A 446,793-nucleotide genomic window follows, 5' to 3' on the forward strand; every position below is an offset into this window, starting at 1 on the left:
GGTGCCCATTCGCCGTCAGCCCCTCGCCCAGCCTGACGATGCGCGAGAAGGCGTCGATGACGCGGAACTGGCCATGGCGCTGCGGCACCGCGACCAAAAGCCGGCAATTGTTGGTGCCGAGATCGAGCGCGGCAAACACCGGCAGTTCCTGCATCGGCGGCCGATGCATGGGCTGTTCCGGTCGGGGTTGTGGGGCCGAGGGCAAAGGCACGGGCGCTGGAGCGGCCGGGCCGACGGAGGCCGGCGCACCGACCGCCGCGGCCGTTGCGAGAGGGCTGTCGTCGCGCGCAAAAACCTTGCGCCCACGCCGGCGCTTGCGCCGCTTTCTCGCCTTGCCGCGCTGATGCTGGGCGTCGCCGGCCTGTCCGTTGCCGGACTGGGGCCCCGCCTGGCGGGGCCGCCCGGCGGATGGGCTTGGCCCGCCTGATGGCGGCGAAGCCCTGGACACGCCCACTTCCGGCGCGCCAGCGCCGGTGTCGTGGTCTTCCACTTCAGTTCCTTCCGGCGCCGCGCGAACCGGTAAACCGGACGCAGCAGGCGCTTCAATCTTTTAAGTTGCCGCCAGAGTAGCAGCGCCGGACCGGATCACCAAGAGCAAGGACTCAAATTTTGCCGGCTGCGTCCTGCCAGATCCCCGCTGCTTTGCAGCGTCCCGGCGTTCGCTAGCCTTTCATCTTGCCACTGGCACGGCGAATTCGCCGTTGGCGAACCGGCTGCTCACCCTTGCCGGTTGAATAGCCGGCTTCAATGAGGCATTTCTGAAATGAGGGGGAATTGGTGAATCGCGGACGTTTTAACGCCCGCCTGGGCGATGGGCAGCAACACATGACGACAACTGCATGAATTGGGGGGCCACGAATTGGAAGCGCTATCTGTGGCCGGTCATCGGTGTCGCGGCGGTCATCGGGTCGCTGTTGTTGCTGTGGCATGAACTGCGCGGCATCTCGATCGACGATGTCTGGGACGGCATATCCGCCATCCCGACGCGCGGCTGGATGCTTGCGGCGCTGAGCTCGGTGGTCGCCTACGCCTCGCTTGCCGGCTACGACCACATTGCCCTTCTACATATCGGCAAGAAGGTGTCGTGGCTGTTCGTCACCTTCTGCTCCTTCACCACCTACGCGCTGTCGCACAATATCGGCGGCTCGGTGTTTTCGGGCGCCGTGATCCGCTACCGCGCCTACGGCACCAGGGGGCTGACCGGCCAGGACGTCGGCATTCTGGTGGCAATCTGCTGGATCACCTTTGTGCTCTCCAGCATTCTGGTCGGCGGCCTGGTGCTGGTTTTCGAGCCACAAATCATCGACCGCTTTTCCGGCGCCCCGCACCACGGGTTGGCGATCGCCGCCGGCATCGCTTTGCTGATCCTGGTCGGCGCCTACATCTTCGGCAGCTGGCTGCATCTGAAGCCGCTGAAAATCGCCGGCTTCCAGCTGCACTATCCGGCGCTGCCGATCGTGGCGCGGCAATTGCTGATCGGCCCGATCGAGCTTCTGGCGGCGGCGGCGATCATCTTCTTTGCCCTGCCCGTTGCCGGCAATCCCGGCTATTTCGTCATCCTCGGCGTGTTCCTGGTGTCGTTCTCGGTTGCGCAGATCTCGCACGCGCCGGGCGGGCTCGGCGTGTTCGAGGTCGTGTTCCTCGCCGGCCTGTCTGATATGGACCCGGTCGGCGTGCTGGCGGCACTTCTGGTGTTCCGGCTGTTCTACCTGATCATCCCGCTGCTGATCGCGCTCGGCGTGGTGCTGTTCTTCGAGCACTCGCAATACAGCCGGACGGAGAGTTGAGGATCATTGGGTGCGGCGCGCCACCCCGGCGTAATTGCCCCTATGAAACGCTGTGATTGAAACGCAGCTTAGGCTTGACTATTTTCCGGCGGCGGCTACAAGGCACGCGCGGCTGCTTCGGCGGCCCACCAGCGCGACAGCGCCTGCTGGGGAATAGGTTAACGGTAGACCCACGGACTCTGACTCCGTTAGTCCTGGTTCGAATCCAGGTTCCCCAGCCAAGGCACGTCATGCCCACTGACAGCCAGTACATCCTCGAACGCATCAGCCAGGGATGCGTGGAGTTGTCCGACGACGAGTTCGCCATCGACAGGCTGGCAAAATATGTCGGCAACGGGAGAATCCGCTGGCATGTCGAGTTCCGTGGGCATCGCATCGAGCTGACAACCGGCCAGATCAAGAAGCAGCCTACCTTTCGCAGGAAAATCCTCGAACAGGCTGGCGTGCTGCCGCCGCAGCGTACCGGTGCCGACTACCGGCGATGGGCACTCGATCTGAGGCGAAATGCCATCGAGCTTCCCTGGCGCGACAGGCCGGTCGATGCGGGTTTTGCCATCGACCGGCTGACCAGCCATGGGGATGGGCGCTGGACGGTGGAATATCAGGGCAAGGCGATAAAATTCACGACGACGAAACTGCGCCGGCAACTCAGTTTCCGCAAACGCATGCTGGCCAAGGCTAAGGTGCTGCCGCCGGAATTGGCCCCGCCTGCCTATCGCAAGTGGATGGACTCGCTCATGCAAAACGCCACAGAGGCGGTACCGCAGGCCGGCGAAGCTTCGGCGACGGAGAAGAGTTGGCTTGACGACCTGCCGGAGCTGGCCGGCTGGGAAGATGAAGCGCCGCCCGAGAATTGATTGGGTTCCAATGATCATGAATCGGGCGATGCTTCTCCGGAACTGCGCGATTGGGCAGCGGACGTTCTGGGGATACAGACCGATATCCAAATGCCGGCCAAAACCGCCCAGCGATAACCCTCCCGCCAAGCCTCATATTTCCCCGGCAGGAGTTTGGTCGCCGCCCAAGCCAGCGGCCGACGCCGCTCATTCAAGAGATGGCCTGAGGAGGCGCCGGCCAGGCGGGCATTGGGGTACCCGCCGACGCTACATTAGCATTCACGCATAGATTTGGTATGGCGCGAACGCGGAAGGCCGGCTGCCTTCACAGCAGCATTCCGCAATTTTTCCCAAGACCCCGAACCCGCAACGGTGCAAGGGTTGGAACGCCCAGCGTTTCGGCGCGGCTTGCCTGGAGACAATCATGGCGACGTTTCTTACCGCTCTCGCATCCGAAGGTCCGCCAGCCGACCGGGCGAAAGACATGGACCTGTATGGATGGTTGATCGGCAGTTGGGACATGGAGACGCTCCACCACCGCAACGACGGCACAATTCAGAAATGGGATGGCGAGTGTCACTTTGGTTGGGTGCTCGAAGGCCGCGCCATTCAGGACATCTGGATCAGGCCCAGGCGCCCTGCCCCGTCCACCATGTATGGCACGACCTTGCGCGTCTTCGATCCCGGGATCGGTGGCTGGCACATTATCTGGAACGATCCGCTCAACCAGGATTACTCGCGCCAGATCGGGCGGGCCGAAGGCAAGGACATCGTCCAGATGGGCGCCGACTCGCGCGGCCTGCAGGCGCGGTGGCGGTTCACCGAGATCACCGCCGACAGCTTTCACTGGATCGGCGAGGAGAGACGCGCGGAGAGCGACCCCTGGCGCGTGACCTATGAACATTTCGCCCGCCGGGCGGGTTCCTGAAGCACGCTTGCGCATTCAGCCCCTCGTGCCTACGGGCGAGGTACGACCATAGATTAGCGATAGCTCAATTAACACCAAACGAGTATCTCAAAACCCGCCGGTACAAGCGCGCCCAAGAACCTTCATATGTACCGAGCGCGAACTGAGGCTAGACAAGTGAAGATTCCAATAGCATTGTTGGCACTGGGACGGGGCTCGACCGGCAAGCGCAAACGATGCTTGTCGGTGGTTGGCAACTGCTAAACCGTACAGCCGTAATTGCCACGGCTGCGAGACCAAGGAGTCCCAAGGATGCCGAACTCAAGCCAAACCAGCGATCAATGGTGGGTCAACGACCAGACGCCGGACAACCCGTACGGCAAAAGCGAAGATTACGGGGCCTTCCTCACCTACCTTGGAGCGCTGGACCGGTCGATAACGCCGGCGATCGCGGCGGGAACGCTGAGGATAAATGTCTCCGAGCTCAATGACCATCCCGAATACAAGGCCGCCGCGATCGGCGCCTTGCAGATGTGGGCCAGTGTCACCCCGTTGAAGTTCGAAATCGTCGACAATGCACCATACAACAGCGCAACGGACTGGATGCAGGTTGTCAGCCCCGAACTGGGCGAAGAGGACGACGGCAGCGCCTATTCCAACGACCGCTATGTCAGCATCGGCCAGCGTTTCCACGACACCGAGGTCAACAAGACGGATATTGGCGGCTATGTCTTCGATTCCTTCATCCATGAATTCGGTCATGAGTTCGGGCTGAACCACCCCGGGCTCTACAATTACAGCGGCCCCGGCGGCGTACAGATCAATTATCTGAACAATGCGACCTGGACCTACGACCGTCAGCAATACAGCGTCATGTCCTATTTCGACGGGATCGATGTCGGTGAAACCAGCCGCTGGTCGGCGTCAACGCCGATGATGGCCGACATCGAGGCGGTCATCCGCCGCTTTTTCTCGACCGTCGACGAGAACGGCGTGCGCACCTATCAGCATATCGATCTCAACACGGGCGACAACGTCTACGGCTTCGGCAGTGCCGTGGACGGCTACCGGCTGACCTCGTCGGGCATGCAGCACGATATCGGTTTTGTCATCCATGACACCGGCGGAACCGACACGATAGACTTCTCCGGCTCGACGGCCGGCACGATCCTCGATTTGCGCGCCGGACAGTTCTCCAGCGTCAACGGCCACAGCAACAATGTGTCGATCTTTGCCGGGCACAACGCCGATGGCACCGATTATTACATCGAGAACGGCATCGGCAGCAGCTATGATGACGTCCTGATCGGCAATGACGGAGCCAACGTGCTGGATGGCCGCGGCGGCGGCGACCACATGGCCGGCAATGGCGGCGACGACACCTACTTCGTCGATTCCCTCGACGACATCGTGCGCGAGGAAGCGAATGGCGGGAATGACACGGTCGTTCTGCTGAACCGGAACTTGAATATCCGGAAAATCGCCAACGTCGAACACATCATCTACGCCGACGAGTCGACACTCCAGCCTGGAGACGGCGGCACCGAAACCGCACCGACCATCGGCGACAACACGATGACCAGCGTCATCTTCGGCGACAATGGCAACAATACGCTCGACGGCGGCGCCGGCGACGACACGATCTTCGGCCAGGGCGGCGATGACCTCATCATCGGCGGCCGCGACTCGCTCGCCAGCCGCGACATCAACAACACCATCGATGTCGCCGACCTTCCAGACCAGACCGAGAGCGACGACGGCAATGACACGCTCTATGGCGGCCGCGGCAACGATACGATCCTCGGCGGCCAAGGCAACGACATCCTCGACGGCGGCGACGGCGACGATACGCTGAGCGGCCAGGATGGCGTCGACATATTCCGGGGCGGCGCCGGCGTCGACACGGTCGACTTCAGCAAGGAGAGCCCCTTCCAACTGCTCGTCAACCTCGAGACGAACGTGGCCAGCGGCGGAACCGCCACGGGCGACACCTTCTACAGCATCGAGAACCTGATCGGCTCCGATGACCGCATCGACCGTTTCATCGGTACGTCGGCGGCAAATCATTTCTGGGGCCGGGGCGGCGGCGACTATTTCAACGGCGGCGGCGGCAACGACATACTGGATGGCGGCAATGACGGCGACATCCTGTACGGTGAAGCCGGCAACGACACGATCATCGGCGGCGCCGGCCAGGACTATCTGGATGGCGGCGCCGGCATTGATACGGTCGTCTACGAAGGCAGCTCCGCCGGTGTGACGATCGACCTCGCCAATGGCACGGCCAATGGCGGCGACGGCGATGGCCCGGTGCAGATCGTCGGGCGCGGCACCGTTATCCGGCACGACATCCTGGTCGGCTTCGAAAACGCTGTCGGGTCGTTCTTCGACGACCATCTCATCGGCAACGCCCAGGCCAACAAACTTTCCGGCGGCGCCGGCAACGACACGCTGACCGGCGGTGGCGGCGCCGATATATTGAATGGCGGCGCCGGCAGCGACACGGCGGACTACGCCGACGCGGCCAGCGGGCAAAACCTCAAACTGGGTGGCGGCAAATCCGGCGGCGACACCTATATCTCGATCGAAAATCTGGCTGGCTCGGGCTTCAACGATCACCTGACCGGCGATGGCGCGGCCAATGTGCTGACCGGCCAGGGCGGCGCCGACAAGATCGACGGCGGCGGCGGCGATGACACCCTGCTCGGCGATTTCGCCTATCAGGGCGATGCTCCGCCACGCCCGGGCATGGGCACCGGCTACGCCACGCTCGGACCGGACGCGACCAACAATTCGGTCTCGACCGCCTTCGACATCTCGAACAACTTCTCGCTGACGGCTGACCCCGACATCTTCGATTCGACGACCACCCTTCACACCACCGTCAATGCCACCGGAAACGGCTTGGGCGGATATTACAGCATCAACCTGGCGGCCGGCACGATCATCACCATCGACATCGATGGCATTGCCGACCCCAATGTCCATGACAGCATCGTCAGGGTGCTGGACAGCGATGGCAATATCGTCGCCCAGAACGACGATGGCGGCAACGACCCCGGCTCCAACAACGGCCGCGATTCGAGCACCAGCTTCATCGTTCAGGAAACCGGAACCTACTATATTGTGGAGGGCGAATGGTCGGACTCGGCTCCTGGCGATGGCTGGGTCGAATCCGTGCCGGAGGGCTCGACTTACAAGCTGAACGTGTCGGTCGAATTCCCGCCGGCACCAGCTCAGCCGGGCGTTGCGGGCGCCGATACGCTCAACGGCGGCGGCGGCAGCGACCTTTTGGATGGCGGGCTGGCTGCCGATACGCTGACCGGCGGCGCCGGCGACGACTATTTCCGCTTCTCGACAGAACTCGGGAACGGCAATATCGACTGGATCAAGGACTTCAAGGTCGCCGACGATACGATCCTGCTGGACAACCTCATCTTTGCCAGCGTTGGCGGCGACGGCGCCCTCGTTTTGGGCTCATTCTACAAGAGCGCAGCCGGTGCTGCTCATGATGCCGACGACCGCATCATCTACGACACCGACAGTGGAATATTGTCTTACGACGCCGATGGTTCCGGACAGGGAGCAGCCGTACAGTTTGCACACCTGAACACAAATCTGGACCTTTCGGCTGCAGACTTCATCGTCATCTAACGCGTTGCCGGGAGGGGGGCCGTCAGGCTGCCCTCCCGCATACCCCAGCGCAGTGAAAAGGGAGAGGACGCGATGACCGACCGCCGCACAGTGTTAATGGCCGCCGGAGTTGCGGCAGTCGCCGCGGCCACCGGGGCAGCGGCAGCGCAATCGCCAGATATTCGCGCGCCAGATATTCGCGCAACAGATATTCGCGGGGCCGTCACCTTTGTGGGGGGCAAGGCTATCCCGGAAGGTCATCTCGAGATCTATCTTGAGGATCCCGCCATTCAGGACAGTGGGCGACGCCGCGCCGCCAAAACCAGCCTCAAGAGCGAGGGCGGCTCAAAGACCATAGAATTTTCCTTGCCCCTGCCCGCAAGCTCGACCGCTTCACCAACGCTGCAGGTCGTTGCGCGCCTGGAGCGTGCGGACGGCTGGCTGGTGGCGCGGGGCAGCGCGCAGTTCCAGGCCGGCTTGCCCGTCCATGTCACACTCAAGGCAGTTATCTATTGAAGGGACGAGATGCCATATCCTGATTGCGAGCCTGCATGCAGCTGACGCCATCGACGCCGCTTACGCTGGTCGGAATCCTGGCGTCCTTTCGACGTGCGTTTTCGGGCATCGTCCTGATGAGCGGGGTCGTCAACGTGCTGACCCTGACCGGCTCGTTCTTCATGTTGCAAGTCTATGACCGCGTCGTTCCGGGTCGCAGCGTGCCGACGCTGGTCGGCCTGGCGGTGCTTGCGGGAACATTGTTCGTGTTTCAGGGAGTGCTGGAGCTGATCCGCTCTCGCCTTATGGTGCGGCTGGGACAGGGGTTGGACGCAAAGCTGAGCCCGTCGGTCTATTCGGCGCTGATGCGCCTGCCGCTGCGCGCCAAGCCTTCCGGCGACGGGCTGCAACCCCTACGGGATCTCGATCAGGTCCGCTCCTTTATCGGCAGTGCCGGACCGACCGCTTTGTTCGACCTGCCATGGATGCCGCTCTATATCGGCATCTGTTTCATTTTTCATTTCTGGATCGGCGTTACCGCGCTTGCCGGCGCCGTTGTCCTGTTTGCACTGACGCTTCTGGCCGAATTCCGGACCCGCGGCCCGACAAGGATCGCCGGACAGCACGCGGCCGTCCGCAGCACGTTGGCCGAGGCGACAAGGCGCAATGCCGAAGCCATGCAGGCTATGGGTTTTGGCGGGCGTATCGCCGAGCGGTGGTTTGCCGTCAATGCCGAGTACTTGAACGCCCATGCGGCAGCCAGCGATGTCGCGGGAACGCTTGGCACGATTTCCAAGATCCTGCGATTGATGTTGCAGTCGGCAATGCTGGCGATCGGCGCTTATCTGGTCATCAAGCAAGAGGCGACCGGCGGCATCATGATCGCAAGCTCGATCATGATGGGCAGGGCGCTGGCTCCGATCGAACTGGCGATAGCGCATTGGAAGGGTTTCATTTCGGCGAGGCAAAGCTGGGCACGCCTGAAGCAGCTGTTGTCCGCGCTGCCGGAAGGCGCAACCGGCGTGACCCTGCCTGCCCCTGTCAGCGCGCTGGCGGTCGAGAATGTCAGTGTCGCGCCGCCGGGCGAACGGACGCCGGTGGTGTGGGATGCAAGTTTTTCACTGGCCAGGGGATCTGGCCTGGGGGTCATCGGCCCGAGTGCTTCCGGCAAATCATCGCTGGTGCGTACGCTTGCAGGTGTCTGGCTGCCGGCGCGCGGCGCCGTGCGGCTGGACGGCGCGACGCTTGACCAGTGGCCGGCCGACGAGTTGGGCAAACATATCGGCTATCTGCCGCAGGATGTGCAGTTGTTCGACGGCACGATCGCGCAGAACATCGCCCGCTTCGACCCGGATGCGTCGTCCGACATGGTGCTTGCGGCAGCCAAGGCCGCCGGCGTGCATGATCTCGTCGTGCATCTGGCCGACGGTTACGACACAAAGGTCGGCGAAGCCGGCGCCTCGCTCTCGGCGGGGCAACGCCAGCGTGTCGCGCTGGCGCGCTCTCTTTATGGCGATCCGTTCCTGGTCATCCTGGACGAGCCGAATTCCAATCTCGACTCGGAGGGTGAAGTGGCCTTGTCCGCAGCGATCCAGGGCATCAGGGAACGCGGCGGCATCGTTATCGTCGTCGCGCACCGGTCCAGTGTGCTGGCCAATGTCGATACGGTGCTGGTGATGGCCAATGGCCATGTGCAGGCCTTCGGTCCGAAGGACGAGGTGCTGAACAAGGTCTTCCGATCGGCAGCGCCGCTCAAGGTCGTTGCCGCCACGGAGCGAGGCGTTCCGGCATGAGCGAGGACAGATCCGCTTTGCATCATCGGCAGGTCCGCCGCTATCTCGTGGCTGGCGTTGCTACCTGTCTGCTGCTTGTCGGAGGTGTTGGCGGCCTGGCGGCAGTGACCAAGATGTCAGGTGCGGTGATCGCAGCTGGCCGGCTGGTGGTCGATTCCAATGTAAAGAAGGTTCAGCATCCGACGGGCGGCGTGGTCGGCGAGATCAGGGTGCGGGAGGGCGACCGGGTCAAGGCGGGCGATATTCTGGTGCGGCTGGACGAGACGACAACGCGCGCCAATCTGGCGATCGTCTCAAAAGGTCTGGATGAGTTTTATGCACGGTTGGCGCGCCTGGAGGCGGAGCGTGACGGCAAGGACACGATCAGCTTTCCGGACGTTTTGACATCGCGGCGCGACGAAGCCGGTGTCGCCGCATCGATGGCCGGAGAACAATCGCTGTTCGATTTCCGGCACCAGGCGCGATCCGGCCAGCGATCTCAATTGCGCGAACGGATCGCCCAGTTGACGCAGGAGACCGCCGGCCTGACCGAGCAGCGGCAGGCGAAACGCCGCGAGATCGAGCTGATAGGGATCGAGCTGGAAGGGGTGCGGTCGCTCTGGCGTCGCAAGCTGATAGGGATCGAGCGGATGACGGCGCTGGAACGGGACGCGGTGCGGCTCGAAGGCGAGCATGGCCAGTTGACCGCGGGAATAGCCCAGGTGAAAGGCAAGGCGTCCGAGATCGAACTGCAGATTATCCAGATCGACCAGGACCTTCGCAGCGAGGTCGCAACCGACTTACGCGAAACCCAAGGGAAGATCTCCGAGTTCGTCGAACGCAAGGTGGCGGCCGAGGACCAGTTGAAGCGCATCGATCTGCGCAGCCCGCAGGATGGCGTGGTGCTGCAGTTGGCCGTGCATACGATCGGCGGGGTGATCACGCCCGGCGAACAGGTGATGCAGATCGTACCGGTGACGGACGACCTGACCGTTGAAGCGCATATCGCGCCGCAGGATATCGACCAGGTGACGATGGGCCAGAATGCGATTTTGCGCCTGTCGGCCTTCAATCGGCAAACCACGCCGGAGCTGACCGGGACGCTGTCGCGGATCTCGGCGGATCTCACCATCGAAGAGCGCACCGGAGCAGCCTTCTATGTGGCGCGGGTGACGCTGCCCAAAACCGAGGTCGCCAAGCTGCGCGGGCTGGCGCTGGCGCCAGGCATGCCGGCCGAAGTGTTCTTCCCGACGGGCGACCGGACGATGCTTTCCTATCTGGTGAAGCCGCTGTCGGATCAGATCCAGAAAGCTTTCCGGGAAGAGTGAAGCCGCACCTGTGAGAGCTGAAGCCTCGGGACCGGCTGGTTGCCGGTCCCCAAGGGGTAGCCCCTACTCCGCTGCCTTATACCCCGCGATGCCCTTGATCTCGAGGAAATCCTCCAGCCCGTATTCGGCATATTCGCGGCCGTTGCCGGATTGCTTGTAGCCGCCGAATGGCAGGCCGGCGTCCCATTGGGGATAGTTGATGTAGACAGTGCCGGTGCGCATTCGGGCGGCGACTTCGCGGGCCTTCTGGATGTCCTTGGCCTGGATGTAGGACGCCAGCCCATAGACAGTGTCGTTGGCCGTGCCGATCGCCTCTTCCACTGTGTCGTAAGGCATGATCGCCAGCACCGGTCCGAAGATTTCCTCGCGTGCGATGCGCATGTCTGATGTGACATCGCCGAACACGGTCGGGCGGACGTAATAGCCGCGGTTGAGTTCGGCCGGACGGCCGGGGCCACCGGTAACGAGCGTCGCGCCTTCATCTATGCCGGCCTGGATCAGGTCCTGGATCTTGTCGTACTGGATTTGGCTGACCACCGGGCCGAGCTTGGTGCCGGCCGCATCGGCCGGGCCGACGGTCAATTTTTCGGCCGCCGTCTTGGCGTAGCCGGTCGCCTCGTCATGGCGGTCGCGCGGCACGAACATGCGGGTCGGCGCGTTGCAGGACTGGCCCGAGTTGCTGAAGCAGCCGGCGACGCCCTTGCTGACGGCCTTTTCGAGATCGACATCGGGAAACAGGATGTTGGCCGACTTGCCGCCGAGTTCCTGATGCACGCGCTTGACCGTGTCGGCGGCCGCCTTGGCGACCAGGATGCCGGCGCGGGTCGACCCGGTGAACGACATCATGTCGACATCGGGATGGCTGGACAGCGCCTGGCCGACGCCCGGGCCGTCGCCGTTGACGAGGTTGAAGACGCCCTTGGGAACGCCTGCCTCGTCGATGATTTCGGCAAAGATGATGGCGTCGAGCGGGGCGATTTCCGAGGGCTTCAGAACCATGGTGCAGCCGGCGGCAAGGGCGGGGCCGACCTTGCAGGTGATCTGGTTCAGCGGCCAGTTCCACGGCGTGATCAGGCCGACGACCCCGATCGGCTCCTTGACGATCAGCGACGAGCCCTTGACGTGGCGGAATTCGAACGACTTCAGCACCTCGGCCATCTTCCGCAGATGTGCCAGGCCAATGCCGACCTGGCTGTCGAGTGCCATCTGGCGCGGCGCGCCCATCTCGCGCGATACGGCCAGCGCCAGATCGGCGCTGCGCTTCTTGTAGACCTCGATTATGCGGTTGAGGATATCGAGGCGCTCCTCGACCGAAGTGAAGCCGAATGTCTCGAAGGCGCGCTTGGCGGCCGCAACCGCCTTGTCGACATCGGCCTTTGAGCCGAGCGAAATCTGCGCGAAAGCATCTTCGTTTGACGGGTCGATGACGTCGAGTGTGCTGGGCACGACAGGATCGACCCACACGCCGTCGATATAGAACTGCAGATTGTGTGACACGGGCTTCTCCTCGGGGGATTCTGAATTGATGGGGGCGATCGCCAGATCGTCGTATCGGGGATAACGATGGGGCAAGAGCGATGTCAAACGCAAGGGCGGGCGATTGAGCCTACGGCTACAGAAGCGTGTGCCCCGCCGCGACCAGAAGCCCCCTTGCCGCGGCTTCATCCTTGGCTTTGACGAGCAGATGGTCACCATCGAAGGTGGATACCAGAAAAATGCCGAGTTCGCTTTCCGACAATGGCTTTATCACCGACAGGACGATGCCGGTTTCGTCGAAGGCAAAGGGACCTTGGAGTTTCAGGGCGACCCAGTCCCTGTCATGCTTCACCCCGTCCGGCACCCGATCCTGCAGGCAGACGACCGAAAGCTCGTCCTCTGTCCTGGTGATGCTGACGAAGCCCGGCCCGTCCGCCCAGCCGGGAATGCTGTCTTTTGCTTCGAGGCGCGAAACCGCATACCGCCCCGTGAGCGGCTTCAACCGGACCCTGACTGCCATCCGATCCTCCCTGTTATCGGCCATCACCCAATTTCTTGCTCATATAGACCGTCATGCCGTTCATGAACGGCTCCTCCCGGTTGATCGTATAGCCATGCCGTTTGTACAACAACACATTGGCCATGAAGGCGCCGTTGGTCAGCAGGCGCAGCTCGAAGCAGCTGGCCTCCAGCGCCTTCTGCTCCGCCCGTTCCAGCAACAGCCGGCCGATGCCCCTGCCCTGCGCCTGTGGCGCGACGCAGACATTCTCGATCCAGAGATGATCGTCGGCCAGGATGGTCTCGATCATGCCGACGATGCGGCCATTTTCGATGGCGAGATCGAACGGATGTTCGGCGACCGCCTTGTCATAGTCGGCGCGCATCGGCAGCGGCTCGCGGCCGATCAAAGGCACCCATTTGGCATAGGCGTAACGCACAATGTCCTTGATGGCGGCAGCGTCCGCCGGTTGGGCCGGCCGAAACAGGATGGAAGAATTGGACATGGCAGAGGCTCCAGACATGAAAACCCCGCCGGCAGACATCGCGGGCGGGGCTGGAACGAACGAAGCGGTTTAGTGTGCCGGTCTTTGTCGTCGCGCCTTGCCGCTCCGCACTGTGCAGAGGCGACGTCGCTGGGCGATGGCGAGCGAGAAAATGGACATGACGCCACGCTGGAGTGCAAGACGCAGAGCGTCAAGCTGCATAACCGAGCCAGTCATCATGTTTGCATGGCACAGGCTAGATTGAAGGCATTGCCGACCGTTCGCAAAAATCGATCATTCCAACAAGAACAATTCGTTGTAAAGATCGATTCTGGAATGACATTCTCCTGAGGTACTTGCCCGGAGAATTGCATTGTCTTCCGCCGCCCAGCTAGCGAACGATATTCCGATCAGCCTGATATCGGCCGACCTGGCCGTGGGCCGGAAGCGGCTCGATTCCGTGTGGAATGGCGTCATCCCCGGGATCGTGCTGGTGACGATGATCACTGGGGTGGCCTTCTCGGCCCATAATGTCTCCGGCTTCGCGCTGTTCAGCCCGATGATCCTCGCCGTCGTCGCCGGCATGATCTATTCCAACGTGCTCGGCACGCCCGCCCACGCCAAGGCCGGCATTGCCTTCTCGCAGAAGCGCCTGCTGCGCTTTGCCATCGTGCTGCTCGGCTTTCAGCTGACGCTCGGCCAGGTCGTCTACATCGGCGCCGGCGGCGTCGGCATCGTGGCGCTGACCCTTGGAGCGACCTTCGTCTTCACCATTACGCTTGGCCGGCTGATCGGCGTCGACGCCAAGCTGGCGCAGCTGATTGCCGCCGGCACCTCGATCTGCGGCGCTTCGGCGATCGTTGCCACCAACATCGTCACCGATGCGCGCGACGAGGACGTCACTTATGCCGTCGCCTCGATCACGCTGTTCGGCACCGTCGCCATGCTCGGCTTTCCGCTGCTGGCGCCGGTGCTCGGCCTCGACCAGCACGCATTCGGCCTGTGGGCCGGCGCCTCGATCCACGAGGTGGCACAGGTCATCGGCGCCGGCTTCCAGAACGGCGCCCAGTCCGGCGAGATCGCCACCGTCGCCAAGCTGACCCGCGTCGCCCTGCTGGCGCCGATGGTGATCGCGCTCGGCCTGATGACGCGCCGCAAGAGCAATGGCGATCGCCCAAGCAGCCAATCCGGTGCGCGGCCGCCGATGCCGTGGTTCGTCGCCGCTTTCGTCGCCGTCGTGGCGCTGAACAGCCTGGTTGCCGTGCCGGCCGAAGTGAAGTCGGCCATGGCGTTCGCCACCACCATCATGCTGACCATGGGGCTCGCCGCCATGGGTCTGCAGGCCAACATTTCGCAGCTGCGCTCGCGCGGCCTTCGCCCGCTGGCGCTCGCCTCCTGCGCCTTCCTGTTCATCGGCTGCTTCAGCCTGATGCTGGTGAAGTTCGCTTAGTCCTCGAACGAACTCGCCGCGACATAGATCGCGGCAAGCGCCTCGATGCCGGCCTGGTCGTCCTTGTCGAAGCGGCCGGGCGTCGGGCTGTCGAGGTCGATCAGGCCGAAGACGCCGTCACTGTCCCTCAGCAGCACGACGAGTTCCGAGCGCGAGTCGGCGTCGCAGGCGATGTGGCCGGCAAACTCGTGCACATCCTTGACCAGCATCGACATTTCGAGATCGATCGCGGTGCCGCACACGCCCTTGCCGACGGCGATGCGCACGCAGGCCGGCTTGCCCTGGAACGGTCCAAGCACCAGCTCCTCGTCGGACGCCAGGAAATAGAAGCCGGCCCAGTTGAGATCGGGCACCATCTGGAAGATCAGCGCCGATGTGTTGGCGGCGTTGGCGACGGAGTCGCTCTCGCCTTCCAGCAGCGCCTTCAACTGGGTGGCCAGTTCGCGGTAGAAGGCCGGCTTGTCGGTGCTGTCGATGGTCTGGGCCGCAAACATGGCGTCGTCTCCATTGCCGGCGGGCCAAAAAGCCCGCTACATTTCCTGTCTGCCACCAATGACGCTCCCAGGAAATACACAATTGTGAATACCGACCGTGCCAGCCAAACACACGACCGGGCGCAACCCGCAGCGAGCGAAGGTCCCCTCACCTTCGCCGTGCTGGTCTTTCCCGGCTTTCCGATGATGGCGTTCAGTTCGGTGATCGAGCCATTGCGCGCCGCCAACGTGCTGGCCAAACGCGATTGTTACCGCTGGGTGATCGTCGGCGCCGACCAGGGCACGGTCGAGGCATCCAATGGGGTTGTCATACAACCGGGATTCTCAGCCTCGAGCGCACCGAAGGTCGACCGCATCGTCGTCTGCTCCGGCGGCAATGCGGACTTGCTTGTCGCGGACGATGCGGTTGCCTGGATCCGCAGGAGCCTGCGCGCCGGCGCCCATATCGGCGCGGTGGCCGACGCCGCCTTCTTCCTCGCCCGGGCCGGCCTGCTCGACGGCCATGCCTGCACCTTGCACTGGACCAGCCAGGCCGCCTTCACCGAGGCCTTCCCGGATATCGAGCTTCGGCGCGACCTCTATGTCATCGACCGCAAGCGCTTCACCTCGGCCGGCGGCGTCGGCAGCCTCGACATGATGCTGGAGATCATCACCAACGATTATGGCGGCGAGCTCGCGACGGGCGTTGCCGAATGGTTCGTGCACAGCCCCTTGCGCTCGAGCGTCGACCGCAAGCTGATGCCGCTCAGGCTGCGCACCGGCGTCCAGAACGAACTGGTGCTGTCGGCCATCGCCATCATGGAGGATGCGGTGGAAGAGCGGCTCGGCATGACGGAACTGGCGGCAAGGCTCGGCGTCTCCTCCGACAAGTTGGAGCGCAATTTCCGCGCCCAGCTCAGCATTTCGCCCAATGGATATTACCGGCGGCTCCGGCTGCGGCGCGCCGCCGACCTGTTGGCCCATTCGACGCTGATGGTGCGAGACGTGGCGCTGGCCTGCGGCTTCGCGTCCATGTCAAGTTTTGCCCGAGCGTTTCGCGAGGAGCATGGGCACGCGCCGAAGGCGATGCGGCGGCATTAGAGGGCGCTGCGCGCTAACGCGGTGAGATGCTGGCGGGACAGCGCCCCCCTCTGTCCTGCCGGACATCTCCCCCACACGGGGGGAGATCAGATGTCGCCTCGGCTTTCGCCAATCACCAACGTTGCAGGGCGAGCGGGACGCGAAAGCTGCTAATCTCCCTCCTTGTGGGGGAGATGTCCGGCAGGACAGAGGGGGGCGCGAAGGATCGCAACATTGCCCTTTGTATCCATGCCCTTCTTGCGGCATTTCGCACGACATCTGCGGATTCTCGCACAGACATTTTTCGGCGCATGGCTATGGTCTAGCCCTTCAGGAGGCGCACCCAATGAGCATCGTCGTTTTCGACCCCGACAGCACCGAGGATGTGGATTTCAAGGACCGCATGCGCCACCCGGTCGCGGCCGACTCCGCCGGCGGCATGTGGCTGTCGGATACCGAGCCGTCCTTCATCGATGCCGACGCCTTGCGCAAGGGCCGGCTGGCCAAGCTGCGCGGCTGGATGCGCGAGGCGGGCTATGGGGGCGTGGTTTTGTTCGACCCCTACAACCAGCGCTACGCCACCGGCTCGCGCAACATGTTCGGCTATTTCCTGCGCAACTCGACGCGCTATTTCTTCATCCCCACCGACGGGCCGATCGTGCTGTTCGAGTACCCGCAGAGCTACCATGTCTCGATGGTGCTCGACACGATCGACGAGGCGCGGCCGTCCAAGCTGGTATGGTCTTCGGTGTCGGGCCGCGACGACGAAACCGCCGGCCCCTTCGCCGACGAGATCGCCGAGCTTTTGACGAAGCACGGCGGCGGCTCGATGAAGCTCGGGCTCGACCGCTGCAGCCATCTGCAGGCGCTGGCACTGGAAAAGCGCGGCTGCGACGTCAGGGATTGCCAGGGCGAAATCCTGGCGGTGCGGGCGGTCAAGACGCCCGAGGAAGTCAAATGTCTGCAGGTGTCGATGGCGGGTGCGGAAGCCGCCGTCTACGCCGTGCGCGAGGCGATAAAACCCGGCGTCTCCGAAAATGAGCTGTTCGCCATCATGTATGGCGAGGTGATCCGCCAGGGCGGCGAGTTCATCGAGACGCGGCTCCTCACCTCGGGACAGCGCACCAATCCGTGGTTCAACGAGGCCAGCGGCCGCAAGATCCGGCCGGGCGAGCTTCTGGCGCTCGATACCGACACGATCGGCTGCTATGGCTATTATTCCGATTTTTCGCGCACCTTCCGCTGCGGGCCGGGCAAGCCGACCGACTATCAGAAATCGCTTTACCGCATGGCGCACGACCAGGTTCAGCACAACATTTCGATCGTCAGGCCGGGCATGGCTTTTCGCGAGATCGCCGAAAGAGCGTGGAAAATCCCGGACCGTTTCGTCGACCAGCGCTATACCTCGGTGATGCACGGCGTCGGCATGCATGGCGAGACGCCGTTCATAGCGCACGCCATGGACTATGAAACCTACGGCCGCGACGGTGTTGTCGTGCCCGGCATGGTGGTGAGCGTGGAAAGCTATATCGGCGAGAAAGGCGGCCGCGAGGGCGTCAAGCTGGAGGACGAGATCCTGATCACCGACACCGGCACCGAGCTTCTGTCGCGCTTTCCCTACGAGGATGAATTTCTGGAGAAGCAGGTTTGATCGCAGCGTCCCTCACTAACGTCAGCGCGGTATCGCAAACCTTCGGGAATAGTCGCGGCAGCTATGCCTTCGTCATCCTAGGGCGAAGCAAGGAGCGCAGCGACGCGGCGCAGACCCTAGGATCCATGCCGGGACTCATCCGCGCCCCAACGGTGCAAGTTCTGCTCCGCCGCACTCTCCGACCAGCGTCACGGCATGGATCCTCGGGTCTCCGCGACGCCGCTGCGCGGCTGCTTCGCCCTGGGATGACGAAGTTCGGAGGACGACGACCAATCTCCATCGCTTGCGCTGCCCTTGCGAGAAGAGCGGCGGCGTTGGTCGCGAACCAAGGCCTATCCGCATGAAAAGCCGCATCTCGATCAAACGCGGCACGGTCGCCGCGGCGTTCATCGACCTCCAGGAAGAGCATCGGCAGGACAAGCGCTATCTGGTCGAAGGTTTTGGCGAGGTGCTTGCCAATGTCCAGCGCCTGCAGGCGGCGGCGCGGCGCAACTTCGTGCCGCTCTATCACTGGGCCTATGTCGTCGATACCGCCAAGGCGCGTCGGTTCCATCCGCTCGACGACGACGGCAAGTCCGCCTTTTCTGACAAGAGCGATCCTCTGACGGAAATCTGCCCGGAAGTGGCGCCCGCGGCCGGCGAGACGATGCTGGTCAAGACGCAGGCCAGCGCCTTCGGCGCCGGGCCTGCCGCAACCGAACTCAAGGCGCGCGGCATCGAATGGCTGATCGTCGCCGGCGTCTGGACCGAGGCCTGCATCGACGCCACCGTGAAGGACGCGGTGGCATCCGGCTTTCGTGTGCTTCTGGTCAAGGATGCATGCGGCAGCGGCAGTGCCGCCATGCACCAGACCGCCATCCTCAACCTTGCCAACCGGCTCTATGGCGGCGCCGTCACCAACACGATAGACGCGTGCCGGCTGATGGCGGGCGACACCGTCGATGCATGGCGGGTCGAGGGCTCGGTGCCGCTGCGCTTCACCTTTGAAAACGCCGAACGGCTCTACGGCGAGCTCTGAGAGATGGGCACGGTCCACAAGCTCAAGATGGCCAGGCGGGGGAAATACGCCACCCTGCTCGATCCGGCACTGTGGGGTTATATCGACCTGGTCAATGACTGGTTCCCACCCGAAATCGCCGAACTGCCGATCGCCGAGCAAAGGTCGGTCTATGATGCGATGTGCCGCGCCTTCCATCAGGGTTATCCCAAGGGGGTTTCGGCCAGCGACGGCATCATCGCCGCCGATGCAGGGCACGCCATCCCGATCCGCTACTATCGGATGGCGGGCAAGCCCGTGCGCGCCGTCATCCTTTACTATCATGGCGGCGGCTTTGTGCTTGGCGGGCTCGACAGCCATGACGACATCTGCGCCGAAATCTGCGCCGGCACCGGCTTCGACGTTGTCTCGGTTGGCTACCGGTTGGCGCCGGAACATCCCCACCCGGCCGCCTTCGACGACGCGCTGACCGTGTTCGAATGGGCGGCGGTGACAACGGACCTGCCGATCGTGCTCGTCGGCGAAAGCGCCGGCGGCAACCTTGCCGCCGCGGTCGCCCATGCGTCGCGCCGCCACCCGCGCCGCGCGGTTGGCCAGGTGCTGATCTATCCCGGCCTCGGCGGCGACGAGAGTGCCGGCTCCTATGTCGAACATGCCGAGGCACCGTTGCTGACGCTGCGCGACATCGCGTTCTACCGCACCATTCGCGCTGCCCCGGCACAGTCGCCCGACGACCCGACTTTTTCTCCGCTGAAAGACAACGACTTCTCCGGCCTGCCGCCGACTGTCATCATCACTGCCCAGTGCGATCCGCTGTCGTCGGACGGCGAGACCTATCGCGACCGCGTCGTTGCCGCCGGCGGCCGCGCCTGGTGGTATGAGGAGAACCGCCTCGTGCACAGTTTTCTGCGCGCCCGCAAAAATGTTCCGCGCGCCGGCGAGGCGTTCGTGTGCACGCTTGCAGCCATCGCCGCCGTCGCCGTGCTCGGCAAGAACGACTGGCCGTATTGAGGCGGCGAAGCGCTGATCTCCCCCTCGTGGGGGTTGAGGAGTGGTCCGCGTAGCGGATGGAAAGCCAATTGCTTGGCTTTCCGAACGACGAAAGCCGGCAGGCCAGAGGGGGGCGCGAAGGATCGCGGCCCTTCAGTATCCTAAATCAACGCAACGATTATCTGTGAAGATACTCCAGTCGGCAGACGGGATGGCGGGACAGCGCCCCCCTCTGTCCTGCCGGACATCTCCCCCACAAGGGGGGAGATTGGCCGTCTACCTCTGCGGAGTGGCGCACAAGAATTGCGGAAAAGAGAACATTTCCCGGGGTCGGCCCGCTTTATCATCACCTGCTCAGGCAACGGCGCCCGATGATCGCATCCGCCCCAGCGGAGGCGGACCGTCGGGGCGCCCGACAAAAGAGGGAACGACGATGAAATTCATGCTGACCGACCGCAATTTGCACCCGCAGGCCAAACCCGTCGCCCAAGATTTCACAAAGGGCGGCGTCAACCGGCGCGAATATCTCGCCATCATGGCCGGCTTCGGCGTCAGCGCGGCCGGAGCACTGGCATTGGGCGGCCTCAGCGCGTCGCCCGCCCGGGCAGAGGAGCCGAAGCGCGGCGGCACCTTGCGCGTCGCCATGAACGTCAAGGGTTTCAAGGATCCGCGCACCTTCGACGGTGTCGAGATGTCCAATGTGGCGCGCCACTGCAACGAATATCTGGTGCGCTGGAACCGCGACTTCACCTTCGAGCCGTGGCTGCTCGAAAGCTGGGAAACCAGCGACGACGCCAGGACGCTGACGCTGCATGTGCGCAAGGGCATCGCCTGGTCGAATGGCGACGCCTTCAACGCCGACGATGTCATCCACAATCTCAACCGCTGGTGCGATGCTTCCATTGCCGGCAATTCGGTCGCCGCGCGCATGGGCGCGCTGGTCAATGCCGACACCAAGAAGCCGGTCGACGGCGGCATCGAGAAGGTCGACGACTTCACCGTAAAGCTCAATCTGCCGAAGCCCGACATTTCGCTGATCGCCGGCATGGCCGACTACCCCGCGCTGATCATGCACCGCTCCTATGAAGGCGGCGACGATCCGATGAAGGCACTGGCGATCACCACCGGACCCTGCGAGCTGGTCAGCTGGAATGCCGAGACAAGTGCTGAGGTCAAGCGCAAGGACAAGCCCTGGTGGAAGGGCGACTTCTACCTCGACGGCATCAAATGGGTCGATTACGGCTCCGACCCCAACGCCATGCTGTCGGCGTTTGAATCCGGCGAGATCGACACCGACCACGAGACCGCCTCCGACGCCGTGTCGCAGACCGAGCAGATGGGCCTGCAAAATTCCGAGATCGCCACCGGCTCGACCATCGTTGCCCGCTTCAATGTCGGCAACGCACCCTATGACGACGTCAAGGTGCGCCGCGCCGCCCAGCTTGCCGTCGACAATTCCGCCGTGCTGGCGCTCGGCCTCGGCGGGCGCGGCAAGCCGGCCGACAACCACCATGTCGGCCCGATGCATCCGGAATTTGCCGATATCGGCCCGGCCAAGCGCGACATGGATCAGGCCAAGAAACTGCTCACTGAAGCCGGCAAGGCCGACCACGAATTCGAGCTGATCTCGGTCGACATCGAATGGCAAAAGAGCACCGGCGACGCGATCGCCGCGCAGATGCGCGAGGCTGGCCTGAAGATCAAACGCACCGTGTTGCCGGCGGCGACCTTCTGGAACGACTGGAGCAAATACCCCTTCTCCACAACCGAATGGCTGGGCCGCCCGCTCGGCGTCCAGGTGCTGGCGCTCGCGTACAAATCGGGCGCCGCCTGGAACGAAAGCGCCTATGCCGACAAGGAATTCGACACGCTTCTCGACAAGGCGCTGGCAACGCCGGACGCCGCCCAGCGCAAGGAGATCATGGCCAGGATCGAACAGAATCTGCGCGATGCCGGCATCATCATCCAGCCCTACTGGCGCTCGGTCTACCGCACCTACCGCAAGGGCGTGCAAGGCTGCGAACAGCACCAGTCGCTGGAACAGCATTTTGAGAAGGTGTGGCTGGAGGGGTGATCGTTCGGGGACGCCGCATACCGGCTGGCACCTGAGCGGTATGTCGCTCAGGTAAATACCTGCAGCGCACTCCGAGCATTTACGACGGTGTTTGTCTTGACGCGGCGATCGTGGATCGGTCTGGTGTGTCGACGAGGCGCCGCTGTGGGCTCGCGTCATTCCGGAGAATACACATGCGCGCCCGTTGGGCTTTCATTCTTGCACCCATTATTCCGGCGATCCTGCCCGGCTACAATTGGCATGCGAACCACCCTGAGACGGGGCCGTTGTCGGGCTTCATCTTCGTAACCCTTGTTTTCTATGTTGTGGAGGCGGTGGTAGGAATTCCGGCCTTCTATGTCCTCACCCGACGGCGCTGGCAGTTTTTTTGGGTATACGTCGTCGTTGGCTTTCTGGCAGTTTTTGTTCCAGCGTTTGTCTTCGGCCTCATTAAGTGGAGTCCTCCATTGGGAATCGGCGGAGTTCTCTATGCATGCTCCTTCATAGGGATACTCGGTGGCGCTACAGGGCTGATCTTCTGGCTTTTGGTGCGCCCAGACAAGGACCCTGTCGAACAGATTGCTTCGCACTTTACCTAGGTCAGCACCCCAAGATTGAGTTCAAGGCCTGATACACTTTGGCCGCGATATTTTGCACGAGAACGCATGGACCACTTCGACCTCGGCACCTATCGCCGTCCAATCTCCACCGCCTCGGCCGAGACGCAGCGCTGGTTCGATATCGGGCTGAACTGGTGCTACGGCTTCAACCATGAGGAAGGCATAAAGTGCTTCGAAAAGGCGCTGGAGACAGATCCTGATTGCGCATTCGTGCATTGGGGCATCGCCTATGCCGCCGGGCCTTTTTACAACCTCACCTGGAAGGAGCACGGCAAGGACGAGGCTAACCGTGCGGCCAAACGCTGCTTCGACCATGTCCAGCTCGCGCGGGATGTGGCGATCACCTCGTCGTGCCTGTGTCGGACGAGCGCGGAGGCGGGGCCAAGCTGTTGTCACTGAAATCCCCGCCGCCGGACCAGCCGAGTCGGCTTCGCCTTCTAAGAGAAAATCTCCGCCAGTTCGTCTACGCTGGTGCCTTCCCTAACCTGGCGAAGTTCAACATAGGCGACCGCAATGGCCACCGATGCCACCGTGGACACGACCGTCGCGATAAGGACGCTTCCGATAGCGCCGAAAATCAGGGCGACCGTCGAGAGGCCGCTGAAGAAAGCGAAAATCAGGCCGATCAGCAAGGCAAACATCATCTGGAAGGCAAGCGCCGCCAAAAACAGGATCAGAAAGACACCGAACATCGGCCAGCGGCTGCCCTTTGTCAGAGCACGGCTGCGCGACATCGCGCCAAACATGCCAAGCCGCTCCTGCATCAGCACCGGCACGGAAACCGATATGCCGAGCAGCCACCTGATGCCGGCAACGAGCAACACCACGAAGGCAATGATCGCTCCGAAGATCGGCACCAACATTCCGGCGATGCCCATCACGATGAGGCCAAGGATCATGGCCAAAAAGACAATCAGCCCCACCCCCAGCGTCGGGAATATGCTGCGCAAGGCTATCTGGATGCAGTCGCCGATCGCCGGGCGCTTGCCGTTCAGGTCCTCTATCGTCGCTTGCACCAGCGAGGACTGGAACAACAGCGCGCAAACGAAATAGATCAGGCTTAAAACGAGCGATAAGAACGAGCTGCTCATAATGACCCACTTCGCGCCGAGTGGAGGTGTGGCGATGTAGCCGTTGGGGCCGCCATTCCAGTGGTTCGACAGATTGAGCGCAACTGCTGGGAGGACCAGGAAAAGCGCCGCCAAAGCAATCATCAGACCGGGATTGCGGTCGATCACGGCGAAGGTGTTGTTGAAAACCCTGCCGATCTGGAACTTCTCAAGCCGCGCCGACGCCGTCGATGCCACGATTACCCCTTCCGGCCCGAGCTAGATCCCGGCCAATCGCGCCAACATGACTGGCTGTTCTCGGGCCAAAACCTTCGTTACGAGAAGATCTCCGCCAGTTCGTCGACGCTGGTGCCTTCCCTGACCTGGCGCAGCTCGACATAGGTGACGGCAATCGCCACCGAAATCACCGCCGAAACGATTGTCGACAGCAGGCTGCTTCCGATGGCAGCGGCGATGAGACCGGTCGTGCTGATCCCGCCGCTCGCAATAGCAGCCTGAAACAGCAAGGTGAAAACCACTTGTAGCCCTATCGCAACAATGCCGAGGACCAGAAACAGCGCGAATATCCGCCAGCGGCTTCCCTTCGTCAGCGCCCTGCTTCGCGAAATCGAGGCGAAGACGCCAGGCCTTTCCTGAACTGCGACGGGCACAGCCACCGATATGCTGATCAGCCACATGGCTATGGGGATGAGCGACAGAAGTGCAATCACACCGCCGACGATGGGGATGGCCATGGTGATGACCGTTAATATCATCGCCACCAGAAACATTGCCACGATGATCACAAGACCAATTCCGAGCGTGGGGAGGAAGCTGCGCAAGGCTATCTGAATGCAATCGCCAATCGACGGGCGCTTGCCGTTCAAATCTTCGATTGTCGCTCGTACCAGCGCCGCCTGCGCCAGAAAGGCCAAGATCAGGAGCACCAGGCCGGCAATCATCGAAACGGCACCATAGCCCGCCATCGCCGATTGCTCGAAGCTCGCCCCAGGTACTGCTATCTTTGCAATCTGTCTAAAGCTCCAGATGTTGTACAGCAGCGCAGGCAGCGTCGAAAAAAGGCCGACGATGGCGGCAAGTGGGACGAAGCTTCGTCCGATTACCGAAAACGTATTGCTGAAAGCCCTGCCGATGCTGAACCGTTCCGGCCGCTCGCTCGCGATTGACGTCATGTTACATTCCCCCCGACTAATGGATACCCGAAATCAGAAAGTATAAATCACCGATATTGATACTTGCGGTTGCCGCCGCTTGCAATTGCCTTGGCGTATTGTCAGTGTCGGCCCGCGAACCGCAGGTTGCAGGGGGGGCGAAAAGGTGACTGCTGCACAGCCGGACGCTGCGCAAGCCGAATGGCTGGCCAAACTGCACAAGCAGTTGCTGTCAGAGGATTCGATCCAGTTCGACCTGCCGGCCTACAGACCACCCGAGACACCCGAGTGGCTGAGACCGCTGGGCGAGTTCCTGAAATCGCTCGGCCCGTACATGATCTACCTGTTCTGGGGCGCGGTGATCACAGGTGCCGCGATCATTCTGCTGCTGATTGTCCTTGAAGTGAAAGGCGTCGCCTGGCGCCTGCCCTGGTGGCGCAAAAAGAGCGTGACCGAGGCGGAAGCGACATGGCACCCCGACGTTGGCGCCGCGCAGGTCCTGCTGTCGGAAGCCGATGCGCTGGCCGCCCGGGGCGAGTATGACGAGGCGGTGCATCTCCTGCTTCGCCGCAGCGTTGCCGACATTGCCGGCCGCCTGCCCGACTTCCTGCGCCCGTCGCTGACCGCGCGCGATATCGCGGGAGCGGCGTCGCTGCCAACGCGGGCGCGTGGCGCCTTTACCCAGATCGCGCGCATCGTCGAGGCCGCTCTGTTCGCGCGCCGGCCGGTCGGGCCCGAGGGCTGGCAGGAGGCGCGCAGCGCCTATGAGCGATTCGTCTTCAGGGATGCCTGGACGTGAGTGACGCGACAGCCGACATCGCCCAGCAGGAACCGTTCAGCCGCAGGACGCTGTTCTGGGGCATTTTCGCCAGCCTGCTCGCGGCCGCAGGCTTCTTCCTGTTGTCCACCTATGCGCCCGACTTTCGCCAGCCGAGCGTCGGTGGCGCAACGCCGCTGTCGAAGAGCGGCATCGGCTATGCCGGTCTGGCGCAATGGCTGAAGCTGACCGGCGAAGCGCCCGACATGGCGCGGTCCGACAGCGATCTCGAGACCGAGATGCTGCTGATCGTCACCATTTCGCCCGACAGCGACCCGGATGCGCTCGCCAACATCATCAAGCTTCGCAAGGGCCTGGATACGCTGTTCGTTCTGCCCAAATGGGCGACCTTGCCGCTGTTCCAGCATGAGGGCTGGGAGATGAAGATCCAGCGGCTGCCGGATGTGATGGTCAACGACTGGCTCGGCCGCATCGCCAAGGCGACGCTCGGCGAAGGTGAGACCATGGCCAAGCAACTCGACGTCGCAGGGCAAATGGTCAGCGTTCCCGGCCAGCTGCAATGGGTGGCCGACGAACACCCGCTGATTGCCGCCGGCAACGGTAAGGCCGTGCTGACCGAGGTTGAAGACGAGCGGTTCTACATTCTGACGGACCCCGATCTCATCAATAACGCCGGCTTGAAAGATCCCGACAAGGCGGCGGCGGCGCTCAAGCTGATCGAGCTCCTGCAGCCCGAAGAGGGTGCCGTCATGTTCGACCTGACGCTGCATGGCGTCGGGCGAAAATACGATCTCGCCAAGCTTCTGGTCGAGCCGCCCTTCCTGGCGCTGACGCTGACCATCCTGGCGGCGGCGGCACTTGCCTTCCTGCATGGCCTTGGCCGGTTCGGGCCGCCGCGGGCCGATCAGCGCGCCATCGCCTTCGGCAAGCGCGCGCTGGTCGATACCACGGCGATGCTGTTGCGCCGCGCTGGCCGGCTGGAGGAACTGGGCGACCGCTATGGAGCACTGGCACGCGTGCGCGCCGGCGCGCTGCTCGGCGCGCCGCACGGTTTGCAGGGCGAAGCGCTCGACCGCTGGCTCGATTCCCGCGACAAGGACGAAGCCGGCGGTTTCACGACCCGCCTGCAAGCTGCGAACGCGGCAAAGACCCTGACACAAATGCATGATGCAGCCGAAAAGCTGCACGACTGGACGGCAAGGAGGCTCGGTGAACGTCGATGATGTGAAGGCCCTGGCGACACAGATCAGGGAAGAGGTGGCCAAGGCCATCACCGGGCAACACGATACGGTCGATCTGATGCTGACGGCATTGTTCGCCGGCGGGCATATATTGCTCGAAGGACCGCCGGGCACGGCCAAGACGATGACGGCGCGCTGCTTTGCCCAGGCGCTGGGGGTCGCCTATGGCCGTATCCAGTTCACGCCCGACCTGATGCCCGGCGATATCGTCGGTTCCAACATCTACAATTTCCAGACCGGGCAATTCACGCTGACGCGCGGCCCGATCTTCTGCGACCTTTTGCTCGCCGACGAAATCAACCGCACGCCGCCCAAGACCCAGGCCGCCCTTTTGGAGGCGATGCAGGAACATGCCGTCACCTTCGACGGCACCACCCATGCGCTCGGCCAGAATTTCATGGTGGTGGCGACGCAGAACCCGATCGAGCATCAGGGCGTCTATCCCCTGCCCGAGGCCCAGCTCGACCGTTTCCTGTTCAAGCACCGGGTGAGCTACCCCGGCCCGCAAGAGGAAAAGGCGATCATCATCCATCATGGCGGCGGCACCGCCTCGCACGATATCAAGCAATACGGCATCACCGCCCAGGCCGACCGCAAGACGCTGGAAAAGGCGTTGGCGACCGTCGGCGAGGTCACGATTGTCGACGACGTCGTGGACTATATCGCAAGGCTGGTGCGGGCCACGCGCGCCAGCCCCGATCTGGAAGTCGGTGCCAGCCCGCGTGCGGGCGCCATGCTGGCGAGAGCCGCACGCGCCCGGGCAGCGCTCGACGGGCGCGCCTATGTCATCCCCGACGACGTCAAGGCGCTTGCGGTGCCGGCGCTGCGCCATCGCGTGATCCTGTCGCCGGCGGCGCAGATCGACGGCCGCCTGGTCGAGCAGATCGTCACCGACTTGGTCGACCAGACGGAAGCGCCACGTTGATCTATCCGAGCGGCCGGGCAGTCTGGGCAGGTGCGGCAGGTGCAATACCGGCCTTCCTGATCGCGCTCGCGCTGCCGTCGCTGTGGTATCTCGGCCTGTTGTGGATCTGCGCGCTGCTTGCTTTCCTGGCCGTGGACGCCGCCGCCGGGCGCGGACGCGCTTCCCTGGATGCCAGCATCCATGCCCCGCCGCAAGTCAGCGTCGGCGGCCAGTTCACCGTCCATGTCACTGCCGGGCTCAGCAGACGGTCGCGCGCGGTGCAGGCGCGCCTCGGCCATGACGAGCGGCTGGCCCCGCTGGGCGGCACCGGCGGCGCGTTGACCGCCGAGGCCGGCAGCGCATCGCTCGATCTCAAATTTCAGGCGCTGCGGCGCGGCATTGCCAGGTTCGATCGCCTGTGGGTGCGCTGGCGCGGGCCGTTCGGGCTGGTCTGGAACCAGGTCGTGCTGCCGATGGACGGCAAGGTGGCGGTGCTGCCCAACGTCAGCAGCGCCCGCGACGAGGCGATCACGCTTCTGCAGCGCCAGGCGCTGCCCGATGGCCATGCGCAGCGCCGCGCCGGCCAGGGCCGCGAATTCGAGGCGCTCAAGGACTACCAGCCCGGCATGGGCCGGCGCATGATCGACTGGAAGCGCAGCGCCCGCCACGGCAGGCTTCTGGCGCGCGAATTCCGTATCGAGGAGAACAACAACATCGTGCTGGCCATCGATAGCGGCCGGCTGATGTGCGAGCCCGTCGACGGCGTGCCGAAGGTCGACCGCGCCGTCACCGCAGCCTTGCTGTCGGCGTTCATTGCGCTGAAGGGCGGCGACATGGTCTCCCTGTTCGGCTTCGACGCGCGGCCGCGCGTTTCCAGCGGCGCCGTGCGCGGCTCCGCCAGCTTCGCCATGATCCAGAAGCGGGCGGCGGAAATCGACTATTCCACCGAAGAGACCAATTTCACCCTTGCCCTGACGACCCTTGCAGCAAAGCTCGACCGACGCTCGCTGGTGATCATCTTCACCGACTTCGTCGATCCGATCAGCGCCGAACTGATGCTGCGCACAGTAGGCCGGCTCACCGAACGCCATCTGGTGCTGTTCATGATGATGAAGGATGTCGAGCTGGAGACCTTGGCCGACATGCCGCCGGACACACCAGAGGATGTGGCGCGCTCCGTCGTCGCCGGCGGGCTGCTGCGCGAAAGGCAGGTCGTCATCGGCAGGCTCAGGCTGCTCGGCGCGCATGTCATCGAAGCCGACCATCAGAGGCTCGGACCGGCGCTGGTCGAGCGCTATCTCGAGCTGAAGCGAGAGGATCTGTTGTGAACGCGCTGGTCGGCAAGGATGCGGTGCGCCAGTCGCTGGCGAGCTTCCGTTCGGAGCGCGAGGCCGACTGGAAGGCGTTCGAGGCGCTGCTTGCCCGGGTCGAGAAACGTGCGCCACGCACGCTGTCGGAAGACGAACTGCTGTCGCTGCCACTGCTCTACCGCTCGGCGCTGTCCTCGCTTTCGGTGGCGCGGGCGACGTCGCTCGACAATGCGCTGGTCAGCTATCTCGAAGCGCTTTGCCTGCGCGGCTACTTCTACCTCTATGGCGCACGTCGCGGCCTGCGGCAGCGCATCGGCGACTTCTTCCTGCATGACTGGCCACACGCCATTCGCGATTTGTGGCGCGAGACCTTGCTGTCGGTCGTCCTGACCTTTGTCGGCGCCGGCGCCGGCTACTGGCTGGTGGCCAAAGACAAGGGCTGGTTCGACGCCATCATTCCGCCGAGCCTGGCCGGCGGGCGCAACCCGGATGCCTCGGCCGAAGTGCTGCGGCAGGTGCTTTATGACGGCACCGAGAATAATTTCCTGTCGGGCTTCGCCGCCTATCTGTTCACGCACAATGTCCAGGTGGCGATCCTGGCCTTCGCGCTGGGCTTTGCCTTCGCGGTGCCGAGCGTGCTCTTGATCCTGATGAATGGCTGCCTGCTTGGCGCGATGTTCCAGATCTACGTCGCCAAGGAGCTCGGCCTGGAGTTGGGCGGATGGCTGTCCATCCATGGCACCACCGAGATCTTCGCGATCGCCTTGGCGGGCGCCGCCGGCATGCGCATCGGCACGCGCATCGCCTTCCCCGGCGAACTGACGCGGATGACGGCTGCTGCCGATGCCGGGCGCGTGGCCGCCACCACCATGGTCGGCGTGACGATCATGCTTTTGTTTGCCGGCCTGCTCGAAGGCATCGGTCGGCAGGTGATCACCAGCGACGTGACACGCTACGCCATTGGCGGCGGCATGCTGACGCTGTGGCTTTGCTATTTCTATGTGTTCAGGGTGGTGCGGCATGGCGACCGCTAGGCGTGCTGCCGTCTCGACCATACGGCCGCTGATCACGCCGGAAGGGGTCGGTCTCCGGATCAAGCTCGCCGATGCCGGCACTCGCGCCGCCGCCTTCCTGCTCGACTTTGTCATCATCATCGTCACGGCGATCGTGATCTCGATCATTGCACTGTTCGGGCTGGCCGGCCTCAAAGGCGAAGGCGCGCAGCCGCTGTTCATCGTCTGGATCATCCTGATCTTCTTCCTGCGCAACGCCTATTTCATCGTCTTCGAAGCCGGCCGCCGCGCCGCCACGCCCGGCAAACGGATGCTCGGCATCCGGGTGGCGTCGCGCAGCGGCGCCGGCCTGTCAGTCGATCAGGTCATTGCCCGCAATCTGATGCGCGAGATCGAGATATTCCTGCCGCTGTCGATCATCCTTGGCCGCAGCGAGATGGGGCTCGCCGACACGCTGTCGACGATCTTCGGAATGGTGTGGACGCTGTTGTTTGCGCTCTTCCCGCTGTTCAACCGCGACCGCATGCGCATCGGCGACCTGTTGGCCGGAACCTGGGTGGTCGAGGCGCCCAAACTGGCGCTGGTCGAAGACCTGTCGCAACGCCAGGACACCACTACCCGCGCCTTCCGCTTCACCCAGGCGCAGCTCGATGCCTATGGCATCGCCGAACTGCACAAGCTGGAAGAGGTGCTGCGCCGCGACGACTATTTCGCACTGAAAGCCGTGGCCGAGACGATCGGGCGCAAGATCGGCATGATGGTCGAGCCGGTCGATTCCAGGGCCTTCCTCACCGCCTATTATGGCGAGCTGCGGGCACAGCTTGAGCGCAAGCTTCTGCTGGGGACGCGTAAGGCGGATAAGTACCAGCGGTAGATCGGAGTTCGGGATGCCGGCTCAAGTTAGCGAAGCGGAAAAAGCCAGAATAGAACGCGCCATTCAGGCGGCAGTCTCCGGATCCTGGAAGGAATTTGCAGAACTCACCGACGAACCGTTTCCAAACGATGCATCGATGAGGGAGCAATTCGGAGATACTTCTTCCCGACTTCAGCAAGCCGACGGAAATTGGGAAATGACCTCAGGCATAGGTATCGTGCCTGACGGCAGCGCGCGCCTGATCACAGTCTTGATCAAGGCGCCGCCCACCGTGGATATTGTCCTGACGCTGCACAGCACGAGCGATCGGGATGACAGCACGATCAGCATCTGGACGTTCTTTCAGCAGGTGAATTGGGGCGATTAGGCCTCGCCTACCCCACCCACTTCTCATAGTCGGACACCAAAAGGTGCACCGGCGCGACATCCTCGTCGATGTTGGAGAAGCGGCCGATCGGCTCGCGGAAGACGTTGTCGGTGAGATCGTCATTGACGGTCGAGACCTCGCCGATCAGCACATCCTTGCCCTCGGCCCAGAAGGCGTGCCAGACGCCGGGCAGCAGCGTCACGCTCTGGCCCGGGTCGAGCTTCAGGAGCCCGCCTGCCGGCAGCCTGTGGATGGTGCCGTCGACCGGCACCGTCACTTCGGCCTTCGGATCGATGCCGCCGTCGCGATCGTGCATGAACAGTTCAAGCACGAGCTTACCGCCGCCGCGGTTGATGATGTCCTCGGCCTTGATGTTGTGGCGGTGCATCGGCGACAGCTGATCCTTGCGCGAGATCATGATCTTCTCGGCGTAAAGCATGCCCATGCCCTTCTTCATGTCGGCATAGACGCCGTTGCGAACGGTGAACAGGAACAGGCCGAGTTCGTCGAATTTTTCCTGGCCGTAATCGGTGATGTCCCAACCGAGCCGCGAGGTGAAAATGGCGGCGGAGTCGGCCTTGCGCGCCTTCATCTCTTCCGGGCTCCAGTAGGCGAAGGGCGGCATGATGTAGCCGAACGAGCGGATGAAGGCGTCTGCATCGCGGATGATGTCGTTGACGGTGGAGCGTTTCATGATCGTGATCCCTTCGCGTCGCGTTCCCTGGAGTTATCTGAAGCGCATAGCCGAACAGCGCTGCGGTGTCGACGCAAACTGCGTGCTGGCCCCATGACATCCGTGCGGATCGGGGCCATAAGTCAGCCAGATTTCCCAGGGTGATATTTCATGCAAGGCATAGACGACCTCGACACGCCGGCGATCCTCATCGACGCAGCCCGCGCCGAAGCCAACATCACACGAGCGCAGGCGCATGCCGACCGCCACGGGCTGAAACTCAGGCCGCACATCAAGACGCACAAGCTGCCTTATTGGGCGAAGAAGCAGGTGGCGGCCGGCGCGGTCGGCATCACCTGCCAGAAGATCGGCGAAGCCGAGGTGATGGCCGATGCCGGGCTGACCGATATTTTCCTGCCCTACAACATCCTTGGCCGCGCCAAGCTGGAGCGGCTCAAGGCCCTGCATGGCCGTGTGACACTGTCAGTGACGGCCGACAGCCTCGAAACGCTGGAGGGGCTCGCCGCCACCTTCACCGATGCAGGGCACCCCCTGCCCGTCCTGGTCGAATGCGACACCGGCATGGGCCGTTGTGGTGTGCAAAGCGCCGCCGAGGCGCTGGCACTGGCGAAGTTGATCGACCAAGCCAAGGGGCTCACCTTCGGCGGGCTGATGACCTACCCCGCGGCCGGCCGCGCCGCCGAGGCTGAATCGTGGCTGGCCGGCGCCAAACAAACGCTCGCGGCATCGGGCCTCGCCTGTGAACGCATCTCCAGCGGCGGCACGCCTGACATGTGGCGCTCGGGCGAGGACAGCGTGGTGACCGAATACCGCCCCGGCACCTACATCTACCTCGACCGCTACCAGGTCGCCAAAGGCGTCGGCACGCTCGACGATTGTGCGCTGACGGTGCTCGCCACCGTGGTCAGCCATCCGACGCCGGCCCGCGCCATCCTGGACAGCGGCAGCAAGGCGCTGTCCAGCGACACGCTGGGGCTCGCCGATTTTGGCGAGCTGCTCGGCATGCCCGGCGCCCGCGTCACCAGCTTGAGCGAGGAACATGGCACGGTCACGCTTGGAAATGGTGCGAAGCTTCGCATTGGCGAGCGCGTGCGCGTGGTGCCTGATCATTGCTGCGTGGTGACCAACCTGTTCGACCAGGTGCATCTGATCGACGGTGACAAGGTGCTGGAAACGCTGAAGGTGGAAGCGCGTGGGCGGATGGAGTGAGGCTTTTCGTTTTGGAGGCTCGCCCTATTTCGACATTGACGAATTGTAATTTATAACTTACTAGTCCCCATGGCAATCCTGAAGCAGACAGCCACCTTTCGGAGGTGGCACCAAAAGCTGAAAGACGGAAGAGCCAAGGCGGCAATTGCCGTTCGGCTGCAACGTTTGATTGTAGGAAATCCCGGCGACGTGGCCCCAGTGGGTGAAGGCATCAGTGAATTGCGCATTCACTATGGGCCCGGCTATCGCGTTTATTTCACAAGCGCGGTGAAACGGTCATCCTGCTCCTGTGCGGCGGGGATAAAAGTTCACAAGAAACCGACATACGGACAGCAAAGCGCCTGGCCGTAGAATGGAGTGACGACAATGGTTGAAAAAATCTATGATTTCGATCCCGCCGAAATGCTCGATTCCGATACGGCAATCGAGGCGTTTCTGGCAGAGGCAATGGAAACCGGAGACGCCAAATTCGTCGCGTCCGCCCTCGGTGTCGTTGCCCGCGCCAAGGGGATGAGCAACATTGCCAGAAAGACCGGCTTGGCTCGCGAGCATCTTTATACCTCGCTCAGCGAAAACGGTAATCCTACGCTGGAAACCACACTGGCGGTCATGAAAGCATTCGGCTTTAATTTGGCCCCAAAGCACGGTGCAACTCAGGTCTAATCTACGCCAGCGCGCGTCGAGCGCGAGGTTGTTCGGGCCAACTGAAATCAGGACTGATAAACCGGACCCAGCGCCGCCTTCAGCGGATCCAGCGCGTCGCCATACAGCTTCCAGCGCTCGACCGAGGATGAATAGATCGGCTGGCGCACCTGCCAGCGGCTCGGCGTCCGCACGGTGCGCTCGGTTTCGTTGAAACGCAAGCAGGCATCGTCCCACTCGATGCCGAGGAATCCGATCAATCCGCGGGCGCGATTTTCGAAATCGGCGACCGTTTCTTCGTAGGGCATGTCGTGGATATCCAGCGGGATGACCTTGGCCCAATGGCGCATCAGGCGCTCATACTGCCGGTAATACTGCCCAAGCTTGGTCAGATCGGCGTTGTAGCCGTGCGCCTCGGAAAAATTATGCATGAAACAGGACGCGCAATTGTCCATCGGGTCACGCCGGCAATGGATGATGCGGGCATTCGGCAAGATCAGGCTGATGAAGGCCAGCAGCTCGAAATTATGCGGCATCTTGTCGACGACAAGCCGCGCCGTGTTGTTGCGCTTTTTGAGAGCGTCGAGATATTTCGATCCAAGCTCCTTGGCCTTGGCCGCAGTGAGCGCCGCCATGGCCTCGGTGAAAATGGCTGGGTCGAGCTTGTCGAACCCAAGTTCGCCGGCAAGTGAACGAATGGTCGACAACTCGCCGGCGCCATGGATATCGCGATGGCTGGCGCATATCTGCTCGGTCAGCGTCGTTCCCGACCGTGGCATGCCGACGATGAAGACCGGGCGTCTGGATGGATTTCCCAAATTGGCTCGCGCCTCGAAGAAGCCGGCGTCGAAGGTGTCGATGAAGCTGTCGTAAAGCTGGGTGTGCCGGTCGATGTCGAAGTCATTGCCGGAAATCGCCTTGGCCCTCGCGAAATGGCGGATGGCCGGGCCATAATCGCGCTGATCATTGAGCATCTTGCCGGCGGCGTGGTGCAGCACTACCCGCTCGCGATCGGTGGTTGTCGGCAATTCCAGGCGTTTCAGCACCAAAGGCAACGTCGGATCGTCCTTGACCGCCCGGCGCGCAAGCGCCATTCCAGCCAGCGCCTCGACATGGCCCGGGTCGATGGCAAGGGCCTTGCTGAAGCATTCGACCGCCTCGGCCGGCCGGCCAATGTCGGTGAGCAAATCGCCCATACCGGCAAGTGCCATCACCGACTGGCCGTCGATAGCCAGCGCCTGGCGATAGAACCCTTCGGCAATGTCGCCCTCGAGCTGGCTGCGGTAGGAGCGGCCGAGATTGCACAGCGCTTCGATGAGCCCTCCGTCGAGCTCGATCGCCTTTCTCAGATGTCTGCGCGCCTTGTCGACGTTGCCGGTGACATTGTAGGCATTGCCGAGATTGTTGCGGAAGATGGCGTTGTCCGGTTCGAGCTTGACCGCCCTTTCCATATAGGCAATGGCGGCGTCATGATGCTCGGCCTCGATGGCGAGCGTGCCCATCAGGTTCAGCGCCATGGCATTTTTGGGCTGCGTGCGAAGCACCGTCTGGTAGCAGAACTCGGCCTCGCGAAAACGCTTGCGCCGTTGCAGGTCGATGCCGCGCTGCAATGTCTTTTCCGCCGGCTCACCGGCGGTCGGCAGCGAGGCTGGGATCATTGCCGGCAGGCCCAGGGGTTGCCGGCGTGGCAAGAGCGGCATCCGTCAAATCCCGGTCGCGGCCTGCGACGAACCAATCAGAACTTCAGGGTAACGCCAAGCTGGAGATTGTGGGAGTACAATTTGGCGTTCTCGTATGTGCCGCCGCCATCATTGTCGTCTAGATCCACGCTTGTCACGGCCTTAAAGCGGTAACCGAAATCGAGGTCGACATTCTGCGTTACCGCGTAGGTAACACCGGCGCCCACCTGGCCGGCGAAACCCCAGCCGCCAGGCCCGTATCCAAAGGCGTGGCCATCAAAGTGAGTATCGGCGGTAACATAGGCCGCGCCGAGACCGCCGCCGACATAGAGTTTGGCATCACCAAAATGCGCAACATCGGCCCAGACGTTGGCGAGAAGATAGGTGGCCGACAGATTGCCGGAAGCCGGATAGTTGCCGACGCCCGTGTAGCTGTATTCGCTTGCCTTGTAGCGCGCGTAGGACAGTTCGCCTTCGACACGAAACACATCGTTGATGCGCCGACCGACAGCGCCGCCGATTACGAACCCGGTATCAAGATCGACTGAATACCCAGTACCATTGTAGTCCGTTTTCACATGGTTCGGGAAACTGGCGCCGCCGAAGAGCGTGACGTACCAGAGATCCTCTGCCCTCGGAACGTCGACGATCGCGTCGGCGGCGTACGCCGAACTCCAGCCAAGCGCCAATGCAAATGTCGAGACGCCAGCCAACAAGCGCAGTTTCATCGCCGATTCCCTCGCTACAACTAGTGACTGGTATCACTCTTGCTTCGCGGCCGAGCTGTCAAGAAAGCAAACGAGATCAAGGAGCCAAGCGAAGTCGGGAACAATCTTTTGAGAATTCTTGTTGCTGCACCGCAACATAGCAGCACATGCTAATGTTTGGCGGCAGGCGTATGGCTTCGGTTTTGAAAATCGCGCTAGTCGGCCTGCCGTGCTGCCACCCTGCGCATGGCGATCACCCGCCGGCGGCGGATTTCGGTGCGCATCGCCGTCAAATGCAGCGCGAAGAACAGCACGGTGAAGCCGAGCGCCATCACCAGCAGCGGCCATAGCAGGCTGGGATCGATCGTCGGTCCGCCGAGCCGGAACACCGACGCCGGCTGGTGCAGCGTGTTCCACCAGTCGACCGAGAATTTGATGATCGGGATGTTGATGAAGCCGACGAGCGTGATGATGGCGGCGGCCCAGGCGGCGCGGCTGGCGTCATCCAGCGCACGCGTCAGCGCGATGATGCCGAGATACATCAGGAACAGGATGAAGACCGAGGTCAGGCGGGCGTCCCAGACCCACCAGGTGCCCCACATCGGCTTGCCCCAGATCGAGCCGGTGACCAGCGCAAGTGCGGTGAAGGTGGCGCCGATCGGGGCTGCCGACTTCAGCGCGACATCGGCCAAGGGATGGCGCCAGACCAGCGTGCCGAGCGCGGCGACGGCCATCACCGTGTAGCACATCATGGCGAGCCAGGCGAAAGGCACGTGGATATACATGATGCGCACCGTGATGCCCTGCTGGAAATCCTCAGGCGCGGCAAAGCTCATATAGAGACCGATGGCGAGCAGGATCGCGGCGATCGACGCCAGCCACGGCACCAGCCTATCGGCCAGCCCGACAAAGCGCGTGGGGTTGGCGAGGTCGGTCCAGCCGGCGAGGCGTGAGGAGGTATCGCTCATAAGGTCTAGATAGACCGGCGGCGCGTTCGGGGCAATCGAGGGAGTGTCGCAGTCTTATTTACCCTCCCCCTCGTGGGGAGGGTCGCTGCAAAGCAGCGGGGTGGGGTGGCGGGCACTACCCCACCCGGACCTTCGGTCCGACCTCCCCACAAGGGGGAGGTAAAAAAGCTTACGCAGCTTCGATATTCACCGTGCGGCTGAGACGGCGGACTTCCTCGTCGTTGAGCAGGCCGCCGGCGCGCAGCAGGCTGGCGAAACGGCCATTGCGCAGCGACAGTTCGGCGAAGCCGCCCATCTCGACCACCTTGCCCTTGTCCATGAACACGACCAGGTCGGCGTCGCGGACGGTGGTCAGGCGGTGGGCGATGATGAAGGTGGTGCGGTTGCGCCTCAGTTCGTCGATGGCTTCCTTGACGCGGTCCTCGGTCTCGACATCGAGCGCGCTCGTTGCCTCGTCGAGCACCAGGATCGGTGCGTCCTTGAGCACGGCGCGGGCAATGGCGATGCGCTGACGCTCGCCGCCTGAAAGCTGGCCGCCGCGCTCGCCGACGACGGTGTCATAGCCGGCGCTCTTGGCAAGGATGAAATCCTGCGCGGCAGCCGCATTGGCGGCGGCGTGAACCTCGTCATAAGTCGCCTCGGCACGACCGACGCGGATGTTGTCCTCGATCGAGCGGTTGAGCAGGCCGGCATCCTGGAAGACGGTGGCGATCGAATGACGCAGCGACTTGCGGGTCACCGTGCGGGTGTCGATGCCGTCGATCAGGATACGGCCATGAGACGGCGAGAAGACGCGCTGCAAGAGGTTGATCAGCGTCGTCTTGCCGGCGCCGGTCGGGCCGACGATGGCAACCGTCTGCCCGGCCTGGACCTCGAAGGAGACGTCGTCGACGCCCTGCCGCGAATTGGCAAACTCGAAGCCGACATTCTCGAAGCGGACATGGCCGGTGACGTTGGTGAGGTCGCGCAAGCCGTCCGGCTCGGCGGAGTCGGCGGCCGAATCCTCGAGGTGATAGAAGTCCTCGAGCTTGGCGCGGGCTTCGGAAATCTGGTTGGCGAAAGCCGACATCTGGTCGAGGCGGGCAATCAGCAGCGTGGCAAAGCCGGTGAAGGCGATGACGTCGCCGATCTTGAGCTGGCCATGGGTGACCAGATAGGCGCCGATCAAAAGCACAACCATCATCGAAATGGTCGACGACAGGCGGTGCAGCGCATTGGCCATCGCCCACCAGTCGAGCACCGGGTTCTGCGCGTCGAGCAGGTTCTTGACATAGCGGCGCAGCGTATCGGCCTCGTGGCCGAGACGGTTGTAGCTCTGCAGCACGGCGACATTGCTGACCGAGTCGGTCACATGCGCGAACACCTGATGGTAGTGGCGCTCGACCGCGGCCTGGCCCGCCTTGGTGCGCTTCATCACAAGCCGGCCGATGCCGACATAGAGAACGCCCAGCGCCATCAGCACCAGCGACATGCGAAGATCCATGCTTATAGCGGTCGGAATCAGCAGAGCCAGCGCAACAGCCGTCGACAGATGCTGGCGCATGAATTCAAGCCACAGGCTGAACAGCGTCTCGACGGCGCGCAGCAGCGTGTGCAGCGCGTTGGAGGTGCCGCGCTGGTGGTGCCAGGCGAGCGGCATGGTGATCACGCGCTCGAACGACTGGCACAGCACCTCGCTGCGCCGCTTGTGGGCAAAACGGTCGGCGCCGCGCGCCACCAGCACGAAGGCGACGATGTTAAAGGCGCCGAGACCGGCCCACAGCGCCAGCGTCGAAAACACCGAACCCTTATCGGAGATGGCGTCGATTACCCGGCCGAACATGATCGGCTCGAGGATGGCGATAATGGCGAGCGCGACATTCGCACCGCAGATAAACGCAACGCGCTTCCTGTCGGCTGCGAGATAACCCAGCGCTCTCCAGTAGATTTGCAGAAGTGACACTTCAGCTACTCCGCCCAAAACATTATTGTGCACCGCACCATTTCTTGACACGTACCGGTTAACGGGTCGCAAAACAATGCCCGTCTACCTCTTCCGTTCCCATTCTGCGAACAAAAGATGACGACGTTGCGAAATCTGCCGTGATCACCTAACGGTTTGAGATAAAAGGTGAAATGTCAGTCTTGCGGCAAAATCATGGCAACAGCTGGCCCTGCCACATTTTTAGTCACTGCACGCTTGGACCGCCGTTATCGGGAAGGCACGCCGTTCTGCGCCAGGAGCATGTCGAAGTAGAAAACGCGCGCCTCGAAAGGCGCGCGTCAATAACCTGAAGCCTTTGATTTTACGAGGGTATCTTGACGACCACCTCGGTCTTGTCGCCGGCTTTCGGCTGAAAACCGGAAGATTTTGTCTTGGTTCCATTGACTTCGAGCGAGATTGATTTGGCCTTTTTGTCGCGGATGACGCGAACCTTGATCTCCGACCCCAGCATCTTCAGCGTGGCAGAATAGCCGTCCCAATGGCTGGGCAGTTTCGGCCGGAACGTGATCTGCTTGCCCCGCCGCTCAATGCCCAGAATGCCTTCGACCGCAGCACGGTAGAGCCATCCCGCTGAGCCCGTATACCAGGTCCAGCCGCCGCGACCGCCCTTGTCCTCACCGGAATAGATGTCGGCGGCAACGACGTACGGCTCGACGCGATAATGCTCGGCCGATGCATCGTCGAGCGCATGGTTGACCGGGTTCAGCATCGAGAAGCAGCGATAGGCATCGTCGGTGCGGCCCATTTCGGCGAGCGCGATCACGAACCAGGTCGCCGCATGGGTGTACTGGCCGCCGTTCTCGCGCACGCCCGGCGGATAACTCTTGATGTAACCAGGGTCCTTTCTCGTGTTCTGGAAGGCCGGGGTAAACAGTTTGACGATCTTGAGCTTGTCGTCGACCAGCAGGTTCGTCGCCTGCTGCATCGCCGTGGTCGAGCGCGCGGGGTCGCCCTCGCCGGAGAGCACGCTCCACGACTGCGCGATGGAGTCGATCTTGCACTCGTCCGAATTGTGCGAGCCAAGCGGCGTGCCGTCATCGTAGCTGCCGCGGCGATACCACTGGCCGTCCCAGGCGGTGCTTTCCAGCGCCCGCTTCAGCACATCGGCGTGTTTTGTCCAGGCCTGCGCCCGCTTGGTGTCGCCCTGCCCCTTGGCCACGGTGGTAAAGTCGCCCAGCGTCTTCAAAAGGAACCAGCCGAGCCAGACACTCTCCCCCTTGCCGGCTTCGCCGACGCGGTTCATGCCGTCGTTCCAGTCGCCGCCGAGGATCAGCGGCAGCCCGGCCGGGCTGCTGCGCTTGACCGCAAGGTCGAGCGCGCGCGCGCAATGGTCGTAAAGCGAAGCGCTCGTCTTGGAGATTTCCGGCGTGAAGAAGGCGTCGTGCTCGCCCTCGCCCAACACCTGCCCGTCGATGAAAGGCAGCTGCTCCTTCAGGATCCCTGTATCGCCGGTCACCTCGATGTAGCGATTGGTGGCATGCGCCAGCCAGACCACATCGTCGGAGATCATAGTGCGCACGCCGGCGTCGGTGCGCGGCAACCACCAATGCTGGACGTCGCCTTCGGGGAACTGCCGGCGCGCCGCATTGAGGATCTGGTTGCGCGCCAGTTTCGGATCATGCGCAAGCAGGGCCAGCGTGTCCTGTAGCTGGTCGCGGAAGCCGAAGGCGCCGCTTGCCTGATAAAAGGCCGAGCGGGCGCGGATGCGGCAGGCCAGGCTCTGATAGGGCAGCCAGTGATTGACCATGGCGTCGAGCGCCTTGTCGGGCGTCTCGACCTGGATGGTGTCGAGGAAGCCGCGCCAGACGCGTTCATTATCGGCCAGCCGCTGGTCGAAATCCTTGCCCGAATGGGTCTGCACCAACGCGCTCGCTTCGGCTGATGTAGCGGCGTCGCCAAGCAGCCAGACCAGCGTGACGTCGCCGCCGGCAGGGATGTCGATGTCGCTGGCGACAGCTGCGCACGGATCGTCGCCGGCCTCGACGCGGCCCGACAGGCCGGCGCCGCTGACGACGGCGTGCGGGAAGGCGCTGGTGCCATGCCTGCCGATGAACTCGCCGCGATCGGCTGTCACCGAATGCACCGGACCAGTGGCGGCCAGGAAGGCCACCCGGTCGCCGAAATCGAGACCGTAGGGGTTTTGCGCCAGAAGCGCGCCAGTCGCTGGATCCCTGGACGGGATGATGGTCGCAGCCGTGCTCGAGCGATGGCTGCCGAGGACCCATTCGGCATAGGCATAGACGCGCAGCCGCGCCGGCGCCGGGCCTGAGTTCTGGATGCGCAGCCGCGTGATCTTCACTGGATCGACGGGATCGACGACGTGCGTCAGATCCATCGACAGCGGGCCGCGTTTGGACCGGAAGGTGGAGAAGCCCTGGCCGTGCCATGTCTCATAGGTCATCGAGGGATCGCGGACCACGGCAGCCAGCGGCGAGAATGCCTTGCCGCTGGCCTGATCGTAGATGTAGATGCCCTCGCCCGGCCGGTTGGTGACCGGATCATTCGACCATGGCGTCAGCTGGTAATCGCGGCTGTTGCGGCTCCAGGTGAAGGCAGCGCCTTCGGCCGAGACATGGAATCCGAACGAGGCGTTCGAGACGACGTTGATCCAGGGCTGCGGCGTCGAGCGCCGCCCGGCAAGGCGGGTGACATAGTGGCGGCCGTCGCCCTCGAAACCGCCAAAGCCGTTCCATTGGCTGAGGCCGCTGCCGTCGGCGCTGCTGTCGGACGCGGCATGGTATGCAGGCGCCGCCGGCACCGGCAGAGACGGCTCGCGCAGCGACGCGGGGGCCACCGGCTGCAGGGCATCGCGTGCTTGCAAGGCTGCCGCCTCGGCGCGTTCGATCTGGTCGAAGATGGTGCCGTTGCGGGTGTGCAGAACCACGCGGGCAACCGCCAGCAGCGTCTTGTACGTCGCCTCGTCCATCAGGTCGCGGCGCACGGCGAAGATGTGCTGGCGCGGCCCGAGTTCCTTGCCGCGCAGGCGGCTGTTTTCGCACAGCGTCTCGACCGCGCGCTGCAGGTCCTGGACATAGGACGATGCCTGCTCGTTGACGACCACGAAGTCGATCATCATGCCGCGGGCGCGCATATACTCCTGGAAGCGCAGCGCCTGGGCGACAATTTCGAGGTCGGCCACGTCGCCGATGCGGACCAGAAAGATCGGGAAATCGCCCGAAATGCTGGTCGGCCACAGGCTGGACTGCTTGCCCAGCCCCGAAGCGATGGATTCGCCGGGCAGGCGCAGGAACGGATCGGGATAGATCAGGAAACGCGCCAGCTTCTGCACATTGGCGGCGTCGGTCAGGCTGAGACCAAGATGGCGGGTCTGCACCTGCGAACGCGTCCAGGCAAGCATCGCCTGGCGGGCAAAACTTTCGGGATGGTCGAGCCTGGCGATGGCCTCGTCAAGTTCGGCGCGGTTGGCGCCGACGGCGGTCCAGAAGGTCAGCGATATCTTCTTGTTGGCCGGCACCCGCACCTGGCGGCGCAGGGCCGCTACCGGATCGAGGGTGAAGCCGTGGTGACCGCCAAGCTTGGCGCCGGGATCGAAGGCCGCCGCTTCCGCGATGGTACGGCCACGGCCGATGAAGGCACGGCGGTCGGTTTCGGCCTCGGCATCGCGCGCCGACCCGGACGGATCGGTGACGAAATGCACCATGGTGACGTCAGGCTCGTGCTTGTCGCGCTTGTGCCTGGTGGCAAAGATGGCACCGTTGTTGGCAGCGATCTCGGTCTCGATAAACATTTTCGAGAACGCAGGATGGGCATTGTCGGAGGCTTCGTTACCCAGCACCAGCTCGGCAAAGGAGGTCACCTCGATATGCCGGTCAGTGGCGCCGTCGTTGTAGAGCGTGACGCGCCGTCCCTCGCCATTGCCTTCCGAGATGACGATGCATTCGACCTCCGAACGCAGCGAGCCCACTGTTTTGACGAAGCTCGCCTTGTCGTCGGAAAACAGCGTCTGCACTCTCTCGCCGGTCGCCTGCTTCGGCTCTGCGGTGGCCGACCACCAGTCGCCGCTGCCGGCGTCGCGCAGGAAGATGTAGGAGCCGAGCCGGTCTTCGGTCGGATCGGGCTGCCAACGGGTGACGGCGAGTTCGCCCCAGCGGCTGTAACCGGAACCGGTGGCCGAGACCATGACGGAGTAGCGGCCATTGGACATGACGCTGGTGGCGCGCAACGCCCTCAGCGGGTCGAGGACGATGCGCGAATCCGGGCTCTCGACCTCGGTCTCGTCCTTCGAGCGCTCGTCGGCTTCGGTCCTGACTGTGGCGGTCGGGATGTCGCGCGGCGCCCTCTCCTGCAGCAGGAGTTCGGCAGACTCGATCACCGGATCGCTGTGGAAGCGGTCGCGCAGCCTGCCCTCGAAGATGGCGTCGGCAACGGCGGCGATCGACATGCCGGAGTGATGCGCCATGTAGTTCAGGACAACGGCATGGTCGGTGCCTTCCGGCACGCGCTGCGGCGTGAAGTCGACGGCGTCATAAAAGCCATGCCGGCCGAGAGCGCCGATGGAGCGCAGCCTGGCCAGATTCTGGACGGATTCGCGCGGTGTGAACTGCGCCGCGAGGATCGTGGCGTAAGGCGCGATCACCGTGTTCTGGCCAAGGCCGCGCTTGAGACCAAGTCCGGGCACGCCGAAATTGGTATACTGGTAGGTCAGTTCGCGGTCGCGGGCGTTGTAGGCCGCTTCCGAAATGCCCCAGGGCACGTTCTTCGAACGCGCGTACTGGATCTGGCGCTTGATGATCAGCTTGCTGGTCTGGTTGAGGATCGAGCCCTGCGGCTCCTTCATCACCAAAGGCGGCATCAGATACTCGAACATCGAGCCCGACCAGGACATCAGCGCACCCTGGAAGCCGATCTCGACGATCGGCCTTCCAAGCCGGAACCAATGCTCCGTCGGCAGGTCACCCTTGGCGATGGCGAACAGGCTGGTCAGCCGCGCCTCGGAGGCGAGCAGATCGTAGCAGCTCTCATCGAGCTGGTGCTCCTCGACCCGGTAGCCGATCGAGAGCAGTTTGCGCTCCTGACGCATCAGGAAAGAGAAATCCATCTCGAAGGCATAGCGGCGGCAGCGTTCGCGCAGCGCCAGCAGCTTGGCGCGCAAGGCTTCGACGGCGTTTTCGTCGCTGTGCGAGTCATGCACATGCGCCTCGCAGGTCGCTTCCAGCCGTGCCGCCCAGTCGGCGATAATGTCGCTGCGCTGCGATCCGGCCTCGGTGTGGATGGCGGTGGCGAGCTTGCGGATCTCACCGGCAAGCACGGCCAGGTTAATGGTGCGGATCGAGGCCATCTCCGGCTGCGCCTTGATGGTCATGACGGCGCGCCGCATGCCATCGAGGCGATCGGCCAGACGCTGGCGCAACGGCCGCAGTTGCCGGCGGTCGTCAGGCAATTCCTCGAGGCTCTCGTCGAGGATGCTCACCGTGTCGAGGACGCCTTCGAAATCGCCCTGCAGGTGAACGGACGGGGCTTCCGCCCATTCGGCGCAGGCAGCCGCCACCGCGACCAGATGTCCGGCGAGATTGCCGCTGTCGACGGCGGAGATGTAGAGCGGATAGAGCGGTTTGAGCGTCGTGGTGTCGTACCAGTTGAAGAGGTGGCCGCGGTTGCGCGGCATGCTCTCGATGGTCGTCATCGTGGCGTCGATCCGGGTGATGGCGTCGGAGAGCGCAATCCAGCCGAAATCGCGTGCCGACACCACCGACAGCAGGTAGACGCCGATATTGGTCGGCGACGTCCGCGGCGCCACAACCGGCGCCGGGCTTTCCTGGAAATTGTCGGGCGGCAGATTGTGGTGCTCGGCCGTGACGAAGGTTTCGAAATAATGCCAGGTGCGGCGCGCCACGGTGCGCAGCGCGTGGATGTCGGCCTGCGATATGCGCAGGCGGTCCTCGGTCTCGGCCGAGCGGCTGATCCAGCAGGCAACCGCCGGCGAACCGATCCAGAACAGAGCGAAGAAGAAGGCGACGAAGGCACCGGTGGAATCGGCCAGCACAGGGATAGCGAGACCGACGGCGCCGATGATCACGGCGCCATACATCATGCTGTAATAGGAGCCGATATCGTTGTCGCCGCCCTTGTGCGCCTGCGACGCGGTGCGCCATTCCAGCAGGTTCTGGCGGCTGACGAACAGGCGGTAGAGCGTGCGCACGATGGCGTCGCCCATCATCCAGGCATTGTGCGCCATCAACAGCACTTTCAGCGCCACAAGCGCCGTGCCGAAGACGGTGTCGTGCGCCAGTGCGGAGAAATGGCCGCGCGGCGTCTGGTCGCCGCTCTTGGGCAGGATCGCGTTGACGACATCGAAGGTCGGCGCCATGAACAGCGACAGGATCAGCAGCGCCTGCCACTGCGCGGCCTGTGTGAAGGGCAGCAGCGTCCAGCCGGCGATCGCCGCCATCACCCAGAAGATCGGGGTCAGCGAGCGGCGCAGATTGTCGACCATCTTCCAGCGCGACAGCGCCGGCACGCCGGAACGCGGCGAGAAGATGAAGCGCAGCAGCTGCCAGTCGCCGCGCGCCCAGCGGTGGTGGCGCGAGGCGTCGACCGAGTAGCGGGTAGGATAGTCCTCGACCAGTTCGACGTCGGTGACAAGTGCTGCGCGCGCCAACGCACCTTCGAGCAGATCGTGGCTGAGGACGGTGTTTTCCTCGATGCGGCCCTGCAGCGCCGCCTCGAAAGCGTCGACGTGATAAAGGCCCTTGCCGGTGAAGGAGCCGTCGCTGAAGACGTCCTGGTAGAGATCTGAGACGGCAAAGACGTAAGGATCGAGACCGCTGTTGGACGAGAAGACGCGCTGGAAGAAAGAAGCGTCGTCGCCGCTGGTGAGCGAGGCTGTGATGCGCGGCTGCAGAATGGTGTAGCCGGCGGTAACGACGCGCTTTGTCGCGTCGAAATGCGGGCGGTTGAGCGGATGGGCGAGCTTGCCGACCAGTGACGACACGGCGTCGCGCGTGGTGCGCGTGTCGGCGTCGAGCGTCATGACATAGACGACCTTTTCCGGCAGCGGCACGTCGAGCGGCAGGAAGGTGGTGTCGCTGTCGCCGCGCAAGAGAAGGTTCAGCTCATGCAGCTTGCCGCGCTTGCGCTCCCAGCCCATCCAGGCGCCCTGCGCCTGGTTGTAGAGCCGGCGGCGATGCAGGATATAGAAACGCGGCGCGCCTTCCGAGGGATAACGGGCATTGAGCCTGGCGATCTCGTCGCGCGCATATTGCAGGATCTCGATGTCGGCGGCGTCGATCTCGGTCTTGGAATCCGGCCAGTCGGACAGCAGCGCGAAATGGATTTCTTCGGCCGTGTTGGCGAGGTGATGCACCTCGATGTTGCGGATGTTTTCCTCGACATCATCGCGCGAGCCGATCAGCGACGGCACCACGACCAAGGTGCGTGATGCCGCCGGAATGCCGTGCTTGTAGTCATAGCCGACGAGCCGCGTCGGCTTCAGGAACAGTGAAACAACGGTGTTGAAGAAGGCGAGCGCGCCTTCGCTGGCAGGCACCGCAAACAGCGCCAGCATCAGCGTGATGGATTCCACCGACAGGCCGAGATGGGCAAGCGCATTGCCGGAGACAACCAGCAGTAGCACCGTCAGCAGGAAGACCGGCACAACGATGCCGAGCCAGCCCGTGGCGGTGAAGGCGCGCTTGAAGGTCACATGGAAGGGCGGCCGATAGCCGATCGCCTTTTCCAGATCCGGCCGGCGCGGGCCGACCAGGAAGAAGCCGACATCGGTATGCATGGCCGGATCGGCTGATGCATCCGGCACGCCGGAGGCATCGGTGACCCCGGGAACATGGCTGGCCAGATCGATGGCCTTTTCGGCGACACGGAATTCGGACAGGTCGGAGCGGCGCGCCAGTTGCTCGATCGACGTGCGGTACTGGTCGCGCGAAAAGAAATCGAGCGCGGCGAAATCGGTGCGCTCGCGCAACAGCGTGTCGATGCGGCTGACGCCCTCGAACCACACCGTCCAGTCGACGTCGTTGATGAGGCGCAGGCCGCGGATGATGTTGCCGGTGGTGACATTGCCGCTGGACAGCGTGCGATGCTCGGAAATGATGATTTCCTCGGCGTCGGAGCCGGTTTTCTCGAGCTCGACCTCCAGCCATTCCAGCGCCCTGCCGGCATTCTGCGAGCCGTCGCGCAGGCGGTAGAGCAACTGGGTGGCGAAGGTGGTGTCCTGCGCATGCGCGCCGTAGCCCGACAGGATCTTCCGGCGGTCTGCATTGTCGTCGGTCGCCAGCACGCGGTCGGCGACCTCGTTGGCGATATGGCGCATCTGCCTGGTGCGGTCGACGCGCACGGCGATGCGGCGCAGATTCTCGATCAAAACGAAGCGCAGCAGCGACGGCAGCGCCCACAATTCGCCGATCTTGAGCGGCTCGACCGACTGAAAACCCTCGACGATGGATTTGAACATGGTCGCCGAAACCGAACTGTCGGAATGGGCGACATAGCTCCAGGCCAGGGCCAGCGCGCGCGGCACCGCGGCGCGGTTGGCCACTTCCAGGGTCGGCAACTGCCGGTAGAAACGGCGCGGCAGGTCGCGCTTCACCTGAAAAATGGTCTCCTCGACGAGATAATTGTTGTCGAGCAGCCATTGCGCGGCAGGCGTGATGGTTTCGCCCTTGGCCTGGGCGGCATTGGTCGAGCGGTAGACTTCGAGGATTTTCTTGGCGCTGTCGCGGATGCGGGCCTGGAAATCGAACGGCGTCAGGCCGAACAGGTCCTTGATGTCGCCGTTGGCGAGGCTTTCGCCCAGCGCGCGCAGCCGCTCTTCGGGCAGGAAATTGGAGCGTATCGGCTCTTCGGTGATGACCGGGAAGCCGGCGCTGGACTTTTCGATTTGGGCAGGATTTGTCTGGATATTCATTGAAAATTCCGCATGGGGGACGCGATGCGGCGCCACCGCCACGGCAATGTCCCTAAAACCGATTCAAATGCAATTGGTTGCATGATTACACTGGCCGAAAGTTTTGCTTCGCACCACGCCAGAGGCGTTATCCCTTCGACATTTTAAGCGGGGCTTTCGACAACTCAAGGACGAGCACCCCTGCCCTCCGTCCGCCTTGGAACGACGGAAGGATTCGGGCTTTTTCGTGATCCAGACAACAGCTTACGCCAGATTTCTCCGGCGTGCGATCATGTTTGGCAACAGGCGTTAATCGTTGTGCTGGCGGTGCGGCTAGCCCAGGCTGGCTATCCGGATGACGAACACGGTCGTCGGCCGCACCGGTTCAAGCCGCAGTTTCGCGGCCTGCGGTCCGAGCAACAGCGTGTCGCGAGGTCCAAGGCGCGACGATGTCGCGCCGGTCACGCCGACCTCACCGTCGAACGGCAGGATCAGGGTCATAGCGCTGGTCGGCCGGATATCGGTCGGAACCGAAACCATCAGACGCTGGACCGAGTGCGTTGCCCGCCCGCGGCGGGTCATGACGTTGAGGTCGGTGATCGCACCGGAGATCAGCGCGGCCGTGGTCGGCACATCGGCCGGGAAGGACAGCGGGGCGGAAGCCGCCGTCACTTCGGCCGGCGGACGGCCGGCAATATCAAGCACGATACCCTCGCCTTCCAGCACGGCAAGCGTGCGGTCGACGCCGGCAAAGCCCGAGAACGGGCCGCTGCCCTCGACTCGCGCCATCGAAACGCGCCAGTCGAAATCGTCCAGCCCGACGCCGTCCGGCGAGACGGCGATCTCGGTGGTCGTGCCGCCGCCATTCTTCCACGGCATGACGCGGTAGTCGGCGGCCCGTAGGATGCGCATCATTTAAGCCAATCAGCCTAAAATACCGGGCAGATTGAGCTGGTGCTCCTTCGCGCACTCGATGGCGATGTCGTAGCCAGCATCGGCGTGGCGCATGACGCCGGTCGCCGGATCGTTCCACAACACGCGCTGCAGGCGCCTTGCGGCGTCCGGCGTGCCGTCGGCGACGATGACCATGCCGGCATGCTGCGAGAAGCCCATGCCGACGCCACCGCCATGATGCAGCGACACCCAGGTTGCGCCCGACGCGGTGTTGAGCAACGCATTGAGCAGCGGCCAGTCGGAGACGGCGTCGGAGCCGTCCTTCATCGCTTCCGTCTCGCGGTTGGGCGAAGCCACCGAGCCGGAATCGAGGTGGTCGCGGCCGATGACGACGGGCGCCTTGAGTTCGCCCCTGGCCACCATCTCGTTGAAGGCGAGGCCCAGCCTGTGGCGGTCGCCGAGGCCGACCCAGCAGATGCGCGCCGGCAGGCCCTGGAAGGCGATGCGCTCACGTGCCATGTCCAGCCAGTTGTGCAGATGGGTGTTGCCGGGGGTGAGTTCGCGCACCTTGGCGTCCGTCTTGTAGATATCCTCGGGATCGCCCGAAAGAGCAGCCCAGCGGAACGGGCCGATGCCACGGCAGAACAGCGGCCTTATATAGGCCGGCACGAAACCCGGGAAAGCAAAGGCGTTCTCGAAGCCTTCGTCCTTGGCGACCTGGCGGATGTTGTTGCCATAGTCGAGCGTCGGCACGCCGGCATTCCAGAACGCGACCATCGCCTCGACATGCTCGCGCATTGAGGCGCGGGCGGCCTTCTCGACAGCCTTGGGATCGGAGACGCGCTTCTCGCGCCACTCAGCCATCGTCCAGCCCTTGGGCAGATAGCCGTTAATCGGGTCATGCGCCGAGGTCTGGTCGGTGACCATGTCGGGGCGGATGCCCCGCTTGAACATTTCCGGCACGATGTCGGCCGCATTGCCGAGCAGGCCGACCGACTTCGCCTCGCCGGCCTTGGTCCAGCGCCCGATCATTTCCATCGCTTCATCGAGCGTCTCGGCCTTCTCGTCGACATAGCGGGTGCGCAGCCGGAAATCGATCGAGTCCGGATTGCATTCGATGGCGAGGCAGCAGGCGCCGGCCATGACGGCGGCAAGCGGCTGGGCGCCGCCCATGCCGCCGAGGCCGCCGGTCAGGATCCATTTGCCCGTAAGGTTGCCATTGTAGTGCTGGCGGCCGGCTTCGACGAAGGTCTCGTAAGTGCCCTGCACGATGCCTTGCGTGCCGATATAGATCCAGGAGCCGGCCGTCATCTGGCCGTACATCATCAGGCCTTTTTTATCGAGCTCGTTGAATTTATCCCAGGTCGCCCAATGCGGCACGATGTTGGAGTTGGCGATCAGCACGCGCGGCGCATCGGTGTGCGTCCGGAAGACGCCGACCGGCTTGCCGGACTGGACCAGCAGCGTCTCGTCTTCATTGAGGGTCTTCAACGAGGCGACGATGCTGTCGAAATCGTTCCAGGTGCGCGCGGCCCGGCCGATGCCGCCATAGACAACGAGCTCATTGGGGTTTTCGGCGACATCGGGATCGAGGTTGTTCATCAGCATGCGCAGCGGCGCTTCGGTCGTCCAGTATTTGGCGTTGAGCTTGTCGCCGCGGGGCGCGCGCACTTCGCGGATGTTGTGGCGAGGATTGTTCATCATTGTCCCTTTGGAGTAAGGCGGCGTCTCAGCGCCCGGCCCAGTCAATGGCGGATTGGAGGATTTTCGTCAGTGTGGCGCGCATCGGCGCGGCGAACTCGGCATCATAAGGCACCGGCCAATTGTCCGGTTCGCCCTTGCCCTCGGGCTCGCGCAAATAGCCGCGATCGGCAAGTTCCATCTGCAGCGCATGGTAGCCGCCTTGCGGATTGCCGAAATAGCGGGTGATCCAGCCACCCTTGAAACGGCCGTTGATGACATTGCTTTCACCGCTCTCGGCCATGATCTGGCCAACCAGCGCCTGCAGCGTAGGATCCGCGGTCTGGCCGTCATTGGTGCCGAGATTGAACACCGGCAGCGTGCCGTAGAACAGGCGCGGCAGCACCGACCGGATCGAGTGGCAATCGTAAATGACGACCTTCTCATGCAGGCCGCGCAGCCTGACGGACTGAGCCGCCAGCATTTCATGGTAGGGCACGAAATACGCTATGCGGCGTTGATCGATCTCCGACGGCGTCGGTTCCGCGCCGGGCAAATACAGCGGATCGCCGTCGAAGGTCTCGGTCGGGCATAGCGTCGTTGTCGTCTGCCCGGGATAGAGCGAGGCGCCGGAAGGATCGCGGTTGACGTCGATGACGGTGCGCGAGATCGACGTGTGCACGACAGTCGCGCCAAGGCCGGCGGCAAAATCGTAGAGATTGTCGATCCACCAGTCGCAATCGCGGCGGCCGAGCCAGGGCGAGACCAGCCGATTGTCGATGCCGGCGAGATCGATACCCGTGTGCGGGATGGACACCAACAGGGGTGCCGTGCCTTCCGTCACTGTCAGCCAGTCGGCCATGTCAGACTCCCGAAATCGAAGGCAGTGTCACCGCGCCGGCAGCCTTGATGGCAGCGCCGCTGCGCACCATGGCGATGGCCTTTTCCATATCGGGATGGAAATGTCGGTCGTTGTCGAGATGCGGCACTTCTGCGCGGACCAGTTTGCGCACGGCTTCAAGGGCCGCGCTCGACGCCAGCGGTGCATGGAAATCGCAGCCCTGCGCGGCGGCCAAGAGTTCGATGCCGATGACGGCTGTCGCATTCTCGACCATGCCGATCAGCCGGCGCGCGCCATGTGCGGCCATCGAGACGTGGTCTTCCTGGTTGGCCGAGGTCGGGATGGAATCGACGCTCGCGGGATAGGCCTTCTGCTTGTTTTCGGAAACGAGTGCCGCCGCCGTCACCTGCGGGATCATGAAGCCGGAGTTCAGGCCGGGCTTCGGCGTCAGGAATGCCGGCATGCCGGACAGCGCCGGGTCCACCAGCATGGCGATGCGGCGTTCCGACAGCGAGCCGATCTCGCAGACGGCGAGCGCGATCATGTCGGCGGCGAAAGCCACCGGCTCGGCGTGGAAATTGCCGCCTGAAAGCGCAGTATCGTCCTCGGCGAAGATCAGCGGATTGTCGGTGACGCCATTGGCCTCGGTGCCGAGCGTATCGGCAGCCTGGCGCAGCACGCTGAGTGCAGCACCCATCACCTGCGGCTGGCAGCGCAGGCAGTACGGATCCTGCACGCGCTCATCGCCGACGCGGTGCGATTCACGGATGGCGCTGCCGGACATCAGATTGCGCAGCGCTGCCGCCGTCTCGATCTGGCCCGGGTGTTTTCTGAGGAGATGGATGCGCGGATCGAAGGGTGCATCCGAGCCCTTGGCGGCGTCGGTCGACAGCGCCCCGGCGACCAGCGCCGACTGGTAAAGCACTTCGGCCTCGAAGAGAGCGGCCAACGCATAGGCGGTGGAGAACTGCGTGCCGTTGAGCAGCGCCAGGCCTTCCTTGGCGCCAAGCGTCACCGGCTCCAGGCCGTGCGAGACGAAAGCGACCTTGGCCGGGAAGCGGCCATGCGGTGTAAAGCATTCGCCGACGCCGATCATCACCGCCGTCATGTGCGACAGCGGCGCGAGATCTCCGGAGGCGCCGACCGAGCCCTGCGCCGGCACGACGGGGATGACGTCGTTGACCAGCATCGCTTCCAGCAATTCGATGGTTTGCGGCCGCACGCCCGACGCGCCCTGCGCCAGGCTGGCCAGCTTCAGCGCCATCATCAACCGAACCACAGCGACCGGCATCGGCTCGCCGACGCCGGCGGCATGCGACAAAACGATGTTGCGTTGCAGGGTTTCCAAATCGGCGGCCGGAATGCGGACGCTGGCCAGTTTGCCGAAGCCGGTGTTGATGCCATAGACCGGCTCACCCTTGGCGACAATACGGGCGACAGCCTCGGCGCTGGCCTTGATCTTCGGACGGCAGGCAGCGTCGAGCTTCGGCACGGCGCCACGATAGATGGTGCGCCAGTCGGCCAGCGATGCATTGCCGGGCTTCAGGTTAAGTTCGGTCATTGTCCTCTCCAGATGCGGGCATGGAGCGGGTTGAAGCCCATGCGGTAGACGAGTTCGGCCGGACGCTCGATGTCCCAGATCGCCAGGTCGGCGGATTTCCCTGCTTCAAGCGTGCCGGTCTGGCCGAGCAATCCCAGCGCACGGGCAGCCTCGCGAGTGGTGCCGGCCAGGCACTCCTCGACGGTCAGGTCGAAAAGCGTCGCGGCCATGTTCATGGTCAGAAGCAGCGAGGTCAGCGGCGACGTCCCGGGATTGTTGTCGGTGGCGACCGCCATCTTGACGCCGTGCTGGCGAAACAGGCCGATCGGCGGCTTCCTGGTTTCGCGGATGAAATAGTAGGCGCCGGGTAGGATCGTCGCCACGGTGCCGGCCTTGGCCATGGCTGCGGCACCTGCTTCATCGGTGTATTCGAGATGGTCTGCCGACAGCGCACCATAACGGGCGGCGAGTTCGGCGCCATGCAAATTGGACAGCTGGTCGGCATGGAGTTTGACCGGCAGGCCAAGCGCCTTGGCCTTGTCGAAGACGCGGGCAATCTGTTCCGGCGAAAAGGCAATGCCCTCGCAAAAGCCGTCTACGGCGTCAGCCAGGCCCTCGGCGGCGATTGCGGGCAGGATCGTGTTGGCGACGAGATCGACAAAAGCGTCCTTGTCGCCTTTTGCTTCCGGCGGCAGCGCATGCGCGCCGAGGAAGGTGGTGCGGACCGTGACCGGGCGTTGCTTGTCCAGCTGCCGCGCGGCGCGAAGCGACTTCTGTTCATTTTCGAGATCGAGCCCGTAACCCGACTTTACCTCTACCGTGGTGACACCCTCGGCCATCAGCGCATCGAGGCGTGGCAGCGTCTGCGCAACCAGTGCGTCTTCGCTCGCGGCACGCAGGGATTTGACCGAGGAGACGATGCCGCCGCCGGCACGGGCGACTTCTTCATAGGTGGCGCCGGCCAGCCGCATCTCGAACTCGTTGGCACGGTTGCCGGCATGGATGAGATGGGTGTGGCAGTCGATCAGGCCGGGCGTGATCCAGCGGCCTTCGCAATCGGTAGTCTCGCCGCCCTGAGCCAACGCTGACGGCATGTCGGCTTCCGGACCGGCATAGACGATGACGCCGTCACGGGCGACGATCGCGCCCTTGTCGACAATGCCCAGTCCGGCGTCGCCTTCGGCCATGGTTGCCAGGCGCGCATTGCGCCAAAGGTGAAGGCCCCCTGCCCGGCTTTTGTTCTGTGCCGCCATCATCTTTTTCCGTTTGATTGGATGGCGATTATGTATATACATATTGAAAAGCACTGCAAGTGCAATTGTTCAGGGAATGCGGAGAAAAACGTGACGGCGATCTTTGCGGAACAGGCGCTGCTGCCCAATGGCTGGCACGACAAGGTGCGGATTTTGTTGAACGACGGTCGCATCACGGCAGTCGAAGCCGGCACGTCGATACAGGCTGACGACGAACGCCACGCCATTCTGGTGCCGGGCATGCCGAACCTGCACAGCCACGCCTTCCAGCGCGGCATCGCCGGGCTTGCCGAACTGCGCGGTCCCTCCGCCGACAGCTTCTGGAGCTGGCGCGAGGTGATGTACCGCTTCGCGCTGTCGATGACGCCGGACCAGGTCGAGGCGGTCGCCGCCCAGCTTTATGTCGAAATGCTGGAGGCCGGATTCTCGCGCGTCGGCGAATTTCATTATCTCCACCACGATCGCGACGGAAAACCCTATGCCAACCTTGCCGAGATGGCCGAACGTATTGCCGCGGCCGCCGGCGAAACCGGGATCGGCCTGACGCTGCTGCCGGTGTTTTATGCCCATTCCTCCTTCGGCGGCGCTGCGCCCAACGAAGGCCAGCGGCGATTCATCAACGATGTGAATCGGTTCGAACGCTTGCTTGAGAAAAGCCGCGAATCGGTTCGTGCGTTGAATCAGGCTGTCGTCGGCGTCGCCCCGCACAGCCTGCGCGCCGCGACGCCGGAGGAACTCAGCGCTGTTGCCGCCATTGCGCCGGACGGACCGATCCACATCCACGTCGCCGAGCAGGCGAAGGAGGTCGAGGATTGCCTGGCGTGGTCGGGTGCGCGACCGGTCGAATGGCTGCTCGCCAATGCCGGGATCGACAAGAGTTGGTGCCTGATCCACGCCACCCACATGACCGAGGCTGAGACAACCGGCATGGCCAGAAGCGGCGCCATTGCCGGGCTTTGCCCGATCACCGAGGCCAATCTCGGCGACGGCACCTTTTCAGCACCTCTGTTCATCGAACATGGCGGCCGCTTCGGCGTCGGCTCGGATTCCAACGTGCTGATCGGCCTGCCGGATGAATTGCGCCAGCTCGAATATTCGCAGCGCCTCGCACACCGCGCCCGCAATGTGCTGGCGGTGGCCGGCGGCTCGACCGGGCGGGCTCTGTTCGACGCCGCCCTCGATGGCGGCAGCACCGCACTCGGCGCCGGCCCGTCGCGGATCGCCGCCGGCGCCGCGGCTGATTTCGTCTCCCTCGACGAAAACCATCCTTCGCTGGCCGGAAAAAGTGGCGATGCGATCCTCGACGCCTGGATCTTTGCCAATGGCGGCAAGGTCGATTGCGTCTGGGTGCACGGAAAAAAACAGGTCAGCGGCGGCCGGCATGCAGTGCGTGAGACGATCGCCGAGCGCTTTCGCCATGTGATGACGGCGCTTTCGGCATGAGCATATCAGAGACAGCGGCGGTGGAAGGCGGCGGTTCGCTGCACCAGCGCATCCTGTCCGACATCAGCGAGAAAATAATGTCCGGCGCCTGGGCGCCGGGTCACCGCATCCCGTTCGAGCACGAGTTGACGGCCGAATACAATTGCTCGCGCATGACGGTGAACAAGGCGCTGTCGCAGCTGGCCAAGGCCGGGCTGATAGAGCGCCGCCGCCGTTCGGGCAGCTTTGTCCGCCAGCCGCAGTCGCAGGCCGCGGTGCTGGAAATCCACGACATCAGGATCGAGGTTGAGTCGCTTGGCCTGGCTTATCGTTACGAGCGCTTGGCGCGGCAGAAAAGGCGCAGCAGCGCCGAGGATCGCGCCTTGCTGGAACTGGACGCAGCCGGACAGGTGCTGGCGCTCGAATGCCGGCATTTTGCCGGCAAGCGGCCGTTCGCGCACGAACAGCGGCTGATCAATCTCGCCGCCGTCGCGGAAGCCGCCGAGGAGGAGTTTCTCGACATCGCCCCCGGCCCTTGGCTGATCGGCCGCGTGCCATGGAGCGAGGCAGAGCACCGTATCCGCGCGGTCGCGGCCGACAGGCACATTGCCGAATCGCTCGACATCGCCGCCGGCGCGCCCTGCCTGGTGGTCGAGCGCCGGACCTGGGGCGCCGAGCACCCGGTGACGCAGGTGAGGTTCACCTACGCCGCGGAGAGCCACACGCTGGTGGCGCGGTTCAGGCCTTCGCAGGGGTGATTACCCTCCCCCTCGAGGGGAGGGTCGCGGAGCAAGTGCCGCAAGGCGGCACTGGTGACGCGGGGTGGGGTCGGTGCAGCCTCGCCGACCCCACCCCGTCTCGCAGTCTCCGCTTCGCTTCGACTACTCGCCGACCCTCCCCTCGAGTGGGAGGGTAAGGCACCGCGCTCTAAATCGCCGCCGTAACAATAATCTCGACAGTGTATTCCGGCCCTGCAAGCTTGGCCTCACCCGTGGCGCGGGCGGGCGTGTTGCCTTGCGGGACCCACTTGTCCCATTCCTTGTTCATCTCGGCGAAGGTGCCCATATCGGCCAGCCAGATGATCGCCTGCAGGATCTTGGTCTTGTCGGTGCCGGCCTTGGCCAGCAGTTCGTCGATAGATGCGAGGATCGACCTGGTCTGTTCGCCAACGCTGGCGCCGGGCGTTCCGACCTGGCCGGCGAGATAGACGGTGTTGCCGTGGATGACGATCTGGCTCATGCGCGGGCCAACATCGATGCGACGAATGCTCATTGGATGGTTCCTTCGTTTGTCGGTGCGCCTGTTTAGAGTCGCTGCCGCCTCCGGGCAAGGCCAACAGCGCGAAACCTCTTGAGCCTGGGTTGGATCTTGGGCCGCAAATGTCTATCTGCGCCGAGGGATTTCTTTCCGGCGCGGATTGCCGACCTCGTGTGAGAGTGGCAAGACTTCGCGCCAAACCAGATTGCGAGGATGAGAGCCATGGAATATCGCGAAATCAGCGAGGACTATTCGGTCTCGGGCCAGATCCAGCCCGAAGATGCCGCCGCCATCAAGGAAGCCGGTTTCAAGAGCGTGATCTGCAACCGGCCGGATGACGAGCAGCCCGACCAGCCTTCGGCCGACAGCGTCAAGGCGGCGGTCGAAGCCGCGGGGCTGGCCTTCCGCTACATCCCGGTAATCAGCGGCCAGATCACGGCCGAGAATGTCGAGGACCAGGCCGAAGCGCTCGACGCGCTTGAGGGACCGGTGTTTGCTTATTGCCGCTCGGGCGCGCGGTGTACCAATCTTTATGGGCTGATCCAGCAGTCCAAGGGGTGAGCATCCTGAGGCGCTGGCGATCCCTCACACCCCCCTCTGTCCTGCCGGACATCTCCCCCGCAAGGGGGGAGATCGGATGTCGCCTTCGCTTTTCGCCAATCGCCGACGTCGCAGGATGAGCGCTGTCGACAAGCTGCTGATCTCCCTCCTTGCGGGGGAGATGGCCGGCAGCCCAGAGGGGGGGTGCTGTCCCGCCGACGTATCAACTGAAACTCTCTCAAACTAGATCGGCAGCGCCCCGGTCTCCTTCAGCGTCTCCAGCACGATCGCGGTCTTTACATGCTGCACGGAGTCGTGCGGCAACAGCACGCCGTTGACGAATTCCGACAGCGATTTCAGATCGGGGGTCACCACTTTCAAGATGTAGTCCATCTCACCGGTCAGCGCGTGCGCCTCCTGCACTTCCGGCAGCCGCGCCAGCAATTCGCCGAAGCGCCGCGCATTGTCGCGGTTGTGGGTGGCCAATGTCACCGAGATGACATTGACCAGCGAGAAGCCGAGCTTGTCGCGGTCGAGCACGGCGCGATAGCCCTTGATGTAGCCGTCTTCCTCCAGCCGCTGGCGGCGGCGTGAGCATTGCGATGCCGACAGGTTCACGCGCTCCGAGAGATCGTTGTTGGTGAGCCGTGCGTCGCCCTGCAAGAGAGCCATTATCTTGCGGTCAAATTGATCGATGCGCGCTTCATTCATCGATTCATCTCCAATCATGCATGAATTACGCACGAGATGATCATTTCAAGCGTTTGAATGCAAGCACCGTGCGGTCGCTTCGCACTATCATGCGTCATCTCGTGGTCCGATGCGGCCACCATCCGTTTGGAGGAATGCCATGGGTCCCTTCCCGCACGACGCCCCGCCCGCAAAGATCAGCAAGGAAAACCCCGCCGGCACCGACGGTTTCGAGTTCGTCGAGTTCGCGCACGCGGAGCCGCAGAAGCTCTCCGAGCTGTTCACCCGCATGGGCTATGTCGCGGTGGCCAAGCACCGCACGAAGGACATCACCGTCTGGCGCCAGGGCGACATCAACTATGTCGTCAATGCCGAGCCCGGCTCGCATGCGATGAAATTCGTCGACAAGCACGGCCCCTGCGCCGCCTCGATGGCCTGGCGCGTGGTCGATGCAAAGCATGCGTTCGAGCTTGCGGTATCGAAAGGCGCCACGCCCTACGACGGCAACGACAAGGCGCTCGACGTGCCGGCCATTGTCGGCATTGGCGGCTCGCTGCTCTATTTCATCGAAGCCTATGGCAAGAAGGGCTCGGCCTATGATGCCGAGTTCGAGTGGCTGGGCGAACGCGACCCGCGGCCGCAAGGCGTCGGCTTCTATTTCCTCGACCACCTCACCCACAATGTCTATCGCGGCCAGATGGACAAATGGTGGGACTTTTATCGCGAATTGTTCGGCTTCAAGCAGATCCATTTCTTCGACATCGACGGCAAGATCACCGGCCTCGTCAGCCGCGCCATCACCTCGCCCTGCGGCAAGATCCGTATCCCGCTGAACGAGTCCAAGGACGACACCAGCCAGATCGCCGAGTATCTGAAGAAGTACAATGGCGAAGGCATCCAGCATATCGCTGTCGGCACCGACGACATCTACGCCGCCACCGACAAGCTTGCCGACAACGGGCTGAAGTTCATGCCCGGTCCGCCGGAGACCTACTACGACATGTCGTACAACAGGGTGAACGGGCATGACGAGCCGATCGAGCGGATGAAGAAGCACGGCATCCTGATCGACGGCGAAGGCGTGGTCGACGGCGGCATGACCAAGATCCTGCTGCAGATATTCTCCAAAACCGTGATCGGCCCGATCTTCTTCGAATTCATCCAGAGGAAGGGCGACGAAGGTTTTGGCGAAGGCAATTTCCGCGCGCTGTTCGAGTCGATCGAGCAGGACCAGATCAAGCGCGGCGTGATCAAGGTCGATGGCAAGGCGGCGTGAAACCGTAAGCTCGTTTGCGGCTCGATCGGCTTTGATCTAAGTTCCGATCCAAGAGGTCGAGCCGTGAACGTCTCCATAACCGAAGCAAAGGCCAAACTATCGGAACTCGTCGGCCGCGCGGAAGCCGGCGAGGAGATAGTCATCACTCGTCACGGCAAGATCGCGGCGCGGCTCGTGGCACCAGTTCGAGAAGACTTGTTGTCGCGCATAGGTGCCCTGAAGGGCAAGATTTGGATTTCTGACGATTTCGACAAACTCGGCCCTGAATGGAACGAGTACACCAGATAAAGGTCAGAGGCCCAGCCGCTCGACCTCCTCCTTCCTCACCTTCAAATCATAATCGAGCAAAAACTCGTCCAGCTGCGGCGGCGCGACCGAGCTGCCCGAGAGCATCGCGTGAACCTGGCCGCGATGGTGGATGTCGTGCAGGAAGACATGGGCGAGAATGTCGCCGATCTTTTCGGGGATCATGCCGTCCTCGCGCCGGTCCGTGATGACCTGACGGTCGAGATCCGCCTCCGACAGCTTCTCGCAAAAGGCGATTAGGCGTCGATCTGCTGCGACCTGGGCGGCAAACAGCGCCTGCGGCACATCGAACGGCACGTAGTCGTCATAAGCGGCCGCACCGACGCCGCCTTCTTCGAGAAAATCGAGATAGAGATGATCGACCGCGAGGATGTGGTTGAGCGTCGCCTTGATCGACGGGAAGAAGCTTGTGCGCTCGGCTTCGAATTCGCCGGGCTTTAGCTGCAGCACGGCGCGATAGAGCCGGTCGTTCGACCAGAGATTGTTGCCGGCCATGCGGCTGAAATGCTCGAGCAGGGTCACGCGTTCATTCGTCTGATCAGGCCAATGCCAGCCGCCATCACCGCGAAGCCGGCGACAACGATCAGCAGCAGCCGGTTCATGCGCCGCCGCATCGCCTGCGTCTCCTCGTCCCGCGCCACATTGGTGTTGGTGATGGTGTGGAACATCATCGCCTTGCGCGGGTAGCCACTGCGGTTGGTCAGATCGGGCGAGCGCGCCTCGATGCGGTAGCTCAGCCGGATCGCCTGGATGAAGACCACCAGAATGGCCAGCGCCCAGACGCCGGCCAGCAGGTAGAACGCCTCTCCCGTCACTATTGCCCCCTCTTATGCCTGGGACTTCTCGACCTTCTGCTCGATGGCGCCGAAGATCGAGTTTCCGCTTTTATTCTTCATCTCGATACGCACCGTATCGCCAAAGCGCAGGAACGGCGTCTTGGGCTCGCCAGACTCAATGGTCTCGATCATGCGCAGTTCAGCGATGCAGGAATAGCCGGCGCCGCCGGCCGCCACCGGTTTGCCCGGCCCGCCATCCAGCTTGTTGGAGACGGTGCCGGAACCGATGATGGTGCCGGCAACCAGCGGCCGTGTCTTTGCGGCATGGGCAATCAGCGCCGGGAAGTCGAAGGTCATGTCGACGCCGGCATTGGCACGGCCGAACGGCTTGCCGTTGACGTCGGCGAGCAGAGGCAGGTTGACCTTGCCGCCATCCCAGGCGTCGCCGAGTTCGTCCGGCGTCACCGCCACCGGCGAAAAAGCCGAGGACGGCTTCGACTGGAAGAAGCCAAACCCCTTGGCGAGCTCGGGTCCGGTGAGCGCGCGCAGCGTCACATCATTGACCAGCATGACCAGCCGGATGGCGGCGCGCGCCTGGTCGAGGCTGGCGCCCATCGGCACGTCGTCGACGATGACGGCGACTTCCGCCTCCATGTCGATGCCGAAGGCTTCGTCCGCCGCGCGGATCGGATCGCGCGGCGCGATAAAGGAATCCGAGCCGCCCTGGTAGATCAGCGGATCGGTCCAGAAGCTTGCCGGCATCTCGGCGCCGCGAGCTTTGCGCACCAGATCGACATGGTTCACATAGGCTGAACCATCGGCCCATTGATAGGCGCGCGGCAGCGGCGATTGGGCGTCATGCTCATGGAAGCGTGCCGACGGCACCGCATTGTTCTCCAGCGATTCGGCGATCGTCGCCAGGTGCGGCGAAATCCGCTGCCAGTCGTCGAGTGCGGCCTGCAGCGTGCGCGCCAGGAACGAGGCGTCGGTGAAGCGCGTCAGGTCGCGCGAGACGACGACAAGCTTTCCGTCGCGCGTCCCGTCCCTCAATGTGGCAAGCTTCATGCGGTTTCCTCTCCTGATGCGGCTTTGGCGCCGTCTAAGTTCACAACAAGGCCGTCGCGGGCAATCGTCAAGTCACCCGCCCACGATTTCCTGACGGCGGCCTCCCAGTCGGCCTCGCCGATCGCGGCATCATCGGCCGGAATGAGGTGGTTGAGCACCAGCCTCTTCACCCCGGCATCGCTGGCGATGCGACCTGCCTGCTCGGCAAATGAGTGGCTGGCAAGCAGATGCTCTTTCAGCCGCGCGCCATTGCCGGTCCTGGCGACCAGCCGCTCGATGCCTTCTTCCAGCATGGCCTCATGGACGAGAATGTCGGCATTTCGGGCAAAGCCTGCGAGCGGCGGAAAGAAGGCTGTGTCGGCCGAGAAGACGATGCTTTTGCCGGCGTGGTCGAAACGCAGCGCGAAACAGTCCGTGACCGGCGGATGGTCGACGCGCAGTGCCGAGACCTTCAGGCCGCGCTGCGCAAAAATCTCGCCCTCGCCGAATTCCACGATCGAAGCCATTTCGCGAATGTCCGGCCTGCCCTCATCGACGATGCGAATTTCGATGTCGAACTCCATCGCCTGGCAGAAACGGCGCCAGTATTGGCCGGTGCCGGGCGGTCCGAACAGCGTCACCGGGCTGGCGAGCCCGGCGGTCCAGGCGGTGTGGAGCAGCGCCCCCAGTTCCAGCACATGATCGGAATGCAGATGGGTGACGAAGACCAGGTCGAGCGCCTTCAGGCTGACGCCGGCATCGACCAGGCCACGCGTGACACCCAGCCCGCAATCGACGACGATGGTCCGCCCGCCAAGCTCCAGCAGCGACGAACTCGGCCACGGCCCGCCCGGCCGCAATGCCGGGCCGCCTTTCGAGCCGAGAAGCACCAGCCGGTCGCTCATCGAGCTGATTTCAAGACCAGTCGCCCTCCGGCGTGCCGTTGAAGCGCTTCTTCAGGTCGGTCCAGCAGTCAATGTAATTGTCCTGCCTTGTTTCAAGCTCGGCGCCGTAGCGGGTCAGCATTTGCGGGAATCGGGTCTCGAACATGAAGGCCATCGTGTTGTCGAGCTTGACCGGTTTCAGCTCGGAGCGCGAGGCCTTTTCGAAGCCAGGTGCGTCGGGGCCGTGGGCCAGCATCAGATTGTGCAGGCTGATGCCGCCGGGCACGAAGCCTTCTTCCTTGGCGTCGTACTGGCCATGGATCAGGCCCATGAACTCGCTCATGATGTTGCGGTGGTACCAGGGCGGCCGGAACGTGTCTTCCGCCACCAGCCAGCGCGGCGGGAAGATGACGAAGTCGATATTGGCGGTGCCCTCCTCGCCGCTCGGCGCCGTCAGCACGGTGAAGATCGACGGATCGGGATGGTCGAACAGGATGGCGCCGACCGGCGAAAACGTCGCCAGATCATATTTGTAGGGCGCATAGTTGCCGTGCCAGGCGACGACGTCGAGCGGCGAATGGCCGATCTCGGTGACGTTGAAATTGCCGCACCATTTCACCGTCAGCCGGCACGGCGTCTCCTTCTCCTCGAACCAGGCGCTGGGCGTCTTGAAGTCGCGTGGGTTGGCCAGGCAGTTGGCGCCGATCGGGCCGCGGTCGGGCAGCGTCAGCTTGGCGCCGTAATTCTCGCAGACATAGCCGCGCACTTCCTTGTCGGCGAGCTCGACCTTGAACACCAGACCGCGCGGCAGCACGGCGATCTCGCCGGGCCGAAGCTCGATGACGCCCATCTCGGTGATAAAGCGCAAGGCGCCGACCTGGGGGACAATCAGCAACTCGCCGTCGGCGTTGAAGAAATGGTCGTCGACCATCGAGCGGTTGGCGACATAGACATGCGCCGCCATGCCGCTTTGGCCCAGCACGTCGCCGGCGGTGGTGATGGTGCGCATCCCTTGAATGAAATCGGTCGGCTCCTTCGGCATCGGCACCGGGTTCCAGCGATACTGCCCGAGCGCCAGTTCGTGGTCGCCGACATTGGGTGCTGTCTTCCACAAGGGATAGCTCGCTGCCTTGAAGCGGCCGGTGTGTTTTACGCTCGGCCGGATGCGGTAGAGCCAGGAACGCTCATTGGTGCCGCGCGGCGCGGTGAAGGGCGAGCCCGATAGCTGTTCGGCATAGAGCCCGTAAGCCGGCCGTTGCGGCGAGTTCCGCCCCTGCGGCAGCGAGCCGGGCAGCGTCTCGGTTTCGAAGTCGTTGCCGAAGCCCGGCATGTAGGAAAAGGTCATCCGATCCTCCCTGAACCCGGCCCCGCAAAGCGCTGCTTGCCGGCGATGTTGACCAAACTGGTTTCATTTGTAACCATCGAAAATGTAACTATCAACGGGCGAATGCCGCATCCATGGTGCAGATGGAAATCCTCGAACTCGAAAGCTTCCTGCCCTATCGGCTCTACCGGCTGGCCGACGCCGTCAGCCGCGAATTTTCAAAAATCCACCGCGACCGCCACGGCCTGACGCGGCCGGAATGGCGCACGCTGTCAGGGCTCGGACAGCGCGGCACCATGACGGCGACAGCGCTTGGCGAACAGTCGGCCATGCACAAGACCAAGGTGTCGCGCGCCGTGGCCGAGCTCGAGCGGCGACGCTGGCTGGTACGCACAACCGACGAGAATGATCGACGTGTAGAGCATCTGGCGCTGACCAAGGCGGGGCTGGCGGCCTATGGCGAAATGGTGCCGCTGGCGAAGGCGTTTGAACGGGAGTTGCTGGAGAGGCTGAGCACAGAGGAGCGGACAGCGATTGTGAGCGGCGTGGCGGCGCTGGAGGGAGCGTTGGGTGAATAAAGAATCTGCTCCGCCGTGATCCTTCACACCCCCCTCTGTCCTGCCGGACATCTCCCCCGCAAGGGGGGAGATCAGATGTCGCGAAGGCTTTCGCCAATCTCCAATGTTGCAGAGGTTGGCGAGCCGTCAAAGCTGCCAATCTCCCTCCTTGCGGGGGAGATGGCCGGCAGGCCAGAGGGGGGTGCCTCGCGCCGACATTTCCAGCGGATAGCGCTCAGCCGCACCCTCACCAATCCATCACCACCTTACCCGAACTGCCGCTCCTCATCGCATCGAACCCCGCCTGAAAATCATCGATACCGATCCGATGCGTGATCAGGCCGCTGACATCCAGCGGGCCTTGCACCAAGGCGATCATCTTGTACCAAGTCTCGAACATCTCGCGGCCGTAAATGCCCTTCAAGTGCAGCATCTTGAAGATGACCTTGTTCCAGTCGATCTCAAAGCCGGTCGGCGCGATGCCGAGAATGGCGATCTTGCCGCCGTTGTTCATGGTGTCGATCATGTCGCGGAAGGCGGGCGCGGCGCCGGACATTTCGAGGCCGACGTCAAAACCTTCGGTCATGCCGAGCGCCGGCATGACGTCGCGCAGCTTTTCCTTCGAGGCGTCGACGACATGCTGAACGCCGAGCTTTTTGGCCAGCGCCAGCCGCACCGGGTTGATGTCGGTGATGACGACTTTTCGCGCCCCCACACATTGGGCAACGAGCGCGCCCATGATGCCGATCGGCCCGGCGCCGGTGACCAGAACGTCTTCACCGACCAGGTCGAAGGACAGAGCGGTGTGGACGGCATTGCCCAGGGGATCGAAGATCGCGGCGATCTCGTCGGGCACATCGTCGGGGATCGGCACGACATTGTGCTGCGGGATCGCCAGATATTCGCCGAAGGCGCCGGGGCGGTTGACGCCGACGCCGAGCGTGTTACGGCAGAGATGCCCCCTGCCGGCGCGGCAATTGCGGCAATGGCCGCAGACGATGTGACCTTCGCCGGAGACACGCTGGCCGACCTTGTATTCGGTGACCGCAGCGCCGAAATCGGCCACCGTGCCGACGAATTCATGGCCGGTCACCATCGGCACCGGCACGGTCTTCTGCGCCCACTGGTCCCAATTGTAGATGTGGACGTCGGTGCCGCAGATCGCCGTCTTCTTGACCTTGATCAGCACGTCGTTGGGGCCGATCTCCGGCACCGGTACCTCTTCCATCCAGATGCCCGGTTCGGCCTTGGCCTTCACCAGCGCCTTCATCATGTTCGACATGCTTTTGTCCCTTGAATCCCTTGATCCGGAATCGCTTTTGGCGATCAGGAAATGACGCCCAACTCTTTTCCCACCGCCGCGAACGCTGCCACGGCGCGGTCGATGTCGGCGGTGGAATGCGCCGCCGACATCTGGGTGCGGATGCGCGCCTGGCCTTTCGGCACCACCGGGAACGAAAAGCCGATGACATAGATGCCGCGCTTCAGCATGCGCGCCGCCATTTCCTGCGCCAGGCTCGCATCGCCCAGCATCACCGGGATGATCGGGTGATCGGCGCCGGCCAACGTGAAGCCGAGCTTGCCCATCTCGGACCGGAAGCGCGCCGCATTGGCATAGAGGCGCTGGCGCAGGGCGTCGCCATTTCGGATCAGCTCGAACACCTTGATCGAGGCGCCGGCGATCGCCGGCATCAGCGTGTTGGAGAAGAGATAGGGCCGCGAGCGCTGGCGCAGCCAGTCGACCACCTGACTTTTGCCCGAGGTGTAGCCGCCCGAGGCGCCGCCCAGCGCCTTGCCGAGCGTGCCGGTGATGATGTCCACCCTGCCCTCGACGCCGCAATGTTCGGCCGAGCCGCGGCCGTTTTTGCCGACGAAGCCGACGGCATGGCTGTCGTCGACCATGACCATGGCGTCGTATTTTTCCGCGAGGTCGCAGACGCCTTTCAGATTGGCGATGATGCCGTCCATGGAGAACACGCCGTCGGTGGCGATCAGGCGGAAGCGGCAGTCTTTCGCCTCTTTCAGCCGCGCTTCGAGGTCGGCCATGTCGTTGTTGGCATAGCGGAAACGCTTGGCCTTCGACAGCCGCACGCCGTCGATGATCGAGGCATGGTTCAGCGCATCGGAGATGATCGCATCCTCCTCGCCGAGCAGCGTTTCGAACAGGCCGCCATTGGCGTCGAAGCAGGAGCCGTAGAGGATGGTGTCGTCCATGCCGAGGAATGATGAAATCGTTGATTCAAGCTGCTTGTGCTCTTCCTGCGTGCCGCAGATGAAGCGCACCGAGGCCATGCCGTAGCCGTAGCGGTCCAGCGCGCCTTTGGCTGCATCGCGCAATTCTGAGCTGTCGGCGAGGCCGAGATAGTTGTTGGCGCAGAAATTCAGCACCTTGTCGCCGCCGACTTCGATCTCAGCCGACTGGGTCGAGGTGATCACCCGCTCGGATTTGTAGAGCCCGGCGGATTTCAGCCCTTGCAGTTCGTTGTCGATATGGGAGAGGAATGCCGCGCTCATGGATCAGGTCCTGTTGAGATTGGCGCGACTGTCGCGCTACGCGCACTAAAAATCCATCGCAAAAGCGACCGTTTCGGTGGCACGGCGGGCTCAACCCTGGCGCGACCCGATCGCATGGCCCGCATGCTGGAGTAGCAGGCACGCGAATACGGCTATGCCGCGAAAGAACATGATAACCATCTCGGCAGCTTTCGTTTACTGCCGAAGCAACAGTTCCGCCGGCTTCCAGACCTGTTAACCCTTTCAAGCCAATCGTCTTCTCGCCACGAATCCGTGGCAGAATCAGTTCGACCGAGGGGTCACCTAAAATATGTCGCAGCAGCCGGCGCAAACCGTCTCGGGCAAACTCATCCTGCTGATCAAGAGCGGCTATTGGCTGGCGCTGCTGATCATCGCCGCCATGGTGATGGCCTCCTTCATCCTGCTGCAGCAGATGATGGCGGCGCAACAGCACAACCATACTCTGCTCGACATCGTCAGCACCCAGAAGGCGCTGTCGCAGCGCATCGTCTTTTTGACCAGCGCAACCGGCTCCGCCGCGCGTGACAAGCAGCCGGCCCTAGTTGCCGCGCTGAAACAGGCGACCGCCGAGTTCGAGACGAACTACGACCTGCTCCTCAAACAGACGGGAGCCGACCCGCTGTCGCCGGCATTGTCCGACCCAAGGTCGATCGAGAGCGTGCTCTACGGCAAGCCGTTCCACCTCGACTATTTCTCGGTCGGGCTGGTCGCCAATGGCGAAAGGCTGATCTCGTCCTTCGAATCCCAGCTCTCCGGCAATGCCGCCTACAAGGGCGGCGGCGAGCGCGTCAATCTCGATGCTTCCGTCGCCAATGCGACGCTGTCGGGTTATGCCGCGCTCGGCCAACGCATCGCCGCATTCGCCGACGAGCGGTCGGAAAAGCTCCTCGATCTCCACCGCACCTTGTTCTACGCCACCATCGGCGTCATCGTGCTGGTGGCGCTTTTCATCTTCCGGCCGATGTCGAAGGCGATCCTGCGCAAGACCCATGAGCTTGTCGATGCCCGCAACTCGATGGCCTTCATCGCCGTACATGACGGGCTGACCGGCCTGCACAACCGCACCTTCCTGACCGATCACTTCGAAACGCTGATCAAGGGCGCGCATCGCCGGCGTGAAAGGCTGGCGGTGATCCAGCTCGACCTCGACCGGTTCAAGCAGATCAACGACACGCTCGGCCACGCCGCAGGCGACTATGTTCTGGTCGTCACCGCGCAGCGCATGCGTGATTCCTGCCGCGCGTCGGATCTGTGCGCGCGCCTTGGCGGCGACGAATTCGTGATGATCCTCAATGGCGCCGGCGGCCCCGAGGACATCAACATGCTGGCCCGTCGCATCCTGGAGGAGATCAACGAGCCGATTACCTTCCAGGGCACGACCATCCTTCCGGGGGCCAGCGCCGGCATTGCCGTCTATCCCATCGACGCCGACAATGCCGAGGATCTGCTCGTCCACGCCGACCTCGCGCTCTATTCCGCCAAGAAGCTCGGCGGCGGCAGCTTCTCGTTCTTCTCCGAGGAACTCAGGCGCGAACTCGATTACCGCAAGCAGCTCGAGCACGACATCAAGGTCGCCATTTCGGAGAACGCCTTCCAGGTCTATTTCCAGCCGCAGGTGTCGCTGAGCAACGGCGCCATCAGCGGCATCGAGGCGCTGGTGCGCTGGAAGCATGCCGAGCGCGGCATGATTGCGCCGGGCGAGTTCATTCCGGTCGCCGAAAAATGCGGCTTCATGCCCGAGATCGGCCGCATAGTCTTTACGAAGGCGATCGAGCAAGCAGCCGAATGGGATCGCGCCGGCATTGCCTTCGGCCGGCTCGCCGTCAACGTGTCCGGCACCGAGCTGCGCGAACCCGACTTCGACCGCTTCCTGTTCGCGACGCTGGAAAAGGCCGGCCTGGCGCCGCAGAAACTGTCGCTTGAAATCGTCGAGTCCGTCATTCTCGACGACGAGAAGACGGGCATCGCGGCGAAGCTGCGCCACATCCGCGCTGCCGGCGTCCATCTTGAGCTCGACGATTTCGGCACCGGCTATGCCTCGCTCAGCCACGTCAATCCCAACGAGATCGACCGGCTGAAGATCGACCGCCGCTTCGTCCAGAACATCAACGAGAATGGCGACAACACCAAGATCGTGCGCGCCATCACCGAGCTGGCGCGCGGTCTCGGCATTTCGATCGTCGCCGAGGGCGCGGAAACCGAAGCCGAGCTCGATTCGCTGATGGCAATCGGCTGCGACCAGGTGCAGGGCTATTCCATCGCCTTCCCGATGCCGCAGGACAAAGCGCGCGAATGGCTGCTGGCGCGCAGCCCGAAGAAAGCCAAGCTGAAGGTGCTTCAGGGCAATTTAGCCTAGACTATTGCCCACCGGTGCCGGTCATTTGGCCGGCGCGACATTCGCCCGCAATGCCGCCAGCACCTCGGCGAACTCCGCCAGCCTGTCGTCCGGCAATCCCGCGCGCAGCCGCTTGTCGAAGATGAGAGCCGCCGCCCGCAGCTTCAGGAACATCGTTTCGCCCGCCTGCGTCAGCTCGACCAGATGAACCCGGCGGTTGTCCGGATCGCGGCGGCGCGTCAGCAAGCCTTGCGCCTCCATGGCGTTGAGATGGTGGGTGAGCGTGGCGCCCTGGATGCCGATCATGCCGGCAAGTTCGCGCTGGTTGGCAAGCTCGCTCGACTTGACCGAAAGCAAGGTCAGCCACACCGGCAGCGTGCCGCCGGCCTCGACCAAAGCGGCGTCAAAGGCCTGCGCCACCAGCTTGGAGGTGCGCGCGAGATTCATGCCGATTGGCGGACGGTCAAAGGGAGTCATGCGCCGACAGTAGAACAAGGCGCCGGCCGATGGAACGCGGCATTATACATTGACATCGAACCATTTGATACCTAACTATCATGCGTGTCGATCTACCGAGTTCATTTTATCCCGCATTCGACAGGAATCCGAGGACGGGCGGCGGGCAAGGAGGAAGCGGTCATGCAATATGTCTACATCGTCGTTATCGGCCTTCACGTCATGGCCGGTGTGTTCTGGGCCGGCACCACCATCACGCTTGCCCGCGACCCCGAGATCAGGGCGGAGCGCTTTATTGGACCGCAAATGGGCTCGGCCGGTATGGTGTTCGTGACCGGCGCCCTGCTCTGGTATCTCTTCCACGGCGCCTATTTCGGCTCGATGGAAATGGTGCTGGCGCTGGGCATCCTGGCCGCCTTCGCCGCTGCCGGCGTTCTCAGCGTCGTCGTCCGCAAGACCAGCCGGCAGCTTGCCGGCGCGGACGCCGCAACGGAAGCGGCGCTGCGCACCAAAATGGCCGGCGGCGAGCGCATCGCCGCCTGGCTTCTGGTACTCACCGTACTTTGCATGGCGACGGCCAGGATGATTTGAGCCCTGCCGCGCGTTGCCTCCCGGTTGAAAAGCATTCCGCATCGTGCGTCGCCTGGCTCTCGGCTGGTGGCGTACGCGGCGCGCAGTTCGGACGGATGTGCAAGGTGGCTCTCCGCACAGAGGTTTGGCTGCGCGCCACCCATCACTTTGATCGATCGAGTTGCGCCCGCCGGAAGGGTGAGATCGAGCTTTGGAACAAGCCGTAGGCCGGCTTGTAGGCTCAAACCCGCAAGCCGAACCTGATGCCGTCATAGATGGCGGCATGGATGTTGCGCGAGGCGACTGCATCGCCGATGCGCAACAGCACGAAGCCGCCTTCGGGGTTGCGTGAAGGAAAAATATCGCCGCCGCCGACCAGCCGCTCGTAATCGACCGCGCCACCATTCTTCGACAGCGGTTTCAGCTGGAGATAGAGATCGTCGAGCGGCGCCGTGCCGTGCTCGACCACCACCTGGTCGACCCGCCTTTCGCCACGCCAGCCATCGGCAAAGTCGGAGGCGAGTTCGGCGACCAGTTGGTTGCCCTCGCGCCGTACCGAGCGCAGCCTGGTGTTGATGGTGATGGTGACGCCCTTCTCCTGGAAGGCGCGCATATAGGGCACGTGGTTCATGCCGCCCATTTCGGGGGCGAAGAAGCGCTCCGGCGAAACCAGCTCCAGTTTTGACCCTGCATTGGCGATCAGCTCCGCCGCGCCCATGCCCTGGTGGCCACCATTGTCGTCGAAGAGCAGCACGTTCTCCGCCGCCTTGATGCTGCCGGCCATGATGTCCCAACTCGACGTGACGAGATTGTCGCCTGATGTCAGCGGCGGGTTCTGTGGCAGGCCGCCGGTGGCGATCACCACCACGTCGGGCGACAGCGCCAGCACTTCGTCCTGCTCGGCCCAGGTGTCGTAGCGGATCCCGACGCCGAGCCGGTCGAGTTCGGCCAGCCGCCAGTCGATGATGCCGATCAACTCCTTGCGGCGCGGGTTCTGCGTTGCCAGCCGAACCTGGCCGCCGGCCTGACCGGAGGCTTCAAGCACCGTGACATGATGGCCGCGTTCGGCCATCACGCGAGCTGCCTCGAGCCCGCCAGCGCCAGCGCCAACGACAACGACGTTCCGCCTGGGCCCTTCGGTCTTCAGGATGATATGCGGAATCTCGGCCTCGCGGCCGGTCGCCGCATTGTGGACACAGAGCGCCTCGCCGCCTTCATAGATACGATCGAGGCAATAGGTGGCGCCGACGCAAGGCCGGATCTCGTGCTCGCGGCCTTCCATGACCTTCTTGATGATGTGCGGATCGGCGATATGGGCGCGGGTCATGCCGACCATGTCGAGCTTGCCGGTGGCGATGGCATGGCGCGCCGTGGCGACATCGGAAATCCGCGCCGCATGGAAGGTCGGGAACTTCGTCGCCGCCCTCACCTCGCCGGCAAAATCGAGATGCGGCGAAGAGCGCATGCCGGCGACCGGGATGACCTTGGTTAGTGCCGCATCGCTCTCGATCGAGCCGCGAATAATGTTGAGGAAATCGACCTTGCCGGAACCGGCCAACCGCCGGGCGATCTCAACGCCCTCCTCCTTCGACAGGCCTTTGTCAAAATCCTCATCGGCGACCATACGGATGCCGACGACGAATTTTTCGCCGACCGCCGCCCGCACGGCATCCAGCACCATGTCGGTGAAGCGCAGCCGGTTGTCGAGCGAACCGCCGAACTCGTCGTCGCGATGGTTGGTGGCCGGCGACCAGAAGCCGTCCATCAGATGGCCGTAGGATTCGAACTCGATGCCGTCGAGGCCGGCGGCCTGGCAGCGCTGCGCAGCGGACGCATAGTCGGCGACGATACGCTCGATGTCCCAGTCCTCGATGGTTTTGGGGAACGCGCGGTGCGCCGGCTCACGCACCGGCGAAGCCGATAGCACCGGCAGCCAGTCGGCCTTGTTCCAGCCGGTGCGGCGACCAAGATGGGTGATCTGGATCATCACCTTGCAGTCATGCTCGTGGCAGGCGTCCGCCAGTTCGGCCAGCCACGGCACGATGCGGTCGTCATAGACATGCAGATTGCCAAAGGCGGCCGGGCTGTCGCGCGAGACGATGGCCGAGCCCGCCGTCATGGTCAGCGCCATGCCGCCCTTGGCCTTTTCGGCATGGTAGAGCCGGTAGCGCTGTTTCGGCATGCCGTCCTCTGAATAGGCCGGCTCGTGGCTGGTCGACATCACCCTGTTCTTCAGCGTCAGGTGTTTGAGCTGGTAAGGCTGGAGAAGCGGGTCGTTGCTGGTCATCATCTTCCTGCCATTCCAGTTTGTGTCGGAGCAGCGCGCGCTGCTCCAGTTCTTGTCTTGAGCATCGAATTTATCCGAAAATCGCTGCACACTTTTTGATCCGATGCTAATGAGCGCGGAAAATCCCCAGGAAAACCACGATGATCGATACCAAAACCCTCACCCAGCTCGGCGCCCACGTCGAGACGCCACAGAGCCCGGAGACCGCGGTCCTGGAGACCGTGCCGTTCCAGCGCGGCGACGGACCGCCGGCGATCGTGCGCTTCACCTGCCCGGAATTCACCTCGCTCTGCCCGGTAACCGGACAGCCGGATTTCGCTCATATCGTCATCGACTACGCACCCGATGCCACCCTTGTGGAATCGAAGTCGCTCAAACTGTTCATGACCTCGTTTCGCAACCATGGCGCTTTCCATGAAGACTGCACGGTGATGATCGGCCGCCGCATTGTGGCGGCAACGAAGCCGCTGTGGTTGCGCATAGGCGGCTATTGGTATCCGCGCGGCGGCATTCCGATCGATGTCTTCTGGCAGACCGGCGCTCCGCCCGAAGGCGCCTGGTTGCCCGACACCGGCGTTGCCCCCTATCGCGGAAGGGGCTGAAGCTATTTTGCGGAACTTTAGCGGGACAGCGCCCCCTCTGTCCTGCCGGACATCTCCCGCACACGGGGGGAGATTGGCCGCCACATAGGCTTTCGCTAATCTCAAATGATGCGAAGCGGGCGAGACGCTGGAACTGCTGATCTCCCCACCCGTGGGGGAGATGTCCGGCAGGACAGAGAGGGGCGCGAAGGATCGCAGGCGCTGATCCTCAATCAACATTATTCGCACTGGTACTGGCTGAGCGCCCATTCACCGGTCACCGAAAGCAGATCGGATATCTTCCAGTGGCCGTCGACCTTCCTGAACTTCCATTCAAGGCGATGTGGATTGCCGGCGACGACGAAGGCGACAATGACCTTGGCCTGGTCGCCATTGATCGCTTCGAGCGTCTTCAGGCTGTTGTCGATCTCGGCCTTGTCATAGTCGGCATTGTCGAGCGCCATGTTGGGGTCGAGGCATTCGCCCTGCCCGGATTTGCGCAACGCGTCGCTCTTGTCGAGTACGGTCTTGGCCGGGTCGACGAAGTTTTTGCGCTGGGTCGGATCGAGCTCCAGTCCCACCTGATCGTAAAATGGCCGCACCACCGCCGTCGGGGATCCCGGCAGAATGGGTGCGGCCCGTGCGGCGTCGGCCGGCGGCCACCCAACCGGCGGTGTCGCCGGTTCCACCGCTGTCCCGGGTGGATTTGCGGGCGGTGCTGCGCCGGCCGGTGCCGCCACGGCCGGCGCATTGGCTGGCGGCGGGCCCAACAGGCCTTGTGCTGCGGCTGCGCTCATACCCACCGCCAGCACGCACATGGGCGACAGCGCCAGGGCAAGACGCCGGAGCACGGGATCACTCCGGCGCTTTGTCGGGCATGCATTCCAGCGCGCTCAGCGTCCAGCTGCTGGTCTTGGAGGTGATGTCGGCGACCTTCCATTTGCCGTCGATCTTCTTCAGCGACCACAGCATTTTGCGTTTGGAATCATCGCCTTCCGCAAAAAGGCTGAAGGTGGCGGTGACTTCGGCCGTATCGCCATTGACGGTTTCGGTCAGCTTCAATGTCTTGGCAATCGACTTCTGGTCGAAATCCTGCGCGTCGAGGCCGGGATCGAAGTCGAGGCATGCGACTTCGTCGGGCTTGTTCTTCGTGGCCTGGTCGTTGAGATCGAACAGCTTGGTCACCGGCTCGGTGAAGCGGTCGCGGTACTTTGCATCTCCCTCGAATTTCACCTCGGGCACATAAAAGAACTTCACGGCGTTGGAAGCCGGCCCGGCCAGCACCGTCGCAGGCAAGACAATCGAAAAGACAGCGGCAAGCACTATCGGTTTCATGCGGGATCTCCGGACGTTTGGCGGCAAGGCGGCAATACCAGACATCCTGCATATCGGCTTTTTTGCGGCTCATGAAGCCCCGGCTTACACCCTCTCAGCCATCCAGCCAGACGTTCTGCAGGTCCATCTCGAAGGTCTGGTGGACGCCGTAGTTTTTCACCTTCTTGTTCATGTGGCTGTAGAGCTTCTGCCAGAAGGGTTGAATGATGACGCCGGAATCCTGCAGGATCTGCTCGACATCCTTCATCACCTCACGCCGCTTCTCCACATCGATCAGCGACAGCGCCTGCTTCAGCTTGGCGTCGAAGTCCGGGTTGGAATAGGCCGATTCATTCCAGGCCTCGCCGGTGCGATAACCAAGCGCCAGGACCTGGACGCCAAGCGGGCGCATGTACCAGATGGTCATCGAATAGGGATATTTCGTCCAGTCGTTCCAGAAGGTCGAGCCCGGCAGCACCGTGCGCTTGACCTTGATGCCGGCGTCGCGCAGTTGGCCGGCAATCGCGTCGCCGGTGTTCTTCTGCCAATCGTCCTCGACGGTGATCAGCTCGTGCTCGAAATCGGCCTGCCCAGCGTCGGCCATCAGTTTCTTGGCGCCGGCCGCGTCGCGCGTCTTCTTGGGCAGCGCGAAATATTCAGGATGGATAGGGCTGACATGGTGGTTTTCACCGACCGTCCCTCGCCCGGCATAGCCGAGTTCCAGCACCGCATTGTTGTCGACCGCCATCTGCAGCGCGTTGCGCACCCGCTGGTCGTCATAGGGCTTGTGGGTAACGTTCGTGCGGGCAACCAGCGTGGTTGCCGTCGCAACCTCGGACTTCTCCAGCCCCATCTTATCCAGGATGTCGATGAAGTCGGCCGGCGTCTCGAAATTGAGGTCTATCTCGCCGGATTCGAAGGCGTTGATCGAAGCGTTGAAGTCGGTGCCGTAGTCGATGAACTCGACGCTGTCGAGCGGCGCTTCACCACCCCACCACTTGCCGTTTTCACGACGCTTGACCACCGCCTTCTGGCCGACATCGTAGGAGACCAGTTCGAACGGGCCCGTGCCGATCGGCTTCTTGACCGGGTCGGCGCCTTCGGCGTCGAAATTGCGGTGGACGACGAGCGCGGGATAATCGGTGAGGTTCGGGATCAGCGAAATGTCGGGCGCGCTGAGCGTCAGCTTGACCGTATTGTCGTCGACCTTGGCGATCGCGCCTTCCCTGGCCTTGCCCGACTTTTCGTCGATCAGCCCGCCGACGCGAGCGGCCATGGAGTTGCCGGCGACCTTCTTCTCGCACCAGCGGGTAACATTGAAGACCACGTCATCGGCGTTGAAAGCATCGCCATTGTTCCAGGTGATGCCCTTGCGCACATGCAACGTGTATTCCGTGGCGTCGTCATTGATGTCCCAGCTTTCGAGCAGCACCGGCTCGAAGGTGAATTCCCTGGTGTAGCGGACCAGCGGCTCCAGCCAGCAGCGCGAGATGTTGGCGAGTTCCACCCAGTCATAGGTGCGCGGATCTTTTTGGGCCTTGACCGACATCGATATGTGCAGCGTGCCGCCCTTCTTCGGCTCCTCGGCAAAAGCCTGTCCCGGCGCGGCAAGGCCGATCATGCCGTAGGCCAGCGCCGTCGATGCGCCGAACGCACTTGCCAATGCAAGAAACTCGCGCCGGTCCATACGGCCAGCACGCGTCTCTTGCGCCATCGCCTCGATGGCCGTTGGCACGCGATCGCCATTGCTTTTGAAAAGTGTCATGTCTTTCTCCCTTGCGCTTCCCATCGGGTCTTCGCCCGTTATCAACTCATTCGTCGTTCTCTTAGCTAACGCTGTCGGGCAGCCTCTCTTCGCGCTGCGCGATAAAGTCCCTGAGGCCCTCGGCAATGCCCTCATCGAGTTTCGGCTCTTCATAGTCGGCCAGCATGTTGCGGGCTTTCTCGCGGCCGCGCGTGTCGTGGTCCTTCGCCCCTCCAGCCTTCCATTGTTCGTAGGAGTTGAAATCCATGATGGTGGGCATGAAGAATGCCGACTCGTAATGATCGAGCGTGTGCTGGGTGCCGAGGAAATGGCCCTGCGGCCCGACTTCGCGGATCGCCGCCATGGCCTCCTTGAAATCGTCGAACGGCAGGCCGCCGGCATATTTATACCAGCCGACAAGCTGCTCGCAGTCGGTGGCGAATTTCGAATAGCCGCATGTCAGCCCGGCCTCCAACCAGCCGGCGGAGTGCCAGATATAATTGGCGCCGGCGAGGATGGCGGCATGCATCAGCATGTTGGATTCATAGCCGGCCTGGGCGTCGTTGAGCTTGGAGCCGACATGGAAGCCGGAGGTTCGCCAGGGCAGTTTGTATTTCCGCGCCAGCGCGCCCATCAGATACATCATCTGGGCGGCTTCCGGCGTGCCGCCCATCGGCGCGCCGGTCTTCATGTCGACCGTCACCATGAACTGGCCGTAGATTTGCGGCGAACCCGGGCGCAGCAGTTGGGTGAAAGCGACGCCGGCCAGTGCTTCGGCATTGACCTGCGCCACCGCGCCGACGGCCGAGGCCGAAGTCGATGCGCCGCACAGCGCAAAGGGAGCCAGGATCAGCGGCTGATTGCTGCGCGCATAGACCTTCATCGCGTCCAGCATGGTGGCGTCCCACACCAGCGGCGAGTTGCAGTTGGTAATCGACACCAGCACCGGGTTGTCGCGAACGAAATCTTCGCCAAAGACGATGCCCGCCATCGCCATCGTGTCTTCGGCGCGGTCTTTGGAAGTAACGATGCCCATGAACGGCTTGTCGGAATGCTTCAGCGCCGAATGGATGATGTGGAGATGCCGTTTCGGCACCGCGATCTCCATCGGCTCGCAGATGATCGAACTCGACGAATGCAGCGCCGGGGCCATGTAGGCGAGCTTGTGGAAATTGTTGAGGTCTTCAAGCGTGCCATAACGCCGGTTGTTGTCGAGGTCGCGCACGTAAGGCGCGCCATACATCGGCGCGAAGATGGAGTTCTTGCCGCCGACGCGCACGGTGCGCTCGGGATTACGCGCATTGAGGGTGAATTCGGACGGAACCTTCGCGACCAGTTCCATCAGCAGGCCGCGGTCGATGCGGACGCGTGTCTCGGACACGTCGGCGCCCGCCGCCTTCCACATGGCGATCGCCTCGTCGTCGCGGAACTCGCAACCGACCTCTTCGAGGATGGCGAGTGACTCCTGGTGGATCAGTTCCACCGCCTCGTCCGGGACCATCTGGTAGGTGGGGATCTCGCGGACCAGCGTTGGGAACGAGGTGACGGGGGCGCTCCTCAGCGCCTTGCGTCCGAGGCGACCGCCGCCGCGGCGGTGGGTTTGCTCGGTCAGTTCAGTGGCCGGTGCGTTCATGGAGCCTCCTCATTCCGTCCAACCAAGTTAGCGAGAGGAAATATGGATGTGATGCTGGAAAATCCTGATCTCTTGTATAAGCTCAGCTTATGCGAAGCCTGCGCCACCTCCTGCCCTCGGCCGGCAGCCTGATCGTCTTCGAGGCGGCGGGCCGGCTGTCGAGCTTCACCGCTGCCGGGCGCGAGCTCGGCATGACGCAGGCCGCCGTCTCCTATGCGGTGCGCGGGTTGGAGGAACAGCTTGGCGCCCAGCTGTTCCAGCGCCGCCACCGCCAGGTCGTCCTGACAGAAGCGGGCGAACGCTTCCATGCCGACGTCTCACTCGGCCTGTCGCATATCCGCAAATCGGCGGAGGATCTGCGCCTGCAGGCGACCGGCGGTCATGTCACGCTGGCGGCGTCGACCGCCTTCGGCTCGTTCTGGATGATGCCGCGGCTGCAGCAGTTCCGCGACGAATTGCCGGGCATCGACTTGCGCATCCAGACCGCCGACCGCGATCTCGACATCATCGCCGAGGGCATCCCGCTCGCCGTGCGCGGCGGCGAGCCGCGCGACTGGGCCGACTATCATTCGCTGCCGCTGGCCGACGAGGAGATTTTTCCAGTCGTAGGCGCCAGCTATCTCGCGAAATTCGGCATGCCAAGGAGCGTCGCGGAGCTGGCGACGCATCGCCTGATCCACCTCGAGGAGCCCTACCGCGAGGCGGCTAGCTGGGACGAATGGTTCCAGTCGGCGGGCGGCAGCCTCGACAACACCGCGCGCGGCCTGCGCATCAACGATTACGGCCTCGTGATCCAGGGCGTCATGGAGGGCCAGGGCATCGCGCTCGGCTGGCGGCATCTGGCCGAACGGCTCCTGGCTTCGGGGCTGCTGGTGCCGGTGACCGACCATGTGCTGAGAACCGGCAAGGCGTTCTACGTGGTTTGGCCTAAGAACCGTGAACTGAGCGAGAATGCGCGGAAAGTCAGGGACTGGCTGGCGGCGCAGGCTTGAAATCGGTTGCAGCGTAGTCACTATCGCGGAGTTCCTTCACACCCCCCTCTGTCCTGCCGGACATCTCCCCCGCAAGGGGGGAGATTGGCAGTTCATATGGCGCGTCACCCTTCAGGCATTGAAGATTGGCGAAAGCCGTCGTGACATCTGATCTCCCTCCTTGCGGGGGAGATGGCCGGCAGGCCAGAGGGGGGTGCTGTCCCGCTGGCGTCTCCAATGCCCGGCATTCATTGAAGCCTTCCGCACACCCTTCGAATCCGCCTATAATACCCCCATGCCCATTCGCCAGCTTTCCGAAACGATGATCAACCAGATCGCCGCCGGCGAAGTCATCGAGCGTCCAGCGAGCGTGGTGAAGGAACTGGTCGAAAACGCGCTCGACGCCGGCGCCTCCCGCGTCGAGGTCGTCACTGCCGGCGGCGGGCTGAACCTGATCCGCGTCACCGATGACGGCTCCGGTATCCCCGAACAGGAACTGGCGCTGGCCATTGCGCGCCACTGCACCTCGAAACTTGCCGACAACATTCGCGATATCCGCTCGCTCGGGTTCCGTGGCGAGGCATTGCCGTCGATTGGTTCGGTGTCGCGACTGTCGGTTCGCTCGCGCACGGCCGCAGGCGACGCTGCAGCCGAGATCGCCATCGAAGGCGGCCGCGTTTCGGCGGTCAAACCGGCGGCGGCCAACCGCGGCACCACGGTCGAGGTGCGCGACCTGTTCTTCGCCACGCCGGCCCGGCTCAAATTCATGAAGGGCGAGCGCGCCGAAAGCTCCGCCACCAGCGACGTGCTCAAGCGCATCGCTATCGCCTTCCCCGCCGTGCGCTTTACGCTCGCCGGCTCGGACCGCTCGACGCTGGAATTGCCGGCGACCGACGACACGGCGGAAGGCAGCCTGCGCCGCGTCGCGCAAGTCATGGGCGCCGAGTTTCCCGACAATTCCATCGCTATCGACGCCAGCCGGGACGGCGTGCACCTGACCGGCCACGTCTCGATCCCGTCCTTCACCCGCGCCAACGCGTTGCAGCAATATGCCTATGTCAACGGCCGGCCAGTGCGCGACAAGCTGATTGCCGGCGCCATTCGCGGCGCTTTCGCCGATGTGCTGCCGCGCGACCGGCACGCGGTGACCGTGCTGTTCCTGACGCTCGATCCGGCGACCGTCGACGTCAACGTCCACCCAGCCAAGGCCGATGTGCGCTTTCGCGACCCCGGCCTGGTGCGCGGGCTGATCGTCGGCGCCATTCGCGAGGCGCTGGCCAATGCCGGCATCCGCGCCGCCACCAGCGGGGCCGCCGGGATGGTGGCGGCGTTCCGGCCGGGAGCCGCCTCCTACGCCCATGCGGGTCCTGCCAACGGTCATCGCAGTTATGACGCGGCCTACCGGGCCTCGGGCTTTTCGGGCTTTGACCGCTCGCCACAGCGGCCGCTGGATATGGGATTTGACGGCGCCGGCTTCCGCGAAAACGACCAGGCTGCATTCGACGCCGGTCCGCTCGCCAGCGCCGATGCGCGTGCCGGCTTAGCCGAGCCGGCCGAGACGCTGCTCGGCACCGCGCTGGGCGCCGCCCGCGCGCAGGTGCACGAGAACTACATCGTCGCCCAGACCAGGGATTCGCTTGTCATCGTCGACCAGCACGCGGCGCATGAGCGGCTGGTCTACGAGGCGCTGAAGAATGCCCTGCACTCGCGCGCGGTGCCCTCGCAGATGCTGCTTCTGCCGGAGATCGTCGACCTGCCGGAGGAGGACGCCGAGCGGCTGGCCATGCATTCCGAAACGCTGGCCCGGTTCGGCCTCGCCATTGAGCGTTTCGGTCCCGGCGCGGTGGCGGTGCGCGAGACGCCGTCGATGCTCGGCGAAACCAATGTCCAGCAATTGGTGCGTGATCTTGCCGACGAGATCGCCGACAACGACACGATCGAGACGCTGAAGGAACGACTGGACAAGATCGCCGCGACTATGGCCTGCCACGGCTCGGTCCGCTCCGGCCGCCTGCTCAAGCCTGAGGAGATGAACGCGCTGCTGCGCCAGATGGAAGCAACGCCGGGCTCCGGCACCTGCAACCACGGCCGCCCGACCTATATCGAACTCAAGCTCGCCGACATAGAGCGGCTGTTTGGGCGGCGGTGAGCACAAGCCAGGTCAGGCCACCCGCTCAATTCACCAACAGGCGATAATCCTTGAACCTATGAGAGAAAACGTAATCCCTTGAGTAACCGGCGCTACCGCCGCGAAAATTCACGGAGATTATCTCGAAGCTTCCCCCAACCTGTTTTAGAACATTCATGTAGATGGGAGTCATCAGCATGCCGGCATCGCAATCGTCGTCATCGAAAACGATCTCCTGAACGACCTTCTTTTTCTTCTTGTCGATGACCCGCAGCTTACTCATGCAGACGAGAAAGCCGGCTTTCTCGTAGACCCCGGCAAATCTGTGGGTGGCTGTCTGCGCCCAGAAGGGGATCTCGACGGTCCCGTCAACCTTCGCCTCACCGGTATCGTCGAGGCTTGCGACCTTCTTCAGCACGATCGGGAACTTGTCCAGGCCTCTGTTCCAGGTCCCCGTTGCGCCGCTTTCGCCAAGGTCGAGAGAAAACGGACATCGGGCGGTGTCGACCGGCGTTTTCGATCCCATGACCAGGACCCGGTCGAATTCCTTGTCGTCCGCAATCTCGCAAAGGGAGACGCTGGTACCGGTGATCTTGCCGTACACCGCTATCGGGCTTTGCTTCGCGTCGTAGAAATAGCTTCCTTCGACCGTAATCCCGCTGCCGAAACTGTCATATCTCTGCAGTGACAGATGGACTGGATTAGGCCCGATGGACCCTTCGTAGTTTTCGACCTGGTACCAGCCAGCGAAGGCTTTCCCGGTCAGCAGCAAAACGCAAAAGATTGCCGATATGAACAGTTTTCCCATTCCATCCCCCAGCCAGGCAACTCACCATACCGGTCCTTCCTCCGGGTGTCTGCATGCTGGGGATACGGTTCCCGGTTTGAGTCCGGAAACGGTTCCAACTTTTTGTTTTAACGCTTCAAATTCACCACGATCACACCGCCGAGCGCCAGCGCGCCGCCGAGGAGACCGAGCAGTGTCGGCACTTCGCCCAGCCAGAAGAAACCGATCAGGGCAGACATGGGCGAGACCAGATAAAGGAAGTTCGAGGCACGGGCGGCCGGGAGACGCGACAGAGCGGTTGCCCAGGCGGCATAGGCGATCAGGCTGGGCACGATGCCAAGAAAGATCACGGCGCCGATCCCGGCCGTGTTGGCGACCGCTGCCTGCGCAAAGCCGCTTGGCAAAAAGGGCGCCAGGCAAAGTGCACCAAGGATCATGTTCGAGGCCGAAATGGTCAGCGGGTGATGGCGGGCAAAGAGCGGCTTCTGGACGATCGTGTTGACAGCCGAGCACAGCGCGGAGCCAAGAACCAGCAGCGCGCCGGTGTCGAAACTCAAGCCATTGCCGTCGGCGACCGCAATGATGCCGATGCCGGCGAAAGAAATGGCCGTGCCAAACCAGGCCCACGTTGAGAAACGCTCGCCCAGCAATGTCATTGCCATGATGGCGGTGAAGATCGGGCTGACATTGATGATGAAACCGGCGGCGCCAGCCGACACGGTCAGTTCGCCGTAATTAAGCATGACAGTGTAGAGCGCGACGAAAATGGCGCCGCCAAAGCCGAGGCGCCACACTTCATCGAGCCTCGGCAGTGCCGGGCGCTTGACGGCAAGAAAGATCGCCGCCGGCACCGCGGCAATGGCAAAGCGCAGCGAACCGAGTTCCAGCGGCCCGAAGGCGGCGAGACCCGCACGAATCGCTGGAAAGGCCGATGCCCAGCCAACCACCGTCAAGGCCACGGCGATGGCTGCCGTGGTGTCCATCCGCTGTGTCGGATTCGACGTGCTGGTCGTTGCGCTCATCTGCCTGTCCTCGGGTTCCCAGAGTGTTGAAAGGCAGAAAGCGCCTTTTCGGCGCGGTTGACAAACGATCAAATCGAGGATCACCTGTGACTGTGGATCACAGCTCAGACACAATGGTGCCGCTCGAGACCCTGCGCGCCTTCGATGCGGCGGCGCGAACGGGGAGCTTTTCGGCCGCGGCCGAGAAGCTCAACATCACCCACGGCGCCGTCAGCCGGCAGATCGCCAAGCTGGAGGACTGGCTGGGCTTGAAAGTGTTCGACCGCGGCGCGCGTGGCGTATCGCTGACCATCGAGGGCAACCGCCTGCATCTGCGCACGGCCGAAGCCTTTGCGCTGATCTCCAGCCATTCCGACCGCTGGGTCGAGCCGCGCGGCACCGCCGTGGTGCGGCTGACCTCGATACCCTCCGTCAGCGGGCTGTGGCTGATGCCACGCATGGCGGCGCTGGAGAACAATCCCACCAAGCTGCGCATCGTGCTCGACGTCGACATCCGCCAGGCCGACCTTGCCGATGAAGGCATCGACCTGTCGGTCCGCTGCGGCCGCGGCGGCATTCCGGGCCGCATCTCGGTGAAGCTGTTCGAGGAACATGTCTTTCCCGTCGCCGCGCCCGGCCTTGCCCGCGAGATCGGCCGCGGCGACCCGGCCCGGCTGCTGAGGTTTCCACTGATCAACGATTCCGACGCTTCGGGTTGGCGTGCCTGGTTTGCCGCGCAAGGGATGGACTACCGCCCGCGCCCGCAGGATCGCCGCTTCGAGGACTACAATCTGGTGCTCGACGCCGCAGCTTACGGGCTCGGCATCGCGCTGGCGCGGCCGCCGCTGACCGGACACCAGTTGGAGGCAGGCCGCATCGTCGCCGTCGACGAGCGCACGGCGCTGAACCCGGTGTCGTACTGGCTGGACCGGCCGCTGGGGCGGCCGCGTACGGCTGCCGCCGAACTTTCACGCCGTATCGCTGTCGAGGCGGGGCTGGCGATGGACAAGATGGAAGCTTTCCTCGAAGCCGAGCGATAGCGGCGATCGTTCGGTGCTCAGCGAAGCACCAGCAGGGCTAGCCCGACAATGGCGACGGCCAGAAACCCGGTTGCCAGCGCCATCAGACCGACACGCGTCTGCTGTCGGCCTTCCGGCTGGGCCGCATCATTCGGCCCAGACGTCGCCTGCTCCCGCTTCATTGGCATATCGGTGGTGGCAGCGCGGCGCTGCGGCGAAACCACGGGTGCGAGAAGCGCAAACCAGGGCAGTCCTGCGGGCTTTGCGGCAGCGCCATCTTCGGCCCTTGCCGGCGGCAGCGGCAGACCGCGCTGTGCATCGTCGTTCGCTGGCGTCGCCTTGCCTATCGCAGCGGTTGTCGGCCCGGTAGCGTCGGGCGTGGCGTCACTAGGCTCGGCAAGGGCCAGATAGGCCTGGAGGATCTCGGCAGAACCCGTCTGCTGCCCCTTTGCCGTTGCCGCGGACAACAGCGCCTGCAGCGCCGGCGCCGCTGCCGGCTGCAAAGGCGCGCCGGACGGCGTCGGCGGCTGCACCAGCGCCTTTATAAGTGCTGCTTTCGCCGGATCGGCCTTCGCCGACGGCAACGCTGCCAACATCATGGCCTCACGGAGCAGCGCGGTCAGGCGGGCGGATGAAATGTCCATACCGGTCCCATAAGAATGGTTTGGAGCGACAATAGCGCCTCAGCATTGCGTCAAGCTTGACCTTGCCGGCAATTTATGGCGATGAAATCAGCATGAACCTTGGCACCACTCCATGATGAACCGCTTCGAAGGCCCCGGCGGCAAGGAAGCCCGTATCCGCTATCTCGACGGCGACTTCCAGGTCACCAGCCCCGGCGCCTTCGTGCGCTGCGCGGTGACCGGCGAGAGCATTCCGCTGGACGAGCTCAAATATTGGAGCGTCGCCAGGCAGGAGCCCTATGTCAGCGCCGCCGCCTCGCTGCGCCGCGAGATCGAGATGCATCCGGACCTGCGCAGCCGGGGTTAAAGGCGCGCACAGAGCCGTTGGTCGCGTTCCTTCACACCCCCCCTCTGTCCTGCCGGACATCTCCCCCGCAAGGGGGGAGATTGGATGTCATCTTTGCTTTCGCCAAATCACCAGCGTTGCAGAATGAGCGCCATTGGCAAAGCTGCTGATCTCCCTCCTTGCGGGGGAGATGGCCGGCAGGCCAGAGGGGGTGCTGTCCCGCCAGCATCTCCGCGTGACGCTGCACGCCCTACCCCCGAAGCCTGCGCTGTCTCCACGCATCCAACGTCTCGTCGATGATGCGCTCCGGCACAGTGTCGAGTTCGAAGGTGGCGTCGATCTCCAGCACGGCGAGTTCAGCGAGGAAATCGGCCGGGGCAGCGCCGTGGCGCAGCCGGGCGGCGTCCTTGGCGGTGGTGACGAGGCCCAGTCCATCGCGGCGCGCGGTTGCCGCCAGTTCCGCGAGTTCATCAGGGGCATAGAAGTGATGGTCCGGAAACGACCGGCTCAGCGCCACTTCCGCACCGGTGCCGCGCAGCGTGTCGAAGAATTTTTCGGGGTGGCCGATGCCGGCAAAGGCGAGGAACCGCCGGCCGGCGAACCGCTCCTTGGCCGCGGGCTCGGCATGCGCCTCGAAGATCGGCCGGCCGGCGCGCGCCGCCTGGCGCACGACCTGGTCGGCGGCAGCGCCCTCGCCCATCTTCAACAGCCCATCGGTGAACACCAGTTGGTCGACGATGTTGGCTCTCAGCGGTCCACCCGGAATGACGCGGCCGTTGCCGATGCCGTAGCGGGCGTCGACGACGACCAGCGCATAATCGATATGGATGCGTGCGCTCTGAAAACCGTCATCCATGATCAGGAAATCGCAGCCATGGGCTTCCAGGAGCAGCTTGGCGCCGGCAGCGCGGTTGGGGCTCACCGCAACCGGCGCGTGCTCGGCCAAAAGCAGCGGCTCGTCGCCGACATGCTTTGCAGCGTCGTGACTGGCATCGACGACATGCGGCTGCGCGAACGAGCCGCCATGGCCGCGCGACAGGAATCCGGGATTGAGCTGCATGCGCCGGGCCTGCTTGGCCAGCGCGATGGCGATCGGCGTCTTGCCGCTGCCGCCGACGGTGAAGTTGCCGACGCAAAGCACTGGCGCGTCGATCTTTTCACGTACCGCCCGATGCATGCGGCGGCCGGCGACGATGCCATAGACGGCTGATAGCGGCGACAGCGCAAAGACCCGCCAGTCCGGCGCTTCCCACCAGAAAGGTGGTGCTTCCGACGCCACCTATCGCCCGTCGGCGCCCTTCAGGCGCGACTTGACGATCAATGGCTGGATATAAGGCTCGAGCGACTTCAGCGTGTGCGCCAGCGCACCGCGCATCTGGTCGACTGTGGCGGCACCGGCCGCCATCATCTCATGGCGCGCAACTTCATTGCTCAGCAGGAAATTGACGGCGCCGGCCAGCATGTCGCGGTCGCGCACCAGCTTGGCGCCGCCACTGTCGAGCAGGCGCTGATAGGCCTCGCGAAAATTCTGGACGTTGCGGCCGGCCAGCACAGCGGTGTCGAGCATGGCCGGCTCCAGCGGATTCTGGCCGCCTTCCGAGGTCAGCGAGCGGCCGACAAAGGCGATTTCCGTCAGCCGGAGATAAAGCCCCATCTCGCCGATCGTATCGCCGAGCAGGATATCGGTGTCGGCGGTGATCCGGTCGCCCTTGCTGCGCCGCGCCAGCTTCAGGCCCATGCCGGAAATCTGTGCGGCCAGCGCTTCGGCGCGGTCGGGATGACGCGGGACGATGATCGTCAGCAGCCCATGGTGGCGCTTGTAGAGCGTGGCGTGGACTTCCGCCGCGACCACCTCCTCGCCGTCATGGGTCGAAATTGCCGCCCAGGTCGGGCGGCCGGCGATCTGGCGCTTCAGCGTCGCCAGCGCCCGTTCGTCGACCGGCGGCGGCAAGGTGTCGACCTTGAGGTTGCCGGACACGGTGACCGGCCGGGCGCCAAGCGCGCGAAACCGTTCGCCGTCGACATCCGACTGGGCAACGACGTGTGCGAGGTTCTCGAACAGCGCCTCGGCGATGTTGGCGCGCTTCTTCCAGGATTTGAACGAACGGTCGGAGAGCCGGCCGTTGACCAGCACCTGCGGCACGTGGCGGGCGCCGAGCTCGAGGATCGTCATCGGCCATATCTCGGATTCGGCGATGATAGCCAGGTCCGGCCGCCAGTGATCGAGAAAGCGGCTGACGGCCGGCTTGAGGTCGAGCGGAACATATTGGTGGATGATGCGGTCGCCCAGCCGTTCGTCGGCAACCTGCGCCGAGGTCACTGTTCCCGTCGTCAGCACGATGTTGACACCGTAGTCGAGGATGCTTTGCACCAGCGGCACGACCGCAAGGGTCTCGCCGACGCTTGCCGCATGGATCCAGATCACCGGCCCTTCGGGGCGCGGCCGCCCGGCAACGCCGTAGCGCTCACGGCTGCGGCTGCGGTCTTCCTTGCCCTGCGATGTGCGCCAGGCGACATAGGGACCCATCAGCGGATAGGCGGCTGCACCGGCAAGGCGGTAGGCCGCCAGGAAGGCGCGCGCCCAGCCGACGCTCATGGCCTGCCGTCCACGAGCCGATAGGCCTCGGCGGTTGCGGCATTGAGCGCGGCCGTGACTTCCTGGCGCTTGCGCTCCATTTCGGCCTCGTCGGCATTGGCCGGCACGAAAACCGGCGTTCCGATGACGATCGAGGAGCGGCCGAACGGCAGGTTGATGGTGGTCTTGTCCCAGCTCCTTTCCAGCACCTTGCGGCGGCTGGTGGCGATGGCGGCAGGCATGATCGGCCGGCCGGAAAGGCGTGCCAGCAGAACGATACCAAGCCCCGCGTCGCGCGGCGTGCCGTGGGGAATGTCGGCGATCATGGCGACGTTCTTGCCGGCCACGAGTGACTTTTTCAGGGCGATGAGCGCCTTGGCGCCGCCCTTGTCGAGATGCTTCGTGCTTTCACGCCCGCCGGAGCCGCGCACCGCCTCGATGCCGAATTTTTCGATCATCAGCGCGTTGAGTTCGGCGTCGGCGCTGCGCGAGACCATGGCGACCAGCGGCCGTCCCTTGGGATAATAGGCTGGGGTCAGCAGATGCTGGCCATGCCAGAGCGCGATGATGCCGGGTTCGAATTCGGCGTAGTCGCCGCCTGAAAATTTAGCCGAGCCTTCGACCACGCGGTTGGTCAGGCGCACCAGGCGGACGAACTGGGCGAGCAGGCTGACGATCATGCTCTTGACGATTCGCGACTGCGCCAACGGCTCGCGGATCTTGCGCCAGAATGTCTTCGAACTGCCGCCGCGTCTTCTTCGGACCGCGGCGCCGGTGGGCTGCCCTTTCACCGCTTCATGCTCCATCGCTGTCAACCGGCGGCCTTGCTTTCAGGGTCGAGCAGCCGGTGCAGATGGACGACGAAATAGCGCATATGGGCATTGTCCACGCTGGCTTGCGCCTTTGCCTTCCACGCGGTGTGCGCGGTTTGATAGTCCGGATAAACGCCAACGATGTCGAGCGCGTCGAGATCGCGGAACTCGGTGCCTCCCAGCTTCTTCAGCTCGCCGCCGAACACCAGGTGCAAAAGCTGTTTCTTTCCGTCTTCCGCGGCCATTTCGGTCCTTCACATATTGTGAGTTTGCGACAGGTCTAGCCCAAAGCTGCCGACTTTGGAACCTTCGATCACGCTTCCGTATCGGCAATGACGCCGGCAAGCACGGTCAGCAGATGGCCGCTGCCGGCGACCAGCGCGCCGTGACGGATGATCTCCCCGGCATAGAGCGGCGCGCGGCCATGGCCGTCGAGCACGGCGCCGCCAGCCTCGCGCAAGATGAGATCGGCGGCGGCGATATCCCAGTCATGCGCGTTGGGCTTGACGAAGGTGGCGTCGAGCGTGCCGTTGGCGACCATCGCCAGCCGGTAGGCGAGCGAGGGAATGTGCGCCGCCCGCCGCACCCGGCCCTGCCATTGCGCCGGCATCAGGTCAATCAACTGCTTCAGCCCGCCGATCTCGACCGTCTTACCCAGGCCGCGCACGGCAATCGGCTTGCCGTTGCGGAAAGCTCCATGGCCAGGCAGCGCCCAATAGGTTTCGCCCTTGGCCGGACATTCGAGCACACCGGTGAGCGTGCGGCCATTCTCGACCACCGCGACGCTGACGCACCACGAGCGCAGACCTTCGAGGAAGCCGCGGGTGCCGTCTATGGGGTCGACGACAAAGGTGCGCCGCGCCAGAAGCCGCGCCGGATCGTCAGTCGTTTCCTCCGACAGCCAGCCATAGTCCGGCCGGGCCGCCAGCAGGGTATCGCGCAGATAGGCGTCCGCCGCGTGGTCGGCTTCGCTGACCGGCGAGGTGCCGCCCTTCATCCACACTTGCGGGTTTTTGCCGAAATAGCGCATGGCGATCGCGCCCGCCTCGCGGGCGGCGTCGCGCAGCAGATCGAGGTCTTCCGAGGCCCCGGCCGATATGACCGGGTCACGCTCCGGCAAGGGTCATTCCTTCGATCAGCAGCGTCGGTGCGGCAGTGCCGAAATCGCGGTCAAGATCGCTCGCCGGAACCATATTGAGGAACATCGTCTTCAAATTCGAGGCGATGGTCACCTCGGCCACCGGATAGGCAAGCTCGCCATTGTCGATCCAGAAGCCGGATGCGCCACGGCTGTATTCGCCGGTCACCATGTCGACGCCCTGGCCGAACACTTCGGTGACATAAAAGCCGGATTTCAGCGACCTGATCAGGTCTTCCGGCGTCCTGTCGCCCGGCTCGATGGCGAGATTGGTCGAAGACGGCGATACCGACGAGCCGCTGCGCGCGCCGCGTCCGTTGGTGGTCAGCCCCAATTCCCGCGCGGCGGACGTCGACAGGAACCAGTGCTTCAGCACGCCGTTCTCGACCATCAACAGCTTTTCGCCCCCGACGCCTTCGCCGTCGAACGGGCGCGAGGCCTGACCGCGACGCCGCAGCGGTTCGTCGGTGACGGTGATGGCAGCCGACGCAACCTGCTTGCCCATCATCTCGCGCAAAAAACTGGTCTTGCGCGCCACCGAAGCGCCGTTGATGGCGCCGGCGAGATGGCCGGCAATGCCGCGCGCGACGCGCGGATCGAAGACCGCGTTGACCGGACCGGTCGCCGCCTTGCGGGCGCCGAGGCGGCGCACGGCGCGCTCGCCGGCCTTACGGCCGATCAGCTCCGGCGCGTCGAGATCGGAAAAATGCTGGTTCGAGGAGTATTCGTAGTCGCGCTCCATGCCGGTGCCCTCACCCGCAATCACGCTGGCCGAACGCGAAAAGCGCGACGCGACATAGTGGCCGACGAAGCCGTCCGACGTGGCAAGCACCAGCCCGCCGAGGCCTGCGCTGGCGCCGCTGCCGGCCGAATTGGTGACACCCTTGACTGCAAGGGCCGCTTCCTCGGCGGCAAGGGCCGCTTCCTTCAACTGATCGGCCGAAACCTCGGTGGCGTCGAACAGATCGAGGTCGCGCACCTTGCCGACCAGCAAAGCCGGATCGGCGAGACCCTGATAGGGGTCCTCGGGCGAGACTTTGGCCATGGCCACGGCGCGCTCGGCCAATGCCTTGGGGTCCGATGCCGCTGTCGCCGAGACGCTCGCCACCCGGTTGCCGACGAAGACGCGCAGCGAGACATCGTCGCCCTCGGACGCCTCAGTGTTCTCGACCTTGCCCAGCCGCACCGACACGCCGATCGAGCGGCCGCGCACGGCAACCGCGTCGGCGGCGTCGGCGCCGGCCCGCTTGGCAGCCTCGACCAGTGCCGCGACGCGGTCGGTCAATTTCGCTGCCTCTGATGTATCGGTCATGCGCGTGGTCCTGGCTGAAGCCGCGCCGGGCGGTAGCGGCTGTTGCACCATCTATTGTCCCAATGCGGCTTGTGCAATGGCGCACGGGCAATTGTCCCGCTGCGGCATAGCGCCCAAGCGGCCCGCAAAGCCCATCCGCGGCGGCCGCCACAGACGCGCGGCTTGACCGGTTTGTGAGTTTAACCGAGGCCGATTTCCGTCAAGGAGTGGCGACCGGCGTCCAGATCACGTCATCGATCCTCGTCGCGCCCGTTGCCAGCATCACCAGCCGATCGAAGCCAAGCGCCGAGCCGCTGGCTTGCGGCATGATGGCGAGGGCGGCGAGAAAATCCTCATCCAGCGGATAGCGCTCGCCATAGACGCGCTCCTTCTCGTCCATCTCGGCGGCAAAGCGCCGGCGCTGCTCGGCCGGATCGGTCAGTTCGCCAAAAGCATTGGCGAGCTCGACGCCGCAGCAATAGAGCTCGAAGCGCTCGGCCACGCGCTGGTCCTCCGCGCTCGGCCGGGCGAGCGCCGCTTCCGAGATCGGATAGCCGTACAAGATGGTGGCCCGCCCCTGCCCCAGCACCGGTTCGACCTTCTCGACCATTACCCGGCTGAACAAATCGGCCCAGTTGTCATCGTCGGCCGTGCGCAGGCCGGCCTTGACCAGAGCATTATGGAGTGCGGCGCGGTCTGTGCCGCCATCGGCAGAAACGGTGGCAAGAAGATCGATGCCGGCGTAACGCGCAAAAGCTTCCGCCACGCTCACGCGTTCCGGTTCGGCGAACGGATCGGCCTCGCGGCCGCGAAAGCGGAAGGTTTTGGCGCCGGCCCGCTCAGCCGCGAGCTTCAGCAGTTCGGCGCAATCGGCCATCAGGCTGTCATAGGTTTCGTCGACCCGATACCATTCCAGCATGGTGAATTCGGGATGGTGCAAGGGGCCGCGCTCGCGGTTGCGCCAGACGGCGCCCAGGCTGAAGATGCGCCGCTCACCGGCGGCCAGCAGCTTCTTGCAGGCGAACTCCGGCGAGGTGTGGAGATAAAGCGGCCGGCGCGCGCCGTCGGCGCCGATCGCCTCGGTGGCGAAGGCTGAGAGATGCGCCTCGTTGCCGGGCGAAATCTGCAACGCCGCCGTCTCGACCTCGATGAAGTCGCGCTCGCCAAACCAGCCGCGCATTGCCGCAGCTATGGCGTTGCGGGCCATCAGCCGCGGCCGGCGGTCGGCGTGAACATCCGCCGTCCACCAGGGCGAAGCGCCAGTCATGGGTTTGCCGGGCAACGGAATTGCTGACAGGGCTGGCGGTTCGGGCCAAGATGCGCTACGGCGACGGCTCTCGCAGCCGATTTGCGCCGAACGATCGTTTCAGGCCAACGAAGTCTAGGATTGAAAACCGTGGTGAAGGTCATCGCCAGTTCGCTCCGTAAAGGCAATGTCGTCGACAAGGACGGCAAGCTTTACGTCATCCTCTTTGCCGAAAACATCCACCCTGGCAAGGGTACGCCGGTCACCCAGCTCGACATGCGCCGCATCTCCGACGGGGTGAAGGTTTCGGAGCGCTACCGCACCACCGAGCAGGTCGAGCGCGCCTATGTCGAGGAGCGCGAGCACACCTTCCTCTACGCCGACGCCGAGGGGTATCACTTCATGAACCCGGAAAGCTACGACCAGGTCGCGGTGCCGGAAAGCGTGGTCGGCGACATGGCGCCCTACCTGCTCGAAGGCATGGCGGTGCAGATCTCGCAGTTCAACGGCATCGCCATAGCCCTGGTGCTGCCGCAGCGCGCTACTTTCGAAGTGGTCGAGACGGAGCCGACGACCAAAGGCCAGACGGCGTCCTCGTCATACAAGCCGGCCGTGCTTTCCAACGGCGTGCGCACGCTGGTGCCGCCGCACATCGCGCCGGGTACCCGCGTGGTGGTGATGACGGCCGATGGCGCTTATGTGGAGCGGGCGAAGGACTGAGGCGCGAGCGCCGCCGTCCTGGTTGATCCGTTGCATTGCCTTCTGCGGCCGCTGGCTCGATAGTCCTGCCGATGTGGCAGACCTTTGTGACCTACTGGCCTCTGATCCTTGTGATCATTCCGATGCTGATGGCCGCCATCGGCATCGTCCACGCCATCATGACCAAGGAAGACGTGCGCGCCGCCACCGGCTGGGTCGGCGTGATGATCTTGTCGCCGTTCCTTGGCGCGATCATCTATGCCATTGCCGGCATCAACCGCATCCGCCGCGCCACGATCAGCGCCATGCGGCCCGTCGCCGGTGAAGCCGAGACAGCCAAACACGACCACGACATTGCGCTCGAAACACTCATCTCAGCCGAATTCGGCCAGCGCTTTGCCGGCCTGAAGACGCTAGGCGACAGGGTGGCGCGGCGCGCACTGACGTCGGCAAACGCGATCACGATCCTCAGGACCGGCGACGAAGCTTACGCAGCAATGTGCCGGGCGATAGACAGCGCACAGCGCAGCATTCTGCTCGAGACCTACATCTTCGACAATGACGAGATCGGACGACGTTTTGTCGGATCGCTGGCCTGCGCGGTCCGGCGCGGTGTGACGGTTCGCGTGCTGATCGATGCGGTCGGCGTGCGCTATTCCGTGCCCAGCATCCTTGGGACACTCCGGGAAGCCGGCGTCACCGTCGATCTGTTCAACGGCAACATCGTCATGGGCCTGAGACTTCCCTATGCGAATTTGAGGACGCACAGGAAAATCCTGATCGTCGACGGTGTGGTGGCGTTCACGGGAGGCATGAACATCCGCAAGGGATTTTCGGCCGAATTCGCCGGCAGCGCCAGTTCGGCGGATACGCATTTCCAGGTGACGGGGCCGGTCGTGGCCGACCTGTTCGCGGTTGCCGCCGAAGACTGGCGTTTTGCCGGCAACGAGGCGCTCAAGGACGAGGTCTGGCACGTGGCAAAGCCCTCGCCGCCTCCCGGTCAGCCGATCCTGGTGCGGGCGGTGGCGTCGGGGCCGGACGCCAGCATCGAAACCAACCACAAATTGCTGACGGGGGCATTTTCCGTCGCCCGCAAATCGATCCGCATCATGTCGCCCTATTTCCTGCCGGACCGGGAATTTGTCAGCGCGCTGGTCACGGCTGCCCGGCGCGGCGTCGAGATCGACATCGTCGTGCCCGCGGTCAACAATCTCTTCCTGGTCGGCCGCGCCATGACGGCGCAGTACGACCAGGTGCTGAAGCACTATTGCCGCGTCTGGCGTCATGAAGGGTCGTTCGACCATTCGAAGCTGTTGTCGGTCGATGGCGTCTGGGCCTATGTCGGCTCTTCCAACCTCGACGCGCGGTCGCTGCGGCTGAATTTCGAAATCGACCTGGAGGTGCTGGATACCGGCTTTGCCGCCGAGATCGAAGGGCGCATCGGAGCGGCAATCGCTTCCGCCAAACCCGTCACACTCGCAACCCTAAGAGCGCGGCCATTTGTTATCCGGGTTTTTGACCGGTTGTTATGGCTGGGATCGCCCTATCTTTAGAATCAGGACAGATTGAACGCAGGCCTATGGACATAAACGGACGCAGCCTTCCTGAAACAGTGCTCCTGTCGATCCGCGGCAGGAAAGCGCGCAAGGCGAACGCGACGGCGCGCAAGCACATTGAAGGCGCCCAGATGGTGGTCGCCTCCTACAACGTCCACAAATGCATCGGCACCGACCGCAGGTTCGACCCCGAACGCACCGCCCGCGTCATCCGCGAGATCGGCCCCGACGTCATCGCGCTGCAGGAGGCCGACAACCGCTTCGGCGATCGCGCCGGGCTGCTCGATCTTGCCCGGATCGAACACGAAACCGGGCTTGTGCCGGTGCCGGTTTCCGGAAGCGGCAAGGGCCATGGCTGGCGCGGCAACGTGCTTTTGTTCAAGCGCGGCACCGTGCGCGACGTCCATCAGATCAAGCTTCCGGGACTGGAGCCCCGCGGCGCGCTGGTTGCCGAGATCGACCTCGACGAAACGCGCACTCTGCGCGTCATCGCCGCGCATCTCGGCCTGTTGCGCCGCTCGCGTTCGGAGCAGGCCCGCGTCGTGCTCGACATCATGAGCAACCAGGATGAAAGGCCGACCTTGCTGCTCGGCGACCTCAACGAATGGCGGCTGGGCAACCGCTCGGCGCTCAAGACGCTGCACGCCACCTTTGGTTTCACGCCGGCGGCGGTGCCGACTTTCCCCTCAGGCCTGCCGGTGCTGGCGCTCGACCGGATCATGGCCAACCGGCACGGCATGGTCTCGTCGGTGGAAGCCCATGACACGCCGCTGTCGCGGGTTGCGTCGGATCATTTGCCGCTGACGGCGTTCGTCAGCCTGTAACTCATCCGTCCCGCAGCCAGACCAGCATCTCACCGGGTTCACGGTTGTCCCAGGCAAAGTACGGGACGGCGGTGATTTTCGTTTCGCTCACCGCCGGCGGATCGGTGCGATAGAGCCCGGTTTCCCAGTTTTCCTGGGCTTCCTTGCTGGCAAGTGCCGAAAGCGTGACGATGCCGCCGAGCAGGTTCGGCTCGGCATGCGCCTCGATTGTTGCCGTTCGCGGCAGAGCGATCCGATGCAACTGGCCGGGATTGTCGGTCTCCTCGACGCAATAGATCAGCGGACCGCGCGCAAGTGCGACGCGGCCGATGTCCTGACGCACCTCCGGATTGGCGAACAGACGGGCGATCGACATTTCGAGATCGAGTTCGACCCGGTCGCCCTGGCGCCACTCGCGCCGGATCGCGGCATAGCCGTCGCTGGTGATGCCGTCCAGATCGACCGCGGCGCCGTTGATCTTGAGCGCCGCCTTGCCGCACCAGGACGGGACGCGCAGGTGCAAGGTGAATTCCACCGGAGCGTCGGCTTCGATCCGGATCGAGACCGCGCCATCCCAGGGATAATTGCTGGTCTGAATCAGACTGACCGCCCGGTTCGATATGTCGAAGCGCGCGGTGCTGTCGCCGTAGAGATGGACCGCCAGCGCATCATCCGAGAGGGAGTAGAAATAGCTGCCGATGGAGGCGACCATGCGGCCGATATTGGGCGGGCAACAGGGGCAGCGATGCCATTTCCAGCGATTGTGCCTGCCCCGGCTCTCCAACGGGTTCTCGTAGAAGAACAGGGAGCCGTCGAGCGACAGGCCGGAGATCGAGCCGTTGTAGAGCGCCCGCTCCATCATGTCGGCGTAGCGGGCGTTGGGACCCATGCCGAGCATGCGGCTGGCCCAGAACACCAGGCCGACCGAGGCACAGGTCTCGGCATAGGCGGTTTCGTTGGGCAGGTCGTAGTCGCTGGTAAAGCCCTCATTGTGCGCCGACGGCCCGAGGCCGCCGGTGACATAGAGGTTCTTGGTGGTGAGATCGTTCCACAGACGGTCGAGCGCTGCCCTGAGCGTGTCGTCGCCATATTCGGTGGCGATGTCGGCCATGCCGGAATAGAGGTACATCGCCCTGACCGCATGGCCGACGACCTTGTCCTGCTCGCGCACCGGCTTGTGCGACTGGTTGTACTCATAAGTCTTGAAATGATAGGCCTTTGGGTCGGCGCCGCGCGCACGCGCCTCCTCGTCGAAATAATGCGGCTGTTGCCCGCGCTGGTCGATGAAATACCTGGCCAGGTCCATGTATTTCTGCTCGCCGGTCGCCCGCGCCAGCTTGACCAGCGCCAGCTCGATCTCCTCATGGCCGCAATAGCCCTTCTTCTTGCCCGGCTCCGGGCCGAAGGTGTCGGCGATGTGGTCGACATAGCGGCACATGATATCCAGCAGCTTGCGCTTGCCGGTGGCCTGGTAGTAGGCGACCGCGCCTTCGATCAGATGGCCGGCGCAATAGAGCTCGTGACAATCGCGCAGATTGGTCCAGCGCTTGCCGGGCTGGATGCGCTGGTACCAGCTGGAGAGATAACCGTCTTCCTGCTGCAGTCTGCCGTAGAGGTCGATGACGGCATCGATCTTCGTCTCGAGTGCCGCGTTCTTGCGCCGGTAGAGCGAATAGGCCGCGGTCTCGATGGTCTTGCCCCAATCGGAGTCCCAGAACATCTGCGTCGTCACCGTCGAGCCGGTGAAGCCGGGGCTGGCAGCCTCGTCGGGCGACGGCGAATGAAACGGAATGACGATGCCCGGCGAGGGCCGGTCCGGGTCGATCTGCTCCAGCATGCGCGCCTCGACGCAGCGCTCGTAGAGGATGTCGGCTGTGCGCGACGCCACGGCATCGACACGGTCGCCCCAGAAGCCGCGGACATCGACCTGCGGCACCGGCAGTGGGCGGAAGGCGAGTTTGCCGGGCTTGGCGGATGGTTGAACGGTCATCGTGTCACTCCGTTGGATATTGGTCATTTCACGGCGGCTCATTTCACCGCGCCGGCCATCAGGCCGCGGATGTAGAAGCGCTGCAGCAAGAGGAAGAGCACCAGGCACGGCACCATCATCACGGTGACGCCCGCCTGCACCGCGCCCCAGTCGATGGCGCCGAAGCGGCCGGACTGAAGTGCGGTCATCATGATCGGCAGCGTGAATTTGGACTGATCGGTCATCAGCACGAGTGCGGCCAGGAATTCGTTCCAGGCGCCGAGGAAGGCAAACAGTGCGATGGTGACGATGCCCGGCCAGACCAGCGGCAGCATCACCTTCAACAGCATGGTGACGTTGTTGGCGCCATCCATGCGCGCGGCCTCCTCGATCTCGCGCGGTACCGCGTCGAAGGCGTTGCGCATCATGAAGATCGAGAACGGCAGCTGCAGCGTGACGTAGACCAGGACCAGCCCGGTCAGCGTGTTGTGCAGGCCGACCTTGGTCAGCACCAGGAAGATCGGCGTCAGGATCGACTGGAACGGGATCATGATCGTCGACAGGATGACAATGAAGAGCACATCCTTCATCGGAAAGCGGAAGCGCGAAAAGCCGTAGCCGGCCAGCACGCTGACGATCACCGACAGGATCACCGTCATCGAGGCGACATAGAGGCTGTTTTGCGCCGGCAGCCAGAGGCCGTCGCCAAAGGTGTCGAGCGTGCGATAGTTCTCGACCGAGAAGCCTGTCGTCGGCCATGGCGGCAGCGGCGGCTGGCGCGCCTCCTGGGCCGGCTTGAAGGTCGACAGCACGGCCCAGACGATCGGCGCTATGAACAGCGCGGACGCGATCATGCCGGTCGAATGCTCGGCGATCCTGAGCCAGAGGCGGCTGCTGCGGCTTCTTGCCTGCGCCATCAGTCGATGCCCTCCGGCTTGCGCAGCAGCCACAGCTGAACCAGGCTGAGCGCCACCAGTATGGCCAGCAGGATCATCGACAGCGCCGCGCCATAGCCGAGCTTGAACGAGACGAAGGACTGGTTGAAAATCCAGTAGACGGCGGTCAGCGTCTGGTTGCGCGGGCCGCCGCGCAGGATGATGTAGAACTGGTCGAAGGCGAGGATCGAACCGGCGATCGACAGGATCAGCGCCAGCGCCAGCGTGCGGCGCATCAGCGGCAGGGTGATGGCGCGAAAGCGCGCGAACGGCCCTGCCCCGTCGATCATCGCGGCTTCCTGCAGGTCGGTCGGGATCGACTGCAGGCCGGTCATCAGGATGATCATGGTGAAGCCCGCCACCTTCCAGACGACCATGGCGATGATCGACCAGAAGGCCGGCTGGAACGTCGCCAGAAGGTTGAACTTCTTCGCGGTCAGGCCGAAATCGTAGGCGGCCGGGCTGAACAGGCCGGAATCGACATTGAGCAGCCACGACCACAGCAGGCTGGCAGAAGCGAAACCGACGACCGCCGGCATGAAGAAGGATGTCCGGTAAAAGCCGGTCAGCCGCCTGGGCTTTTCGATGAACAGCGCCAGCGGAAAGGCGACGGCGAAGATCACGATGGTGACGATCACGGTGTAGTAGGCGGTGAAACTCAGCGCGTTCCAGAAACGGTTGTCGCGCAGGATCGCCCGGTAATTGTCGAAGCCGATGTAAAAATGCTCGCCCATCAGCGGCCAGTTATGCAGCGACATCCAGGCGGTCATGCCGAGCGGAATGATGAAGAACACGACGACCAGCGCCACGGCCGGCGCGACATAGAGCAGGCCGATCCACTGCCGGCGGCCAACGCCGACCAGTTTTCTGGCGCGTGGCGGGGTGGTGGTGATGGCGGTCATACGTGGGCTCCGGGTGCGGTGATCCCCCTCCCCCTCGAGGGGAGGGTCCGGCCGCAGGCCGGGGGTGGGGTCCTCCGCGCAGTGCGCCGACGAAAAAGAACGTCGAGCACTGCCGGAACGACCCCACCCGGACCTGCGGTCCGACCTCCCCTCGAGGGGGAGGTAGGGGCGGCGCTTACTTTTGCGGCGCCTGGTCGATGATCGACTGCATGGTCTCTTGTGCATTGGCGACGGCGCCGTCGACGTCGTCGCCGAAGACGACCTCGTTGATCATCTGCGTCCACGGACCGTTGGCCGAGTTGATCAGGTCGTTGAACACCACGGAATAGGGCGTGCGGCCCTTGGCCATGGCTTCGGCGGCGATCTGGTAGCGCGGATCGAGATCTTTCAGCGCCTCCTTGGCGATGTCGCCGCGCACCGGCAGGCTGCCGTATTTGGCCAGGATGGTCTGGCCTTCGAGCGAATAGGCGAAGTCGAGAAACTCCTTCACCACGGCGAGCTTCTTGGTGCCCTTGGTGACGACGAAATTGTCGCCGCCGGCAAACGAAGACCAGCCGCTGTCCTTGCCCGGCAGGAAGGTGACGCCATAGTCGATATCCGGATACTGCGTGTTGAGCGCGCCGATGGCGAAGGCGCCGGACGGCGAAATGCCGATATTGCCGGTGGCGAAGGCGGCAAAGAAGTTGGCGCCGGTGTCGGTCTGCGCGCCGGCCGGCACCAGATCCTTCTTGACCATCGAGCGGTAGAGGTCGATGGCGCCGCGCAGCTGCGGGCTGTCCAGCGTCGCCTTCGAGCCGTCCTCGGAGAGGATGTCGCCGCCCGAGGCCCAGATCAGCGGCGTGAAGGTGAAGATGTTGCAGCCGCCGCAATTGCCGGAGAAGTAGAAGCCCTTGATGTCGCCGCCGAGCGCGTTGACCTTTTCGGCATCGGCCTCGATCTCGGCCCAGTTGGCCGGCCCCTTGTCGGGATCGAGCCCCGCCTGCTTGAACAGCTTCTTGTTCCAGATCAGCACCGAGGCGTCGGCCGAGAACGGCAGCCCGTAAATGTGGTCCTTGTAGGTGCCGGTCTTGACATGCGCCGGCGACAGGCTGGCGAAATAGGGCAGCGATTTCGCCCAGTCGGTGATGTCTTCGAGCTGGCCGGCGGCGGCAAAGGACGGCGTGTAGATCAGGTCGAGCGACAGCGCGTCGGGCGCCGTGCCGCCGGCGGCGGCGGCGCCATATTTCGGGATGATCTCGGCATTGGGAATGATGTCCAGCTTGACCTGGTTCTCATGGCCCTTGTTGAAGGCATCGACGATGCGCGGCATGAAGTTCGAGCCGTCGGCGCGAACCCAGATGTTGGCGGTGTCGGCGGCCATTGCAGGCAAGGCAATGATACTCGCGGCGAGCGCGAACCCGGTAATCACGGTTTTCATGGTTTTCCTCCTCATGGTTCTGTTCTCCTCCCTGTTGCGGCGCAGATCGCGCCGCGCGTTCTCCTAGCCGTCCAATGGGCGGCCGCATGACTGACGCACCACCAGCCGGCACGGCAGTTTTCGAATGCCCGGCGCGGCGGGTTCGCCACCGACGAGCGAAAGCAGTGTGAGGCCGGCCTCGCGGCCGAGCGCTGCCAGGTTCATGTCGACCGAGGTCAGCGGCGGGCGGGTCGCCTCGGCCACGATCTCCCAATTGTCGAAGCCGATGACGCCGACATCGCCAGGCACGCCAAGGCCACGCTCGCGCAGCGCATCGATGACGCCGCGCGCGATCTGGTCGTTGCCGCAGAACACGGCGTCGGGTTTCTCTCCCTTCTTGTTGAAGAGCGTTGGGCCGTCGAACAGCTTTCCGACGGCTTCATGCCCCCAGGCTTCCGACCACGAGCCGAGCAAGGGCTCGGTGACCGGCAGGCCGTGTGCGGCCAGCACATCGCGAAAAGCCTGCGCCCGCTCATTCACCACGGCAAAACTGGCGGGACCGCTGACATGGGCGATGCGCCGCCGCCCGAGGCGGCAAAAATGCTCGACCGCCAGCCGCGCCCCGCCGGCATCGTCGGAGACGAAGGCGATGGCATCGGGATCGGGCTGGCTGAAGGCGTAGATGACGGGCACGCCGAGATTGGCGAGGTCGACCGGCAAATGGCGGTCGATGCGCTTGCCGCTGGCGATGATGCCGTCGATGCGCTTGTCCAGCATCGCCTCGACATGCAGCTGCGCCAGCCGCGGATCGTCCTCGACATTGCACATGAACACCGACACACCGGCATCGACCAGCGCATCCGAAATGCCCGACATGACCGGCAGCGAAAAGCGGCCATAGGTATCATTGGTCAGCAAGCCGACGGTAAAGGAACGCCGCCGAAGCAGGCTCTGCGCCAGGCTGTTGGGGCGAAAGCCCAGACGCTGCGCCGTCTCGCGAATGCGCTGGCGCGTCTCGGCAGTCATCCGCCCCTGCCCGTTCAGCGCCTTCGACGCCGTGGCTACGCTGACGCCCGCCATCGCCGCGACTTCACGCAGGGTGACGGGGGTCTTGGCGGGTGCTGGCGACGTTTCGGAGGGCATTGGTCGGGTGTAAGTCCTCGGTTGGGAAAAGGTTTTCTCTTACTGGGCTGTGGCGTGTCGACATAGTGATCGACGGGCACTGCGAGGTTTGGGAAAAGGTTTTCTCAAAGGGAGATTAGGATGAGAATTTGGGGATGGCAAGGGGGTGTTGCGCGATCCACGAGGTGGCTCGATATAATCACTTTGCGCCAAAAGCGCATTGGACGACCAAATGCCGGAGCAGACCGACTGCTATTCGCCCGCGAAAATTGATATCGATCGTTTAACTTTGCGAAGTCTGGTCGCGGATTGGTCGGAAGGTCAGGCAGGTCCTTGTAGCCTCAGCCATTCCGATCCGTTGAGTGCTACTCGGTTGAACTTCCCGACAAGAAGGGTAGTGAAGTGCTGGTTTTCCGGCTGTCGAAGCTCAGCGACGAATTCCCAGAATACGTTGTCGACCGATGTGAATCGCAGCTTCTTACCATTCTTCTTGACTGTGACAACCTTGCGCGTCGTATCCGGGGCAAAGCTCATCATCACCAAATCGCGGGGGAGTCTGTTCATTCTAAAAGGCTTGTCGACACCATCCACACGCAGAAGAAGGTCGAACTTCTTCTCGTCTAGAACGAGCGTACAGAAGGGAAACGCCGTGGTCTCGGTCAAGCGCACGGCGTCGCATCCAGGTTGCACGCACAAGAGGTACTTTTCGCGTCTATTCGCCCCTTTCCCTGTAATCGAACGAACCAGGACGCCGCCGGTTAGATGGATCGCATCCTTGGCGAGCCTTCGTTGCCCGTCCGCCTCGCGCACGAATGAACCCATTCGCGCAAAGGCCGACATCGATGCCTTAGCGTGATCGTCGTCCTGGAAGAACTGCTCCTGGAGCTTGATCAGATCCTCACGTGTCAGTGGCACCATTTGGCTATCGAGACCGATCTTCACAAGCTTCCCTAGCGAGTTAGCCGTCGTTGAGATGGTGGCCTTTCCATTCTGGGGCGCGACGACCACGCCCTCGTAGAGCCTTTGCGGATCATTGTATTTTTTTACGGTCAAGGTTGCCGCCGGCGTGCGGGCGCTGAGTGCGTGGACTGCCCCGAGAGGACCAAGGATTTCCTTCGTGATGCCCCGATCTAGTATCGAGCAGGAAAACTCGGATGTGAGCAGCGACGTCATCATGTCCTCTGCATCGCTCGGCGACCCAATACCCGCACGCTGGGCAAGATAGGCGGAGTCGAGCGAAACATCGAAGACTGAAAGGAGGTGGTGCGTATCGTCTCGAACCGCCCCTATGCCCTTTAATGCGAACGACTGAAGCAACCCCTTTGCCAGGAACGAGTATTGTTCCAGGACAAACGCTGGCAGCTTCTCCCAGGAAATCGGGCGCGCGCCTGCACCTGTCAACTCGTCCTCCGGTTTCACGGCGCGCGGCTTGTTGGCGAAGGTGATCAGCACATTCTTGCCCGCCAAAGCGCGCCCCTCGTCGTGCGATACGAGATCAGTCAACCCCTGTCCCTGCAGATGCATCAGGAGTTTCGCGCATTCTCCGTCGATACCGCGTTCGCCTGTGTAGACTACCACAAGCCTCAATCGTCCGCCGACACCTTCGTCATCCTTGATGAGTCTTGTGATCAGCTCCCGGGCGGGGCCGGTGTCCTTCGGACGCAGCTGCCAGTCGACGATTGTTGCGTCGACATAGCGAGCAGCATTGAGCGCTGTCTCCACAACACCGGGGTCGTCGTTGGCGGGAAAGTAGAAACCACACGTAATGCGCCGGCTGGCAAAGCCATTGGTGACAGGCTGAACCCAAAGCCGATGTGACTCCTTAGCCGCAGGTTCGGCGGCGGCTGGTGGTTCACCGATTTCTGCCGGCAGCGGAACGGCTTCTCCTTGGTTGGCGCCATACGCAGCCGACTTTGCCACCATTGCAGGCTCACCAGTGGGAGCCTTGGCGATAGCGGGTTCGTTGTCGATAAGTATGGCAGTTCGAACGAAGGATTCGACTGCTGCCTGACGCAAGGCGCCGATCGACTTATGCTTCATCACTCTCTGAAATCTCCCCCTCATTCCGGCGTATTCTAAACACCGGCCGCTCGCTCACCCCAGCATTGAGCAATTCCAGTTCGCAACCGATCTTTCGCAGGGCGTCCCTAGAAATCGCAAGCCCCATCCCTCGGCCACCCGGCTTCGTACTTACGCCGAACTCGAAGATTCGTTCTTCCATGCGCAGTGGAATGCCTGGTCCGCTATTGCTGAAGAGCCATCCTCGATCATCCGCATCCAAGACGACGTCCGCTTCGTCGCCTTGAGCGGTGCCAATCCAGTAGATCGCATTATCGACTAGGTTCAGCGCCGCACCCATGAGCGTGGGTAGGGTGCCCTTGATCACGAATTTCCGAAACGCATCCGTGACAACCAGCCGGGTCTTGGTCTGCTCGAAACGGGATCCAAGCGCCTCGTTAATGTACTTCTCCACGGCGGTGCCGGCAATGTCCGAACTACGACCATGGCGGCGACGACTCAACGGTTCGAACAGCACGAGGTAGTCGCTGATCTCGCCATAGTATGACACGATATCATCGTAGATCGGCCGCAGTGCTGCCGTTCCACTTGCCCACGGCTTGAGTCGTTCGATGCTTTGCCTGAGCCCAGAAGCGACGTTATCGAATTCATGGCCGAGAATGCCAATGGCCGACCCTGCCTGCGCCATATCCGTGTACAAGTCCAAGCGGTCCTGAAGCTCGACATTTCGACGCTCTAACGCGGCTGCCGTTTCTTCCAGATCATCGCTTCTGGTAACTGCTTCGGCAACCGCAGTCAGTTGGTCGCGGACGCCTGACAGCAGCTCGCGGCCGGCCTCCAGACGTCTGTCGAGCTCCCTCTCGATCTCGCGTTGACGCTCGTGTGCCTCGGGCTCGGGTAAGTGATCCAAGTTGGTACGGCTCAATGCGGCGACCAGCGACTCGACGTCGCGCTGAAACGCAGCGATTTCATCCTGCACCGCGTCACGGACAGCGCGATCGACCTTGACCATCGCGTTCTCGGCCTCCTTACGAAGCTTTCGAACTTCAGCAAGTGAGGCGTCGCGCTCACGGCCGAATATCTCGACGGCCCTGCGCTGCCGATCGACGGCAAGCGCTCGGGTGCTTCGAAATTGCTCGAGCGTCGCCACACCCTCGGCGCGCGCAGGCTCGAAGAGATTTTCCTGCATGTTCCCAGCCGCCCGTTCATACGATCGCCAGGCGGCTTCAACGCTTTTAGATGGGGCCAGACCGCGTGGGCGGGTAACCGCAGTCATAGCGCGAAGACGGGCCAGATCGCCGAGAAAATCCGCTTCCATCTCGAGCAGATCCTGTGCGGCGACCTCGCTATCAGTTCGGTCGAACGTACCCAGACGTTCACGCAGAGCTCGCAGCAACTCCGCAACGCTCTGCGCCGGCTCCCCGGCTTCGATCGAAGACAGGGCAGCCGTCAAGTCAGCTGTGAACTTGGCCTTGCGCCCACTGACCGAAGCCTCGCGGCGTTTAAGGCGCTCGTAGTCGGTCTTGATCCGCCCGCGTTCTTGTCGAAAATCGTCACCAAGGTCTGCCCCAGGTTTGAAGTAGTCGATCGCCAGTTGCCGGAAGAAGTTCTCCAGTATTTCGCGAAACTGGCGATATGGCCGGTTCTCCCTGAACCCTTCTCGACCGGCTTTCTCTACGAGACTAGCATTCTCGTCGAATGAGATGTCGACCCAACCGATCATTCTCCGATACGAGAAAAACCAGTCCTTCGCCGCCAGCGTGCGCCTCTGTTCGATATTGAGAAAGTCGTAGTCCGAGTTGCCGTACGGCAGTACCCGAATTCCATCACGATAAATGTAGAGGCCGCCCAGCCTATTGAGTTTATCGTACATCGTGCTGTGCAGATCCCGAGGTAGCTGGCTCTCGTCTTGGAGACCCATCAGATAACCGAGCTTAAGTCGGAAGGGGCCGCAATCGGTTGGTCGTCCCAAAGCCTTGGGCCAGCTTAAAACGTACGGTTCCCGCTGACCGCGATACAGCTGAATGGTGCCCGTGAACTGTCCGAACTCATCGAACCGCCCGTCAAAGTGATGATCGAGCGATACAAATTCGTCGACGGTAAAGAACGATTTGGCTCCGATCAGCTCAGCGAAACGACCATCGGCGTGGTGATCCCGGAACTCTGCGACGAAATCGGCGTCGTCACCGGCCAATGTATTTCCGAATCCAAGGAGCAATCGCTCAAAAGGCGACGACCCCCAAGTTCCTTTGCTATCAATGTCCGCATCTAGGATCGGATCGACATGAGCCACGATGAAATGGGTGCCGTGCCCATTGCCCGCGAGCGAAAGGTCCATCCGACCCTCACGGACAGCGGCAGCGGCCAGCCAATCGGATAGGCCCCGAGGATCGACCAACGCCATAGCATCGAGCGCTTTGACGTGGACCTCGCGTAGAGGGTTGTCGGACAGGATGCGGTCCACGACTTTCCGAAGCTCGGACACGAGCTCTTGCAAATCGGCCCTAGTCGGAAGATAACCGCCAGGATAGGTACGTATCGGTATCTCGATCGCAGACAGATCGATTGCCGGAACCTCAAACAGCCCCCAGTGCACCAGAGCAACGGTCAGTTCATCCTTAACCGCATAGGTCGGGTCTTGCCGGGTCATTACGAAAACGATCGAGCCGATAGCCGCGATCGCCAATCGGCCAATCCCCTTCTCACCCAGGATCTTGCGGGGCTTCAATCCTCTAGGCCCAGGCATCTGCTGGCCGAGATTGACGCCCACCTTGCTTTCGGTCCCGAGAGTAAGCCACTTGCTGACGAAGTCTTGCCCGCTCATGCCATTGCCGTCGTCCCTCAAGACGAGCTGGCGTTGTCCCCGAAAGTAGTCCACCTCTACCCGACGGGCATAGGCGTCGTGGGCATTCTTGAAAAGTTCGTGCAACGCCGTCGGAATGCCAGCGATCTGTTGCCTGCCTAAGAGATCGACGGCCCTGGCCCGAACGGCGAAGCTAACCATGGTCGAGCCACACGGCTTTTCGTGGGCGCAAGCATCGGTGGGCATTACGATACTTGGGGTCTCGCGCAGCCGGTCTTAACATGCCTGCAACCGGACGGGTTGACCTCATCGCTTCGTGGCCATCAGAGCCGCCTTGAACGCAGGAACAAACGCTCCGACCATGTCAGGCGGAACAGCATTGCCTATCTGGGCTGCAATTTGTGACGTATTCCCGATGAACGAATAGTCGTCTGGGAAGCTTTGAAGGCGTGCCGCTTCACGAAGCGTGATCGCCCGATCCTGCTCGGGATGGGCGTAACGCCCTCTGGTCACGTCGGTACAACCCGTCGTCAGGGTGGGGGCTACATCTGACCACGCCATGCGACCGTAGACGTCGGAAAATTCATGCTTCTTTTTGCCCACGTGGCAGCGCAGCTCCAAATGGGCGGGCAGACTGCTGCGGCTTCCGCCATCCTTGGGAATTCTGCGCAGCCGCTCTATTGCGATCGGCAAATGCATTCTCGCACGATGCAATGGATCCCGCGTGCTTGCCTCGCCGGCGCCCAGAGCATCCAGATCAGCAATTGCCTGCATGACGGTCTTTGGAGGTACCCGAACGTCGCTGCGCACGAAGGCATCAACTGCAGCCTGCTTCTTTGCGGCAAACATTATGCACCGGCGCCGGCGTTGAGGCACACCGTAGTCCGCCGCGTCGCGCACCATTGGTTTGGAAAGAGCATAGCCGAGATAGGACAGCTTGTTGCGAACCTCGTCGAGGACGCATCGGTAAGCCGCTGATGCGAGGCCGGGGACGTTCTCAAAGAAGATCATGTCCGAGTCGAGCCGCTCGGCGACGGCAAGCGCTCTGACGATCAGCTGCTCTCGGTCGTCCTTGCCACGAAACCTGTTCTGGCTGCTAAACGGCTGGCAAGGTGCGCAAATCACCAGCAGATTGATATGTTGGGTTCCCACCTTCGTGACGATCCGATCGATCGTGGCATCTTCCTCGATATTCCCTTCGATGAACTTCGTCTTAGGGTGGTTGGCACGATAGGTGGCAGACGCCGTGGGGTCGTTGTCGCAAGCGGCTACGACCTTCCAGCGAGCACTTCGCAGCCCCTGCGACACGCCGCCCGAACCACAGAAAATATCAACAGCAGTTGGCATCGGTCGCTTCTGGTCCCCCGTGCGACTTACAATACATACCGAAAGTAAAGAAGAAAGTGGTTCCTGCGGCCACCAACATCTACGGCACCCGCCGCTCCCGCGCACCGGCTGGGGCGGCGAGTTGCTCAAGCTAGGGACTCGATCCTTATACTTACCGCCACTGCTTCCCGCAACGGGGGCGTCCGCTGGCCTTCGTTGGAAATGGCGACAAGCATTTTTCTCCTGCTCGTCCTTCGTATCTTCATCAAATCGAGCAGGTGCCGTTTCGGCACCAAAGACAAGTAAGGTGTGCCCCCCGCAAGAACCAACGGGCGGCGAGCTGATGCCCGCCCAGACACACTCCAGAAACAAAATTGAACAGTTCGGAAAAACCGGCGAAAAGATCGGGTGGCATAAGCTTCCCAGTCGGGATTCCGGATTCTTCCTTTTTGGACCACCAACAAAATCGCAGCGGCGGCGCAGTGCCTGCTGCAGCGGCGGCATGAACAGCCGGGCGATGCCCAGGTAGAACCTGCCATTTGCCAAGCTCAGCTTCATGACCCAAACAGTCTCCGGCGTCAGATGCGATGGCGGAGCGCGTCAATGATCACCGCCATCGCGGGCGAAAGCTGTCGCCTGCTCGGATAGTAGAGGTGATAGCCGGCAAATGGCGGGCTCCAGTCGTCAAGCACGAGCCTGAGGCGTCCCTCGGCGATGTGGTGGCTGACGAGGTTTTCCGGGACGTAGGCGATCCCGAAACCGCTTGTCGCAGCCTCGATCATGGGAATGGACGAATTGAAGGTGAGTTGGCCTTCCACCCGCACACGAAGGTCGCGGCCATCCCTGGCGAATTCCCAGGCATACAATCCGCCGAACGTCGCCTGCCGCATATTGATGCAGTCATGATCGACCAGGTCCTGGGGCGCGCTCGGAACCGGATGGCGGGAAAAGTAGTCCGGCGAAGCCACGGCCACGAGCCTCCAATCCGGCCCGATGCGCACTGCGATCATATCCCTGTCGATGCTCTCGCCAAGCCGCACGCCTGCGTCGAAGCGCTCCTCCACAATGTTCTTCATGCCGTTGTCGCTGTAGAGCTCGACGCGCACGTCGGGATTGTCGCTGAGCAAGGGCTGGAGCTTCGGCCAGACGGTCGTCTGGAGCGCATGGTCGGACAGGGTGATACGGACCGTTCCGGAGGGCTTGTCGCGGAAGGCCACCAGGCTTGCGAGGTCGGATTCGATTTCCTCGAAGCGGGGAACGAGAGATTGGAAAAGTCGCTCGCCGGCCTCGGTCGGAGAGACGCTCCGCGTCGTACGCGTCAGCAGGCGGACGCCAAGACGAGCTTCAAGCTCCTTGATTGTCGAACTCAGGGTCGACTGCGAGGTTCCGAGCTTTGCCGCCGCCCTGGTGAAACTGCGCTCCCGGGCGACCGCCACGAACCAGAGCAGATCCTTCATGCCATCGCGCTGCATAGGGCACCTCCCATCGGACATTCATATCATGAGCAGATAAGTCCATGCGGATTGCTTAGTCTACTTAAATGGGTTCCCCTGCAATATCTTCTGGCAGCGACGGGAATTTGCGGCTGATCCGTCCGGCGCTTTGCCAGGATGCCAATCATGGAAACCACATACGACACAAGGCTTGTTGAAAACCGCGCCGCATGGGGCGCGGTGTTGTCGATGGCGCTATGTGTTTTCGTGCTCATCGCATCGGAATTCATGCCGGTCAGCCTGCTGTCGCCGCTAGCGGCCGATCTCGGCATCACCGAGGGCCGCGCGGGACAGGCGATCTCGATTTCGGGCGCTTTCGCCGTCGTGACCAGCCTGCTGGTCGCCGGCCTCACGCGCCACATCGACCGCCGACTGGTCGTGACCGGCTTCACCCTCCTCCTCATCGTGTCCGGTCTGGCTGTCACCTTCGCGCCGAACTACGCGTTGCTCATGGTCGGCCGGGCGCTGCTCGGCATCGCGATCGGCGGGTTCTGGTCGATGTCGACCGCGATCGTCATGCGCCTCGTGCCGCAAGACATGGTTCCGAAGGGTCTCGCCATGCTGAACGCCGGCAATGCCATTGCGGCTACCATCGCCGCGCCGCTGGGCAGTTTTCTCGGCGCCTATGTCGGCTGGCGCGGCGCTTTCTTCCTCGTCGTGCCGTTTGGTCTCCTGGCGCTGGCCTGGCAGTGGACAAGCCTGCCGGCGCTGCCGCCGCGCCGCAGGAAGCGTGCCGGCAATCCGCTGGCGCTGCTCGGCCGTCTTCCTGTCGCTACCGGCATGGCGTCGATCATGATGCTGTTCATGGGCCAGTTCGCGCTCTTCACCTATCTGCGGCCCTTCCTCGAGAACGTCACGCGGCTCGACATCGCCGCCCTCTCGGCGGTCTTGCTGGCGATGGGGCTGGCCGGGGTGCTCGGCACATGGTGCGTCGGCCGGCTTTTGCGCACGCGTCTGTTCAGCATCCTCACCGTCATCCCGCTGGTCATGGCTGCGCTGGCCGCCGCGCTCATCGCCTTCGGTGCACTCCCGGGTCCCACAGCGCTGCTGCTCGTTGCCTGGGGCTTCTTCGGCATGGCCGCGCCGGTTGGTTGGGGCACGTGGCTCAGCCGAACATTGCCGAACGACGCGGAGGCCGGCGGCGGGTTGCAGGTAGCCGTCATCCAGCTCGCCATCACCGGCGGCGCCGCGATCGGCGGCACGCTGTTCGATACGGTCGGCTGGTGGGGACCGTTCACCCTGGGCGCGGTGCTGCTCTGCGGATCGGCGCTCGCCGCCCTTGCCGCAGCGCATATGGCCCGGAGGTCTTTGCCATGACGATCGAACATGCGCCGCTCAGTCGCCGGACATTGCTCGGCGCCGCGCTCGCGGCGGCGGCCCTGCCTCGCACAGCCGCCGGCCAGGAAGGCCAATCTCCCGTCAGCCAGGAGCCCACCGACATGAAGATCAGGATGGTTTTCAACGGCCGCATCATGACCGCCACGCTCTACGACAATCCCTCGGCGCGCGACTTCTTCTCCATGCTGCCGCTCGACGTCGAGACCGAGGACTACGCCCACAACGAGAAGATCGCCTATCTGCCGCGCAAGCTGACCGAGGAGGGAAGCGGTCCGTTCGCCGACGAGCAGCCCTATGACCTGTGCTATTTCATGCCCTGGGGCAACCTGGCCATGTTCTACGCCGACTACCGCCATCCCGGGCTGATCAGGCTTGGCCGCTTCGACGAGGGCGAGCAGGCCCTGCACATTCGCGGCAAATTCCCGCTTCGCGTCGAGCGCATTTGAGGACGCAAAGGAGATCACCATGGACATTCTTCGCGCCGGCACCAGGCCTTCCGGCAAGGGACCGCCTGACTGGTTCACCGGAACGGTGCGGATCGATCCGCTCTTCAATCCCTTCGACGCCGAGCGGGTTCAAGGCGCACAGGTGACCTTCGAGCCCGGCGCCCGCACCGCCTGGCACACGCATCCGCTCGGCCAGACGCTGATCGTCGTCTCCGGCCTCGGCCGCGTGCAGCGCGAGGGTGGCCCGGTCGAGGAAATCCGTCCGGGCGACGTCGTCTGGTTCGCGCCCGGCGAAAAGCACTGGCACGGCGCGTCGCCTCAGACCGCCATGACCCACATCGCCCTCCAGGAGGTCAAGGACGGCAAGGTCGTGGACTGGCTGGAACATGTCAGCGACGCCGACTACGGCGCCTGATCTCTCCTCGAAAGGAACCAACATGCTTGCAACCGTTCTTCACAAACCGGGCGACATACGCTGCGAGGAAATCGCCGATCCGAAAATCATGCGGCCGACGGACGCCATCATCAAGCTGTCGGCAAGCTGCATCTGCGGCTCGGACCTGTGGCCCTATCGCGGGCTGCAGCCGGTCGCCGGGCCGATGCATATGGGCCACGAATATTGCGGCATCGTCGTCGAAGTCGGCGCAGAGGTGCGCACGGTCCGCCCCGGCCAGTTCGTCGTCGGCTCGTTCTGCCTCTCGGACAACACCTGCCCGCATTGCCGCTTCGGCTTCCAGTCGTCTTGCGTGCAGCGCGAGTTCATGTCGGGCGCGCAGGCGCCTTACGCCCGCGTGCCGTTGGCCGATGGCACACTGGTCGCCACCGCCGAGGTGCCGCCGGCCGAACTCATCCCTGACCTGCTGGCTGTGTCCGATGTGCTCGGCACCGGCTGGTACGCGGCCGACGCAGCCGAGGTCCGCGAAGGATCGACGGTGGTGGTGGTCGGCGACGGTGCGGTAGGCCTGATGGGCGTGCTTGCGGCCAAGGAGATAGGCGCCGAGCGCATCATCGCCATGAGCCGGCACGCCAGCCGCCAAAAACTCGCCCGCGAGTTCGGCGCGACCGACATCGTCGCTGAGCGCGGCGAGGAAGGCGTGGCCCGCATCAAGGAACTCACCAAGGGCGTCGGCGCGGACTCCGTGCTGGAATGCGTCGGCACGGGAGAATCCTTCGACCAGGCGCTGGCCTGCTCCCGCCCCGGCGGCACCATCGGCTATGTCGGCGTGCCGCATGGCGTGAACTTCGACGGCCAAAAACTATTCTTCGGCCAGAAACGCATGCTGGGCGGCCCGGCGCCGGTGCGCCGCTTCCTGCCCGACCTGATGGACCGTGTGCTGCAAGGTCGGATCAAGCCCGGCAAGGTCTTCGACCTCAAGCTGCCGTTGGCCGAGGTCGCTGAAGGCTACCGCGCCATGGACGAACGTCGCGCCATCAAGGTCATGCTTTCGGTGTGAAGCAAAGATCGGGCGGACGGCCTGTACGCACCCACAACTCAGAAAAGGAACAACGACATATGACTATGAGATTGAAGATTGCCGCCCTTGCGCTTGCGCTTTCGGTCGCCACGCCGGCTTTCTCGCAAGAGTCCGCGATCATCGGCGCATGGCGCATGATTTCGCTCGAGGCCGGCGCCGAGGGAAACCTCAAGCCCGTGCCATATTCCGGCCAGGTCATCTTCACCGAGGCCGGCACCCTCTCGGTGCAGGCGCAGAACCCCGACCCCAAGGCGCCGGACACGCCTTACACGGCGAATGGCTACGAAGCCTATTACGGGCCGGTCGCCATCAACGACAAGGACAAGACCTTCGTCATCACGATCGAGTCCTCCCTGGTCCGCAACCTTGTCGGCAAGAGCATGAAACGCAAATTCGAGGTCTCGGACAACAAACTGGTCCTCACGCCTGACAACCCGGCCGAAGGCTGGCGCGTGACCTACGAACGCTACTGATCCGAACAGTTGGATTACCGATTGACCAAAATGGCGCGGATATCAGACCGAAATGGCGTCATGGCGGAACTGGCGCCGATCATGGCGGCTGTCTTCGCCGGCTTCCTGCTGATCGGCCTGGCGCTACCCGTCCTGCCGCTGCATCTTCACCAGCAGCTTGGCTTCGGCCCCTTCGCAGTGGGACTGGTGACGGGCAGCCAGTTCGTCGCCTCGATGCTGTCGCGCATCGGGGCTGGCAACTATGCCGATGGGCGCGGCGGCAAGCGCGCCGTCGTCGTCGGCCTCATTGCCGCTACCCTTGCCGGGCTATTTTACCTCGGCTCGCTGGCATTGCTCGACCGGCCGGTAGCGTCCGCATCGGCGCTGTTCGCCGGACGGGCGGTGCTGGGCGCGTCCGAGAGCTTCATCATCACCGGCGGCGTCGCCTGGGGCCTCTCCGTTGCGGGCGGACAGAACTCCGGAAAAGTCATAGCCTGGGTGGGCACGGCGATGTTTGCGGCGCTCGCGCTAGGCGCGCCGGTCGGATCTGCGCTTTATGCAGCAAGCGGTTTCACCGCGATCGCGCTCGCGACGATCGTCCTGCCGCTGGCGACGCTGCTTGCCATCCTGCCGATGCGCGGCACCAGCGCCGCCGCGGGCAGCGTGCCGCAGTCATGGAGGAGCGTGGCGAAAGCGGTCTGGCTTCCTGGCGTCGGAGCTGCTTTCAGCAGCCTCGGCTATGGTGCTATTCTGGGCTTCGGCGCCCTGCTCTTCGCCGAGCGGGGCTGGCAGCCGGTATGGCTTCCCTTCACGGCCTATGCCGCGTCGCTGATCGTGGCAAGGCTGTGCTTCGGCCACCTGCCCGACAGGCTTGGGGGCGCACGCGTCGCTGTGATCTTCGTCGCGGTCGAGGCGGCAGGGCTGATGCTGATCTGGCTTGCGACCGGGCCTGTTGTCGCCGCGATCGGAGCGGGTCTGACTGGCCTCGGCTACTCGCTGGTCTATCCCGGCCTCGGCGCCGAGGCCGTAGGCCGTCTTCCGTCGCGCAGCCGCGGCCTGGCAATGGGACTCTACACCGTCTTCCTCGACGTGGCGCTCGGCTTCGGCAGTCCGGCGCTCGGCTTGGTCGCCGCGTCGACCGGGCTGCAATTCGTCTTCTTCGCCGTCGCGGCGGCGACGCTTCCGGCGTTGGGCATCGCTCTGCTGCTGGGTCGCCGTAGCGCTCCATTATAGACAGCTCGCCGACGCCGTCCGCATGAGGTTCGCTCATAGTCTCTTTCCGGGTTGCCACCAACGCTGAAGCCCTCCCCCGCAAGGTGCAGCGAGCGGCCGGCCAAGCTCCCCGCCCAGACACACTCCAGAAACAAAATTCAACAGTTCGGAAAAACCGGCGAAAAGATCGGGTGGCATAAGCTTCCCGGTCGGGATTCCGGGCACTTCCTTTTTGGAAGCCCTCCACCAACAAAATCGCAGCGGCGGCACAAGCCTGTTCCGGCGGCGGCATGAACAGCCGGGCAATGCCCCAGGACGAGAGAGTATGGACATGGACTACGATATCGCCGGGCTGGACAGCGACGCGGCAACACCGATCGGCGGCCTGCCAGGCATCGATGCGCTGGCACGGATCGCTCGCGGCCCGGCAAGGAACGGCCCGGTCCTGACGGGCGCCGACTTTGCCCGGCAGCCGGGTAAGCGGCTCGATGCGGTCTTCGAGCAGCTCGCCGTCACCTTCGCCGCGTTGCCGGCGGTGATCTCCGACGGGCGCGTCTGGACGTATCAGGAGCTGAACAGCCGTGCCAACCAGTGCGCCCGCATGCTGATCAAGCACGGCGTGCGGCCGGGCCACCGGGTCGGGCTCATTCTCGACCGGTCGGCGGAGACCTATGTGGCGTTGCTGGCGGTGATGAAGGCGGGGGCTGCCTTCGTGCCGCTAGCCACCGCGTTTCCGCAGGAGCGGATGGCGCTGATCATCGAAGACGCCGCCGTCAGCATGATCGTCACCATCGCCGCCTATGCGTCGCGCGCCGGTCAACTGCCCGTTCCCCATGTGCTGATCGACAGCGCCGCCGCCGAAATCTCCGCACAGTCGCCCGCGCCGCTGAAGCAGCAGGCGACCGACGACATTTGCTACATCCTCTATACCTCGGGCACCACCGGCAAGCCCAAGGGCGTGGTCATCACGCACCAGAGTTTCGTCAATTTCATACACGTCGCGGCCGCCTCCTATGGCTACCGGCCGGGCGACCGGGTCTATCAGGGCATGACCATTGCCTTCGACTTTTCCTCCGAAGAGATCTGGGTGCCGTTCGTCGCCGGCGCGACGGTGGTGCCGGCACCTGGCCAGATGCCGCTGGTGGGCGAGGAACTGGCGGATTTCCTGCGCCTCCATGACATCACCTGCATGGCCTGCAGCCCGACATTGTTGTCATCGATGACATCGGACGTTCCCAGCCTGCGCACGCTTCTGGTGGGCGGCGAGGCCTGCCCGCACAATCTGGTGGTGCGCTGGTCGAAGCCGGGCCGGCAGATCCTCAACACCTACGGGCCGACTGAGGCGACCGTCACCGCAACGATGGGGGCGCTGACGCCGGACCGTCCGGTGACCATCGGCGCTCCGTTGCCGACCTACTCGATCGTCATTCTGGACGCTTCGCTGCCGCAACTTGCCGAGCCCGGTGAACTGGGCGAGATCGGCATTGCCGGCATCGGGCTCGCCGTCGGTTATCTGAACCGGCCGGACCTGACCGACCAGAAATTCATCGCCGATTTCGTCGGCCTGCCGAACAACCCGTCGCAGCGCATCTACCGCACCGGCGATCTTGGCCGGATCAACGATAGCGGCGAGATCGAGTATGCCGGGCGCATCGACACGCAGGTGAAGATTCGCGGCTATCGCATCGAGCTCGGCGAGATCGAGGCGGTGCTGCTCGACCAGCCCGAGATCGCCCAGGCCGCCGTCACCACCTGGGAGATCGAACCCGGTCGCGTCGAACTGGTTGCCTATTACGCGCTTAAAACCGGCGTAGCGGCGATTTCCCGAGGGGATCTCGCCCAGACGATGAAGCGGCGGCTGCCCGACTACATGGTGCCCGCCTATCTGGAGGAGCTGCCTGCCATCCCGATGACCGTCTCCAACAAGGTAGACCTGCGCCAACTGCCGAAGCCGACGAGCGTCCGGCTTTCGGCCGATCGCACGATGGTGCCGCCCGGCAATGAGGACGAGCGATTCCTGGCGGAAGCGCTGGCCACGGTGCTGAAATTCGACGCGGTGTCGGTCGAGGATCACTTCTTCGACGATCTCGGCGCCAACTCCTTGCTGATGGCGCATTTCTGCGCGCGCGTGCGCACTAGGAAGGAATGGGCGACGACGTCGATGCGCGACATCTATCTCTATCCCACGGTGGCGCGCCTGGCGCTGCATCTGGGGGTAGCGGAGGAGATGACGACGGCAACCAACGAGCCGGTCCTCACCCGCCGGGCCTCGAATGTCGCCTACTGGACCTGCGGCGCGGCGCAGCTTTCGTTCTACAGCCTCTACAGCTACGTGGCGCTCTGGGCGATCAATGACGGCCTCAACTGGATGTATGACGCGCTCGACGATCCGCTGCAGCTCTATATCCGGTGCGTGGCTCTTTCGGCGGCCGTGTTCTTCGGCATGTCGGGCTTTGCCGTCCTTGCGAAATGGGTGCTCATCGGCCGGTGGAAGGCCGAGGCGTTTCCGATCTGGGGCGTGCGCTACTTCCGCTTCTGGGTGGTCAAGACATTGATCCGCACCGCGCCCGTCGTGCTGTTCCGCGGCAGCCCGCTCTACAGCCTCTATCTGCAGCTGCTCGGCACCAAGCTCGGGAAAAACGCCGTCATCGAATCGAAATCCGTGCCCGTCTGCACGGATCTTATTTCCATCGGCGCCAACACCATCCTGCGCAAGGAATCGATGATCCTCGGCTTCAGGGCCCAGTCCGGTTATATCCACACCGGGCCGCTGACCATCGGCCGCGATGCCTTCGTCGGCGTCGGCTCCACGCTCGATATCGACACCAGGATCGGCAACGGCGCCCAGCTCGGCCATTCGTCCTCGCTGCATCGCGGGCAAAGCATCCCGGACGGCGAGCACTGGCATGGATCGCCGGCGGTGCCGACCACGGCGGACTATTGCAAGGTGCGCAATGTCAATCCTTACCAGGTCCGGCGCTTCCTCTATGAAGCGCTGCAGCTGGTCGGCCTGTTTGGCCTTGTCACCCCGCTGCCGCTCCTGTTCCACAGCTACTGGGAATATGTCGGCGACGACTATCAGGAGACGATCGGCCTTGTCGCAATCGGCACCACGGTCACGCTTTTCGGCTATATCGCGGCGGCTTTCCTGGCAGCGACGCTGGTGCCGCGCCTGACGAGCCTGATCTTGAAGCCGGGCCGCACCTACACGCTTTACGGTTTCCGCTACTGGCTGCAGACCGTCGCCGAATTCGCCAGCAATTCCCGCGTGCTCGGGCTCCTGGCCGGCGACAGCTCGGCAATCGTGCACTACATGCGCGCCATCGGCTGGAACCTCAACAGAGTGGTGCAGACCGGCTCCAATTTCGGCTCCAACCAGCAGCATGAAAACCCGCTTCTGTGCGAGATCGGCACCGAGACCATGGTCTCGGACGGGCTGTTCATGATCAACATGCACAAGTCCGCCTCGGCCTTCAGGCTCGAGCCGACGCGCATCGGCGAACGCAACTATCTCGGCAACAACATCTACTATCCGCCGGACGGCCGCACCGGCGACAACGTGCTGCTCGGCACCAAGGTGATGATCCCCATCGACGGGCCGGTGCGCCAGAATGTCGGCCTTCTCGGTTCGCCTGCCTTTGAAATCCCGCGCATGGTGAACCGCGACAAGGAGCTTATAGCCGGCGTCGACGAGGCCGACCGGCGCCGGCGCATCCCGCACAAGAACCGCCACAACCTGGTGACCATTCTTCTGTTCCTGGCAACGCAATGGGTCATGCTGTTCGTCACGCTGGCGATCTGGGACCGGGCGCTGAACTACTATACGGAATGGGCGGAGGTCGCCCTGTTCGCCGCCGTGCTTTTGACCTCGGCGATCACAATTCCGTTCTACATTCTGGTCGAGCGGGCAAGCCTTGGCTTTGGCCGGCTGAAGCCGCAGATGACGACGATCTACGACGTCACCTTCTGGCGCCACGAACGCCACTGGAAGCTGGCGGATTCGCCGATCGTGCGCCTGTTCGCCGGCACGCCGTTCCGGCCGATGATCCTGCGCCTGCTCGGCGTCAAGGTCGGCAGCCGGGTCTATGACGGCGGCAGCAATTTGACCGAGCGTTCGCTGGTCGAGATCGGCGACGACGTCACGCTCAACGAGGGCTGCGTGATCCAGGCCCATTCGCTGGAAGAAGGCGCGTTCAAGTCCGATTTCATCCGCATCGGCGATGGTTGCACGCTCGGACCTTCCGCCTTTGTCCACTACGGCGTGGTGATGGGCAAAGGCTCGATGGTCGACGCGGACTCCTTCGTGATGAAGGGCGAAGAGCTGGAGCCCAACTCGATCTGGCGGGGCAACCCGGCCAAGCTGCATCGCTTCGTCGAGCCGGTGCCGGAGGATAGCGTCAAGGCAACGGCTTGATGGGCGCAGACGTCCGTCTCGTTTCGCTGACTGCGGCCAACCGGGCCTTGGTCGCGGCCCTGCAACTGGCCGCGGATCAGACCGATTTTGTCGCCAGAAATGCGGAGTCGCTGGACGAAGCCGAAACCGACGGGGACGCACGGCCGCGCGTCGTCATGGCAGGGGATCGCGTCGTCGGTTTCCTGATGTACGAGGCGCCGGAGGACGACGACGAGGCGCGGATCTACCGCTTCATGATCGATCGCGTCCATCAGGGCCAAGGCTACGGCAAGGCCGCTTTGCGCGAAGTGCTGGATGAAATCATGCGGCTCGGCCAAATCAGCCGCGTTTCGATCTGCTACGAACCTGGGAATGAAGCGGCACGCCGCCTCTATCGCGCTGCCGGTTTCGTCGAAGAAGGGCCCGACGAGGACGGGGAAATGATCGCCGACCTCGCTCTGCGGGGCGGCCAGCCATGACGCGCCCGCTCGATGCCGGTGCCAGCCTGTCGGCGCAGTTGCTGGCGGCGATGGCCGCCATGGCACCGGCCGGCGTTCAGATCGGATGCCGCACGATCCGCGAAGGCGATGAGAACCATTTGCTGCCGCAGGAAGCACGCTCCATCCCGTCACGCCTGCCGCTGATGCGGCGGGCGAGTGGCGCGGCGCGGTGGATCGCGCACGAGCTGCTGGCGGATATGGGCTTGAACGACGTCGCTATCCTCCGCGGCTCCTCCGGCGCACCGGTATGGCCTCATGGAGTAACGGGGTCGCTGGCTCACGACGACGAGATGGCCGTGGCGGCCGTCGCGCCGCTCTCCCACGTCGCCTCGCTCGGCATCGATATCGAGCCCGCTTTGCCCCTGCCCGACGACATCTTCGCGCTGGTTGCAGTCCCCGCTGACCGGATCGACGCAACCGACTTGTATCTTGCCGGTCGCATCCTTTTTGCCGCCAAGGAAGCTGTCTACAAGGCCGCCTACCCGCTTGATGGCGAAGTGCTGGGCTATGAGGACATCACCGTCGATCTCGACGCAAGCGACGCTGTGACGAAGACGGGCCGCAGAGCGAGACTGGTTTACTGCGTTGCTCCGTGTGTGGTCGTTCTGGCGTTTGTCGATGGTGTCCGAAGCGCCCCCCTTTAAGCGCGATGGGCCAGCGCCCGACAGCAACGCCTGCTCAACAAAGCGCTTTTTTTCGCAGAGCGGTCGCAAAAGGCTCACACGGTTCGTCCTTTGACAGAAGAAGGAGAGCGCCATGAGAAACCTTATTATCACCGAGTTCATCAGCATCGATGGCATCGCCGAGGTCGAGAAGCTGCCCAGCGTGACCTGGAACGATGAGATGCAAAGGTTCAAGGAGGACGAGCTTGCCGACAGCGGGGCCATGCTTCTGGGGCGCACGACCTACGAGATTTTTGCCGGCTCTTGGCCCAAGGAAACCGGAGACTTCGCCGACCGGTTCAATGCGCTGCCGAAATATGTCGCGTCGACAAGCCCGAAGGCACTCGACTGGAAACCGGCCGAGTTGCTGAAGGGTGCGTTGCCGGAAGCGGTTCGGGCGCTGAAGTAAGGCAGCGGCGGCAACATCTATGTGCATGGCAGCCTGAGCGTCGCGCGGGAATTGCTGCGCCATGGTCTGGTCGATCGCGTCAGGCTGCTGAGCTACCCTGGCTCCGTCGGGGAGGGCAAGAAGCTGTTCCCGCCCGATATGCCGGTGGCGTTGGAGCCGATCTCGACCGTACAGCTCAGCAATGGCGTGGTGGCGCTGGAATATGCGGCTGGGAGGGTGTGAGACGCCGGTGGGGTAATCTCCCCGTGAGGGGAGATGTCGCCGAAGGCGACAGAGGCGGTCGGTCCGTCCTGACGCAACCTCCTATCGACAGTAGGAGGTCTAGCTTCACGCGAGACGACCCCCTCTGGCCTGCCGGCCATCTCCCCCTCGAGGGGGGAGATCGGCAGCTCACCCTACTTTCTTCCCCCGCTTGCCCTTGGCACGCGCCTCGACCACTCTTTCCACCTCGCGCTTCAGTTCGTCCTTGACCTCCTGCGTCTCGGCAAGCAGCGTGTCGATCTTCATGAAATCGAGCACGCGGTATTTCGACACCGGCGGGCGGATCAGTATGTCGGGGGGGCGCTGGTTCAGCTTGTGGGCGATGATCGACTGCATCATCAATTGCGTGGCGCCGTACATCAGGTCGACCGTGGTCGGGTGCTTGCGCTCGGCCTCGCTCGGCGCACCGACGACGTCGATCGCGATGATGATGTTGGCGGCGTCTTCGATCAGGTCGAACGGCACCGGATTGTAGATGCCGCCGTCGATCAGCACGCGGTCGTCGCGCGTCACCGGGCGGAACACGGCGGGAATGGCAGCCGAGGCGGCGAGCGCCGAATGCAGGTCGCCCTCGTCGAAGACGGCCAGCTTGTGACCGAAATAGTCCGTCGCCGTCACCTTCAGCGGGATTTTCAGCTCGGCGAAGGTTTCCGGGATGGCTTCCGGCAGGAACGCCTTCAAGATGCGCTCTATGTTGAACTGACTGACGCGGATGCCGCCCTGCATCGCCTCGGCGATGGTGCCGGGACGCGAGCGCCACATGCGCGCCGCCACCTCGGCGCGGCGGCCGAGGATCGAGCGGGCGTAGTCCTCGATGTCCTTGCCGCTCATGCCCGAGGCCATGCCGGCGCCCATGATGGCGCCGATCGAGGAGCCGGCGATGGCCACGGGCTTGATGCCGAGCTCGTTCAGCGCCTCGACGATGTGGATATGGGCGAGGCCGCGCGCGCCGCCGCCGCCAAAGGCGATACCGAAGGTGGGGCCCGAGGTGGAGCTCGTCATTTGCCCTCCAGCTTCGGCCCGATGCTCATGATCGCGGGCGCCGGCGTCAGCAGCTTCTTCGCCGCTGCCTTGACCTGATCGAGCGTCACACCGTTGATGAGCGCCGCGCGGCGCTGCACGTAATCGATGCCGAGATTGTCGAGTTGCAATTCCACCAGGGTCGCGGCAATGGCGCTGGAAGAATCCAGATTGCTGATAGCATAGGAGCCGACCATGTATTTCTTGGTGGCGTCCAGTTCGGCCTCGGTCGGCCCCTCCTCGGCCATCTTCTTGACCACCTCCTTGACGATGCCGAGCGTCTCGGCGGCGCGATCGGAACGCGTTGCGGTGGTGATGATCAGCGCGTTGGAATGCTGGTGATCGACCAGGTTGGAATCGACGGAATAGGCCAGGCCGCGCTTTTCCCGCACCTCGTCATAGAGGCGCGAGGTGAAGGTGCCGCCGCCGAGAATCTGGTTCATCAGCACCGCGGGGAAGAAATCCGGCGCATCGCGCTTCACACCGGGGTAGGCAAACTGCAGCGAGGTCTGCGGCAGGTCGTAGTCGACCTCGAGCTGCTGGCCCAGCTTCAGTTCGGTATCGGCAACCGGTTGCAGCACCTGCTTTTCCGGCAGATCGCCGAAGACCTCATCGAGCTTCCGTTTCAGCGTCGCGGCATCTATGTCGCCGACCACCGCGACATGCAGGCCGCTGCGGGCGAAATTGGCCTTGTGGAAGGCAGCCAGATCCGCCGCCGTGATGGTGGCGATGCTGTCCTTGGTGCCCTGGTCGGGCCTGGAATACGGATGTTCGCCATAGATCGCGCGCAGCCATTTGGTTTGCGCGACGGTGTTGGGGTCACGCTCATTGGCGATGATGCCGGACAGGATCTGGGCGCGGATGCGGTCGATCGGCGCCTGGTCGAAGCGCGGGCTGGTGACCGCCAGCCTGAGCAGGTCGAAGGCCGCGTCCTTCTGCTCGGCCAGCATCCGCATCGCGCCATAGGTGCCGTCGCGCGCCGCTTCGAAGCCCATTTCGGCGCCGGCATCGTCAAGCTTGATCTGGAAGGCCTCGCTGTCGAGGTCGCCGGCGCCCTCGTCGAATAGGCCGGTCATCAGATTGACCAGCCCTTCCCGCCCCGCCGGATCCTGCGTCGAGCCGCCATCGAAGACGAAGCGGATGGCGACGATCGGAATGGAGTGGTCCTCGACCAGCCAGGCGTTGACGCCTTTCGATGAGGTCACCGGCTGAATGTCCATCGCGTGCGCGGCAAGCGCCGGCAGGATGAGGAAGAAGATGCCGAGGAACAGTGTGGCGAAGACGTGGAGAACCGCGATGCGCCTATGAGTAATCGCATCAGGCCATTGATCGCCAACGTCAGCTCCGCCCCTCATCGCGCTGCCGGGCACTTCTCCCCGTATAGTGACGGGGAGAAAGGGTCTCGCCGCGACGCTGGCGCTCTTCTTACGACGCTGATGGTTGGCGAAATCGACGATGACAGCGCCCCTCTCCCTGTCACTATAGGGGGAGAGGATGCCGGTAGGCAGGTGAGGGGCAGCGCTAACGCTCAATCTCGTCATCATCAATTCCCCGCCTGTTGCTGCGGCAAGAGATAGCCGGTCGTCGTACGATCGAGCAGCAGATAGCGTGCGGCGACCGCCTTGATCTCATCGGCGGTGACCTTGCGAATGCGGTCCGGCCATTCCTGGATATCCCTGACGTTGCCGCCGGTGGCGAGCTCGGCGCCGTAGAGATTGGCCATCTCGTCCTGCTTGTCGCGGGCGAAGATCATGGCCCTGATATAGCGGGCCTTGGCCTTCTCCAGCTCATCGGCGGTGGCCCCGTCCTTGACGATGCGGGCGATCTCGGCGTCGACGGCCGCCTCGACGTCGCTCAGCTTGGCGTCGCCGCGCGGCGCGCCATAGACGGTGAAATTGGTGGCGTCGAGCATCGTACCCTGGAAGAAGGCGCCGGTCGCCGATGCGATGCCTTGCTTGACCACGAGTTGCTGGTAGAGCCTGCTGCGGCTGCCGCCGCCAAGGATCTCTCCCAGCAGGTCGAGCGCCTCGGCCTCGCCGGGTTTTGCCGTGTGGTAGGACGGAACCACCCATTGCGTCGAAAAGCTCGGCACCGAAACGCGCCCATCGGTGAGCGTCACCGTGCGCTTGGTGTTCTGCTCCGGCTCGACCGGGCGGATGCGCGGGGGCAGGTCGGGACCGCGCGCGACCTTGCCATAGGTTTTTTCGGCCAGCGCCTTCACGACCTCCGGCTCGACATCGCCGGCCACGATCAGCACCGCATTGTTGGGGCGGTAGTATTTGTCATAGAAGGCAACCGCATCGGTGCGGTTCAACTGCTCCATCTCCTGCATCCAGCCGATCACCGGAATGCGGTAGGGCTGGTTCTGCCAGAGCGTCGCGTCGACCTCTTCGTCGAGCACCGCCTGCGGATTGCTGTCGATGCGCGCGCGGCGCTCTTCCAGGATCACGTCGCGCTCGGTCTTGATGACCTCGTCGGTCAAGATGAGGTTGCGCATGCGATCGGCCTCGAAGCTCATCATCTCACCAAGTGCCGAGGGCGCCACCGTCTCGTGGAAGGCAGTGTAGTCATATGAGGTGAAGGCGTTGTTGGAGCCGCCGATGGCCGATATGGCGCGGTCGAACTCGCCCGCGGCGTGGTTGGTCGTGGCCTTGAACATCAGGTGTTCGAAGAAGTGCGCTATGCCGGACTTGCCTGGCGGCTCGTCGGCGCTGCCGATCTTGTACCACACCATATGGGTGACGATGGGGGCGCGATGATCGGGAACGACCACCACCTCCATTCCATTGTCGAGCAGGAAGTTGGCCACCTTGCCATCATCCGCGGCCAGGGCCGGGCCGGCCATGGTCAGCGCGGTGGCGAGCAAGGCTCTCCGCAGCCATTCAGTATGAAATGTCATTGATGGCTCCGGTTGTTATCGCGCGACGATAGGCAAGGTTAGCCGCGGAGGCAAAGTGAATTGTGCGTCATTTTGAAGGCGCCGGTCGCCCCACCCTTACGCAAGCTCGACGAACCGGATCACCGTCTCGCCGTAGTTTCGTTCATCAACCACCGAGAATTCCGGCCCAATCTCGAAGGGCGCCGAGGCGGCTTCCTCGACCACGCAGAGCGCGCCGGGCAGCAACCATCCGCCATCCCTGGCCGAGCGCAGGGCGCGCTCGCCAAGGCCCTTGCCATAGGGCGGATCGGCGAAGACCAGGCCGAATGCCGCAAGCGTACCGGCCTCACCCAGGGCGGTCGCGTCGCGGCGGAAGATCTTGGTGCGGCCGGTAAGGCCAAAAGCTTCGACATTGGTGCGGATCAGGCCGCGCCCTTCGGCCGATTCTTCGATAAAGACGCCATAGGAAGCGCCGCGCGACAGCGCTTCGAGGCCGAGAGCGCCGGTGCCGGCGAAAAGGTCGAGCACACGCGCGCCGTCGAGCTTGTCGGCAAAGCGGTGCGCCAACACGTTGAAGACGGCCTCGCGGGCGCGGTCGGTCGTCGGGCGGATGGCATGGTCGCGCGGCGTCGCCAGCGCACGCCCGCGAAATTGGCCGCCGACTATTCTCATTTATGCCCGGGTCTCATTTAAGGCCGGATCTCATTTAAGTCCCGGCATCATCTGGTCCTCGGGCCCTTGGGACCGTTGCGTGGCCGCTCGCCGCCCCGACCGCCATCCGGACGCTCGCCACCCGGCTTGCCGAACGGCTTGGCTCCGCCCGGCTTGCCATAGGCCGGCTTGCCATAGGACGGCTTGCCATAGGACGGCTTGAACGACGCCTTGCGCGCCTTGGCCTCGGCCGCCTTGGCGGCATCGGCTTCCGCCCTGCCCTTGCCGATCGGACGCGCGCCCGGCGCCATCCAGACATTAGCCTTGCGCTGGCCCGGCGGATCGATCGGCCGCTGCTCGCGCTCGGGCTTCTTGCCGCCGCGCGGTTTGTCACCAAAGGCGCGGCGCGGCTTGTCGCCGAAGCCTCCACGGGGCTTGTCGCCAAAATCGCCGCGCGGCTTTTCGCGAAACTCGCTGCGCGGCTTGTCCGAAAACTCGCTGCGCTCAGGTCTCGGGCCGCGTTCGCCAAAGCTCTTTTCAGGCCTCGCGCCCCTTTCGGGACTGGTCGACAGCTTGCCGAGCGCTTCGTCGCGGCTGCCTTCGCGGCGCTTGCGGTTCTTGATCAGACCGCCCTCGCCGATCGGCCGATGGTCACCCTCGCGGGTGACTTTCGGCCGTTCCGGCTCCACGTCACGCTCTCGCCGCACCGGCTGGTTGGAAAACGGCTTGATGATCTCGGCGTCGAAATTGGCGCCGGATTCCTCGACCAGTCGCTCGCCGAGCTGGTCGCGCAAGACGCGGCCCTTGATCTCCAGCACATGGCCTTCGGCTAGATCGTCGAGCTGGAACGGTCCGTAGGAGATACGGATCAGCCGCGTCACGTCGAGGCCGAGCGATCCAAGGATGTTCTTCACTTCGCGGTTCTTGCCTTCTCGCAGGCCGATCGTCAGCCAGGCGTTGGTGCCTTGCTCACGGTCGAGCGTCGCTTCGATGGCGCCGTAGAAGACGCCGTCGACGGCAATGCCTTCACGCAGGCCTGCGAGCATGCTTTCCTCGACCTTGCCATGAACGCGCACGCGGTAACGGCGCAGCCAGCCAGTGGCAGGCAGTTCGAGCACGCGCGACAGACCGCCATCATTGGTGAGCAGCAGCAGGCCTTCGGTGTTGATGTCGAGGCGGCCGATGGTCATCAGCCGCGGCAATTCGGCCGGCAGCACGTCGAACACGGTCTTGCGGCCCTCGGGGTCGCGGTTGGTGGTAACGACGCCGGCCGGCTTGTGAAACAGGAACAGGCGGGTGCGCTCGATCGGCGGGATCTCCATGCCGTCGAGATGGATGATGTCGCCCGGCATGACGTTGAAGGCCGGCGAGGTCAAAGCCCGGTTGTTGACCTTGACACGGCCCGCCGCGATCAGGTCTTCGGCGTCGCGGCGCGACGCCAGGCCGGCGCGGGCCAACCGCTTGGCGATACGCTCGCCGGCTTCTTCCGCATCTGCCGGACGGGGGCGCGGCTTGAAGGCGCCGCCAGATGCTTGCGGCCGGTCACCACCGAAATCGCGCTTGGGGCGATCGCTGAAGTCACGCTTGGGACGATCTCCGGCGTCGCGCTGCGGGCGATCGCCAAAATCGCGCTTTGGCCGGTCAAAACGCTTTTCGCCCTCGGCGGAAGCAGGCCGATCGCCACGCGGTGCGTAGGGCTTGCGCGGCCCTTCACGCTTTTCGAAAGGCTTGCCTTCGGGACGCGGCCCCTTGCTGAATGGCCGATCGCCGCCCTTGAAATCGCGCTTTGGCCGCTCGCCATCGGCCGCAACCGGCCGATCGCCGCGCGGTGCATAAGGCTTGCGCGGCCCCTCGCGCTTTTCATACGGCTTGCGTTCACCGTCGGCCGCCATAGGGCGATCCCCACGCGGCGCATAGGGTTTGCGCGGCCCTTCGCGCTTTTCATACGGCTTGCGCTCGCCTTCGGCTGCCATCGGCCGGTCACCGCGTGGTGCATATGGCTTGCGCGGTCCCTCGCGCTTTTCGAAGGGCTTGCCTTCGGAACGCGGACCTTTGCTGAATGGCCGGTCGCCACTTTTGAAATCGCGCTTGGGCCGCTCGCCCTCAGCCGCTGCGGGCCGGGCGCCTCGCGGTGAATAGGGTTTCTTGGCCCCGAAGGAGGGTTTGCCGCTTTTGCCGGCGGCGCCATCGCGGCGCGGCCCCGCGGCTCCAGGGCCGCTTTTGCCCGGGCCTTTGTGGCGCGGAGATTTCTTGTCGTTGTCGTCCATGTGGCCTTTGCCTTGTTGCGCTGCTACAGCGTGGCGCATCCTTTCGGACGCGCAAAGGACGCTATAGCACTTTGATTTGGCGCATGATCATTTCCGAAAATCTGTTCCGATATTCGGGTTGACGCGCTCCATAACAGGATCACCGCCAAGTGGCGAGGAGATAATCGGAATGGAAACCGCGTGAAGCGGCCGGATTTCATGGCGCTGGCGCTGAAAGAGGCGCAAGCCGCCGCCTTGCGCGGAGAAGTTCCGGTTGGCGCCGTCATCGCCAGCGGCGACACGGTGGTGGCATCCGCCGGTAACCGCACCCGCGAACTTGCCGATCCGACGGCGCATGCCGAAATGCTGGCCATCCGCGCGGCCTGCCAAACGCTCTCCAGCGAGCGGCTGACCGGCCACGACCTCTATGTGACGCTGGAACCCTGCGCCATGTGCGCAGGCGCCATTTCCTTCGCCAGGCTGCGCCGGCTCTATTTCGGCGCGGCCGACGAGAAGGGCGGCGCGGTGGTCAACGGCGTGCGCTTCTTCGCCTCGCCGACTTGCCACCATAAGCCCGACATCTATCCGGGCATGGCCGAGGCCGACGCGGCGCTGCTGCTCAGGGAATTCTTTCGGGAAAGACGCGAAACGTAGAGCCTTCAGCTACCGAAGGCGACGGTTCCTACCAGGAGGGCAGCCAGTCGAAGAGCCCGCCGCTCTTGCCCTTGGCGGCCGCTTCCTTCTTGAGGCGGCGTTCCTTCTTGTATTCATCCTCGCCGAGTTCGCCCTGCGGCGCCGTGTCGGAGGCAGCTCGATAGGCCAGAGGCGGCTCGCTCAGATATCTGCGAGTGTTGGGGTCGCCCTGCTTTTGCTCTGCGGTGCGGCGCTGGATCTCGGCGGCGCGGCCCTTGTCTGAATCCTTCGGCGACCAGGCCGGCGGGTGGCTGGAACCCGAATCCGCCAGCGCCTTCTTCACGGAAGCCGGATCGGTCTGCACGTCATCGACGATCCCCGATTGATAGGACGGGTCGTCCTGGTGGGCAGTGGCGTCGGCACGCAGGCGGGCGCGGCGCTGCTCGGGCGATTCGGGCCAATCGGTGCTCGCCGTCTCGATGCTTTCCTGAGGCGGCGGCAGCACTTCCTTCTGCCCCGGCGCCGGCTTTACCAGCTCCGGACGCGGCCTATAGTCGATCTGTTCCTTGTGCTTGGGCGTGATCGCGAAGGCGCCGGAAAGGTCTCCGGCAAGCTGCTCGCCAGCCGTCTTGTCGGTGCCGTAGGTAGGCGAACCCATGCAACCGGACAGAGCGAGGCCGGACGCGACAAGCGGCGCCAGCAGCGCAACGCGCGCATAAGTTCTCTTGGTCATGCCAAAAAGTCCCACTCTAGACAGCCTCTCGATCGTCACCGGCCGAAGGCCCGGTCCCATCGTCCACGCTCTTGCGACGGAATTCCGGCGACAATTTGTCTTCCGGAGTTTCGCGTGTTTATCTCAACCACTCGTTAAGGGCAACGCGCGGGCGCTTTTCACCCGCCCGCCGTGGCATTTGTGCACCGGCTTTGAGCACTCACAAACGTCCCAGAGCCTTGAGTTCATGCAGCACGGCGGCATCGCGGGCAGACACGTCGGGGAATTCCACGTCCTGCCCGACATCGGCGGTATAGCGCCACGAACGCGCGCATTTGACCAAGCCGCGGTCCTCGGCCTTTTCGACCACCACCGCGACACCTTTGACATCGTCGAGCGCAAAGGCGCCTTCCGGCGCCTTGCCGTGGGCGATGACGAGATCGCTGGTGATCGCCATTTCGGCCATGTCGACATCGGCGATCGCGGCTTCAAGCGCGGCATCGTCGAGGGTCACGACCGGCACGGCTTCCAGCGAGGCACCGATGACCTTCTGAGCGCGTGCGATCTCGAGCGCGCCGGTGACGACGCGGCGAACCTGCCGCACCTTGCGCCATTTCTCAGCCAGTGCCTCGTTCTTCCAGTCGGCCGGAATCTCGGGGAACTGGTCGAGATGCAGCGAGACAGCATCCGGATGACGGTCGAGCCAGGCTTCTTCCGTGGTGAAGGGCAGCATCGGCGCCAGCCATTTCACCAGGCAGTCGAAGAGGTGGCGCACCACTTGCACCGAGGCCTTGCGCTTCACGCTGGCGGGTCCCTCGCAATAGAGCGCGTCCTTCCTGATGTCGAAATAGAAGGCCGACAGCTCGACCACCATGAAGTCGAGCAAAGTGCGGGTGATGCGTTTGAACTCGAACGCGTCGTAGCCCGAGCGCACGACCTCATCGAGCTCGGCCAGCCGATGCAGCATCAGCCGCTCCAGTTCCGGCATCTTTTCGAGCGGCACCTCCTCGCCATCGTCATGGGCGAGCGTGCCCAGCATCCAGCGGATGGTGTTGCGGAGCTTGCGGTAGGCGTCGATGTTGGTCTGCAGCACGTTCTTGCCGAGACGCTGGTCTTCCCAATAATCCGTCGTCACCACCCATAACCGCAGAATGTCGGCGCCGGACTGCTTGATGACGTCTTGCGGCACGACGGTGTTGCCGAGCGATTTCGACATCTTTCGCCCCTCCTCATCCATGGTGAAGCCATGGGTGACGACGGTGTCGTAAGGTGCCCTGCCCCTGGTGCCGCAGCTTTCGAGCAGCGAGGAGTGGAACCAGCCGCGATGCTGGTCGGAGCCTTCGAGATAGACGTCGGCCGGCCATTTCAGGTCCGGACGGTCTTCCAGCGTGAAGACATGCGTCGAGCCCGAATCGAACCAGACGTCAAGGATGTCCATCACCTGCTTCCATTTGGAGGCATCGTGATTGCCGAGGAAACGCTCCTTGGCGCCGGCAGCGAACCAGGCGTCGGCGCCTTCCTGTTCGAAAGCATCCATGATGCGCTGGTTGACGGCTTCGTCCTTCAGCACGTTGCCATCCTCATCGGCAAAGACGGCGATCGGCACGCCCCAGGCGCGCTGGCGTGACAAGACCCAATCCGGGCGTTCCTCGATCATGGCGCGGATACGGTTCTGGCCGGCCGCCGGCACGAAGCGTGTGTCGTCGATCGCCTTCAGCGCACGGCTGCGCAACGTCGTGCCGTCGCCGAGGTCCTTGTCCATATAGACGAACCATTGCGGCGTGTTGCGGAAGATGATCGGCTTCTTCGACCGCCAGGAATGCGGGTAGGAATGCTTCAGCCGGCCGCGCGCGAACAGCGCGTTGCGCTTGATCAGTTCGTCGATGACCGCCTGATTGGCATTGCCCTTCTTGCCGTTATCGTCGATGACACGCGCGGCGCCACCTTCGCGATCCGGGCCAAAACCCGGCGCGTCCCTGGTGAAGAAGCCGGCATCATCTACAGTGAAGGGGATGGCAGGGTCGATGCCACGTGCGCGCAAATCCGATGCCGCATCCATCCAGGCATCAAAGTCCTCGCGGCCATGGCCGGGCGCGGTGTGGACGAAGCCGGTGCCGGCGTCGTCGGTGACATGATCGCCGGCCAGCATCGGCACGGCGAATTCGTAGCCGCCGCCGAGACCTTTGAAGGGATGGAAGCAGTGGATTTCCGCGAGGTCTCCAGCTGCTACGTGACCAACCAGCCGCACTTCAAGTTTTGCTTTCTGACTGCAATCCTCAAGCAATTTCTTGGCGAGAACGAACTTTTCACCAACTTGGGGCCCGAACTGATTCTGAGCGCTAGTTACCTCATAGAGTCCATACTGAATACGGTCAGAATACGCGATTGCTCGGTTTCCAGGGATCGTCCAGGGCGTGGTTGTCCAAATGACAACATACACATGCTCAGCAAATTTTGGATTTGAGGTCTGTGATGCAGTTTCTGCGTATTTTGCCGCTGCCTCAGCATCGGCAAAATCACGATTTAAATACTCTTTCTCGGGAAAATACTTCAGCGCTCCGTCGATCGGAAACTTCACCCAGATCGTATCGGATTCGTAGTCGTGGTACTCGATTTCCGCCTCGGCCAATGCCGTGCGTTCGACCACGCTCCACATCACCGGCTTGGAGCCGCGATAGAGCTGGCCGGACATGGCGAACTTCAACAACTCCCCAGCGATGCGCGACTCCGAGTGGAAAGCCATTGTCGTATAGGGGTTCTTGAAGTCGCCAACGACGCCGAGCCGCTGGAACTCGCCGCCCTGCACCGTGATCCAGTTCGCGGCGAAGTCGCGGCATTCCTTGCGGAACTCGTTGACCGGCACCTCGTCCTTGTTCTTGCCCTTGGCGCGGTACTGTTCCTCGATCTTCCATTCGATCGGCAGGCCGTGGCAGTCCCAGCCGGGCACGTAATTGGAGTCATAGCCGCGCATCTGGAACGAGCGGGTGATGACGTCCTTGAGGATCTTGTTCAGCGCGTGGCCGATATGGATGTTGCCGTTGGCGTAAGGCGGGCCGTCATGCAGCACGTATTTCTCGCGGCCTGCGGCCTCTTCGCGCAGCTTGCGGTAGAGATCCATGTCCTGCCAGCGCTTGACCAGCAGCGGTTCCTTTTCCGGCAAGCCAGCGCGCATCGGGAAATCCGTCTGCGGCAGATAAAGCGTCTTGGAATAGTCGATCGTTTCAACAGTGTCGGTCATTGGTCTGCCATATGCATTGCCCGGCGGGCGTAAAAGCTCGGGCGTGAACTATCATGATTGGAAAAGCGCGAGGGGGCGCGCAAAACTCCCGGCGGCTCCGGCGGCGCTCAGGCCGCCCGGAACACCGGGCCTGTAATTCGTATCGTCAGCGCGCGAAGGCGTGAAAAGCTCGTCATTGCCGGGCTTTTAGCCGAGAAAGCCGCAGGAATAAAGCGTCTCTTGTTCGATTCACTTACATCGCGAAGTCGAAGCGATAGGTGGTCGAGACGCCGACCGTGAACTGGTTACGGTCGCCGCGCTCCTTGACCAGGCTGGAATCGGCGGCCGGGCCCATCAGGCGCGCATATTCGCCGAACAGGCTGGCGGTCATCGGATCGGTCACCTTCCAGGTGATGGCGCCACCAAGGCCGGTCGATTTCAGGCCGCCGCCAGGATGGTATTCGCTCAGGCCCGAGGCCGCAGCCTCCTTGGCGTTGACACCATAATAAGAGTCGAAATAGCCCGACGAGGCAAAGGACACGCGTGGTCCGCCCGAAATTCTGACAGTCGGCGTCACGTCGTAGAAAGCATCGGCGGCGATGTCGGCGACAAAGCCATCATGGGCACGAATGCCATGGCGCAGTTCGGCGCGGGCGCGCAGCCAGTCCGTCGGATAGATTTCGAAGAAGCCGCCGACCTCACCGCCCCAGCGCACCGGGTCGAGGCCCTTGAGCTCATCCTTGCTGTCGCGGGAAAACAGGAATTTTCCGGTCAGGCCGGCGCGAACGCCGCCATCGTCGACCAGCGCCAGCGAGATGTTGTCGTTGCGCGAGGTAAAGCGCGCGGCCGGGCCGGCCTTGCCCAGCGAGATGATTGGCGATGCGCTGAGCAGATAGCTGTTGGAGCCCTCGAATTTCGGCGCGACCATGCCGGTGGCGCCAAGCGTCAGGTACCAGTCTCCGGACAGCCCGCCGAAGGTGCCCTCGCCCGCATTGGCGGTGGACACAGTGAGCAGCGCCGAGGCGAGAAAAAGTGGAATCGACCAGACAATACGCATCATCACCACATACGCGAAACCAACGGAGAAACACCCGGCAGCCAACGCCATGGCGCCGGTTCGGTAAAATTTGACTTAAAATCTGTAGAGTGGCGGCAACTGCGACCCTGTTTTTTATGCTGTGGCCCGTTTGAACAGGGCGCCGCCGGGCCTGTGGCGAGTTGACAGAAATAGCGAGGTTGCCTAAACTCGCGTTAGTGCAGGCTAACATGAACAGATGGACAGCGCTTGGCGACCCGACCAGGCGCACGATCTTCGAACTGCTGGTCGAACAACCCTGTTCGGTCGGGGAATTGGCTCGTGCGCTTCCTGTCACCCGGCCGGCGGTCTCGCAGCACCTGAAGGTGCTCAAGGACGCCGGCCTCGTGGCCAACACACGGCTAGGCAAGCAACGCATCTACCGGGTCGATCCGGAAGGCTTGGCCAGCCTGCGCGCCGAACTCGACCGGTTCTGGAGCAAGACCTTGGCGGCTTACAAAGTGGTCGTCGAACAGCCCTTGAAGGAGCAGGAATGAGCACACATCAACCGCCCGTGAGGCACTCCATCCTTGTCGAGGCTCCGATCGCACATGCCTTCAAGGTCTTCACCGAGCACTTCGGCAGTTTCAAACCCAAAGAGCATAACCTGCTTGCGGTGCCGATCGCGGAGACGATCTTCGAACCCCGCGTTGGCGGTCACGTCTACGACCGCGGTGTGGATGGCAGCGAGTGCCGCTGGGCACGGGTGCTGGCCTACGAGCCGCCGAACCGACTGCTTCTGAGTTGGGATATCAGCCCTCAATGGCAGATCGAGACCAATCCGGACAGGACCAGCGAGTGGGAAGTCCGGTTTACGGCGGAGACGAATAGCCGGACCCGCGTCGAGATCGAGCATCGCAATCTCGAACGTCATGGCGAAGGCTGGGAAGGCGTGCGCTTTGGGATTGACGGTGATCGAGGCTGGCCGCTGTATCTCAGGCGATTCCAAGATCTTTTTGCCAGCAAGGTGACCTGAAGAGCACAATTATGGAACCCTATTGGCTAAGCATCCTCGGTGTACTGATCCTCTGTCTTTTGTCAGTCGCGCTGGCGGTTTACTCGGGTTCGTCCAAGGGATTTGCCGGAGCGCTTTCCGGTCCGGTGATCCCGGCCGACGACGCCAATCTCCTCTACAGGATCGACCGCGTGCATATGAACTCGGTCGAGGCGCTGGCGCCTTTTGTCGTCCCGGCGGTGCTGGCCATGATGGTTGGCGTTGGGTCGGCCACGTTGGCGACCATTGTCTGGGTTCATGTGGCGATACGCCTGCTTCACCTGGGGGTTTACCTACGCGGCGGCAATGCCGCCAAGGGTGGCAGTGTCAGAACGATCGTCTACGTCTCTGGAGCGATCGTCACGCTTGTCCTCGTCCTTGTGACTGGGTGGGCTGCCATAAATTGACACGTACGCGCGAACCTCAAGCCACCGACGCTTTGTTTGTTTGCTAGCCGTCGCCATCGGCTGGACGTCCGCTACAGCCGGGGCTAACCTCCCGGCAAGGTGCCAGGCGATTTCGAGGAGATGCAGCCATGACGTTGCACGGTGATACCCTGAAAGATGCGATCGGCCGGACACGGGACAAATGGGGGTGGTTCGTCGCGCTCGGCGTGCTGCTGCTCATCTTCGGCGGCATTGCCTTCGGCAATCTGTTCATCGCCACCGTCGCCTCGGTCTATGTCGTGGGATGGCTGATGCTGATGGCCGGCATCATCGAGATCGTGCACGCCTTCGGCGTGAAAAGCTGGAGCCGCTTCTTCTATTGGCTGCTCAGCGGCCTGCTCTATGCGATTGCCGGCTTCTTTGCCTTCGATAATCCGCTGCTGGCATCGACGGTGCTGACTTTCCTGCTGGCGGTTGCGCTGGTCGCTTCAGGCGCGCTCAGGGCCTGGGTCGGCTACAGCCACCGGCCGGAGAATGGCTGGGGCTGGGTCGTCGCGGCGGGCCTGATCAGCGTGCTGGCGGGCCTGACCATCGCCATGGGCTGGCCAGTCAACAGTCTGTGGGTGCTCGGCCTGTTCCTGGCCATCGACCTGATCTTCCAGGGCTGGACCTTCATCGCCGTTGGACTGGCGTTGAAGAAGTGAGCGGCCGGAAGCTCAAAAAGCGATCGCGCTGTCCAACTGCGAAAGCGGCCTGACGCCGGCCAGCAGCGCGCGCGCCTCCGCCTCGTCGCGCTTCATTTGTGCCACCAGCGCATCGAGCCCATCGAACTTCACCTCGGGGCGCATAAAGCCGAAGAACGATACGTCGCAGATCTCACCATAGAGATCGCCGGCAAAGTCGAAGACGAAGGTTTCGAGCAGCGGCGCGCCATTGTCGTCGACGGTCGGACGGCGGCCGAAGCTGGCCACACCGTCATAAAGCGTGCCATCGGCGCGGCGGAAGCGGACGGCATAAATCCCTTCCTTGAGAGTCGCTTCCGGAGAAAGCCTCATGTTGGCTGTCGGGAAGCCGAGCGTGCGGCCGAGTTGCTGGCCACCGATGACTTCGCTTTCGACAGTGAAGCGATAGCCGAGCAGGCCGGCGGCTTCGGCCACCTCGCCCTCGCAGAGCAGCGCGCGGATACGACTCGACGACACCACCTCGGCGCCCTCGTCGCGAAAGGCGTCGACCAGGGTGACGCCGAAACCATGGCGCTCGCCTGCCGCCATCAGAAACGCAGGACCGCCCTGCCGGTCCTTGCCGAAGTGAAAATCGAAGCCGGTGACGGCATGGGTGATGCCGAGGTTCGTCTCCAGCACATCGGTCACGAAAGCCTCGGCCGACAGGCCGGCAAAGGCGCGCGTGAACGGCTGTTCGACGAGTGCGGCAAAGCCCAGATGCGACAGCAGCCGCGCCTTCATCGGCGGCGGCGTCAATACGAACAGCGGCATATCGGGCCTGAACACCTTGCGCGGATGCGGGTCGAAGGTCAGCACTAGCGCCGGCACGCCGCGCCGCCCGGCTTCGGCAAGCGCGCGATCGAGCACCGCCTGGTGGCCGCGATGGACGCCGTCGAAATTGCCGATCGCCACCACGCCGCCGCGCAAATGCGGCGGCAGCGGCGCGGTTGCTGAAATGTGTTCGAAAGCTGCGCTCATGCAGCAACCCTACCGCAGTCTCGGAATGACGGCGACCGGCCGGTAGCCGTGCTTTTGCAGAAAGGCTGCAAGCCTGGCGGGGTCCGGCTGCATGGGATCGCCATAGTCGCGCGCGTGAATGCCGCCCGAGACGTAAAGCACGTCGATGCCGTTGTCGGCGGCGCCCTTGACGTCGGTCATCATGCCGTCGCCGATGGCCAGCACCTCGGTGCGCGCGACGTCTCGGCCGAGAAGCACGGCGACCTCCCGCAGCGCTACGTCATAGACCGGCGCATAAGGTTTTCCGGCGATCAGCGTGCGGCCGCCAAGCTGGGCATAGTCGCGCGCCAAGGCGCCGGCGCACCAGATCATGCGCTCGCCGCGTTCGACCACGATGTCGGGATTGGCGCAGATGAAAGGCAGGTTCCTGGCGCGCAGCCGGCGCAGCAGATCGGCGTAATCCTCAGGCGTTTCCACCTCGTCGTCGAACAGCCCGGTGCAGACCGCGCCGGAGGCCTCGAACTCCTCGACGAGCTCGACGTCCAGACCGTCATAGAGGGTGAAATCGCGGTCGGCGCCGATATGGAAGATTTTTCGTGGGCCTTCGGCGATAAGGTCGCGGGTCACATCGCCTGAGGTCACGACGCGGTCGTAGGCGACGGCGGGAACGCCGATCGCATTCATCTGCGCCACCACATCGGCATTGCGGCGCGGCGAGTTGGTGATCAGGACGACCGGGACCTTCGCACGCGCGGCGGCAAGCGCTTCGGCAGCCGCCGGAAAATGCCATTCGCCATTGTGGATCACGCCCCAGACATCGCACAGGATGGCCGAGTAGGCGCCCGACAAATCCGCGAGCGAGCCGATGATATCAGGCGAATCCGCCATGCCGTTTACCTGCTGTGACGATCATTGCGAGAGCTGCAGCCGACGGTCCGCCGCAACCGGCCCCGCATTAACCGAAGCGTTTCATCCTGTCACCAGCTTTTCGGCACTTGCCAGGCTGTTGCGCAACGGGCTGATCAAAGGGCTGCAACGGGCAGGAACCACCCTTCTCCGAGCTTCGGTCGATCGAAACAATGTCGCATCGCTGATCACCAGGGCCGAGTGGTTAACGAGCCTTGAAAAGATGGGCCGATGTTGAATGTATTTCAGCAACCTGAAATTTAACGATTTTGTGGGCATCTTCGGACCGATATTGGGTCCTGGCAGGGGTGCTGAAGGCATGATCCGCAGATTTCTGAACGACAGACGCGGCAACTATGCCTTGATGACAGTGATCACCATGGTGCCCTTGATGGGCGCGCTGGCGCTTGCAATCGACTACACCGATCTCCTGCGCCAGAAGCAGAACATGCTGAACGCGCTGGATGCCGCCGGGATTGCCACGGCACAGCAGATCGTCACCGGGGCGACCGACACGGCAGTCAAGGCCTATGCGAAGGATTTCTTCGAAGCCAATCTCGGAAAGGTCAGCTCGGCCAATACGGCCCTGACGGTGACGCTGCCCAACAACAACGCAGGTGGCGGCACGCTGAAGCTTTGCGCCAGTTTGACGTTCCACCCCTATTTCCTGCCGGTGGCGGCCATGCTGATCGGAAGAACGTCCACCGATGCCAAAACCTCCGCGTGTTCCGAGATCCGCCTCAAAAACACGCTGGAAGTGTCTCTCGTGCTCGACAATTCCGGCTCCATGAGCATCAACGGCTCCGGCACCGGCCAGCCGCGAATAGATTTGCTCAAGAAGGCCGCTACCGAGCTTGTCAATACGATGGCGCTCCAGGCCGCACAAATGAGGCAGGTCACCAGGCCGGTGCAGTTCTCGCTGGTCCCGTTTTCCGCCTCGGTCAATGTTGGCCCAGCCAACAAGGACGCAACCTGGATGGATACGACCGGCATTTCGCCAATCCATCACGAGAACTTTGATTGGCAGTTCATGTACAAGAACGCGTCGTCTGGTTATGACTCGAATAAATACATTGAAAAGGTCGGCAGTGCTTACTGGAAGCGCGGAAGTGGCTGGGGCACCGGGCAATACGGCCAAAATACCACGGCGACGCGGTTCAGTCTCTTTGCAAACGACATGAAGGCCACGACCTGTACGAAAAAGAACTCGAACGGCAGTTGCAAGACCTCTGTGACCGCCCAATACGAAGCCTGGAAGGGCTGCGTGGAGGCGAGGCCGTATCCCTATAACGACGACGACACGTCGCCGACCACTGGCACGCCCGCCACCATGTTCGTGCCGATGTTCGCGCCGGACGAAGCTGGCAATTTCTGGACCGACACCACTCGCACCAGCACATCGACCTGGGGTTACGCCAACAATTGGTGGATCGATTATTCCGACACGCTGACTGTCACCAAACGCCAGGCGGATATGCGAAAGTATTTTCTGACAAAGCCCTGGGACGCATCGAGTACTGCGGCCGATGATGGGCCCAATTCGGCATGCACGACCGCCGCGATCACGCCGTTGCAGGACATAACCACCACCGACGGCAAGAAAATCCTGACGGATGCCATCAATGCCATGGCCCCGACGGGCAACACCAACGTGCCGGAAGGGCTGGCCTGGGGCTGGCGGACGGTGTCGAGCAACGAGCCATTCACAGAAGGCCGGCCGAACACTGAAAGGGGCAACGACAAAGTCGTCATCGTGCTGACCGACGGCGCCAACACCTACAGCATCGGCCCCACAAACGACATGACCAGCAGCTATGCTAAGGACGGATCGACCTACGCCGCCTATGGTTATACCGGCCCGAAAACGGGGGAAACCGCGACCCGCCTTTTCGTCAACACGACCGTCCCCAAGACAACTTATACGGCGGCCAACTACACAACCGCGCTTGACCAGCAGATGCAAACGCTTTGCACCAATGCGAAGAATTCGAACATTCTCTTGATGACGGTCTCGCTTGACCTGGTTACCACCAAGCCGGCGGAAAAGACCGCCATAGACGCGCTCAAGAAATGCTCCTCGGATTCGCGCTTCCGCAAGGATCCGACCGACCCGAGCAAACCGGCGAAGCTGTATTGGAACGCGACCGGCGCCACCTTGTCGCAAAGTTTCAAGGAAATCGCCGACGAACTGTCGAACCTGCGCATCGTCAGCTGATCGGCGCGATCTTTTGAACAAGGCGCTCCGCCTCGGCGGGGCGTTTTGTTGCGGCGTTGCTCACGTGTCCGTGCATTTGGTTAGCGCCCGGTGAAGCGCTATCCGAGCAATCGAGCAGTTTCCCAAACCCGTCCTTCAACGTTTTGTGAAACTGTGGCGGCATTGAAGAATCCGCAGGCGGGGCCGCTTACATCACATGCGTGAACTCTGGCGCACATTCCGGCGTGACTTCTGGCGTGACCGCCGCGGCAATTACGCTCTGATGACCGTTGTGGCGATGGTGCCACTGATGGGCGGCGTGGCAATGGCTGTCGACTACACCGGCGTGGTCAGCGAGAAGCAGAGGGTGGTCAACGCACTCGACGCCGCCAACTTCGCCACCGCGCGCCGGCTGGTGGAAGGCGCCACCGACGACCAGTTGCGGGCCTATGCGCTCGACTTCTTCAAGGCAAACCTCAACGACGTCGATCCCGCCGACACGACGCTCAGCGTTACGCTGCCCAGCAGCACGACCGGCGGCGGCATCGTCAAGCTGTGCGCCAGCCTGGTCTACAAGCCCTATTTCCTGCCGGCAGCGGCGATGCTGATCGGCAGGACGTCGGAAAACGTCACCTACTCCGTGTGTTCGCAAGTCCGGCTGAAGAACACGCTGGAAGTGGCCATGGTGCTCGACAATTCGGGGTCGATGTCGAACACGGGCACGGGTGCCGGACAAAAGCGCATCGACCTTCTCAAGCAAGCCGCCAAGCAGCTCGTCGACACGCTTGCCTTGCAGGCCGCGATGATCAAGCAGATCGACAAGCCGGTCCAGTTCAGCCTTGTGCCGTTCGCCGCCTCGGTCAATGTCGGCGCCAGCAACGACAACGCGTCGTGGATCGACGCCTACGGGCTGTCGCCCATCCACAATGAGAATTTCGCCTGGTCCACGCTTAACGCAGCCGACAAATATGCCCAGAAGATCGGCGGCATCTGGTACAAGAAAGGCACTGGCTGGGGTGAGCAGGAGGGGCAGATGCTGACCCGCTTCTCGCTCTACCGCGACATGAAGGTGGTCACCAGCCACGAGCGCATCGTCGGCAGCAAACGCGTGGTCTGCGACAAATATCGTGCCAATCATACATGCTCGGACAGCCACAACGAATACGACTACAACGACACATACGGACCGTTCGCCAGCTGGCAGGGCTGCGTCGAGGTCCGTCCCTACCCCTATAATGTCACCGACGCGCCGGCCTCCGGCGGACCGAACAACACCGGCACCGGCGTCGGCGATCCCGCGACCATGTTCGTGCCGATGTTCGCGCCAGACGAGCCGGGCAATCATTGGTACATAACGCAGGACCCCGACGAGGTGGCCCCCAAGACCTATGGCGCGGCCAACAGCTGGTGGAACGACGATCCGGCGAGCACCTCCGGCAAGACCAGGCAGTCCAACATGGCCAAGTATTTCCAGCCGCGGCCGATCAATGCTCCGGTGCTGTCGGCCGGTGCCGGTCCTAACTACAGCTGCACGACGACACCGATCACGCCGCTGACCGACGTCTCCAACACCGCCGGGCTGACCAAGATCAAGGCTGCGATCGACCTGATGGCGCCGAACGGCTTCACCAATGTGCCGGAGGGCATGGCCTGGGGCTGGCGCACCGTCTCCAGCACGGAGCCTTTCACAGGAGGACGTCCTGAGACGGAGCGCGGCAACGACAAGGTGGTCATCGTGCTCACCGACGGCGAGAACACCTACGCGGTGCCCAGCAGCGATCCCGCCGGCAACAAGTCGACCTATGCCGCCTATGGCTATACCGGCGTCGGCTACAACGGCACTGCGGTCACCCGCCTGTTCGGCGGCACGTCGAGCGCCATCGGCCAGCTCAACTATTCGTCGAGCAACTACACCGCCGCCCTCAACGAGCAGATGGCGACGCTGTGCAACAACGCCAAGGCGGCCAACATCATGGTGATGACGGTGGCGCTCGATATGTCGACGACCGACGCCGGCGACAAGAGCGCGATGGAGGCACTGAAGACGTGCTCGTCGGACTCGCGCTTCCGCAAGGATCCGGCCGACCCGAGCAAGCCTGCAAAACTGTTCTGGAACGCGACCGGCGCCACGCTGTCCGACAATTTCAAGGAAATCGCCAACGAGCTCTCGAACCTGCGCGTGGTGAGCTGAGGGTTGAAGCTGCTGATCTTCCCCCACCTTGCGGGGGAAATTGGCGGCTTCGCCGCTTTCGCCAATTTTCGACGCTGGCGCAAAGGCTCCGGCCATCATGCTCTTGCGGTGAGGTCAAAACGCGTGGTGGGTATCGTCACCGCTTCCCGGAGATTGCCAGTGCCCGAAACCGCCAACCATCTCGCCTTCGCGCTGGTCTGCCTGGGCATGGTGCTGACGCCCGGGCCGAACATGATCTACCTGATCTCGCGCTCGCTGTCGCAAGGCCCGAAGGCCGGGCTGATCTCGCTCGGCGGCGTGGCGGCCGGCTTTCTGTTCTATGTCGTATCGGCAGCGCTGGGCATCACCGCGCTGCTGCTTGCCGTGCCGTTTGCCTATGACGCACTGCGCATTGCCGGCGCGCTCTATCTGCTATGGCTCGCCTGGCAAGCGGTGCGGCCCGGCGGGCGCTCACCATTCCAGGTGCGCGAACTGCCGAAGGACAGGCCGCGCAAGCTGTTCGCGATGGGCCTGATGACCAATCTCCTCAATCCCAAGGTGGCGGTGCTTTATCTGTCGCTGCTGCCGCAGTTCATCTCGCTGGGCAACGGCCATGTGCTGTCGCAGCTTCTGGTGCTCGGCGCCACGCAGATCTCGATCAGCCTGACCGCCAATGCCATCATCGCGGTAACGGCCGGTTCGATCGCCACCTTCCTTGCCGGACGGCCGCTATGGATGGTCATCCAGCGCTGGATGATGGGCACGGTGCTCGCCGCGCTGGCGCTTAAAATGGCGACCGACGCGCAACGCTGATCGGACGCAGCGCGCCGAGACTACATCGGCCGCCGACCTTCCCATTCGAATCGGCCGGCCGAACCTGCACGGAGGCCAGCGATTGAGATTTTCGCAGCCCTGCCCGGCAAAAGCCATGATCGCGGCTAAGTCAGGCAGGCATGACAATGATCTGCACCACCAATCATCCGCTCGCGCAAACCCGCTCTGGCGCAGCAAGTCCAAAACCAAACAGGCGCCTGCTGCTGATCGGCCTTGCAGCCATGGCCGGCCTCGCTGCTTGCAGTACGGTCTCGGTGCCGACCGGCGAAGGCGCCGGTGTGTCGTCCTCGGCCACCGCGACGCTGGCCGGCATCCGAGCTTCGGCCGGACTGCCGGCGCTGGTGCCGGACGCCCAGCTCGAGCAGGCCGCTCGGCAGCAGGCCGGCTATATGGCCTCACGCGAACGCATGAGCCACACGACGGGCTGGGGAAAGGATTTCGCGTCGCGGATGAAGGACAATGGGGTGCGGGGCGCCGCCGCCGAGAACATCGCCGAGGGCCGCTTCGACCAGCAGAAACTGTTCGACATCTGGATGCATTCGGCTGGCCACCGCCGCAACATGCTCGATCCGGATTTCAGCCGCTTCGGCCTCGCCTATGTACGCGACGGACGCGACAGCGCCATCCGCTACTGGAGCCTGGTGCTCGGAAAATAGCAGCCAGCGGTTACGGCGCGAGCCAGCCGTCAGCCTTTCGCGATCAGCTCGCCGATATCCCCAGCCGACAGGGGTTTGCTGAAATAATTGCCCTGCACCTCGTCACAATTGTTCTTGCGGAGGAAGGCGACCTGGTCTTCCGTTTCGACACCTTCGGCCAGCACTCGAAGGTTCAACTTCTGCCCCAGGGAAATCACGGCGCCAGTGACCGCTTGATCGTTCTCGTCAGTCGCGAGATCGTTGATGAAGGACTTGTCGATCTTCAGCCGCGCCACCGGAAACGTCTTGAGAGCGCTGAGACTGGAATAGCCTGTTCCGAAATCGTCGATCGATATCTGCACGCCGAGCTTTTGCAGTCCGTTCATCGTTGCGACCGCCAGCTCGAAATCCTGCATGATCAGGCTTTCCGTCACTTCGAGCTCGAGATACCTCGCCTCCAGGCCGCTTTCCTTCAATGCGTTGACGACGCGGTCGATCAGGTTCTTCTCCCGGAACTGCCGCGCCGACACGTTGACGCAGACGGTTACGGGCGACAGACCGGCGCGCTGCCAGGCTTTGTTCTGCCGGCAGGCTTCGTGCAGGATCCAGTCGCCGAGCGGCACGATCAGCCCGGTCTCCTCGGCGGTCGGGATGAACATCGCCGGCGAAACCAGGCCTCGCGTTGGGTGGTTCCAGCGCACCAGCGCTTCGACGGCGAAAACCTGCCCCGATCGCAGATCCACCTGTGGCTGATAGTGCAGAGCGAATTCCGACCGGGCGAGCGCGTTTCGCAATTCCTCCTGAAGCAGGAATTTTTCATGTGCCGTTGAGTTGAACTCCGGGGCATAGAACTGGAAATTGTCGCGGCCGAATTCCTTGGCGCGATACATGGCGGCGTCGGCATTGGCCAACAGCGTATCCGGGCTGGTCCCGTCCTTCGGGTAATTTGCGATGCCGATGCTGGCCGTCGTTCTCAGCCGATGCTCTCCGACAAGAACCGGTTCCGCGATCGCATCCCTGATCGTCTGCAGGGTTTCCGACACCACATCGACATTGGTGGTTTGGTCGAACAGGACGATGACAAATTCGTCGCCGCCAAGCCGCACGACGGTGTCGGTGGCCTTCACGCATCCAACCAAACGGCTGGCGACGGTCTTGAGGAGTTCGTCGCCGGCATTGTGGCCAAACGTATCGTTCACCAGTTTGAAATTGTCGAGATCGATGAACACCACCGTCATCCAGCGATTGTATCGCTGCGCGTAGAGGACCGCCTGGGAAAGCCGATCCTCCAGCAAAGCGCGATTGGGCAGGCCGGTCAGCGCATCATGGTTGGCCATGAAGTGGATCTGGTCTTCCGCCAGTTTGCGCTCGATCGCGATGCCGGCAATGTGTGTGGTGAATTCGATCAGGCGGGTCTCGGCATGGGTGGGTTCGCGCACGGTCATCGAATACATGGCAAAGGCGCCCAACACGACGCCCCGATGCGACAGGATCGGGGTTGACCAGCACGAACGATAGCCATGGGGTGCCGCCAGTTCGCGGTAATTGTCCCAAAGCGGATCCTGCAGAATATCGGTAACAATGACCGGTTCCCGCCGGTAGATGGCGGTTCCGCAGGATCCCACCTTGGGACCGATGGCCGCCCCATCGATGGCGCTCGTATAGGCTTTCGCCAGGCCCGGCGCCGCACCGTGACGCAAATGAATGCCGTCCTTGTCGAGCAGCAGGACGGAACCGAATATCCCCTTCAACTGAGCCTCGACGAAGCGCATGAGGCGGTCGAGCACGTCCTCCAGCGGCGCGCTCGTGGCAATCATTTCGAGGATCTGCGCCTGCCCGCTGCGAAGGACATCCGCCTGCTTGCGGGCGGTGATGTCGTGGGCAATGCCAACCAGGCCGAAGATTTCATTTTGGCGATTGCGCAACGGCACCTTCGTCGACGAAAGCCATTTGCCGTTCCCCGACGCATCGACGACAAACTCTTCCGCGTCGATCACTGGTTGTCCGCTCTTGAGCAGGCGCTGCTCGACCAGGCGAAATTTCCGCGCAACTTCCGGGGGGTGAAGATCAAAATCGGTCAAACCGATCATGTCGCTGGTCTTGTTGCGGCCGCTATCGGTCGCAAGGGCGCTGTTGACCACGACGAAACGGCTTTGCGTATCCTTGACCCAGAGATAATCGGGCACCCAGTCGATCAGCGCCTGCAGCGAAATGCGCTCGTCGACGATCTGCCGATTGGCGAGGAGTTCAGTGATGTCCTCATGCGTGGCGATCCAACTGCCATCGGGCATCGGCTGGTTACGGATCTGGATTGTGCGACCGTCGACAAGTTTGGCGGTCCAGAGCCGCGAAGCCTTGCCCGAATTGATCGAGCGAGCCGTTGCGAGATAGGTGTCGGCGGCCGTCGCCGCCGTGCCGGCGGTGACGCGGCGTTCGACTATTTCGCTCAGTGTCACGCCAGGCCGCAATTCCTCGGGCGCAATGCGGTAGATTTCCGCATAGCGCCGGTTGCTCAGGATCAGCCGTTCATCGGCATCGAAAAAGCAGATGCCTTGCGAAATATTCTCGATCGCAGTCTCGAAGCGCAGGGTCTGCCCTTCGAGACCCGCAATGGTCGTGCGAAGTTCTCCCTCGAGCGTATCGTAGGAGACATCAGCCAGTCTTGCCAATGCGGCTACGCCCACCGGCCCGCGCGCCCCGACGGATCTTCTGGATGACTTCGTGACCAAACAGACCTCCTCCGGTTTGGCACCTGAAACAAGAAAGGGCCTCTGTCGCGCCAGACGAAAGTCGACTGACAATGTTACAGATGTGCTAATTCAAGATGAACTGTAACGGAATTGGATGCGTCAGCAACCAGATACCAAAGGTGCAAATGTCATTCCAAATCAACTTCCAACGGCTCATTATCGATATTTTTTTGCACACGCGGGTTTTGACGATCATCCGAGCAACAAATCATCAGGGGCAACCAGCTTGCTGCCAGCGACCGGCGCCCGCCTCAATCCATATGCGCGGCAGGAGCGGCCGCGCCGGCCGGAGCGGTCTTCGGCTTGCGCAGCAGGAAGACAAACGGAATGGCAACCAGCGTCATCACCATCAGCAGTTTGAAGTCGTTGACGTAGGAGATCATCATCGCCTGGATGTTGACCATGCGGTCCACCTGCGAAAGTGCCGTCGGATCGCCGCCTGCTGCCGCCGGCGAGGCCGCCCACAAATTGGGGTTGAACGGGTTGATGAAAGCCGACAGTTCGGTGTGATTGACCTGCGTGTTGCGCACCATGAGAACCGTCACCACCGACACGCCGATCGACGAACCGAGATTTCGAACCAGGCTGAACAGGGCCGTGGCGTCGGTGCGGAAGCGCACGTCGAGCGTGGCGAAGGCCACCGTCGACAGCGGCACGAACACCATGCCCATGCCCAGGCCCTGGATGACGCCGGAGCTGAGGATCAGCCAATCGTCCATCTGCGGCGTGAAGGAGGACATGGTGTAGAGCGACTGCGCGGTGAGCAGAAAGCCGATGACGACGAGGATCCGGGCGTCGATCCTGCTCATGAGCCGCCCAACGACAAGCATCGAAATCATCGTGCCGACACCGCGCGGCCCCAGGACGACGCCGATGGTGACGGTCGGATAGCCGAAGATGGTCGACAGCATCGGCGGCAGCAGCGACATCGAGGCCAGGATCAGCACGCCCATGACGAAGATGAAGGCCAGACCGGTGACGAAATTGCGGTCGAGGAAGATCTTGGGGTCGATGAAAGGCCGTTCCGCCGTCAGTGTATGGATGATGAAAACCCAGAAGCCGGTGATCGAAAGAGCAAGCTCGATCCAGATTTCGACCGAGGAAAACCAGTCGACCTCGCCGCCGCGGTCGAGCAGCAGCTGCAGCGCGCCGACGCCGAGCGAAATCATGGCGAAACCGAAGAAATCGAAGCTGCGGATCCGCCGGGCAACGACCGGCAAATAGGCTGCCATGCCGAGGAAGGCGATGATGCCGACCGGCAAATTGATGAAGAACACCCAGCGCCAGTTGAAATTCTCGGTCAGCCAACCGCCCAGCGTCGGACCCAGGATCGGCCCCAGCATGATGCCGGCGCCCCAGATGGCCATCGCCTGGCCGTGGCGTTCCCTGGGGTTGATGTCGAGCAGGAAGGTCTGCGACAGCGGCACGATGGCTGCGCCGAACACGCCCTGCATCAGCCGGAAGAACACTATGCTCTCCAGGCTCCAGGCAATGCCGCACAGCATCGAGAACACGGTGAAGCCGACAACTGCCGCCAGGAACAGTTCCTTGCGGCCGAAGCGGTCGGCCAGCCAGCCGGTCACCGGCGTCATGATGGCGGCGGCAACGATGTAGGAGGTCAACACCCAGTTGATGTTGTCGGGCGAGGCGCCGAGGTCGCCGGTCATGGTCGGCAGCGCGACATTGGCGATCGTGGTGTCGAGCGCCTGCATGACCGTCGCCAGCATCAGCGCCACTGTGATCAGGCCGCGATGCGGCACTTCCTTGAAAGTTTCTGGTGTGGTCATCATGCGGAACTTCCGACAGGTAACAAAAACGTGTACACTAGGTTTCCGGGCGGCGAGGCCTTCTCTGGTGAAGAGACCCTCATCGCGGTGGGACGCGATCTATCGATGTGGGGGTTACATCGATCGAAGGTCTCGACACATCAGGCGCTTGCCGCCCGGAAATCCAAGGTCCGAAGGATGGGCGCCGAGATGGTCCAGGTTCTGGGCAGGCCGCGATGCGGCCCGGTCCAATCCACCCCTCGTTCAACCTGCCGTCGGACCGATCCTGTCATCTCAACTTCACCTCGCCTGCGGCGGGCGTTCTGCCGGGCCGTGATCCTGCTTTTCGAGATCACGGTCCATTCACAGTCTATTGTGCTTCGCCTGCGGTGGCGTGGCCGAAGATAGCGGGGAACCCGCGGGCAACGCCGGTATCCACCGTAACCGAGGCGCTCATGCCGGTGCGCAGCGCCATTTTGGCGTCGGCATCGGTCAGCTCCAGGCGCACCGGAATGCGCTGCGTGACCTTGACCCAGTTGCCGGTGGCGTTTTGAGCTGGCAGCAGCGAAAACTCCGCGCCGGTGCCGGCGCCGATCGCCTTGACGGTGGCCTCGAAAGTTCTGCCCGGATAGGTGTCGACGACGATCTCGGCCTTCTGGCCAGGCTTCATGTGGGTAAGCTGGGTTTCCTTGAAATTGGCATCGATCCAGGTGTCGCCGGTCTCGACCAACGCAAACAGCGGCGTGCCGGAACCGACATACTGGCCGACCTTGAACGAGGAGGCCTGGCTGATGACGCCGTCGGCCGGCGCCTTGACCGTGGTCTGCGCCAGATCGTAGGCGGCCTTGTCGCGCGCGGCGAGTGCGGCCATCACCGTCGGATGCTTGTCGGTCTCGATATCGGGATTGCCGGCGAGAGCCGCCTTGGCGCTGATGATGCCTTGCTCGGCAACGGCCAGTTGCTGCCTGGCCTTGTCGAGATCGTTCTTGGCCTCGTCCAGCGACGATTTGGCGTTGATGCCCTTCTGGGCAAGGTCGGCGGCGCGGTCATACTGCGACTGCGCGTAGTCGACCTGGCTGGCATCGGACTTTTCCTGCGCCAGTGCCTGGCTGTAGGCGGCGCGCAGCTGTTCGATTCCGACGCGTGCGACTGCGACCGCCGCGTCGGCCTGGGCTAACGCGATCCGGTAGGGCTCGGGGTCGACGGCAAACAGCACATCGCCCTGCTTGACCTGCTGATTGTCCGAGATGCCGACCTGAACGATGCGGCCGGCCGTGTCCGAGGCGATCGACACCTTGGCCTGCTGCAAATTGGCGTTCTCGGTTTCCTGATAGCGGCCGCCGGTCACCCAGACATAACCGCCACCAATGGCCAGCGCGGCCGGCAGGGCGACCATCAGCAGCAAGCGGCCGAGGCGGCGCTTCTTGACCGGAGCCGGAGCGGGTTGAACCGGGGGAGCCACCGCGACAGGTGCTGCGGCCGGCTGTGCAGGCGCTTCGGCGGCCGGCTTTGCCGGCGTCTCGATCTTGGTTACATTCTCGTCTAGCTTGGCTGCCGCGTTCATGCTGCTGCCCCTTCCGTACTCTTCAAGGACGACGTCTCGCCGTCCGCCAGGTTTTGCACGATGGTGTCCAGCGCCCGGATAAGGACGCGGCGGTCGTCCGGCGAAACGCCGACCAGCGATTCCTCATAAACTTCGCCAGCAAGGCTTTTGACCTCGGCATAGGCCGCGTTCGCCTTGGCTGTCGGGAAGATCATACGCACGCGCCGGTCAGTTGCGTCGGAGCGCCGCTCGATCCAGCCGCCCTCCTCCATCCGGTCGACGAGGCGTGAAACGCTGATCGGCTCGATTTCGAGAAGTTCGGCGAGGCGAGCCTGGGCGACGCCCGCCTCCTTGGCAACGCGAACCAGAAGCCGCCATTGTGCCGAGGAAAGGCCAAGTCCGCTGGCGCGCGCCTCGAAGCGCTTGCGCATAAGGCGCTGCACGTCGTGGATCAAAAAGCCCAATCTATCTATGCCGTCGGAAACCATGAGCGGTATATATTATAAGCGTGCTTACCATTCAAGGCGCCGCATTGCACCAGAGCCGAAAAAGAGGGATGGCAGCCATGCAGATGCGGTCATGGCACAGTCAATGACGGTTGCGGATGACCTCCCGACCGTGACGTGAATTGCCGTCGAGAACGCCGCGAGAGAAAGGTCGTCTTGCGCGTCCTCGCCACCGGCACACCTAGGCTTTCGGCGGCATTTTCGCCGGCGGGGAAGGCATCGAGCCGGCGGTGGTTCCACAGGGCATAGGCAAGGATGGTGCCCGCACCCAGCGCGCCCGGATATTGTCCCAGCGAGCCAGGCCGAGGCCGCCCAGCAGCGGCTTTCCACGATGGTGAACTGCCACAGTCGACCAGCGCCCTTCGATTTTACGACAGGCGCAATTTCGATCAAACTGGCCTCGCAAAAGCCGACAAAATGTGCCGCCAAATGCGAGGAGACCTATGAACCCGACCGAGAAAGCGCTGTGGTTTGTCGAGAGCCATCTGCCGGAAGCGATCTCGCTTGAAGATGTCGCGCAAAGCAGCGGCGTCTCGCGCTTTCATGTGACGCGCGCCTTTGGCGCCGCCACCGGCCGTTCGGTGATGGGCTATATGCGCGCGCGCCGGCTGACCGAAGCGGCGCGCAAGCTGGCTTCCGGCGCGCCCGACATCCTCGCGGTCGCGCTCGATGCCGGCTACGCCTCGCACGAAGCCTTCACCCGCGCCTTCCGCGACCAGTTCGGCACGACGCCGGAACTGGTGCGCGCGCAGGGCAGCCTCAGCAATCTCGATCTCGTGGAGCCGATCCTGATGGACCAGTCCTTCCTCGCCTCACTGCCGCCGCCGCGCTTCGAGACCGGCCGTCCCTTCCTCATTGCCGGCCTCGGCGAGCGCTACAGTTGCGAAACCAGCGCGGCCATTCCGATGCAGTGGCAGCGCTTCGGTCCCTATATCGGCAACATTCCGGGCGAGACCGGTGACGTCGCCTATGGCGTCTGCGTCAATGGCGACGATGCCGGCAATTTCGACTATATCGCCGGGGTCGAAGTTTCGGATTTCTCGGACCTGCCGAAGGAGCTTTCGCGGGTGCGGGTGCCGGCGCAGAAATACGCCGTGTTCACCCATGCCGAGCATATCTCCACCATCCGCCGCACCGTCAACACGATCTGGAACAAATGGCTGCCGGCCTCGGGGCACGATATAGCCGACGGCCCCGAATTCGAGCGCTACGGCCCGGAGTTCGATCCGCGCAGCGGCAATGGCGGGCTGGAGATATGGGTCCCGGTGGCCTGAACGCCGCTACAGCTCCAGGTTCCAGTTCTGGCCGACCAGATCCTTGCCGAAGGCGTGATGGCGCTCTTCGTCCACCAGCCTGAAGCCGGCACTCTCGTAGATGTGGCGGGCGGCGGTCAGGATGTCGTTGGTCCATAGGGTCAGCGTCTTGTAGCCCTTGGCACGAGCAAAGCCGATGCACTCCTGAACCAGCCGCTTGCCAATGCCGAGGCCGCGCGCCGATGGTTCGACATAGAGCAGGCGCAGCTTCGCCACCGCGTCGGATTTGCGCACGACGAAGACCGAGCCGACCACCTCCCCTTGCCGTTCGGCAATCCAGCTGCGTTCCCATTCTGGATCGAAGGATTTTACGAAGGCGCCGAGGATTTCGGCGACCAGCGCCTCGTAGGTTTCGTCCCAGCCATAGTCCTGTGCGTAGATCTGTCCTTGGCGGCGCACCACCCAGCCGATGTCGCCGACCTGCAAGGGGCGCAGCATATACGGCACTTTGGACTCCGGGCTGTCGCCCAGGAGTTGCTGCACCGTCTGCATGGCCTTGACCAGCCGGTCCTGTTCGGCAGCAGGAAGCCGCTCCAGCAAGGCCGCGACCTGGTCGTGCGAAGCCCGGTTCAGCGGCGCGAAGGCCTGCCGCCCCACCGGCGTCAGCGTGATCGACGACTGCCGCGCATCCGACGCCAGCGGCGCGCGCGCAATCAGCTGCAGGTGCTCGAACTTCTTCAGGAGCCGGCTGACATAACCGGCGTCGAGGCCGAGATCGCGGATGAGATCGCTGGCGGTCAGGCCATCGCGATGCGCCAGTTCGTAGAGCACCCGCGCCTCGGTCAGCGAGAAGGCGCTTTTCAGCAGGCCTTCGTCGAGCAGACCTATCTGGCGGGTGTAGAAGCGGTTGAAAGCCCGCACCGCGTCGATGCGTTCCTTGCCGGGTTGATGATGGATCGTCATGGGAAGCCTCCTGCCCCATCAACGATCGGTCATTTATTTGACTTAGTCAAGTATCGAGGAGATGCTCCCCGGTCGTGTCTCAGGCGATGGCGCGGCGGCGCCGTGCGATCAGGACGAACAGGCCGAGCAGCACGACGCTGGCCGCAGCACTGGCGGCGGCAAATTCCGGCACCGGCCGAAAATCCTTGCCGTCGATCAGCAGCGATGCCGCGACCGGGCCGATCGCCAGACCGAAAAGCTGGGCCGCCGGCACCAGAAGCACGGCCGTGCGCGTCTCGTCGGCGGTGATCGCCAGCCGGATCTGATAGGGCACGATGAACAGAAGGATGAAGCCCATGATCAAGGCCGCGACCCAGAAAACCGTCAGGCCGGGGCTGCCGGCGAGCATCACGGAACTGGCGACGGCGACCACGCCGATCGCCACGATGGCGAAGCGGTAGTCGATGCGCGCCTCGAAGACGGTAGCCGTCATTGCGCCCAGCACCTGCAATGCGAGGTTGGCCGAGACGATCAGGCCGACGGTGCGGCCATCGATGCCGTATTGTGCGCCAAGCGGCTCGAGAAACGCCCAGACCGAGCCGAAGAACATGAAGTAGCAGAAGACGCTCAGCAAAGCGGCAAGCGAAGGAACGGTCAGCACATTGCTGAACTGTTCCTCCTTGGGCAGGTCGGCATAGCTATCCGGGACGATGAAGGCGACGGCCACCGAGGCGATGCAGACGACGGCAAGGACGATGAAGCCGCCCGCCGATCCGGCGGCCGGGATGACGTAAAGCGCCAGCAGCAGGGCAAGGGCGCATTGCGCCAGGGTCTGAAGGGTGACGAAGAAGCCGCCGATGCGCTCGGCCCGGCGTGAACGGGCGATCAGTTCCGTGGCGACCGCCACCAGCCCACCCTCGGCGAGGCCTGCCACCGCGCGGGCGGCAATCAGCGAGGTCGAGGTCAGCGCATAGGCGGTCGCCCCGTTCGCCAGCGCCAGCAAGAGCAGAAGGACGGCACTTTTCAAGCGCATATTGTGGGCGGACAGCATCATGGCGATGGCCGCCGATCCGATGCCGATGGCGATCATCTCCGCCGTGGCGACCAGCGCGAGTTCGTCACCGCTGACATGCCCTTCGGTGTAGAGCGCGCCGAGAAGCACCGGCTGCAGCCCGAGAATGAGCAGGCCGACCGAGCCGATCCACAATGCCGAGGCGAGTTGCGCCCCAGTGGGGTTGCCGACCAGCCAGTCGCCGTTCCCGGCATCCGCGTTACCAGCAGAAGTCACGGTCGCCTCCCAACGTCCTTGCCTGACGGCAAAAAAACTGACAGTCTGTCAGCATTTAGAAACTGATACTCGATCATATTCGTTTGTCAATCAGTAGCGGGACTTGGCACCAACAAGGCTGGGGATGGTCTTGGCGATCGAATGGTCTGGGCGATCGAGAGGATGGCGGCATGAACGAAGCAGTGCAGATGACGACCGAACCGAGGCGCAGGCCCAAACAGGAGCGCAGCCGCGAGCGCATCGACGCCATCCTGTCGACGACCATGCGGCTGATCGGCGAGAAAGGCATCGACGCCGTCACCATGAAGGAAGTCGGCGCACAGGCCGGCGGGCCGATCGCCACCGTCTATCATTACTTCCCCAACAAGTCGGCGATCCTGGCGATGCTCTACGAGCGATTCTCCGAAGTGAGCCGCGCCCGGCTTGCCGCGATCGTTGCCGACGTCGGCGGGCTGAGCGACGTTATCGCTGCGGCCGACCGGCTGCTCGACGACTACTATGAGCGCGTCGCCGGCGACCCCGCCATTCAGGACCTGCAAAACGCCATCCAGGCTGACAAGGCGCTGAAGAATCTCGACATCGCCGAAACCCGGCGCCAGGCGACGATGTTCTGCGACCATGTCGGCCCCTTTCTCGCGCCAGAGCGACGCAATGAGTTCGGCCGTATGGTTTTCCTGATCTTCCAGCTGGCCGGCGGCGTCGTGCGCATGGCGCTGACCCAGAACCAGGAGGAAAGCCGCCACACCATCGACGACTACCGGTCGATCATCCATACGCAGTTGGGACTGTTTCTCTAGCGCCCGATTCGACCCCGTCCGGTCTGGTGGATGAGGTTTTCGAAGCCGTCGGCCAGGTTGGCTGTGCCGGCGGCAACGATCTTCGACAGGTTCCTGGCGCGACCCGGGGTCTTGTTGGCATCGAGCAGCACGGCCCTGCCCTCATGCACGACAAAGTCGAATTTGCCATAGTCGAAGCCCAGCTTCCGACGCAAGGCGCGCAATTCGTCGGGAACCGCAACCGGCTCCCGGCGGATGGTGTCGTCGCCCTTGACCAGGCGCTGCGGCGAGACATAGCGGGTGCAGCGCTCCCGATCGCCGCAGAATATCCAGAACCGCGCCGCAAACCCGTCGGGCTCGATTTCGGGAATGAATTTTTCCACGATCAGGTCGGCACGCCTGAAAATCTCCGGCGCCACATCGGCCAGCGAGGCATGCACCTGATAACGGTCGAAGGTCTGAGCGCCCGGGAAAGGCACTGCCTTGCCGGCGCGAACGGATTTTCGGTTGAGCTGCTCCTCGGGCGTCCCCCAATGATTGAGGTTGCTCTTGACGATGACCTGGCCGCTCCAGTTGGCACCCTCCTCGAGGATCGCACCGCTGATGCGGCGCTTGGAAATGTCGGTTGCACCAAGATTGAGACAAATCGGAAATCCGCGCGCGTAGTCGACATAGTCCGATGGCGTCACTGTCGCGTCGACATGCAGGACGGCAATATCGGCGTTATGACTTGCCGAGGGTCCACGCATGATCTGCACGGAGTGACCGCGCCGTTTCAGCTCCGCCAGGACGTCGAACAGCATGTAGGGGCTGTCCTGGCGCAGCAGGAGGCCCCGCCGGCTCTGGAAGCGGTCAAATTCATGCGTTATGACGGCAATGCGGGCCATGGCCTTTCCTGCATGAGGTAACTCGCAAGGCAACCAACAGCCTGGAAGGAAATATGTCCAGCCTTTCCCCAAACCGTTCCGCATGACTGAGCATTGGGACGCAATTCGCCGTCATTGGCGGCTTCTCGGGTCGCCGCTGTGTCCGCCCCCGGAAGCTGTCGCCGCCTATGAGCGCGAACTTAGCCTGCAATCAGTCGATGTGGTGCTGCTCGGGGTCACGCCGGAGCTTGCCGGCCTCGGAAGGACCATGCTCGCGATCGACGAGTCCACTGCCATGATATCGGGCATCTGGCCGGGCGATACCGCCTCACGCAAGGCGGTGATCGGCAACTGGCTGGAGTTGCCGCTGGGCGACGAAAGCGCCGGGGCGGTGATCGGCGACGGCTGTCTGTCGGCGCTGGACTCCTCGGTTGCACGGCAGGCGCTGCTTGCCGAGATCGCGCGTGTGCTGAAGTCCGATGGGCGGGCTGCATTGCGCGCCTATGCAAGCCCTCAGGTGCCGGACGATCTGCAGGAGGTCCGGGCGCTGACGCTGTCCGGTGGTGTCGCGACCTTCCACGAACTCAAATGGCGCATTGCCATGGCTTGTGCCGGCGGCGATCCCGACCGCGCCATTCCGGTGCGGGCGATCCTCGACGCCTTCGATGCGCTGTTTGCCGACCGGGAGGCCCTTGCCGCGACGACCGGATGGGAGATGCCGGTCATCGGCACCATCGATGTCTATGCGAATTCGCAGACTGTCTACAGTTTCGCCCCGGCGGCGACGCTGGTCGAAGAGGCGAGCCGGTTTTTTGACAGTGTCCGCCTCGCGCCGACAGGGGGTTATGGGCTGGCGGAACGATGCCCGCTTCTGGTGCTTAAATCGCCGCGGCGCCGGTAGGGTCTGCCGTCGGATCGCGGCACGGCTCCAATTGGCACAATTGTGCTCACCGTTCGCCTTGACTCTCGAAAGCCACGCGCTTATTTCAGCGCACGTTAGCACTCTCCCCAGGTGAGTGCTAACGCACATCCGGCACCGCCGGATCGAGGAACAGCTCTCACCGTTCTCATTCGAGGAAGAAAAAATGGCAAAGTCGAAGTTCCGCCCGCTTCATGACCGCGTGGTCGTACGCCGGGTCGAATCCGAATCCAAGACCGCCGGCGGGATCATCATCCCGGATACGGCAAAGGAAAAGCCGCAGGAAGGCGAGATCATCGCCGTCGGCTCCGGCGCTCGCGACGAAGCCGGCAAGCTGGTCCCGCTGGACGTCAAGGCCGGCGACCGCATCCTGTTCGGCAAGTGGTCGGGCACCGAAGTCAAGCTCAATGGCGAAGACCTTCTGATCATGAAGGAATCCGACATTATGGGCATCATCGGCTGATCATCGGCCTCACCGTCAACTAATTTCGGGCTTGATCGCAAGCCCCCTGCCAGGAGCTAAAAAATGGCTGCTAAAGACGTAAAATTCTCCCGCGACGCCCGCGAGCGCATGCTGCGCGGCGTCAACATCCTCGCCGACGCAGTGAAGGTCACGCTCGGCCCCAAGGGCCGCAACGTCGTCATCGACAAGTCGTTCGGCGCACCGCGCATCACCAAGGACGGCGTCACCGTCGCCAAGGAAATCGAGCTTGAAGACAAGTTCGAAAACATGGGCGCGCAGATGGTCCGCGAAGTTGCTTCGAAGACCAACGACATCGCCGGCGACGGCACCACGACCGCGACCGTTCTGGCGCAGTCGATCGTCCAGGAAGGCCACAAGGCCGTTGCCGCCGGCATGAACCCGATGGATCTGAAGCGCGGCATCGACCTGGCCGTGACCGAAGTCGTCGCGGCTCTCGGCAAGGCTGCCAAGAAGATCAAGACCTCCGAGGAAGTTGCCCAGGTCGGCACGATCTCGGCCAATGGCGACGAGTCGGTCGGCGCCATGATCGCCGAAGCGATGCAGAAGGTCGGCAATGAAGGCGTCATCACGGTTGAAGAAGCCAAGACCGCCGAGACCGAGCTGGAAGTCGTCGAAGGCATGCAGTTCGACCGCGGCTATCTCTCGCCCTACTTCGTCACCAACGCCGACAAGATGGTTGCCGAGCTCGAGGACGTCTACATCCTACTGCACGAGAAGAAGCTGTCCAACCTCCAGGCCATGCTGCCGGTTCTCGAAGCCGTCGTGCAGACCTCCAAGCCGCTGCTCATCATCTCGGAAGACGTCGAAGGCGAGGCTCTGGCCACGCTGGTCGTCAACAAGCTGCGTGGCGGCCTGAAGATCGCCGCCGTCAAGGCGCCGGGCTTCGGTGATCGCCGCAAGGCCATGCTGGAAGACATCGCCATCCTGACCGGTGGCCAGGTCATCTCGGAAGACCTCGGCATCAAGCTCGAGAACGTCGGCCTCAACATGCTCGGCCGCGCCAAGAAGGTGTCGATCTCCAAGGAGAACACCACCATCGTCGACGGCGCTGGCAAGAAGGCCGAGATCCAGGGCCGCGTTGCCCAGATCAAGCAGCAGATCGAAGAGACCACGTCGGACTACGACAAGGAGAAGCTGCAGGAACGTCTGGCGAAGCTCGCCGGCGGCGTTGCGGTGATCCGTGTCGGCGGCGCGACGGAAGTCGAAGTCAAGGAAAAGAAGGACCGCGTCGATGACGCCCTCAACGCGACCCGTGCGGCCGTGGAAGAAGGCATCGTTGCAGGCGGCGGCGTCGCACTGCTGCGCGCTTCGGCCAACATCAAGGTCACCGGCGTCAATGCCGACCAGGCTGCCGGCATCAACATCGTTCGTCGTGCACTGCAGGCTCCGGCCCGTCAGATCGCTTCGAACGCAGGTGCTGAAGCTTCGATCGTTGCCGGCAAGATCCTCGACAACAAGGGCGCGACCTACGGCTACAACGCCCAGACCGGCGAGTATGGCGACATGATCGCCATGGGCATCGTCGACCCGGTCAAGGTCGTTCGCACCGCTCTCCAGGACGCGGCTTCGGTCGCCGGCCTGCTCGTCACCACCGAAGCCATGATCGCGGAGGCCCCCAAGAAGGAGTTTGCTGGCGGCGGCATGCCTGGCGGCATGGGCGGCGGCGGCATGGGCGGCATGGGCGGCATGGATTTCTAATCCAAGCTATCTGGCTTATGCATACGGAAAGGGCGCCGAGAGGCGCCCTTTTTGTTTTGGAAAGCGGATGGTTAGGCGGCGCTGTCCGCCTGCCGCGCAACCTTGCCTGCAAGCACCGCCTGCTCGACAAGCGCCGCGACCTCGTCGGCCACCACCAGCACCGGGCCACGATCGCGGGTGGCCCTCGCAATCACCATCAGCCCTTCCAGCGAGGATTCGACCAGCAGTGCCAGGGCATGCGCCCGGCGTTCGGGCACTCCTGCCCTGACAAAGGCCTGCCGCAGCAAGCCGATCCATTGCTCGAAAGCCGATCGGCAGAGTTCCGCCAGTTCCGGCACATCGGTGGGTGAATCCAGCACCACCGGCGCGATGGGGCAACCCAGCGAAAAATCATTGTCCTCCAGCATGCGCCCGACCGACTGGTAGATGTGATGGACGGCCACTGCAGGATCGCTCTCGGCTGCCAGTGCTTCGCCCAGCCTTTTCGTGACGTCGGCAACGCTGTTGCGCGTCACCTCGATGACCAGTTGGTCCTTGCCGCCTGGGAAATGAAAATAGAGCGAGCCGCGCGGCGCCCCGCTGGCGCCCAGAATGTCGTTGAGCGAGGTGCCGTGATAGCCGCGCTGCCTGAGCAACAGGCCTGTGGTCTCGAGTATGCGGGTGCGGGTGTCGTTGGCCATGTCAACCTCTGTCAGCAGTGACGCATTATAGGCCTTGCCAAGAATATGACAATCGGTCTATATAATATGTGGATCAGTCTATATACTATTAAGGAGAGTGACATGCGCAGCTACCGTCTCGAAGGGTTTGGTGGAACCGAATCCCTGGCGATGCGCGACGAGGCGCGGACGGAACCGAAACCGCATGAGATCGTGGTGCGAGTCCGCGCCGCCTCGCTCAATCGGCGCGACACGATGATCCTTGGCGGCACCTATCCCTTGCCGGCGCGGCAAGGCATCGTGCCGCTGAGCGACGGAGCCGGTGACGTCGTCGCAATCGGCGATGCCGTCACCCGTTTTGCCGTCGGCGACCGCGTCACCGGCAGCTACTTCGCCCGCTGGATCGATGGCCGCATCAATGCCGGTCTGATCGACCAGCTCGGCTGTACGCTTGACGGCATGCTGACTGAGTTTGCCGTGCTCGACGAACAATGGGCGGCGCGACTGCCCGATCATCTGAGCTGGCACGAAGCGGCGACGCTGACCTGCGCCGGCGTGACGGCCTGGAACGCGGTGACCGGGACCCGGATTCCGAAGCCTGGTCAATGGGTTCTCACCATCGGTTCGGGTGGCGTTTCGCTGTTTGCTCTGCAGTTCGCCAAGTTGCTCGGCTGCCGGGTTGTCGCCATCACATCGCGCGCGGAGAAGGCCGACAGGCTGCGGGCGCTGGGCGCCGACCTCGTTGTCTCCAGCACCGACATACCGGAATGGGGCGGCTGGGCGCGCGAGCAGACAGGCGGAGTCGACCTCGTCGTCGAAACCGGCGGCCCGGCCACCTTCGCGCAGTCGCTGATTGCCAGCACGCTTTATGGACACATCGTGCTGCTGACGCTGCAGGACGCCAGTGGCAGATCGATCGAGATGCCGGCAGCGCTTTATCAGCGCAGCCTCGCCACCATCAGCCGCCTGTTCGTCGGCAGCCGCAGCAATCTTGAGGCCATGCTGCGCGCCGTGTCGCAGCATCGCCTCAAGCCCGTTATCGACAGGGTCTTCCCCTTTGCCGAAGCCCCCGAAGCGTACCGCCACTTCCAGCAGGGCGACGTGTTCGGGAAGGTTGTCATCGACTGCGCCTGACCCAATTGCCCGCTTTTCAACCCCGAATCAGGAGAACGACCATGACCATCCGTGAAGCTTCCGCAGAATGGCAAGGCACGCTGAAGGAAGGCGGCGGCCGTCTGCGGCTTGGCAGCGGCGTCTTCGAAGGCGCCTATTCCTTTCCGTCGCGGTTCGAGGACGGTCCGGGCACCAATCCCGAAGAGCTGATCGGGGCAGCACATGCCGGCTGCTTCTCGATGGCGCTGACCTTCATCCTCGGCCAGGAAGGCCACGTCGCCCGCACCATCCGCACCGTCGCCAAGGTGCATCTCGGCGCGACCGCCGCCGGGCCGACGATCACCCGCATCGAGCTCGAAACGGAAGCAGAGATTCCCGGCCTTCAGCCTGCCGAATTCCAGCGTATGGCGGAGACGGCGAAGACGACCTGCCTTGTCTCTCGCGCTTTGGCCGGCGTTACAACCATCACCCTCAAGGCCGAGCTGGCCGCCACCACTGCCACGGAACAATGAAAACCAGGAGGTATGAGATGAGCCAGGACAGCATCACGAGCATTCATCCGGGCGACCACTCTAGCCAGACGGCCGAGATCATGCGTCGCTTCAACGATGTGTTCCAGTTGCACGATCCGTCCGCGCTTGCCGAGTTGGTGGCGCAGGATTGCGTTATCGAAAACACCGTGCCGGCGCCGGACGGCGCCCGCCATGCCGGCAAAGAGGCATGCATTGACCTATGGTCGGCGATCGCCACCCAGCCCGGCACGCGCTTCGACCTCGAGGAAACTTCGTCGCCGGTGAACGGGCGACGATCCGCTGGCGCTACTTCATGGCCGACGGCAACTCCATCCGCGGCGTCAACCTGATGCGTGTCGCGGACGAGCTGATCGTCGAGGCGATGGGTTACGTCAAAGGATAGAAGCGTTGCCCGGCACTCCCGTTCCCAGCCCGGAATCTCGCTCAAGTCGAGTTTCCGGGCCGGTTTTCTGGTCACTGGATGACGCGGTGCAGCTTCACCGTGGTGCTGGGACTGTTCTGGATGGTCTGGAAGATCACGCAATAGCGATCCGTGAGTTCGAGCAGTTGGTCGAGCTGACTTTGGGGAGCGTCGGTGTCGATGTCGAAGCGCAAGCGGATTTCCTTGAAGCCGACTGGAACACCCGCAGTCACGCCGAGCGTGCCGCGAAGATCGACGTCACCTTCCGCGGAAACTTCGGCGGACCTGATCGGAATTTCGAGCACGGCCGCCGCCGCGCGCATCGAGACACCGGCGCATGCGATCAGCGCCTCCAGCAGCATGTCGCCGGAGCACAGTTCCTGGCCGCTGCCCCCGGCCATCGGATGAATGCCGGCAAGCGCCAGCCCGCGTCCGGTCTCGACCTTGCAGGTCACGGTGGACGCGTCGGCGACGCCTTTGGCCTTCAAGGTGAGGAACGCGGCCTTCGCATCCCTGCGATAGAGATCCTTGATCGGCTCCTGCGTGGCGCGAAATGTTGCGATTTCCATGAACAATCTCCTGTCTTGAATTGTCGTTGTCAAAAATGGCGAGCAGTGGCCGGGCCTTATTCCGGCACCGCGATGCCGGAGCCGCCGAGCTCAGCCGGAAAGTCCCTGAGCTTGGGCAGCCCATCCTTCATCGGCAGCACGGTCTCAGCGTAGTTGACGTGAACCCCAGGCGTGAATTTCACGCCTGGTATGGTTGCCGCATAGACATCGACCAGGCCGAGCGGCGGATGAACGGTCATCAGATGACCACCGCATTTCGTGCAGAACTGGCGATCGCTCATTTCGGTCTTCTCGAACCCGGACAGGAACTCCGCGCCCCTGGTGACCTTGACGTTCTGAGGCTTCCACAGCGTGAAGGCGTTCACGGGAGACGCCGACCACGATCGACACGAACCGCAATGGCAATAGCCCATTGCCTCGGCGGCTCCGTGCACTTCGATTTCCACGGCGCCGCAAAAACACCCGCCCTTATGTACCGTCATGACATTTGTCCCTGGTTGGTTTCGACAGCACTCAGCGCCCTCTCTCGGCAGCGCTTGAGCACCGGTGCAGGTTTAGGAGTTCTGGCCGCGAACTGAATGATACGGCGTCCGCCTCGCTTGACAGCGCGTCCGGAACTCGAAAGGGATGGCTGACCGGCTAGCCGGGTGCGGGACGAAACGGAATGGCCGGGGATGCTCTGTCTGACCTGTTGAGGACGGTACGCCTTACCGGCGCGACGTTTTTTGACATTGAGGGCCACGAGCCGTGGGCCGTCTGCTCGCCGGCGCCATCGTCCATCCTGCCGAAGATCCTGCCCGGTGCGGACCATCTGATCTCCTACCATGTGGTAACGGCCGGTCGCTGCTTCGCGCGCATCGTCGGCCAGGAAGCGATCGCGCTGGAGGCCGGCGAAGTCGTCGTCTTCACCAGGAGCGACCCGCATATTATGTCCAGCAATCCGGCGCTGCGCGCCGATCCGCCGACAGCCGACGTTCTCGACATCGCAACAGCCGGCCGGATGCCGTTTTACATCAACTGCGCCGGCGACGGCGCGACCTCGGCCAGGCTGGTTTGCGGCTATCTCGCCTGTGATGCACAGCCTTTCAATCCACTGCTCGAGGCTTTGCCGCCGGTGATCAAGGCCGGAGCTGCCAAAGGCGATGGCGGCTGGCTCAGCCAGTTCATCAACCTGGCTGTCACGGAGGTGGCGCAAAAGCGCGCAGGCAGTGAAACGGTGCTCACCAAACTGAGCGAACTGATGTTTGTCGACGTGTTGCGCCGTTACTTGGAATCGCTGCCGCCACAAACCACGGGATGGCTGGCTGGCCTGCGCGATCCGCACCTGGCGAGGGCACTGGCGCTGATCCACGACCGGCCGGCGCATAACTGGACGGTGGAGGCGCTGGCGAAGGACTCCGCGCTGTCGCGCAGCGTGCTCGCCGAACGCTTCACCAGGCTGGTCGGCATGCCGCCAATGCATTATCTCGCCAAATGGCGCATGCAGATCGCCTCGGAGCTGCTCAGCGCCGGCTCCAGCAACATGGCCAGCATCGCCGCTGAAATCGGATACGAATCCGAGGCAGCGTTCAGCCGCGCCTTCAAGAAGATGATCGGCCTTCCGCCCTCCGCCTGGCGTCTAGGCATCCGGACCGGATCCGGAACCGACGAAGAGTAGGCCGATGCCTGCCAGATCCTGTTCTATCGATCAGCAAGCGCCAGCTTGGCCCCAAGCATGACAAAGGCGCCGGCGAAGGTGCGGCGCATCCAGGTCAGCACCATCGGCCGCGACACGACATGGCTGCGGATCGAGGCGGCAAAGATGCCGTAAGCGACGAAGACGACGAAGGTCAGCAGCATGAAGACGCTCGAGAGCTCCAGCATCTTGGCAAATGCGTTCGGTTCGGTCGTGCTGACGAATTGCGGCAGGAAGGCAAAGAAGAAGATCGACAGCTTCGGGTTCAGGATGTTGATCAGGATGCCGGAGGTGATGACCTTGGCTGCCGAGCGGGGTGCCGCGTTTTCATCGACGCTCAGGCCGCCCTTCTCCTTCAGCGTGTTCCAGGCCATGTAGAGGAGATAGGCGACGCCGAGATATTTCAGCGTCTCGAAGGCGACAGCACTTGTGTGCAGCAGCGCCGCCAGGCCGGTGATGGCGGCGGCCATATGCGGGATGATGCCAAGCGTGCAGCCGAATGCAGCAGTGATCGAGGCGCGCGCGCCTCGCGAAAGCCCGGCGCTCAGCGTGTAGAGAACGCCGGTGCCGGGCGAAGCCACGACGATCAGCGACGTCAACAGGAATTCGATGCTCATGGTTCCTCCAACGCCCTGCCCGTGGTGGAAGCTATCGGGGGATGTGGGATGAGGCAAGGTGGGCGTCGGCTAGATCGTTGGCATCCCGTGCGCCTTGCGCGCCATCAGGCAATCGTCGCCGCCAGGCATGCAGGCGTGGCAGACGTCCGGGCGGATCTCGTAGATGCCGCAGGCTGTGTGCTTGCCGATCTCGCCCGTAAGCGCCGAACAGCGCACGCCCTCGCAGCGCATCCCGGACAGGTCGGCGGACACGAACTTTTCCGGAATCCGGTCAAGTTGCGCATCGTCCTCGGTCGAGAAGCGCGGCCATTCGGCCGAGTAGGAACAGCAGGCGCCGCAGCTCTGGCAATCGAAAACCGGCTGGTCGTCCTGTTTTGACGACCGGATATCCCTGGCGGCCAACGCGACCAGCCCAGGTGCTGCGAGATTGCGATCGGCTTGGTGCGGCAAGGCGCTATTTCTTCTTGCCTGCCTTGCCCTTGGGCGTGGCGGCTGGCGCCTCGAACAGATCGGTTGCCGACGGTTCGGCGGCCTTCGGCGCGGCAGCGGGCTTGGCCTGCTTTGCAGTGGCAGCAGCCGGCGCTGCCGGCTGGTCCTTGGTGGAAAACTTTATGGCCATGTCAGTCCTCGTCGGAAAAGCGGGATGATGGTGCGCGCGGATTGCGCAAGCGGCCGATCAGCGCCGAGACCGCTGTGATGTTCATTTCCTCGGGCGACCAGTTCCTCGCCTCGGCAATGTGGTGCGCCGCCAGTTCGCGATGCGTGCTGCCGCTATAGGCGGCATCCTGGTAGGTCACGCGCTCCTGGGTCTTTTTGTCCTCGCGGACATATTCGACCAGATAGTTCGGGGCTTCGGCACGGCCGCGCACGCCGACGCGCACCTGGGCATCGCCATGCGCGCGCTTGCAGCGCTCGAGCTTTTCCAGCACACGGCGGACATATTCGACCGGCTTGTCCAGGCCCGGGACCATGGACGCTATGGTCGCATCGGCATCGATCGGCGTGGGCGGTACGCGCTTGGTGGCCATCAGCGTTTGCCTGCCCGCTTTGGCAGCGCCGCAAGGACTGCGGCCGCTGCCATGTCGTCGGCTTCCTTTTCCTTGCGCAGTTCGCGCAAGCGCGCGGTCTTGGCTTCGCGCGCCTCGCTGACGGCATCACGCTCGGACAGGATGCGGTTGAGTGACATCGACTGGGTTTGCGTCTTGCTGAACAGCGAGCCGGCCTGGTCGGCGGTCTTGGATTGAGTGGTCAAAACTTTCTCCTGTCGGGAGCCTGGTGCCGATAGAGCGAGAGCGGTCTTCGATTACGACCAAAGCAATACGGCAGCGGGGCAGTATGGGCGGTTCAGATTGCTGGAGCGTCCCTTAGCACGTTCCGGCCGGCGTGCGGCGCACTTTTAGCGGCACGACGCACAAAATGAAAAAGGCCAGGCACCGCCTGACCTTCCATGAAAGCGCCGCGCATCCAGTTGGATGCGCAAGGCGCTCCTTTCAGCCTTTCATCGGTGCCAGTACATCCGTGGTCACCGGAAGGCCGAATTCCTTATCAGGCCGCCTTCAACTGGTCGGCGGACATCTTGCCCGACTTGTTGTCGCGGGTCATCTCGTAGCCGAGCTTCTGACCCTCGACGATGTCACGCATGCCGGCGCGCTCTACGGCCGAGATGTGGACAAAAACGTCGGCGGAGCCGTCGTCAGGCTGAATAAAACCAAAACCTTTGGTGGCGTTGAACCATTTCACTGTGCCGGTGGCCATGAAGAACCCTTTCCCTGGCAAACATTCGTTCACCATCGTGCGACTGCACAACAGCGTTTTGTCTCGATTTTTGATGGGGAAGTTCGTCAAAGGCGCGCATCATGCGCGGATAACAAAAGTCGGTCAAACAAATATCGACATGTTTCTTATAGACTTCTTTTAGCGCCCAGTCAATTTCTGGTTTGGCCGGAGCCCAAATTCAACCTGAGGGTGCCTGAGGCATAAGCCTCAACTGACGAGGTGGCGGAGCGCAAGGCGTTCCAAAAAATATTCCACGCCCCGGAACCAATCGCAAGCCGGCGCATTTCCGTGATGTCAGCAATTCAGAGAACAATCTCGGTAATGCTGGCAAAAGAACGCCTCCCGCACATTAAACGGTGCGAGAGGCGTTCTTGTATGTGCCGTTGTCTGACACAATTCCCAAGTGGAAAACCGTTTCACATCCATAAACTTACGCTCGCCTACAGGATCGCGCTGATCAGCGGCAGGATCTCGTAGTGGAAACCGCGGCCGAAGCTCGACACCGGATCGCCGTCGGTGACCGCTCTTGCCTCGGCTTCGCTGCCGACACGCAGGATCAGCAGACCCCAAGGGCCGGCCGGGTCGGCGACCGGCCCGGCCAGGATCATGGCGCCCTCGGCAAGCTTGCCGCGCAGATAGTCGGCATGCCGGCCCATCAACTCCCTCTCCTCCTCCGTCAGGGTGAAGGCGAAGTCCGGCCGAGGCGGGATCAGCCGGCAGTGGAAGATTGTTGGCGCGGTAGTCTCACGCGGTCCATCATTGCTGGCCATCGGTCACTCACCGTGATGTCATTAGTGGTCCTATTCGTCCGGGCCGGGTTCCGGCCAAGTCTCCTTCGCTGCTTCCGCATACCAGTGCCGCATCGCCGGCGTTGCCAACACGGCGTCGACGTAGGCGCGCGTGTCGGGCGCGAGCTTGCCGCCATAGGTGTCGAAGCGGGTGACGACAGGTGCATACATGGCATCGGCCGCGGTGAAATGACCGAACAGGAAGGGGCCGCCTTTGCCGTATTGTTCCCGGCACTGGCGCCAGATCGTTTCGATGCGCGCGCGCTGCATTTCGCCTTCGGCGTCGAGCGGCTTGTGGCCCTTCGGCCGGCGCAAATTCATCGGCCAGCCATAGCGCACCTCGCGAAAGCCGGAATGCATCTCGGTCGCCACCGAGCGAGCCAAGGCGCGGGCGCCGATATCCTGCGGCCAAAGTTTTTTCTCCGGAAACAGGTCGGCCAGATATTCAAGGATGGCAAGGGTTTCCCAGACAATCCTGCCATTGTGATTCAACACTGGCACAAGGCCGGTGGGCGAGACTTTCGCCAGAGCGGCAAAGGTTTCGGGCGTGCGCAGGCGCACGAAACCTTCCTCGAACGGGATCTCCAGATGCTTCATCGCCACCCATGGCCTCAGCGACCAGGACGAAAAGCACTTGTTGGCGATGATGAGCGTAAATTCAGCCAAGGCGGTCTCCCCAAAATTTCGTCACACTAGTCACACGATACGACGCGGCAAAGCGTTTCGGCGACCATATAAGCGACCAGATGCGACGATGATCGCCGCCCCGGGAACCTAAGCCAAGCCGGCCCGTTTGCCTCCTGCGAATGAATCCCCGGAATCCCAGGAGATGCAAAGATGGTGAACAAGGATCAGGTTGCCGGCGTGGCCAAGCAGGTCAAGGGCTCGGTCAAGGAGGCCGGCGGCAAGGCGACCGGCAACAGGCAGACCCAGGCCGAAGGCACGGCCGACAAGACCGCCGGCAAGGTGCAGAAGGTCTATGGCGACGTGAAGGACAAGATCAAAAAGGCGCTCTGATTCGATCTTGCAGGCAATGAGGAAGGCGGCTCAAGGCCGCCTTTTTCTTGTCAGAGGCTGAGGCTCTTGCTGAAGGCGCTGGTGAACTTGACCCCGCCCCGGTCGCCCGCCGCCTCGCCCAGCACCACGTCCATGCCGTCCCCGGTTACCCTCACCAGCGCGAAGCCACCCATATAGGCAGCCTTCGGCTTGAACAGGTCGAGGCCATCGCTTTTGTAGATCATAGGCACTTCGTGCTGATGGCCATGGAAGATGGCGATGACATTGTAGCCCTTCAGCGCCGCCAGCATCGCCTGGCGGTCGGCCTCGCTCCACCAGTGCGGCGCGCCTGCGCCGTCATCGTCATAGGTGCGCTTGGCCGGGTCCCAGCGCTCGACCGAGAAAGTGTCCCAGCCATAGTGCTGGAACAGGATGACGGGACGGCCATCCGCCGCGTAGGTCGCCAGATCCTGCTTCAGCCACGGCAGGCTGCTCACCGCGCCATGGCCGGTGTCGCCGGCAAAGCGGTGGGTCTGGACGAGATGCAGGCCGCCCCAGTCCCAGGAATAGCAGTCGGTGTCGACATCGTATTCGGTGGCCGGCACCGGCGGCTTGAAGAACACGCCGGGGCGGTGGTTGACCTCGACATAGTCGCGCAATTCACGCCGATACCAGTCGACATGGGGCGGCGAGCCATTCTGGTCGAGATCGTGGTTGCCGAGGCCGACATAGACCGGCATGTGCACGCGGTCCGGGCCGACGCCTTGTTGATAGCGCTGGCTGAACTGCAACAGTTGCGTGCCTTCGCTGGGCTCGGTGATCTGGCCGCCGCCATCGTCGGTGATGTCGCCGCCGACAACGAGGCCGAGCGGCGCATCGATGCGGCTGCCGGCCGAACGCAGGCGGGTTGCAACGCCATCGATCTCGACTGGCCATTGCCGGCCGGCCAAGCCATTGAGAACAGCGACATTGCGCAACAGCGCGGCATCGGTCTTGCCTTCCTCCAGGCAGTTGGGGCTGAGGCCGCTCGACATGCGGCAGGCATGGACATCGGCGATGAACAGAAAGGTGGCGTCGATGGGCTGGATGCGCTTGCCGGTCTGGCCAAGCGCGGCGCGCGGCAGCATACCAGCCATGGCAAGGCCGGCTGCCTGTGCGAGGAAATTGCGACGGGAGAGGACGAGCTTGCGATTCATGACCTGAAATTCAGCACAGCCGGCGCCCCACCGTCCAGTTGCCAGGAATGGCAGGTCGACACGGCACTGTGGCTCTGGCATTTCTTGGGTCATGCTGGCGCGCAGCAAATACAAGCAGAGGGGGAGGATTTCATGAGAGCCGTTTCGATAGGCGTGGTGCTGGCTGGGTTGCTGCCGGCGGCTGCGGTGCATGCCGCCGATTGTGTCGACGCAAAATCGGCCAAGGCCGGCTTCGTTCTGGAAATGCCTGGCGTCCGCAGCGAGTTTCGGCCGGTGGCCGGCGGCATGGTGTCCGTCGCCAACAACTACGAATCGCAATCGCCGCAGACACAGTTCCTGTTTGCCGGCCTGGTCGAAGTGTTTCGCGACAGCGATACCGGACGGGTGGCGACGATTCCGTTTTCCGATCTGCGAAAACTGTTTCCGCTGAAGACGGGAGCCAAGAGCACGATCGAATTCGTCGAGTTGTCACCGAACAAGCAGCCGAAGAGCACCAAGACACTGAGCCTGGTCGTCAAGGGCAAGGAGACGTTTAACGTCGGCGGCTGCAAATACAACGTGCTGGCGGTCACGGAGACCTTCAAGAACGGCGCCGGCGAGACGCTGGACACATTTACCGCGCTTTATGCGCCCGATCTGCAAGCGTCTCTCGCCCGGCGCTACGACGAAGGGACCAGCGCGGAATCGGTGAACGGTTACGACACGATCAAGCCGCTTTCCAACTAGAACAGCGCAGTTCCGGCCTCAAGGTTCTCCCGGCCGCAGCAGGATCCTGCGACGCCGCTTCGCTCTGCTCGGGATTGGCGGCTTTGAGCTGCCCTGAAGTTCGGCCAGGCAATCGCGCAGCACGCTGGCATCCTGTGCCGCCTTGGCCATCGACATGGCGCCGGAATAGGCGGCGATGGCGAGTGCCGCAAAGCGCTCGGGGTCGGTGCCCTGCTCCCTCCCCGACTGCTGGTCGGCTCGCACCTTGTCGGCAACCGCCTGACGCCATCCGGCAAAGATATCGTCCAGAGCGGCGCGGAAATCCGGGTCAGCGAGCGACAGTTCATGCGCCAGATTGTTAAGCGGACAGCCGCGCACGAAGCCTTGCTGCTCAAGCTCGGTCGCCACCGCCTCGAACACCGCGCGCACGCCTTCGCGCGCCGAGCCTGCCGCCCGTACAGGGTTGATCCAGGTTTCATCGAGGGCCGCTGCCACGCGCTCCTCGATCACCGCCAGAGCGAGCGCCTTCTTCGTCGGGAAATGATGATGCAGCGCGCCGCCGCTGACGCCTGCGGTCGTCATCAGCTCGCCAAGGGCGGATGCATGATAGCCACGCGCCTGGAACGACGCTTCGGCGACATCGAGCACCTTGTTGCGCAGCCCTTCGGGATCGTTGGTGCGTTTTCGCGGCGGCCCTTTCGGAGCCCGAGCAATCTCTGCTGACATTTGCCAACGATAGCAGATTGACAAAACAGGACAACCGGTCTGTTTTATAAACCGGATGATCATCCTGTTTTTGGAGACGACACAATGACCGTACCCCTGAATGCGCCTGCGACGGCAAGCCTGCTCGCTTCGCCTGTCGTCGAGTTGCGGCAGTACACGCTGAAGCCGGGCCGGCGCGAGACGCTGATCGACATCTTCGACAGTCGGTTCATCGAAGGCCAGGAACACGCCGGCATGACCATCATCGGACAGTTCCGCGACCTCGACCGCCCCGACATATTCGTCTGGCTGCGCGGCTTCGATGGCATGGAAGCGCGGAAGCAGGCGCTCACCGCCTTCTATGACGGGCCGGTGTGGACGGCGCACCGCGACGCCGCCAATGCGACGATGATCGATTCCGACGATGTGCTGCTCTTGAAGCCGGCATGGCCAGGCGCCGGCTTCGATCTGTCAGGCGCGCAGCGAGGCGCCATGCCGCCGGATGGAAAGCTGAGCGCAGACAATCGCTTGACCGCTATCGTTGCCATCCAGATTCATCATCTGCGGTCTGGCGCCGAAGCCGATTTCGCCGGCAATTTCGAAACGGACGCCGTTCCGGTCCTTATCGGCGCCGGCGGACGGTTGCTTGGCGCCTTCATCACCGAGCACGCTGAAAACAGTTTTCCCCGCCTGCCGGTGCGCTTGAGCGAAAACGTCTTTATCGCGGTGACGGGTTTCGACAGTCCCGAGGCGCATGCCAGTTACGAAGCCGCAGTTGCCGCTTCGCCCCAATGGCAAGCGGCCGATGTGACGTGGCGGACCGAAACCTTGCGCCTGACGCCGACGTCGCAGTCGCTGCTGCGGTAACCGGATCGGCACGCGGCCAACCGAAGTTCATACTGAGCGATAGGCCGGCGGCTTGACCGCCCTCGCCGATCGGCATTGCTTCGTGACGCGGGCAACAGCGAGAGCATTCGATGCGACTTGGCCTTCAATGAGACTTTCTGGCAAGCGAGCACTGGTGACCGGCGGCTCGGACGGCATCGGCCTGGCCATATCGGAAGCTTTCTTGCGCGAGGGCGCCGACGTGCTGATCATCGGCCGCGACACCAGCAAGCTCGAGACCGCCCGCGAGACACTTGCGGCGGCGGGCAACGTCGGCACCCAGTCGGCCGATCTCTCGACCTCTTCCGGCATCGATGCCGTGGTCGATCGCGCGAAAGCAACCGGCCCGCTCGACATCCTCGTCAACAATGCCGGCGTCGCTTATCTGGTGCCTTTCGAGACCGTCACCGAGCACCAATTCCAGCAATCCTTCGCGCTCAATGTGACGGCGGCGTTCTTCCTTACCCAGCGGCTGCTGCCGCATCTCGGCGCCAACGCCTCCGTCATCAACATCTCGTCCTACTTCGCCGACAAGATGATCCCGAAGCGGCCGTCGAGCCTGTATTCCTTGTCCAAGGGCGCGCTGAATTCGCTGACCAAGTCGCTGGCCTTCGAGCTTGGTCCGCGCGGCATCAGGGTCAATGCGATTGCGCCCGGCACGGTCGACACCGCCATGCGGCGCAAGTCGATCGACAACCTGCCGGCGGCAGCGCAAGCCGAGCTGAAAACCTATGTCGAGCGCAGCTACCCGCTCGGCCGCATCGGCCAGACCAGCGATCTTGCCGGCATCGCCGTCTATCTGGCCAGCGACGAGGCGGCGTGGACCAGCGGCGGCATTTTCGCGATCGATGGCGGGTATACGGCGGGGTGACCGTTTGGACGGCCCTCGGCCTCGAACAAGCGGAGCACTTGACCAAACTTCCGATACCGCGTCTGTCTGCAGATTGAGCAATGCTTCAGACATTCGTGGTGCCATGCCGTCTATCGATCCACTGATCCTCTTCTACACAACGTTCTTCAGCAAACCCGTCGATATCGCGTCGATACAGTGCGAAATGCCCGGGCGGTGGACACTGGACAAACGACGGATTTCCGAGGCCGCGGCAGTCGTCTTCCATATTCCGAACTTTCGCGAAGTTGGCGATGCCTACAAATACCCTGGTCAATATTGGGTCGCCTGGTCGATGGAATGCGGCCAAAACTACAAGCGACTTGCCGACCCCAAATTCATGCGGCACTTCGATATCATCATGACGCATGAATCCCGGTCCGATGTCTGGGTACCCTACCTTCCGCGTGCGGTGTGGTGGAAAGATGCGCTGGCCAGACCAATCGTGCCGAAAACGGAAGAAGCGCCGGTCGCACTCTTCCAGTCGGCCGGCCTGAATTATAGCGGCCGTGTCGATTTGGCGAACGAACTGGCGCGCCACATCAAGATCGATTCTTATGGCCGATATCGCCACAACCGATCGGTCTCTGGCCCCGATCTGGGCTCGAAGACCAAGATCGAAACCATTGCGCGGCACAAATTCTGCCTGGCCATGGAGAACTCGATCGAGGCCGACTATGTCACCGAGAAAATCTATGACGCGTTCATGGCGGGCACGGTGCCGATCTACCTTGGCGCTCCCAATGTGGACGAGTTCGTTCCGGAGCACTCCTTTATTGACGCCAGTGCCTTCGCCAGCGCCAGCGATCTTGCAGCCTATCTCCAGCACCTGATCGCAACGCCGCAAGACTACGAGGCTTATTTCGACTGGCGCTCAAAGCCATTGCCCGACAATCTCGTCAAACGGGTGCAATCATTGGAAACACCCGCGTTCTGCAGACTGATGAGCGTCGTGCGCCAGCGTCTGGAGGCGCGGACAAGCACGCCTTCCGGACGGCGAACACTTCCGTTCGGCTATAGATCCTATCTCAGGACAAAGCTGCGCCGTTGGAGGAAAAAGGTTCCGAGCTGACGGTCCGCGATCAGGCGCGCTTTCAGCAAAATACGGAGGACAAAGAGCGTCACTTGCGACGTCGAGACGGCTTCGACCTTGCCGCCATGCATCTTGGAAAACTCCGAGGCCATGTGGAGGCGCTCCCAGGGTGGACTTGAAATTCTCGGCTTCGCGATCCGAAGCTCGATCCGGATGCGATGCCGGATTTTGGACGGAAACTGAACAGAAGGACAAGTGCATAAGCTACCTCATCGCTGCTGTTGCCAGTGAGACGCCGGCACGGATGGTAGTTTGTGTGGCAGCGTCGCTCGTAGGTAGACGTGAATTGCGCATTGCTGATCCTGGGGGAAGTTTGCGTAGAGCAATCCGCCAGCTCGACATGATCTCATCGAGCTAAATCCGCAAGTTTCCGTCCACTTTATGGGATCAAGCCGCACTGAGGAGCAATTTCCTTCACACGAAAGTGGAGGGTGCAGGATTCCGAAGGGCGGCGCTACTGCTTCAACCGATTTACTGCCTGCCGGCCGCAATCTCTGCTTGAAGGCCATTGTGCAACGCGATACGCCGTTGCCGAATTCGATCGTCGGAGAGACAAGTGACCGCTGCCAGGACCAGAACCGAAACCGACACGTTCGGCCCCATCGAGGTTGCCGCCGACCGTTACTGGGGCGCGCAGGCGCAGCGTTCCCTCGGCAATTTCAGGATAGGCTGGGAAAAGCAGCCGGCCTCGATCGTGCGTGCGCTCGGCATCGTCAAGCGAGCGGCGGCGGAAGCCAATATGGAGTTGAAGCGGCTCGATCCGGCAGTCGGCAAGGCGATCATCGAGGCGGCGCAAGAGGTGATCGACGGCAAGCTGAACGATCATTTCCCGCTGGTCGTCTGGCAGACCGGCTCGGGCACGCAGTCCAACATGAACGCCAACGAGGTGATCTCCAACCGGGCCATCGAACTTCTGGGCGGCGTCATGGGCTCGAAGAAGCCGGTGCACCCTAACGACCACGTCAATATGAGCCAGTCGTCGAACGACACCTACCCGACAGCCATGCACATCGCGTGCGCCGAGCGCATCGTGCACGATCTGCTGCCGGCGCTGAAGCATCTGCACGCTGCGCTCGAGGTCAAGACGAAGGCCTTCGCCCACATCATCAAGATCGGCCGCACCCATACGCAGGACGCGACACCCCTCACGCTGGGCCAGGAATTTTCCGGCTACGCCGCGCAGGTGGCCTCTTCGATCAAGCGCATCGAGATGACGCTGCCCGGCCTGCAGGAACTGGCGCAGGGCGGCACCGCCGTCGGCACCGGCCTCAACGCGCCGGTCGGCTTTGCGGAAAAGGTGGCGGCGCGCATCGCCGACATTACCGGCATTGCCTTCGTCACCGCGCCGAACAAGTTCGAGGCGCTCGCCGCGCACGATTCCATGGTGTTCTCGCATGGCGCCATCAACGCGGCGGCCGCCGCCCTCTTCAAGATCGCCAACGACATCCGCTTCCTCGGCTCCGGCCCGCGCTCGGGCCTCGGCGAACTGTCGCTGCCGGAAAACGAGCCGGGTTCCTCGATCATGCCGGGCAAGGTCAACCCGACCCAATGCGAGGCTCTGACGCAGGTCTGCGTGCAGGTGTTCGGCAACAACGCCTCGCTGACCTTCGCCGGCAGCCAGGGCCATTTCGAGCTCAACGTCTACAACCCGCTGATGGCCTACAACTTCCTGCAGTCGGTGCAGTTGTTGGCCGACGCCTCGATCTCCTTCACCGACAATTGCGTCGTCGGCATCGAGGCTCGCGAAGACAACATCAAAGCCGCGCTCGACCGCTCGCTGATGCTGGTGACCGCGCTGGCGCCGACGATCGGGTACGACAATGCCGCCAAGATCGCCAAGACCGCGCACAAGAAGGGCACCACCTTGCGCGAGGAAGCACTGGCCACTGGGCTGGTCAGCGAGGCAGACTACGACCGGCTGGTGCGGCCGGAGGACATGACGCATCCGGGTTAAGCCATTCCAGGGAAAGTGCCTTGCGTTTCCTCGGGAAGCGCGCAGCCCTCTTCTTGGGGATTGCGTCAACTAGAAATCCGAATTTGTGGCGGGACAATTTGCTCCCGCCGCTGCTGGCCGCGACAAGAATTTTGCGTCGGTCGAACGATCCCGAAATGTACGTCCTGTGAACAATGTGTCGCCGGACTGGCGGCTTTGGTGAACAGTCGGCTTGGTCTATCTGACGGGACATCAACCCTTTTCGGAGAGCCACCATGTCCATCAACACTTCCGCTGCCGGCGCCGGCATCGCGTCCAACAGTTCCACCACCATCCTGCTCGGCCGCATCCTGCTCGCCGCCATCTTCCTGCTTTCCGGCTTCGGCAAGCTCACCGCCATTTCGGGCACCGCCGGCTATTTCGGCGCCATGGGCCTGCCGGTGCCGACCGTAACGGCCATTGTCGTCGGCCTGATCGAATTGCTCGGCGGCCTTGCCGTGATCGTTGGCTTTCAGACCCGCATCGCCGCCTGGGTGCTCGCGGTCTTCACCATCGCCTCGGCCTTTGTCGCCCATACCGGCTGGGCCGACCAGAACCAGATGATCCATTTCCTGAAGAACGTCGCCATCACCGGCGGTTTCCTGCTGCTGGCTTCCTCGGGCCCTGGCGCCTACTCGATCGATGCCAAGCGCGGCTGAGCTTTCCCTTCCCAAGCCTGAAAAAAGCGGCGTGGAATTTTCCACGCCGCTTTTTCGTTGTCTGCCCAAGCGCACGCTCGTCCCATCCCTGCTAGGATCGGTCTCGAAACAGCCGGCGGACAGACAACGGAGATCACCATGCCCCGCGATGCATTGCTTCTGATTTCCCGGCTGCTGCTCGCCGCCCTGCTCGTTCCCTCCGGCTACCACGCGCTCGCCGACATTGCCGGGACGACCGGCTATTTCGCCGGCCTCGGCATGCCATTGCCGACGCTTGCCGCCTGGGGCACCGGGCTGTTCGAGTTGATTGCCGGTCTCTTGATACTGGTCGGCTTTCAGACGCCGGTCGTTGCGATACTTCTTGCCGCTTTCTGCATCGTTGCGGGCTCCATCGGCCACTACGGCCAGGGCGGCGATGACCCGATGCTCACCTTCCTGCACCAGCAGATGCTGATGAAGGATATTGCTATCGCCGGTGGATTCCTGGCGCTAGCCATGGCCGGCGCCGGGGCCTGGTCGATCGACGGGCGCCGCGCCGCGGTCTGATATCGTCAAATATCGTCCCGGTTGAACCATCGATGCCCGAGGCAGGTCGACCCCCACTCCGTCTCGGCTTCGCCGAGCCACCTCTCCCCCGATCGACGGGGTAGAGGAAGGGCGCGAGCCTATTGCCGCCAACGCTTTCCAACGAGGCTCCCTTCCTTTCCCTCCGGAGGGGAAGGTGGCGCTGCGAAGCAGCGACGGACTGAGGAAGCCGGTCCTCGAACGCGAGTTCGACGACGACATGGTTTTGCTGTCAGGCCGCGCCTACTTCACCGACACGCTCTGCCCACCCTCGACCGCCAGCACCAGCCGGCGGTTGGTGATCCGCGCCAGTTGCGCCAGCCGTCCGGCCGGGCGTTCGCCGTAAAGATCGGAAAGTGAGGCCGGCAGCACCAGCGCCAACGTGCCATTGCCGCGGTTTTCCCATTTCAGCCGCGGCATGACGCCGGGCATGGCTGCAGTCAGCAGATAGACGACGCGCAGCACCGCCGCCAGGATGCGGGCGCGCTCGAGATAGCGCGGCGTCGCCAGGCCGCGGATTTCCGGCGCCGCATCGTTGAACACGCCTTCGTGGCGGAACAGGCCGACCAGCGCCAGGAAGGCACGGCCGGGGTGATCGACGCCAATGAAGGAGGCGTGGGCAATGATGTTGAGCGACTGCTTGCCGCGATATTCCGGGTGTGCGCGCCAGCCTATATCGGCCAGCAGACAGGCAGCGTGGCGATAGCGCGCCTCATCCTCCGTCTCGTCGATGCCGAAGGCGGCAAAGGTCTTGTCCGTCCATTCGACAAGCTCATGCGCATGGGTGACCGAGCGCGACCGCAGCCGCGCCAGTTCCTCCGAAGCGGAGACCAGCGGATCGGCCTTCTGCTCGGCAGGGTCGAGCAGCGAATAGAGAAACCCTTCGCGCACGCCCAATGCCGAGACGATGATCTTCGACGGCTGCATCGCCGCCATGATCTCCTGCAGCACGACCGCGCCATAGGGCAGCAGCGAACGGCGGTTCTTCGACACACCTTCGATGCCCTTGACCTTCTCGATCTCGCCTTTCGCCACCTGCTTCAGGAAATTGGCGGCGCTTTCGACACCGATCTCATAGTGGTGCATGACGCCAAGCGGGTAGTTGGTCATTTCCATGTGCAGCCGGGCAAGGTTTCGCCAGGTGCCGCCAACGGCGTAAAAGGGCCGTCCCAGCCCGCCCTTCAACAATTTGGCGCGCGCCAGTTCGTCGCGGGTGATCTTTGCCGCCTGGGCGAGCGAATTCCTGGCCATGTCCTGCAGCCGCAGGCCACCCAGCGGCAGCGTGATGCCGTCGCCGATCGCCTCGCCATTGATGTCGATAAGCTCCAGGCTGCCGCCGCCAAGATCGCCGGCAATGCCATTGGCGGGGTGGAAGCCCGAAATGACGCCAAGCGCTGAATAATGCGCCTCCTGCCGGCCAGTGAGCACGCGGATCTCGGTCTTGAGCACATCCTGGGCGCGGTGGATGAAGTCGGGTCCGTTGATCGCTTCGCGGGCCGCGGCCGTTGCCAGCACAAACATGTGCTCCGCACCCGCCTGGTCGGAGAGCGCGCGGAAACGGCGGAACTCCTCCATCGAGCGCGTCACCGCCTCGGGATCGAGCTTGCCGGTCGAAACGATGCCGCGGCCGAGACCGGCCAGCATCTTTTCGTTAAACAGCAAGGTAGGCGAGCGCGCCAGCCCTTCATAGACGACAAGGCGGATCGAGTTCGAGCCGATGTCGATGATGGACAGCGGCCGGCGATCCTGCAGCCGGCCTTGGGACGTTGAAATCATCAGCCGGTGTTCTTCTTGCGACGCTTGAACTGCGCGATGCGCTTGGGCGCATGCGACTTCAGCGCGTCACCCCGTCCCGACAGGCTCGGATTGGTCATGAAATATTCCTGCGCGTTGAACGGTTCCTCACCCTCCTCCAGCACGACGCGCCGGGAGGTTCCGTCAGCCAATACGTCGAAACTTTGCTGGTTGTCCATGATGTTGCCCAGCATGATCTGGCCAAGGATCTGTTCATGCACCGTCGGATTAGTGATCGGCACCATAGTCTCGACGCGGCGGTCGAGATTGCGTGGCATCAAGTCGGCCGAGGCGATGTAGACGATCGCCTCGTCCGACGGCAGGCCATGGCCGTTGCCGAAGCAGTAGATGCGGCTGTGTTCGAGGAAGCGGCCGACGATCGACTTGACCCTGATGTTTTCCGACAGGCCGGGCACCTGCGGCCGCAGGCAGCAGATGCCCCGCACGACGAGATCGATCTCGACGCCGGCACGGCTGGCGTCATAGAGCGCGTCGATGATGTTGGGATCGACGAGCGCGTTCATCTTCATCCAGATGCGCGCCGGACGGCCAGCCAGCGCGTAGGCGACCTCGTCGGCAATGTGCTTGAGGATACGGCTGCGCAGCGTAAACGGCGAGATGGCGATCCGCATCTCATCGGTCGGCTCGGCGTAGCCGGTGATGAAGTTGAACAGCTGGGCGACATCGCGCGCGATCGTCGGATCGGTGGTGAAGAAGGACAGGTCGGTGTAGATGCGCGCGGTCACCGGATGGTAGTTGCCGGTGCCGAGATGTACATAGTTGCGCAGCTTGCCGTCCTCACGCCGCACCACGAGCGACATTTTCGCATGGGTTTTCAGTTCGAGGAAGCCGAACACGACCTGGACGCCGGCGCGTTCGAGGTCGCGCGCCCAGCGGATGTTGGCTTCCTCGTCGAAGCGCGCCTTGAGCTCGACCAGGGCGGTCACCGACTTGCCGGCCTCGGCCGCGTCGACCAAGGCGCGCACGATCGGGCTGTCGTTGGAGGTGCGGTAGAGCGTCTGCTTGATTGCCACCACCTCCGGGTCGGCCATTGCCTGGCGCAGGAACTGGACCACCACGTCGAAGGATTCATAGGGGTGGTGGACGACGATGTCCTTCTCGCGGATGGCCGCGAAACAATCGCCGCCATGCTCGCGGATGCGCTCGGGAAAGCGTGGATTGTAGGGGGTGAACTTCAGGTCGTCGCGTGGCACGGCGACGATCTCGGAAATCTGGCTGAGCGCCAGCGGGCCGGTCAGAACGCTGATGCGGCTCGAAGAGACGCCAAGCTCGCCGGCGACGAACTCGCGCAATTCGCCGGGCATCGACTTGTCGAATTCGATGCGGATGACCGAACCGCGGCGGCGCCGCTTCAGCGCCGTCTCGAACAGGCGCACGAGATCTTCCGACTCTTCCTCGACCTCGATATCGCTGTCCCGGATGATGCGGAAGGTGCCGGAACCCTTGACCTCATAGCCGGGGAACAGCTTGCCGATATAGAGGCCGACAGCCTCCTCCAGTGGAATGAAGCGAACGTGCTGCTTGCGGTCGGGCAGACGGATGAAGCGCTTCAGCGCCACCGGCAGGCGCAGAAGCGCGCTCATCTCCTCGCCATTCTTGCGATGGCGCAATTGCAGCGCCATCGAGAAGCCGAGATTGGGAATGAACGGAAACGGATGCGCCGGGTCGATCGACAGTGGAGTCAGCACCGGGAAAACCTGGTCCTGGAAATGGTCTTCCAGCCAGACTTTCTCATCCTTGGTCAGTGCATCGCGGGTGATGCTCTCAATGCCTTCCTTGTTGAGCAGCAGCATCAGCGCCGAAAGGCTGTTCTGCTGGTCCTCCTGCAGCCGCTCGACTTCGCGCAGCAATTGTTCCAGCTGCTGCTCCGGCGTGCGGCCGTCGGGGCTCTTGAGCGCAATGCCTTCGCGCACCTGGCCGGCAAGGCCGGCAACGCGGACCATGAAGAATTCATCGAGATTGGCGGCCGAAATCGACAGGAAACGGACGCGTTCGAGCAGCGGATGGTGCTCGTTCTGCAATTCCTCGAGCACACGCCGGTTGAACTGCAGCCAGGAGAACTCACGGTTGACGAACCGATCGGGGTTGCCGCCCTCGGGGCTCGCCACCTCGACATTGATGAATTCGCTCTGCACCGGCTTCAGTTCGTTCATGGTTCCTGCTCTTCCCCGCCAACCGTCCCTTGGAGCGCCGCTGGACGTGCCATGCCTCTAACACGCTTTTGTGACGCATGGCCCTTCGGCGAAAACCATTCCGATTTCAGGGACATGCACTTAACCGGCTCACCGTATCCTCTGACAGGCTTTTGCGACAGTTTCATTTCATCGATCTTGCAAACAGGCCTGTTATGTTCCAGATGCTTTTCGACGAGATCAAGGAGACGACGATGGCAGGCGGTTCCATTCCCCATTTCCAGAACGATGCGGGCCATCCGGCAATCGACATCGGCGTCAAGGAATTCATGTGCACCGGCGCCAACCCGCCCTTCGACCACCCGCATGTGTTCCTCGACATGGGCGACGACAATGAAAAGGTCTGCCCCTATTGCTCGACGCTCTACCGCTATTCGGCGAAGCTGAGGGCGACGGAAACGCTGCCGGCCGGTTGCCTTTATATCGACCAGGCCGCCTGATCCTTCCGCGACAAGCCCGATGGAAGACATCAGGTCCCGGCAGGTCATAATCGCCGGGGCCGGCATCGCCGGGCTGACCGCTGCCCTTGCCTTCGCCGGACGGGGTTATCCGGTAAAGCTGATCGAACAGGCACAGCACCTAGAAGCGGCCGGCGCCGGCATCCAGCTTTCGCCCAACGCAACACGCATTCTTGGAAAACTCGGCGTGCTCGACCGACTGCTGCCCGCAGCGTTGCGGCCGGAAGCGGTCGTGCTCAAGGACGCCGGGACGCTGCGCGAACTGGCGCGGGTACCGCTTGGGCAAGCCGCCGAAGCGCGCTGGCAGGCGCCTTATCTCGTCGCTCACCGCGCCGATCTGCAGGCAGCGCTGCTGGCGCAAATGGCCGAACGGCCGGAGATTGAGCTCATCACCGGCGCCCGCGTGACCGGCATCGTCAAAGACGCGCAATATGTCGCCGTGACCGCCGAAGTGGACGGCCGCGAGATCGAGGCACGCGGCAAACTGCTGGTCGGCGCCGACGGCGTCTGGTCGGCAGTCAGGGCGCAACTCGCAGGCGAGGACTTCGTCAAAAGCCGTTTTTCGGGCGAACTCGCCTGGCGAGTCACGATCGCGGCCGAGAGCGCCGCCGGCGAAGCCTTTGTCGCGATCGGCGCCGCCGACTGCGTCACCACGTTCCTGCATCCAGGCTTCCACATGGTCGCCTATCCCGTCAGCAAAGGCCGGGCCTTCAATCTCGCCGCCTTCACCAAGGGCGAGCGCATGGCGGAAGGTTGGTCAGGCCATGCCGATCCCGCGATCCTCACGGCTGCCCTGCGCGGCACCGCGCCGGGCCTGACGAAGCTTGTGGCACTGGCCGGCCCATGGACGGCCTTTCCGATCCACACCGTCGAACAGAAGCGGTGGACGAGCCCGCAGGGCATCGCGCTGATCGGCGACGCCGCGCACGCGATGACGCCGTTTGCCGCGCAGGGCGCGGCAATGGCGATCGAGGATGCCATCACGCTTGCCGACGCTATCGCCGATTTCCCTGGCGATCTGCCCAGAAGTTTTCAAATCTGGGAAAATCTTCGGCGGCCGCGTGTCGCCAAGGCCGCGCGTCGTGGGGCCGTAAACCGCCTCGCCTGGCATGCTGCCGGCCCGGTGGCGATCGCCCGCAATCTGTTCCTGGCCATGCGCTCGCCCGACAAGCTCGCCGCCGACCTCGACTGGCTCTATGGGTGGCGAGCGGACGCTCGGCAGTCTAGATCGTCGACTTAGCGATCCTTCCCACCCCCCTCTGTCCTGCCGGACATCTCCCCCGCAAGGGGGGAGATTGGATGTCGCCGTCGCCTTCGCCAAAATCGCCGGCGTTGCAGCAGGAGCGCCGCGGGCAAAACGGCTGATCTCCCCCCTTGCGGGGGCGATGGCCGGCAGGCCAGAGGGGGGTGCTGTCCCGCTGACTTCAAAAGATCCAACACTGTCGCGGTGCGATGAAGGACTGCTAGTTATAAAACCGCATCGACAAGCCCAGCGAGGCCGGCAGCGGGTTCCACCAGCCGGTGCGCAGGCCGGCGGTGCGCAGGCCGGCGGCTGTCCAGGTGTTACAGCCGACAAGCGCGTTGAAATGGCCGTTCGCCTCGAAGAAGCGGTCGAAGCTGGAATAGGCGGCGTTCTCGATGACGACCGGACCATGCGGCCCTTGCTGGAAACTCGCGTCGATATAGTCGAGCAGCGCTGCAAAACGTTCCTCATCGATGTCGAAACCGGTGACAGCAGGGTGCGGCTCGGCGATGGCCCCGGCGATATCGACATGCATGACCGAGGCGTCCAGTGTCAGCGCCTTGAGGACGGGCACTGTCTTCAGCTGCGACCAGCTCGGCGTCTCCAGATAGAAGGCCCGGCCGCCCCAGCCAAAGACGATGTAGCGCACTTCCGGGGCGTCGACAGGGATGCCGGCAGCGACCAGGAAATGGAAGCGCCGGCGCACCTCGTCATCGACGGGAATGGCGATGTCGGTGTGGATCGGATTCTCCAGCACCAGAATATGGCGCGTGCCCTCACCCGCCGCTGACGCCGGCCACAGTGGGCGCGGCACCAAAGTGCCGAGCGTGGCAGCGAGCGCGACCACGATAATCAGCATGGCCAGGAAACGCAGGCCTTTTCTCATACGGCGGCGGCCTTGTGTTTCCCTGGCGTTTCAATGGAGAAGATTAACCCCGACCCCAGGTAGCAAAAGAGCCCGGCCGCATTACGGCCGGGCTCTTTTGGTTCGCATGAAAATGCTCAGTGCAGGATCTGCGACAGAAACAGCTTCGTGCGCTCGTGGCGCGGATGGTCGAAGAACTCGGCCGGCGTGTTCTGTTCGACGATCTGGCCCTGATCCATGAAGATCACCCGGTTGGCGACCTTGCGAGCAAAGCCCATTTCGTGAGTGACGCACAGCATGGTCATGCCTTCCTCGGCCAGGCCCACCATCGTCTCCAGCACTTCCTTGATCATTTCGGGATCGAGCGCCGAGGTCGGCTCATCGAACAGCATGATGCGCGGGTTCATGCACAGCGAACGCGCTATCGCCACGCGCTGCTGCTGGCCGCCCGACAGCTGGCCCGGATATTTGTTGGCCTGTTCGGGGATCTTGACGCGCTTGAGGAAGTGCATGGCGATTTCCTCGGCCTGCTTCTTCGGCGTCTTGCGCACCCAGATCGGCGCCAGCGTGCAGTTCTCCAGGATGGTCAGATGCGGAAACAGGTTGAAGTGCTGGAACACCATGCCGACCTCGCGGCGCACCTCGTCGATCTTCTTGAGATCGTTGGTGAGTTCCTTGCCGTCGACGATGATCTTGCCCTTCTGGTGCTCTTCCAGCCGGTTGATGCAGCGGATCATGGTCGACTTGCCCGAGCCCGAAGGACCGCAGATGACGATGCGCTCGCCGCGCATCACCTTGAGGTTGATGTCCTTCAGCACATGGAACTCGCCATACCATTTGTGCATGCCGATGATGTCGATTGCGACATCGGTGGTCGAAATGTGCATCTTCTTGGCATCGACCTTGATCTCTTCGGCGCTGACGGCGTTTTCTATGACCATGGCAGGTTCCCCTTTTTGTTCTGTCTTTTAGCTATGATGCATGTCGTTGTCCCAAAACCGCTAAACACTTTTGGGCGACATGCATCAACGTTTGTGGCCGGTGTCGAGCCGGCGTTCCGTGTACATCGAATACCGCGACATGCCGAAGCAGAACAGCCAGAAGACGAAGGCTGCAAAGATGAGACCGGATCTCGCGGTCTGTGGGGTCGCCCAATTGGCGTCCGAGAAGTTCTGCTTGACGACGCCAAGCAGGTCAAACATCGAGATGATGATGACGAGGCTTGTGTCCTTGAACATACCGATGAAGGTATTGACGATGCCGGGGATGACCAGCTTCAGTGCCTGCGGCAGCACGATCAGCACCATCTTCTGCCAGTAGCCCAGGCCAAGCGAATCAGCCCCCTCATACTGACCCTTGGGGATCGCCTGCAGGCCGCCGCGCACCACTTCGGCCATGTAGGCGGCGGCAAACAGCGAGACGCCGATCAGCGCCCTGAGATATTTGTCGAACGAAACACCGGCGGGCAGAAACAGCGGCAGCATGACGCTGGCAAAGAACAGAACGGTGATCAGCGGGATGCCGCGAACGAACTCGATGAAGACCACGCACAGTGTCTTGACGATCGGCATCTTGGAGCGCCGGCCGAGCGCCAGCACGATGCCCATCGGCAGCGACACGGCAATGCCGACAAAGGACAGGCTCAGTGTAACCAGCAGCCCGCCCCATAGCTGGGTCTCCACATGCGGCAGGCCGACGATGCCGCCGACCAGCAGCACGAACGCGATGATCGGCAGTGCCAGGAATAGAAGAATGGCGTTCAACCCCTTGCGCGGCACGCGTGGCATCAGCAACGGCACCAGCAGCGCCACGAACAGGACGGCGACCAGGATCGGCCGCCAGCGCTCTTCCAGGGGATAGCGGCCAAGCATCAACTGGCCGAACTTCGCGTTGACGAAGGCCCAGCAGGCGCCTGACCAGCCGTCCGGCTGGATTCCGCCTTGCGCCACCGTGGCGCATACAGTCCGGTCCGGCCCCGTCCACTGGGCGTTGATGAAGGCCCAGTTGACGATGGGCGGCACGATCATCACCACCAGCGCAATAGCCACTACAGTCAGGATGACGTCGCCCACCGAACCGATCAGGTTCTTGCGAACCCAGGCCAAAGGCCCCCGCACGCCGGCCGGGGCTTGTTGAGCGAGTGCCATTTCGGTCCGCACCCAGGAGGTATCATGTTCCTGCATGGTCTTACCTCTCCACCAGCGCCATCCTCGCGTTGACCACATTCATCACCGCCGACGTCACCAGGCTGATGATGAGATAGACGACCATCATGATCAGCACACCCTCGACCGCTTGACCGGTCTGATTCAGCACTGTGCCCGCGATCGCCGTCAGGTCGGGATAACCGATGGCGATGGCCAGCGACGAGTTCTTGGTCAGGTTGAGATACTGGCTGGTCAGCGGCGGGATGACAATCCGCATGGCTTGGGGAACGACGACAAGCCGCAGGATAGATCCCGGCCGCAGCCCCAGGGCGCCAGCCGCTTCGGTCTGACCCTTGCTGACGCCGAGAATGCCGGCGCGCACGATCTCGGCGATGAAGGAGGCCGTGTAACAGGACAGCGCCAAATAGAGAGACAGGAACTCCGGCCCGATCTGAAAGCCTCCGGTCAGGTTGAAGGTCGATTGTTTTGGAAAGTCGAAGCTCAAGGGAAAGCCGCTCAGCGCATAGGCCAGGAGCGGAAGGCCGACGATCAGCGCCGCCGAAGTCCAGAATACGGGAAACTGCTGGCCCGTTGCCATTTGCCGCTGGCGTGCCGTGCGCGCGACAAAAAAAGCCATGGCGATGCCGACAAGCAAGGCGACAAACATCAGCCAGGAGCCGTCGCCCCAGATAGCGCGCGGAAAATAGAAACCGCGTTGGTTGAGGAAAGAGCCGAACGGCAAATTGAAACTGTCGCGAGGCGCCGGCAGTACCGCGAGCACGCCTGAATACCAGAAGAAGATCACCAGCAGCGGCGGGATGTTGCGGAACACCTCGACATAGACCGTGCAAATCTTGCGAACCAGCCAGTTGCGCGATAACCGGCCGACGCCGACAATGAAGCCAATGATGGTCGCGGTGATAATGCCGGCAACGGCGACGATAATGGTGTTGATAAGCCCGACGACAATGGCCTGGCCATAGGTCGAATCGGAATCATAAGCGATGGGCCTGACTGGAATGTCAAAGCCTGCTCGGTTGTTCAGAAAGCCAAAACCGGAAGTAATATGCAGGCGCTGCAGGTTGACGATGACGTTGTGGACGATCCACCAGACGCCCGCCACCAGCAAGATGACAACCACCGCCTGGAAGAAAAACCCGCGGACTTTCGGATCGTTGATGAAGGAACCGCGGCTCGGCTCCTCGCGAAGAACTTCCTGCGATGCCATTGCTCATCCCCTGGAAAGAGAAACCGGAAGGCAGATGATCTGCCTTCCGGATCACATTTCGATCAGCGGATCGGCGGTGCGTATTGCAGGCCGCCCTTGGTCCACAGCGCATTGATGCCGCGCGCGATCTTCAGCGGGCTGCCGGTGCCGACATTGCGCTCGAACATCTCACCGTAATTGCCGACTGCCTTGACGATGTTGACGACCCAGTCATTGCTCACGCCAAGGTCGGTTCCGATCTTGGTTTCGGCTTCCTGACCGAGCACGCGCTTGATCTCCGGATTATCCGAGGTCTTCATCTCTTCGACATTGGCCTGGGTGATGCCCAGTTCCTCTGCCTGCAACAGGGCGAAGTAGGTCCACTTGACGATGTGGTACCACTGGTCGTCCCCCTGGCGTACGGCGGGGCCGAGCGGCTCTTTGGAGATGATCTCGGGCAGCACGACATGGTCGGCCGGCGCACTCAGCGTCAGGCGGATGCCATAGAGGCCGGATTGGTCGGTGGTGTAGACGTCGCAGCGGCCGGCGTCATAGGCAGCGTTGACCTCTTCCAGCTTTTCGAAGACGACCGGGTTGTACTCCATCTTGTTCGCCTTGAAGTAATCGGCGAGGTTGAGCTCGGTGGTGGTGCCGCTCTGCACGCAGACTGCCGCACCTGAAAGCTGCAGCGCCGAATTGACGCCAGGCAGTTTCTTCGCGTTGATCATGAAACCCTGGCCGTCATAATAGGTGACGCCGATGAAGTTCAGGCCAAGCGCGGTATCGCGATTGATGGTCCATGTGGTGTTGCGCGACAGGAGATCGATCTCGCCCGACTGCAACGCGGTGAAGCGCTCCTTGGCGCTGAGCGGCGTGAACTTGACCTTGGAGGCATCGCCGAAGACTGCACCAGCGACAGCGCGGCAGAAATCCGCGTCGATGCCTTTCCAATCGCCTTTGTCGTCAGGCGCCGAGAAGCCGGCCAGGCCCGTCGAGACACCGCACTGGATGAAGCCCTTCGCCTTGACGGTATCGAGCGTTGTCGCCGACGCGGCCGAAGCCATCCATCCAAGCGCAGCGGCACCGAGAATGCCAATTGCAATATGTTTCATAACCCACAGACCCTTTTCTGTTTTCAGGTAAACCCTGATCCTCAGGCAAATCCTGATCTTTTCCCGCGTGAACCCGGCTCCCATCCGGCTCATTCCGGAACCTCGCGTCGTAACCGACGCCCGGCCCCTCCCATTCACGAACTGCATCGAAGGCGATTATCTCTGTGAGGTCAAGGGAAATGACCGTTTCACGACAGCTTTGAAAACCAATTGCCGCAAATGCCTGAATTGCGGACAACAGCATCAGGAAAGCAGCAAGCCCCGCAAATAAAACCGGCAAAGTCCGTCGACGCTAATCCACATCCACTCATGAAATCCGCGGCTCTGGATCGCCACGCATACCAGACTATTCATGGGGGAATTGGCCTATGCAAAGGGCACCGCCTGGCGGGCGCCCGCTGTTGCACGGCCAATGCCGCCGCTCTATGGCTAGCGCTTTCACCACGAGGCGAAGAGCAATGGCGACTGACGGCAACGAAATGGGTATCAACACGCGGCTTGCCCATTCGGGCAACAATCCGCACGACTATTTCGGCTTCGTCAATCCGCCGATCGTGCATGCCTCGACCGTGCTCTATCCCAATGCGTCGGCGATGGCGGCGCGCAGCCAGAAATACACCTATGGCACACGCGGCACGCCGACCACCGATGCGTTGGCGCATGCGATCGACGCGCTGGAAGGCTCCGCCGGCACCATAATCGTGCCGTCGGGCCTGGCGGCGGTGACCGTCCCGTTGCTGGCGTTTCTCTCGGCAGGCGATCACATCCTGATTGTCGATTCCGTCTACCATCCGACCCGCAATTTCGCCGACACGATGCTGAAGCGGCTGGGTGTCGAGGTCGAGTATTACGATCCGCATGCCGGCGCCGGCATCGCCAGCTTGATCAAGCCGAACACCAAAGTCGTGTTTACGGAATCACCGGCCTCCAACACCTTCGAGGTGCAGGACGTTCCGGCGATCGCCAAGGCGGCGCATGAAACGGGCGCCATCGTCATGATGGACAACACCTGGGCAACGCCGCTCTATTTCCGTCCGCTCGACCACGGCGTCGATATCTCGATCCATGCGGCGACGAAATATCCGGCCGGGCATTCGGATGTGCTGCTGGGCACAGTGTCTGCCAATGCCAACTGCTGGAAGCAGCTTTGCGAGACGTTCTACACGATGGGCTGCTGCGCCGGCCCCGACGACGTCTACCAAGTCCTGCGCGGCCTGCGCACGATGGGCGTTCGGCTGGATCACCATCAAAAGAGCGCGCTTGCCATTGCCGTCTGGCTTGAAGGCCAGCCCGGCGTGGCGCGCGTGCTGCACCCGGCGCTCCCCAGCCACCCCGACCACGCGGTGTGGAAGCGTGATTTTTTCGGCTCGAGCGGCATCTTTTCCATTGTGCTCAAAGGCGGCGGCCAGAGACAGCAGCACGCTTTCCTCGATGCGTTGAAAATCTTCGGTCTCGGCTATTCCTGGGGCGGCTATGAGAGCCTTGCCGTGCCAGTCTTCCTCGGCGACCGTACCGTCGCCAAGGGCCCCTATGACGGCCCGCTGATCCGGCTGCAGATCGGGCTCGAGGATGTCGAGGACCTCAAGGCCGATATCCTGCGCGGGCTGGAAGCGGCCGCTGCGGCATGACACCAGCAAACTTGCGAAGCTGATTCCGCTAGCCCGCTTAACCGTTGAAAGGATTGGCGAGCGACTTTCGTAGGGCGATCGACGTCGCAAAGCCGCTCATGGGTAGACCAAGCGCAATGTTATTTCCCCAACGCGCGCTTTTTCGGATCGGTTTGACTTTCAAAATCGTCGGCCCAACGCCATTGCAGGCGCTGCGCGCACAATTCCAGCCGGACTGAGCTTGCCATGGCCTTTCGTCTCTTTGTCCCCATTCTCGCCGGCGCGACGCTGCGCGAGCGCCTCATCGCCTGCATCGGGGCGATGATCGGCATTGCGCTGACCGGCGCGATCGGCGCGCTGGTGCTTGGCAATGGCCCGCATGTGCCGCTGCTGGTGGCGCCGATGGGGGCGTCGGCGGTGCTGCTGTTCGCGGTGCCTGCAAGCCCGCTGGCGCAGCCATGGTCGATCATCGGCGGCAATACAATATCGGCGCTGGTCGGCGTGATCGTGGCCCATTTCGTCCATCAGCCCGTTCTCGCCACGGGCATTGCCGTGGCGATGGCGATCGCCGCCATGTCGTTCTCGCGCTGCCTGCATCCGCCGGGCGGAGCCGCCGCACTGACCGCCGTGCTCGGCGGGCCGGCCGTGATCGGTGCCGGCTTCCTGTTTCCGTTCGTGCCGGTGGCGCTGAACTCCATGATGCTGGTCGCGCTCGGCTATGCTTTCCACAGGCTGTCGCGACGCAGCTACCCGCATGTGCCGGCCCCTGCCCCGAAAAGCACGCACGGAACCAGCGATCCGCCGGCTCAGGAGCGCATCGGCTTCCGGGCCGAGGACATCGATGCCGCGCTGGCTGCGCTCGACGAGACCTTCGACATCGACCGCAACGATCTCGAACAGCTGCTGCGACAGGTCGAACTGCAAGCGACGATGCGCGCACACCGAACCATGTTGTGCGAGGACATCATGTCGCGCGACGTGATTTCGGTCGATGAACACGCGTCCGCCGATCGGGCGCGTCATCTGCTGCTCGACCACAATATCCGCACGCTGCCGGTTGTAGACAAGGACGCCAGGCTGGTCGGCACCGTTGGATTGAGGGAATTGGCGCGAGCCGACGAAGCCGTCGGAAGCGTTACGTCGACAGCGTCGACCGCCGCCGCCGGTACGCCCGCCATGGCCCTGCTACCGGTGCTCACCGACGGCCGCACCCATGCAGTCATGATCGTGGACGGGGACAGCCGCATCCTTGGCCTGATCACGCAGACCGATCTGCTTGCGGCAACGGCACGAGCGCAGGCTGCTGACAAGCCGCTGGCGGAAGCAGTATTCTAGGCGCCGTCGGAGCCGGGCGAAAATGGCCGGGAACCTTTTGCCGGCGATGTCATCCAATGTCTTGATCGAGGTTTCGAACGGGGATTGGATCGAGGAACTGGCCATGCCTGCTATGTCTCTACCAATGCCCACTGCTGCCTCAAGCGAGATGCTTCTCGTGCGCCGCGCGCTGGCACGCGAAGGCAACGCCTTCCGCATCATCATGAAGACCCATAATCAGCGGCTCTATCGCATCGCTCGCGGGGTGGTGCGCAACGATGCTGAAGCCGAGGACATCGTCCAGGAGGCCTATGTCAGAGCCTTTGCCCATCTCGATGCCTTTCGCGGGGAGTCCTCATTGGCCACCTGGCTGTCGCGCATCGTCATCAACGAGGCGCTCGGTCGTCTGCGCAAAAGGCGGCGGACGGTGGCGAAAAACCCGCAAGCCGAAATCATCCAGTTCCCCCTCAATCCCAGCGACGATCCGGAGCGGACGATGGCGCAGCGGCAGATCCTCGAGTTGGTGGAACGGGCGACCGACAGCCTACCCGATGTTTATCGGACGGTGTTCGTGGCGCGGGTTATCGAGGGGCTCAGTATCGAGGAGACCGCCGAGCTGCTTGGCGTGCGGCCGGAAACCGTCTAGACAAGGCTACACCGCGCCCGCGCCCTGGTACGCAAGGCACTCGACGACCAGATCGGGCCGGTGCTGCTCGACGCCTTCCCGTTTGCCGGCCGGCGCTGCGACAGGCTGACCAGCGCCGTCATGCAGCGGCTCGGCCTGGAGAGCTGATCATCGGCTGATTTGGCCGATTTCCCCGGGAACGTTTGCCGCCGCTGCGCATCCAATGACCGTCAACTGAAAAACACGGCCCGGCGCGATCCCGCGTCCGGGCGAAGGAGATGCCATGGTTACCCGACACACCGCCGCCCTCGCTGCCTTGCTGCTGCTTGGCGCTGCCCCGCTCGCGCAAGCCGCCGACAAGCCGACGGACCCGCAGATCGCCCACATCGCCTACACGGCAGGCGTCATCGATGTGGAAGCCGCCAAGCAGGCGATCAAGAAATCGAAGACCAAGGAGGTCGTGGATTTCGCCAACGACATGGTGCGCGACCACGAAGCGGTCAACGCGCAGGCACTGGAACTGGTAAAGAAGCTGAAGGTGACGCCGGAAGACAACGCAACCAGCCAGGCGCTGACCAAGGCTGCGGCCGAGGAGCGGGCGAAGCTCGCCAAACTCGACGGCGCAGCCTTTGACAAAGCCTATGTCGACAACGAGATCGCCTACCACAAACAGGTCGACGGCGCGCTTGAAACCCTTTTGATCCCATCGGCCAGTAATACCGAGTTGAAGAGCCTGCTGGAGACCGGCCTGAAGATTTTCCAGGGCCATGAACAGCACGCCGAGCATGTTGCAGGTATGCTGAAGTAAGGACCAGGCCATGTCGAAACGGCAGCTGTGGATTGCACTGGCGCTGGTCTTCGGGACCTCACCCGTGCAGGCCGAAACCATCCAGGTCACCATCGACAAACTTGTCTTTTCGCCGGCCACCGTCGACGCGAAGGTCGGCGACACGATCAAGTGGGTGAACAAGGACGTGTTCGCACATACGGCTACCGTCAAGGGTGGCTGGGAAGTGATGATCCCGCCGAAGACAACAGCGAGCCTGAACCTGCGGAAGGCGGAAGCGGTCGAATATTTCTGCCGCTTCCACCCCAACATGAAAGGTCATGTGGCCGTGACGGCGCCTTGATCCCGGTCCGCAAGCCCGTCCTGCTGCGTTGAGGCTCGCCTGGCTTCATCCGGCCGGGTGATGTGTGTCCACGAGCCGTCACAGCCCGGCTGGCGCCGTGCGATCCAGGCATCCAGCCCTTCGCGCAGATCAGCGGTCGGTGCCATGCGGGCGAACTGCTCGGCCTCGACAGCCAAGCCTTCCGCGATGCTCTGGTTCAGGCCCCGCGCCACTGCTGTGAGGATCGAGGCAATTGCTGCAGGAGAATGTCTGGTCATGCGCCGGGCAAGATCAATTGCGGCGGGCATCAGCTCCTCATGCGGCACCACCTGGTTGACGAGGCCGAGTTCGACGGCGCGCGGCGGCGGGAAACAATCGCCGGTCAACAGCAGCTCGAGCGCCCTCTTGCGCCCTGCCAGTCTCGGAAGCCGCTGCGTGCCGCCGAAAGTAGGCGGCATTGCAAGGTTGATCTCAGGCTTGGCGAACAAGGCGCGGTCGCTGGCGATAGCGAGCGGCACGGCTTCGGTGATCTCGCAGCCGCCGCCGAAGGCGATGCCGTTGACGGCGGCGATGACGGGCTTGCGGAATGCCTCCAGCCTTGCCGTCAGCCGCTGTCCGCGCATGACGAAGTCGCGCAGGGCAACGTCGACGCCGATGGCCACGCTGCCTGAGAATTCATGGATGTCGCCGCCGGCGGAGAAGGCGCGCTCTCCTGCTCCAGTGAGGATGACGGCGCGGATGGCACCGTCGGTCTCGGCGGCATCGAGGAGCGCAAGCAGGCGATCAATCAGCGCATAGTTCAAGGCGTTGAGCTTTTCCGGCCGATTAAGTGTGAGGATGGCGATCCCGTTGCGGGCCTCGGTGAGCACAAGCTCGGTCATGTCTTTTCCTTCCGTGTGTTTGTCGACGGAGAGGATCAGGCTTTCGGTTGTATGTATATTCACTGGTCGGTATACTTGCGTATGAGCGAAGCACCGAGCCCTACCCGCAAACGCATTGTCGATGCCGCAACGAAGCTGTTCTATGCCGAGGGGATCGGCCGCGTCAGCGTCGATGCAGTGGCGGAAAAAGCCGGGCTGACCAAGCGCACGCTCTACTATCATTTCAAGAGCAAGGACGATTTGATCGCGGCCTATCTCGACGGTCGCGACCAGCCGAACCTCAAGCAGATGGCCGGCTGGTTCGAGATGGCCGAAGGCGATGTCGAGCGCAAGGTCGAGGCGATTTTCACCAATCTGGCGCGCGTGGCGAAGCACCCGAAATGGAGAGGCTGCGGCTTCCTGCGCACGGCAGCCGAACTCGCTTCCATGCCCGGACACCCCGCCGTTAAAGCGGGGGCGCGGCATAAGCAGAATTTCGAGACCTGGTTGGCCGGCGAACTCTCAGGCCACGGCGTCGACGAGCCGCGGACCCTGGCGCGCGAAATCGTGCTTTTGATGGACGGCGCGTTCTCGATCATGCTGATCCACCGCAACCCCGACTATGTCGAGGCGGCCGGACATGCCGCTGCAACGCTGGTTCGGGCAAGGTTAGGATCGGCGACTATCCGCTAGAGCGTTTCACCGTCTAATGGAGACGGCGAAACACTCTATCTCTTTGTTTTGACGCAATCCGGACGGAAAACCGCTTCACACTTTTCGTGGAGTTGCTCTAGAATCCAGCCGCCAGCCATGCCGTGCCGACGGCAAGGGTGAGCAGCGTCAGTGGCAGGCCGACCTTGAAGAAGGCTGAGAAGGACAGCTGCGTGCCGGCCGCCCGCGCCTGTTCGGCGACGATCAGGTTGGCGACCGAGCCAAGCAAGGTGAAGTTGCCGGCCAGCGTCGAGCTCATCGCCACCACCAGCCAGGCACGCCCGGGGTTTTCAAGGCCGGGTATGAATGGCCGCAGCGCCAGCACGGCCGGAACATTGCTCATGATGTTGGAGAGCACCGCGGTGAAGCCCGATAGACGCCAGACGTCGTCCAGCCCGAGGTTCTTGGCCGAGGCGATGATGTCGGGCGTCAGCAGCGTCTTTTCGGCGCCGGCGACAACGATGAACAGGCCGGCGAACATGAACAGCAGCGGGCCGTCGATCTCGCGGTAAATGCGTGCCGGCTTGATGGCGCGGGTGAGCAGCAGGATGGCGCCGCCGATGAGCGCTGCCTTGGCAACCGGTACGCCGGCGAAGAAGGCGATGGCCAGGCCAATGCAGACAACCACCGCCTTCAGCACCTGTCCCGGCAGCATGCGGCCGCGATAGACTTCCGGGTTGAGATCGGCGGTGCGGGCGAATTCGGCGCGGTAGACGATGCGCACGATGACGACGACCGCGACGAGGCCGAAGAGGGCAACCGGCGCCAGGGCGGCCGAAAAAGCCGGGTAGGAAATTCCCGACAGCGCGCCGATGACCATGTTCTGCGGGTTGCCGGTGATGGTGGCGACGCTGCCGCAGTTGGACGCGGTGGCGGTGGCGATCAGATAGGGAATGGGATTGCGATTGATGACACGGGTGACGTGGACGATGATCGGCGCCATGACCAGGCAGATGGCGTCGTTGACCAGGAACGCCGACAACACGCCGGTCAACAGCGTCACCATCACCAGCAGCACGAAAGGCGCGTGCGCATGCTCGATAGCGTAGGCGCCAAGCGCCCGGAAGGCGCCGGACACCTTCAGATGCGCCACCACGATCATCATGCCGAGCAGCAGCGTAATGGTGTCGAAATTGATGGCGCGATAGGCATCTTCCATACTGAGTGCGCCGATGGCGATCATCGCCGCCCCCCCCAGCAAGGCGATCCCTGCCCGGTCGAGACGGAGGCCTGGAATACGCCCGATTGCGACGCCGGCATAAGTCAGGACAAGGATCAAAAGTGCCGCTGCGCCCATCAATGTCATTGGCAGACATCCTTGTCCAAACGAACCGACGCAGGAACGGACTGTTCCCGCTCGGGCATTTGCCGGGCAGCTTTAACGCCGCTCCAGCAAAGCGAAAGCCTATAACGATCCGAATGCGAAAATCGGTGGGCAAAATCGCGGGTTGACCGATGCCGGGAGCAACCGGAGCTTGATCTTGAGACGGCCGAGATTGGGAATGAGACACGCGCGGCGGACTGCCGGTGGCCTGAGATTGCCATCCGCGAACTTCCCCTCGGAAGGCTCTCGTGGCGTATGTAATTTAATTCTAATTTAGGCTTTCCGGGTATGGATAGCTTAGCCATATTTCGGCCTTGGGGTTTCAGATGGTCCAGGTTCTTGAGAGGGAATGCCGTGTCTCGGAGAACGAGGCTCTGCTGGCGCGTCCGATGGAATGTCCACAATGCCACGGAACCCGCAAGGTGTTTGTCTGTGCCCGGTGGGCCAGCTCGAACGGCCATTGCTGCCCCGGAGGAACACACCGGCTCAGTTGCCCCGGTCACAGCGTCGCGTGCATGGAGTGCGAAGAGAACCTTGAGCGTGTCTGAAGCGATCGCGACTATTTCCTGTCGGGAAAACGCAAAAAGCCCGCTCCGGCGAACCGGAGCGGGCTTTGCAACCATACGCCAAGAGTACCCTGCTGAGACCAGTACCCTGCCGAGAGCCGACCCGCTTTGCGTTTCCGCCACCGCAATAAATTGGTAGCGGCACTTCCAGAAAAAGCGATTGTTGGCTAACCGCCGTCGAATTACTCGCCCGACTGGCCGTCGCCAGTCACACTGCTGCCCAGAATTCCAAAGTCCTGAGACTTTGTTCCTTGTCCCGCAGTCAGGAATCCATCCGCATCCAGGCCGCGCCGCAGCAGTTCCCGCACTGCCGCGGACCGGCTTGGCATGCGCTTTTCGAAGCGCCAGTTTTCCAAGGCAGCCAATTCCTCGGCTGTCAGCATGATCTGCAGTCGCTCGGGTCGTTCCAGCTCGGCCATTCGCGCCTCCAACCGTCAAGACCAAAAATATGGTGAGTTAGTATGTGTCTCAATTGCAGTATAGCTAGGGGTCCCCGTGCAGCGCGTCAAGAGAGGCTGATGGGTGACTCACATACAAGACCAACGATGAGGAAGACACGCCGATAGCACAACCCGCGCAGTCTTCTAACATGTTGATTTACTTGATAATATTTAATATTCTTCTTGCCATCTGAAGGTCGTTGGCGCATCTTGATCACGACGGGACAACCGGCTCCTGAAAGGAAGGTTTCCATGCGCTACGGATATTCGGCTCGGCTACGAGAGGATCTCAATTCACGGGTCCTGGGCGCGCTGCGCTCGCGCGGAATGGTCAATATTGCGGTGGTTGCCGAGGACATACGATTGCGTAACCTGGACGAGAACGTCGCCCTTGAAGACGTCGAGCGGCTCGTGATGCAGACGGCCCAACTCTACGGCGCGGTGATGGAGTTGGACGGACTGACCTCCGTCGAGGCGGGGAGATTGACTTCGCTTGCCGACGATAAGCACGAACTGCCTGGCATCGGCAATTCCGACACCACAGGCGGCCAAACCGCTCCCCTGCTGGGATTGTCCTAAGGCGCGACCCGCTCTTTCAATCGACAAAATCCGCGAGAGAGATTTGGACTGAGCGCAGCGGCGCCTGGAGCGTCCAGACGACGCCTTGTTCCCCAAATTCCAGTTGTCCGGTGCCGCTAAGCGCTTGTGGTGCAACCCGCTGGAGGACGACGGAGCCAAAACCGCGGCGCGTCGTCCCACTCAGGTTCGGCGGCCTCGTTGTAGAACGTGATGCGGCCCCGTGTGTCGATGGTGTAGGCTGCAACGGGCAACGCTCCCAACAAACTGGCGGGCCCGACACCTGGGATTCCAATCCCCGCATGTTGGATGACGTATTCCCCTACCCCAAATTCCTCACCTGCTCGATTTGCCCGTTCCGCGGTAGCTGAGATGCACGTGCGAGGTTTCGGTTCCCGTCGTCCCCTTGGGACGGCAATTGTTCTCCTGCGAAAAGGTGATCACCCGCCGGGCGGCGCCGGATCTCAGGGCTCGCGCAAATGTCGACAACGAAGCGCAACTCAGGCCGTATTTGTCGGAAGCTCGTCAACCCGAGGCGGTTCTCCCGTTAGCCCAGCCTGACGCCAGCAACAAGTCGCCTGGAAACCGTGTCGCCGACGGCAAACGACAACATTGCGGCAAACAGGCCCTGATCGGCATCCAGCTTCAAAGGCCGCGGAACGTTGTTTCGCGGCCTTTACGCTGCGCCGATGGCTTCGCATCGACAGGAACCAATCAAGGGCCAGAGCGTTTGCCGCTGCGTACTCTTCTCAGACGTAGCCAGACGGAGTGAGGGACATGGCTTCATCGGTACTTATCGGCATTCTGATCACTTTCCTGGTGATCATCCTGGTGCTCTATCTCGTCCAGCGTCTGCCGCTCGATGGCCGCACGAGGCAGATCGCGCAGATCGTTGTCATCATTATCGGCATCATTTCGCTGTTGAAATACCTGGCCGTATTTTAGGATAAGGGTCGCCATGACATCCCAAACAATCGCATGGATCATCGGAACGGCGTTGTTTGCCGCAACAAGCACGGCCTACGCCCGACCCGACACGCGTTCGATGACCTGCGAGGAGACGCAGCGCCTCATCCAGAGCCATCACTCGGCGGTGTTGACGACCGGCCGGAATACTTATGATCGCTATGTCCGCCAATACGGCAACGAGTGCGACTGGCCGGAGGTGCCGGTCGCTGCCTCCGTTCCGACACGTGATGGCCAGTGCCGTGTCTATTCGTGCCGGGAACCGGTATTCGATTTCCCGAACTGACATATCCAGCAGCCTTGCGGCGGTCGTCGCCATGGCGCTGCCGGGTCCAGACAATGCATTGCGCGAGGCGACATGGAACCGTTGCGCCGCGCGTGAATTGATTGTGCGCATGGCGCTGCAAGATGTAGCGGTGTGATGCCCAACCAGATGGAGGAGCGGTCATGCCCAATGATACAAGGCGGAGCGGCAGCTGCCTGTGCGGCGGCATCCAGTTTTCGGTGACGGGAGATCCCTTTCGGATTGGCCTTTGCCATTGCAAGGACTGCCGCAAGGCTAGCGGGTCGGCTTTTTCGACGTTTGGAGTGTGGCCGCTCGAGGCGTTCGAAACGACGGGTATCGTCAACAGCTACGGCGACAGAAGTTTTTGTCCCACCTGCGGCGGCCGGGTGCCTTTGGTTCGGGAGAATGAGGTGGAAGTGACAATTGGCAGCCTCGATGAGGTGCCCACCGAAGGGCTGGAGCCCAGCTATGAACTCTGGGTCAATCGCCGTGAGCACTGGTTGCAACCCTTGCCTGCTGCCCGGCAATTCGAGCACGACCGGGTCGATGAGGAGCCGACAAACCGGACAGCCGAACCAATTTCTGACGGTGTCGAGACGCCGTCTAGCTTGCCGCAACGCAAGTCGGCCTAGCGCGAGCGGCGCAGACAGCCGGCGGGCAGGAAATCGTTCTCGAAACCGCCCGATGCCGACAGGACCGGGTCCGACAACATTTCACCCGGTAGAAGCCAAACGCAAAAAGCCCGCCTTGGCGTCAAGCCAAGGCGGGCGGTAGATCATCCGGCCTGCGCTGCCGTGGAACGATGGGCTGGCCAAAGCCCTGGGCTGAGACCCGGTGCCGTTTGTAACCGGCGATTGACTACGTAGCGGCCCGGTCAGCTGGAATTCGTCTTGTGGTTGCAACGATGCTACGTTTTGTTTGGAAACGAGAGCTTAAGACCATGCAATATCGTTACGTCAACTATGCTGTCCAAGTATCTCGTGGTGTGAACTGAAGGAACCTTCCTGTCTTGTACAAAAGAACGCTTTGTTTATTTTGTTTCCGTCACCTAGTGTAGCGAATCTTGAAGCCGGATGGAGCGGTTTTCATGCAGCCAGCGCCTTCGCAGGATCGCGGTCCGCACGTGCAATATCCACTTCACGGCAATCTTCATGCAAGCATAGTCAGCGCAAAGTTCATGCGCAGACATTGGGGGGCACCAATGGACCAGCCGAGCAAAATGGAGAACCTGCAGTTCGCGCAAGGGATGCTGCGGGAGCTTCGGCAGAAAGCCGAAGCCGACGGCGAGAAGCTTCTGACCTACCTCATCGACATGGCCTACCTTGAAGCCAGCGACCGCATCCGTGCCCACTGGGTCGGCAATCACGAGCCCGAAAACCGCAGGGCCAAGGGGTAGTGTCAAGGGGTAAACCCGAAACGGGGCTATGGTTGCCCCACGGAGCGTTTGATCAGACGCTTGGGGCCGGCGAGGCCACCGGTCAGTTGGCAATACCGGCTGAGAGGTCAGCCAGAACCTCCCTCACCCGAGTTTCGCTGACGCCGCGCGTGTCCTTGACCCAGCTGGGCGTCGAAAGCGGCGGTTCGATAAAGCGAACATGGTTGTTTACGGGCCCATGCACATAGGGGCGATTCAGCCCGTAGATGAGCGCGCATGGGACGTTCAGGGCAGCGGCGGCGTGGGAAATCCCGCCATCAACCCCGAGGAACATGGTTGACGCAGCGATCTGGCACATCGCGTCAGCAATCGACGGGGTCGAGGTGAAGTCGATTGCCTCAGGAATGGCGGCGCGGATTTTTGCGGCACCGGCGTGCTCGCGCGGTCCGCCCACAATCCAGATTGCCCAGCCGCGATCATGATGGTCTCTGGCGATCGAAATGAAGCGCTCGACGGGCCATGAGCGGAAATTCTCAATGTCGGCAGTATAGAGCGCCAGTGCCGGTCCGTCGGCATCGATCTTCTTGTGCTGGCGCCATTCGTCCAGTTCGGCCGGATCGACCACAAGCCGGGGCGCCGGCCACTCTGCGCCCGCAGCCGGCTTTTCGCCAAGCGAGGCAATCGAGCAGACCTCCTCGAACAGCCGCGTCTTGCGGGGTCCGAAGGCCCATAGATGGGCCAACCAGCCGGCGGGGAAGCGATTGAGGAGGCCGAATTGCAACTCCTGCGGATAGCCGATGCGCTCCTCTATTCCGGCCATGAACGCCATCAGCGCCGCCTTGGTGCTGCTGGTCATCAGATAGGCCGTACGGTAATTTTCCTTGCGCAACTCGCCAACCAGGCGGCTGCGCTCGCCAAAACCGGGGCGCTGATGACGCTTGGCAAGCGCCCAGCCCTTCCTGACATGCGGCATCAGGCGCGCCAGCGGCGCTGCAACGGGCGAGGTGACGACATCTATGGGGCGATCAGGAAATCGCGCAGCGATGATCTGGATGGCGGAATGGCAACGGACGAAGTCGCCGACCGCGGGGAAGCCGACGAAGAGGATTGGATCGCCGGTCGTCAAGGAAGCGCTTCGCCGCCAAGGATGCGGTGTGTAGGGGTCGCGGGAAAATGGACCCGAGGCATTTCGGGACCGACCGAAGCGTGCAGGACTTCGTCCTGTGGGCGACCGGTGCCGGCAACCGAACCAGCGCCGATGCAAACCAAATCGACATGACGTTGAATCAGCCGCATTGACCTTGCCTCACAATGCTCTCAAAGACGGCCCAGTTGCGTCATGAGCTGGGCATTGTCAAGGTCGCGCCAGAAACGCGAAAAGCCGCGGCGGCCTCGATCGGGTTACGGAATCGTTAATCAGCGCTTGCTACTATACCGGATGACCAAGAATCTCGGCAATGCACCCAGGACCATCTCCAGACAACAGCCAAAGACCTCCGCTCTTGGTCGGCTGACGCCCGCCCTGTTTCCCCTTGTGGTCGTCGCGCTCGGATACGTGATCGGTCGGCAATTCTTCGGCTTCTAGGGCGACTCGTCTAGGCGCGCACGGTAAAGGCTCGCGCCACGCGGGGGACGCCGTCAATGTCCACCCAACCTCCAAAATCAACCGGGGCACCGTACGCCGCTACCCACTGCCCCGCACGTAAGCAAATTTTGTGCAATCACGGGAACGTGATATTCACTGATCACCGGACAAAGGGGGGCGCTGATGAGGTGTCTGGTGATCAATCTTGATCGTTCTCGCGATCGGCTGGCGCATGTCGCGTCCGAGTTCGGCAGGATCGGAGTACCATTTGAGCGTGTCTCCGCCATTGATTGCCCCGATTGCTGCTCTGTCGCCAAAAGCCCGCTGAGCGCTGCTGAGGTTTGCTGTTTCCTGAGCCACCGCTCGTGTTGGGAGATCGTTGCGAACGCCGCGGATCAATATGGCGCGGTTTTCGAGGACGACGTCGTTTTCGGCGCGGGCGCCGGCTCGCTGCTTGCTTCTGATCGATGGGTGCCGCGCGATGCCGATGTGATCAAGCTGGAAACGCATTTTGCCAAAGTGAGGGTCGGACGCAAGGAAGTCGCTCTCGATGATGGGTTTTCGCTTGCCAGACTTTATGGCCTGCACGCGGGCGCCGCAGGCTATGTCATCTCCAGATCGGCAGCGCAAAGATTGCTGCGCAGGACCATGCATCTGAGAGGAGAGGTCGACTTCGTTCTTTTTCACCCAGGATTTATGACCTGCTCGCTCAATCGAATCTATCAGATCATGCCGGCGCTTTGCGCACAGCACCATTTTGTTTCGGGACGAGAGCGCTTTCCAAGCCTCGTGCGACGGCCCGGGAGGCGGCCAAAACCATTTCTCGATCGAATTGTCGGAGAAGCGGTGCGAACCTTCGCCTATCTTCGAAACCAGAGCCTGACCGGAACAAAGAAGATCGAGGCCGTCGCGTTCTCAGGCTCTGAGGTCGATGGCAAAACCGTCCGCGGCGCGTTCATCTATGGGCAGCCCGAGCACGGCCACCTCAACAAGGCGGCCGGCATACCGATCGCGCGGAAGAATAGTTCGACCGCCAGATAAGCAGACGATAGAGGCTGCGCTACGAAACAGCCTTTTCGCGGACCGGAAGCTTCCAGCCCGGCCTGACAAAGTGGCAGGTATAGCCGTTGGGGTATTTCTCGAGATAGTCCTGATGCTCTGGCTCCGCCTCCCAGAAATCGCCCACCGGCGCAAGCTCCGTGACGACCTTGCCCGGCCACAGTCCAGAGGCATCGACATCGGCGATGGTGTCTTCGGCGACGCGCTTCTGCTCGTCGCTGGTGTAGAAGATCGCCGAGCGATAGCTCATTCCGACATCGTTGCCCTGGCGGTTCCTGGTGGTCGGATCGTGGATCTGGAAAAAGGATTCGAGCAATGTGCGAAAGCTGATCCTGGCCGGATCGAAAACGATCTCGATGGCTTCGGCATGGCTGCCGTGGTTGCGATACGTGGCGTTGGGCACATCGCCACCGCTATAGCCGACGCGGGTAGAGATCACGCCGGGATAGCGCCGGATCAAATCCTGCATGCCCCAGAAACAGCCGCCGGCAAGGACTGCACGTTCGGTAGACGTCGCCATATCATACCTCCATTGGATTGCTCCTTAGGTAGGCATTGTCGCTGGCTTCTTCCAGCATCTCAAGTGCATCACTCGTTGCCGGCCGAGCCGAACCGCCGCACGATGACCTCGAAGACGATGTCGGAAATCCACATGGCCGAGACGCCGATCAAAAAGGCGGCGGCGAGCGTCGTGGTGTCGTCGGCCGGATCGGGGATAGGCATGCCGGTTGCCCTGAACCAGGCGACGGCAGGCAGCGTCAGATACGCAGCCGCCAGCGCCCCGCAGATCGGCGAGGCAATCATCTCGCGCAGCTTGTAGCGATGGCGCGACAGTGCTCTCAGCACGCCGCCGGCTAGCCCGGCGGCGACGACCGGCCCCTTGATGCCGAGCATGTCGAAGAGGTCGTGCATCGGCTAAGGCCTCCATCCGCAGAGCTTTTGTCCCTTGCGGTTGTGCGCCAAGAGCGCTCTCGCCTCGGCGTGCGACAGGACGTCGACGGCTTTGGCCGACAGGCGCAGCGGGCTCGAAATCGCGCAGAAGCCGCCCGAAGCAGTCGTGCACCCGGCAAGCGCCACAAGCAGCGCAACCATCAGTCCCTTGCCCATGATTTCAGCTCCTTTCGAACAGCGTCCGCCGGCAATGCGCCGACGTCGTTCTGCACCTGCTCAGCGACCGCGCGCGCCGCGGCCTCAGCGGCCGCCAGTTTGCCGCGCTCGGCCCTGGCGCCGGCCAGCCGCTGGTGAGCGCCCCAGCAAAGGGCGGCGATGACCGATGCCAGGAAGCCCAGCAGCGCTTTGTTGCCAAGCAGGACGGCGAGGAGCGCGCTCACAGCAGCCACCCGGCGACAAGCCCGGCGGCAAAGCCGATAGCATAGGGTTTCGCGGCTTCGAGATAGGCGATGAGCAGTTGTTGAAACCCTTCCATGTCAGTGCTCCCAGCCGGATTTGCGGGCCAGCCAGTGCCAGGTCTCGGTGACCGAGGCGATGGCGAGACCGGCGGCGATCTCCAGACCAGCTTGAATGTCGGGGTCGGAAGAAAATGCCGCCGCGTCGTCGGCGCCGAGCAGGCCACGCGCGACCAGAACACCGGCGCCGTACCGCAAGCCGATGCGGATGAAGACGGCGATCATGTCGAACTCCTTGCGAAAATCGATTTCAGGATTTGAAGCAGCGCACGCCAGAACGGCAGGCGTTCGACGGGACTGACGCGCCCGCCGGTAGACACCGGCGGCATCGCACTGCCGGGCTTCGGCGAGAGCGCTGATGGCTGGGGCGGGGTGCCCGGCAAAGGTGCCGCGGGCTGTAGTGCCGACATCAACAGCGCCTGGGAACGGACCGACCGGATGCGATCGCTCCAACCCTTGCCGAAAACCCGCCAGGTCGGCAGCCGCCGCAGGAATGCCAGGCGGGCATCGCAAAGATCGTCGATGACTGCGCCCGGTGGCCTGGCGCCGACAGCTTTGAGCGTGGCCGGGCCGATCCTGCCGTCCTGTGCGGTGCCAACTGCCGCCTGCAGATATTTAGCCGCCCTGCCCGGCCCACTGTTCACGGCGAAGTCGAAGACGGCATAGTCGACACCGCCGGGAAGCTCGGCGCCCGCAGTGGCATCCCAATAGAAGCGGCGATAGACCGTCGCCACCTGAGCATCCGTGATATGGCGAAGGTCGTCCTTCGTCGCATCCGCCTTCACGTAGCGGCGGAAATTGGCCAGCGTCACGCCCTTCATGGTTGCGCCGCCGGGATCGGCCGGATTGTCGGACCAGCCGCCTTCCGATTTGAGGACGAGCGCAAGCGCCCGCGCGAAGTTGCGGTCCATGGGTAACCTCAGGAGATTGTGGAATTTAGCTCGGAGACTTTAGCCAGTCACAGATCACGCACAGGAGACGAGTGTCCTGTTGATCCTGACTGTGCCGACGGCATGTCGGTTGGCCGGCTATAACGCTTCCTCACGGGAGAGGAATTTTGGATGGAGCGGCTAAAGCGGGCTCACGGAAGCACTTCGCCGTCAAGGATGCGTTTATAGAGTTCCAGATAGGCCGTTGCGGCTTTCTGGATCGGAAATCTTTCGGCTGCCGATTCACGGCATGTTCGCGCGGAAATGCTGTTGATCTCATTGAGACCGTGAGCAAACTCGTCATCGGTTTCGAAGAAACGCCCGCTGTCTGCATCGACCGTTTCGGCAAGCGCACCGCACGGAGTGGTCAGCACAGGCGTTCCGCACAGCATTGCTTCGACCGCCGCCATGCCGAACGGCTCTGCCCAGGAGATCGGGTTAAGGAAGGCGTACGCCTCGCCGAGCAATCGGAGCTTTTCCTCGCCATCGACAGTGCCGTGGAAGCGGTAGCGCGGCGATAAGCTCTTGAAGAACAGAGACTCTTTCCGGGTTTGGCTGCGCCCGAGCAACTTCCACCTCGAGCCACCCGCGATATCGAGTTCGAAGTTAAATTTCTTCGCCAGATCGACGGCCCGGTTGAGGCCCTTCCCGGCCCTCGCGATACCGCCCAAAAACAACAGCCGCTCACCTTTCCGATCTGCCAGCCGGTAGGCATCCACAGGGAAACCGTTGTAAACAAACGTTTCTCGATCATGATGATGCGCGTGACTGGCGCTGACGAAGCTGTAATTTTGCCCCTTTCTCGGGGCGTTTGGAACATAGCCGTGCAGAGTGTAAAGCGCACGATACGGGCTTTCTACATCATACCAGCCGTTGAAATGCACGATGTCAGTATTGATAGGGATCGCCCCCAGACATTCCACTACTGACGCGGCCTGCCGGACCTCGCAACGCGGATGGGTGGAGCCCACTCCGGCAATCAGTGTGATTTTATGTCCGAGAGATGCGAGTGCGCTGGCGAGCCAATCGATTTGCCGCTGGGTGCCGCCGTAGCCTCGACAGGGAATTTTGCCTTGCACTGCAATAGTAATATGCATGTTCCAACGTTTAGACCGTTGCTCACATTTCGCAAGCTAGGCCCACGCTCTCAAAACGAGTTTCCAGCTAGCGTTTGTTATGTCGTTAAAACCTGTTCCAGCCTTGTTGAGGACTTTAAGTGCGCCAGCAGCATTACCAATCCGTACATTCAAATTGGTGGCATCTGGCACGATGCTAATAGCTTGAGCGGTCGCATCAGTTGTATTGAGAGATGGGTTAATGGGAATCTCGTCACCAACCGAATACCCCGAATTAGCCGTAGTACATTGAATGAAGGCCGCATAGAGCTTCGGCTTCACCCCCAGCCCATGAGCCAACGTCAGCGACCCGCCGGATGTGATGGTCTGTTGCGGGCTTTCATAAAACTTCTGAAGCAACGCCGTGGACGACTGGACATAGCGTGCATCCTGTTCGGCCTGCGACCATTGCAGCTTGATCCATCCTCCCCAGGCACCGCCAGCCTGCCTGCGCCGCCATAGCTTTTGGTCTGCCGCCGTAGTGTCGTTGACGAAATCATGCACCGTCTGCGTCCGGTAGCCAGTGCTTCCGTGCGCTTCCACAAACCCCAGGAACCAATTTACGCCGTCTGGCGCATTAGCCGCCGCCGAGGCCATATACCAGCCGTTGTCCAGGGCGTTGTTCCAATCGGTGATCGTCTGCGCGACGACACCAAGGTTGGGTCGGCTATCAAGTTTCAGATCAAACCCAGCCTTGACGAACCCCGTTGTAGCCAATTGCGTGGTATTCGTTCCAGGCGCTGCGGTCGGCCCCGTTGGCGTCCCGGTAAATGTCGGGCTGGCCTTCGGCGCCAGGCTGGACACCGCGATCCCACTATCCTTCCCCACCTTGCCCGTGGTGCCCGCGAAAGTGACAATATTGTCGGTTGCCGAAGACGCAGGCCCCAAAAAATCTCCTACTCCCGTCCCGTCGGCGCCTCTGTCGCCGGCACGGTCGAACATCAGCCAGATGCCGTTGGCCACCGTCGGCAAAGTGCCGGCGCCGCTGACATAGGCGAGCGTCAGTTTGCGGTAGCCGCTACCATCCACAACTGCGCCACTGACGTTATAGACATAGTAGATAGCGGTCGAGGCTTTCGAGCGCAGGGTCAACTGGCCCTTGATGGGGTTCGTGCTGTCATCAAAGCCATCGAGGATGCCACTCACGGTGGCGCCGCCGGCATCGAGATTATCGATATAGGCCGCGGTCACCAACGCGGCGCTCGCATTGTTCAGCCGCAAGGTGCCGTTGCCCGGATCGGCGTCGGCTGTGGTCGTGGAAAAGGTGTAGCCGAGCGCCGCCACCGAGGTTGATGCCGCCGCAGCACTGGCCGCCGCATTGGAAGCGGAGGTCGCAGCATTGGTGGCTGAGGTGGAAGCCGCGGTTGCCGAGCCCGAGGCAGCGCTCGCCGAACCGGCTGCAGCTGTAGCCGAGTTGCCTGCGTTGGTGGCGCTGGTCGCCGCGCCCGATGCCGAGCCGGAAGCCGCCGTTGCCGAATTGCCGGCATTGGTGGCGCTGGTCGCGGCTGTTGTGGCGGAGCCGGCGGCGGCCGTGGCCGAACCCGCGGCGGCGCCGGCCGAGGTGCCGGCATTGGTGGCGCTGGTGGCGGCAGCGTTCTTCGAGGTGAGCGCCGCAGCGGCACTGGCGGCAGCAGCGCTGGCCGCGCCCACCGCATCGCCCAGCGTGTCCTCCGACAGGTAAAAGGCGATCGTGACCGCGTCGGTGCCGATCACCGGATCGAGCGTTTCGAAAACATAGACGAAGTCGGCCGAGACCGCGCCCTGCTGAACATGCACCGTCGTGCCCTTCTGCATGGTGCGGCTGGTGCGGGCATCGGCGGCACGGAACCATTGGCCTTCGCTGGCGGTATAAATGCCGTTGTCGCGGGCATCGGTCTGGTTCTTGACCAGCACGCGGTCGCCGACCTCGGCCGGCACGCCGTCGATGGTCTGCAGGCCGTAAAGGGTGATGTTGCCCGTCGTCGCCAGGCGCACGGGTTCGCGTTCGCCGGTCAACAGGCGAACGGCGGCAGTTGCAGGTCGGGCCATAAGGCTTGCTCCATGAAAAAAGCCCCGCGAAAGCGAGGCTTGAAAGAAGTTCCAATTTGGTGCGCGACGATCAGCGCTGTGATGAAGGCCGAAGAGTTAGACGCGGCGCATCACCCCTCCTCAGGGTGCTTGCGCAGGTAGCGCAGCCGCTTGCGCTGCGCAGGCGTCACATAGCCATCCCCGGCCTCGGCCAGAATACGCTCTTCTTCGGTCGGCACTTTCTCCGGTTCAGCCGGCAGCCCAAGCTCGATCCTCAGCGCCATTGCCTCGGCGTCGCCCTCTGCATGACTGTGCGACCGATGTCATCAAAGTCCAGCAAGGGGTAAAAGCTGCGGTGTTCCCAACCCTTGGCATTCCGCTTTTTCTCTTCGTGGAGTTGATTCCATTCTTCCTATTTGGCCAGTAGCTCTGGCCTTTCCGAAGGATCACATGTCTCCAGCCGCCACAACCAGGCTATGGTCGGGTGTTGCCGCCGCTTGTTCAGTTCGATGTCGTCGTCATAGGAAACGTTCCACCGAGAAGTATCTTCCTGCCCATGTTCATTGCGGCGAGCCAAGGCCGCCGTCCCATGCGATTTTCAAGGTGACCGCTGGCCAGCCCTTCAGATGTAAGTGGGCGCCAGCGCAGCGAATCTAATAGACATTGCTGTTCTTCTCAACGGGTCCGTCCATACTGGAGCCACTTTGTCCGCTGGACAAGTATAACCCGGCAGTTCCTCCAACGCCCACGATCAGGCTGTCCAGCTGAATTATGCGTCTCAATGCTTCGGAATTACGGTGACAGTGCACTCTTTTCAATTTGTCAGCTTTAGAGCTTTCGCTCTACCTCGCACTGGTGCGGACCTCTAGAAATACGCTGTCACCGTAATCCATCATTCTCGAAATTTTCATCTACGAACATCTCGGCAAATTTCTGAGGCGAAAGCGTTACTTCGTTGTCGCGAGCGATTTCGAGGTTCCTCGCCCATAGACCCCGGATTTCCGCCGGTATTCCTCGGAAAGATGAACAGATGCGGCAATTGCGCCCTGCCACTGTCCATCGCCGCCATAGAGAGTGTGCAATTTGGGAGCTATCGCCTTCAAGGATTTATCCACCTCTTCGGGCAGCTCACCAATTACCCACAAAACATAAAATTCCAATAGTTTAAGCAGCGGCTTTCCGTCATAGCGCGGGTTATGTTCCACTCTATCTCTCCTATGCGTCATTGATGGCGTATTCGATAAGCCTTTGACAAACCCCCGCTAGGCTAGGTTTTTCTTTTATTGAGGCAAGCCAACCCTCGATGACTTCTCGACGGATATGTATCTCAAGAAAATATTCCAAACCGGCTTCGACGGCCTCCGGTGGCGATCTTCCCGTGTCCAGCCCGGTAGCAACCATCGCATCGGAATCCTCGGTCCAAGGCTCCGACGCATAAATCGTGTCGTACTCGTCAAACTCCGACAGCCTTGCAACTATGTCTATCAGCCTGCCTACTTGCCCCAAAAGAGAAACCCTCCGCCACGATTCGGATGCAAAACCTCCTGGAAGATGGTACCATTATTATGTTGGGATCTAGGGACGAGTTGCTTGCGCCGGCGGTTCGGTGGATTTGCAAATGATCGTCCGACGCTGGTCATGGCTCGTGCTCCTTGCACTCTATTCCCCGTTTCGTCCCGCCTTTTCCAGTGGCGCCTTACGCTGAACTTCGATAGTTCGATTCCAAAAGCGCACCACTTGAAAATGCTCTTGCCTGGTCAACCAGATCTTGTTCTCCATGCTAACTGGATCGCCGCCAACCGCTACCGGTTTGATCTCGAACAATTCCATGCCTTTGGAACGCGAATCTGTACCTTGGACGCTCATTTCAAGTCCTCCAACGCAGCGAATAGACCGGCGAGGTCACGCGCTATCGTCTCGGCGGATTGCCGTTCCATAAATATGAATGGGATGCGCACGATCGGCATTTCCACATCGTGGGTGTCGAAGCCATAGGCTTCCCCTCCTCCATTCGACGCAAACAAGAGGATGCCTGGTGCGTATTTCTCAACCTCATATTCTCGATTGAAGTCTACCAACTCTTCAGCCTTGAAAAAAATTATATAGCTGTCGCCGATGAAGCCTTCACCTCCATTGTGCTCCCTAAGGAAATTGGCGTAATCCTTCGGCAACGTCACTCCCAGGCTTGCGGGCAGGCCATCGACAACTGCAGCTTGAGCCGGTGGGTCGAAACGTCCCTTAGTTAGTGCATATCCCACTGCTATTCTCCAATGTCTTTTAGTAATTTGTTCCACCAGGGCGTAACCTGCTGCTGATGAACTTCTCGGGGCAGAATGACCTTGTTGGACGGATCGGTCGGACTCCCGCCAAACTTCACTGGCTTAATTTCATGCACATCCACGGGCTGGCCGACAAGGCCTCGCTCTTGGCGGATAATGCGATTGGCCTTATCAGCCGCTTTTCTAGCAGCTTTTTGCTGTGTACCTTCTAGCCGTATGAATAATCCATCTGGCTTGGGCACAACCGCTATCGGATAATCTGCCCAATCTGACATTGAGAAACTGCCCGAGGGGAGATCGAGAGCGACGGCCGGGTGTCCGCTGCCACCTTCGACGAGTCCCGCGCCTTCCTTAGACAACTCACCGGGAAGCTCTTTGGCGATGAGACCTTCGGCGCGCCCCGACGCCATGGCACTCAACGGCTCAAGTGTGCGAGGTATCCCTTTCGCGGCAACAGCAGCTCGCCCAATGCCCGGCCCAGGTATCGCCCAGCTCAATGCGTCATTTCCCTGACGCATCATCACCTTCTCGGCATTGTTCGAAGGCTCGAAGTAGCCTTGGCTGAAATCGGGAGGATCGCTTGTTCCAAGGGAAGCCCCGTAGCCAATCCCCTTCATCAATTTGCCTGCGAATATCCCCGCATTCGCACCTGCCTTGCCAAGGCCTCTGGCCTCCGATCGAAATACCTCGATCGCCGAAAGGCCAGGCTTGCCGCCAGGAAGAATCCCGCCCAGGCCGGCCTCATCCAATTCCCGAACCAAAGCTGCTCGTGCGACAGGACCCTTCGTGCGCGCGAACAACTCGCTCGCCTTCGCGTAGTTGTCCATGAAGTACATGGCTCCGCTGTCGCGCTGCTCGGCAAGCTTGAGGAGAAAAGAGAACGGCACGGGTTGGAGATTTTCATCAGCGATGCCCAATGCATTTTGCTGGGCGACAGACAAGGCTAGTGTTTTGTCGTAAGTATCTTGGTCGAAAGCCTCTGAATCAGAGGGCCCAGTGCCAAATACGGCTTTCCAACCCTCCGAGATTTCTGAAGACAATCCATCGACATAGTCACCTGGATAGGCTCGCCTCCTTTCCAGGACCAGATTTGCCGCGGCAGCGGTTGAATCGTGGCCCGCCTGATCCGCCGGTGAAGCGTTCGGCCCCGGTTCGGCACTGACAACGGCGGCATTGATCTCCTGGTTCGACATGGTCGCCATGTCGAAAATCTTCTTGCCGACATTGGTACGCCATTCGAGACCCTGCCGGCGCCTGTCGCCCTCATCGAGGCCATAGATGGTCCTGTAGGCGTCCTTGCCCGGCATTGCGCCGGAGTAGGCGCCCGTGCGTGCTATCTCGTCCGGCGCTTCCCTCTCGGCGCGACCGATCTCGACGCGCGTCTGGATGTCCTGCCTGAATTTTGCGACCTTTGCCTTTAAGGCCAGCGCATCCTGTTCCTCCTGCGGAAGATCGTCCCTGAACGCCTGCGCGATGCGGTCATCCGGCGTCTGCGTGCCGACGCGGTCTTCTTTCCCGGGCGCCATCCTTGGGCCGTCCACAAAGGAGTTGCCCGCAGCCTGCGCGCTATCGCCAGCGGTCTCGCCGCCGGCGGCCGCTGCGCCGCCGAACATTTCCAGCGCGCGCTTCGGGTCCGTGGCGATCATCGCCTGAACCAGCGCCTTGGCCGAGTTGGTGCGCCAGGCGGCTTCCGCCGCTTGCCTGGCAAGCGGGTTGCCGATCTTGGCGATCAGGTCGAGCCCGCTCTGCCGGATCGCCTCGAAGTTCGCGGTGTCGTTCGGGTCGCCTTTTGCTATGGCGATGGCATTGGTCGTCAGCGTCGTGTCGACGGTGGCCTTCTCGTAGTCGTCGCGTTTGGTCTTTTGCCGCAGCGCCATGCGGTATGCGCCAACGACGCGCTTGTTTTCCTTCTGGCCTGCGAAAGCGGCGCGCTGGCTTTCGGGCATCGTCCGTTTCGCATCGTCGAACAGCGTATCGTACAGGCCTGGTTTCACCACCCGGCCGGCGCGCAGGTCGACCTCGCCATACATGGCTTCATGCATGCCTGCGCCATCCGCCGGCGCGTTCGCCGCCACTTCATCTTCGGCCTGCGCGATCCGCGCGTCGAAGCCGCGACGCGCCAGCTCGGCGTCGAACGCGTCCTGCTGGTCCTTCATCTGCTGGTAGCGTTCGGCAAGAGCGGAAACGTGGTCGCCGAAACCTTGCATGGCGCCGCCGATCGGCGACCCCTGGGGATATTGCACGGCGTTGCCGGTATCGAGCCGGCGCTGGCCGACGGAAAGGGGGATGATGTGTACCATCTACGTGTTCCCCGCCCACGGAGCCCTGAGGGCCGCACTGCCGAAGATCACGGAGCGGCCCGGCACAGCGGCGGCCGCAGCGCTTGACGCTGCCGCTTTCGTCGGGTCGTAGATTTTGGAGAGGCCGCCAACGAGCGCGCTGCCGGCGTTGAAGATTGACGCCGTCACCGCCTGCTTGCCCTGGAAGCGCGAGATGGCGGCTTGGCTGTTGAGATTGTTCTGGCGCAGCTTCGAGCCGTACAGCAGCGCGCCGAGATCCGCCTGGCCCTGCCTGGCATTCGCCGCCAGCACCTCGGTCGGCGAGCCGGCTATGCCGACGCCGGACGCGCCGGCCTGGGCGCGCGCCTGCGCCTGCAGCAGGTCCTGCTTGTGGCGCTCCTGGCCTTGCTCGAAGGCGGCGGCTTGAGCATCCGCCTGCGCCTGCTGCTCATAGGCCTTGGCCTGATAGTCGGCCATCTGCTTCGGCTGCTGGCCCTCGGCCAGCGCGCCGCCGACGGAAAGAACGGTGCCGAGAAGGGCAAGTGTGCACATGGTCAGCCTCGTTCGCCCAGGGGTTTGATTGCAGGAATGGGTTTTCTCGCGGGAATGGGTTTGATTGCGGGAATGAACTTGCTTTTGACGCCGGCGACCGGCGCGCCAAGCTGCGGGCGCGGGTCGAGTGGACCGCCGGCAGCGAGCAGGGACAAAAGCAGCCGGTCGACCTGCAGCCCGGCGCGGCTGAGGCGAGCGGGTGCGGCTGCCCGTGCGCCGGCCATGGCGGCGCGGCGGGCAGCGGTGAGGTTTATCTTCAGCTCGGCGACGCTGGCGGCGTCGAACAGGCCATTGGCGGTGGCGATGGCACGGACGAGCGCATCGGCCTCGAACAGTTCCTGGCGCAGCAGCTCGACCAGCCGGGCAGCGTTGCGCCAGCGCTCGGTCAGGGTGGCGGCTTTGGCCGCAATCTCGTCGCCAAGAGCGGCAATGTCGGCGCGGGCTTCGCTCTCGGCGGCGTCGATGCGGCGCGTGTCGGCGACGCAGATGGTTTTTTCCAGCAAGGTGATGACGTCGTTGCAGGCATCGAGCGCGGCGCGCGCCGCGGCCAGGTCGCCGTCGCCAAAGACGGCCCGGTCCTCGGCCTGCTCCAGCGCGCGCCTGCGGACGACGGCGTCGTTAATGTCGGTGTCGAGCAAGGCGATGACGGCCGCGAAATCGGCAGCCGTCCGCGCCTTGCCGAGGGTCTCGGCATGGGGGGTCATTGGGGTGGGTTCCTTGGTGGGAATGGTGCGAGAATGGTGACGTCGGCGGGACAGCACCCCCCTCTGTCCTGCCGGACATCTCCCCCGCATGGGGGGAGATTGGCAGCTCGAGCAGGCTCGCCAGTCTTGCTACGTCAGCGATTAGCGAAGGCAAAGATGCCGTTGATCTCCCCCCTTGCGGGGGAGATGGCCGGCAGGCCAGAGGGGGGTGGGCGGGAACTCGGCGTTGACTATTGCCGCATCAAATTTTTCTACGGCTCGGCGTCGAATACCGGCGTAAACGCCCGGATCGTGCAGGGCGTCGGGTTGAGGTGGCGGATGCGGACCCTGCCCTGCCCTTCCCAGCTGTCGTCGACCGGTACATCGACATTGCCGGTGTAGAGTTTCGCATTGCCGTCGGGTGCGACGATGCTCGGCATGCGCACGCTCTCCCAGCGGCCGCGGAGGAAGGACTGCACCTGCAGCCCGGTGGTGTCGGTCTCGAGCAGCGACAGGATGACTTTCGCCACCTTCTTGCGGCGGCCGATGACGGAACCGTCCTGGCCGCCGACGTCGAGTTCCAGCGTGTTGGCCTCGGACTGGAAGGGCAGCCCGACCTGCCACTTCCCAGCTGTGGCGCCGGCGGGCAGCGCCACCTGGCCGGAGGCAACCGGCAGGCCGCGATAGACCTTGCCGCCGGCCAGCACGTCGACCAGCTGGCCGTTGAGATGGCCGAGCCCGGAGACGACGTTGACGGGTGCACCCGAATAGGTCAGTCCGCAATCGACCTGAAAGGCATCCTCCAGCATGCCGTATTCGAATGGCGTGGTCATGATTTCGATGTAGCGCCTGGTCACCCCGCCAATGGTGCGCTTGACGATCAGCCAGATGTCGTCGACGCCGTTCTGGCCAGGCGTCACCACGGCGCTTTCAACGACCGCCCAAGTGGGTTGACCGGGGGCGGATCCAGCGAAGCTGCCGCCGAAGCGATGGCGGTGCATGCCGCGAACCTCCTGGCTCGGCTGGTGGGTGTAGCCGCCAAGTTCGCCATTTTCGAGCGGGAACCACAGCATCGGGTCGGGGTCGGTCTGGAAGGCGAGTTCGACCACGCCTTGCTTGGGGATATGTTCCGAGATCTGGCCGATGTCATCGGAGGTGAATTTGGCTGTAGAACTCTGCGTCAGCTCGGCAATCGATTTGCGCGAGCGGGTGACATAGAGGAAGGACTGCCCGGCATCGACCGGGCGGATGCGGGCGCAGCCAAAGGTGCGCGAACGGCGGTTCTTGAACGAGGACGGGGTGAGTGCCTCGTCGATGCCGGAGCCGGACAGTGCCCTGATACCGCCCGACGTGCCGATCAGCAGCGCACCATCGGAATCGGCGATCCAGACGATGTCGTTGGCCTGGCCGCCGCCGGCCTGGACGAATTCCAGCGCGTCGTCATCTTTCTCGCCGAGCGCGAAATTGTCGAAGTCGCCGGTCGCCGATGCATAGACCGAGAATTTTCGACTGAAGGCCAACCGCTCCTCATAGAGCGAGCCCGCCTCGACATATTTTCCGGGCACGAAGGTACCAAGCCGCCAGCGACTGATCGGACTGAGATCCGGCAAGGCATGGCCATACAGACGAACGGTAACGACTGTCGCGCTCGTGCGTGCTGCAATCTTGGCCCAGCGCCACCGCCCATCCGAACCGAGCAGCCGGATGGCGCGGCCAATATCCGATGTCTGGAACCCGGTATCATCGTTGATACCGGTGATCGATGACGCCGTCAGATTGAACGGCGTCATCAGGTCGCCGTCCTCGTTCGGCGCCCATTCGGCGAGGTCGGTTCTGGTACTGTCAGAGCCGCCGCCACCGTCCATGTCCATGCGCAGATATTCAAAGGCGGCCTTGTTGAAGAATTCGAAGAACCGGCGCTCGGAGTTACCCCAGCCTATCTGGCCAATCCGCGAGTCGATGGTTGTCCATGTCGATCCGTCGTTCGAGCCCTGGATTTCCCATTGCGTCGGCATATTTTCTGCTTCCGATGCGCTGTTCATGGCTTGCACCCAGTAGGCGTCGCAAACCTTCTGCGCTCCGCTCGCCTGCCGATATTGGACCCAGCCATTGGTGCCGGCACCGATCTCCGCACCTGTTCTGCTGTCCTTGTCGAAAATCGCCCACGCTGACGCGGAACCGTTGCTGGCCAAAGCCGTTCCGGCCGGAGCCGTCAAGCCTGTCATCTTCGGCACGTACGAGCCGTAACTGGCCGGCGTCATCGTGGTGCCGGTCGTGTTGATTGGATCGTAAGGGCCGTCGAGGAACTCGTAACCTGCCAGCGTCCATGTCGTGTGGGCGGTGCGGGTCAGCACTTTGGGCGCATAGTTCTTGTGGGTGATCCACATCTGGTCGGCTGACTGGACATAGGCGAGGTCGAACAAATCGGCCTCCAGATAGGGCGAGGCCACCTCGACCGTGCCGACGCGGGCGCCATAGGCATAGACGCGGATATAGAGGTCGCCGAACTCCAGGCAGTAGGCCTGCTCGGAGGAGAAGATGAAGGGGATGGCGCGCGTCTTCCTGGCCGAATTCTTCACCTCGTTGACGAAATAGCTGCCGCCGCGGGCGCGGATACCGCCATGCGGCAACGTGACGAAGTTCTCACATTTGGACAGCGCCGCACGATAGAGATCGAGTGAGGCGCGTGCGTGCAGGCGCGGGCTGATTTCGCCACGGGTGAAAACGTCCTGGATAGGGTAGAGCGCGGTCATCGGGCAGACACCCTGAAGTCGCCGCGCTGCTGCGCCCAGGATGAGGTGTAGAGCCGACCGCCGCGCTGGATGGCGTTGGCGGCAAAGGCCGCGTCCAGCGCCCGGTCATAGGCGGAGCGGGCGATGTCGATCATGCCCGCCTTGTGCGTCAAGGGATGCGCGATCTTGATGGCGAGGGCTGCCACCAGCACTTCGGTGAACAGCGCGTCCCAGTCGTTCGGGTCGGTGAGGTTGGCGATGTAACGGATGATCAATGGACCGGACCGGTCGCAGTAGATCAGCCCGGCTTCCTGGCGCCAGGAGATCGGTACGCCGTCCGGCTCGCCATTTGCCGTCAGCGGCAGCGGCCGCAGGCAATCGGCGGGCAGTTCATAGGCGAAGTTCAAGGTGCAATTGCCGCTGCCGGTGTCGGCGCCGGCGACGCTGGCGGCAAGGATGGCGAACACCCAGACGTGCCTGGCGAGTTCGGCTTCCCGCGTCAGGTCGAAATGCAGGTTGAGCAGGCGCGCCGCCTTGACGTCCTGGTCGAGACTGTCGATCGGCGCCTCGTCGAGGACGGCGAGCGCCATATTGGCGATGTCGAGCGGGGTGATGGCCATGGATCAGCGCCTCGTGGATGGTGGTTGATTGGGCAAGGGCATATGGCGGAGCGCCAATCTCCCCCCTTGCGGGGGAGATGGCCGGCAGGCCAGAGGGGGGTGCTGTCCCGCCGACCTGACGTAATTTGGAGAAGCGGTTGTGGGTTGAAGGGGGTTGAAAGGGACCGGAAGTTGGCGGTCCTTCACACCCCCCTCTGTCCTGCCGGACATCTCCCCCGCAAGGGGGGAGATCAGCAGTTTCGGCGACCCGCTGGCCGGACGAAAGGTACTACGCCTCGGTCGTTTTCAGCGCGATGAACGTCATGCTCTTGACGCTGGAGGCCGTACGGTCCCAGTTTGCCGCCAGCGCGAGTTCGGCGTCGGTGGCGAACTCGCCGGCCGAAGACGCGTCGAGGAAACGGGTGCCGGGCACGTGCGGGACGAAGTGCCTGCGGCCGACCATCTCGGTGACGCCGCCGCCATGGCCCTGGCGCGGCTTGCGGTCGAACTCCAGCGGGCCGCCTTCCGTGTTGACCGGAAGCTCGTTCCACAGGATCGCCTTGTCCTTGAACATGAAGGCGGTGTAGACGCCGGCCGCGACCGGAATGTCGTCATCGACCACGCAGCGCAGCCCCATGTAGTAGGGGATGAGCGGCCCGCCCTGCTCTGACGACGGGACATAGTCGATGAGATCGGCGAGCTTCAGTGCCTTCATCTGCTTGGAGTGCATCCAGATCGTCTTGAACTTGTCAGCGCGGTCGCCCATCAGATAGGCGGCCTCGATGATGTCGGTGTCGACGATGGAGGCGCCGGTGACGCGCACCAGGTCGCTGCCGTCATTGGCGATGTTGTCGGCGACGACCCCTTTCAGGATGCCGAGCAGGGTCAGCTTGTTGGCGCGCTGCCAGTACTCGGTCTGACGCTTGACGATCAGCTTCTGCGGGTCGTCGCCGGCCAGGATCGAGGTCAGGTCCGGCACCCCCCAGGCCTGGGCGCGGACGTTGCGGGCGGCGACCTCGCGGCGGGCGCCGATCTTCTTCATCTCGATGGAATCGGCCGGATCGTCATTGACCGGTTCGGACGGATCGTTGCCGAGATCCTTCCAGCCGGGCATGTCGACCGAGCGGCCGCCCATCGACAGCTTGGCGGTGATGGCCGGGTCGTTGAAGAGGATGCCGGCCTGGAAGATTTCCAGCGACTGGACGTGCTCCTCGAACGAGTACTGGGCATAAACGGACGGAACGATCGCGTCCGCGATACGGGTATAGGCGTCTGCCATTTTTCACTTCCTTTGAGGTTGATGTGGCTGTGGGTAGCTCGGGATCAGAGGGGGTTGTTCGGCATCCATAGATTCGGGTTTTCGCCCGCTTCCCGCGCGAGCCGCCGGGCGCGGGCGGGGTCGCTTTTGACAAGGGCTGAAATGGCCGAAATGTTGCGGTCGCCGGCGGCGTTGCGCTTGAACGGATTGCCACCGCTCACAGCCGCGCCGCCGTCGATCGTGTCTTCCCGGAACATCGCCTCGCCGACGGCATGGAACGCCTTCGCGATCTGCGGATCGGTCAATGCGCCGTCCGGCAGAAGGATGCCCTTGGCCTTATACGCGTCGACCAGTCCGAGCTTCTTCATCGCCCGGTTGGCAACTTCCAGCTTCTGGCGAAAGCCATCGCTGTCGGTCGGTCCCCAGTCGCGCACGAGATCGTCATGCGTGGCCTCGACCGAGCGGGCAAGCGCGATGTCCTGGCGCGCGGCCTGCTCGGCCATGTAGCCGACGAAGCGGTCGTGATAGGCCTGCGCCACTTTGGGCGTGGCGCCGGCCTCGACTGCCCAGGCCTTGGACGCCTGGGCAAGCTCGTCCGAATAAGCGAAGTTTTCAGGCAGGCCGTCGGGCCGCCTGTACTCGACCTTGTCGGGCGATGTCAGCGGACGCATGGTCTCGGGCAGCCGGGCATGAAATTTCTGCCAGTCTTCCGGGGATGCGTCGGGTGCTGGAACGCGCAGGCTTTCACCCTGCTGCCGTTCCAGCTCCGCATAGGAATTGAAAACCCGATCGAGGTTTTCGGCCTTGGTCCAGCCCTTGGTTTCAGCGAGCTTGCGGTTGCCTTCGGAAAGACCGTCAAACCAACTTTTGGCCGGAGGCGCGGCGGACCCGTTGTCCCCGCCAGCCGGTGGCCGTACTGGGTTGCCCGCCGGCTGCGCACGCGCCGCCACGGACCCGGAATCTGCCAGATCTGTCATGAGTGGATTCCTTCTTTTCTCCTTCTCCCCCTGTGGGAGAAGGTGGATCGGCGCGCAGCGCCGAGACGGTTGAGGGGTGCTGGAAGAAATGAGGCGTGGGTGAGCTGCTGATCTCCCCCCTCGAGGGGAGATGGCCGGCAGGCCAGAGGGGGTCGCCTCGCGTGGAGCGCCGACCTCCTCCGTCGCAAAAGGGGGTCGCATCCGGTCGCACCGACCCCCTCTGTCGCCTTCGGCGACATCTCCCCCTCAAGGGGGGAGATTAGCGGCTACGCGTTGTCGCCCCAGTTTTCCCACAGCAGCGTGATCGTGCCCGTCACGGCAATCGTCCCGTCGGCATCGATATCCGTGCCGGTCGCAAACGCCAGGTTGAGGTAAAGGTCCACCGGCGTCACCGTGCCATCCAATGTTGCGGCTGCCGCGACATCCGCGGTCGAGGCAGTCGATAGCGCGGCGCCCACGCCATCCAGCGTGCGAGCGGTCGAGGCCAGCACATTGACCATGGTGCCAGCAAGCGTGGCGCTCGATGCTGCCACTGAACCCAGCGACCAGGTCAGCGCCGCATTGTCGTTGATGGTCGCCGCGCGGGTGCTCAGCACCGCAAATTGCAATCGTGCCGTGCCGCCCTTGATGCGCACCTTGCCGTCGGCGAAATCGAAAAGCTTCTGGCTGGCATAGGCCAGCGCGTCAGCGACCGGCACCTGCATGCCGGCAAGGGTGAACACGGTGCGGTACGATCCGCCCTGCCCTGTGGTGACGGCCTTGAGGCCGAATTTGGGCGGGGCAAGTCCAGCCTCGCGAGCGGCGGCGCGCGACAGCGTCCGGGGAAGACCTCGGGTCATTGGTATCTCCATTCTTGGGGGGGTGAGGAGTGGTGCGCGCAGCGCACGGAAAGCCAATTGCTTGGCTTTCCGAACGACGAACGCCCGAAGCGACAGCGAAGGGCCGGATCAGTCCACTGCTGGTATCCAGCAGTCAGGCGGCACAGCGGCCTCGGAACTCAATTCATGCAACAGCGCTATCGCCCCGTTCGCGCAAGGCGTTTCCGCTTTGGCGACCATCATCTTCAAGGGCTGAGAAACCATGTCGCATTTCGTGAGCGGGCGTGCCGCCGTTTGGCCGCAATGCGCCAGCAACTGGCAACCATTCGCTCCAATCCGCGTTTGGGGCTTCAAAGGAGTTCCAAGATGATCATCAGACAAGCCATTGCCGCCGTGCTCATGACTGCCGCTCTGGCAGGCTGCGCGACCCAGACCGAACAGCAGCAGAGGGCGACCAACGGCGCGCTCATCGGCGGCGGCGTCGGCGCGCTCGCCGGCCAGGCGCTGGGCGGCAACACCAAGAGCACGGTGATCGGCGCCGCCGGCGGCGCCCTGCTCGGCGCCGTCATCGGCCAGGCCACCACGCCGCAGCGCCGCGGCGAACAGCTCTGCCGCTACCAGGACCGCTATGGCCGCATCTACACCGCGCCCTGCGACGACCGGTATTACAACAACGATTATTGAGGACGGGCTTCCCCTTCTCCTCGTTCAACGGGGAGAAGGTGCCCGAAGGGCGGTTGAGGGGCGGCGCCACCATCTGAAAAGCTGGCGTTGCCGAAGCTCAATCCGCGAAATTGCGGTCTTATGTAGCAAACGCACCAACATTCCGACTGCCGCTACCTGGTGGCTTCACATAAAATCCGGGAATGCCAAGAGCTGCCCCCATCGTTCGCTCGACCCGATACGAACACGCGATAAACACGCTTGTGGCGAATCGCGCGGAGGTCGCGCCATTGCGGCGGCAGCCCTGCCGCTTCCGGAAAGGCGAGCTTTACGGATAATCCTGAAGTGCGAGGCGGAAGGCAGCAAGGAGACGGCCCAGCGCATTGTTCAACTGAGGGGCTGGGAGCCGTCGCTAGTCGAGCGGATCAGGCAGTGCGTCAATACCGCGAAGGTGCGGCGAAAGCGGAAGGCCAAGGAGACAGAGCGCGTCGAGAGACGAGTTTAGACGTTAGCGCCCGCTTTGCGTGCCGCTAAGATTCGGGGGTTAACCTTGTGGCCACGCGCGGCGCGGATTTTAAGCGCAGAATCGCTATTCGCCTTTAGCTGCTGCCGCAGCGAGGCGATCTCTGAGTCGTTGAAATGGGCTGGCCCCATCGGAGCTTGGGTTTCTTTTTGGCCAGTCGGCCAGAAATGTTCCTTCACTCTCTGTAAGACACCGAATGTCATGGCCAATTTCCTCTATCCAGAGGGACGAAATGTCCACAGAATAAGTCGACTTAAGCACATCAACCGTATTCCCAGCAATGGGAAAACGACAGTGTAGGCCGTCATTGGTTGATAAAGCTGTAACTGCCGCGATGGTTCCACCCTTCGAAAGGATGTAGTTCCGCAGCGTCGCCAACGTGCCGCCAAGGGTACAATTGTCGTCGGCCAAGACATAGGTGCAATCTTGTCGCACCTCTCCCGCGAAGGCTGGTTGCCACAAAAACCGTGGGAACCGCTTCAATTTCGTGCGACCCGGACGCGCCGTTTCGATGATCTGGTCATCGATGGGGCAGTCCATTTCTTGGGCGAGATATGCGGCGTAGGCAAATGGAAGCGCATTTGTCGGGCGAAGGGCATTTCCTCCTTCGTCCATATCGTGAGGATCATATTCCGGGTGAGGAATCACTATCCGAGCGGGTTTCTTCTTGGCGAGAACAAGATCAATTATCTGCTCAACCACAGTCTGACGCACGCATTGGTCGACCAAATCAGCGGCGGCGCTTTCGTCAAACTGCTTCTTGGCGCGCTCGTATATCTCTGTCCCTCTAGCCGCCTCCTTTGCCGATTTTTTATAGGTTCCCTTCAACTCGCTCCATCGACAGTGCGAAAGAATGAGCTGTGGGTCATCTGCCTGCCAAGGTAGACGGGGATGCCGGCCAATTTTGCTATTCACGCGGGCACATTCAGCAGAATCTCAACAATCGCCTCTTCTGCAATACTATTCCGCTCTTTGCCAGTACCCAGCCCATACGCGGCTAACAGAATGATTGAGCGCACCACCAAGCAATGCGAAGGCATTGCCGCCATTCGACTGGCGACGGTGATCTTCCAGCCATGCGGCGTGATTGGTTGAAGTAGCGGTGCGAAACGAGCAATGGTCGAGGAAGGGATGAAAAAGAATGATCCCGGCCGGATCTAAAGGCCAGAAACGGCCAGCCGAGGGGATCGGCATGCCGTCTGCGACATGTGCATTTGTGGCCAGGTCCGGAGGCATATCCCGAAATATTGCCTGGAGCAGCTGCAATCACGGCAAACGCTAGCGGGACAGCGCCCCCCCTCTGTCCTGCCGGACATCTCCCCCACACGGGGGGAGATTGGCAGCTTTGCGGATGCCGCCTACCCTTCCGCCCGTGCCGCCTTCTCCAGCGCAGCCAGCTGCGTCTCGTCCAACGTCAGAAATCCCATAATGTGCTGCACCACTTCAGCCCGCGCATTGCTGAGCGCGCTGTGCAGTTCGAAGCCGTTCGGCGTTCTGGTCCTGGCCATCCACTCGCCATAGGACGGGCGGCGATAGTAGCCGACGGTTGCTGCGAGGTCGGCCAGCACCATTTCGCCGTCCTCGCCGGAGAAGACCCTGAGATAGGCCTTGGTCAGCGCGTCGCGCGCCTTGGCGGGACCGCCCGTCTGGCCGGCTCGGGCGAAGCGTTTGGCGCTCATGCTCCCTGCTCCCGCGCGGCCGGCACGGCCGTCGCTTGCCCGCCGGCGCCCGGCGCGGCCGATCCGGCCGTCGCCTCTCCGCCGCCGCCCGCCTGCTGCATCAATGCGTCGAGCAACCCGCTGTCGCGCGCCTGCACCGCTGCCGGCACCGCGTCCTTGGCGACCTTGCCGGCGGAGGCGATCGCCGCCATGCCGGCCTGGGCTTGTTGGGCCTGTGCTCTTGCTCCACGCAGACCTTCCACCTCCTCCTTGCGGCGAAAGATGCGCTGCGGGCTGCGGCCGGCGCTCTGCACGATCTTCAGCGCTTCGTCGCCGTCGATATTGTCCATGATGCCGGGATCGAACTGCGCCATCTGCATGGCCGTCGTCACCACCTGGATGGTGTCGCGCGCCTCGGCCGAGCGGCGCAGCACATCGAGCGGGCCGGTGAAGGTCGGCCGTACCGACTTGCCGGCGAGGCTTTCCGGCGGCGCGAAGCGGCTGTCCTCGTCATAAAGGCCCTTGTCTTCCAGAATGCCGAGTTCGCGGTCGAGATTGCTGGCAAAGCCGGCCTGGATGATCGAACCCGAGGGGCCGAGCAGCGCGCCCTTCTCCTCTTGGCGGATCAAGGCTTCGGTCGCCGTCATCTGCGGGTTCTGCACCAGCGTCTGGAACAAATTGACGAACATCATGTCGCGGATTTCTTCTGCCCGGCTCGCCGCGTAGTTGAAGGCATAGGTCGGGTTCTGCCCGGTCGCGATCGGCTGAATCAGCGGCCTTCCATTGTCGTCGATGAGGCCGGGATAATTCTCACCGGGGTTGAGCACCGGGACATAATCGAGCCTGGCCTTGGACGCCGTGGCCGGATCGGTGATCTGCTGCAGGGCGCGAAGGCCCGAGCGGCGCACCGCGTTCTCCTCGCGAACCGTCGTCAGCGCCTCGATAGCAGGCGAAATGCCATAGGGGTCGCCCTCATAGCGGCGCCAGTTGAAGGTCGACACCGGGAAGGACCGAAAACCGCTCTCCCTGACGATCTCCTCCTCGTCCTCGATGACGTGATAGGAGGCAAAGGCCGTGTCGAGATACTGATAGTCGCCGGAAAGCCGGTACATCTTGCGCTCGTCGCGCGGCTGGATGCACTGGATCAGCAAGATTTTCGTCTCGCATTTGGCGGGATCGTCGACCAGCATCTTGATCCGCGCCGGCATTTTTTCGTAGCCGAGCAGCTGCGCCGCCTGTCTTGCCGTGCGCTCGTAGCGGCGGTGGAAAATGTCGACCTGGCCCCAGCGGTTGCGGGCGAGATAGCCCTCGACCACGGGGATCGAGGCATAGCGGATCAGCGTGCCGCCAAAGCCTTCTTCGGCATAGAGATAGGCCGGGCCATAACGCACGACATTGCGCAGGCAGGCTTGCGTGGCCGGCACGAAATTGGAGTTGGCGGAATAGCGCAGCGCAAACAGGAAGTCGCGCAAGCCTTCCGCCCATTCCTTCTCCTCGTCGGTCTCCTCGTCATTCATTTCTGCGGTGGTCAGCCCGTGCCATTTTTCCGACTGCGGGATGATCAGGCTTTCGAGCCCGGCGGCGAGGCGATTGGCGGCCGAGTTGATGGTGTTGGCATAGACGCGGGCGCCGCGCCGCTCCTGCCGCTCGGCCTGCGAATCCGGTCCGCCGCTCCTGCGGCCGCTCCAGACATCGGGCGCATCGGGATCGCAGAATTCCGCCACCTGCTCCCACACCGCCTCGTACTGAGAGCGCTCGGTCTCGAGCTCGGATTGGCGGGACAGGATATCGCGGGCACGGGAATCGGTCATGAGGGGCTCGCTGGGTAGGATGTGAATGGACGGCGAAGCGGCGCTTCTCCCCACTTGAGGGGGAGATGGCCGGCAGGCCAGAGGGGGTCGCCGCGCGTAGAGCGCTAGCCTCATCTGTCGGTGGCGGGAGGTCGCGTCCGGTCGCACCGACCCCCTCTGTCGCCTTCGGCGACATTTCCCCCTCGAGGGGGGAGATCGGCAGCGTCAGCCGACTACGCGCTGCGCTTGATGCCCTCGAGCACCGGCGCCGTTTTCCGGCCAAAGCGCTGGACGACGAAGCGGCCCGCCTTCTGGCCGGGGACCTCGATCAGAGTGTAGGTGATCCAGGACAGCAACGTCACCGTCGGCAGCACAACGGCAACGACGATGGCGAAGCGCAGCGGCGCCGACAATTCGTGGCCGAACTCACTGATGACGAACGCCGCGACGGGCTGCAGCACCAGCAGATGGATCAGGTAGATGCTGAAGGAAAGCTCGCCCATCAGGTGGAAGAACCGGTTGCTGAGCGTCACGGCGATCGCTCGCGCCAGCGTTCCCGCCCTTCCAGGCAGCATGCGGTAGAGAACTAGCGCAAAGAAGCCCGCCACCAGCGCTTCACGCACCAGAAGCTTGCCCAGCCCCTGGTCGCCGCCAAAGGGCAGCGCCGCCAGCAGCAGCGCCAGTGCCAAGTACAGGATAGATCGCGGCTGGCTCTGATGCACGACTCCGGCCAGCAGCATCCCGCACAGGAATATCTGCATCTTCAGCGGCAGAAAGGACGGCATCGGAAAATGGATCGACAACAGCCGCATCGCAAACACGATGACGCAGCCGATCGCCGCGACCACAAGGGCGCTCCTGATCCAGTCCAGCCTGCGAACCAGCAGCATGACGGCCGGGAACACGGCATAGAACTGCATCTCCAGCCCCAGGCTCCAGTCAGGCAGCGGGCGTGCGATAGGCGAGGTTCGGCACCAGCCCAAACAGGAACGTGAGATGAGCGACGATGTTTTTCAGGCTGCCGTCGAGGTAGCGTTCCGGCGCCTGGTGCGATCTGGAGAGGAAATCGTCGATGATGATCCTGCAATCGTAGAGATAGGGGCCAAGCGCCAGCGCCAGGAAAAGCATGACATAGAACAGCGGCGCGATCCTGAAATAGCGGCGCGTCCAGAATTTCAGCCAGGTTTCCGGTCTTTGCCAAGGCTCCTTTTCCTGGCGCAGCTGATAGTGGAACACCATCAGGAAGCCGGACAGCATGATGAACAGGTCGACGCCGAGATCCGGCTCGCCGACGATCGGAATTTGCCAGCCGGTCAAAAGCATGCAGTGCCCGACCAGCACCCAGATCGCCGCAAGCGCGCGAAGCCCGTCCAGGCATTCGATCCGCGACGACTTGATGATGCTGGTTTCGTAGCTAGCCATGTTGCACTGCAGCATGGCGCCTGAGGAGCGATTGTCAAGCCGCTGAGAGATGACGAATTGCTACACCCTCCCCCTTGTGGGGAGGGTCGGCGAGTTCGCTTTGCAAAGCAAAGCGAGGGAGACGGGTGCAGCGCAGACCCCACCCCGTAGGCTGAACCGCACGTACCGTGCGGCTCAGCCTACGACCCTCCCCACAAGGGGGAGGGTAAGATGCGTCACCTCCGCTTCACCAGCCTGGCATGCCGTCGCCAGTACCACCACGCCAGCACGCGCTTGCTGAAACTGCGTTTCATCGCGGTCATGGTCATACCCCCAGCAGAACGCGGCGCTGGCCGGTGAGGTCGCCGGGCGCGAGGTCGGTTTTCACCGTCGCCGCCGTGCCCTGGCGCTGTTCGAGTTCAGTCCGCAGGGCTGCCTCGCGCGCCTGCACGTCCTTGTCTTCAATGGTCGGGGTCGGTGGCAGCGGCTTCAGCGCCGGCGGCTTTTGAAAGAGACACATGGTTCCAGCCTTCTCTTGTCCAGTCGTAGAGGAAAAAATCTTCGCCGTTGCGGCCATATCCAGGCAACCGGCAGCGTTGGGTGGCGCCGAGCCGGCCGAACCAGCGCAGAGCCAGTTCGTTGGCGGCAAGCGCCCGCGCCTCGACCCGCCAAGCGCCCCGCGCCGCGACCTGCGGCCCGAGCACGGCGTGGAAGTGCGCAGTGATGCCGGGCACACAGCGCTTCATGCGGCGCGTGCCCCAGCTCCAGGCGATCCACAGCCCGCCGCGCTGTTCGGCAGCGCCAAAGCCGGCCTCCGGATTGCCGTCTAGCTCGGCAACATAGGCAAAGCCCTGCAGCGCGGTGACCGCCAGCAGGGCCGGCGACCAATGGTCAAGCTGGCAGTCGATCTCGGCCCGGTCCTCGGCACGCAGATTGGCGGCGATGTAGGAGAGATCGCGCAGCGTGGCGGGAATGATGCGGACGGCCATGGATATCCCATCCCGCGCGAGGCAGCGTTGCGAAGACCCTCGGAATCCTGCCATCAAAGGCGTCGGAAGATGACGTCGATGCTTTCGCAGCGCTTGCCACAACCATAACAGGGCTATAACGTTCGAAATACAACCATAGGAGGTATCGTTGCGATCGCTCATTCTCGCCGCGATGGCGGTGTTTGCGTTGCCATTTGGCGCGGCTCAGTCGGACGACGTGGATAAGACGGACACTCTGTGGCAAAGCTGCCCAAAGGGCGTGCTCTTCAAGGAACTCGAGTCGGGGATTGTCGTGACCGTCATCAGACAAGGTTCCGGTAAAGCCGCCTTCACGGCGGATAAGAAGCTTTTGCAGCCGGCCACGGCGGCGGAGCTGGTGACGAAAGAGGGCGACCACGGATTTATCAGTGGTCCGATGCCTTCCTATATGTTTGCGGTAGGTCCGGATACAGTCAAGAACTTCAATTGGAGGTCCGCTGAAACTTACCCAGATGCATTCTATACCGTTCGGGACGATGAAGGCGTCGAACCACTACTAAATTTTGTTGATGTTGGCTGCGCGCCGTAGCTGAACGGATGATGATTGTTTTCACAATAAAGGACACCGCCTAATAAAGAGGTGGCCCTTTCTGAGCGGCACCGATATCGATCTATTTTACGGCCAAGCTGAATAGTAATCCTCTGGTAAATTTGTACCAAATTTTCCCGGAAGGAACCGCAGCAAATCGGGAGGCGTACCATGCAAATGAAGACCACGCTTCATTTTTAATTTCAGTAACCACTTAAGACCAGATTCGTCTGCATAATCTGGATTACCATAGCTAAGATTATCATCAACCGATGACGGCTCGCCTGATGCACGCTGCATTAGGTATTCGTCAACTATCCTCTATGCTTTAGGAAAACGTGGGTCGCCGATGGGTACTTGATCGATGTCGGATCGATTATGCTTAGACCTGGAGGTCGGACCATTAACGTCTGAGAATTGATCCTTGCTGTTTACTACGCTTTCAATGCTGTAGCCTCAATCCGTGTCTTTGCCGTGCTATCCCGCCACGCGGCTTCGGCCTGCAACTTGCCCTGCGGGTCGAGGCCCATCTTGTCGAGAACATCGAGGCCGCGCCGGCGAGCGGCGTTAAAAGCCACAGTGTCGTTGGGATTGCTTTGAGCGATGGCGTCAAGCTCGGCGCGCTGGACCCCGGACCATTGGTTCTGTTCATAATCCTTGCGCCGCTGGAGTTGCCGCTGCGCCATGCGCACCGCGCCTGCCATGCGCATCGCCTCCTTCTGCTTGGCAAAGTTGGCGCGTTGGCTTTCGGGCATGCTCGGCAAGACCTCGCCGAACATCTTGTCGAACAGACCTGGGCTTCACCGCTCGGCCGTCATACGGGTCCAGCTGGCCGTACATGGCCTCGTGCATGCCCGCGCCGTCGGCCGGCGCCTTCGCCGCCAGCTCGTCTTCGGCCAACGCGATCCGGCCGTTGATTGGCGGCGTGCGATCTCGGCGTCGAAGGCCTCCTGTCGCTCTGTCATCTTCCGGTAGTGCTCGGCCAGTGCGGAAAGCTCGTCGCCAAAACCCTGCATGGCGCCGCCGATGGGCGACCCTTGCGGATACTGCACTGCGTTCCCCGTATCGAGCCGTCGCCGACCAACGGAGAGTGGGATGATGTGTACCATTGTTGGCTGCTCCCTGGCTTTGAACAAAGGCGCGCAGCGCTGGCGACCACAGCAGGGCCGGGCCACACGCGTTCGCCCGCCCGCCTCGCGGGCTTTGTCGGATCGAAGACTTGGAAAGATCGAGGGCGCTTGCCCCTCACCGAAACGCCCCCAGCGGATCACTCTGCCCGGTCGTCCGCCTCGCGCTCTTGAACTCCGCGGGATCAACCACCGCTTCCCGCAGCATCATCACGCCATAGCGCGTCGCGGCCATCAAATCGTCGCGCAGTTTCACCACCTTGCCGTCCTTGCGATGGTAAAGCCGAAATTCCTCGAACCAGGGCAGCAGCGACGAGAACACCTTGAAGCGGCCGGACTGCATGCGGTCGAGCATCTCCATCAGCCCGGCCTCCACCGAGACCGAGCCGTCGGCGAAGCGGGCGTGGCCCGACAGCATGTTCAGCCCATGCGCGGAATATTGTCTGGCAAGTGCGGTGCCCGCCCCTTCCAGCGTCTCGCGGCGGCCGTCGCGCGGCCAGGCCCAGGGCAGCCACTCGCCCCACGGCTTCAGGGCCAGTACCTGCATGGCCGGCGTCTGCTGCGACGCCCGCGCCGCCTTGGAGATATAGACGACATCGGCCTCCGTATCCCAGGCCAGCTCGACCGCGGCCGACGGATGGTCCCAGCCGAAATCGAGGGCGCCGATCCGCGGCCAGTAGCGCGGCAGCCGGAAGGGCTCGCAGGCAATCAGCTCCTCGGCAATCGGAAAGATGCGGCCGGAGCCCAGCACCGGAACGCCGCGCGCCCGCGCCTCGCGCTCATGCTCGGGATAGGCGGCAATGATCGCGGCTCGCTCGTCCGGCGAATAATGTTCGGCGTCATCGATGGTCATGAAGGTGACGTGACGGGTCATGGGGCCTGCCGGATTGATTCGGGATGCCGTGATATGGCTTTGTTCGCGCACGATATTTTTGGGCCGGACGCGGCGGGTCTTCCCTTCTCCCCTTGTGGGAGAAGGTGTCGCCGAAGGCGACGGATGAGGGGTGTTCCAGGGAACGCCGACGCGTCACTCCGCTGGAACACCCCTCATCCGTCTCGGCGCTATCGCGCCGATCCACCTTCTCCCACAAGGGGGGAGGAAGAGCGCGCACCTCACCCGACAAAAAACGCAGCACCACGTCACTCATGCCAAGCAGCGGCGTGAACGTCACGATGGTGATGCCGCCGGTGGCGTTGGTGCGGGTCAGGCCTTCGGAATAGATATCGAGCGGCGGCTCCTCGTCGAACCAGACGCCATGCAGGGTTTCGCCCTGCCACTTTTCGCGGCCCTTCTCATAGCTCTTGAACGACAGCACCGATTCATCGGCCTGCACGTCGCCGCCGCCGCCCCAGCGCACCACGATGCTGTCGAGCGCGCCCGGCGCGCCGCGGCCCATCGTGGTCTGGCGGATGGCATCGGCGGGGATCATGCCGGTGCCCCATGCCGCCTGCTGCTGCGGCGGGCCGACCAGCACGCGCTGCGGGTTGTCTCGCGTGCCCTCGCCGGTCACGCCGGCAGCCCATAGCCTGACGGCGGCGTCGAAGGTCTTGCCCTGCCACCACGCGGGATAGCGGCCGGTGAGATGCATGGCCCATTCGGCGCCGCCGGCCCTGGTCTTGCCCAGCTGGTTGCCGGCCATGAACAGACGTTCCCGGTTCTGCGCGCCGGCGGCGTGAAACTGCGCCTGCCTGGGATAAGGCCGGTAGGCGGCAAGCTGGTTAGTCCTGCGCCTGCGGTCCAGCTCCTGCAGCAGCGCCAGATAGTGGCGGCGCGTCTTCAGGCTGGTCGCCAAACGGCCCGAGGACGGCTTCGAGGCCACGGATGCGGCGGCGGATCTCGTCATCGCTCAGGGCTTCCAGATTGTCAGATGAAACATGCAAATCCTTGGCCAGATCCTTGAGCAGCACCGATTGCACGATCTTCAGATACTGGTCGGGCTTGTCGGCCCGGACCGCGGCAATCACGCCGGCGCCATGGGCGCGGAAATCGGCGCGAACCGCGTCGAGGAAATCATCGCCAAGCGTCTTCTTCGTCCGCTTCGGCTTGGCAGCGGCGGCAGTCGCCTTGCGGCCAGGACGAGAACGCGGCGCCGTCCGGTCAGCCATGATCCGAGATCCCGGCGGGCTCGGCGGTCGCTGCCTGCTTCGCCTGCTTTGCCGGCCTTGCCCGCTTGATCTTGCCGGACTTGATCTTGCCGGACTTGCGCCGTGCCGATTTTGGCCCTGACCGTTTTGGGGCGGCCTTGCGGGCTGCATCAGCGGCCGGCGCGTGGCGCTTTCCGGCAGACGCGGCTTTCAGGCTTGAACTGGCGATCGCCCTTGCGTCGTGCGCGCCGCGCGGAAAACCGAAGCCGCCGATGGCATCGACGGGACCGCCGCGAACCATGCCGATCAGCACGCCCGGCACGACCGGCTCGATGCGGCCGATGCGCGCCTGCGGGGCAGCGCCCTCGAACACGCCAATGGCGCTGACGACCTCGCGGCCGTCATCGTCGGTGATGATGGTGGCATAGCGGTTGGACATGGGGGCCTCGCGGATAAGGCAGAATGAACCGAGGATAGCGTTCCTTCACGCCCCCCTCTGTCCTGCCGGACATCTCCCCTCAAGGGGGGAGATTGGCAGCTCCAGGGTCGCGACCAATTTGCAGCGCTGACGATTGGCGAAAGCAAGGCGGCAGTCCGATCTCCCCCCGTGTGGGGGTTGAGGAGTGGTCCGCGCAGCGGACGGAAAGCCAATTGCTTGGCTTTCCGAACGACGAACGTCCGGCAGGCCAGAGGGGGGCTGTCCCGCCGACATCCGATATCCGCACGTTGTGGGCATCAGGAAAACAAAACCCGCCTCGTGGGCGGGTCGGTGGCGCAAATCAGCACCATGGACAAATCATAGCAAAGCTGCCCTCACCCGTCAATACCAATAAGAAATAATTCCTAACTATATACTCGACGTACCAGACGGATTTGCGATAACGAATCCAAGGAGTTATCGCAATGTTCGATCTGACCAACGCCATTTACCACGACGCCGACAAGCCCGCGAGCATTTGGAGGCTATCCATTGGAGCCATGAAGGAAGACGTGAAGTCTTCCGGGCCGCTTGGCGGCGAAGGCAAGACCGTCGAGGCCGACGAGACCTACATCGGCAAGCGTGAGACGCCTCGCGTTTCAGAGCAGCGCAAGGGCCGCCCCTTCACCAAGAAGGGCAAAGGCGGCGGCGCGCATAAGCGCATTGTGGTTGGTCTGGTCGAGCGCGGCGGCAAAGCCCGTATGTTCCATTTGAACGACGCCACGGCCTCTACCGTGCGCGATGTGCTGGTCCGCAACGTGTCTCGCGACACGACGCTCTATACCGACTCGTCGCGCCTCTACACGCGCACTGGCGATGAATATGCATCGCACAAGACGACCAATCACGCCGCTGGCGAATACGTACGCTACGAAGGCGCAGAGACGATCCACTCCAATACGATTGAAGGCGTGTTCTCAGTGTTCAAGCGCGGCATGGTTGGCGTCTACCAGCATTGCGGCGAAGCTCACTTGCACCGCTACCTTGCTGAGTTCGATTTCCGCTACAATCGTCGCACGGCTCTTAAGGTGACTGACACCGAACGCCACGACCAGTTGCTTGCAATGATCGAAGGCAAGCGCCTTACCTATCGGCGGATTGGTGAAGCCGGTCACGCCTAAGCAGAAGGCGCGCCGGTTGATGGCAATTCGAAGTAGTAAGGGCTCTAGCTCGGGGCTTTGAACAGGCCCCGAGCGATCCAGCCCACCAAGCCCACGACAGCCACCGCTGTAGATCCAATAAGAGTGATGACGACCTTATCGTCCAGCTTGAAGGGGCAACTCGGAATTCCCTGTGCGATCAGGATAATCCCTGAGAATGCCGAGAAGACAATTAGGAAGCGGAATGCTTTGTCGGCGTACCCCTGCCTGAGATTTCGGTCGGCCCGCTGGTCAGTCACGCCTTCTTTTAGGCTGTCGATTTGCGTGCGCAGCTTCTCATTTTCCAGCCGCGCCTTCTCGAGCTCGTAAATCGCCTGAGACTCGTCCGTCTCTGCGGGCAACGACTCCACCTCGGCCCTTACCAGAGCCTTCATATCGGCGTCTGGCTTAGCGCTTTTCGGCGAGTCCACTGAAATAGTCCGCAATCACATTGTCTGGAATTACAACGCCGCGACGGCCGGGCTCAAAGACCCTCTCCCAAGGTGTGCCTCGCCGGTGGGTCAGGGATGAGAGCGTTGACGCCGGATAATCCGCATATGCCGCGTAAACTTGCTCCAAAACATCTCGCTCGTTCGGCTCCAAATTCTCGCGTGGGGCGTCAATTGGCTGCGTAACCGGATCAGGCCCCCACGGCGCTAGAGCGCGATACAGAGTGGGGATGACGGGACCAAACTCCCACGCCTGCACCTCGTCGCGGATAAGTGGATGGCGATGAAGAGCCATGTTCCAGCCGTGGGCAAAATAGACCAGCTTTTGAAGCTGCATATTTGAAAGCGCGCGACCGCCATCGCGTCTAGCGCGCTTAATGAACCAATTGGCTATAGCCCGCGAATCAACATATGGCATGGTGCCTCAATATGAGGAGTGCAAGCTAAAAGTCCAATTATTCAGGCTTTTCGGCCTTATTTTCGGACTTTTGCGTCTTCTGGTCTGTCTTATGCTTTTCTTCATGGTGCGATCTGGGCGGCGTCTTCAGCATCCGCTGTACCGTCTCGTTGAAGCGTGTATCGTTGGTTTTGTCGCTATCACGGTTGGCTGATTCTTTCATTGGACCCTATCCAGCGAGAAGATTTTGAACGCGCCATCGGCAAGTTAGCCATCAATTGGGCTGCTGCCGAACACGGGTTCGACCACTGCATTTCTATCCTATTTTATGAGAAAGGCGCTAGCTCGCTAGTTACTACATTGCCCCTGAATGCGCGGGCAAAAATCCGATTCTTCCAAAAGGCGATCAAAGCAATACCAGAGCTTGCTGGGGCCGTTCCACGGGCTGAGGAGCTTGCGAACGCTGCCTTCAGAATCCTGGATGATAGAAACTGGTGCATCCACGGGACGGCATCCATGATTGGCGGCACGCTCTTCGAGCAACCCTTCAATCTGTCGCGCTTCGAACGACCAGCCATGGAATCCATAGAACACAAGGAGGTCACCATGGGTTTCATCCATGTGACCAGCGAATCATGCGCCAAACTAACGCTGGCTTTGGCTGTGTTCATGTTCAGGAAGTTCGGTCTGTTCACTGAGAACGAGGTCGAGGATGCGCTTCGCGGTGTCCGCGAAGATATCACCTTCTAGCTCCGCGTCCCTGCCTCTATTTGCGCTTTCAGATCAGTGCCGGCCTGTCGGCTCGAATCATAGGACATATTCCCATACTTTCTCAAGTATATAATTAGGAACTAATTCCTACTTCGGTCAAAGCCGCGTCTTGGCGCGGCCGCGCATTGCGCAAGGGCAGCATCGATGGGATGCTGGGTCTCGTCGGAGAGCGCACAATGAGCGATGTGACCAGTCACTATGGCAGCGGCGGCATCGTCGAGCGCATCCTGGCGGCTGTGCCGGATGCCAAGGCCGGCGGCCTCGCGGCCAAACAACTCTATCCGTTCGACCAGCTTCATGGCCGCGAGCTGATCGCCACGCAGGACCATGCCGCGCGTCTTACCCCCTCCGCCACCGATCGGGTTCTGGACATCGGCAGCGGCATTGGCGGCCCGGCCCGGTTTCTGGCCGAGACCTATGGATGCAGCGTCGACGGCGTCGACCTGACGCAGGCGTTCGTCGAGGCATCCCGCCGATTGACCGAGCTCTGCGGCCTAGGCGACAAAGTGCGTTTCCATGAGGCCGATGCGACAAGGCTGCCTTTTGCAGACGACACATTCGACGCGGCAATCTGCTTCTATGTCGGCATGAATATCGCTGACAAGGCGGCGGTCATTGGGCAAGCGTGGCGCGTGCTGAAGCCGAAAGCCAGGCTTGTCTGGACCGAGGCGGTGCTAGCGGACGGCGAGCCTTACTATCCCTTGCCTTGGGCGGTGTCGTCGGCGGCCAGCCATCTTGTCGACGGCGAGACCCTGAAGGCTCTGTTTGCTTCAGCCGGATTCCGGGTCGACGATGTCATCGACGAAACCGGCGATCACGTCGAGCTGGCGTTGAAACGGGCAAATTCCGGCCTCGTGCCCTCGCCCGCCCAGCAGCAGGCCAATGAGATCGTGCTCGGCGCCGAGTTCGTGCGTCGGCGAAAAAACTACATAAGCAGCCTGAGCGAGGGAAAACTCGCGTCACTGGCCGTTATTGTTTCCAAGCCGCATGAAAACCCGCCTCGGCGGCGGGTTGCTGGCGCAAATTAGCACCATGAACAAATCGTAGCATAGCTGCCCTCACCGGTCAAGATATTTCAGGAAAGAATTCCTACATCGACATCGACCGGAGACTCGGTGATGTTAGCGCTACCACATCCGGCGTCAAGTCATATGCATATGTTCTAAAGTGCCATGCCGTCGGCGGATGTTGTCTGATAATTTGCCCTTTGGCATCAAGGGGGCAAAAGAAGCCATGTCTGAGGACAAAATCCGAAATATAAATCTGACCGCCGACATCGTCGCGGCATTCGTGCGCAACAATTCAGTGCCTCCGGATAGCCTGCCGGCGTTGATCGAGAGCGTCAATGCAGCGCTCGCGGCCGTGGACAATCCCGTTGCTCCGCCGCAACCCGCGCCTGAGCCCGCGGTCAACCGCAAGCGCTCGGTAACGCCGAATTTCATTTACTGCCTCGAGGATGGCAAGAAGTTCAGGTCGCTGCGGCGTCATCTCGGCTCCGCCCATGGCATGACGCCGGAAGCCTATCGCGCCAAATGGGACCTGCCCGGTGACTATCCGATGACGGCGCCCAGCTACGCCGCCAAACGCTCGGAGCTGGCAAAGGAGTTCGGGCTCGGCATCAGGACACCCGAGGCCCCGGCCGCCAAGGCGCCGGCCAAGAGCAAGACCAAGGCGTAAAGGCACGCCCCCTCCGTGCCGTACGCCTGCTGGAGGACGATCGTGGTGGCCGGAGAGCCCAATGACGTTCGCGTGGAACGTGTCGACCGCCGCCAATGGGCGGTGCTGGTTGCCGAGAATGGCACGGTGACCCAGCATCTGTTCATGGCCCAGGAAGCGGCCGAGGAGTTTGCCGACGGCGAGCGGACAAGGCTCGGCCTTCCCGCCAGGCCGCCGGCGGCGGATCCGCTGGCCTGAACAGTCCTTCGACCGGCTGCAGGATACAAGACGCAGCCTTCGACAGGCCGTCTAGCGACTGGTCATTAGCTGGCTCTTATGGAATCATTCCACTCCAACTCGGGGGAGAGCGGGATGGACAAACCAGCCATGGCATCCGTGTTCAGGATGCGGCAAGCGCCAGCCACTGTTTCGGGCGTTCGCAGCGTCGGCCAAGGCCAGGCCGATCCGGTCATCGGCAGAAGGCCGCTCGGCGAGGCGATCCGCTTCGTCATCGACGCCCATCCCCATTACGACATCAGCGGCGTTTCGATCGCCTATGGCGACGGCTCGGCCCCGCGCCTCGGCAGGCGGGAGGTCAAGGCGCTGTGGGCCGAATATGGCCGCCGCTGGATGGAAGAGTAGCGCAGGCCATCGGCCGACGCCTATCGCTTGCATCCCGTCCGGATCGTAACAGCGGCTCATGCGTTGAGCGTGAGCCAAATGGGAGCAACAGCCATGAACGTCGCCAATCTGCAACTCGAAGGCCTGCTGATGGCCGTCGCCTCGATCAATCAGGTGCTGGTGCGCAAGGGCCTGCTCACGGTGGAGGATATCGACATTGCGCTGCGCAAGGCCGAGGCCATCGAAACCGGCGAGGAGCGGTCCGACGGCATGTCGGAGTCCAACCGCGACGCCGTCAACTTTCCGATCAGACTGCTGGAACTGGCCAATCAATGCCAGCCGGAGGCGGACATGCCGTCCTTCTCGAAACTGGCCCGCATGGTCGGCCAGATGAAGGAACCCTACAACGACCAGATGTGAGGCGGTCTGCCGACGCGGGGCCTCACCCTCGGCCAAGTTTCGAGGCAAGCACGCTGCCCGGTCCATGCACGGCGGCAAACAGCAGGCCGGCGGCGAACGGGAAATGGGACATGAAGGCGCCGAACTCGGCCTGGTTGCCGGCCCAGTGCGACGGACCGTGGAAGGCAAAGCCTAGGAAGACCACGTAGACGGCGGCGACCACGGCGGCCGGCGTGAAGAACGCTCCGGTCAGCAAGGCGATCACCAGCAGCGTTTCGAGGATCGCGGCGCACCAGGCCAGAAACAGCGGGAACGGGAAGCCGGCGGCGGCGATGTAGCCGGCGGTCATGTTCATATCCATGAACTTGAAGGCTGCCCCCATCGCGAACATGGCGGCCAGGGTCAGGCGGGCGATGAGAATGGCCGCGGTCTGCCATGGCGATTGAACGGCTTCCATGATGTCCTCCAAGGGTTGCAACGGGTTTCGCCCCAAGGACGGGCGCCACGCCGCCGATCCTACACCAGCCCGCGAAATTCTTTCGCGGCAAAGCCGAACCTCGCAAAGGAGGCGCTTGCAATCCTCTTGCCGCGAGTGGCCGCTCAGAGCTTCGCCATCAGCTCCCGCCCCAGCCGCTTCGGCGGCTCGGCCCGAAGCACCACATTGGTCGTCACCGCGCCGTAGCGGCCGATGGCGTCGACGATGCTTTCGAGGTCGGGCGGCGACGGCACGACCACCTTGACCAGAAAACAATCCTCGCCGGTCACCCGCAGTACCTCGAGCACCTGCGGCATGGCGGCGAATTTCTTCAGGCAGGTCTGGATGTGCTCATGCGTGGTGCGCAGGCGGATCATGGCCATGGTGCCGAGACCGAGGGCGGTGGGATCGATCGCGGCCCGGTAGCCGGCGATGATGCCGCGCTCCTCCAGCCGCTTCACCCGCTCCGACGTCGCGGGCTGGGACAGGCCGACGCGGCGGCCGAGTTCGGAAATGCCGATGCGGCCATCCTCCTGCATGATCTCGATGATTGCCATGTCGGTGGGGTCGAGCCGTGGCCGGTAATCGCCGTTTGTCATGAACACCTTCAATCCATCGGAATTCTTCGTCGCTTTCCGATGATCTCTCATTCCGCGAACAAGGAGAAGCCCTAGGATTGGGACATCATCTGCGGCGAAGAAACAGGATTTTCCATGACCGACTTCATCATTCTGCCGGGCAGCGGCGGATCGGGCGAGGCCCACTGGCAGACACGCTGGCAACAGGCCGACCCGGCGATGCGCCGCTTCAGCCCGGCAAGCTGGGAGCTGCCGGATTTGGACGACTGGGTGGCGGCGCTGGACGTCGCGGTGTCACAGGCACAGACCCCGCCGGTGCTCGTCGCCCACAGTCTCAGCTGCCTGCTGGTCGCGCATTGGCAGGCGGTGTCGAGCCGTCGGATCGGCGGGGCGTTTCTGGTTGCGGTTCCCGACCCGGCCTCGCCGGTCTATCCCGCTTACGGAATTCCCTTCGCCGATACGCCGCGCGGGCCGCTTCGCTTCCCCTCGCTGATCGTGGCCAGCACCGACGATCCCTATGATCCGAACGGCTATGCCGGTGAGAAAGCCACACAATGGGGCAGCGAACTGCACATCGCCGGGCCGCTTGGTCACATCAACAGCAATAGCGGGCTGGGCGACTGGCCGGCGGGAGTGGAGCTGCTGACGGCCTTCGTGAGAGACAGACAGGCCGACCACGCAATCGCACCGTAGGCGCCCGAAGCGTGCGCCGCGGGCTTGCCCCAGCTTGTCCCGCCAGCTATCTCTCGGGAGGGCGTTTGTGAGGGAGCCTGCGAATGGTGTCCGTCCGATATCTGGTCCGCGATGTCGATCTGTCCATCGCGTTTTATACGAGCCATCTGGGCTTCGCGCTGAAGCAGCAATTCGGTCCGGCGATGGCCATCCTGACGCGCGGCGACCTCTCGCTCTGGCTCGCCGGTCCCTTGGCGTCGGCAGCCAGGCCGATGCCGGACGGCCGGACACCCGAGCCGGGCGGATGGAACCGCTTCGTGCTCGAGGTCGAGCAATTGCCGTCAATAGTGACTGAGATGGGCGAGGCCGGCGTGGGGTTCCGCAACCAGATCGTCGAAGGTCCGGGCGGGCGACAGATTCTTTGTGAAGACCCGTCCGGCAACGTGATCGAGCTGTTCGAGCCCAGCTAGGCTTCGGCCGTCGCCTCGGATTCGGCGCCGGGCTTTGCCTGGCCTTCCCACTGCCGCTCCGCCTCTGCTTTGCGCTTCGGACAATCCTCGTAGTCGTGCTCTCGCGAACCGCAATAGGAGCAGCATTTTGCCGGCGTGTCGGTTCGAAGCATTGTGGCCATGCACAAGAATGCACGAAAATTCATCCGGTTGCAGCAGCGTCCGCGACGTCGCTGCTCGGATGCGTGACCGCCAGCCTGGCGACGCCGCTCAATAGCCGCCGACGATCGGCAGACTCTCGCCGGTGATTAGCTTGAACATTGCGGCCAGGAACACATAGGCCGGCGCGATCTCCTCCGGCTGGGCCGGGCGCTTCACCGGGGTCTTGGCGCCGAACTGCGAGACATCCGCCGCCTGCTTGTCGGACGCGAGACCGGCAGAAGGGTTGGCGGCAGACATTGCGCGCGGCGCGTATTCGTCCGGCCTATATCAAAGTTAAATGCGGATGCTGGGGGTGAGGTGGTAGGTGATCGCGATGGGGGGACTCTCAACGCGCTCGAGGTGTCCCATGGACGTTCGAAATCTGATTGCCAAATTGTCAGCCGCGGTATTGCACCGCCGCGCCGCGTCTTCGCCGATACTGTTCAGGCCGATCCGCAACTCGCTCGCCGACATCCCGTTGAAGCCGGCGCCGCGGCCGCCTTATCGTCCGCATCGGCCGATCTGGCCGGCAAGCAACATGTAGCTCGGCGGGCTGCAACCAGTTTGTGATTTCCTCGTTTATGGCGATCCCGTTTTCAAGGAGGCAAGTGATGAGATCGATCCGGGCGAGGCGCGAATGGTTTGGATGGTGAGCGCATGAGCCGTTTTCTGCCCCTGACGATCAGATTCGTGGACGGCAGCGCGATGACGGTGTCGTCGATCGCCGACGCCAGGAGGGCGCTAGGCGGAACATGGAAGAACAAGCAGACGGCGGCCTACAAGGCGGCCGACAGGCTGGTGGACGACGCGTTGAACGGCATTTGCCGCCCGGACATCGCCTTTGCCGCTTTCCAGAATGCCGCCGCCCAACAGGGCTTGCTGAAGCCGGCCAAGCCAAGTGCCGCCCTTGCCATGCTCGACGAATTGGCGTCGCTGGATGGGCATCGTTGAAAGACCGGCTGACGGATTGCCGGCGATGTCATGGCGAACGGCGGATGGCCTATCTCGGCTCGCGGTTCATGCTGAGATAAGTCGGGTCGAACTCGGCGATTTCCACCAGTTGCTGCCAGTCCAGAATGGTCACCATGTAATTCGCCCAGCCGATCACACCGATCTTGCGCAGCGCGCCGATGACCCGGTTCATGTGGACGACCGAAAGCCCAAGCACATCGGCCAGTTCCGCCTGCGACAGGGGAAGCCGGAAACTCATGCCGTTGGTCTGCTTGACGACCTGGAGCCGCACGAACAGCTCGCACACCAGATGCGCCAGGTGCGACGTCTTGGACCGCCGGCCCATGGCCACGATCCATTCCCGGTGAATGGCGCCATCGACGAGCGTGTCCAGCCACAGCAAGCGGCTCAGATGAGGCGCCTGTTCGGTGATCGTCCTTAGCCGACTGTGGTCGGCGGCGATCACCCGGCATGGCGACAAAGCTATAATGCCATGGTCCATTGTCTTGAGCAGGAAGGCGTGCAAATCGACAAAATCGCCGGGCACCTGCAACGAGGTGAACTGGCGGCCGCCATCCTCCAGCACTTTGTAGCGCGCCGCCAATCCCTCGATGATGAGCGTGCTGTAGCCTGGCCTCGACCCCTCGGAAACGATGTCCTGGCCAGTGGCAAAATCCATCTCGATGGTCATGGCGGCGGCCAGCAGCCCCTTTTCCTGCTCGGACAAAGCGTCATGCTGGCCAAGGTTGAGATAAAGCGGTTCTAGCATCGAGGATCCAGTTCGAGATTTCGTGGACATTCGTGGCCTAGCCAAACGCCGGAGATCGGGTGCGGTTGCAATCGGCCGGCACGGCGACGGCTCCTGGCAGGAAATCTGCTCAGGACACAGTCGCATGGAACCATGGGTGCGGGTTGGGATTTAATCCATGTCGCTCAAAAATGGCCCCGATTTTGAGACAACGACATGCATAAAAACACAGACCTGAAGCGCGTCGCCTGCGTCCTTTCAACCGCGATGCGCCTTAGCGTTCTCACGCAGGGATCCTTGCACACATGGAACGGTTCTACTTCGACTTGTACAACGCCGAGACCCAGATTGATGAAGAGGGGCAGCTTTTTCCCAGCCGGGAGCGTGCGGGAGCCGAAGCGCTGCGCATATTGCACGATGTGGCGCGCGACGAGATTCCGGAGGGCGACCACCGGCGGATCACCGTCAAGATGCTGAACGAGAACAGGGAGCAGATATTCGAAGCGTCGCTGACCATGGCGTCGCTGTGGAGTTGAACTCGTCGACCCTGTCGAGGACTGTATGGAACCTCTTGCCCTCCCCTCTGTTTCCTAAGGAGGGGCCAGCGGCAGAAGCTGCCCGGCTGATTGACTGGAGGCATCTATGTCCTTGCAAAAGCTTCATCCCGAGCAGGTCGACGACACACGCAGGCTTGCCTATTCGACCTTTGCCCCGGCGCTGATCGGTTCGCTCACCAAGCGTCTGGCGCGGTGTCAGGGCGTCAAGGAACTGGGCGCCCTGGAAAAGTCGCTCATCCGGCTGATCGAAGACTCCGATGTCGATGGGCCGCAAGCCGAGGCGATGAAAGAGTTCGCAATCGAGCTGGTGGTGTCGACGATATCGGAAGCCCGCGCTCACCCCGACACCAAGAGCGATGTCGAAGCCGTTGGCGAGCGCCGCGCCGAAGGCCGCTCCGAGAACCCGCAGACGCTCGAGGAGCAGTTGCAATCAGGCCTCGAAGACAGTTTTCCGGCCAGCGATCCGCCCGCCGTCGTCTCGACCGCCATTTCCGGCGGCTCGAAGGACCTTGTCGGTACAGATGAGGTGTTGCGCCGCAAGAAAGAGGCGGCGCAGCGAAAGCAGGAAAAGGCCGACGCCGGTTAGCCGGACAAGTCGCGCGAGCCCGAGGCGATGAGAGCCGTCAGCCGAAGCGCTTTTCCGGCGACTGTCCGCTGGCCGGTGACTGTTCGCCGGCCCGCGTGACGATCGCCTCGAGCGGCTCCGGCCGGTGAAGCAGAAAACCCTGGCCATAGGCCACGCCCATGCCGCGCAGAATGTCGAGCGCTTCCTGCTGCTCGATCTTTTCGGCCACCACCGCGCAGCCGAGACTTTTGGCGATGCCCGCTATGGCCGAGACGATCTCGCGGTCGAAACGGCTTTCCGCGATATTCTCGATGAACGAGCCGTCGATCTTGATCTGATCGACCGGAAAGCGCCGCAAATATTCGAACGAGCTCATGCCGGCGCCGAAATCGTCGAGGCTGACGCGGCATTGCCGCTCGCGCGCCTTGCGCACGAACTGCTCGGCGGCGTCGAAATTGGTGACGGCCGCGGTCTCGGTGATCTCGAAGCCGATGCCGGAATGCGGCGCCCCGGTCTCGGCGATGACGGCGTCGACGAAATCCCATAGCAGCGGATCGCTCAGCGTCTGCGCCGACAGGTTGAAGCCGAGCATGATGGCGCCTGACCGCATCGCCGCGCCATGCTGCGAAAGCGCTGTCCTGATGATCCAGCGGTCCAGCCGCGAGGCAATGCCGAAGCGCTCGGCGACCGGAATGAATTCGTTGGGCGGGATCAGCTTGCCATTGCGCCCGGCAAGCCGCGCCAGCACCTCGACGTGGCGGCTCTCCTGCCAGGGCTGGCCGAGCAGATGGATTTCCTGGCCGAACAGTTTCAGCCGCCCGTCATCCATGGCGTCGACCGTGTCGGCGGCGACACGCGCCGCGTTGAGGCCGCCGGAGCCCGACGCCGCATCGGCCGAAAACACCGCGAAGCGATTGCGCCCGGCCGCCTTGGCGGCATAGCAGGCGTCGTCGGCGCAGGCCAACGCATCGGCAACCGTGGTGGTGGTGTCCTCGACGAAGGCGATGCCGATGCTGGCCGCGAGTTTTCGCGAGGTCGCCGGCAGTCCGAGGTCGGCGTCACGGACCGCCGCAAGAATCGCGCCGGCCAGCGCCTCGGCCTTGGCCGATTGGCAATTGGGCACCAGCAGCGCGAACTCGTCGCCGCCGAGGCGCGCGGCACGCGCCGATGCCGGCAGGCAGCCCAGAATACCGGCGGCCACACCCTTCAGCGCCAGGTCGCCGGCGGCGTGGCCGGCGAAGTCGTTGAGCGCCTTGAAGTAGTCGAGATCGACGTAAAACACCGCCAGCGGCAAAGCCCGCTCGGTGGCGATGTGCACGGCCAGCAGCCGGTCGAAGGCGGCACGGTTCAAGAGGCCCGTCAGCGCATCGTGGTGAGCGGCGTAGGCGAGTTCCCGCTCGCGTTTCTTGTCCTCGGTGATATCGCGCACGGTGCCGAGAATCTGGCCCGCTGTCTCAGGCGCCGCGATGAAGCGCACCAGCGATTCGACATGGCGGATTTCGCCGTCGCGCCTGACGATGCGGTATTGCGCGGCGACGACGCCGTCGGTCGAAAGCGGCGCCAGATGGGCGCGCTCTGCGGCATCCTTGTCGTCGGGGTGCAGATAGGAATGCCAGAGGTCGGCGGCCACCTCGTCGGTGTCGGCGACCAGGCCGAATATCTCCCTGGTGCGGGCGTCCCAATAGCTCTTGTTGGCGTCGATATCGTGATGCCAGATGCCGGTGCCGCTGGCCGCCAGCGCCAGGCGAAAGCGCACATTGACCCGCTCCAGTTCGGCTTCCGCCTCTTTCTGCCGGCTGATGTCGGTCTGTACGCCCATCAGCCTGACCGGCCTGCCCGTCTCGTCACGCTCGACAATGCCGCCGCGGTCCAGCACCCAGATCCAGTGGCCGTCCTTGTGCTTGAGGCGTAGCTCGGTCTCGATCGAGGCGGTCAGGCCGGAAATGTGCCGCTCTCCGCTGGCCAGCGCCCGCTGGCGGTCGTCGGGATGCGTCAGCTTCAGCCAGAGGTCGTCGCTGTTGGCAAGCTCGCCATCCTCATAACCCAGCATGTGCGACCAGGTTGGCGAATAGAAACAGTCGCCGCTCAAAATATCCCAGTCCCATACGCCGAGATGAGCGCGTTCGAGCGCAAGCGCCCAGAATTCGCCGTTGCGTATTTTCTCTTCAGCCATGCCCTGGTTTCGCTCACTCCGTCGCCGCCACTATGCACGCAAGCAGAGAAGAAAGCGTTACCGGGTGCGCCGCGCCCACAGTGCGGACAAGGCCTGCAATCGTGCCGGACCATGCCGTAAGGCGTCATCATGCGATTGGGGCTCGTCATGCCATTGGCGCCCTGATTGGAACCGCCCTGCCCGGGCCTGGCTCGACGATCCTTATCGCGCGGCGGCGCGCATTGTCCTCGAGCAGGCCGCGCAGTTCCTCACGGCCGCGCGCGATGCGCGACATCAGCGTGCCGGCCGGCACGCCGAGCATCTCGGCGGCCTCGGCATAGGAGAAGCCCTCGATGGCGACCATGGTCAGCGCGGCACGGCGGTCGGGGCTGATCGCCTGCAGCGCGTCGATGATCTCGCGGGCCGCGACATTCTCCAGCTGGTCGGCGGGAGAGGCCTGCACCTCGCCGGCCTCCAGCGGCAGCATCGAGGCCTCGCCTCGCCGGTTCACCTTGCGCATCTGGTCGATGAACAGATGATGCATGATCGTGAACAGCCATTTTCGCGGGCTCTCTCCCGTCTGCCAGTTGTCCAGCCGCAGCAGCGCCCGCTCCAGGCAGTCCTGGACGAGATCGTCGGCGGAATCGCGGTCGCGCAGCAGCGAGCGCGCATAGCGGCGCAGGCGCGGGATTTCGTCGAGAATTGCTCTCTGCTTTTCGTCCATGACCTTTTGTCTTCGTTTCGGCATGCCGTTGCCGCAAAACCGCTGCGCCCCCGGGTGAGGACAGCTTTGGCTGATCTGAAAAATTCCTCTGTTCATGCCTGTCGTCGGCTCCAAAAACGCTGGGCACTTTTGGGCGACAGGCATGAGGCGCTCAGCGCGGCGCGGCGTCGATGGTGACCCGGTGTGGGTAGAAGGCGCCGTGGTCGCGAATTTCAGTCATCTCGTCGAAAGGCTGCTCATAGGCCCACATCGCGTCGTTGCCGGTTTCACCCGCCGGCAGCACGTTCCAGTAGCTGGCGTCACCCTTGTAGGGGCACAGCGTCGACCGCTCCGTCTTCTTGAGCTTGCGGAAGTCGATGTCCTCGAACGGGATGTAGAAGGAGAAGGGATGGGGCGGCTCGGTCACCATTTTGGCTTTTGCCGAGGAAGCGATGATGTTGCCGCTTGCAAACACGACGACACGCCCGTTGAAGGGCTCGACGGTGATCACCTTGCCCGGATTGCGCCTGAAGCCGGGTGACGGGTTCGCATGCTGATCCATGACTGCTCTCCTTGTCCGCTGGTGGTTCGATGCCGGTCGACGGCGTCAGCTCTCACTGGTCACTGATGGGCCGGCGACAGCCGTCACGCGCGACAGCTTCTGGCGCTTTTCGAGCTTTGGCTTTTCATAGGTCTTCTTCATCGATCTTCCTTTTCTGACGTCTGGCAGCCGGTCCGCGCGGCTACCGGCCGTACGATCATGGCTCCAAGGGACAACAGGCGCATCTCCCGTCCGGCCGATGCGCCGCCGAAGAAATCGGGGTCAGCGTGGCAAGAATGATTCGCATAGCCGCGATCCGACGGCGGTGGATTTATCTCAGCCGGGACGGCCATGCTTGGGCCGGGCGGAACACGGTTTTGGCGAATGCGGCCCTGTCAGCATGATCGCAAGGCTTGGACAGGCGGGAACAGCCCACCCGCGCGGCTATATGGCGATGGCTGCTTGGCGCCGGTGCACGCCGCGAAATATCGATAATAAAGGACGGCAGGTGAGACTCTACAAAATTAAGATGATTTGCCGGATATTTTCGCCTTTTCCGCACGAGAACTAAAATAAATTATCGACAGACGAACTTTCACTTTGGAAAAATGTCCATTTTATCTCTGTTAACCAAATATTAACCAAAATTATCCGATACATACCGAAGTTATTCGCTGTCGCAATCCGAATCTAAGTTGTAATAATAATTGCACAGTTCGCTTGTGACATTACTGTACCGTTGATGTCTTGCGAAGCATGCAGCGGAGGAGCTGTAGGGGTGAAATCCGGGTCAAGACCGTTTTGCGAAGAACGATCTGCCCCGACGGAGGGCCATCGCATGAGATTGCTAAAATACGCGCTGCTGCTGGGTGGGTCGCTGCTTGCAACCCTTCCCGCGACCTCCACCGTCTTGACCACCAACTTTAACGTGAAGATCACGATCACAAACGAATGCAAGATCCTGACGGCTAGCGATCTTATTTTCGGTTCGCACGGTATCATTGATACCAATGTGGACCAGACCAGCACCATTGGCGTGCAATGCACCGCCGGACAGACCTACGTCGTGGGTCTGGGTCTCGGAAATGGCGCGGGCACAACCGTCGGGAGTCGCAAGATGACCGGGCCGGGCGCAGCGGTGGTCAACTATAGTCTTTACCAGGATGGCGGCCATGCGCAGGTCTGGGGCATCACATCCGGCACCGACACGCAAGCGGGAACCGGCAATGGCAGCGTCCAGAGCCTCACGGTCTACGGGCGCGTTCCGATCCAGCCGACACCGGTGGCGGGCGACTATGCGGACATCGTTCAGGTCACCCTAACCTACTGATTATCGGCACCAATTACGAGGAAGACCATGCGATCCATGCTTTCATGCATTGGCGCCACGGCTCTTTTATTGCTCTGCGCCGGGACGTCACACGCTGCCTCGCTGAGAGTAGCGCCGACAGGCCTCGAACTGATCGCTCCCGACAGCGCGGCGGTTCTCAACCTCGCCAACGATGACGCCAAGCGGCCGATCAATGTGCAGATCCGGGTCTTCGCATGGAGCCAGGCCGGCGGCATCGAAACGCTGACGCCGACCACGGACGTGGTCGCCAGCCCACCATCGACCAAACTCGGACCCAATGCCCAATACGTGGTTCGCGTCGTGCGCGTGTCGAAGGCGCCGGTGCGGGCCGAGGAAAGCTACCGCGTCATCGTCGACGAACTGCCGGACCCCTCACGCAAGAAGGCCGGTACGGTCGCGCTCGCGCTTCGCTATTCGGTGCCGGTGTTTTTCCGCAATGCCGATGCAGCGGCGCCGGCAGTTGCGTGGAGCATTTCGCGCAAGGGCGGCGGCCTTGTGCTGACCGCCAGCAACAGCGGCGAAAGTCGCCTCCGCCTGTCCAACCTATCCCTGACCCAGAACGGCAAGAAGCTTGGCAGCCGAAACGGACTCGTCGGTTATGTCCTGGGCGGCGCCACCATGCAGTGGCCGATCGGCAGCAGCAAATCACTGTCCGCGGGCTCGGTGCTTTTGAAGGCACAGAGCGATCTTGGACCTTTCGATGCCAAAGTTGCCGTCAAGGGCCGCTAGCACCGCGATTGTCGTCGCGCTCGCGACTTTCACACCTTGCCCGGCAGTGAACTCGCAAGAGCTGCCGGCCGTGACGAACCCTGAAGAGCCTGAATCCGTTTTGCCAGCCGGCCGCAGCCTCTATCTGGAGGTGTTCATCAACGACGCCTCGACGAAACTGATCGGCAATTTCACCGAAATGCCGGGCGGCGGCCTGGCGGCGACTCCGGAAGAGCTGAAAGGGGTCGGCCTGAAGCCGCCGGAGGGCGTAGCCGACGCCGGCGGCCTGGTCAGGCTCGACCAGCTGGCGGACGTGTCGTTTCAGGTCGACGAGGCCACGCAGCGCCTCTATGTCACGGCGGCCGATGACAGCCGAGAGGCGCGCATCGTCGATCTCGGCTTACGCTTGCAGGAGGACCGGCCGGCGCCGCAGTCGGGCTTGGGCGCGGTTCTCAACTATTCGCTGTTTGCCAGCTCCAACTCATTGTTCGACAAGGACGTCGAGCTGTTCCAGGGCGTTTCCGGCGGTTTCGATGCGCGCGTGTTCAGCCCCTACGGGACGCTCAGCCAATCCTTCATCGCCGGCTATTCCGACGGCAGGCTGGGTGGCTTCACCCGGCTCAATACGACCTGGAGCTATTCCGACCCCGACCGGCTGATGACCTACCGAGCCGGCGACTTCATCTCCGGCGGATTGTCGTGGACGCGTCCGGTCTATCTCGGCGGTATCCAGGCGCAACGCAACTTCCACCTGCGATCGGACCTGGTGACGCTGCCCCTGCCCTCCTTCGCCGGCACCGCGGCGGTGCCGTCGACGCTGGAGGTCTATACGCAGAACGTGCGCACCTATTCCGGCGACATCCAGCCCGGGCCGTTCCAGGTCACCAACCTGCCGGTGTTCACCGGCGCCGGACAGGCGCAGGTGGTGTTGCGCGACAGCCTCGGCCGCGAGACCACGGCCACCTTGCCATTCTATGCCTCCAGCATGCTGCTGCGCCAGGGACTGCTCGACTTTTCCGTGGAGGCAGGGATGGCGCGGCGCAATTTCGGCATCTCCTCCGACGATTACGACGGCCGCGTCATGGGGGTCGCCACGGCGCGTTACGGCGTGACCGACCGGCTGACATTGGAAGCCCATGCCGAGGGCGGCGCCGACCTGATCAATGGCGGCATAGGCGCTGCCTTCCCGCTCGGGGCATATGGCGCGGCTTCGCTGGCAGTCGCCGGCAGCCATCATGACGGGCGCACCGGTTCGCTGGTCGATGCCAGGGCCGAGTTCGGTTATGACGGCTGGGCGGTCAATGCCCGCATGCAGCGGGCGTTCGGCGGCTATGATGACATCGCTTCGGTGACGGCACAGCCGGTCATACTCGATCCCGATGATTTCACCCGTTTCAGCGCCGGTGTGCCGCGGGCGGTCGACCAGGTGACGCTCAGCGTGCCGATGCCGATCGATTTCTCCAGCCTCAACTTCTCCTATACCCACCTCAAGGATGCCGAAGGCGAGACCAGCCAGATCGTCGGCCTCTCCTATAGTCAGGCGATCTTCAAGCGCAGCACGCTCTATGCCACGGCCTTCGCCGATCTCGACGACGGCGACAGTTATGGCATCTTTGCGGGGATTTCGATCCCGTTCAATGACGACGTCATGGCGTCGACGGGTGTCGAGCATGGGCCTGACGGCCTCAATATCGTGGCCGACCTCGCCAAATCGGAGCGGGCCGAGGACGGCAGCATCGGCTGGCGGCTGCGCACCTCGGAGGGCGAGGTCCCCAATCGTTCGGCAGCGGTCAGCTACCGCGCGCCGTTTGCGCGTTTCGAGGCCGGCGCCCAGCAATTCGACAAGGACTTTCGCGTGACCGGACAGATGGACGGCGCCATTGCGGTCGCAGGCGGCGGTGTGTTCGCCACCAACCGCATCGACGATGCCTTTGCCGTCGTCGATGTCGGCACGCCGGACGTCGAGGTCCTGCATCAGAACCGGCCGGTGGGGAAGACCGACAGCAAAGGCCGCATCCTGGTCACCGGGCTGAATTCCTATGAGCCGAACACGGTGTCGATAGACCCGAAGAACCTGCCCGTCGACGCCGATATTCCGACCACCAAGGAGACTGTCGTTCCGGCCGACCGCAACGGCGTCGTGCTGAAGTTCGGCGTGTCGGAGGCGGCGCAGGCCGCGCTGGTGACGCTGGTCGACCCGAGCGGCACGCCGCTCGAAGCCGGGCTTGCCGGCCGCGTCGACGGCGGCACGGAAGATTTCGTCGTCGGCTATGATGGGCAGGCCTACATCAAGGGCCTCGGCAAGCAGAATGCGGTGGTGGTCGGTCTGGCGGACGGCAGCTCGTGCCGAGCGGATTTCCCGTTCGAAGCGGTGCGAGGCCGGCAAGTGACGATCAAGGATGTGGTGTGCCAATGAAAATCCCAGGCCAAATGATGCGCGCTGCAGTCGTTATAATCCTCGTACTGCTGCCGTCGCTGGCCCGGGCGCAGAGCTGCACCGGTACCGTCACCGACATGAATTTCGGTCTCATCGACACGCTGTCGGCCACCGCAGCCACCGCGACGGCGACACTCAACATGAATTGCACCGGCGGCGTGGTGCGCATCCTGTTCTGTCCGCATATCGGCGCCGGCAGTGGGGGTGCTACCTCGGCGGCAGCCAGGCAGATGGCGAGCGGCGCCAACAGCCTTAACTACCAGCTCTATTCAGACCCCGGAATGAGCGTCGTGTGGGGTTCCTATACCTGGGCCTATGCATCGCGCCCGCCGCCGCAGGTGTTGGTGCCCATTCTCATCGGCAATGCATCCGGCAGCGCCACGATCTACGTTCGGGTGACCGGCGGCCAGTCAGCGGTTCCGCCGGGCACCTATCAGTCGATATTTTCGGGCATCCACGTCGAGTTTCGCTACCAGAACGACCTGCTCGGCAACAGCTGCAACACCGGCTTCGGTCTGACGGCGCCCGATCCGACCTTCACCATCAACGCCACGGTCCAGGCAAACTGCCTGGTCACCACCCAGAACATCGATTTCGGCTCCAAGGGCGTGCTCACCGCCAATGCCGACGCCACCGGCCAGGTCTCGGTCACCTGCACGCCGTCGACCGCCTATACGGTGTCGCTGAATGGCGGCACGACAGGCGGCACGCCGACCAACCGAAAGATGTCAAAGGGGGCTGAGCGGGTGACCTACGGCCTCTACAAGGACGCCGCGCGCTCGCAGCCCTGGGGTGACGCCGGAACGCCGGGAAGCACGGTGGCCGGCACCGGAACCGGTACGGCCCAGGCGCTCACCGTCTATGGCCGCGTGCCGCCGCAGACGACGCCCTCGGCCGGCGTCTACACCGACACGGTGGTGGTGACCATCACCTATTGATCGCGGCCCGCCTCGCCGTTGGCCGGCGCCAGCCAGCGCGCGTAAATCTCGCCGACGATGCCGCGGCGAAAGACCAGCACGCAGATCATGAAGATCAGGCCGGTGGCGATGGTCACCGGGAAGCCGGAGGTGGCGAGCGTGTTTTCCAGCCCGACGACGAGGCCGGCGCCGACGACAGGACCGACCATGGTGCCGATGCCGCCGAGCAGCGTCATCAGGATCACCTCGCCCGACATCTGCCAGGTGACGTCGGTCAGCGTCGCGAACTGGAAGACGATCGCCTTGGTCGCGCCGGCAAGCCCGGCAAGGGCTGCCGACATGACGAAGGCGACGAGCTTGTAGCGGCCGACCGAATAGCCCAGCGAGATGGCGCGGTTCTCGTTCTCGCGGATCGAACGCAGGATCATGCCGAACGGCGAGTTGACGATGCGCCAGACGGCGAAGACGCCGATGAGGAAGACGGCAAGCACGACGAAATACATGTTGAGCGTGACGTTGAGATCGACGATGCCGAACAGATGCCCGCGCGGCACGCCCTGTATGCCGTCCTCGCCTTCGGTGAACGGCGCCTGGACACAGAAGAAATAAAACATCTGCGCCAGCGCCAGCGTGATCATCGAGAAATAGATGCCTTGCCGGCGGATGGCGAGGAAGCCCATGACCAGGCCGAGCACGGCCGCTCCGGCGGTGCCGAGCAGGATGCCGGCCTCGGGCGGCCAGCCCCATGCCTTGACGGCGTAGGCGCAGAAATAGGCGGCGGCGCCGTAGAAGGTGGCGTGGCCGAACGACAACAGCCCGGTGTAGCCGAGCAGCAGGTTGAAGGCGCAGGCAAACAGCGCGAAGCACAGCATCTTCATCAGGAAGATCGGATAGACGAAGAAGGGCGCGGCTATCAGCGCCAGTATGGCCAATGCCAGCAATACCCGCTCCAGCCGCACGGAGGCGGCGGTGCGCTGTTGGTGAAGGGTTGCCTCGCTCATCTCAGGCGTCCCTTCCGAACAGGCCGGCGGGGCGCAGGAGCAGCACGACCGCCATGATGACGAAGACGACGAGGTTCGACGCCTCGGGATAGAACACCTTGGTCAGGCCCTCGGCGAGGCCGAGCATATAGCCGGTGACGATGGCCCCGAGGATCGAACCCATGCCGCCGACCACGACGACGGCAAAGACGACGATGATGATATCGGAGCCCATCAGCGGACTGACCTGGTAGACGGGCGCGGCGAGAATACCGGCAAGGCCGGCGAGCGCCGCGCCGAGCCCATAGGTGAGCGTCAGCAGCAGCGGCACGTTGACGCCGAAGGCCTGCACCAGCTCCGGATTCTCGGTCGCGGCGCGCAGATAGGAGCCGAGCCTGGTCTTTTCGATCAGGAGCCAGGTGCCGATGCAGATAATGAGCGAGGCCACCACCACCCAGCCGCGATAGTTGGGCAGGAACATGAAGCCGAGATTGGTGCCGCCGGCAAGCTGCGCCGGAACGGCATATGGGTTGCCTGACACACCGTAGTAGAAACGGAACACGCCTTCGATGACCAGCGCCAGTCCGAAGGTGAACAGCAGCCCGTAGAGCGGATCCAGGCGGTAGAGCCGCGACAGCGCCACGCGCTCGACCGCCATGCCGAAGACGCCGACGATGAGCGGCACCAGGAGCAGCGCCGGCCAGTAGCCGATGCCGAGATGGACGAGCAGCAGGTAACCGATGAAGGCGCCGAGCATATAGAGTGCGCCATGGGCGAAATTGATGATCCGCAGCAGGCCGAAGATGACGGCCAGGCCGAGGCTCAGCATGGCGTAGAAGGAGCCGTTGATCAGCCCGACCAGCATCTGGCCGAGCAAGGCCTGGACGGGGATGCCGAAGATCATGGTCATGGCGTCACCGATGGTGTTGCAAGGGGGATGCGTCTGTGCGGCACGTACCCCCACCCGGACCTTCGGTCCGACCTCCCCACAAGGGGGAGGTAGGGCGGTGGCCCTCCACCCTCCCCCTTATGGGGAGGGTCGCTGCGCAGCAGCGGGTTGGGGGTACTGCCGTGGGCTGTCGTCATCATACCCCCAACACCTCGTGCAGCTGTTGCGTGTGAGCGGCAAGCTCGCTTACGGCAAAACCCTCCACCACCTTGCCGTGCTCCATCAGGTAGAAGCGGTCGGCGATGCGGGCGGCGAAGCGGAAATTCTGCTCGACGAGCAGGATGGTCATGCCGCGCTTTTTCAAGGTCGCCAGCAGTTCGCCGATGCGCTGGACGATGACCGGCGCCAGGCCCTCGGTCGGCTCGTCGAGCAGCAGCATCTGCACGCCCGTCCGCAGGATGCGGGCGATGGCCAGCATCTGCTGTTCGCCGCCGGAGAGTTTGGTGCCGGGGCTGTTGCGGCGCTCCTTGAGGTTGGGAAAGAGATCGAAGATCTCGTCGACGCTCATGCCGCCCTTGGCCACCACCGGCGGCAGGATCAGGTTCTCGTCGACGGTGAGCGTGGCGAAGATGCCGCGTTCCTCCGGCACGAAGCCGATGCCGCGATGGGCAACACGATGCAGCGGCAGGCGCATCAGGTCGCTGCCATCGAAGGCGACGCTGCCGCTGCGCTTGCGGACCAGCCCCATGATGGCGCGCAGCGTTGTGGTCTTGCCGACGCCGTTGCGGCCGAGCAGCGTCACGGTCTCACCGCGAAAAACGTCGAGGTTGACGCCATGCAGCGCATGGCCCTCGCCATACCAGGCATGGAGATCGCGCACGGCAAGCAGCGGCTCACTCATGCTCGGTCCCCCTGCTCGGTCCCCATGTAGGCGACCCTGACGCGCTCATCGTTGCTCACCGTCGCGTAGTCGCCGGCGGCGAGCACCTGGCCGCGCTGCATGACGGTGATCCAGTCGCAGAGGTCGGCGACGACGGTGAGATTGTGCTCGACCATCAGCACGGCGCGGTCCGTTGCCAGCGAGCGGATGATGCCGGAAATGACGCCGACATCCTCGTGCCCCATGCCGGCCATCGGCTCGTCGAGCAGCAGCACTTTCGGGTCGAGCGCCAGCGTGGTGGCGATCTCGAGCACGCGCTTTCGGCCATAGGAGAGATCGCCGGCCGGACGATGCGCGACATCGTCGAGACCGACGACGGCAAGCAGTTCGCGCGCCCGTGGAGTCAGTTGGTCAAGCGCGGCCAGCGAGCGCCAGAACTGGAAGCCGAGCCCGCTCGGCCGCTGCAAGGCGACGCGGACATTGTCGAGCACGCTCAGATGCGGAAAGATCGCCGATATCTGGAACGAGCGGACGAGACCCATGCGCGCCACCCTGGCCGGCGCGGTGCGGGTGATGTCGTTGCCCAACAGTTCGATCCTGCCGCTGCTCGGCTGCAGGAACTTGGTCAAGAGGTTGAAGATCGTCGTCTTGCCGGCGCCGTTCGGCCCGATCAGTGCATGGATCTGGCCGTGATGGACGTCGAGGTCGACATTGTTGACGGCGACGAAACCGGCAAAATCGCGCCGCAGGCCGCGGGCGGAGAGCACCACCCGCGGCTTGATTTCGGCACCGTCCGGCTGGACGGCCACGGCTTGCGCCAGCGTCACTTGGTGACGAGCGGGCAGCCGCTGTCTTCAGCCTTGATGAAGGCCTTGTCGCCCGGAATGGTCGCAAGGTAGGTGTAGTAGTCCCAGTCCTTCTTCGACTCCTCGGGCTTTTTGACCTGATAGAGATACATGTCGTGCACCATCGAGCCGTCGGCCTGTACCTTGCCGTTGGCGTTGATGATGTCGTCGACGGGCATTTCATGGAGTTGCTTGGCGACCGCCTCGGTCTCGTCGGTGCCGGCCTTGTCGATGGCCTTGAGATATTGCAGCACCGCCGAATAGGTGCCGGCCTGGATCATGTTGGGCATGCGGTTGGTGCGCTTGAAGAAGCGCCCGGCGAAGTCGCGGCTCTTGTCGTCGCGGTCCCAGTAAAACCCTTCGGTGAGCACCACGCCCTGCGCCGCCTGCAGTCCGAGGCCGTGCACCTCGGCAAGCGTGAACAGAAGTGCTGCCAGCCGCTGGCCGCCAGCGACGATGCCGAACTCGGCCGCCTGCTTGATGGTATTGGAGGTGTCGAGGCCGGCATTGGCAAGGCCGATAACCTTGGCGCCGGAGGACTGCGCCTGCAGCAGGAAGGAGGAATAATCCGTCGATCCCAAGGGGTAACGCACCTCGCCCAGCACTTTGCCGCCGCTTGCCTCAACAACCTTTGAGGTCTGCTCCTTCAGCGAATAGCCGAAGGCATAGTCGACGGTGATGAAATACCAGCTGTCGCCGCCCTGCTGCACAAGCGCGCCGCCGGTGCCGACCGCCTGCGAGTGGGTATCGTAAGCCCAGTGGAAACCGTAGGGCGAGCATTGCTTGCCGGTCAGGTCGGCCGATGCCGCTCCGGTAACGATGTCGATCTTCTTCTTTTCCTTGGACAACCCCTGGACGGCGAGCGCCACCGAGGATGTCGTCAGTTCCATGATCGCGTCGACCTGCTCGGTGTCGTACCACTGGCGCGCAATGTTGGAGGCAATGTCGGGCTTGTTCTGGTGATCGGCGTTGACGATCTCGATTGGCGCGCCCTGCACCTTGCCGCCAAAATCCTCGACCGCCATCCTGGCGGCCTCGACCGACCATTTGCCGCCGAAATCGGCATAGACGCCCGACTGGTCGTTGAGGATGCCGATCTTGACCTTGCCGTCGGAAATTTCGCCGGCCGCCGCCGGCATCGCAGTCGCCGCAAGCAGCACGGCTGAGACGAGATAGGATGCTTTCACAGGTGGTTCCTCCCTTGTGGCCGACGCTGGAAAACGCGGCGGCCTTGCAATGGTTCAACAACTCCGTCCGGTTCTCGCTGAAATCCGGGCCAGCGCCCGCCACTTCTCCTCTTGGCAACCCCTCCGCCCTGGGTGCGCCGGGAACCGTAGCATCACATTTCGCGAGGCGAGAATGCTATTTTCGTAGCATGGCGTGCTAGCGCGGCCGCTACCAGTCGGGCTCAATTGGAGAGTCTTCGGAAAAGCCGCTCGGGCCAGGCAGAGAGAGCGTTGCGGCCGCAGCGTCCAGCAGTGCCCCCGGAAGCCCTTTGAGATGCTCGCTGTCCAGCGGAAGCGCAAGATAGCCCGTGGCAATGCGTGCAGCCGCTTCCGCCTGTTCACGATCTCTCATTGCCTTGACCGCAGACCGATCAGGCCGCGTGGCCAGCCAAGCCTTGTGCAGAGCGAACATTCGAGGGTCGACCGTCGGCATGCTTACGGGATAGCCACGCTCATCGATCGCCACAGCCTCCACCTTCGGGGCGTTGATGAGCCATTGCAGCCCCTTCATGGGTGCGCTGTCGAGGTCGTCGGCAAGCTGTGTAATCGAGGTAGTGGCGTTGTCCTTGAGGACATGTCTTGCCCGCGGACGGATCAGGTCGACCAGATAGCCATCACGGTTCGCTGCCCTGAAGGCCCGGGGCTGGAGCGGCTTGAAGGACCTGTCCACTTTACGCAACACGCCTATCAGGCCGGACTGGCTTACCCTCTCGCCGGTCACGAAGCTGATGCGGCGTCGGGAATCGAAGAGCAGGTCGATGTCGCCGGTTGCCGTGAGACCGCTGGTGATCTGGACGCCCGCCAGAGCCTCGTAAGCGAACAGCGCATTCGTGCCGACGACCAGCAACTGCTTGCCCAGCGGGTCTGTTTCGGCGCACCGCCGCAATATCCGTGCGGCGATGGCCGGTACCCTGCCCAACCCCATTGCCACATTGACTTTCGCCAGGCCGTTCAGGCGATCGGCCAGACCTGCCAGCAGATCCTTGTTCTGCACCCTGCCCTCGGAAAACGCAGCGAACGCCTTCTCCGTCTGGCTGCTTTTCGGCCCGAGTGAATTCTCGACCTGCCGGACCTTCCGCAGCAGGTATTCAGCACCGCTGCGCTCAACCCAGCGCATGCTGCCTGCAAAGCGCCTTTGGCGCTGGTCATCAGCACGCTGCCAGGCCTCGTAGACCTGTTGCGTATCTATGAGTTGGCGCCGCTGCTCGCCGGTCAACTCTCTCAGCATCGTTTTCCACTCTTAAGCCAGGATCAAGTTAACATAGTGGAAAACTCTTAATTAACAATAAGTTGCTATGTTTTTTCCACTATCGCATCTATCACCCACACGCCGAGTGGAAAATACCGTAAAAACAATAGGTTATGTCCGAGAAAGGGAGGCCAGAACCTCACACGCGGGTTTTTAGCTGCGCGCGCCATGGCAGCCGCTTGCCGTCGCGTCACCGCTTCTGCGGATAGATCGGCTCGCCGCGCTTCAGCATCTCGACAAAAGCCTCGATCTTCTTCCTGCGCCCCGCCTCCGTCTTCATGTTGTGCGTTCGAAACGCCAGCGCGAACCGGTTCTGGGCGGAAAGCTTTGCCAGCATCTCCTTCGCCTTCGGCTCGGCGTCGATGGCGGCCTGCAGATCGTCAGGGATCTTCATGTCCTTGCCTGAGGCATAGGCGCGGTCCCAGCGGCCGTCGGCCTTGGCCGCCTCGACCTGTTTCAGCCCGTGTTCGGTCATGCGGCCCTCCTCGACCAGGCGGGCGACATTGTCGATGTTGATCTTGCTCCAGATGCTCTTCTTGCCGCGCGGCGTGTAGCGCTGCAGAAAGCTCTTGTCGTCGAGCGGCTTGCGTATGGCGTCGATCCAGCCGAAGCACAGCGCCACGTCGATGGCCTGCTTCGGCGTGATCGAGGCGAGGCCCGAGCCGACCTTGTGGACCTTGATCCAGACCTCGCTCTCGCCGGCATGATTTTCGCGCAGCCAGGCGTAAAAACTGTCGGGATCGGGGAATTCATGAACCTTGTCGGGATCGACCTTGAACGGCGCCATCATCACCTCGTTGTTGCCGGGCCGGCTGTATCGGCTGTCGATGCCAGTTTCCGTCAGCGGCGTCGATACCCCCTAGCCTATTGCGAGCCGGCTTGCGCCCAAGCCGGCGCTCATGGCAGTTTCCCGGCTGGTCGAGCCGGGCAAGGCAGACTGCAATTCGGGGGAAATGCCATGCGATCGATGTTACTCGGCCTCATCCTTCTGCTGCCGGCCTCGGCGCTCGCCGAACCCATCGAAACCCAGAAGATCATCACCGCGCTGACCGGCGACTTCAATGGGGACGGCGCCGCCGATCTGGCGATGATCGTCGAGACCGAGCCCGAAGACGATACCATGGACATGCATTTCTTCCTGAGGGACAAAAAGTACAATTTTCTGAAACCCGCCGGCGTCGTGCATGAGCAGGTCTACGGCGAATGGAACGACTACGACCAGCCGCATTATGAGGGCTCCGGCATCGAACCGGAGTTGACCTTGCTGCCCAACGGCTCGATCAAGATCTATCTGCCGGGGCTGATCGGCCCCGGCGAGCGGACCGACATGACGCTGACCATCGCCTGGCGCAACGAGGCCTTCGTCGTCGCCGGCGTTGCCTATGACCATTACAAATACCAGTCCGTTGTCGTCTACAGCAGCTGCGACTACGACGTGCTGACCGGCAAGGGCAAAAGTATGCAGACGCAGGATGATGATAGCAAGGTGAACAGTATCGTGTCTGTCGAAGGCCAGGTCGTGCCCTTCGCGGAGTGGGACACGGGGACGCCTTTTAGGGTGTGCGGGGATTGAGGGGGCAGCCAATCTCCCCCCTCGTGGGGGAGATGGCCGGCAGGGGGGCCGCTGTCCCGCCAACGCACCGGCCAGTGTCAGCCACGTTTATCCCGCGATTCTTGTCAGAAAATAGATCGAGAGGTCGCGATCCTTCGCGCCCCCTCTGCCCTGCCGGGCATCTCCCCCACTTGGGGGGAGATTGGCTTCACTGCAGATGCGGTTTCTTCAAAAAGCTGTTTCGGTCGGCGGATTTCACTCGCAGCCAAGTCTCACGACCGTCACGCACGACCCTGAGAGGAATCTCCGAACCCGCCGGATTCTGCCATAGCTTGCGGTAGAAATCGGCGAGCCCGTCGACCTCGCCATCGCGCACGTCGGAGATGATGTCGCCCTGGCGCAGGCCGGCCTTGGCGGCGGGGCCGCCTTCGGCGACGCTCATCACCACGACCGCACCGTTCGACTCGGCCGAGAAGGCGCCGAGCCATGGGCGCGGCGGCTTCGCCACCTGGCCGCGCGTCAGCAGATCGTCGAGGATCGGGGTCAGAAGGTTGATCGGCACGACCATGTTGATGTCGGCGACCTCGCCGTTGCGGCTCATCTGCAAAAGCAGCGAACCGATGCCGAGCAGGCTGCCATCCTGGCCGATGAGCGCCGCGCCGCCCCAGGACGGATGCGCCGGGGCAATGAAGATCGCCTCGTCGAGCAGATATTCCCAATAGCCGGCGAATTCCTGCTTGGTGACGATGTGTGCCTTGACCGAGCGGCCGGTGCCGTCGGCAAACACCACGGGGTCGCCGATCTTGGCCTTCGAGGCGTCACCCAGCGCCACCGCCGGCAGGCCGAGCGGCGCCAGCGCCTGCACCAGGCCGAAGCCTGTCTCCTGGTCATAGGCCAGCGCATGCGCCGGCACGACGCGGCCGTCCTGGTCGGTCAGCCAGACTTCCTCGGCCTCGGTGATGAGATAGCCTATGGTGAGCACCAGCCCGTCGCCGCGGATGACGACGCCGCTGCCTTCCCGGCGCGTGCCCAGGGCATTGGCCGTGAAGGCATCGTCGGGAACCATGGCGCGCACGCCAACGACGGAGCGCAAGAGCGGGGAAACGGGATCGACGGGCATGCTTTCATCCTGGCAGATATGCGTGGGCAGTATCCTCTATAGGTATGCCGCGCTGCACAGGGCGCAAGGGCTTAGGCAACAAGGCAATCATTTCAGAGGCTGGCGCTGCTCCTCATCCGCCTGCCGGCACCTTCTCCCCGTATAGCGACGGGGAGAAGGGAGATGGCCGCAACATCGGCGCTCTTGGCAACGCTGGCAATTGGGGAAATCAGTAGGCGACAGCGTCCTTCTCGCCGTCACTATACGGGGAGAAGTGCCCGGCAGGGCGATGAGGGGCGGCGCCGACATCGATAATAGTTCAACACAAGTTGAACCTTTCTGAATTGCACCTATGTGTTCCCGTATCTAGGTTCCGCCGACTTTTCCGCCATCAGTCTCGCGCCGTCGCGCAAGTCGTTTTCGCCCCGCCAAACCCAAGGAATTTCCCGCATGACCGAATACATCCCGCCGAAAGTCTGGAGCTGGAAGAAAGCCAATGGCGGCACGTTCGCCAGCATCAACCGGCCTATTGCCGGTCCGACGCATGACAAGGTGCTGCCGGTCGGCAAGCATCCGCTGCAGCTCTATTCGCTGGCGACGCCGAATGGGGTCAAAGTGACTGTCATGCTGGAGGAGCTTCTGGCGCTCGGCCACAAGGGCGCCGAATACGACGCCTGGCTGATCCGCATCAACGATGGCGACCAGTTCGGCTCGGGCTTTGTCGAGGTCAATCCCAACTCCAAGATCCCGGCGCTGCTCGACCGCAGCGGCAAGACGCCTGTCCGCGTCTTCGAGTCCGGCTCGATCCTGCTTTATCTCGCGGAAAAGTTCGGCGAATTCCTGCCGACCGAACAGCCGGCGCGCGCGGAAACCTTGTCCTGGCTGTTCTGGCAGATGGGCTCGGCGCCCTATCTCGGCGGCGGCTTCGGCCATTTCTACGCTTATGCGCCGGAAAAGTTCGAATACGCCATCGACCGCTTCGCCATGGAGACCAAGCGCCAGCTCGACGTGCTCGACCGGCGGCTGGCCGAGACCGAATATCTTGGCGGCGCCTTCTATTCGATCGCCGACATGGCGGTATGGCCCTGGTATGGCGGCCTTGCGCTCGGCCGCATGTACAATGATTCCGCCGAATTCCTGTCGGTGCAGGACTACGAGCACGTACAACGCTGGGCCAAGGCGATCGACGCCCGCCCGACCGTGCAACGCGGCCGCATGGTCAACCGCGCCTTCGGCGACCCCGCCATGCAACTGCACGAGCGCCACGACGCCAGCGATTTCGAGACGAAGACGCAGGATAAATTGGTGGTGGCGGAGTGAGCTAATCTCCCCCCTTGAGGGGGAGATGGCCGGCAGGCCAGAGGGGGTCGGCTCGACTGGGCGCGACCTCCTGCGACTGATGAAGGTTAGCGCTCCACGCGCGGCGACCCCCTCTGTCGCCTTCGGCGACATCTCCCCCTCGAGGGGGGAGATTAGCCCATCAATTTCGCCAGCCTCGGCACGCCTTCACCCACGGCGCGTTCATCTGCGAGCGTAAAGCTCATCCGCATCGTGTTGCGGCCCGAACCGTCGGCGTAGAATGCGTTGCCCGGCACGAACGCCACGCGGGCTTCCTTGACCGAGCGGGCGAGCAGCGCGGTGGCATCCGAACCCTCAGGCAATGTCAGCCAGACGAACATGCCGCCTTCCGGTCGGCTCCAGCTGACGCCATCCGGCATTTCCGCTTCGAGTGCTGCAAGCAAGCCGTCGCGGCGCTGGCGATAGGCGCCGATCAGCTTTTCCACCTGGCCGTCGTACACGGCCTCGGAGACGCGGTGCATGACCAGCTGGTTGATCGACGGGCTGTGCAGGTCTGACGCCTGCTTCATCAGCACCAGTCGCTCGACGACGCGGCGCGGCGCGCAGACCCAGCCGACGCGCATGCCCGGCGACAGGATTTTGGAGAACGAGCCGCAATAGAGCGTGCGGGCGTTTTCGATGCCGCCTGAGCGTTCGCAGTCGAGCGCCAGGATCGGCGGCTGGCCCTCGCCGTCATAGCGCAGCGCGCGATAGGCGGCGTCCTCGATGACGGCAATGTCGAGCTCGCCGGCGAGGTCAAGCACCGCCTCGCGCTGCTGGCGATTCAGCGTCTCGCCGGTCGGGTTGGCGAAATCCGGCACGAGATAGGCGAATTTCACTTTGCCGCCTGCAGCGGCAGCCGCCGCCTGGTAGGCGGCGGGCGTCATGTTGCCGCCATCCGGCGTCAGCCGGTCGTAGCGCGGCTCATAGGCGTTGAAGGCCTGGAGCGCGCCGAGATAGGTCGGCCACGTCACGAGCGCTGTGTCGCCGGGCGACAGGAACAGCTTGCCCAGATAATCCAGCGCCTGCTGCGAGCCGGAGGTGATGAAGATGTTGTGCTCGTCGCAGGCGATGCCAAGCTTGCCCATCTGGCCGGCCAGCCATTTTCTGAGCGGCAGATAGCCTTCGGAGACCTGATACTGAAGTGCTGCGCTCGCCTCCGCGCCGCCCAGCACCGAGGCATAGGCATCGGCGATCGCCTGCGCCGGAAACAAGGCCGGATCGGGGATGCCGCCGGCAAAGGAGATGATGTCGGGCTGGTCGAGCAGTTTGAGCAGCTCGCGGATTTCCGACGCCTTCATGCGCGAGGCGCGCGACGCCAACAGGTCCATCAAACTCACGAGCCCACCTCCCGGGATACGGCATCTGGTCCAGCATGACCGTTCCGGCCATGCGAATTAGGTCAATCTGGCTGACCTATTATCAGGCTCCCCCACCCGCGGGAATAGCCAGACCGTGATTCCGCGTGGCCCAGACGAAAAAGCAAACACATTTCTGCCCTGGACAGGAAAAATTGTTGCGCGCCGAGGCGCGCGGATGCAACCTCATTCCGAGCGGACCGGCATAAAAAGAAAAGCGGTCTCAACAAGGGGGGTTAAAATGACGCTTGAGCTCATCGGGGCCGGATTCGGCCGCACCGGCACATGGTCGACCTTTGCCGCGCTGAACAGGCTGGGCCTTCCCAGCTATCACATGCAGGAAGTCATCCTCAACAAGGCCAACAAAGGCCATCTCGACTTCTGGCGCAAGGTGGCCAACAGCCCGCCCGGCAGCCAGCACGACTGGACCAGAGTGTTTGCCAACTACAAGGCGACGGTCGACAATCCGGGATGCTGCGTGTGGCGCGAATTGATGGCCGCCTATCCCGACGCCAAGGTGCTGCTCACCCTGCATCCGCGCGGCGCCGAGGCCTGGTACGACAGCACCATCGACACGATCCACTTCACCGAGACATTGTGGCAGTTCAAGGTGCTGGAATGGCTGACGCCGTTCGGCCGCAAATTCGGCGACATGTCGCACAGGCTGATCTGGGGCCGCACGCTTGCCGGCGTGATGGACGACCGCGCCAAGGCGGTGGCGCGCTACAACGCCTATACCGAGGAGGTGATAGCGGCCGTGCCGCCGGAGAAGCTTCTGGTGTTCAAGGTCAGCGATGGCTGGGCGCCGCTGTGCGGCTTCCTCGGCGTGGCGCTGCCCAACGAGCCTTTCCCCAACCTCAACGACCGCGAAAGCGTCAAGAAGATCATCCGTGACATCATCAAGGGCAGCTACATCATGCTGGGGCTGTCGGTGGCGGCGGTGCTTGCGGTGGTCGCTGTGCTGTGGTGGTGGCTGGGGTAGCCGCCGGACCGTCAGAATATTGCTACTTGCGCGTGATCCAGCCGAGCAGATCCGGCTCGACGTCTTCGTGGTCGGTCAGGTCGCGAACCAGGGAAGCGGCGAGCGCGCGCCACCGCTTTTCCGGGACATTGTCTTCCATTACCGATTTGATGAAGGCGGCGCGCAGGATGGCGCAATCGAAGGCGGATACATCGAAAAGCAGTTCTGCCATTTCGGTTTTCCCCGTTCACATCGGGCGGGCGGGCCTGTCGAAGCCTCAGGCGCCAGCGCCCCATATACATGGTCGACGACAGCGGATTCATACTCTTGCCGAACCAAGGTTCAACACAATTCGATTGTACGGTTTTTACCAAGCGATTGCGGTTCGTTGCCCGCTTTTGCGCCGATGCTAGATTTGCCGGGCGGCCTCTCCCCAGATGGCCGCAAATGGCCGGCGCGGCTCTGGCAACATGCTTTCACCGGCATTCGCGTCGGCCATTTCCAGCGGTGCCAGGCTCAGCCCAGCAGGCGTTCGTAATCGGCCTCGGCCTGGCCGTAGAAACCGTCGGCGACGGCGATCAGGCCATCGCGGTCGCGAATGACGATCTCGCCGCGCCTCGACCGGATCAGGCCGCGCCCTTCCAGGATCTGCAGGCCGATGGTGACGCCCGGACGCCTGACGCCGAGCATGACGGACAGGAACTCATGCGTGATCTGGATCTGGTGGCCGACCACCCTGTCGTCACACATCAGGAGCCATCGGGCCAGCCGATCCTCGAGCTTGGCGCGGGCATTGCTCAGCGCCGTGGATTTGGTCTGGCCGTGCAGATAATGGGCATAGCGCAGCAGGAAGGCGCGAAGCGTCGGGCTTTTCTGCAGCGCTGCCTTGAACGGCTCGGAACCGATGCACACCGCCTCGCCCGGCATCTGCATGTAGCAGTCATGGGGCGCCCAGTCGGTGCCCATCACCAAAGCGGAACCCGACATGCCTTCATGGCCGATAATGCCGACCTCGGTGTCGAGGCCCGGCCGGTTCCTCGCCACCACCGAGGCCAGGCCGCTTTCCAGGAAGCAGACCGAGGCGACCGGCTCGCCCGCCATTTCGAGCGGGGCTTTGAGATCGAGCACACGATGGTGCAAATGCGGCGCAAGCAGTGCGAAGTCGGCCGGGTTCATGCGGCGCAAAAGGCCGCTTTTCTCCTTGCTGACCGACTGGTCCATCGCTCTCTCCCGTCAAGGGCAAGAGCACATGTAATCTCCCAGCCGTCGGCGCCCTGCCCAAATGCAAACGGTCATTGGACGATAGCTGACTCGGATTCAGCCATTGTACTTCGTACAAAACCGACAAATCAGGGGCGACGCCCCATCAATCAATCCAGCAGCTTTTTCCTGGATCAGCGCTTCGGGCGGTCAGCCGCAACCATGCGCGCTTCGCGCACGATGGACGAGCGATCGTTGCCGATCAGCGATGCGATCTCTTGTATCTGCTGCTCGGAGGCCCCGGTTTCCCGCGCCAAGGCCGCGAGCGTCTCGGCGCTCAGACCGGCCTGTCTCGGTTGCTCCGCCATGGCTCCAATGCCTCCTCTCGGGGCAGGAGTGCGATGGTCGCTCCCAAGCGGCAGCGCCCATTGATGTGGCTGACGATGCTATACTGTACGCTTCCGAACAATCGATGGCGAGCGATATATTAGCGACGCTGGATGCGGCCCTAGAACGGCAGCCTTATCTCATCGATCGACCTCGACTCCGTCCAGCCAATGTCCTTCTGGATCTCCGTCGGCAGCGCATTCAGTGCGCGCACGGTCTTCCTGTGCTTGCTGGCGCGCGCCAGGGCAGCACGAATTCTGCTGAGACTTTCAAACATCGGTTACCTCCATGCAGCAGCAAAGCGCTGCCTCAGGCCCGCTCTTGCACGGCCTCTGTAACCGATCGATTGCGCGACAACGGTGAAGCGCTTCACAAACCGATGCCCGCCAGAAACATTTGTATACAAATCAATTCAGGGAACGGGAGAGTCGCTAAGGAGGCCGCGCCAGACTGCCCGCGTCCAAAGGGCCGACATCCGCGTCGAGCTTGCGGGACGCTGGACCAAGGGCATGACGGTCTGCAATTTCGAGAAAATGGGCGCGATGCACCATTTCGGCGGTACGGCGAGCGAGCAGACCGACTTCCGCCATAGCGTGGCGATGAAGCTCGACCATGCGAAGTTTTGCGATCTGATCGTGGCTGCGCTGGAGCGGCTCAAGGGGTGACTCCCTCTTCCCGGGCAATCGCGTAGGATGCGCCGCCTTATGCGATTGCCCTGCCCTCCGGCGTCCGCCCGCCTCGGCTATGGACGAATCCCATCATGCGCAATAAGGATGGGGTCTGCCGTGGCGCTTTCGCGCCGAGGCAGGCGACGTTCGATCAATGACGCTGCGCCGGGCGCCTTTGACGCCCCGCAAAAGTGTCGATACCGGGGGATCTGGTCATGACCGACAACAAGCCGACCGTAGACGTTACCAAGGACTGGCAGGCAACGCAGGGCCAGAAGTCCGGGGCCACGCGGCTGCGCCTGTTCGCCGTGCTGTCGTGGGTCATCGCCATTGGCGGCGAGATCGCCGGGATCGTACTGCTCTACAAGCACAAGTTCGACCAGGGAAACCTGCCGCTGCTGATCGGCATCCTGGTCGGGATCGCGATATTCGCCATCGCCGGCAGCCTGCTCTGGAAGGCGGCCAACAGGAAGGACCCGGCCCGCGAATCCGACACGTTCCGGTTCTTCGTCCAGAACCAGCTCGGCGCGATCATCACGCTGATTGCCTTCCTGCCGCTGGTTCTCTTGATCCTCAACGACAAGAACATGGACCCGAAGAGCAAGAAGGTCGCCGGCGGCATCGGCGCCGTGCTGGCCGTGCTGGCGACGCTGATCGGGGTCAGCTACCAGCCGCCGTCGGTCGAGCAGTACACGCATGACATGAACACCTGCGCGGAACAGATCAAGGCGGGGCAGCCGACCACGGCCTGCTCGCCCGAAGTCGCCGCCCAGGCGCAGGCGATCGCCACCGACTCCACCACGGTGGCCGCGGCGACGAAGGACGCGGCACACCCCAATGGCCAGGATGTCGTCTACTGGATCGCGCCGGAAAACGGCGCCGCCAAGTCCGACACCGAGCATGTCTTCCACCTCTGCGCAGCCGTCAGCCCGCTGAAGGACAAGACCGTCAACAGCGGCTCGGTAACGGAAGCCTACGCCCAGAACGCCATCCGCATCACGAAGCAGATCGAGATGGAACAGAAGCAGTGCGGGTTTACGGCTGCAGCGGCGGCAGCGCCCGTGGCACCCGCGCCAGCGCCCGCGCAATAATCCGACGGCGCGCTGGCGGGCGGCCAAAGCCCGCCAGAGGCTACTCATCTGTGACTAGGCGGCAAGGATCGCGCTTACCAGTCGGGCGGTGCGCGGCGCGAGCGTCAGCCCTATGTGTCAGTAGGCTTCTATCGTCAGAATAGCGTTTTGGAATCGCTTGGCCGAGGTCCTCTGGCGTGATAAGGCGGGTGAGAAAACAAGCACATGCCTACAGGACGTCAGCGGAGCCACGAGCGGACATCTCGGAACCGGGAGCTGAAAGTCGCATTTGGGCCGGAGCGGACTGGCTGGTCTGGCGAGCGACTATGGGATAGCTGCCGTACAGACCCCGACCTCGTTACGGTTGAAACGGCAGCGCTGGTCTCACCAAAAACGGCCACTAGAGTAGGTTGCTGATATGGCGGTTTCAGATCAATTGCGGACATCAGCAAACGTTCGCGCCCGATACGCCCTAGTTCAGCCTGGAAACCGGGATTAGGGCGTTTCCATCTCGGAAAGTTTCAACTAGGTGCACGTTCTTGAGCCCGTCCCAATATCGCGGATTTATGTGCTCGAAGACGATCATCTGGAACTCTTTTCCCATTTCATTTGCCGTTGTGATGAACTGGTCCAAAAGCTCCAGTGCCAACTTGACCTTTGCGACATCGCTCTGGTCGACGTCCTTCTCGCCCTCCCCGTCCTCCTGATCATCCTCGCCCCAGTAGGGCCTGGAGAACTGATCAATAATCAGAAACGGTGCCACGTGAATGCCGCCGTTCCGCATAATCAGTTCATGCAGGCCAAGGAACAGAAACAGGTGGAGGAACATGTGGTTGGAACTGCTGCCAACGTTCTCGGTCGATGCCGTTTTGGGCTTGCGCAGATGAAGCTTCTTTTCCGAGTAGTTGAACGCGGAACGATATTCGCCATAGTTCCCAAGCGCTGCCTTTGTAAGAGAAATATAATCTTGGATTGCCTCGTCGAGAGTCCTGGTGAACAGCTCTTGCCGGTCGTTGACAGGTGACACAGCGAGGTCTTCGATTTCAGCTTCCAGGTTTGCGATCAACGCACTGTTGTCTGGAGCCTTGTCTGACTCTGGATCGCCGTACAGCTCAAGCTTGGCTTTCGTTTCACCGATGAAGATATACTTATCTTTGTCGGTCTCGAAGCTCTCCATCTCAGCAGGAAGTGCTTTAATGTCTGTTTCGAGCTTCTGGCGCTGAGTTTCCAATGTCTTGATAATTTCGGAGATGTTACTGTCCAACGGCGTCTTTCGAGCAGTGGCGTCTTTAATCTTTTGTAGACCCTCGGAAAGCTTTCTGAGGATGTCGTCGAATACCGATGTCCGAACCGTCTCCTCGTAGTTCCTCATCAGATATTCAACGGGCTGGAGGCTATCCACCGTCTCCTTGAGGGTCGCCTTATGATTTCCATACTCCGAAGCGAATTTTCGAAGCCCCCTAATCTTTCTAGAAACTCGGTATATCTGTGAAGAAATTTCCTCATACTGCACGGATACATACAGATCGGAACCAGTCTCTGGCTCTGTCACCATTCGCTTCAACGCGGCGACTGAAGCATCTTCATCTGTATCGTCGGCAACGAGTCCGTATCCCTTCGCCCGCGCGACGGTTTCAGCCAATTGGGCGTTAAACTGATCGCGCCTTTCCTGCGTTTTCGCGATCAGTTTTTCAAGGCGTGCGAGGCTTCGCTCCAACTCAGCCCGCTTCTCTCGCTTCAGTATGTTCTCGACCGTGTCGATCCCCACAGCAATGTCGAATATGCGTGGTAACGCCTCTTGGTAGCGAGGCTCGTTCTGCTTGTCGAAAAACTGATCGCTATGCGTGATTATATCTTGAGAGATCGTGTTGAAGAGCAGGAAGTATCGCAGCGACACCCTAGAGCCGGCTTGCAACGTTCTCCCGCCAAAGGGAATTTTGACGTCTTGGTCGATGCCGAAGTCAGCGCTCAATTGCTTTTTCAAAACATTTTCGCTGACATTCGGGATTGGCGCGGAGTCTGGCACTTCCCCTATTGAGGAGAAGTAGTAATCAGACGATGTGGTCGTTCCTTCCGGTGCGCGTCTTGCCAACGTATAGATTTTATCGTTCACATGAATGCGCAGTCCGTACCAGGCGACATTTTCGTTGATAATGCTCTCAGAAATCCGATGCTTGCTCGCGAACATGCAATAATCGACGATGTCCAGGATGGCGGTTTTACCAGTGTGGCTGTCCCCGGTGACCACGTTCACCTTGTTCGGCAAGAACGTAATGGACCTTCTTTGCTCGGTCTTGAGCCACAGGTGTAGGCTTTCGATGTAGAATTTCATAGCTCGATCCTCGCATTGAGGTAGAAAATTTCAGCATTACCGGAAACGAGGGCAGCTATGTTTGGTGACGCACGCTTGACGCGCTCGGCGCGTTTGCCCATCGATACGTGGAAGGGCAAGTCAGACGCAATCATCGCGCCGCCATCATTCAATTGAAGCACGCCCATCTCATGCAAAAATTGAAGGGCATTGACGGTCGGAGTAAGCGACGCAAAGTATCTCTCGTTGAAATTGTAGAAGAATTCGATGTTGTCGATCAGATACTGCTCAAAACTTACAAAGCGGAATCTACCATCTGCGAGTTTTTTTATCATCTGGCGGTGCGCAACAACTGGCAAAATCAACGCAATTTGGGGAATCGTTAGAAATCCCGCTTCTTTCAGCACAGACGAGATCGCGAACACATTGATCCCGAGATTGTTGTAATATGAACTGAACTTCACTTGTAGCGGTCTTTCCAGTCGCTCAACCAGCCAATCACCGGTCGATCAGAGAGGTCGTAGAACCCGCCATGACTCATGGGTATCGGAAGCTCCTGCGAAGCAAGCGTCAGCTTTCTCTGCCGCAAATCTCCGACAATCGCACGGGCAGATGCGCCCTCGTCACCAGTTGACTGTTGGCCTGAGTAGGTCTGGAGGAACTTGCCTTCCCACATGACGGAAGCCTCTTCCTCCAAATCGTCAATATCGGCTTGGGTGATATCCCCGTCCTGGATCAATCGTTCCATGTTATCGCGAAAGTGCAGCCGCCTGGTGGTGAACTTCGTATGAAACTCAATGTTATCCTCCGAGATGTCACTAATATCCACCAATTGCTTGATGAAGGTCTGGTCGAGGAGATTGTCCGGTAAAATAGGCGGAAATTTCCTGAAAAGCAGACCGCCGCTCCGAGCTTTGTCGAAATACCGCCGGTATTTCTGGGTGAATTCGTCAAAGCTGATCGTGATTTTCTTCCCTGCCTTGACGGTGGCGTAGGAATTCTGCCGTACCTCTGAGTCGATGGCGTGAAAAACGTCGTCAATACGGGATTGGTGTATCTGCTTTTCGGCGATGGACGCTTTGCATAGGTTGATGATTTCGTCCTTCCCCAAAGCGAACGACAGGTGCTCAAAAAACCTCTCTGACACGGCGGCGTCGAGTGAGAGCACGTCATCGATGTAGCCTTGAATCACCTGGTCTTTGCTTTTCGCCCTGAGCGACGTGATATCAGCGACAAGCTCACCATGACTTTTGGTGGTAGCTTTGAAGGCTTCAATGGATATCAGAAGGGCGTTTTTGTCGTTTTCTGACTTGTTGGATGCGAGCAGGAAGCTGGTCTTTTTAAGAAAGGCAAGCTGAGAATCCACGGACGCCCGTCCATCCGCCGGGTCGATGATCAATTTGCACCAGTTCGAAAGCGATTTCCAAAGATCACTGTCCATCGTCGTAAGATTGATGGGAGCGCCCTGTGCGCTCGTCTGAACTGTGTGCTTGAGCTGGACAAGTATATTAGTGCGGTCTGGACGCTCGATATGAACATCATCTAAAACCTCCAAGCCCACAACTTGGCCGATTTTCAGATTTATAAGCTCATTTAGGAAGTAATAATACTGGTAGTCGAAACCAATTGATTTATCTTCCGCACTAGTCGTATCGACACGCGACCTTTCGCTCATGGCCTACCAACAGAATTCGAGAAAACACACCCCAAGTTTGTTACCCCGACACCTAGCAGCTGCAATTCGCTATTTCAATTTACTAACAATGAGATTTGAAGCCAAGATCCAAATCAATTTAACCGATTCAGTCGCTGACTTCCCTTTTCGGGTATTGAGAAGGAAGATCTGGAGATCCTCGCTCGGTTGAATAAATCTCGTCCTGTCCGGAACCGATCCAGCTCAGCCTGTGCGGAGGTGGCGAGTATGTCCGCTTCCGACCGGTCGAAATGGCCGACATGCGGTGCGACGCTGCCATTCTTCGGCACCGGCCAGCGCTCCCTCCCAAACAAACAAGGCCCCTCCCGGGGCCTTGCGCATCACCTCAGTGCCGGGCTCTAATTCCCCCCTCACTTCCCCATCAGCTGCTTGGCATTCTCGGCCGTGATCGCGGTGGTCTCCACAGTCACCGTCTTGTCCACCTCGGTCGCGCAGTCGAGCAGGATCTTTTTCGACATCTCGATCGCTTCCTTGGCGCCCGTCGGGTAGGTGAAGGTTGCGACCCAATCGCCCTTGGCGACCGCCTCGATGCCGCCTGCCGGGCCAGGCAGGCCGTCGGTGCCGATGATCTTGACGTCCTTGCCCGCGCCCTTGGCGGCGAGCAGCGCGCCGGCCGCCATCATGTCGTTGGAGGCGTAGAGCACCTTGATGTCGGGGTGCGCCTGCAGCATGGCGGCGAAGGCGACCTGCGCTTTATCCGGCACCCAGTCGGCGGCCTGCTCGGCGACGATCTGGACCTTCGGGTTGCCTTTCACGCCTTCCTTGAAGCCGTTGAGGCGCTCCACCGCCGGCGTCGAGCTCGGCAGGCCTTGCAGCACGGCCGCCTCGCCGCCATCGGGCAGCAGGGTCTTGGCGGTGTACTTTCCGGCTTCCTCGGCGATCTTGAAATTGTCGCCGCCGATGAAGGCGGTGTAGTCCTTGCCCGGGTCGCCGACCGTCTTGCGGTCAAGCTCGATGACCGGGATGCCGGCATCCATGGCGCGCTTCACCGCCGGCGTCAGCGGTGCGGCCTCGAAGGGCGAGATCAAAAGGATATCGACCTTCTGGGTGATGAAATTGTCGACCTGCGAGGTCTGCGTGTTGACGTTGCCGGCGCCGTCGGCGATCTGCAGCGTGAAGCCGGGCACTTCCTTGGCGGCCGCCTCCAGCTCGTCATTGACGTGCTGGCGGTAGGGCTCGGCATTGTTGGCCTGCGAAAAGCCGATGACGAACTGGCCGTCCTTGGCGCAGGCTTTCACCAGCGGCTCGGCGGCGTAAGCGGAGCCTGCAATGCACAGGCCGGCGCCTGCCAGCAGCACGGCTTTGAGGGTCGATCCTCTTAGTGTCGTTTTCATAACTCACTCTCCTCCTCGTCCGGCCGGGGGGCCAGACCTTGGTTTGACGTTCACGTGTTGCCGTCTCCTCCTTGTTTGTTTGTGCATGTCGTCATCGCAAAACCTTTTGCGCGACATGCACTAACGACCCAACCCCTCGCGGCGGCGAACGAGGGACTGAAGCACTGCCGCCAAAACGATGATCGCGGCGGTCGCGAGCAGCTGCATGGCGGGCGTGATGTTGTTGAGCTGCAGGATGTTGGCGAGCGCGCCCAGCATGATGGTGCCGGCAACGGTGCCGACCATCGAGCCGGCGCCGCCGAACAGGCTGGTGCCGCCGATGACTACGGCGGCGATGGCGGTGAGCTCATAGCCCATGCCGTCATTGGCGCTGCCGAAATTGAACTGGCCGGCATGGACGATGCCGGCAAGGGCGGCGGCAAAGCCGGTGATGGCGTAGACCGAGATTTTCACCATCGACACCGGCACGCCGGATATGCGCGCGGCGCGCTCATTGCCGCCGACGGCAAAGACATAGCGGCCGAAGCGCGTGGTGTTGAGCACGATGGTGGCGATCGCGGCAAAGACGACGAACACAAGCGTCGCCACCGGCACGGTGTTGTTGAACAGCCGCTCGCCCAGCACGGCGAACACCGGCGGCGCTAGGCCCGGCCCTTCGCCATAGGAAATGTTGATGTACTGGTTGCCGGAGACGACCAGCGCCAAGCCGCGCGCGGCCTGCAGGCCGGCCAGCGTGACGATGAACGGCTCCAGCCGGAAACGGGTCGAGATGGTGCCCTGGATGGCGCCGAAGACGATGCCCAAAGCGAGCACGGCGAGGATGGTGGGGATCAGGCCGAAGCCGCCGGAGATCATCATCGAGGCGGTGACGACGCTGGACAGGCCAAGCACCGCGCCGACCGACAGGTCGATGCCGGCGGTGATGATGACGAAGGTCATGCCGATGGCGATGATGCCGGTCTCCGACACGGCGCGCACGATGTTGGCGATGTTGTCGGGGTTGAGGAACAGGATCTCGCCATGGCGGCGCGGCGAGAAGATGATGCCGCCGATCGCCACCAGCACCAGGCCGATCAGGCTCTGGAAGCGCACGATGAGCGCCAGCGGGTCGCGATGCTTTTGAGGCGCCGCCATCACCGGGCTCGCTGCCACTGGATTGTTGTCCTGAGACATCAGGCCTCCCTGCCGTTAGCCGCGGCCAGCACCGTGTGCTCGTCGACGCCGCCCAAGAATTCCGCCACATTGCGCCCCTGGCGCAGCACCACGATGCGGTCGCACAGACCGATCAGCTCCGGCATCTCGCTGGACGCCACCAGAATGCCCAGCCCTTGCGCCGCGAGTGCCCTGAGCCGCTGGTAGATCTCGCCCTTGGCGCCGACATCGACGCCGCGCGTCGGCTCGTCGAGCAGCAACAGGCGCGGATTGCCGAGGATTTCTTTTGCCAGCACCACCTTCTGCTGGTTGCCGCCGGACAGCGCGCCGACGGCGATATCAGGGTTCTTCGGCCGGATGTCGAACTGGCCGAAGGATTCCTTCACCGCCTCGGCCTGGCGGCGCGGCGAGACCAGCCAGTTCGGCGAGATTCTGGATATGACCGACATCACCAGGTTGAGGCCGACCGCCATGCGCAGCATCAGGCCCGAGCCCCGGCGGTCGTCGGTGACGAAGGCGATGCCGGCGTGGCGGGCAGCACTGATCGAATCCAGTTTCACCGGCTTGCCGCCGACAGCAACCTCGCCCTCCCAGCGGCCGGACAGGCCGGTGCCGTAGAGCGCGGACAACAGTTCGGTTCGCCCTGCCCCCATAATGCCGGCCAGGCCGACGATCTCGCCTTCATGGACATCGAGCGAAACACCTTGCGGCGCCTGCCAGCCGGCGCTATCGCGGGCGAGCTTGAAGCTGGCGTTCCTCAGGCTGAGCAGCGGCTTGCCCGCCGCTTTGGCGCGTTGCGGATAAAGCTCATCCAGCGGACGTCCGACCAGCAGGCGCACCAGCTCGGCTTGCGGCGCGTGCGGCTCGGTGATGCCGGCGACGCGACCGTCGCGCATCACCGTCACCCGGTCGGCAATGCCGGGCACTTCCTCCAGCCGATGCGAGATATAGACGATGCCGACGCCGGTGGCTGCGAGTTTTCTCATGATGTCGAACAGCCGCTCGACTTCGCCGACGGTAAGTGCTGCCGTCGGCTCGTCCATGATCAGCACGCGGGAGGCATAGGACAGCGCCTTGACGATCGCCACCACCTGGCGCTGGCCGATCGACAGATCGGCGACCATGGCAGCCGGATCGATGGCGATCTCGATCGCCTCCAGCCGCTTCTTGGCCTCGCGGCGCATTGCCGGCACGTCGAGGAAGCCGCCGGGACGCATCAGTTCGCGGCCGAGGAACAGATTGGCGGCGACGTCGAGCGACGGCACCAGGTCGAGCTCCTGGAAGATGGTGGCGATGCCTGCCGCTTGCGCCTCGCGCGGGTTGTTGAAGCGCACGGGTTTGCCGTCGATCTCGATCATGCCTTCGTCCGGCGTGTAGACGCCCGACAAAAGGTTCATCAGCGTCGACTTGCCGGCGCCGTTCTCGCCGAGCAGCGCATGGATTTCGCCGGCCTTGAGGTCGAAGTCGACGCCGCGCAGCGCCTGCACGCCGCCGAAGCGTTTGACGGCGCCGGTCATTACCAGCAGCGGCGCGGTCATGTTAGCCTCGTGTGGGTCGGCCTTCCGCAGGAGGCGCGCGCCCGCAGAGTCGCCTGCAGCCGCACCGAACGTGGCTCTGAACCGGTCGCCGCGATGCGGGCGCTGAGTAGCGCCGCCGCCTGCCTGCCGATCTCGGTGCAGGGCTGCGCCACCAGCGTCAGCCGCGGCTCGAAACAATCGGCCCATTCGAAATCGTCGAAGCCGGCCAGCGACAGATCGCCCGGAATGCTGAGGCCTTTTTCGCGGATGGCGCGGACGGCTCCGATCGTCGTCATGTTGTTGCCGGTGACCAGTGCGGTTGGTGGCGACGGCAGCGACAGGATGGCGTGGGTGGATGCGGTCGCCGCCGCCGTGTCGACATTCTCGGCCGAGAGATAGTGCGGCACGCACTCAAGTCCATTGGCGGCGAGCGAAGCCTGGAACGCCTCGATGCGCTCGCGCGTCGTCGTCAGGCCCGGCTGTCCGGCGATATAGCCGATGCGCTTGTGGCCGAAGGAGGCGACATGGTCGATCAGCGCGCGCATCGACGTTTCGTTCTCGACGCCGATCTGGTCGAAGCGCTGGTCGGCGAAACGGTCGATCAGAACGCATGGCATCTTCTTGTCGGCGAGATAGTCGATGGCCCGCTGCGGCGAGCCCGACGGCGCCAGGATGACGCCGTCGACGCGGCGCTGATGAAAAGCGCGCACCACCTGCAGTTCGCGGTCGGGATCCTCCTGGGTGTCCGACAGGAAGACCATCAGCCCGAGCCGCGCGCATTCGGCCTCGACCGCGCAGATGATGTCGGTGAAATAAGGGTTGGAGATCGCCGAGATCGCCAGGCCGACGCTGTTGGTGGTCGAGGCCTTCAGCGAGCGCGCCAGCTCGTTGGGCTGGTAGCCCATGGCGGCAATGGCGTCGTTGATCAGCCTCGCCTTTTCCAGCGAAACGAAGCGCGTGTTGTTGACGACATGCGAGACGGTCGACACCGACACACCGGCGCGCCGCGCCACTTCAGCCATTGTCGGCAAGACATATCAGCGCCTGCAAGCGCTCCTCCCTTATGCGTTTCCCGTCCGCTCTGATGGCGGATTTCAAGGGAGCTTAGGGTGATCGAAACGTTTGCGCAATCGATTCGATCGAAATTTTTAGCGGGGCTTATCTCCCCCCTCGAGGGGGAGATGTCGCCGAAGGCGACAGAGGGGGTCGCCGCGCGTGAAGCGCCAACCTTCCATCTGCAGCAAGGACGTCGAGCCCAGTCGCACCGACCCCCTCTGGCCTGCCGGCCATCTCCCCCTCAAGGGGGGAGATTCGCGGTTTCACCGAACTCGGCCACCAGCCCCTCATACGCCTCGAAGGCCGGCAGTGCCTCGTAACTGTGCACCGCAGGCGTGGTTGCCCAAGGCAGCTTCTCGCTGGTCCATGTCTCGATGAACGGCGTGAACCAGCCGGGCTCGTCGAGCATGGTCGGACGCAGATTGACGAACCAGTCGAGCCCTTCGGGGCGCGTGAACATCCAGCTCATGCAATGTGGGCAGAAGAAATGTTTCGAGGCGCCGTGCAGCCCGCCGATCACCGGCTCGCCTAGCGTGATCTCGAAGCCGTCGGAGGGAATGGCGGCGTTTAGCGAATAGGCGCTGGCCGACATGCGCTGGCAGCCGATGCAATGGCAAGCCATGGTCAAAAGCGGTTTTGCGGAAATCTTGAGCCGCACACGTCCGCAGCGGCACCCGCCTTCGGCCGGCAATTTCAGGGTTGGCACGGCAGTCTCCCAGTATTCGAAGCGCCGGCGCTTCAGTCGCCGGTCAGCGCCTTCGTCGTCACCAGCGTGACGCCGGCATCGGTGAAATCAGCATTGTACCGGGCGATGATCTCGGTCGCGGTTTCGCCTTCAGTGTCCAGCGTGGAATGGGCATCGGAAACGACGGTAACGCCGAGGCCCTCGGCCAGGGCGCCCTTGACGGTGCCGGCGATGCAGAAATCGGTTTGCGCTCCGGCGAGCACGACTTCGCCGGCCCCCTGCCCGGCCACCCAGGCGCCAAGCTCGGCATTCGAGAAGGCGTTGCGGACGGTCTTGGAGAATGTCGGCTCGTCCTTGGCCTGGCCGAGTTCCGGCCATACCGGCCAACCCGGCTCGCCGGGCGCCAGCGGATCGCCGGCCGGCCCGTCATGCCTGACGAAAGCAACCTTGCGCCCCTCGCGCCGCGCCCAGTCGATCAGCGAGCGGGTACGCTCGGCGATACCCGGCGCATCATGGATCGGCGGCTCGACGCGCCCGTCGAACATGTTGGTCTGGAGATCGATGACGATGAGGGGAGCGAGGTTTGGCATGGCGCGAAGATAACGCGGGCGATGGGAGGGTCAAGACGGCGAAGCTGCTGATCTCCCCCTTGGGGAGATTACCTGTACCCTCATCCGATTCCGCCGGTCACCACGTAAGCACCAGCCGTGCGTCCATCCTCCAGCCGCATGACGGCCGCAACGATCGAGCCGTAAGCGCCTCGCCACACACTGTGCATTCTTTCGTGCTCGCCGGCGGGCACCAGGATGCGACCGTGAAAGCTTGTCCCGCTGCGCCGCAGAGCGACCGGTTCGCCATTGACGTGAACCTTGACGCCAGCGGTCTCCGCATCGAGTTCAACCGTCACGGCGATCTCGGCCTGGTCTCCTCGCCGCGTCGTCTCGGCAACAAGCGTAAGCCTCGGCGTCGGCGCATCGCTGGCCCGCAATCCACCAGGCCGCCCCGCAAACACATCGTCCGGCAATTCCGGCGTGCGCGGCGGGCTGGTGCGGCGTTGGGTGGCGCGCTCGTAATCGCCGGCGAGCCGCAGCAACTCCGCATCATCATAGGCCTTGCCCGCAAAGGTCAGCCCGACCGGCATGCCGATATCGGCCATCGTTCCCATAGGCACGGTGACGGTCGGAATGCCGAGATGACGCCACACCAGATTGCCATTGGCGACCCAGGTGCCGTTGCGCCAGGCGATTTCTGCAGAGGTCTGGTTGACGTCGGCATCGGCCGGGCCGACATCGGCGACCGCCGGCAGCACGACGGCGTCGAGCCGGTTCGCGTCCAGCCAGTCCTCGAAGTCGATGCGCCGCGTCGCCTCCAATCCCTTGAGACCTTCCGCCAGCGTTGGGATATCCAACAATGGCATCACGCCCTGCTTGGCGCTCGTGACGTAGTCGGCCAGATCGAAACCGTCGTCGCCATAGCGGTCCGGCAGCGCGCCCGGCGGCTGCGGGAAAATCTTTGGGCCGTCGACCGCAGCCAGATCGGGGATCGCCGGATCGGCATTTGCGCGCAGGAAATCGTCCCAGCCCCAGATGCAGAGATCCCAGATTTCGCGCTCTGCAAAGGCTTCCGGCACCAGCCCGCGTTCGACCATGGTTTTTGTGCCCGGACGGTCGCGCTCATAGTTCGAGACGACGGGGAAATCGACCTCGACCACCTCCGCGCCGAGCTTTTCCAGGTCACGCGCCGCCTGCCGCCAGAGGTCGAGCACCGAGGCGCGGGTCTCGATGGGTTTGGGCGCGCCGCCGTCGCGGCCGATATACATTTTCGGCACGCCGAGGCGTTTGCCTTTCAACGAGCCCTCCAAGGCTAGTGTAGTGTAGCTTGGCGGCCTGAGATCAGCGCTTTTCGCGATCGACACCCAGGGCTGCGCGCGCCAGAAATCGCCGCGCGTCTCGGCATCGTCGGCGACGATCACATCGAGCAGCTCCAGCATGTCGGCAATGCCGCGCGTGTGCGGCACCACCACATCCATGGTCGGCACCAGCGGCCAGTTGCCCCTGACCGAAATGACGCCGCGCGACGGCGTGTAGGCGACAAGTGCATTGTTGGACGCCGGCGCGCGGCCGGAAGACCATGTTTCCTCGCCGAGGCCGAAAGCGGCGAAGCTGGCGGCGGTGGCCGTGCCTGAGCCGTTGGACGAGCCGGAAGCGAAGGCCGCGGTCAAATAGTCGGCATTGCAGGGGCTCTCGGCGCGGCCATAGACGCCGCGCTGCATGCCGCCATTCGCCATTGGCGGCATGTTGGTCAGCCCGATCAGCACAGCACCACCGGCCCTCAGCCTGGCAATGGTGAAAGCGTCCTCATTGGCGACGAGATGCTCGAAGGCGGGCGAGCCAGCAGCCACCGTCAGGCCCTTCACCTTATAGCTGTCCTTGGCGGTGTAGGGGATGCCGTCGAGGGGCCCGAGGGTGGCGCCATTGCGCCGCCGCAGGTCGGACGCCGCCGCCTCCTCGAACATTGCCGGGTTAAGCACCGGCACGGCATTGAGCGCGATGCCATGGCGGTCGTAGTGCGCGATGCGCCTGAGATAAGCGCCCACCAGCTCGACGCTGGTGACGGTGCCGGCCTCCAGCGCCCGGCGCAGGTCGGCAATCGAGGCTTCGACGATGTGGAGGGGCATGGGATTCTCGAGATGCAGCGGCAAATGAATCTTCGCATCGTGCGATGCGAGTGTCACGCCTCAAACGGAAGGCGTGACGGCGACGCTTATGCACTCGGCTCATAGCATCTTGCTGTCGAGCTGGCCGTTTTCCTTCATCAGGTCGAGATAGGTCTTGGCGCCGGAACTGCCGTGGCCTGCCGCCTTGAAGAACCATTTGGCGGCTTCCTTGTAGTTTGGTTTCCCATCGACGCCGCGGTAGTAGAGCGAGCCCAGACTGAACTCGGCATCGACGCTGCCGGCCTTTGCGGCTTCCAGCCACCAGGACTCGGCAGCCTTGTCGTCTCTGGCAATGCCCACGCCGTTGGCCGAGGCATACGCTGAGGCGAGCTGGGCATCCACATTTCCCTGCCGCGCCGCCTTGAGCCACCAGCCCGCCGCATCCGCACTGCTTTGCGCAACGCCAACACCCTCGCAATAGGCCGTGCCGAGCGCTTTCTGCGCGAATGCATTGCGCTGGTCGGCGGCTTTGCGCCAGAGCCTTGCCGCCTGAACGGGGTCCTTCGTTACTCCTAGACCATCCCAATACAGTCCACCGAGAGCGAACTGCGCAAGGTCATTGTCCTTGTCGGCAGCCTTGCTCAGCCACTCGAACGCCTGCCTTTCATCCTTCCCGACGCCCTGCCCGTCCCGATACACGACCCCGACATTATACTGCGCTACCACATGGCCTTGGACAGCAGCCTTCATCCACCATCGGAAGGCCAGATCATTGTCTTGCGCAACGCCGCGGCCCTGGCTGTAGAGGATACCAAGCAGATATTGAGCGTCGGCGTTTCGCCCGTCGGACGCCTTTTGCGCCCAAGTCGCGGCCAACGCATCGTCCCGTCCCACGCCTTCGCCGAGCGAATACGCCCGGGCCAGATTGGCACCGGCTTCGGCATTCCCCGCTTCCGCGGCCTTGCGCCACCAATAGACCGCCTGCTCGGCGCTCTTCTCGACGCCTTGGCCCATCGAATAGTATCCGCCCAGATTCGACTGGGCGAACACAAAGGCCTGATTGGCGGCTTTGCTCATCCACGCAAACGCCTGGCCGTCGTCCCAGGGGTACCTTTTCCCTGGCCATAAGCGGCCGCCACCGCGTATTGCGCTTCTGTCAGACCGGTGGTTGCGGCCTTCATCCACCACCCGAACGCAAGGCGGTCATCCTGCTCAACGCCGTGGCCCCGCGAGTACAAAGTGCCCAGCAAAGCCTGGGCATTCGGCTCACCCAGATCGGCTGCCTTTTTCACCCACACTATGGCGGCTTGATCATCCTTCTTGACGCCTTGGTTAAGATAGTAGGCGCGTCCGAGACAGAAAGCGGCCTCCAGGCTTCCTTGGTCAGCCGCCTTGCGCCACCATGAGGCAGCCTGCTCGAAGCTTTGCGCAACACCCCGACCCTGCGCATACAGGACGCCGAGGGCGTACTGAGCGTTCGTATTGCCCTTGTCGGCTGACTGCCTGGAAAACTTCAACGCCAGTTGATCGTTTCTTTCGACCCCTTGGCCATTTAAATAGACTTGGCCGAGAGAATATTCAGCCTCGCCGCTCCCCTGATCGGCCGCCTTGCGCCACCAATAGAGCGCCTGCTCATAATTTTGCGCGACCCCTTGGCCCTGCCAGTACAACACGCCGAGCTGGTACTGCCCATTCATGTTGTCTTTATCGGCGGCCTTTCGTGAGAAACTCTCGGCAAGCCGACTGTCCTTTTCAACGCCCCTGCCCATAAGGTAGGCCTGACCCAGTGCTGCTATGGCTTCCGCATTGCCGCCATCGGCGGATTTCTTCCACCAATACACCGCCTGGCTGTCGTTCTGAGCCACGCCCTCCCCGCGCCAGTACAGCGCACCAAGCTGCCCTTTTGCGTCAACATTGCCAGCGTCCGCCATGATCTTCATTTGACGGAATACCTCGGCATAATCCTTTGCCTGGAGAGCCGCTGCACCCTTTTGTGCCGCTGACCACTGCACATAGTAATTTCGGCCAGGACCGAGCAGCACAAAAGCCGCCAGCAACACCAGAACGACGATAAGGACCCCTCGGCGACGCGACTTGGGCGGGCTGTAGACAGGTGTATCCACTTTGGGCGCCCACTCGTTGTTGCTCACCGTCCCCAATCCATTTGCAGCCACCAGTAATCCATAGCGCAAGCCAGGCTGTTCTGGAATATCCAAAGCATTTGATGTCGCTACTGCGGTGCGCCGGCGAACAGGATTTCGCCATCGCCGCCAGCCGCCGGCCAATCCCTGATGGTGCGATCGTCGCCGCCGGTGACCAGTGTGCCGTCGGTGGCGAAGGCAACGGCGTAGATCGGGCCGGTGCGGCTGTCGAACATGGCGATCTGGTCTCCAGTGCCGAGATCCCACAGCCGCGCCGTGCCGTCGAGCGAGCCGGAGGCCAGGCGCTTGCCGTCGGCCGACAGCGCCAGCGTATAGACGGTGCCTTCGTGGCCCTCGAAGCGGCGCAATTCCCGAAACGTGTCGAGGTCCCAGAGCTTGATCGTGTAGTCGCCGCTGCCGGTGACGACATGATGGCCGTCGGCGGTGAAGACGGCGCCGTAGGTGCCCTGCTCGTGGCCGTGCCAGCTTCGCAATTGCTTGCCGCTTTCGACGTCCCAGAATTTCAGCGTGCCGTCGATGGAGCCGCTCAGCGCGCGCGTGCCGTCGGGCGAGATTGCGACCGTGCTGATCGGCCAGTCATGTCCGGTCATCACATGCAGCACCGATTTGTTGACGAGATCCCAGACGATGACGTTGCCGGTGTCGTGGCCACTGACGGCGCGCTTGCCGTCCGGGCTGATCGCCAGCTTGCGCACGCCGCCATTCGCGCCCGACGAGAAGACATGCAGCACCGCGCCGTCGGCAAGCTTTCGCAGCACGATCTCGCCATCGTCGCCGGCGGTCAGCGCGGTGGCGCCGTCGGGCATGAACAGCGCCGTGCGCGCCATGTCCTTGTGTTCACCAAGGTTGCGGATCAGCCGCTTGCCGGCGACGTCCCAGAGCTTGATCATGTGGTCGGTGCTGGCGCTCATGACGTCGCGGCCATCGGCCGAGACGGCGAGCCAGACGACGGCGTCGCGGTGGCCGTCGGGCTCGGTCGGCAGCGCCGGCGGAGGCGGCGGCAACGGCGCGACGGTTTGCGGTGGCGTGGCCGGAGCCGGCGGTGGAGCAGTCTCCGGTGGCGGTGTCGCCGGAGCGAGTGCGACTTGTGGCGGCTGAGGGGGAGCAGCCAGAGGCGTAGGCTGCGCCGGCTCGGGCGGTTTGGCTGCCTGCACCGGCGGAGTTGGCTCGGGCGGCATGGTGACCTGCGGCGAACTCGGCGGGGCCGGTGGCGTCGCCAGGTCCGGCGGGACACCGTCGATGCCCTGGTCCTTCGGCTCGGCTTTGGGTTCGTTCGGGGCGGCCACCTCAGCGCCCGGGCCGGCGTCACGCGCCCAAGGGAAGTGGTCGGCCAGCAGCGCCAACACGGCGAGCACCGGCAACATGAGGAAGGCGCGCCGCAGACCGGGGCGGCCCTTTGGGTCGATCTCGGCGTCGCGGCCAAAAAGCGGCGTTCCAGCAGGCTGGCTTCGCCGACCCGGCAGCAGTCTGGCCCAGAACAACAGGGCGCCAAGCAGGCAAAGCCCGCCGACGGTCAGGAACACCACCGGTCGCAGCGTGGCTGGGCCGTGCAGCATGTGATCGATCCCGCTCCAGCTGAAATCTCTGTCGCCGAGCAGCAGATACGCCCGCACCAGACAAGCCAAAGCGGCCGCCAGCAGCGGAAGCGCAAACAGCCTTTCGGCCAACCTGTCCATCGGACTTCCCCTCCGGTGCCGCACCTTGCTCCTCATGCGGCCGCCGCACGAAACAAATAGTGCAAAACTGCGCCCACGAAAGTGGGCGCGATCACGCAGCCAAATTCACTTCAATTCGGCCCATACCGGCGCGTGGTCGCTGGCGCCGTCCTCACCTCTGACACCGCGGTCGATGCCGGCAGCGGTGAGGCGGCGCGCCAGTTTCTTCGACAGCAAGATGTGGTCGAGCCGCAGCCCGGCATCGCGCAGCCAGCGGTTGCGGCGATAATCCCAGAATGTGTAGAGCGTTTCCTTCGGATGCTTCTTGCGGAGCGCATCGGTCCAGCCCTGCTCGAGCAGACGCTGGAACGACGCCCGGCTTTCCGGCTGCACCAGCGCGTTGTCGTCATAGGAGCGGGTGGCGTAGATGTCGCGCGGCTCGGGCACGATATTGTAGTCGCCGACCAGCGCCACCGGCAGGCCAGTGTCGAAGAGTTCTGCGGCATGCGCCTCCAGCCTTTCATGCCAGGCCAGCTTGTACTGGAATTTCGGCCCCGGCTGCGGGTTGCCGTTGGGCGCGTAGACACAGGCGATGACGATGCCGTTCACGGCCGCCTCGATGTAGCGGCTCTGCTTGTCGGCGGTATCGCCGGGCAGGACGTCACGGGTCAGCACCGGCTTGGACCCGCGCGCGAGTATGGCGACGCCATTCCAGGTCGGTTCGCCCTTCCACACCGCGCCATAGCCGGCCGCCGCAAGCGTCGTGCGCGGAAACTGCGTATCGCGGGCCTTCAGCTCCTGCAGGCAGACGACATCGGGCTTGGCTGCCGCCAGCCACGCCAGCAGGTTTTGCAGCCGGCTGTTGATGTTGTTGATATTGAAGGTGGCGATTTTCATTTGGCGATCAGGAAACGATCCGCCCTGTCCACGCCTTCACCGTCCCGGCCAGCGTCTTCAAATGATCGGCGGTCGAAAACCCCGACACGCTCTTGCGCGGCTTCAGGTCGTGGTCGCCATCCTCCAGCCAGATCACCTCGATGGCTTTGGAAAGGCCGTAGGTCGCGACCTCTTCTTTCGTGCCGAACTCGTCGCGGGTGCCCTGGAAGATCAGCGTCGGCGTCTTGAGGTCGGCGAGATGTTTTGTCCTGAGTTGCTCGGGCTTGGCTGGCGGATGAAAGGGATAGCCGAGGCAGATGAGGCCCGAAATCTCGCCCTTGGCGAACATCTCGTCGGCGACCATCGAGGCGACGCGCCCGCCCATCGACTTGCCGCCGATGATGAGCGGACCAGCGACGCCCCTCGCCCTCAGATCGGCGATGGCCTTGATGTATTCCGGGTTGACCGTCTCGGCGCGCGGTGGCGGCTTGCGCTGGCCATAGCGGCGGGCCGCCATATAGTGAAATTCGAAGCGCGCGACCTGGAAGCCGGCGGTGGCGAGCGCCTTGGCGGTGGCGGTCATCGAAGGCGAATCCATCGATGCGCCGGCGCCGTGGGCCAGCACGATGGTGACCGGGGCTGTGTCAAAGCCGTCGAAGAGGAAGCTAGTGGGCATCAGGCTGCGGGACCCCGATATAGTGGTAGGTGGTTTTGGAACCGTGAACTTCCTTACGCCACTGCTCCGGATGCAGGGTAACATGGGTGAAAATGGCTGCAAAAAACCCTACGAGCACGATGAAGAATGGCCGGCCGAAGCAAACGCGCTGCTTGTTCGACATACGGTCCTCGGGGCGCTGGGGAAATGGCCAAGTTCTGCGGTTGTAATATGTGGCCCAATTGATTTTGCTGTCTTCGAAAAAATTCCAGCCATTGCTCCAGTAGAAGAGCAGCTCGCGGCCTCCTGCACCGCCAAAACGATGAAGCACGCGGTTAATCCCATACTCGAAATCTGAACAAGATTATCCACGGCAGCCTCACCCCGCCGTCCGCGCCAGCTGCAGATCGACGAACTGTATCCCCTTTTGCGCAGTGCGCGCCCATTCGCTGTCAGCATCGAGTTCGAGATAGCGCACCCAGTGGCGGCGGGCTTCGGTCAGATTGCCGGCGTCGAACTCCAGCCGGGCAAGGTTGAACACCGGATCGGCGTAGCTCTTGTCGAGCGCGATGGCCTTGACCAGATGCCGGCGCGCCGAGGCGATCTTGCCTTCGTCGCTCATCAGCCCGGCGAGGTTGAACCAGGCCTCGACGAACGCCGGATCGAGCTTGATCGCTCTTGCATAGTCATGCGCCGCGTCGGCCACGCGACCGGCGCCACGCAAGCAATTGGCGCGGTTGAACGCGGCGATGGCGTCGCTCGGATCGATGCTGAGGCAGCGTTGGTAGAGCGCCGCGGCATCGTCGTGCCGGCCCTCCTCTTCCGCGCTTTCAGCCTCGGCGAACAATTCTTCCAGCGTGTCGTCGCCGGCTGCGCTTGCGCTGCCGAGATCGAACAGCAGCTGGCCGTCGAGTTCGCTCTGGCCATCCTCGAGATAGATCTGATCGGGCCGGCCATGCTGCGAGCCGACATTGAGCGATTTGGCGGTGAGCGAAGCGACCGGACCGGAGCGATGCACGGAGCGCGCGATCGCGCCCCAGGATGCACCGCCGGCGACCAGCCCGGCATATTTGCGGGCAAGGATCAGATCGCGGAACGAGTAGGGTTCACAATCGTGCTCGAAGGCGTCAAACAGGCTGAGCAGGTCGAGGTCGGCACCGGACAGTCTGGACTGGTCGACGAGAGACTGCCTGGACAGCGAAGACGCCTCCGGCGCCTTCATCAGACCAAGCAGGCGCAGGAAGCCATTTTCGCTAAGGAGTGTTCGGCCAGCGGAGCCCTCGGCTGCAACCCGGCGCTCGATCTCGGCATCGCCGCCCTTCGCCGTGCCGGCCTTGGCGATCAGCGTTCGGCCGAACACAACATGGCTGGTGCGCCTGGTGACGCCGCGCCGCAACTGGCCGTGCTGACGCTCCACCTCACGGGCCGCGAGCCGCAGCGGAAATGCCGCCAGCGCGCCGATGGCGCCGAAGACGGCGCCCGGGATTATACCGGTCGGCGCCGTCACCCCTTGCTCTTGCCGACGGCCTTGAGCAGATTGGCCTTCAACGGGTTTTCCTTGGCCGCACCCGCCTTACCCTTGGCGGCAGGTTTTTCAGCGTCGTCGGCCTTGCTCTTCGACTTGGCCGGCGGCTTGGCTGATTGCGACAGGCTCGCCTTCAACGCGTCCATGAGGTTGATGACATTGCCACGCTCGGGCGCCGCCGCAATGATCGGCTTATGGCCCTTCAGTTTCTCGCGGATCATCGTCATCAGCGCGATCTCGTAGCGGTCCTCATAATTCTTCGGATCGAAGGTGGTTTCCTTCTGCTTGATCAGCGCTTCGGCCAATTGCAGCATTTCGGGATCCGGCTTGCCAGCCGGGATGTTGCCGAAATATTCAGCCGTGCCGCGCACTTCGTTCGGGTTCCTCAAGGTGCAGACGAACATGCCGTTCTCGCGCGCGCCGATCGTCACCACGCGCTCGCGGCTGGACAGGACAAGGCGGGCGATGGCCAGCTTGCCGGATTTGCGCATGGCCTCGCGCAGCACGGCGAAGGTTTCCTCCGCCATGGCGCCATCCGGCGCCATATAGTACGGCGCATCCTGATAAATGACGTCGACCTCGTCTTCGTCGACGAAGGCCTCGATGTTCATCGTGTGATTGGATTCGATGCGCACTGCTTCGAGGTCCGCCTCATCGATGATGATGTACTGCTTGTCCTCGTATTCGTAACCCTTGACCAAGTCCGCGCGCTCGACGAGGCCGAGTTCAGGGTCGACCGGCTTCATGTTGATGCGGTTGTGGGTCTTCTTGTGCAATTGGTTGAACGATATGCGCTCGCTGGTCGTCGTTGCCGGATAGAGCCGGACCGGACAGCTGACGAGGCTGAGCTTGAGGTAACCTTTCCAACTTGCCCTGGGCGCCATGATACTCTCCTACGCGGCCACGCACTGACATTTCAGACTGAGCATGATCTTAACCGAAAACCGGTTCCCACGTTTCGGGATCATGCTTACTGCAGCGCTTCGTCCAAAGGACGAATGGTGCTGCGGAAATCCTACACCGGCCCCAAACATACCGGCAAATTCCTGACGAAACCTTCAGGTGAGCTGGAGGGCACCGACGGAGGATAATTCAAATTGTCCGCATGGTCGATGGACTTGGGGAAGTAAGTCATGCCGGAGGGACAGCACCCCCCTCTGTCCTGCCGGACATCTCCCCCGCAAGTGGGGAGATTGGCAGCTTCAACCTTATCGCTCCTCTTGCAAGGTTTGCGATTGGCGAAAGCAGAGGCGACATCCGATCTCCCCCCTTGCGGGGGAGATGTCCGGCAGGACAGAGGGGGGTGTGCCGGATCGCCAACACCTCCCGATCTACTTCCCCGAAAACAACGGCAAATCTCTTGCGAAATCCTCCATGTCCGCCCACGGATCGCCCGACGTCGCCAACAGCCCCGGCAAGGACGAATAGTTCAGATCCTGCGGCGCATCGATCGTCTCAAGGTCTGCCCAACTCACCGGCGTCGACGCCGGCAGGTTGGTGCGGGCGCGCAGCGAATAAGGCGCCGCGGAGGTGTGGCCGCGCGCGTTGCGGTGATAGTCGATGAAGATGCGGCGCTTGCGGTTTTCCTTGCCCATTGTGGTGGTGAAAGTGTCGGGCGCGGTGGCCGCCAGGTGCGTGGAGATGGCGCTGGTCGCCTGGTGCAGCTTCTTCCAGTTCTGCTTTTGCGTCACCGGCACGGTTATGTGGATGCCGCTGCCGCCGGATGTCTTGGCGAACGGCACCAGGCCGAACCGCTCCAATTCGCCCTTGATGTGGACGGCGGCCTCGACCACCTCGCGCCAGGCGATGCCCTCACCCGGATCGAGATCGAAAACGATCTGGTCGGGCTTGTCGAGGCTCAAGCGATGCGTGCCCCAGGTGTGGAACTCAACGACGCCGAACTGCGCGAGTGCCAGATAGCCTTTTGCTTCCTCGACCGACAGATAGGATTTGGTTTCACCTTCGGAGTTGGTGGCGTCAAAAGTGACCACCGACGGCGGCATGCCGGTGAAGGCGTGGCGCTGGAAGAAACAGTCCTTCGGCAGGCCCGTCGGGCAGCGCACCAGCGACACCGGGCGGCCCATAATGTGCGGCAGCATGAAATCGCCGACCAGCGCGTAATAGACGGCGATGTCGAGTTTGGTCGGTCCGGTCTTGCCGAACAGCCGCCGCTCCGGATTGGTCACCCAGATGGTTGCGAGATCGGCTTCGGCGATCAGCCGCTTGCGCTTCGGCGACACCGGCGTCGACAGGCCGACATCGCGCAAGCCCCGAAACACACCGTGGCGCAGCGAATTGTCCGCCGTTCGGTTGGCGTAGTGGATGCGGGCCGACAGCATCGGCCGCACCCATTTCATCTCGCGCATGATCTCGCGCGGCACACCCTCGGGTGCTGTCGCGCCGTCGCGCAGCGGCTGCAGCCGGGCCAGCAAGTCGCCCGCCGTAGCGGCATCGAAGCCGGTGCCAACCTTGCCGCGATAGTGCAGTTCGCCATCCGCGAATTCAGCCATGCCGAGTGCCGCCAGTCCTTCGGCCGCGTCGGAAACGGTGTAGCCGGCGATGATGAAATCGCCGGTCTCCAGCGCCTTGACCTTGGTCCAGCTCTTCGTGCGGCCGCTCTGGTAGATGGCGTTGGCGCGCTTGGAGACGACGCCTTCCAGCCCAAGGATCGAGGCCTGATCGTACAGCCCCTGTCCGTCGCCTTCGACATGGTCGCTCAGCTGGATGGCGGAGTTGGCGCCCTGTCCGGCTAGCAGTTCGGCGAGCAGGGCCTTGCGCTTTGCGAGCGGCGCCTTGCGGAGGTCCCAGCCGTCGAGATGCAGCAGGTCGAAGGCATAGAAATGGAGCTTGCTGCCCGCACCCGCCGACAGCGCATCCTGGAGCAGCGCGAAACGCGAGATGCCCTTCTCGTCCAGCACCATGATCTCGCCGTCGATGATCGCCTGGCTGAGGGGCAGCCGGGCGAATGCCTGCGGCAGGTCGCCGTAACGCTTCGTCCAGTCGATGCCGCCGCGGGTGATCAGCCTGACCTCGCCATCGGCGATATGCGCCATGGTGCGGTAGCCGTCGAATTTTATTTCGTGCAGCCAGAGTTCACCTGTGTCTTCCACCGGCCCGCCCGGCGGTTTCGGCACCTGCGTGGCGAGCTGCGGCTCGATGCGCGACGGCGGATCGCCCCTGACCGCACCGGACAACGCGCCGGGTTTCAGCGCGCCGGGCTTGGGCGGCAGGCGGGCCGGCTTCCTCGGCGGCGCCACCAGCTCCTCGATCCGCTTGCCGGACTTCACGCTTTCCGGCCGCGCTTCCAGGATGTCGAGGCCGGTATCGGCGGCGAGATCGCGCTCCTTGAACAGCAGCCAGTTTTTCTTCTCGCTGTCTTCGCCGGGCTTGGGCTTCAGACGGGTCAGCATCCAGCCGCCATTCAACTTGTCGCCGGCCAGCCGGAACTTGAAGGCGCCGGTGCGCAGGCTCTTGTCGACATCGTCCATCGGTGCCCAGGTGCCGGTGTCCCAGACGATCATCGGCCCGCCGCCATATTCGCCTTGCGGAATGACGCCCTCGAAGTCGATATATTCGAGCGGATGGTCCTCGGTCTCGACTGCGAGCCGCTTGTCGGCCGGGTTGAGCGAGGGCCCGCGCGGCACCGCCCAGCTTTTCAGCACGCCGCCGACCTGCAGGCGCAAATCGTAATGGTCGGCGGTGGCGTGATGCTTGTGGACGACGAAGCGGTTGCCGTCGCCTGAAATGAGCCCGCCCGCCGGTTCCGGCGTCTTCGTAAATTCGCGCTTGGCGCGATAGGCCTTGAGTGTTGGCGGGGTTGGCATGGGTCAGGCGGGAGCGGCGGCGGCGGACGAACCTTTCCGGCGCCGCGTTCCTGCACAGTGCTGTCCCGCCAACATTTCAAATTTCCCAGCGCGGTGCGAAGAATGTGGAGATCACGCTCAATCGTCTGAGGCGGGCGTCAGGTCTAGCTCGGCCGGGGACAGCCCTTGCTGGAGCTGGCTCAGCCGGAACTCGTCGACCCAGTAGGCCTCGCCGTCGACCAGCACGCGGGCCGAGTAGACGCCGCCGGAAAAGCTTTGCGCGGTGACGTAGACCTTGTGGCGGTCGAGCGCCTTGCGCACCGCGGCGCGCTTGGAATTCTGGCTGGTGACGGAACTGGCCATGGCTCACTCATACACAAGACCGCAAGACATGGCGGCGGCATAAGGATGCTGGAGATCGGCCGCTCTGTCAATTTTGACCGCCTGCTTCTGGCAGCGCTACGATCCGACGGCAGCAAAAAACCGCTGCGCCTCGGCAGCGGACTTTGCAATGGCGACGACAATATTCGGTTAGTGGTCCGAAGGAATTATGAGCGCGGTGACGCGCGAGAGCTGCTGACGCCGGTTCAGCGTCGGCTTCTCGTAGATCTTCTTCATTGGTATCCCATGGCCCCCAATGGCCGCCGGCAAAGGCGCTTGCGGCTGGGTTTTGTCAAGGGAAGCGCTGTTCTTCCGCCGAACAGCTATGGAAACTGGAGGAGCGGCCGCTATAGTTTTCCTCAGCCCCAAGGAGAACGGCAATGACCCTCAGCACCCGCAAACTCGGCAGCCAGGGGCTGCAGGTCTCGGTGATCGGCCTCGGCTGCATGGGCATGAGCCAGTCCTACGGCCCTGCCGACGAGGCGGAATCGATCGCCACCCTGCACCGAGCCATCGAACTCGGCTGTACCTTCCTCGACACGGCGGAAGTCTACGGCGCCTATGCCAATGAAGAACTGCTCGGGCGGGCGCTGAAGGGCCGGCGCGATGAGGTGACCCTTGCCACCAAATTCGGCTTCCGCATCGAAAACGGCAGACAGGTCGGCACGGAGCGTGACAGCCGGCCCGACCATATCCGCGAGGCGCTGGAGGGCTCGCTGAAGCGGCTCGGCACCGACCATATCGACCTTTACTACCAGCATCGCGTCGATCCGGCGGTGCCGATGGAAGACGTCGCCGGCACGGTCGGCCGGCTGGTTGCCGATGGCAAGGTGCGCTTCTTCGGCCTGTCGGAAGCGGGCGCGGCGAATATCGGCCGTGCGCATGCCGTGCACCCTGTCTCGGCGCTGCAGAGCGAGTATTCGCTTTGGGAGCGCAATCTGGAGCCGGAGATCATCCCGCTGCTCAAAAAGCTCGGCATCGGCCTGGTGCCGTTCGCGCCGCTCGGCCGCGGTTTCCTCGCCGGCGACGTCAAGCGCGCCGAGGATTATCCGGAAGGCGATTTCCGCCGCGGCGACCCCCGCTACCAGGGCGCCAACTACGACGCTAATGTCGCGGCTGCGGCTGCGGTGCAGGAGGTGGCCGCGGCCAAAGGGGCAAAGCCCGCACAGATCGCGCTGGCCTGGGTGCTCGGCAAGGGCGACGGTTTCGGCATCGACATCGTGCCGATCCCGGGGACAAAGCGGCGCAAGTATCTCGAAGAAAATGTTGCTGCGGCCGCGATCACGCTCGACGCGGCCGAGATAGCTGCGCTCGATGCAGCCCTTGCGCCGGGCAAGGTCTCAGGGCCGCGCTACAATGAGCCGGTGATGACGACGATCGATCGGTAGAGGCGTCTAAGCTGCCAATCTCCCCCCTCGTGGGGGAGATGCCTGGCAAGGCAGAGGGGGGCGCGAAGGATCGCCCGCATCAAGTATTCTGCGTAGAGGTTAGCTCAAAGATGTAAGTGAAATTGGCCGATGTCGGCAGGACAGCGCCCCCCTCTGTCCTGCCGGACATCTCCCCCACAAGGGGGGAGATTAGCAGTTTCAGCCCCTCGCCTCACCTTGCGTAATCGATTTTCCTTGGCTAGCATCCGCGACGTCGGCGCCGTGCGGAGGAGAACGTTGCGGCGGACCGGCTGGAGCGCCTCGCGTCCCCTCGGGGCGTTCACAGGACACTCCATTTTTGAATTGACGCAAGGACCGTCCCGAGCCGCTCCCGGTTTCGGGCTCCTGCGTTCATGTGGAGGATATCTGATGAACAGACGCGAATTCCTGTTGTCGACCGTGGCGACCGGCGCCATGGCGCTGGCCGCGCCCATGGCCTTTGCCGCCGACAAATTGACCATATTGGGCTCGGTGCCCAATCTCGGCTTTCCGTTCTTTGTGCACATGCTGAACGAGATCAAGGCGGAGGCGCAGGCGCAAGGCGTCAATCTGACCGAGAGCGACGGCCAGAACTCGGCGCCGAAGCAGACCGCCGACATCGAGGCCGCACTTGTGCAGAAGGTCAACGCCATCGTGATTTCGCCGCTTGACGTCAACGCACTGGCGCCGGCGATCGAGGAAGCGGTCAAGGCCGGCGTTCCGGTGGTGACGATCGACCGCCGCGTCGACGGCGTCGAGGGCATTCTCGCCCATGTCGGCGCTGACAATGTCAAGGGTGGCGAAGCCGAGGCGCAGGCCATGGTGGCGGCGTTCCCGAACGGCGCCAAGCTGTTCCATTTGCAGGGCCAGCCGGGTGCCGGGCCCGCGATCGACCGCAACAAAGGCGTCCACAATGTGCTCGATCCGCTCAAGGACAAGTACCAGATCATCTTCGAGCAGACCGCCAACTTCGCCCGCGCCGAAGCGCTGTCGGTGACCGAGGCCGGGCTTGCCGCCAACGGCAAGCCGGACGCCATCATCTGCGCCAATGACGACATGGCGCTCGGCGCGCTCGAAGCCTGTGCCGCGCGCAACTTCACCGACGTCAAGATCTACGGCTTCGACGCGCTGCCGGAAGCGCTGGTCGCCGTGCGCGACGGCAAGCTCGCCGGCACGGTCGAGCAGTTCCCCGGCGAACAGTCGCGCAAGGCGGTGCAGATCGCGGTCGCCTTCGCCAGGGACAAGACCGAGCCGAAGGAGAAGCTGGTGCTGTTGACGCCGATCGTCATCGGCAAGGACAATCTCGACAAGGCGGAGAGGTTGAACGAGACGAAGTGAAAGTAGGGCCCATGACGGGTGGAGGTCGCGCTCTGTCGCGCCCCCCTCTGTCCTGCCGGACATCGCCCTCACTTGGGGGGAGATTGGCCGTCACGTCTGCTTTCGCCAATCGCCAACGTTGTAGAAATAGTGCTGCCGGCAAAACTGCTGATCTCCCCCCGTGTGGGGGAGATGTCCGGCAGGACAGAGGGGGGCGCTGTCCCGCTGCCTATCGCAATCCGGGAGCAATGCTTGTCCGCCGTTGAACCCACCGCATCATCGCCCCCGCTCCTTTCCGTCGAAGGCGTGACCAAGCATTTTTCCGGCGTCACCGCGCTCATCGACGTTTCGCTCGAGGTGCGGCCCAGTGAGATCCTTGGCCTGCTCGGCGAGAACGGCGCCGGCAAGTCGACGCTGTTGAAAATCCTGTCCGGCGTGATGCCGCCGTCAAGCGGCCGCATCGTCTTCGACGGCGCCGACTACGCGCCGTCCAGTCCGCAGGATGCGAAGCGGCATGGCATCGTCACCATCTATCAGGAACTGAGCCTGATCCCGACGCTGACGGTTGCGGAAAACATTTTCATCGGCCGCGCGCCGCTCGGTCCGCTCGGGCTGGTCAGCTGGCGCAGGATGGAGGACGCGTCGCGCGCGATCATCGCCCGCGTCGGCCTCGACATCGATCCGGCGACGCCGGTGTCGTCGCTCTCGGTCGCCGAACAGCAGCTGGTCGAAATCGCCCGCGCTCTGTCGCTGGAAAGCCGCCTGATCATCATGGACGAGCCGACCTCGGCGCTGACCGAGACTGAGGTGCAGAAGCTTATGTCGATCATGGACAGGCTGCGCAAGGACGGCGTGGCGATCATGTTCGTCACCCATCGGCTGGAAGAAGCGTCGGCGATCTGCGACCGGATGACGGTGTTGCGCGACGGCAGGCTGGCCGGCCATCTCGACCGTGACGGCCAGCCGATCCAGATTCCAAAAATCATCGAGAAGATGGTCGGCCGCGCCGCCTCCGAGCTCTACGCGCGGCCGACGCAGCGCGATGTCGCCGGCGAGGTCAGGCTCTCGGTGCGCGGGCTGCGGACGGTACGCGACCCATTGGCGCCGCACGCCATCGTGCTCGAAGGCGTCAACCTCGATCTGAAGGCCGGCGAAATCCTCGGCGTTGCCGGGCTCGTCGGTTCCGGCCGCACCGAGCTTGCCCGCGCCATTTTCGGCGCCGACCGCATCGCGGCCGGCACGATTGCGCTCGACGGCAAGCCGATCGCCCCGGCTTCGCCCGCCGACGCCATCAAACTCGGCATCGGCCTGGTGCCGGAAGACCGCAAGCACCAGGCGATTTTTGCAGCACTTGGCATTCTCAACAATTTCTCCATCGCCTCGCTCGGCCGCTACAGCATTGGGGCCGGCTTCATGGCCGAACGGCGCGAGCGCGAGGCGCTGGCCGGCTATCGCAAGGCACTGTCGATCCGCATGGCCTCGCCCGAGCAGGCGATCGAGGGCCTGTCCGGCGGCAATCAGCAAAAGGTGATCCTGGCCCGCTGGCTGGCGCGCGACCCGAAAGTACTGATCGTCGACGAGCCGACGCGCGGCGTCGATGTCGGCGCCAAGGCCGAAGTGCACCAGATCCTGGTCCAGTTGGCTGCGCGCGGCATCGCCATCATGATGATCTCGTCGGAACTGCCGGAGGTGCTGGCAGTGTCGGATCGCATCGTTACGATGCGGCGCGGCCGTATCACCGGCGAAATGCCGGGCATCGAAGCGACCGAGGAAAAACTGATGGAACTGATGGCGCTCGACCGCAAGCAGGACGCAACGCAATGACCAGCACCACCGAACAGACCCAGCGCAGCGGCATCAACATCGCGCGGCTTCTGATGAGTTTTGGGCCGCTGATGTTCCTGGCGGTGTTGATCGTCATCTTCACCGTGCTGAAGCCGAGCTTCATCGATCCAATCAACCTGTTCAACATTTTGAGGCAGATCTCGATCACCGGGCTGATCGCGCTTGGCATGACCTTCGTCATCCTCACTGCCGGCATCGACCTGTCGGTCGGCTCACTGCTCGCCTTCTGCGGCATGGTGGCCGCGGTGGTGGCCAAGGGCGGCACCGCCAACACGCTGTCGCTGTCGACCACGGGCACGCAAGGCTATGGCTGGTTCGCCGCCTTGCTTGCCGCCGTCATCGTCGGGGCGCTGGCCGGCGGCGTCCAGGGCTTTGCCATCACCAGGCTGAAAGTGCCGCCCTTCGTCGTCACGCTGGGTGGGCTCACCGTGTTTCGCGGCCTGACGCTGACCATCTCCAATGGCGGACCGATCTCCGGTTTCGACGCCTCGATGCGCTGGTTCGGCACCGGGCTCATCGGACCGGTGCCGGTGCCGGCGATCATCTTCGCGGCAGCCGCCATCCTGTGCCACATCGTGCTGCGCTATACGCGCTACGGCCGCGCCGTCTATGCCGTCGGCGGCAATGCCGAGGCCGCACGCCTGTCGGGCCTGCGCGTCGACCGCATTCTGATCTCGGTCTATGTCATCGTCGGCTTCTTCGCCGGGCTGGCCGCCTTCGTTTTGTCAGCACGGCTCAACTCCTCCGAAGCCGTAGCCGGCATCGGTTACGAACTTACGGTGATTTCCGCCGTCGTCATCGGCGGCACCTCGCTATTCGGTGGCATCGGCTCGGTCGGCGGCACGGTGGTGGGCGCTGCACTGATCGGCGTGCTGCAGAACGGGCTGCAGTTCAATAATGTCTCGTCCTACACACAAAGCATCGTCATTGGCCTGATCCTGATCCTGGCCGTGGCCTTCGATCGTTGGCTGAAGTCGCGGGTGAGGCGGTGAGGATTTAGGCCATGGTTCAGATCAGGGCGATGACCGAGAAAGATATAGCGGCGGTGTCGCGGCTGTTGGGGGAATCCTGGCGGCGCACCTATTCGGCAATTATGGGGCCAGAGACCACTGCGCGGCTCTCGGACGACAAGCATGCGCCCGAGCGGCTGGCCGAGGAACTTGCGGACGACAACAAGATGTCGTTCGTGGCCGAACGGCCGGACGGTTCGATCGCCGGCTACGCGATGGCGGCGATGGACGATCGTGGCGATGTCCTGCTCGACCGGCTGCACATCGACAAGACAGAGTTCGGCAGCGGGCTCGCCACCGACCTGCTGCACGCGGTGCTTGTCGCGCATGCCGGCATCCCCAGCATTGCGCTGGAAGTGATCGAGGGCAACGACCGGGCGATCGCCTTCTATCGCAAGCACGGTTTCGAAGTGGTCGAGCGCCACACGGCCGCGCACGGCGTTGGCGGCCACGCCTCGCTGATCATGCGCCGGCTGCTGTCGAGAGCATGAAGTGAATGGGGAAACCGCGGTAGTCCGGACCCTACTGCCCTAACCCTGCGCCACCACCGCTTGCCGGCCGTCCTCATCGTCCGGCATATCGAGAATTTCGATCAGCCGCGCCACCTTCGTTCCCGGCAAGGGGCGACCCTCGTTGACCAGCGCCTCGTCGGCACCGAGCCAGGCGAACGCCTCGCGCAGTTCTTGAAGGGTGGCGCCGGTCAGCGCGATGTCGGCTATGACCGCCTCGTCTACCGGCCCCAACACCGAAATGATGTCGTCGCGTGTCATGGTCACCTCCATGCTAAGTGCCGGCAGGTCGTCGAGTTGACGCCGGGATCCGGCCGTCCAGTCAACGGATTGCGAGCGAAAGCCGCCGACAAAGCAGAATCTGGGTCTTCTTTTCGACTAAGCAAGGTGAACGCGCGCCTTTTGCCGTCAAGCAGCCGAGTGCGGATCGATGCTGTAGAGATGCACGGGATAGCCGGGACCGATGGCGTCGCGCACCCGGTCCGTCCAGGCGAGGACCGCCGGATAAGCCGCCAGCGCAAAGCCGCAATCTTCGGCACGGTGGCCGTAGGCATAGACAGCAATGTCGGCGATGGTGAGCGTGTCGCCGACAAGGAACGGCGTATCGTTCAGGCTGCGCTCCAGCGCTGCCAGCGTGCGGGCGCCAGCTTCGCGCTTGGCCGGAACCATCGCCTGGTTGCGCTCCAGCCTTCCGGCCAGCGTCCAGAAGCGCAGGGAGCCGATGACCGGCTCGACATGGTACTGTTCGAAGAACAGCCATTGCATAATTTTCGCGTTGACATAGCGATCCGCCGGCAGCAAGGGCGTGCCTTCGGCGAGATAAATGAGGATCGCATTCGATTCGGCGATCGCACGGCCATCCTCGAGTTCGAGCACAGGAACGGCGCCGGCCGGGTTGAGCTTCAGGAAAGCGTCGGTGTGGCTCTCGCCCTCGAAAATCGACACCAGGCGGCTTTCATAGGGAATGTTGAGCAGGCCGAGCACGACCCTCGCCTTCCAACCGTTTTGCGACGGCAAATAATCATGAAGCGTGAGCATGGCTGTCCTTTCGCTGCGGTCGACGCCTGATTTGCACGGTGCCACGATCCCAGCCACCCGAATCCTGCAATGTGTACGCGCAGAATAAGTAAACTATACGCATGTAAAGTTTTATTGACTTCGCCCTATGTGCGATTTACCCGATAAACATTTGTGCCGAACAACTGCGCGAGCAAGCAATCAGTCTGTGACAAGGAGGAATCGCAAGCATGAGCCTTTCGCGCCGCAGCGAAATCGCCGCCGAGGCCGCGGGGCCAACTATTGCCGCCGGCGAGATCCTGGTCGAGATCATGGCGACGGCACTGGGTTTCGGCTTCCTCGAGCCGCAAACGCTCGTCGGGCCATTCCCCAGCGGTGCGCCGGCGATCTTCATCGACCAGGTTGCGCGGCTGGGGGGCGGCGCCGGCATTATCGGCTGCGTCGGCCGCGACGATTTCGGCACGCTCAACCTGGACAGGCTGAAGCGCGACGGGGTCGACGTCTCCGCCGTCGATATCAGCGACCGCTTCCCGACGGGATGCGCCTTCGTGCGCTATCGGCCCGATGGTATCAGGGACTTCGTCTACAACATCGCCGAATCCGCCGCCGGGCAGATCCACCTGACCACTGCTGCGCGCCTGCTGGCGGACAGGGCCGGCCATCTGCATATCATGGGATCGACGCTGTCGGTGGCAGGGCTGAAGGAGATCGTCAGCTACGCAGTGCAGGCGGTTCGTGCCCGCGGCGGCTCGACCTCATTCGACCCGAATGTGCGCAAGGAGCTGATCGACGGCTCCGACGGCGCACTGTTTTCCGCACTCATCGACGATGCCGACCTGCTGCTGCCGTCCGGCGACGAATTGCTCGCTACGGCGGGCGTCGATGACGAGCATCAGGCGGTGGCGGCGCTGTTTGCCAGGGGCGTCGGCGAGATCGTGCTGAAGCGCGGTGCTGACGGCTCTTCCTGGTTCGGCGCCGACGGCGCCAGGATCGACTGCGCCGGTTTTCAAATCGAGGAAGTCGACCCGACGGGCGCCGGCGACTGCTTTGGCGCCACCTACCTGACGTGCCGCCGCCAGGGGATGGAGCCCGGCAAGGCGCTGCTTTATGCCAATGCCGCCGGCGCCCGCAACATCACCCGGCGCGGCCCGATGGAAGGCACCGCCGGCTTCGATGCGCTTGACCAATTCATCAAGGGAACAGCGAGACGGACATGAGCGCCAACCCGCTTGCAGGCCTCGCCAGCGCGCGCAAAAACGGCTCGCCCTACGGCATCACCTCGGTCTGCTCCGCGCATCCGCTGGTGATCCAGACGGCGATCAGGCGCGCCGTTGCCGACAGGGAGAAAAACCTGCTGATTGAGGCAACCTGCAATCAGGTCAACCAGTTCGGCGGCTATACCGGAATGACCCCGGCGCTGTTCGTCGCCTTCGTGCTGGAGATCGCCTGCCGCGAGGGGCTGGAAGCCTCGCGCATCATCTTCGGCGGCGACCATCTGGGACCGAACCCGTGGCGCGCAGAGCCGGCGGCGCAGGCGATGGACAAGGCCGAGGCCATGGTCGGCGCCTATATCGCGGCCGGCTTCACCAAGATCCATCTCGACGCATCGATGGGCTGCGCCGGCGAGCCGGCGGCGCTTGACGACGAGACCATCGCCACCCGGGCGGCGCGGCTGGCAAAGGCGGCCGAAACGGGCGCGCACGCCGCAGGCAGCACCTTGCCGGTCTACATCATCGGCACCGAAGTTCCCGCCCCCGGCGGCGTCGACCATGCGATCAGCGAGTTGAAGCCGACCGAGGCGGCGGCGGCGCGGCGCACGATCGAGGTTCACCGGGAGATCTTTGCCCGCGAAGGCCTGACCGAGGCGTTCGGCCGCGTCATGGCCGTGGTGGTGCAGCCGGGCGTGGAATTCGGCAGCCAGAATGTCGTCGCCTACGCGCCCGAAAAATCCAAGGGCCTGACCGGCTTGCTCGATGAGCAGCCGTCGCTCGTCTACGAGGCGCATTCGACCGACTACCAGACCCGTGCGGCTTTGACCGCGCTGGTCGCAAACGGCTTTCCTATCCTCAAGGTCGGCCCCGGCCTGACCTTCGCCTTGCGCGAGGCGCTTTACGGGCTCGACCTGATCGCCTCCGAAATGGCCAGGGACTATGGCGACCGGTCGCTCGCCCGGACCATGGAAAGCGCGATGCTGGCAGCCCCCGGCCATTGGCACAGCCACTATCATGGCAATGAAGCAGAGCTCTATGTGCAGCGGCATTACAGCTACAGCGACCGCATCCGCTATTATTGGAGCAACCCCACCGCTGTCGCGGCCGTCGAGCGCCTGCGCAAGGCGCTGGACGACGTTGCCATTCCCGAAACGCTGATGCGGCAATTCCTGCCGGCGCTGCCGGCCGAACTCGGGCCGGCGGGCAATCCCGAGGCTATCCTTCTCGAAGCTGTCGGTCAGGTGCTGGCCGACTATGACGCGGCCTGCCGTGGGACCTGATTGCATTGCGCCGGGTTGATCTTTGCCTCAGCCCAGTGTCTCTGACGTTTCCATGAAACCAGCCATGTTCTTTCTCCTGTTCGCGGCCTCTCTGCTGGCGTCGCCGGCACGCGCCGACTGGAAGCCGGTCGAAAAGGTCGAGACCTACGCCATCGCAGGGCGGACCGGCCCGGAACTCTATGCCGCGATCGGCGAAGCCGGCCCCTTGCTCGGCAAGGGTCGGGTCATTGCGCACACCAATTTCAAGCTGACCTGGACCAGGGACTACAGGCCGCAAGGCGACGCCTGCGTGCTCAAATCGGCGCGCCCGAAACTGATCATCACCTACACCTTGCCGAAGCCGGCCGAACCGTTGCCGGCTTCCGTCCAGAAGAACTGGACGGTGTTCATCGCCGGGCTCGCCGCCCACGAGAGAGTGCATGGCGCAGCCATCGCCGAGATGGTGCGCAAGATCGAGGCGGTGAGCGTCGGCCTGACCGTTACTGATGACCCCGCCTGCAGCAAGATCAGAACCGAGCTGACGAGGCAACTCGCCCAGATCTCGCTGGCTCAGCGGCAGGCGAGCCGCGACTTCGACCGGGTCGAATTCGGCCCCGGCGGAAACCTGCAGAAGCTGGTGCTGGCTTTTGTGAATGGGGGGTAGTTTGCCGGCGAACCGGTCATTGCGCCGGTGTTCCGAACGACAAGAGCACCGGCCGCATGGCCGCTTTACAGGCAGGCTTGGTAGCGCTACCGTCTGATCGTCACGCGACCTGTTGGGGGAATGGGAGACGGCCGCGAGGCGGGAGAGGAGCGGTTTCCTTCGGGGCGTCGCAAGAAGCATTCGGGAGGAGATCGATGGCGTCTGTCGCGATCGGCGATGTTTACAAATCGTTCGGGACCGTCGAGGTCCTGCATGGCGTCAGTGTGGATATCGACGACGGCGAATTCGTCACGCTGGTCGGCCCGTCGGGTTGCGGAAAATCGACCCTTCTCAGGATGATCGCCGGCCTGGAAAAGATTTCTCGGGGCGAGATCGCGATCGGGGATCGGGTCGTCAACAACGTTGCGCCGAAAGAGCGCGACGTTGCCATGGTGTTCCAGAACTACGCGCTCTACCCGCACATGACGGTCGCCGAGAACATGGCGTTCTCGCTCATGCTCAAAGGTGTTTCGAAGGCCGATTGCGCTACCAGCATTCAGCGCGCCGCCGAAATCCTCGGGCTGGTGCCATTGCTGACGCGATATCCGCGCCAGCTTTCCGGCGGCCAGCGCCAGCGCGTCGCCATGGGCCGGGCGATCGTGCGCGATCCACAGGTTTTCCTGTTCGACGAACCGCTCTCCAATCTCGACGCCAAGCTCAGGGTGCAGATGCGCGCCGAGATCAAGGAACTGCACCAGCGGCTCAAGACGACCACAGTCTATGTCACCCACGACCAGATCGAGGCCATGACCATGGCCGACAAGATCGTCGTCATGCATGACGGCATCGTCGAACAGATCGGACCGCCGCTGGAGCTCTACGACAGGCCAAACAATCTCTTCGTCGCCAGTTTCATCGGCTCGCCCGCCATGAACCTGATCAAGGGCGAGATCGTCACCGACGGGTCTCCGTCCTTTCGCGGCGCCGGGGGAATTTCCGTGCCGCTGGCCGGCGCGCCGGCCGTTGGCAACGGTCATCCGGTGGTGCTGGGAATACGGCCCGAGCATTTGCGGCTATCGTCAGACCAAGGCATTCCAGTCACCGTCGCGGTGGTCGAGCCGACCGGGTCGGAAGTGCAGATCATCGGCCGCACCGCCGGCGGCGACGAGATCGTCGCCAATTTCCGCGAACGCCATGCCTTAACACCGGGCGAATCCATACGGCTCTCTGCCGCGCCTGGCCTGATTCATCTCTTTGACGGCAAGACCGGAACACGATTTGAAACGCGTAACGGATGGTAAGGACCGCATAGCAAGGAAGATAAACCGGAGGAGACGACCATGAAATTCACGAGACGCGATGTAATCCGCACGACCGCAGGTGCCGCGGCGGGAGCTCTGGGAAGCCGGTTCGTCGGCTCGCCGGCTTTTGCCCAGGAGGGCTTGAAATACAAGCCCGAGGAAGGCGCAAAGCTGCGGCTGCTGCGCTGGTCGCCCTTCGTCAAGGGCGATGAGGATCAATGGCTGGCCAACACCAAGCGCTTCACCGAGGCGACAGGTGTCGAGGTTCGTGTCGACAAGGAAAGCTGGGAGGACATTCGCCCCAAGGCAGCGGTCGCCGCCAATGTCGGTTCCGGCCCGGACCTCATGTTCGTCTGGTTCGACGACCCGCATCAATATCCCGACAAGCTGCACGACGTGACCGAGCTCGGCGAGTATCTGGGCTCGAAATATGGCGGCTGGCACGACGGACCAAAGCAATATGCGACGCGGGACGGCAAGTTCGTCGGCCTGCCGCTGGCCACGATCGGCAATGCCATCGTCTATCGCGAAAGCTGGGTGAAGGAGGCCGGCTTCTCCGAATTTCCGAAGGACACGGCAGGCTTCCTCGAGCTTTGCAAGGCGTTGCAGGCGAAGGGACATCCGGCTGGCTTCACGCACGGCCACGGCGTCGGCGACGGCAACAATTACGCGCACTGGCTGCTGTGGAGCCATGGCGGCCAGATGGTCGACGAGAGCGGCAAGGTGGCGATCAACAGCCCCGAGACGCTAAAGGCGATCGGATACGCGCAGGAACTCTACAAGACCTTCATTCCCGGGACCGAAAGCTGGCTCGACGTCAATAACAACCGCGCCTTCCTGGCCGGCGAACTCGGCGTCATCGCCAACGGCATTTCCGCCTACAATACGGCCAAGATCAACAAGGACAACGATCCGAAGCTGGCTGAGATCGCCAAGGACATCCGCACCACCAACCTGCCGATCGGTCCCGTCGGGAAATCGGTCGAACTGTTCCAGGTGACCACCGCCGTCATCTTCAACTACACGCCCTACCCCAATGCGGCCAAGGCCTATCTGCAGTTCATGTTCGAGGATCCGCAGATGACCGACTGGATCACCTCCTCGGCGGGCTATTGCTGCCAGACGCTGAAGGCCTTCGACAACAATCCAGTGTGGACGGCCGACCCGAACAATGCCGCCTATGCCAAGGCCTCGGCGACGCTGCGCCCCAACGGCTATGCCGGGCCGCTCGGCTATGCCTCGGCGGCGACCATGGCCGACTATGTCCTGGTCGACATGTTTGCCAAGGCGGTGACCGGCCAGGCGACGCCGCAGGAGGCGATGGAGGAGGCGGAGAAGCGCGCCAACCGCTACTACCGCGTTTAAGAGCACAGCTGAGCCGGGCAGCAGCCATTGCGCTGCCCGGTCCGGTTCCTGAAATCGCTTGCCCGAAATAGCTTGGCGGTCGCCCGCACCGACCAAGGAGACCTCCTGAGGAAGCTGTCCATGGCCGTGCCGTCCGTTGCCGCCCAGCCGCGTCCGTCGATGCTTTCGCGGATCTCCGAAAGCCGCAACGCGCTGGGCTTCGGCTTCATGCTGCCGGCGGCGGCGCTGCTGCTGGTCTTCCTGACCTATCCGCTCGGGCTCGGCGTTTGGCTCGGCTTCACCGATGCCCGTATCGGCCGCCCCGGCATCTTCATTGGCACCGAGAACTATCAGTATCTGTGGAGTGACGCCGTCTTCTGGCTCTCCGTCTTCAACACCTTGCTCTACACGGTCAGCGCCTCGATCCTGAAGTTCGTGCTCGGCCTGTGGCTGGCGCTCATCCTCAATGAAAACCTGCCGTTCAAATCGTTCTTCCGCGCGATAGTCCTGCTGCCCTGGGTGGTGCCCACCGTACTGTCGGCCATCGCCTTCTGGTGGATCTACGATTCGCAGTTCTCCATCCTGTCCTGGGCGCTGCAGCAAATGGGCCTGATCGACCACCGCATCAATTTCCTCGGCGATCCGGAGAATGCGCGCGCTTCGGTTATCGCCGCCAACGTCTGGCGCGGCATTCCTTTCGTCGCCATCACGCTGCTCGCCGGCCTGCAGACCATTCCGCAGTCGCTCTACGAGGCGGCCACGCTCGACGGCGCCAGTCGCTGGCAGTTGTTTCGTTATGTGACTCTGCCGCTGCTGACGCCGATCATCGCCATCACCATGACCTTCTCGGTGCTGTTCACTTTCACCGATTTCCAGCTGATCTACGTGCTGACCCGGGGCGGACCGGTGAATGCCACGCATCTGATGGCGACATTGTCTTTCCAGCGCGGCATTTCCGGCGGCCAGCTTGGCGAGGGCGCGGCCATCGCGGTGGCCATGATCCCGTTCCTGCTGGCGGCGATCCTGTTCAGCTATTTCGGCCTGCAACGCCGCAAATGGCAACAAGGCGGCGGAGACTGACATGGTCAAGACGGCCGCGACAAGGAAGGCGAAACGTGGGGATATCGACGAAGGCGGCATGGGCTACCTGCAGAGCCTGCCGCGCCGCGTGGTGACGGTCTATCTGCCGCTGCTGGTGTTCGTCTTCGTGCTGTTGTTTCCGTTTTACTGGATGACGATCACGGCGGTTAAGCCCAATCTCGAGATGACCGACTATGCGCAGTTCAATCCGTTCTGGGTGGTGCATCCGACATTGGAGCATATCCGCTATCTCCTGTTCGAAACCTCCTATCCGGGCTGGCTGCTCAACACGATCATCATCTCGACCGCCGCCACGTTCCTGTCGCTGCTGGCGTCGGTGTTCGCCGCCTATGCGATCGAGCGGTTGCGCTTTTCCGGGGCGCGGCAGGTCGGCCTCGGCATCTTCCTCGCCTATCTGGTGCCGCCCTCGATCCTGTTCATTCCGCTGTCGGTGATGGTGTTCAACCTCGGGCTCTACGACACGCCCTTCGCACTCATGCTTACCTATCCGACCTTCCTGGTGCCGTTCTGCACGTGGCTGTTGATGGGTTACTTCCGCTCCATCCCGTTCGAACTGGAAGAATGCGCGCTGATAGACGGAGCGAGCCGGTGGCAGATCCTCACCAAGATCGTGCTGCCGCTGTCGGTGCCCGGCCTGATCTCCGCCGGCATATTCGCCTTCACCCTGTCATGGAACGAGTTCATCTACGCGCTGACATTCATCCAGTCCTCGGAAAACAAGACCGTGCCGGTGGGTGTGCTGACCGAGTTGGTGCGCTCCGACGTCTACGAATGGGGGGCGCTGATGGCGGGAGCGCTGATCGGCTCGCTGCCGGTGGTGGTGCTCTATTCGTTCTTCGTCGAGCACTATGTCTCGTCGATGACCGGCGCGGTGAAGGAGTGACGCGCCGGCTCACGCGAGGCGACCGCGCGGTCAGATCGCGCCGATGATGCCGCCGTCGACGCGGATGTTCTGGCCGGTGATGTAGCCCGCACCTTCGGAAGCGAGGAAGGCGATGGTCGCGGCAATTTCCTCCGAGGTGCCGTAGCGCTGCATCGGCACGCTGTCGCGGCGCTCCTCGGTGGCCGGCAGGCTGTCGATCCAGCCGGGCAGCACATTGTTCATGCGCACATTGTCGGCGGCGTAGGTGTTGGCGAAGATCTTGGTGTAGGCGGCAAGACCGGCGCGGAACACGGCGGATGTCGGGAACATCGGGCTCGGCTCGACCACCCAGGCGGTCGAGATGTTGATGATGGCGCCGGCCCTCTGCTTGACCATCTGCGGCGCCACGATGCGCACCGGCCGGATGACGTTCATCAGATAGACGTCGAGACCGGTGTGCCACTGCTCGTCGGTGATTTCGAGGATCGGCGCGCGTGGCCCGTGGCCGCCGCTGTTGACCAGCACGTCGATGCGGCCGTAGCGCTCGAGCGTGAGGTCGGCGAGCCGCTGCAGATCGTCATTCGACTGGTTGGAGCCGGTGACGCCGAGGCCACCAAGCTCTTTCGCCAAGGCCTCGCCCTTACCTGAGGACGACAGGATCGCGACCTTGAACCCGTCCGCCGCCAGCCGCTTGGCCGCCGCCGCACCCATGCCGCTGCCACCGGCGACGACCACTGCCACTTTTTCTACATTCATCTTGATTTTCCTTCGCACGGGTTGGCGGGACTCTGAAGCCCATGTTTCCGACCTTCGAGCAATGCTATAAACGGTGTTGCCATCTGGTTCGAACCAGAAAGCCTGAAATCAAGCTGTAGAAAAACTCCTGCATGCCTGAAGCCTTCCTGAGCCTGCCACCATTGAATGCGCTGCGTGCCTTCGAAGCCGCCGCGCGTCATCTCAACTTCCGCATCGCCGCCGAAGAGCTGAACGTGACGCAAGGGGCGGTGGCGCAGCATATACGCGGGCTGGAGGCCGATCTCGGCACAAAACTCTTCGACCGGCTGCCGCGCGGCCTGGCGCTGACCGATGAGGGCCGCGCCTATATGCCCAACATCCGCCGCGCCTTCGAGCTGATCTCGGAGGCCACCTTGCTGCTGCGGCCCGAACCGGCGCGGCTGACGATCAGCGTCACGCCGAGCTTTGCCACCAAATGGCTGATCCCCAAACTGCCGGAGTTCGTCGCCCACAACCCGCTGGTCGATTTGCGAATCCTGGCCAGCGAAAGCCTGTCGAGTTTTCAGGCCGACGGCGTCGACATTGCGGTCAGGCAAGGCCGCCTGCCCTTCGGCGCCGGCCTGATGGTGGATCTTTTGTTTCCACAGCAGATCGTCGCCATCTGCAGCCCTGCCCTGCTGCCGACCGGCGCGAACGAGATCGCGCCGACCGACATCCAGCACCACGTCCTGCTGCACGACGCGCACAATCTATGGCCGGAATTCATGGAAAAGGCGCTCGGCCTGAGGATGGCCGCCGAGGCCAAACGCATGCGCTTCAACCAGACAGGCCTCGCGATTGACGCCGCCATTGCCGGCCAGGGCATCGCGCTGGCCAGCCGGTTTCTCGTATCCGCCGACATTGCCGCCGGCCGGCTGGTGCAGCCGATCAACGCGGAGATGCGTGGGACGCACGATTTCTATGTCGTGATGCCGCGCAAGCAACGGCACCCAGAACCGACGCAAGCCGTGCGGCGATGGCTGCTGGATGAGGGCGATGCGGCGCGGCTGTGATGGATAGCCGATCTCCCCTTTTACCGCCGCCGCGCAATGTCGGCCGCCACCGCCTTCGCCTCCCTGCCGATTTCTCGTAGCAGACCGGTGACCGGATTGTAGAAGCCGACGAGGTAGAGGCCGAGTTGAGAGGCGCGGGCGTTGACGCCACTGCGCTCCGGCTGCAATTCCACGGGCAGAAACTTTTCGTAGCCCGGGCGATAGCCGGTGGCGAGGATGACGGCGTCGAAATTTTCCTGCCTGCCGTCGGTGAACGCAGCGCCGCGCTCGGTGAAGCCCGCTATGTCGGGTGCGATCTTGATGGCGCCTTTGGTGATGGCGTCGACCGTGCCGACGTCGATGACCGGGATGCGGCCGACTTCGTCGATCTGCTGCAGGATGCCCTGCTTCGGCCTGACGATGCCGTATTTCTCGAGCTTGCCCAGCGCGAAATCGAGGATGATCGGGAACATCCAGTCGTTCAGCGCCTGCGGCATCGGCCGGCTGGCGATGCCGACCATCTGGATCGGCACGCCGAACAGCTGGCGCGGCACGATGTGGACGCCCTTGCGCACCGAAATGGTCGGACGCGCGCCACTTTCCGCCAAGTCGAGCGCGATCTCGGCGCCGGTGTTGCCCATGCCGACGATCAGCACCGAGCGGCCGGCAAAGGGCGCCGCTTGCGTATAGTCGGCGCTGTGCAGCACCTCGCCCTTGAAAGCCTCGATAGCAGGGAGCCGGGGGACGATCGGCTCGGCATTGTTACCGCTGGCGATGACGACATGGCGCGCCTTGATGTTGTCCGATCCTGTCTCGACCAGAAAACCGCCGTCCCCGAGGCGAATGGCTTTCACCGTCACGCCGAAGCGCGGGCGCAGATCGAATTTTTCCGCGTAGTCGTCGAGATAGCGGACCACCATTTCGCGCGGCACGTAGCGCGGATAATTTTTGGGAAAGGGCAGGAACGGCAGCGACGAGAACGACTTGACCGTATGCAGATGCAGCCGCCGATAGTGCCGCCGCCAGGCGGGCGCGATCTCCTGCGATTTTTCGAGCAGGATGAAATCCACTCCTGCCCGCTTCAGGCAGGCACCGACCGCAAGGCCGGCGGGCCCGGCGCCGACAATAACGACAGTGGTGTCCAAGCGATTCTCCTCCCGCTAGCTCCTTAGGCTACGCGTAGAAGCGCAGGCGGGACAAGGCGCGCCTCACCTTCTCCCCTTGTTGGAGAAGGTGGATCGGCGCGCTAGCGCCGAGACGCCTTCGCATCGCGGCGCGCACGCTGCGCATCCTGTCCGGTCTCGGCTCACCCCCGGTGACGAATGTCTATCCCGGCAATCGCCCCATGCTGTCGGACGGGCTGCCTGTCGCCGGCCGCACTGCGACCGAAGAGCTCTACGTGCATGGCGGCATGGCCCAATCGGCATGCATGCCGCCCCCGCCACCGCGCGCTGGCTGAAAGAGGCCGTGGTTCGGGCGATGGCAATCCGAAGCAGACATGGCTCCGGCCACAGCGATTTGCGGGATGGGAAGGGTGAGGCTGCGCGACGTCGTGTCGATCTAGCCCGCCACCAGCGCGAAGGGAGGCGTTCCTCCCTAGCCGACATGCTCGGCGCGCAGCTTCTTCTTTATCTGCTCGAGCGCTGCCTCGCCGCCCCTCGCCAGTTCATCGGCGTTCCTTGCCAGCTTGTCATCGGCGTTGCGGTATTTGCTGCCCCAGGCGCCGAGCGTCGCCAGCACCGGCAACAGGTCGATGCCCGCCTCCGTCAGCTTGTAGATCGCCTTGAGCTTGTGCGTGGGGTCGTCGCTTCTTGTGACGATGCCCTCATCCTGCAAGGTCTGCAGCCGCTCGGCCAGGGTGCGCGACGAGATGCCTTCGCCTGATAGCAGGAACTCCCGGAAGTGCCTTTTTCCCGCGAAAATCATGTCGCGGATGATCAGCAGCGTCCAGCGGTCACCGAGCAATTCGAGCGATAGGCTGATGGGACAGCCGGATCTTTCCCTGGTCGACATTTAAATGCTTCCATTTTTAAATCACTTTACTATTGACATCATTTTTCACTCATGTCAATGGCTCCGAAAGTAAAGCAATAACCAACGCCGCCTGACCTGGCGCTGGTGACACCAGAGCTCAGGAGAACGACGATGAGAAAACTGATCCTGCAGATGCAGATATCGGTCGACGGTTTTGTCGGCGCGGCCGGCGATGAGCACTGGCAGCTCTGGGAATGGGGCGCCAACTGCCCGTGGGACGACGACTTGAAGCAGGATTTCAACACGGTGTTCGCTGGCATCGACACCATTCTGCTCAGCCGCAAGATGGCCGAAGAAGGCTATCTAACCCATTGGGGCAATGCCGCAAAAAGCTATCCGCGCGATCCCTTCTACGCTTTTGCGCAGCGCATCGTCGAGGCGCGCAAGGTGGTGCTGAGCGACAAGCTCGCGGCATCGCGGTGGGAGCGCACGACGGTTGCCAGCGGCGACCTGCCGCGCGAGGTCAAGGCGCTGAAAGCTGAAGGTGAAGGCGACATGGCGGTATTCGGCGGCGCCGGCTTTGCCTCGGCGCTGATTGCAGCGGGGTTGGTCGATGAGTTCCAGCTGTTCATCAATCCGGCCGCGCTGGGCGACGGCGAGCGGATTTTCGACCGTGGCGGCTTCCGGAAATTGCGCCTGCTCGGCTCTAAAGCCTATGCCTGCGGAATGGTGGTGAACCGCTACGCGCCGGCAATGTGAAGCAGTTCAGCGATTGAATCCGTGGACCGCTTCAACTCTTTGTTTTTACGAGAACTCCGGACGGATCACCGCAACCCGCTCCTCGTGAACCTGCGCTAGAAATTGATCTCGACCGAAGCGGCACTTCGCTTTGCCGGCCCGTGAAACACCGCCTCGATGTTGTTGCCGTCGGGGTCGAGCAGGAAGGCGGCGTAGTAGCCGGGGTGGTAGGGCCGCTCACCCGGCGCGCCATTGTCGGCCCCACCGGCATTGAGGCCGGCCCTGTAGAAGGCATCGACCATGGCGTTGTCCCTGGCCTGGAAGGCCAGATGATGGCGCCCGGTCAGTTGTCCTCTCGCCGCCCGGCTGTCGAGGCTTGAGATGAACAGTTCGTCGGCCCAGAAATAGTCCTCGGCCTCGCCGCCGATCGGAATGCCGAGCACCTTGAAGGCGGCTTCATAGAAGCCCCGGCTCGCCTTGAGGTCCCTGACCACCAGCTGGACGTGGTCGATGAGGCGGCCGCGATGCAGTTCCATGAGCGATCTCTCCCGTCGCGAGACCACAAAGCTAGTGCCGCGGAGCGGCTCGTCAATTCGGCAGTCTATTTGTCGGCGCGCTTGGCAGCCTTACACCCTGCTTTTGTCATATCCGGATGGACTTCCACGCAGACCGGATAAAAAATGCAACCGGATTGTCGGATTCGAAATCCCGCCAACGTCCTTCGGACGCAAGCGGCGCAACGGAGCTGGAGCGAGTGGCGCCGCATCGAAACCGATCTCGGGAGAAGAGCATGAACAGTTCCTACCGTTGGGTGATCGTCGCGTGCGGCGCGCTGATGACCTGTGTGGCGCTCGGCGCGATGTTTTCGCTGGCGATCTTTCTCGAGCCGATGGCGCTCGACACCAACTGGTCGCGAACCGGCATTTCCAGCGCCATGACGCTGAATTTCTTGGTGATGGGCGCAGGCGGTTTCGCCTGGGGCGCCATCTATGACCGTGTCGGCGCCCGCCCGGTGGTTTTTGCCGGCGCGGTGCTGCTCGGCCTGTCGCTGGTGGTGGCGAGCCGAGCCCAATCGCTGCTAGTCTTCCAGCTGAGCTATGGCGTCATCGTCGGGCTGGCGGCCAGCGCCTTCTTCGCGCCGATGATCGCGCTGACCACCGCCTGGTTCGAGACCCATCGCAGCCTGGCCGTGTCGCTGGTCTCGGCCGGCATGGGCGTGGCGCCGATGACCATTTCACCCTTCGCGCGCTGGCTGATCACCGCCTACGACTGGCGTACCGCCATGTTCGATATCGGCATCATGGCCTGGGTGCTGTTGCTGCCGGCCGTCTTCCTGGTGCGCCAGCCGTCGACGGCGGTCGCGGCAGCGGATGGCAGCGCGCCCGCGCCTGCCGCGGCCCCCGGCATGTCAGTCGGCCAGGCGCTGCGCTCGCCGCAATTCCTGGTGCTGGGTATGACCTTCTTCGCCTGCTGCGCAGCGCATTCGGGGCCAATCTTCCACATGGTGAGCTATGCCATGTCGTGCGGCGTGGCGCCGATGGCAGCCGTGTCGATCTACAGCGTCGAGGGCCTTGCCGGGCTTGGCGGGCGCGTGCTCTACGGCGTGCTCGGCGACAGGCTGGGCGCCAAGCCGGTGCTGATCGTGGGCCTCGCCATCCAGGCGGTGGTGATCGCCGCCTATCTCGCCGTCGGCAATCTCGAGCAGTTCTATCTCCTGGCGATCATCTTCGGCGCCACCTATGGCGGCGTCATGCCGCTCTATGCGGTTCTGGCGCGCGACTATTTCGGGCCGCGCATCATCGGCACGATACTTGGCGCCGCGACCCTGTTGTCCAGCCTCGGCATGTCGTTCGGCCCGCTCGCCGGCGGCATGATCTTCGACGCCTATGCCAGCTATTCCTGGCTGTTCATCGGCTCGGCGCTGATCGGACTCGGTGCTGCCGGCATCGCCATCGCGTTCCCGCCGCAGCCCGGCCGAGAGAGGCTGCAGGCGGCATGAGCGAAATTTCCCCTCGAGGGCAAATACTCATCACCCTGTCGCCGTTCCCGAGCGCAGCTCTTCCCTGACCTCGTCGTCGCGGCTGAGCCTGGCGTCCGAGATCAGCACCACCGGGCATTGGCAGCGCTGCAGCACGCCTGTGGTCGTCTCGCCAAAGAAGAGTTCCTCGCCAGGGCGCCGCGCCACGCCCATGACGATCAACGCCGCCCCCCTGCCGGCCTGGCGGGCAATGGCATCGGCGGCGGCGGCCCGGCTGCGGATGGCCGTCTCGATCTCGACGCCATAGCGGTCGGCTAGTGCGACGGTATCCTTCAGCACCGCCTCCCTGCGGCGATGCGAGACAGTGTCGCGCGGTTCATCGCGGCCGACGCGCGCTACATAAAGTATCTTGACCCGCGCACCCGTGACCGCTGCAATCGCCAGTGCCATTTCGGCACCCCGGCGGGCGATCGCGGTGCCGTTGACCGGAACCAGAATCTTCCCGCCTTCAGGTCCTAGCCTTGGCATCTGGCGGCCGGCGCCGGTCGCCTTCAGCACCAGGCATAGCGGGCCCTCGAAGGCGCCGGCGATCTCGTTGATGCGGCGGGCAAACCCACCTTTCGACGTGACCGCGCGGCCGAGCCCGATCAGCAGCAGCCCATAGCCTTTGCGCGCCTCCTTGGCAACCGTTTCGGCCGAAAGCTCGGCCTCGTGGCGCCGCGTGACAGGCGCCGCGCGGGCCAGTTCCTCGTCCGAACTCCTGGCGGCCTCGCGGCTGTCCTCGGCACCCTTTTCGATCGGCCCGAGCCTCGCATCCGTGCCGGGCTCGGCCTCCTCCCCCTCGCCTCGGGCATGCAGCACCGTCGTCGGCCTGCCGGCGCCCACGACTCCTGCGAGGTAAGCAGCAAAGCGGCCGACAACGCCCTCATCGGTCACCACCAGCAGTCGTTCCAGATTGGCGATGAAGCCGCGTTGGTCGATCTCCTCGCGCTCCAGACGCTTCTTCTCGTTCTCGCCCATCGGCAAGCGGCCGAGTGCCCAACGCAAGGTCGGCGGCATGGCGAGCGTGGTGATGACGGCCATGGTCACGATCATGGTGAAAAGATTGTGCGACAGAACGCCGATCGACAGGCCAATAGAGGCGACGATGACTTCGGTCGAGCCGCGCGCGTTCATGCCGCAACCGACGGCGATGCCTTCCTTGCGGCTCATGCCGGCAAGCTCGGCGCCGATGAAGGCGCCGGCGAATTTGCCGAAGCTGGCGATCAGCACCAAAGCGGCCGTGAGTAGCGCAAGCTCGTGGTCGACAAGCACGGTGAGATCCGCCGAAAGGCCGGCGACGCCGAAGAAAACCGGCATGAACAGCGCCATGATGACGCCGCGCAATTGCCCTTCGATATGACGCGACAGGATCGGCGATTCCCCAACCAGTATGCCGGCGACGAAGGCGCCGAGCACGGTGTGGACGCCGATCAGATCGGTGATCAGCGCCATTGCGCCCATGATGGCGAGAATGACGGTGACGACGGCGTATTCGCTGCGGAACGTATCGTTGGTCCAGCGGATGGCGTCGAAGACGATGCGGCGGCCAATCGTGAAGGAAAACCCCATGAAGGCGGCGACGCCGACAATGGTGAAGGCAAGGCTGCCGAGCTCGATGCGCCCCTTGGTGGCGATGCCGATGGTGATGGCGATGATCACCCAGCCGATCGTGTCCTCGATGATGGCCGACGAGACGATGATCTGATCGAGATCGCGGCGCATGAAGTTCATCTCGCGCACCACCATGGCGACGATCTTGACCGAGGAGATCGACAGCGCCGTGCCGAGGAAGAGACCGGCGACAATGCGCTCGGTTCCGTCGGCCAGCAGCGAGGCCGGCATGAACTGCGCGGCGGTGAAGCCGAGCGCGAAAGGCACGGTGACGCCGCGGCGGAGATGGAAAAGCACGCACGGCCGACCCTGCGCACCAGCCGCAGATCCGTCTCCATCCCGGTGAGCAACAGAAGCATCAACACGCCGAGCTGGGCGATGGCGCTGATCATGCTCTTTTGGGTGGCGTCGCCTGAAAAGATCACGCGTTCTGCTTCCGGCAATAGCCAGCCGAGCAGCGATGGCCCGAGCAGGATGCCGCCGATGAGCTGACCCATCACCGCCGGCTGGCCGAGACGCTCCAGCAACTCGCCGATGCCGCGGCCGACGAGAAGCAGAAGGAGGATTTCGAGAACGAAAATGCCCTCGCTGGACATGCCGGTCTTTTCGGCTGCCAACGATGCGGCCGGCATGAATGCGAAAGCTGCCGCGGCTAGCGCGACCGACCGGCGCCGGTTGACCACGAAGGACATGCACCCCCTCATTGTGCCCGGTATAACGTTTTAAGGGCGAGATCGGTTGCACGCCACGCTCCCTTGGCGCGCCGCAGGTTCCTCCTTACCTGAATCGCATAACGGGCCTATCTGACTGCGGATAAACCGCCGAGACCCGGGCCGGCGACGGAACATTTTCAACCGATTGCGCGTTGCGCGGATGGGGATGACCGGCGTCGTTTCGGCCGGCCATGGCGTTGGGAGGCGCGTGGCAAGGGATGTCCCAGGTCAAGACCGTGAAAACCGACGAAGCGGCTGCAGCGCCGCGGGCCTCTGATGCGTTCGCGCTGAAGCTCACCTCATCGGAATTCGTGGCCACCATGTCGCATTTCCACCGCGCCGAAATCGCCCGCATGGCCGGCTGGCGCGACCGGCTGGACCGTACCAGCAACTGGGCGATTACTGTCGTCGCCGCCATGCTCTCAGTCTCACTCTCGACGCCCAGCGCCCATCATGGGGTGCTGCTCTTTGCCATGCTGCTGACCACGCTGCTGCTATGGATCGAGGCGCGGCGCTATCGTTTCTTCGACGTCTACCGGGCCAGGGTGCGCCAGTTCGAGCGCTATTATTTCGCGCAGATTTTCTCGCCGCAGCCCGACTACGCCTCCAACTGGCTGGCCATCGTCGGCGAAGGCCTGCGTTCGCCGCGCTTCCTGATCTCGCAACGCGCGGCGTTGGTGCGCCGGCTGCGCCGCAACTACATTTTCATGTACACGATCCTGATGCTGGCGTGGGTGCTGAAGATCACGACGCCCAGTCTGCAGCGCGAAGGGTCGCCGATAGGCTTGGGCGCGTCATTTCTCGACGCCGCGCGCGTGGCGCAGCTCGGCCCGGTTCCAGGCATCTATGTCGTGTGCATGGTCGGGCTGTTCTATGTCGGCCTACTCGCAGCCGCTTTCCTCATCTCAAGCGACGAGGGCGAGCTTTCGCATGGCACCGTGCATGTCTGAGAGCGGCCTCGAAAAGCGCAATCTGCCGCGGTGATCTTCAGCAGACATTGTCGACCATCAGAGCGGTCGCTTCCGACCGGCTTGCGGCTTCCTCAACCGGAAGCCGTGCGCGATGGCGCTTGTAGGCGGTGAGCGCGATGACCAGCACGCAGCATACGGCGTTCAGCCAGTTGATCGCCGCCAGAGCGGGATCGTTCAGATTGATGTGGGCGTAGAGTCCCGTCGTGGCGTTGGCGCCTGTCCACAACAGCCAGGTCGCGTAGGAAATCGCCGACGCCCCGTGCCTGTCCCGGGCCACCCGCACGATCTGCGGCAGGTAGGACACCACCCGCAAGCCATTGAAAATAGTGAAAAGATAAAAAGACAGATCAGCAAGTGTCATCCGAAACCCCTGTCATGGCCGGACGTCCCATAGCGTTCCTTGCAGTGGCGGCATGTGAGCCCGTTCACATGCCGGTTTCGATTTTCCTGTTGCGGCCCGGCATCCGGATTCTTTCGCCATGGGGGCGTTCGCCGTGAGCCAGCCCGACGAGGTCGACATGAACCAGATCTTGTTTCGGCCGACGGCGCGGGAGTGCTAAACAGATCTCGTGCTTGGGCAAAGTTCGGGTTGACCGCTGCCAAGCGCGCGGCGACTATCCCTGCAACGTGCAGGAGGACATGAGAATGGACGAACCCGATCGCTGGCGGCACATGGCGAGCGCCCCCAAGGACGGCAGCCGCATCCTGGTCACGGTCAGGCCATCGGAACAGGGGCCGGCCGAGGTCGACCTCGCTTACTGGTCGCGCGCCGACCAGTTCGGCACGGAGGGCTGGCGCTCTTCCGATTCGTCGCCAGGACGGGTGATCGAATACCCCGAACCGGAGTTGAAATGCTGGATGCCGCTGCCGACGGCCAATCTGAGCCGGGCTTCAATGCCAAGTCCGTGGCAAGGCGAAGACGTCCCGCTGCTCGACGGCTCCGGGATATGATCTCGGCGGGATGACCGTAGGAAATACGCTGCCGGCCCAATACTTGACGGCCTTACTTCGGCCGACGCACCGATCGCACCATGCCGCCAGGGCCGCTGCCGCAAAAGAAGCGGTCGCCGCCGTCGGATTCGAGCCCGGAAACGCCCACCCCCGCCGGCATGTCGAGCCGTTCCAGCACCTTGCCAGTTTGCGGATCGACGCGCCGGACATCGCTCTGGTCGCCTTCCCAGGTGCCGTGCCAGAGCTCGCCATCGACCCAGGTCACTCCGGTGACGAAGCGGTTTGAGTCGATGGTGCGCAGGATTTTCCCGGTCTCGGGATCGATCTGGTGGATCTTGCGCTCCCGGTTCTGCCCCACCCAGAGCGTGCCCTCGGCCCAGGTCATGCCGGAATCGCGGCCGCCGCCGGGCGCCGGGATGGTGGAGAGCACCTTGCCGGTATCGGGGTCGATCTTCTGGATGCGGTCCCCGGCGAGCTGGAACAGATGCCGGCCGTCATAGGCGGTGCCGGCATGTGCCGCGACATCGATCGAGCGCAGCGTCTCGCCGCTTGCCGGATCGAAGGCGGTCAGCCGCTCGCCCGTCGCAAACCAGACATTCTGTCCGTCGAAGCTCACGCCGTGCACGGTGTCGACATCAGGAAAGGGCCCGTATTCGCGCAGGATTTCCGCTGCTGAATGTTTCATGTCCTGGTCCTCGATCATGGTCACCTTTCCTAGCCGTTCGGCAGCGGCGACGGGAGTAACAAGGTGGTCGTGAAACCAGCGACCGGTGGCGTCATCCAGCGCCGCGCCCGGCCGTGGCCGAAGGACTGCACTTTGCCGGTCTCGGCCAACTGCTCGAGCGCCCGCTGTACGCTGCGCTGTCCGGCGCCCAGCGCCAGCGCCAACGCCGAGCTGGCCCAGGATTCACCATCGGCCAGGAAGGCCAGCACCGCGGCGTGCCGCTCCTCGATCGGCCGCGCCAGCACCGCCACGGAGCCTGCTTCGCGCGGCTTTAGCGCAAAGCCCTGGCTGGTCGCGCCGATGCCCGCCAGCGGCCGCAATTCGGCGCGCAGCCGGCCGATCTCGACCCGCAGCCTGGCGCGATGCGATTCATCGGCATGCCGGCCGCCAAAGGCGCGGGCAACCAGCGTCGCCCTCGGCACATCCGCCGGCCAGGCTTCGGCAAGCGCGCGCGCCAGCGCAAACAGCACCGGCCGCGTTGCCAGCGAGATCGTTGTTTCCTGCTTGTGCACGATATAGCGGAACGTATCGACGACCAGCGCGCGCGACGCCTGCAGCGCCTCGACTTCTTCGAGCAACAGCGGATGCTCCTCGCCGCCTGCGATCAGCCGCGCCGCCGGCGTCTCCAGCGCCAGGAAGGCGCTGTCGACCTCCGCCATGAGACCCGGAATGCCGGCCCGGCGGGCGGCATGGCGCGCCCACTCAAGGGCTGCGCGCGCGGCCTTCGTCTTCAGGCGCCGCATGGCGATGCCGGCAACCGCGAGTTCATGCGCGGCGCGTGAGGCCGGCGGAAGCGGCGACGGATCGAGCCCAGCCAGCACGTCTTCAGCCTCGTCGAGGCGGCCGATCAGCAGCAGGCGGCGCACTTTGAGATGCCCGGCATGCGCCGCGTTCAGCCGGTCGCCATGCTTTTCCAATGTCGACCGCGCCGCGTCGAGCGCCTTGGACGGCCAGCCGAGATCACGCGAAACAAGTGCGATCTCGGCTTCGGCGACAACGCACCTGGCGCGCGCCACCGCCTCCTTTGGACCGAAGGCACGGCCGGCCCTACGCAACAGTACTTTGGCGCGATCGAAATCGCCGAGCTGCGCCATGGCAATGCCGCGCAACGCCAGCGCCGGGGCATCCTCGCGCAAGGCGACGCGGTCGAGTGCCGCCAGCGGGTTGCCCGCCGCCAGCGCCAGCCCTGCCGCGGTGATCAGCGAGTCCATGCAAATCCCGTCACATTTGTAACTCCCACCGCTCCCCTTATCGGCCCTAACTTAAGTCACCACCGCCAAGCAGCAAGCCGCGGACGGCGACCTAGCCATCTGGACTGGTTGAAGACGCCCGGGCCTGCGTTGACGGCAATATTCGCATTCGCTAGCCTGAGCATCTCAGACAGTCGCGTTAAGCTTCTCAATAAGGAAAAACCGACCATGCCTGCTTCCGAGGACTTCGAGCCCACCGTGCGGCCTCGCCACCCCTGCTGCGGTGGCCCGCCTGCAAATGCCGTCACATTTGTACCTCCGCCCTCGCCGCCTCGCGGCCCTAGCCTGCCTCACGATCAACAGGCAACGACAAGCCACAACGGCTCAACAACTGGCAAAGGAAACAAGCAATGACCAAGCACGTGGCAATGAAGACCCCACCGGTCGTTTCAAGGCAGGAATGGGAAGCCGAGCGCGAAAAGATGCTGGTGAAGGAAAAGGCAACGATGCGCGCCAGGGACGCGCTGTCGGCCGAGCGCCGGCGCATGCCATGGATGGAAGTAGACAAGGCCTACGTGTTTGAGGGTCCCAACGGCAAAGCGAGCCTGCTCGATTTGTTCGAGGGCCGGCGGCAGTTGATCGTCTACCGCGCCTTCTACGAACCCGGCGTCCACGGCTGGCCCGAACATGCCTGCCGCGGCTGTTCGCTCGGCGCCGACCAGGTCGGCCATCTCGCCCATCTGAACGCCCGCAATACCACGCTTGCCTATGCCTCCCGCGCGCCGCAGGCCGACATTGCCAGCTTGAAGCAGCGGATGGGTTGGGAGATGCCCTGGTACACAATCACCGACAGTTTCGACAAGGATTTCGGCGTCGACGAATGGCACGGCCACAACGTGTTCATCCAGGACGGCAAGAAAGTGTATCGCACCTACTTCATCAACAACCGCGGCGACGAGCAGATGGGCACGGTCTGGAGCTACCTCGACGCAACGCCGCTCGGCCGCCAGGAAATCTGGGAGGATTCGCCCGAAGGCTATCCGCAGACCGAGCTCTACAGCTGGTGGAATTGGCACGACAATTACGACGCCGCACCCGACAAGACGTGGGAGGAAGTGTCGGCGGCCGGCGAAGCCGCGTTCCGCAACAAGGACGGCAAGTAAGGACCTGGAGCGACCCATCCAGCTTGGTTTCCTGTCCCTCACGGGACAGGAAACCCGGGCATTGATCATCAAGGGATTATGACCATGAGCGATATCGGCACAGGCACCGGCAGTGAGGTCCCTCAACGCTCCGATGCAGTTTCTCTCCGCACCGCCGACTGGCTGTGCCTCGCCGCGGCCCCTGTTTTCGCCGTGATGGCGCTGCTTACCTGCATTCACGCTGGCGACGGCGCCATGTCGTGCCTGGGGGCCGATGCCTCCCCGCTCACCGGCATGCCGCTGATGTATCTCTTGATGAGCGCCGTCCATCTGGCGCCCTGGCTGCGCGTGATTTCCGGCCGGCCGGTCCGGCGATAGGCTGGACCGCCGCCGCCATGCTAACGCTCTTTACGTCGGAGAGAGACTATGAAGCTGGTCAGGCTGAGAGCGCCGGGCGGGTTGGACAAGCTCGACCTGGTCGAGGAGGATCAGCCCCGGCCTGGGCCGGGAGAAATGCTGGTCAGGATTCGCGCCTGCGCGCTAAACATGCGCGACGATTTCGCCGTACAAGGCAAGGTGCCGCTCGCTGACGGCCGCGTGCCGCTGTCGGATGGCGCCGGCGAGGTGATCGCGATCGGTGACGGCGTCGACACGTTCAAGCCGGGCGACAGCGTCGTCAGTGTTTTCTACCCCTGGTGGCTGGCCGGCGACATGAGATCCGATACAAGCCGCGACATTCCCGGAGACAGTTTCGACGGCTTCGCCAGCGAGTATGTGTGCATGCCGGCGCAGGCCTTCACCAAGGCGCCGGCGGGCTATACGCATCTCGAGGCGGCAACGCTGACCTGCACGGGCGTCACCGCCTGGCGCGGCCTGGTGACATGCGGCAAGGTAAAGCCCGGCGACACGGTGCTGATCCTTGGCACCGGCAGCGTGTCATTGTTTGCGCTGCAATTTGCCAAGGCCGCCGGCGCAAGGGTCATCGCCACGTCGTCCGATGAAGAGAAGCTGGAAAAGCTCAGACGACTCGGGGCCGACAGCGTCATCAACTACAAGGCGGTGCCGGAGTGGGGCGGCAGGGCCAAGGAACTGACGGACGGACGCGGCGTCGACCATGTGATCGAGGTCGGTGGACCGGCGACGCTGGCGCAGTCGATAACGGCCTGCCGGACAGGTGGGCATATCGCACTCATCGGCGTCCTGACCGGCTTTGCAGCAGAAGTGTCAGTCCCGGCGCTGTTTTCAAACCAGATCCGCATCAGCGGGATTTCCATCGGCAGCAAAGCCGACCAGCAGGACATGATCCGTGCCATAGAGGTCAACCGCCTGAAGCCCGTCATCGACAGCAGCTTTCCACTGCAGGACATCGCCGCCGCCTTCAGGCATTACGAAGCGCAAAGGCATTTCGGCAAGATCTGCCTCGAGCTTTAGACCCTGCGATCGGCATTCCTACCCAGCGGCCGGCGCGAGCGTGCCGCTTGCCATCAGGCCCCAGAGCTGATCGGCCGTCAGCTGTCTGGCCGAGCCGTCGTAGGCCACCCGGCCGAGGCTGAGCACCACGATCCTGTCGGCCAGCGCCCGCACTGTGGACAGGTCGTGCGTGACCAGGATGACGCCGGTGCCGCTGACGGCGATCGAACGGATCAGCTTGACGACCTGCGCGGTCTGCTTGACGCCGAGCGCGGCGGTAGGCTCGTCGAGGCAGATCAGCTTGACGTGATCGGCAAGCGCGCGGGCAATGGCGATGGACTGCCGCTGGCCGCCCGACAGCGAGCGCACCAGAACGTTTTCGTCGCGAAGCGTGACGCCCAGCGCGGCAAGCCGGGCACGACACTGCTCGGCGGCCTTTCGGTCGTCGCGAACCGGGAAGACACCGAGCCAACGCCGCGTTTCCTCACGCCCGAGGATCATATTGTGGGCGACGCTGAGGTTTGGGCAGAGCGCCAAATCCTGATAGACGGTCTCCAGGCCGGCGCCGCGTGCATCCTGCGGGCTCCTGAAGGAAATCGGCTGGCCCTCGAGGGTCATCGCGCCGGCATCGGGCTGGATGGCGCCCGAAATAATCTTCACCAGCGTCGACTTGCCGGCGCCATTGTCGCCGAGCAGACAGACGATCTCGCCTTTGCCGACCGTGAAGCTCGCCTCTTCCAAGGCCGTCAGCGCGCCGTAGGATTTGCGGGCGCCGGCAATCGAGAATGCCGGACCTTGCGGGGCTTCTCCATTGCCCGCCGTCACGGCAGCGCCGGCCGAGGCGACGGCACCATTGTCCGCCACCGTGAAGTTGGTCGCGGCCGCCCAGGCGCGCCGGCCGCGAAAACCGATCGCAGCCTGGTCGGCCACCAACGCCAGCAGCAGCATGCTTCCCACCGAAATGGATTGCCACCATGATTGCAGGCCGACGAAGATCAGTCCTGCATTGAGGATGCCGATGGTGGCAACGCCGATGGCGATGCCGAGCGGCCGGCCGGAGCCGCCGGAAAACGCAACGCCGCCGAGGATCGCGGCGGTGAGCACGTCGAGCTCGAAGCGAACGCCGATGGTCGGCGTGATGCTGCCGAGACGACCGGCGATCAGAACCGAGACCAGGCCGATCAGCAAGCCATTGGCGGCGTAGAGGCCAACCACCGTGCGCCCCTCCGGAATGCCGCAGAGTTCGGCTGCGCGCGGGTCGCCGCCTATGGCGTAGAGCCTCAAGCCGGTGACCGTGCTGGTCAAAACAAAGGCTCCGATCACAAAGACCAGCGCGGCGATGATCACGGTGTACTGGATGCCGAAGATCTTGCCCCGCCCCAATTCGAGCAGAGCCTCGGGAAAACCATAGACCGCGGTGCTGGAGACGACGAAGGCAAGGCCGCCATAGAGCGCCAGCATCGCCAGCGTGACGATCAACGGCGAGATGCTCAGCCTGCGCACCAGCAGACCGTTGAGCAGACCGAGCAAGAGGCCGAGACCCAGGCCGACGCAGATCGCCAGCAGCGCGCTCTGCGTCGCCACTGCAACCTTGGCGGTGATTATGCCGATCAAGGCGACCATGCTGCCGATGGAGAGGTCGACATAGCCGGCGATCAGCAGCGCGGAGGTGCCGAGCACGGCGATCAGGATCGAGGTCGAGTTGACGCCGATGACGACGAAATTGTCGAGGCTGAAGAACGATTTGTTCAACAGCGAGAAGGCGACGATCAAGCCCAGCGCGACCAGCGCCAGCCCGATGCGGCCAGACGCTTCGCCCGGTGCCTTGACGCCCGGCAGCAAGGATGAAAACCGGCCCGTTTGCAGCGGTGTCGTCCCCGTTCGAAGGCTGTCTGTGCTCATGCTTGCCTCTGCTGAAGCGGGCGGTTTCAGGTCAGGCTGAACCCGCCCGTATCGCGGGAAAAACGGGCGCTACTTTGCCTCGGACGACCAGGGGAAATTCACATACTGGTCGCGCGTATCGTAGCAGATGTTGCCGTACATCCTGAGATAGATGTCGCGGCGCTTCGGGTCCTTGTAGACCGCGGCCGGATCGGCCACGTCGGCCTCGTACTGGGCCATGTAGTCGCTGGTCAGCGCCACCGGGAGGATATCCATCGCCTGCGGGATGCTCTTGCCCTCCAGCCAGTCGGCCGCGTGCTGGCCCATGGCATAAGCGAAGACCGGCGACGCCAGGCTGATGCTTGCCTTGTAGGGACCGCCGCCTTTCTTGATCGCGGCGACTGCCTCCGGTTCGCCGTCGATGCCGCCAAGGAACTGGTCCGGCCGCGCCTTGCCCGCCGCTTCCAGGGCAGCCAGCGCGCCGAGCACGACCGTGTCGGCGCCGAGCACGACATCGACGTCGGGATGGGCCTGGAGAATGGTGCTCATCGTGGCAAAGCCGCCTTCCTTGTTGACGGGATTGGGTGAGATGTCGGCGACGATGGTGACGCCTGGCATAGCCTTGAAGATGTCGCGCATGGCGGCAAAGCGCGGCGCCAGGAATTCCATGCTGTCATGCGACAGGATGACGACATTGGCCTTGCCACCGAGCTTGTCCTTTATGTAGGCCGCGGCCGCTTCGGCCAGCACCTTGCCGGTCTCATATTGCGGCGCGTTGAGCAGCGAGGTGGCCGGCGGCGGCACGATGGTGCCGACATAGGCGCCCGACCAGATAAGCTCCTGCAGGCTGCGGCTCATGGAGGCCGGGTCCACGGGCGCCGCCACCAGACCGCCGATCTTGGAGGCGAGAAACAATTGCACCTGCTCGACGCCCTTGGCGGCGTCATTGTTGGCCAGCGCGCGCCGGTATTCCAGGCCGCGATCCTTGGCGGCGGCGGCCAGGCCGCGGTCGACGCCCTGCATGAATTCACGCTCGTTATCCTGCGCGAAGGCCAGCACCTTGTTCAGGCCGGGCGGTGGGCTGCAGGCCGGCGCCTTCGGATCGAACGGCGCAAATACCGCCGGCTTGGTGAGCCCGGCCGGGCCGTCCTGCGCGCTTGCCAGAATGGTACCGCCCGCTAGCACACCGGCAACGCCGAGCAGCGTCGCCAGCATCATATTCCTGTCAGATCGCATTTTACTTCCTCCCTGTCGTTGATTGTTGCCGCGCATCGCAAGCCTCGCGGTCGCTACTCTTCCCAGTCTCCCCAGATACCCACCTTCCCGCTCGCAAGTCAAAACTTTTTCCAGTGGAATTAATTAATCAGAGATAGTCGGGTGACCCGCCCACGCGATCACGCCTTGCCGATCAGCGACTGGACGACTTTGGCCAATTCCGTGCCGAGCACGCGATGCGCGTCGCTGTCGAGGTGAATGCCGTCTACCGCGCTCGACTCGACGACGTCGCCGGCGTTGAAGAACGCGGCGCCGGCGCGCCGGGCCGCATCGCGGAACAGGCCGGCAAAGTGCATCGACTTTGAAGCGCCGCCCAGGAACATCTGGCCGAACCAGTCGACCTCCAGCATCGGCGGCGGCGCAACAATCAGGACCGCGGGCGCCACGCCTGCGGGGCCAGCTTCGCTGCGCAGCACAATTCTGACCAAGATCTCAATAGAATCAGCGACATCATTCGGCGTTACCGAGAACCTGTGCTTGAGATCGTTGGTGCCGAGCATAAGGATGACGAGGTCGAGCGGCATATGCGTTTCGAGGCACACCGGGAGCGATTTGAGCCCGTTCTTGTGGAGACCTTCGATCGGATCGTCGTGCACGGTGGTGCGCCCGCCCTGCCCTTCTTCGATCACATCCCATCCGCTGCCGAGCTGGCGGCGCATGATGCCCGGCCAGCGCCGGTCGGGCGTGAAGCGGTGCCGTCCGACCCGGGCCAGGGTGGGAATGGCGCCATAGGTATTGGAATCGCCAAAGCACATGATGGTCCGGGTCTGCGTCACGGCATTGCTCCTCCAGGCTTGCATACTTTGAACGACAGCAGGCCGGCCGGCGTCAACTACATTTTTCCATCGGATGGATTTAAGTGTTGCCTTGCCAGGCCCGCATTGCTACGTCAGCGCTTTGATCGGCTCGCCTTGCGGCCAACCTCCTTGCGCAGGGGAAAGCGTGACCGGCACCAGCTTCTTCAGTCTCGAAAAGATCGCCGAAGGCCGCAGCGGCGGAACCACGCAGGCCGAGAGCCGCGTCTACAACGAACGCCTGATCGTCTCGCTGATCCGCCGCCACGGCCAGCTGGCCAAGACCGATTTGACGCGGCTGACCGGGCTGGCCGCGCAAACCATCACCACCATCGTCAACCGCGCCGCCGACAACAAGCTGCTGCTGCGCCTGGAGCCTTTGCGCGGACGGCTGGGGCAACCCTCGGTTCCCTTTGCGTTGAACCCGAAAGCCGCCTATGCCTTCGGCCTCAAGGTCGATCATCGCAGCGCCGATGTCGCCCTGGTCAATTTCGTCGGCGACGTGATCGCGTTCGAACGCACGCTGTTCGACTATCCGACGCCCGTCGAGGTGATGAAATTCGCCAGGGGCGCCATCGCGCGCATGTGCCGCAAGCACAAATCGATAGAGAAAGACCGCATCGCGGGTCTTGGCATCGCCTCGCCATTCCATCAGTGGAACCTGAGCGAAGAGGGCGCGGTGCCGACGGGCACGCTGGATGCCTGGAAGGAAATCGACATTCGCGCCGAACTGGACCGGGCGTTCGACTGGCCGGTGTTCCTCTACAACGACGCCACGGTGTCGGCCGCGGCCGAACTGATGTTTGGCGCCGGCGGATCCCGCGCCGACTTTCTCTATGCCTATGTCGGGCACTTCATCGGCGGCGGCCTCGTGCTCGATCATCACTTGTTCCCCGGCCGCAACAAGCTGGCCGGGGCGCTGGGCGACATGCCGGTGCCCGCGCCGGGGCGCAAGGGCGAACGGATGACGCCGCTGCTGCGCGTCGCTTCGCTGTATTCGCTGGCCGGCAAGCTCAACGACCAGGACAATGGGGAGAAGGACGCCGGCCGCATCTGGTCGTCGCCCGACGATTGGGGCGACCTTGGAGAGCCGGTCACCGCGTGGATCGATGAGGTTTCGGACGGGCTTGCCTATGCCGCCCGCAGTGCCGTTGCCTTGCTCGACATCGACAATGTGGTGATCGATGGCGCCATACCCAATGGCGTGCGCAAGGAGATCGCCAAGGCCATGCGCAGAAAGCTGGCACGGATCCTTGTCGATCGCCCCGAGCCGTTCTCCGTCATCGAGGGGACGTTTGGCCATCTCGGCCCCGTTATCGGCGGCGCCAGCATTCCGTTGCTGGTGAAATATTCGAACGACAAGGAATTGCTCTTCAAGGAATAGGCGCGCAGCCGCCGGCACCAGGCATTCCCCCAAAACAGCGAACTGTGAGACTTGTCACATACCTGCTCGTGAAGCGCGTGCTACTTGCACTCTGCGGTCGGTCGACGCTGAAAGAAATCGCCTGCCATGGTCTGGCGGTGACGGGCCTTTCACTTTATGCTGTGGCAGGTTGCATACTCTCAACGGACCTTGATGCCGCAAGCGGTGTTCTCGTCGGCGTCAGGCCGCGACCAGGAGTTTTGTCATGCTCCGACTTTGCGGATTCATCGCGGCCTTCATCCTTGCCGGCCTCACAAGCTTTGAGGCCTGCGCCGATCGAAGGGTCGCGCTCGTCATCGGCAATTCCGATTATCGCGACATCCCGGCGCTGAAGAACCCGGCCAAGGATGCCCAGGACGTATCGGCCACGTTCCGGCTGGCGGGCTTCGAGGTTTTCGTCGCCGAGAATCTCACCAAGCAGCAGTTCGAAGGCCAGTTCCGGGACTATCTGGCCGCCGCCGACGGCGCCGATCTCGCCGTCGTCTACTATTCCGGGCACGGCTTTCAGATCGGTGGCGAGAATTTCCTGATACCGGTCGACGCCTCGTTGAAGAAGGCGGCCGATATCGAGGTCCAGGCCATCAAGCTCAACGACGTGCTGGAGCAGCTGCGCTCGAAGTCGAAGATCCAGGTGATCATCCTCGATGCCTGCCGCAACAACCCCTTCCCGCGCAACAATTACTGGCTGCGCGACCAGCTTGTCACCGCCGGCAATACTGGGCTGGCGCAGGTGCGAAGCTCGCTCAACACGCTGATTGCCTTCGCCACCGAACCAGGTGCGGTCGCCTATGACGGCAGCGGCGACCTCAGCCCGTTTTCATCGGCGTTTTCGCGGCGCGCGCTGGCGCCGAACCAGGAGATCCGCACGGTCATGTCGGCGGTGCGCCGCGATGTCGTGCAGGCCACCAACGGCATGCAGGTGCCATGGGAAAATTCCTCGCTGATCGATGACGTGGTGCTGGTGCGCCGCAACAATCGGCCTTCGCTGCCGCCAGTGCTGGAGAAGGTAGTGCTGTCGGGGGTCGGTCCTGTCGCTCTCGGCCTGCCGGAGCCGGTCGATATCGATGGCGGCGCTATCAGCGTCAGCATCGAACGGCCGCCGGCAATGGGCCGTTTGGTGCTGGACGGCAAAGACGTCGCGGTGGGCGAACCGATCCAGGGCAAGGACCTGCCGCGCCTGCAGATGGATATCCCCAAAGGGGCCGCCACGCAGGACGAGGTGGATATGCTGGCCTATGCCACGCATGACAATTGGGGCGGCGGGAGCCAGGGCATACTCGTGTTCCGCGTCAAGAGCGGCGAAGGTGCGGCGGGTCAGCAGATCATGGCTTCGCTCGAGGCCGAGCAGAAGCAGCAGGTGCTGGATCGCGGCATCCACATCACCGGCGCCGCCGAGGCGATCGAGAACCGCAAGCTTGATATTCCCGTCGGCGTCGGCCCGGTCGCGCTCAATCTGGATTTCCCCACCGACGATCCGGCGGTCAGCCTGAAGGTCTCGGGGTATCCGGCAACGGGAACGCTGTCGTTGCCTGATCGAACCTTGTCGCCGCAATCCAGCCTTCTGGCCGGTGAAGTCGACCATCTCCGTTACGAGCCGCAGATCGGCGCCGGCGCGCCGGTCGAGGTCGGCTTCGAAATCCGGGCCGACAGCAGCTCGGCCAAGCCCGCGACAATGAAGCTGTCGCCGACGGTCGATGCCTGCGATACCGCCGCCGGCGAGCCTCTCGACCTGCAAGGGGTGGTGCCCGGCCTGCTGCCGAACGAGATCGGCGCCGGTGCGGTGGCGGTCTGCGAGGCCGCGGTGAAAACCTATCCCGATGTCGCCCGCTTCCGCTACGAGCTCGGCCGCGCCCTGCTTGCGGCAGGCCAGGTTAGAGAGGCCAGGACAGCCATCGAGGAGGCCGCCAAGAAAGGCCATGTCCGCGCCGTCTTCGAACTCGGCTATCTCAACGCAACCGGAACCGGAACGGCCATCGACCGCGCCCAGGCCAACGCTCTCTACAAGGCTGCCGCCGACAAGGGCGATCCCTATGGTATGACCTCGTGGGGACGCGCGCTGTTCAATGGCTATGGCGTCAACCGCGATACGGCCAAGGGCCTCGACCTGCTGCTCAAGGCGGCGGCCATGGGGCACACCTATGCCATGAACGATCTTGCCGCCATCTTCACCGAGGGCCGCAATGGCGTGCCTGCCGATCCGGCCCGCGCCGTCGCCTTCCTGCAAGCGGGGGTGCAGCGCCAAGACATGTATTCGATGAACCTGCTCGGCCGCAATTACCTCGCCGGCCAGGGCATCGACAAGGATCCGAAGACGGCCCAGGCGCTGTTCCAGCAGGCCACCGATCTTGGCCAGCCCTACGCTCCGGGCAGCCTCGCCCGCATGTACAGGGATGGCGCCGGTGTGCGTCAGGACCCGGCGGAAGCGCAAAGGCTGTTCGAACTGGCGACCACGCGCGGCGATCCGTCGAGCGCCTATGATCGCGCGGCGCTCGAAATGGCGAAAGGCGACAAGGCCGATCAGGCTGTCGCAGTGCGCTTCCTGGCATTCGCCGTCGCGCTCGATCTGCACAAGGAGCTGCCGGACGCCAAAAAGGGCCTGGCGCAGTTCGGCACCAAGCCGAAAACGGCAGCTTTGGACGCCCTGCGTCAAGAGCTCAAGTCGAAGATCCCCCCATCCGGTTCGCTGGACACGCAACTGGTCAATGCGGCCCGGGGGGTCTGGGAAGAAGCCAATCCGCGTCGGGATTTGTTCTGAACAATAAGGAGGCCATGGTGGGCAAGGCATTCAAGCAGACATTCGGGCAGGCATTCATCGGGATAATTCTATCCGGCGTTCTGGCCGGGCTCATGGGCTGCACCTCGGTGTCGCCGATGTTTGAGCCGGCACCGCCGGTGAAACATCGCAAGGTGGTTCGCGTAGCACCGCAGCCAAAGGTGGTCAGATACAAGAAGGCGGCCACCGGCAAAGTGATCAAGCCGGCCGAGGAGATCCCGCAAAAGCCGCCCGTGATTCCTTCTCTCGGCGGTAGCGGCGGAGGCAACGGCGGAAGCAGCGGAGGCGGCGGTTGGGGATGAGGATGGGGCCGGAGCGAAAAGCTGGTTTCTGAAATTGAGGTGACTACCCGTCACTTCGCCTTGGCAGCCCCGAACCTCAACCCGTCCATCAGCAGCTTGACCAGCCGGCGCGAGCGGTCGCGCCAGTCCTTGGTGTCGGGGGCCGAGTAGATGCCGCCGAGTGCGTGCAGCACATCGGAGGCGTCGACGTCGCTGCGGATCGAGCCTTCCGCCACTGCCGCCTCGACCATTTGCCGCAAGGCCAGCGACACCCGGCCCGACATGTCGGAAAACACTGCGGAATTGGTGTTGAACAGAATGCGCAGGCTGGCCGCCAGGCCGCGCTTGGTGGCGATGTAGTCGACGAAGCGCTGCATCCACTGTTCCAGCGCCACATCGGCCGAATGGTGGCTGGCGAGATCATCGGCCGCCGCGCAGAGCGCCTCGACTTCACGCCGATAGACCACCTCGACCAGATGCTCGCGGGTTGGAAAATGCCGGTAGAGCGTGCCGATGCCGACGCCCGCCTGGCGCGCGATCTCCTCCAGCGAGGCATCGACGCCGTGCTCGGCAAAGGCCGCTGCCGCAACCTCGACCAGCCGGTCGCGGTTGCGCTGCGCATCGGCGCGCAGCGGCCTTGGCGCTGCGGCTTCGCGCTTCTCGTCGACAATTGCTTGCGACTGCTCGGTCAATTTTTTCTCCACTGTCGACATATGGGGCTTGAACCCAAAGGGGTAAGCCCCCAACTGATAAACGGAGGCGCCTCCGTTTTAGTGGAGCGGCCTTATCATATAATCAGGGAGCCGGTATGTCACGTGTTGAGGTTGTGAAGACTGAAGCATCCCCTGCCCGCTGGAGAGTCGGGGCGGCAGAGCTGCCAATCTCCCCCCTCGTGGGGGAGATGTCCGGCAGGACAGAGGGGGGCGCTGTCCCGCCAGTCTATGAAGGCCTGACTAGCTCCTCCTCGGACAAGATTCGTGCCGACGCATGTAAATCGGGAGCGTCGCATTCCTTCGAGCCCCCCTCTGCCCTGCCGGGCATCTCCCCCAAAAGGGGGGAGATTAGGCGCACCGTCGCCTCTTCCCTTTTCCTCTCCCACTCGGACGCCATTTCAATCCCCTGGCGTCAAGCAACTGGAGCCAGACGCCCATGACCAGCCAGACCACCATCCGTCTCATCATCAACGGGCACGACCATGAACTGCAGATCGAGCCGCGCGTCACGCTGCTCGATGCATTGCGTGATCGCCTCGACCTGACCGGCACCAAGAAGGGTTGCGACCAGGGCCAGTGCGGCGCCTGCACGGTGCATGTCGAGGGACAGCGCGTGCTGTCCTGCCTGACGCTTGCAGCTCAAGCCGAAGGCCGCGAGATCACCACCATCGAAGGATTGGCCGGCGACGACGGCACGCTCAACGCCGTCCAGGCCGCCTTCCTCGACCAGGACGCCTTCCAGTGCGGTTACTGCACGCCCGGACAGATCATGTCGGCGGTGGCCTGCATCCGCGAGGGCCATGCCGGCTCGGATGACGAAATCCGCGAATACATGGCAGGCAATCTCTGCCGCTGCGGCGCTTATCCGCACATCGTCGCCGCCGTGCGCCAGGCGGCACTGGAGGTCGCGTCATGAGGGATTTTTCCTACGTTCGCGCCGATAGCATCGATGCGGCACGACAGGCAGCCGCCCTGCCTGGGGCCATGCTGCTTGCCGGTGGCACGACGCTGGTCGATCTCGCCAAATGCGGCGTTGCCGAACCCGACAGTCTGGTCGACATCACCCATCTCAAGGGGCTCGACGCAATCAAGGTTGACGGCAGCGGCGCCATGATCGGTGCACTGACCAAGATGAGCCACGTTGCCGATCATGCCGACATCAAAAGCCGCTTCCCCGCCGTCTCGGAGTCGCTGTGGCAGGCGGCCTCCGCGCAGCTCCGCAACATGGCGACCATCGGCGGCAATCTCATGCAGCGTACGCGCTGCCCCTATTTCCGCGATCCCGCGAATTTTTCCGCCTGCAACAAGCGCTCGGCCGGCAGCGGCTGCTCGGCAATCGGCGGCGTCACCCGCGGCCATGCCGTGCTCGGCACCAGCGACGCCTGCATCGCCATGTATCCCGGCGATCTCGCCACCGCGCTGGTCGCCTTCGACGCCGTGGTTCATCTTGGCGAACGCCAGGTTGCCGTCGACGACTTCTTTCTCCTGCCCGGCGCCACGCCCGACAGGGAACATGCCATCCAACCGGGCGAGATGATCACCGCCATCAGCATACCGGCTTCCGGCACGGCCCGGCGTTCGACCTATCTCAAGGTTCGCGACCGGCAGTCCTATGAGTTCGCGGCTGCAAGCGCCGCGGTCGGCATCGACTTCGAAGCCGATTGCCGCACCATTCGCGACCTGCGCGTCGCGCTGGGCGGCGTCGCGACGAAGCCGTGGCGGGCGCACGCCGTGGAAGCGGCGCTGAAGGGCAAGGTGCTCAGCGAAGACAGGGTGCGGGCCGCCAGCTTGCTCGCCGTGGAAGGCGCCGTCGACCATGGCGCCAACCACTACAAGATCGAACTGGCGCCGCGCGTCGTCGCCCGCGCCATCCTCAAGACGGGAGCCATGGCATGACCATTCACGACCCAAGAACACGGCACGGCGACGCTTCGGACGGCACTGCCGATCAGGTTGGCGGGCGGCTGTCGCGCGTCGACGGCCCGGCCAAGATTACCGGTGCGGCAAAATACGCCGTCGAGCAGCAGCTCGACGGGCTAACCTACGGCGTTCTGGTCGAAAGCACGATCGCATCAGGCAAGGTGCGCTCGATCGACACGTCAGCCGCCGAGGCGGCACCTGGTGTGCTCAAGGTGCTGACGCCGGACACCATCATGCCGCTGAAGACTGCATCGGACTGGTTCGGCACACCGCCGCCGGACAAGCCCTACTGCCCGCTGGCGCGCGATATCACCTTTTCGGGCCAGCATGTCGCCGCGGTCATCGCGGAGACTTTCGAGCAGGCCGTTGCGGCCGCAGCCCTGGTCAAGGTCAGCTATGACGAGACGCCGGCCATCGTCGACCTCAGCGACGCCAAGGCGGGCGACGGCATTCCGATCGCCGCCATGACCAAGGAATGGGGCGACGCGCAGGCCGCTTTCGCCGCTGCCCCGGTGCGCGTCTGCGGCGCCTATAACACGCCACGCGAATACCAGGCGCCGATGGAGTCGCATGGCCTCATCGCCCGCTGGGAGGGCGACCGGCTGACCGTGTGGGAGCCGAGCCAGTGGCTCGACGGCATGGCCCGCACCTATGCCGAATGGTTCGGCGTGCCGTTCGAAAATGTACGGCTGGTCTCGCCCTATATCGGTGGCGGCTTCGGCTCCAAGGCGCTGGCGCTCGGCCACGGCGCGGTGGCGGCTGCCGCGGCCAAGATGCTGGGACGGCCCGTGAGGGTGGTGATGACGCGGCCGCAGACTTTTACCGGTTATGGCGGGCGCGCCGCGACGCGCCAGACGGTGGCGATCGGCGCCGACCGTGACGGAAAGATCCAGTCGATCGTGCATCGCGGCGTCAATGAAACATCCATAGACGGCATGTGGGTCGAGCCGTTGGGCGTCGTCACCTCGATCATGTATGCGACGCCCAACTTCTCCTCGAAGCAGAATGTCGTGCGGGTGAATTCGGTGATGCCTGGCGCCATGCGCGCGCCGGGCGAAAACCCTAGCGCCTTCGGCATCGAAAGCGCCATTGACGAGCTCGCCTACGAGGTCGGCATCGATCCGCTGGAGATCCGGCTGAGGAATTACGCCGAGCAGGATCCGCACGCAAAAAAGGCTTGGTCGACGCGGCAGTTGCGCGAGGCTTTCGCGGCTGGCGCCGAACGCTTCGGCTGGGCCCAGCGCACGCCCAAACCGCGTTCGATGCGCGACGGCAACCAGTTGATCGGCTGGGGCGTCGCCGCCGGCACCTATCCGGTACGGCGCGCTTACGGCGAGGCCATCGTGCGTATCCTTGCCAACGGCTCGGTCGAGGTCGAAAGCTCCTCGATCGACATGGGCCAAGGCACGTACACGATCCTGGCGCAGACGGCGGCCGAAACGGTAGGCGTGGCGGCCGACCATGTCGTCGTGAAGCTCGGCGATTCCCGGTATCCCCGCGCCGGCGTGGCCGGCGGGTCGCGGCTGGCCGGCGTGATGACGGGCGCGGTCTACAAGGCGGCGACATCGGCGCTCGACCAGCTTGTCGGGCTGGCGATCAGCGATCCGCGCTCGCCCTTCCACGCGCTCCAGGCGAACACTTTGGTCGTCGCCAATGGCCGCATCAGGTCGCCGCGCGGCGATGGTCCCGATGTCTCGATCGCCGACCTGCTGGCCAGCGTCGGCCGCGACCGCATCGAGGCCACCGGCGACACCATGCCGGCGAACTCGACCGCCGAGGATCGCTACAAGAACTACACCACCATCGCGGCGGCGCTGCCGCACACCGAGGGCGACTATTCGCGCCACTCCTGGTGCGCGCATTTCATCGAGGTGCGCGTCGACGAGGATTTCGGCACGGTGCGCGTGTCGCGCGTGGTGTCGGCGCTGGATTCCGGCCGGCTCTACAACCCGAAACTCGCGGAGAGCCAGTGGAAGGGCGGCATCATCATGGGCATCGGCCAGGCGCTGCTCGAAGAAGGCATTGTCGACCGCAGGCATGGCCGCATCGTCAACAACAATCTCGGCGACTATCTGGTGCCGACCAATGCCGACATCCCCGATATCGAGGTCATCTCGGTCGGCATTCCCGACCTGCACTCTTCGGTGCTCGGCGGCAAGGGTGTCGGCGAACTGGCCATCGTCGGCGTAGCGCCGGCGATCGCCAATGCGGTGTTCCATGCGACGGGAAAAAGAGTGCGGGACTTGCCGATCACGCTGGAGAAGTTGATCTAGGAAGCGGCGTGCGTAATCTCCCCCCTCGAGGGGGAGATGTCGCCGAAGGCGACAGAGGGGGTCGCCTCTCGTAGAGCGCCAACCTCCTTCCGCCGCCGTAGGTCGAGCCCGGTCGGACCGACCCCCTCTGCCCTGCCGGGCATCTCCCCCTCAAGGGGGGAGATTGGCAGCTCGCGCGCCTCGGTTACCAGTCGAGCTTGAACGCAAGCTTGCCGAAATGCTGCCCGCCTGCCGACATGTGCGCGTAGGCTTCGGCCGCCTGCTCCTGGCTGAACACCTTGTCGACGACCGGGTCGATGCGGGCGGCGGCGATGGCGCGGACGGCGGCGCGAAGGTCAGATACCGACCCGGTGTTGTTGCCGACCACCTTCAGCGCCTTGATGATGATCGGCAGCAGGTCGACCGTGGCCTCGGCGCCGGTGACGAAACCGATGGTGAACAGCGTGCCGCCAGGCGCGGTGGCGTTGACGGCGCGGGCGAAGGTGGCGGTGCCGGCGGTCTCGACGACGAGGTCGGCGCCGAGGCCGCCGGTCAGTTCCAGCACCTTGCCGTCCCAGTCGGGCGTCGCGCGGTAGTTGATGAGATGATCGGCGCCGAGTGCCTTCGCCCGCTCCAGCTTCTCGTCCGACGAAGAAGTGATGATGACGGTTGCGCCGGCGGCTTTCGCCAGCTGAAGGGTGAAGATGGAGACGCCGCCGGTGCCGAGCAGCACGACGACCGAGCCCGGCCCGACATCGGCGGCGCGGACGGCGTTCCAGGCGGTGGTCGCGGCGATCGGCAGGGTCGACGCCGCCTCGAAAGAGAGACGAGCCGGTACCAGCACGAGCGAGTTGGCCGGCAGCGCGACATATTCGGCGAGCGACCCCGGCAGCGAAATTCCGCGCATCTGCGTCATCTCGTTAGGCCGGGGCGGACCGCCGATCCAGCGCGGCTTGGCATGGGCAACGACGCGATCGCCGACGGCGAAATCCGTAACGCCCTCCCCCAGCGCGACGATCTCGCCGGCGCCGTCGGCGACGGGAATGAGCGGAAAGCCGGGCACGCGATAATTGCCGCTGGCCACCGCCACATCGACGAAATTCAGGCTCGCGGCGCGCTGGCAGATCAGCACTTCGCCGCGCTGCGGTTCAGGCGTGGCAATGGTGGTGGCGCGAAAGGCGTCCAGCTTGGCGGCGGTCAGTTCGATGGCTTTCATGGCTCACGCATTCCTGTTTAAGGGGTCGATCGTCAGGATTGAGTGAAGCTATCTGCTGCGCTACAAGCAGATAATCCGGAATTTTTACATTTGAATCCTGTGCTTTATGCAGCAATCACACGACCCCGCCAGCCTTGCCGAAATGGCCGCCTTTGCGGCCATCACGGAAGCGCGCTCCTTCACCAAGGCGGCGTTGCGCGTCGGGCGCGACTCGACGGTTCTGTCACGCCGCCTGCAATCGCTGGAGGAGCGGCTCGGCGTGCGGCTGCTGCACCGGACCACCCGAAGCGTGTCGTTGACGGAGGCCGGAGCGGAGTTCCTGGTGCGTGTCCGCGCCATCCTGGCCTCGGTAGACGAAGCTGAGGCTGCTGCTTCCGCGCATGCCAGCGGGGCTCCGCGGGGCTTGCTGCGGCTGGCGCTGCCGGGAACCTTTGGGCGTATGTGGATCGGGCCCCTGTTGCCGCACTTTCTAGCGACGTTCCCGGATGTCCGCATCGAGGCCGAGTTCTCCAACCGGTTCGTCGATCTCGTTGCAGAGAACTTCGATGTCGCCGTCCGTCTCGGCGCGCTGGAGGACTCGCGCCTGGTGGCGCGCAAGATCGCGACACGGCGGCGGTTGCTGTGCGCTGCTCCCTCCTACCTCGCCCGCAGGGGCGCGCCGGAAGCGCCGGAAGCGCTGACCGAACACGCCTGCCTCGGCTTCTCCGGCTTCCAGACCTTTCCCACCTGGGAGATGACCGACAGTTCGGGCCGCCGCGTTAACGTCGAAGTCTCGGGGCCGATGGTTTGCGACGATGCCGAAGTGCTGGTCGAAGCCGCGGTGCAAGGCCTCGGCCTGATGATGAGCACCGATTGGCTGGTCGGGCGCGAACTCGCCGACGGACGGCTGGTGCCGTTGCTGGAGGACTGGACGCTGGCCGACGAAGGCGCTGTCTATGTCGTCATGCCCTCGGCCAGGGGACAAGCCGCCAAGACACGCGCCTTCGCCGACTGGATCGGTAAGCGCTTCGCGCCGGAGCCGCCCTGGACGTCGAGGCCGGTCTCAAAGGCTTGATCAATGGGGCGCGCCGGGGGCTAAGACGGCATGCCGCTGTCACCAGGCCCTTTGTCCTGTATGATCTCGTTGAATGTAGCTTGGGAGGGGATCATGCAAAGTGCATTGGCGAAGTTCATCATGGCAAGTTCCGTTCTGGCCGCGCTGCAAGCCGCGCAGCCGGCTTTTGCCGCGTCCTGCAACTGGAGCGCCAAGATGGAAGAAGACGAAGGCGGCAGCGTGCTGACGGCTTCGGTGTGCGGCGGACCGAAGGCCGATGCGCATCTGATGCTCGTCTGTTTCGACAAGCCGGTGCTGAGCTACGATCTGGGTGGGGCCGGCCAGCAGCTGGAGCCCGGCATCAGCGCTTCCTTCACCTTCAAGGGCGGTGACAAGAGCGTGACCAAAAAGCTCGACCTCGAGGCCATGTATAATTACTTCACGGCTGAGCTGAGCAAAGACGATCCACTGCTCGGCCTGTTGCGCGGCAAGGGCGACGTCACGGTTACGGCCGACAAATATGGCGAGAACAGCTTTCCGCTGACGGGCTCGAGCGCTGCGATCGGTAAGGTGCTGGCGCAGTGCGGCAAAGGTTCGGCCGGCGAAGCGGACTGAAGCTCCCTACTTTCGACCACGCAGCTTGGCCCGCACCTCCATCAGGGCAAAGCCAAGCAGGTTCTCGCCGCGCCCGGTTTGCCGTTTCGCTCATCGACGGGGGCACGGGTTTTGGAGGCGCAACATGCGGCCTGAGTTTTCAACGCGAGCTGCGCTCTCCCTCCGGAGTCGCCACCAGCGAGGCGGCGGCGGCATTGGCGGTGGCAATCGCCGCTTCCACCGGATGGCCACGCGCGAGGCCTGCCGCGAAGGCGCCGACGAATTCGTCGCCGGCGCCATGGGTGCTGACGACTTTTACCGGAATGGCCGCCAGCGCGAAGGCCGCGCCGATCCGGTCGCAATAGGCGACGCCTTCGCCGCCGGCGGTGACGATCGCCGAGGGGTAGGTATCGATCAGCCGCCGCGCGGCTTCGGTTGCGCCGGCGAGCGTATCGACGACCGGAACGCCGGCCAAAAATTCCGCTTCGATGGCGTTGACGATGACGATGTCTATCAGCGCGGTCAATTCGGCCGACAGTGTTCGCGCCGGTGCGGCGTTGAGCACGACGCGGCCTCCGGATGCCCTCACCGCGCGCGCGGCAGCGATGTTGGCGGCATCGGGCACTTCGTTCTGCAGCAACAGCACTGCCGTCTGTACCACCACCTCGCCCGCAGCCGCGATGTCATCACTGCCCAGGGTGAGATTGCTGCCGGAGACGATCACCGCACCATAGTCGCCATCGCTGTCGAAGATCGCCACGCTCATGCCGGAGCCTGCGCCTGCCGCCACGCGCACGAAGCGGCGATCAACGCCGGCGCGATCGAGATTGGCCAGCAGCGCCGTGCCGAAATCGTCGTCGCCGACGGCGCCGATCATCGCCGCACGCCCGCCGGCGCGTGCCGCCGAGACCGCCTGGTTGCCGCCCTTGCCGCCGCATTTCGGCTGCCAGGCATGGCCGGCCACAGTCTCGCCCTTGCGCGGACGGTCGGGCGCGTCAACCATGATGTCGTAGTGCAGGCTGCCGAAGACGGTGACCAGCGGAACCGTCATGTGCCCCGGTCTTTTCGTTTCGAGGTGACCGCCGACATGGTGCGGCCGAGATTGCGCTCCGCCGCCTGGTAGTCGCGCTGCGCCACCGCCACGAACAAAGCGTCGAGGATGTTGAGTTGCGCGATGCGCGCCGCTGCGTTTTCGCCCATCAGCGGCGAGCCTTGCGCGGTCGAGCACAGCACGATGTCGGCAATCCGGGCCAGCGGCGAGTTGTCGTAGTTGGTGATGGCCAGCGTGCGGGCGCCGCTCTTGCGGGCAAGATGGATGGCGTCGATGACGGCCGACGTGTTGCCGGAATGCGAGAAGCCGACGGCGATGTCGTCGGCGCAGAGGAGCGAGGCCGACATCAGCATCATGTGCGAGTCGTCATAGACCGATGCGCGGATGCCGATGCGCAGGAATTTGTGCGAGACGTCGCGAGCAATCTGGGCGGAGCCGCCGACGCCATAAAAATCGCGGTTCCTGGCGCGGTAGAGCAGATCGGCAGCACGGTCGAAATCGTCCATGTCGAGGATCGCGAGCGTCTCCTCCAGCGCCTGGATCGAGGTGCGGAACACTTTCTGCACGATCTCGGCCGAGCTGTCGTCGACCGACAGTTCCTGGTGCATCTCGGCGGTCGGGAGGCGGCTGTATTCATAGACGGCGGTGCGGAAGTCGCGGTAGCCGGAGAAGCCGAGTTTCTTGGCGATCTTGACCACCATCGCCTCGGACACGCCGGCCTCCTCGGCGATCTGCTTGAGCGGAATGGTCTGGTCGAAACCGCGCCGGCCGAAGACGGTTTCCACCACCTTGGCCTCAAGCGGGGTGAGATGCGGCATCATCATGCGGATGCGCGGCCCCACGGCTTTCAGATCGAGATTGCTCAACGTCATCCACGTCCCCTCGTCTCCGGCCCGAGCATGGCTTCCTGGACGATAGCCTGCGACGTCACGGCGTCCTGGCTGTCCATGGCGGCGGACAGGCGGTTATCCTTCTCCAGCCGGTCGACAACGCACAGCAGGCGCTTGACGGTGGCGATGTTGACTTCGCATTCGCGCACCGGATCGAGCCCGGTCATGTCGGGGAAGGTGTCGAAGTAGATGGCGCCGGCATAGCCGTCGCGGCGGATCTGGCGCAGCAGTTCGATGGTCTGCAGCGTGTGCACCGCGCCGACCATCAGGCCGTCGTCGCGCTTGGCATAGCCATCGTTGAGATGGACGCCGAGCAGCTTGCTGTGGCGAGCGATCAGCGCCGCGGCGAAGGCCGGCTGTTCGTCGGCATAGAGCACATGGGCGAAATCAAGCGTGACGCCCAGATTGGGTAGGCCGACCTCGCGGATCGCCAGCAAGGTGGTCGCGGCATCCGGCATCAGCGAGTAGGAGCGCGGTTCGTTAGGCTTGTACTCCAGGCTGATCTGGCAGCCAGGGTCATGCGCGGCAACTTCACGAACCCCATCGATTTCGTGCTGCCAGAGCGTCGCATAGTCAGCCTGGAAGGCGTAGTCGAAGCCATCCTGGCCAAGCCACAGGGTCATCAGACTGGCGCCGGCCGCGCGCACCGCATCGATACCGGCCTTGGTCAGGTCGATGGCTTCGCGGCGCACCGCCGGGTCCGGATTGGTGAAGGCGCCGAGCTTGAAGGCCGGATTGGAGTAGTAACGCATGGCAAAGCCATTGATGGAAAGCCCGAGGCCGCCGAGCTTTCGGGCGATTTCAGCCGGCTTTTCACTGACATGGTCGGGGAAATTAAGATCAAGATCGGTCAACCCGTCGACCTTGGCCGCGCGAGTGGCCATCTGCAGCATGGACGGCTTGCCGGTGAGATCAGGCCATTCGGCTTGCGGCCGCGAGGCGAAGGAATTCAGGCGGGTGGCGAAGCGACTGTTTGTCATGATCGACCTTTCAGTGATTTACTTCACATAAATACGAATATTTGTAAAGTTCTCATTTGCGAAGGCGGTTTGTAGCGCGCAGCATCCTGCTTGGCCGGGATCTTCGGCTGCGCCTCTGCATCCATGCCGGGAGTTTCGAGTCCCGCAACGGTGCGGATGCTGGTGCGAGCCCTTGCGCCCTGCCTACCGATTGACCAATCTCGCCGACACTGTCATGAGCCGCGGTTGGGGGGATCGCACATGCCAACGCTTTATCAACTGAAACCGGCCTTTCAGGCCAGGCTGCGGCCGCTGGCCGACCGGCTGGCCGATGCCGGCGTCACCGCCAACCAGATCACGCTTCTCGCCGCAGCACTGTCCATCGCCACAGGCCTGGTGGTCACTGCCTTTGCCTTCCATCTCCTGGTGTTCCTGTTGATGCCGGTGGTGCTGTTCGTGCGCATGGCGCTCAACGCCGTTGATGGGATGCTGGCCAGGGAACATCGACAAGCATCAAAACTCGGCATGTATCTCAACGAACTCTGCGACGTCGTCTCGGACCTGGCGCTGATCCTGGCCTTTGCCACCTTGTTCCCGGCCTGGGGTGTCGTCGCCTTCGCTATTACCGCCATGCTGGTCGAGTTCGCCGGCGTGCTTGGCGTTGCCGCAGGCAGCGGGCGCAACTATGCCGGGCCGTTCGGCAAGAGCGACCGAGCCCTGGTGCTCGGCGTCATCGCCTTCCTCATCGCCTGCGGCCTGTGGTTCCAAGCGATTGTGCCATTTGTGTTTCCGGTCATGGCTACACTGTCAGTCGTAACCGCCATCAACCGGATACGCGGCGGCCTTAGAGCGGGCGGCGCATGATGCCAAAGCGTCAGGCACCCGACCGCCAGAGGGAAACCATGATCCACCAGACCATTGCAGCCGGAGCACCGGCAAGCCTCGAGCGCATCGCGCAGGAGCGCACGTTCAAGAGCCATGACGGCACCGAGATCTTCTACCGCTACTGGCCGGCCGCCGGGTCGACGCCAAAGGGTGCGATCCTTCTGTTCCATCGCGGCCACGAGCATGGCGGCCGCATGGCGCATCTGGTCGACGAACTCGCCATGCCCGACCATGCCTTCTACGCCTGGGACGCGCGCGGCAATGGCCGCTCGGCCGGCGAGCGCGGCTATGCGCCATCCTTTGCCGCCCTGGTGCGCGACATCGACTGCTTGGTGCGCGAGATCGGCCGGGATGGTTTTGGCCAGCGCGACATCGCGCTGATCGCGCAGTCCTTCGGCGCCGTGCTGGCCGCTGCCTGGGTGCATGACTATGCGCCCGACATCCGCGCGCTGGTGGTGGCTTCACCGGCCTTTTCGGTCAAGCTCTACGTGCCCGTCGCCAAAGAGGGCATTGCGCTGTGGCAGAAGCTCAAGGGCCGCTTCTTCGTCAATTCCTACGTCAAGGCGAAGTTCCTCACGCATGATGCCGAGCGCATCGCTTCCTTCGACGCCGATCCGCTGATCACGCGACCGATCGCCTCCAACATCCTGGTCGAGCTTTACGACCACGCTGCCCGCATCGTCTCGGACGCGCGCGCCATCACCGTGCCGACGCAGCTCTTGATCTCCGGCAGCGATTGGGTGGTGCGGCATGGACCGCAGCACGAGTTCTTCGTCAATCTCGGCAGCAGCGCCAAGGAGCGGCATGTGCTGCCCGGCTTCTTCCACGACACGCTGGGCGAGCGCGATCGCAAGCAGGCGCTGGACCTGATCCGGCCATTCCTCGAAAAGCAATTTGCCACGCCGGAGAAAACCATCGACTTGCTTCAGGCCGACCGCGCCGGCTACACCCGCGACGAGGCCGAGAGGCTGGCCTCGCCGCTGACGCTGCTGTCGCCCAACGGTATTTTCTGGGCGATGAGTCGCGCCTCGATCCGCATGGGCGCCTGGCTGTCTTCGGGCATGAAGATCGGCATGGCCACCGGCTTCGATTCCGGCTCGACGCTCGACTATGTCTACGAGAACGACGCGCGCGGCACCGGCTTCATCGGCCGCATGATCGACCGCACCTTCCTCGACGCCATCGGCTGGCGCGGCATCCGCCAGCGCAAGCTGCATCTGGAAGAGCTGATCGGCAACGCCGCCGCCAGCCTGAAGGCAGCCGGCCGTCCCGTCCACATGCTCGACATCGCCGCCGGTCACGGCCGCTATGTGCTCGATGCCGTTGCCAAATGCACTGAACCGCCAGCAAGCGTGCGGCTGCAGGATTATTCCGAGCTCAATGTCGGACTGGGTTCGAAGCTGATCGCCGACCGGCGTCTGCCTACCAGCGTCAGCCTCCACCAGGCCGACGCATTCGATGCCGACATGCTGGCTGGGTTGACCCCGGCGCCGGACCTCGCCATCGTCTCCGGGCTCTACGAACTGTTCGCCGACAATGCGCTGATTTCCCGTTCGCTCGGCGGGCTGGCCAGCGCCATGCAGTCCGGCAGCCTGCTCGTCTACACCAACCAGCCGTGGCATCCGCAACTGGAGATGATCGCGCGCAGCCTGACCTCGCATCGCGGCGGCCAGGCCTGGGTGATGCGGCGGCGCACGCAGGGCGAAATGGACCAGTTGGTGACGGCTGCCGGTTTCGAGAAGATCGACCAGCGCATCGACCAATGGGGCATCTTCACCGTTTCGGTCGCACGGCGCGTCTGAGACCATGGCCGCACCTGCGACTGACCTTGCCCCGGCTCGGGAACACAATTTGGGTATCGTGCTGAGGGCCGCCCTTTGGCTGGCGCTGCTGGCGCCATTCTTCTATTCGACCTATGGCTTTGCCAACTGGCTGGCATCGCGGCGCGACCATGTCGGCAGCATCGTCTACGCTTGGGAGCACGCGGTTCCGTTCGTCGCCTGTACGATCGTGCCCTATTGGTCGATCAATCTGTTCTACGGCCTATCGTTGCTGCTCAACACGACCAGGCGCGGTGTCGACCGGCTCGCCGGCCGTTATCTCTCGGCGCAGATCATTGCCGTCGCCTGCTTCATCGCGTTCCCGCTGACGGCGACCTTCGTGCGGCCGGAAACCACCGGCCTGCCGGGTTTTCTGTTTGCGGTGCTCGGTGGTTTCGACAAGCCGTTCAACCAGGCGCCATCCCTGCACATCGCGCTGCTGGTGATCATCTGGGACCATTGGCGTCACGTTCTGGCACGTCACCGTCTCGGCGGCATTCTCCGCCCGGTCTGGCACGTCTGGTGTTTTCTCATCGGCGCCTCGGTGCTGACGACCTGGCAGCATCATTTCATCGACATTCCGACCGGCGCCCTGCTCGGCCTATTTGCGCTGTGGCTGCTTCCGTCCAAGGGCGAGCTGCCATTCTGGGGTTTTCGGCTGACTGCCGACCCCAAGGCGCGGCGGCTGGCGGGGTACTACGCGCTGGGCGCCGCCTTTGCCTTGGCCGGCGCTGCCGGCGGCGCGTTTGTCTTCGCCGATTTTCTCATCCTGTTGTGGCCGGCATTGGCGCTGGCCATCGTCGCCTTCGCCTATGCCGGGGCCGGCGCCAAAGTGTTCCAGAAGGCGGCCGACGGCAGCGTCTCACTGGCCAGCCGCATCCTGCTCCTGCCCTACCGGCTCGGCGCCCGGATCAATGTGTGGGTATGGACCCGCCGATTGGCGCCGCAAGCGGAGATCACCGATGGCGTTTTCTTCGGCCGGTTTCCGAGCGCAGACGAGGCCAACCGCTTCGGCACCGTGATCGATCTTGCCGGCGAGCTGAAACGGCCGCGCGGCACGACCTGCCGCTGGATCAGCTATGCCATGCTTGACCTCGTGGAGCCGCCGCATGACCGGCTGGAGCGAGCGGTGGCGGCGATCGAGCTGGCGCGCCGGCGCGGCACCGTCCTGGTCTGCTGCGCGCTCGGCTTCCAGCGCAGTGCAGCCGTCGTCGCCGACTGGCTGGTTGTGACCGGACGCTCGCACACTGCCGCGCAGGCGCGCAGGAAACTCGCCGCATTGGGCCGGCCCGTGCATCTTCAGATCGGGCTGGAAGAACCGGGGCTGGAAGAACCGACATGAGTTGGCCGGCATGAGTGGCGAGAATTTTCCCGAGAACGCCGAAATATTCGCCGCCGGACTGATGGTGCAGGCGGTGTGGCCGATCCTGCTGGTGGTCGCGGCTGTGATGGCAGCGCCGGTCATCGGCCTGGTGGCCGGACCGCAGACGACAGCGCTGTCCGCGGCGGCCTGGCTGGTCGCGGCGGCGAGCGCCGTGGCCACGCTGACTCTTTCGGCCTTGCTTTTGTTCGATGCGCTGCTGTTCCGGCTGATGGCAAGCCACGCCAGCGAGGCCGCCGGGGGTGCCGTGGTCGACGATGTGCTGGCGCGCATGCGCCTGAAATCCACCACTGCCGGCGGCCGCTCGCTCGACCATCGCATGGCAGGCACGCGCCGCCTGCTGACAAGGCAGCGCATGGCGCTCGCCATGTTTGCTGCGGCATCCCTTTTCGCAGCATTTGTTTGAGCCATGACAAAACTTCACCTGCGCGCCAACACCTTCACCTTGCTGCAGACGGTGACGTCGGTCGGCCTGTCGGCGGCGGCCTGGGTGGTAACCGGCGTCAGACCAATCTGGAACGGCAGCCAGCCGTCGGAGCGGCAGCGCATCTACTTCGCCAACCATGCCAGCCATGGTGATTTCATCCTGCTGTCGGCTTGTCTGAGCGAGAAGGTGCGCGCCCGCACCCATGCGATCGCGGCGGCCGAATATTGGGGCAAGTCGCGGCTGCGCCGCTTCATCGCGCAGGACATGCTGTCGTCCGTGCTCATCCACCGGCAGTGGACCGACGAAACGCAACACCCGATCTCGATCATGCTGTCGGTGCTCGACGACGGCCACTCGCTGATCCTGTTTCCCGAAGGCACTCGCAACACGACGGAGGCGGATCTGCTGCCGTTCCGCTCCGGCCTCTACAATCTGTCGATCGCGCGGCCCGATGTCGAACTCATCCCGTGCTGGATCGAGAACATGTCGCGCGTGCTGCCCAAGGGCCAGTTCCTGCCGGTGCCGCTTCTGTGCCGCGTCGTCTTTGGTCCGCCGGTGGCGATCGCGCCCGGCGAAGAACGCCGCACCTTCCTCGAGCGCGCGCGCCAGACGCTGCTGTCGCTCAACCCGCGTCCGGATCGAGACGACTGATGCCACTCACGCTTCCACCGATGCATGAAACCGTCATCCTGCTGGTCGGCCTTGTCTGCGTGCTGACCACGGCGAGCGTCATTGCCGGCATCCTGTCGTGGCGGGCGCCGAAGCCGTTGCCCTCGACGCTCGTCAACTTGAACCAGCGCATCAACGCCTGGTGGGTGATGGTGCTGGCGATCACCGTCGCCTTCTTCTTCGGCCGCACCGGCATGACCATCCTGTTTGCGCTGATCTCGTTTGCCGCGCTGCGCGAGTTCGTGACGCTGACGCACAGCCGGCGCAGCGACCACTGGGTGCTGCTCGGCATGTTCGGCATCATCATTCCCTTCCAGTACTGGCTGGTGTGGACCGCCTGGTACGGGCTCTTCACCATTTTCATCCCCGTCTACTGCTTCCTCTTGATGCCGGCGGTCACCGCGCTCAACGGCGACACCGAGCGCTTCCTCGAGCGCGTGTCCGCGCAGCAATGGGCGGTCATGATCTCGGTCTACTGCGTCAGCCATGTGCCGGCGCTGCTGACCCTCAACGTGCCCGGTTTCGAGGGCCGCAACCTCCTGCTGATCGCCTTCCTGATCATCACCGTGCAAGGCAGCGATGTGCTGCAATACATCTTCGGCAAGCTGTTCGGCCGGCACCTTCTGTCGCCTTCCGTCTCGCCGTCAAAGACCTGGGAGGGGCTGGTCGGCGGGCTGGTGGCATCGAGCCTGCTCGGTGCGCTCTTGTCGTTCCTGACGCCGTTCTCGCCGCTGGCGGCGGCAGGCGTCGCCTTCATTGCCTGCCTGATGGGGTTCCTCGGCGGGCTGGTGGCGTCGGCGATCAAGCGCGACCAGGGGGTCAAGGACTGGGGCCACCTCATCGAAGGCCATGGCGGCATGATGGACCGCGCCGACAGCTTGGTCTTCGCCGCGCCGGTGTTCTTCCACATCGTCCGCTATTTCTGGACGTGAGCGAAGCCGCTCAATCGCGGATCGCGCGGCCCGCCTGCTGCAACAGTTCGAAGGCGGCGAAGCGCTTGTCGTGCCAAGGCACCAGATCGCCGCCGGCCGGGCGATAGATGTCGCCGATGCGCGACATGCCGGTCATCGCCGCGATCACATCGGGATATTTTTGCGCCGCCACCGCCGCCAATATGGACGAGCCGAGCAGCACCGGTTCGGGCGAGGTCGAACCGGCGACGGTCAGGCCTGTGGTGTCGGCCAAAAGCTGACGTACCAGCGCGCTTTGCGCGGCACCGCCGCTGACGACGATGGTGTCGATGGCAATGCCTTTGTTGGCCATCGCCGCAAGGATCTGGCGCACGCCGTAGCCGATGCCCAGCAGGCCGGCGACATAGAGCGCGACCAGACTGTCGAGGGACGTGTCCGTGCCAAGCCCGGCGATCAAGGCCTTGGACTCAGGATCGGCGAAGGGCGAGCGGTTGCCGAGGAATTCCGGCACGACATGCAGTCCATCGGCCAGGTGCGCTACGGCGGACAGGTCGGCGGACTGCTTCGCCGCCTGCTGACCAAGCCAAGCGGTCAGGCCGAGACCTTCCGCCTTGGCTTTTGCGGATGCCTCAGCCGTGGCCGGATGGAAAGCGACGAGGTGGTCGATTGCAGCACCCGCCGCCGATTGCCCGCCTTCATTGAGCCAAAGCCCCGGCACCATCGAGGAAAAATACGGGCCCCAGACGCCGGGCACGAAGGCCGGCTCGCTGGTGCTGGCCATGGTGCAGGCCGAAGTGCCGAACACATAGGCCATGCGCGACTGCAAGGTGCCGACCGAGCCCTGCCCGCCAACCGTGCCGACGCCGCCGGCATGGGCATCGATCAGGCCGGCCGCAACCGGCGTTCCCGGCAGCAGGCCGAGATCGGCCGCGGCGGCCTCAGTCAGGCCTTGGGCAAGTGCCGTGCCGCCTTCGACGATTTCGGTGCCGATGCGGGCAAAGCCTTCATCGGCGAGCGCGCCGAGGCCGATGGCACGGAAATAGGCATCGTCCCAGCGCCGCTCATGACCGAGATAGGTCCATTTGCAGGTCAGCGTGCAGATCGAGCGCGCCAGGCTGCCGGTTGAGCGCCAGGTCAGATAGTCCGTCAGGTCGAAGAAATGCTCGGCCGCATCGAAGGTGGCGGGCAGGTTCTCGCGCAGCCACAGCAGCTTCGGCGTTTCCATTTCCGGCGAGATGGTGCCGCCGACATAGTCGAGCACGGCGTGCTTGCCGGCATTGATGCGCTGCGCCTGGTCGAGCGCGCGGTGATCCATCCAGACGATGATGTTGCGCTGACTGTCGCCGGAACTGCCGACCTGCAACGGCGCGCCGTCCTTGCCGACCACGACCAGCGAACAGGTGGCGTCGAAGCCGATGCCGGCAATGTCGCGCCCAGCGAGCCCCGACTTGGTCACCGCCTCGCGCACGCTGGCGCAAACCGCACGCCAGATGTCCTCGCTCGACTGTTCGGCGATTTCGCCGGGCTCGATGAACAGAGCGATGTCGCGCTTCGCCGAGGCAAGCATGGTGCCCTTGCTGTCGAACACCCCCGCCCTGGCACTGCCAGTGCCGACGTCGATGCCGAGGAAGTGGGACATGGGAAACCTCAGAAGTTAGGCAGTAGGCAGTAGGGAGTAGGGAGTAGGGAGTAGGGAGTAGGCGAGATGGTCGGCAGTGAACGGCCAGTTGCAAGAGCCTCTCCCCATTCCCTACTGCCTAATGCCTACTGCCTCACAAATCATTGCTCTGCGGCAGGATCACCAGATCCCGGATAGTGACATTTCTCGGCCTAGTCAGCATGAACAGCACGGCTTCGGCGACCTCGACCGGTTGAATCAGGCCGCCCTTGGCCAGTTCATCCTCAAGCTTGTCCTTCGGCCAGTCGCTGATCAGCGCTGTCACCACCGGCCCCGGCTGCACCGCGCCGAGGCGCAGGCCGTGCGGGGCGACCTGCCGGCGCACCGTGTGGACGAAGGCCTGCACGGCATGCTTGGAGGCGGTGTAGATCGGCTCCCAGACCACCGGCACCAGTCCGGCGATCGAGGACGTCACGATGATGTCGCCGGTCTTTCGTTCGACCATATGCGGAAGCACGGCGTGTATGGAACGGAACACCGCGTTGATGTTGAGGTTCAGCATGCGGTCCCACACATCGGGGTCGCCTTCGAGCACCGGGCCTCCGACATAGGCGCCGGCATTGGCGTGGAAGATATCGAGCTGGCCGGCCTTGTCCAGGATTTGCGGCATCATCGTCGCGACGCTGGCCGGCTCCATCAGATCGATCACCAGCGGGATCGCGTTGGGACCGAGTTCGGTGCAGACGCTTTTCAGCGCGTCGGCGGCGCGGTCGACGAGCACAACGCGAACGCCGGCGGCAATCAGCGCTCTCGCGCATTCCAGGCCTATGCCCGACGCGGCGCCGGTGATCGCCGCGACCTTTCCACTCAAATCCTGAGCCATTCTATCCTCGTATCGATTGCGGTTGCGTTCAGGCGCGGCCGTGGGAAACCCGCGAGCGGCGTGCCAGGGAGTCGACGATGACCGCAATTGCCAGAACGGCGCCGGTGATCATGTAGCGAAGCGACGATGACAGATCGAGCAAGGTCAGCCCGCTGGCGATCGACTGGATGACGATGATCCCGAGCAGCGCGGAATAGGCGCTGCCACGGCCGCCAAACAGGCTGGTGCCGCCTATGACCGCCGCCGCAATGGCGTTGAGGTTGACGTCGCCGGTGCCGGCCTGCTGGCTGGCAGAGGCCAGCCGCGCCGCCGACAGCACGCCGCCGAGGGCGGCGAACATCGAGCACATGACGAAGGCGCTGAGGTAGATCGAGCGCACCTTGATGCCGGCGCGGCGCGCCGCTTCGCGGTTGCCGCCGACGGCGGTCATCGAGCGGCCCCATTGGGTGCGGGTCAGCGCATAGTTCATCGCCACCACCAGGCCGACGAACAGGCCGAACATCCACGGTATGCCGCGCGCCTGGTTGAGATAGCCGACGATCAGTTCGAGCAGGATGGTCAGGGCGGCGACGCGCACGATGAGGCCGCCGACAGATGGCGCCGACAAATTGACGGCCCGGCGGCGGCTGACGGTGCGCAGGCCGCTGATCAGCATGACGATGCCGGGCAATGCCGCCAGTGCATAGGACAGCCAGTCCGGCATGACCAGCAACTGGCCGAAATTCACCAGGTTCGAGCCATAGGGCAGATTGATCGAGCCGGTGGAGCCCAGAATATACAGCTGCAGGCCGAGCACGGCGAGCAGGCCGGCGAGCGTCGAGACGAAGCTTGGCATGCCGAGCCGGTTGAACAGCAAGGCATAGAGCGCGCCGATGAAACCGCCGACGGCAATTGCGGCGAGGATGGCGAGCGCCACCGGCCAGCCCTGGTTGACCCACAGCGTGCCTACCATGGCCGAGGCAAAGCCGCTGATCGAGCCGACCGACAGGTCGATCTCACCGACCATCAGCACGCAGACGATGCCGAGCGCGATGACGCCGACGGTCGAGCAGTCGAACAGGAGATTGACCAGATTGCTCGACGAGACGAAGACCGGATTGAGGGCGGTGAACACGCTCCAGATGATGACCAGGCCGACGATGACCGGCAACGAGCCGAGGTCGCCGGAGCGGACGCGGTCGAAGAAGGCGCTGATGGCGCCACCAACGCCGGCCTGGTGCTTGACGCGCACGTCGCTGCGGTCGAGGGCCGTCGACGAGGAGGTGTCCTGCTTGGGCTCCGCGCTCATGGCCGCTGCTCCTGATTGTTCGCTTGTTCGGCGGCCTTGCGCCGTTCGGCGCGGCGCGACACTGCATTGTTGGCGGCGCCGGTGATGGCGCTGACCAGTTCCTGGTTCGAGGCGTCGGGTTCGAAGACGCCGTTGTTGCGGCCGAGCCTGAGCACGACTATGCGGTCGGCGACGGCGCGCACGTCCTCCATATTGTGACTGATCATCAGCACGCCGAGCCCACGCTCGCGCACCCGGTCGATGAGGTTCAGCACTTCCGCCGTCTGGGCGACGCCAAGAGCGGCGGTCGGCTCGTCGAGCAGGATGACCTTGGGGTCGAGCAGCAGCGAGCGGGCGATCGCCACGGTCTGGCGCTGGCCGCCGGACAGCGAGGCGACCGCCTCGCGGACGCTTGGAATACGCGCCGACAATTCGTTGAGCAGCGTCCAGGCGCGAATTTCCATCGCCACCTCGTCCAGCCGCAGCGGGTTGATCTCCTTGCCGAGAAAGATGTTGGCGACGACGTCGAGGTTTTCGCACAGTGCGAGATCCTGGAAGACGGTGGCGATGCCGAGCGTCAGCGCGGCGCTCGGGTCGGGCATCGTCACTTGCCTGCCGCGGAAATTGATGGTGCCCGAGCTCGGCTGGTGGACGCCGGCCAGAATCTTGACCAGCGTCGACTTGCCGGCGCCATTGTCGCCGACCAGCGCCACCACCTCGCCGGCATGGACATCGAGATCGATATCGGTGAGCGCCGAAACGGCGCCGAAATTCTTCGAGATGCCGCGCAGGCTGAGCACCAGCTCGCCTGCCGAAACCGGTCCGTCAGAGATGTCAGACATGGTGGCAAACCTTTCCGGATGGGCGGTCAAGAGTGACTGCGAACTTCCGGCCACCGCAAGGGCGGCCGGAAAGCAGGATCAGGATTCTAGGTCATCCTTTTATGCATGTCGTTATCCCAAAACCGCTGCGCACTTTTGGGCGACCTGCATTGTCACTTTGTAATGCCGAGCTTCTTGCAACCTTCGGCGTAGCGGTCGACGCAAAGCTCTTCGGCGGTGTTGATCTTCTTGTCGATGATCTCGGCCTTTAGGTTTTCCTGCGTCACCACCGCCGGCGTGAACAGCTGCGAAGGAGTGTCGTAGAGGGTCATTTCGGCCTTCGGCGTCTCGCCCGACAGAAGCTGGACGGCGACGTTGGCGGCAGCCGCCGCAACGATCTCGCTCGGCTTGGAGATGGTGTTGTACTGATCGCCGGCGATGATCAGCTGCAGGGCGGCGATCGTCGCGTCGTTGCCGGTCACCGGCGGCACCGGATCGACACCGGCGGCCTTGAAAGCGGCGATGGCGCCACCACCGGTGCCGTCATTGGCCGCAACGACGCCGACGATCTGCGTGGAGAAGCGGGTGATCTGGCCGCTTGCCCATTGCTGCGCCTTCGGCGGCGCCCATTCCGGCGTGTCGTATTCGGCAAGGATCTTGTAGCCGCTGTTGTCGAGGCTGGAATGGATGCCCTTCTTGATCAGCCCTGCGGCCGCGTCGGTCGGCGATCCGTTGATCTGCAGCAGGCCGCCGCTGGCCGGGTCGACCTTCAGCGCCTTGAGGTGTTCGACGAGCGAGTCGGCAATGGCCTTGCCGATGCCTTCATTGTTGAACGAGACGTAGAAGTCGGCAGGTGCGGTCGGGATCGGGCGATCATAGGCGATGACCTTGACGCCCTGGCTCTGCGCCAGCTTGACCAGCGAGGCGGCGGCGGTCGAGTCGACAGGGTCGAGCACGATCGCCTTGGCGCCCTGCGAGATTACCGAGTTGAACTGCTGCTGCTGGCGCGAGGCGTCGGCATCGGCGTTCTGGTAGATCACCTTGCAGCCGGGGCAGAGTTTTTTCATCTCGGCGACGAAGCCGGGATAGTCGTGCTGCTCGTAGCGCGTCGAGGCCTGGTCGGGCATCAAGAAGGCGACCGTGGCGTCGGTAACCGGGGCGGCAAAGGCAGCGGTGCCGCCAAGAAGAGACAGAGTGAGCGCAATGGCTCCCGTCGATTTCCAGGCAAATCTGGTCATTTTGATAGCTCCGTTTCAAGGAATGGTTTCATGAAGCCCTGGACACCACATGGCGCCGGGCCTTGACTGCAGTCGGCTGTTGCGAGGAACAACGGAGCACTTGATCCGTGCTGCGCATCCCCTTGATATCCCTGGATTTCGGGACAAGCGATCTCCAGCACGGGGCGCCTCCAACGCACCCCGCGTTCTTACCTCAGTAAACGTCTAGGCTCCTCCCGGTCCTCCCTGTTAGGCGGCAATCTCCGCGCTGATGTTTTCCGCCAGCAGGGCCCTGAAGCGCGAAGGCGACATGCCTTTCTGGGTCAGGAACTGGCGGTTGAAATTCGAGATGTTGTTGTAGCCGGCGGCATAGCAGATCTCGGTGATCGGCATGTCGGCCTCGCTCATCAGCAGTTGGCAGGCGAGGTTGATGCGCAACCGGTTGACATACTGCACCAGCGCCATGCCGGTATGGCGGCGGAAGCTGCGCGAAAACGCGCTCGGGCTGCGGCCGGCGATCGCCGCCAGATCGCTTTCGCTGAACGGCTCGGTCAGGTTGGCGTTGATATAGGCAAGCGCCTTGTTGACGCCGGCCGACATGAAGCCTGAGGGATCCGGCAGATAGCTGGCGCTGGTGAGCGTCCGCACATCGGCGGCGCGGCTCAGAATATCGATCAGTTCCATGAACAAAGCGATGCGGCGAACGCCTTGCGCTTCGACCAGTTCGGCCAGCACAGGTGCGGCGAGCTTGGCGGTAGCGGTGGAGAACAGCGCGCCGCGGCGGCTGAGCTCGAGAATGTTTTCACAACCGGCAAGTTCCGGCAACGCGGCGGTGGCGTCGGCAATGAACTCTTGCGAGAACTGCACGACGCGGCCGCGCAGCGGCACGCTGGCGCCTGCCGGCACGTCGCTGACCCAGTTGTGCGGCAGATTGGGTCCGGTGAGCACGAGATTGCCGGGCTCGAACTCGCCGATGAAGTCACCGACGAAATAATGGCCCGTGGTGGCGACGACGTGATGGATTTCGTATTCGGGATGGAAGTGCCAGCGCACGGTATGGAAGGGGTAGCCGTGGGCCCAGGCCTTGAACGACTCGCCGCGTCTGATCTGGACGACTTCCAAGTCCGGATTCATGTCAGTTCCTCCCGGCGCCGGTCCGGTCGTGCGACCAGTTGCAGTGCCCTCTCCCGCAGGCCGCGTTTGCCGCTCTCTGCAGTGATCGAAGCTTAGGCGGCAATTCATGCAGCCGCCACCACGGTGTGTCCACCTCACTGATACTTTTTTGACGTTTTTGTGGTCAAGGCGATACGTTTGCGAGTACGCGGGAGAGATCAGGCCCCGCTTGCGAGACGGTGACGACGCAAACGATGTCGTCGGCAGCGAGAGCTGGTCGCTCGATTTCGGCTCCGTCACAATGATAGTATGCAAAGGGAGCGGAGCGGCATGACAAGGACGTTCACCTATTCCGGCAGCCCTGGGCATATTGTCTTCGGCAATGGCGCGTCGTCCGAGGTGGGCACCTGGATCGAAAAGCTCGGCTGCAACCGCGCGCTGGTGCTGTCGACGCCGCATCGGGCTGCCGACGGCGAGGCGCTTGCCAAGTCCCTCGGCGCGCTGGCGGCCGGCACCTTTTCGGGCGCCGCCATGCACACGCCGGTCGAGGTAACCCAAACGGCAATGGCCAAGGCGACCGAGGTCAAGGCTGACTGCGTTGTTGCGCTTGGCGGCGGCTCTACCACCGGTCTCGGCAAGGCGATCGCCTGGCGCACCGACCTGCCGCAGATCGTCATCCCCACCACCTATGCCGGCTCGGAGGTGACGCCGATCCTCGGTCAGACCGAGAACGGCGAAAAAACCACAATGCGTGACGCAAGGATCCTGCCGGAAGTGGTGATCTACGATCCAGAGCTGACCGTCGGCCTGCCGATAGCGATGAGCGTCGCGTCAGGACTCAACGCCGTGGCGCACGCGGCCGAAGCGCTTTACGCGCAGGATCGCCATCCGATTTCCACCCTGATGGCGAAAGAAGGATTGCGCGCCATGACGGCGGCGCTGCCGGTGTTGACCAAGGAGCCTGGAAATATCGATGCACGCAGCGATGCGCTTTACGGCGCCTGGCTGTGCGGTACGGTGCTCGGCGCCGTCGGCATGGCGCTGCATCACAAGATCTGTCACACGCTGGGCGGCTCTTTCGACATGCCGCATGCCGAGACCCATGCGGTGATGTTGCCGCACACGATCGGCTTCAACGCCGTCGCGGTGCCCGATTTGTTGAAGCCGGTCGCCGACTTGTTTGGCGGCAGTGCGGGCGGCGGTCTCCACGATTTCGCCAAGGCGGTCGGCGCGCCCCTTACATTGAAAGAACTTGGCCTCATGCAGGCCGATCTCGACCGCGCCGCTGAGATTGCGACCAGGAACCCATACTGGAATCCGCGGCCTTTCGACCGCGCCGCAATCCGCGCCCTGTTGCAGGACGCGTGGGAGGGAAGGCGTCCGCAAAACTGACGGCAGCAAGCAAGGAACTTACCCGCCGCGAATTCATCAGGATACCGCCACGACCGGTGTGCTCGCGGCGGCCTCGCGGTGCCGGCGATCGCCTGCCCTTTCGCATATAGCCGACAGGCATGAGTGGCTCCGCCTGGTCGGCGCAGGCCGCTCACGCTTTTGTGCGCGTGAAAAACTGCGCGGCTCGAAAAGCCCATTGACATCAGCCGTGTTTTCGACGCAAACGTTATATTGTTACTGTTATACAGTTACACAGCCCGCCTCTCCGGCGACATACATTTCAGACTGCAAGGAGACCACGGATGCGTCGCATTCCCTTTCTCGCCGCGCTGCTCGTCGCGGTGCCGCTTTTGACCGGCACGGCTGCCCGCGCCGAAGACAAGCTGACCATCGTGGCGGCCGAGAATTTCTATGGCGACCTTGCCCGCCAGATCGGCGGCAGCAACGTCGCCGTCACCAGCATCCTGGCCAATCCCGATGACGATCCGCATCTGTTCGAGACCAGCCCGTCGACGGCGCGCACCATCGCCGACGCCAAGATCGTCATCTATAACGGCGCCGACTACGATCCGTGGATGGACAAGCTGCTGTCGGCCTCGACAGCCAAGGATCGCACGACCATCGTCGCCGCCGACCTGATCGGCAAGAAGTCGGGCGACAACCCGCATCTGTGGTACGACCCGGCGACGCTGCCGGCCATCGCCAAGGCGCTGAGCGCCGATCTTGCCAAACGCGATCCGGCCAATGCAGCGCATTACGAGGCCAATCTCAAGGCATTCCAGACCTCGCTCGAGGCCATTGACAAGGAAATCGCCGACGTCAAGAACACCTATGCCGGCACCGAGGTGACGGCTACCGAGCCGGTCTTCGGCTACATGGCGGAAGCGCTCGGCCTGAAAATGCTGAACTACGATTTCCAGGTGGCTTTGATGAACGATGCGGAGCCGAGCGCCACGCAGGTGGCGGCGTTCGAAAACAGCCTGAAGGACGGCTCGGCCAAGATCCTGTTCTACAATTCGCAGGTGACCGACGAGGCAACGACAAGGCTGCTCGACATCGCCAGGCAGAATAAGGTCACTGTCATCGGCGTCACCGAGACGGAACCGGCGGGCCAGACGATCCAGACCTGGTTCCGCGGCCAGATCGACGCGGTCCAGAAGGCGCTCGCCGCCCGCACACAATGAATGTGACTGCGAATGAATGTGACTAAATGAACGCAATCGAATTCGACAAGGTCACGCTGACCTATGGGGGACGCCGGGTTTTATCCGACGTCTCCTTTTCTCTACCGCAAGGCGCCTTTGTCGGCCTGCTCGGCGCCAATGGCGCCGGCAAGACGACGATGCTGCGCGCCATTCTCGGCCTGATCAAACCGGCCGGCGGCGCCATTTCGGTGCTTGGCAAATCGCCGACGCGCGGCAACGCCGACATCGGCTATATGCCGCAGGCGCGGCGCGCGCTTGGCGATGTCGGCGTCAGCGGCCTCGACTTCGTGCTGAGTGCCGCCGGCGGGCATCGCTGGGGCTGGCCCGTCGCATCGGCTGCCGAGAAGGAGGCGGCGTGGAAGGCACTTGAAGAGGTGGGCGCCGGCAGCCTCGCGCGCCGTCCCTTGGGCGAGCTTTCCGGTGGCGAGCGCCAGCGCATCCTGATTGCGCAATCGTTGATCGGCAATCCGCAACTGCTTTTGCTCGACGAGCCGCTGATCAGCCTCGATGCGGGCCATCAGCGCGCGATCATCGACCTGGTGCACGACATCGGCGAGCGGCTCGGCATTGCCGTGCTGTTCTGCTCGCACGAGATCAACCCGCTGCTGCGCGCCGTCGACCGCGTGCTCTATCTCGGCAACCGCAAGGCGGCGATCGGTTCCGTCGACGAGGTCATCAGCGGTCCGGTGCTGTCGAAACTCTATGGCACGCATATCAATGTGGTGCGGGTTGCCGGCCGCATCTTCGTCATGGCCGACGATGTCGAACTGGAGAGCGGGGCGCATGTCCACGATCTTTGACTATGAATTCATGCGCAACGCCTTCTATGCCTGCACCATTGTCGGCATCGTTTCGGGCGCGGTCGGCTATTTCCTCGTGCTCCGGGGCCAGACCTTCGCCGGCCATGCGCTCTCCCATGTCGGCTTTCCCGGTGCCACCGGGGCCGGTCTGATCGGGCTGTCGCCGTTTCTCGGCCTCACGGTGTTTACCGTCGCCGCCGGCATCGGCATCGGCCTGCTGGGGGAGCGCGCGCATCGCGACGTCGCCATTGGCATCGTTTTGACGCTGTCGCTCGGCCTGGGCTTGCTGTTTCTGCATTTCTACACCGCCTTCGCCTCCCAGGCGACCAACGTGCTGTTCGGTAATGTGCTGGGCATCAGCCTGCGCACCGTCATCGTGCTTGCGGTCCTGGCAGTGGCGATCCTCGCAGCTCTTGTGCTGATCGCGCGCCCGCTGCTGTTCGCCAGCCTGCAGCCGGAACTCGCCGAAGCGCGCGGCGTGCCGCTCACTCTTGTCTCGACCCTGTTCATGGTGCTGGTCGCCGTCGCCACGTCCGAGGCGGTGCAGATCGTCGGCGTGCTGCTCGTCTTCGCGCTGATGGTGGCGCCTGCAGCCACCGCGCTCAGGCTTACCAGCGGCGTCGGAGCCGGCGTGCTGACGTCCATCGCGCTTGCCGTGATCATCGCCTGGATCAGCCTGACGCTCGCCTTCCTGACCGACTGGCCGACGAGCTTCTGGATCACGGCGCTGGGCGCGGCGGCCTATGTCGTCAGCGGCATCGTCCGGCGCCCGTCGGTCCGAGAGACTCAGAGCGCCGACGCCGGCCCCTGAGGCTTGCCCTCCGGCAGGTCGATCGGGCGGGCTGCAAAACTGACGTCAGGGAAATACACCCAAAAAAAGTCCGGTCTACAATCCGGCTCCTGAAACGTTCAGCCGCGAAAGACAAATTCATCCAATCGCCTAGATCGCGACCTCTGTCGCGCCAAAGGGCCGCTCCGGAGCGGCCGGAACACCCGGAAAACCGCCATTTCAAGCGCATTTTGTAGCGGCGAATGGCGTCCGCGCGGCCGGTTGGAAGCTGGCCGGGAGGTGCAAAGGCGACCCCCCGCGGCCATCGCGGGCGGCGTTGACAGACCGCGGTGCTGCATGCGTATAGCAAGCCATGGGTCACGCCATGGCCGTGGCGGTTGAGACGGGGCTGGGGGGTTTCGTAACAACAGCATTGACGGCCCGGCGCCGGACGGGCGGCATGCACTCTCGAAGTGCGCCGCTCGCTCTTGGCTGACGCGCCGGCGACCCGGCAGCAGTCCTGGCCTGCGTTATCTCGACCAGGCTCCGCAGAACGCCATCGTCTCAGCTTTTCGATCCGCATCGGTTCGAAGCGAACGAGGTGACGCCCTCTTAACCGATATTCGCTTCGCTACGTCCCCCTCCCCTGCTGGGCGAGGGGGACGCTGGCGATGAACCGCGCCGGCCGAGGTGTATCGGCACCGATCAGGCAAGCCTGACGACGTCGATCAAGCAAGCTTGACGACGAAGTGCTTGGTTACCGGCTCGATGATCTGCCAGGTGCCCTTGAAATCGGCTTCGACCACGAACGCATCGCCCGGACCGACCTCGACCGGCGTGCCGCCATCGGGCGTGATGATGATGCGGCCGGCGATCATGTGCACGAACTCATAGTCGGTGTAGGTGGCGTGATAAGTGCCGGGCGAGGCCCGCCAGGTGCCCGACAGCACCTTGCCGTCGGCGGTGGTGTGCTGCACGGCGGTCTGCATGGTCGGCCGGCCCGCCACAACGATCCAGCCCGGTAAGTCGCCGCCCTCGGCATGCTCGACAGCGCCGAATTTGAAAATGGTGGTGTTGGTCATGGGAGGCTCCGTTTGAATTGCATGGCTGCCGGTTGGATAGCCGATGCGTGTGACGGGGGCAACGCAAGGGCCGACCCCGGATGTCGGAGATTTGGCGAAGGAGGCGGGGACCTAATCTCCCCCATCGAGGGGGAGATGTCGCCGAAGGCGACAGAGGGGGTCGCCGCGCGTGGAGCGCCTGCCTTCACTTGCAGGATTGGGCCGAGTCCGGTCGAACCGACCCCCTCTGGCCTGCCGGCCATCTCCCCCTCAAGGGGGGAGATCAGCGGCGTCGCCTCCTCCAATGTTGCACTGCGTTAGATTTGTTGCATTGCGATATCGACCCATAGGGCGGAGTCTTGGTCCGACTGTCAACGGTTGCAGCGCCGTGTCCCGTTGGGCGCAAAGCTGCCGCACGTATGATCCCGGCGCGATCGTTACTCGCCGAGGCGGGGTCATGCACCAGCACGAGGTGGCAAATCGTGTCAGCATCGTTCCGGCCCGATATCGAAGGACTGCGTGCCTTGGCGGTGGCAGGCGTGATCGCCTTTCATTTCGGCTTCACCGGCCTGCCCGGCGGCTTCACCGGCGTCGACATCTTCTTCGTCATCTCGGGCTATCTGATCACAAAACACCTGCTTGCCGAAATCACCGAGACCGGGCGGCTCAACCTGTGGCGCTTCTATGCCAGGCGCGCTCGGCGGCTGTTGCCGGCGTCGCTGTTCGTCATCCTCGCCACACTGGTGGCCGGCGCCTTCATCCTGTCGCCGGAGGAACAATCGCTCTATTCCAAAGGCGCCATGTTCGCCTCGGCCTACATGATCAATCTGTGGCTGATCCGCTGGTCGTTCGATTATTTCGCCGCCGATACGGCCAGCAACCCGTTTGTCCATTTCTGGTCGCTGTCGGTGGAGGAGCAGTTCTATGTCGCCTGGCCGGCGCTGCTTGTGCTGGCGGCATGGCTGCGCCCCGGCAAGCGCGGCGCGATCCTGGTGATCGGCATTGCCGGCCTCGTCTCGTTCGCCGTCTGCGCGTGGCTCACCACGGTCTCGCAGCCCTGGGCCTTCTATTTCTCGCCGCTACGCGCCTGGGAGTTCGCCGCCGGCGGGCTGGCCAGCATGGTGCCGCAGCAAGTCTGGCAAAACCGCCCGCGGCTCGCCACGCCGCTGGCGTGGCTCGGCCTAGCGCTGATTGCCGGCGCCTATCTTTCCTTCAGCGACGAAACGCCCTTCCCGGGTTTCCTCGCCCTGGTGCCGGTGGCCGGCACCGTGCTGTTGCTGCTGGCAGGAGCGGCGCACGCGCAGCAGGAGAGCGCTAAGAAAAGCCCGATCGAGGCACTGGCGCTGGCGCCGCTGCAATGGGTCGGCAAACTCTCCTACTCGCTCTATCTCTGGCACTGGCCGGTGATCGTGTATGCCACGATGCTGACGCCGGAACTTTCGCCGCTGCAGCGGCTCGGCTGCTTGGCGCTGACGCTGGCGCTGTCGGGGTTCACCTATCATGTCATCGAAAACCCGATCCGCCGCAATGGCTGGCTGATGGCCAGTGCGGCGCGGGCGCTGGTGCCGGCCGTCCTCCTGACCGGCACCGGCGTCGCAGCCGCCTACGCCAATGCCAGGCTTGCCGTCCACGATCTGGACCCTGAGCAGCGCAGCATTGCCGCCAGCGCCGCGCAGCCGTCCACGGCGCGCGCGGCCGGCTGTATTCTCTCCTTTGAGACGGTGACGCCGAAGGCCTGCGTGTTCGGCAACAAGGACGCCGGGCGCTCGATTGCGCTGTTCGGCGATTCGCATGCCGACCACTGGTCGACGCCGCTGATCGAGGCGGCGGCCAAGAACAATTATCGCCTCGTCACCTATCTCAAATCGTCCTGCCGTGCCTCGCGGGTGACGACCTGGAACTGGCGGCTGAAGCGCGACTACACCGAATGCGACCAGTGGCGGGAGCAATCGGTCAAGGACATTATCGCGTTGCACCCGCACATGGTGGTGATCTCGGAATTCTCGATCGGCAATGTGATGAAGGAATCGCCCGAGGAACTGAAGCACGCCGATTGGAACGAGGAGTGGAAGGCCGGCCTGCGCTGGACGCTGGCGGCATTCAGCCGGGCCGGGATCAAGGTCGCGGTAATCCGGGACGTTCCCTACAATGGAAGCTATGCCGACAAATGCGTGGCGCGGGCGCTGTGGCGCGGGCAGGTGCCTGAAGTCTGCGACACGCCGAGGGACGCGGCGGCGAACGACGACATCGCCGCGGCCGAGCGCGACGTCGTGCGCAGCGTGCCCGGCGCCACCTATGTCGACCTGACCAGCCAGTTCTGCGACGCCCAAACCTGCCACGTGTTCATCAACGGCCAACTCGCCTTCCGCGACCGACACCACCTGGCGACGCCATTTGCTGAATCACTGGAGCCGGTCTTGGAGAAGGCGGTGTTTTAGGGGGCGGCGAGGTAGGGGGACCTGACGGCTGACCGCTCAGTTGATGCGAGCTATGCCACAAACACATCCTCTCGATGGTGAGCGAGGTAAGCCTGCTGCGGCGGGGTGAACGTGCTAGTGCGCCAGACGGCGGGGGCTTCGGCAAAGCCGAAACTCTGCATCACCAATTGCTCGAAACCGAGCCGCCGCAAATCAGTCTTGTCGACGCGCTGGGATATGAGGACCTGCCCGCTATCTTCAAAACTGATGAAGCCACGGTCAAAGAGGTGGTCGGCATCAGGCGTGAGGAGCAGCCCGTTCATGGCGTCCAAGCGCTCCTGCGCGGAAGCGCATAGGCGCCAAGGCTTGATGTGGCTTGCAATCAGCAACGAGGGATTGGTGACCCCTGTGAGTCGGCACGAGCGCTCCATGGCTTCGACATTGGAACGAAATTTACCTTGGCCGCGACGAGCTTGAATGACGCTCGTCTTTACAGTGTCCTCGAGTTGGAGGTCGTCTCGGATACGGCGCTCAACGACGTCCTCTAAAATTTCATTGACGACTTCGAAAGTGAGACTGTTTGCGCCACCACGCCTCAGAGCTTCGCGGTCGAAAGCTGTACCCGCGACAATGGTGTGAAACACCTCTTGCGATACGCTCGCGAGATAGGCGTTTTGACGGCCTGATCCGGAGTTTGGGTCGATGGGCGAGTATCGGGGAGGCAGAAGCGGACCCAATTCGCCAATTATGTCCGACGGGCGCACCGTCGGCAGGAGCGGCGCCCAATACACCGGGAGAAGCCAACCTTCCTCGTTCCAATTGGCTCCAGTGTTCTTGAACTCCGGTGGTTTCGGTGCTGTGAATGCAAACTCCGCTACCCGACCAATATAGCGCACGGCTTGACCGAAAAAAGACAACACGAGGTCACCAGGTGTCGCCCGACGCATATTTTTGTAGAACTCGCTGCGTGCCCCATTCTTCTGAGTTTTGGGCGACCAGAGATATTGCCCGTCGATCTCTTGGCAGGCGGTCTGACTGTGATTTACCCACCAGAATTGCGACATCGTTTTTGATTTTAATAGTTGCCGTCGGCTGGGTAAGCTCTATTCGAGACCTGTCTCGCCTACAAGCATGGAGCCGACCTTATTGCCAGGTGCGACAGGCGGCGTAACTGCATCTTTCGGCGAGACGCCAAGAAGAGCGTAGGGCGACGATAGTCGCCGCCCCCACCCCACTTGCAAATCGCCCCCCAAATGCCATCTAGATCACAGGCGCACCGCCGGTGCGCCTTAGCCACGGAGCTTTCACTTGACGCAGCGAAGCGGCAGTGCGGATTTGCCGCTGCATGGCGGGCGGGTTCCGAAATGGCTGGGCGATCGCATGACGCGGCTGGGCGCTGTGCTGTGCGAGGCGATCATCCATCACTATGGCCGCGACGAGCTGTTGCGGCGGCTGGCGCATCCGTTCTGGTTCCAGTCTTTCGGCGCCGTCATGGGCATGGACTGGCACTCCTCGGGCATCACCACCTCGGTCGTCGGCGCGCTGAAGCGCGGGCTGAACCCGATGTCGCGCGAGCTCGGCATCCATGTCTGCGGCGGGCGCGGCGCGCATTCGCGCAAGACGCCGCAGGAGCTGACCGCGATCGGCGAACGCGTCGGCATCGATGGCGCGGCACTCGCCACCGCCAGCCGCCTGGTCGCCAAAGTGGACAGTGCGGCCGTGCAGGACGGCTTCGACCTCTATCTGCACGGCTTCATCGTCACCGACGACAGCCGCTGGGTGGTGGTGCAGCAAGGCATGAACGGCGACAGCCGCCAGGCGCGGCGCTATCACTGGCTGTCGGAAGGGCTGACAAGCTTCGTCGACCAGCCGCATGCGGCGATCGAGGGCGAGCGGCAGGGCGAGATCGTCAACCTGACCGACCATCGCGCCGCGCCGTCACGTAGCGGCCAGATCGACCTGTTGAAGACCATGAGCCCGGAACGGATCCTCGACGAGCTTGCCGTGCTGGAGCCGCCGCCGAAAGCAGCGCCTGCGAAACCGGCGGCGCAGCCGATGCTGCCCAATCTGGTGATGCCGGCGCATCACGACGTGCGCGAGAGCGACATCGTCATGCACCGGCTGCACGGCAACATTTCCGCCGCCATCGAAAGCGGGCCGGCCGACTTTCCCGAGCTGCTGCTGGTGCCCGGCGTCGGCGCGCGCACGGTGCGGGCGCTGGCCATGGTGGCGGAAGTGGTGCATGGCGCGCCCTGCCGCTTCTCCGATCCGGCGCGCTTCTCGCTCGCCCATGGCGGCAAGGACCGCCACCCCTTCCCGGTGCCGCTGAAAGTCTATGACGAGACGATCGCGGTGCTGAAATCGGCCGTCGGCAAGGCCAAGCTCGGCCGCGAGGAAGAGCTCGGCGCGCTGCAGCGGCTGGATGGCGAAGCGCGGCGGCTGGAGCGCTACGTCACCGGGCCAAGCCTTAAGGAGATCGTCGCCGGCGAGTTCGACCAGTCGCATCTGCTTGGCGGGCGCAGTGTGTTCGGGTGGGAGGGGGCGGCGGAAAGCGACGACGGTTCAGACAGGGGCCGCCAGTAGCTGCCTGTCCATCATGCAGAGATAGTGCGCGGCCCATAGAAACACGTGCTGGGCTTGTTTTGATAATGCTTGCAAAGACCCATTTCTCAAGTGATGCTCTGCCAGGCGAGGCTCGGCATGAAGACATTCGCATGGACGTTGGTTTTCGTGCTGCTGGCGATTGGCGGCGCGATCGCCCAAACGACGCCTGAGCCTGCCATACTGGCATATACACCGCCGATGCACTTCGTCGTTGTACGCAACAGCACGCCAGGATGCGAGCCGACATGCCCGGAATGGATTTCGGCGGAAGGTCACATCGTGGCCGGCACGCCAGCTTTGCTGAAGGCTTTGCTGAAAAAACTCGGCCCCCGCAAATTGCCTTTGGCGTTGAATTCCCCGGGCGGCGAGACCGATGCGGCGATGGCGCTTGGCCATATGATCCGCGCCAGCGGGCTCGACACGATGGTTGGCAAGACGGAGTTCTCCGAATGCGCGCCAGACACAAAAGCCTGCGGGCCGGGCGACCTCCGCTTCGGCGTCGCCAACCCCGTCGGCGCAGTCTGTTCGTCAGCTTGTACGATGGTTCTTGCGGGCGGCGTACGGCGCCTGGCAGACAGCCGCGCCTTTGTCGGCATTCACCGGATCATGCTGCCGGCCGCCAAGAAAATCCACGGCAAGAAGACCATCGTCCTCGTTCCGATACCCAAATGGTATGAACGCAAGGTCGACAGCTATTTCACCGAGATGAAAGCAGGTTCGTGGATCGTATCGGCCATGCAAAAAATACCCGACGACAGCATACGATACCTCGTGACATACGAACTTTTGGACCTGAATCTGATAACCGAAACCGGTCACGGCGACACGCGCACCTCCATCGATATCTGCAAGACCACGCCGCCGGCGGGCAACTGCCGAACGGTCAGGCAATAGGAATAGCGGGCCACGTAGGTCGTCGAAGCGCCTGTTTCTCAACAGCAACCCTTCACTTTACGCGGCGCCCTTCAACAGGTCTTCCGGCCGGCCCTCGACGAGCGCAGCAATATAGCTTTCCAGGCTGGTCGTGCCGCGCTCCGGGTTTTCCGGCTGCATCGGCTTGTCCAGCGTGGCCCCGGTCATGCGGGCATAGGACTCGGCCGCCGCTTTGGAGAAGCCTAGTTTTTCGTAGGTTTCTGTCCAGCGCTCCCGCGGCACCGTGACCACGCGCACGTTTTTGCGCAACGCCGCACTGAAGGCTGCGGCGACATCGGCGGCGGAGTAGCGCCGAGGACCCTCGATATAGTGCGTGCCGGTCTTGTCCGCCGGCTCCAGCAGACGTCTCGCCGCAGCCTCGCCGAGATCCTGCGGCGCCACCATCGGCAGCTCGAAATCCGCCGGGAAGAAGGAGGTGATGACGCCGTCGCGCCGCGCCGTCTCCAGGGCCTGATCCCAGTTGCTCATGTAATAGGCGGCGCGGTTGATGCTTGCCGGAATGGCCTGGGCCTTCAGCTTCTGCTCGAGGCCGTAAAGGACGGTGAGATCGCCGACACCCTCGCCGGCCTGCGCGCCGTAGGTCGATTCCGCCACCAGCTTTTCGAGGCCGGAGCCCTCCAGCGCCGCCGCAATGGCGCCAACCGTCTTGCGCTCCTCGGCGTCGGTGTCGGTCGATGGATCGGCCGGCGGGTTGAGCAGAAACGCCCGCTTGCCGCGCCGCAAGACTTCACGCAGCGCCTCGACATCGAGCACATCGGCAACCGCGGCCTCCGCGCCCTGTTCAACCAACCATGCGGCCTTCGACTCGTCGCGCGTCACCACCGTGACATCCTCGCCCTGCCGCAACAGCGCCATTGCCGCCGCCGAGCCGACATGGCCGGTACCTCCAAGAATGACATGCATGGTCTCGTCCTTCCCTTGCTGATTCATGCCGGATTAATGGCTGGGGCGGCGAAGGGTTCAAAAATCGGGGGACGATGCTGACAGGAGGTGACGCTGACTTTCCCCGCAATGCACGGCGCAGGGGTCGTTCGCATCTTGCAAAATTATGGAACGAGGTCGTGCCCAGCGAGTTATATTAGCGCAACCTTGAATAGGAGGCAGCTATGAGAAAGCTCCTGCTTGCTTCGGCTATCGCTATCACTGCGGCGGCGGCGATGATCGCCCCGGCGAATGCCGGCGGGCGCGTCGTGATCGGCAACGGCTACTATGACGATGACTACAATGACAGCTATGGCGACTATTACGATCGCTATGCTCCTCGCCCCTACTACCAGTATGATGCCTACGATAACGGCTTCAGGTACCACAGGTATCACAGGCACCATCGCCATTGCCGCATAGAGTTGGTCAAGCACTGGCGCCATCATCACAGGATCGTCGAGGAAATTCGCGTTTGCGAACGGTGATCCGATAGGGTGAAACCGGTTCGGCCGGCATCTGCCGGCCGGCCGCTTCACTACGCGGCTGCCGGCCTTATCGCGGCTTCCGCATCAGCATCATCCCGTAATCCACGGCCAAAAGGTCGAGCCCGACCTTCAACAGCTTCACCACCACATCTCGTCCCTCGCCGGTGCGTTCGGCGAGCGCCTTCACCGACTGGCCTTCGAGGCAGATTTTGCGAACCACCTCCGCCACTTCCCAGTGGGCCATGGCGGCGATGGCATGGGTGTGGGCGCGGCCGGCGTTGAGCACGCGGTCGGAGATGCCGCCATTGATGCGGCCGCCGTCAATGCGCTCTTCCCACGGCATCGGCCGCAGCCCGTCACGCGAGGCGCGCTCGAAATCGTCGCGAAACCGCTGGCCGGCCTCACGCTGCTGGCGGGTCAGCGAGGTGATGCCGACCAGCGGATCGACATTGCGCACCCGCACGATGCCGCCGGTCGCGGTGTAGCCGTCATTGGAGACCTCGTAGACGCGCCGCGCCTCTTCGGTGCCGACGCTCAACCGCTTGCGGCCGAAGCGATCGTCCTTCAGCGCGAAATCATGGCCGATCTCGCGGCGGATGCGCACCTGCTCGGCTTCGCCTATGGGGAGTTTTGGTGGCTGCCGTTTCTGCGCGGTTTTTTTGCTCATCGGGGGATCCTTGTGGGATTGGGTTGTTGAGCCGGAAGGTTGGCGTTCCTTCGCGCCCCCCTCTGCCCTGCCGGGCATCTCCCCCACGAGGGGGGAGATTGGCAGCTTTGGTCATGTCGCTGACTTGCAACGCCGGCGATCGGCAAATGCCGTGGTGACATCCGATCTCCCCCCTTGAGGGGGAGATGGCCGGCAGGCCAGAGGGGGGCGCTGTCCCGCCGACCTTTCGATCATTGGTGATGTCGTTCCCGAGGCGAGAACCGAGCCTGGCCGCTCACACCACCTCCACCACCGGCCGATGAAACCTCGCCTGATGATATTCGCAGTAACTCTTCAGCGCCCTTGTGCGCAGGCCGCAGCACAGCATCTCGGACCCCGGCCGGCTGCCGGGAGCATCGTTGTCGGGGTCTTCCTCCAGCGTCATGTCGAGCGGCGCGCGGCAGCGGTTGAACAGGCAGTCGATGAAGCGCATGGCGGCGACATGCGGCTGGCGCCCGAGCGAGGCAGGGCGCGGCGCCGGCACATTGAAGCGGTAGATTTCGCCGTCCACCACCAGCCGTCCTTCGGCCGGGGTGGAGCGCGCCGGACGGGCTGGCAACAAAGGCCTGGCCGGCGTGTGTCTGGCTTGCCTGGCGACCGGTGTGGCCGGTGCGGCCTGCTTCGAAACTGCAGGCCACCTTACCGGCTTGCTCGGCTGAACCGGCAGAATCTTCCCTGCCGTGTTCTCGTTTGCCGCAGTCTTCCCCGTCGCATTCTTCCTCGGTCGGCCGCCGGACCTGCCGCCTCTGGGGTTGGCGAAGCCGATGGTCTTCAACGCGCTGTTGCGGTGGACGATGCCGATGATGGCATTGCGCGAGACCGGACTGCCGCGCAGCGCCGTGAAGCGGACGGCGATCCCTGTGGCCGACAGGCCATCCCCCAGCCAGACGGCGATCTCCTGCAATTCGGTCTCGGTATAGGCAGTCATGTCGGTATCCATTGATTGCGCGCGCAAAGGCGGAGCGCCGGCCCGAGGCCTACGGGAAAAAATCAGAGCGGATGGTCGGTGCGGTCAGCCGATACTGGCGGCCGGCAGCGCGCTGGCGAGATGCCGCAAGGCGGCTTCGGCGGCCGCTTTGGTGAGGGCGGAAACCGCCCTGCCCGTCAGCCGGTCGAACAGGATGACGGTGCCGTCTTCCGTGCGGATGCAGGAGATGCCCTGCCCGCCGGAGACAGCCCTTGGCGCACCGGCGGCGCCATGGGCCGAAGAGGTGGCCGGAGCCGGGAGAGGAGCGGCTCCGGCCGTTCCGGTCGATCGGGGGGACGACGGTTCGACCGGATCCGGGGCAAGAGCCCCGGTTTGCGTCCGGACCGGGGAGGAGGACAGCCCGGACGATGGGAGAAAGCTGACGATGTCTGCGGAAACGCTTGCGGTTTGTTCGATCATGCGCTAAGCGTACGATATGTACGAAACGTACGCAAGCGAAATCGTACATATTGGACGATAAATTTCAGGCAATTTGTACGATGCAGGAACCGAGGCACAGATTGCAGCAGGCGCGGGCGGAGGCGGGTTATGCCTCGCCGAGCGACGCGGCGCGGGCATTGCGCGACATCAACAAGAACACGCTGATCAGTCACGAGAATGGTAACCGGCCGCTGTCGCGCAAGGCGGCGGAGAAATACGGCCGCCTGTTCGGCGTCGATCCCGGCTGGCTCTTGTTCAACGGTGACGGCGGCAGCCTTGCGGGGGGCCATTTCGGCTTTGACGAGTCGGGCCGGCAGATCCCGATGCCGTCGCTGGCCACCGTCGATGTGCCCATCGTCTCATGGATCAGCGCCGGCGAACTCGGCAGCCAGGATACGGTGGTCAATCTCAGCGACTATCCGACCATCCCCACCACCGATCTGGAGCAGGGCCAATGGATTGCTCTGCGCGTCGACGGCCCGTCGATGAACAAGATCTCGCCACCGGATTCGATCATCTTCGTCAACCTCAGGGACAAGCGGCTGGTGACCAATGGCTGCTACGTCATTTCGGACGAATCCGGCCAGGCCACCTACAAGCGTTACCGCCCCAACGAGAACCCGCCCTTCCAGCCGGCCTCCTACATGGACATCCCGCCGCCGGCGCTGGAAGGCGCCATCACCATCATCGGCCGGGTGAAGCGCTCGATGATCGATATGTGAGGGAGAAGGCGGTGAGGCGCAATCTCCCCCCTCGAAGGGGAGATGGCCGGCAGGCCAGAGGGGGTCGCCGCGCGTAAGGCGCTGACGTCCTCTGTCCGCGATAGGAAGTCGCGTCAGGACGTACCCACCCCCTCTGTCGCCTTCGGCGACATCTCCCCCTCGAGGGGGGAGATTACGCGCCCAAAAACTCGTTCGTAAAATACCCCCCGAAATCCGGCTTCTCCTTCAGAACCTTGCCATCGCCATCGAGCAATATGCCGGCCCTGAAGAGGTAGGTTCCGATCGCCTCGATCTTGGCCCTGGCGATGGTGCCGATGACGCCGTCCTGGCTGCGCAAGAAGTGTCCGTCGACCAGCATTTTCAGCGAAGCGTGGATCAGCGCCGGGTCGGTCAGCGCATCCCTGTTGGAAGCGATCAGCAGATCGCCGGCTTCCTGCGGGTGATCGCAGGCAAATTGGTAGCCGCGCCGCGTTGCCTCGACTAAGGCCGATGCGGCCTTCGGGTTTGCCTGGAGATATGCATTGCTGGAGGCGATCAAGGTGGTGTGCTCGTCGGGCACGCCGTAGTCGGCGTAGCGGAAGCCGCGCTGCCTGACGCCTCTCAACTCGGCAGCGACGCCTTCCCAGGTCGAGACCTCCAGCGTGAAGTCGACCGAGCCGTTGGCCAGCGCCTCATAGGCCGAGGTGCCTAATGTCACCGTCTCGAAAACGCCCTTGCCGCCATCGTGGCGGATGATGGTCGAGATCAGCGTGTTTTCCCAGGCGCTGCCGAAGCCGCCATAGGTCAGACCGTCAAGGTTTTTCGGGCCTTTAATCTCACTACGGTCCGCGTTGAAGACCAGCTGTCCGGTCTCCTGCTGGACCACGGCGTAGACCGCCTTGAGATCGGCGCCGGCAGCCCGCTGGGTGAACAGGCCGACGCCGGCAATGCCGAAATCGGCGATGCGGTTGGCGACCAGCGTGCCGGCGCCGGTATCGCCATAGGGCAGGATCTCAACATCGAGCCCAGCCTCGCCGTAAAACCCTTTGTCGCGGGCAACGAACAGGCCGACATGGTTGGTGTTGACCGTCCAGTCGAGCGCGACGGTGATTTTTTGCGTAGCCGCATGAGCGCGAGAGGCCAGCGGCAATCCGGCGGCCAGCGTCAGCAGCAAAGCCTGCCGGCGTGTGAATTCGGTCATGAAAAACTCCTTTGAGCGGTCTGCGGAAACAAGCCCCGGTCAGTCCCGGGATTGAGCAGCGTGTCGAGGATGTCGGCTTCGAGCGCGGCGGCCTGGCGCGCGGCATCGCCGCCGGTGGTGCGCGGGCGCGGCAGCGGCACGGCAATCTCGCCGATGATGCGGGCCGGCCGCGCCGACATCAGATAGATTCGATCCGAGAGGTAGACGGCTTCGCGCACGTCATGGGTGATCAGCAGCGCGGTCCAGCGGTGGCGCTGCCACATGCCTTCCAGCCAGCGCTGCACACCCGCGCGGGTCAGTGCATCCAGCGCGCCAAAGGGCTCGTCGAGCAGCAGCATGTCGCGCTGCTGCACCACGGTGCGCAAAAGCGCCGCGCGCTGGCGCATGCCGCCGGAAAGTTCCGCCGGCAGGCGCGCTCAAAGCCGGCAAGGCCGAACTCGGCAAACAGCGGCGCGACGTGCTCGCGTGCCGCCTTGCGGCCAAGACCCTGAACTTCCAGCCCCAGCGTCACATTGTCGATGACGCGCCGCCACGGCATCAGCGCGTCGCGCTGCGGCATGAAGGCGAAGGGGCTGCCCTGCAATGGCGCGCCGTCGAAGCGCATGTCGCCCTCACCTTTCAGCGCGCCGGTCAGCAACTGGAACAGCGTCGACTTGCCGGCGCCGGAAGGGCCGAGGATGGAGACGAACTCGCCGGCCGCGACATGAAGCGAAATGCCGGCGAGCACCTCAAGCGCGCCGAAGTTCTTCCTGATGTCCCGGAGTTCGAGCCGCGTCATTGACGGTTCTCTTCTGCAGCTTCAACCTTGCCGTCGCGGCTTTCGCTCCCCGCATTCTCCCAAGGCATGGCGAAACGCTGGACGAGCACGACAATGCCGAACAGGATCAGCGTGAGCGCGGCGCTGACGGCGACGGCAGCGAGCACCAGATCGGGCCGAAAGTTGTTCTTGGCATTGAGCATGTAGATGCCCAGCCCCTTCGCCGCCCCCGCATATTCGGCGAAGATCGCGCCGACCACGGCGTAGGTGACGGAGATGCGCAGCCCGGCGAAGAAATAGGGCAGCGCCGAAGGCAGGCGCGCCAGCCAGAAGATACGCCAGCGCCCTGCCCCCATGGCGGCGAGCATCTGCGAAATCTCCTTGCTGGTCGCAGCAAAACCTTCGACCAGCGCGACCATCATCGGGAAGAAGGTGACGAGCGCCACAAGCAGGATTTTTGGCATCAGCCCGAAGCCGAACCACAGCACGATGAGCGGCGCGATCGCGACCAGCGGCAAGGTCTGGCTGACGATCAGCAGCGGAAACAGCGCGCGGCGCAGCGGGGCCAAGAAATCGACCAGCGCCGAAAGCACGAAGGCAGCGACCAACGAGCAGGCGAAGCCGGCTGATGTGGCGCGGACGGTGGGCATGGTGTTGTCGGCGAGTGCGGCGCGATGCTCCCAGGCCTGCTGCAGCACGCGCGACGGCGGCGGCAGCATGATGGGGGCAGCGCCGCCATAGCGGGCGTAGAGTTCCCAGGCCGCGAGGAGCAAGGCGAAGGCGATGGCGGCAGGGATGGTCTTGGCGATGGCTGCGGCTAATCTCCCCCCTCGAGGGAGAGATGTCGCCGAAGGCGACAGAGGGGGTCGTCTCGCATAGGGCGCCCACGCCTTGCCGATGCAAAAAGGGCGTCGGCGCTCCACGCGGTGGGACCCGCTCTGGCCTGCCGGCCATCTCCCGCTCAAGGGGGGAGATTCGTGGGCATCGCGGTCTTCGCCAATCGCCAATGGCTCCCCTCCTCTTTGTGCTGAGGGGTCAGAGGCATCTCCTCCACGCAATGGGTCAGATAAACCAGCCACGGCAACATCCTCGAGGAACGACGCTTGAGCCGCGGCTCAGACCCCGCTCGGGCTGTTCGCCGAAATCGTGATGTCGAGGGTGACGTGGCCGGCGCCGGGGCCGAAGCGGCAGAAGGCCTCGTTGAGCGTGGCAAACACCGCACCGGCATCGCCGCGCAGTTTGGTGCAGAAGTTCTTTGAGCGTTCAAAGACGCCGGACTGTTTCAGGAAATCGATGCAGCCATAGATCTCGTCCATATGGTCGCCTGTGCCCATCACATAGAGCGAGAACTGCGCCGCCACCGGCTGGCCGGTCGACGGCGTGGCCTGGACAGCGCGGATCGCGGCGATCTTGCGCTCGTCCAGCGGAATGGCGGGGCCGCCGGTCTCGTCGGAGCGGCAGATCGGATCGTCGGGCTCGCCCGGACAGCCGCGCGAGACCGCTGCCGAAAGCACGCAGTGCTTGCCGCTTCTGGCCGCCGCGACGAACAGGTCGCGCATGGCGGGAAACAGCACCTCGGGCGGCCCGACCATAAGCGTCGAGATGTCGTCGGTTTCGATCCGCAGCCGGTCGCGCCACGGATCGAGCGCGCCGAGCGCGCCAAGGATGACGCCGACGAAATCGTCGGTCATGGGATAAAGGGAAATCTGTGCGCCTGAAAACATCGCCCGCCTCGCTCCGCTGGTATTATCCAGATCAGCTTTAGGGTCCGAAGGCTTGCCGCCCTCATCTCAGCCCCGACCATACGGAGCACCCCTGTGGATGAGCGGGTTAAAGCATTGTTCGCGACATTGGGGAAGCCGTTTGTTGAAGGCACTGCGGCAAAGTGTTTTGGGCCAGACGGGCCGGGCGCCCGGGCGTTCAGAGCGACTCGTCAGTTCGTTGCGTTATGAGATTTCCACGAATTTCTTATAACTGCGTTGAAATTCAAGCTGATAAACGTAATTACAAGAAAACGGCAGAGCCTCCGCGCAGCCCTTACGGTTTCTGCATTTCCTTATCCGCGACCCCATCCGAACTGTGCTGCTGCGTCGCTAGGGCTTGCCTGTGCTGGTCCCCTCGCCCCAGCGCTACGCCATCCACAAGCTGATCGTCGCCTCGCGACTCGGGCCGAGCGCTGGGGCCAAGCGGGAGAAGGATCTCCATCAAGCGCGCCTGCTGACCCAAGCGCTCGAAGCCACGCGTCGCCAGGACGACCTTGCCTTCGCCTTCATGGACGCGTGGGACAAGGGCGAAAACTGGCGCGAGACGATCCGGCGCGGCCTGAACCTGTTCGACGCCGACACGAGGGAAACAGTCAACACCATCCTGGGAAAATCCCTCCGCGAAATTGGTGCGAGTCCTGAAGGATTCACGATGCGTGATTAGCTGAAGCGACCGCTGCTATATTCATTGTCATCGTCCCAACTGTACGAAATTGGCTTGACGCTCGTTCGTACATAAAGTACGATATCTCTTTTCGCAGAGAGGAATGTCCTTGAGCACAGCGAACCATGTTGCCTTCGCCGATCTCTCTCGTCCTTTGCTGTCACCCCCGTCATTGCCGCCGCCCTTGTTGCCGCCGCCTTTATTGCCGCCCCCTTTGTTGCCCTTGTCATTCGATCAGTGCGAACGCCTCGCCGGGGCCTGGCGAATGGCCAGCCAGGACATCGCCGACGACATCCGCTTCATCCGCCAATATCTGAAAGTCGTTGCCGAGAAGGACGAGAGGCTGTCGACCGGCACCCTTGTTCACAGCCGCGCCTATGTCGAGGCCTGCGCCGGCTGGCTGCCACAGACTGTAGCGCGCTATCTGCGCCACCTGCGCCAGATCACCGAATGCGAACTGGCCATGACAGCTGCCGGGATTCGCTTTGCGCTGTCGAGTTATGCCTGGGAGGCATGAGGGCGCCTGTCGCCAAACACAAGGAATTGCGCTGCCCGTCGCAGGCGCAATTCGTCAGGTTGAGAGGCTCGGGCGCGCCTGAACGGCGGGCGCCAAGGATGGCCCGGCCAGCTAATTCCGGCCTTGCTTTATTTCGACTGGCCTTGTTTCAACTTGGCCTTATTTCGATTTGGCTTTGCCGGACTTTGCGGCGGCAGGCTTCGCTGCCTTTGACTTGGCGGCTGCCTTGGCGGGCTTGGCGTCAGCTTTCTTCGCCGCCTTTTTTGGCTTGGCGACCGCGCCATCGACTTCAGCCGTGGCCTGCTCCCAGTGTTCCTGATGCGCGCCTTCAGGCCGGCCGGCCTTTTCCCAAATCTCGTGCGCGCGCTGGCGAATGCGGTCCTGTTTGTCGTCCGTCACTTAAGCCTCCGTGGTTGGGTCCGGTCGGTTGGTCCAGATTCCACGAAAACATTAGCCGAAAATTCGGCCGGCGTCTTGAGTGACGAGACATCTCAGCGCGGGTCGGAAATCACCGCAACGCCGAGCAGCGCCGCTTTCTTGACGATCAGCCCCGCGAGGTCGGCATCCGAACGATCGGTGCCGGTGCGCTCCCGCAGGAGCGCGATCGCTTCCTTCATCGATAACAGCGCCGTGTTGCGCTCGGCCAGCAACTTGTCGCAACACGCCGCAACATTGGCGGAGTTCGGGGTCTCGACATGCGGCAACATGGCAATTCTCCTTTCATCATGTTCGTCATTCGGCCCTGCCGCCCTTTTGGGAAGAACGACAGGGCCGTATCACCGATGAATGGTTAGGTTGTCGAGCGTTACTCGACCACCTCGACAATCCTGCGCGTGCTGGGGTCGACCAACACGGTATGGTTGTCGACGACGGCGTATCTGTACTGAACGTCGGGAACCTCCTGCAGCTCGACAGTGTCAGGCAAGGCAGTGCCGACATTCAATTCGACGCCGAGCAGATTGACCGAGGCAAGCGGATGTTTCTTTACGTACTGGTGCACGACCGTGCGCTGTTCCGGGGTGATGATCACCTGCTGCTGTGCCGGCTGCGTGACGATGACCTCGTCGGCGGCGGCAATGCCGATACCAGCGATCATGGCGAGCCCGGCGACGGCGGGAATAAGGATGGTTTTCATCTTCGTCTCCTGTCGTTGTTGGCGAGCTCCGCCGTGTTCCCGCATGAGGCGAAAACAGCGCAGATCGAGGTGGCGGGCTCCTGGAGGCAAACGCAGCCGGTACGGTCTTGTTCCGCAAGCGGAGACTAAATTGATCGGCTTCCCGGTCATGCCAGCAGAACCCGCACCCGCAAGATTCGCATTGAAGCACAATCCCTCAGGAGACCTTCGACGTGGACGATGCACGGCTCCAAATTCCGGTGGCGATCGCGGCCGGCGCCGGCATTGATCCGGTGACCGCGTCGCCCGGCCAAGACCGGAACCTACCGCCTTCGTGCCACGCCGTGAAGTTTCAAGCAAAGGTCATTGCTTCGGCGGCTGCGCAGGCACCTCGCCAGGCTTGATCACCGGCGTCTTGCCCTGGTCCGGCGGCGGCTGCGTCATACCCTGGTCACCACTGGGCGGCGGCTGCAGCACGCCGCCGCAGGGACCGAGCGTGCTGGTCGATTCGCCACCGCCATTGGCGACCGGCGGCTCCCGAGCATCGTCCTGAGGCTGCGCCTGGCAAGGCGCGGCAGGGCCGTTCCGGTCGCCATTGTCCTGCGCAGCCGCCGGGTCGGCCAGCGCCAAGAGCAGCACGCATGGGATGAGGGGGAAAGTCTTCATGGTCCAGCTCCTCTGGATTCATCTCCTTGGCAAAACAGACTAGTCCTTGGCAAAGCAGACTGGCGGCAATTGGTTCCACGGAGATGGAGTGGTTGCCGGAACCTGACAGCCGGAAGTGAGTTCCACCTTCTCGACGCAAAGCCGCCCAGAGGAGGCAATCATGGAAGAACGAAACAGAAAACCCAATGACGAGGTCGAGGCGCCACCGAGCAAAAACGATGCCCGCGACACGATCGCCAATGACGAGGTGGAGGCGCCGACGCCGCGCCGGCAGGATTGGGATGCGCTGCGTGGCGCAACGGTCCTGCCCGACGGAGCAGATGAGGAAAGCCTGCCGGACACCACCGGAGTCGAGAAGGAAGGCGAACTGCCCGAGGAGGATGACGACAACCCCTACCAGGACAGTGACGATGCCTTGCCCGACGACGCCGAGGAAGCCGCCATTGGTCACGACCTGGCGAGGCGCGGCGGCCCGTTCGACGAGGTGTAAGGGCAGCGACCGCGGACTTTCGAGAGGTTTCCCGGGACGTCCACGCCGTCACCAGTTGGACCAAGGATGAGCTGAAGGCGATGCCGGAGCATCGCGATTGATATTTCGAAGGATCCGGCTGGTCTGATCCTTCGTTTAAGGCGCCTTGGCGGTTTGGTTAAATTTAGCCCTTGTGGTCAAGGGCCGGCGGCGACGCAATCTCGGCACGTTCGACAGCCGCGAGGCAGCCGAGAAGCACGAACGCGAAGCCCAATATCTCAAGCGCCGTCGAGGCCGCTCGCCTGAAATCTTCAAAGTGCGCAAGATATCCCCGCCGCGGGCGGCGCAGACACGCTCCAGCATCGCAACGCTGCGAACCGGGCCATCGCCCGCCGGCACTTGAGTGCCGACGGGCTCTGACCTTCAGTTCGACCCGGGATCGCCGAGCGCCTCGGTGACGAAGGACGCCGCGATCAGGTCGTCGGCGTCGAGGCGTAGGGAGCCTTCGACACCCCCCATGATGGCCGCGACCTTCTGGAAGGTCTGCATCTCGTGTTCAGTAACGCTGGCGTCTCGCATCCTGGCTTTCAGATCGGCGATGCGTCGGCCCAGTGAGGCCGACGTTCCGATTTCTCTGTTCGACATGGTGGCCTGCTCCTCCCCCAACCCATGCTGTGGACGTACTCAAGTCTGCCTATATATAAGGCAGCGCGAATACAGTCGCCGCAACGCGCGATATCTGGGAAGGTTCCGGCGCCAAATAGTCACGAAATAATACGTGGTGGGACTCGGGTATGTTAAGCGCCGACGCGGCGATAGACACCGCAGCCAGCGGCTGCGGCCATCGGCCTGGCCAACCCGTGTCGCGGGTCGCGAATGCGGGTCGGACTTTGATCGCCGCGCGCGAACAGTCAGCGAGAGGCCGGAACCACGCCGGACACCGAGCGCGCCGTTTCGGGCGAAAACACCACGAAAGCAAAAACCAGAACGGCAGCGGCGATAATGACCGAGCCGCCGGCGACGATCGGTTCAAGCGCCGGGTTTCCCTGCAGCATCACATACAGCGCCGGCAGCATGATCACCAGGCCGAGTGTGTAGAGCCCGTAGTGGATCATGGCGATGCGACGCGCCGCCTTTTGCGGATTGAGCGCGTAGTAGCCGCCGAAGATGGCGCTCGTCACCCAACCGAGCAGATTGATATGCGCGTGCGCCGGAAAAGCGGCGTGGTCACCAGAGATCGCCATCTGCAGGCCGGCCGCAATCCCCAACATCAGGAACAAGATGGCAGTTTTGAAAAAGAGTTCTGAAACCCTCGGCATGTCATTTCTCCCCCTATGCGGTCTGCGACCGCTTGCGACCTGGAGAATACACCCACGCGGAGAACTTTTCCACGCCCCGGTTATGGGGCCATGCCTGCACAGCTTTTTGCACGCTGTTCGACTTTTCTGGCTGCCACAACCCGGCGCCGCCGCGCTACGGCGTCAGCAAGATGTCGGCGCCCGCTCGCTCGTCGAACACCACCGCGCAGCCGCGCCCCAGCGCCACTGCCGACAGCGCGTTGGCCACCGTCTCGTCCGGCGATACGAAATCACCGGTCAGCACTCGCAACTCCTCCACCGCCCTGGCCATTGACACGCAGTGCCCGGCAACGCGATCGCTCGTGCAGGCGTCAATGACGCTGACGAGGTCGATCATCTCGAACTGGCCCATACCGGCCTCCAAAAAAACAGCGTCCCGTCGCGGATATGAACGCCGAGGCGAGAGGCAATGTTCCGCAGGTCCGATGCCCAGGCGGAGCACTCGACAGCCCGACCTGGAACGGGCCGGCCGGCGACAACCGCTTCGCTTGACAATAGGCCCTGTTTGTTCTCTATTTGTTCGGCAAAAACGCCTCTCACAACAGACGCGGCTAATGCTGCAACGCCGCAAAGGGAACGGTCGGGATGGAGCCCACCATCCTGCATGCGGATCTCGACGCCTTCTACGCCTCGGTCGAGCAGCTGCTCGACCCGGCGCTCAGGGGCAAGCCGATCGCCGTCGGCGGCGGCGTCGTGCTTGCCGCTTCCTACGAAGCCAGGGCTTTCGGCGTGCGCGGCGGCATGCCCGGACGACGCGCGCGCGAGCTTTGCCCCGGACTGATCTTCGTCGGCGGCCATTTCGCCGACTATCAGCGGCTGGGCGACGCCGCCATCAAGGTGCTCGACGATTTCACGCCGCTGGTCGAGCGGATTTCCATCGATGAAGCCTTTGCCGACGTCGCCGGCTGCACGCATCTGTTCGGGCCGCCGGCCGAGATCGCCGCCACGGTGCGTCAGCGCGTCCGGGCAGAGCTCGGCCTGCCGATCTCGATCGGCGTGGCGCGCACCAAGCATCTGGCCAAGATCGCCTCGCAGGTGGCCAAGCCCGACGGGCTGGTGGTGGTCGATCCGGACACCGAACTTGCCTTCCTGCATGATCTGCCGGTCGGGCTGATGTGGGGCGTCGGCCCGGCGACCAGAGCGCGGCTGGCCGAGATCGGCATCGAGACCATCGGCCAGTTGGCAAAGACGCATGGTGGGGCGCTGCGAAGATTGCTCGGGCCCGCCGCCGGCGAAAAGCTGGCGTCGCTGGCATGGAACCGCGACCCGCGAAAGCTCGAAACCCACAGGCGGTCGCATTCCGCCGGCGCGCAGTCGGCGCTTGGCAGACGGCCGGCCGAGGCGCGTATCTTCGGACCCGTCCTGCTGCATCTGGCAGACCGGGTCGCCAGCCGGCTCAGGGCGAAATCACGGCCCGGGCGCACGGTGACGGTGCGCGTGCGTTTCGCCGATCTGCGCGCGGTCACACGCTCGCTGACGCTCGATCAGCCGATTTCGGCAACCGCGATGCTGGCCGAAATCGCCGAGGAGCTGGTGCGCGGCGTGCTGGCCGCCAACCCTCGAGAGAAGACCATCTCGCTGCTGGCGGTCTCGGTGTCGCAGATGGAAGAAAGTGCCGAGCTGCAGCTGGAGCTGCCGCTCGGGCTTGCCGATGAAAAGCAGCGGCCCGGCAGCAGGCAAGGCCTAGCGCGCTTTGGCGCCGACCGCGCCATCGACAAGATCCGCCAGCGCTTTGGCAGAGAGGCTGTCGGCTATGGCGCCGTGGCGCTGGAAGCCCGGCGCTCGGTTCCCGATGCCTTCCGCGAACTGGCGGAAAAGGAGCTTTGAGGACCGCCGCGACGGCCAGGCCAATGCTTACGCGGCACCCGAAGATAGCGCTGCATTTCCGGTCTGCCTGAGCAGGCCGACCAGCCAGGCCAGACCCGCCGCAGTTTCGGACATTTTTCGCACCGCAACCCGGCCACGCCATGCACGCCCAAGAACAACGCTTTGTCGATGAAGGTGGACTTGCAGTTAGTGCATCGGGACCAAGAAAACCCGGGACGGGACGACGGCGCCGCGAAGGTTGACAGTGCCGATCCGTCTGGCATTATCGCGTAAGGTTGGAGGATTCACTATGAAGAAAACCTATTCGAAGCCTGTTCTGGTCAAAAAAGGCAAGCTTTCGCAGGTTACGGCGCTCGCCAATGGAGCGGGTTCCGGCCCGATCGAGTGAAGTCGTTGAGTCGGCTGTCGCCTGATCTGGCGGCCTCGCCTGACACTGGAGATGCGGCATGAAGAAGACCTATTCGAAGCCGGCGCTGGTCAAGAAGGGCAAGCTCTCGCAGGTTACAGCCGACAATGGTAACGGCTCCGGGCCGGTCGCCGTCTAGCAGCCGATTATCCGACGCCTCGTGCCGTCTGGCCGGGAACAGGGCTTTGGGTGCCCGACGTGGAGAGTGGAAAATGAGGAAGACCTATTCCAAGCCAGTGCTGGTAAAAAAGGGCAAGCTCTCGCAGATCACCGCGAACGGCGCTTCTGCTCCTATTCCGGGCTAAACTCGTTCCCCGGTAGATCGAGATCCTCCTGGCAGAGTCGGGCGGCTTGATCGTTTCCGGAGCATGATCTCCCGCAGGCGGCGGGACCGTTCAGCGCACAACCACCAGATCGTCGAGCACGAGCTGCCAATAGTGGCTCGTGGAGAGGCGCACGCGCGTCACCGCCGCCAGCATCGGCGCATAGTGGACGGGCGCCAGTGCCGACAGGACGATCGTGTCGCTGGCGATCAGCCGGTCGCCAAGCCAGCTCTCGACCAGTGCGGTTTCGCCTTCGGACTTCAACCATGCCGCTGTCAGCATCACGGAATGGAACCCGAACGGTTTGTCGCTCGAGAATTCGGCCGGGTGTCCGCTGCTCGTATAGCAGACATGGTCTCCCGAGATATTGCCGTTGACGTAGCCTTCGCTGCCTTCGGTATGATCGCGCGCCAGTGCGTTCAGGTTGAACCAGGTCAACCCGGCATAACCGGACGGCACCTTGCGCAGGCCGCGCGTCGTGACATCGTCGAAACCGATGGCCTGCAAGGACGCGGCGCTGTCGACAGCCGCGTTCTCGGGCGACAGCAGGCCGAGCTCGGTCGGGTAGGCGGACAAGGCCAGTCGTCGTTCCATGCCATCGCCGGTGACTTCGATCGCGTCGGCGTCATCGGGCAGATCGAGACGGAAGCCATCACTTAGCGGATGCACTGCCACCTCTTGCCCTTTCGCCATCACCGAGATGCTCGCCGAAGCACCGTCCGCTACGCGGCCGCTGAGCCGGCGTATCGCAAACAGGCCGACCGGCTGCAGCATTGCTTCCGAGGCCAGCCCGGTGGGCGAGCCCGGCAGCGGCCGGAGGTGCTGCGACTGGACCTCGTTGGCGCTGCTCGCGCGCCAGCCGGGCGGAACCGACACGGTGAAGCGGTAGCTGCCCGGCACATGGATGGGCGCGGCGCGACGTTTCGTCGACGCCAGGAAATTGGCAAAGCCGCCGCGATTGCTCCGCGCCGCGGCGACGAAGCGGCCGTCGCCATCATGCAGTCTGACCATGATGCCGGCCATCGGGCGGTCGCCGAGCCCGTAGCGGCCGTCGCGATCGGCATCGAAATAGACAAAGGACGAATGATTGAGCTTGCCGTGGTTGCCCGACCAGTCGCGGCGCACGGCGTAGTCGTTGGCCGGATCTTCACGAAGCCGGGCTCTGCGACGAGACCGCGCCAGCCGCCAGGCGAGAGCCGCAACGACAGCAGCGAACCCGACAAGGAGTATTGCCTTGATCACGGACGGCTCAAGCAATGCTGTCGGCCCTGCTCATCTGGATCTCCTGCGCATACATCGATCCATATATCGATGCTGCAGGCGCTTGAGCAACCGGACACGGGACCGGCGGACCACGGCATCGGCGTCACATATCCATTTCAGGCAACTATTCCGGCGACGGTACCGGCGGCTTCGTCGTCAGCGCCGCGCCGAAGGCGGCGACGACCACGGCGGCGATGCCCGCGCATTGCAGCGGGCTCAGGATTTCGTGCAGGAACAGGAAGCCGGCCAGCGCGCCCAGCGCCGGCTCCAGACAAGTCAGCGTGCCGTAGAGCCTGGCCGGCATCCGGGTCAGCGCCACCATCTCCAGCCAGAACGGCAAGGCGCTGGAGAACAGCCCGACCAGCAGCGCGCTGACCAGGATCGCGGGTGCGATCAGGCCGGTACCCGCCTCGGCGAGGCCGAACGGCAGGCCGACGGCAGCGGCAATGACCAGCCCGTAAGCCGTGGTCTGGCTGCCAAGCTCCGCGCCGGCCTTTTGTGCAAAGACGATGTAGAGCGCCCAGCAGCCGCCGGCGGCCAGCGCCAGCATCACGCCGACCGGGTCGAGTGAACTGCCGGAGTGGATGAAGGGCGACAACAGCAATATGCCGGCAACGGCCAGCACCACCCAGACGAAGTCGGTGGCGCGCCGCGACGACAGCGTCGCCACGAGCAGCGGGCCGGAGAATTCGAGCGCCACCGCGACGCCGAGCGGAATTCTGGCGAGCGCTGCGTAAAACAAAAGGTTCAGCGCCGCGAGGTTGACGCCATAGGCGATGAGCCAGGGCAGCACGGCGCGCGACGGCCGCACCCGCCACGGCCTCAGCACCGCCGCCAGCATCAGCGCGCCCACGACCAGCCGCAGCGCCGTGGTGCCGTTGGCGCCAATCAGTGGAAACACGCCCTTGGCGAAGGTGGCGCCGATCTGGATCGACACCATTGCGCCAAGCAACGCGCCGATCGGCAAGGCCTTCGCTTCAGCTACGGCAATCGGCGTCGACGTCAATTCCAGTCCCCCCCGCGGTGCGCCGCAGCGTTGGCCCGAGATATGGATAATAGGCCTGGCTGTCGTGTGGCACGGGCAGACTGTTGATGGGGCAAGACGTGGAAGGCGAACGCCGACGTGTCCAGCCGATAGATGGGTAACACTTTGAACCGGATACATAGGTGACACTTCTCTCCCCCTATGCGTCCGCCGCAGCGCCAAGCGGATTGGTTGGCGCGGCGCTGCGGCGGACAAGCTTCATGTGCCGTGTGTCGATGAAGCCGAGCGGGTGGGCATGGAATGAGAGTGTCCATTGTCCGTCTTCGGTCTCCAACGCAGCGACCGGTTCGCCCGCCAGCGCTTGCGAGACATATATGAAGCCGCCATTCCATCGGATCTCGCCATTGTGGCGCACGCGGCGGACCGAGGCCTCGGCCGGATAGACGGGCTCGGGTGGTGTCCTGGGCATGGCGCGCTGTGAGGACCGGTAGTGCTGGGCGGGCGTATCCATGCCCAGCGCCTCATGGGGACGTTCCTCATTGTAGCTGTGGCGGAAGGTCTCGAAGGCCTGGCCCTGTGCCGTTCGGTCGGCTTCCGGTGCCTCGGCCATCGGCAGCATGGTCAGGTGAAAGCGCTCGTGACGTCCGTTCTGCTGTGGCCTGCCGGGTGCGATCCGCTCCAGCGTGATGCCAAGCTTGATGAAGCGCACGAGGAACTCGGGAGCCGTGCGCCTGAGCCGTGCCACGATCTTCTTTGGACCCCAAAGCGGATGCAGCTCCTTGGCCGCCACAATCCGCTCAACCAGATCCTGAGCTGTCGCCCGGCCATGATTGAGCGGGGCTCGCGGCAGGTCGTGCAAACCCTCAGGCCCAAACGTCCGATAGCGTCCTAGCCATTTGTAGCCGTTCTTGCGTGAGATCCCGTAGGCCGCACAAAGCGCAACCATCGTCTCATCCCCAGAAAGACACTCCACAACAAACCGTAGCCGCTCGTCCATGATGCCAGTCTCTCGCCAAACCATCGCCGGTCCTCCGGCGGACAAGAAAACTGTCACCCATGCTATCGGTCCATTCTGTTACCTATCTATCCGGTTCGGACAGACGCATTTCCTCTCCCCCGTCGATCGGGGGAGAGGTGTCGAGCGTAGCTCGACGGAGTGGGGGTCGACCGTTCATCCGCCTGATTGCCTGCTTGCAGGCGTTTCGCGCTCGCTTCCGTCGCTCCTGTTTTGCGGCGACCGTGGGTTTCATGACCGCCTTCCCCCACTCCGTCGCCGCTTCGCGGCGCCACCTCTCCCCCCTCCGGAGGGAGAGGAAAAGAAGCTAGCTCGCCAGCCCATACACCAGGCTCACACGTCCATCCGAAAGCGCCTCGGCCTTGCGCAGTTCCAGTCCGTGCCGGGCGTGCACCATGCCGAACAGCGCCTTGCCGTCGCCGGCGAGCAGCGGATAGACGATCAGCCGCATTTCATCGACCAGGCCGGCTTCGATCAGGCTGGCGGTGATGCGGGCGCCGCCCATGAGGTAGATGTTCTTGCCGGGCTCGCGCTTCAGCGCCGCGACGTCGTCGAGGCGGCGCAGGAAGCGCGTCGAGGCCCAGGCTGACGTCGTCATGGTGTTCGACAACACATAGTGCGGTGTCTTGGCGGCAAAGCGCGCCCATTCGAGTTCGGCCGGGTCGACCAGTCTGCCGGTCATCGGCAATGGCTGGTCCGGCTCGTTCTGTTGGATCGCGCTCCAGTAGCGCTCATAGCCGGCATACATGACGCCGCCGAGCAGGCAGGCGTCGATCTCAGGCATCAGGCCATATTCCTCCGACCAGTTGTCGACCCAGTCGGCAAAACCTTCGGGGCCTTCCATCTTGCCGTCGATGGAGATCTTCATTCCGGTGATCAATTTACGCATGACTTCCTCCTTCGGGCTTGCGGGATGCAAGCACGTTGCCTGGTTTCACTTCCGATGACGCGCCGCGGTGTCTGGCGAAGGCGCGTGTTTCGCCGACCCTTGCGCCGGCATCCGGCGCAAGGGATCGATGGTGCCCGGTTGGACCGGGCGATGCGTTAGGTCAGGTCAGGCCGGCAGGCGCCGATCGTATTCCGCCACGATACGGCTAAAGCTGTCCCAGAACGGTTCGGGCTTCTCGGCCGCCACGCGGGCAACCAGGAGGTCGAGATGCACGTGCCAGCCTGCAGCATGCATCATCAGGCTCGAGCGGTCTGGCAGGCGGCGGTGGACCAGGGTGAGCAAGACGTCGTCGCCGCGCTGCGCCAATTCGAACGTGACATTGCCGCTGCCGTTCCAGGTGATGGTGAGCTTGAGCGGCGGGTCGCACTCGACGATCTGGTTGTGCATCCGCTGCTCGCCGCCACTGAAGCTGGCCGGCCTGTCGCCGGGCGGGTCGGTCAGTTCGTCGTTGCGCCAGACCAGCTCGAAGGAAGAGCCTTCCTCCATCTCCATGTCGCCGGCCGCCAGCCATTGGCGGCGCAGATCGCTCTGCGTCAGATATTCCCAGACGCGCTCCCTGGTTCCGGGTAAAAGCCGTTCGACCCTCAACGTGGCCGGCTGGATCAGCTGGGCGTAGCCGTCGAAGCTGTTCATCTGGTTCATCGGTCGTCTCCCTCGGATGATGTTGGCCTGGATGTGTCTGGCTTGGGTGATTCCGGCTTGGATCGTTCTGGATTTGCCGGTGCCGGCGTTGACGGCGTTGTCGACGTTTTGCGCCCCGCCTCCTCGCGCAAAAGCTGTTCGAGGACATCGAGGCGGCTGTTCCAGAAACGCGCGTATTGGCCGAGCCACTGATAGGCGGTGGCCAGCGGGCGGGCCTCGAGGCGGCAGACATGGGTGCGGCCGCGCACTTCACGCCGGATCAGCCCGGCATGCTCCAGCGCCTTGATGTGCTTGGAGGCGGCGGCCAGCGACATGGCAAAGGGCTGTGCCAACTCGCTCACCGTACGCTCGCCGCCGGCGAGGTGGTTAAGCATGTTCCGGCGCGTGGCGTCGCCGAGGGCGTGAAAAACCTGGTCCATCTGGGGCGTCTCTAATTCAACCATGTAGTTGAATATAGAGGCGAGATTTTAGATAGTCAACTGGTTGGTTGAATGTTTTTTGGAGAGACGGAAAAGGCCGGCTAACGGCGATGGTTGGCGAAGCCGAAGAGGCGCGCAATCTCCCCCCTCGTGGGGGAGATGTCCGGCAGGACAGAGGGGGGCGCGAAGGATCGCTACGTTCGACAAGTCGTGTCGGCTAGGACCGACTTCGGCCCAAGCCGTTGCCAAACAATCGACAGGCCAGCGGGACAGTGCCCCCCTCTGGCCTGCCGGCCATCTCCCCCACAAGGGGGGAGATCAGCAGCTTCAATCTCACCCCGCCATCGCCAGCGGCACCGCGCTCTTGTTGGGGATCTGGATGTCGATCTCCAGCGTCGACATGGTCTCGCCGCGGTCCATCGAAACTTGCAGATAATCCTGGTCGATCTGCACATGCTTGGCGATCACCGCCATGATCTCTTCGCGCAGGATGGAGACGAGATCGGGCTGGCTGCGGTTGCGGCGCTCATAGGCAAGCAGCACTTGCAGCCGTTCGCGCGCCACCGGCGCGCTGGTGCGCCGCTTGAAGATGTCGAGCAGGTTCATGCCGCCCTCCTTCCCAAAAGACGATCGAGGAAGCCCTTGCGCTCGAAGGGCACGATGACCGGCAGCTGTTCGCCCTCGAGCCGCTTGGCCGCGTCGATGTAAGCCTTGGCAGCGGCGTTCAGCGGCTCCGACAGCGTCACCGGCGAACCGAGGTTGGAGGCGCGCAGCACATCCTGGCTTTCCGGAATGATGCCGAGCAGCGGCACCGACAGTATCTCCAGCACATCGTCGATCGACAGCATTTCACCGCGCGCGGCGCGTCCCGCATCGTAGCGTGTGACCAGCACATGCTTGGCGATCTGCTCGCCCTCCTCGGCGCGCAAGGTGCGGGAATCGAGCAGGCCGATGATGCGGTCGGAATCGCGCACCGACGACACTTCCGGATTGGTGACGATGACCGCCTCGTCGGCAAAGCGCATGGCGAGCTGCGCGCCGCGCTCGATGCCGGCCGGGCTGTCGCAGAAGACATAGTCGAAGACCGAGCGCAGCTTGCCGATGACCTCGGCCACGCCCTCCTCGGTCAGCGCATCCTTGTCGCGCGTCTGCGAGGCCGGCAGCAGGAACAGCGTCTCGACCCGCTTGTCGCGGATCAGCGCCTGCGACAGCTTTGCCGAGCCCTGGATGACGTTGACGAGGTCGAACACGACGCGCCGTTCGGCGCCCATGATCAAATCGAGGTTTCGCAGGCCGACGTCGAAATCGACCAGCGCCACCTTCTTGCCGGTCTTGGCGACCGCCGCCCCCAGAGCCGCGGTCGAGGTCGTCTTGCCGACGCCCCCCTTGCCCGAGGTGACCACCACTACCTTGCCCATCAATAAAGCCTCCGTTGTTGTTCGTTATATCGTTGGTCGGGCGCGAGCAGCGCCTGCCGCATTAGCTGAAAGGGGCGATGCGCAGCATGCCGTTGTCGAGAAAGGCCTGCACAGGCTTGCCCCGGACTGACGGGTCCATCTCCTCGGCGGTGCAATACCAGCCATCCACCGACAGAAGCTCGGCTTCGTTCCTGCGGCAGAAGACACGCGCCGCCGTGTTGCCTTGAGCGCCCGCCGAAGCGCGGCCGCGCAGCGTGCCATAGACATGGATGGAACCGGTGGCGACGATCTCGGAGCCGGAGGCGACCGAACCCAGCACGATGACATCGCCATGCGGATGGAAGATCAGCTGCCCCGAACGGATCGGCGAGCGGATCATCAACGTGCCGGCGTCCGGCGCGGCAATTTTGGCGTCTTTCGGCTGTGCCTTGGCATCGCTCGCCGGTTTCAAGTCGCCCGCCTTCAAATCGCCGGCCTCTGCCTTGATGTCACCGGCCGCCTTCGTATCGCCTGCCGGCGTGGCGTCATCCGCCCTGCCCGCCTTGCGGCTCGGCTGCAGCAGACCGTCGGTGGTCGCCTCCTTGGCGCCGACCAGCACCGGCGGCAGATGCGCGCCAAGCTCGGCGCCGCCATCAAGCTCGATGGCATAGATGCGGATGCCGCGCTGGCCGAGCAAATCGACCAGCGCTTCGATGGCCACGACATCGGGCTTCAGCACATTCAGGTCGAGCACCACCGGGCGCCCGGCAAAATAGCCCGGCGAGTTGCCGACCCAGCGATCGAGGCTCTCCAGCCAGACATCCAAAGGCGCCTCCGGCGTCAGCGTGAACGCGACGAAGGAGCGGGCGCGAAAGCGAATGGATTTGGCCTCGAGGGGAGCGGCAAAGGTCACGGCGGGCGATTCCTTACTGAGAGGTAAACGCTAGCCGTGGTATGGTTAATGAAAGGTTAATGAACTGAATAACCGCATGGCAGATCGGACGCCAATTGGCGACACAGACCGCGACATTCACGAAACTAAGCGCGATTGCTAAGGAACAACGCTGGCGTTGCAAGGGCTATCTAAGTATCACCACTGGGTGAAATCTGGGGCTTGGCGAGATGAAGTTCTTTCGTGTGGCGTTGGCGGCAATCACCGCCGCGGCAATCTACCTGCCGTCCGCGGCAAGCGGCGGCGAGATCGCTTGCGCAACCACCTACGCCGGCCGGCGAATCACCCTCGTTGTCCCCAACGCTGCCGGCGGCGGCTATGATACCTATGCCCGTGCATTTGCGCCGGCCCTTGCCAGCACGACCGAGCTCGATGTCAGGGTCGTGAATATGCCCGCGGCAGGCGGATTTGCGGCGCTAAAGCGTGTAACCAATGCGCCATCCGACGAACTGGTCCTTATGATTGAAAGCGTCTCCGACATAATTTCGCAAGGTGACATTTCGGCTGGCGTCGACAACTGGACGAATCGGCTAAATCCGATAGGACTGATTCACATCGATCCCGAAGCGTGGATCGTTCGGAACGATGTCGATTTGCAAAGCGCCAAACATCTGGTCGCGTCGGTTTCATCGCTTGAAGCCGGCATCCTGCCGATAGTGCTCACCGCGCACCTCCTCGATATCAAGGTCGACGTGGTCTCGGGCTATGAAGGCAGCGGCGCACTCATGTCCGCGCTCCTGCGTGGCGAAGGCGATATGACATCCAATTCATTGACGACAGGCTTGCGCTCGACCGCCGCAGGCGAAGCCAAAGTCGGTCTGGTTCTCACGGAGGGACCTGACCCGAACGCGCCAGGCGTGGCTTTCCTGGCGGGTGAAGGAGGGTTGGTGTGGCAGCGCAGCCAAGGCCTTTCCAAGGAGAAGCAGGAAGAACGATTGCGGTTGGCCATCGCCGTCGCGAAAGCTTCGGCGACAGCGCGGGGATTTTTTGCCCCTGCCGACATGGAGCAGAAATCGCTAGGTTGTCTTCGTGACGCCGTCTCCGCCGCGGTCAAGAGCGATGGGTTCAAGGTGGCGCTTGAAGCTCAGAAACGTCCAATCGAGCCGCGCGACGCCGACCAGACCGTCATCGTGATCAACGATATGCTCAGTGCCTTCCATGAGGCGGAAGCGTATCTGAAAAAACACCCGGAACTCGAGCGGGATGCGCGAGCAACGCGCTGATGACCGGATATTGGGCTGCCCTCGGCACTGGACTGGGCAATGTATTCTCCTGGCCGAACATACTGATCCCGGTGCTTGGCACCTTGGTTGCCATGGCTACGTCCTTTCTTCCAGGGATTGGCGGCGCCAGCCTTGCAACCCTTCTGCTGGTCGCAACCGTGCATTGGGATCCGGTATCGGTGTTGTTGCTGTTTGGCGCCCTGACCGGCGGCGCGACCTTCATGGGATCTATAACGGCTATCCTCTTCAACATACCGGGCAACGCGCCAAGCGCGGCAACCCTGCTCGACGGCCATCCGATGTCCAGGGCCGGCCTGCCTCGCACCGCGATAGCCGCCGCGGCAACGGCCTCGGCCGTCGGATCGGTTTTTGGCGTCCTCGTCCTCATAGCGCTCATGCCGATCATTCGGCCGTTCATCCTGCAATTCGGACCGTTTGAATACGTGCTGCTCGGCGTATGGGGCCTGTCGACGATCATTGCGGTTCCAAGCGCGTCCCGTCTGAAAGCGCTGGCGATGGCGCTGCTGGGGCTTTTGGTCGGTCTTGTCGGAACTGATCCGACCTATGGCCAACCACGCTGGACGTTTGGGAGCATCGCTCTCTTCGACGGCGTCGACATGGTCGCGCTGCTGCTTGGCTTTTTCACCGTTTCTGAAATCATCTCGTGGCGAAAAAGATTGCAGCTTGAAAAAGCGGCTGGCCTGGAAAACGCGAACGACTCGATCTGGACCGGTATGCTTGCTGTCTTTCGTCATTGGGGACTAACAATGCGATCGTCGGCCATCGGCGTGTTGGTCGGCATCATTCCAGGTGTTGGAGGAACGGTCGCCAGCTTCGTTGCCTACGGGCAGGCGATCCAGACAACCCCCAAGGACCAGCGCTCAAGGTTCGGATCTGGTGACATCAGGGGCATCATTGCGCCGGAAGCGGCCGTCGATTCGAAGGACGGAGGCTCGCTTCTGCCGACCGTTGCCTTCGGCCTTCCCGGCAGCGAGGGCGGCTTGATCCTGCTGACAGTCCTGACGGTACACGGCATCGTTCCGGGCATACCGATGCTGACGACCGACTTGCCCCTGACGTTCACGTTGATTACCGCGCTGCTGCTGTCGAACTTGCTGACGTCCGCAGTGGGATTGGCGTTGACACCATATTTTGCGCGCCTGACTGCTCTCAGGATCGACCGCATCGCGCTCCCGATCATTGTCGTCAGCTTCGTGACGATCGTGCAGCTAAACGGGCTGCTGATCGATCTGTACGTAGCCGTCGCTTTCGGGCTGGCCGGCTACATGCTGAAGCGCCTCGACTGGCCGCAAATTCCTTTTGTCATATCATTCGTCCTGGGCGGCTTCATCGAGCGAAACCTGGCGCTCAGTGTGGAGTTGGCCCGTGTCGGCAGGCTGAACCCTCTACAACGGCCGGCGTCGTTGACGATCATGGTCATAATCGCGCTTTCCCTCGCATGGATCGTGCGCGGTGGTGTTTTGCCGCCGCGACGTGTCAAGCCAAAGCGTGCCGATGCCGCAGTCGCATGGCTGTTGACCGGTGGATGCGCTGTGCTGGCAGCGATATCGCTCCAAGGGCAGCCAGGCTATTCGATCTTCGCGCAGGCCGTGGCCTGGTGTTGTCTGTTTGCGATGCTCGCGGTCGCCCTTGTGCAAACGATCTCGCTTGTTGGCCACGAGAAACAGGGAGGCGAACGGACCCATACGATCCCGGAAAGCCATCGTGTGCCGTTGATGATGATGCTCCTGTTGCCGGTCGCTGTCTGGCTGGCGGGCCTCCCGGCGGCGCTGTCCCTGTTTACCCTGGTATGGATTTCAGCCGGTCAGAAGCTGACCTTGAAGTCGGCGACACTGGCATCTTGCACCTCGGTTGCGGTCGCAGTGGCGACCTGGTTTTATCTCGATCGGATAGCCGCTATCGACCTTCCCGCTTCTGCGATGTCGCACTTATTCTAGTGGTCGGGCTACATCCTGACGGCGACGATTTCGTATCTTGGAATTGTCTGGACGCTGTCGGCAGCGGCAAGCGGGGAAACGCTTTTCCCGGTATGATGCTGCTCCGAGCCGACAATCGTCAGGTTGGATTGCTTCAGCATATCCGCAAGGTCTGAATATGTAGTGCGATCTTCATGCAGCGGTTCACCCCAGAGCGCTTCGACGGCCGTCTTCAGCTCCGCCACGGCAGCGGCAGGAAAATGCGCCGCGACGGCGGCCTTCTCGATGGTCGAAAGCCTTCGGCCGATTTCAGCGCTGCCGCGAGGCCCCCTCGGCTGGTCTTTTTCCGATAGCAACCTCTGGGAGAGAAGCAGGCGTCCGCCAGGCTTGAGACTACGCGCCCAACTGTCGACCACCTGCTGGCGTGCGCTGCGGTCGAAGAAATTAAGAACGCTATGCGCGACAACTGCCTGCACCGGCGCACAGTCGCAACCGCGAATGTCGGCGCGGTGGGTCTCGAGCGCAAAACCGGCGGAGCGGGCAAACAGCCTGTTCTGTTCGACCGTCGTTTCACAGCGATCGATCAGCACAAATTCGGGCTCGATGCCGACCGGCCTCGTTTGGCCCAGAACCATTGCCGCCAGGCCGGTGTCGGCCGCGCCCGACAGGAGAATCCGACAGCGTCCCTCCTGGGCCACGGCAGCCAATTCACGTCCAAAGAACCCCCCGCCGGCCGGCTTGGCACCTTTCGATTCCAGCAGGCGGATCATGCTCCACGTGCGATGGTAGGGCATACACCCATGGCTCGGGTCACACAGCACCTCAGCCCAATCAAACGAAAAACGGGCAAGTTGCGTGAGTGGTTCGTCGGTGTAAATCGAGAGCCGTTGTCCTGCCGGTGGGCTTTCTCGCGGGCCGTTCATTGCGATTGCATCTTCCTTCGCCGGACCATTCTTGTTCTCCAAAGCCATCTCACCGGCCATATCCAGCGGCCCGACTGAATGAATTGGTAAGATCCGGCTGAAGGCAGGAAGTCGATTCTCCCGGTGCCGGAACTGTCGATTGCCTCGAATGCAACTTTCAACGCCGCGATAATGTGGCTACGTCGTTCCTCACGGGCGGCTGCGCCACCTTTGAACTTCGGAAAAGTCGGATTGGGGTTGACCTCGAATATCACCAATGCGCCGTCTCGCAACGTGTAGTCCACGCGGCCGAACTGGATATGGCCCGTATTGCAGGCGCGAAGCAGGTCCTCAGCGTGCGGATTGTCCTTTACGAAGGCGAGTTCCTCGCGCACGAAATCCGGGTCGGTGCTGCTTGCCGATGACTTAACGTTCCAGTCGACGGACCTAAGTATGTGCTGGGACACAATCGCGTCCCCAATGCGGAATGCGCCATACTTTCGATAGTAGCCGTTCGAATCGCGATCGGCTTCAAAGGAGACGGCGATGCGCCGCTTCATCGGCTTGGCGTTGCCCTGGAGCACGGCGATCGCCTCTTCAAGTTGGCGTGGGTTTTCCAGAAGCTTGGTTTCCGGCCCCCAAAAGCCATCTTCCATCCGGATAAAAACAGGGTAACGGGTTGGTCGCTCATCCTGCTCCAGACGCGATACTTCGACCGGGTTGATTCCTCTAATACGAAGCCGGCGGAGCAGGGCGAACCGCTCCAGGACAGTCGCGGGATGGTTTAGAATTCGAGCATCAGGGTCGGCGCGCTTTGCGGCTTCAGCAATATCCGCCGCCGCCATCATTTCCATGCCATTCAGATACTCAAAATCAGTAAAAACCAAGGTACCCGCGGGAAAGTTTAGTCGGCGGAAGACTGACTGATAGGTTTCCATGCGCAAAAGCGGCAACAAGTGCCCTGCCGACGAAATCAGCCGCCGCATCGGCGTCTGATTCAACTCGTGCACCAACACTGTGATCATCGTTGCTCGCCACCCCGTCTCGACGTCGTATAGAGAAAGTGGCGAGAGTGTCTACAGGCACGCTGGTGCCGCGAAGTGGTTGGCACTTCGTATCGCGGCATCTGGGCTGCTTCGCCGGCATCGGCACCGTCCGCTTACGGATGTTGCTATGGCCAGCACGGATCAATTTAGGCGCAAAGCTGTCAGAGAATGACGGCCCCTGTCGCGACTGCCAAAGTGATAAGTGTCAACAAGACACTCTGAAAGATCGTCCTAGGCCTCTGATCATGCCTTTGCCCGCCTCTTTCCCTCGCTCCCCCTCGCCGCCTGCTCAACCGCCGCCCTGTCCGTGCCCAGTCTGTCGATCAACTCCTGCGCCTCGTCGCCCGATATGCCGGTGCGCACGGCGAGTTCCTCGACGGTCAGCACGTCGGTGCTGGCGATCTCGCGCGGCAGGGCGTCGTCTGCGGTCAGCGGCAGGGCTGCTTCGCGGTCGATTTCGGCCTCGGCCCGGTGCCAGTGATGCTCGGGGTCGCCAGTGCCTTCGCGCTCCCAGATCTGATAGGCGCGCTGCTGTATCTTGTGATGCCGGTCGTCTTCCATGGTGGTTCCTCCCCTGGGCTTTGAGGACGATCCGAACGATCCCAGAAATCGCGCGGTCGCAATCGTTGCGGCGCCCTTCGCGCTGGCTATTCGCATTGCCGTCTCGGCCCGCCGGAATATGGCTGGTAGCTGTTGTCTTCCGGACGGTAGGAGCGATAGCGGCTGAAGCAGGATTCGACATGGTCGCCGCCGGCGGCCGCGTAGGCGCCCGCGCCCTCGACGTAGCTTGCCTCTCGCGGCGCGACGCGGTCGGCGGCGAGATAGGGCGATACGCAGGTGCGCTGCTGTCCGCTATAGGACATGTAGCTGTTGTCGTCGGGATCGTAGGAGCGGTATCGGCTGGCGCACCAGGCGAGATGCGGCGGCGGCAGTTCGGTCCGCGCGATGGCGCCGGTGACTGTGGGATCGGGCTGCTGCCTGGCCGGGTCCTGGGCTGGCTCCTTGGCGGCGATGTCGGCAGGCGCGGACTGCTCGGGCGGCACACGTTCGAAGTCCTGCGCCGTCTTGTCCACCGGCCGCGCTTTCCGGGTCCACAGTTCCGCCACGCTGACGGTGGGCCTTGCCTCCCGCACAGGCTTGGCGGCAAGCAGCCAGGCTGCGAAAACCAGCCCGCTGCCGAACACCGCAAGGGTCAGCACGAAGCCGCCGACCAGTCCCAAAATCGCTTTCACTCGACACTCCTTGTGTCCCTGCCAATAAAATGCGGGACATCACGGCTTGTTCCAGAAAAGCAGGCGCGAGGGACCTAAGTCTGACCGACCGACAACCGGCAGCTCGCCGAGAACCGGGTGCGGCGCGATTTTTTTCGACGGTGAAAAATCAAGGGAGCGGTCGAGCAGCCATTGGGCCACGTCGCAGCCGCTATTCCGCCGCCTCGGCATAGTGCTGAGGGACATAGTTGAGGATCGGGCCGAGCCAGCGCTCGACATCGGCCAGCGGCATGGCTTTGCGGCGGGCATAGTCCTCGACCTGGTCGCGCTCGACCTTGGCGACGCCGAAATAATAGCTTTCGGGATGGGCGAGATAGATGCCGGAGACCGAGGAGCCCGGCCACATCGCATAGCTCTCGGTCAGGCTGACGCCGACATTGCGCTCGCCGTCGAGCAGCCGGAACAAGGTCGCCTTCTCGGTATGATCGGGCTGCGCGGGATAGCCGGGCGCCGGGCGGATGCCGCGATAGGGCTCGCCGACCAGTTCGTCGGGCGCCAGCGTCTCGTCTGATGCATAGCCCCAGAATTCCTTGCGCACCTTCTCGTGCATGCGCTCGGCGAACGCTTCGGCGAAACGATCGGCCAGCGCCTTGACCATGATCGAGGAATAATCGTCATTGGCGCGCTCGAAGCGCTCTGATATCGCCACCTCCTCGATCCCCGCGGTGACGATGAAGCCGCCGATATAGTCCGGCTTGCCGCTGTCGGCCGGCGCGACGAAATCCGACAGCGCGACATTGGCCTTGCCGTCGCGCTTGGTCAGTTGCTGGCGCAGCGTGAAGAAGGTTGCCAGTTCCTGCGAGCGTGCCTCATCCGTGAACAGCCTGATGTCGTCGCCGACGGCGTTCGCCGGCCAGAAGCCGATGACGGCGCGCGGCGCGAACCATTTTTCCGCGATGATCTTTTTCAGCATCGCCTGCGCATCCTCGAACAGCTGGCGCGCCGCCGGTCCCTGCTTCTCGTCATCGAGGATCTTGGGATAGCGCCCCTTCAGCTCCCAGGTCTGGAAGAACGGCGTCCAGTCGATGTAGCGCGAGAGCTCAGTCAGGTCCCAGTTCTCGAACACTTTCACGCCGGTGAAGGACGGCTTCGGCGGTTCATAGGCGGACCAGTCCACCCTGTGCGCATTGGCCCTGGCCTTTGCCAGCGGCAGCCGCTGCTTGTCGGCCTCGGAGCGGGCATGCGCGTCGGCGACCTTTTTGTACTCGGCCCGCACTGTGTCGACGTAGCCGCCCTTGGTCTCCTTCGACAGCAAGGACGAGACGACGCCGACCGCCCGGCTGGCGTCGTTGACATAGACCGTCTGTCCTTTGGAATAGCGCGGGTGGATCTTCACCGCCGTGTGCACGCGGCTGGTGGTGGCGCCGCCGATCAGCAGCGGAATGTCGAAGCCTTCACGCTCCATCTCGGCGGCCATGTGCACCATCTCGTCCAGCGACGGGGTGATCAGGCCGGACAGGCCGATGATGTCGACATTTTGCTCACGCGCCGTCTGCAGGATCTTTGCCGCCGGCACCATGACGCCGAGATCGATGATCTCGTAATTGTTGCAGGCCAGAACGACGCCGACGATGTTCTTGCCGATGTCGTGGACATCGCCCTTTACAGTCGCCATCAGGATTTTGCCGGCCGTCTGGCGCTCGCCATTGTCGATGCCATTGGCGGCGTTGGCCAGTTTTTCGGCCTCCATGTGCGGCAGCAATCCGGCCACCGCCTGCTTCATCACGCGCGCCGACTTCACCACTTGCGGCAGAAACATCTTTCCAGCGCCGAACAGATCGCCGACGACATTCATGCCGGCCATCAGCGGGCCTTCGATGACATGCAGCGGCCGCTCGGATGCGAGGCGCGCTTCCTCGGTGTCGGCGTCGATGAATTCGGTGATGCCGTTGACCAGCGCATGCGAAATCCGCCGCTCGACTGTCCAGTCGCGCCAGGCGAGATCGCGCTCCCTGGCTTCCTTGCCGGCGGTGCCCTTGAAGCGCTCGGCGATCTCCAGCATGCGTTCGGTGGCGGTGCCGCCGGCCCTGGGCACGCGGTTGAGCACGACATCCTCGCACGCTTCGCGCAGCTCCGGCTCGATCGTGTCGTAGACGGCGAGCTGACCGGCATTGACGATGCCCATATCCATGCCGCGCTGGATGGCGTGATAGAGAAACACGGCGTGCATCGCCTCGCGCACCGGCTCGTTGCCGCGGAAGGAGAAGGACAGGTTCGAGACGCCGCCCGAGATATGCACATGCGGCAGCGTGGCGGTGATCTCGCCGGTGGCCTCGATGAAGTCGACGCCGTAATTGTCGTGCTCCTCGATGCCGGTGGCGACCGCGAAGACGTTGGGGTCGAAGACGATGTCTTCGGGCGGGAAGCCGGCCTGTTCGGTGAGCAGCTTGTAGGCGCGGGTGCAGATCTCGACCTTGCGCGCCTTGGTGTCGGCCTGACCGGCCTCGTCGAAGGCCATGACGACCACGGCCGCGCCATAGGCGCGCACCAGTTTCGCGTGGTGCAGGAACGCTTCCTCGCCTTCCTTCATCGAGATGGAATTGACCAGCGGCTTGCCCTGCACGCATTTAAGCCCGGCCTCGATGATCTCCCATTTCGAGGAGTCGACCATCACCGGGACACGGGCGATATCAGGCTCGGCGGCGATGAGGTTGAGATATTCGACCATCGCCTTTTTCGAATCGATCAGGCCTTCGTCCATGTTGATGTCGATGATCTGGGCGCCATTGGCGACCTGGTCGCGCGCCACGTCGAGCGCGGGGACATAGTCGCCCGCCGTGATCAGTTTTCGGAACCTGGCCGAGCCGGTGACATTGGTGCGCTCGCCGACATTGACGAAGGGGATCTCGTCGGTCAGCGTGAACGGCTCCAACCCGGACAGGCGCATCTTGCGCTCGATCTCGGGAATTGCGCGCGGCGGATACTTTTTGACAGCCTCGGCAATCGCCCGGATGTGCTCCGGCGTCGAGCCGCAGCAGCCGCCGACGACGTTGACGAGCCCTCCCCGCGCGAAATCCTCGATCTGCGCGGCCATGAAGTCCGGGCTCTCGTCATAGCGGCCGAATTCATTGGGCAGGCCGGCATTCGGATAGGCGCAGACGAAGGTGTCGGCGGCGCCTGAAATTTCGGCCAGATGCGCGCGCATCGCATTGGCGCCGAGCGCGCAGTTGAGGCCGATGGTGAAGGGGTTGGCATGGCGCACCGAATGCCAGAAGGCGGTCGGCGTCTGGCCCGACAGCGTGCGGCCGGAGAGATCGGTGATGGTGCCCGAAATCATCACCGGCAGGTGCACGCCCTTTTCGATGAATATCTCGTTGCAGGCGAAGATTGCCGCCTTGGCGTTCAGCGTGTCGAAGATGGTTTCAATGAGAATGATGTCGGCGCCACCGTCGATCAGGCCGCGCAGCTGCTCGCCATAAGCCAGGCGCAATTCATCGAAGGTGACGGTGCGGTAGCCGGGATTGTTGACGTCGGGGGACATCGAGGCGGTGCGGTTGGTCGGCCCGACCGCGCCGGCGACGAAGCGCCGCTTGCCGTCTTCCTGCTGTGCCCTCGCCGCTGCCCGACGCACCAGTCGCGCGCCGTCCCGGTTCAGCGCGTAGACGGCATCCTCCATGCCGTAATCGGCCTGGGCGATCGAGGTCGAGGAGAAGGTGTTGGTCTCGAGGATATCGGCGCCAGAGATGGCGTATTGATAATGTATTTCCTCGATCGCCTTCGGCTGCGTCAGGATCAAGAGGTCGTTGTTGCCCTGCTGGTGGCAGGCGCAGCCCGCGAAAGCCTCGCCGCGGAAATGCTCTTCGTCGAAGCCGAGACCCTGGATCTGCGTGCCCATGGCGCCGTCGAAGATGAGGATGCGCTCGCGTGCCGCTGCCGTCAGCGCCGCAAGCACTTCGGACCCGTCGGGTCTGGCCGCGACGGGGCCGAATAATGCGTCCAGCGATGCAGAATTCTGCGACATTTTTTATCCTTGAGGCGACAACCATCACATAAGGATATCTTTATGTCAACATACGGAATGCAGGCGAACGCGTAGTGGCGAGAGTTTGGTGCGATCGGTCGTTCCGCTCGACAATGTGGGGGCAGCGGTCCTTGGCGCCGCTGCGCCTTGCCTACACCACCACGTCCCGATACAGCCTCACCTCGCCGTCCTGGCCGCGAATGCGCCAATCCTGCCCGTCCCGTCCCTCGATATGGCATGGCCCGAGCGGCACCTTGCCGCCGCCTTCCGGCAGGTCCAGCACATAGATCGGATTGCAGATGCCCGACAGGCGGGCGCGCAGCGCGCCGGCCAGCGCCTGTCCCTGCGCAATCGTGGTGCGCCTGTGCGCCATGCCGCGCGCGAGGTCGCCGTGGTGCAGGTAATAGGGTTTGACGCCGAGCCGGTACATCAGTTCGCGGCAGAGTTCCTCCAGCACCTCGACCGTGTCGTTGACGCCCTTGAGCAGGACGCTCTGGTTGAGCAGCACGAAGCCTGCCTGGCGCATGACGCGACAGGCCAATTCGGTGGCCGGCGTGATCTCCCGCGCATGGTTGAAATGGGTGACGACGGTGACCATCAGCCGGCCCTGCAAGGCGCCAACCAGCCCCGGCGTGATGCGCGCGGGCAGCACGACAGGCACGCGTGTGTGGATGCGCAGCAGCCTGACATGCGCGATCGTCTCGATGCGGGCGCGGATTTCGGCCAGCGCCTTGTCCGGCAGCGACAGCGGATCGCCGCCGGTCAGGATCACCTCGCGGATTTCGGTATGGCCTTCGATATAGGCAAAGGCCTCTTCGAGCGCTTCTCGCGTATAGCCGCGGCCGATCGAGGTCAGGGATTCCTTGCGGAAGCAGAAACGGCAATAGACCGCGCATTGGTAGGTCGCAAACAACAGCACGCGGTCGGCGTGGCGGTGCGTCAGTCGCGGCACCGGACTGAAGGCATGGTCGGCGATCGGATCGTCGAGCTCGCCTTCCGTTTCCGTCAGCTCATCCGGCGATGGAATGATTTGCGCGCGGATCGGATCGGCGGGATCGTTCCAGTCGATCAGGTCGAGATAGGTTTTTGGGGCACGCACCTTGTGGCGCGTAGCCGCCTCCTGCGCCGCCGCGCGCTCGGCGGGTGACAGCGGCAGCGAGGCGAGATCGCGGACGTGGCGCACGCCCGCGCGGATGTCGTTTTGCCAGGCGATGTCAGCATCGCGTCCTTCGTCGGCGATGGCCGCGTCATCGAAAGTTGAGTCTGGGATCATTGGGGCCTCGGGGCAATTCTGGCGGTGCTATCGGCCGGATGGACGGTTCGGTCAACAGCAGTGGCTCGGCGCGGATTGTCGCTGCGCTGCGATCCTTCGCATCCCCCGACTATCGCCGTAATCGACCAGCGCAGCAATTTCAGGCAATCTGACCGATAAGGCGCTCCAAGGGGAGATGGGCGCCGCCTAGGGAGGACTGCCATGAGCAAAATGCCGCGCTATGAGGATGCCGTTCAGCGCTTTCGCATCGAAGATGAGATCGCGCGGTTGTATGGCAACCCTGGAACCGGCATCAATGCCTATGTCGAATGCTGCGGCCGCTACACCGGAGAAGACCGGCTGGCGCTGCGCGCGATCTCGGCCGGCGGCGAGCTTCGCGAATTCAGCTTCGACGATCTCGCCGACATGTCGGGGCGCGCCGCCAATGTGCTCAAGGCCGCCGGCGTCGGTGCCGGCGATGTCGTCGCCGGCATGCTGCCGCGCGTCCCCGAACTGGTGGCGCTGATCCTCGGGACGTGGCGGATCGGCGCGGTCTACCAGCCGCTGTTCACCGCCTTCGGTCCGAAAGCCATCGAGCACCGCCTCGGCTATAGCGGCGCCAGGATCGTGGTGACCAACCCGGCCAATCGCGGCAAGCTCGACGAGGTCGAGACATCAGCGCAAATCGCCACCATTCTTGGCAATGGCGGTGTGCTGCCTGCAGGCGACATCGATTTCCGCGCCGCGCTTGCCGCCGCCTCGCCCGAGTGCCAGCCGGTGATGCGCAAGGGCGACGACTTGTTCATGATGATGTCGACGTCGGGAACGACCGGCCTGCCCAAGGGCGTCCCGGTGCCGCTCCGCGCCCTGCTCGCCTTCGGCGCCTATATGCGCGACGCGATCGGCTTGCTGCCCGACGACATCTTCTGGAATATCGCCGATCCCGGCTGGGCCTACGGCCTCTATTACGCCATCACCGGCCCGTTGCAGCTCGGCATCGCCACGACCTTCCATGAAGGCGCCTTCAACGCCAAGAGCACTTACGACATCATCGAGCGGCTCGGCGTCACCAGCCTTGCCGGCTCGCCGACCGCCTATCGCCTGCTGATGGCGGAAGGCGCGGAAGCTGCGGCCCGCGTCAAAGGCAGACTGCGCGTGGTGAGCAGCGCCGGCGAGCCGCTCAACCCGGAAGTCATCCGCTGGTTCGACGCAAATCTCGCCGCGCCCATTCACGACCATTACGGCCAGACCGAGAACGGCATGATGGTCAACAACCATCATGGGCTCTCGCATGTCGTTCGCGCGGGCTCGGCCGGCTTCGCCATGCCCGGATATCGCATGGTGGTACTGGACGAGGCCGGCAACGAGCTCGGCCCCAACCAGCCCGGCATCCTCGCCGTAGATATCGCGAAGTCGCCGCTGCGCTGGTTTGACGGCTATCACCAGGCGCAAACGCCGGCGATCACGGGCGGCTACTACCGCACCGGCGACACGGTGGAGTACGAGCCGGACGGTTCGGTCTCCTTCATCGGCCGCGCCGACGATGTCATCACTTCGGCCGGCTATCGCATCGGCCCGTTCGACGTCGAAAGCGCGCTGATCGAGCATCCGGCGGTCAACGAGGCGGCTGTCGTCGGCGTGCCCGATCCGCAGCGCACCGAGATCGTCAAGGCCTTCGTCGTCCTGGCGCCGGCTTACAAGGGCAATTCGGAGCTCGCCGAAGAGCTGGCCCAGCACGTCAAGAAACGGCTGTCGGCGCACGCCTACCCGCGCGAGGTCGAGTTCATCACGGAACTGCCGAAGACCCCGAGCGGCAAGATCCAGCGCTTCCTGCTGAGGAAGGCGGAGGTGGAGAAGCGCAAGGCGTGATTAGGCGCCAATCTCCCCCCTCGAGGGGGAGATGTCGCCGAAGGCGACAGAGGGGGTCGTTGCGCGTGAAGCGCTAACGTCGTCTCGCGCTGCAAAAGGAGTCAGCGCTTCAAGCGCAACGACGCCTCTGGCCTGCCGGCCATCTCCTTCTCAAGGGGGCAGCTCCAACGCCGTCTTTTTTCAGCCCAATGTTGTCATGTATCCTTGGAATCGAACGTAGAGCAGGGTTTATATCATGCGGTGGGTCTGGACGTTTCTGTTTGCGCTGGTGAGCAGCGTGGCTTTCACGGCCTCGCCGGAGGACGACTATGTGGCCGCGCGTGACAAGGCGATTGCTGATATCGCGGCGCTGAACAGTGCGAACGCGGCAATCGAGACCATCGACGCTGAGAACGAGAAGGCGCTGGGCGACCTCCAGCAGCGTCTTGCCGGCATTATCGGGCCGCTGGCGGTCAAGGACTTTCCGCCAACCGGCACAATCAATATCGAAAGCCTCAGCGACTCCGATATCGGCTATGGCATGCTCGATGGGCTGCGATACACCAAGGGCGACGACGGCCCCAGCCTGGTGGCAACGACGCGAGGGCTGCTGGAGCGCTGGCTCCAGTCCAGAACCGCCGAGACCGACGAAAGTTTCAAACTGCCCGCCGGCATCGATGAGGCGCTTAAGCTGGATGCCTTCTATACCCAGGCGATCAACAGCGACGCCGCCTTCGAGGGAACGCTCGACTTTCCATTGAAGAAACCCGAAGGCGCCGACATCGCCTTCGCACGGCTCGGCGGCTGGACGCAGGACGTCGGGCCGATCTATGAGCAGGAAGTCATCGTTACGCTCGTCAAAGGCAACAGCGTGAGAATTATCGCAGCGCCGGCAGCCCCTGCCGTTCCGAAGATCGCCGCCTGCGACGCCGTGTGGGCTGCTGCGGACGCCGCCGCGCAGAAATTCCAGGAGGCCTACCAGGCATCGGACCTGAAGGACGAAAAAGCGTTCGAGTCCTCCAACGCCGCCTGGGACAAGGGCGACAGCGACTACCGGGCCTGCATGGCGCAGCGCCTGCCGGCTGACCCGGCTTTCCCGGCGCTGCTCGCCCAGGCGCAGGCGCTGGCCGATCAAATGGCTGGGAAGTAAGCCTCCCGCAAGGGCCCGCGCGGCAAGATCAGGCGGCTTGTTGCAATCTGAGGCGAATATGACTTCGCCGCTGGGTTGCAGAACGCTGCAACCTGGCGTCCTACTTTCGGACACTCATTCAGATTTCGGCTGGACCCTGGCAGCCAAAAGCTTACCGTTTGTTCTCGGATTCGTCTCGAAGCTCAAACTTAAGCTTTAGCTACTATGGTCGACCGAAGGACTACTGTCCTGGAAAGGTCTTCGGATCGAGTTGGCAGGTGCAATGCTCAATTCCGGCCGGTTGAAACGGGCCGTTTTTTCTTCCGCCAACTTGCCGGCGGCGATTGCCTTTGTCGTGCTTCTCGTCTGCGCCCTGGTTGCCGACCAGAGGAACAGAGAGGTCTCCGATCAGCTGGCGCGCGCCGACGTCCTGGCCAAGGTCAACATCATACGCGCCAAGCTCGAAGGCAACATAGGCGGCAATCTCCAGCTGGTTCAGGGTCTCGTTTCGACAATCGTTACCGAGCCCTATATGGGCCAGCAAAGATTTGCGGCACTCGCCCGTAATCTGTTCGAGCAAAAATCGCAGTTGCGCGATATTGCCGGCGCCCCCGACCTCGTCATCGCGCTGATGTATCCGCTGGAAGGCAATGAAAAAGCCATCGGGCTGGACTACCGCAAGAGCGATACGCAACGCATGGCCGCGCTTCGCGCCCGTGACCAGCGCGCGCTGGTGCTCGCCGGGCCGGTCAAACTGGCGCAAGGCGGACGTGGCTTCATCGGCCGTATCCCGGTCTTCGTGCCGACGGCGGGTGGCAGCGACCGTTTCTGGGGTATCGTCTCGGCCGTGATCGATGTCGATCGGCTCTACGCTGCCAGCGGACTGACCGACCCTGATCTGGATATCGATGTGGCGCTTATCGGCAAGGATGCGCTCGGCGGCGGCGGGGAACTGTTCTTCGGCGGCGATAATGTCGTGTCCGGCAATCCGGTGATGGCAGAGGTGCAATTGCCTTCAGGCTCCTGGCAAATTTCAGCCATACCGAAGGGCGGCTGGCCGACCGCTCCGAAAAATGAGTGGCTGTTGCGTCTGCTCATGGCGCTTGCCGGCGCGCTGGTGGTGCTGCCGATCCTCGTGGCAGGACGTCTTTTCGGTGAGCGGCAGAAAAGTGACGCCGAGTTGAGGCGCCTGTCCCGGCGGCTGGAGCTGGCGTTGGAAGCCTCTGCTATAGGCGTGTGGGAGCACGATACCGTCAGCAACGAACTCGTATGGGACGACCGCATCAACGAAATCTATGGCAAACCCGGCGGCGGCAAGACCCGTAGCTATGACGACTGGGCGCTGGCGATCCATCCCCAAGACTTCGAACGGGCTAAAGCAGATTTCGATTCGGCTGTTGCAACACAAGGCCCCTACTCTTCGCAGTATCGGCTCCTGCGGCCGGACGGCACCATTCGCCATGTGCGCACCCGCGCCAGTTTCTTCCGGGACATCGACGGCACGCCAAAAATGATCGGCGCCGAATGGGATGTGACAGGCGACGTGCTGCTCAACGAGAATCTCGTGCGTGAACGTCGCCTTTCAGAATCGAAAAATGCCGAACTGAACCTGGCCAAAGCCCGCATCGAGCATGTCGCGATGCATGATTCGCTGACCGGTCTGCCCAACCGTCGGTATCTGGACGAGATGCTTGCCGAAAACCGCGAAGCCGACGGCCGTGCGGCGTTGCTGCATCTCGACCTTGACCGGTTCAAGCAGATCAACGACACGCTCGGCCATGCAGCGGGCGATGCATTGCTGGTGCATGCTTCGAAAGTCATCAAGGCCAGCGTCGGCAGTGCCGATTTCGTTGCGCGCATCGGCGGCGACGAGTTTGTCGTGCTGAGCCATGGACGCGACGACAAGGAACTCGCCGCGCTGGCCGACCACATTATCGATGCGATGCGCCAGCCGGTCGACTATCTGGGTCACCAGTGCCGGTTCGGCGTCAGCATCGGCATTGCGGCCAATAGCGGCGTCGATGCAAGGCAGTTGCTTGTCAATGCCGATCTGGCGCTGTACCGGGCGAAAGGCCGCGGCCGCAACCGCTACGAGTTTCTCAACGAAGAGCTGCAGAGCGAGATCGTGCGGACCAAGCAGACCGCCGACGAGATTCTGGGCGGGCTCGAGCGGAACGAATTCATCGTCTACTATCAGCCGCAGTTCGACGCCAAGACGCTGGAGATCGTCGGCGTCGAGGCGCTGTCGCGTTGGGATCATCCGCAACGCGGCATGCTGACCCCCGACGCCTACATCAAGGTGGCTGAAGAACTTAATGTCGTGGCGCTTATCGACCGCACCGTCCTGGAGCAGGCGCTCGATAATTTTGAGCGTTGGTCGCGCAGCCACCTCAACATCCCGCGCGTCTCGGTCAACGTTTCCGCACGGCGCCTGGAAGACAGGGACCTGATCAAGGGTTTGCGCAAGCTTCCGATCAAGGAAGGGACCGTGTCGTTCGAACTGGTGGAGTCGATTTTCCTCGACGAAAACGACGAGCTGGTCAGCTGGAACATCGAACACATCAAGGGGCTCGGCATCGACGTCGAGATCGACGATTTCGGCACCGGGCATGCCTCGATCGTCTCGCTGTTGAAGTTGCGGCCCCGTCGCCTCAAGATCGACCGCCAGCTGGTCACCCCCATCACCAGCTCAACCGCACAGCGGCAGCTTGTGTCGTCCATCATCGACATCGGCAAGTCGCTCGGGATCGAAGTGATCGCCGAGGGCGTCGAGACGATGGAGCACGCGCGCATCCTGAAAGAGCTTGGCTGCGACATCCTGCAAGGCTTCCTGTTCGGCTACCCGATGGATGCCAAAGCCTTCAAGGCCTTCGCGCAGTCGCGCAAATGGCTGGCGGCGAGCTGACAAATCCTGGCTTTGCTGGACGCAAATGCGGACGCAGGACCTGCGTCAGGTCCGCAGCCCCGGCGCCTCGTGCCCGGTCCTCTCCACATATTCGGTATAGCCGCCGCCATAGGTGTGGATGCCTTCTGGCGTCAGTTCCAGCACGCGGTTGGAGAGTGCGGCCAGGAAATGGCGGTCGTGCGAGACGAACAGCATGGTGCCTTCGTATTGCGACAGCGCCGTGATCAGCATCTCCTTGGTCGCGATGTCGAGGTGGTTGGTCGGCTCGTCGAGCACCAGAAGATTGGGCGGATCGAACAGCATCAGCGCCATCACCAGGCGCGCCTTTTCGCCGCCTGACAGAACCCGGCATTTCTTCTCGATCTCGTCGCCGGAAAAGCCGAAGCAGCCGGCGAGTGCCCTGAGCGGCGCCTGGCCGGCTTGCGGAAACGCGTCCTCCAGCGTCTGGAACACGGTGCGTTCGCCCTCCAACACCTCCATGGCGTGCTGGGCGAAATAGCCCATTTTCACACTCGGCCCCCGAGCAACTGTGCCGGCATCCGGGTCAGACGCGCCGGCCACCAGCTTCAGCAGTGTCGACTTGCCGGCGCCGTTGACGCCCATGATGCACCAGCGCTCGCGGCGGCGGACCTGGAAGTCCAGCCCCTCATAGATCGAGCGGCTGCCATAGCCCTTGTGGACGTTCTTCAGCGTCACGACATCCTCGCCGCAGCGCGGCGCCGGCTGAAAATCGAAATTCACGATCTGACGGCGCTTGGGCGGCTCGACACGATCGATCTTGTCGAGCTTCTTCACCCGGCTCTGCACCTGGGCGGCGTGTGACGCCCGCGCCTTGAAGCGCTCGATGAAAGCGATCTCCTTGGCCAGCATGGCCTGCTGGCGCTCGAACTGCGCCTGCTGCTGCTTGTCGGCGATCGCCCGCTGCTGCTGGTAGAATTCGTAATTGCCGGAATAGGCGGTGAGCGAACCGGCGTCGATCTCGACCACCTTGTTGACGATGCGGTTCATGAACTCGCGGTCGTGCGAGGTCATCAGCAGCGCGCCCTCATAACCTTTCAGGAACTGCTCCAGCCAGATCAGGCTTTCGAGATCGAGATGGTTGGACGGTTCGTCGAGCAGCATGACGTCGGGCCGCATCAACAGGATGCGGGCCAGCGCCACGCGCATCTTCCAGCCGCCGGACAGCTTGCCGACATCGCCATCCATCATTTCCTGGCTGAAGCCCAGGCCGTCCAGCACTTCGCGGGCGCGGCCATCGAGCGCATAGCCGTCGAGCTCTTCGAAACGATGCTGCGCCTCACCGTACTTCTCGATGACCTCCTCCATCCGGTCGGCCTGTTCGGGGTCGGCCATGGCCGCCTCGAGTTCGGCCATTTCGGCCGCCACGTCGCTGACCGGCCCGGCGCCGTTCATCACTTCGGCCACAGCACTATGGCCCGCCATGTCGCCGACATCCTGGCTGAAATAGCCGATGGTGACGCCGCGATCGACCTGCACCTGGCCCTCGTCGGGCTGCTCCTGGCCGGTGATCATGCGAAACAGCGTCGTCTTGCCGGCGCCGTTCGGCCCGACAAGGCCGACCTTCTCGCCCTTCTGTAGCGAGGCCGAGGCCTCGATGAAGACAAGCTGGCGGCCGTTCTGCTTGCTGATGCTTTCAAGACGGATCATGAGGCGGTCCGGGGGAGTTGGTGCAAAGTTGAGGGATTTGCCCGGGGCCATACGCGAATGAGCGCAAGGAGGAAAGAGGCAGAAGCGCCACAGATGGTGGCGAGGACCCGTCATCGCGCCCGAAACAAAAATCCAGCGATTGTCGAAAACCGCCCTCGCGGAACGACATTGGCACGGCGGCCTGCATGGCCCCCAAACAGCGACACCAACAGGCAGGAATATGACGATGGCCAAGATGCTCGTGATCTACAAAACCCCGGCTGATCCGGAGGCGTTCGACCGGCACTATTTCGAGGTTCATGTGCCGCTGGCCAAGAAGCTTCCCGGACTGCGGCGCTACGACATCAGCAGGCGGCCCATCATCAAGCGCTCGGCGGGCGAGATTCCGTATCTGGTCGGGACACTCTATTTCGACAGCCTCGCCGATATGCAGAGCGCATTTGCCACCGAAATCGGCATTGCCTGCGCCGCTGACCGGCGTATACTCGCCCCAGGAGACGATGACTTGACGATGCTCCTGTTCGACGTCGACCAAGTGTGAATCTTAGCCGATCTCGGAGTGGAACGAAGGAGCCGCGCCGAAGCGGACGACGTTACTTCGCGTCGTGGAAGATGATTCCCACCGTATGCCGCCGTCCCGAGCGCAGGCGGCTGACGCCGTGCCGGAGATTGACGCGGTAGTGCCCTTTCGTACCTTGCACCGGGCGATTGTGGACAGCAAAGATCACTGCATCGCCCCGGGTCAGCGGCACCACTTCGGCACGGCTTTGCATGCGCGGGCGCTGCTCGGTCAGCACGAATTCGCCGCCGGTGAAATCCTCGCCCGGCTGCGACAACAGGATCGCGACCTGCAGGGGAAAAGCGAGGTCGCCATAGAGATCCTGGTGGAGGCAGTTGAAGTCGCCGGGGCCATATTGGAGGAGAAGCGGCGTCGGCCGCGTTTGGCCGCCTTCGTGGCAAAGCTGGAGGAAGGCGGCGTGGTCATCGGGATAGCGCCGTGCCGCGCCCATGCGATCGTTCCAGTCGTTCGCGACGCCGGCCAGCCTGGGATAGAGCGCGGTGCGCAGGCCACCGACCAGATCCGGCAGCGGATAGCGGAAATAGCGGTACTCGCCCTTGCCGAAGCCATGGCGGGCCATCACCACATGGCTGCGGAAATGGTCCTCATGCGGATAGAGACCGGCGATCTCGGCGCACTCCTCGGGTGCAAGCAGCGCCGGCATGACGGCGCTGCCGTGGCTGTTCAGTTCGCCGATCAGAGCACTCCAGTCCTGCGCTGCGACGCGCGCTTCGGCCGAATGGGCTGCGCGTTTGGTGCTTATCGAATGGATGGTCATCGATGCCTCCTTTGATGTGATCAAAGTGGGGCGAACGGCGGGCGTGAACCACCCGATTCCTGCGGAGGTGAAGCGCGATCTTCCCCTTCGCCCCCTGTGGTAGAAGGGAAAACGCGCTTCACCGCTTGCGATACACCTCCAGCTCCGGGTCGAGATCAACGCGCACCGCATTCGTGAACAAGCAGGTCGCCACCATGACGCCGGCGAAGGCGACGAGGTTGACCAGCAGTGTGTCGTCGTAGCGAGCCTTGATTGCCGCCCAGACATCGTCGGGAACGGCGTTGGTATCGGCAGCGACTGCCTTGCCGAATTCGATCAGCAGTGTCTCGTCGGCGCTGGGCTCGATCGCCTCGGGATCAAGACCGCTGTCGATCAGCGCGCGGCGGAAGAAGGTAAGCGGAATCTCGGCGCGGCATCTCTCGGAGACCGCCAGCGACAACAGCCAGATGGCGCGGTCGTCGAGCGTGGGCTTCAAGAGATCGCGCAGGGTGAACCATTCGGCATAGATGCGGTGGGCTGCCGGTGAATGCAGCAGGATGCGCTTCATGTTGGTCATGCGCCCGCGCAGGCCAAGTTCCCTGTCGTGCTCGGCGCGGATGTCTTGCGATGTCGAGGCGTAGTCGATCGGCGGGATCATGGCCATGGAACGGTCCTTGGTTGGTGGCAGCGAGGCATTCTGCGACACCCTCACCCAAGCGTCGTATGCAATTGCGGCACGGCGCGCAGCGTGTTGGACACCGTGCAGGTCGCTTCGGCGTCCTCGACGATCCGCTGCTTGGTCGCAGCGTCGAGATCGCCTGAGATGTCGAGCCTGATATTGAGCCTTTCGACGCGCGACGGCTCGTCCTTGGCCTTCTCGCCGCTGACCTCGGCGCGCACCTCGCCAAGCGCGGCGGCAACCCCGAGGCGGGAGGCGGCGATGCGCGCGCTCAGCACCATGCAGGCGGCGAGCGAGGCGTAGAGCAGGTCGAGCGGATTGAAGCCCGGCGCGCTGACGCCGGTGACGACATCGACTGCACCGCCGGTCGGAGTGGTGATGGAAGGCAAGCCGCCGGGCTGCAGCGTCGCCGTCGCGCCGGTGACGCGGGTCCTGACCTTCAACTCAGCCATCGCAAATCCTTCTGGCCGGCAGTCCGGCAAAGGGGTAAGGATCGCCCGTGGCGTGTCCTGTCCCGCTATATGGTATGTCCTGGGCCGATACCGCAACCTCCGCAGAAGCGGCACCCTGTCAGCAATCTTCACCACGCCCGTTCCCTCTCCGCCCTGCCCTGCGGTAGGCTCGCGCGATCCGCAACAGGATCGCGAGAGCCATGATCGTCCAGGCCTGCATCAATGGCGCGCGCGCCGCCGATTTTCACCCCACACTGCCGCTCGACTCCGACGCTATGGCGCGCGACGGGGCGGCTTCGATTGCCGCGGGCGCAGCTGAGCTGCATGTCCATGCCCGCAGCGCGGACCGCCGCGAGAGCCTTGCGCCGGCAGCGATGGATCCGACCATCGCAGGGCTGCGCCGTGCCTGCCCCGGTACGCTGATCGGCGTCTCCACCGGCGCCTGGATCGAGAATGACGATACAAGCACGCTGGTCGCCATCGCCGGCTGGCGCGAATTGCCGGACTATGCCTCGGTCAATCTCAGCGAGGCGGCCGCGCCTATCGTCATGGAGAGCCTGCGGCAGCGCGGCATCGGCATCGAGGCGGGTCTGGCGTCGGTCGCCGACGCCGAGCGGCTGGTCGGCCTCGACCATGGCGGGCGCGTGCTGCGCGTGCTGATCGAGATTTCCGAGCAGACGCTAGACGAGGCTTTTGCGGTCGCCGGCGGCATCGAACAGGTCCTGGAGCGCGCCGGCATTCGCCGTGCCATCCTGCTGCATGGCGAGAACGCGACGGTGTGGCCGTTCGTGCGCCGTGCCGCGGATCGCGACTGGTCGACGCGCGTCGGGCTGGAGGATGGGAAGCATCTGCCGGATGGCACGGTTGCGGCCGGCAATGCCGCGCTGACGGCGGCAGCCGTGGCGATGTTCCAGTCCATTCGATCAGCGTAGCAACAAACTGACCTCTTGCTGTTATTATAAATATCTCGTAGGCTATTTTCATATCAGGAAGAAATTCCACCACATTTTTCTCCTTTATGAAAGCCTTGCCTTTTGCGTGAGCATCTCGATCAAACCGATCGACGGCTGGTAAAGCTGTTGTCGCAGGATGCCCAGCCCGGCATCAACCGGCTCGCCGAGACGATGGCGATCTCGGTGCCGACGGTGCGCTCAAGGTTGCGCAATCTGCTCGACCGCAACCTCTTGAAGATCGTCGGGCTGCTCAATCTGACCGAACGCCCCGAGTTGATCTCGGCCATTGTCGGCATCAACGCTCAGGGACGTGGCCGCGCCCGGGAACTGGCGCAGCGCATTGCCGAACTGCCTTTCGTCAACTCGGCCTCGGTGGTTACCGGGCGCTTCGACATCATCGTCGACGTGACCGTCGCCGGCGATGTCGCCGACCTCTACCGCATCACCAGCGAGCTGATTCCGGGCGCCGGCATTCCCGGGGAAGTCGTGCGCAGCGAAACCTTCGTCGTCATGGCTTCATGCAACAAATGGGTCAGCCTTCCCGAAGGCTGCTGGTCGGAAGAAACACCGTCACGCAAGGAGCCGGCATGAGAATAGCTGTTCTCGGCGGCCTCGGCCTGCAGGGACGGGCGGCCATCGCCGATCTCGTCGCCAGCGCCGGTGTCGAGGAAGTCGTCTGCGTCGATACGTCGGCTGACGGCCCTGCCCGGCTTGCCGGGCTGACCGACCTTTCCCGCGTGCGTTTCGTCATGCCCGAGGGCGCGATCGGTCCGGCGCTTGCCACCGTGCTGGCGGATGTCGACGCCGCCATCGATCTGCTGCCGCAGCCATTGATGCGCGAGGCGGTGCAGGCCGCGATCGCAACGCGCACGCCGCTGGTCACCACCAACTACGGCAAGGCGATTGCCGATCTGGCGCCGGAGGCTGCACAGGCCGGCGTTTCGATCATGACCGAATGCGGGCTCGACCCCGGCATCGACCTCGTGCTCTATGCGCGCGCCGCAAAGCAGTTCTCTACGATTTCTTCGATCGATTCCTATTGCGGCGGCATCCCCGAACCGAAGGCGATGGCCAAGCCGCTCTGCTACAAGGTAAGCTGGAATTTCGACATGGTTCTGGTCAGCCAGAACCGCGACAGCGTGATGATCGAGTATGGCAAGCGCGTCGAAGTGCCGGCCGGCCGACAGCACGACAATGCCTTCATCCACGAGATCGAGGTCGCGGGCCTCGGCCGGCTGGAAGCTTTCCCCAATGGCGACGCTCTGCACTATGTCGAGATGCTGGCAGCCGCCAAGGGATTGCAACGCTCGGGCCGCTATACGCTGCGCTGGCCGGGATGGTCGGCGTTCTGGGCGCCGCTGAAGGAACTCGGCTTCCTCTCCGAAGACAAGGTGCCCGGCACCGGCGCCAGCCCACGCGAATTTCTCGGCCGTCTGCTCGGCCCGCAACTGCAATATGGCGCCGACGAGAAGGACCTTTGCGTGATGCGCAATGTCTTTTCCGGTCTCGAAGGCGGCCGCGCCAAAACGGTGACGTCGGACCTGATCATCGAACGCGACCTGGCATCAGGCCTGTTCGGCATGAGCCTTGGCGTCGGCTATCCCGCCAGCATCGTGGCGCAGATGCTGGCGCGGCGCGAGATCGCCACACCAGGGCTTTTGAACCCGCTGCTGCATGTGCCGGACGGGCCGTTCTTCGACGAGCTGGCCAGGCGTGGCATCAAGGTTGCCGAGACGGTGGCCTGGGACTGAGGATTTTCGAACGGTGGCTGCCGCCGGAAAACGGTGCCGCCGCTCAAAAAACACCCAAAAGGGTGGAATAACAAAGTGGAACAACAACGATAACAGGAGGAATGCCAAATGAAGATTGCCAGACTTTTCATCGCCGGACTTGCGCTTGCGGGCCTGACCGCTGCTGCCAGTGCCGGAACGCTCGACGAGATCACCAAGCGCGGCGAACTGCGCGTCGCGGTACAGACGCAAGGACCTCCCTTCTCGCTGGTCGGCGCGGCCGGCGAGCGCACCGGCAGTTCGGTCGAACTCGCCGAACTGATGGCCAAGGAAATGGGCGTCAAGATCACCTTCCTCGACTATGATTGGGACGGGCTGATCCCGGCGCTGCTTTCGGGCAAGGCCGACCTGCTCGTCGCCGACATGACGCCGACGCTGGCGCGCGGCATGAAGGTCGCCTTCACCACACCTTACATGTATACGGGCAGCACCGTCTTCACCAAGGCCGACAGCAAGTTCAAGACAACCGAGGACTGCAAGGCCAAGGGCACCAAGATCGCCGTGCTGTTAGGCGCCACCGGCGAAAAGGAAGCCAAGAACGCCTTCCCGGATGCCGACATCAAGAGCTACAAGGGCGGCGGCCCGCTGCTGCTCGACGCAGTCAACAACGGCCAGGCCGATTGCGGCGTCAACGACGTCTCGGCGGTCAAGGGTCAGTCGACAGCCTATCCCGCCGGCACCTTCACCATCATGCCGGACCTGTTGTCGAAGGAGCCGCTTGCCTTCGCCACCCGCTACGACGAGCCGGACCTGTTGATCTGGATGAACCTGTTCCTCAACCAGGTCAGCATCGACGGCCGCCTGCAGAAGAACCTCGACTACTGGGTCAATTCCGACGCCTGGAAGAAGGATCACTAAGCAGAGGTAAGCAGGGAGTAGTGAGTAGTGAGTAGGAAGTAGTGAATGGTGAATGGTGAATGGCCATTCCGGACGCCCTTCACTGCTCACCACTCACTACTCACTACTGCCCATTCACCATTCACAATTCACCGCCATGCTCGAAAATTTCAGCTTCCGCACCATCGTCGAATATCTGCCGCTGTTCGGGCAGGGTCTGATCACGACCGTGTGGCTGTCGGCGCTGTCTTTTGCGGGCGCGCTGGCCGTCGGCATCGTGCTCGCCGCCATGAACCTGCAGCGCGGCCAGCTGTTTCGCGTGCTGGCCAAGGGCTATATCGATGCCGTGCGCGCCACGCCGTTGCTGGCGCAGCTCTACTTCCTCTATTTCGGCCTGCCGCGTCTCGGCTTCGTCCTGCCCGAGCTCGTCGTCGGCATCATCGCTTTGTCGCTGAACAGCGGCGCCTATGTCGCGGAAATCATCCGCGCCGGCATCCTGTCGATCCCGCGCGGCCAGGTCGAGGCCGGGGTTGCCTCGGGAATGACCTATGTCCAGCGCATGCGCCTGGTCATCCTGCCGCAAGCCTTCAAGGTGACGATCCCGCCGCTGCTCGGCCAGGCGATCGTGCTGGTCAAGGATTCCGCGCTTTTGTCGCTGATCTCGGTTTCCGAACTGACGCGCGCCGGCCAGTTGCTGGCGTCCGACCGCTTCATGCCGGCGGAAGGCTTTCTCACCATCGCCGCTTTCTATCTGCTGCTCTATTACTGCCTCAAAGGACTGGCGGGGCTGTCCAGTCGGTGGCTCGGTCTGCAGCCGGCAAGGAGCAGCACATGATCTGGCAACAGCTGCAAAGCCTGGCCGGCAGCTACCCCCTCGCCTTGCGCGGCCTTGGCATGACCGTGATGCTGTCGGCGATCAGCCTGGTGCTGGGCACGCTGCTTGGCTTCGGCCTCGGCATATTGCGCACCGGCGGCAACCGGCTGATCTCGAGCGTGATCGGGGCCTGGGTCGACCTGATCCGCGGCACGCCGTTCCTGGTGCAGATCTTCCTGATCTTCTTCATCCTGCCGGAATTCGGCATCGAGCTCGATGCCTTCACCGCCGGCATCATCGCGCTCACCAACCTCGCCGCGTGCTTCATCTGCGAGATCGTCGCCGCCGGCATCCGCTCGGTGCCGACCGGCCAGGTTGAGGCAGCTCTGGCGTCTGGCCTGTCGCGCTGGCAACGCATGCGCCAGGTGGTGCTGCCGCAGGCGATGCGCATCGTGCTGCCGCCGCTGGTCGGGCAATATGTACTCTTGATCAAGGATTCCTCCGTCGTCTCGGCGATCGGGCTGACCGACCTCACCCGCGTCGGCTGGCTTGTGGTGCAGCGTGTGCCCAACGGCCTGCTGGTCTTCTTCCTGGTCGGCGTCGGCTATTTCGTCGTCTGCTATCCGCTGATCATGCTCGCCCGCCGGTTGGAGCGACGCATGGGCGCGGCGCATGGCGAGGTGCAGCTGTGACATCGAACCCCAAAGGGCTGACCGCCATGACCAATCCGAGCCCGACCAAACCAAACCTGACCGAAACGGGCATGATCGACTTTCGCGGCGTCAACAAATGGTTCGGCTCGCTCAATGTGCTGAAGGACATCACGCTCAGCGTCGAGCCGCGCGAAGTGGTCGTCGTCTGCGGCCCAAGTGGTTCGGGCAAGTCGACGCTGATCCGCTGCATCAACGGCCTGGAAGCGATCAAGGATGGCGACCTCGTCGTCGACGGCCAGCGCCTCGGCGACCCCGCCACCAACATGACGCAGTTGCGCACCGAGATCGGCTTCGTCTTCCAGTCGTTCAACCTCTACCCGCACAAGACGGCGCTGGAAAACGTCACGCTGGCACCGATCCATGTGCGCAAGATCCCCCGCGCCGAGGCCGAGCAGGCCGGGCGCGACTTGCTGGCCAAGGTCGGCCTCGCTGACAAGGTCAATGCATACCCGTCACAGTTGTCCGGCGGCCAGCAGCAGCGTGTGGCCATCGCACGCTGCCTCGGCATGCGCCCCAAGATCATGCTGTTTGACGAACCGACCTCGGCGCTCGATCCCGAGATGATTTCCGAAGTGCTCGACGTCATGGTCGCGGTGGCCGAGGAAGGCATGACCATGATGGTGGTAACGCACGAAATGGGCTTTGCCCGCAAGGTGGCGCAGCGCGTGGTGTTCATGGACGCCGGCGCCATCGTCGAAAGCGGCACGCCGGAAGCGTTTTTCTCCGACCCGAAGACCGACCGCAGCCGGGCTTTTCTAAGCAAGATTCTAAGGCATTAGAGTTTAGCCAAAGCCGGTCGTCCGAAAGGCCGCGGGGCAGGAACTGTCGACGCACAGCGCCAAAAAAACGAGCCGCCGGTAGAGTGGATCGGCTACGTTTAGGTCTCCGGCTACGCCTCTGGTCCTTCCACGTGCCGTCCAGAACCTTCGCGCGTGGTCGATAGAGCCGTACCATCCAGTTCCAGCCGGGCCACCATCGGCTGTACGGTCAAGCCACCGGCGCCGCGCCGCGCCGCTCGAGCGCGGTCCTGCGGATGATTTCCGCGATCTCCGGGCTGCTGCTGCACAGCATCTGGAAATCCGCCGCGTGCAGCGACAGGAGTGAGACCGAAGTTGCGGCAGTGACGGTCGCCATACGCGGTTCGCCGCTGATCAGCGCCATCTCGCCGAAGAAGGCGCCAGGGCCAAGCTCCACCGGGTTCGGCGTCGCGACGCTGACGCGGCCCTCCACGACGAAGAACATCCGATCGCCGGTCTCGCCGCTGCGGCAGATCACGGCGCCCGCCGGCACCGTGCGGGGTCTTAACGCGCGCACGATCTCGACCAGCGTGGCCGGGCCAAGCTTCTGAAACAACGGAACGCCGGCAATCAATTGCCAATTGCGGACGAAATCCTCGCGACGGACTTCTTGATAAAAGCCGGAGGCAAGAATGCCGGCCCAGAGCCCGAAGATGCCGATGCCACACATCATGACAGCCCCGGCAAGGACGCGGCCGGCGAAGCTTTGCGGAATGTCGTCGCCATAGCCGGTAGTGGACAGCGTGACCACCGCCCACCACATTGTCTCGGGGATGCTGCCGAACTTTTCCGGTTGGACGTCGCGCTCGATGACATAGGCCGCGAGTGCGACACCGAACAGAACCAGGCCGAAGACCGTGGTGACGCCGACCAGGTTGCGCGCTTCGTTGGCCAGAACCCTGCCAAGCAGCGGGAAGAAGGTCGAGTCGCGCAGCGGTTTCAGCAGCCAGACAGCACAGTAGAGGCTCCGGTCGGGCGTGCCGTCGAGCAGAAATGCGGCGACTGGAACCAAAACCGCGAGCACATCGATCGCGATTGCCGGCGTCCTGTCCCTGAGGTCTCCCGCCCAGCGCTTGAGCAGGGTCTCGGCCATCTGCAGAAGATAGGCGGCCCAAATGACAGCGAGCACAGCAGCCAGAGCCAGTCTGCTTCGTCCGGACATGTTCGGCATCGTGAGCGCAGCCACCGCCAGAAGCCCAGGCGCAGCGAGCACCGCATTTAGCGGTGCGTAGATTCTCAGAAAAGGCAGTACCGACATTCTATCCCACCAGCGGCCACTGTGCTCCAGAATAGAGGCCTTCCGGGCAAGCGCAAAGGGTGCTTTGCGATCGCAAGATCAGGTCACGCCAATGGCTTTCGGGCGCCGCTATCGGCTCTCCACGGTCGCACCGCAGGCGACGGATCAGCTCGGGAGCCGCCACATTCGCACGCGACCCGCACCGCGCAATTCCGTTTCATCGAGTGGGTCGCAAGCAAATTTCGGTCCAAGCAGTTGGTAAGTTGCATCGGAAATACGGATTTCATCGGGCTCCGCGGACGTTTGAATACGTGAGGCGAGATTAACGGTCTCACCCCACAGGTCATAGGCGAACCGCCTCTTGCCTATGACACCGGCGACGATCGGTCCTGAGTGAATTCCAATTCTCAGCCTTATCGGTTCTCCTGCGAAGCGTTCCCGCCTTACCGCCTTGCGCAGCTCAACTGCATAGCGCGCGAGGGCTTTTGCATGATCGGATCGCGCGGTGGGCAAGCCAGAGACCACCATCACACAATCGCCGATTGTCTTGATTTTTTCGCAGCCGTATCGTTCCGAGAGCCGGTCCGCCGCCCTGAAGAAGTAATTCAAGATAGCGAGCGTCGTCACGGCTCCGACGCTTCGCGCTCTTTCGGTAAAGCCGACGATGTCGGCAAAAAGCACACTCACCTCCGCGTGGTTGTCGGCAATTTTCTTTTGCGCTTTCAACCGCTCCGCGATGGATGCCGGAAGAATGTTGAGGAGCAGGGTTTCGGCGCGCTGGTATTCACGCGCCAATCCCTCCTGGCTCTTTCTCAGTGCCTCGTTCGTCGATTGCAATTTTTCGTTGAGTTGACGCTCCCTCTCTTGCAGGAGCGTCATTTCATAGGCCTTCTGTTGAAGCCGCTGCCTGTTGTCTCGTTCGGCAGTGGCGTCCAGAAAAAGCAGCCACACGCACGCATTGTCAGCAAAAAAATGAAGGTCGGCGACACGCCCGCCGGGCAGTTCGATCATGTCCATGCGAAACGGAAGCTCCGGGCAAGGCAGCAAACCTTCCATGAATTCAAGCTGCCCCGCAACAGGCTTGCCGATGCGAAGCGATGACAGCCCGTAATGTTCAACATTACCGCCCTTGGCAGCTATGCAAAGCTCAGCGTCGATTTTCAGATAAGCGACAGCGTGCCCGTCGAAGAAGAAATTGAAAAACCAATTTCTGACTTCTTTTGGCAATTCATGCATGGTCTATTTGGTGACCATCAAGGCAAGTTGACGAAAGGCGTCATCGACCTGCTCGCCCGAAAGCGCACTTGTTAGATAGATTTGCCATCCACGTTGCCTCAACTCGTTGATCTCACCATCCGATATCGCCCACCGATCGGCCAGATCGGACTTGTTGAACAGCAATACGAACGGCATGGCGCCGAATTCGGCCTCGACCCGTTCGCGCAGCGTGAGTGCCACGGCAAGAGTAGCGGCGCGGGTTCCATCGACGACAAGCACGAGCCCGGTTGCACCGCGAACATAGCTGACGCGGAATGAGCCGATATCGTCTTCGCCGGCCAAATCCCACAAAATCAGATCCACGGTTTTGTCCGGGAGCGCGACGCTCTTCTTGTCGATTTTCACTCCAACGGTGGTCAAGTAGGTTTCTGAGAAGATGCTCTGCACAAACCTGCGGACCAGACTCGTCTTTCCGACAGCGAAACCGCCCAGCATGCAGATCTTTTTTTGCAACATGTTGGGCTCCGCTAGTCCAGGTTTACGGTAATCGAAACCCGGCGATTGGTGGAGCTACCGGTTAGACTGTTTTCAGGTACAGCCGGCTCAAAAGTGCCCGCGCCCCGAACCAGCAGCAATTCGGGAGCGACGCCCCGCTTGTTGAGAAGCGCACGAACTGTCTCGGCGCGGGCGGCGCTGATCGACGCGTTGGCCGTCTCACGGCCCGTGGTGTCCGAATGCCCGGTCAACATGAACCGCGCCGTTACGCCGGAATTGCGGGCACTCTGGGCGAATTCCTTTATTTGATCCGCCAACCTGTCGAGAACCGGCGTCTGCTCCGGTCCCGGCACAACCTTGCCGGAAGAGAAGAAAATATCGGTCGTCTGGATGGCCTGCCTCAAATGATTAAGTTCTGCAAGGTTCAGCTCACGCAGTTGCGAGACATCCAGAACCACTCCGTCCGCCGAAAGTTGTTCAGCGGCGGCCCGCGCGCGGTTGATCCAGCCGGCAGGAGCCTCACCCACGGCCACGATGCGACCCTGGATGATCGAGAGCTGAACGGTTTTCGGCGGGGACAGCGCCGCGGTCAGCCGCTTCACCACAAACTTCGGATCAAGGCTCTGATAGAATTGCCACTGTGCATGAACGCGGGCAGGATCAACGTCCGTTCCGGAGAGCAGGGCTTGCGGGTCGGCGGCAAGCGGGTCTCTCAAGCCGGAAATGTAGAAATGTCCGCCCCTCGCGCTTTGTTGGGCGACGATGATTCCCGATTGGGCCTCAAGTCGCGACACATAATACTGCCAGTGCTCCGCCGCGCGTGCTTCGGGGCTCACGTCACGAACCTTGGAGATGTCGAATTCGGGTCCGCCTGCCGAAAGCTGCCGGGCCGCCGCGCGCGCGCGATCGATCCAGGTGTCGGGAGCCTCACCCTCGGCAACGATGCGATCATCGACGATCGAAAGTCGTACTGTATCCGGCGGATACAGTGACGCCGTCAGCCGCTTCAGCACGAACTCCGGCTCAAGGCTCTGATAGAACTGCCACTGCGCATGAACCCGGGCGGGATCGACCTCTGTTCCCGACAACAGCGACTGCGGATCGGCGCCAAGCGGGTCTCGCAGGCCGGCAATATAGAATTGGCCGTCGCTTATCTTTTGGTCTGCAACGATGATGCCCGGCTGGGTCTCCAGTCGCGACACATAGGCGTGCCAGCGCTCCGCCTCGCGCACTTGGGGACTTACGTCACGAACCCCCGAGATATCGAAGACCGGCCCGCCTGCCGAAAGCTGCTGGGCCGCCGCGCGCGCCCGGCTGATCCAGGTGTCGGGAGCCTCACCCTCGGCGACGATGCGGCCATCGACAATCGAAAGTCGCACTGAATCCGGCGGAGCCAGCGACGCCGTCAGCCGCTTCAGCACGAACTCCGGCTCAAGGCTCTGATAAAATTGCCATTGCGAATGAACCCCGGCCGGATCGACTCCCGTGCCTGACAACAGCGACTGCGGGTCGACGGCAAGCGGGTCCCTCAGGCCGGCAATATAGAACTGGCCATCGCGTACCTGCTGTTCGGCAACGATGATGCCCGGCTGGGCCTCCACTCGCGACACGTAAGCCTGCCAGCGCGACACGTAAGCCTGCCAGCGCTGCGCTGACTGCCAGGAAAGAAGGTACCAACCGCCTGCCAGACTCAAAAGCAGCAGGGCAACGGCCGCCACCAGCCACGGAAATCCGTCGTTTGATTCCTCCTGCTTCAGCTCGACGCAGGTCTGCAACTGCGCCTCTACGCTGGCCAGCTGCGAACCGTCGCCGTCAAACTGCTCTAAGGCCTGTGAGCTTTCCTCATGGATGCGAAGCAACATATCGCGAACGATTTCATGCAATTCCTCCGGCGGATTTCCCCGGATCACCGAAACCAGGGTCGCAAACGGTCCAACTTCCGACCAGAGACGAAGCTCGCCGAAACGGATTGTGTCCAGGCCGCTCTGCTCTTTCTCGTTGAATGAGTCTTTTACAAAATCCTGAATCGCACTGAGCATCGAAGAAATGAGCTGAGGATCTTCGCTCGTTGCATTGTCGGCCGTTACATGCGCTATCAAAAGGCCGGAATTCCGATGAATGAGAAACGCATGTTCCACACGGTAGACAAGGGAATGCTTCAGAACAACTGCCGAGAAGCTTGCCCCTGTTCTCCAGGCTTCAAGTCTCCACTTGAGCCCGTGCCAGGTGAATATGTGCCTTAGAGTTTCATTCAGCGACTGAAAGGTCTGGTCGATCTTTTCGCCGATCGACTTGCGAATTGCCGGCAGAAACACGGGGTACAATATGTCCGTCAGCGTGCGCGGGCTCTTCTGGATCGACCGTTGCACAGCCCGTTCGACAGCTGGCGCAAGCGCCTCGCCGAGTTGCGCGTAAGGCGCTCGTCCGGCAGCACTGGGAAGAACGTCGCCCACGGCCGCCGCAAGCTGCTCGGGTTCGTCGAGCAGATGCGTAACGCGTGAAAGCTCCGAGATTTCGCGGCTGACCAGCAACTGCCGCAGCGTTTCCATGCGCGGATCGGCGGTTGGAACCGCCTCGAACTGCGCACGGTAGTCCGGATCAACGTTCCGGGCAATTTCGATCAAAAGACGAGCCAGAGCCTCGCGATCAATCTCTGTATCGTTCGAGGCTGTTCTTTGCGGAAGGTTGAATGGGTCGACGGTGGACGTCAAGGTCCCATCAACTCACTTTCCAGCTGCGGTCCGAGTTGCTCTTGCTCCCGACGGGATCCTGATTGAGACATTTTGCAACCTCGACAAACAGGCCAGCCAAAAGATTTCGGTCGGTCTTGACGTTGCTGAGGTCGGCAAACATCTTCTCGATCAGCATCTGAACGCCTTCATTCTTCTGCTTGATTTCCTCACGCAGCAAATGATCGTTTCGATTTATCCGGTCCGAAACGTCGCGCTCGAGCGCGCTCAACTGATCCGACAACGTGCGCACCTGCTTTTCAAGAGCCTGGTTTTGCTCGCGAAGATTCCGGTCGATCTCCTTGTCGGCATCGGCTCGTGAATCTTTTTCGCTCCGCAATTGCCCTGCAAGCGAATCGATCTGCTTCTTTGCATTCGACTCGTACATTTCGAGATTGCGCTTGGCCTCGGACTCGACATCCTTGAAGCGCTGCAACACCCGTTCTTCAAGCTTGGAAAAACGGCGGTCATAGTCCTGCATCTGGTTGCCGAAGAGCAGGTCACGGATCTTGTCGACACCGACGGCGTCGCCGGCGGTTCCGTTTTCGCGGGCCTGAACTCCCATGAAGTTCAGCCCGTTTCCTTCTGTGTTACCTATCAGATTTACGTCCGCCTTCTTTTCTGAAGAAGCGAAATTCGAAGATTCCTTAGCCATCCATATACCCCCATTGAACACATGCCGTCAGGTAAGCATGTCAGCAATCGGGCCGCAAGCCGGATTCGTCTTGACTTATGCCTATTCATGGGGCAGCCGAGCGCGGTGGCTAACGGCTCGGCAATGGCAATCAGGGGCGATGCCCTCTCAAAGGCGCGGAGCGTGCGGACGGTTCCGGGTATCCAAAAAGCGGCCTTCAGTCGAACGTCGCCAGCGGCTCGGCGTTGATCTCGACCCACTCACAGCGACGGCTTTCGTGGTAAAAAGACTGGAAGGGCGGCGGGAACGACGGGTCGGCGAAGGCGCCGACGGGAATGGCGATCACACCGGGCTGCGTGTCGATGCGATAGTGGACGGCGGCGCCGCACTCCGGGCAGAAATTGTAGATGACGCGGCCGCCCTCGTCGCCGGCGCGCGTGAACTGCTTCGCCCGCCCCTCGATCGATACATCAGCTTGCGCAAACCGGACATTGTAGCTGAAGGCGCTGCCGGTGCGGCGCTTGCAGTCGAGGCAGTGGCAGACCGAGATGCGCACCGGCTCGCCCGAACAGACGGCTGAAAGCTGGCCGCAGAGACATTGCGCGCGGCGCGAGACCATTGTTTCTTCCTCCCTTCACATCACTGCGTATCGGCGCTGGCCCTCAGTTCCGTCCGCTTCTGTTCCGAAACCATGGCCAGATCCAGCACCTTCTGCAGTTCGGCGGCATGGTGGAATGAAGGCTCGGCCTGCACGCCGCTGCGAACCGCATCGACGAAGCGCTGGTAATTGGTCGGCACCGTGCCGGCGTCGAGCACCTGCCATTTGGCGTTCTCGATATCCTCGCCGACACACGCCTTCAGTTCCGAACCCTCGAGATTGTGCACGACTTCGATGCCGCCCTTGTCGCCATAGATGCGCAGGCGCAATTCGTTGATGTGGCCGGTCGCCCAGCGGCTGGCGTGAACGACGCCAAAGGCGCCGTTGGAGAAATCCAGCGTCATGGCGAAGCTGTCATTGGCGTCGAGGTCGTATTCGCCGATGCGGTTGCCTGGCGCCTTGTCGAAGGTGCGCAGCCGGCAAAACACGTGGTCGATGTCGAGTGCGGCGCCATAGCTGGCGAAATCGAGGATGTGGATGCCGACATCGCCGAGCACGCCGTTGGAGCCGTGGTCACGCGACAGCCGCCACAGCCATTTCGGGTCGGTGCGCCAGTCGCCCCAGAATTTCGACACCAGCCAGCTCTGCAAATAGGAGGACTCGACGTGGCGGACGGTGCCGATCTCGCCGGCCAGCACCATCTGTCGCGCTTTCTGCAAGGCAGCGACATTGCGATAGGTGAGGTTGACCATGTTGACGATGCCGGCTGCCTCAGCCGCGTTGGCCATCTCGCTTGCCTTGCCGAAGTCTTCGGCCAGCGGCTTTTCGCACAGCACCGGCTTGCCGGCCGCGATCAACGCCATGGTGGTCGGGTGGTGAATGCGGTCCGGCGTGACGTTGGCGACCGCATCGAACTCGCCCCACGCCAGCGCGTCTTCCAGCGATGTGAATCGCTTCGATATCTTGAACCCGTCGGCGAATTCGCCCACGCGCTTTTCATCGACGTCGACAGCACCGACGATCTCGACGCCGTCGACGCCGCCGAAACGGCGGGCATGCTCCTGCGCCATCCAGCCGGTACCCAGTATCAAAAGCCGCATTCTCTGCACTCCGAGCGAATTGGTTCGATTCAATCATATGGCGCAGATACGGTCTAGGAAACCCATGCGGAAAGCCGCTACGCCTTTTTTCCTGGACTTTGCTTTAGCGGTAGCCGGCCTCGCCCGAAACGTGCAGCTTGCCGCCGCGCTCGACGATCGGCTCCAGCGCCTTTTCGACCGGCACGTTCGGCGCCTCAAGGATCGCCGACTTGGTGCCCTGCGGATTGTGCGCCCACTTAACCGCATTGCGCAGCACCTTGTGCACATTGGCGTCGTGATAGGTCGGATAGGTCTCGTGGCCCGGGCGGAAGTAGAAGACATTGCCGGCGCCGCGGCGATAGGTCAGTCCAGAACGGAACACCTCGCCGCCCTGGAACCAGGAGATGAAGACGGTCTCCAGCGGTTCGGGCACGGCGAACTGCTCGCCATACATTTCTTCATTCTCGAGCTCGAAATATTCGCCGACGCCTTCGGCGATCGGATGGCTGGGACTGGTCGCCCAGAGCCGCTCGCGCTCACCCGCCTCGCGCCATTTCAGCGTGCAGGGCGTGCCCATCAGCCGCTTGAAGATTTTCGAGAAATGGCCGGAATGGAGAACGATCAGCCCCATGCCTTCAAAGACCCGGCGGGCGACGCGCTCGACGATCTCGTCGGCGACGGCGCCATGGTCCTTATGGCCCCACCAGACCAGCACGTCGGTCTCGGCCAAGCGCGCCTCGGGCAGGCCATGCTCGGGCTGTTCGAGCGTGGCGGTCGAGGCGGAGATCGCCTCGTCGGCATTCAGCGCCTTGGCGATGGTCGTGTGCATGCCCTCGGGATAGAGGGCTGCGACCACCTCATTGGTCCGCTCATGGATGTTCTCGCCCCAAACGACAGCGCGTATTGTCATGATGTCCTCGTGGTGAAGCCGACCCGCAGGGGTCAGTCATAATCTGCCTGGGGGTCAAAAGGGAATAGGCAGTGGGGAATAGGCAATAGGGGCAGAAAAACAAGGAACAGGCGATGGACGCTCCTGGGCCCTACTGCCTACTGCCTACTGCCTACTGCCTACTGCCTACTGCCTACTGCCTACTGCCTTACGCTCCCCGGCCTTCCTGAGCGACCCGCGTCAGCGGCTTGGTCAGGCGCGGCACGACGACGAGGCGCTTGATCTTGCCTTTCTTGTAGGCGGCAAGGAAGCGGGCGTAGTCCTTGAAGACGACGCAGCCATTGGACTCCGCACGGCCGCCGCGCAGCATGTAGGTGTGGGCGAGCAGGCCGTCGCGACCGTACTTGTTGCCGCCGCTGACGGGAGTGAGACGGAGCGCCTCGACGCCATGGAAGCGGGATTCGCGCAGCCGCAGATCATAGGTGTTGGGCGGCGTCGGGCCGACATTCTTCTTGTGCACGAAGCGCGGCTGGTCGACCATCGAACCCAGCCCCGAATGGGCCTCCAGCCGCGAGCCGTCCGGCATATAGACGGTCTTGGCCGAGATATCGTACACGGCGACGCCGCCGCCCATTCCGGGCGTGGCGAACAGATCCTTGAAGGCGCGACCGACACCGCCCGCCGGGACGTCCGGCTTGGCATAGGCCAGCATCTCGCCGGCCTCTGTCTTCGACCGTTTGCCAGGCTTGATCCGGCTTGATTGGATGCTCTGGCTTTCTGGCACGCCAGGCAGTGCGGCAACCTCCGAAGTACTGCGTGGCGAGCGCGGCGACGAATTGCCCGGCGACTGGGGTGCGGGGCTCTCGGCCGTCCTGTCGGTCTGTGGCTTGACTGCCCTGGGTTTGCTGGCTTGCCGAGCCTCGGCAGGCTGAGCGGTTTCGGCGCGTGGACGCCAACCCGGCAACGCAATGTTGTCGGGCAGATCGTCCTGCGGCGGCAGCGAAGCGACCTGAACCTCGGCCTGCTCAGTATCCTGCCCTCCGGCGATTGCTTCAACGGCCGGCGGCGGGGCCAGCATGTCAGCGTCTTCCGGCAAGCTGTTGGCCAGCGCCAGCGCCAGGCGCGACGAGCGTTCGATCTCAGCCACTTCCGGCCCAAAGCGTTCCGAGGCGGGGCCATGCTGATCGGGCAGCCGGACTTCGGCGAAACGGGCAGCGACCGGAAGGCTGGCAAGCATGAAGGGCGCATTCGAGGCCTTGGCGAAGGCGGCAGCCAGCTTTTGCGGCGACAGCTCTGCCTTGGCCACCACGCCGTCGAAGCGCATGCCGCGCGAAGTGGCGAGAGCGACGCTGGTGTTTGGCGCAATGTTTGAGGCGACACTGCTCGGGGCCACAGCGTGCGCGGCCGGCTTCAGCCGCGCCATCTTGCCGTCATGCGCGAAGTTCGCGGCGGCATGCGCGCAGCCGGCGTCGCAATGGCTGAGCAGCGAGGCCTGTGATTTTTGCGCCGAAAGCCGCGGCGCCCACGAATTGGCGAGGCTGCGGCGCGAATCGGCAAGTGCTGCGTTCGGCAGAAGCAGACTGTGCGGAAGGCTGTTGGAGGCTGCGGTGAGCGAGGTACCGAGCGAATAGAGGCCGGCCATGGTTGCCACCGACCACAGCGCCAAGGCCGCGCCGACAACCGGCACTACCACCCAGCGCTGGCCGGATCTCTTCGAAGTCAAACCCCGTTCAGGAGTGTCGCCCCGGTCTTTCAAACGCAAAAACGCCATACAACCACTCTCAATCGGCATGCAGGCTTGCGACCCTCGCATCCGTGACATCCACAGTTCGCTGGTGCCCCCTGCACCTTTCGCGTCTGTTGCCGATTGAATCAAAAGATGGACAAAGTTGGTTAACCAATCCCTCCATCAGCCACCGATTATGCGGCGCCTGATACGAAAAAAAGAGCACTCCATGGTCTGCGCCACGGTATAATGCTCTCCCTCACCCCCGCCTTGCTGCCCGTTTTTGCGATCCAAGTCAAGGAAACGCTGCGTCAGCTTGCTGCAAGCCTGTGCTGATTGCCCGCTGATCGGCCTTCTCAATCAGTTGACCTTCCGGTGGCTGGAAGGTCTATCCGCTCAGAGACGGAGACTTCCGGCGACGGAAATTTACCGATGAGAACCGGCATCACGACCGAAGAATCCGACTGCAGGTCGAACCCCTGCTGCGGCTGGCTGATCACAGATGGATGGGGCAAGGACATGGCGCCGTGAGATGGACTGTGAAAGCGGCGCTGCTGTGGCTGGTCTGTGCCCTTACGATGGCCGCCTCCGTCGGCGGCGGACCGATGGTCGCGGCCCGCCAGGCGTCGATGAAGGAGATGGCGGCGGCTGCGAAAACCATTGCCGGCATGTTCGACCGCAGGCAAGCCTATGACGCCGCAGCCTTCAAGGCGGCAGCGGACACGCTGCGCGCTCGCACCGGCCCTGCCCTGATTGCCGAATTTCCGAGCGGCTCGCTTGGACCGCCTTCGCAGGCCAGGCTGGAGATCGATCAGTCACGGGCGGAATTCGAGGCGCTGGCAAATCATATCGGGGCGCTGGCGCGCGCGCTGGCCGCCAAGGCCCAAAGCGCGCCGGCCGTCATCACTGATGACATGCGCATGGGCACCGGCACGGCAATGGGCGGCGGCAGCCTGCTCGGCAAGCGGCCGAGCACCGTGGAAGTCGATCCTACCAAAGTGCCGGCGGAGCATCTCCTGCACCTGATCCTGCAGGATTGCTCGAGCTGTCATTCGAAGTTCCGGCGGAAGCTACAGTGAAATAGACTTACCCGCCGGAGCGATACCCTTTGCTGGCCTGCGCCCCAGCCGCTTGCATACAAGTAAATTCGCTCGTGCTAATATATCGAAGTCATGCATATCCATGCATGACGAGCATCGGGAGGATGCAATGAAAACCATGAATCGCAGGTCTGCAATTGCCCTCGGTCTGACGACCGCCGCGGTAGCGCCTTTGTTCACCTTGGCGGCATCGGCAAAAATCAAGAAATACGGCCCGAAAGAGGGCAAGGAGATTGCGCCCGGTGTCAGGGTGGTGGAGGTCGGCACCGGCAATGCAGACATTCCCGCCTACAAGAGCATCGCAATTATCGACGTTGTGTTTCAGCCCGGAGCACATGCTCCTCAAACCGTGATGGACAACGACATGGTGTGCACCATTACCTCAGGTGCATTCACGATCAAGAAAGCGGACAAGGAATTCAAGCTCAAGACGGGTGATATGTACACCTGCTCCAAGGGCAAGACCGATGAAGCGACGAATACAAGCAAGGAGGTCGGCGTGCATCGCATCGCCGTATTGATACCCGCATAGCAGATGGAACTCCGGCCGGACCACGCCGTCGCGAGTCCGGCCGGCCAGACGAGGCGATCTCGTTCCGTCGTCAGCGCGGCCATCTCACGCCAGCCACTCCCTGATCGCCGGGCGGGCGGGAACGGCGCGCATGTGGTCTTCGCGCTATGGCTTTGTTTGGGCATGATCTTTTGGGGAAGCTGGCTTGGTTTCAAAATCAACGGCTAGGTCGAATGGCTGATCAATCAGCGCATCCACGTGGCCAATACGGAGATCGAAACCGCACGAGTTTTGCCGGCCACCAGGCGGTGTTCGAGGCGATCGAGCGCCGCGACCCGGAAGCGGCCGGCCAAGCGATGCGGGCGCATCTGGAAAACGCCCGGAGCAAGTTCAATTCAGGTTCGGGCAGATTGGACTGGCCGGCAGACGCGGCAGCGCTCTGGCGCAAAGCAAAAAGCCCGCCGTTCAAAGCCGGCGGGCTCCCTTCAATCATACAGCGCGATCCGGTCGCCGATAACCAGGACGACCGAATTTCGGCCTTCAGCGGCTGGTTGCGCTCAGGGGGCGGGCTTCGACGGGTTTGAAGCGACCAGCGATCCGAGTTTGCCGGCTTTGGCCAGACTCGGCTTTTCGTAAGTTTTCTTCACAGAATCCCTCCTCTAATGGCATCAATTTCCTCTGCCAGGCCTGTTTTGTCAAATCTGGCAGCAGTCCGTCACAGGTCCCGGCGGCAATTCGTGCCGTTACGCCGGCTCGCGCTTCAGCGCCTGCGCCATGCAGTGAATGCCGCCGCCGGTCTTGGAAATCTCGCTCATGTCGACGGCAGCAACCTCGAAGCCGCGCGCTTTGAGTTGGCCGATCAGCGACTGGCTCGACGTCGGCGCGATCACCCTGTCCTTGCCGAGCGACATGAAGTTGCAGCCGAGCGCCATCGTGTCCTGGAAGGGCACGTCGATGATCTCGTGGCCCTTGCCCTTCAGCCAGTCGACGATGCCGGGCTCGGTGCAGGCGAGGCACACCGCGGTGAGCTTCTCGGCGACCGGCACCACCATCAGGTCGATATGGACGTAATATTCGTCGATGAAGGCGAGGCGCGTTTCCCAGCCTTCCTTTTCGAACCAGTCCTGCACCTGGCGGGCGCCCTCTTCCTGCGTGCGGGCGCCGCCGCAGCCGATCAGCACCACGCCCTCCTCGATGACGTTGAAGTCGCCGCCTTCGAAGGTGCCAGCCGTGACCATGTCGTAGATGGGTATGCCGAGCTTTTCATAGGTGCGGATGGCGGCATAGTTCTCGCCGCGCCGCCACCAATTGGCCATGGCGGTGATGAAGGCGCCGTAGGGCGTCATGACGCTGGAGTCTCTGGAATAGACCTGCATCGGCAGTTCCGGCGTCGGCTCGTGCCAGTGGATGTTGACGCCGAAATGCTCATAGGCGGCGACGAGGTCCTTGTGCTGCGCCTGGGCGATCTGAACGTTGCAGGGCGCTTCGCGCAAATGCTTGCGCGAGAGCGAGCTGGTCGAGAGGTGGCGCAGGAAGTTTGGCGAGCCGAGCAACACGTCTGTCAGCACGTCGGTCTCGTTGGCAAAGCCCCATGATGTCAGCGGCTTGGTGCCGCCGGCGGGATTGCGGCGCTGCAGCGAGAACGGTTCGGCGATGATGCGATCATGGACGGTCATAAGGTTCTCCTCGATTTGACTATGCAGCTTGATTGGATTGGCTGCTCGGAATCCACCAATCGCGTCCGCGCGCGGTGGTGACATATTCCGGCCAGCGGAAATTGATCGGCGGGTCATAGTCGCAAAGCGGCGCGATCCAGTTGGAGCCACCAATGCCGCCGCCGGTGCGGGTGACGAATTCGTCCATGGCTGCATCACGCGCGGACTTGTCCTCGAGCAGGCGGAGGGCTGCAAGCGCAACCGTCTTGGCGGCGCAAATGACCATCGGGTCAATGGTGGCCGAGATACCGCCCAGCGCGTTCATCGCCCAGGATGGATAGGCATGGCCATTCGCCGAGCGCAGCGCCGGGCGAGCGACATAGAAGCGTGCGGTCGGCGTGTGCCACGACATGTCGGTGTAGTCGTCGGAGGTCGAGTTGATCTGCGACGGAGGCAAATCGCGGCGCAGGATTGCCTCGGCCTCTTGCGGCGCAACCAGCCGCTCCATCTCGTCGATGAAAGGGTTGTCGGTCGCGGTGCCGCCGGCATTGACCTGGACCTCGCGACCGATCGCTTTCGCCGCCTCGTCCCAGCTCGGAGCGCCAACGGTGGACAGCGCCTCATAGGCAATCCCCGCCATGGCGTGATTGGCGAGGCCCGGCCTCGACTTCGACACCCAATGGCGCTCATAGCGACAACCGCTGATCGCCGCGGCCGCGGCCGCATTACGGTCGAGCACCGCGGTGACCTGCTCTGCCATGGCAATGGTCGGCACGCGGATCATGTACTGGATCTCGGCCAGCCCCGCCGGCAGATTGTCGGCGGTCGCCTGCCCGGCGGTGAGGATCGCCTCGCTGATCGACCAGCCGCCCTGGTGAGGCAGCATGGAATCGCGCAGCGCCTTGGAGGTCATGTACATCGTCATCAGTGCGTCGTTGGCGCCGGGCGCCCGCACCGCCGAATGCGCCTGCGGGATCGGCGCGCCATCGCTTGCGCGAACCCAGTTTTCGGGTTCGTCGCAGACAAAACGGTAGATCATCGCATAGGCGGCGCCGCAATGCGTGTCCCAGCGCGCCGTGTTGCAGAGCGGCAGCATATAGAAGGGGTGGAAGGAGATCATGCCGGCAAGGCCGTCATAGTAGCCCTTGGCCGCATGGATCGGCTTCGAGCCCCTGACCTTCTCGGCCGGCTCGCCGGTGAAGCGCAACGTCCCCTCGATGCCGTGGCGTTGCATTGCAGCCTTGGTGGCGAGAAGTCCGCCGAGGCCGGCAATGCCAAGCCCGGAATGCGGATCGGTGTGGCCGCCGGCCTCGCTGCCGAGGCCCGGCCGCGATCGCTTCACCGTTGCCGCGTCCTGGCAGTTGCCAGGCACGGCGTCGTATTCGCCGTACATGCCGATGGTCGGCCCCGGGCCATTCGTCCAGTGGGCGCAAAAGGCGGTCGGCATGCCGGCCGACCCTTCCTCGACCGAAAAGCCCTCATGCTTCAGCCGCGCGACATACCAGGCCGCCGACTGGTATTCGCGCCAGGCTGTTTCGCCGAAATCGAAAATGGTGCGCGTCCACGCCGACAGCGACGGCTGGATGCTATCGAGACAGGCAAGCGCGGTGGCTTGCGCCGAGGTCGTCACCGGTTTCTCCATGCGGCCCAAGAAAGCAGTGAAGCGGCATTGCAAAAAGTGATATGTTTTTCCGGTTCATGCAAATTCGGTTCACCTGAGGCCTCTTGCGAATACCTTCCACACAGGCGCTGCGCGCCCTCGACAGTTTTGCCCGTCACGGCAGTGTCTGGCGCGCAGCCGATGAACTGCATTTGACCCGCAGCGCCGTCAGCCATCAGTTGCGGCTGCTCGAACGCGACCTCGGCTTCGACCTGCTGGAGCGCATCGGCAAGGGCGTGGCGCTGACACCGCGCGGCCAGCGCTATGCCGCCGATGTGAGAAAGGCGCTGACGGTGCTCGGCGATGCGGTGACGCGCCAGGCCGGCACGGGCGTCGGCGGTTCGTTCGCCGTTTCCTGCACGCCGGGCTTCGCCTCTCTGTTCCTGTGCACGCACATCGGCGAGTTCCGGCAGATGTATCCGGACGTGGCGCTGTCGATCCTGACGCCCAGACGGCTGGACGATGTCAGCAATCCGGACGCCGATGCCTTCATTGCCTTCGGCGTCGGCAACTGGCCGAACCGCTCGGTGGAGTTGCTGTGCGAAATCTCGTTCACGCCACTTTGCAGCCCGACACTGCTCAACAAGGTCGGCGGCTTTTCAAAACCGGCCGACGTGCTGCGCGCCAATCTCCTGCATCTCGGCGACACCGAGGACTGGGCGCGCTGGCTGGCGCTGTCCAAGGTGGAAAACCCCGACACCGAAGGCGGCATCTTCTTCTCGGACATGAACCTCGTTTTTTCCGCGGCGATCGCCGGCCAGGGCATCGCCATGGGCGACGAGTTGACCAGCCGCCGGGCGCTGAGCGAAGGCCGTCTGGTGCGCCCCTTCGATATCGCGATCCCCTCGCCGCGCTCGTATTTCCTGGTGTCGGAACATGCCAAGGCCAGCCACCCGGTGCTGGAAGCATTCAATGGGTGGTTGAGGTCGAAGCTGTCGGAGAACCGGATCAGCCCGTACTAGCCTCCCATCCGTGAATCAAATTTGCCGATCAGGCGAAAACTATTCGGTTGCGGTGAGCCGGGGCCCTGCCCTACGCTCAAGCCACGACCAAGGAAGAGGCAGGATGCAGCAACCCGGCCGGGCCGCAGAGATCAAGGCAATCGGGATCGGCAAGAGCTTCGGCTCGTTCCGGGCGCTGGACGACCTGACGCTCAATATCGGCCGCGGCGAGTTTTTGACGCTGCTCGGTCCCTCCGGCTCGGGCAAGACCACATTCCTGATGATCCTCGCCGGCTTCGTGCAACCGACCGCCGGCAAGCTTTTCAGCGACGGCATCGACATCACCGAGCGGCCGGCCGAACAGCGTGCCGCCGGCATGGTCTTCCAGGGCTATGCGCTGTTCCCGCACATGTCGGTCGAGGCCAACATCGCCTTCCCGCTCAAGGTACGCAAGAAATCGGCTTCCGAGATCAAGCGCCGCGTTGCCGAGATGATCGAGCGCGTCGGCCTCAAGGGCCATGAGACGAAACTGCCGGCGCAGCTTTCCGGCGGCCAGCAGCAGCGCGTGGCGTTGGCCCGCGCTTTGGTGTTCGAACCCGGCGTGCTGCTCCTCGACGAGCCGTTCTCGGCGCTCGACAAGAGCCTGCGCGGCCAGATGCAGGCCGAGATGAAGCGGCTGCATCAGGAGACCGGCACCACCTTCGTCTTCGTCACCCACGACCAGAGCGAGGCGCTGGCGCTGTCGTCGCGCGTCGCCATCTTCAACCACGGAAAATTGCTGCAGGTCGGAGCGCCGGACGAGGTCTACGACCGGCCGGACAACCGCTTCGTCGCCGAGTTCCTTGGCGAGATCAACATGCTGCCGTTGAAGGGGGTCAAGCCCGCCGACAATGGCTCGACGGGCCTCTGCGAGGACCGCGCGGTCAACATGCTCTGCAAGGCCGAGAAAGTCCGTGGCGATGCCATATTGGCGATCCGGCCCGAACATATGTCGATCACGCGCGAAGCCGCCGCCGGCGAGAACGGCATTGCCGCCACCGCCATCGGCTCGACCTATCTGGGTGCGGCGACCAAACTCGATCTGACGACACGCCAGGGCGCCAAGGTGACCGTCTCGGTGCCGAACGAGGTCGCGGCGGCTGCACTCAGCAAAGGCAATTCCGTCTGGCTGACATGGCCGGCGGAAAAGGGTTTCCTCCTTCCGGACGGAGGATGACGACGAGAACGGCGAAGTCTTCCAGCAAAGAATCTGGAGCGCGCCATAACCACCGGAACCAAAACGAAAAAGGGGAACTAAAATGACAGACCAAAGCAAAAAACAAGCCATGGACGGGCTGACCGCCCGGGCTGTGCGCGGCGAGATTTCGCGCCGGCAATTCACCCAGCTTGCAGCCCTCGTGCTGGCCGGCACACCGATGCTGCTGCGCTCGACCGGTGCCTTTGCGCAGGCCAAGGAGCTGGTGCTGGTCAACTGGGGTGGCGATGCCCTTACCGCTTATGACGCCGCCTACGGCCAGGCCTTCACCAAGGAAACCGGCATCACCGTCAAGATGGACGGTTCGGGCCCGACCGAAGGCGCGATTGCCGCACAGTTCAAGAGCGGCGCGCCGACCTGGGACCTTGTCGACGTCGACCCGTTCTCGGCCATCACGCTCGGCGCGCAGGGTGCGCTCGAGCCGATCGACTACGCCATCGTCGACAAGAAGAAGATGCGCGAGGGGTTCGGCTGGGAATACGCGGCGTCGACCTATTTCTTCTCCTATGTCATCGCCTATGATTCCGAGAAATACGGCAAGGACGCGCCGACCGGCATGGCCGACTTCTTCGACGTGAAGAAGTTTCCGGGCAAGCGCTCGCTCTACAAATGGGGCGTGTCGAGTTGGGAAGCAGCGCTGCTTGCAGACGGCATCGCGCCGGCCTCGCTCTACCCGCTCGACCTGAAGCGAGCGCATGACAAGATCGCCGCTTTCAAGGAAAACGTCGTGGCTTACTGGGGCGGCGGCGCCGAGAGCCAGAGCGTGCTGCTCAACGGCGAAGCCTCGATGGCGATCGTGTGGTCGACCCGCGCCTCGCTGATCGAGCAGGACTCGGGCGGCAAGATCAAGTTCATCTGGGATCAGGGCCTGATTTCGCCCGGCGCGCTGGCCGTGCTCAAGGGCAACCCCGGCGGCAAGGACGCAGCGATGAAGTTCATCGCCAGCGCCCAGGATCCGCAAAAGCAGCTGGTGATGTTCGACAAGCTCGGACAGGGTCCGGCCAATCCGGCCGCCGATGCGCTGATCCCCGCCGACAAGAAGCGCATCAACCCGGTCGATCCCGAAAACATGAAGAAGCAGATCGCGCTCGACATGGACTGGTACGCCAAGAATTACGGGGCAGCACTCGACGAATACACCAAGATCATCTCGGCCTGACCAGGCCGGGCACGAGCTTCGATGAGAGGCACCCTCTCCGACAGGATGGGCGCGGCGGTGCTGATGGCGCCGCTGCTCCTGTTCCTTGTGCTGGCCTACGCCTGGCCGTTCCTCGGCGTCGTCAAGTGGAGCGTCACCTTGCCGACACCGGGGCTCGGCCAGTATGGCGCGCTCGCCACCGATGCCCTGGTGCAGTCTGTGTTCATCCGCACGCTGCGCATCGCGCTGATCGTCACCGTGGTTTCCGTGGCGGCGGCATACGCCATCACCATGGTGTGGGTGCGCGGCAGCCCGGCACAGCGCATAATCGCTGAATTCTGCATTCTCGTCCCCTTCTGGATCTCGGTGCTGACCCGCGCCTTCGGCTGGGTGGCGCTTTTATCCAACCGCGGCCTGATCAACACCTGGCTGCAATCGATCGACTTCATCTCCGAGCCGCTGGCGCTGGTGCGCAACGAGTTCGGCGTCATCGTCGGCATGACGCATTTCCTCATTCCCTTCGCGGTGTTCCCGCTGGCCTCCGCCATGCGCAGCCTCGACGAGCGCGTGCTGCTCGCGGCGCGCGGGCTCGGCTCCAGCCGTATGCGCACCTTCTGGACCGTGTTCGTGCCGATGACGCGCTCCGGCATCATCGGTTCGGCGATGATCGTGTTCGTCTTCTCGCTCGGCTTCTTCGTCACGCCGGCGATCCTCGGCGGCGGCCGCAGCGTGATGATCGCCGAGCTGATCTATCTGCGCATCTTCCAGAGTCCCGATTGGGGACTGGGCGCGGCGATCAGCGTCGTGCTGGTGCTGTTCGTCGGCGCGCTCATGGCGCTGCTGTTCCGCTATGTCAGACCGAAGCAACTGATCTGATGCCGACCTATCGCCCCGGTCCCGTCTCGCTGATCCTCGCCGTGCTGGTGGCACTGTTCCTGCTGCTGCCGCTGCTGGCGGTCATCCCGGTGTCGCTGACGCCAAGCCGCATGCTGGCTATGCCGACGGGCGAACTGTCGCTGCGCCACTACCGCGCGCTGATCGAGGATCCGCGCTGGCTCGACGCCATCCTACTGTCGATCCGCATCGGCATCGTCAGCAGCGTCATCTCCACCGTGCTGGCGCTGTGCTTCAGCCTTGGCGTCTGGATGTTCCAGCCGCGCTTCACGGCCACCCTTGTCGGCTTCGTGCTGTTGCCGATGGTGGTGCCGCCGGTGGTCTCGGCGATCACGCTCTACTTCCTGCTGACGTCGATCTCGGGCATGAGCTCGTTCTTTGGCTATGACACATGGCTCGGCGTCGCCATGGCGCATTCGGTGATGACGGTGCCTTTCGCCACGGTGCTGATCCTGGTCTCGCTCAGCCAGCTCGACCGCCGCATCGACCTTGCCGCGCGCGGCCTTGGCGCCGGCGTGTGGGAACGCGCGACGCGCATCATCATGCCCAACATCAAGTTCGGCATCGTCACCGCTGCACTTCTCTCCTTCGTGCTGTCTTGGGAAGAGATCGGCGTGACCCTGTTCATCACCTCGGTCAACGCCATCACGCTGCCGCGGCTGATGTGGATGGGCCTGCGCGACAACATCGACCCGGCGATCGCAGCCCTTTCGGTGATCCTGATCATCATCACCGTGCTGGTCCTGGCGGTGAGGACTGTGGTGGTGAAGATGCGCGGCGGGCACTGAGCCAAGGTGGCCAACAACAATCGGCGATAGCCAAGCCGCTGTGTGAAGGGCGTTACGGACGGTGAGCGCCGGGTGCATTACGCGGCGTCATGGGAAACCTGCCGCTGGTGACATTTGCCTTCGTGTCGGTGCTCGGAATGGCGGTTCCGGGACCGGACGTCGTGCTCGCCATCACCAACGGCTCCCGCTACGGTTTTCGACGCGCGTTTCTCGGCATGGCCGGCGTCGTACTGTCTGATTTCGTTCTTATCAGCATCGTCGCGCTGGGCTTCGGCGCTCTTCTGCTGGCTTCGGAATTCTATCTCTCGGCTCTCAGGATGTTCGGCGCGGGCTATCTGCTTTTCGTCGCCATCGGTACCCTGCGCACCGCGTCCCGACCTTCGTTCAACCCTAACGTTCCCGAAACACGGCATTCAGCCAAGGCACTCATTGGGCGCTGCTTCCTGGTGGCGGTCACAAATCCGGCGGCCTGGCTGCTTTTCCCCGCGATCCTGCCGCATTTTGTCCGCGTGGATGAGCCGATCGCGATCCAGTATGGCATCCTGGCCATTATCGCCGCGCTTGCCGATGTGTTTGTGCTGACGTTTTACGCAGCCCTTGGCGCGCGGGCTGCAAGGCTTCTGGCTGGGCCAAACGCCGTGTGGATCGACCGGTTGTACGGTATCGCCCTGCTTGGTCTTTCGAGCACTTTGATCCTGCAATCCCTCGGGCATCTGAGATAGTCGACACAGGACTACACAGGGCCGGATTTAGCAATCGGCCCGTAGTCAGCTTGCGAAGAATCTCGACAGCCTTGCAGCCGTGTCTTCGGGGTGCTCTTCCGGGAAGAAATGCCCACCCTTGACCGAGCCGCCTCCGACGTTATCAGCCCATTGCCGCCAGATCGCCAACGGGCCGCCCTCCTCCGCATACCAGTTCTCCAACCCGCCCTCGCCGCTCCAGAGCGCAAGCAGCGGGCATCTGATGCGACAGCCATCAGCCTGGTCCTGCGCGTCGTGCTCGCGGTCGATGCCTGCGGCGGCGCGATATTCCTCGCAGATGGCGTGGGCATGGGCGGGATCACGCAGCGCCTCGATATAGGCGGCCCTGACCTCAGCGGGAAAAGCATCTGGAGCCGAGCCCCAGCCGGCGATCGCATTGTCGACAACTGCGTCGGGTGCTGCGGACAACAGGCGCTCAGGCAGCGGTTCCGGCTGGGCGAGCAGGCTCCACGGCCAGAAGGCCAGCGCCAACCTGGCATCGGCCCGATCCCAGGCGGAGGCCGTGGGGACGATGTCGAGAACGGCGACTTTCGACACGGTTTCGGGATGGTCGAGCGCCAGCCGGTAGGCGACGCGACCGCCACGGTCGTGGCCGGCAACCATGAAACGGTCGAAACCGAGAACGTCCATAACCTGCACCATGTCGCGCGCCATCGCTCGTTTGGAATAGGCGGCATGATTGGCTCCGGAAGCCGGACAGCCGCTTTGTCCGTAGCCTCTCAGATCGGCGGCGACCACGCTGAAATGCGGCGCCAGGGCCACGGCGATGTCCCGCCACATCACATGCGTTTCGGGAAAGCCATGCAGGAGCAGCAACGGCGGCCCTGAGCCACCGGCCCTGACGAAGATCGATGTCTCCTCCATTTGAACGGTCCTGGCGTCAAAGCCCGCAAACATCAGCTGCCGCCAACCAGTCCGTGGCTGGAACGGATTCGCAGCACCTGGACACCCTTCGGCAATTCGATCAGGAACTCCTTGTCGCGGTCGAGATGGTGGATGCTTTGCGGATCGCCGCCGGTAAAGGCGGCCATCGCCTCGACGCTCTCCCAATAGGAGATGGTGATGAATTCCGAATGCGTCGGCGTGTCCTCGCGAAAAGTCTGCACGCCAAGCGCTTTCTCGATCAGCGGCTTGATACCAGCCTCGTAATTGTAGCGCTCATAGGCGTCGGCCCTGCCGGGCGAGGTCCTGCCGCGCCAGATGCGCGCAATGGTCGGGGTTTTCGGTGCCATCGCCTATAACACCCGAAGGCGCGCCGCGTTCCGACTATCCTGACTGGCCGCACAACTGGCTGATAGTCGACGTATGGCAAAGGTTCCGTACAGTAACTTGCACTGGACACGCGGCTATCCTGTCAAGTCCAAACGTGCTCTCTTGTGCTCAACTTGGGAGGGCACAATGAAACTACGTCTAGCTTTCGCTGTATTCACCGCAGGAATTTTCTTCGCATTGTCGGCTGCCTCGGCCGGACAAGGGGAACAGCAAAACATCAACTTCCTGGCTCGGATGTCCGATGCAAGGTTAAATTCGGCCGCCAGAATGGCCGGTGACCTCGTTGGCGTAAGGCAAAGATGTCCGGCGTTGAGGCCAACGGAAGACGGAAAAGCAATTTTCGCCGTCCCGGTCCTTTTGTATGATGGGCGGGACAAACACCTGACCCCAGACCCCCGAAAGTTCAACATGGCCATCCATACCTATGAGAGGGCTTTCGCAATGGCGGCCCAGAGATCGGCAAGTTGCCAAAGCGAGAGGGCCAAATACCCGAAACTTTACCGGTAGATGGCTAACAAGGACGACCTTCAGTCTCCGGCGCCGCGACGCCTCACCTAAGGTATTGAAATTATTGGCAGGATTCGAAGCTGTGACCATCGGCTTAGAAGGCCGGTGCTCTATCCGGCGGAGCTACGGGACCGCTGCCGTCAGCGAACGCGCTCTACCTTCAGGCAGCATGCAGGGTCGGGATGGCGCTAACGTCAACTTCGCGCTCCGCATGCCAGGCATCATACGCGGCCTGCATCCTGAGCCAGATCGCGGCACCATCGCCGAACATCTTGCCAAGAAGGGCGGCCACGGCAGGCGATACCGGCTTCTTCTCACGGATGATATCGTAGAGCTGCTGGGCGCGAGATTCCGAGCAGATTGGCGATTTCCACCTTGGTCTTGCCGGCGGCGGGAACGATGTCGTCGAGCAACGCGCCAGGATGGGAAGGGCAGCGCTCGGTCGTTCTGTTTCGTTCGTACACCTTCAGAGTGCTACCCATATGCCAGGTACAAACCGTAACCTATGTGTCCGGAATGGACCCGGCAAAATTGGCGATCCCGACAGGATTCGAACCTGTGACCATCGGCTTAGAAGGCCGGTGCTCTATCCAGCTGAGCTACGGGACCGCTGGCCGGCATTTGATATCTTGGCCGGCTGGTGTCTATGTGCCAGGCGCTGACCGCCGGTTAATGCGTCCAGGGTATCCTGCGGTCATAGCGGAAATTTTCCGCATAGGAAATCTGCCGGCGCTTGGTCTCTTTCGGCTCCTCGACACGGAAGGCCAGGCCCTGCTTTTCGGCATAGGCCACCGCCTCTTCCCTGGTGTCGAAGGTCAGCCTGATCTGGCTCAGCATGTCGCCCGATGTGGTGTAGCCCATCAGCGGGTCGATCTTCTTGCGTTGGGCGGGATCGAATTCCAGCACCCAATGGCCGGTCTTGGCCTTGCCGGACTGCATCGCGGTTTTGGCTGGGCTGAAAATTCGCGCGGACATGGGCACCTCGTAGCTGCGTTGGCGGTAGCGCCGCCTTATTTCAGTCAATACTGTGCAACACTGCCGACGGCAAGGCCGAAGCGGCCTGCAACCAGGCCGCTTCGGCAGCGGCATCGGCCCGATACACTGGCGTAGCATCAAAAGTCATGGTCATGATGGTGACACAAAGAGGCATGGACGCAGGGATTTTGCACGCCGAGGCCGACAGCCAAGCGATTTTCGACGGCGCGATCGTGATCGGCGCCGGGGCAGCCGGCTTGACCGCAGCCCATGCGCTGCTCAAGACCGGCGTGCCTGTGATGGTGTTGGAAAAGGAAGCCCGGCTGGCCGAGCCATGGCACGGGCGGCACGAGCGACTGCATCTCAACACGCATCGCGACCTTTCGGCGCTGCCGGGCGTTTCCTTTCCTGCCGGCACCCCTGCCTTTCCGCACCGAAACACCATCATCGGCCATTTGAACGAATTCCACGCCATGCACCGGCTGCCGGTCGAGTTCGGCATTGCGGTCGAGGAGATAGGCTTCGAGGGCGACCACTGGCTTGTGCGGACCAGTGCCGGGCCGCGGCTGGCGCGCCATGTCGTCATCGCCACCGGGCGCGACCGGCAGCCCTTCATCCCGGCCTGGAAAGGCATGAAGGCCTTTGCCGGACGCATCATCCATTCGGCCGCATTCGGCGACGCCAAGGCCTATGCGGGCAAGAAAGTGCTGGTCGTCGGCGCCGGCAATTCCGGCTTCGACGTGCTCAATCACCTGTCGGCAGCCGGCACGGGACAGATCTGGCTGTCGGCGCGCAACGGTCCGGCACTGCTGCCCAAGCGCCTCGGCCAGATCGCCGTCCACCGGTTTTCGCCGATCCTGGCGCGGCTGCCGTTCAAGCTCGCCGATGCGGTGATGGCGGCGACGCAGCGATGGGCCTTCGGCGACCTCACGGCCTACGGCCTGCCGCCGACGCCTTCGGGCGGCGCAAGCCGGCTGGCGTCGGATTATACCGCCATCGCCACCGATGACGGCGCCGTCGATGCCATCAAGGACCGCAGGATCATCGTGCTGCCAACCGTGCGGGAATTTACCGGCGACACGGTCGTTTTCGACGATGGCGCGACGATCCAGCCCGATATCGTCATCGCCGCGACCGGCTACCGCACCGGGCTCGAGGCCATGCTGGGCAAGCTCGGCGTGCTCGACGAAAAAGGCGTGCCGCTGTTCAACGGCGCCAACAGCGACCCGAAACTGCCGGGCCTGTGGTTCACCGGCATGCGGCCGAGCATCCGCGGCTGTTTCGCCAATGCCCGCATCCAGGCCAAGGCGATCGCAGCCAGGATTGCACGGGAGCGCAGACCGCCAAGCCCCGTTTGACGATTTAGGGGTTGCGTGACAGGGTCCGGAACCGTATACGCCGCAGGGCCTCGGAGTGTAGCGCAGCCTGGTAGCGCATCTGGTTTGGGACCAGAGGGTCGGGAGTTCGAATCTCTCCACTCCGACCATTTTTTCCCACAAAGCCAGTCCTTGCCCAAGGTATCACTCCCAAGGTCGCCAATGGCTGCCTCGCCGGTAGCGCATGGCGGCACGCATTGCCCAAGCAGCAGCCGCTCGCCGATCGGACCCTACATTGGAACACCAGTTCGCTCCGAGAGTTGTGTATGTTCAACCCAAGGAGCAAACAATGAAAACCCTTCTCATCGCCTCGATGATCGCGTTCGCCGGAACGGCGGCTTTGATCGCACCGGCGCAAGCCGCCAGTCTGACTATCCAGTCCGATGACGACGATCAATATTCGTCCGACGATGGCGATATACAGGTTCTTCGCCATCACCAGCGCCACAAAGACTATAGCGACGACTATGGCGACGACTACAGCGACAACCAGGATGGCCAATGGCGGCGCCACCATCGCCATCACCGCTGCCATATCGAACTGGTCAGGCACTGGCGCCATCACCACAGGGTCGTCGAAGAGGTCAGGGTCTGCGGCTGATCCGGTCGCTTCGGACCTGCTACGGCCGAGTTGGCGGCCGGAGCACAATCTGACCTAAAGCCCGTCGCTTTGAACGGACTCACGCGACGCGCTTAATGTGCTTGTTTGATGCATTTCGTTCTCTCAAAAACCGGGGCCACTTTTTTTGCGACATGCATTAGGCGCCGGTATCATCGACAGCATCCCTTCTGCGGGTTTGGCTGAAAATCCGACGCAGGGATAATCCCCCCGCTTCCACCTCTACCGCCGGTCTAAAAGCACGTCGCGCTGAAACGTATCCAGGTGATGCATGTCGTTCTCTCAAAACCGGGACCACTTTTGAGCGACATGCATTAGACTCCGGGCAAAGGGGAGATTCTGGATGCTTGGTCTCGAGGCATGGCTTTCGCTGATTGGCCCTGCCTACTTCGCCTTGATCGGCATCACGGTTCCGTTCGTCGTAGTCTGGGCCATTATCTGTGCAGCCCTGTGGATCTGGAACAACCGGCCGAGCAAGAGGCAAGGCCCTCCCCGCTCGTGGCCCGCCAGCGTGCTGTTCTTTGTCGTCGTTGCCGCGTGCTACGTGGCAGCGCATACGGTGGTCTATCTGCTGGTCCGGTATCTGGCGGCGTTGTGGGCATAAACGTAGCTCTATAGAGCGCTCTCGATATCGGTCTTCGAAAAATCGTCGCCAACATAGAGCAAGCGGCAGGCTCGATCCTTTGCCACTTCATAGGCAAAGCAATCGCCGAAATTGAGCCCGGCCGGATGAATACCCTTGCCCCATCGCCCATACGCCTCGGCTATGCGTCGGCCAGAGGCTGGTGTCACCGCCGTGACCTCGAAGCCGAGCCCGTCGATCAGGCCGGCCATTTCCTCACCGACATTGCGCCTATCCGCCACGATCAGCGCCTCGGCCATTGTGCCAGCCGAGATCAGAATATCGTCTTCGGCTTCCAGCGCCGCAATGCAGGCACTGGATTGAGGTTCGGCAAGAACGATCGCCATCAGGGCCGAGGTATCGACCACGATCATTCGGGCAGGCCATCGTCGCCATAGAGGAACTCCTGGCTCCGCGCGGCATCCGACCCGGCCTTTGCCTTGGCAGCGCCGGATGCTCGCATCGCCTCCAGTAATGCCCGGCGGCTTTTCCTGTCAGGGACAGCCTTCACGGGAACAAGGCGCACGGCTGCATGACCATGACGGGTCAGGATAACTTCATCACCCGCCTCGGCACGACGGACCAGTTCGGTGAGCTGCCCCTTGGCGTCTGTAACGGATACCTGCATTGACCACTCCTTTATGGACCATGCTCTGGTCCATATTCAAAAAGTAGACCATCTAATGGTCCATTTCAATGCAGGACGATGAAGATCTTGCGACTTGGTGAAATCTGAATGACAGCTGGCGCGCAATCGTAGGCCTTGCGGCGATTCTATCTGAAGGTAAGCTCGCCGGGCGAGAACCCCAATCATCACTCCCGGCGAGCCTACAACCCGATCAGGAACGCGATCAGGACCGGGGTCAGCCGGCAAACGCAGTGTTGCAAGATGGATGCCAGAGGTTTCTTCTCGAAATGGGACAGGAGCGGAGTCTTCTCCTTCCACTGCCTAAACCTCGAACTCGCCCTGCCCTTCATCCATGGCGCTGACGATCTCGGCGGCGAGCGCCCTGGTGATCGGCGTCTTACGCTCGAGCGCGGTGCGGTCGAGGCGCTCGACCACGCGCATGGCGGTGGCCAGCGAGCGCTCCATGCGGCGCACCAGATATTGCACGACATGCGGCTCGACCTCGACCTGGCGGTCGGCGAAGAGTTTGGTGATAACACCGGCCAGAAGCAAATCGTCGGGTTCGTGGATTTCGACCGTTGCCGCCGCCTTCAGCCGCGAAGCCAGGTCGGGCAGCGTCACCCCCCAGGCGGCGGGGAAGCGCCGCGCCGTCAACAGCAAGGTGGACCCGGCGCCGCGCACTTCATTGATGAGATGAAACAGGCCCGCCTCGTCGATGGCTGTCTTGTCGACATCGTCGATCAGCGCCGGCCTGCTGCCAAGCCCGGAGATGGCATTGCCGATGCGCTCGGCATCGACCGCCACAGCGTTGGTCCGCGCCTGCCAGATCGAGCCCAGATGTGTCTTGCCGGAACCGGCCGGGCCAGCGAGCACGATCACCGGCGACGGCCAGTCCGGCCAGCGGTCGACAAGGGCTGCCGCCTCGCGGTTGGTGGCCGACACCACCAACTCGTCGCGCGAGTAGCCGGTGCCGTGGCCAAGGTCGAGCGGCAGCTGGCGCGGCGGTTCGGTCTTTTGATCCGTCACGTTCAGCCGCGCGGCGAGCGGTAGCCCCCGCCGCGAGCGGCGGGCAGCGGCGGGACGGGCTCGGTGGAGTGTCCCTTGTAGAGCGGCGATTCGAGATAGCGGGCAATGGCAAACCGCACCAGCACGGCAACCGCCGCCGAAGCAGGAACGGCGATCAAAAGGCCGACGAAGCCGAACAGGGCGCCGAAGGCAAACAGCGCAAACATCAGCCAGACCGGGTGCAGGCCGACGCTTTTTCCGACCAGCCTCGGCTGGAGGATGTTGCCTTCGATGAACTGGCCGATGAAGAAGACCACTGCGACAGCAACGATCATGGTCCAGTCCGGCCAGAACTGGACGAAGGCGACGCCGACGGCCAGCACCAGCCCGGTCAGCGAGCCGACATAGGGAATGAAGGAGATCAGCCCGGCGAAGAGGCCGATCAGGATGGCAAAATTCAGCCCGGTCAGCGTCAGGCCAGTGGCATACATGCCGCCGAGCACCAGGCACAACGTGCCCTGGCCGCGCACGAAGCCGGCCGTCGCGGTGTTGATGTCCCTGGAGATCGCCCTGACCGTCCCGACATAATCGCGCGGCACCCAGCTGTCGACGACCGCCACCATGCGGTCCCAGTCGAGCAGCATGTAGAAAGCGACAACCGGTGTGACCACGAACAGGCTGACCACTGACACCAGAGCAACGCCGGAACTCCAGATCGAGGTGAAGACGGTGCTCAGCAGGCCGAAACCGGAAGTGAGCAGCGAATTCAGCCCGTCGCGCAGGCCATTGGCATTGACGCCGAATTTCTGCTCCAGCCATTTCGGGTCGAACGAGGTGATCAGCGACTGCAGCCGGGTCAGATATTCCGGCAGCTTGCTGGCGAAATCGGCCATCTGCGTGGCCAGTACCGGAACCAGGATGACGAAGGCCAGCACCAAAAGGACGATGAAGGCAATCAGGATGACCACCGTCGCCATCAGCCGGGACAGCCCGAGGCGCTGCAGCCGGTCGGCGACCGGGTCGAGGAAATAGGCCAGCACCATGCCGGCAACGAACGGCAACAGGATGCTGGAAAAAATGTAGAGGAACAGCGCCAGGAAGATTGCCGTGCCCAGCCAGAAGAAAATCTGGCGGCGAAACGCCAGGGACGCAGCCGCGTCTGCTAACGCGGCAGTCGCGGCTTTCTTGTCAACTACCCGGGGTGGAGCCTTCGCCATAGCCGCTCATATGCCTCAGCCAAGCCACGAGATAGGCCGCGGCCGAAGCCACGGTCAAGACCCCGGACAGCAATATGAGCGCAGGCCTGAGCGGGTCGAGGTGGAGGCCAAGGGCAAGTTCGCCCAGCACCACGGCGCCAGCACGATCTGGGCGGCGGTGTTGGCCTTCGACACATAGAGCGGCTTCATCTCGACCGGATTCGCCATGACCGTGGACAAAAGCACGGCGCAGATGATCAGCGCATCGCGTGACACCATGGTCACCACCAGCCACAGCGGCAATTGCCCGATGAAGCCCATGACCACGAACACCGAGACCAGAAGCACCTTGTCGGCCATCGGATCGAGATAGGCGCCGAGTCTCGATTGCTGGTTGAAGCGGCGGGCGATGAAGCCGTCGACGCCATCGGAAATTCCGGCAACGAGAAATCCGGCAAAGGCCCAGTCCCAGCGCATGTTCAGCATCGCCAGCACCAGCACGAAGCGCAGGATGGTGATGAGGTTGGAATGGTCAAAGGCATGTCCCGCCATGCTTGTTCTGCAGATAGATGATGGAGTTGGATTGTGGGTGCAAGGACCAGCGGTGAAGGGACTGTCCACGTATTTATCTTGGCAAAAGCCCGGTATCCTGTCGTCATCCTTGCCCCCCGAAACCATTCATGCGAAGAGCCGCCGAGGGAAACAGGATGCGCCGACGATGAGCAAGGGCGACCGGGCCAAGCGCAAGAACGGGCTCACCTATGCCGAGGCGGGCGTCGACATCGATGCCGGCAACCTCATGGTCGAGAAGATCAAGCCGCTGGTGCGCGCGACGCGCCGGCCGGGCGCCGATGGCGAGATCGGCGGTTTTGGCGGCCTGTTCGACCTCAAGGCGGCGGGTTTCACGGATCCGGTGCTGGTCGCCGCCAATGACGGCGTCGGCACCAAGCTGAAGATCGCCATCGATGCCGGCAAGCACGACACGATCGGCATCGACCTCGTCGCCATGTGCGTCAACGACATCGTCGTGCAGGGCGCCGAGCCACTGTTCTTCCTCGACTATTTCGCCACCGGCAAGCTCGACCCCGACCAGGGGGCGGCAATCGTCGGCGGCATAGCAATCGGCTGCCGACAGGCCGGCTGCGCGCTGATCGGCGGCGAGACCGCTGAAATGCCCGGCATGTATAACGACAAGGATTACGACCTTGCCGGCTTCGCCGTCGGGGCGGCCGAACGCGGCCAGTTGCTGCCGACCGACGATATTGTCGAAGGCGACGTGCTGCTTGGGCTGGCTTCCTCGGGCCTGCATTCGAATGGCTTTTCGCTGGTGCGCCGTATCGTTGCCGTCAGCGGGCTTGCCTGGAGCGATCCGGCGCCGTTCAACGACGAAGCGACGCTGGCCGAGGCGCTGCTCGAGCCGACCCGCATCTATGTGAAGTCGGTCCTCAAGGCCATCCGCAACACGCATGGCATCAAGGCACTGGCCCATATCACCGGCGGCGGCTTTCCCGAAAACATTCCGCGCGTCCTGCCCAAGGACTTTTCCGCAGAGCTTGATCTCAATGCCATCGATGTGCCGGCGGTGTTTTCCTGGCTGGCGAAGACTGGCGGCGTGGCGCCGGAGGAGATGATGCGCACCTTCAACTGCGGTATCGGCATGATCCTCGTCGTCGCCTCCGGCCAGGCCGCACAGGTCGCAGCCGTGCTGCAGGAGGCCGGCGAGACTGTGACGCCGATCGGCCGCATCGTTCCGCGCCGCGACGCCGGCGTCATCTATCGGGGCTCGATCGGCCTATGAGCAGGAAACGCACGGTTGTTCTGATCTCGGGACGCGGCTCGAACATGACGGCGCTGATCGCGGCGGCGAGCGACCCGGCCTATCCCGCCGAGATCGTCGGCGTCATCTCCGACCGAGCCAACGCCGCCGGCCTTGGCATCGCGGCCGCGCGCGGCATCCCGACCAAAGTCATCGTGCGCGCCGACCATGCCAGCAAGGAAGCGCATGATGCGGCGATCGACGCCGCTCTGATTGCGTTCAACGCCGAGATCGTGGCGCTGGCCGGCTATCTGCGCATTCTCTCCCGCGGCCTGGTCGAGAAGTGGCAAGGGCGCATGCTCAACATCCACCCTGCCCTGCTGCCGGCCTTCAAAGGCCTGGACACGCATGCGCGCGCCCTGCGCGCCGGCATTCGCATTCATGGCTGCACGGTGCATTTCGTCACATCAGAGATGGATGACGGCCCGATCATCGCGCAGGCAGCGGTGCCGGTGATGGTCGGCGACATCGAAGACACGCTGGCCGCCAGAGTGCTGAAGGCCGAGCACCGGCTTTATGCGCTGGCGCTCGGGCTGGTCGCCGACGGCAAGGCGCACATGGAAGGCGGCCGCACCGTGCTGGCACATTTCGCCGACGATGCCGAAAACGGAACTTCCGTGGTGATGGCGCCCGACCCGCTGCGCGAAGAACGCGATCTCGAACATCTGGCGCGGATCACGCCGTAGGCCGACATTGGCGACACCGAGACAATTGCTCCTGCTGCGCCGCCAAGTCGATCTGGGACGACCCGGCGCTTGCTGATTTGGACCGGCCGCTCGGGCCGCGCGGGCTGAAGACGGCGCCGCTGATGGGGCGCGAACTGGCGCGGCGCAGTTGGCCGCCTGACCTGGCGCTGGTGTCGCCGGCGCTGCGCACGCGCGAGACATGGCGGCTGGTCTCGGCGGAACTGTCGGCGAGCGTAACGGTGGAGTTCGCCGAGGCGCTCTTCGAAGCCACGGCTGGCGACATTCTGGCCGAAGTGCGACAGGCAATCTCCTCTGCCGGCTGTCTCCTGGTGCTCGGCCATAATCCCGGCCTGGAGGACTTTGCCCGCCGGCTCGCCGGTCCGCGATCGGGTGTGGCTGCTCTCAGGAAACTTGAAGAGAAATTCCCGACCGGCGCCCTTGCCCGCTTTGTCATCGACGGCGACTGGGCGGATCTCGGCTTCGGCGCGGCCCGGTTGACGCATTGCATCAAGCCGAAGGATCTAAGCTAGACCAAGCTGCCTAACGGGCTAGCCGCAGGTGACAGCCGCAAAGCGTGTTTTGAAAGACCACGGTAAAACATGGAGATAGGACCAACTGCTGGCGGATTGATTCAAGATCTTTGCGGCCCGAGTCGATTGCATAAAAACAAGAGCGGTGGGCCGGGCCTACCGCTCTTGTGGTCGTCGATTTCTCAGAAAATCAACGACCCCAGATGCCCTGGCCGGATTCCGGCTGGTTCGAGTCGCCCTTGATCGGGAAATCGCCGAGGCTGGCCGGCTTGCGGATCGAGGCGGTATAACTGTGGTCGATGTTGCCGGCGGGCGCTGTCACAGCAGGCTGGTTGACGCCGTCGGAGCCGTAGTGGTCGCTGCCTGCGAAAGCGGTGCCGGTGGCAAGGAGGATGGCAGCAGCGGTAAGTGCGATCTTGGTCATTTCAGGTAATCCAGATTTTTTAGTTCTGTCCGTCAAGTGGCGTGCCTTGGGAGGAATTCGCGTCGCTCGGACCACCCCGAAATGGGTGTGCGTTGCTGCCATTGCCAATCACAAAAATGTGCGAACCGAACCGTTCGGTTCGGTCTGGGAAGGGCGAAATGGCGTAGTTGTTGCTATATTCTATTCTCTAGGCGGCTCCGACCTCGCAACGCCCCTCGTTGCGTTACCCTTTGCACCTCAAAAGGTCGTGAAACCCAGTACGTCGCGCATATCGTATTCGCGGGGAGGCCGGACGGCGACCCAGCGCGCTGCCGCAATGGCGCCGCGCGCGAACATCGAGCGGCCGCTGGCTGAATGCGAGAGCGTAAGCGTTTCGCCCTCACCGAGGAAGCTCACGCTGTGCTCGCCGACGATGCTGCCGCCGCGCAGCACGGCAAAGCCGATCTCGCCGGCAGGGCGTGGACCTGTAACGCCGTCGCGGATGCGTTTCGCCACATCGTCAAGCCCGCGAGCGGCCGCCTCGCCCAGCATCAGCGCCGTACCCGACGGTGCGTCGACCTTCATGCGGTGATGCGCTTCCAGGATCTCGATGTCGGCGGCGGGACCAAGTGCTCGCGCCGCCTGTTCGACCAGCCCAGCCAGCATGTTGAGCCCCAGCGAGTAGCTGCCTGAGCGAACGATGGCGACGGACTTCGAAGCAGCAGCGATGGCGGCGAGATCGGCAGGTTTGAAGCCGGTCGAGCCGATGACCAGCGCCGGGCCGCCGCGGGCCGCGCAAGCTTGTGCAAGATCGACCGAGGCCGCAGGCGTGGTGAAATCGATGACGACATCCGCAAGCGCCAGTGCTTCGTCGCGCTCGACCAGCCCCTCACCGATGCTGCCCGGCCTGTGAAAGCGGGCGACGAGCGCCAGCCTGGGATCGGTCTCGACGGCCAGCGCCATCTCCCTGCCCATGCGGCCGAGCGCACCGGCTAAGGCTATTTTCAATGGATGCGGCATGGCGGCTTTCACTGGAAATGCGAGTCACAACAATGATCTACCATGCCGCCCTGCCAGATTGATTCAGCCGGCGCTATGCGTCTTGAGCATCATACCGGCGATCTCCTTGACCAGCTTGGCGGCAACCAGCGCGGTAAGATTGGAGACATCCTGGCTTGCATTGTATTCGACGACATCGGCGCCGACGATGGGCGGGTCGATCCGCTGGATCAGGTTGATCACTTGCCGGGTTGTAAGACCACCGGGTTCGCGGTGCGACACGCCGGGCGCACAAGCCGGGTCGAGGCCGTCCAGATCGACCGAGAGATAGACCGGCGTCTTGAGATCGAGCTGCAGGTCCTCGCTGAAATGGCGCGCCTCGATCACCTCGACGCCGAAGCGCTTGAGCTGGTCACGAAGTTCATCATTGAGGGTGCGCAAGCCGATCTGGACCAGCCGGTCGGCCAGCCCTCCTCCAGGATGCGCGCGAAGGACGAGGTGTGCGATCGCCTGTTGTCCTGATAGGCATCGTAGATGTCGGGATGGGCGTCGATCTGGACGATCGTTAGCCTGGCATGGCGGCGGCGCACGGCACGCAGCATCGGCCAGGCGATGGCATGATCGCCACCGAGGCTGATCAACGGGTGGCCGGCATCCAGCGCGCGGCCGACCTCGGCCTCGATTCGCTCCCACGGATCGCCGTCGCCTGAAAAGTCGATGTCGCCGTGGTCGACGAAACTGTCCGCCACATCGAAGCCGGTTTCGCTCCACGAGCTGTGGGCGTCGCTTTTGAGTTCGCGCCGGATCAGGGCCGGCGCTGCAGCCGCGCCCTTGAGATAGGACGAGTTCTCGTCATGCGGTATTCCCAGAAGCGAAACCCTGGTCATCGGCGTGCGATCTCCGGCAACAGGCAATCTCCCTAAACCCGGCAGCTGGCTGGCGATAGCAGTGCCGCTTGGGCCAGCTGCGAAGGCGATCAGGCGTCACTTCACGATCGCGCCGCCCAGCCTTTGCCTGACGATCGCGATATGGAAATCCGTGCCGTGCAACAGCCCGTCATCGTTGAAGTCGTAGCTGGAATTGTGCAGCGGCGGCGAGGTCTCGCCATTGCCGAGAAACACGAAACAGCCCGGTACGTGATCGAGGAAGCGTGCGAAATCCTCCGAGGCGGTCATCGGCTCCGCCGCGATGCTGGCGGCGCCATCGGCCAGCACGCGCCTTGCGGCGACAAAGGCCGCGTCCACCAGGTCGGCATCGTTCTGCAGCGGCACGAATTCCCTGCTATAGGTCACGTCGGCGGTGACATTGTAGGCGGCGGCGGTGCCCGCCGCGATGACCCGCATCTGGCGCTCGATCTCGGCGCTGACCTCGGGACGAAAACTGCGGGCGTCACCGAGGATGCGGGCGAGGCCGGGCAATGCGTTGCGGGTGCCGTCGGTGATCAGTTCGGTCACCGAAACCACCGAAATGTCGGCCGGGCTCAGCCGGCGCGAGACGATGGTCTGCAGATTGGTGACCAGCGCGCAGGCGGCGACCAGCGT

At 63.2% G+C, this 446,793-nt stretch carries 435 protein-coding genes, 3 tRNA genes, 17 pseudogenes and 1 riboswitch (2 of these 456 cut by a window edge); of the genes and pseudogenes, 198 read left to right on the forward strand and 257 right to left on the reverse strand.

Annotated features, from left to right (window positions below):
- Nucleotides 1–490 carry the start of a Ppx/GppA phosphatase family protein gene (locus ACYG9Y_RS14500; RefSeq protein WP_023739293.1) on the reverse strand. It extends 854 nt beyond the left edge of the window, so the window shows 490 of its 1,344 coding nt (coding positions 1–490); its start codon is at nt 488–490; its stop codon lies off the left edge, out of view.
- Between the two features lie 349 nt (nt 491–839).
- On the opposite strand from ACYG9Y_RS14500, the gene ACYG9Y_RS14505 reads away from it, so the two are divergent.
- The 8 genes from ACYG9Y_RS14505 (at nt 840) to ACYG9Y_RS14540 (ending at nt 10,758) form a co-directional block, all read left to right on the forward strand.
- Nucleotides 840–1,787 (forward strand): lysylphosphatidylglycerol synthase domain-containing protein, encoded by a 948-nt coding sequence (locus tag ACYG9Y_RS14505; protein ID WP_023698055.1) that lies wholly within the window; start codon nt 840–842, stop codon nt 1,785–1,787.
- Between the two features lie 147 nt (nt 1,788–1,934).
- Nucleotides 1,935–2,008: transfer RNA gene (locus ACYG9Y_RS14510), tRNA-Gln, on the forward strand.
- A 9-nt stretch (nt 2,009–2,017) separates the two neighbouring features.
- Nucleotides 2,018–2,644 (forward strand): hypothetical protein, encoded by a 627-nt coding sequence (locus ACYG9Y_RS14515; RefSeq protein ID WP_031253507.1) that lies wholly within the window; start codon nt 2,018–2,020, stop codon nt 2,642–2,644.
- Nucleotides 2,645–3,047: 403 nt separating this feature from the next.
- A complete protein-coding gene (locus tag ACYG9Y_RS14520) occupies nt 3,048–3,551 on the forward strand; it encodes a hypothetical protein (protein WP_023739292.1) in 504 nt (167 codons plus the stop codon).
- A gap of 291 nt (nt 3,552–3,842) precedes the next feature.
- Nucleotides 3,843–7,184, forward strand: a complete 3,342-nt coding sequence (locus ACYG9Y_RS14525; RefSeq protein ID WP_023739291.1) for a M10 family metallopeptidase C-terminal domain-containing protein — start codon at nt 3,843–3,845, stop codon at nt 7,182–7,184.
- Between the two features lie 72 nt (nt 7,185–7,256).
- Nucleotides 7,257–7,679, forward strand: a complete 423-nt coding sequence (locus ACYG9Y_RS14530; RefSeq protein ID WP_023682883.1) for a hypothetical protein — start codon at nt 7,257–7,259, stop codon at nt 7,677–7,679.
- Nucleotides 7,680–7,714: 35 nt separating this feature from the next.
- Nucleotides 7,715–9,451 (forward strand): type I secretion system permease/ATPase, encoded by a 1,737-nt coding sequence (locus ACYG9Y_RS14535; protein WP_023739290.1) that lies wholly within the window; start codon nt 7,715–7,717, stop codon nt 9,449–9,451.
- Nucleotides 9,448–10,758 carry an HlyD family type I secretion periplasmic adaptor subunit gene (locus ACYG9Y_RS14540; protein ID WP_023705800.1) on the forward strand — a complete coding sequence of 437 codons (1,311 nt, stop codon included), beginning with the start codon at nt 9,448–9,450 and terminating at the stop codon, nt 10,756–10,758. The genes ACYG9Y_RS14535 and ACYG9Y_RS14540 overlap by 4 nt, the downstream gene beginning before the upstream one ends.
- Before the next feature lie 63 nt (nt 10,759–10,821).
- Here the strand turns inward: ACYG9Y_RS14540 and ACYG9Y_RS14545 are convergent, their stop codons facing one another.
- The 3 genes from ACYG9Y_RS14545 to ACYG9Y_RS14555 form a co-directional block, all read right to left on the reverse strand.
- On the reverse strand, nt 10,822–12,255 hold the full coding sequence (locus ACYG9Y_RS14545; protein ID WP_023739289.1) for an aldehyde dehydrogenase family protein: 1,434 nt from the start codon (nt 12,253–12,255) through the stop codon (nt 10,822–10,824).
- Between the two features lie 115 nt (nt 12,256–12,370).
- The gene (locus ACYG9Y_RS14550; protein WP_023705798.1) at nt 12,371–12,754 is read right to left on the reverse strand and encodes an ACT domain-containing protein; all 384 of its coding nucleotides are present in this window, start codon (nt 12,752–12,754) and stop codon (nt 12,371–12,373) included.
- Nucleotides 12,755–12,767: 13 nt separating this feature from the next.
- Nucleotides 12,768–13,238, reverse strand: coding sequence for a GNAT family N-acetyltransferase (locus tag ACYG9Y_RS14555; protein ID WP_023739288.1), 471 nt, complete (start codon nt 13,236–13,238; stop codon nt 12,768–12,770).
- Between the two features lie 352 nt (nt 13,239–13,590).
- Between ACYG9Y_RS14555 and ACYG9Y_RS14560 the strand changes: the two genes are divergently transcribed.
- The gene (locus ACYG9Y_RS14560) at nt 13,591–14,667 is read left to right on the forward strand and encodes a YeiH family protein (RefSeq protein WP_023739287.1); all 1,077 of its coding nucleotides are present in this window, start codon (nt 13,591–13,593) and stop codon (nt 14,665–14,667) included.
- Here ACYG9Y_RS14560 and ACYG9Y_RS14565 read toward each other — a convergent pair.
- Nucleotides 14,664–15,161, reverse strand: a complete 498-nt coding sequence (locus ACYG9Y_RS14565) for a GAF domain-containing protein (protein ID WP_023730524.1) — start codon at nt 15,159–15,161, stop codon at nt 14,664–14,666. The two genes, ACYG9Y_RS14560 and ACYG9Y_RS14565, sit on opposite strands and share 4 nt — an antisense overlap.
- Nucleotides 15,162–15,344: 183 nt before the next feature.
- On the opposite strand from ACYG9Y_RS14565, the gene ACYG9Y_RS14570 reads away from it, so the two are divergent.
- The 7 genes and pseudogenes from ACYG9Y_RS14570 to ACYG9Y_RS14600 all read left to right on the forward strand — a co-directional run.
- Nucleotides 15,345–16,241, forward strand: a complete 897-nt coding sequence (locus ACYG9Y_RS14570) for a GlxA family transcriptional regulator (RefSeq protein ID WP_352609236.1) — start codon at nt 15,345–15,347, stop codon at nt 16,239–16,241.
- Nucleotides 16,242–16,566: 325 nt separating this feature from the next.
- Nucleotides 16,567–17,871 (forward strand): M24 family metallopeptidase, encoded by a 1,305-nt coding sequence (locus ACYG9Y_RS14575; protein WP_023739286.1) that lies wholly within the window; start codon nt 16,567–16,569, stop codon nt 17,869–17,871.
- A gap of 340 nt (nt 17,872–18,211) precedes the next feature.
- A complete protein-coding gene (locus ACYG9Y_RS14580; protein WP_023739285.1) occupies nt 18,212–18,889 on the forward strand; it encodes an isochorismatase family protein in 678 nt (225 codons plus the stop codon).
- A gap of 3 nt (nt 18,890–18,892) precedes the next feature.
- Nucleotides 18,893–19,879, forward strand: coding sequence for an alpha/beta hydrolase (locus ACYG9Y_RS14585; protein WP_084014338.1), 987 nt, complete (start codon nt 18,893–18,895; stop codon nt 19,877–19,879).
- Nucleotides 19,880–20,291: 412 nt separating this feature from the next.
- On the forward strand, nt 20,292–21,932 hold the full coding sequence (locus ACYG9Y_RS14590; RefSeq protein ID WP_023739283.1) for an ABC transporter substrate-binding protein: 1,641 nt from the start codon (nt 20,292–20,294) through the stop codon (nt 21,930–21,932).
- A 173-nt stretch (nt 21,933–22,105) separates the two neighbouring features.
- Nucleotides 22,106–22,510 (forward strand): hypothetical protein, encoded by a 405-nt coding sequence (locus ACYG9Y_RS14595; protein WP_023698040.1) that lies wholly within the window; start codon nt 22,106–22,108, stop codon nt 22,508–22,510.
- 66 nt (nt 22,511–22,576) lie between these two features.
- A pseudogene (locus ACYG9Y_RS14600) lies at nt 22,577–22,909 on the forward strand (hypothetical protein); the annotation flags it as partial.
- Nucleotides 22,910–22,968: 59 nt separating this feature from the next.
- On the opposite strand, the gene ACYG9Y_RS14605 reads toward ACYG9Y_RS14600, so the two are convergent.
- Together ACYG9Y_RS14605 and ACYG9Y_RS14610 are read right to left on the reverse strand one after the other, a co-directional pair.
- Entirely contained in the window at nt 22,969–23,838 is an 870-nt protein-coding gene (locus tag ACYG9Y_RS14605) for a hypothetical protein (RefSeq protein ID WP_023739281.1), read from the reverse strand.
- Between the two features lie 77 nt (nt 23,839–23,915).
- Entirely contained in the window at nt 23,916–24,773 is an 858-nt protein-coding gene (locus ACYG9Y_RS14610; protein WP_031253510.1) for a hypothetical protein, read from the reverse strand.
- Between the two features lie 145 nt (nt 24,774–24,918).
- Between ACYG9Y_RS14610 and ACYG9Y_RS14615 the strand changes: the two genes are divergently transcribed.
- Genes ACYG9Y_RS14615 through ACYG9Y_RS14645 form a run of 7 tightly spaced genes read left to right on the forward strand, consistent with a single transcriptional unit; the run spans nt 24,919 to nt 31,239 of the window.
- Nucleotides 24,919–25,551: a DUF4129 domain-containing protein gene (locus ACYG9Y_RS14615; protein ID WP_023739279.1), complete on the forward strand. Its 633-nt coding sequence runs from the start codon at nt 24,919–24,921 to the stop codon at nt 25,549–25,551.
- The gene (locus ACYG9Y_RS14620; protein WP_023739278.1) at nt 25,548–26,753 is read left to right on the forward strand and encodes a hypothetical protein; all 1,206 of its coding nucleotides are present in this window, start codon (nt 25,548–25,550) and stop codon (nt 26,751–26,753) included. The genes ACYG9Y_RS14615 and ACYG9Y_RS14620 overlap by 4 nt, the downstream gene beginning before the upstream one ends.
- Nucleotides 26,740–27,696 carry an AAA family ATPase gene (locus ACYG9Y_RS14625; protein ID WP_023739277.1) on the forward strand — a complete coding sequence of 319 codons (957 nt, stop codon included), beginning with the start codon at nt 26,740–26,742 and terminating at the stop codon, nt 27,694–27,696. Before ACYG9Y_RS14620 ends, ACYG9Y_RS14625 begins: the two co-directional genes overlap by 14 nt.
- Nucleotides 27,693–29,003 carry a DUF58 domain-containing protein gene (locus ACYG9Y_RS14630; RefSeq protein ID WP_023739276.1) on the forward strand — a complete coding sequence of 437 codons (1,311 nt, stop codon included), beginning with the start codon at nt 27,693–27,695 and terminating at the stop codon, nt 29,001–29,003. Before ACYG9Y_RS14625 ends, ACYG9Y_RS14630 begins: the two co-directional genes overlap by 4 nt.
- Complete coding sequence (locus tag ACYG9Y_RS14635; RefSeq protein WP_023739275.1) at nt 29,000–30,019, forward strand: stage II sporulation protein M; 1,020 nt, start codon at nt 29,000–29,002, stop codon at nt 30,017–30,019. The genes ACYG9Y_RS14630 and ACYG9Y_RS14635 overlap by 4 nt, the downstream gene beginning before the upstream one ends.
- Entirely contained in the window at nt 30,006–30,872 is an 867-nt protein-coding gene (locus ACYG9Y_RS14640) for an RDD family protein (RefSeq protein WP_023739274.1), read from the forward strand. The genes ACYG9Y_RS14635 and ACYG9Y_RS14640 overlap by 14 nt, the downstream gene beginning before the upstream one ends.
- A gap of 13 nt (nt 30,873–30,885) precedes the next feature.
- A complete protein-coding gene (locus ACYG9Y_RS14645) occupies nt 30,886–31,239 on the forward strand; it encodes a hypothetical protein (protein WP_023702292.1) in 354 nt (117 codons plus the stop codon).
- Nucleotides 31,240–31,246: 7 nt separating this feature from the next.
- Here the strand turns inward: ACYG9Y_RS14645 and ACYG9Y_RS14650 are convergent, their stop codons facing one another.
- Nucleotides 31,247–31,933: a D-lyxose/D-mannose family sugar isomerase gene (locus ACYG9Y_RS14650; RefSeq protein ID WP_023694398.1), complete on the reverse strand. Its 687-nt coding sequence runs from the start codon at nt 31,931–31,933 to the stop codon at nt 31,247–31,249.
- A 150-nt stretch (nt 31,934–32,083) separates the two neighbouring features.
- Here ACYG9Y_RS14650 and ACYG9Y_RS14655 point away from each other — a divergent pair, with 150 nt between their 5' ends.
- The 3 genes and pseudogenes from ACYG9Y_RS14655 (at nt 32,084) to ACYG9Y_RS14665 (ending at nt 33,805) form a co-directional block, all read left to right on the forward strand.
- Nucleotides 32,084–33,142 carry a D-TA family PLP-dependent enzyme gene (locus ACYG9Y_RS14655; protein WP_023739273.1) on the forward strand — a complete coding sequence of 353 codons (1,059 nt, stop codon included), beginning with the start codon at nt 32,084–32,086 and terminating at the stop codon, nt 33,140–33,142.
- Between the two features lie 69 nt (nt 33,143–33,211).
- A pseudogene (locus ACYG9Y_RS14660) lies at nt 33,212–33,516 on the forward strand (type II toxin-antitoxin system RelE/ParE family toxin).
- Entirely contained in the window at nt 33,509–33,805 is a 297-nt protein-coding gene (locus ACYG9Y_RS14665) for an addiction module antidote protein (RefSeq protein WP_023689645.1), read from the forward strand. The pseudogene ACYG9Y_RS14660 and the gene ACYG9Y_RS14665 overlap by 8 nt, the downstream one beginning before the upstream one ends.
- Nucleotides 33,806–33,852: 47 nt before the next feature.
- On the opposite strand, the gene ACYG9Y_RS14670 is transcribed toward ACYG9Y_RS14665, so the two are convergent.
- The 10 genes from ACYG9Y_RS14670 to hutI all read right to left on the reverse strand — a co-directional run bounded on the left by ACYG9Y_RS14670 (nt 33,853) and on the right by hutI (nt 54,190).
- Nucleotides 33,853–35,484 carry a tetratricopeptide repeat-containing sulfotransferase family protein gene (locus tag ACYG9Y_RS14670; protein ID WP_023689644.1) on the reverse strand — a complete coding sequence of 544 codons (1,632 nt, stop codon included), beginning with the start codon at nt 35,482–35,484 and terminating at the stop codon, nt 33,853–33,855.
- Between the two features lie 35 nt (nt 35,485–35,519).
- Nucleotides 35,520–36,191, reverse strand: coding sequence for an outer membrane protein (locus ACYG9Y_RS14675; RefSeq protein WP_023739271.1), 672 nt, complete (start codon nt 36,189–36,191; stop codon nt 35,520–35,522).
- A 194-nt stretch (nt 36,192–36,385) separates the two neighbouring features.
- The gene (locus ACYG9Y_RS14680) at nt 36,386–37,138 is read right to left on the reverse strand and encodes a heme ABC transporter permease (protein WP_023682911.1); all 753 of its coding nucleotides are present in this window, start codon (nt 37,136–37,138) and stop codon (nt 36,386–36,388) included.
- A 169-nt stretch (nt 37,139–37,307) separates the two neighbouring features.
- Nucleotides 37,308–39,080, reverse strand: a complete 1,773-nt coding sequence (locus ACYG9Y_RS14685; RefSeq protein WP_023672897.1) for a glucan ABC transporter ATP-binding protein/ permease — start codon at nt 39,078–39,080, stop codon at nt 37,308–37,310.
- A 343-nt stretch (nt 39,081–39,423) separates the two neighbouring features.
- On the reverse strand, nt 39,424–48,003 hold the full coding sequence (locus ACYG9Y_RS14690) for a GH36-type glycosyl hydrolase domain-containing protein (RefSeq protein ID WP_023739270.1): 8,580 nt from the start codon (nt 48,001–48,003) through the stop codon (nt 39,424–39,426).
- A gap of 312 nt (nt 48,004–48,315) precedes the next feature.
- Nucleotides 48,316–48,894 (reverse strand): HutD/Ves family protein, encoded by a 579-nt coding sequence (locus ACYG9Y_RS14695; protein ID WP_023739269.1) that lies wholly within the window; start codon nt 48,892–48,894, stop codon nt 48,316–48,318.
- 12 nt (nt 48,895–48,906) lie between these two features.
- Nucleotides 48,907–50,580, reverse strand: coding sequence for a urocanate hydratase (gene hutU / locus ACYG9Y_RS14700; RefSeq protein WP_196814993.1), 1,674 nt, complete (start codon nt 50,578–50,580; stop codon nt 48,907–48,909).
- A gap of 25 nt (nt 50,581–50,605) precedes the next feature.
- Nucleotides 50,606–51,418, reverse strand: a complete 813-nt coding sequence (gene hutG, locus ACYG9Y_RS14705; protein WP_023739267.1) for an N-formylglutamate deformylase — start codon at nt 51,416–51,418, stop codon at nt 50,606–50,608.
- Nucleotide 51,419: 1 nt separating this feature from the next.
- On the reverse strand, nt 51,420–52,958 hold the full coding sequence (hutH, locus tag ACYG9Y_RS14710) for a histidine ammonia-lyase (RefSeq protein WP_023739266.1): 1,539 nt from the start codon (nt 52,956–52,958) through the stop codon (nt 51,420–51,422).
- A complete protein-coding gene (gene hutI, locus ACYG9Y_RS14715) occupies nt 52,955–54,190 on the reverse strand; it encodes an imidazolonepropionase (protein ID WP_023739265.1) in 1,236 nt (411 codons plus the stop codon). Before hutI ends, hutH begins: the two co-directional genes overlap by 4 nt.
- Nucleotides 54,191–54,280: 90 nt before the next feature.
- On the opposite strand from hutI, the gene ACYG9Y_RS14720 reads away from it, so the two are divergent.
- Both ACYG9Y_RS14720 and hutC read left to right on the forward strand, forming a co-directional pair.
- The gene (locus ACYG9Y_RS14720; RefSeq protein ID WP_023739264.1) at nt 54,281–55,633 is read left to right on the forward strand and encodes a formimidoylglutamate deiminase; all 1,353 of its coding nucleotides are present in this window, start codon (nt 54,281–54,283) and stop codon (nt 55,631–55,633) included.
- Entirely contained in the window at nt 55,630–56,370 is a 741-nt protein-coding gene (gene hutC, locus ACYG9Y_RS14725; RefSeq protein WP_023739263.1) for a histidine utilization repressor, read from the forward strand. Before ACYG9Y_RS14720 ends, hutC begins: the two co-directional genes overlap by 4 nt.
- A gap of 169 nt (nt 56,371–56,539) precedes the next feature.
- On the opposite strand, the gene ACYG9Y_RS14730 is transcribed toward hutC, so the two are convergent.
- A complete protein-coding gene (locus ACYG9Y_RS14730) occupies nt 56,540–56,884 on the reverse strand; it encodes a RidA family protein (RefSeq protein ID WP_023672906.1) in 345 nt (114 codons plus the stop codon).
- A 207-nt stretch (nt 56,885–57,091) separates the two neighbouring features.
- Between ACYG9Y_RS14730 and ACYG9Y_RS14735 the strand changes: the two genes are divergently transcribed.
- A complete protein-coding gene (locus ACYG9Y_RS14735) occupies nt 57,092–57,430 on the forward strand; it encodes a protein tyrosine phosphatase family protein (RefSeq protein WP_023672907.1) in 339 nt (112 codons plus the stop codon).
- Between the two features lie 222 nt (nt 57,431–57,652).
- Here ACYG9Y_RS14735 and ACYG9Y_RS14740 read toward each other — a convergent pair whose 3' ends face one another.
- Nucleotides 57,653–58,120, reverse strand: a complete 468-nt coding sequence (locus tag ACYG9Y_RS14740) for an Lrp/AsnC family transcriptional regulator (RefSeq protein WP_023698021.1) — start codon at nt 58,118–58,120, stop codon at nt 57,653–57,655.
- A 139-nt stretch (nt 58,121–58,259) separates the two neighbouring features.
- On the opposite strand from ACYG9Y_RS14740, the gene hppD reads away from it, so the two are divergent.
- Together hppD and ACYG9Y_RS14750 are read left to right on the forward strand one after the other, a co-directional pair.
- A complete protein-coding gene (gene hppD, locus ACYG9Y_RS14745) occupies nt 58,260–59,375 on the forward strand; it encodes a 4-hydroxyphenylpyruvate dioxygenase (protein WP_023739262.1) in 1,116 nt (371 codons plus the stop codon).
- Between the two features lie 63 nt (nt 59,376–59,438).
- Nucleotides 59,439–59,663 carry a type II toxin-antitoxin system Phd/YefM family antitoxin gene (locus ACYG9Y_RS14750; RefSeq protein WP_023702307.1) on the forward strand — a complete coding sequence of 75 codons (225 nt, stop codon included), beginning with the start codon at nt 59,439–59,441 and terminating at the stop codon, nt 59,661–59,663.
- A 3-nt stretch (nt 59,664–59,666) separates the two neighbouring features.
- Here the strand turns inward: ACYG9Y_RS14750 and ACYG9Y_RS14755 are convergent, their stop codons facing one another.
- From ACYG9Y_RS14755 to hmgA, 5 genes are read right to left on the reverse strand one after another with little or no spacing between them, the layout of a single operon-like run.
- On the reverse strand, nt 59,667–60,203 hold the full coding sequence (locus ACYG9Y_RS14755; protein ID WP_023694414.1) for a DinB family protein: 537 nt from the start codon (nt 60,201–60,203) through the stop codon (nt 59,667–59,669).
- Entirely contained in the window at nt 60,200–60,496 is a 297-nt protein-coding gene (locus ACYG9Y_RS14760; protein ID WP_023694415.1) for a hypothetical protein, read from the reverse strand. Before ACYG9Y_RS14760 ends, ACYG9Y_RS14755 begins: the two co-directional genes overlap by 4 nt.
- A 12-nt stretch (nt 60,497–60,508) precedes the next feature.
- Nucleotides 60,509–61,522 (reverse strand): fumarylacetoacetate hydrolase family protein, encoded by a 1,014-nt coding sequence (locus tag ACYG9Y_RS14765; protein WP_023739261.1) that lies wholly within the window; start codon nt 61,520–61,522, stop codon nt 60,509–60,511.
- On the reverse strand, nt 61,519–62,406 hold the full coding sequence (locus ACYG9Y_RS14770) for an MBL fold metallo-hydrolase (RefSeq protein WP_023739260.1): 888 nt from the start codon (nt 62,404–62,406) through the stop codon (nt 61,519–61,521). Before ACYG9Y_RS14770 ends, ACYG9Y_RS14765 begins: the two co-directional genes overlap by 4 nt.
- A gap of 10 nt (nt 62,407–62,416) precedes the next feature.
- Nucleotides 62,417–63,730, reverse strand: a complete 1,314-nt coding sequence (gene hmgA / locus ACYG9Y_RS14775; protein ID WP_023739259.1) for a homogentisate 1,2-dioxygenase — start codon at nt 63,728–63,730, stop codon at nt 62,417–62,419.
- A 122-nt stretch (nt 63,731–63,852) separates the two neighbouring features.
- Here hmgA and ACYG9Y_RS14780 point away from each other — a divergent pair, with 122 nt between their 5' ends.
- Nucleotides 63,853–64,287, forward strand: a complete 435-nt coding sequence (locus tag ACYG9Y_RS14780; protein ID WP_031259048.1) for a MarR family winged helix-turn-helix transcriptional regulator — start codon at nt 63,853–63,855, stop codon at nt 64,285–64,287.
- Nucleotides 64,288–64,513: 226 nt separating this feature from the next.
- Here the strand turns inward: ACYG9Y_RS14780 and tdh are convergent, their stop codons facing one another.
- A complete protein-coding gene (gene tdh / locus ACYG9Y_RS14785) occupies nt 64,514–65,548 on the reverse strand; it encodes an L-threonine 3-dehydrogenase (protein ID WP_023739257.1) in 1,035 nt (344 codons plus the stop codon).
- Between the two features lie 44 nt (nt 65,549–65,592).
- On the reverse strand, nt 65,593–66,780 hold the full coding sequence (locus tag ACYG9Y_RS14790; RefSeq protein WP_023739256.1) for a glycine C-acetyltransferase: 1,188 nt from the start codon (nt 66,778–66,780) through the stop codon (nt 65,593–65,595).
- Between the two features lie 310 nt (nt 66,781–67,090).
- On the opposite strand from ACYG9Y_RS14790, the gene ACYG9Y_RS14795 reads away from it, so the two are divergent.
- The gene (locus ACYG9Y_RS14795) at nt 67,091–69,157 is read left to right on the forward strand and encodes a putative bifunctional diguanylate cyclase/phosphodiesterase (protein ID WP_023724848.1); all 2,067 of its coding nucleotides are present in this window, start codon (nt 67,091–67,093) and stop codon (nt 69,155–69,157) included.
- A 21-nt stretch (nt 69,158–69,178) separates the two neighbouring features.
- Here the strand turns inward: ACYG9Y_RS14795 and ACYG9Y_RS14800 are convergent, their stop codons facing one another.
- Entirely contained in the window at nt 69,179–69,583 is a 405-nt protein-coding gene (locus ACYG9Y_RS14800) for a MarR family winged helix-turn-helix transcriptional regulator (RefSeq protein WP_023672921.1), read from the reverse strand.
- Nucleotides 69,584–69,775: 192 nt separating this feature from the next.
- Here ACYG9Y_RS14800 and ACYG9Y_RS14805 point away from each other — a divergent pair, with 192 nt between their 5' ends.
- Nucleotides 69,776–70,183 carry a hypothetical protein gene (locus tag ACYG9Y_RS14805; RefSeq protein ID WP_023739255.1) on the forward strand — a complete coding sequence of 136 codons (408 nt, stop codon included), beginning with the start codon at nt 69,776–69,778 and terminating at the stop codon, nt 70,181–70,183.
- 220 nt (nt 70,184–70,403) lie between these two features.
- On the opposite strand, the gene ACYG9Y_RS14810 is transcribed toward ACYG9Y_RS14805, so the two are convergent.
- On the reverse strand, nt 70,404–72,449 hold the full coding sequence (locus tag ACYG9Y_RS14810) for an oxidoreductase (protein WP_023739254.1): 2,046 nt from the start codon (nt 72,447–72,449) through the stop codon (nt 70,404–70,406).
- Nucleotides 72,450–72,589: 140 nt separating this feature from the next.
- Between ACYG9Y_RS14810 and queF the strand changes: the two genes are divergently transcribed.
- The gene (queF, locus tag ACYG9Y_RS14815) at nt 72,590–73,051 is read left to right on the forward strand and encodes a preQ(1) synthase (protein ID WP_023682931.1); all 462 of its coding nucleotides are present in this window, start codon (nt 72,590–72,592) and stop codon (nt 73,049–73,051) included.
- A gap of 218 nt (nt 73,052–73,269) precedes the next feature.
- Here the strand turns inward: queF and ACYG9Y_RS14820 are convergent, their stop codons facing one another.
- From ACYG9Y_RS14820 to ACYG9Y_RS14835, 4 genes are all read right to left on the reverse strand, one after another.
- Nucleotides 73,270–73,881 (reverse strand): hypothetical protein, encoded by a 612-nt coding sequence (locus ACYG9Y_RS14820; protein ID WP_023739253.1) that lies wholly within the window; start codon nt 73,879–73,881, stop codon nt 73,270–73,272.
- Between the two features lie 4 nt (nt 73,882–73,885).
- Nucleotides 73,886–74,365 carry a DUF3828 domain-containing protein gene (locus ACYG9Y_RS14825; RefSeq protein WP_023739252.1) on the reverse strand — a complete coding sequence of 160 codons (480 nt, stop codon included), beginning with the start codon at nt 74,363–74,365 and terminating at the stop codon, nt 73,886–73,888.
- A 94-nt stretch (nt 74,366–74,459) separates the two neighbouring features.
- Nucleotides 74,460–76,109, reverse strand: a complete 1,650-nt coding sequence (locus ACYG9Y_RS14830) for an ABC transporter substrate-binding protein (protein ID WP_023682934.1) — start codon at nt 76,107–76,109, stop codon at nt 74,460–74,462.
- Between the two features lie 61 nt (nt 76,110–76,170).
- Entirely contained in the window at nt 76,171–77,721 is a 1,551-nt protein-coding gene (locus ACYG9Y_RS14835) for a trimethylamine methyltransferase family protein (protein ID WP_023694427.1), read from the reverse strand.
- A gap of 89 nt (nt 77,722–77,810) precedes the next feature.
- On the opposite strand from ACYG9Y_RS14835, the gene ACYG9Y_RS14840 reads away from it, so the two are divergent.
- Nucleotides 77,811–78,713 (forward strand): LysR substrate-binding domain-containing protein, encoded by a 903-nt coding sequence (locus tag ACYG9Y_RS14840; protein ID WP_023682936.1) that lies wholly within the window; start codon nt 77,811–77,813, stop codon nt 78,711–78,713.
- 274 nt (nt 78,714–78,987) lie between these two features.
- Nucleotides 78,988–80,841, forward strand: coding sequence for a DNA mismatch repair endonuclease MutL (gene mutL / locus ACYG9Y_RS14845; RefSeq protein ID WP_023739251.1), 1,854 nt, complete (start codon nt 78,988–78,990; stop codon nt 80,839–80,841).
- Nucleotides 80,842–80,866: 25 nt separating this feature from the next.
- Here mutL and ACYG9Y_RS14850 read toward each other — a convergent pair whose 3' ends face one another.
- A complete protein-coding gene (locus ACYG9Y_RS14850; RefSeq protein WP_023739250.1) occupies nt 80,867–81,628 on the reverse strand; it encodes a hypothetical protein in 762 nt (253 codons plus the stop codon).
- A 107-nt stretch (nt 81,629–81,735) separates the two neighbouring features.
- Nucleotides 81,736–82,629, reverse strand: a complete 894-nt coding sequence (locus tag ACYG9Y_RS14855; protein ID WP_023739249.1) for a DMT family transporter — start codon at nt 82,627–82,629, stop codon at nt 81,736–81,738.
- A gap of 113 nt (nt 82,630–82,742) precedes the next feature.
- Here ACYG9Y_RS14855 and ACYG9Y_RS14860 point away from each other — a divergent pair, with 113 nt between their 5' ends.
- Nucleotides 82,743–83,648 carry a LysR substrate-binding domain-containing protein gene (locus ACYG9Y_RS14860; protein WP_023835122.1) on the forward strand — a complete coding sequence of 302 codons (906 nt, stop codon included), beginning with the start codon at nt 82,743–82,745 and terminating at the stop codon, nt 83,646–83,648.
- A 17-nt stretch (nt 83,649–83,665) separates the two neighbouring features.
- Here ACYG9Y_RS14860 and ACYG9Y_RS14865 read toward each other — a convergent pair whose 3' ends face one another.
- A complete protein-coding gene (locus tag ACYG9Y_RS14865) occupies nt 83,666–84,271 on the reverse strand; it encodes a hypothetical protein (protein ID WP_023739248.1) in 606 nt (201 codons plus the stop codon).
- A 112-nt stretch (nt 84,272–84,383) separates the two neighbouring features.
- Between ACYG9Y_RS14865 and ACYG9Y_RS14870 the strand changes: the two genes are divergently transcribed.
- Nucleotides 84,384–84,617: a DUF2093 domain-containing protein gene (locus ACYG9Y_RS14870; protein WP_023694434.1), complete on the forward strand. Its 234-nt coding sequence runs from the start codon at nt 84,384–84,386 to the stop codon at nt 84,615–84,617.
- A 229-nt stretch (nt 84,618–84,846) separates the two neighbouring features.
- Here the strand turns inward: ACYG9Y_RS14870 and lpxK are convergent, their stop codons facing one another.
- The 7 genes from lpxK to epmA all read right to left on the reverse strand — a co-directional run bounded on the left by lpxK (nt 84,847) and on the right by epmA (nt 91,679).
- A complete protein-coding gene (gene lpxK / locus ACYG9Y_RS14875; RefSeq protein ID WP_023739247.1) occupies nt 84,847–85,875 on the reverse strand; it encodes a tetraacyldisaccharide 4'-kinase in 1,029 nt (342 codons plus the stop codon).
- On the reverse strand, nt 85,876–87,192 hold the full coding sequence (gene waaA / locus ACYG9Y_RS14880; protein ID WP_023671577.1) for a lipid IV(A) 3-deoxy-D-manno-octulosonic acid transferase: 1,317 nt from the start codon (nt 87,190–87,192) through the stop codon (nt 85,876–85,878).
- Nucleotides 87,189–87,977 (reverse strand): lysophospholipid acyltransferase family protein, encoded by a 789-nt coding sequence (locus ACYG9Y_RS14885; RefSeq protein WP_023682942.1) that lies wholly within the window; start codon nt 87,975–87,977, stop codon nt 87,189–87,191. The genes waaA and ACYG9Y_RS14885 overlap by 4 nt, the downstream gene beginning before the upstream one ends.
- A gap of 5 nt (nt 87,978–87,982) precedes the next feature.
- Nucleotides 87,983–88,228, reverse strand: coding sequence for a DUF4170 domain-containing protein (locus ACYG9Y_RS14890; RefSeq protein WP_023682943.1), 246 nt, complete (start codon nt 88,226–88,228; stop codon nt 87,983–87,985).
- Nucleotides 88,229–88,296: 68 nt separating this feature from the next.
- Entirely contained in the window at nt 88,297–89,103 is an 807-nt protein-coding gene (locus ACYG9Y_RS14895) for a 3'(2'),5'-bisphosphate nucleotidase CysQ (RefSeq protein WP_023739246.1), read from the reverse strand.
- Nucleotides 89,090–90,433, reverse strand: coding sequence for a TldD/PmbA family protein (locus ACYG9Y_RS14900; protein WP_023739245.1), 1,344 nt, complete (start codon nt 90,431–90,433; stop codon nt 89,090–89,092). The genes ACYG9Y_RS14895 and ACYG9Y_RS14900 overlap by 14 nt, the downstream gene beginning before the upstream one ends.
- A gap of 199 nt (nt 90,434–90,632) precedes the next feature.
- Nucleotides 90,633–91,679, reverse strand: coding sequence for an EF-P lysine aminoacylase EpmA (epmA, locus tag ACYG9Y_RS14905; RefSeq protein WP_023739244.1), 1,047 nt, complete (start codon nt 91,677–91,679; stop codon nt 90,633–90,635).
- A 129-nt stretch (nt 91,680–91,808) separates the two neighbouring features.
- Here epmA and efp point away from each other — a divergent pair, with 129 nt between their 5' ends.
- The 3 genes from efp to ACYG9Y_RS14920 all read left to right on the forward strand — a co-directional run bounded on the left by efp (nt 91,809) and on the right by ACYG9Y_RS14920 (nt 94,737).
- A complete protein-coding gene (efp, locus tag ACYG9Y_RS14910) occupies nt 91,809–92,378 on the forward strand; it encodes an elongation factor P (RefSeq protein ID WP_023682947.1) in 570 nt (189 codons plus the stop codon).
- A 71-nt stretch (nt 92,379–92,449) separates the two neighbouring features.
- Nucleotides 92,450–93,910 carry a phospholipase D-like domain-containing protein gene (locus ACYG9Y_RS14915; RefSeq protein WP_023739243.1) on the forward strand — a complete coding sequence of 487 codons (1,461 nt, stop codon included), beginning with the start codon at nt 92,450–92,452 and terminating at the stop codon, nt 93,908–93,910.
- Between the two features lie 26 nt (nt 93,911–93,936).
- Nucleotides 93,937–94,737, forward strand: a complete 801-nt coding sequence (locus ACYG9Y_RS14920; RefSeq protein ID WP_023739242.1) for an endonuclease/exonuclease/phosphatase family protein — start codon at nt 93,937–93,939, stop codon at nt 94,735–94,737.
- A gap of 1 nt (nt 94,738) precedes the next feature.
- Here the strand turns inward: ACYG9Y_RS14920 and ACYG9Y_RS14925 are convergent, their stop codons facing one another.
- The 9 genes from ACYG9Y_RS14925 to ACYG9Y_RS14965 form a co-directional block, all read right to left on the reverse strand.
- Entirely contained in the window at nt 94,739–96,706 is a 1,968-nt protein-coding gene (locus ACYG9Y_RS14925) for a glycoside hydrolase family 127 protein (RefSeq protein ID WP_023739241.1), read from the reverse strand.
- Nucleotides 96,707–96,744: 38 nt separating this feature from the next.
- Complete coding sequence (locus tag ACYG9Y_RS14930; protein ID WP_023739240.1) at nt 96,745–97,602, reverse strand: carbohydrate ABC transporter permease; 858 nt, start codon at nt 97,600–97,602, stop codon at nt 96,745–96,747.
- Nucleotides 97,602–98,522: a carbohydrate ABC transporter permease gene (locus ACYG9Y_RS14935; RefSeq protein WP_023739239.1), complete on the reverse strand. Its 921-nt coding sequence runs from the start codon at nt 98,520–98,522 to the stop codon at nt 97,602–97,604. Before ACYG9Y_RS14935 ends, ACYG9Y_RS14930 begins: the two co-directional genes overlap by 1 nt.
- 175 nt (nt 98,523–98,697) lie before the next feature.
- A complete protein-coding gene (locus ACYG9Y_RS14940; protein WP_023739238.1) occupies nt 98,698–99,939 on the reverse strand; it encodes an ABC transporter substrate-binding protein in 1,242 nt (413 codons plus the stop codon).
- A 63-nt stretch (nt 99,940–100,002) separates the two neighbouring features.
- Complete coding sequence (locus ACYG9Y_RS14945; RefSeq protein WP_023739237.1) at nt 100,003–101,061, reverse strand: LacI family DNA-binding transcriptional regulator; 1,059 nt, start codon at nt 101,059–101,061, stop codon at nt 100,003–100,005.
- 300 nt (nt 101,062–101,361) lie between these two features.
- Complete coding sequence (locus ACYG9Y_RS14950) at nt 101,362–103,080, reverse strand: response regulator receiver domain (RefSeq protein WP_023739236.1); 1,719 nt, start codon at nt 103,078–103,080, stop codon at nt 101,362–101,364.
- Nucleotides 103,070–106,063 carry an ATP-binding protein gene (locus ACYG9Y_RS14955; RefSeq protein ID WP_023739235.1) on the reverse strand — a complete coding sequence of 998 codons (2,994 nt, stop codon included), beginning with the start codon at nt 106,061–106,063 and terminating at the stop codon, nt 103,070–103,072. Before ACYG9Y_RS14955 ends, ACYG9Y_RS14950 begins: the two co-directional genes overlap by 11 nt.
- Before the next feature lie 105 nt (nt 106,064–106,168).
- Nucleotides 106,169–107,746, reverse strand: coding sequence for a DNA cytosine methyltransferase (locus ACYG9Y_RS14960; RefSeq protein WP_196813875.1), 1,578 nt, complete (start codon nt 107,744–107,746; stop codon nt 106,169–106,171).
- Nucleotides 107,747–107,766: 20 nt separating this feature from the next.
- On the reverse strand, nt 107,767–108,660 hold the full coding sequence (locus tag ACYG9Y_RS14965; protein ID WP_023739233.1) for a LysR family transcriptional regulator: 894 nt from the start codon (nt 108,658–108,660) through the stop codon (nt 107,767–107,769).
- 147 nt (nt 108,661–108,807) lie between these two features.
- Between ACYG9Y_RS14965 and ACYG9Y_RS14970 the strand changes: the two genes are divergently transcribed.
- The 10 genes and pseudogenes from ACYG9Y_RS14970 (at nt 108,808) to ACYG9Y_RS15015 (ending at nt 119,790) form a co-directional block, all read left to right on the forward strand.
- Nucleotides 108,808–109,998, forward strand: coding sequence for an MFS transporter (locus ACYG9Y_RS14970; RefSeq protein WP_031253308.1), 1,191 nt, complete (start codon nt 108,808–108,810; stop codon nt 109,996–109,998).
- Nucleotides 109,995–110,465, forward strand: coding sequence for a cyclophilin-like fold protein (locus tag ACYG9Y_RS14975; RefSeq protein WP_023739231.1), 471 nt, complete (start codon nt 109,995–109,997; stop codon nt 110,463–110,465). The genes ACYG9Y_RS14970 and ACYG9Y_RS14975 overlap by 4 nt, the downstream gene beginning before the upstream one ends.
- Before the next feature lie 19 nt (nt 110,466–110,484).
- Nucleotides 110,485–110,880: a (R)-mandelonitrile lyase gene (locus ACYG9Y_RS14980; protein WP_023739230.1), complete on the forward strand. Its 396-nt coding sequence runs from the start codon at nt 110,485–110,487 to the stop codon at nt 110,878–110,880.
- 22 nt (nt 110,881–110,902) lie between these two features.
- On the forward strand, nt 110,903–111,919 hold the full coding sequence (locus ACYG9Y_RS14985) for a zinc-dependent alcohol dehydrogenase family protein (protein WP_023739229.1): 1,017 nt from the start codon (nt 110,903–110,905) through the stop codon (nt 111,917–111,919).
- A 59-nt stretch (nt 111,920–111,978) separates the two neighbouring features.
- Nucleotides 111,979–112,413, forward strand: coding sequence for a lipocalin-like domain-containing protein (locus ACYG9Y_RS14990; protein WP_023753752.1), 435 nt, complete (start codon nt 111,979–111,981; stop codon nt 112,411–112,413).
- A 30-nt stretch (nt 112,414–112,443) separates the two neighbouring features.
- Complete coding sequence (locus ACYG9Y_RS14995) at nt 112,444–113,625, forward strand: arabinose transporter (protein ID WP_031253307.1); 1,182 nt, start codon at nt 112,444–112,446, stop codon at nt 113,623–113,625.
- Nucleotides 113,626–113,929: 304 nt separating this feature from the next.
- Nucleotides 113,930–118,018 carry a Pls/PosA family non-ribosomal peptide synthetase gene (locus ACYG9Y_RS15000; RefSeq protein WP_023739226.1) on the forward strand — a complete coding sequence of 1,363 codons (4,089 nt, stop codon included), beginning with the start codon at nt 113,930–113,932 and terminating at the stop codon, nt 118,016–118,018.
- Entirely contained in the window at nt 118,018–118,476 is a 459-nt protein-coding gene (locus ACYG9Y_RS15005; RefSeq protein WP_023739225.1) for a GNAT family N-acetyltransferase, read from the forward strand. Before ACYG9Y_RS15000 ends, ACYG9Y_RS15005 begins: the two co-directional genes overlap by 1 nt.
- Nucleotides 118,473–119,141, forward strand: coding sequence for a 4'-phosphopantetheinyl transferase family protein (locus ACYG9Y_RS15010; RefSeq protein ID WP_023739224.1), 669 nt, complete (start codon nt 118,473–118,475; stop codon nt 119,139–119,141). Before ACYG9Y_RS15005 ends, ACYG9Y_RS15010 begins: the two co-directional genes overlap by 4 nt.
- A gap of 112 nt (nt 119,142–119,253) precedes the next feature.
- Nucleotides 119,254–119,790 (forward strand): annotated as a pseudogene (locus ACYG9Y_RS15015) (dihydrofolate reductase family protein).
- Nucleotides 119,791–119,958: 168 nt separating this feature from the next.
- On the opposite strand, the gene ACYG9Y_RS15020 reads toward ACYG9Y_RS15015, so the two are convergent.
- From ACYG9Y_RS15020 to ACYG9Y_RS15040, 5 genes are all read right to left on the reverse strand, one after another.
- Nucleotides 119,959–120,831, reverse strand: coding sequence for a patatin-like phospholipase family protein (locus tag ACYG9Y_RS15020; RefSeq protein ID WP_023739223.1), 873 nt, complete (start codon nt 120,829–120,831; stop codon nt 119,959–119,961).
- Complete coding sequence (locus tag ACYG9Y_RS15025) at nt 120,828–122,204, reverse strand: M16 family metallopeptidase (protein ID WP_023739222.1); 1,377 nt, start codon at nt 122,202–122,204, stop codon at nt 120,828–120,830. Before ACYG9Y_RS15025 ends, ACYG9Y_RS15020 begins: the two co-directional genes overlap by 4 nt.
- A 188-nt stretch (nt 122,205–122,392) precedes the next feature.
- Entirely contained in the window at nt 122,393–123,748 is a 1,356-nt protein-coding gene (locus ACYG9Y_RS15030) for a M16 family metallopeptidase (protein ID WP_023739221.1), read from the reverse strand.
- A 96-nt stretch (nt 123,749–123,844) separates the two neighbouring features.
- Nucleotides 123,845–124,399, reverse strand: a complete 555-nt coding sequence (rsmD, locus tag ACYG9Y_RS15035; protein WP_023739220.1) for a 16S rRNA (guanine(966)-N(2))-methyltransferase RsmD — start codon at nt 124,397–124,399, stop codon at nt 123,845–123,847.
- A gap of 47 nt (nt 124,400–124,446) precedes the next feature.
- Nucleotides 124,447–126,645, reverse strand: coding sequence for a pseudouridine synthase (locus tag ACYG9Y_RS15040; protein WP_023739219.1), 2,199 nt, complete (start codon nt 126,643–126,645; stop codon nt 124,447–124,449).
- Between the two features lie 180 nt (nt 126,646–126,825).
- On the opposite strand from ACYG9Y_RS15040, the gene ACYG9Y_RS15045 reads away from it, so the two are divergent.
- Nucleotides 126,826–127,278, forward strand: a complete 453-nt coding sequence (locus ACYG9Y_RS15045; protein WP_023682972.1) for a nucleoside deaminase — start codon at nt 126,826–126,828, stop codon at nt 127,276–127,278.
- A 28-nt stretch (nt 127,279–127,306) separates the two neighbouring features.
- Here ACYG9Y_RS15045 and ACYG9Y_RS15050 read toward each other — a convergent pair whose 3' ends face one another.
- The 3 genes from ACYG9Y_RS15050 to ACYG9Y_RS15060 all read right to left on the reverse strand — a co-directional run bounded on the left by ACYG9Y_RS15050 (nt 127,307) and on the right by ACYG9Y_RS15060 (nt 132,243).
- Entirely contained in the window at nt 127,307–127,990 is a 684-nt protein-coding gene (locus tag ACYG9Y_RS15050) for a hypothetical protein (protein WP_023671541.1), read from the reverse strand.
- Nucleotides 127,991–128,189: 199 nt separating this feature from the next.
- Complete coding sequence (gene ileS / locus ACYG9Y_RS15055) at nt 128,190–131,207, reverse strand: isoleucine--tRNA ligase (RefSeq protein ID WP_023739218.1); 3,018 nt, start codon at nt 131,205–131,207, stop codon at nt 128,190–128,192.
- Between the two features lie 232 nt (nt 131,208–131,439).
- The gene (locus ACYG9Y_RS15060) at nt 131,440–132,243 is read right to left on the reverse strand and encodes a MipA/OmpV family protein (RefSeq protein ID WP_023739217.1); all 804 of its coding nucleotides are present in this window, start codon (nt 132,241–132,243) and stop codon (nt 131,440–131,442) included.
- A gap of 209 nt (nt 132,244–132,452) precedes the next feature.
- On the opposite strand from ACYG9Y_RS15060, the gene ACYG9Y_RS15065 reads away from it, so the two are divergent.
- The 4 genes from ACYG9Y_RS15065 (at nt 132,453) to ACYG9Y_RS15080 (ending at nt 134,345) form a co-directional block, all read left to right on the forward strand.
- Complete coding sequence (locus ACYG9Y_RS15065; RefSeq protein ID WP_023671538.1) at nt 132,453–132,758, forward strand: ArsR/SmtB family transcription factor; 306 nt, start codon at nt 132,453–132,455, stop codon at nt 132,756–132,758.
- Complete coding sequence (locus tag ACYG9Y_RS15070) at nt 132,755–133,237, forward strand: SRPBCC family protein (protein WP_023739215.1); 483 nt, start codon at nt 132,755–132,757, stop codon at nt 133,235–133,237. Before ACYG9Y_RS15065 ends, ACYG9Y_RS15070 begins: the two co-directional genes overlap by 4 nt.
- Before the next feature lie 11 nt (nt 133,238–133,248).
- On the forward strand, nt 133,249–133,662 hold the full coding sequence (locus ACYG9Y_RS15075) for an MAPEG family protein (protein WP_023671536.1): 414 nt from the start codon (nt 133,249–133,251) through the stop codon (nt 133,660–133,662).
- A 128-nt stretch (nt 133,663–133,790) separates the two neighbouring features.
- The gene (locus ACYG9Y_RS15080; RefSeq protein WP_023739214.1) at nt 133,791–134,345 is read left to right on the forward strand and encodes an HdeD family acid-resistance protein; all 555 of its coding nucleotides are present in this window, start codon (nt 133,791–133,793) and stop codon (nt 134,343–134,345) included.
- A gap of 12 nt (nt 134,346–134,357) precedes the next feature.
- Here the strand turns inward: ACYG9Y_RS15080 and ACYG9Y_RS15085 are convergent, their stop codons facing one another.
- Complete coding sequence (locus ACYG9Y_RS15085; RefSeq protein WP_023739213.1) at nt 134,358–135,341, reverse strand: bifunctional riboflavin kinase/FAD synthetase; 984 nt, start codon at nt 135,339–135,341, stop codon at nt 134,358–134,360.
- Between the two features lie 9 nt (nt 135,342–135,350).
- A complete protein-coding gene (locus tag ACYG9Y_RS15090; protein WP_023739212.1) occupies nt 135,351–136,208 on the reverse strand; it encodes a TIGR01459 family HAD-type hydrolase in 858 nt (285 codons plus the stop codon).
- Nucleotides 136,209–136,545: 337 nt separating this feature from the next.
- On the opposite strand from ACYG9Y_RS15090, the gene ACYG9Y_RS15095 reads away from it, so the two are divergent.
- The 4 genes from ACYG9Y_RS15095 (at nt 136,546) to ACYG9Y_RS15110 (ending at nt 142,080) form a co-directional block, all read left to right on the forward strand.
- Nucleotides 136,546–138,441 (forward strand): TadE/TadG family type IV pilus assembly protein, encoded by a 1,896-nt coding sequence (locus ACYG9Y_RS15095; RefSeq protein ID WP_023739211.1) that lies wholly within the window; start codon nt 136,546–136,548, stop codon nt 138,439–138,441.
- A gap of 196 nt (nt 138,442–138,637) precedes the next feature.
- The gene (locus ACYG9Y_RS15100; protein WP_023739210.1) at nt 138,638–140,611 is read left to right on the forward strand and encodes a TadE/TadG family type IV pilus assembly protein; all 1,974 of its coding nucleotides are present in this window, start codon (nt 138,638–138,640) and stop codon (nt 140,609–140,611) included.
- Nucleotides 140,612–140,770: 159 nt separating this feature from the next.
- Nucleotides 140,771–141,403, forward strand: a complete 633-nt coding sequence (locus ACYG9Y_RS15105; RefSeq protein ID WP_023671530.1) for a LysE family translocator — start codon at nt 140,771–140,773, stop codon at nt 141,401–141,403.
- A 146-nt stretch (nt 141,404–141,549) separates the two neighbouring features.
- Nucleotides 141,550–142,080, forward strand: a complete 531-nt coding sequence (locus tag ACYG9Y_RS15110; protein WP_023671529.1) for a CAP domain-containing protein — start codon at nt 141,550–141,552, stop codon at nt 142,078–142,080.
- A gap of 29 nt (nt 142,081–142,109) precedes the next feature.
- On the opposite strand, the gene ACYG9Y_RS15115 is transcribed toward ACYG9Y_RS15110, so the two are convergent.
- The 5 genes and pseudogenes from ACYG9Y_RS15115 to ACYG9Y_RS15135 form a co-directional block, all read right to left on the reverse strand.
- Nucleotides 142,110–144,728 carry an EAL domain-containing protein gene (locus ACYG9Y_RS15115; RefSeq protein WP_245260446.1) on the reverse strand — a complete coding sequence of 873 codons (2,619 nt, stop codon included), beginning with the start codon at nt 144,726–144,728 and terminating at the stop codon, nt 142,110–142,112.
- Nucleotides 144,729–145,060: 332 nt separating this feature from the next.
- Complete coding sequence (locus ACYG9Y_RS15120; protein WP_023709707.1) at nt 145,061–146,596, reverse strand: DHA2 family efflux MFS transporter permease subunit; 1,536 nt, start codon at nt 146,594–146,596, stop codon at nt 145,061–145,063.
- 349 nt (nt 146,597–146,945) lie between these two features.
- Nucleotides 146,946–148,139 carry an HlyD family secretion protein gene (locus ACYG9Y_RS15125; RefSeq protein WP_023739209.1) on the reverse strand — a complete coding sequence of 398 codons (1,194 nt, stop codon included), beginning with the start codon at nt 148,137–148,139 and terminating at the stop codon, nt 146,946–146,948.
- Complete coding sequence (locus tag ACYG9Y_RS15130; protein WP_023705728.1) at nt 148,136–148,606, reverse strand: MarR family winged helix-turn-helix transcriptional regulator; 471 nt, start codon at nt 148,604–148,606, stop codon at nt 148,136–148,138. Before ACYG9Y_RS15130 ends, ACYG9Y_RS15125 begins: the two co-directional genes overlap by 4 nt.
- A gap of 126 nt (nt 148,607–148,732) precedes the next feature.
- Nucleotides 148,733–148,940 (reverse strand): annotated as a pseudogene (locus tag ACYG9Y_RS15135) (iron chelate uptake ABC transporter family permease subunit); the annotation flags it as partial.
- A 127-nt stretch (nt 148,941–149,067) separates the two neighbouring features.
- Between ACYG9Y_RS15135 and ACYG9Y_RS15140 the strand changes: the two are divergent.
- Entirely contained in the window at nt 149,068–149,898 is an 831-nt protein-coding gene (locus ACYG9Y_RS15140) for an AraC family transcriptional regulator (RefSeq protein WP_023705726.1), read from the forward strand.
- A 6-nt stretch (nt 149,899–149,904) separates the two neighbouring features.
- On the opposite strand, the gene ACYG9Y_RS15145 is transcribed toward ACYG9Y_RS15140, so the two are convergent.
- Entirely contained in the window at nt 149,905–150,840 is a 936-nt protein-coding gene (locus ACYG9Y_RS15145) for a bifunctional helix-turn-helix transcriptional regulator/GNAT family N-acetyltransferase (RefSeq protein WP_023739208.1), read from the reverse strand.
- A 79-nt stretch (nt 150,841–150,919) separates the two neighbouring features.
- Nucleotides 150,920–152,107 (reverse strand): MFS transporter, encoded by a 1,188-nt coding sequence (locus ACYG9Y_RS15150; RefSeq protein WP_023700643.1) that lies wholly within the window; start codon nt 152,105–152,107, stop codon nt 150,920–150,922.
- A gap of 170 nt (nt 152,108–152,277) precedes the next feature.
- On the opposite strand from ACYG9Y_RS15150, the gene ACYG9Y_RS15155 reads away from it, so the two are divergent.
- A complete protein-coding gene (locus ACYG9Y_RS15155) occupies nt 152,278–152,904 on the forward strand; it encodes a TetR family transcriptional regulator (protein WP_023739207.1) in 627 nt (208 codons plus the stop codon).
- On the opposite strand, the gene ACYG9Y_RS15160 is transcribed toward ACYG9Y_RS15155, so the two are convergent.
- Nucleotides 152,901–153,770, reverse strand: coding sequence for a hypothetical protein (locus tag ACYG9Y_RS15160; RefSeq protein ID WP_023689545.1), 870 nt, complete (start codon nt 153,768–153,770; stop codon nt 152,901–152,903). The genes ACYG9Y_RS15155 and ACYG9Y_RS15160 overlap by 4 nt on opposite strands.
- 82 nt (nt 153,771–153,852) lie before the next feature.
- Here ACYG9Y_RS15160 and ACYG9Y_RS15165 point away from each other — a divergent pair, with 82 nt between their 5' ends.
- From ACYG9Y_RS15165 to groL, 3 genes are all read left to right on the forward strand, one after another.
- Entirely contained in the window at nt 153,853–154,650 is a 798-nt protein-coding gene (locus ACYG9Y_RS15165) for a class I SAM-dependent methyltransferase (RefSeq protein WP_023739206.1), read from the forward strand.
- Nucleotides 154,651–154,834: 184 nt separating this feature from the next.
- Entirely contained in the window at nt 154,835–155,131 is a 297-nt protein-coding gene (gene groES / locus ACYG9Y_RS15170) for a co-chaperone GroES (protein WP_006203049.1), read from the forward strand.
- A gap of 63 nt (nt 155,132–155,194) precedes the next feature.
- Nucleotides 155,195–156,850 carry a chaperonin GroEL gene (gene groL, locus ACYG9Y_RS15175; RefSeq protein ID WP_460221711.1) on the forward strand — a complete coding sequence of 552 codons (1,656 nt, stop codon included), beginning with the start codon at nt 155,195–155,197 and terminating at the stop codon, nt 156,848–156,850.
- 71 nt (nt 156,851–156,921) lie between these two features.
- Here groL and ACYG9Y_RS15180 read toward each other — a convergent pair whose 3' ends face one another.
- On the reverse strand, nt 156,922–157,530 hold the full coding sequence (locus ACYG9Y_RS15180; RefSeq protein WP_023697706.1) for a TetR/AcrR family transcriptional regulator: 609 nt from the start codon (nt 157,528–157,530) through the stop codon (nt 156,922–156,924).
- Nucleotides 157,531–157,632: 102 nt separating this feature from the next.
- Between ACYG9Y_RS15180 and ACYG9Y_RS15185 the strand changes: the two genes are divergently transcribed.
- From ACYG9Y_RS15185 to ACYG9Y_RS15195, 3 genes and pseudogenes are all read left to right on the forward strand, one after another.
- Nucleotides 157,633–158,643, forward strand: coding sequence for a zinc-dependent alcohol dehydrogenase family protein (locus tag ACYG9Y_RS15185; RefSeq protein ID WP_023739205.1), 1,011 nt, complete (start codon nt 157,633–157,635; stop codon nt 158,641–158,643).
- Nucleotides 158,644–158,684: 41 nt separating this feature from the next.
- On the forward strand, nt 158,685–159,134 hold the full coding sequence (locus tag ACYG9Y_RS15190) for an OsmC family peroxiredoxin (protein ID WP_023697708.1): 450 nt from the start codon (nt 158,685–158,687) through the stop codon (nt 159,132–159,134).
- Between the two features lie 17 nt (nt 159,135–159,151).
- Nucleotides 159,152–159,537, forward strand: a pseudogene (locus ACYG9Y_RS15195) (nuclear transport factor 2 family protein).
- Between the two features lie 71 nt (nt 159,538–159,608).
- Here ACYG9Y_RS15195 and ACYG9Y_RS15200 read toward each other — a convergent pair.
- The gene (locus ACYG9Y_RS15200; RefSeq protein WP_023671510.1) at nt 159,609–160,124 is read right to left on the reverse strand and encodes an OsmC family protein; all 516 of its coding nucleotides are present in this window, start codon (nt 160,122–160,124) and stop codon (nt 159,609–159,611) included.
- Between the two features lie 56 nt (nt 160,125–160,180).
- A complete protein-coding gene (locus ACYG9Y_RS15205) occupies nt 160,181–160,606 on the reverse strand; it encodes a GFA family protein (RefSeq protein ID WP_023734267.1) in 426 nt (141 codons plus the stop codon).
- 182 nt (nt 160,607–160,788) lie between these two features.
- Between ACYG9Y_RS15205 and ACYG9Y_RS15210 the strand changes: the two genes are divergently transcribed.
- The gene (locus tag ACYG9Y_RS15210; RefSeq protein WP_023697711.1) at nt 160,789–161,781 is read left to right on the forward strand and encodes an AraC family transcriptional regulator; all 993 of its coding nucleotides are present in this window, start codon (nt 160,789–160,791) and stop codon (nt 161,779–161,781) included.
- Nucleotides 161,782–161,804: 23 nt separating this feature from the next.
- Here the strand turns inward: ACYG9Y_RS15210 and ACYG9Y_RS15215 are convergent, their stop codons facing one another.
- The 8 genes from ACYG9Y_RS15215 to ACYG9Y_RS15250 form a co-directional block, all read right to left on the reverse strand.
- Entirely contained in the window at nt 161,805–162,416 is a 612-nt protein-coding gene (locus ACYG9Y_RS15215) for a LysE family translocator (protein WP_023689918.1), read from the reverse strand.
- A gap of 69 nt (nt 162,417–162,485) precedes the next feature.
- Entirely contained in the window at nt 162,486–162,818 is a 333-nt protein-coding gene (locus ACYG9Y_RS15220; RefSeq protein ID WP_023671506.1) for a YkgJ family cysteine cluster protein, read from the reverse strand.
- 52 nt (nt 162,819–162,870) lie between these two features.
- Nucleotides 162,871–163,035, reverse strand: a complete 165-nt coding sequence (locus ACYG9Y_RS15225) for a hypothetical protein (RefSeq protein WP_023671505.1) — start codon at nt 163,033–163,035, stop codon at nt 162,871–162,873.
- 1 nt (nt 163,036) lies between these two features.
- Nucleotides 163,037–163,444, reverse strand: a complete 408-nt coding sequence (locus ACYG9Y_RS15230; RefSeq protein ID WP_023671504.1) for a hypothetical protein — start codon at nt 163,442–163,444, stop codon at nt 163,037–163,039.
- A complete protein-coding gene (locus tag ACYG9Y_RS15235; protein WP_023689917.1) occupies nt 163,444–163,668 on the reverse strand; it encodes a hypothetical protein in 225 nt (74 codons plus the stop codon). Before ACYG9Y_RS15235 ends, ACYG9Y_RS15230 begins: the two co-directional genes overlap by 1 nt.
- Nucleotides 163,669–163,961: 293 nt before the next feature.
- On the reverse strand, nt 163,962–164,171 hold the full coding sequence (locus tag ACYG9Y_RS15240) for a cold-shock protein (RefSeq protein ID WP_023671502.1): 210 nt from the start codon (nt 164,169–164,171) through the stop codon (nt 163,962–163,964).
- Nucleotides 164,172–164,632: 461 nt separating this feature from the next.
- On the reverse strand, nt 164,633–164,962 hold the full coding sequence (locus ACYG9Y_RS15245; protein ID WP_023739203.1) for a YciI family protein: 330 nt from the start codon (nt 164,960–164,962) through the stop codon (nt 164,633–164,635).
- Between the two features lie 30 nt (nt 164,963–164,992).
- On the reverse strand, nt 164,993–165,646 hold the full coding sequence (locus ACYG9Y_RS15250; RefSeq protein WP_023684314.1) for a glutathione S-transferase family protein: 654 nt from the start codon (nt 165,644–165,646) through the stop codon (nt 164,993–164,995).
- 171 nt (nt 165,647–165,817) lie between these two features.
- Between ACYG9Y_RS15250 and ACYG9Y_RS15255 the strand changes: the two genes are divergently transcribed.
- Entirely contained in the window at nt 165,818–165,997 is a 180-nt protein-coding gene (locus ACYG9Y_RS15255; RefSeq protein WP_023671498.1) for a CsbD family protein, read from the forward strand.
- 50 nt (nt 165,998–166,047) lie between these two features.
- On the opposite strand, the gene ACYG9Y_RS15260 is transcribed toward ACYG9Y_RS15255, so the two are convergent.
- A complete protein-coding gene (locus ACYG9Y_RS15260; RefSeq protein WP_245260445.1) occupies nt 166,048–167,112 on the reverse strand; it encodes a metallophosphoesterase in 1,065 nt (354 codons plus the stop codon).
- On the opposite strand from ACYG9Y_RS15260, the gene ACYG9Y_RS15265 reads away from it, so the two are divergent.
- Complete coding sequence (locus ACYG9Y_RS15265) at nt 167,020–167,898, forward strand: hypothetical protein (protein WP_245260444.1); 879 nt, start codon at nt 167,020–167,022, stop codon at nt 167,896–167,898. The two genes, ACYG9Y_RS15260 and ACYG9Y_RS15265, sit on opposite strands and share 93 nt — an antisense overlap.
- Nucleotides 167,899–167,916: 18 nt before the next feature.
- On the opposite strand, the gene ACYG9Y_RS15270 is transcribed toward ACYG9Y_RS15265, so the two are convergent.
- Nucleotides 167,917–168,603 carry a TetR/AcrR family transcriptional regulator gene (locus ACYG9Y_RS15270; RefSeq protein WP_023739201.1) on the reverse strand — a complete coding sequence of 229 codons (687 nt, stop codon included), beginning with the start codon at nt 168,601–168,603 and terminating at the stop codon, nt 167,917–167,919.
- Between the two features lie 84 nt (nt 168,604–168,687).
- On the opposite strand from ACYG9Y_RS15270, the gene ACYG9Y_RS15275 reads away from it, so the two are divergent.
- The 6 genes from ACYG9Y_RS15275 to ACYG9Y_RS15300 all read left to right on the forward strand — a co-directional run bounded on the left by ACYG9Y_RS15275 (nt 168,688) and on the right by ACYG9Y_RS15300 (nt 174,626).
- Nucleotides 168,688–169,449 (forward strand): NIPSNAP family protein, encoded by a 762-nt coding sequence (locus ACYG9Y_RS15275; protein WP_023739200.1) that lies wholly within the window; start codon nt 168,688–168,690, stop codon nt 169,447–169,449.
- A 127-nt stretch (nt 169,450–169,576) separates the two neighbouring features.
- Nucleotides 169,577–170,338 carry an SDR family NAD(P)-dependent oxidoreductase gene (locus ACYG9Y_RS15280; RefSeq protein ID WP_023727885.1) on the forward strand — a complete coding sequence of 254 codons (762 nt, stop codon included), beginning with the start codon at nt 169,577–169,579 and terminating at the stop codon, nt 170,336–170,338.
- Nucleotides 170,339–170,441: 103 nt separating this feature from the next.
- Complete coding sequence (locus tag ACYG9Y_RS15285) at nt 170,442–171,428, forward strand: glycosyltransferase family 10 domain-containing protein (protein ID WP_023727884.1); 987 nt, start codon at nt 170,442–170,444, stop codon at nt 171,426–171,428.
- 577 nt (nt 171,429–172,005) lie between these two features.
- On the forward strand, nt 172,006–173,403 hold the full coding sequence (gene fumC / locus ACYG9Y_RS15290; protein WP_023712733.1) for a class II fumarate hydratase: 1,398 nt from the start codon (nt 172,006–172,008) through the stop codon (nt 173,401–173,403).
- A 254-nt stretch (nt 173,404–173,657) separates the two neighbouring features.
- Complete coding sequence (locus tag ACYG9Y_RS15295; protein WP_023739199.1) at nt 173,658–174,080, forward strand: DoxX family protein; 423 nt, start codon at nt 173,658–173,660, stop codon at nt 174,078–174,080.
- Between the two features lie 138 nt (nt 174,081–174,218).
- Nucleotides 174,219–174,626, forward strand: a complete 408-nt coding sequence (locus tag ACYG9Y_RS15300; RefSeq protein ID WP_023712732.1) for a DoxX family protein — start codon at nt 174,219–174,221, stop codon at nt 174,624–174,626.
- 261 nt (nt 174,627–174,887) lie between these two features.
- Here ACYG9Y_RS15300 and ppx read toward each other — a convergent pair whose 3' ends face one another.
- Both ppx and ACYG9Y_RS15310 read right to left on the reverse strand, forming a co-directional pair.
- Nucleotides 174,888–176,420 carry an exopolyphosphatase gene (gene ppx, locus ACYG9Y_RS15305; protein WP_023697723.1) on the reverse strand — a complete coding sequence of 511 codons (1,533 nt, stop codon included), beginning with the start codon at nt 176,418–176,420 and terminating at the stop codon, nt 174,888–174,890.
- Nucleotides 176,420–178,612 carry an RNA degradosome polyphosphate kinase gene (locus ACYG9Y_RS15310; RefSeq protein WP_460223135.1) on the reverse strand — a complete coding sequence of 731 codons (2,193 nt, stop codon included), beginning with the start codon at nt 178,610–178,612 and terminating at the stop codon, nt 176,420–176,422. Before ACYG9Y_RS15310 ends, ppx begins: the two co-directional genes overlap by 1 nt.
- A 233-nt stretch (nt 178,613–178,845) precedes the next feature.
- On the opposite strand from ACYG9Y_RS15310, the gene ACYG9Y_RS15315 reads away from it, so the two are divergent.
- Both ACYG9Y_RS15315 and ACYG9Y_RS15320 read left to right on the forward strand, forming a co-directional pair.
- Nucleotides 178,846–179,091, forward strand: coding sequence for a zinc-finger domain-containing protein (locus tag ACYG9Y_RS15315; protein ID WP_023705697.1), 246 nt, complete (start codon nt 178,846–178,848; stop codon nt 179,089–179,091).
- Nucleotides 179,092–179,110: 19 nt separating this feature from the next.
- Complete coding sequence (locus ACYG9Y_RS15320; protein WP_023739198.1) at nt 179,111–180,349, forward strand: FAD-dependent monooxygenase; 1,239 nt, start codon at nt 179,111–179,113, stop codon at nt 180,347–180,349.
- Between the two features lie 223 nt (nt 180,350–180,572).
- On the opposite strand, the gene ACYG9Y_RS15325 is transcribed toward ACYG9Y_RS15320, so the two are convergent.
- The 5 genes from ACYG9Y_RS15325 to ACYG9Y_RS15345 all read right to left on the reverse strand — a co-directional run bounded on the left by ACYG9Y_RS15325 (nt 180,573) and on the right by ACYG9Y_RS15345 (nt 185,683).
- Nucleotides 180,573–181,238, reverse strand: a complete 666-nt coding sequence (locus tag ACYG9Y_RS15325; RefSeq protein WP_023739197.1) for a TIGR02117 family protein — start codon at nt 181,236–181,238, stop codon at nt 180,573–180,575.
- A gap of 116 nt (nt 181,239–181,354) precedes the next feature.
- Nucleotides 181,355–182,158 carry an amino acid ABC transporter ATP-binding protein gene (locus ACYG9Y_RS15330; RefSeq protein WP_023671483.1) on the reverse strand — a complete coding sequence of 268 codons (804 nt, stop codon included), beginning with the start codon at nt 182,156–182,158 and terminating at the stop codon, nt 181,355–181,357.
- A gap of 84 nt (nt 182,159–182,242) precedes the next feature.
- Nucleotides 182,243–183,400, reverse strand: a complete 1,158-nt coding sequence (locus ACYG9Y_RS15335; RefSeq protein ID WP_023739196.1) for an amino acid ABC transporter permease — start codon at nt 183,398–183,400, stop codon at nt 182,243–182,245.
- 4 nt (nt 183,401–183,404) lie between these two features.
- Entirely contained in the window at nt 183,405–184,592 is a 1,188-nt protein-coding gene (locus tag ACYG9Y_RS15340) for an amino acid ABC transporter permease (RefSeq protein ID WP_023671481.1), read from the reverse strand.
- A gap of 62 nt (nt 184,593–184,654) precedes the next feature.
- Entirely contained in the window at nt 184,655–185,683 is a 1,029-nt protein-coding gene (locus ACYG9Y_RS15345; RefSeq protein ID WP_023671480.1) for an amino acid ABC transporter substrate-binding protein, read from the reverse strand.
- 458 nt (nt 185,684–186,141) lie between these two features.
- Between ACYG9Y_RS15345 and ACYG9Y_RS15350 the strand changes: the two genes are divergently transcribed.
- The 5 genes and pseudogenes from ACYG9Y_RS15350 to ACYG9Y_RS15370 all read left to right on the forward strand — a co-directional run bounded on the left by ACYG9Y_RS15350 (nt 186,142) and on the right by ACYG9Y_RS15370 (nt 190,359).
- Nucleotides 186,142–187,311, forward strand: coding sequence for a cystathionine beta-lyase (locus tag ACYG9Y_RS15350; RefSeq protein ID WP_023739195.1), 1,170 nt, complete (start codon nt 186,142–186,144; stop codon nt 187,309–187,311).
- 225 nt (nt 187,312–187,536) lie between these two features.
- Nucleotides 187,537–188,625, forward strand: coding sequence for an HPP family protein (locus ACYG9Y_RS15355; RefSeq protein ID WP_023739194.1), 1,089 nt, complete (start codon nt 187,537–187,539; stop codon nt 188,623–188,625).
- Between the two features lie 103 nt (nt 188,626–188,728).
- Nucleotides 188,729–189,397, forward strand: a pseudogene (locus ACYG9Y_RS15360) (RNA polymerase sigma factor).
- Nucleotides 189,398–189,512: 115 nt separating this feature from the next.
- Nucleotides 189,513–190,037, forward strand: coding sequence for a DUF4142 domain-containing protein (locus ACYG9Y_RS15365; protein ID WP_023705691.1), 525 nt, complete (start codon nt 189,513–189,515; stop codon nt 190,035–190,037).
- Between the two features lie 10 nt (nt 190,038–190,047).
- Nucleotides 190,048–190,359, forward strand: coding sequence for a cupredoxin domain-containing protein (locus ACYG9Y_RS15370; RefSeq protein WP_023739193.1), 312 nt, complete (start codon nt 190,048–190,050; stop codon nt 190,357–190,359).
- On the opposite strand, the gene ACYG9Y_RS15375 is transcribed toward ACYG9Y_RS15370, so the two are convergent.
- Nucleotides 190,335–191,219: a crotonase/enoyl-CoA hydratase family protein gene (locus ACYG9Y_RS15375; RefSeq protein WP_023739192.1), complete on the reverse strand. Its 885-nt coding sequence runs from the start codon at nt 191,217–191,219 to the stop codon at nt 190,335–190,337. The genes ACYG9Y_RS15370 and ACYG9Y_RS15375 overlap by 25 nt on opposite strands.
- Nucleotides 191,220–191,300: 81 nt before the next feature.
- Here ACYG9Y_RS15375 and ACYG9Y_RS15380 point away from each other — a divergent pair, with 81 nt between their 5' ends.
- Nucleotides 191,301–191,891, forward strand: coding sequence for a TetR/AcrR family transcriptional regulator (locus ACYG9Y_RS15380; protein ID WP_023739191.1), 591 nt, complete (start codon nt 191,301–191,303; stop codon nt 191,889–191,891).
- Nucleotides 191,892–191,988: 97 nt separating this feature from the next.
- Here ACYG9Y_RS15380 and ACYG9Y_RS15385 read toward each other — a convergent pair whose 3' ends face one another.
- Nucleotides 191,989–193,215: an anion transporter gene (locus ACYG9Y_RS15385; RefSeq protein ID WP_023739190.1), complete on the reverse strand. Its 1,227-nt coding sequence runs from the start codon at nt 193,213–193,215 to the stop codon at nt 191,989–191,991.
- Nucleotides 193,216–193,981: 766 nt separating this feature from the next.
- On the reverse strand, nt 193,982–194,218 hold the full coding sequence (locus tag ACYG9Y_RS15390; RefSeq protein WP_023671471.1) for a hypothetical protein: 237 nt from the start codon (nt 194,216–194,218) through the stop codon (nt 193,982–193,984).
- Between the two features lie 273 nt (nt 194,219–194,491).
- Here ACYG9Y_RS15390 and ACYG9Y_RS15395 point away from each other — a divergent pair, with 273 nt between their 5' ends.
- The 5 genes from ACYG9Y_RS15395 (at nt 194,492) to ACYG9Y_RS15415 (ending at nt 197,463) form a co-directional block, all read left to right on the forward strand.
- A complete protein-coding gene (locus ACYG9Y_RS15395; protein WP_023712723.1) occupies nt 194,492–194,818 on the forward strand; it encodes a hypothetical protein in 327 nt (108 codons plus the stop codon).
- Between the two features lie 774 nt (nt 194,819–195,592).
- A complete protein-coding gene (locus tag ACYG9Y_RS15400; RefSeq protein WP_023694668.1) occupies nt 195,593–195,760 on the forward strand; it encodes a Thivi_2564 family membrane protein in 168 nt (55 codons plus the stop codon).
- A 13-nt stretch (nt 195,761–195,773) separates the two neighbouring features.
- Nucleotides 195,774–196,067 carry a hypothetical protein gene (locus ACYG9Y_RS15405; RefSeq protein ID WP_023739188.1) on the forward strand — a complete coding sequence of 98 codons (294 nt, stop codon included), beginning with the start codon at nt 195,774–195,776 and terminating at the stop codon, nt 196,065–196,067.
- A 161-nt stretch (nt 196,068–196,228) separates the two neighbouring features.
- Entirely contained in the window at nt 196,229–196,699 is a 471-nt protein-coding gene (locus ACYG9Y_RS15410; protein ID WP_023739187.1) for a GFA family protein, read from the forward strand.
- 569 nt (nt 196,700–197,268) lie between these two features.
- The gene (locus tag ACYG9Y_RS15415) at nt 197,269–197,463 is read left to right on the forward strand and encodes a hypothetical protein (RefSeq protein WP_023671466.1); all 195 of its coding nucleotides are present in this window, start codon (nt 197,269–197,271) and stop codon (nt 197,461–197,463) included.
- 82 nt (nt 197,464–197,545) lie between these two features.
- On the opposite strand, the gene waaF is transcribed toward ACYG9Y_RS15415, so the two are convergent.
- The gene (waaF, locus tag ACYG9Y_RS15420; RefSeq protein WP_023739185.1) at nt 197,546–198,568 is read right to left on the reverse strand and encodes a lipopolysaccharide heptosyltransferase II; all 1,023 of its coding nucleotides are present in this window, start codon (nt 198,566–198,568) and stop codon (nt 197,546–197,548) included.
- Nucleotides 198,569–199,222: 654 nt separating this feature from the next.
- On the opposite strand from waaF, the gene ACYG9Y_RS15425 reads away from it, so the two are divergent.
- Nucleotides 199,223–200,068, forward strand: coding sequence for a glycosyltransferase family 25 protein (locus tag ACYG9Y_RS15425; RefSeq protein ID WP_050593141.1), 846 nt, complete (start codon nt 199,223–199,225; stop codon nt 200,066–200,068).
- Nucleotides 200,069–200,087: 19 nt separating this feature from the next.
- Here ACYG9Y_RS15425 and msrA read toward each other — a convergent pair whose 3' ends face one another.
- From msrA to ACYG9Y_RS15525, 20 genes are all read right to left on the reverse strand, one after another.
- Nucleotides 200,088–200,606: a peptide-methionine (S)-S-oxide reductase MsrA gene (msrA, locus tag ACYG9Y_RS15430; protein ID WP_023671461.1), complete on the reverse strand. Its 519-nt coding sequence runs from the start codon at nt 200,604–200,606 to the stop codon at nt 200,088–200,090.
- A gap of 68 nt (nt 200,607–200,674) precedes the next feature.
- Nucleotides 200,675–200,998, reverse strand: coding sequence for a hypothetical protein (locus ACYG9Y_RS15435; RefSeq protein WP_023689880.1), 324 nt, complete (start codon nt 200,996–200,998; stop codon nt 200,675–200,677).
- Between the two features lie 3 nt (nt 200,999–201,001).
- Complete coding sequence (locus ACYG9Y_RS15440; protein WP_023739181.1) at nt 201,002–201,193, reverse strand: hypothetical protein; 192 nt, start codon at nt 201,191–201,193, stop codon at nt 201,002–201,004.
- Complete coding sequence (locus tag ACYG9Y_RS15445) at nt 201,178–201,417, reverse strand: hypothetical protein (protein WP_023684348.1); 240 nt, start codon at nt 201,415–201,417, stop codon at nt 201,178–201,180. Before ACYG9Y_RS15445 ends, ACYG9Y_RS15440 begins: the two co-directional genes overlap by 16 nt.
- A gap of 96 nt (nt 201,418–201,513) precedes the next feature.
- A complete protein-coding gene (locus tag ACYG9Y_RS15450; protein WP_023689878.1) occupies nt 201,514–201,717 on the reverse strand; it encodes a hypothetical protein in 204 nt (67 codons plus the stop codon).
- Nucleotides 201,714–202,403: a glycoside hydrolase family 108 protein gene (locus ACYG9Y_RS15455; RefSeq protein WP_023739180.1), complete on the reverse strand. Its 690-nt coding sequence runs from the start codon at nt 202,401–202,403 to the stop codon at nt 201,714–201,716. The genes ACYG9Y_RS15450 and ACYG9Y_RS15455 overlap by 4 nt, the downstream gene beginning before the upstream one ends.
- 170 nt (nt 202,404–202,573) lie before the next feature.
- Nucleotides 202,574–203,518 (reverse strand): glycosyltransferase, encoded by a 945-nt coding sequence (locus tag ACYG9Y_RS15460; RefSeq protein WP_031253300.1) that lies wholly within the window; start codon nt 203,516–203,518, stop codon nt 202,574–202,576.
- A gap of 36 nt (nt 203,519–203,554) precedes the next feature.
- Nucleotides 203,555–205,564, reverse strand: a complete 2,010-nt coding sequence (locus ACYG9Y_RS15465; protein ID WP_023739178.1) for a pyocin knob domain-containing protein — start codon at nt 205,562–205,564, stop codon at nt 203,555–203,557.
- 110 nt (nt 205,565–205,674) lie between these two features.
- Nucleotides 205,675–205,827 carry a hypothetical protein gene (locus ACYG9Y_RS15470; protein WP_023734801.1) on the reverse strand — a complete coding sequence of 51 codons (153 nt, stop codon included), beginning with the start codon at nt 205,825–205,827 and terminating at the stop codon, nt 205,675–205,677.
- Between the two features lie 663 nt (nt 205,828–206,490).
- Nucleotides 206,491–206,748: a hypothetical protein gene (locus ACYG9Y_RS15475; RefSeq protein ID WP_156929854.1), complete on the reverse strand. Its 258-nt coding sequence runs from the start codon at nt 206,746–206,748 to the stop codon at nt 206,491–206,493.
- A 454-nt stretch (nt 206,749–207,202) separates the two neighbouring features.
- Nucleotides 207,203–207,409 (reverse strand): hypothetical protein, encoded by a 207-nt coding sequence (locus ACYG9Y_RS15480; RefSeq protein WP_023749676.1) that lies wholly within the window; start codon nt 207,407–207,409, stop codon nt 207,203–207,205.
- Nucleotides 207,406–207,801 carry an SMI1/KNR4 family protein gene (locus ACYG9Y_RS15485; protein WP_023735867.1) on the reverse strand — a complete coding sequence of 132 codons (396 nt, stop codon included), beginning with the start codon at nt 207,799–207,801 and terminating at the stop codon, nt 207,406–207,408. The genes ACYG9Y_RS15480 and ACYG9Y_RS15485 overlap by 4 nt, the downstream gene beginning before the upstream one ends.
- A gap of 2 nt (nt 207,802–207,803) precedes the next feature.
- On the reverse strand, nt 207,804–210,122 hold the full coding sequence (locus tag ACYG9Y_RS15490; RefSeq protein ID WP_023739175.1) for a hypothetical protein: 2,319 nt from the start codon (nt 210,120–210,122) through the stop codon (nt 207,804–207,806).
- Complete coding sequence (locus tag ACYG9Y_RS15495) at nt 210,123–210,653, reverse strand: hypothetical protein (protein ID WP_023739174.1); 531 nt, start codon at nt 210,651–210,653, stop codon at nt 210,123–210,125.
- Nucleotides 210,654–210,655: 2 nt separating this feature from the next.
- Nucleotides 210,656–211,357: a hypothetical protein gene (locus ACYG9Y_RS15500; RefSeq protein WP_023739173.1), complete on the reverse strand. Its 702-nt coding sequence runs from the start codon at nt 211,355–211,357 to the stop codon at nt 210,656–210,658.
- Nucleotides 211,358–211,608: 251 nt separating this feature from the next.
- On the reverse strand, nt 211,609–214,089 hold the full coding sequence (locus ACYG9Y_RS15505; RefSeq protein WP_023739172.1) for a phage tail protein: 2,481 nt from the start codon (nt 214,087–214,089) through the stop codon (nt 211,609–211,611).
- A complete protein-coding gene (locus tag ACYG9Y_RS15510; protein ID WP_023739171.1) occupies nt 214,086–214,688 on the reverse strand; it encodes a phage connector family protein in 603 nt (200 codons plus the stop codon). Before ACYG9Y_RS15510 ends, ACYG9Y_RS15505 begins: the two co-directional genes overlap by 4 nt.
- A 268-nt stretch (nt 214,689–214,956) precedes the next feature.
- Complete coding sequence (locus ACYG9Y_RS15515) at nt 214,957–215,946, reverse strand: hypothetical protein (RefSeq protein WP_023739170.1); 990 nt, start codon at nt 215,944–215,946, stop codon at nt 214,957–214,959.
- A gap of 44 nt (nt 215,947–215,990) precedes the next feature.
- Nucleotides 215,991–216,902 (reverse strand): hypothetical protein, encoded by a 912-nt coding sequence (locus ACYG9Y_RS15520; RefSeq protein WP_023739169.1) that lies wholly within the window; start codon nt 216,900–216,902, stop codon nt 215,991–215,993.
- A gap of 266 nt (nt 216,903–217,168) precedes the next feature.
- A complete protein-coding gene (locus ACYG9Y_RS15525; protein ID WP_023749678.1) occupies nt 217,169–217,741 on the reverse strand; it encodes a hypothetical protein in 573 nt (190 codons plus the stop codon).
- Between the two features lie 345 nt (nt 217,742–218,086).
- On the opposite strand from ACYG9Y_RS15525, the gene ACYG9Y_RS15530 reads away from it, so the two are divergent.
- Nucleotides 218,087–218,404, forward strand: a complete 318-nt coding sequence (locus tag ACYG9Y_RS15530) for a YMGG-like glycine zipper-containing protein (RefSeq protein WP_023739167.1) — start codon at nt 218,087–218,089, stop codon at nt 218,402–218,404.
- Nucleotides 218,405–218,972: 568 nt separating this feature from the next.
- On the opposite strand, the gene ACYG9Y_RS15535 is transcribed toward ACYG9Y_RS15530, so the two are convergent.
- The 8 genes and pseudogenes from ACYG9Y_RS15535 to ACYG9Y_RS15570 all read right to left on the reverse strand — a co-directional run bounded on the left by ACYG9Y_RS15535 (nt 218,973) and on the right by ACYG9Y_RS15570 (nt 224,744).
- Entirely contained in the window at nt 218,973–219,734 is a 762-nt protein-coding gene (locus tag ACYG9Y_RS15535) for a phosphoribosyltransferase (protein ID WP_023739166.1), read from the reverse strand.
- A 132-nt stretch (nt 219,735–219,866) separates the two neighbouring features.
- A pseudogene (locus tag ACYG9Y_RS15540) lies at nt 219,867–219,995 on the reverse strand (IS1595 family transposase); the annotation flags it as partial.
- A gap of 269 nt (nt 219,996–220,264) precedes the next feature.
- A complete protein-coding gene (locus tag ACYG9Y_RS15545; RefSeq protein WP_023749681.1) occupies nt 220,265–220,585 on the reverse strand; it encodes a Bbp19 family protein in 321 nt (106 codons plus the stop codon).
- Nucleotides 220,582–222,375 carry a portal protein gene (locus tag ACYG9Y_RS15550; protein ID WP_352609127.1) on the reverse strand — a complete coding sequence of 598 codons (1,794 nt, stop codon included), beginning with the start codon at nt 222,373–222,375 and terminating at the stop codon, nt 220,582–220,584. Before ACYG9Y_RS15550 ends, ACYG9Y_RS15545 begins: the two co-directional genes overlap by 4 nt.
- Nucleotides 222,376–222,587: 212 nt before the next feature.
- Nucleotides 222,588–223,274, reverse strand: coding sequence for an acyltransferase family protein (locus tag ACYG9Y_RS15555; RefSeq protein ID WP_023740004.1), 687 nt, complete (start codon nt 223,272–223,274; stop codon nt 222,588–222,590).
- 19 nt (nt 223,275–223,293) lie between these two features.
- Nucleotides 223,294–223,776 (reverse strand): acyltransferase family protein, encoded by a 483-nt coding sequence (locus tag ACYG9Y_RS15560; protein ID WP_245271276.1) that lies wholly within the window; start codon nt 223,774–223,776, stop codon nt 223,294–223,296.
- A 304-nt stretch (nt 223,777–224,080) separates the two neighbouring features.
- Nucleotides 224,081–224,275: a hypothetical protein gene (locus ACYG9Y_RS15565; RefSeq protein ID WP_156033718.1), complete on the reverse strand. Its 195-nt coding sequence runs from the start codon at nt 224,273–224,275 to the stop codon at nt 224,081–224,083.
- On the reverse strand, nt 224,217–224,744 hold the full coding sequence (locus ACYG9Y_RS15570; protein ID WP_023740007.1) for a hypothetical protein: 528 nt from the start codon (nt 224,742–224,744) through the stop codon (nt 224,217–224,219). The genes ACYG9Y_RS15565 and ACYG9Y_RS15570 overlap by 59 nt, the downstream gene beginning before the upstream one ends.
- Before the next feature lie 148 nt (nt 224,745–224,892).
- Here ACYG9Y_RS15570 and ACYG9Y_RS15575 point away from each other — a divergent pair, with 148 nt between their 5' ends.
- The gene (locus ACYG9Y_RS15575) at nt 224,893–225,312 is read left to right on the forward strand and encodes a hypothetical protein (protein ID WP_156929835.1); all 420 of its coding nucleotides are present in this window, start codon (nt 224,893–224,895) and stop codon (nt 225,310–225,312) included.
- Nucleotides 225,313–225,399: 87 nt separating this feature from the next.
- Here ACYG9Y_RS15575 and ACYG9Y_RS15580 read toward each other — a convergent pair whose 3' ends face one another.
- The 6 genes and pseudogenes from ACYG9Y_RS15580 to ACYG9Y_RS15605 all read right to left on the reverse strand — a co-directional run bounded on the left by ACYG9Y_RS15580 (nt 225,400) and on the right by ACYG9Y_RS15605 (nt 228,963).
- Entirely contained in the window at nt 225,400–225,612 is a 213-nt protein-coding gene (locus ACYG9Y_RS15580; RefSeq protein WP_156929836.1) for a hypothetical protein, read from the reverse strand.
- A gap of 134 nt (nt 225,613–225,746) precedes the next feature.
- Nucleotides 225,747–226,091 carry a hypothetical protein gene (locus ACYG9Y_RS15585; protein ID WP_245260491.1) on the reverse strand — a complete coding sequence of 115 codons (345 nt, stop codon included), beginning with the start codon at nt 226,089–226,091 and terminating at the stop codon, nt 225,747–225,749.
- A 466-nt stretch (nt 226,092–226,557) separates the two neighbouring features.
- Nucleotides 226,558–227,313 (reverse strand): phage terminase large subunit family protein, encoded by a 756-nt coding sequence (locus ACYG9Y_RS15590; RefSeq protein ID WP_084014387.1) that lies wholly within the window; start codon nt 227,311–227,313, stop codon nt 226,558–226,560.
- Nucleotides 227,314–227,560: 247 nt separating this feature from the next.
- Nucleotides 227,561–228,232: pseudogene (locus ACYG9Y_RS15595) on the reverse strand (terminase large subunit domain-containing protein); the annotation flags it as partial.
- Nucleotides 228,159–228,545: a hypothetical protein gene (locus tag ACYG9Y_RS15600; RefSeq protein WP_023740013.1), complete on the reverse strand. Its 387-nt coding sequence runs from the start codon at nt 228,543–228,545 to the stop codon at nt 228,159–228,161. The gene ACYG9Y_RS15600 and the pseudogene ACYG9Y_RS15595, both read right to left, overlap by 74 nt.
- Complete coding sequence (locus ACYG9Y_RS15605) at nt 228,538–228,963, reverse strand: hypothetical protein (RefSeq protein WP_023740014.1); 426 nt, start codon at nt 228,961–228,963, stop codon at nt 228,538–228,540. The genes ACYG9Y_RS15600 and ACYG9Y_RS15605 overlap by 8 nt, the downstream gene beginning before the upstream one ends.
- Nucleotides 228,964–229,427: 464 nt before the next feature.
- Here ACYG9Y_RS15605 and ACYG9Y_RS15610 point away from each other — a divergent pair, with 464 nt between their 5' ends.
- Nucleotides 229,428–230,123: an IS1595 family transposase gene (locus tag ACYG9Y_RS15610; protein WP_023740015.1), complete on the forward strand. Its 696-nt coding sequence runs from the start codon at nt 229,428–229,430 to the stop codon at nt 230,121–230,123.
- Nucleotides 230,124–230,167: 44 nt separating this feature from the next.
- Here the strand turns inward: ACYG9Y_RS15610 and ACYG9Y_RS15615 are convergent, their stop codons facing one another.
- Genes ACYG9Y_RS15615 through ACYG9Y_RS15625 form a run of 3 tightly spaced genes read right to left on the reverse strand, consistent with a single transcriptional unit; the run spans nt 230,168 to nt 231,210 of the window.
- Nucleotides 230,168–230,536, reverse strand: coding sequence for a hypothetical protein (locus ACYG9Y_RS15615; RefSeq protein WP_023749530.1), 369 nt, complete (start codon nt 230,534–230,536; stop codon nt 230,168–230,170).
- A 13-nt stretch (nt 230,537–230,549) separates the two neighbouring features.
- Nucleotides 230,550–231,008: a Panacea domain-containing protein gene (locus tag ACYG9Y_RS15620; RefSeq protein WP_023819037.1), complete on the reverse strand. Its 459-nt coding sequence runs from the start codon at nt 231,006–231,008 to the stop codon at nt 230,550–230,552.
- Nucleotides 231,009–231,045: 37 nt separating this feature from the next.
- On the reverse strand, nt 231,046–231,210 hold the full coding sequence (locus tag ACYG9Y_RS15625) for a hypothetical protein (protein WP_023740018.1): 165 nt from the start codon (nt 231,208–231,210) through the stop codon (nt 231,046–231,048).
- On the opposite strand from ACYG9Y_RS15625, the gene ACYG9Y_RS15630 reads away from it, so the two are divergent.
- The 6 genes from ACYG9Y_RS15630 to ACYG9Y_RS15655 all read left to right on the forward strand — a co-directional run bounded on the left by ACYG9Y_RS15630 (nt 231,210) and on the right by ACYG9Y_RS15655 (nt 234,455).
- Nucleotides 231,210–231,737 carry a hypothetical protein gene (locus tag ACYG9Y_RS15630; protein WP_023740019.1) on the forward strand — a complete coding sequence of 176 codons (528 nt, stop codon included), beginning with the start codon at nt 231,210–231,212 and terminating at the stop codon, nt 231,735–231,737. The genes ACYG9Y_RS15625 and ACYG9Y_RS15630 overlap by 1 nt on opposite strands.
- 197 nt (nt 231,738–231,934) lie before the next feature.
- Nucleotides 231,935–232,786 carry a class I SAM-dependent methyltransferase gene (locus ACYG9Y_RS15635; RefSeq protein WP_023749532.1) on the forward strand — a complete coding sequence of 284 codons (852 nt, stop codon included), beginning with the start codon at nt 231,935–231,937 and terminating at the stop codon, nt 232,784–232,786.
- A gap of 205 nt (nt 232,787–232,991) precedes the next feature.
- Nucleotides 232,992–233,435: a Ros/MucR family transcriptional regulator gene (locus tag ACYG9Y_RS15640; RefSeq protein ID WP_023671447.1), complete on the forward strand. Its 444-nt coding sequence runs from the start codon at nt 232,992–232,994 to the stop codon at nt 233,433–233,435.
- A 42-nt stretch (nt 233,436–233,477) separates the two neighbouring features.
- Nucleotides 233,478–233,672: a hypothetical protein gene (locus ACYG9Y_RS15645; protein ID WP_023689866.1), complete on the forward strand. Its 195-nt coding sequence runs from the start codon at nt 233,478–233,480 to the stop codon at nt 233,670–233,672.
- A 114-nt stretch (nt 233,673–233,786) separates the two neighbouring features.
- A complete protein-coding gene (locus ACYG9Y_RS15650; protein ID WP_023740021.1) occupies nt 233,787–234,056 on the forward strand; it encodes a hypothetical protein in 270 nt (89 codons plus the stop codon).
- A 93-nt stretch (nt 234,057–234,149) separates the two neighbouring features.
- Nucleotides 234,150–234,455 carry a hypothetical protein gene (locus tag ACYG9Y_RS15655; RefSeq protein ID WP_023671444.1) on the forward strand — a complete coding sequence of 102 codons (306 nt, stop codon included), beginning with the start codon at nt 234,150–234,152 and terminating at the stop codon, nt 234,453–234,455.
- A gap of 22 nt (nt 234,456–234,477) precedes the next feature.
- Here the strand turns inward: ACYG9Y_RS15655 and ACYG9Y_RS15660 are convergent, their stop codons facing one another.
- Both ACYG9Y_RS15660 and ACYG9Y_RS15665 read right to left on the reverse strand, forming a co-directional pair.
- Nucleotides 234,478–234,891, reverse strand: coding sequence for a DoxX family protein (locus ACYG9Y_RS15660; RefSeq protein WP_023693743.1), 414 nt, complete (start codon nt 234,889–234,891; stop codon nt 234,478–234,480).
- Nucleotides 234,892–235,034: 143 nt separating this feature from the next.
- The gene (locus tag ACYG9Y_RS15665) at nt 235,035–235,508 is read right to left on the reverse strand and encodes an Lrp/AsnC family transcriptional regulator (protein WP_023747791.1); all 474 of its coding nucleotides are present in this window, start codon (nt 235,506–235,508) and stop codon (nt 235,035–235,037) included.
- 114 nt (nt 235,509–235,622) lie between these two features.
- On the opposite strand from ACYG9Y_RS15665, the gene ACYG9Y_RS15670 reads away from it, so the two are divergent.
- Nucleotides 235,623–236,180 (forward strand): RBBP9/YdeN family alpha/beta hydrolase, encoded by a 558-nt coding sequence (locus tag ACYG9Y_RS15670; protein ID WP_023740024.1) that lies wholly within the window; start codon nt 235,623–235,625, stop codon nt 236,178–236,180.
- A gap of 83 nt (nt 236,181–236,263) precedes the next feature.
- Nucleotides 236,264–236,629, forward strand: a complete 366-nt coding sequence (locus tag ACYG9Y_RS15675) for a VOC family protein (protein WP_023740025.1) — start codon at nt 236,264–236,266, stop codon at nt 236,627–236,629.
- Here ACYG9Y_RS15675 and ACYG9Y_RS15680 read toward each other — a convergent pair.
- Nucleotides 236,626–236,790, reverse strand: coding sequence for a hypothetical protein (locus ACYG9Y_RS15680; protein WP_023671439.1), 165 nt, complete (start codon nt 236,788–236,790; stop codon nt 236,626–236,628). The two genes, ACYG9Y_RS15675 and ACYG9Y_RS15680, sit on opposite strands and share 4 nt — an antisense overlap.
- 88 nt (nt 236,791–236,878) lie before the next feature.
- Nucleotides 236,879–237,034 (reverse strand): annotated as a pseudogene (locus ACYG9Y_RS15685) (short-chain dehydrogenase); the annotation flags it as partial.
- Nucleotides 237,035–237,176: 142 nt separating this feature from the next.
- Between ACYG9Y_RS15685 and ACYG9Y_RS15690 the strand changes: the two are divergent.
- Together ACYG9Y_RS15690 and ACYG9Y_RS15695 are read left to right on the forward strand one after the other, a co-directional pair.
- Nucleotides 237,177–237,353: a hypothetical protein gene (locus tag ACYG9Y_RS15690; RefSeq protein ID WP_023671438.1), complete on the forward strand. Its 177-nt coding sequence runs from the start codon at nt 237,177–237,179 to the stop codon at nt 237,351–237,353.
- Nucleotides 237,354–237,466: 113 nt separating this feature from the next.
- Complete coding sequence (locus tag ACYG9Y_RS15695) at nt 237,467–237,760, forward strand: DUF982 domain-containing protein (RefSeq protein WP_023685943.1); 294 nt, start codon at nt 237,467–237,469, stop codon at nt 237,758–237,760.
- Nucleotides 237,761–237,809: 49 nt separating this feature from the next.
- Here the strand turns inward: ACYG9Y_RS15695 and ACYG9Y_RS15700 are convergent, their stop codons facing one another.
- The gene (locus tag ACYG9Y_RS15700; RefSeq protein WP_023671436.1) at nt 237,810–238,529 is read right to left on the reverse strand and encodes a Crp/Fnr family transcriptional regulator; all 720 of its coding nucleotides are present in this window, start codon (nt 238,527–238,529) and stop codon (nt 237,810–237,812) included.
- 284 nt (nt 238,530–238,813) lie between these two features.
- Between ACYG9Y_RS15700 and ACYG9Y_RS15705 the strand changes: the two genes are divergently transcribed.
- The gene (locus ACYG9Y_RS15705) at nt 238,814–239,044 is read left to right on the forward strand and encodes a DUF6894 family protein (RefSeq protein ID WP_023671435.1); all 231 of its coding nucleotides are present in this window, start codon (nt 238,814–238,816) and stop codon (nt 239,042–239,044) included.
- A 106-nt stretch (nt 239,045–239,150) separates the two neighbouring features.
- The gene (locus ACYG9Y_RS15710) at nt 239,151–239,651 is read left to right on the forward strand and encodes a hypothetical protein (protein WP_023685942.1); all 501 of its coding nucleotides are present in this window, start codon (nt 239,151–239,153) and stop codon (nt 239,649–239,651) included.
- Between the two features lie 37 nt (nt 239,652–239,688).
- Here ACYG9Y_RS15710 and ACYG9Y_RS15715 read toward each other — a convergent pair whose 3' ends face one another.
- The 3 genes from ACYG9Y_RS15715 to ACYG9Y_RS15725 all read right to left on the reverse strand — a co-directional run bounded on the left by ACYG9Y_RS15715 (nt 239,689) and on the right by ACYG9Y_RS15725 (nt 243,047).
- Entirely contained in the window at nt 239,689–241,803 is a 2,115-nt protein-coding gene (locus ACYG9Y_RS15715) for an EAL domain-containing protein (protein ID WP_023740027.1), read from the reverse strand.
- 145 nt (nt 241,804–241,948) lie between these two features.
- Nucleotides 241,949–242,506, reverse strand: a complete 558-nt coding sequence (locus ACYG9Y_RS15720) for an RNA polymerase sigma factor (protein ID WP_023693751.1) — start codon at nt 242,504–242,506, stop codon at nt 241,949–241,951.
- Nucleotides 242,507–242,657: 151 nt separating this feature from the next.
- Nucleotides 242,658–243,047: a DUF427 domain-containing protein gene (locus ACYG9Y_RS15725; RefSeq protein ID WP_023740028.1), complete on the reverse strand. Its 390-nt coding sequence runs from the start codon at nt 243,045–243,047 to the stop codon at nt 242,658–242,660.
- Nucleotides 243,048–243,864: 817 nt separating this feature from the next.
- Here ACYG9Y_RS15725 and ACYG9Y_RS15730 point away from each other — a divergent pair.
- Genes ACYG9Y_RS15730 through ACYG9Y_RS15745 form a run of 4 tightly spaced genes read left to right on the forward strand, consistent with a single transcriptional unit; the run spans nt 243,865 to nt 248,460 of the window.
- Complete coding sequence (locus ACYG9Y_RS15730; protein WP_023671429.1) at nt 243,865–244,356, forward strand: Csu type fimbrial protein; 492 nt, start codon at nt 243,865–243,867, stop codon at nt 244,354–244,356.
- 27 nt (nt 244,357–244,383) lie between these two features.
- Entirely contained in the window at nt 244,384–245,106 is a 723-nt protein-coding gene (locus ACYG9Y_RS15735; RefSeq protein ID WP_031215130.1) for a fimbrial biogenesis chaperone, read from the forward strand.
- Nucleotides 245,078–247,501, forward strand: a complete 2,424-nt coding sequence (locus ACYG9Y_RS15740) for a fimbria/pilus outer membrane usher protein (RefSeq protein WP_352460556.1) — start codon at nt 245,078–245,080, stop codon at nt 247,499–247,501. Before ACYG9Y_RS15735 ends, ACYG9Y_RS15740 begins: the two co-directional genes overlap by 29 nt.
- 14 nt (nt 247,502–247,515) lie before the next feature.
- Nucleotides 247,516–248,460, forward strand: a complete 945-nt coding sequence (locus ACYG9Y_RS15745; protein WP_023740032.1) for a Csu type fimbrial protein — start codon at nt 247,516–247,518, stop codon at nt 248,458–248,460.
- Here ACYG9Y_RS15745 and ACYG9Y_RS15750 read toward each other — a convergent pair.
- The 7 genes from ACYG9Y_RS15750 to ACYG9Y_RS15780 all read right to left on the reverse strand — a co-directional run bounded on the left by ACYG9Y_RS15750 (nt 248,454) and on the right by ACYG9Y_RS15780 (nt 255,295).
- Nucleotides 248,454–249,440, reverse strand: coding sequence for a branched-chain amino acid ABC transporter permease (locus ACYG9Y_RS15750; RefSeq protein ID WP_023671424.1), 987 nt, complete (start codon nt 249,438–249,440; stop codon nt 248,454–248,456). The two genes, ACYG9Y_RS15745 and ACYG9Y_RS15750, sit on opposite strands and share 7 nt — an antisense overlap.
- A 1-nt stretch (nt 249,441) precedes the next feature.
- A complete protein-coding gene (locus ACYG9Y_RS15755; RefSeq protein ID WP_023671423.1) occupies nt 249,442–250,329 on the reverse strand; it encodes a branched-chain amino acid ABC transporter permease in 888 nt (295 codons plus the stop codon).
- Between the two features lie 175 nt (nt 250,330–250,504).
- Nucleotides 250,505–251,209 (reverse strand): ABC transporter ATP-binding protein, encoded by a 705-nt coding sequence (locus tag ACYG9Y_RS15760; RefSeq protein WP_023671422.1) that lies wholly within the window; start codon nt 251,207–251,209, stop codon nt 250,505–250,507.
- Nucleotides 251,206–251,997 (reverse strand): ABC transporter ATP-binding protein, encoded by a 792-nt coding sequence (locus tag ACYG9Y_RS15765; RefSeq protein WP_352460554.1) that lies wholly within the window; start codon nt 251,995–251,997, stop codon nt 251,206–251,208. Before ACYG9Y_RS15765 ends, ACYG9Y_RS15760 begins: the two co-directional genes overlap by 4 nt.
- Before the next feature lie 14 nt (nt 251,998–252,011).
- Nucleotides 252,012–253,220 (reverse strand): ABC transporter substrate-binding protein, encoded by a 1,209-nt coding sequence (locus tag ACYG9Y_RS15770; RefSeq protein WP_023685930.1) that lies wholly within the window; start codon nt 253,218–253,220, stop codon nt 252,012–252,014.
- Between the two features lie 208 nt (nt 253,221–253,428).
- Entirely contained in the window at nt 253,429–254,487 is a 1,059-nt protein-coding gene (locus tag ACYG9Y_RS15775) for a GSU2403 family nucleotidyltransferase fold protein (protein ID WP_023685929.1), read from the reverse strand.
- A gap of 211 nt (nt 254,488–254,698) precedes the next feature.
- Nucleotides 254,699–255,295 (reverse strand): YdeI/OmpD-associated family protein, encoded by a 597-nt coding sequence (locus ACYG9Y_RS15780; RefSeq protein WP_023743926.1) that lies wholly within the window; start codon nt 255,293–255,295, stop codon nt 254,699–254,701.
- Between the two features lie 171 nt (nt 255,296–255,466).
- Between ACYG9Y_RS15780 and ACYG9Y_RS15785 the strand changes: the two genes are divergently transcribed.
- A complete protein-coding gene (locus ACYG9Y_RS15785; RefSeq protein WP_023715162.1) occupies nt 255,467–256,081 on the forward strand; it encodes a hypothetical protein in 615 nt (204 codons plus the stop codon).
- 187 nt (nt 256,082–256,268) lie between these two features.
- Here ACYG9Y_RS15785 and ACYG9Y_RS15790 read toward each other — a convergent pair whose 3' ends face one another.
- Nucleotides 256,269–257,180 carry a S1C family serine protease gene (locus ACYG9Y_RS15790; protein ID WP_023740033.1) on the reverse strand — a complete coding sequence of 304 codons (912 nt, stop codon included), beginning with the start codon at nt 257,178–257,180 and terminating at the stop codon, nt 256,269–256,271.
- Between the two features lie 429 nt (nt 257,181–257,609).
- Between ACYG9Y_RS15790 and yghU the strand changes: the two genes are divergently transcribed.
- Nucleotides 257,610–258,479, forward strand: coding sequence for a glutathione-dependent disulfide-bond oxidoreductase (yghU, locus tag ACYG9Y_RS15795; protein WP_023740034.1), 870 nt, complete (start codon nt 257,610–257,612; stop codon nt 258,477–258,479).
- Nucleotides 258,480–258,631: 152 nt separating this feature from the next.
- On the opposite strand, the gene ACYG9Y_RS15800 is transcribed toward yghU, so the two are convergent.
- Nucleotides 258,632–259,828: an aminotransferase-like domain-containing protein gene (locus ACYG9Y_RS15800; RefSeq protein WP_023740035.1), complete on the reverse strand. Its 1,197-nt coding sequence runs from the start codon at nt 259,826–259,828 to the stop codon at nt 258,632–258,634.
- A gap of 268 nt (nt 259,829–260,096) precedes the next feature.
- Between ACYG9Y_RS15800 and ACYG9Y_RS15805 the strand changes: the two genes are divergently transcribed.
- Nucleotides 260,097–260,837 carry a sulfotransferase family protein gene (locus tag ACYG9Y_RS15805; RefSeq protein ID WP_023740036.1) on the forward strand — a complete coding sequence of 247 codons (741 nt, stop codon included), beginning with the start codon at nt 260,097–260,099 and terminating at the stop codon, nt 260,835–260,837.
- 22 nt (nt 260,838–260,859) lie between these two features.
- On the opposite strand, the gene ACYG9Y_RS15810 is transcribed toward ACYG9Y_RS15805, so the two are convergent.
- The 4 genes from ACYG9Y_RS15810 to ACYG9Y_RS15825 all read right to left on the reverse strand — a co-directional run bounded on the left by ACYG9Y_RS15810 (nt 260,860) and on the right by ACYG9Y_RS15825 (nt 262,680).
- Nucleotides 260,860–261,048: a hypothetical protein gene (locus ACYG9Y_RS15810; protein WP_023671412.1), complete on the reverse strand. Its 189-nt coding sequence runs from the start codon at nt 261,046–261,048 to the stop codon at nt 260,860–260,862.
- A gap of 284 nt (nt 261,049–261,332) precedes the next feature.
- Nucleotides 261,333–262,037: a Crp/Fnr family transcriptional regulator gene (locus tag ACYG9Y_RS15815; protein ID WP_023740037.1), complete on the reverse strand. Its 705-nt coding sequence runs from the start codon at nt 262,035–262,037 to the stop codon at nt 261,333–261,335.
- A gap of 173 nt (nt 262,038–262,210) precedes the next feature.
- Nucleotides 262,211–262,384: a hypothetical protein gene (locus ACYG9Y_RS15820; protein ID WP_023740038.1), complete on the reverse strand. Its 174-nt coding sequence runs from the start codon at nt 262,382–262,384 to the stop codon at nt 262,211–262,213.
- A gap of 140 nt (nt 262,385–262,524) precedes the next feature.
- Complete coding sequence (locus ACYG9Y_RS15825) at nt 262,525–262,680, reverse strand: DUF1127 domain-containing protein (RefSeq protein ID WP_023671409.1); 156 nt, start codon at nt 262,678–262,680, stop codon at nt 262,525–262,527.
- Between the two features lie 232 nt (nt 262,681–262,912).
- Between ACYG9Y_RS15825 and ACYG9Y_RS15830 the strand changes: the two genes are divergently transcribed.
- Entirely contained in the window at nt 262,913–263,068 is a 156-nt protein-coding gene (locus ACYG9Y_RS15830; RefSeq protein WP_023740039.1) for a hypothetical protein, read from the forward strand.
- A 218-nt stretch (nt 263,069–263,286) separates the two neighbouring features.
- Nucleotides 263,287–264,162 carry an SLC5/6 family protein gene (locus ACYG9Y_RS15835; RefSeq protein ID WP_023740040.1) on the forward strand — a complete coding sequence of 292 codons (876 nt, stop codon included), beginning with the start codon at nt 263,287–263,289 and terminating at the stop codon, nt 264,160–264,162.
- Nucleotides 264,163–264,613: 451 nt separating this feature from the next.
- Here ACYG9Y_RS15835 and ACYG9Y_RS15840 read toward each other — a convergent pair whose 3' ends face one another.
- The 15 genes from ACYG9Y_RS15840 to ACYG9Y_RS15910 form a co-directional block, all read right to left on the reverse strand.
- A complete protein-coding gene (locus tag ACYG9Y_RS15840) occupies nt 264,614–266,473 on the reverse strand; it encodes a DUF3732 domain-containing protein (protein ID WP_023740041.1) in 1,860 nt (619 codons plus the stop codon).
- On the reverse strand, nt 266,470–266,916 hold the full coding sequence (locus ACYG9Y_RS15845) for a three component ABC system middle component (protein ID WP_023740042.1): 447 nt from the start codon (nt 266,914–266,916) through the stop codon (nt 266,470–266,472). Before ACYG9Y_RS15845 ends, ACYG9Y_RS15840 begins: the two co-directional genes overlap by 4 nt.
- On the reverse strand, nt 266,913–268,127 hold the full coding sequence (locus ACYG9Y_RS15850; protein ID WP_023740043.1) for a hypothetical protein: 1,215 nt from the start codon (nt 268,125–268,127) through the stop codon (nt 266,913–266,915). Before ACYG9Y_RS15850 ends, ACYG9Y_RS15845 begins: the two co-directional genes overlap by 4 nt.
- Nucleotides 268,128–268,516: 389 nt before the next feature.
- Nucleotides 268,517–269,500, reverse strand: a complete 984-nt coding sequence (locus ACYG9Y_RS15855) for a substrate-binding domain-containing protein (RefSeq protein ID WP_023689831.1) — start codon at nt 269,498–269,500, stop codon at nt 268,517–268,519.
- Nucleotides 269,501–269,620: 120 nt separating this feature from the next.
- The gene (locus ACYG9Y_RS15860; RefSeq protein WP_023705098.1) at nt 269,621–270,673 is read right to left on the reverse strand and encodes an ABC transporter permease; all 1,053 of its coding nucleotides are present in this window, start codon (nt 270,671–270,673) and stop codon (nt 269,621–269,623) included.
- The gene (locus ACYG9Y_RS15865) at nt 270,673–272,190 is read right to left on the reverse strand and encodes a sugar ABC transporter ATP-binding protein (RefSeq protein ID WP_023708941.1); all 1,518 of its coding nucleotides are present in this window, start codon (nt 272,188–272,190) and stop codon (nt 270,673–270,675) included. The genes ACYG9Y_RS15860 and ACYG9Y_RS15865 overlap by 1 nt, the downstream gene beginning before the upstream one ends.
- Nucleotides 272,187–273,200, reverse strand: a complete 1,014-nt coding sequence (locus ACYG9Y_RS15870) for a LacI family DNA-binding transcriptional regulator (RefSeq protein WP_031196975.1) — start codon at nt 273,198–273,200, stop codon at nt 272,187–272,189. The genes ACYG9Y_RS15865 and ACYG9Y_RS15870 overlap by 4 nt, the downstream gene beginning before the upstream one ends.
- 266 nt (nt 273,201–273,466) lie before the next feature.
- Nucleotides 273,467–273,931, reverse strand: a complete 465-nt coding sequence (locus tag ACYG9Y_RS15875) for a GFA family protein (protein WP_031253596.1) — start codon at nt 273,929–273,931, stop codon at nt 273,467–273,469.
- A 32-nt stretch (nt 273,932–273,963) separates the two neighbouring features.
- On the reverse strand, nt 273,964–274,500 hold the full coding sequence (locus tag ACYG9Y_RS15880; RefSeq protein WP_023708944.1) for an isochorismatase family protein: 537 nt from the start codon (nt 274,498–274,500) through the stop codon (nt 273,964–273,966).
- A gap of 80 nt (nt 274,501–274,580) precedes the next feature.
- Nucleotides 274,581–276,587, reverse strand: coding sequence for an amidase (locus ACYG9Y_RS15885; RefSeq protein WP_031196979.1), 2,007 nt, complete (start codon nt 276,585–276,587; stop codon nt 274,581–274,583).
- A 99-nt stretch (nt 276,588–276,686) separates the two neighbouring features.
- Complete coding sequence (locus ACYG9Y_RS15890; protein WP_023740045.1) at nt 276,687–277,643, reverse strand: SEL1-like repeat protein; 957 nt, start codon at nt 277,641–277,643, stop codon at nt 276,687–276,689.
- Nucleotides 277,640–278,716, reverse strand: coding sequence for an SEL1-like repeat protein (locus ACYG9Y_RS15895; protein WP_156929838.1), 1,077 nt, complete (start codon nt 278,714–278,716; stop codon nt 277,640–277,642). Before ACYG9Y_RS15895 ends, ACYG9Y_RS15890 begins: the two co-directional genes overlap by 4 nt.
- Nucleotides 278,717–278,796: 80 nt before the next feature.
- Nucleotides 278,797–280,404 (reverse strand): WD40 repeat domain-containing protein, encoded by a 1,608-nt coding sequence (locus tag ACYG9Y_RS15900; protein WP_023749536.1) that lies wholly within the window; start codon nt 280,402–280,404, stop codon nt 278,797–278,799.
- Between the two features lie 105 nt (nt 280,405–280,509).
- Entirely contained in the window at nt 280,510–281,280 is a 771-nt protein-coding gene (locus tag ACYG9Y_RS15905; RefSeq protein ID WP_023708724.1) for an exodeoxyribonuclease III, read from the reverse strand.
- Between the two features lie 7 nt (nt 281,281–281,287).
- Nucleotides 281,288–281,935: an alpha/beta hydrolase family protein gene (locus ACYG9Y_RS15910; protein ID WP_023708723.1), complete on the reverse strand. Its 648-nt coding sequence runs from the start codon at nt 281,933–281,935 to the stop codon at nt 281,288–281,290.
- Here ACYG9Y_RS15910 and ACYG9Y_RS15915 point away from each other — a divergent pair.
- Nucleotides 281,826–282,272: a hypothetical protein gene (locus ACYG9Y_RS15915; RefSeq protein ID WP_198018664.1), complete on the forward strand. Its 447-nt coding sequence runs from the start codon at nt 281,826–281,828 to the stop codon at nt 282,270–282,272. The two genes, ACYG9Y_RS15910 and ACYG9Y_RS15915, sit on opposite strands and share 110 nt — an antisense overlap.
- 21 nt (nt 282,273–282,293) lie before the next feature.
- Here ACYG9Y_RS15915 and ACYG9Y_RS15920 read toward each other — a convergent pair whose 3' ends face one another.
- The 4 genes from ACYG9Y_RS15920 to ACYG9Y_RS15935 form a co-directional block, all read right to left on the reverse strand.
- Complete coding sequence (locus tag ACYG9Y_RS15920; RefSeq protein WP_023699156.1) at nt 282,294–283,421, reverse strand: tetratricopeptide repeat protein; 1,128 nt, start codon at nt 283,419–283,421, stop codon at nt 282,294–282,296.
- A complete protein-coding gene (gene ku / locus ACYG9Y_RS15925) occupies nt 283,418–284,323 on the reverse strand; it encodes a non-homologous end joining protein Ku (RefSeq protein ID WP_023685883.1) in 906 nt (301 codons plus the stop codon). Before ku ends, ACYG9Y_RS15920 begins: the two co-directional genes overlap by 4 nt.
- A 447-nt stretch (nt 284,324–284,770) precedes the next feature.
- Complete coding sequence (ligD, locus tag ACYG9Y_RS15930; protein WP_023740049.1) at nt 284,771–287,263, reverse strand: DNA ligase D; 2,493 nt, start codon at nt 287,261–287,263, stop codon at nt 284,771–284,773.
- Nucleotides 287,264–287,380: 117 nt separating this feature from the next.
- Nucleotides 287,381–287,605, reverse strand: a complete 225-nt coding sequence (locus tag ACYG9Y_RS15935; protein WP_023673483.1) for a hypothetical protein — start codon at nt 287,603–287,605, stop codon at nt 287,381–287,383.
- A 45-nt stretch (nt 287,606–287,650) separates the two neighbouring features.
- Between ACYG9Y_RS15935 and ACYG9Y_RS15940 the strand changes: the two genes are divergently transcribed.
- The 6 genes from ACYG9Y_RS15940 (at nt 287,651) to ACYG9Y_RS15965 (ending at nt 293,692) form a co-directional block, all read left to right on the forward strand.
- Complete coding sequence (locus tag ACYG9Y_RS15940; protein WP_155921580.1) at nt 287,651–288,007, forward strand: hypothetical protein; 357 nt, start codon at nt 287,651–287,653, stop codon at nt 288,005–288,007.
- A complete protein-coding gene (locus ACYG9Y_RS15945) occupies nt 288,004–289,011 on the forward strand; it encodes an aldo/keto reductase (protein WP_023740050.1) in 1,008 nt (335 codons plus the stop codon). Before ACYG9Y_RS15940 ends, ACYG9Y_RS15945 begins: the two co-directional genes overlap by 4 nt.
- Nucleotides 289,012–289,419: 408 nt before the next feature.
- Complete coding sequence (locus ACYG9Y_RS15950) at nt 289,420–290,367, forward strand: substrate-binding domain-containing protein (protein WP_023673481.1); 948 nt, start codon at nt 289,420–289,422, stop codon at nt 290,365–290,367.
- Nucleotides 290,368–290,538: 171 nt separating this feature from the next.
- Nucleotides 290,539–292,170 carry a sugar ABC transporter ATP-binding protein gene (locus ACYG9Y_RS15955; RefSeq protein ID WP_444849054.1) on the forward strand — a complete coding sequence of 544 codons (1,632 nt, stop codon included), beginning with the start codon at nt 290,539–290,541 and terminating at the stop codon, nt 292,168–292,170.
- Nucleotides 292,167–293,183: an ABC transporter permease gene (locus ACYG9Y_RS15960; protein WP_023685887.1), complete on the forward strand. Its 1,017-nt coding sequence runs from the start codon at nt 292,167–292,169 to the stop codon at nt 293,181–293,183. The genes ACYG9Y_RS15955 and ACYG9Y_RS15960 overlap by 4 nt, the downstream gene beginning before the upstream one ends.
- Before the next feature lie 11 nt (nt 293,184–293,194).
- Nucleotides 293,195–293,692, forward strand: coding sequence for a GNAT family N-acetyltransferase (locus tag ACYG9Y_RS15965; protein WP_023685888.1), 498 nt, complete (start codon nt 293,195–293,197; stop codon nt 293,690–293,692).
- A gap of 39 nt (nt 293,693–293,731) precedes the next feature.
- On the opposite strand, the gene ACYG9Y_RS15970 is transcribed toward ACYG9Y_RS15965, so the two are convergent.
- Complete coding sequence (locus tag ACYG9Y_RS15970) at nt 293,732–293,971, reverse strand: hypothetical protein (RefSeq protein WP_031253599.1); 240 nt, start codon at nt 293,969–293,971, stop codon at nt 293,732–293,734.
- Between the two features lie 147 nt (nt 293,972–294,118).
- Nucleotides 294,119–294,748: a glutathione S-transferase family protein gene (locus ACYG9Y_RS15975; RefSeq protein ID WP_023749539.1), complete on the reverse strand. Its 630-nt coding sequence runs from the start codon at nt 294,746–294,748 to the stop codon at nt 294,119–294,121.
- A gap of 209 nt (nt 294,749–294,957) precedes the next feature.
- Between ACYG9Y_RS15975 and ACYG9Y_RS15980 the strand changes: the two genes are divergently transcribed.
- From ACYG9Y_RS15980 to ACYG9Y_RS16010, 7 genes are all read left to right on the forward strand, one after another.
- The gene (locus ACYG9Y_RS15980; RefSeq protein ID WP_023740054.1) at nt 294,958–295,944 is read left to right on the forward strand and encodes a tagatose kinase; all 987 of its coding nucleotides are present in this window, start codon (nt 294,958–294,960) and stop codon (nt 295,942–295,944) included.
- Nucleotides 295,941–297,218: a D-tagatose-bisphosphate aldolase, class II, non-catalytic subunit gene (locus tag ACYG9Y_RS15985; protein ID WP_023740055.1), complete on the forward strand. Its 1,278-nt coding sequence runs from the start codon at nt 295,941–295,943 to the stop codon at nt 297,216–297,218. Before ACYG9Y_RS15980 ends, ACYG9Y_RS15985 begins: the two co-directional genes overlap by 4 nt.
- Nucleotides 297,219–297,270: 52 nt before the next feature.
- Nucleotides 297,271–297,861, forward strand: a complete 591-nt coding sequence (locus ACYG9Y_RS15990) for a DUF922 domain-containing Zn-dependent protease (protein ID WP_023673473.1) — start codon at nt 297,271–297,273, stop codon at nt 297,859–297,861.
- Between the two features lie 194 nt (nt 297,862–298,055).
- Nucleotides 298,056–299,141: an ABC transporter ATP-binding protein gene (locus ACYG9Y_RS15995; RefSeq protein WP_023673472.1), complete on the forward strand. Its 1,086-nt coding sequence runs from the start codon at nt 298,056–298,058 to the stop codon at nt 299,139–299,141.
- A gap of 39 nt (nt 299,142–299,180) precedes the next feature.
- The gene (locus ACYG9Y_RS16000; RefSeq protein ID WP_023693796.1) at nt 299,181–300,506 is read left to right on the forward strand and encodes an ABC transporter substrate-binding protein; all 1,326 of its coding nucleotides are present in this window, start codon (nt 299,181–299,183) and stop codon (nt 300,504–300,506) included.
- 159 nt (nt 300,507–300,665) lie between these two features.
- Nucleotides 300,666–301,565 carry a carbohydrate ABC transporter permease gene (locus ACYG9Y_RS16005; RefSeq protein WP_444849008.1) on the forward strand — a complete coding sequence of 300 codons (900 nt, stop codon included), beginning with the start codon at nt 300,666–300,668 and terminating at the stop codon, nt 301,563–301,565.
- Between the two features lies 1 nt (nt 301,566).
- Nucleotides 301,567–302,469: a carbohydrate ABC transporter permease gene (locus ACYG9Y_RS16010; RefSeq protein WP_023740057.1), complete on the forward strand. Its 903-nt coding sequence runs from the start codon at nt 301,567–301,569 to the stop codon at nt 302,467–302,469.
- A 30-nt stretch (nt 302,470–302,499) separates the two neighbouring features.
- Here the strand turns inward: ACYG9Y_RS16010 and ACYG9Y_RS16015 are convergent, their stop codons facing one another.
- Nucleotides 302,500–303,204: an SDR family oxidoreductase gene (locus ACYG9Y_RS16015; protein ID WP_023705118.1), complete on the reverse strand. Its 705-nt coding sequence runs from the start codon at nt 303,202–303,204 to the stop codon at nt 302,500–302,502.
- 131 nt (nt 303,205–303,335) lie between these two features.
- Between ACYG9Y_RS16015 and gcvA the strand changes: the two genes are divergently transcribed.
- Nucleotides 303,336–304,235: a transcriptional regulator GcvA gene (gene gcvA, locus ACYG9Y_RS16020; protein ID WP_023733984.1), complete on the forward strand. Its 900-nt coding sequence runs from the start codon at nt 303,336–303,338 to the stop codon at nt 304,233–304,235.
- Between the two features lie 20 nt (nt 304,236–304,255).
- Here the strand turns inward: gcvA and ACYG9Y_RS16025 are convergent, their stop codons facing one another.
- Nucleotides 304,256–305,359 (reverse strand): flavin-containing monooxygenase, encoded by a 1,104-nt coding sequence (locus tag ACYG9Y_RS16025; protein WP_023708708.1) that lies wholly within the window; start codon nt 305,357–305,359, stop codon nt 304,256–304,258.
- A 451-nt stretch (nt 305,360–305,810) separates the two neighbouring features.
- Nucleotides 305,811–306,227 (reverse strand): winged helix-turn-helix transcriptional regulator, encoded by a 417-nt coding sequence (locus ACYG9Y_RS16030; RefSeq protein WP_023740060.1) that lies wholly within the window; start codon nt 306,225–306,227, stop codon nt 305,811–305,813.
- A 132-nt stretch (nt 306,228–306,359) separates the two neighbouring features.
- On the opposite strand from ACYG9Y_RS16030, the gene ACYG9Y_RS16035 reads away from it, so the two are divergent.
- On the forward strand, nt 306,360–306,947 hold the full coding sequence (locus ACYG9Y_RS16035) for a dihydrofolate reductase family protein (protein ID WP_023740061.1): 588 nt from the start codon (nt 306,360–306,362) through the stop codon (nt 306,945–306,947).
- Between the two features lie 95 nt (nt 306,948–307,042).
- On the opposite strand, the gene ACYG9Y_RS16040 is transcribed toward ACYG9Y_RS16035, so the two are convergent.
- Nucleotides 307,043–307,462, reverse strand: a complete 420-nt coding sequence (locus tag ACYG9Y_RS16040) for a VOC family protein (protein ID WP_023740062.1) — start codon at nt 307,460–307,462, stop codon at nt 307,043–307,045.
- A 254-nt stretch (nt 307,463–307,716) separates the two neighbouring features.
- Here ACYG9Y_RS16040 and ACYG9Y_RS16045 point away from each other — a divergent pair, with 254 nt between their 5' ends.
- On the forward strand, nt 307,717–308,925 hold the full coding sequence (locus ACYG9Y_RS16045) for an MFS transporter (RefSeq protein WP_023740063.1): 1,209 nt from the start codon (nt 307,717–307,719) through the stop codon (nt 308,923–308,925).
- A gap of 30 nt (nt 308,926–308,955) precedes the next feature.
- On the opposite strand, the gene ACYG9Y_RS16050 is transcribed toward ACYG9Y_RS16045, so the two are convergent.
- A complete protein-coding gene (locus tag ACYG9Y_RS16050; protein WP_023740064.1) occupies nt 308,956–310,854 on the reverse strand; it encodes a cation:proton antiporter domain-containing protein in 1,899 nt (632 codons plus the stop codon).
- Between the two features lie 47 nt (nt 310,855–310,901).
- A pseudogene (locus tag ACYG9Y_RS16055) lies at nt 310,902–311,261 on the reverse strand (cation:proton antiporter); the annotation flags it as partial.
- A gap of 227 nt (nt 311,262–311,488) precedes the next feature.
- Between ACYG9Y_RS16055 and ACYG9Y_RS16060 the strand changes: the two are divergent.
- Nucleotides 311,489–312,220: a DUF2270 domain-containing protein gene (locus ACYG9Y_RS16060; RefSeq protein ID WP_023673885.1), complete on the forward strand. Its 732-nt coding sequence runs from the start codon at nt 311,489–311,491 to the stop codon at nt 312,218–312,220.
- Between the two features lie 37 nt (nt 312,221–312,257).
- Here the strand turns inward: ACYG9Y_RS16060 and ACYG9Y_RS16065 are convergent, their stop codons facing one another.
- Nucleotides 312,258–312,602 (reverse strand): PQ-loop domain-containing transporter, encoded by a 345-nt coding sequence (locus ACYG9Y_RS16065; protein WP_023673886.1) that lies wholly within the window; start codon nt 312,600–312,602, stop codon nt 312,258–312,260.
- Nucleotides 312,603–312,886: 284 nt separating this feature from the next.
- On the opposite strand from ACYG9Y_RS16065, the gene ACYG9Y_RS16070 reads away from it, so the two are divergent.
- Nucleotides 312,887–313,192: a hypothetical protein gene (locus tag ACYG9Y_RS16070; RefSeq protein ID WP_023689804.1), complete on the forward strand. Its 306-nt coding sequence runs from the start codon at nt 312,887–312,889 to the stop codon at nt 313,190–313,192.
- Nucleotides 313,193–313,244: 52 nt separating this feature from the next.
- On the opposite strand, the gene ACYG9Y_RS16075 is transcribed toward ACYG9Y_RS16070, so the two are convergent.
- Nucleotides 313,245–313,877: a Vgb family protein gene (locus ACYG9Y_RS16075; protein WP_023730380.1), complete on the reverse strand. Its 633-nt coding sequence runs from the start codon at nt 313,875–313,877 to the stop codon at nt 313,245–313,247.
- A 29-nt stretch (nt 313,878–313,906) separates the two neighbouring features.
- Nucleotides 313,907–315,127, reverse strand: coding sequence for a hypothetical protein (locus ACYG9Y_RS16080; protein ID WP_023740067.1), 1,221 nt, complete (start codon nt 315,125–315,127; stop codon nt 313,907–313,909).
- Nucleotides 315,128–315,516: 389 nt separating this feature from the next.
- Between ACYG9Y_RS16080 and ACYG9Y_RS16085 the strand changes: the two genes are divergently transcribed.
- The 3 genes from ACYG9Y_RS16085 to ACYG9Y_RS16095 all read left to right on the forward strand — a co-directional run bounded on the left by ACYG9Y_RS16085 (nt 315,517) and on the right by ACYG9Y_RS16095 (nt 317,679).
- Nucleotides 315,517–316,269: a DUF899 domain-containing protein gene (locus tag ACYG9Y_RS16085; RefSeq protein WP_023695474.1), complete on the forward strand. Its 753-nt coding sequence runs from the start codon at nt 315,517–315,519 to the stop codon at nt 316,267–316,269.
- Between the two features lie 84 nt (nt 316,270–316,353).
- Nucleotides 316,354–316,626 (forward strand): hypothetical protein, encoded by a 273-nt coding sequence (locus tag ACYG9Y_RS16090; RefSeq protein ID WP_023727050.1) that lies wholly within the window; start codon nt 316,354–316,356, stop codon nt 316,624–316,626.
- Between the two features lie 48 nt (nt 316,627–316,674).
- On the forward strand, nt 316,675–317,679 hold the full coding sequence (locus ACYG9Y_RS16095; RefSeq protein ID WP_023740069.1) for a zinc-dependent alcohol dehydrogenase family protein: 1,005 nt from the start codon (nt 316,675–316,677) through the stop codon (nt 317,677–317,679).
- Nucleotides 317,680–317,697: 18 nt separating this feature from the next.
- Here ACYG9Y_RS16095 and ACYG9Y_RS16100 read toward each other — a convergent pair whose 3' ends face one another.
- From ACYG9Y_RS16100 to ACYG9Y_RS16110, 3 genes are all read right to left on the reverse strand, one after another.
- The gene (locus ACYG9Y_RS16100; RefSeq protein WP_084014389.1) at nt 317,698–319,560 is read right to left on the reverse strand and encodes an ATP-binding cassette domain-containing protein; all 1,863 of its coding nucleotides are present in this window, start codon (nt 319,558–319,560) and stop codon (nt 317,698–317,700) included.
- A gap of 69 nt (nt 319,561–319,629) precedes the next feature.
- Entirely contained in the window at nt 319,630–320,775 is a 1,146-nt protein-coding gene (locus ACYG9Y_RS16105; RefSeq protein WP_032923983.1) for a sugar ABC transporter substrate-binding protein, read from the reverse strand.
- A 158-nt stretch (nt 320,776–320,933) separates the two neighbouring features.
- Nucleotides 320,934–321,590 carry an SGNH/GDSL hydrolase family protein gene (locus ACYG9Y_RS16110; RefSeq protein WP_245260492.1) on the reverse strand — a complete coding sequence of 219 codons (657 nt, stop codon included), beginning with the start codon at nt 321,588–321,590 and terminating at the stop codon, nt 320,934–320,936.
- Between the two features lie 166 nt (nt 321,591–321,756).
- Here ACYG9Y_RS16110 and ACYG9Y_RS16115 point away from each other — a divergent pair, with 166 nt between their 5' ends.
- The 3 genes from ACYG9Y_RS16115 to ACYG9Y_RS16125 all read left to right on the forward strand — a co-directional run bounded on the left by ACYG9Y_RS16115 (nt 321,757) and on the right by ACYG9Y_RS16125 (nt 326,106).
- Nucleotides 321,757–322,992 carry an ROK family protein gene (locus tag ACYG9Y_RS16115; RefSeq protein ID WP_023740072.1) on the forward strand — a complete coding sequence of 412 codons (1,236 nt, stop codon included), beginning with the start codon at nt 321,757–321,759 and terminating at the stop codon, nt 322,990–322,992.
- 244 nt (nt 322,993–323,236) lie between these two features.
- Nucleotides 323,237–325,786, forward strand: a complete 2,550-nt coding sequence (locus tag ACYG9Y_RS16120; RefSeq protein ID WP_023740073.1) for a caspase family protein — start codon at nt 323,237–323,239, stop codon at nt 325,784–325,786.
- 14 nt (nt 325,787–325,800) lie between these two features.
- Nucleotides 325,801–326,106 carry a hypothetical protein gene (locus ACYG9Y_RS16125; protein WP_023740074.1) on the forward strand — a complete coding sequence of 102 codons (306 nt, stop codon included), beginning with the start codon at nt 325,801–325,803 and terminating at the stop codon, nt 326,104–326,106.
- Nucleotides 326,107–326,156: 50 nt separating this feature from the next.
- Here ACYG9Y_RS16125 and ACYG9Y_RS16130 read toward each other — a convergent pair whose 3' ends face one another.
- The gene (locus ACYG9Y_RS16130) at nt 326,157–326,798 is read right to left on the reverse strand and encodes a TetR/AcrR family transcriptional regulator (RefSeq protein ID WP_023740075.1); all 642 of its coding nucleotides are present in this window, start codon (nt 326,796–326,798) and stop codon (nt 326,157–326,159) included.
- A gap of 436 nt (nt 326,799–327,234) precedes the next feature.
- Here ACYG9Y_RS16130 and ACYG9Y_RS16135 point away from each other — a divergent pair, with 436 nt between their 5' ends.
- The 3 genes from ACYG9Y_RS16135 to ACYG9Y_RS16145 are packed head-to-tail and all read left to right on the forward strand — an operon-like array spanning nt 327,235 to nt 330,991.
- Nucleotides 327,235–327,714, forward strand: a complete 480-nt coding sequence (locus ACYG9Y_RS16135; RefSeq protein ID WP_023740077.1) for a (2Fe-2S)-binding protein — start codon at nt 327,235–327,237, stop codon at nt 327,712–327,714.
- Entirely contained in the window at nt 327,711–328,694 is a 984-nt protein-coding gene (locus tag ACYG9Y_RS16140; RefSeq protein WP_023749542.1) for an FAD binding domain-containing protein, read from the forward strand. Before ACYG9Y_RS16135 ends, ACYG9Y_RS16140 begins: the two co-directional genes overlap by 4 nt.
- The gene (locus ACYG9Y_RS16145) at nt 328,691–330,991 is read left to right on the forward strand and encodes a xanthine dehydrogenase family protein molybdopterin-binding subunit (RefSeq protein ID WP_023740079.1); all 2,301 of its coding nucleotides are present in this window, start codon (nt 328,691–328,693) and stop codon (nt 330,989–330,991) included. Before ACYG9Y_RS16140 ends, ACYG9Y_RS16145 begins: the two co-directional genes overlap by 4 nt.
- A 184-nt stretch (nt 330,992–331,175) precedes the next feature.
- Here ACYG9Y_RS16145 and ACYG9Y_RS16150 read toward each other — a convergent pair whose 3' ends face one another.
- Complete coding sequence (locus ACYG9Y_RS16150) at nt 331,176–332,186, reverse strand: zinc-dependent alcohol dehydrogenase family protein (protein ID WP_023740081.1); 1,011 nt, start codon at nt 332,184–332,186, stop codon at nt 331,176–331,178.
- Nucleotides 332,187–332,292: 106 nt separating this feature from the next.
- On the opposite strand from ACYG9Y_RS16150, the gene ACYG9Y_RS16155 reads away from it, so the two are divergent.
- Together ACYG9Y_RS16155 and ACYG9Y_RS16160 are read left to right on the forward strand one after the other, a co-directional pair.
- Complete coding sequence (locus tag ACYG9Y_RS16155) at nt 332,293–333,240, forward strand: LysR family transcriptional regulator (protein ID WP_023740082.1); 948 nt, start codon at nt 332,293–332,295, stop codon at nt 333,238–333,240.
- 93 nt (nt 333,241–333,333) lie between these two features.
- The gene (locus ACYG9Y_RS16160) at nt 333,334–333,834 is read left to right on the forward strand and encodes a hypothetical protein (RefSeq protein WP_023740083.1); all 501 of its coding nucleotides are present in this window, start codon (nt 333,334–333,336) and stop codon (nt 333,832–333,834) included.
- A 139-nt stretch (nt 333,835–333,973) separates the two neighbouring features.
- On the opposite strand, the gene ACYG9Y_RS16165 is transcribed toward ACYG9Y_RS16160, so the two are convergent.
- The 3 genes from ACYG9Y_RS16165 to ACYG9Y_RS16175 are packed head-to-tail and all read right to left on the reverse strand — an operon-like array spanning nt 333,974 to nt 336,734.
- Nucleotides 333,974–334,864: a PfkB family carbohydrate kinase gene (locus ACYG9Y_RS16165; RefSeq protein WP_023740084.1), complete on the reverse strand. Its 891-nt coding sequence runs from the start codon at nt 334,862–334,864 to the stop codon at nt 333,974–333,976.
- Nucleotides 334,861–335,736: a MurR/RpiR family transcriptional regulator gene (locus tag ACYG9Y_RS16170; RefSeq protein ID WP_023740085.1), complete on the reverse strand. Its 876-nt coding sequence runs from the start codon at nt 335,734–335,736 to the stop codon at nt 334,861–334,863. The genes ACYG9Y_RS16165 and ACYG9Y_RS16170 overlap by 4 nt, the downstream gene beginning before the upstream one ends.
- A complete protein-coding gene (locus ACYG9Y_RS16175; RefSeq protein ID WP_023727033.1) occupies nt 335,733–336,734 on the reverse strand; it encodes a sugar phosphate isomerase/epimerase family protein in 1,002 nt (333 codons plus the stop codon). Before ACYG9Y_RS16175 ends, ACYG9Y_RS16170 begins: the two co-directional genes overlap by 4 nt.
- A gap of 240 nt (nt 336,735–336,974) precedes the next feature.
- Between ACYG9Y_RS16175 and ACYG9Y_RS16180 the strand changes: the two genes are divergently transcribed.
- From ACYG9Y_RS16180 to ACYG9Y_RS16205, 6 genes are read left to right on the forward strand one after another with little or no spacing between them, the layout of a single operon-like run.
- Nucleotides 336,975–337,577, forward strand: a complete 603-nt coding sequence (locus tag ACYG9Y_RS16180) for a CDP-alcohol phosphatidyltransferase family protein (RefSeq protein ID WP_023740086.1) — start codon at nt 336,975–336,977, stop codon at nt 337,575–337,577.
- Between the two features lie 41 nt (nt 337,578–337,618).
- A complete protein-coding gene (locus ACYG9Y_RS16185) occupies nt 337,619–339,400 on the forward strand; it encodes a bifunctional alpha/beta hydrolase/class I SAM-dependent methyltransferase (protein ID WP_031253605.1) in 1,782 nt (593 codons plus the stop codon).
- Between the two features lie 4 nt (nt 339,401–339,404).
- Nucleotides 339,405–340,760 carry a phosphatase PAP2/dual specificity phosphatase family protein gene (locus tag ACYG9Y_RS16190; protein ID WP_050593164.1) on the forward strand — a complete coding sequence of 452 codons (1,356 nt, stop codon included), beginning with the start codon at nt 339,405–339,407 and terminating at the stop codon, nt 340,758–340,760.
- A 10-nt stretch (nt 340,761–340,770) separates the two neighbouring features.
- Nucleotides 340,771–341,205: a hypothetical protein gene (locus tag ACYG9Y_RS16195; RefSeq protein WP_023747842.1), complete on the forward strand. Its 435-nt coding sequence runs from the start codon at nt 340,771–340,773 to the stop codon at nt 341,203–341,205.
- A 3-nt stretch (nt 341,206–341,208) separates the two neighbouring features.
- Entirely contained in the window at nt 341,209–341,877 is a 669-nt protein-coding gene (locus ACYG9Y_RS16200; RefSeq protein ID WP_023740090.1) for a lysophospholipid acyltransferase family protein, read from the forward strand.
- Nucleotides 341,878–341,897: 20 nt separating this feature from the next.
- Entirely contained in the window at nt 341,898–342,827 is a 930-nt protein-coding gene (locus ACYG9Y_RS16205; RefSeq protein WP_023735450.1) for a phosphatidate cytidylyltransferase, read from the forward strand.
- Nucleotides 342,828–342,837: 10 nt separating this feature from the next.
- Here ACYG9Y_RS16205 and ACYG9Y_RS16210 read toward each other — a convergent pair whose 3' ends face one another.
- From ACYG9Y_RS16210 to ACYG9Y_RS16235, 6 genes are all read right to left on the reverse strand, one after another.
- The gene (locus tag ACYG9Y_RS16210) at nt 342,838–344,445 is read right to left on the reverse strand and encodes an FGGY-family carbohydrate kinase (protein WP_023740091.1); all 1,608 of its coding nucleotides are present in this window, start codon (nt 344,443–344,445) and stop codon (nt 342,838–342,840) included.
- Between the two features lie 133 nt (nt 344,446–344,578).
- On the reverse strand, nt 344,579–345,307 hold the full coding sequence (locus ACYG9Y_RS16215) for an SDR family oxidoreductase (protein WP_023735452.1): 729 nt from the start codon (nt 345,305–345,307) through the stop codon (nt 344,579–344,581).
- 28 nt (nt 345,308–345,335) lie between these two features.
- Complete coding sequence (locus ACYG9Y_RS16220) at nt 345,336–346,595, reverse strand: sugar ABC transporter permease (protein ID WP_023672500.1); 1,260 nt, start codon at nt 346,593–346,595, stop codon at nt 345,336–345,338.
- Nucleotides 346,592–347,416, reverse strand: a complete 825-nt coding sequence (locus tag ACYG9Y_RS16225) for an ATP-binding cassette domain-containing protein (RefSeq protein WP_023715131.1) — start codon at nt 347,414–347,416, stop codon at nt 346,592–346,594. Before ACYG9Y_RS16225 ends, ACYG9Y_RS16220 begins: the two co-directional genes overlap by 4 nt.
- Nucleotides 347,417–347,568: 152 nt before the next feature.
- Nucleotides 347,569–348,633 (reverse strand): ABC transporter substrate-binding protein, encoded by a 1,065-nt coding sequence (locus ACYG9Y_RS16230; protein ID WP_023672498.1) that lies wholly within the window; start codon nt 348,631–348,633, stop codon nt 347,569–347,571.
- A gap of 228 nt (nt 348,634–348,861) precedes the next feature.
- Complete coding sequence (locus tag ACYG9Y_RS16235) at nt 348,862–349,746, reverse strand: AraC family transcriptional regulator (protein ID WP_023672497.1); 885 nt, start codon at nt 349,744–349,746, stop codon at nt 348,862–348,864.
- A 309-nt stretch (nt 349,747–350,055) separates the two neighbouring features.
- Here ACYG9Y_RS16235 and ACYG9Y_RS16240 point away from each other — a divergent pair, with 309 nt between their 5' ends.
- The 4 genes from ACYG9Y_RS16240 (at nt 350,056) to ACYG9Y_RS16255 (ending at nt 353,933) form a co-directional block, all read left to right on the forward strand.
- Nucleotides 350,056–351,117 carry a maleylacetate reductase gene (locus tag ACYG9Y_RS16240; RefSeq protein ID WP_023747844.1) on the forward strand — a complete coding sequence of 354 codons (1,062 nt, stop codon included), beginning with the start codon at nt 350,056–350,058 and terminating at the stop codon, nt 351,115–351,117.
- Nucleotides 351,118–351,419: 302 nt separating this feature from the next.
- Nucleotides 351,420–352,301 (forward strand): metal ABC transporter solute-binding protein, Zn/Mn family, encoded by an 882-nt coding sequence (locus ACYG9Y_RS16245; RefSeq protein ID WP_023740093.1) that lies wholly within the window; start codon nt 351,420–351,422, stop codon nt 352,299–352,301.
- Between the two features lie 26 nt (nt 352,302–352,327).
- Nucleotides 352,328–353,122, forward strand: a complete 795-nt coding sequence (locus ACYG9Y_RS16250; RefSeq protein WP_023735454.1) for a metal ABC transporter ATP-binding protein — start codon at nt 352,328–352,330, stop codon at nt 353,120–353,122.
- Nucleotides 353,106–353,933, forward strand: a complete 828-nt coding sequence (locus tag ACYG9Y_RS16255; RefSeq protein WP_023740094.1) for a metal ABC transporter permease — start codon at nt 353,106–353,108, stop codon at nt 353,931–353,933. Before ACYG9Y_RS16250 ends, ACYG9Y_RS16255 begins: the two co-directional genes overlap by 17 nt.
- A 686-nt stretch (nt 353,934–354,619) precedes the next feature.
- Here the strand turns inward: ACYG9Y_RS16255 and ACYG9Y_RS16260 are convergent.
- Nucleotides 354,620–354,973: a cupin domain-containing protein gene (locus ACYG9Y_RS16260; protein ID WP_023672492.1), complete on the reverse strand. Its 354-nt coding sequence runs from the start codon at nt 354,971–354,973 to the stop codon at nt 354,620–354,622.
- 461 nt (nt 354,974–355,434) lie between these two features.
- Between ACYG9Y_RS16260 and ACYG9Y_RS16265 the strand changes: the two genes are divergently transcribed.
- Nucleotides 355,435–357,390, forward strand: a complete 1,956-nt coding sequence (locus ACYG9Y_RS16265) for an acyltransferase family protein (RefSeq protein ID WP_023749546.1) — start codon at nt 355,435–355,437, stop codon at nt 357,388–357,390.
- Between the two features lie 50 nt (nt 357,391–357,440).
- Here ACYG9Y_RS16265 and ACYG9Y_RS16270 read toward each other — a convergent pair whose 3' ends face one another.
- Nucleotides 357,441–358,433, reverse strand: a complete 993-nt coding sequence (locus ACYG9Y_RS16270; RefSeq protein ID WP_023740096.1) for an HNH endonuclease — start codon at nt 358,431–358,433, stop codon at nt 357,441–357,443.
- A gap of 244 nt (nt 358,434–358,677) precedes the next feature.
- Here ACYG9Y_RS16270 and ACYG9Y_RS16275 point away from each other — a divergent pair, with 244 nt between their 5' ends.
- Complete coding sequence (locus ACYG9Y_RS16275; protein ID WP_023689001.1) at nt 358,678–359,952, forward strand: DUF763 domain-containing protein; 1,275 nt, start codon at nt 358,678–358,680, stop codon at nt 359,950–359,952.
- 138 nt (nt 359,953–360,090) lie between these two features.
- Complete coding sequence (locus tag ACYG9Y_RS16280) at nt 360,091–360,867, forward strand: COG3904 family protein (RefSeq protein WP_352497217.1); 777 nt, start codon at nt 360,091–360,093, stop codon at nt 360,865–360,867.
- A gap of 57 nt (nt 360,868–360,924) precedes the next feature.
- Here the strand turns inward: ACYG9Y_RS16280 and ACYG9Y_RS16285 are convergent, their stop codons facing one another.
- Nucleotides 360,925–361,809: an NmrA family NAD(P)-binding protein gene (locus ACYG9Y_RS16285; protein WP_023819108.1), complete on the reverse strand. Its 885-nt coding sequence runs from the start codon at nt 361,807–361,809 to the stop codon at nt 360,925–360,927.
- Between the two features lie 203 nt (nt 361,810–362,012).
- Between ACYG9Y_RS16285 and ACYG9Y_RS16290 the strand changes: the two genes are divergently transcribed.
- Complete coding sequence (locus tag ACYG9Y_RS16290; protein WP_023740099.1) at nt 362,013–362,315, forward strand: hypothetical protein; 303 nt, start codon at nt 362,013–362,015, stop codon at nt 362,313–362,315.
- 67 nt (nt 362,316–362,382) lie between these two features.
- Here ACYG9Y_RS16290 and ACYG9Y_RS16295 read toward each other — a convergent pair whose 3' ends face one another.
- The 3 genes from ACYG9Y_RS16295 to ACYG9Y_RS16305 all read right to left on the reverse strand — a co-directional run bounded on the left by ACYG9Y_RS16295 (nt 362,383) and on the right by ACYG9Y_RS16305 (nt 364,408).
- On the reverse strand, nt 362,383–362,982 hold the full coding sequence (locus tag ACYG9Y_RS16295; RefSeq protein WP_023740100.1) for a DUF6456 domain-containing protein: 600 nt from the start codon (nt 362,980–362,982) through the stop codon (nt 362,383–362,385).
- A 274-nt stretch (nt 362,983–363,256) separates the two neighbouring features.
- A complete protein-coding gene (locus ACYG9Y_RS16300; RefSeq protein ID WP_031253608.1) occupies nt 363,257–363,949 on the reverse strand; it encodes a hypothetical protein in 693 nt (230 codons plus the stop codon).
- An 84-nt stretch (nt 363,950–364,033) separates the two neighbouring features.
- Nucleotides 364,034–364,408, reverse strand: a complete 375-nt coding sequence (locus ACYG9Y_RS16305; RefSeq protein WP_023740102.1) for a hypothetical protein — start codon at nt 364,406–364,408, stop codon at nt 364,034–364,036.
- Between the two features lie 80 nt (nt 364,409–364,488).
- On the opposite strand from ACYG9Y_RS16305, the gene ACYG9Y_RS16310 reads away from it, so the two are divergent.
- Nucleotides 364,489–365,151 (forward strand): LexA family transcriptional regulator, encoded by a 663-nt coding sequence (locus ACYG9Y_RS16310; protein WP_023727016.1) that lies wholly within the window; start codon nt 364,489–364,491, stop codon nt 365,149–365,151.
- 172 nt (nt 365,152–365,323) lie between these two features.
- On the opposite strand, the gene ACYG9Y_RS16315 is transcribed toward ACYG9Y_RS16310, so the two are convergent.
- The 4 genes and pseudogenes from ACYG9Y_RS16315 to ACYG9Y_RS16330 form a co-directional block, all read right to left on the reverse strand.
- A complete protein-coding gene (locus ACYG9Y_RS16315; protein WP_023740104.1) occupies nt 365,324–366,331 on the reverse strand; it encodes an ABC transporter substrate-binding protein in 1,008 nt (335 codons plus the stop codon).
- Nucleotides 366,328–367,109 (reverse strand): annotated as a pseudogene (locus ACYG9Y_RS16320) (ABC transporter ATP-binding protein). Before ACYG9Y_RS16320 ends, ACYG9Y_RS16315 begins: the two are co-directional and overlap by 4 nt.
- Nucleotides 367,106–367,948 (reverse strand): ABC transporter permease, encoded by an 843-nt coding sequence (locus ACYG9Y_RS16325; protein ID WP_031253609.1) that lies wholly within the window; start codon nt 367,946–367,948, stop codon nt 367,106–367,108. Before ACYG9Y_RS16325 ends, ACYG9Y_RS16320 begins: the two are co-directional and overlap by 4 nt.
- Before the next feature lie 255 nt (nt 367,949–368,203).
- Nucleotides 368,204–368,812, reverse strand: coding sequence for a YkoF family thiamine/hydroxymethylpyrimidine-binding protein (locus tag ACYG9Y_RS16330; protein WP_023730345.1), 609 nt, complete (start codon nt 368,810–368,812; stop codon nt 368,204–368,206).
- Nucleotides 368,803–368,915, reverse strand: a riboswitch (TPP riboswitch). It overlaps the preceding gene by 10 nt.
- A 279-nt stretch (nt 368,916–369,194) precedes the next feature.
- On the opposite strand from ACYG9Y_RS16330, the gene ACYG9Y_RS16335 reads away from it, so the two are divergent.
- The gene (locus tag ACYG9Y_RS16335; protein WP_023740109.1) at nt 369,195–369,515 is read left to right on the forward strand and encodes a GSU2403 family nucleotidyltransferase fold protein; all 321 of its coding nucleotides are present in this window, start codon (nt 369,195–369,197) and stop codon (nt 369,513–369,515) included.
- Nucleotides 369,516–369,780: 265 nt separating this feature from the next.
- On the forward strand, nt 369,781–370,032 hold the full coding sequence (locus ACYG9Y_RS16340; RefSeq protein ID WP_023740110.1) for a hypothetical protein: 252 nt from the start codon (nt 369,781–369,783) through the stop codon (nt 370,030–370,032).
- Nucleotides 370,033–370,191: 159 nt separating this feature from the next.
- Here the strand turns inward: ACYG9Y_RS16340 and ACYG9Y_RS16345 are convergent, their stop codons facing one another.
- The 4 genes from ACYG9Y_RS16345 to ACYG9Y_RS16360 all read right to left on the reverse strand — a co-directional run bounded on the left by ACYG9Y_RS16345 (nt 370,192) and on the right by ACYG9Y_RS16360 (nt 371,812).
- Nucleotides 370,192–370,431: a DUF2934 domain-containing protein gene (locus ACYG9Y_RS16345; protein ID WP_023740111.1), complete on the reverse strand. Its 240-nt coding sequence runs from the start codon at nt 370,429–370,431 to the stop codon at nt 370,192–370,194.
- A 92-nt stretch (nt 370,432–370,523) separates the two neighbouring features.
- On the reverse strand, nt 370,524–370,739 hold the full coding sequence (locus ACYG9Y_RS16350; RefSeq protein WP_023670360.1) for a hypothetical protein: 216 nt from the start codon (nt 370,737–370,739) through the stop codon (nt 370,524–370,526).
- A 98-nt stretch (nt 370,740–370,837) separates the two neighbouring features.
- Nucleotides 370,838–371,167, reverse strand: a complete 330-nt coding sequence (locus ACYG9Y_RS16355) for a DUF1236 domain-containing protein (protein WP_023670359.1) — start codon at nt 371,165–371,167, stop codon at nt 370,838–370,840.
- Nucleotides 371,168–371,509: 342 nt separating this feature from the next.
- Nucleotides 371,510–371,812 carry a hypothetical protein gene (locus ACYG9Y_RS16360; RefSeq protein ID WP_023740112.1) on the reverse strand — a complete coding sequence of 101 codons (303 nt, stop codon included), beginning with the start codon at nt 371,810–371,812 and terminating at the stop codon, nt 371,510–371,512.
- Between the two features lie 160 nt (nt 371,813–371,972).
- Between ACYG9Y_RS16360 and ACYG9Y_RS16365 the strand changes: the two genes are divergently transcribed.
- Together ACYG9Y_RS16365 and ACYG9Y_RS16370 are read left to right on the forward strand one after the other, a co-directional pair.
- On the forward strand, nt 371,973–372,302 hold the full coding sequence (locus tag ACYG9Y_RS16365) for a hypothetical protein (RefSeq protein WP_023740113.1): 330 nt from the start codon (nt 371,973–371,975) through the stop codon (nt 372,300–372,302).
- A pseudogene (locus ACYG9Y_RS16370) lies at nt 372,269–372,403 on the forward strand (PRC-barrel domain containing protein); the annotation flags it as partial. The gene ACYG9Y_RS16365 and the pseudogene ACYG9Y_RS16370, both read left to right, overlap by 34 nt.
- Before the next feature lie 301 nt (nt 372,404–372,704).
- Here ACYG9Y_RS16370 and ACYG9Y_RS16375 read toward each other — a convergent pair.
- The 3 genes from ACYG9Y_RS16375 to ACYG9Y_RS16385 all read right to left on the reverse strand — a co-directional run bounded on the left by ACYG9Y_RS16375 (nt 372,705) and on the right by ACYG9Y_RS16385 (nt 373,991).
- The gene (locus ACYG9Y_RS16375; RefSeq protein ID WP_023670355.1) at nt 372,705–372,926 is read right to left on the reverse strand and encodes a hypothetical protein; all 222 of its coding nucleotides are present in this window, start codon (nt 372,924–372,926) and stop codon (nt 372,705–372,707) included.
- Between the two features lie 266 nt (nt 372,927–373,192).
- On the reverse strand, nt 373,193–373,600 hold the full coding sequence (locus ACYG9Y_RS16380) for a heme-copper oxidase family protein (RefSeq protein ID WP_023749548.1): 408 nt from the start codon (nt 373,598–373,600) through the stop codon (nt 373,193–373,195).
- 154 nt (nt 373,601–373,754) lie between these two features.
- Nucleotides 373,755–373,991, reverse strand: coding sequence for a hypothetical protein (locus tag ACYG9Y_RS16385; RefSeq protein WP_023670353.1), 237 nt, complete (start codon nt 373,989–373,991; stop codon nt 373,755–373,757).
- A gap of 233 nt (nt 373,992–374,224) precedes the next feature.
- On the opposite strand from ACYG9Y_RS16385, the gene dinB reads away from it, so the two are divergent.
- From dinB to ACYG9Y_RS16405, 4 genes are all read left to right on the forward strand, one after another.
- Nucleotides 374,225–375,466: a DNA polymerase IV gene (gene dinB, locus ACYG9Y_RS16390; protein WP_023740116.1), complete on the forward strand. Its 1,242-nt coding sequence runs from the start codon at nt 374,225–374,227 to the stop codon at nt 375,464–375,466.
- Nucleotides 375,467–375,755: 289 nt separating this feature from the next.
- A complete protein-coding gene (locus ACYG9Y_RS16395) occupies nt 375,756–375,854 on the forward strand; it encodes a hypothetical protein (RefSeq protein ID WP_023670351.1) in 99 nt (32 codons plus the stop codon).
- Between the two features lie 58 nt (nt 375,855–375,912).
- Nucleotides 375,913–376,011, forward strand: a complete 99-nt coding sequence (locus tag ACYG9Y_RS16400) for a hypothetical protein (RefSeq protein ID WP_023740117.1) — start codon at nt 375,913–375,915, stop codon at nt 376,009–376,011.
- A gap of 73 nt (nt 376,012–376,084) precedes the next feature.
- Nucleotides 376,085–376,177, forward strand: coding sequence for a hypothetical protein (locus ACYG9Y_RS16405; protein ID WP_023689018.1), 93 nt, complete (start codon nt 376,085–376,087; stop codon nt 376,175–376,177).
- Between the two features lie 90 nt (nt 376,178–376,267).
- On the opposite strand, the gene ACYG9Y_RS16410 is transcribed toward ACYG9Y_RS16405, so the two are convergent.
- The 9 genes and pseudogenes from ACYG9Y_RS16410 to minC all read right to left on the reverse strand — a co-directional run bounded on the left by ACYG9Y_RS16410 (nt 376,268) and on the right by minC (nt 383,778).
- Complete coding sequence (locus ACYG9Y_RS16410; RefSeq protein ID WP_023740118.1) at nt 376,268–377,437, reverse strand: hypothetical protein; 1,170 nt, start codon at nt 377,435–377,437, stop codon at nt 376,268–376,270.
- Nucleotides 377,438–377,582: 145 nt separating this feature from the next.
- Nucleotides 377,583–378,464: an EamA family transporter gene (locus ACYG9Y_RS16415; protein WP_023749550.1), complete on the reverse strand. Its 882-nt coding sequence runs from the start codon at nt 378,462–378,464 to the stop codon at nt 377,583–377,585.
- Nucleotides 378,465–378,642: 178 nt separating this feature from the next.
- Nucleotides 378,643–379,464 carry an integrase core domain-containing protein gene (locus ACYG9Y_RS16420; protein WP_352609124.1) on the reverse strand — a complete coding sequence of 274 codons (822 nt, stop codon included), beginning with the start codon at nt 379,462–379,464 and terminating at the stop codon, nt 378,643–378,645.
- Between the two features lie 301 nt (nt 379,465–379,765).
- On the reverse strand, nt 379,766–380,347 hold the full coding sequence (locus ACYG9Y_RS16425; protein ID WP_023749399.1) for a dihydrofolate reductase family protein: 582 nt from the start codon (nt 380,345–380,347) through the stop codon (nt 379,766–379,768).
- A gap of 165 nt (nt 380,348–380,512) precedes the next feature.
- Nucleotides 380,513–381,049: an SRPBCC family protein gene (locus ACYG9Y_RS16430; protein WP_023738676.1), complete on the reverse strand. Its 537-nt coding sequence runs from the start codon at nt 381,047–381,049 to the stop codon at nt 380,513–380,515.
- A gap of 119 nt (nt 381,050–381,168) precedes the next feature.
- Nucleotides 381,169–381,492 (reverse strand): annotated as a pseudogene (locus ACYG9Y_RS16435) (ArsR/SmtB family transcription factor); the annotation flags it as partial.
- Between the two features lie 309 nt (nt 381,493–381,801).
- The gene (minE, locus tag ACYG9Y_RS16440; protein ID WP_023684809.1) at nt 381,802–382,074 is read right to left on the reverse strand and encodes a cell division topological specificity factor MinE; all 273 of its coding nucleotides are present in this window, start codon (nt 382,072–382,074) and stop codon (nt 381,802–381,804) included.
- Nucleotides 382,071–382,886 carry a septum site-determining protein MinD gene (minD, locus tag ACYG9Y_RS16445; RefSeq protein ID WP_023670342.1) on the reverse strand — a complete coding sequence of 272 codons (816 nt, stop codon included), beginning with the start codon at nt 382,884–382,886 and terminating at the stop codon, nt 382,071–382,073. The genes minE and minD overlap by 4 nt, the downstream gene beginning before the upstream one ends.
- Before the next feature lie 61 nt (nt 382,887–382,947).
- Nucleotides 382,948–383,778, reverse strand: a complete 831-nt coding sequence (minC, locus tag ACYG9Y_RS16450; RefSeq protein WP_023715120.1) for a septum site-determining protein MinC — start codon at nt 383,776–383,778, stop codon at nt 382,948–382,950.
- Between the two features lie 209 nt (nt 383,779–383,987).
- Between minC and ACYG9Y_RS16455 the strand changes: the two genes are divergently transcribed.
- Both ACYG9Y_RS16455 and ACYG9Y_RS16460 read left to right on the forward strand, forming a co-directional pair.
- The gene (locus ACYG9Y_RS16455) at nt 383,988–385,040 is read left to right on the forward strand and encodes a Bug family tripartite tricarboxylate transporter substrate binding protein (RefSeq protein ID WP_023738674.1); all 1,053 of its coding nucleotides are present in this window, start codon (nt 383,988–383,990) and stop codon (nt 385,038–385,040) included.
- A complete protein-coding gene (locus ACYG9Y_RS16460; protein ID WP_023684806.1) occupies nt 385,040–386,998 on the forward strand; it encodes a tripartite tricarboxylate transporter permease in 1,959 nt (652 codons plus the stop codon). The genes ACYG9Y_RS16455 and ACYG9Y_RS16460 overlap by 1 nt, the downstream gene beginning before the upstream one ends.
- Nucleotides 386,999–387,006: 8 nt before the next feature.
- Here ACYG9Y_RS16460 and ACYG9Y_RS16465 read toward each other — a convergent pair whose 3' ends face one another.
- From ACYG9Y_RS16465 to ACYG9Y_RS16490, 6 genes are all read right to left on the reverse strand, one after another.
- A complete protein-coding gene (locus ACYG9Y_RS16465; RefSeq protein WP_196814116.1) occupies nt 387,007–387,948 on the reverse strand; it encodes a class I SAM-dependent methyltransferase in 942 nt (313 codons plus the stop codon).
- Nucleotides 387,897–388,904: a hypothetical protein gene (locus tag ACYG9Y_RS16470; protein ID WP_023738672.1), complete on the reverse strand. Its 1,008-nt coding sequence runs from the start codon at nt 388,902–388,904 to the stop codon at nt 387,897–387,899. The genes ACYG9Y_RS16465 and ACYG9Y_RS16470 overlap by 52 nt, the downstream gene beginning before the upstream one ends.
- A gap of 264 nt (nt 388,905–389,168) precedes the next feature.
- The gene (locus tag ACYG9Y_RS16475) at nt 389,169–389,486 is read right to left on the reverse strand and encodes a DUF2934 domain-containing protein (protein ID WP_023738671.1); all 318 of its coding nucleotides are present in this window, start codon (nt 389,484–389,486) and stop codon (nt 389,169–389,171) included.
- An 86-nt stretch (nt 389,487–389,572) separates the two neighbouring features.
- Nucleotides 389,573–390,157, reverse strand: coding sequence for a BA14K family protein (locus tag ACYG9Y_RS16480; protein ID WP_023738670.1), 585 nt, complete (start codon nt 390,155–390,157; stop codon nt 389,573–389,575).
- A gap of 190 nt (nt 390,158–390,347) precedes the next feature.
- Nucleotides 390,348–394,157 (reverse strand): methionine synthase, encoded by a 3,810-nt coding sequence (gene metH / locus ACYG9Y_RS16485; RefSeq protein ID WP_023738669.1) that lies wholly within the window; start codon nt 394,155–394,157, stop codon nt 390,348–390,350.
- Nucleotides 394,158–394,308: 151 nt separating this feature from the next.
- On the reverse strand, nt 394,309–395,430 hold the full coding sequence (locus tag ACYG9Y_RS16490) for a KamA family radical SAM protein (protein WP_031253526.1): 1,122 nt from the start codon (nt 395,428–395,430) through the stop codon (nt 394,309–394,311).
- 201 nt (nt 395,431–395,631) lie between these two features.
- On the opposite strand from ACYG9Y_RS16490, the gene ACYG9Y_RS16495 reads away from it, so the two are divergent.
- The 3 genes from ACYG9Y_RS16495 to ACYG9Y_RS16505 all read left to right on the forward strand — a co-directional run bounded on the left by ACYG9Y_RS16495 (nt 395,632) and on the right by ACYG9Y_RS16505 (nt 401,291).
- Nucleotides 395,632–397,278, forward strand: coding sequence for an acyl-CoA synthetase (locus ACYG9Y_RS16495; RefSeq protein WP_023705193.1), 1,647 nt, complete (start codon nt 395,632–395,634; stop codon nt 397,276–397,278).
- A gap of 235 nt (nt 397,279–397,513) precedes the next feature.
- On the forward strand, nt 397,514–398,407 hold the full coding sequence (locus tag ACYG9Y_RS16500; protein ID WP_023705194.1) for a hypothetical protein: 894 nt from the start codon (nt 397,514–397,516) through the stop codon (nt 398,405–398,407).
- A 262-nt stretch (nt 398,408–398,669) separates the two neighbouring features.
- Complete coding sequence (locus ACYG9Y_RS16505; protein ID WP_031253527.1) at nt 398,670–401,291, forward strand: bifunctional diguanylate cyclase/phosphodiesterase; 2,622 nt, start codon at nt 398,670–398,672, stop codon at nt 401,289–401,291.
- A 45-nt stretch (nt 401,292–401,336) separates the two neighbouring features.
- Here the strand turns inward: ACYG9Y_RS16505 and ACYG9Y_RS16510 are convergent, their stop codons facing one another.
- On the reverse strand, nt 401,337–402,959 hold the full coding sequence (locus ACYG9Y_RS16510) for an ABC-F family ATP-binding cassette domain-containing protein (protein WP_023705196.1): 1,623 nt from the start codon (nt 402,957–402,959) through the stop codon (nt 401,337–401,339).
- Between the two features lie 226 nt (nt 402,960–403,185).
- Here ACYG9Y_RS16510 and ACYG9Y_RS16515 point away from each other — a divergent pair, with 226 nt between their 5' ends.
- The gene (locus tag ACYG9Y_RS16515; protein ID WP_023705197.1) at nt 403,186–403,500 is read left to right on the forward strand and encodes an EthD family reductase; all 315 of its coding nucleotides are present in this window, start codon (nt 403,186–403,188) and stop codon (nt 403,498–403,500) included.
- 52 nt (nt 403,501–403,552) lie between these two features.
- On the opposite strand, the gene ACYG9Y_RS16520 is transcribed toward ACYG9Y_RS16515, so the two are convergent.
- The 3 genes from ACYG9Y_RS16520 to ACYG9Y_RS16530 form a co-directional block, all read right to left on the reverse strand.
- Nucleotides 403,553–404,296 carry a 2OG-Fe(II) oxygenase gene (locus tag ACYG9Y_RS16520; RefSeq protein WP_023705198.1) on the reverse strand — a complete coding sequence of 248 codons (744 nt, stop codon included), beginning with the start codon at nt 404,294–404,296 and terminating at the stop codon, nt 403,553–403,555.
- A 118-nt stretch (nt 404,297–404,414) separates the two neighbouring features.
- Nucleotides 404,415–404,939: a carboxymuconolactone decarboxylase family protein gene (locus tag ACYG9Y_RS16525; protein WP_023708602.1), complete on the reverse strand. Its 525-nt coding sequence runs from the start codon at nt 404,937–404,939 to the stop codon at nt 404,415–404,417.
- Between the two features lie 44 nt (nt 404,940–404,983).
- A complete protein-coding gene (locus ACYG9Y_RS16530) occupies nt 404,984–405,406 on the reverse strand; it encodes an OsmC family protein (RefSeq protein WP_023705200.1) in 423 nt (140 codons plus the stop codon).
- A gap of 200 nt (nt 405,407–405,606) precedes the next feature.
- On the opposite strand from ACYG9Y_RS16530, the gene ACYG9Y_RS16535 reads away from it, so the two are divergent.
- The 7 genes from ACYG9Y_RS16535 to ACYG9Y_RS16565 all read left to right on the forward strand — a co-directional run bounded on the left by ACYG9Y_RS16535 (nt 405,607) and on the right by ACYG9Y_RS16565 (nt 411,292).
- Nucleotides 405,607–406,338, forward strand: coding sequence for a 3-keto-5-aminohexanoate cleavage protein (locus tag ACYG9Y_RS16535; RefSeq protein WP_023705201.1), 732 nt, complete (start codon nt 405,607–405,609; stop codon nt 406,336–406,338).
- A 102-nt stretch (nt 406,339–406,440) separates the two neighbouring features.
- Nucleotides 406,441–406,950, forward strand: coding sequence for an Lrp/AsnC family transcriptional regulator (locus ACYG9Y_RS16540; RefSeq protein ID WP_023670324.1), 510 nt, complete (start codon nt 406,441–406,443; stop codon nt 406,948–406,950).
- On the forward strand, nt 406,947–408,110 hold the full coding sequence (locus tag ACYG9Y_RS16545) for a saccharopine dehydrogenase family protein (protein ID WP_023705202.1): 1,164 nt from the start codon (nt 406,947–406,949) through the stop codon (nt 408,108–408,110). The genes ACYG9Y_RS16540 and ACYG9Y_RS16545 overlap by 4 nt, the downstream gene beginning before the upstream one ends.
- Nucleotides 408,111–408,218: 108 nt before the next feature.
- The gene (locus tag ACYG9Y_RS16550) at nt 408,219–409,007 is read left to right on the forward strand and encodes an ABC transporter substrate-binding protein (RefSeq protein ID WP_023705203.1); all 789 of its coding nucleotides are present in this window, start codon (nt 408,219–408,221) and stop codon (nt 409,005–409,007) included.
- Between the two features lie 136 nt (nt 409,008–409,143).
- The gene (locus ACYG9Y_RS16555) at nt 409,144–409,821 is read left to right on the forward strand and encodes an amino acid ABC transporter permease (RefSeq protein ID WP_023695534.1); all 678 of its coding nucleotides are present in this window, start codon (nt 409,144–409,146) and stop codon (nt 409,819–409,821) included.
- On the forward strand, nt 409,818–410,492 hold the full coding sequence (locus ACYG9Y_RS16560; RefSeq protein WP_023684787.1) for an amino acid ABC transporter permease: 675 nt from the start codon (nt 409,818–409,820) through the stop codon (nt 410,490–410,492). Before ACYG9Y_RS16555 ends, ACYG9Y_RS16560 begins: the two co-directional genes overlap by 4 nt.
- A gap of 71 nt (nt 410,493–410,563) precedes the next feature.
- Nucleotides 410,564–411,292 carry an amino acid ABC transporter ATP-binding protein gene (locus tag ACYG9Y_RS16565; protein WP_023670319.1) on the forward strand — a complete coding sequence of 243 codons (729 nt, stop codon included), beginning with the start codon at nt 410,564–410,566 and terminating at the stop codon, nt 411,290–411,292.
- Nucleotides 411,293–411,500: 208 nt separating this feature from the next.
- Here the strand turns inward: ACYG9Y_RS16565 and ACYG9Y_RS16570 are convergent, their stop codons facing one another.
- The 9 genes from ACYG9Y_RS16570 to ACYG9Y_RS16610 all read right to left on the reverse strand — a co-directional run bounded on the left by ACYG9Y_RS16570 (nt 411,501) and on the right by ACYG9Y_RS16610 (nt 421,960).
- A complete protein-coding gene (locus ACYG9Y_RS16570; RefSeq protein WP_023684786.1) occupies nt 411,501–412,568 on the reverse strand; it encodes a cyclic nucleotide-gated potassium channel in 1,068 nt (355 codons plus the stop codon).
- Nucleotides 412,569–412,712: 144 nt separating this feature from the next.
- A complete protein-coding gene (locus ACYG9Y_RS16575; RefSeq protein ID WP_023684785.1) occupies nt 412,713–413,783 on the reverse strand; it encodes an adenylate/guanylate cyclase domain-containing protein in 1,071 nt (356 codons plus the stop codon).
- A 3-nt stretch (nt 413,784–413,786) separates the two neighbouring features.
- Nucleotides 413,787–414,281, reverse strand: a complete 495-nt coding sequence (locus tag ACYG9Y_RS16580) for a Rab family GTPase (protein WP_023670316.1) — start codon at nt 414,279–414,281, stop codon at nt 413,787–413,789.
- Between the two features lie 11 nt (nt 414,282–414,292).
- On the reverse strand, nt 414,293–416,971 hold the full coding sequence (locus ACYG9Y_RS16585) for an OmpA family protein (RefSeq protein ID WP_031253528.1): 2,679 nt from the start codon (nt 416,969–416,971) through the stop codon (nt 414,293–414,295).
- Between the two features lie 7 nt (nt 416,972–416,978).
- Complete coding sequence (locus ACYG9Y_RS16590) at nt 416,979–417,644, reverse strand: coiled-coil domain-containing protein (RefSeq protein ID WP_023738665.1); 666 nt, start codon at nt 417,642–417,644, stop codon at nt 416,979–416,981.
- Nucleotides 417,645–417,840: 196 nt separating this feature from the next.
- Nucleotides 417,841–418,242 carry a GFA family protein gene (locus ACYG9Y_RS16595; protein ID WP_023738664.1) on the reverse strand — a complete coding sequence of 134 codons (402 nt, stop codon included), beginning with the start codon at nt 418,240–418,242 and terminating at the stop codon, nt 417,841–417,843.
- 20 nt (nt 418,243–418,262) lie between these two features.
- The gene (locus tag ACYG9Y_RS16600) at nt 418,263–419,321 is read right to left on the reverse strand and encodes a Gfo/Idh/MocA family protein (protein WP_023738663.1); all 1,059 of its coding nucleotides are present in this window, start codon (nt 419,319–419,321) and stop codon (nt 418,263–418,265) included.
- A 103-nt stretch (nt 419,322–419,424) separates the two neighbouring features.
- Nucleotides 419,425–420,210, reverse strand: a complete 786-nt coding sequence (locus ACYG9Y_RS16605; protein WP_023738662.1) for a ThuA domain-containing protein — start codon at nt 420,208–420,210, stop codon at nt 419,425–419,427.
- 187 nt (nt 420,211–420,397) lie between these two features.
- Nucleotides 420,398–421,960 (reverse strand): DUF2778 domain-containing protein, encoded by a 1,563-nt coding sequence (locus tag ACYG9Y_RS16610; RefSeq protein WP_084014297.1) that lies wholly within the window; start codon nt 421,958–421,960, stop codon nt 420,398–420,400.
- 482 nt (nt 421,961–422,442) lie between these two features.
- Between ACYG9Y_RS16610 and ACYG9Y_RS16615 the strand changes: the two genes are divergently transcribed.
- The 3 genes from ACYG9Y_RS16615 to ACYG9Y_RS16625 all read left to right on the forward strand — a co-directional run bounded on the left by ACYG9Y_RS16615 (nt 422,443) and on the right by ACYG9Y_RS16625 (nt 424,110).
- Nucleotides 422,443–422,994, forward strand: a complete 552-nt coding sequence (locus tag ACYG9Y_RS16615) for a cytochrome c (protein WP_031198104.1) — start codon at nt 422,443–422,445, stop codon at nt 422,992–422,994.
- Between the two features lie 130 nt (nt 422,995–423,124).
- The gene (locus tag ACYG9Y_RS16620; protein ID WP_023684778.1) at nt 423,125–423,547 is read left to right on the forward strand and encodes a hypothetical protein; all 423 of its coding nucleotides are present in this window, start codon (nt 423,125–423,127) and stop codon (nt 423,545–423,547) included.
- 146 nt (nt 423,548–423,693) lie between these two features.
- Entirely contained in the window at nt 423,694–424,110 is a 417-nt protein-coding gene (locus ACYG9Y_RS16625; RefSeq protein WP_081731252.1) for an FCD domain-containing protein, read from the forward strand.
- A gap of 159 nt (nt 424,111–424,269) precedes the next feature.
- Here ACYG9Y_RS16625 and ACYG9Y_RS16630 read toward each other — a convergent pair whose 3' ends face one another.
- Nucleotides 424,270–425,202 carry a dimethylarginine dimethylaminohydrolase family protein gene (locus ACYG9Y_RS16630; protein WP_023695542.1) on the reverse strand — a complete coding sequence of 311 codons (933 nt, stop codon included), beginning with the start codon at nt 425,200–425,202 and terminating at the stop codon, nt 424,270–424,272.
- 19 nt (nt 425,203–425,221) lie between these two features.
- On the reverse strand, nt 425,222–426,823 hold the full coding sequence (locus ACYG9Y_RS16635; protein WP_031193513.1) for a zinc-binding metallopeptidase family protein: 1,602 nt from the start codon (nt 426,821–426,823) through the stop codon (nt 425,222–425,224).
- An 83-nt stretch (nt 426,824–426,906) separates the two neighbouring features.
- Here ACYG9Y_RS16635 and ACYG9Y_RS16640 point away from each other — a divergent pair, with 83 nt between their 5' ends.
- The 6 genes from ACYG9Y_RS16640 to ACYG9Y_RS16665 all read left to right on the forward strand — a co-directional run bounded on the left by ACYG9Y_RS16640 (nt 426,907) and on the right by ACYG9Y_RS16665 (nt 432,579).
- On the forward strand, nt 426,907–427,803 hold the full coding sequence (locus ACYG9Y_RS16640) for a LysR substrate-binding domain-containing protein (protein WP_023684774.1): 897 nt from the start codon (nt 426,907–426,909) through the stop codon (nt 427,801–427,803).
- A 103-nt stretch (nt 427,804–427,906) separates the two neighbouring features.
- On the forward strand, nt 427,907–428,998 hold the full coding sequence (locus ACYG9Y_RS16645) for an ABC transporter ATP-binding protein (protein ID WP_023689051.1): 1,092 nt from the start codon (nt 427,907–427,909) through the stop codon (nt 428,996–428,998).
- An 82-nt stretch (nt 428,999–429,080) separates the two neighbouring features.
- Entirely contained in the window at nt 429,081–430,196 is a 1,116-nt protein-coding gene (locus ACYG9Y_RS16650; protein WP_023738660.1) for an ABC transporter substrate-binding protein, read from the forward strand.
- 21 nt (nt 430,197–430,217) lie between these two features.
- Nucleotides 430,218–431,051, forward strand: a complete 834-nt coding sequence (locus ACYG9Y_RS16655) for an ABC transporter permease (protein ID WP_023701874.1) — start codon at nt 430,218–430,220, stop codon at nt 431,049–431,051.
- The gene (locus ACYG9Y_RS16660; RefSeq protein ID WP_023689053.1) at nt 431,051–431,857 is read left to right on the forward strand and encodes an ABC transporter permease; all 807 of its coding nucleotides are present in this window, start codon (nt 431,051–431,053) and stop codon (nt 431,855–431,857) included. Before ACYG9Y_RS16655 ends, ACYG9Y_RS16660 begins: the two co-directional genes overlap by 1 nt.
- A 137-nt stretch (nt 431,858–431,994) precedes the next feature.
- Nucleotides 431,995–432,579, forward strand: a complete 585-nt coding sequence (locus ACYG9Y_RS16665; protein ID WP_280790913.1) for a LysE family translocator — start codon at nt 431,995–431,997, stop codon at nt 432,577–432,579.
- Nucleotides 432,580–432,624: 45 nt separating this feature from the next.
- Here ACYG9Y_RS16665 and ACYG9Y_RS16670 read toward each other — a convergent pair whose 3' ends face one another.
- From ACYG9Y_RS16670 to ACYG9Y_RS16690, 5 genes and pseudogenes are all read right to left on the reverse strand, one after another.
- Nucleotides 432,625–433,515, reverse strand: a complete 891-nt coding sequence (locus ACYG9Y_RS16670; RefSeq protein ID WP_023684769.1) for an alpha/beta fold hydrolase — start codon at nt 433,513–433,515, stop codon at nt 432,625–432,627.
- Nucleotides 433,515–433,850 (reverse strand): antibiotic biosynthesis monooxygenase family protein, encoded by a 336-nt coding sequence (locus tag ACYG9Y_RS16675; RefSeq protein WP_023738659.1) that lies wholly within the window; start codon nt 433,848–433,850, stop codon nt 433,515–433,517. Before ACYG9Y_RS16675 ends, ACYG9Y_RS16670 begins: the two co-directional genes overlap by 1 nt.
- Before the next feature lie 707 nt (nt 433,851–434,557).
- Nucleotides 434,558–434,879, reverse strand: a pseudogene (locus ACYG9Y_RS16680) (HigA family addiction module antitoxin).
- 50 nt (nt 434,880–434,929) lie between these two features.
- A tRNA-Arg gene (locus ACYG9Y_RS16685) sits at nt 434,930–435,006 on the reverse strand.
- Between the two features lie 60 nt (nt 435,007–435,066).
- Nucleotides 435,067–435,372 (reverse strand): ETC complex I subunit, encoded by a 306-nt coding sequence (locus ACYG9Y_RS16690; protein ID WP_023670294.1) that lies wholly within the window; start codon nt 435,370–435,372, stop codon nt 435,067–435,069.
- A 173-nt stretch (nt 435,373–435,545) separates the two neighbouring features.
- On the opposite strand from ACYG9Y_RS16690, the gene ACYG9Y_RS16695 reads away from it, so the two are divergent.
- The 4 genes from ACYG9Y_RS16695 to ACYG9Y_RS16710 all read left to right on the forward strand — a co-directional run bounded on the left by ACYG9Y_RS16695 (nt 435,546) and on the right by ACYG9Y_RS16710 (nt 437,971).
- Nucleotides 435,546–436,730, forward strand: a complete 1,185-nt coding sequence (locus ACYG9Y_RS16695; protein WP_023715100.1) for a flavin-containing monooxygenase — start codon at nt 435,546–435,548, stop codon at nt 436,728–436,730.
- A gap of 51 nt (nt 436,731–436,781) precedes the next feature.
- A tRNA-Pro gene (locus tag ACYG9Y_RS16700) sits at nt 436,782–436,858 on the forward strand.
- Nucleotides 436,859–437,037: 179 nt separating this feature from the next.
- On the forward strand, nt 437,038–437,349 hold the full coding sequence (locus tag ACYG9Y_RS16705; RefSeq protein WP_023684765.1) for a hypothetical protein: 312 nt from the start codon (nt 437,038–437,040) through the stop codon (nt 437,347–437,349).
- A 361-nt stretch (nt 437,350–437,710) separates the two neighbouring features.
- Complete coding sequence (locus tag ACYG9Y_RS16710) at nt 437,711–437,971, forward strand: hypothetical protein (RefSeq protein ID WP_023738658.1); 261 nt, start codon at nt 437,711–437,713, stop codon at nt 437,969–437,971.
- An 8-nt stretch (nt 437,972–437,979) separates the two neighbouring features.
- Here the strand turns inward: ACYG9Y_RS16710 and ACYG9Y_RS16715 are convergent, their stop codons facing one another.
- The 5 genes and pseudogenes from ACYG9Y_RS16715 to ACYG9Y_RS16735 all read right to left on the reverse strand — a co-directional run bounded on the left by ACYG9Y_RS16715 (nt 437,980) and on the right by ACYG9Y_RS16735 (nt 441,370).
- Nucleotides 437,980–438,363: a type II toxin-antitoxin system VapC family toxin gene (locus ACYG9Y_RS16715; RefSeq protein WP_023738657.1), complete on the reverse strand. Its 384-nt coding sequence runs from the start codon at nt 438,361–438,363 to the stop codon at nt 437,980–437,982.
- Entirely contained in the window at nt 438,360–438,617 is a 258-nt protein-coding gene (locus ACYG9Y_RS16720; protein WP_023738656.1) for a type II toxin-antitoxin system Phd/YefM family antitoxin, read from the reverse strand. The genes ACYG9Y_RS16715 and ACYG9Y_RS16720 overlap by 4 nt, the downstream gene beginning before the upstream one ends.
- Nucleotides 438,618–438,938: 321 nt before the next feature.
- On the reverse strand, nt 438,939–439,643 hold the full coding sequence (hdaA, locus tag ACYG9Y_RS16725) for a DnaA regulatory inactivator HdaA (protein WP_023738655.1): 705 nt from the start codon (nt 439,641–439,643) through the stop codon (nt 438,939–438,941).
- 2 nt (nt 439,644–439,645) lie between these two features.
- Complete coding sequence (locus tag ACYG9Y_RS16730; RefSeq protein WP_023738654.1) at nt 439,646–440,839, reverse strand: AI-2E family transporter; 1,194 nt, start codon at nt 440,837–440,839, stop codon at nt 439,646–439,648.
- Nucleotides 440,811–441,370 (reverse strand): annotated as a pseudogene (locus tag ACYG9Y_RS16735) (CDP-alcohol phosphatidyltransferase family protein). Before ACYG9Y_RS16735 ends, ACYG9Y_RS16730 begins: the two are co-directional and overlap by 29 nt.
- A 166-nt stretch (nt 441,371–441,536) precedes the next feature.
- On the opposite strand from ACYG9Y_RS16735, the gene purM reads away from it, so the two are divergent.
- From purM to ACYG9Y_RS16750, 3 genes and pseudogenes are all read left to right on the forward strand, one after another.
- The gene (gene purM, locus ACYG9Y_RS16740) at nt 441,537–442,616 is read left to right on the forward strand and encodes a phosphoribosylformylglycinamidine cyclo-ligase (protein ID WP_023738653.1); all 1,080 of its coding nucleotides are present in this window, start codon (nt 441,537–441,539) and stop codon (nt 442,614–442,616) included.
- Nucleotides 442,613–443,320 (forward strand): phosphoribosylglycinamide formyltransferase, encoded by a 708-nt coding sequence (purN, locus tag ACYG9Y_RS16745; protein ID WP_023738652.1) that lies wholly within the window; start codon nt 442,613–442,615, stop codon nt 443,318–443,320. The genes purM and purN overlap by 4 nt, the downstream gene beginning before the upstream one ends.
- Before the next feature lie 7 nt (nt 443,321–443,327).
- Nucleotides 443,328–443,850, forward strand: a pseudogene (locus ACYG9Y_RS16750) (SixA phosphatase family protein).
- Between the two features lie 190 nt (nt 443,851–444,040).
- On the opposite strand, the gene ACYG9Y_RS16755 reads toward ACYG9Y_RS16750, so the two are convergent.
- The 4 genes and pseudogenes from ACYG9Y_RS16755 to ACYG9Y_RS16770 all read right to left on the reverse strand — a co-directional run.
- On the reverse strand, nt 444,041–444,274 hold the full coding sequence (locus ACYG9Y_RS16755; protein ID WP_023738651.1) for a DUF680 domain-containing protein: 234 nt from the start codon (nt 444,272–444,274) through the stop codon (nt 444,041–444,043).
- A 237-nt stretch (nt 444,275–444,511) separates the two neighbouring features.
- Nucleotides 444,512–445,273: a 4-hydroxy-tetrahydrodipicolinate reductase gene (dapB, locus tag ACYG9Y_RS16760; RefSeq protein ID WP_023738650.1), complete on the reverse strand. Its 762-nt coding sequence runs from the start codon at nt 445,271–445,273 to the stop codon at nt 444,512–444,514.
- A 63-nt stretch (nt 445,274–445,336) separates the two neighbouring features.
- Nucleotides 445,337–446,139: pseudogene (gene speB, locus ACYG9Y_RS16765) on the reverse strand (agmatinase).
- A 96-nt stretch (nt 446,140–446,235) separates the two neighbouring features.
- Nucleotides 446,236–446,793 carry the end of an amidohydrolase gene (locus tag ACYG9Y_RS16770; RefSeq protein WP_023738649.1) on the reverse strand. It continues 615 nt past the right edge of the window, so only the last 558 of its 1,173 coding nucleotides appear in the window; the start codon falls outside the window, past its right edge; the stop codon is at nt 446,236–446,238.

This window comes from Mesorhizobium sp. W050 (assembly GCF_054719535.1).

Coding starts and splice junctions, on each gene's coding strand:
- ACYG9Y_RS14505 (WP_023698055.1), top strand. CDS start 840: ATGAATTGGGGGGCCACGAATTGGAAGCGCTATCTGTGGCCGGTCATC.
- ACYG9Y_RS14515 (WP_031253507.1), top strand. CDS start 2,018: ATGCCCACTGACAGCCAGTACATCCTCGAACGCATCAGCCAGGGATGC.
- ACYG9Y_RS14520 (WP_023739292.1), top strand. CDS start 3,048: ATGGCGACGTTTCTTACCGCTCTCGCATCCGAAGGTCCGCCAGCCGAC.
- ACYG9Y_RS14525 (WP_023739291.1), top strand. CDS start 3,843: ATGCCGAACTCAAGCCAAACCAGCGATCAATGGTGGGTCAACGACCAG.
- ACYG9Y_RS14530 (WP_023682883.1), top strand. CDS start 7,257: ATGACCGACCGCCGCACAGTGTTAATGGCCGCCGGAGTTGCGGCAGTC.
- ACYG9Y_RS14535 (WP_023739290.1), top strand. CDS start 7,715: ATGCAGCTGACGCCATCGACGCCGCTTACGCTGGTCGGAATCCTGGCG.
- ACYG9Y_RS14540 (WP_023705800.1), top strand. CDS start 9,448: ATGAGCGAGGACAGATCCGCTTTGCATCATCGGCAGGTCCGCCGCTAT.
- ACYG9Y_RS14550 (WP_023705798.1), bottom strand. CDS start 12,754: ATGGCAGTCAGGGTCCGGTTGAAGCCGCTCACGGGGCGGTATGCGGTT.
- ACYG9Y_RS14555 (WP_023739288.1), bottom strand. CDS start 13,238: ATGTCCAATTCTTCCATCCTGTTTCGGCCGGCCCAACCGGCGGACGCT.
- ACYG9Y_RS14565 (WP_023730524.1), bottom strand. CDS start 15,161: ATGTTTGCGGCCCAGACCATCGACAGCACCGACAAGCCGGCCTTCTAC.
- ACYG9Y_RS14570 (WP_352609236.1), top strand. CDS start 15,345: ATGATGGCGTTCAGTTCGGTGATCGAGCCATTGCGCGCCGCCAACGTG.
- ACYG9Y_RS14575 (WP_023739286.1), top strand. CDS start 16,567: ATGAGCATCGTCGTTTTCGACCCCGACAGCACCGAGGATGTGGATTTC.
- ACYG9Y_RS14580 (WP_023739285.1), top strand. CDS start 18,212: ATGAAAAGCCGCATCTCGATCAAACGCGGCACGGTCGCCGCGGCGTTC.
- ACYG9Y_RS14585 (WP_084014338.1), top strand. CDS start 18,893: ATGGGCACGGTCCACAAGCTCAAGATGGCCAGGCGGGGGAAATACGCC.
- ACYG9Y_RS14590 (WP_023739283.1), top strand. CDS start 20,292: ATGAAATTCATGCTGACCGACCGCAATTTGCACCCGCAGGCCAAACCC.
- ACYG9Y_RS14595 (WP_023698040.1), top strand. CDS start 22,106: ATGCGCGCCCGTTGGGCTTTCATTCTTGCACCCATTATTCCGGCGATC.
- ACYG9Y_RS14610 (WP_031253510.1), bottom strand. CDS start 24,773: ATGACGTCAATCGCGAGCGAGCGGCCGGAACGGTTCAGCATCGGCAGG.
- ACYG9Y_RS14640 (WP_023739274.1), top strand. CDS start 30,006: ATGGCGACCGCTAGGCGTGCTGCCGTCTCGACCATACGGCCGCTGATC.
- ACYG9Y_RS14645 (WP_023702292.1), top strand. CDS start 30,886: ATGCCGGCTCAAGTTAGCGAAGCGGAAAAAGCCAGAATAGAACGCGCC.
- ACYG9Y_RS14650 (WP_023694398.1), bottom strand. CDS start 31,933: ATGAAACGCTCCACCGTCAACGACATCATCCGCGATGCAGACGCCTTC.
- ACYG9Y_RS14655 (WP_023739273.1), top strand. CDS start 32,084: ATGCAAGGCATAGACGACCTCGACACGCCGGCGATCCTCATCGACGCA.
- ACYG9Y_RS14665 (WP_023689645.1), top strand. CDS start 33,509: ATGGTTGAAAAAATCTATGATTTCGATCCCGCCGAAATGCTCGATTCC.
- ACYG9Y_RS14670 (WP_023689644.1), bottom strand. CDS start 35,484: ATGCCGCTCTTGCCACGCCGGCAACCCCTGGGCCTGCCGGCAATGATC.
- ACYG9Y_RS14675 (WP_023739271.1), bottom strand. CDS start 36,191: ATGAAACTGCGCTTGTTGGCTGGCGTCTCGACATTTGCATTGGCGCTT.
- ACYG9Y_RS14680 (WP_023682911.1), bottom strand. CDS start 37,138: ATGAGCGATACCTCCTCACGCCTCGCCGGCTGGACCGACCTCGCCAAC.
- ACYG9Y_RS14690 (WP_023739270.1), bottom strand. CDS start 48,003: ATGAATATCCAGACAAATCCTGCCCAAATCGAAAAGTCCAGCGCCGGC.
- ACYG9Y_RS14695 (WP_023739269.1), bottom strand. CDS start 48,894: ATGCGCATCCTACGGGCCGCCGACTACCGCGTCATGCCGTGGAAGAAT.
- hutU (WP_196814993.1), bottom strand. CDS start 50,580: ATGATGAACAATCCTCGCCACAACATCCGCGAAGTGCGCGCGCCCCGC.
- hutG (WP_023739267.1), bottom strand. CDS start 51,418: ATGGCCGACTGGCTGACAGTGACGGAAGGCACGGCACCCCTGTTGGTG.
- hutH (WP_023739266.1), bottom strand. CDS start 52,958: ATGACCGAACTTAACCTGAAGCCCGGCAATGCATCGCTGGCCGACTGG.
- hutI (WP_023739265.1), bottom strand. CDS start 54,190: ATGGCGGCACAGAACAAAAGCCGGGCAGGGGGCCTTCACCTTTGGCGC.
- hutC (WP_023739263.1), top strand. CDS start 55,630: ATGAGCATATCAGAGACAGCGGCGGTGGAAGGCGGCGGTTCGCTGCAC.
- ACYG9Y_RS14730 (WP_023672906.1), bottom strand. CDS start 56,884: ATGAGCATTCGTCGCATCGATGTTGGCCCGCGCATGAGCCAGATCGTC.
- ACYG9Y_RS14735 (WP_023672907.1), top strand. CDS start 57,092: ATGGAATATCGCGAAATCAGCGAGGACTATTCGGTCTCGGGCCAGATC.
- ACYG9Y_RS14740 (WP_023698021.1), bottom strand. CDS start 58,120: ATGAATGAAGCGCGCATCGATCAATTTGACCGCAAGATAATGGCTCTC.
- hppD (WP_023739262.1), top strand. CDS start 58,260: ATGGGTCCCTTCCCGCACGACGCCCCGCCCGCAAAGATCAGCAAGGAA.
- ACYG9Y_RS14765 (WP_023739261.1), bottom strand. CDS start 61,522: ATGAAGCTTGCCACATTGAGGGACGGGACGCGCGACGGAAAGCTTGTC.
- ACYG9Y_RS14770 (WP_023739260.1), bottom strand. CDS start 62,406: ATGAGCGACCGGCTGGTGCTTCTCGGCTCGAAAGGCGGCCCGGCATTG.
- hmgA (WP_023739259.1), bottom strand. CDS start 63,730: ATGACCTTTTCCTACATGCCGGGCTTCGGCAACGACTTCGAAACCGAG.
- ACYG9Y_RS14780 (WP_031259048.1), top strand. CDS start 63,853: ATGGAAATCCTCGAACTCGAAAGCTTCCTGCCCTATCGGCTCTACCGG.
- tdh (WP_023739257.1), bottom strand. CDS start 65,548: ATGTCGAACATGATGAAGGCGCTGGTGAAGGCCAAGGCCGAACCGGGC.
- ACYG9Y_RS14790 (WP_023739256.1), bottom strand. CDS start 66,780: ATGAGCGCGGCATTCCTCTCCCATATCGACAACGAACTGCAAGGGCTG.
- ACYG9Y_RS14795 (WP_023724848.1), top strand. CDS start 67,091: ATGTCGCAGCAGCCGGCGCAAACCGTCTCGGGCAAACTCATCCTGCTG.
- ACYG9Y_RS14800 (WP_023672921.1), bottom strand. CDS start 69,583: ATGAATCTCGCGCGCACCTCCAAGCTGGTGGCGCAGGCCTTTGACGCC.
- ACYG9Y_RS14805 (WP_023739255.1), top strand. CDS start 69,776: ATGCAATATGTCTACATCGTCGTTATCGGCCTTCACGTCATGGCCGGT.
- ACYG9Y_RS14810 (WP_023739254.1), bottom strand. CDS start 72,449: ATGACCAGCAACGACCCGCTTCTCCAGCCTTACCAGCTCAAACACCTG.
- queF (WP_023682931.1), top strand. CDS start 72,590: ATGATCGATACCAAAACCCTCACCCAGCTCGGCGCCCACGTCGAGACG.
- ACYG9Y_RS14825 (WP_023739252.1), bottom strand. CDS start 74,365: ATGAAACCGATAGTGCTTGCCGCTGTCTTTTCGATTGTCTTGCCTGCG.
- ACYG9Y_RS14830 (WP_023682934.1), bottom strand. CDS start 76,109: ATGACACTTTTCAAAAGCAATGGCGATCGCGTGCCAACGGCCATCGAG.
- ACYG9Y_RS14835 (WP_023694427.1), bottom strand. CDS start 77,721: ATGAACGCACCGGCCACTGAACTGACCGAGCAAACCCACCGCCGCGGC.
- ACYG9Y_RS14840 (WP_023682936.1), top strand. CDS start 77,811: ATGCGAAGCCTGCGCCACCTCCTGCCCTCGGCCGGCAGCCTGATCGTC.
- mutL (WP_023739251.1), top strand. CDS start 78,988: ATGCCCATTCGCCAGCTTTCCGAAACGATGATCAACCAGATCGCCGCC.
- ACYG9Y_RS14850 (WP_023739250.1), bottom strand. CDS start 81,628: ATGGGAAAACTGTTCATATCGGCAATCTTTTGCGTTTTGCTGCTGACC.
- ACYG9Y_RS14855 (WP_023739249.1), bottom strand. CDS start 82,629: ATGAGCGCAACGACCAGCACGTCGAATCCGACACAGCGGATGGACACC.
- ACYG9Y_RS14860 (WP_023835122.1), top strand. CDS start 82,743: ATGGTGCCGCTCGAGACCCTGCGCGCCTTCGATGCGGCGGCGCGAACG.
- ACYG9Y_RS14865 (WP_023739248.1), bottom strand. CDS start 84,271: ATGGACATTTCATCCGCCCGCCTGACCGCGCTGCTCCGTGAGGCCATG.
- ACYG9Y_RS14870 (WP_023694434.1), top strand. CDS start 84,384: ATGATGAACCGCTTCGAAGGCCCCGGCGGCAAGGAAGCCCGTATCCGC.
- waaA (WP_023671577.1), bottom strand. CDS start 87,192: ATGAGCGTCGGCTGGGCGCGCGCCTTCCTGGCGGCCTACCGCCTTGCC.
- ACYG9Y_RS14885 (WP_023682942.1), bottom strand. CDS start 87,977: ATGGAGCATGAAGCGGTGAAAGGGCAGCCCACCGGCGCCGCGGTCCGA.
- ACYG9Y_RS14890 (WP_023682943.1), bottom strand. CDS start 88,228: ATGGCCGCGGAAGACGGAAAGAAACAGCTTTTGCACCTGGTGTTCGGC.
- ACYG9Y_RS14900 (WP_023739245.1), bottom strand. CDS start 90,433: ATGACCGATACATCAGAGGCAGCGAAATTGACCGACCGCGTCGCGGCA.
- epmA (WP_023739244.1), bottom strand. CDS start 91,679: ATGACTGGCGCTTCGCCCTGGTGGACGGCGGATGTTCACGCCGACCGC.
- ACYG9Y_RS14915 (WP_023739243.1), top strand. CDS start 92,450: ATGTGGCAGACCTTTGTGACCTACTGGCCTCTGATCCTTGTGATCATT.
- ACYG9Y_RS14920 (WP_023739242.1), top strand. CDS start 93,937: ATGGACATAAACGGACGCAGCCTTCCTGAAACAGTGCTCCTGTCGATC.
- ACYG9Y_RS14925 (WP_023739241.1), bottom strand. CDS start 96,706: ATGACCGTTCAACCATCCGCCAAGCCCGGCAAACTCGCCTTCCGCCCA.
- ACYG9Y_RS14930 (WP_023739240.1), bottom strand. CDS start 97,602: ATGGCGCAGGCAAGAAGCCGCAGCAGCCGCCTCTGGCTCAGGATCGCC.
- ACYG9Y_RS14935 (WP_023739239.1), bottom strand. CDS start 98,522: ATGACCGCCATCACCACCACCCCGCCACGCGCCAGAAAACTGGTCGGC.
- ACYG9Y_RS14940 (WP_023739238.1), bottom strand. CDS start 99,939: ATGAAAACCGTGATTACCGGGTTCGCGCTCGCCGCGAGTATCATTGCC.
- ACYG9Y_RS14945 (WP_023739237.1), bottom strand. CDS start 101,061: ATGCCCTCCGAAACGTCGCCAGCACCCGCCAAGACCCCCGTCACCCTG.
- ACYG9Y_RS14950 (WP_023739236.1), bottom strand. CDS start 103,080: ATGAAGCATAAGTCGATCGGCGCCTTGCGTCAGGCAGCAGTCGAATCC.
- ACYG9Y_RS14955 (WP_023739235.1), bottom strand. CDS start 106,063: ATGGTTAGCTTCGCCGTTCGGGCCAGGGCCGTCGATCTCTTAGGCAGG.
- ACYG9Y_RS14960 (WP_196813875.1), bottom strand. CDS start 107,746: ATGAAGCTGAGCTTGGCAAATGGCAGGTTCTACCTGGGCATCGCCCGG.
- ACYG9Y_RS14965 (WP_023739233.1), bottom strand. CDS start 108,660: ATGCAGCGCGATGGCATGAAGGATCTGCTCTGGTTCGTGGCGGTCGCC.
- ACYG9Y_RS14970 (WP_031253308.1), top strand. CDS start 108,808: ATGGAAACCACATACGACACAAGGCTTGTTGAAAACCGCGCCGCATGG.
- ACYG9Y_RS14975 (WP_023739231.1), top strand. CDS start 109,995: ATGACGATCGAACATGCGCCGCTCAGTCGCCGGACATTGCTCGGCGCC.
- ACYG9Y_RS14980 (WP_023739230.1), top strand. CDS start 110,485: ATGGACATTCTTCGCGCCGGCACCAGGCCTTCCGGCAAGGGACCGCCT.
- ACYG9Y_RS14985 (WP_023739229.1), top strand. CDS start 110,903: ATGCTTGCAACCGTTCTTCACAAACCGGGCGACATACGCTGCGAGGAA.
- ACYG9Y_RS14990 (WP_023753752.1), top strand. CDS start 111,979: ATGACTATGAGATTGAAGATTGCCGCCCTTGCGCTTGCGCTTTCGGTC.
- ACYG9Y_RS14995 (WP_031253307.1), top strand. CDS start 112,444: ATGGCGCGGATATCAGACCGAAATGGCGTCATGGCGGAACTGGCGCCG.
- ACYG9Y_RS15000 (WP_023739226.1), top strand. CDS start 113,930: ATGGACATGGACTACGATATCGCCGGGCTGGACAGCGACGCGGCAACA.
- ACYG9Y_RS15005 (WP_023739225.1), top strand. CDS start 118,018: ATGGGCGCAGACGTCCGTCTCGTTTCGCTGACTGCGGCCAACCGGGCC.
- ACYG9Y_RS15010 (WP_023739224.1), top strand. CDS start 118,473: ATGACGCGCCCGCTCGATGCCGGTGCCAGCCTGTCGGCGCAGTTGCTG.
- ACYG9Y_RS15020 (WP_023739223.1), bottom strand. CDS start 120,831: ATGACGAGCTCCACCTCGGGCCCCACCTTCGGTATCGCCTTTGGCGGC.
- ACYG9Y_RS15025 (WP_023739222.1), bottom strand. CDS start 122,204: ATGAGGGGCGGAGCTGACGTTGGCGATCAATGGCCTGATGCGATTACT.
- ACYG9Y_RS15030 (WP_023739221.1), bottom strand. CDS start 123,748: ATGACATTTCATACTGAATGGCTGCGGAGAGCCTTGCTCGCCACCGCG.
- rsmD (WP_023739220.1), bottom strand. CDS start 124,399: ATGAGAATAGTCGGCGGCCAATTTCGCGGGCGTGCGCTGGCGACGCCG.
- ACYG9Y_RS15040 (WP_023739219.1), bottom strand. CDS start 126,645: ATGGACGACAACGACAAGAAATCTCCGCGCCACAAAGGCCCGGGCAAA.
- ACYG9Y_RS15050 (WP_023671541.1), bottom strand. CDS start 127,990: ATGACCAAGAGAACTTATGCGCGCGTTGCGCTGCTGGCGCCGCTTGTC.
- ileS (WP_023739218.1), bottom strand. CDS start 131,207: ATGACCGACACTGTTGAAACGATCGACTATTCCAAGACGCTTTATCTG.
- ACYG9Y_RS15060 (WP_023739217.1), bottom strand. CDS start 132,243: ATGCGTATTGTCTGGTCGATTCCACTTTTTCTCGCCTCGGCGCTGCTC.
- ACYG9Y_RS15065 (WP_023671538.1), top strand. CDS start 132,453: ATGAACAGATGGACAGCGCTTGGCGACCCGACCAGGCGCACGATCTTC.
- ACYG9Y_RS15070 (WP_023739215.1), top strand. CDS start 132,755: ATGAGCACACATCAACCGCCCGTGAGGCACTCCATCCTTGTCGAGGCT.
- ACYG9Y_RS15075 (WP_023671536.1), top strand. CDS start 133,249: ATGGAACCCTATTGGCTAAGCATCCTCGGTGTACTGATCCTCTGTCTT.
- ACYG9Y_RS15080 (WP_023739214.1), top strand. CDS start 133,791: ATGACGTTGCACGGTGATACCCTGAAAGATGCGATCGGCCGGACACGG.
- ACYG9Y_RS15085 (WP_023739213.1), bottom strand. CDS start 135,341: ATGAGCGCAGCTTTCGAACACATTTCAGCAACCGCGCCGCTGCCGCCG.
- ACYG9Y_RS15090 (WP_023739212.1), bottom strand. CDS start 136,208: ATGGCGGATTCGCCTGATATCATCGGCTCGCTCGCGGATTTGTCGGGC.
- ACYG9Y_RS15095 (WP_023739211.1), top strand. CDS start 136,546: ATGATCCGCAGATTTCTGAACGACAGACGCGGCAACTATGCCTTGATG.
- ACYG9Y_RS15100 (WP_023739210.1), top strand. CDS start 138,638: ATGCGTGAACTCTGGCGCACATTCCGGCGTGACTTCTGGCGTGACCGC.
- ACYG9Y_RS15110 (WP_023671529.1), top strand. CDS start 141,550: ATGATCTGCACCACCAATCATCCGCTCGCGCAAACCCGCTCTGGCGCA.
- ACYG9Y_RS15120 (WP_023709707.1), bottom strand. CDS start 146,596: ATGACCACACCAGAAACTTTCAAGGAAGTGCCGCATCGCGGCCTGATC.
- ACYG9Y_RS15125 (WP_023739209.1), bottom strand. CDS start 148,139: ATGAACGCGGCAGCCAAGCTAGACGAGAATGTAACCAAGATCGAGACG.
- ACYG9Y_RS15130 (WP_023705728.1), bottom strand. CDS start 148,606: ATGGTTTCCGACGGCATAGATAGATTGGGCTTTTTGATCCACGACGTG.
- ACYG9Y_RS15140 (WP_023705726.1), top strand. CDS start 149,068: ATGAACCCGACCGAGAAAGCGCTGTGGTTTGTCGAGAGCCATCTGCCG.
- ACYG9Y_RS15145 (WP_023739208.1), bottom strand. CDS start 150,840: ATGACGATCCATCATCAACCCGGCAAGGAACGCATCGACGCGGTGCGG.
- ACYG9Y_RS15155 (WP_023739207.1), top strand. CDS start 152,278: ATGAACGAAGCAGTGCAGATGACGACCGAACCGAGGCGCAGGCCCAAA.
- ACYG9Y_RS15160 (WP_023689545.1), bottom strand. CDS start 153,770: ATGGCCCGCATTGCCGTCATAACGCATGAATTTGACCGCTTCCAGAGC.
- ACYG9Y_RS15165 (WP_023739206.1), top strand. CDS start 153,853: ATGACTGAGCATTGGGACGCAATTCGCCGTCATTGGCGGCTTCTCGGG.
- groES (WP_006203049.1), top strand. CDS start 154,835: ATGGCAAAGTCGAAGTTCCGCCCGCTTCATGACCGCGTGGTCGTACGC.
- groL (WP_460221711.1), top strand. CDS start 155,195: ATGGCTGCTAAAGACGTAAAATTCTCCCGCGACGCCCGCGAGCGCATG.
- ACYG9Y_RS15180 (WP_023697706.1), bottom strand. CDS start 157,530: ATGGCCAACGACACCCGCACCCGCATACTCGAGACCACAGGCCTGTTG.
- ACYG9Y_RS15185 (WP_023739205.1), top strand. CDS start 157,633: ATGCGCAGCTACCGTCTCGAAGGGTTTGGTGGAACCGAATCCCTGGCG.
- ACYG9Y_RS15190 (WP_023697708.1), top strand. CDS start 158,685: ATGACCATCCGTGAAGCTTCCGCAGAATGGCAAGGCACGCTGAAGGAA.
- ACYG9Y_RS15200 (WP_023671510.1), bottom strand. CDS start 160,124: ATGGAAATCGCAACATTTCGCGCCACGCAGGAGCCGATCAAGGATCTC.
- ACYG9Y_RS15205 (WP_023734267.1), bottom strand. CDS start 160,606: ATGACGGTACATAAGGGCGGGTGTTTTTGCGGCGCCGTGGAAATCGAA.
- ACYG9Y_RS15210 (WP_023697711.1), top strand. CDS start 160,789: ATGGCCGGGGATGCTCTGTCTGACCTGTTGAGGACGGTACGCCTTACC.
- ACYG9Y_RS15215 (WP_023689918.1), bottom strand. CDS start 162,416: ATGAGCATCGAATTCCTGTTGACGTCGCTGATCGTCGTGGCTTCGCCC.
- ACYG9Y_RS15225 (WP_023671505.1), bottom strand. CDS start 163,035: ATGGCCATAAAGTTTTCCACCAAGGACCAGCCGGCAGCGCCGGCTGCT.
- ACYG9Y_RS15230 (WP_023671504.1), bottom strand. CDS start 163,444: ATGGCCACCAAGCGCGTACCGCCCACGCCGATCGATGCCGATGCGACC.
- ACYG9Y_RS15240 (WP_023671502.1), bottom strand. CDS start 164,171: ATGGCCACCGGCACAGTGAAATGGTTCAACGCCACCAAAGGTTTTGGT.
- ACYG9Y_RS15245 (WP_023739203.1), bottom strand. CDS start 164,962: ATGGCCAGCAATGATGGACCGCGTGAGACTACCGCGCCAACAATCTTC.
- ACYG9Y_RS15255 (WP_023671498.1), top strand. CDS start 165,818: ATGGTGAACAAGGATCAGGTTGCCGGCGTGGCCAAGCAGGTCAAGGGC.
- ACYG9Y_RS15265 (WP_245260444.1), top strand. CDS start 167,020: ATGGACATCGGCGATGAACAGAAAGGTGGCGTCGATGGGCTGGATGCG.
- ACYG9Y_RS15260 (WP_245260445.1), bottom strand. CDS start 167,112: ATGGCTGGTATGCTGCCGCGCGCCGCGCTTGGCCAGACCGGCAAGCGC.
- ACYG9Y_RS15270 (WP_023739201.1), bottom strand. CDS start 168,603: ATGTCAGCAGAGATTGCTCGGGCTCCGAAAGGGCCGCCGCGAAAACGC.
- ACYG9Y_RS15275 (WP_023739200.1), top strand. CDS start 168,688: ATGACCGTACCCCTGAATGCGCCTGCGACGGCAAGCCTGCTCGCTTCG.
- ACYG9Y_RS15280 (WP_023727885.1), top strand. CDS start 169,577: ATGAGACTTTCTGGCAAGCGAGCACTGGTGACCGGCGGCTCGGACGGC.
- ACYG9Y_RS15285 (WP_023727884.1), top strand. CDS start 170,442: ATGCCGTCTATCGATCCACTGATCCTCTTCTACACAACGTTCTTCAGC.
- ACYG9Y_RS15295 (WP_023739199.1), top strand. CDS start 173,658: ATGTCCATCAACACTTCCGCTGCCGGCGCCGGCATCGCGTCCAACAGT.
- ACYG9Y_RS15300 (WP_023712732.1), top strand. CDS start 174,219: ATGCCCCGCGATGCATTGCTTCTGATTTCCCGGCTGCTGCTCGCCGCC.
- ppx (WP_023697723.1), bottom strand. CDS start 176,420: ATGATTTCAACGTCCCAAGGCCGGCTGCAGGATCGCCGGCCGCTGTCC.
- ACYG9Y_RS15310 (WP_460223135.1), bottom strand. CDS start 178,612: ATGAACGAACTGAAGCCGGTGCAGAGCGAATTCATCAATGTCGAGGTG.
- ACYG9Y_RS15315 (WP_023705697.1), top strand. CDS start 178,846: ATGGCAGGCGGTTCCATTCCCCATTTCCAGAACGATGCGGGCCATCCG.
- ACYG9Y_RS15320 (WP_023739198.1), top strand. CDS start 179,111: ATGGAAGACATCAGGTCCCGGCAGGTCATAATCGCCGGGGCCGGCATC.
- ACYG9Y_RS15325 (WP_023739197.1), bottom strand. CDS start 181,238: ATGAGAAAAGGCCTGCGTTTCCTGGCCATGCTGATTATCGTGGTCGCG.
- ACYG9Y_RS15330 (WP_023671483.1), bottom strand. CDS start 182,158: ATGGTCATAGAAAACGCCGTCAGCGCCGAAGAGATCAAGGTCGATGCC.
- ACYG9Y_RS15335 (WP_023739196.1), bottom strand. CDS start 183,400: ATGCAGGAACATGATACCTCCTGGGTGCGGACCGAAATGGCACTCGCT.
- ACYG9Y_RS15340 (WP_023671481.1), bottom strand. CDS start 184,592: ATGGCATCGCAGGAAGTTCTTCGCGAGGAGCCGAGCCGCGGTTCCTTC.
- ACYG9Y_RS15345 (WP_023671480.1), bottom strand. CDS start 185,683: ATGAAACATATTGCAATTGGCATTCTCGGTGCCGCTGCGCTTGGATGG.
- ACYG9Y_RS15350 (WP_023739195.1), top strand. CDS start 186,142: ATGGCGACTGACGGCAACGAAATGGGTATCAACACGCGGCTTGCCCAT.
- ACYG9Y_RS15355 (WP_023739194.1), top strand. CDS start 187,537: ATGGCCTTTCGTCTCTTTGTCCCCATTCTCGCCGGCGCGACGCTGCGC.
- ACYG9Y_RS15365 (WP_023705691.1), top strand. CDS start 189,513: ATGGTTACCCGACACACCGCCGCCCTCGCTGCCTTGCTGCTGCTTGGC.
- ACYG9Y_RS15370 (WP_023739193.1), top strand. CDS start 190,048: ATGTCGAAACGGCAGCTGTGGATTGCACTGGCGCTGGTCTTCGGGACC.
- ACYG9Y_RS15375 (WP_023739192.1), bottom strand. CDS start 191,219: ATGACCGAGCTTGTGCTCACCGAGGCCCGCAACGGGATCGCCATCCTC.
- ACYG9Y_RS15380 (WP_023739191.1), top strand. CDS start 191,301: ATGAGCGAAGCACCGAGCCCTACCCGCAAACGCATTGTCGATGCCGCA.
- ACYG9Y_RS15385 (WP_023739190.1), bottom strand. CDS start 193,215: ATGACATTGATGGGCGCAGCGGCACTTTTGATCCTTGTCCTGACTTAT.
- ACYG9Y_RS15390 (WP_023671471.1), bottom strand. CDS start 194,218: ATGGCCGAGCTGGAACGACCCGAGCGACTGCAGATCATGCTGACAGCC.
- ACYG9Y_RS15395 (WP_023712723.1), top strand. CDS start 194,492: ATGCGCTACGGATATTCGGCTCGGCTACGAGAGGATCTCAATTCACGG.
- ACYG9Y_RS15400 (WP_023694668.1), top strand. CDS start 195,593: ATGGCTTCATCGGTACTTATCGGCATTCTGATCACTTTCCTGGTGATC.
- ACYG9Y_RS15405 (WP_023739188.1), top strand. CDS start 195,774: ATGACATCCCAAACAATCGCATGGATCATCGGAACGGCGTTGTTTGCC.
- ACYG9Y_RS15410 (WP_023739187.1), top strand. CDS start 196,229: ATGCCCAATGATACAAGGCGGAGCGGCAGCTGCCTGTGCGGCGGCATC.
- ACYG9Y_RS15415 (WP_023671466.1), top strand. CDS start 197,269: ATGGACCAGCCGAGCAAAATGGAGAACCTGCAGTTCGCGCAAGGGATG.
- msrA (WP_023671461.1), bottom strand. CDS start 200,606: ATGGCGACGTCTACCGAACGTGCAGTCCTTGCCGGCGGCTGTTTCTGG.
- ACYG9Y_RS15435 (WP_023689880.1), bottom strand. CDS start 200,998: ATGCACGACCTCTTCGACATGCTCGGCATCAAGGGGCCGGTCGTCGCC.
- ACYG9Y_RS15440 (WP_023739181.1), bottom strand. CDS start 201,193: ATGGGCAAGGGACTGATGGTTGCGCTGCTTGTGGCGCTTGCCGGGTGC.
- ACYG9Y_RS15450 (WP_023689878.1), bottom strand. CDS start 201,717: ATGATCGCCGTCTTCATCCGCATCGGCTTGCGGTACGGCGCCGGTGTT.
- ACYG9Y_RS15455 (WP_023739180.1), bottom strand. CDS start 202,403: ATGGACCGCAACTTCGCGCGGGCGCTTGCGCTCGTCCTCAAATCGGAA.
- ACYG9Y_RS15460 (WP_031253300.1), bottom strand. CDS start 203,518: ATGCATATTACTATTGCAGTGCAAGGCAAAATTCCCTGTCGAGGCTAC.
- ACYG9Y_RS15465 (WP_023739178.1), bottom strand. CDS start 205,564: ATGGCCCGACCTGCAACTGCCGCCGTTCGCCTGTTGACCGGCGAACGC.
- ACYG9Y_RS15470 (WP_023734801.1), bottom strand. CDS start 205,827: ATGGCGCTGAGGATCGAGCTTGGGCTGCCGGCTGAACCGGAGAAAGTG.
- ACYG9Y_RS15480 (WP_023749676.1), bottom strand. CDS start 207,409: ATGAGCGTCCAAGGTACAGATTCGCGTTCCAAAGGCATGGAATTGTTC.
- ACYG9Y_RS15490 (WP_023739175.1), bottom strand. CDS start 210,122: ATGGTACACATCATCCCCCTTTCCGTCGGCCAGCGCCGGCTCGATACC.
- ACYG9Y_RS15495 (WP_023739174.1), bottom strand. CDS start 210,653: ATGTGCACACTTGCCCTTCTCGGCACCGTTCTTTCCGTCGGCGGCGCG.
- ACYG9Y_RS15500 (WP_023739173.1), bottom strand. CDS start 211,357: ATGACCCCCCATGCCGAGACCCTCGGCAAGGCGCGGACGGCTGCCGAT.
- ACYG9Y_RS15505 (WP_023739172.1), bottom strand. CDS start 214,089: ATGACCGCGCTCTACCCTATCCAGGACGTTTTCACCCGTGGCGAAATC.
- ACYG9Y_RS15510 (WP_023739171.1), bottom strand. CDS start 214,688: ATGGCCATCACCCCGCTCGACATCGCCAATATGGCGCTCGCCGTCCTC.
- ACYG9Y_RS15515 (WP_023739170.1), bottom strand. CDS start 215,946: ATGGCAGACGCCTATACCCGTATCGCGGACGCGATCGTTCCGTCCGTT.
- ACYG9Y_RS15520 (WP_023739169.1), bottom strand. CDS start 216,902: ATGACAGATCTGGCAGATTCCGGGTCCGTGGCGGCGCGTGCGCAGCCG.
- ACYG9Y_RS15525 (WP_023749678.1), bottom strand. CDS start 217,741: ATGACCCGAGGTCTTCCCCGGACGCTGTCGCGCGCCGCCGCTCGCGAG.
- ACYG9Y_RS15530 (WP_023739167.1), top strand. CDS start 218,087: ATGATCATCAGACAAGCCATTGCCGCCGTGCTCATGACTGCCGCTCTG.
- ACYG9Y_RS15545 (WP_023749681.1), bottom strand. CDS start 220,585: ATGAGCGCCAAACGCTTCGCCCGAGCCGGCCAGACGGGCGGTCCCGCC.
- ACYG9Y_RS15550 (WP_352609127.1), bottom strand. CDS start 222,375: ATGACCGATTCCCGTGCCCGCGATATCCTGTCCCGCCAATCCGAGCTC.
- ACYG9Y_RS15555 (WP_023740004.1), bottom strand. CDS start 223,274: ATGCAGTTCTATGCCGTGTTCCCGGCCGTCATGCTGCTGGTTCGCAGG.
- ACYG9Y_RS15560 (WP_245271276.1), bottom strand. CDS start 223,776: ATGGCTAGCTACGAAACCAGCATCATCAAGTCGTCGCGGATCGAATGC.
- ACYG9Y_RS15565 (WP_156033718.1), bottom strand. CDS start 224,275: ATGTGTCTCTTTCAAAAGCCGCCGGCGCTGAAGCCGCTGCCACCGACC.
- ACYG9Y_RS15570 (WP_023740007.1), bottom strand. CDS start 224,744: ATGGCCGTCCGCATCATTCCCGCCACGCTGCGCGATCTCTCCTACATC.
- ACYG9Y_RS15580 (WP_156929836.1), bottom strand. CDS start 225,612: ATGCAGCGTGCATCAGGCGAGCCGTCATCGGTTGATGATAATCTTAGC.
- ACYG9Y_RS15585 (WP_245260491.1), bottom strand. CDS start 226,091: ATGTTCGGCGAGGTCTTGCCGAGCATGCCCGAAAGCCAACGCGCCAAC.
- ACYG9Y_RS15590 (WP_084014387.1), bottom strand. CDS start 227,313: ATGACCCGTCACGTCACCTTCATGACCATCGATGACGCCGAACATTAT.
- ACYG9Y_RS15600 (WP_023740013.1), bottom strand. CDS start 228,545: ATGGCTGACCGGACGGCGCCGCGTTCTCGTCCTGGCCGCAAGGCGACT.
- ACYG9Y_RS15605 (WP_023740014.1), bottom strand. CDS start 228,963: ATGTCCAACCGCTATGCCACCATCATCACCGACGATGACGGCCGCGAG.
- ACYG9Y_RS15610 (WP_023740015.1), top strand. CDS start 229,428: ATGTTCGATCTGACCAACGCCATTTACCACGACGCCGACAAGCCCGCG.
- ACYG9Y_RS15615 (WP_023749530.1), bottom strand. CDS start 230,536: ATGAAGGCTCTGGTAAGGGCCGAGGTGGAGTCGTTGCCCGCAGAGACG.
- ACYG9Y_RS15620 (WP_023819037.1), bottom strand. CDS start 231,008: ATGCCATATGTTGATTCGCGGGCTATAGCCAATTGGTTCATTAAGCGC.
- ACYG9Y_RS15625 (WP_023740018.1), bottom strand. CDS start 231,210: ATGAAAGAATCAGCCAACCGTGATAGCGACAAAACCAACGATACACGC.
- ACYG9Y_RS15635 (WP_023749532.1), top strand. CDS start 231,935: ATGAGCGATGTGACCAGTCACTATGGCAGCGGCGGCATCGTCGAGCGC.
- ACYG9Y_RS15640 (WP_023671447.1), top strand. CDS start 232,992: ATGTCTGAGGACAAAATCCGAAATATAAATCTGACCGCCGACATCGTC.
- ACYG9Y_RS15650 (WP_023740021.1), top strand. CDS start 233,787: ATGGACAAACCAGCCATGGCATCCGTGTTCAGGATGCGGCAAGCGCCA.
- ACYG9Y_RS15655 (WP_023671444.1), top strand. CDS start 234,150: ATGAACGTCGCCAATCTGCAACTCGAAGGCCTGCTGATGGCCGTCGCC.
- ACYG9Y_RS15660 (WP_023693743.1), bottom strand. CDS start 234,891: ATGGAAGCCGTTCAATCGCCATGGCAGACCGCGGCCATTCTCATCGCC.
- ACYG9Y_RS15665 (WP_023747791.1), bottom strand. CDS start 235,508: ATGACAAACGGCGATTACCGGCCACGGCTCGACCCCACCGACATGGCA.
- ACYG9Y_RS15670 (WP_023740024.1), top strand. CDS start 235,623: ATGACCGACTTCATCATTCTGCCGGGCAGCGGCGGATCGGGCGAGGCC.
- ACYG9Y_RS15675 (WP_023740025.1), top strand. CDS start 236,264: ATGGTGTCCGTCCGATATCTGGTCCGCGATGTCGATCTGTCCATCGCG.
- ACYG9Y_RS15680 (WP_023671439.1), bottom strand. CDS start 236,790: ATGGCCACAATGCTTCGAACCGACACGCCGGCAAAATGCTGCTCCTAT.
- ACYG9Y_RS15690 (WP_023671438.1), top strand. CDS start 237,177: ATGGACGTTCGAAATCTGATTGCCAAATTGTCAGCCGCGGTATTGCAC.
- ACYG9Y_RS15695 (WP_023685943.1), top strand. CDS start 237,467: ATGAGCCGTTTTCTGCCCCTGACGATCAGATTCGTGGACGGCAGCGCG.
- ACYG9Y_RS15700 (WP_023671436.1), bottom strand. CDS start 238,529: ATGCTAGAACCGCTTTATCTCAACCTTGGCCAGCATGACGCTTTGTCC.
- ACYG9Y_RS15705 (WP_023671435.1), top strand. CDS start 238,814: ATGGAACGGTTCTACTTCGACTTGTACAACGCCGAGACCCAGATTGAT.
- ACYG9Y_RS15710 (WP_023685942.1), top strand. CDS start 239,151: ATGTCCTTGCAAAAGCTTCATCCCGAGCAGGTCGACGACACACGCAGG.
- ACYG9Y_RS15715 (WP_023740027.1), bottom strand. CDS start 241,803: ATGGCTGAAGAGAAAATACGCAACGGCGAATTCTGGGCGCTTGCGCTC.
- ACYG9Y_RS15720 (WP_023693751.1), bottom strand. CDS start 242,506: ATGGACGAAAAGCAGAGAGCAATTCTCGACGAAATCCCGCGCCTGCGC.
- ACYG9Y_RS15725 (WP_023740028.1), bottom strand. CDS start 243,047: ATGGATCAGCATGCGAACCCGTCACCCGGCTTCAGGCGCAATCCGGGC.
- ACYG9Y_RS15730 (WP_023671429.1), top strand. CDS start 243,865: ATGAGATTGCTAAAATACGCGCTGCTGCTGGGTGGGTCGCTGCTTGCA.
- ACYG9Y_RS15735 (WP_031215130.1), top strand. CDS start 244,384: ATGCGATCCATGCTTTCATGCATTGGCGCCACGGCTCTTTTATTGCTC.
- ACYG9Y_RS15740 (WP_352460556.1), top strand. CDS start 245,078: ATGCCAAAGTTGCCGTCAAGGGCCGCTAGCACCGCGATTGTCGTCGCG.
- ACYG9Y_RS15745 (WP_023740032.1), top strand. CDS start 247,516: ATGATGCGCGCTGCAGTCGTTATAATCCTCGTACTGCTGCCGTCGCTG.
- ACYG9Y_RS15750 (WP_023671424.1), bottom strand. CDS start 249,440: ATGAGCGAGGCAACCCTTCACCAACAGCGCACCGCCGCCTCCGTGCGG.
- ACYG9Y_RS15755 (WP_023671423.1), bottom strand. CDS start 250,329: ATGACCATGATCTTCGGCATCCCCGTCCAGGCCTTGCTCGGCCAGATG.
- ACYG9Y_RS15760 (WP_023671422.1), bottom strand. CDS start 251,209: ATGAGTGAGCCGCTGCTTGCCGTGCGCGATCTCCATGCCTGGTATGGC.
- ACYG9Y_RS15775 (WP_023685929.1), bottom strand. CDS start 254,487: ATGCTGAGAGAGTTGACCGGCGAGCAGCGGCGCCAACTCATAGATACG.
- ACYG9Y_RS15780 (WP_023743926.1), bottom strand. CDS start 255,295: ATGGCGCCGTTCAAGGTCGATCCCGACAAGGTTCATGAATTCCCCGAT.
- ACYG9Y_RS15785 (WP_023715162.1), top strand. CDS start 255,467: ATGCGATCGATGTTACTCGGCCTCATCCTTCTGCTGCCGGCCTCGGCG.
- ACYG9Y_RS15790 (WP_023740033.1), bottom strand. CDS start 257,180: ATGCCCGTCGATCCCGTTTCCCCGCTCTTGCGCTCCGTCGTTGGCGTG.
- yghU (WP_023740034.1), top strand. CDS start 257,610: ATGACCGAATACATCCCGCCGAAAGTCTGGAGCTGGAAGAAAGCCAAT.
- ACYG9Y_RS15800 (WP_023740035.1), bottom strand. CDS start 259,828: ATGGACCTGTTGGCGTCGCGCGCCTCGCGCATGAAGGCGTCGGAAATC.
- ACYG9Y_RS15805 (WP_023740036.1), top strand. CDS start 260,097: ATGACGCTTGAGCTCATCGGGGCCGGATTCGGCCGCACCGGCACATGG.
- ACYG9Y_RS15810 (WP_023671412.1), bottom strand. CDS start 261,048: ATGGCAGAACTGCTTTTCGATGTATCCGCCTTCGATTGCGCCATCCTG.
- ACYG9Y_RS15815 (WP_023740037.1), bottom strand. CDS start 262,037: ATGGACCAGTCGGTCAGCAAGGAGAAAAGCGGCCTTTTGCGCCGCATG.
- ACYG9Y_RS15820 (WP_023740038.1), bottom strand. CDS start 262,384: ATGGCGGAGCAACCGAGACAGGCCGGTCTGAGCGCCGAGACGCTCGCG.
- ACYG9Y_RS15825 (WP_023671409.1), bottom strand. CDS start 262,680: ATGTTTGAAAGTCTCAGCAGAATTCGTGCTGCCCTGGCGCGCGCCAGC.
- ACYG9Y_RS15830 (WP_023740039.1), top strand. CDS start 262,913: ATGACGGTCTGCAATTTCGAGAAAATGGGCGCGATGCACCATTTCGGC.
- ACYG9Y_RS15835 (WP_023740040.1), top strand. CDS start 263,287: ATGACCGACAACAAGCCGACCGTAGACGTTACCAAGGACTGGCAGGCA.
- ACYG9Y_RS15840 (WP_023740041.1), bottom strand. CDS start 266,473: ATGAAATTCTACATCGAAAGCCTACACCTGTGGCTCAAGACCGAGCAA.
- ACYG9Y_RS15850 (WP_023740043.1), bottom strand. CDS start 268,127: ATGAGCGAAAGGTCGCGTGTCGATACGACTAGTGCGGAAGATAAATCA.
- ACYG9Y_RS15855 (WP_023689831.1), bottom strand. CDS start 269,500: ATGAAAACGACACTAAGAGGATCGACCCTCAAAGCCGTGCTGCTGGCA.
- ACYG9Y_RS15860 (WP_023705098.1), bottom strand. CDS start 270,673: ATGTCTCAGGACAACAATCCAGTGGCAGCGAGCCCGGTGATGGCGGCG.
- ACYG9Y_RS15865 (WP_023708941.1), bottom strand. CDS start 272,190: ATGACCGCGCCGCTGCTGGTAATGACCGGCGCCGTCAAACGCTTCGGC.
- ACYG9Y_RS15880 (WP_023708944.1), bottom strand. CDS start 274,500: ATGCCAAACCTCGCTCCCCTCATCGTCATCGATCTCCAGACCAACATG.
- ACYG9Y_RS15885 (WP_031196979.1), bottom strand. CDS start 276,587: ATGCCCCTCCACATCGTCGAAGCCTCGATTGCCGACCTGCGCCGGGCG.
- ACYG9Y_RS15890 (WP_023740045.1), bottom strand. CDS start 277,643: ATGAGCAAAGCCGCCAATCAGGCCTTTGTGTTCGCCCAGTCGAATCTG.
- ACYG9Y_RS15900 (WP_023749536.1), bottom strand. CDS start 280,404: ATGGACAGGTTGGCCGAAAGGCTGTTTGCGCTTCCGCTGCTGGCGGCC.
- ACYG9Y_RS15905 (WP_023708724.1), bottom strand. CDS start 281,280: ATGAAAATCGCCACCTTCAATATCAACAACATCAACAGCCGGCTGCAA.
- ACYG9Y_RS15910 (WP_023708723.1), bottom strand. CDS start 281,935: ATGCCCACTAGCTTCCTCTTCGACGGCTTTGACACAGCCCCGGTCACC.
- ku (WP_023685883.1), bottom strand. CDS start 284,323: ATGGCGCCCAGGGCAAGTTGGAAAGGTTACCTCAAGCTCAGCCTCGTC.
- ligD (WP_023740049.1), bottom strand. CDS start 287,263: ATGCCAACCCCGCCAACACTCAAGGCCTATCGCGCCAAGCGCGAATTT.
- ACYG9Y_RS15935 (WP_023673483.1), bottom strand. CDS start 287,605: ATGGCCAGTTCCGTCACCAGCCAGAATTCCAAGCGCGCCGCGGTGCGC.
- ACYG9Y_RS15940 (WP_155921580.1), top strand. CDS start 287,651: ATGCTGGAGATCGGCCGCTCTGTCAATTTTGACCGCCTGCTTCTGGCA.
- ACYG9Y_RS15945 (WP_023740050.1), top strand. CDS start 288,004: ATGACCCTCAGCACCCGCAAACTCGGCAGCCAGGGGCTGCAGGTCTCG.
- ACYG9Y_RS15950 (WP_023673481.1), top strand. CDS start 289,420: ATGAACAGACGCGAATTCCTGTTGTCGACCGTGGCGACCGGCGCCATG.
- ACYG9Y_RS15955 (WP_444849054.1), top strand. CDS start 290,539: ATGTCCGGCAGGACAGAGGGGGGCGCTGTCCCGCTGCCTATCGCAATC.
- ACYG9Y_RS15960 (WP_023685887.1), top strand. CDS start 292,167: ATGACCAGCACCACCGAACAGACCCAGCGCAGCGGCATCAACATCGCG.
- ACYG9Y_RS15965 (WP_023685888.1), top strand. CDS start 293,195: ATGGTTCAGATCAGGGCGATGACCGAGAAAGATATAGCGGCGGTGTCG.
- ACYG9Y_RS15970 (WP_031253599.1), bottom strand. CDS start 293,971: ATGACACGCGACGACATCATTTCGGTGTTGGGGCCGGTAGACGAGGCG.
- ACYG9Y_RS15975 (WP_023749539.1), bottom strand. CDS start 294,748: ATGCTCACGCTTCATGATTATTTGCCGTCGCAAAACGGTTGGAAGGCG.
- ACYG9Y_RS15980 (WP_023740054.1), top strand. CDS start 294,958: ATGAGCCTTTCGCGCCGCAGCGAAATCGCCGCCGAGGCCGCGGGGCCA.
- ACYG9Y_RS15985 (WP_023740055.1), top strand. CDS start 295,941: ATGAGCGCCAACCCGCTTGCAGGCCTCGCCAGCGCGCGCAAAAACGGC.
- ACYG9Y_RS15990 (WP_023673473.1), top strand. CDS start 297,271: ATGAAACCAGCCATGTTCTTTCTCCTGTTCGCGGCCTCTCTGCTGGCG.
- ACYG9Y_RS15995 (WP_023673472.1), top strand. CDS start 298,056: ATGGCGTCTGTCGCGATCGGCGATGTTTACAAATCGTTCGGGACCGTC.
- ACYG9Y_RS16000 (WP_023693796.1), top strand. CDS start 299,181: ATGAAATTCACGAGACGCGATGTAATCCGCACGACCGCAGGTGCCGCG.
- ACYG9Y_RS16005 (WP_444849008.1), top strand. CDS start 300,666: ATGCTTTCGCGGATCTCCGAAAGCCGCAACGCGCTGGGCTTCGGCTTC.
- ACYG9Y_RS16010 (WP_023740057.1), top strand. CDS start 301,567: ATGGTCAAGACGGCCGCGACAAGGAAGGCGAAACGTGGGGATATCGAC.
- ACYG9Y_RS16015 (WP_023705118.1), bottom strand. CDS start 303,204: ATGAATGTAGAAAAAGTGGCAGTGGTCGTCGCCGGTGGCAGCGGCATG.
- gcvA (WP_023733984.1), top strand. CDS start 303,336: ATGCCTGAAGCCTTCCTGAGCCTGCCACCATTGAATGCGCTGCGTGCC.
- ACYG9Y_RS16030 (WP_023740060.1), bottom strand. CDS start 306,227: ATGTCGACCAGGGAAAGATCCGGCTGTCCCATCAGCCTATCGCTCGAA.
- ACYG9Y_RS16035 (WP_023740061.1), top strand. CDS start 306,360: ATGAGAAAACTGATCCTGCAGATGCAGATATCGGTCGACGGTTTTGTC.
- ACYG9Y_RS16040 (WP_023740062.1), bottom strand. CDS start 307,462: ATGGAACTGCATCGCGGCCGCCTCATCGACCACGTCCAGCTGGTGGTC.
- ACYG9Y_RS16045 (WP_023740063.1), top strand. CDS start 307,717: ATGAACAGTTCCTACCGTTGGGTGATCGTCGCGTGCGGCGCGCTGATG.
- ACYG9Y_RS16060 (WP_023673885.1), top strand. CDS start 311,489: ATGTCCCAGGTCAAGACCGTGAAAACCGACGAAGCGGCTGCAGCGCCG.
- ACYG9Y_RS16065 (WP_023673886.1), bottom strand. CDS start 312,602: ATGACACTTGCTGATCTGTCTTTTTATCTTTTCACTATTTTCAATGGC.
- ACYG9Y_RS16070 (WP_023689804.1), top strand. CDS start 312,887: ATGGACGAACCCGATCGCTGGCGGCACATGGCGAGCGCCCCCAAGGAC.
- ACYG9Y_RS16075 (WP_023730380.1), bottom strand. CDS start 313,877: ATGAAACATTCAGCAGCGGAAATCCTGCGCGAATACGGGCCCTTTCCT.
- ACYG9Y_RS16080 (WP_023740067.1), bottom strand. CDS start 315,127: ATGGACTCGCTGATCACCGCGGCAGGGCTGGCGCTGGCGGCGGGCAAC.
- ACYG9Y_RS16085 (WP_023695474.1), top strand. CDS start 315,517: ATGACCAAGCACGTGGCAATGAAGACCCCACCGGTCGTTTCAAGGCAG.
- ACYG9Y_RS16090 (WP_023727050.1), top strand. CDS start 316,354: ATGAGCGATATCGGCACAGGCACCGGCAGTGAGGTCCCTCAACGCTCC.
- ACYG9Y_RS16095 (WP_023740069.1), top strand. CDS start 316,675: ATGAAGCTGGTCAGGCTGAGAGCGCCGGGCGGGTTGGACAAGCTCGAC.
- ACYG9Y_RS16100 (WP_084014389.1), bottom strand. CDS start 319,560: ATGAGCACAGACAGCCTTCGAACGGGGACGACACCGCTGCAAACGGGC.
- ACYG9Y_RS16105 (WP_032923983.1), bottom strand. CDS start 320,775: ATGCGATCTGACAGGAATATGATGCTGGCGACGCTGCTCGGCGTTGCC.
- ACYG9Y_RS16120 (WP_023740073.1), top strand. CDS start 323,237: ATGCTCCGACTTTGCGGATTCATCGCGGCCTTCATCCTTGCCGGCCTC.
- ACYG9Y_RS16125 (WP_023740074.1), top strand. CDS start 325,801: ATGGTGGGCAAGGCATTCAAGCAGACATTCGGGCAGGCATTCATCGGG.
- ACYG9Y_RS16130 (WP_023740075.1), bottom strand. CDS start 326,798: ATGTCGACAGTGGAGAAAAAATTGACCGAGCAGTCGCAAGCAATTGTC.
- ACYG9Y_RS16135 (WP_023740077.1), top strand. CDS start 327,235: ATGACCAGCCAGACCACCATCCGTCTCATCATCAACGGGCACGACCAT.
- ACYG9Y_RS16140 (WP_023749542.1), top strand. CDS start 327,711: ATGAGGGATTTTTCCTACGTTCGCGCCGATAGCATCGATGCGGCACGA.
- ACYG9Y_RS16145 (WP_023740079.1), top strand. CDS start 328,691: ATGACCATTCACGACCCAAGAACACGGCACGGCGACGCTTCGGACGGC.
- ACYG9Y_RS16150 (WP_023740081.1), bottom strand. CDS start 332,186: ATGAAAGCCATCGAACTGACCGCCGCCAAGCTGGACGCCTTTCGCGCC.
- ACYG9Y_RS16155 (WP_023740082.1), top strand. CDS start 332,293: ATGCAGCAATCACACGACCCCGCCAGCCTTGCCGAAATGGCCGCCTTT.
- ACYG9Y_RS16160 (WP_023740083.1), top strand. CDS start 333,334: ATGCAAAGTGCATTGGCGAAGTTCATCATGGCAAGTTCCGTTCTGGCC.
- ACYG9Y_RS16165 (WP_023740084.1), bottom strand. CDS start 334,864: ATGACGGTTCCGCTGGTCACCGTCTTCGGCAGCCTGCACTACGACATC.
- ACYG9Y_RS16170 (WP_023740085.1), bottom strand. CDS start 335,736: ATGACGTTGAGCAATCTCGATCTGAAAGCCGTGGGGCCGCGCATCCGC.
- ACYG9Y_RS16175 (WP_023727033.1), bottom strand. CDS start 336,734: ATGACAAACAGTCGCTTCGCCACCCGCCTGAATTCCTTCGCCTCGCGG.
- ACYG9Y_RS16180 (WP_023740086.1), top strand. CDS start 336,975: ATGCCAACGCTTTATCAACTGAAACCGGCCTTTCAGGCCAGGCTGCGG.
- ACYG9Y_RS16190 (WP_050593164.1), top strand. CDS start 339,405: ATGGCCGCACCTGCGACTGACCTTGCCCCGGCTCGGGAACACAATTTG.
- ACYG9Y_RS16195 (WP_023747842.1), top strand. CDS start 340,771: ATGAGTGGCGAGAATTTTCCCGAGAACGCCGAAATATTCGCCGCCGGA.
- ACYG9Y_RS16200 (WP_023740090.1), top strand. CDS start 341,209: ATGACAAAACTTCACCTGCGCGCCAACACCTTCACCTTGCTGCAGACG.
- ACYG9Y_RS16205 (WP_023735450.1), top strand. CDS start 341,898: ATGCATGAAACCGTCATCCTGCTGGTCGGCCTTGTCTGCGTGCTGACC.
- ACYG9Y_RS16210 (WP_023740091.1), bottom strand. CDS start 344,445: ATGTCCCACTTCCTCGGCATCGACGTCGGCACTGGCAGTGCCAGGGCG.
- ACYG9Y_RS16215 (WP_023735452.1), bottom strand. CDS start 345,307: ATGGCTCAGGATTTGAGTGGAAAGGTCGCGGCGATCACCGGCGCCGCG.
- ACYG9Y_RS16220 (WP_023672500.1), bottom strand. CDS start 346,595: ATGAGCGCGGAGCCCAAGCAGGACACCTCCTCGTCGACGGCCCTCGAC.
- ACYG9Y_RS16225 (WP_023715131.1), bottom strand. CDS start 347,416: ATGTCTGACATCTCTGACGGACCGGTTTCGGCAGGCGAGCTGGTGCTC.
- ACYG9Y_RS16230 (WP_023672498.1), bottom strand. CDS start 348,633: ATGACCAGATTTGCCTGGAAATCGACGGGAGCCATTGCGCTCACTCTG.
- ACYG9Y_RS16235 (WP_023672497.1), bottom strand. CDS start 349,746: ATGAATCCGGACTTGGAAGTCGTCCAGATCAGACGCGGCGAGTCGTTC.
- ACYG9Y_RS16240 (WP_023747844.1), top strand. CDS start 350,056: ATGACAAGGACGTTCACCTATTCCGGCAGCCCTGGGCATATTGTCTTC.
- ACYG9Y_RS16245 (WP_023740093.1), top strand. CDS start 351,420: ATGCGTCGCATTCCCTTTCTCGCCGCGCTGCTCGTCGCGGTGCCGCTT.
- ACYG9Y_RS16250 (WP_023735454.1), top strand. CDS start 352,328: ATGAACGCAATCGAATTCGACAAGGTCACGCTGACCTATGGGGGACGC.
- ACYG9Y_RS16255 (WP_023740094.1), top strand. CDS start 353,106: ATGTCCACGATCTTTGACTATGAATTCATGCGCAACGCCTTCTATGCC.
- ACYG9Y_RS16260 (WP_023672492.1), bottom strand. CDS start 354,973: ATGACCAACACCACCATTTTCAAATTCGGCGCTGTCGAGCATGCCGAG.
- ACYG9Y_RS16270 (WP_023740096.1), bottom strand. CDS start 358,433: ATGTCGCAATTCTGGTGGGTAAATCACAGTCAGACCGCCTGCCAAGAG.
- ACYG9Y_RS16285 (WP_023819108.1), bottom strand. CDS start 361,809: ATGCATGTCATTCTTGGAGGTACCGGCCATGTCGGCTCGGCGGCGGCA.
- ACYG9Y_RS16290 (WP_023740099.1), top strand. CDS start 362,013: ATGAGAAAGCTCCTGCTTGCTTCGGCTATCGCTATCACTGCGGCGGCG.
- ACYG9Y_RS16295 (WP_023740100.1), bottom strand. CDS start 362,982: ATGAGCAAAAAAACCGCGCAGAAACGGCAGCCACCAAAACTCCCCATA.
- ACYG9Y_RS16300 (WP_031253608.1), bottom strand. CDS start 363,949: ATGACTGCCTATACCGAGACCGAATTGCAGGAGATCGCCGTCTGGCTG.
- ACYG9Y_RS16305 (WP_023740102.1), bottom strand. CDS start 364,408: ATGATCGAACAAACCGCAAGCGTTTCCGCAGACATCGTCAGCTTTCTC.
- ACYG9Y_RS16310 (WP_023727016.1), top strand. CDS start 364,489: ATGCAGGAACCGAGGCACAGATTGCAGCAGGCGCGGGCGGAGGCGGGT.
- ACYG9Y_RS16315 (WP_023740104.1), bottom strand. CDS start 366,331: ATGACCGAATTCACACGCCGGCAGGCTTTGCTGCTGACGCTGGCCGCC.
- ACYG9Y_RS16330 (WP_023730345.1), bottom strand. CDS start 368,812: ATGTTTTCAGGCGCACAGATTTCCCTTTATCCCATGACCGACGATTTC.
- ACYG9Y_RS16340 (WP_023740110.1), top strand. CDS start 369,781: ATGGCCAGCCAGGACATCGCCGACGACATCCGCTTCATCCGCCAATAT.
- ACYG9Y_RS16350 (WP_023670360.1), bottom strand. CDS start 370,739: ATGTTGCCGCATGTCGAGACCCCGAACTCCGCCAATGTTGCGGCGTGT.
- ACYG9Y_RS16355 (WP_023670359.1), bottom strand. CDS start 371,167: ATGAAAACCATCCTTATTCCCGCCGTCGCCGGGCTCGCCATGATCGCT.
- ACYG9Y_RS16360 (WP_023740112.1), bottom strand. CDS start 371,812: ATGAAGACTTTCCCCCTCATCCCATGCGTGCTGCTCTTGGCGCTGGCC.
- ACYG9Y_RS16365 (WP_023740113.1), top strand. CDS start 371,973: ATGGAAGAACGAAACAGAAAACCCAATGACGAGGTCGAGGCGCCACCG.
- ACYG9Y_RS16375 (WP_023670355.1), bottom strand. CDS start 372,926: ATGTCGAACAGAGAAATCGGAACGTCGGCCTCACTGGGCCGACGCATC.
- ACYG9Y_RS16380 (WP_023749548.1), bottom strand. CDS start 373,600: ATGCCGAGGGTTTCAGAACTCTTTTTCAAAACTGCCATCTTGTTCCTG.
- ACYG9Y_RS16385 (WP_023670353.1), bottom strand. CDS start 373,991: ATGGGCCAGTTCGAGATGATCGACCTCGTCAGCGTCATTGACGCCTGC.
- dinB (WP_023740116.1), top strand. CDS start 374,225: ATGGAGCCCACCATCCTGCATGCGGATCTCGACGCCTTCTACGCCTCG.
- ACYG9Y_RS16395 (WP_023670351.1), top strand. CDS start 375,756: ATGAAGAAAACCTATTCGAAGCCTGTTCTGGTCAAAAAAGGCAAGCTT.
- ACYG9Y_RS16400 (WP_023740117.1), top strand. CDS start 375,913: ATGAAGAAGACCTATTCGAAGCCGGCGCTGGTCAAGAAGGGCAAGCTC.
- ACYG9Y_RS16405 (WP_023689018.1), top strand. CDS start 376,085: ATGAGGAAGACCTATTCCAAGCCAGTGCTGGTAAAAAAGGGCAAGCTC.
- ACYG9Y_RS16420 (WP_352609124.1), bottom strand. CDS start 379,464: ATGGTTTGGCGAGAGACTGGCATCATGGACGAGCGGCTACGGTTTGTT.
- ACYG9Y_RS16425 (WP_023749399.1), bottom strand. CDS start 380,347: ATGCGTAAATTGATCACCGGAATGAAGATCTCCATCGACGGCAAGATG.
- ACYG9Y_RS16430 (WP_023738676.1), bottom strand. CDS start 381,049: ATGAACCAGATGAACAGCTTCGACGGCTACGCCCAGCTGATCCAGCCG.
- minE (WP_023684809.1), bottom strand. CDS start 382,074: ATGAACCTGCTCGACATCTTCAAGCGGCGCACCAGCGCGCCGGTGGCG.
- minD (WP_023670342.1), bottom strand. CDS start 382,886: ATGGGCAAGGTAGTGGTGGTCACCTCGGGCAAGGGGGGCGTCGGCAAG.
- ACYG9Y_RS16455 (WP_023738674.1), top strand. CDS start 383,988: ATGAAGTTCTTTCGTGTGGCGTTGGCGGCAATCACCGCCGCGGCAATC.
- ACYG9Y_RS16460 (WP_023684806.1), top strand. CDS start 385,040: ATGACCGGATATTGGGCTGCCCTCGGCACTGGACTGGGCAATGTATTC.
- ACYG9Y_RS16465 (WP_196814116.1), bottom strand. CDS start 387,948: ATGGCTTTGGAGAACAAGAATGGTCCGGCGAAGGAAGATGCAATCGCA.
- ACYG9Y_RS16470 (WP_023738672.1), bottom strand. CDS start 388,904: ATGATCACAGTGTTGGTGCACGAGTTGAATCAGACGCCGATGCGGCGG.
- ACYG9Y_RS16475 (WP_023738671.1), bottom strand. CDS start 389,486: ATGGAAGACGACCGGCATCACAAGATACAGCAGCGCGCCTATCAGATC.
- metH (WP_023738669.1), bottom strand. CDS start 394,157: ATGTCGCAGAATTCTGCATCGCTGGACGCATTATTCGGCCCCGTCGCG.
- ACYG9Y_RS16490 (WP_031253526.1), bottom strand. CDS start 395,430: ATGATCCCAGACTCAACTTTCGATGACGCGGCCATCGCCGACGAAGGA.
- ACYG9Y_RS16495 (WP_023705193.1), top strand. CDS start 395,632: ATGAGCAAAATGCCGCGCTATGAGGATGCCGTTCAGCGCTTTCGCATC.
- ACYG9Y_RS16500 (WP_023705194.1), top strand. CDS start 397,514: ATGCGGTGGGTCTGGACGTTTCTGTTTGCGCTGGTGAGCAGCGTGGCT.
- ACYG9Y_RS16505 (WP_031253527.1), top strand. CDS start 398,670: ATGCTCAATTCCGGCCGGTTGAAACGGGCCGTTTTTTCTTCCGCCAAC.
- ACYG9Y_RS16510 (WP_023705196.1), bottom strand. CDS start 402,959: ATGATCCGTCTTGAAAGCATCAGCAAGCAGAACGGCCGCCAGCTTGTC.
- ACYG9Y_RS16515 (WP_023705197.1), top strand. CDS start 403,186: ATGGCCAAGATGCTCGTGATCTACAAAACCCCGGCTGATCCGGAGGCG.
- ACYG9Y_RS16520 (WP_023705198.1), bottom strand. CDS start 404,296: ATGACCATCCATTCGATAAGCACCAAACGCGCAGCCCATTCGGCCGAA.
- ACYG9Y_RS16525 (WP_023708602.1), bottom strand. CDS start 404,939: ATGGCCATGATCCCGCCGATCGACTACGCCTCGACATCGCAAGACATC.
- ACYG9Y_RS16530 (WP_023705200.1), bottom strand. CDS start 405,406: ATGGCTGAGTTGAAGGTCAGGACCCGCGTCACCGGCGCGACGGCGACG.
- ACYG9Y_RS16535 (WP_023705201.1), top strand. CDS start 405,607: ATGATCGTCCAGGCCTGCATCAATGGCGCGCGCGCCGCCGATTTTCAC.
- ACYG9Y_RS16545 (WP_023705202.1), top strand. CDS start 406,947: ATGAGAATAGCTGTTCTCGGCGGCCTCGGCCTGCAGGGACGGGCGGCC.
- ACYG9Y_RS16550 (WP_023705203.1), top strand. CDS start 408,219: ATGAAGATTGCCAGACTTTTCATCGCCGGACTTGCGCTTGCGGGCCTG.
- ACYG9Y_RS16555 (WP_023695534.1), top strand. CDS start 409,144: ATGCTCGAAAATTTCAGCTTCCGCACCATCGTCGAATATCTGCCGCTG.
- ACYG9Y_RS16560 (WP_023684787.1), top strand. CDS start 409,818: ATGATCTGGCAACAGCTGCAAAGCCTGGCCGGCAGCTACCCCCTCGCC.
- ACYG9Y_RS16565 (WP_023670319.1), top strand. CDS start 410,564: ATGATCGACTTTCGCGGCGTCAACAAATGGTTCGGCTCGCTCAATGTG.
- ACYG9Y_RS16570 (WP_023684786.1), bottom strand. CDS start 412,568: ATGTCGGTACTGCCTTTTCTGAGAATCTACGCACCGCTAAATGCGGTG.
- ACYG9Y_RS16575 (WP_023684785.1), bottom strand. CDS start 413,783: ATGCATGAATTGCCAAAAGAAGTCAGAAATTGGTTTTTCAATTTCTTC.
- ACYG9Y_RS16580 (WP_023670316.1), bottom strand. CDS start 414,281: ATGTTGCAAAAAAAGATCTGCATGCTGGGCGGTTTCGCTGTCGGAAAG.
- ACYG9Y_RS16590 (WP_023738665.1), bottom strand. CDS start 417,644: ATGGCTAAGGAATCTTCGAATTTCGCTTCTTCAGAAAAGAAGGCGGAC.
- ACYG9Y_RS16595 (WP_023738664.1), bottom strand. CDS start 418,242: ATGGTCTCGCGCCGCGCGCAATGTCTCTGCGGCCAGCTTTCAGCCGTC.
- ACYG9Y_RS16600 (WP_023738663.1), bottom strand. CDS start 419,321: ATGCGGCTTTTGATACTGGGTACCGGCTGGATGGCGCAGGAGCATGCC.
- ACYG9Y_RS16605 (WP_023738662.1), bottom strand. CDS start 420,210: ATGACAATACGCGCTGTCGTTTGGGGCGAGAACATCCATGAGCGGACC.
- ACYG9Y_RS16610 (WP_084014297.1), bottom strand. CDS start 421,960: ATGGCGTTTTTGCGTTTGAAAGACCGGGGCGACACTCCTGAACGGGGT.
- ACYG9Y_RS16620 (WP_023684778.1), top strand. CDS start 423,125: ATGAAAACCATGAATCGCAGGTCTGCAATTGCCCTCGGTCTGACGACC.
- ACYG9Y_RS16625 (WP_081731252.1), top strand. CDS start 423,694: ATGGCTTTGTTTGGGCATGATCTTTTGGGGAAGCTGGCTTGGTTTCAA.
- ACYG9Y_RS16630 (WP_023695542.1), bottom strand. CDS start 425,202: ATGACCGTCCATGATCGCATCATCGCCGAACCGTTCTCGCTGCAGCGC.
- ACYG9Y_RS16635 (WP_031193513.1), bottom strand. CDS start 426,823: ATGGAGAAACCGGTGACGACCTCGGCGCAAGCCACCGCGCTTGCCTGT.
- ACYG9Y_RS16645 (WP_023689051.1), top strand. CDS start 427,907: ATGCAGCAACCCGGCCGGGCCGCAGAGATCAAGGCAATCGGGATCGGC.
- ACYG9Y_RS16650 (WP_023738660.1), top strand. CDS start 429,081: ATGACAGACCAAAGCAAAAAACAAGCCATGGACGGGCTGACCGCCCGG.
- ACYG9Y_RS16655 (WP_023701874.1), top strand. CDS start 430,218: ATGAGAGGCACCCTCTCCGACAGGATGGGCGCGGCGGTGCTGATGGCG.
- ACYG9Y_RS16660 (WP_023689053.1), top strand. CDS start 431,051: ATGCCGACCTATCGCCCCGGTCCCGTCTCGCTGATCCTCGCCGTGCTG.
- ACYG9Y_RS16665 (WP_280790913.1), top strand. CDS start 431,995: ATGGCGGTTCCGGGACCGGACGTCGTGCTCGCCATCACCAACGGCTCC.
- ACYG9Y_RS16670 (WP_023684769.1), bottom strand. CDS start 433,515: ATGTTTGCGGGCTTTGACGCCAGGACCGTTCAAATGGAGGAGACATCG.
- ACYG9Y_RS16675 (WP_023738659.1), bottom strand. CDS start 433,850: ATGGCACCGAAAACCCCGACCATTGCGCGCATCTGGCGCGGCAGGACC.
- ACYG9Y_RS16690 (WP_023670294.1), bottom strand. CDS start 435,372: ATGTCCGCGCGAATTTTCAGCCCAGCCAAAACCGCGATGCAGTCCGGC.
- ACYG9Y_RS16695 (WP_023715100.1), top strand. CDS start 435,546: ATGGACGCAGGGATTTTGCACGCCGAGGCCGACAGCCAAGCGATTTTC.
- ACYG9Y_RS16705 (WP_023684765.1), top strand. CDS start 437,038: ATGAAAACCCTTCTCATCGCCTCGATGATCGCGTTCGCCGGAACGGCG.
- ACYG9Y_RS16710 (WP_023738658.1), top strand. CDS start 437,711: ATGCTTGGTCTCGAGGCATGGCTTTCGCTGATTGGCCCTGCCTACTTC.
- ACYG9Y_RS16715 (WP_023738657.1), bottom strand. CDS start 438,363: ATGATCGTGGTCGATACCTCGGCCCTGATGGCGATCGTTCTTGCCGAA.
- ACYG9Y_RS16720 (WP_023738656.1), bottom strand. CDS start 438,617: ATGCAGGTATCCGTTACAGACGCCAAGGGGCAGCTCACCGAACTGGTC.
- ACYG9Y_RS16730 (WP_023738654.1), bottom strand. CDS start 440,839: ATGGCGAAGGCTCCACCCCGGGTAGTTGACAAGAAAGCCGCGACTGCC.
- purM (WP_023738653.1), top strand. CDS start 441,537: ATGAGCAAGGGCGACCGGGCCAAGCGCAAGAACGGGCTCACCTATGCC.
- purN (WP_023738652.1), top strand. CDS start 442,613: ATGAGCAGGAAACGCACGGTTGTTCTGATCTCGGGACGCGGCTCGAAC.
- ACYG9Y_RS16755 (WP_023738651.1), bottom strand. CDS start 444,274: ATGACCAAGATCGCACTTACCGCTGCTGCCATCCTCCTTGCCACCGGC.
- dapB (WP_023738650.1), bottom strand. CDS start 445,273: ATGCCGCATCCATTGAAAATAGCCTTAGCCGGTGCGCTCGGCCGCATG.